Below are 461,373 nucleotides of genomic sequence, written 5' to 3'. Positions count from 1 at the left end.
TCGCAAACGTTTGCCTGCGCTGTTAGAATTGCCGCGCTCTATTTTCAATACCACCAACCGCAAACCGCGTGGGGACTTCGCAGTGACCGACAAAACCTCTCTCAGCTATAAAGACGCCGGCGTAGATATCGACGCGGGCAATGCTTTAGTCGATCGTATCAAAGGCGTTGTGAAAAAGACGCGTCGCCCGGAAGTCATGGGTGGGCTGGGCGGCTTTGGTGCCCTCTGTGCGCTGCCGCAAAAATACCGCGAACCGATTCTGGTTTCCGGCACTGACGGCGTGGGCACCAAGCTGCGCCTGGCGATGGACCTGAAGCGTCACGATACCATCGGTATCGACCTGGTGGCGATGTGCGTCAACGACCTGGTGGTACAGGGCGCCGAGCCACTGTTCTTCCTGGACTACTACGCCACCGGTAAGCTGGATGTGGATACCGCGGCCAGCGTGATAACCGGCATTGCCGAGGGCTGTTCACAATCCGGCTGTGCGCTGGTTGGCGGCGAAACGGCCGAAATGCCGGGGATGTATCACGGTGAAGATTATGACGTCGCCGGGTTCTGCGTCGGCGTGGTGGAAAAGTCAGAAATTATTGACGGCAGCAAGGTCAGCGATGGCGACGTGCTGATTGCACTCGGCTCCAGCGGCCCGCACTCCAACGGCTATTCGCTGGTGCGTAAAATCCTTGAAGTCAGCAATACCGATGCACAACAGACCCAGCTTGAGGGTAAATCGCTGGCCGATCACCTGCTGGCCCCTACCCGCATCTATGTCAAAAATATCCTCAGCCTGATCGAGCAGGTTGACGTTCATGCTATCGCCCACCTGACCGGCGGCGGCTTCTGGGAAAATATTCCCCGCGTGCTGCCGGACAACACCCAGGCGGTGCTCGCCGAGTCAAGCTGGGAATGGCCTGCGGTGTTCGGCTGGATGCAGAAAGCAGGCAACGTCAGCCGCTTTGAGATGTATCGCACCTTTAACTGCGGCGTCGGCATGCTGATCGCGCTGAGTGCTGAAGAGGCGGATAAAGCGGTACAGCTGATGACCGACGCGGGCGAGAAGGCGTGGAAAATTGGCGTGATTAAGGCGTCCGATTCCGACGAGCGTGTGGTCATCAACGCATGATGCGGCTGGTGGTGCTGGTTTCCGGTGAGGGAAGCAATCTGCAGGCCATTATTGATGCCTGCCAGCAGGGGCGAATCAGCGGCAGCGTGGCCGCCGTCTTCAGCAATAAGTCAGAGGCTTATGGCCTGTCGCGCGCCCGCGCGGCAGGTATTCCGGCCCATGCGCTTGCTGCGTCTCAGTTTGGCGATCGCGAGGCGTTTGATGCACAGCTTATGCAGGAAGTGGATGCGTATGCGCCCGACCTGGTAATTCTGGCCGGTTATATGCGCATCCTCACGTCGGCCTTTGTCGATCGCTATGCCGGTCGTATGCTAAATATCCACCCCTCCCTGTTGCCGAAATATCCCGGTTTGCATACTCATCGCCAGGCGCTCGAAAACGGCGATAGCGAACACGGCACCTCGGTGCATTTTGTGACCCGTGAGCTGGATGGCGGCCCGGTTATTCTTCAGGCGAAAGTGCCGGTATTCCCCGACGACAGCGAAGAGGATGTGTGCGCCCGCGTACAGCATCAGGAGCACGCCATCTATCCGCTAGTGGTGAGCTGGTTTGCTGCCGGACGACTGGCGATGAAGGATGAGGCCGCCTGGCTGGACGGCAAACCGCTGCCGCCAGAGGGATATGCCTGGGATAGCGTCTGAGCAAGTAGGGGTATTGTGCGAGCTGAAGACGAGCGAAAGCGGCTGAGGGGGTTCAGCGACTAAGGAGAATTAACACGGGAAATCGATGGGGATGGAACCTGAGGAAAGCCCGCTCAGCCGGAACACCACAGACGATATCCGTCCCAATCATATGGGGCCATGTCCTGGCGTCAAGGGCGTTGAGCGTATCCAGAACGCCATGTGATTTTTTCGTAAATCAGCTCCACCACTTCCAGGTGGTTCCGCTTTTCCCCGTACTGAGATTTGACGTCATACACAATCGGCCCCACGCTGACGACCGTCACGCCTGCCATCACGGCCCGCAACGTCGACAGAGCCGCGAATATCCGCGCCGCCGTCGTCTTTGAGCCATAAAGAAGCTGGAATAGCCATAGTTTTAAACGCCATTTTAAAGAGAGAGCCAGCGCGAAACAGGCTGGCTAACCTGCTGCTTTCGCAGTGGAATTAAACTACCCTTAGTCAACTTATCGTCAATTTTTGTACAGCCTGAAAATTTGGTAACAGGGGGATTGTTGATTTAAATAAAAAAGGCCGGAATAATCTGGCCCCTTTACGGTGAATATTGTTACTAGAATAAATTCTGCTGCTGTCATCCTGACTGGCCAGCTGACTGGCTGATAAGCCCCCCGCCCAGGCGGTCGCGAATGCCGAACTGAGGACAGAGAACGGCCATAGCCTGCCGGATGGAAAGTCCCATGTTTTGGCGTTCTGCGACCGCAGCAATAAAACGCACGTTGCGCAGCTGGCGCAGCGCTACGTAACAGCGGGGAAGCTGGTGACCTTTACCAACCCGCCCGGACGCGCGCTGGCAGCTAACGGTTTACGGTATGGACGGGAATAAAGCATGGAAATAATTCGTCTGGCCGGGCTGCTTTCGCTAATGACGTTGACGGCCTGTCAGGGGCCGGTCAGCCCAGTACCTTACTCAAAACCGGTATGCCCACCGAGTGGAAATTTAATTTTTCACGCCCAGGGCGCTGCCTGCACTGGTGACGTTTGCTGTTGTTCAGGATTCTGACGAAACGATTTACCGGTTTAATACGCTGAACAGTACACCCGATCTGCCTAAAGTTATCGGCAAGTGGAATGACAAGGATCGCGCTCCCGGAGGCTACTGGAATCACGTTGAGCGTCCTCCTAAACATATTCTTTTTTGCTGGGATTCCATTATTGATAAAAAGGTGAATAAAACGCATCTCACTTTATCAGCTGCCGCTGTGGAAAAGATGCGCAGTCCCAGCGGGAAAAGTGATCCGTACAATAATACCTATGACACTGTGTTAATTGGTCTGGCACCGGAAGGAAAGGTGGCGGTCTGGCTACAGGGCATAGGATTTGAGCCTAATTACCGTATAACGCCGTCAGTCCTGAATACAGTGTCCGGGGATAAATTAGATATTTGCAAAGGAATAACCAAGAGCGATTTTTCTTATGGATATGACAAAGATATAAAGGATTTCATCAAAGGGAAAAAATACCCTTACGGTGAGTGGTAATGGCAGCACACGAAAGGATCCTTTTTTAAAAAAAATCGCATTACTAAAATTCCTGAACGTGAATTTTCGTTCCACTGAGCGTCAGACCCCACTACCGCGCCCGTTCAGGTAACTAATCACTTGAGTCCAACCCTGAAAGACACGAAAAATCGCCAGTGGCGGTAGCCATTGGTAAGCGGAATGTACGAGAGAGATATTTGAGAGGTCTTAAAGTTTGGGCCTGACTGCGGCTAAACTGAAAGAACAGTTTTGGTTTCTGCGGTCTCGTACACCCAGTTACCTCGGAGTTAAGAGTTGATAGCTCTGAACTCCGGCAAAAAAGCCACCGTTGATAGCGGTGGTTTTTGTGTTTACAGGGCAGGAGATTACGCGCAGAAAAAAGGATCTCAAGCAGAGCCTTCCACGAGAGCCTGTAATTTAAATTGTGTATCTACCTGTTTTTGATATCTTCACTCCAACAACGGAGACAGGCAATTTATGGACGAAAAGAAACTCAGGGCCATTGCGGCTGAACTGGCTAAAGGCCTTATAACCGAAGCCGATCTCAATATGAACAAAGCCGTATTCCTGGCGCTGGGCATTAATACCGGGGGCCAGAAAGAGCTGCTAGGTATGTGGCTGGCAGAAAATGAAGGCGCGAAGTTCTGGCTCAGCGTGCTGACGGAGCTTAAAAACCGGGGCCTTCAGGATATCCTGATTGCCTGCGTGGACGGCCTGAAGGGCTTCCCGGATGCGATAAACAGCGTTTATCCTCAGACGCATATCCAGCTGTGCATCATCCATATGGTGCGCAACAGCCTGAAATACGTGTCGTGGAAAGACTACAAGGCAGTCACCGGCGGGCTGAAAACGGTGTATCAGGCTGCGACCGAAGAGGCGGCGCTGATGGCGCTGGATAAGTTTGCAGACGTCTGGGACGAGAAGTACCCGCAAATCAGCAAAAGCTGGCGCACGCACTGGGAAAATCTTAATACGTTCTTCGGCTATCCCCCCGATATCCGCAAAGCCATCTACACCACCAATGCGATCGAGTCGCTAAACAGCGTGATCCGTCAGGCGATAAAGAAACGCAAAGTGTTCCCGACAGACGACTCGGTACGAAAGGTTATTTATCTGGCTATCAGGGATGCGTCAAAAAAATGGAATATGCCGATCCGAAACTGGCGGCTGGCAATGAGTCGTTTTATTATCGAGTTCGGTGACCGCCTGAGCGGTCACCTTTAATATGGTGGCAGTTACACAGAATTATTTACAGGGTCTTCCACTTCACTGCCATCATCTCAAAATAAGGAGCCTTTGATAGTCAGGCTTTATCTTGCGAACATGTTCAATACTGCCATCAGGATAGGTTATCACCATCCCAACCCCCCGCTCCCTATCAGCCTCAAGTAACACTCCCTTGTCAGCATGAAATATTGGCTCTATCACTATCTTTTTAGTATCAAAAAGCCTGTAACGCCTGCTCCATTGTCCATAATCCGTATCCCCCCCAAACATTTCAATAATCGTCTCATTAAACATATGACTGATATATGTCATCGGGAAAAAATCCGTCTTTAAAACAAGATCTCCACTGCCCTCTTTCGCCCTTCCTGTTCCGTATCCGTCACTAAGCCCGTAATTATCAAAATCAAAGATATAGCTGGTTTCAATAACCTTTTTACCCTTCACGAGAGGATTGTTATCCGCGATCTTAAAGCTGACGCGGAGAGAATTAAGCTGCCACTGGCACGGGCCTCCCCCGTCAATGGCGATGCGCTGCTGCCAGATGTTACCGTTACCCTGTTGGCTGAACGCCTGCTTAAAACCGTTAAATCCGCGTATTTCATAGGCTTCATTACTCGAATTATAGTCTTTGCTCTTACACTGTTCCGAACGGTAAAGCATCTGTATCGGCAACAGCGTAATACCCTCAGGCACCCTGACGGCCACCGTCACCCGCCGCGCATTATCCGGCGGTAACAGCGTTTGATCCGTACGCCCGTCACACCCTGATAGCAACACAACAGCAGGCAAAAACACAGCGATATTAGATAGAATATTCAACTTCTTCCTCCGTTACCGCCGTAAAGCGGAGCAGAGCATTCTTCCCCGTTTCCTCTGCCTGCGTCCGTTGCAGCGTAACCGGCAGCATGTTCTGGAGGGCAATGAACTGCCGGTTACGCTCAACCTCATCCGGATTGCTGTAGGGCGCGCTTTTCTCAACTTCCTCCCGGAATTTTTCCCGCATCGTTTTCCTGCTCATCTTCCGAGCCGGATCGGCCAGCTCCAGCACCTGATTATGGATATAGGGCAGGTAGCGGTGCGCCATCGAATGACTGCGGGGATCTGTACCGAGACCGTCCAGCGTGGGGTTGGTGTTTTTCGGAAAGGTCTTTTTCAGACTGGTCGGGTTCAGGCACTGGATAAACGCCGCCTGATGCTCGCCGGTTGCTTTCAAACACTCATCGTTCAGGGAGGGCACCAGAAAGAGCTTAACGGCCACAAAATGCCGGGCATATACCTCACCATCAACCAGACTCTTCTGGTTCGGGCTGGTGAGCTTCATCGAACACTGCTGCGCCCGGAAGAAGACTACGGTGTTGCCGTGATGCCAGTACGGATCTTTTTTCAGCCGTATCCCCGTTTTTAACTCCATGTCTTTCTGCCAGAGAGAGACCGGCAGCCCGGCAACCGAAGTCGCCAGCCAGTTAAAGCCCAGCTTGTCGCCCAGCGGTCCCAGCGCCTGATAGAACAGATTGTCCATATCTGTTTCCAGCGGAACCTGTGGCACAGTGTCGTTATCATTAACGTGGCGATAGTGGGTGATACTGTCCAGAAACGGCATCGCCGCGCGGGTAAACGAGCGCGGCATCCCGTAGGTGTACAGCACAGGCCGATAATTTTTCATCTCGGCGGCATACAGCAGCGCCAGAGATCCGCCCAGACTGTGACCGCAGATAAACAATTTTTTCGCTCCACCACCTTCATCAAGAGACTTATTTATCGCCTGAAATATAGGCTCAAACTTCCGTTTAGCCAGCTCATAGGCTTCCAGAAAACCGCCGTGAACATTACCCGCTCCGGCAAGCTTCGGCAGGCACTTCTTCGGCCCGAATGAGGCATCCGTCAGGGCGTTCAGAAGGCTGTCTGTTCCGCACCACGCAACCAGCACATGAGTACCGCACTCGGCCGTAAAAAAGCGGCTATCACCTTCCGAAGGCTCAATGTCTTTTGTATTCAGATATACAGGTGCCAGATAACGATCGCGAAATGGCACGTCTACCGCCAGCGTGTGAAAGTAAGACGGAAACTCGGCAAACTGCGGGATGCAGGACAGGTCCAGACATTTCTGCCGGAAGAAGTAATCGACTGTTTTATTCTCTTTTTCGGCTGAATAAGCAAGGTCGGCCATGATGCCGAGGTTCAGCCCGTTGGCGAGGTCATACTCTTTCGTATCATGCAGATCCAGCTCCCACGCCCGGAACGGGCAGATCTCGATAACATGCCGCTTATCCAGTGATCCCCGCGCTATCTCTGTGCCTTTCAGTGACCGTCCCGGTGGAAAATGAAACTTCGGCGGCTCCGGCTCAGTCCAGCCCGGCATCTCCGGCAGCCGGTCGCAAAGCTCCCCGATGGTCACATAGTGATGGATGTACCCGGCAGCCTCGGCTTTTTCCTGCACGTCTGAGCGCCATTTGGGGTCGCGGGTTTCCGGCCGGAACATGTTGTTGCTCACCGGCTGGCTGTTAGGGTTGCGCCGCAGGCCCAGCGGGCGTTTTTCCATCTCGTCGGCCAGTGGCTGGGCGTCGGTCTTCACGTCAACCGCTATCCAGTACAGGTCGTCGAAGCGCACCACGCCCTGACCGTCGGTAACGCCCGCCGGAGGATTGGGCGGCGGAGCCGGATCGTAGTCGTAGCCGAATTTTCGCCACATATCCACACCCTTCGCTGACGCCAGCGGATGGTACTCCAGCCTCACGTTCAGCCCGGAAACCGGGGTATTGTTCTCATCCATGAACTGGAGTTCAAGCCAGTATTTATGCTGTTCACCGCGACACTGAACGACTTTATATTTAGGCCTGAGACTGGTGACACAGGTATTGTCGCCAATAATTTCCATGCTAATTCCTTGCACATTAGAAGGGTACGCCCCGCATCATACGCCGAATAGAAATTAACCTAAATCCCTTATATCAGGGGTCTGACGCTCAGTGGAACGAAAACTCACGTTAAGCAACGTTTTCTGCCTCTGACGCCTCTTTTAATGGCCTCAGATGTCCTTTGCTCACCAGTTCTGCCAGCGTGAAGGAATAATGGCCGAGCATATTGATATGTCCGTGGCAAAGCGGGGAGAGGCGTGCGATATCTTCATCATTCAGTGTTTCGCCCTGCACCCGGAGATGATCCAGGGCTGCCTGCATATAAATAGTGTTCCATAACACGACGGCGTTAGTGACCTGCCCCAGTACTCCCAACTGATCTTCCTGACCGTCGGTATATCGTTTTCTTATCTCACCTTTTTGACCGTGACAGATGGCTCTGGCAACGGCATGGCGGCTTTGCTGGCGGGCAGATCATTAACTCTGGCACTGAACAGCGTGAAACCGGCCTGGCCGGAGCTGGCCCTGCCGGGCGTACACTCTGATATTGGCGGCGGCTACAACCCCGACGAGCACGAAATCCATTTTCTGACCCACCCGCAGTTTGAAACCGTGCCGCTCGCTACACCTGACAGCAATACGCGGATTTACCAACAGGCCGATGGAAAGTCTATCCGTATGGTGTCTGGTAGATCTGTCCTGGTTAACCGTAGCGCCCGGTAATATAATCCTCGGTGCGCCTCTGCCGCGGTGTGGTAAACAACCTGTCCGTCTCATCAAACTCCACGACGCTGCCCTGATGCATAAACGCCGTATAGTCCGAGACGCGCGCGGCCTGTTGCATATTATGGGTGACCAGAATCAGCGTGAAATGCTGCCTGAGCGTGCACATCAGCTCCTCAATCACCAGCGTGGAGATCGGGTCCAGCGCCGATGTCGGTTCATCAAGCAGCAAAACCTCAGGCTCAATGGCAATGGCTCTGGCGATCACCAGCCGCTGCTGCTGGCCGCTCGACAGCGTTAGCGCATTCTGCCAGAGATTCTCTTTCACCTCGCCCCACAGCGCGGCGGCGCGCAGCGCGCTTTCTACCGCCTCATCCAGCACGCGCCGGTCGCGTACGCCCTTAAGCCGCAGGCCGTAGGCCACATTTTCATAAATCGTCTTTGGGAAAGGGTTAGGCCGCTGAAAGACCATGCCTACCCGTCGGCGCAGCGCCGACAGATCCGCCTGTTCGTGGAGAATCGACTGCTGATTCAGCAGAATATCGCCCTCTGTCCGGCAGCCCTCGATCAGATCGTTCATGCGGTTAAAACAGCGCAACAGCGTCGACTTCCCACAGCCGGAAGGACCGATCAGCGCCGTAATGCGATGTTTAGGCACCTGCATACTGATGCCGTTAAGCGCCTGTTTAGCGCCGTACCACAGCGACAGGTTATCCAGCGTCAGCGACGTTTCCGGCATATTTTGCATCACTTTCCTTAACCCTCGTTAGTTCATCAACGCGCGATAGCGCTCGCGGAGGCGGTGGCGCAGTATCATGGCCAGCAGGTTCAGGGCCAGAATAATTAACACCAGCAGCAGCGCGGTGGCAAAGACCAGCGGGCGGTCTGCCTGCGCGTCTGGACTCTGAAAAGCGAGATCGTAGATCTGGAAGCCAAGGTGCATAAATTTACGGTCCAGATGTAGAAAAGGAAAGACCGAGTCCAGCGGCAGCTCAGGCACCATTTTCGCCACGCCAACCAGCATCAGCGGTGCGGTTTCCCCCGCCGCCCGCGCCACCGACAGAATTAATCCGGTAAGCATGGCAGGTACTGCCATGGGCAGGGTGATATGCCACAGCGTTTCGGCCTGCGTGGCGCCTAAGGCTAACGACCCCTGCCGCAGGGAGGCGGGAATACGCGACAGCCCCTCCTCGGTGGCGACAATCACCACCGGCAGCGTCAGCAACGCCAGGGTCAGCGAAGCCCACAGCAGGCCCGGCGTACCAAAGGTTGGATTAGGCAGAGAGGTCGAAAAGAACAGTCTGTCGATGCTGCCGCCCATCATCCAGACAAAGAAGCCCAGACCAAACACACCGTAAACAATAGAGGGGACGCCGGCCAGATTGATCACTGCAATGCGTACCAGGCGGGTTAACAGCCTATTGCCCGCGTACTCATGCAGCCAGATGGCCGCGACCACGCCCAGCGGCATCACCACCACTGACATCAGCAGCACCATCAGGATGGTGCCAAAAATCGCCGGGAATACGCCGCCGTTACCCGGCCCTTCGCCCGGCGGGCTGCTGACAAAGTGCCAAATCTGCCAGCCAAAATGCTGCCATTTTGCCCCGATGCTCATTGCATTAGGATACCAGGCCGCGAGGATCTGACTCAGCGGGATGCGATGCTGCTGCCCGGAGACATCCCGCAGGATCAGCTCCGTGCTGTCGTTTTCGCGGTTAAGATCGTTCAGCAGCTGGGTACGCTGGGAGAACTGCCGCTTAAGCTCCGCGCTATCGGCCAGCAGAATGGAGTCCGTCTGTGCGCTGTAGCCCTCTGCTTTTTGCAGCCGCTGGCGCTGCACGGCAAGCTGTTCCAGCTCGTTGTTTAACCGGGCCATGCTGACGCGGCGAATTTTATCAACCTGAGCCTGACGCTCGCGGCTCTGGTTGATGCGCTGCTGGAGCGTATGTTGCATATTAACGGCGGTCAGCGGCTGCCCCTTTTCCAGCAGCCCGTCAAACCAGCCAAAGGCTACCCCACCCTGTCGTCGTTGCAGCACCAGCAGGTTAGCGGGCCGCTCCTGACGCAGGATATCGCTGCTTAACAGGCTGCGAAAACCGGTTCCGCCCACCTCACGGCTGCCGGTGTTAATCAGCAGGCGCGTCAGTTCGCCGGGCAGACTCGCCGGGAGGCGCGCGCCACTCTCCTGAAGCTGCTGGCGGGTGACCTTCTGCGACTGCGCTATCTCGCCCAGCAGCGCAAATTGGGACGTGTTCTGCAACGGCGCTGTCTCGCCGGAGAGCGGTGGGCGGGTATCGCCCTGCAACGGCGCTGTCGCGCTGGGCTGCTGCGGGCGCAAATGCCCGGATGCGCTCTCACCCGGTAGCTGAACGCTAAACAGCGTTACCGGCTGCGGCCAGAAATAGCTCAATCCCTGCCAGCCGAGCAGCGCTATCAGCGCCAGAAAGGCCAGCAGACAGAGCGCAACCGCTCCCCCGGTCAGCCAGCGCCAGCGGTGATTAACCCGTGCTGCTCTCATTCCTGCCCCTCCCGCCAGGCAATGCGTCCGAGATAGCTTATCTTTAACGCCCTCATTCCTGCCCCTCCTGCCTGACGAAGCGTCGACGCAGCCGCTGACGAATAAGCTCAGCCAGTGTGTTCACAATCAGCGTGAACACCAGCAGCACCAGCGCACTTAAGAACAGAATGCGGTAGTGGGCGCTGCTGCTGGCGGCCTCGGGCATTTCAATCGCGATATTCGCCGCCAGGCTTCTGACGCCCTGTAGCAGCCCGCCCCCGGTGACCGGCGTATTGCCCGTTGCCATCAGCACAATCATCGTCTCTCCCAATGCGCGGCCAAAACCTATCATCAGCGCAGCGAAAATTCCGGCGGAGGCAGAGGGTAACACCACGCGTGACAGGGTCTGCCACGGCGTTGCGCCAAGCGCCAGCGATCCCTGCGCCAGCGAGGCGGGAACGCTGAAAATGGCGTCTTCCGCGAGGGTAAAGATTAGCGGCACCAGCGCAAATCCCATCGCCACGCCCGCGATCAGCAGATTACGCTGCTGATAGCCTCCGCTCAGCCGGTCGGCCAGCCCCTGCCTGAACAGGGCGTGCTCCAGCAGTGGAATACACCACAGGCAAAATACCGTCGTCAGCAACAGTAAAGGCAGCAGCAGCCAGATTTCCCGGCCTTCATCGCACAGCCGCCTGCGCCAGCGCGGCGGCAGACGGGCGGAGGCCCAGCTACAGAGCAGCAGCACACCGGCCAGCATTAGCGGCAGCAGCAGGACACCGGCAAGCCTGTCGGCCAGCTGCGGCGCCAGCCACAGTCCGGCGATAAGCCCTGTCACCACGCTGGGCAGCGCGCCCATCATCTCAATAGCCGGTTTAACCCAGCGCCTCAGGCCGGGGCTCATAAACCAGGCGGTGTACATGGCAGCAGCCAGCGCCAGCGGCGTGGCAAACAGCATCGCCAGCCCGGCCGCCTTAAGCGTGCCTGACACCATCGGCACCAGGCTGTATTTCCCCTGATAATCATCATCAGCCGAAGTGGACTGCCAGACATAGTCCGGCGAGGGATAGTTTTCATACCATACCTTCTGCCACAGGCTGCGCCAGCTGATATCCGGCCAGGGGTTTGACAGGCGCAAATGCTGCCAGCGGCCCTGCCGCTCAATCAGTACGCCATCCCCCTGGGGTGCGAATGCGGCGCGGATGACGCCCGGTCCCAGCGGACAGGTAAAAATCGCCCCCGGCTGTTTACTGGCGTACAGGGAAAGGGTCCCCGCCGGGCTGACGGTAGCGAATACGCGGCGGTGCGCCTCACTGAACAGCAGCGGCTGGGCGCGGGCGTCGCTGAAATAGCGGATCTGACGCAGGTGAAGCCCGGTTTCACTGGCCAAATCGAACCACTGCGAGAGGCCCTTCTGGTCGGCAAGCAGCAGTGACTGGCCGCCGCTCAGCAGCAGCATCTGCTGCGGCTTCTGCGCCAGCGTAATGCTGTCGCGCAGGGTCAGACCCTGATCACCGATCTGCCAGACGCGCAGCAGCGCCCCCGAGAGGGTAAACAGGCGCTGACCGTCCGGCGCCAGCAGCATTTGGTTGATATCACTGACCGCCATGCTAAAGCTCAGAGGCGGCTGGGAGGGTTGAAACTGTTGCAGCGTCAGACGCTGCGGGCTGGCCTGCGCCACCAGCCAGCGATCCGCCTGCGGATGCGCCAGCGCCAGTACCTGAGCGTCAGGATCGGCGGCGATTGGCGCCTCACCCAGCGGGAATTGCCAGCGCGGCTCCGCCTGATTAAAATCAGGCTCCACCAGCAGCAGACCGGCGGCGCTTTTTAGCAGCACGCTGCTATTATCCGGGGTCGCCGTTGCGTTCACCCTGCCACTGCCCTGTAATGCTGCAGCCGCGTTCACGCTGCCAGTGCTCATTGCTGCCACCGCGTTCACATTCCCCGTCCCCATCAATGCCGGGGAGGAAGCCGTCTGACCCGCAAGGGGGATAAACTGGCCCTCCCCTGCGTCATCAATGCGCCAGCCCCACTGTTGCTGAGGACTCAGCCCCATTGCCACCACGGACCGGGCCTGTCCCAGCGGGATAGCCTGGCTGTCCCCGACGGTGGGGGAGCTGAACAGCGGCACTACCACGCCTGCCAGCCAGACAAATAGCAGCAGCATAACCAGCAAAATGGCCAGCCCACACGCCATCACCACGCGGCGCGTCAGCCGGTCTATAAGCTGGCGTCGCCGGTCGTTAAACTGAGCGGGAATGGGGGTTGGGATCATGCTAAGTGTCGCTTTCCTGTGCGCTGAGGGCCTTATGTTGCCCGTATGCGGTTAATAAGACAATGAACAATGTCCGTTGGACATTGCTGCCCTACTCTCGCCATAATAAAGACGGACAATGACCGGCCAAAGGCAAGTTGGGTCGTGAATCTGCAAATGGAGTACAAATGGGTCAGGAAAAGCTTTATACCGTTAAAGAGTTGAGCTGGCTCTCCTTTAACGAGCGCGTCTTACAGGAAGCAGCCGATAAAACCAACCCGCTGATTGAGCGCATGCGTTTTCTGGGTATTTATTCCAATAACCTTGAAGAGTTTTACAAGGTGCGCTTTGCCGATCTTAAGCGCAGGATCCTGATCGGTGAAGAACAGGGATCCCCCAGCACACCGCGCCATCTGCTAAAAAAAATCCAGGCGCGCGTGCTGAAGGCAGACCAGGAGTTTGACGGTCTGTATAACGACCTGCTGCTGGAAATGGCCCGTAACCAGATTTTCCTGATCAACGAACGCCAGCTCTCGCCCAATCAGCAGAGCTGGTTACGCCACTATTTTAAACATCATCTGCGCCAGCACATCACGCCTATCCTGGTCAATCACGATACGGACCTGATTGAATTTCTTAAGGATGATTACACCTACCTGGCGGTGGAGATCATCCGGGGCGAGGAGATAAATTACGCGCTGCTGGAGATCCCCTCCGATAAGGTGCCGCGTTTTGTTAACCTGCCGCCCGAAACGCCACGCCGCCGCAAACCGATGATCCTGTTGGACAATATTCTGCGCTACTGCCTGGGCGATATCTTTCGTGGCTTCTTTGATTATGACGCGCTGAACGCCTACTCGATGAAGATGACCCGCGACGCCGAGTACGATCTGGTCACGGAGATGGAGTCGAGCCTGCTGGAACTGATGTCCTCAAGCCTTAAGCAGCGTCTGACCGCCGAGCCGGTGCGCTTTGTTTATCAGCGCGATATGCCGGATGCCATGGTGGAGATGCTGCGTAAGAAGCTCAATATCTCCAACTATGACTCCATTGTGCCGGGTGGGCGTTACCATAATTTCAAAGACTTTATTACCTTCCCAAACGTCGGCAAGGCAAATCTGGTCAACAAGCCGCTACCGCAGCTGCGCCATATCTGGTTTGACCGCTTTCGTAACGGTTTTGACGCCATTCGCAACCGCGATGTGCTGCTGTACTATCCCTATCATACCTTTGAGCACGTGCTGGAACTGCTGCGCCAGGCTTCGTTTGACCCGGCGGTGCTGGCAATAAAAATTAATATTTACCGCGTGGCAAAAAACTCGCGCATCATTGATGCGATGATCCACGCCGCCTACAACGGCAAGAAAGTGACCGTGGTAGTTGAGCTACAGGCGCGTTTTGATGAAGAAGCCAATATCCACTGGGCTAAACGGCTGACCGAGGCGGGCGTTCACGTTATTTTCTCCGCGCCCGGCCTGAAAATCCACGCGAAACTTTTTCTGATTTCCCGACGCGAAAATGGCGAGATCGCCCGCTACGCGCATATCGGCACCGGCAACTTCAATGAAAAAACCGCGCGGCTCTATACCGACTACTCGCTGCTGACCGCCGATGCCCGCATCACTAACGAAGTCCGCCGGGTATTTAACTTTATTGAAAACCCCTATCGGCCCGTCTCGTTTGAACACCTGATGGTCTCACCGCAAAACTCGCGCCAGATGCTTTATCAGCTGATCGACCGTGAAATTGCCAATGCGCAGAACGGCATTCCCGCCGCCATCACCCTTAAGGTGAATAACCTTGTCGATAAGGGCCTGGTTGACCGCCTCTATACCGCTTCCAGCGTGGGCGTTAGCGTCAGCCTGCTGGTGCGTGGCATGTGTTCGCTTATTCCCAATCTTGAAGGAATTAGCGAAAATATCCGGGTGATCAGTATTGTTGACCGCTATCTCGAGCACGATCGCGTCTATATCTTCGAAAACGGCGGCGACAAAAAGGTCTTCCTCTCCTCCGCTGACTGGATGACCCGCAACATTGATTACCGTATCGAGGTGGCAGTGTCAGTCCTGGATCCTATTCTGAAACAGCGGGTGCAGGATATTATTGCCATCCTCTTCAGTGATACGCTTAAGGCGCGCTTCGTAGACAAAGAGCTAAGCAACAGGTATGTTCCGCGCGGCAATCGCCGCAAGGTACGCGCGCAGCTGGCCATTTACGATTACATTAAATCTCTGGAACAACCTGACTAACTTTATGCCTATATCCCAGAAAAATACGCCTAAACCGCAGGAATTCGCCGCAATTGATTTAGGCTCGAACAGTTTTCATATGGTGATTGCCCGCGTGGTCGATGGCGCGATGCAGGTGCTGGGCAGGTTAAAACAGCGCGTCCATCTGGCTGACGGGCTGGACCATAACAATGTGCTGAGCGAAGCCGCCATTGAGCGCGGGCTAAAAAGCCTGGCGCTGTTCGCCGAGCGTCTTCAGGGATTTAGCCCGACCAACGTCACCATTGTCGGCACGCATACGCTGCGCCAGGCGGTTAACGCCGAGGATTTCCTGCGCCGCGCCGCCGATGTTATTCCCTATCCGATTGAAGTGATCTCCGGCAATGAAGAGGCGCGTCTGATTTTTATGGGCGTCGAGCATACTCAGCCGGAAAAAGGTCGCAAGCTGGTGATTGATATTGGCGGCGGTTCTACCGAGCTGGTGATTGGCGAAGACTTTGAGCCAAGCCTGGTCGAGAGCCGACGCATGGGCTGCGTCAGTTTTGCTAATCTCTACTTTCCCGGCCGCGTGATCAGTAAAGAGAACTTCCGCCGGGCAAGGCTGGCCGCGGCGCAAAAGCTGGAGACGCTGGCCTGGCAGTATCGCCTGCACGGCTGGCAGTATGCGCTGGGTGCGTCCGGCACCATTAAAGCCGCCTGCGAAGTGCTGCTGGCAATGGGGGAAAAAGAGAAGCTGATTACCCCCGAACGTCTGGAGATGCTCTACGCCGGGGTGATGAAGTATAAATCTTTCGACGCGCTCAGCCTGCCGGGGCTGTCAGATGAGCGCAAGGTGGTGTTTGTTCCCGGTCTGGCCATTCTGTTCGGCGTTTTTGACGCCCTGGCGATCCGTGAGCTACGCCTGTCCGATGGTGCCCTGCGCGAAGGCGTACTGTATGAGATGGAGGGCCGCTTTCGCCATCAGGATATCCGCAGCCGCACCGCTCAAAGCCTGGCAAATCATTACGCCATTGACAGCGATCAGGCGCGACGGGTGCTGGAGACCACGGAAGGACTTTACCATCAGTGGCGCGATTGCAACCCGAAGCAGGCGAACCCACAGCTGGCCGCCCTGCTGAAGTGGGCGTCCATGCTGCATGAGGTCGGCCTGACCATCAACCACAGCGGATTACAGCGCCACTCTGCCTATATTTTGCAGAATACTAACCTGCCGGGTTTCAATCAGGATCAGCAGACCCTGCTGGCCACGCTGGTGCGCTTTCACCGTAAAGCGGTAAAAGTAGACGAGATGCCGCGCCTGACGCTGTATAAGAAAAAGCAGTTTCTGCCGCTGGTTTTCCTGCTGCGGCTGGGTGTGGTACTGAATAACCAGCGTCAGGCCACCTCCACGCCCGCGACGCTCCGGCTAACCACCGACGAAGGCCACTGGACGCTAACCTTCCCTCACGGCTATTTCAGCCAGAATACGCTGATCCAGCTCGATCTTGAGCGCGAGCAAAACTACTGGAAGGATGTGACCGGCTGGCAGCTTACCATTGAGGAAGAGCCTGGGGCATGAACATCTCTCATCCGGCGGACGATCGCTACTACACCGATAAATATCGGCTCACCGCCACGCACTCCGAAGTGGTTGACGCGATGACGCTGCTTAAGCCCGGCCGGGCGCTGGATTTGGGCTGTGGCAGCGGTCGCAATGCGCTCTATCTGAATGCTAAAGGGTTTGACGTCACGGCCTGGGATAACAACCCGGCCAGCCTCGCCCGGCTTAACCAGATAATCGCCAGCGAAGGATTAAGCAATATTCACACCGCCGAAAAGGACCTGAACGCCCTGCGCTTCAACGGCGCTTATGACTTTGTTTTTTCTACGGTGGTGATGATGTTTCTAAAGCCCGATGTCATTCCCCAGCTGATTGCGGATATGCAGGCCAGCACGGTCAGAGGCGGCTATAACCTGATTGTCGCGGCGATGGATACCGAAGATTACCCCTGTAACCAGGGGTTCTCATTCGCCTTTCGCTCAGGCGATCTGAGTGAATATTATCGCAAATGGCATATTGTGAAATATAACGAGCATGTGGGCCAGCTTCACCGCACCGACAGCGAAGGCAGGCGCATTTCTCTGCGCTTTGCCACGCTGCTGGCGCAAAAGGAGCTGGTAAAGGCGTAACGCCCGATACCGACAGCGGCTGCGCCATGCAAAACGCAGACAGGCTGTGAATCCGGCCATAGAGCCCCGGTTGGCGCATCCCGGCGCCCGGCGGTCTGCTTATCTGCCGACTCCACCCGTAGCACCATCTGGAACCGCTATCGCAGAGCTGGGCCCTCTTCCGGCTTAGGCGGGGTCGGCTCAACGCTTTCGCACAAATCCTGTAACGCGCAGGGCTGGCTGATAAAGTCGCCCTGCAGGTAGTCCACCCCCAGCAGGCGCAGCAGCCGCTCGGCCTCTTCCGACTCCACGCCCGAGGCGATAACCTGCATACGCTTTAGCCGGGCTATCATGCAGATGGACTCAATAATTTGATAATTCAGGCTGCTGATAAGCATATTGCTGACAAAGGTGGGGCTGATTTTCAGCATATCCATCTGCACCTCTTCCAGCTGGTTATAGCTGGCATAGCCGCTGCCAAAATTGTTAATCGCCAGCCGACAGCCGAGATGCCGAAGCTGAGTGATTGAGCGGTTTCCCCAGCTGTAGTCGGTCAGCATGGGCGACTCTTCCACTTCAATAATCAGCTGCCAGGGCTCAACGCCATACTCCTGCATAAAAACCTGCAATTCGCGGGCCAGCTGTGGCCGACACAGGCTGGAGGCGAAGAGCCGGATGGCAAAGCGTACGCCCGGCAGTTTTTCCCTGTGGCGCTGTATAAAAGCCAGCGCCATCAGGATCACCTGACGGTCTGCTTCCCACGTCAGACCAAATTCATTGATAAGGGGTATTAAACGCGAATATTCGACCCACTCGCCATAGCGGTCCGCCATCTGAGGCCGGATTTCGTAATAATCATCGCCACGAACGCCAGCGATCTTTTGCACCATCAGCTGAAAACCGCCATGTTTAAGCGCGGTCTGCGTATCATTCAGCAACGCGATCTTTTCAGCAACCTGCCGCTGTGCCGTCTGCCCCCGACGCTGCTGTAGGTTTTCCGCGACGCCACTGCGCAGTGAAACCTCTGCCATGGCGCTTAACTCACCCAGCAGCTCATGCAGATGGTTGACCGGTGGCCGGACGCTACAGTAACTCAGTCCCACGGCCGGATGGATCGGCAGGCCATCCCAGCTAAGCTGATAATCTTTCAGTCGTACCGCAACATTCTCGATGCGCTCAACATGGTGGTCATAATTCAGACGCATCACCAGATCGAAACCCGGCAGCTGATAGACGTCCTCCCCCGGCTGTAATTCAGGCATCAGATGGATAGCAAGGCTGCGTTTATACTGGATGCGCATCTGTAGCCCGTAAGTTCTGCTCAGGCGGTCCAGGTCAGGAATACTCAGGAAACAGAGCGTTGAACGCGGGCTTTCGGCAAGATCCTGCGCCAGCGCACGCAGGTTAGGCAGCCTGAACACCGGGTCGCTGAGCGAGGCGCGTTTAACTCTCGCCAGTGCGAAACGCTGCCGCGTACTGATACTCGCCATCAGCAGGATAGTCAGCGTAAACACCAGCATATTGACGGAGATGACCGCCAGATGGTGGGGGTCCGTCTCCGGAGAGAGAAAGCGATCGCGCAGCTGGTAAATGCAGAGTAAGAGCATCGCCCAGCTTAGGGAGGTAATAAGATAGCCGAAGCGCACGGCAGACCACAGCATCAGTGGCAGAAACAGGGGCAGACCATAATCGGTATTCAGCAGGTTTTCATCGGCCTGTTCGAACTGTAGCTGCACCCCCAGCAGAAAGATCAGCAGGCCGGCCCACAGTGTCAGCTCAGCCTTACTGACGCCCGTGGCCATTTGCCTTATGGCCCGACGGGCGAGCAGGCTAATAAACGCTGGCTTGCGAATGCTGCGTATTACAAAGTAGCACAGCTGGATCATCACCAGGCAGGAGAGCAGCACTGACTGATAATTAAGCAGTGTATGCAGCGACAGGGCTGAACGGGAAAATACGGAGTGATTAAACGGTGTCAGCCCCAGCAGCGTCATTACATGCATAGTGAACACAAACAGCGTGGGCGTCATAAATGCCAGCCAGAACAGGCGAACTGACATCATGCGGAATTCCCCGTAATCCACCCCCCAGCGCTGGCGACTATGTAAACGGTAGCCCGCCCAGCACAGCATCAGCACGGTAAGGAAAACAGCGACAATGACGCTGGCCGTAAGCAGGTTGTAGCGAAAAAAGTAGTAGCTGGCTAACCCCAGCGCAATGCCCGGAAAAGCCCCCCAGTCATAAACCAGCAGCATCGCCACCAGCATTGCCAGCGGAAGATAAATCAGATACACGTAGCCATCCGCCATCCACAGCCGGACGGAGAGCTGGGTACATAGCGGCATCAGGATCAGCGGAAGTAGCAGGGGTAATCCCAGTCTGCTGTGATAAAAATATTTGAACCAGTGGGTAATTCTCATTGGGCTCGATATGCTGTGAGAAAATAACAATGATTCCCCGGGCGGGCTGCCTGACGAGGGACACTCTTTTGCGCGTCATGGTAAAGTCTATCGACTACTATAACTTGATATAAGTCAAATTAGTGCAATTTTCATCCATATCAGTTTTACCTTTGCGTGAATCTGCGATTATTCAGCCACTTCCCGCAAACAGCGGCGATCTCACTATTTATTGCCTGCTTTTCATTGATCAAATTACGTGACTGTGTCTAAATTGCACTACTGCCCGCATGGGCTAACCTCAGGACAAACTGCGTGAACAGGGCTATGCCATTACCCCGACGTAAAAAAACCAGCCGGATGACCCTCATCGTACTGCTGGTGAGTTTTATTCTTCTTGCCGCCAGACTCATTTTTGTTATCCCGGGCGCTATTGAGCATCATCAACAGAAACAGCACGACGCTCCGGTACCTACCGTCATAGCGAAATAGCAGTATGAGTAACCGTTTACGCCTCTGAACAGCTGCATGAGTAACCGTTTGCACGTCTGGTGACGCAAAAAAAACGGGCTTAGTCGCGGCTAAGGCCATATTGCGCAATACTTATCCCCCCGACTTTTTTTTGCCAGACACAAGGGAATTTTTATGTCTGTAGCTTTATCTCACGCCCAGCAGCTCTCTGAAATACGCAGTCGTATTCTTAACCTGCTGCTGAACGATGGCGGTCTGGTCGATACGCTGCTTGGACGTCCACTGAAAGAGTCCCCTGCCGATGCCAAAGCGCATCAGGAGCAGGCTGAAGAGATCGCCCAGTATATTCCACTGCTGCACGCGGCTGACCTGGCCGACCTGCTGGAAGCGCTCCCCGAAGAGGAGCGCCTGGCGCTGTGGCAGCTGATCGGCACCGATCGCCGTGGACGCGTCCTGATCGAAGCCTCCGAAAGCGTCTGGGAAAGCCTGATTGAAGAGATGAGCGACCGCGATCTGCTGCGCGCCATTGAACCTCTGGATATCGACGAACAGGTCCACCTTGCTAAATATCTGCCGCGCGATCTAACCGGCCGCCTGCTCACCTCCCTGGAACCGTCACTCCGCTCCCGCGTGCTGGAAGTGATGGATTTCGACCGCGATCGCGTGGGTCGCATTATGGATTTCAATCTGATCACCGTTCGGGCAGATATTACCCTGGGGACCGTTCAGCGCTTTTTGCGCCGCAGAAAAGTGATCCCGGACGGGACGGATAAAATTTTTATCACCGATAAAAACAATATGCTGCTGGGTGAGGTTACGCTCACGGATATCCTGCTCAATACGCCGAAAATGAAGGTCTTCGACGTTATGAATGCCAGGCCGACCACCTTTCTGATTAATGACAAGGCAGAGGATGCCGCAGGGGCATTTGAGCGCTATAACCTGATCTCCGCAGCGGTGATTGATATTAAAGGAAAGCTGATGGGGCGCGTCACCGTCGAGGAAATTGTAGACCTGGTGAATGAAGAGAGCGACAGCAATATCCGTAAAATGGGTGGCGTGAACCCGGATGAAGATGTGTTTGCCCCGGTCAGAAAAGCCGTACGCACGCGCTGGACGTGGCTGGCCGTCAATCTCTGCACCGCGTTTGTTGCCTCGCGGGTGATTGGCCTGTTTGAAGATACCATCTCTCAGCTGGTGGCGCTGGCGACGCTGATGCCAATCGTGGCGGGCATTGGCGGGAACACCGGTAATCAGACCATCACCATGATTGTCCGTGCACTGGCGCTGCATCAGGTCGAACCGGGTAACTTCTCCTTCCTGATTGGCCGCGAGCTGGGCGTCGCACTGATTAACGGGCTGTGCTGGGGAGGCATTATGGGTGGCGTCACCTGGGCGATGTACGGCAACCCGGAGCTGGGCGGCGTCATGATGCTGGCAATGGTGCTAAATCTGCTGCTGGCGGCGCTGATGGGCGTCCTTATCCCACTGATTATGACCAAACTCAAGCGCGATCCCGCCGTTGGCTCCAGCGTATTGATTACCGCCCTGACCGATACCGGCGGATTTTTTATCTTCCTGGGTCTGGCAACGATCTTCCTGCTGCACTGATTTTCCGGCAGCCTTCAGGGCTGCCGGGGCGCTGTACCACATTTCCGGCAGCGGCTTGCCATCATCGCCTGCCGTTTCGCATTCAGGCTGGCTGGCTTCCAGCAGGCCGGTAATCAGTTCAAACAGCGGTGAGAATGCATTGCCCTGTTCCTGATGGTCATAATCGGGGATTGCAGAGTATCTGGGGAGTGATCTGGCAAAAATTACTACCAGAGTGCCTGAGAAACAGTAATGCACGTAGACTGGGGAAACACGTATTTCAATTGGCGATGCACGCTTATTGAGCAATGACGAAAATATTGTCGCAATCAGAATCGACAGTAAGAGTGAAGTCGGAATCGTCAGTCCTGACTTTGAGTGCACTGGCATCGTCACGATTTGGCCCTTGATTATCCCTATGAGGACGCCAGTAACCATCGGTACAAAGCAACAATATCTCTCCATCTCGCCAGTTAAAATTTACCTGGTCTGGCACGGTAAACCGACGAGCTTTTAAAACCCGGGTGAGGAAGCAAGCATAACTTTCATCTAACTCTGGGAAGGTGTTAACAATAATATGAGGATCGTTAATCCAGTTAATATTGTAGTGATTGCTGTTTAGCTTCCATGAATCATATCTCCATAAATATTTTTTCCAGCATATTTGCAGCTAAGGCCGCCTCACGCTGGTTTCCGAGCCTGATGGCATCCACCAGAGCAAGCATTGCATATAAATCACCATCCTGCCGAACAGCATGGGGAACGGTGTGGAACAAAGGTATCACTTTCAATCCTTTACTTTTTGCTCTTTCATCAGACCAGACCGCGATCAACTCACCCGAACTGAAAAGCCTTTCGTTTAACACAGGAGCAGAAAAAGAAGTGGCTATTCCACGAGTCAACTCTCCCATCCTGACGGGGAAGACATACCTTATTCCGTAGATGATAAATTCGAGCAGGGATTTCTTATTTGTTCTCGGCACCCCATATTTACGGTCTTTCTTAGCCAGACCAATATCCATGCATCTCTTAATAGAATCTGCTATTTGTGTTTTACTTATACCCGTAGTTTTTTCCAGGCCACGAACGGTATAAAGACTTCCACGGTAAACTTCAATCTCACTAAATTCAATGATTCCTTTTTGCTCCAATACCTCTTCTTCTGTGACGTCCCAGTCCTGCCATGACTCAGGCCATGGCCTTAATTTTTCAGCACCGCCCAGATGCTTTTCCTGACGTTGCAGCGATACCAGCTTCAGCAACAACAAAATGTCTTGACCTTTCATGCTCTCCTCACCCCCCATGTCCTATGTCCCGGGACCAGGGACAATACTGGTTTGGTTAAATTAATAACGCAAGTTAAATTTTAAATCGAACCGGGTCACAGAGAATAAATCGAGGTTTGTTACTCACATCGTTCACCGGCAGGCAGAGGGTATAGGTGATGCTCAGCACGCTCCGGATCAAGGTCGAGCACCCAGCCCTGACTCAATGTAGTCCTTGCGCTTCGCTAGTCCTTCACCACTATCAGGCTGGGCAGAGGAGACTCTCCCCCCAAGCTAACGCCAGACACAAAAACAAAAAAGCCCGCAGTTACGCGGGCTTCAGGACATTTTTTGCTAGATCGTGCAGGCTGTTGCCAGACGTTAAATCATTCCCACCCTATGATTGATTATCAATTAAATTAATTTAAAATCAATAATATATAGATTCCTATTACATAGATGCCATGAAAAATACCATTCCTCACGATTCGGCTGCCCAAGGCCGACGCACGAATCTAATGTAAACCCCCATTTCGTCAACAGGTGAAGCGTATTTCCTGATCCCTAAGTCGGAGCTCACCAGAAAGATTGGTGAACAAGGAGTTGCGGGGACCGACTGCACCAGCCATGGGGTGTGGCTTGGGACTGAATTCCGAAGCAGCGCAGTCTCTCGACGTAACCCCAACGCTTCTCGCACATTCTCTTTTGATGACATACGAACGTCCTTGCAACTGATTCCTGCATAGACCTGAAAATGTGCTGGGCGTTCACCTGATTTTGGCTCTAGAACACAAACGTCGAGTTCGTGCCGTGCTTCGCGAGGGGCCTTACCGGGTGCCCCACCGCAACGATCCCAACTCAATGATTCAAATTCGACCGAGGTCCATGCTTCGCCCAAGTTGGTGCCAGCGGCATCGAGCAGATCAAAGTGCGAGAACCGCTTGCGATCGGCCAGGGCGGGCTTGCTTGCCACGATCACCTCCGACGGTTTACCTCCCTTAGACGGCGGCTGGTGAATGATTGAACCTTTGGGATGCGCACGCCGAAAGGCTCGCAGAATTCGAGCCAGGACCAGCATTTCGTACAGCTTGTCTCGGGTCATTGCTTGCAATTGAAGGGGCGACGGCGCCTTTGCCGCAATGTCAAATAGCGCACCTACGGCTTTAACTAGGTCCGGCGGCGCTGGCTGCTTCTTCTTTTTCTTGGTGCCTGACGTTGCTGCAGTTGTAGTACTCATAGTTCCTCCAGGGTCTCTCGGGGGAGAAATTCGAGCAATGCATTTCGCAGTGCGACTTGCTGTTTCGTCGGGCGTCGTCCCAACTTACTTCGTAAGCTGAGTTTTCGGTTCCCGACGCGCATCTTTAGGGAGTCGATCTGCTGCTCGTGCCCCAAAGCCTGATTGAGTTCATCGCGTACGACTTGTTCGGTTCCGCTGTGCACCGGGAAAGCGAGGACCATCAACAACGACAGGGCTTCTTCAAATCGCTCTTTGATCTCCAGAAGCTTGGCATCCGCCGCGACACCATCATGTTGCGTTCCATCCAAGGGTGCCTCTCTAAGGGGCTCATCCGGCTCGACCGGAGCACTGATCCTAGCCAACTCTATAAATTGGTGCATTAAGGGCCCCTCATACTCGCAGGCTCGTCGATGAATTTCATGAAGCGCCTGCTCAAGATCATCCTCACCTTGAAATCGGATTTGCATACTCCCTCCATGAATATTCCAGTGCCGAGGCCTTGGTAGCGGTACAATAATTTTTGCCAAAACTGATGCGTGTCCTCACACTTCTCACGACCAGGGCATCAAGTCAAGCGCTTGCTTTTCGCGCTGCCAGTTTTGCTTCAAGTAGACGATAGGCCCTCTTCTCATCAAGCTTCGGAAGGTTCGGCTCGTTCCGCAACAGATCAGCCAGCACCGGCGTCACAACATCGAACAGCGCCGATAGCAGCGCCTCACCGACCGCGCGCGGCTCTGCCAGATCCTCCAGCAGTCCCGACATTTCGCCGTGGGCAAGCTTGTTGCGGCCTTCTCGATAAACCTTGTGAACAGCGGTATCCACCGTGAGCGCTCCCTCAGGCACAGGCTCATCCTCAGGCTTGAGCGCGGTCTCGGCGAAGGCAGTCATGTCCTTGGCGCTTCCCCCAGCACCGGAAAGTGCGTCGGCGGCGCAACCATAGTCCACAACGGCCATGAAGTCTGAAGCTTCGCGACGAGCTTCACCGACCCAATACAACGCGTTGGCCCAACGTTCGACGAGATGCAGCGCATGTCCGGTTCGTCGCCCATCGGCGTAGTGCTGCAAGATGCACCCGGCGGCATCCAGGAAAGATTGCTCACCCGCCATCTTGGCAGCTAGTGCACCGGGGCGTCCGCCAATGCCAGGCATCTGTACGCTCGATCCACGCAATATCCGGCCGTCCAGCGTAGTCGCGAACCGGTCCTCTGCAAAAAGATGCTGCCGGCCAGCTTTCGTAAATCGTCGCGCATCCTCAACCTGGAACCTCAGTCCGATTGAGTCAATCGCAAGCCCCACCACCACCGACGCCTTGAAATGAGACCGCGCATGCTCATGCCCGTCCATACGTATGGTCGCTACCCAGCTGTAATGGCGCAGCGTATGCAGTACGTCCAACGCATGCAACGCATAGCGGCCACCCTCGTCTGCAGCTGATCGGGCGGTCAATTCCTCCATATCCAGTTCACGGTCCTCCACTTGGCGGACGAGCTCGCGGACCTCCGAGTCTTTGACAAAGGAATCGAGCCATTCCGCTCTCGGCAGGAATCGCACCGGCCCCACGGCGAATGCCGGCACGGCTTGATCGGAGTGAAACAGATGGCAAGGGATATGCCGGTCGACGTCGGGACTCGCGCTGGCGGCCAACTGCTGCAAGCGCGCTTGGTAGTCGTCGGCGAGCACCATATAAAAATCGTCACCGAGCAGCACGTCATGCTCATTCTGGCCATCCGGTACTGTTGGAAGGCGCGATTGGCAGTCGAGAAGCGTGTCCCCGATGGCCAGGAACGAGAGCTTCGTGAAGGTCACCCGATCAATCGTCTGGCGCAGGGCTTCGCGTGATTTCCAGCTTTGCTGCGACAGCAAGTGAGCTGCGTCCACGCCGGCTTGCGTGACCCGATACTGACGGCCTTGCGACACCGGAATGGCAAGCGGAACGAAGGGGTTCTCACTGAGCGCATGCCATTGTGCAAAGGTCATCGTCTTCGCCGTGATCACGTCCTCGACGATCATCTCCATGAGCTTCCAAGGCGGCGTATCTTTTGCACCGCCCGAGCTTGCAAACTTGTTCTCTCTTGCCATATTTCCCTCCCGCTAGCCCAATATGGGGCTGGCGCTACACACAACCAACTTCATTGATCCGCGGGTCATGGCCAAATATAAATGCTGTGCGCTCATGCCCCAATCGATTATCAATGAGTAGGTAAAACCCAGTAAAATTGGCGTTCATGGGTAGGACGAAAAAAAGACCATGAAAAGTACCATTTAACATCTCAACGCATTATTCTTTAAATATCGCAGATTATGCCAAACTAGTCTGAAGTACGTACTCAAATTGACTAAGCAAACCTTCTGTTGCGCCTAAAGCGCCCTGCGAAACCTCAATTACCTTGATACTGCCCGCATCCTGAAATAAGTATCGAAGGATTCTCAATCCAATCGGGAATAGTCGATGAGCCACGCTTAGCCATTCCGCACTGGGGTGATACCTCCCAATCAAGAACACTCCCACGAGAGACAATAGTTATCCAACTAGCTGATGGGTAGTCGCTGGTGACCTGAAAAAAACTGCATCAGTCCAACCGGAGTAGAGCATGGCCCAAAACAGAGCACTTAAAAGAACCCTACATAATTTATTCAAAGTTAATGTCAGCCTGCGATAGGCCTTAAGTCGATTCTAACTTTCGGGATCTGCAGACACCTAGATCTTCGGCTTGTGCTTAGTCAACCAACAGTGGTCTAATAGTATTAGAGCCGTTTTTTACCTGTTACGCAGACTTCTTTCGACAAGGACTGCTCAATGACCTCCCGACCGACCCTGCAAGTGGATCCGCTGCTCACCGCCAATCTCGATGCCCTACTCAGTTCCGTGGTCGATGCTGACCAGCGCCAATTAAAGAGGCCCGTTGGCGCTCGCTCCGAACGCGAGACACTGAAGGACAAGCGCCTACAAGAGCTGCTTAACCGCTGCCGCGAAGAAGCACTGCAACAAGTGGTCGGCCCTTTCGGATTAACCCCAGCAATGTTCTCGGATATTAATGGTGGCAACGTCACCACCCAGCACAATGCTAACCAAGACATCTATGCCAAGGCATCCGAGCACTATGATCGTAAAGCCGACTACGATTACTCCGCCGCGAGAAAGCAGAAAATGAAGGATGCGGTGAAGGACGGCACGATGAACTCACAAACATTCATCGACACATACACCAATGAAAAGGCACCGACCAAGCGCACCGCCAAGTCAAATGGCAAGCTGGTGATGAATGCCGAGCTGGATCACACCATCCCCCTGAAGCAGGCACACAAAAAAGGTGCCTGGATGCTTACTCCGGAGCAACGCAAGGCGTTGGCCTCGGAAAAAGACAATCTGCATTTCACCACCTTTGAAAATAACCGAGAAAAGAGTGATACCGCCGCAGAGACCGCACTCTCTGCCGAAAACGGTTACGACGAATCCATTACCAAGCCGCTGATCGACAAGGCTCGCGCCGCCATCGATCAGCATCAGCCCGACACCAAAGACCGCTTGATATACCACGGCAAGGAGCTGGGCATTACAGGCGCGAAGGAATTCGGCAAGACCGGCCTGCGCAGGGCAATGGGAGTGCTGTTATTCGAGGTGGTCAACGGCAGCTTCGTCGAAGTGCACAAGGTGGTCAGCCAGCGTGACGATCAGCAGCCCCTACTCGACCGCGTGGTAGCAGCGGTTGAGCGTGTGTTGAAGCGCGTTCAGAGCAAGTTTAAGGCAGCTTTCGATGCTTTCTTCGAAGGCGGCCTTCAAGGTCTTGTGAGCAACCTGTTGACCTTCCTAATCAACAACCTCATCACCACATCGGCCAAGGTTGTAACCATCATCCGAGAAGGCATGCAGGAACTGTTCAAGGCCCTCAAGCTACTGCTCTGGCCCCCCAAGGAAATGTGCGGCACCGAGGTTATGCGGGCGGTCAGCAAGAGCTTGGCCGGCCTGTTCACCTTGGGTGCCGGCATGCTCTTGGAGCAATCGGTTAACACCTTCATCGTAGGTATCCCGGTGCTCGCACCGCTCGCCGGAACGATCACCCCGGTGCTAACCGGCCTGATGACCGGCCTCGCCAACGCTCTGCTGATGTACGCCATCGACTCGCTTATCGATTGGATGTTGGACAAGGGCACTGATTTCATCAACGTGCAGATCGATACCCTGCAAGCCACCGCCGAACTGGGCGAGCGCATGATTGAACAGGTAGAGCTGCAATTTCGACTTTCGGCGCGCTACCGGATGATGGTCCAGCTAAATCAGCGCATCTCCGTGCGCTTCGATCAGGCAACCGAGGCCGCGCAAGCCTCAGTGCAGCACGCGCAAGGCGCCATAGGAGAACAGGCGGAGACTATCGCCTCGTTATCCCAAGCCATCGATAGCAAGAAAAAGTTTAACGAACGCCTCGGTTTGTTGCTTCAGCAGGTCAGGAAGGAAACATAAGGGATGTCCAAGATCATTGCCCAACTTGCAAGCACCGTTCCCAGCGAAGACCTGCTCGCCCAGATAGACATCGCTGAGGTTTATAAGAAGTTCCACAGCACGTTCAAGCGCCTCGACGATTTCAAGCAGGTCCGCGACCAACACGAGCAGCGTAGCTTTCTCGGCCGCCTGTTCAATCACGGAGAACTGAAGAACGCCCAGCTCGACGCCCAGGAAGTGCAGGCGGAATTTGCCAAAACTCTCGCCCAATTGATGGTGATCAGCTCGTTGCAGGCCCAGCAACTGACTGAGCAGCAGGGACAACTTGCCGACCAGCAGAAGGCCTTGGATGCCAAAGCCGAGGAACTGGCCCAACAGAACATACTTCTCGAACAGCACCAAGCCGAGATCAAGCACCAAGCAGCACACTTGCGCCAATACGTCACCGACCTGTTGAAAGTCCAGGGGCTGACCGACGAACACGGCGAAATACTGATCAGCATCGCCAAAGAAGTAATGGAAACCCGGGATGGTCTGCTGGCAGACTTCGACAATCGCATGCATCAGGTGCAAGGCGTACTGGATGAACAGCAGCAGTTGCTCCGAGAAGTCCTCCATGAGCAGGCGAGTTCCCTAGAACAGCGCCTCACGCAGTTGCAGCAAGTAGTCGACTCAACCCAGGAAAAACGTCTCCAGACTGTTGAGCAATGTCTGCTCACTACATTCAACGAACAGAGCAGCGAAGCCACACGCCAGATAGAACGACTCGATGCCGACTTGGTCCTTCAAGCGCAGCAGCAGGAAGATAAGCTCCGCGACCTAGATCGGCAGCTCTCGGAATTGCGCGAAGTGCTGACCGAACAGGCCCAAACACTGCTTAACGAACGCAACGAACGACAGCTGGAGTGGGCCGAGCACCAAGCAGGGCTGCATGCCTTACGCAATGAACAGAGCAATGGCGAAATACGCCTTCGCCGTGAGCAGCGCCGCCTCCTGGTCGGACTGTATGGCTTGGCGTTAGTGTTCATCGGCACCATCGCCGGGCTCACTTTCTGGAGTCATCAAAGCCTTTTTTAACCCCGGGCGAAGTCCACAAACCTAAAATACCCGGCTTATGAGGAAATTTTCTGTCGGCGACTTAGGCCCGATCGCCATTCCACGATTTTCTCGATGGCAAAAATTCAAAAAAACTAGCCCAAAGGAACGGCATTACATGAACAAGATATTGTGGGTTAAATTTGGTTGGTCAGAATATTATCGAGGTGGCGACATTGCTGGTAACTTTGCTTGGCTAAATAAAAACAGAGGGACGGAAAATGAAGGGCGAGGTCATGAAGCCTACAACTTTATGCCAGATATCGACGGGACTTACTACTGCTATGTACCCCCACAAGGAGGTAACTACGCACCTTATCACGACGACGCAGAAGGGTGGACGGTTGTATGCTTGGCAAAAAATCCGACCACTCCAGGCATACACGTAGTTGGTTGGTACGAAAACGCAACGCTTCATGGTGAGTGGATAACCCGCCCTAATAGCACCGATCCGCGACAGCAAATTTTCCCTCATCCTGCTTATGATTGGTCATATTGCATAACCAGTAATTCCGCTTACTTCATCCCGCCCGAGGAGCGAATTCTGCCATTCTCGGATCTATCCGTAAAACAGGGGAAATACTCGTTTCTTGACGGCCCTGACGTAACGAAGACCGACAATAAAATAAGGGTTCAAGCTCGGCTTGAGAGTTTAATGAATCGCTTGGCCTCAGTCGCAATTCATAACCCTAATGAATGCAGTGTTGTTGACCCCGAACTGGATCAAGTCGATCCACTTCGGGGATTTGGTACCCCTGAACATCGTAAAGTCGTGGAGTTAGCCGCGGAAGATGCTGTTATCGAATATTATACAGAACAAGGCTACAGCTACCAGCGAACAACACACCTTCCCTGCGGATATGACTTTATCTTCACGCGCGGCGAATCAGTGCTGCATCTCGAAGTTAAGGGTACCGCCGGTACTACACCACGTTTTTTCCTTACGCGTAACGAACACAATGTAGGATTGATGCTTAATCCAGACTGGAGGTTAGCCATAGTAACATCGGCGCTATCTTCCTCCCCGCAAGTCACTGTGTACGAATCTCGTCAGCTAAAAGAGGCGTTTAACCTTGAACCTTACGTTTACATTGGGGCATTCGCACCAAAACCCGAATCCTAATGTTTAAATCCTGTACCGTTAGCGCGACAAAAACAAAAGCCCACTGTTACGCGGGCATTTGTTTATTGCGAACAGGATCACTCCACTCGATTATCAATTTAAAATAAAAGTAGTTGTAAACATATGCATAGAAAATTAACGAATCCAAAAACCATGAGAAATACCATGTCCAGTAAAAAATGTTCAAGAAGTCGAATTCACATCTCTTGTGGCAAAAGCTAACGATATGCGTCGTCTTTGTTTAGCAACACCTTGCGGTAAAATCGCGTTCCACTCCAATCAAGTCTCTACCGCTCCCGGAATCTGGGTCAAGCGCATTGCGTCGGTTCTTTGATACGCCACTGTCCTGCGTGCAATACGCAGCGTAGATGAAGCTGCCGAGCTGAGCGACCCTCTCCTTAGAACTCAATCGCGACGGGCAGACATCATTGAGTTGATTCAGATATTATAATATGATGAGAGTAGCTAACCATATAACACTAGGCGAACCATCATAAATTATACGTGATATAAAGGCTTGGAATGGCTTGCGTAAGTTTATTCCATCTCAACTCTGAAGTTGCTGAAATGCTCGTCAAACATAAAGGAATGGCTAGACGTGAATGATTTATCGACCAAACAAAAAAAACTCACCTATAAACTCAGCGCAATTTTAATTGGTTCAATTTTATTTTTTTCTGCCTTTTATTGGCTGGCAGGGAACTTTGAAGGACATGGCGTAACTAAGAACAATAAATCTGCTGATATTTATGAGTTGGTTTATTTTAGCGTGGTTTCTATTACGACGCTTGGTTATGGTGATTTTACACCGACCGGTATATCTAGGCTCTTTGCCTCTCTCGAAGCAATATTTGGCATTGTGTTCATAGGTTATTCAATTTCACAAGTTTTGTCCCTGCGCCAGTCCACGCTAGTAGAATACTCCGTTAATTATGGCATCCATGAGGCATATAATCAATGCATTGAATATCTTATCGACGCCAAAGAATCCATAGGAGACAAGAGGAGGGAAATTCAAAATGGCATTATCCCTCAAACTATCTCTTTCATATACAACAGATCCAACCCTTTTTATTCATCTACAAAAGCGTTGCGGATTACAAATGGATACTCCTCTCACCTTGTTAATATAGGAAAAATTGAAGAGCTCGTTAAGCATGTGGAACGCGCAGCACATCATGTTGAAGAGCTTGCGGGATTTACGAGAAAATATCTTAACTTGCTACAAAATAAAAGCATAGACTGGAAGCAGGATAGAACCATTTTAATTCTTCTGACACTGTGTGATCAGATCGATTATTTCGTAGATCAGTTTATCGAAAAAACCAGCTATGCGATTAAACCATATAAGGATGGCGGCATGTATAGGGATGTAGTTAAATCCATAACGAATGATATTCGGAAAAAGTGTTAAAATATTAAATAGGCTTGAAATTATGGCGCGGCTTAATAGAGCCTGTAATTTAAATTGTGTATCTGCCTGTTTTTGATATCTTCACTCCAACAACGGAGACAGGCAAATTATGGACGAAAAGAAACTCAGGGCCCTTGCGACTGAACTGGCTAAAGGCCTTAAAACCGAAGCCGATCTCAATCAGTTTTCCCGTATGCTGACAAAGCTTACCGTTGAAACAGCGCTCAATGCTGAGCTGACTGATCACATCGGCCACGAGAAGAACGCCCCCAAAACAGGCTCCAATACCCGTAATGGCTACTCGTCAAAAACCTTGCTTTGTGATGATGGTGAGATTGAAATCAGTACGCCACGCGATCGTGAAAGCACCTTCGAACCGCAACTGATAAAGAAAAACCAGACACGTATCACCCGGATGGACAGCCAGATTTTGTCCCTGTACGCCAAAGGCATGACCACGCGAGAAATCGTCGCCACCTTCAAAGAGATGTACGACGCGGATGTTTCACCCACGCTGATTTCTAAAGTCACCGATGCGGTTAAAGAGCAGGTCGCAGAGTGGCAGAATCGCCCCCTGGATGCACTTTATCCCATTGTTTATCTTGACTGTATTGTTGTAAAAGTTCGCCACGGTGGTAGCGTGATTAATAAAGCCGTCTTCCCCGCACTGGGCATTAATACCGGAGGCCAGAAAGAGCTCCTGGGCATGTGGCTGGCAGAAAACGAAGGCGCAAAGTTCTGGCTCAGCGTGCTGACGGAGCTTAAAAACCGGGGCCTTCAGGATATCCTGATTGCCTGCGTGGACGGTCTGAAGGGCTTCCCGGATGCGATAAACAGCGTTTATCCCCAAACGCATATCCAGCTATGCATTATCCACATGGCGCGTAACAGCCTGAAATACGTGTCGTGGAAGGACTACAAAGCCGTGACTGGCGGGCTGAAAGCGGTGTATCAGGCTCCAACAGAAGAGGCGGCGTTAATGGCTCTGGAGCAGTTCGCAGCGGTCTGGGACGATAAATACCCACAAATCAGTAAAAGCTGGTATGCACACTGGGAAAATCTCAATACGTTTTACAATTATCCACCGGATATCCGTAAAGCTATTTACACTACGAACGCCATCGAATCGCTGAACAGCGTGATCCGTCAGGCAATAAAGAAACGCAAGGTGTTCCCGACGGATGACTCGGTGCGGAAAGTCATTTATCTGGCGATCAGGGATGCTTCAAAAAAATGGAATATGCCGATCCGAAACTGGCGGCTGGCGATGAGTCGCTTTATTATCGAGTTCGGTGACCGCCTGAGCGATCACCTCTAATACGTTGGCAGTTACACAGAATTATTTACAGGCTCAAAAGCTCGACCATTGCTCGTCGTGACTACGGTCTTTCATCAATCACCCATAGTTCATGGATGCCCTCAGCCTTAAGAATAGCCTGCTCAGGCCACTAAAAATCCGTACGTTCCTGGCAGTACCGCTTGTCAGGACTGACAGAAACCGGCCAGAAGCAGTCATTGCTACTCGTCCGACTCATCAGTCTCGCCGAACAAGAATTTTCCTGTGTGCCAAATCGATCGCCCAACGTTGTGAATGAGTTGCTCTCCCTGCCGCAATGGCGAGTCTTCTTCATCGACGCCCGCGAGCTTGATCGCGTCTGTTATCTTTGAGCCTGTAGGGTGTGCATCTCCCACTCGCATATCATAAGCACCGGCAATCTCAGCAAATACTCTCTTGGCTTTGTCGTCTCCAATTTTCTCAGCCAAAATACTTTGGAGTAACTTGTTTGAGCCGAGCTTGGCTTTCTCTTGGTGTGTAGAAAGCTTGCGTAGCTCGGTTACGTTGAGCCTGTCCGAGAATACGCGAATGATGTCCTTGGCTAATCTGAGTAGGCTCGCTCTGTCTTTGCTTGCAAACCTGGATATTTGCTGCCCTACTTCGGGGTCATCAATATCATGGGTGAACAGCGATATTTCGTATTTATGCCTGAAGCCGTCTTCCAAAAGCCTCATGCTTCCAAAAAACATTTCTTCAACCGCATATGTGGATGCCGGTTTCGCCCTCACCTGCGCGTCCAGCAGCTCACTTGAAACCTTTCCTTCAGGAGCTACATTATGCCCCGCCCAAACATGCTGCTCCCATGGGGCGAGTCGTGCGATGTCATAAGCATATACGGTGATAAGATCCGCACTGTTTATCCCGAAATGCGTTTTATATCCTGATGTGGAATTAATAGCTCCAGTTTCAGCCGTGTACCACGCCAACTTAAATCCTCGACTATTGAGAAGCTCATTCACGACGCTGACCCGAAACCATAGCCAGCGGCCTATGTCCTCGTTATCAAGCTCTGCTGATCTCATTCGCGTTCCATCGGTTTCCACGATGAATTGCGGGAGGTTCGGATCTGCATCTCCACGAACGCGTAGGCTTTTTGATTGGTGGTCTATCCATTCCTCACGCCAAAACTCCCCCTCTACCCGTACACCTTTATAGCCTCCACGATGCCCCTTTGAACTTTCATAGTCAGTGTTCGAGTCATTCTCAGGGCCCATCACAGGGGCGTCTTCACCCTCATCTACGTCCGTTCGCCAGGCTCGAAACATCGCCCAGCTTCCCCCAAAGACGTCATCAAGCTTGCGAAGGATTAGGGTGAATTTACCGTTATCTCTTTCCTCATTGTGAGGCTGCAAATTTGAATACACGCTGTCCTCAAATACGGGGACGTTTTCTACCCTCTGTCGGTAGTATGAAAGGCGGAGCGACAGATTTCTGGCCGCTAGATAGTCGAGTAAAAATTCTCTTTTTATTTCTATCTGACGATGCTCGCCATCTTCACTCACTTTCTCGCGAGCTACCACAACGAAATTTTCTTCAGGTCTGACCCAGTTGCCCCCCTCTTTGACCAAGTGCAGCGCGACTACCAAATCAGGGCTCAGTATCCATTTTCTACCACCAACAACAAGTTGCGGGTGTTCATAAACTAGATTGACACCTATTGGCTCTTTATCGTTGTATTGATATTGGTCAATGGACGCATAATATCCATCTTCGTATGCATAAGGCGCGACTGTGTGCCCAATGCCTATGTCGCTCCATCCAAGACGTTCCTCAACTAGCTGGCGATGCTCTGACGGGAATGCAACAGAGCCACAGCCGAAATATTCACTGACATAGCCTACTTCTTTTAGATCCCCTTTCTTGCTCTCAACTGATGCTCTCAAAGGAACCCACGCCGCGTTAGAAAATACCCTGCGGGTTTCCTTGGTCTGGAGAATCCACTCTTCACTCATGGTCGAATTTCCTTTATTCATGACAGCATGCTGGGATTAAGCAATGGCCTTCGCTTGATAGTCTCCTGCCTGCCGTGGATCGAGTAGTTGTAGCGGAATGAAATCGACCCCGCAGGCGTGATGGCTACAAAGAGGCCGTCACGGTCGTTCACTTCGTAGAGCTTGTCTTTCGGCTTGATGTTACGCAGCTTGGTATCGGTCAGCATGGTCAGGTTTCCTCTAATAAAAACACCATGCTCCCCCCTCATTGTACCAAACCAATAAAAATATTATAAATCAATATATTAATTTAAGTAGATACCATGCCTATCTGGTTAGGAGCGACATGATATCTAGTGCCGAACATGGCATTAGGGTGAGATCGTACCATCTACCATGCCATAAAAACGGGGGGCTTGGCGATGCGAAAGCTTGCCAGATAGTGCGAGGTCGAAAACGCAAAAAGCCCGCAATTACGCGGGCTTCCGGGTGTTTCTTGCCAGTCGCTGCCGGTCTATACCAGACGTTAAATCATTCCCACTCAATCGTCGCCGGCGGCTTACCGGAGATATCGTAAACGACGCGGGAGATACCGTCGATTTCGTTGATAATGCGGTTAGAAACGCGACCCAGGAACTCGTAAGGCAGATGCGCCCAGTGGGCGGTCATAAAGTCGATGGTTTCCACCGCGCGCAGGGAAACGACCCAGTCGTATTTACGACCGTCGCCCATAACGCCGACGGAACGTACCGGCAGGAACACGGTAAAGGCCTGGCTAACCTTGTTGTACAGGTCGGCTTTATGCAGCTCTTCAATAAAGATGGCATCTGCACGACGCAGCAGATCGCAGTACTCTTTCTTCACTTCACCCAGTACGCGCACGCCCAGACCCGGCCCCGGGAACGGATGACGGTAGAGCATATTGTACGGCAGGCCCAGCTCCAGGCCGATTTTGCGCACTTCATCTTTGAACAGCTCTTTCAGCGGCTCAACCAGGCCCAGCTTCATCTCTTTCGGCAGGCCACCGACGTTGTGGTGCGACTTGATCACGTGGGCTTTACCCGTCGCGGAAGCGGCCGATTCAATCACATCCGGATAGATGGTGCCCTGCGCCAGCCATTTTACCTCGGTCAGGCGGGTTGCCTGCTCGTCGAACACGTCCACAAAGACGCGACCAATGGTCTTGCGTTTCGCTTCCGGTTCGTCAATGCCCGCCAGCGCGTCAAGAAAACGTGCCTCGGCTGGAACGTGAACAATGTTCAGGCCGAAATGGTCGCCAAACATATCCATAACCTGTTCGGCTTCGTTAAGGCGCAGCAGGCCATTATCGACAAACACGCAGGTCAGACGATCGCCGATGGCGCGATGCAGCAGCATGGCGGTAACCGATGAATCCACCCCGCCCGACAGGCCAAGGATCACTTTGTCATTGCCGACCTGCTCGCGCAGGCGATCGACGGCATCCTCAATGATTTTAGCCGGCGTCCACAGCATTTCGCACTGGCAGATATCGCGTACGAAACGCTCCAGCAGGCGCAGCCCCTGGCGCGTGTGGGTCACTTCCGGGTGGAACTGCACGCCGTACAGACGCTTCTCTTCGTTAGCAATAATGGCAAACGGGCAGGTCTCGGTGCTGGCAACGGTGACGAAGTCTGACGGGATGGCGGTAACCTTGTCGCCGTGGCTCATCCAGACGTCCAGCAGAGGTTTACCCGCCTCGCTGAGCGAGTCTTCGATATCGCGGGTGAGCGCGCTTTCCACTGCCAGTTCTACCTGCGCATAGCCGAATTCACGCTCGCTTGACCCTTCTACCTTGCCGCCCAGTTGGAGCGCCATGGTCTGCATGCCGTAACACACGCCCAGTACCGGAACGCCAGCGGTGAACACATATTCTGGCGCTCGCGGGCTGTCATGTTCGGTGGTGCTTTCAGGGCCACCGGAAAGAATGATGCCGTTCGGGTTGAACTGGCGGATCTGCTCTTCGGTAACGTCCCAGGCCCAGAGCTCACAATAAACGCCCAGCTCGCGCACGCGGCGCGCAACCAGCTGCGTATATTGAGAACCGAAATCGAGGATCAGTATGCGATGTTTATGAATATTTTCCGTCGTCATTTAAGGCGTTTTCCGGCAAAGAAATGAATATAAAAATCGATCGGGTCTGCACGGCAGGTGACAACCAGGGGTTTTACTCGTCGCGCCGTGGACAGATGATCAATAAGCAATGCGGACGGCGAACGGCAGCACGCTGAGCCGTTCGCCGCAGCCATATCAGGAGCCCATGCGGTAGTTCGGAGACTCTTTAGTGATGGTCACATCGTGCACGTGGCTTTCCGAGATCCCGGCGCCGCTGATGCGAACAAACTCCGCTTTGGTACGCAGTTCGTCGATAGTAGCACAGCCGGTCAGGCCCATACAGGAACGCAGGCCGCCCATCTGCTGGTGAACGATCTCTTTCAGCAGGCCCTTATAGGCCACTCGGCCTTCAATCCCTTCCGGCACCAGCTTATCGGCGGCGTTATCGGTCTGGAAATAGCGATCCGACGAGCCTTTGGACATCGCGCCCAGTGAACCCATGCCGCGATAGGATTTGAAAGAGCGTCCCTGATAAAGCTCGATCTCGCCCGGGGACTCATCGGTCCCGGCCAGCATCGAACCGACCATCACCGCCGAGGCGCCTGCGGCAATTGCTTTCGCAATATCGCCGGAGAAGCGGATACCGCCGTCAGCAATAACCGGGATCCCGGTTCCTTCCAGCGCCGCTACCGCGTCAGACACGGCGGTGATCTGTGGTACGCCCACGCCAGTCACAATACGCGTGGTACAGATTGAGCCAGGGCCGATGCCGACTTTCACCGCGCTCACGCCCGCTTCTACCAGCGCCAGCGCGCCAGCCCCGGTCGCCACGTTGCCGCCCACGATTTGCAGATCGGGGTATTTGGCGCGCGTTTCGCGAATGCGCTGGAGTACGCCTTCGGAGTGGCCGTGTGATGAGTCAATCAGCAGCACATCTACGCCTGCCGCGACCAGCGCATCCACGCGCTCTTCGTTACCGGCACCGGCGCCAACGGCGGCACCCACGCGCAGGCGGCCATGTTCGTCTTTACAGGCGTTAGGCTTACGCTCGGCTTTCTGGAAGTCCTTGACGGTGATCATCCCCAGCAGATGGAAGCTATCATCCACCACCAGCGCTTTTTCAACGCGTTTTTCATGCATTTTATGCAGAACCACTTCGCGGGATTCGCCTTCGCGCACGGTCACCAGACGCTCTTTCGGCGTCATCACCGCCGATACCGGCTTGCTTAAGTCGGTGACAAACCGCACGTCGCGACCAGTGATAATCCCCACCAGCTCGTTATCATCGTTTACCACCGGGTAGCCCGCAAAGCCGTTACGCTGGGTGAGGGCTTTCACCTCGCTCAGCGCGGTCGTCGGCAGCACGGTTTGCGGGTCGGTAACTACGCCGCTTTCGTGCTTCTTCACCTTACGGACTTCTTCTGCCTGGCGTTCGATAGGCATATTCTTGTGAATAAAGCCCAGTCCCCCCTCCTGCGCCAGCGCAATGGCCAGACCCGCTTCGGTAACGGTATCCATAGCAGCGGAGAGCATGGGGATGTTCAGGCGAATGGTTTTAGTGAGCTGGGTGCTGAGGTCGGCCGTGTTAGGTAATACAGTCGAATGAGCGGGAACGAGCAGGACGTCGTCAAATGTCAGGGCTTCTTTAGCGATTCTTAGCATGGCAATATCTCAACCTCAGGGTGCGTGAGAACAATTTAAAATATTGCCGCGGCATTATACAGGCCGTAATCGATTGCCTCCAGCATTATTTACGAAAAAACCTTGATCCCCTCAATGAGCCATGTAGTATCGGTTGATTAACCCTCTGATTTAAAGTTTGATCTTCATCACATGTCGCTACCGCCAACCGCCAATATATTTACCGTCAGCCGTCTTAATACCACGGTGCGTAAGCTGCTGGAGATGGAAATGGGCCAGGTCTGGCTGAGCGCCGAGATCTCCAATTTCTCCCAGCCCTCTTCGGGTCACTGGTATTTCACCCTGAAGGATGACGGTGCCCAGGTGCGCTGCGCTATGTTCCGCAACAGCAACCGACGCATGACTTTCCGACCGCAAAACGGTCAGCAGGTGCTGGTACGGGCAACCATTACGCTCTATGAACCTCGCGGTGACTATCAGCTGATTGCGGAGAGCATGCAGCCCGCGGGTGACGGTTTACTGCAGCAGCAGTTTGAGCAGCTCCGCCAGCGGCTGCTGGGTGAAGGACTTTTTGATCAGCAGGCTAAGCAGCCGCTGCCCGACCCGGCCCGCCAGGTGGGCGTGATTACTTCCGCGACCGGTGCCGCCCTGCATGACGTGCTGAGAGTGCTTCACCGACGCGATCCGTCACTGCCGGTGGTTATCTATCCCACGCCGGTTCAGGGCGCAGACGCGCCTGCCCGCATCGTGCGCGCCATCGAAGTGGCTAACGCGCGCGCGGAGTGTGACGTGCTGATTGTCGGCCGCGGCGGCGGGTCGCTTGAAGATCTCTGGAGCTTTAACGATGAGCGGGTGGCGCGCGCTATTTTTGCCAGCCGCATTCCCATTGTTAGCGCGGTCGGCCACGAGACCGACGTAACCATCGCCGATTTTGTTGCCGATCTGCGCGCGCCCACGCCGTCGGCGGCGGCCGAGCTGGTGAGCCGTAATCAGCTGGAACTGCTGCGCCAGCTGCAAAATCAGCAGCAGCGGCTTGAGATGGCGATGGATTACTACCTGGCCCAGCAGAACCGCACCTTTACCCGTCTGCATCATCGTCTGCAACAGCAGCACCCTCAGCTACGTCTGGCTCGCCAGCAGACCGGGCTGATGCGGCTTCAGCGCCGTCTGGATGATGCCATGCAGCTCAGCCTGCGTCAGGCGCGACGTAAGCAGGACGGCGCGCTACAGCGCCTGAGCGCTTTCCAGCCGCAAAAGCGAATTTATCGTGCGCAGCAGCAGGTTCAGCAGTGGCAGTATCGCCTGCAGCAGGCGATGCAGCAGCAGATGAACGTCAGTAAACAGCGGTTTTCGACGCTGGCCGCCCAGCTGGAAGGCGTCAGTCCGCTGGCGACGCTGGCGCGTGGCTTCAGCGTAACGACCTCCGCAGAAGGCCAGGTGGTGAGAAAAACCCGTCAGGTTCATCAGGGTGACAGGCTGAAGACCCGGCTGGACGACGGCTGGGTTGAAAGCGAAGTGACCGCCATTACCCCACTTAAAGCACGGCGTGAGCCTAAAGGCTGAACGGTACTGTCTGCACAGGGTTAGCAGACAGTGCCATTCACTTCTGGAAAGTTTAAGCATACTTATGATTCGTTAACTATACTTTTTTGACACCTACTGTCGATTAAGGAGTTCCGAATGCATTACGGCGTCATTCCTCCCTATATTTTGCGCAAAATCATTGATAACGGTTCCGATGCTCAGCAGCACTGTGCCAGGCAAACCCTGGTCCACGTTCAGGCCCTGATGTCCGAAGAGTGGATCAAACCTCAGGGTGCGAAAACCGCAGCGGCAGGCAAAGTTCAGCGAGAAATCTACGACGCGCAGCAGAAAGAGACGCTGCCCGGCAAGCTGGTGCGTAGCGAAGGGGCCGCGGCTACCGGCGATGTCGCCACGACCGAAGCCTATGATTATCTTGGCGTCACCTACGATTTTTTCTGGCAGGCCTACCAGCGAAACTCTCTCGATAACAACGGGCTGGTGCTGAAGGGAACCGTTCACTACGGCAAAAATTACCAAAACGCTTTCTGGAACGGACAGCAAATGGTCTTTGGCGATGGCGACGGCCAAATCTTTAATCGCTTCACCATCGCGATTGACGTCGTGGGGCATGAATTGTCTCACGGGGTGACGGAAACTGAAGCCGGACTGATCTATTTCCAGCAGGCTGGCGCGCTGAATGAGTCCCTTTCCGATGTGTTTGGCTCACTGGTGAAACAGTTCCACCTGAAACAGACTGCCGATCGCGCCGACTGGATCATCGGTGAAGGACTGCTGGCAAAAGGCATTAAAGGTAAGGGTCTGCGGTCGATGTCCGAACCAGGGACCGCCTATGACGATCCGCTGCTGGGTAAAGATCCGCAGCCTGCCAATATGAAAGATTACGTCCAGACCCGCGACGATAACGGCGGCGTCCATCTTAACTCCGGTATCCCTAACCGGGCCTTCTACCTGGCGGCGAAGGCGCTGGGCGGCCACGCCTGGGAACGCGCGGGCTGGGCCTGGTACGATACCGTGTGTGACAAAAGTCTGCCACAAAATGCCGATTTCAAAACCTTTGCGAAGCTGACCATCCAGCACGGTAAAAAACGTTTTGACCAGTCGGTAGGTCAGGCCATCGAGACCGCCTGGAAACAGGTCGGCGTACTGCCATGAGTTCCCTCCCCGAGCTGAGCGACGACGCCGTAATTGATGTTGCGCGCGAAGGCGGTTTTGCTTTTATTCCCCGGCTGGCAGAGCCGAGGCGCATTACGCTTGCTCAGCTTGATGGCGCGCAAAAAGAACACGTGTGCAGTGTGCTTCGTCAGGCACTGGCGTTGGGCACACCGCCCGGAGAGCAGAGCACTGCCGGGCGCGGTGACCAGCGTTATTATCGTATCGAGATTAGCTATGCCACCCCCCAGCGGATTGGCAATATCGTCCTGCAAATCCCGGAAGATCTGGCGCCGCCCGCGCTGGTTCAGCTCTGGCAGCACGGCCAGTAGTCTTTCTGAGGCATAAAAAAGCCCCCGCCAGCAATGGCGGGGGCTTTTTATTACGGGTTACGGGGAATCACTCCCCCACGCGTTATTTATCCAGTGCGTAGGCAATCACGTAGTCACCCCGATCCGGGGACTGACGCGCACCGCCCGCAGAAATCAGGATGTACTGTTTTCCGGTTTTAGGCGATTTGTAGCTGATTGGGCCGCCCTGGCTACCAACCGGCAGGCGTGCTTTCCACACTTCTTTACCGGTGGCAGTATCGAATGCGCGCAGATAGTAATCCTGTGTGCCAGCGATAAACACCAGCCCACCCTGCGTCGCCAGCGTACCGCCCAGCGTTGGCATACCTACCGGCATCTTCACGTGCATTTTGATGCCGAATGGACCGGTATCCTGTACCGTTCCAACCGGTACCTGCCATACCACTTTACGCGTCTTCAGGTCGACCGCAGAAAGCGTACCGAACGGTGGCTTCTGGCAGGGAATGCCCAGCGGAGACATAAAGCGGTTTTTATTTACCGCGTAAGGCGTGCCTTTCAGCGGTACCGCACCCATACCGGTGTTGATCGCTTCACCGCCGTTGCTACCACGTGAAATCGCCGCGGTATTGGCCGGGATCATCTGCACCCACAGACCCAGACGCATATCATTAACAAAAATGAGATGGTTATTAGGGTCGGTAGAGAGGCTACCCCAGTTCATGCCGCCCAGCGAGCCGGGGAAGCTAAGCGCTTTGTCGGTGCCAGGTACGGTATACAGGCCATCATAGCGCATTGATTTAAAGCCAATACGGCAGGCCAGCTGGTCGAATGGCGTGGCACCCCACATATCAGATTCAGTCAGCGTTTCGGCACCGATCTGCGGCATCCCGACGGACTTAGGCTGGGTGGCGGTGTACTGCTCGTCAGGAATATTCCCGCGTTTAACCGGGAACTCCTTCACTTCGGTCAGCGGCTTACCGGTCAGGCGATCCAGCACGTAGATCTGACCTGCTTTAGTCCCAATAACCACAGCGGGTTTAGTGGTGCCATCTTTTTCCGGGAAGTCGATAAGGCTTGGCTGCATCGGTAAGTCGAAGTCCCACAGATCGTTATGTACGGTCTGATAAACCCATTTCTCTTTACCGGTGGTTGCATCAACGGCCAGAACCGAGGCGCCATATTTGTGGTTAAGCGCGGTACGGGTTGCGCCCCACAGGTCAACGGACGAGCTGCCCATAGGCATAAATACGGTGTTCATACCGGGATCATAGGACATCGGGCCCCATGAGTTCGGCGTACTGCGCACGTAGGTTTCGCCGGGCTTCAGCTTAGCCGTTGGGTCATCTTTACCCGGATCGAACGCCCAGCGCATCGCGCCGGTGATCACATCGAACCCGCGAATCACGCCGCCAGGCATATCGGTCTGGACGTTATCCGCTACGCGACCGCCCACCACCACGGTGGTGCCTGCAAGCGTTGGCGCAGAGGTCAGCTGATATTTAGGATCTTCAGCCTGGCCCAGACCCTCTTTCAGATTGACCACGCCGTGGTCGCCAAAGTTCTGGCAGAACTCACCGTTGTCGGCGTTGATAGCAATCAGGCGCGCATCAATGGTGTTCATCAGCAGACGACGCTGACAGGTATCACCTGCCGCCAGTGCAGGCTGAGGAACCGGCGTAGAGCCGGGAACGGTAGGCTGAGTCAGCGGTTTCGTTGCATCAAAGTAAGCCAGACCACGGCAGCGGTTCCAGACTTCCGCCTGAGCGTTAACGACGCGCTTCCAGATCTCTTTACCGGTATCGGCATTAACGGCGATAACGTTGTTATGCGGGGTACAGAGATAGAGCACATCACCAATCTGTAGCGGCGTCTGCTGATCTTCTGCGCCGTTGCCCGTAGGGCTTTCAGGGATATCACCGGTGTGATAAGTCCAGGCCACCTTCAGATCTTTTACGTTATCGCGGGTAATCTGATCCAGCGCGACGAAGCGGCTGCCGCCCGGCGTGTTACCGTAGTTATCCCAGTTTTTTTGCTCAGCGGCTTTATTAACCGGCACCAGCGGCAGCTCTTTACCGTCAGCAACGGGAGAGTGTGGCTGAAACATCTGCACGAAGGTGGCGACCATACCGATAGCCACCAGCGCGGCGATGGCCCATGCAGGCTTCGTCGCTGGCATTTTCCCTTCGCGCTTACGCAGTGCCGGCAGCGTAACCAGCGCCAGCAGCAGGAAGCCCGCCAGCGTCATCAGGCGTGACACCAGCGGCCAGAAATCTATTCCCGCATCCTGCACGGCCCAGATGGCAGAGCCAATAAAGACCAGGACAAAAAGGGTAACGGCAGAGGATTTACGGCGGAAGAATTGAATAGCAGAGAGAACGGTGACGATACCAGCAATCACGAAATACCAGCTGCCACCCAGTGAAACCAGTTTCCCACCACCAATGACAAAGTAGAGGCCGGTTGCAAGGAACAGTAAGCCCAGCACAAAGCACCACAAGCCCAGCCATTTAGATGACGGGGCGTTCGTTTGAGACATGATAAAAATACTCCTGAACTAAATAGGGCCTTAGCACAATCTTCATTCTCTGTCTGTTACCCACATCCGATGACGCGGGAGCAGAAAGAAAAGAACATTATTCTTTAGTCGCTTATTTTAATTAACAATTTGATACGGGTCTGCCCCGTTTCTCGCTAACCAATACCGCAGTTTTCGTCCCCTGGTGGAGAACTGTGTCACTCAGCTAACCAAAAAATTGTACCACGCGGTTCATAAAGCTATAAACATAAAATTAACAAATAACACACTTGCAGACCAAAAATCCGCTCTGGTAACAGCAGTAATTTCAATAAAATAATAGTTCATATAATCAATAATTCATTTTATCTAAAGAATAATCTCGGTATTTTTCTGTTAATACAACAAGAGGAATGGCAGCTCAGAGGATGGCGGGCAGAAAAGCGATTAATTAACCTTATAATAATTACAGGATTAGCTGAGGCCAGGCTAATGTTTTTCAGGGCGGCTTATTACAAACTGCCTGTTGAGCTATTTATTACCATGATATCTGTCAGGCTATTCCAGCACTGACATCTTTATGCACTCTGAAGAGTTTGGAATAGTATAAGCCCAGGAAAATTCTGTATCTGGCAGATAAAAAAAGGGGCCATCAGGCCCCTTCAGGTTTAACGTTTGTTCTTTTTCAGGTGACTCATCAGACGCTTGCGTTTGCGCTGCTGGTTTGGCGTCAGCAGGTTGCGTTTACCGGCAAACGGATTATCGCCCTCTTTGAACTGAATACGGATAGGCGTACCCATCACCTCCAGCGAACGGCGGAAATAGTTCATCAGATAGCGTTTATACGAATCCGGCAGGTCTTTGACCTGGTTACCGTGGATAACCACAATCGGTGGATTGTAGCCACCGGCGTGGGCGTATTTCAGCTTAACGCGACGGCCCTGAACCAGCGGCGGCTGATGGTCGTCAGCGGCCATGTTCATAATGCGGGTCAGCATTGACGTATTAACACGCCGGGTTGAACAGTCATAGGCTTCGGTAACGGATTCAAACAGGTTACCTACCCCACTGCCGTGTAGCGCAGAGATAAAATGCACGCGGGCGAAGTCGATAAAGCCCAGACGCAGGTCCAGCGCATCTTTCACCTCATCGCGCGCTTCCTGCGTCATGCCATCCCACTTGTTAACCACAATCACCAGTGAGCGACCGCTGTTAAGGATAAAGCCCAGCAGCGACAGATCCTGATCGGAGATACCCTCGCGGGCATCAATGATCAACATCACTACGTTGGCATCTTCGATGGCTTTAAGCGTTTTGATGACCGAAAATTTCTCAACGGTATCGGTAATTTTTCCGCGCTTACGCACACCGGCAGTGTCGATCAGAATATATTCACGACCATCACGCTCCATGGGAATATAGATACTGTCGCGCGTGGTGCCCGGCATATCGTATACCACCACCCGCTCCTCACCGAGGATACGGTTCGTCAGCGTGGATTTGCCCACGTTAGGGCGTCCGACGATGGCCAGTTTGATCGGAAGATCGAGAGGGTTGAAGTCATCTTCGGCCTCTCCCTGCGCCTCATCGCTCTCTTCGGCTTCCAGCGCCGCCCAGTAGGCTGCGTTCTCTTCTTCCTCGGTGAGTGGTGCCTGGGGCACCACTTCTTCCATCCACGGCAGGAGGACCATTTCCAGCAGGCTGGTTACGCCGCGTCCGTGAGAGGCGGCGATGGGGTGAATTTCACCCAGACCCAGCGCATAGAAGTCAACCACGGCGGAATCAGGATCCATGCCGTCGGTTTTATTGGCCACCAGAAAGGTGGGTTTCTGCCGCGAGCGCAGATGTTGGGCAATGCCCTGATCGGCAGGCATCAGACCGGCGCGGGCATCGACCATAAACAGCACCACGTCAGCTTCTTCAATCGCCAACAGGGACTGCTCGGCCATGCGCGTTTCCACGCCCTCTTCGTTGCCATCAATACCGCCGGTATCAATGCAAATATACTCCCGCCCTTCGACCTCGGCACGACCGTATTTTCGGTCACGCGTAAGGCCAGGAAAATCCGCCACCAGCGCATCTCGCGTGTGCGTGAGACGGTTAAACAGGGTGGATTTTCCCACATTGGGACGCCCGACCAGCGCGACCACAGGTACCATATTGAAGCCTCATTACAAAAATTAAGCGCCTGACATACACCTTATTCTATACGACAAACAAAGGTTGCTGCCGCAAGGGCTCAGGCTGACGGCGTCAAGAATAACACGCCCAGAGAAAAACGAAACGGCCCCTGACGAATCAGGAGCCGTTACAGAGTGACGATCTAAGAAGGTATTAGCGGGTAAACGCGTAAACTTCGCCGCCCTTCGCCTGAATTAACAGCTTGTCGCTGGCGACTACTGGCTCGGTCTGGAAGCCGGAACTGTCGACTTTCTGCTGGGCAACGAAACGTCCATCGTCAGTGTTAATCCAGTGCAGATAGCCTTCGCTGTCGCCAACCACAATATAACCGTTGTAGAGCACCGGTGAGGTCAGGTTACGGTGCAGCAGATCGCTTTGACGCCAGACCGTTACGCCCCCTTCCGTGCTCAGAGCCACCACGCGGTCGTCCTGATCAACCAGGTAGATACGGCCCGCATCAACGATCATATCGTGTACAGAACCGATTTCACGCTTCCACAGGATCTGGCCGGAGCGGAGATCCAGCGCGCTGAGATTGCCATTATAGGCCAGCGCATAGACCACGCCATTCAGGACGATTGGGGTGGTATCCACGTCGGACAGACGGTCAATTTCCGTTGCGCCAGTCGGCTGGGAAATACGCTGCTGCCAGATAATCTGGCCCTGATTCATCATCACCGCGCTGACGCGTCCGTTGTCACCGCCCACAATAGCCGCACCAAAGGCGGTCGCGGGTGCTGACTCACCGCGCAGCGACAGGGCTGGCACGTCAAGGTTGACCGTCCATTTCACCGCGCCGTTGGTCTGGTCCAGACCCTGCAACATACCGTTGCTGGTGTGGATCAGCACCAGGCCATCACTGACTACCGGACGTGAGAGCACTTCACCGGCCGCTTTTGCCTGCCAGGCAATGGAGCCATCGCTGCTGTTTAAAGCATAAACCTGCGCACGTTCGCTGCCGACGTAGACGTGTCCGCCGTCGACGGTCACGCCACCGGAGAGCAGTGCAGGATGATTTTTAGAGAAAAAGCCGGTTTTTTCTGACAGATCGACTTTCCACTGCTCTTTGCCGTCACCCGCGTTTAGCGCTTTGACGATGCCGAAGCGATCGGCCGCATAAACGGTACTGTCTGCCCAGGTCGGATGCAGGTTGGAGTAGAAATCACCTACGCCGTCACCGACCGACGTGCTCCAGACTTTTTCCGGGGTAAACTGATTTTCTACTTTTGGCAGCGGCGACATTTTGACCACGTCTTCTTCGCCGCTAAACCATGAACATCCGCTAAGTAAGGTGACTGAGATCAGTCCCGGCAGAAGTATCTTACGCAATTCCATGAAATCCCTCTTGAGCCTGTTTGAGGCAATTTAAACCGCCGGACGTTAGCCCGGCAGATTATTCATCTTCATTTGCAGCATCTCTTTCAGCGCCGGTGACGCATCAGAGGCAATGCCTTTACTCCAGGCATCGCGCGCGCCGTGGGTATCACCTTTACTCAGCAGAGCTTCTCCGCGTACGTCGGCGACAATCGCTGTCCAGCCATCACCCTTCACGCTGTCGAGGGTTTTTAACACCTCATCCGGCTTCTTCTGCTGCAGCTGAATACGCGCCAGACGCATATTCATCACCGCCTGAAGGTTGGCATCGTTGGTATCTTTCAGACCGACCTGAAGCTGTTCGGCGGCTTTATCCAGCTGATTCGTATCCACATAGCGCTTAGCCAGGTCCAGCGAGGCCAGCGCACCATAGGTATTGCTATTTTCGCTGGCAAATTTCGCCGCCGCGTCCAGCGTCGCAGGCTTGCTGGCATCCAGCGCGGTCGAAACCTGCTGATAAGACGCCGAGGCCTGACGGCTGCCGCCATCTTCATGGCTGCTCCAGTAGCGCCAGCCTGCCAGCGCACCGATGCCAATAATTACCCCGATAACCAGCGCCTTGCCGTTCTGGGCAAAGAACTGTTTTACCGCGTCGATCTGTTCATTTTCGTTGCTATATACTTCCACGCAAACCTTCTCCTTTTAATCGCGATCCTGCTTATTTCAACATTACCGCGAGCGTTGCTGCAGCATCACGCTGCGCCAGCGTTTGCTGCTCGCCGTTGCGCAAATCTTTAATAACGACCTGACCGTTAGCGACTTCGTCTTCACCCAGCACCAGCGCGACGCGCGCGCCCCACTTATCGGCACGGGCAAACTGCTTCTTGAAGTTGCCGCCGCCGAAGTTGGTCATCAGCTTAAGTGACGGGTCAGCATCACGCAGCTGCTCGGCCAGCTGCATCGCGGCAGACTGCACGCCCTGGCCCGAAGCGATAACATAGACATCGACAATGCGCGTCGGTTCAAATTCAGGATTAACCGCCTGGACTAACAGTACCAGACGCTCCAGTCCCATCGCAAAGCCTACGGCTGGCGTTGCGCGTCCGCCGAGCTGATCCACCAGGCCATCATAGCGCCCACCCGCACATACGGTACCCTGCGCGCCAAGGCTACTGGTGACCCATTCAAAAACGGTGCGATTATAGTAATCAAGTCCGCGCACCAGCCGCTGATTAACGGTATAGGCGATACCCGCCGCATCCAGCAGCTTACGCATCCCTTCAAAGTGCTCACGGGATTCGGCATCCAGATAGTCACCCAGTTCTGGCGCGTCGTTAAGCAGCGTCTGCACGTCGGGATTTTTGCTGTCCAGCACGCGGAGCGGGTTACTGTACATGCGACGCTTGCAGTCTTCGTCGAGCACCTCTTTATGCTGCTCGAGGAAGGCCACCAGCGCCTCGCGATAGTTTGCGCGAGCCTCAAGGGAACCAATGGAGTTCAGCTCCAGACGAACGTGATCGGCAATGCCTAACGCTTTCCACCAGCGCGCCGTCATCATAATCAGTTCGGCATCAATATCCGGGCCCTGCAGGCCAAAGACTTCGGCACCGATTTGATAAAACTGACGGTAGCGCCCCTTCTGTGGTCGCTCGTAGCGGAACATCGGACCGATATACCACAGACGCTGTTCCTGATTGTACAGCAGACCGTGTTCGATGCCGGCGCGCACGCAGCCCGCCGTGCCTTCCGGACGCAGCGTCAGGCTTTCACCATTGCGGTCATCGAAGGTGTACATCTCTTTTTCAACCACGTCGGTCACTTCACCGATAGCGCGTTTGAATAACGGGGTCTGCTCTACAATCGGCAGGCGGATTTCGCTGTAGCCATAGCTGGACAGCCCCTGCTTGAGGATCTGTTCAATACGCTGCCATACAACGGTATCCGCAGGCAGGTAATCATTCATGCCGCGAATAGCCTGGATATTTTTTGCCACTACTTTTCTCTCACCCTTTAGCTGGAGTCCCTGGCGAAATTTATCGCCAGGTTCAGTTCCGGCCGGTAAGTCGTAACTCACCCGCCAGCCGTCAGATTATTTTTCAACCTGCTGGACGTCAATTCGACGGGACGCATCCATCATCGCTGCTTTTGCACGGATACGTGCTTCCAGCTGATCGATCATATCGTCATTGTCCAGGCGCTCACGAAGACGTACGCCATCCTCATAAAAGCCGCTTTTTTTATTGCTGCCGGTCACCCCAAGGGTCGAGACCAGCGCCTCACCGGGGCCGTTAACCACGCAGCCGATGATTGACACGTCCATCGGCGTAATGATGTCTTCCAGCCGCTGTTCCAGCGCGTTAACCGTGCCAATCACGTCAAACTCCTGACGCGAACAGGTCGGGCAGGCAATAAAGTTGATGCCCCTGGCGCGAATACGCAGGGATTTCAGGATATCGAACCCAACCTTTACCTCTTCCACCGGGTCGGCCGCCAGGGAAATACGCAGCGTGTCACCAATTCCCTCGGAGAGAAGCAGGCCAAGACCGATCGCTGATTTCACCGATCCTGCCCGCGCGCCGCCCGCTTCCGTGATACCCAGGTGCAGAGGCTGATCGATCTGCTTAGCCAGCAGACGATAGGATTCTACGGCGAGGAACACATCTGAAGCTTTAACACTGACTTTAAACTGATCGAAATTGAGGCGATCGAGATGATCGACATGGCGCATGGCCGACTCAAGCAGCGCCTGAGGCGTAGGTTCGCCATACTTTTCCTGCAGGTCCTTTTCCAGCGACCCGGCGTTGACGCCAATGCGAATCGGAATGTTGTAGTAGCGGGCGCAGTCAACCACCTGGCGGATACGCTCTTCGTTACCAATGTTGCCCGGATTGATGCGCAGGCAGTCAACGCCGTACTCGGCAACCTTGAGAGCAATACGGTAATCAAAATGGATATCGGCAACCAGCGGGACGTTAACCTGCTGCTTGATCAAACGGAAAGCCTCTGCGGCCTCCATGGTCGGCACGGAAACGCGTACGATATCGACGCCAACACGCTCAAGCGCTTTAATTTGGCCGACCGTAGCCGCCACGTCGGTGGTACGGGTATTCGTCATGGACTGAACGGCAATAGGTGCACCGTCGCCCACTGGCACCTTGCCGACGTAAATGCGCGTAGATTTGCGACGGATGATGGGTGCTTCGTTATGCATGTTTTTTCTCCACAATCACTCGCGACCGGAAGGATGCGTTATTGCGCACCCACCGACAGGCGAGCAACCTGGTTGGTACGGATGAAACGACTCAAATCGACCGGCTGGCCCTGGTAGTGAATCTGGACTGCGCTCGGTGCGCCAATTTTCAGGCGATAGGGAGCAGTGCCATTGAGGCTGAGTTTACCACCGCTGCGCTGCATGCCGCTGAACAGTTTTTTTCCCGAGGCATCGGTCACTTCCAGCCAGCAGTCCTTAAGAAAGTTCAGTACCAGCGCATTATGGTCAGCAGCGGAAGCGTCTACGCTGGCTGCGGCAACGGGCATCTGCCCGCTGGTGCTCACCGCTGCGTTATTATCGGCCTGCTGTGCGGGTGAAGCGGCAGCGGGCTGCTGCGTCGCAGGTGCGCTGTCTGCCGGGGCCGTGGCAGCAGGCGCGGCGGCGGGAGTCGCCTGAGACGCAGGTTCAGCGGTCTGGGCGGGTTCATTCTGTACCGGTGCACCGGCTGCCGGCTGCGAGCCGTCGGCGCTGTTATCGGTCAGAGGAATAGACTGACCGTTTTCGCTGCCAGAAGTCGCATTCTGATCGGCCATTGATACCAGATCGTCCTGCGCGGCCTTATGGTTTTGCCACCACCAGGCACCCGTTAAACCGACCACCACAAATAACACCAGCCAGGTGAAGGTCATCAGCCAGCCGTCGCGTTTTTTACGCCGCTTCCCTAAAGAGAAACTTTGCATCGGTTCCACTTTCGCCGCGCGGACGGGGGCCTGTTTGGCCATCATCGGCAGCAGTTCTTCCTCAGGTACATGCACCAGACGTGCGTAAGAACGGATGTAACCCCGCAGGAAGGTCGACGCCAGATTGGCCGGCGATTTGTCCTCTTCTATCTCCCGGACGGTGGAAAGTTTCAGGCAGAGGCGCTCAGCAACGTTCTGCTGAGTGAGTCCCATCTCTTCACGGGCCCCGCGGAGGCGCTCGCCTGTTGAATTTACTGCTGTTTTGTCTTGATTGGCTTCAGTATTCATTAGCTAAAAAATGCAGGTGCTGTATCGATTGTGGAAAATTTCGCGCCAGCTGCTCCCCGGCAAGCCTGACGCCCTCCGGATGCTGCGCCAGCGCGGCGAAGCGAATCTCTAACCACAGACTTTCCGCCGAAGCAGTAAAGTTGCGTTGATAAACATCTAACAGGAGCCGGGATGAAACCAGCTCCCTCTTTCCAAATCGCCTTTCGGCTTCTGCCAGCAACGCCAGGCCTTTATCCGGATGATGCATTGTCGCACGGGTGAGCGCGACGACAGCCTTATTCTGCTCTCCCGCAATGAGATAGCAGTAACCGGCATTCTCTAACGCATCCGCACGTCCGCCGTTTGACGTTAATTCTGCGGCCCTGCGGAACTGACGTTGAGCCGCATCATACTGCCCTAAACGACAGAGAAACGCACCGTAATTATTGATTACATCACGGTTTTCTGGAGCCAGAGCAAGTGCCGAACGATAAAAGTCCGTAGCGGCTTCCTCATCCCCCACCCGCTGCTGGTAGCGAGCCAGCGCCAGCTGGGTACGATAGTCCTGCGGGGCCAGCGCCGCCGCCTGGCGGAGGTTGCGCTGTGCAGCGATCAGGTCACCCTGAGTCAGATATTCAAGCCCTAACTGTAGTCGGGTTTGCACCCGTTCGCTGCGCGGCATGGCAGGGCTGCACCCCGCCATAAGTATGGCAATCAGCCATACCAGTAATCCTTTACCCATCCCGGCCTCCCTGAGGTTAAGCGCACTATCCTACGCCAATCCCCTCAGGTCCAACAGCAGCCCCGTCGCTGAAGCCTCAGGTTTCAGAGCGCTTTCACAGAAATGGCCTCTCCCGCCATTTTTTTACGCAGCGTTCGCTTCGTGCGGTCAATCACCTCGCCAGCAAGCTGACCACAGGCGGCGTCGATATCATCTCCGCGGGTTTTACGCACGATCGTGGTAAACCCATATTCCATCAGTACCTTAGAGAAGCGATCGATCCGGCTGTTGGAGCTGCGGCCATAGGGCGCCCCCGGGAAGGGGTTCCAGGGAATAAGGTTGATTTTGCACGGCGTATTCTTGAGCAGTGCGGCCAGCTCATGCGCGTTATCGGTACTGTCATTGACCTGATCGAGCATGACATATTCAATCGTCACGCGGCCCTGATTAGCATTTGATTTCGCGATATAGCGGCTAACCGCCCCTAAGAAAGTCTCGATATTGTACTTTTTGTTGATCGGCACAATTTCGTCACGAATTGTGTCATTCGGGGCGTGTAGCGAAATTGCCAGCGCCACGTCGATCATATCACCCAGCTTGTCCAGCGCAGGAACCACGCCGGAGGTTGAGAGCGTGACGCGACGTTTTGACAAACCGAAGCCGAAATCATCCAGCATAATTTCCATGGCCGGTACAACGTTATTCAGGTTCAGCAGCGGTTCGCCCATCCCCATCATTACCACATTGGTAATAGGACGCTGGCCGGTCACTTTCGAGGCGCCGATAATTTTGGCCGCGCGCCAGACCTGGCCGATAATTTCAGATACGCGGAGGTTGCGGTTAAAGCCCTGCTGAGCCGTCGAGCAGAATTTACACTCCAGCGCGCAGCCAACCTGTGAAGAGACGCAGAGCGTGGCGCGATCCTTTTCGGGGATGTAGACGGTTTCGACCTGCTGTCCCCCCACGGTAATCGCCCACTTGATGGTGCCATCCGATGAGCGCTGCTCTTCTGCCACTTCCGGGGCACGGATCTCAGCCACCTCTTTCAGCTTGCCGCGAAAAACCTTGTTGATGTCGGTCATCTCGTCGAAATCATCACAGCAGTAGTGATACATCCACTTCATCACCTGATCGGCGCGAAAGGGTTTCTCACCCAGGCTGGCGAAGAATTCGCGCATTTGCTGGCGATTAAGATCGAGCAGGTTAATTTTTTCTTTTTTGGCGGCGGCGATGACGGGGACGTCGGACGACGGACTCACAATATGTTCAGACATAATTCCAGGCCTCGTTATTACACGTTATGGCGTAGGGGATAAAGTATATACCCATTCGGGACGGGGCCGTGACATAGCAACGCGCCTGACGCTTAACGGCGTATGCGTCAGATGGCAAACCCGACAGAACGATGGATATAAATGAAACGCCCCTGATGAGCATAGTCTCACCAGGGGCGCATTATTGTACTCGCGAGCGACTTAAGGTCAAAGGACGCAGCCAAAATAAATTGTAAACGCCCTGCCCTCAGTCTGCGCTAATGATTAGCGGGTACGCGGGCACACTTCGTTTTCGCCGAAGAAATAAGCGATTTCGCGCGCGGCAGATTCAGCAGAGTCTGAACCGTGGGTGGCGTTCTCAGTGAAGCTGTCGGCGTAATCTGCACGCAGCGTACCTGCCAGCGCGTTAGCCGGGTTGGTCGCGCCCATCAGATCGCGGTGACGCTGAACGACATTTTCGCCTTCCAGCACGGAAACCACTACCGGGCCAGAGGTCATGAATTCAACCAGGCCGTCGAAGAAAGGTTTGCCCTGGTGCTCAGCGTAGAAGCCTTCAGCCTGCTCTTTGCTCAGGTGCAGCATTTTGCTGCCAACGATCTTGAAGCCAGCGCTTTCAAAACGGTTAAAAATGGCACCAATCACGTTTTTTGCCACCGCGTTCGGCTTTACGATGGAAAAAGTACGTTCAATAGTCATATGGACCCCTGTTTGATGTCGAGTGTAGCCGGCGAAAAGGTTCCCCGGTCTGGAAAATGGCGCCGATTATAGGGGGCATCGTTCGCATTGCCTATCGGAGATTCAACATATTATTAAAAAAATGCGATCCTGATTCCCACAATTTCTCAACGGCTTTCGTCCCGGGCACGATCTCTGCGGGCCAGCGCGAAGCCTGGAGGATTACATCTTGTGATGCCCGACAGGATCGTTGACACTCACTGTTCTCATCACCTTAAGCGAGGCCGCTATGAATCGCTCATTTTTTGTTACCGCCGCCTGGCTGGCAGAACACCTCTCCGATGACGCTGTGCAGGTCATTGATGCCCGTCTGCTGCCCCCGGGCCTGGAGAAGCTGCGCGATATTCAGGCTGAGTATCTGGCGAAACATCTGCCTGACGCGCCGTTCTTCAATATTGAAGCGCTGTCGGACCCGCTCAGCCCTTATCCCCATATGATGCCCCGCGCAGAAAGCTTTGCCGTCGCCATGCGCGAACTGGGCATCAGCAGTGATAAACATCTGGTGGTTTACGATGAGGGTAATTTGTTCTCTGCCCCGCGCGCCTGGTGGATGCTGCAACAGGCTGGCGTGAGCCGAGTGTCGATTCTCGCCGGGGGGTTGCAGAAATGGGAGCAAGCCGGTTTGCCACTGCAAAGCGGCGAAGTACATCTGCCTGAGGCCGAATTCGAGGCCGCCTTTGACGATGATGCCGTGGTGCGTTTAACGGACGTGCTACTGATGAGCCATGAGCAGAGCGCACAGATTATCGATGCGCGGGCGGGAAACCGGTTTCGGGGTGAAGTGGATGAACCGCGTCCCGGTTTGCTGCGAGGACGTATTCCTGGCAGCCTGAATGTGCCGTGGAACGATCTGGTGGAAAACGGCGAACTCAAGCCCGCGACGGCGCTTAAAGCGATTTTCCAGCAGCAGGGTGTCAGCCTGACCCAACCCGTGGTGGCCAGCTGTGGTTCCGGCGTGACCGCCGTGGTGGTGATCCTCGCGCTGAACAGCCTGGGTGTGGAAAATGTCCGACTGTACGATGGTTCCTGGGGGGAATGGGGAAGCCGAAATGATTTGCCGGTTACCCTCGGCTAAGCATCGGGCCATTCACGCCGGGCTATGGCATCGTTGCCCGGCCAGATAGCCGATGGCATTTATCAGAGGCAGCTTAACTGGTGTCATCAGCGAATATTGTCAGCGAGCCGCATACCATAATTAGCATGCGACTCGCCTGTAGAAAAGTTTGGCCGCTTCCGTGCCTGCCTGGACTTTACTGCATTATTTGGCAGGTAGCGCCAGGGGAATGGACATCTCGTGGCGGAAGAGATTATTAGGATCCACTGCCTGTTTGGTTTTCACCAGACTCTCGGCTTTGTCCCCGTAATAAAGTGTTAACCACTCTGGATCAACTTTCGCATGGTCGGCGGCGGTATATTTCATATCCGTGTCGGGGTAGTTGATGTAGCACCCCTGATAGCGGCCATCATTACCGTAAGGTTTGCCGCCCTGATCGGCAAAACAGGCGGAATAAAGCTTCTGCATCCAGTTAATGCAGTATTGATCGTTCGCTTTATCGGTCCAGTACACCTGGAACTGCGCCTTTAACAACGAGCTGCGCTGATATACCGAGGTCGGGTTGGTGGTTTCATCATTGGTATTAATACAGCCGCCGTAAGAGTCGATCTGCACCAGCGCCTGATTAAGGAGAGGATCGTCTGCGCCGTTCAGCCCTTCCCACAATGCGGTAATCTCGGTTGCGCCAAAATTACCAATCTGCTGGTCAGATTTATATTTGCCACGCTGGTTATCCCCTGAGCCATTGAGCGTCTGGGTGGCATACAGCCAGTCGATTAGCCGCGCATCCTTGACCGCGTCTTTGAACTTTCTTTTGCTTTCAGCCTGAGCGTTTACCACCCCATACGTCATACCCATCTCAATAACATCCGGCACGACGCCAGCCGCCTTGTTCATGGTGTCCACGAAGTCAGCGAAGGGCTTTTCCTGCCCGCTGCCATCCACCCGGCCATCATTGCCCGTGTACTGAATAAGCAGATGAATGTCGCCGGTGGAGCGGTGCTGGAGCTTCAGTAATGAGAAGAGTCCACCGTTAGCCTTCGTGATATCCTGGCTGTTCCATTCTGAATCATGGGTGTTAAACCACTGCCAGTAGCTATTCAGGAACTGACCAAAATGCGCTTTGTCTTTAAAAGTACTCCATGGCCAGGCCAGCGACAGCAGATAAACCTGCTCAGGCGCAGCAGGCAGCTCGGCAAAGTAGTAGTTAAGAATAATTCCGAAGTTGCCCCCGCCCGCACCGCGACAGGCGATAAAAAGATCGCGATCGCTTCCGGTACTTTTCAGGCTCACATGCTTTGCCAGGAGCGATTTGCCATCAGCCGCCGGTACCAGTATATCCACGCCCGACAGCCAGTCGACCGTCAGACCATGCAGGCGGGAGAGCAGCCCATATCCGCCACCGCTGATATGACCGCCAGCGCCGACAGAGTAGCAGGAGCCGCCGGGAATACAGCGGTTTGCCAGTTTGTATAAATTAACGGTGCCATCCCAGTTTTGATTACCACTTGCCGCACGGAACTTGTATTTTGCGCTGCTATCCCAGGGTGAGCTGATATCAGCATTTTCACTGAAATCCATCCCCACCAGCAGGCTGAGATCAATTATCGCCAGGGGGGTCGTCCCATCCGCCGCCAGTTTGTTGCTGACAAAGCCTTCATAGCAGTGACCGCCACTGCGCACCGTAATCCGCTGATTACGCGCCAGCGCGGCATTAGCCGCAGAGAGGACGTCTTCACTGTTGTTGCAGACATAAATATAATCTGCCTCACTGCCCTGATCGGGCCAGCGTAAATTAAATCCCTTTTTTAACGTTTCGAATCGGGTATCGGTTTTATCAATCAGGTTATAGCTACTCATTCTATTTCTCCGTTTCAGTTTATATTACGTTATAATATTCAGGAAAGTAGCCGATTCATAAGGATGAAGGAAATTAAAGAAGAAGGTAAATAGGGCTAATCGACTTACACCACCCAAATGGAAATTATTCACGTTAGAGAAATAATAGTGACTTATGCCTCCCATAGTAGTGATGGGTTAATTCATTCACTTTGTTTTTTTGATATTTTAACATGCAAAAAATGTCAAAATAACGCTCCCGGCTGACCTGGCAATGTGCAACGGTATGACGTGCAGTTAATTAGCGAAGCACATTACGACGGTGGATGGGGTAATGGCCCATCCTCGCAGCGGTGAATGGGGTTATAGCCCATCATCACGGCGGGTAACACTGTGGGTCAGCAGCCTGATGTGGGCGAGTTATTGAGTCAGGGTAACATTAGCGCCGTCAGATTAATGCGGTAATTTGAAGTCGCGGAGGAAGCTTCCCCACTTCCGCTGATAAAATGGGGTAATATGTGCAATAAAAAAATGGCTGATGCCTTTTTCATTTTCGACAACCTGACAAATATCTACCGGCTCATCATCCGTTAATGTATCCGTGGCGACGCTACCGGCCGCCTGAATGATATTTTCAATGTCGCTGTCTGCCTCAATGCCAATAAGCAGGTTAGCGGAGGCATCGGCTGATTCTTTAATTAAGGCTACCCAGGCGTGGCGCACCTGTTTATGCTTCGCAAACAGCTGAGTCAGAGAGGCGATCATCTGTGCGGGCGGCTCGGCATGTTCAGAGAGCAGCAGGGATGTGCCTCCCGCAATGACCGTTTGCTCGCTCAGCGCATTACCGCTCTCGCCCAGCAGGCTGGCGATTTCACGCGGTGAAAACGCCTTGCCGGTCGGCAGCTTCGGGTTAAGAAACAGCGTTTCGCCAAGCGTCATTTCGAATAATGCGCGCACCGGGATCACCAAAAAGGGCTGCTCCCCGCTGACTGCCTGCTGCATAGCGGTGAGTGAGGTGAAAAAAGGAATGATGCTGGTACCGTCGTCCTTTTCCCAGTGCTGTATCTCCACGGCCGGAGCCGCATCACCTTCTCCCTGTGCCGGGCTCTCGCCCGGAACCCAGACGCTGGCGTCCAGCAGTAGGGTAAAAAACTCGGGCCGGTGCGCCGGCTCGTTGGCCGCCAGTTTCAGCACCTCTTCAAGGCGCGGGTTGGTTTCATTCATGGCTCTGATTCACTAAACGTTAACGGGCAGGACGCCGCCTGCCCTGCGGGGTTATCTGCCGATCCCGGGGAGATGTGCTCTCCCCGGAACCTCAGGCATCACCAACGGATTATTTCAGCAGCAGGTTAGCCACCGTGCGAACGCCAAGGCCGGTGGCACCTGCGGACCACTGATCCACCGCTCCCTTACGGTAGGTGGCGGAGCAGTCGATATGAAGCCAGCCCTGCTGATAACGGCTCACAAAGTGAGAAAGAAACGCCGCCGCCGAACTGGCTCCAGCCGTATGGGACGGGGCCGCGATATTGTTCAGATCGGCAAAGTTAGAGGGCAGGTAGCCGCGGTGGAACTCCGCCAGCGGCAGACGCCAGAAAGGCTCATTTTCATGCGCGGCGCTGCTGAGCAGCGACTGAGCCAGCGAGTCGTCGAAGCTGAAAAGGGCGTGATAATCATTACCCAGCGCCGTTTTCGCCGCGCCGGTCAGGGTGGCAGCATCGATCAGCAATTCCGGATCCTGCTGGCTGGCATCAATCAGGCCATCGGCCAGCACCAGGCGACCTTCCGCATCGGTGTTCATCACCTCAACGGTTTTACCGTTGCGATAACGGATAATATCGCCCAACCGCAGCGCGTTGCCGCTGACCATATTATCCGCGCAGCAGAGATAGAGTTTGACGCGCTTTTTCAGTCCGCGAACGATAGCCAGCGCCAGTGCGCCGGTCAGGGTCGCGGCCCCGCCCATATCCGATTTCATCGAATCCATGGATCCGCTGGGCTTCAGGCTGTACCCACCGGTATCGAAGGTAATACCTTTACCGACCAGGCAGGCAAACACGGGCGCATTTTCATCCCCGCCCGGATTATAATCCAGCACCAACAGCGCAGGCGCGCGGGTCGATCCCCGGCCCACGGTATGCAGCCCGGAATAACCCTGCTGGCGCAGATCGTCACCTTTGGTTATGCGATAGCTCACGCTTTCGCCAGCCACGCCGGACAGCAGATCGACGGCGCGCTGGGTCAGCTGCTCGGGGCTGAGATCTTCAGCCGGCAGGTTAATGGTGTTGCGTACCCAGTCAATAATCTTAAGGCGGTTATCAAATTCAGCGCGATCGCTCTCATTCAGATCGGCCCATTCGACTTTACGCTCGCCTTTGGGACCGCGATAGCCCTGCCAGAACGCCCAGCTTTTTTCCAGATCCCAGTCGCCACTCAGGCTGACGTGCCGGATCCCCTGCGCATCAATTTTTCTCGCCGCGCGCTGGATAGTGGTCAGGGCATCGCCACCGTTAAGATGGATAGTCATGCCGCTGTCGTTGCTGGTCAATGTTGCCTTTTCTCCCCAGCGTGGATCTGCCGCTGTCGTTGACAGTGTTATTTTCATTGGTGTTGTTGTCATCGCATGGCTCCTTTTGAGCTGTTCATCGAATTTGGTCTTGAATGCGTCGGTCACTACAATAAACCTTTATTTGCTTTCGTCTAACCCAAAGCGCAATTAAACGCAAAACGGGCCAGTTTTACCCGGCCCGTCAATGACATAAAAGCATGGCCTCAGCGCACGGCGAGCTCACGCAGGCGGCGAATAGTTCGCTGGATCAGCTGAACGGCATAGTCAATTTCTTCTTCGGTGGTGTAGCGCCCCAGCGAAAAACGCAGCGAACTGTGCGCCAGCGCCTCAGACAGTCCCAGCGCGCGCAGCACGTAGGAAGGTTCCAGGCTGGCAGAGGTACAGGCAGAGCCGGAGGAGAGCGCGAGATCCTTCAACCCCATGATCAGCGACTCGCCGTCAACATTACTGAAACTGACGTTCAGAATATTGGGTGCGCCGCCTTCTGCAACGCCATTCACATACACCCCGTCAATTTCGCTGATGCCCCGCCACAGACGCGATCGCAGCTGATCTATACGTGCCATTTCAGCCGTCATTACTTCTTTAGCAATACCGTAGGCTTCGCCCATACCGACAATCTGATGCACCGGCAGCGTGCCGGAACGCATACCGCGCTCGTGGCCGCCACCGTGGATCTGCGCTTCCAGTCGAATACGGGGCTGGCGACGCACGTAAAGCCCGCCGATCCCCTTTGGACCATAGAGTTTATGCGCGGAAAATGACATCAGATCGACCGGGAGCTGGCTGAGGTCGATGGGGAGTTTCCCCACGCTCTGCGTGGCGTCAACGTGAAAGAGGATATCGCGCGCGCGGCAGAGTTCGCCAATTGCGGCGATGTTCTGAATGACGCCGGTTTCGTTATTAACGTGCATGATCGAGACCAGAATGGTGTCTTCACGCAGGGCGTTTTGAATGGAGGCGAGATCGATCTGACCGCTGCGCTGCGGGGCAAGCCAGGTTATCTCGAAGCCTTCGCGCTCAAGCTGCAAGCAGGCATCCAGCACGGCTTTGTGTTCGGTCTGGCAGGTAACGATGTGTCGCCCTTTTTCCTGATGAAAATGAGCAGCACCTTTGATGGCGAGGTTGTCAGATTCGGTCGCGCCGGAGGTAAAAACAATCTCACGCGGGTCGGCACCAATCAGATCGGCAACCTGATTACGGGCCACGTCAACGGCCTCTTCCGCCTGCCAGCCGTAGCGATGGGAACGGGAAGCCGCATTACCGAAGGTTCCGTCCAGGGTGAGAAACTGCATCATCTTCTCTGCCACGCGCGGATCGGCAGGCGTGGTGGCGGCATAGTCCAGGTAGATCGGTAATTTCATGACGTTCGGCTCCGTATCGCTCACAACCTGTCGGGCAATCTGACAGTATGGCGACAGGTCCCTGCTGATTTCACGAAGGGGAGTCGGGAATCAGCAGGAAGCTTTAGCAACCGTCAGGCACGCAGGTTGACGTTAATGGTTTCATGCGTGCGCCCGGCAGGCACACGATTTTTTTCAGTGGTGTTCTGGCGGTCGGCTACCTCAAGGATATCCTGATTATTGACCAGTTCAGCCAGCGTAATATTGTTCAGGAAGTCGCTAATGCGCTCACTCAGATCGCGCCACAGTACGTGGGTCAGACAGCGTTGACCACCCTGACAGCCCTCTTTGCCCTGGCACTTAGTGGCATCAACTGACTCATCCACGGCGGTGATCACCGCGCCAACGGCGATGGCATCCGAGGCTTTACCCAACAGATAACCGCCACCCGGTCCGCGAACGCTGGCGACCAGACCATTTTTGCGCAGGCGAGAAAACAGCTGTTCCAGATAGGAGAGGGAGATGCCCTGACGCTCTGAAATATCCGCGAGTGGCACCGGCCCCTCATGAGAGTGCAGCGCAACATCAAGCATAGCGGTAACGGCATAACGGCCTTTGGATGTCAGTCTCATGGCGTAAACGACCTCGGTTGTCCCCTGATGGGGTTTAACAAAATGATGTCCGCAAGTCTGCCATTCCCGAGTGATTTGGTCAACTATTTAACCAAGTAAAATACTCAACTATTTAACCTGGTAATTTAGTCAACTATTACCCCGCTTTCCGCCTTCCGCCGACCTCTACTTTTCGCCCTTAGGCTTCTCCACCGAAGAGAGCATGCCGCGCAGGATATTCAGCTCGTCACGCTCCGGACGCGCCCGGGTATAGAGGCGACGCAGCTTGCTCATCACCTGGCCGGGATTCCCTTCACGGATAAAGCCGCTTCTGACCATCATCTGCTCCATATGCTGATAGAAGCGTTCGAGATCGTCCACCAGCGGATAGGGGGATTCCTCATACTCAGGCTTCGGCGTTTCCTGCTGCTGGAGCCAGGCCATACGCACTTCATACGCGACGATCTGCACCGCCATCGCCAGATTCAGCGAGCTGTATTCAGGATTGGCAGCAATGGCAACGTGATAGTGGCACTTTTGCAGTTCATCGTTGGTCAGGCCCACGCGTTCGCGGCCAAATACCAGCGCAACCGGAGCCTGCTGCCCCTCTGCAACGCTTTTGATGCCGCATTCACGCGGATCGAGCATCGGCCACGGCAGCGAGCGGGAGCGGGCGCTGGTGCCAACCACCAGGCTACAGCCCGCCAGCGCGTCATCCAGCGTATCGACAATCTTCGCTTCGCCAATGACGTCACTGGCGCCGGCGGCCAGCGCAATGGCCTGCGAGTCGGGTTTTACCAGCGGATTAACCAGATAGAGGTTGGTCAGGCCCATGGTTTTCATCGCGCGCGCGACGGATCCCATGTTACCGGTGTGAGAGGTTTCCACCAGCACGATTCGGATATTTTGCAGCATAGGAATTCTGGTCTGTGAGATAATTTGGGGATACTAGCATATTTTCAGGACTTCTTACGATCTCCCTGCTATAATCCGCGCCGTTTTCCCGTTCTTTAACATCCAGTGAGAGAGACCGATGCATCCGATGCTCAACATCGCCGTGCGCGCTGCGCGCAAGGCCGGTAATTTAATTGCCAAGAACTACGAAACTCCAGACGCCGTTGAAACCAGCCAGAAAGGCAGCAACGACTTCGTTACCAATGTTGATCGCGACGCCGAGCGCCTGATTATCGAGGTGATCCGCAAGTCTTATCCGCAACACACCATCATTTCTGAAGAGTGTGGTGAATTAGCCGGTGAAGACAAGGATGTGCAATGGGTTATCGATCCACTGGATGGCACCACCAACTTCATTAAGCGTCTCCCTCACTTTTCCGTCTCTATCGCCGTGCGCATCAAAGGCCGTACCGAAGTCGCCGTGGTTTACGATCCGATGCGTAATGAGCTGTTCAGCGCGGTGCGCGGTCAGGGTACACAGCTGAACGGTTACCGTCTGCGCGGCAGCACCGCTCGCGATCTGGATGGCACCATTCTGGCGACCGGTTTCCCGTTTAAGCATAAGCAGCACGCCACCCCTTACATCAATATCGTTGGCAAGCTGTTTTCCCAGTGTGCTGATTTCCGCCGTACCGGTTCTGCCGCGCTGGATCTTGCCTACGTGGCCGCTGGCCGCGTGGACGGCTTCTTTGAAATCGGCCTGAAGCCATGGGACTTTGCAGCAGGCGAGCTGCTGGTACGTGAGGCGGGCGGTCTGGTGACTGACTTTGTTGGCGCACACGGTTATCTGACCTCCGGCAACATCGTTGCGGGTAATCCACGCGTGGTGAAAGCGATGCTGGCTAACATGCGTGACGAACTGAGCGAAGCGCTTAAGCGCTAAATCGGTCAGGCCATCCCGTAAACGGGGTAAAGGGGCCGGGCGCGGGGAAACACTTTCCCGCGCCCGGCCCCTGCTTTCCCGCCCGACAGGTCGCCTGTCGATGCCCGCATCAGTGCAGAAACATCGGCCGAATGCCGCCTGACATCACCGGCTGAGCACTCAGCCACAGCACACCGCCCATCAATACCAGCAGCATGCCGCCAACCAGCGACAACACCGGATGCCCCAGCCTTATCCAGCCCGTCGATGTGCCTTTGCGGCTGAGCTTTAGCGCCAGCGCACGCGAAACCTGCACCAGCAGCGCCATGGCAGACACCGTAAACGCCGTTCCTGCCGCCATCGTCAGCGCGGAGAATACCCCCCACAGATAGACGCCTGTTACCTTAGAAAACAGCAGCATCATAATGGCGCCCGAACAGGGGCGAAGCCCCATCGACAGCACCACCATCGTCTGAGTTTTCAGGCTGACCGCCTTTTCCAGCTGCGCGGCATCCGGTACGTGTTGATGCCCACAGCCGCAGCTGACCGGGTGGGAGTGGGAGATTGTCTGTTGGCCGGACCGGGTGGCAGCAGTCTGCTGCATAAGCCGGTGGCGACCCGATGACAGGAGGCTGGCCGGATGATCTCCGGCGGGCATCATCCGGCGGTATAAGGGCGAAGCCCGCCGCGCCTGGCAGAGGCTTACTGCTGCCCGCCAGCAGAGCCACAGGCCCAGCCCCACCACCAGCAGATAACTCCCCTTCTCCAGCCAGTAGCTGCTGATATGCAGCTGGCGCGAGGAGAGTTTCAATGCGCCCAGCAGCACGGTTACCAGCACAATTGCCACACATCCCTGCACCAGCGACGCCGCCAGCGTGAGCTTAAGGCTGGTTTTAACCCTGGTCGGATGGGTGGCGAGAAACGCGGCGATCACCACTTTGCCATGTCCCGGCCCCAGCGCGTGCAGCACGCCATAAGCCAGACTAAAGCCCATTAGCGACAGGCCCGTCTGTCGGGGATGGCTGGCAACCTGTTGCAGCAGCGTGGTCATCTGCTGATGAAGCACTTTCTGCCATAGGATGCTCTGCAATAAAATCTGCGGCCAGTACAGCCAGACGGCAAGCGCCATGCTGGCAAAGGCCCCAATCAGCAGAAGGAGCGGCCAGGCCGAAAATCCGCCGCGCAGGGATCGGGTCAGAGGTGATTTTAACGACATATCAGCGTCACCGTCTGGGCAAACTGTCGGCCCAGATCATCATCAGCGCGCGGCGCATCAGCTTTATCCAGCGACAGCGCCCAGGCCTGTAGCGCTGCGTTGGGTTTCGGCGTCTTTAGCGTCATTTTGCACTGTTTTTCCAGCTCAGCGGGCACGTGCAGGGAGTGTTCAGAATCGTAAGTCATATCCACAAAATAGGTCGGATCAAAGGTCGAGAACAGGTAGCGCTGACCCGTCAGCGGCTGCGGTTCAGCCAGCGGCAGTACAAACTCAAGTACCGCCTTAGACCCCTGACGGGAGAGGTGATACTCCGGGGGCAGGTTTTCAAACTTCACCGCTTTGCCCTCATGCCAGAACTCACTGAAATAGTGCTGTCCCAGCACGTTTGCCATGACGTCTGCCGCCAGTTTTTTCCACGCCACGCTGTCGGGTTTCGCGTCGCCCGCATCATAAAGCAGGTCCGCAGAGGTAATTTCATCCATCACCCAGTGCATTTTTAACCCGGTAAGCAGGTTATTTTTATGCACCAGCGTGACCTGCATGCTAATAAAACTGTGGGGATGCGCCAGCGCCTGCGTGGCTGTCGCCAGCAGCATGACGCACAACATCAGCCTCTTGCATATGTTATAACATAACAATTGAAAATTCCTCATCCTTCATCAACAAAATTTGTGACCCGGCTAATAAGCTTTAAATAAATCAGCGGCAGGATCCAGCAGCGGTTAGCGGAGAGTCTATTCTTACAAGGTTACATTTACCGGGACCGCAGACAATGAGTTCACCCCCCGTTGAGAATTCTGCCCTCTCCACGTCGCAGCGTCACTGCCACCTCCTTTTGACGTTATTTCTTTCTGCCTCTTCCACCAGCCTCGAGACCCTGAGCCAGCTCAATGGCGTGAATCCTTCCGTCACCCAACAGGATCTTATTGAAGTTGCCTCCGCAATCCAGCGTTATCACCGGCTGAAGCTTACCTGCTGCCCGGCGGGCCTCTATCGGGTAGAGGGGGAAGCGCTGGATCGTAAGCTCTGCCTGGTCTACTGGCTGCGCCGTGCGCTGCGGCTATCGCCTGCGTTTATCCAGCATCAGTTTGCGCCGGCGATCAGGCTCCAGCTACAGGCCTGCCCGATTGATGCCTCCCTGTATGATGAGATGCAGCTAAAGCAGCTGTTAACCCAGTGCGCACTTAAGCTTTCACGCGAGTTCTCCGAGCGCGACGGCCAGTTTCTCCAGCTTTTTATGCAGCATATTCTGTGCGATCGCTGCTGCACGCCGTTTACTCCTTCCCAGCGCGTATGGCTTACCGCACGCATTGAGCACCAGGTCGCCGATGAAATGATGGCGCAGTGGTGGCAGGACAGCGGGCTGATATCGGAACCCGGCGACGTCCTGCTGTTTGCGCTGCTGTTCAGTCAAATGCACGTTCCCTCTGTCGACGAGGCGCAGCATGAACACGAGCGGGCCCTACTGCATGCGGTAAAAGAGTTAATTGTGCGCTTTCAGTCGTTTTCCGGCATGCGATTTAGCAATAAGGAGGGGATTTGCAATCAGCTCTATACGCACCTTGCGCAGGCGATGGAGCGATGCCTGTTCGGCATTGGCATTGATAATACCCTGACGGAAGAGGTGGGACGCCTCTATCCCAAACTGCTTCGCACCACGCAAAAGGCGCTGGCCGGTTTTGAACAACGCTACTGTCTGACCTTTTCGCCCGAAGAGGTGGGTTTGATTACCGTCATCTTCGGCGCCTGGCTGATGCAGGAAAGCGTTTTACAGGAAAAACAGGTGCTGCTGCTGACCGGCGGCAACCCGGCGCTTGAACAGCAGATTGAGCAGCAGCTGAGGGAACTGACGCTGATGCCGCTGAACATTAAATATCTTGAGGTCGGTGAATATCAGCGCAGCAGTGCCCCGAAGGGCATTGCGCTGGTGGTGACACCCTATGCCACCCCGCTGCCGCTCTACTCGCCGCCGCTGATCCACGCCGAGCTGCCTTTACAGCCGCACCAGCAGCAGCGAATTCGCCAGCTGCTGGAGTCGTAAATTTCAGGCCCGGGCCAGGCCAGTAAGCAAAACGAAGGGTCATTTTCCCTCCAACGATGTCCGCGCTACTCTGTCAGAGGTGGGGTTTAAGATCAAACAACGGGACACTTTGTCCCGTTGTTATCACATTTCAGGTGCGCGGGAGCCTGTCAGGCATACACCGGGAAACGTGCACAAAGTGCCAGAACCTGTTTCTTGATGCGCTCGATAGTGCCTTCATCACCGATGTTATCAAGAATATCGCTGATCCAACCGGCCAGCTCACGCACCTCAGCCTCTTTGAAACCCCGGCGGGTAATCGCAGGGGAACCGATACGAATACCGGAAGTGACAAACGGGCTTTTCGGATCGTTAGGCACGCTGTTTTTGTTTACGGTGATATTTGCACGACCCAGCGCGGCATCCGCCTCTTTACCGGTCAGGTTTTTATCAACCAGATCCAGCAGGAACAGGTGGTTATGGGTGCCGCCTGAAACCACGTTATAGCCGCGCGCCAGGAACACCTCGACCATCGCTTTAGCATTTTTCGCGACCTGCTGCTGATAGACCTTAAACTCCGGCTCCATCGCTTCTTTCAGCGCGACCGCTTTACCGGCAATCACATGCATCAGCGGGCCGCCCTGGCCACCAGGGAAGACGGCGGAGTTCAGCTTTTTATACAGATCTTCGTCGCCGCCCTTCGCCAGGATCAGGCCACCGCGCGGCCCTGCCAGGGTTTTGTGGGTGGTAGTGGTAACGATATGGGCATGAGGTACCGGGTTCGGGTAAACGTCAGCCGCGATCAGGCCCGCCACGTGCGCCATGTCCACGAACAGCCAGGCACCGATGCTGTCAGCAATTTCGCGCATTTTTGCCCAGTCACAAATACCGGAATAGGCAGAGAAGCCACCGATAATCATTTTTGGCTTATGCTTCTGCGCCTGGGCGGCCAGATCTTCGTAGTCAATTTTACCGGTTTCGTCGATGCCATACGGCACCACGTTATACAGCTTACCGGAGAGGTTAACCGGCGAGCCATGCGTCAGGTGGCCGCCGTGCGCCAGATTCATACCCAGAATGGTATCGCCCGGCTGTAGCAGTGCGGTATAGACCGCAAAGTTGGCCTGTGAGCCAGAGTGAGGCTGCACGTTGGCATAGTCGGCGCCGAACAGCGCTTTAGCGCGATCGATAGCCAGCTGCTCAACGATATCAACGTATTCACAGCCGCCATAGTAGCGTTTGCCCGGGTAACCTTCGGCATATTTGTTGGTCAGCTGAGATCCCTGCGCCTGCATTACGCGCGGGCTGGTGTAGTTTTCGGAAGCAATCAGCTCAATATGCTCTTCCTGACGCACTTTTTCCTGCTCCATTGCCTGCCACAATTCGGCATCGTAATCAGCAATATTCATATCACGCTTTAACATCCGCATCTCCTGACTCAGCTAACTTCATATCGGTATTTAACGGCCCGTTAGGGCGAAGACACACAGTGTAAACTGTTTTACCAGGCGAGGGGTAGCCACAAAGCAGGCTTTTTACGCAAACGATTGGCCTGAGAGCCGGCAAGGGTTAGTTACCTTTTTTGCAAGCCTGATTGTCCGGCATTTTCGTCATCGCCCCCTTTGCCAGGATTCACCTGTTGCCTGGCGGGGCAGCCTGATGCCCCTGCTAACTGCGCGGAGAGTTTTACATCGCAAACCCTCGCGCGATAAGATGTACGGTAAGTTAACTCAATACATAACGCATGGAGAGCCTATGTTAGACGCTAAAACGATTGCCGCCGTGAAAGCCACAATACCCGCCCTGCTGGCTGTCGGTCCCGCCCTTACCCTACGCTTCTACGATCGAATGCTACGTGATAACCCTGAGCTACAGGATATTTTCAATATGAGCAATCAGCGCAATGGCAGCCAGCCTGAAGCGCTGTTCAATGCTCTCTGCGCTTACGCCTGCAATATTGAAAATCTCGCCGACCTGCTGCCTGCGGTGGAGAAAATCGCCCAGAAGCACACCAGCTTTGCCATTCAGCCCGATCAATATCAGATTGTCGGTACGCACCTGCTGGCAACGCTGGATGAAATGCTTAGCCCTGGCGAAGAGGTGCTGGAGGCCTGGGGCAAAGCCTACAACGTGCTGGCGAATGTTTTTATCCAGCGTGAGGCGCAGATTTATCAACAGGCAGAAGCTAAGCCAGGCGGCTGGCGCGCACCGCGGGCCTTTCGCATCAGCACCATTACCCAGGAGAGCGACGTCATCAAAAGCTTTATTCTGCAGCCGGTGGATGGTCAGCCCGTGATGGACTATCAGCCCGGACAGTATCTGGGCGTCTGGCTGCGCGCGAATACGTTAGAACATCAGGCGATCCGGCAATATTCACTGACCCGCGCACCCAATGGTCGGGATTACCGCATTGCCGTTCGTCATCAACCCGGCGGCGTCGTTTCTGGCTGGCTGCATCATCAGGCGCAGCCAGGTGATGAAATCCATCTGGCCGCGCCGGCAGGCGATTTTTTTCTGTCAGTCACGCCAGAGGTGCCGGTCACGCTGATCTCCGCCGGTGTGGGCCAGACGCCTGTGCTGGCGATGCTGGACGCGCTGGCGGCTCAGCGCCACCCCGCCCATGTTAACTGGTTCCATGCGGCGGATAACGGCTCAGCGCATGCATTTCGCCATGAGGTCGCCGCCACAGCACGGCGGCTGCCGGATTTCTCACAGCATGTCTGGTATCGCGCACCGCGTGAGCAGGACAGCGGTCAGTTTGATACGGAAGGTTTGATGAATTTACTGCCGCTGGAAAGTCAGCTGAGCGATCCGGCCTGTCGCTATTACCTCTGCGGTCCGGTGGGATTTATGCAGGCGGTGGTGGCGCAGCTGTTGAAGCTGGGGATTGATGCATCCCGTATTCACTATGAGGTGTTCGGGCCGCATAAGGTTCTCTAACCATCAGGCAGAGATCGCCGTCCATGATGGGCGGCGAACGCTCCGGCGGCAAGGCAGGGACTCAGATCGCCTCTTCGTCTTCTTCGCCGGTGCGAATACGCACCACGCGCGCCACGTCGAAAACAAAAATTTTACCATCACCAATTTTACCTGTATGCGCGGTACGCATAATGGTGTCCACGCAGGTGTCGACGATATCATCAGCAATCACGATTTCAATCTTCACCTTCGGCAGGAAATCGACCATATACTCGGCACCGCGATAGAGCTCGGTATGGCCCTTCTGGCGGCCAAACCCTTTCACTTCAGTCACGGTCATTCCGGTAATACCCACCTCGGCCAGCGCTTCACGCACGTCGTCGAGTTTGAACGGTTTGATAATGGCATCAATCTTTTTCATGGCAGACCCTTTTCAGTCCCCCCATCCGGGAGGGCAATTTCTATTCAGACGATGTGCAGCGGACAAATACTGCCGCGCGGTCCGTCTCTTTTCGGCATGCTACGCTACCATATCCCACCGGGATAGCGGCACGGAAAATACTATTCCTTAAAGTCTGAGGCATCCAGCTCGTGCCGCGACAGCAGCTTATAGAACTCAGTGCGGTTACGCCCCGCCAGTCGGGCGGCGTGAGTCACATTGCCTTTGGTCATCTGTAGAATCTTTCTTAAGTAGTTAAGCTCGAACTGGTTTCTGGCTTCCGCAAAGGTGGGCAGTGCGGTATTTTCCCCCACCAGGGCCTGTTCAACCAGTGCCTCACCGATGACCGGAGCCGTGCTTAGCGCCACGCATTGCTCGATCACGTTAACCAGCTGGCGGACATTGCCTGGCCAGCTGGCGGCCATCAGCCGCTTCATCGCCTCGGTGGAGAACCGGCGTACCGAGGGTTTATGGCGTTCAGCAGACTGCTTAAGCAGATAGTTTGCCAGCAGCGGAATATCCTCCGCCCGCTCCTGAAGCGTGGGGATCTTAAGGTTTACCACATTCAGCCGGTAAAAGAGATCCTCACGGAACTCCTTTTTCTCCATGGCCTTAGGCAAATCGCGATGCGTGGCGGAAATAATCCGCACGTTGATATCCAGATCGCGGTTACTGCCCAGCGGCCGCACTTTACGCTCCTGGATCACCCGCAGGAGTTTTACCTGTAACGCCGGTGGCATATCACCGATCTCATCCAGAAACAGCGTTCCTCCCTCCGCAGCCTGGAACAGCCCCTCGCGGCTGCTGACCGCACCGGTAAAGGCCCCTTTCGCATGACCAAAAAGTTCCGACTCCAGCAGCTGCTCCGGCAGTGCGCCGCAGTTAATGGCGATAAAAGCCTTGTTCGCGCGTGGGCTGGCAGCATGGATAGCCTGCGCCAGAATCTCTTTGCCGGTGCCGCTCTGCCCGTTGATCAGCACGCTAACGTCCGACTGGGCCACCATCCGCGCCTGTTCCAGTAGACGGAGCATCAGCGGGCTGCGGGTCACAATGCCCTCACGCCAGCTTTCGTCTCCGGCGGGCGCACGGTGTGCGAGTGCCTGATCGATGGCGCTATAGAGGGCGTCGCGATCCACCGGTTTGGTCAGAAAGCCAAACACTCCCTGCTGGGTAGCGGAAACGGCATCGGGTATAGACCCATGCGCCGTCAGGATGATCACCGGCATGCCCGGCTGCTGCTTCTGGATTTCACTGAACAGCGCAAGGCCGTCCATCTCATCCATGCGCAGATCGCTGATGACCAGATCGATTCGCTCTTTCAGCAGCATTTTCAGCGCTTCAGGCCCGCTGGCTGCGGTACAAATGCTAAAGCCCTCGCTGGTCAGCCGCATGCCTAACAGTTTAAGCAGGCTGGGATCATCATCCACCAGCAGCAGATTTGCCGATTTTTTTATCATGGCTGCGGAGCATCCTGGGTTGTGTTATCCGACACAGCGACGCTATCGCCCTGTGCAGCGCCATTTTTATCAATGTGACCGTTATCTGAGGTATCAGGCGAGCGGCGTGAGGATAGCTGTCGCTCAATATCGGTCAACGTTTGCAGCTTGCGGCGGACCAGCACCAGCTCTTTATTCTGGGCAATCTGCTGCTGGCGCAGGGTATCAAGCTGGGCATCGCTGCTTTGTTGCAGATGATGATACCGCGTGCGCGCTTCGGACAGCTGGAGCTGCGCCAGCTGGTTATCGCGCCAGAGCTGTATTAGCGGTCGCAGGGGAACAGGATAATCGCCGATAAACCCATCCAGCCGCTGCAAATACTGCCGCCTCTCCACCGGCGTTTCGTTGCCATTATCCATCAGCATCGCCTGCTTAAACGCGCTCTGCCAGTCATCTGCCGGCCAGAGTCTGGCCTGCGCGCGTGCCTCCGCAGGCGATAACCTTACCGCACAGTCGATGGCTCTCAGCCAGTAGAGACTGCTGTCCATGACTTTGTTATCCGGCACGTCCCAGATCTCTTCGCAGGCCACCAGCGAATAGTTAACCACTTTGATTTCTGGTTCGGGCAGTGAATGCATATTACTGACGCCCGGATCGGCTGCTTTATTAGCACAGGCCGCCAGCGCCGTTGCCAGCAATATCGTCAGTGCTACCCTGGCACAGGGAGCAGATCGCATGGCTGAAAAAAGGCGGGATGATTTCATTATTTTTCGTTCCCTGAGAGGGTGTTAAGTTCGATACGAAAGCAAACAGCAGCCGCATCGCTTTCCACCAGCTGGAGTTCTCCTCCCAGTCGATGGATGGAGTCTTTAGCGATGCTCAGGCCCAGGCCACTGCCTTTTACGGCGCCTTTACGCTGGAGGCTACCCTGATAGAAGGGTTCAAATATCATCGCCTGCTCGGCGGCGGGGATCGGCGTTCCGGTGTTCGCCACCTCCACCAGCACCCTGCCGCCCTGCCGACGGCTGCGGATCCAGATGGTACCGGATTCGCTGCCATAATGTATTGCATTCGAGTAAAGATTATCAATCGCACGCATCAGTAATGCAGGCTCGGCAAGGCAGCTTGCTTCGGCAAGGTTAATTTCGGTACGCATCGCCTTGGCGCGCGCCGTCAGGTTGTGGGTGGCGATGACCGCGTCCACAAGCGGAGCAAGGGCTACCGGGGCCCGTTCTATCGGTGCATCTGACAGTTTACGATTATAGTCCAGCAGCTGTTCAATCAGCCGCTGGAGATGACGGCTGCTTTCATCAAGAATGCCCACCACCTCATGCTGATCCGGCGTTAGCGGCCCGGCTATTTCATCAGCCAGCAGGGCCGTACCTTCACGCATGCTGGCCAGGGGCGTTTTCAGTTCATGGGAGATATGACGCAGAAACTCATGTCGCTGGGACTCCAGCCAGGCCAGCCGCTCACTCAGCCAGAGAATGCGCTGCCCCAGCGAACGTAGCTCTCGAGGCCCCTTTGCGGCGAGATTGTGGCCGGGCGGTTTGCCCTCGCCAAGACGGTTGATCATTAGCTCCACCGCCTTCACCGGTCCGATAATCATGCGGGTAAAGAGCAGAACCAGGCCGAGGCTGAGCAGAAAGAGGATCAGCGCCTGCCAGCCAAAATACTGCCCCCGCTCGGCAATTTCCCGCTGAAGCTGCAACCCGCGAGAGAACACCACTTCCCGCGTGGACTGAACCAACTGGGTATTGGCGGCGGAGAAGGCTTCCAGCCCGTCGGAGGCGGCTTTAACCGGGCTGCTGTTGTCGCAGGTGATGTCACTCAGCTGCACCAGTCCCTGCCGCAGCGCATCGTAGATGCGCACGTCCGGCAGCACGGATCCGTGTGCATCCAGCATCCGTGCATACTTAGCCCGCTGGGTCTGATAAAGCCTGGCCAGCATCGGATCGTCGAGCACGCAGTATTGCCGGTAGCTGCGCTCCAGTTCCAGCGCGGTCCGTGCCATTGCTTCACTGCGGCGAACGTCGGTGAGGGTGGTACGGTTGGTTTCTGCCGCGCGATCGCTCAAAGCAGACAGGCTTTCCCAGGCCTGCCAGGCCAATACCAGCAGAGGAAGCAGCACCAGCAGAAACGCCATCAGCACCAGCTGGCGAAGGGAGCGGGGAAACAGACGCCATTTTTTCACGGAACACCCTCACAAAATGCAACGTCTGGATGCTAGCTGACCGGGAGGCGGGAGGGAAGTGCTGTTATCAAAACGAAAAATGGCAGATTCAGAGAATCTGCCATCTGCCCGGAAGCGTGCGCTCCCTGAAATAGGTGGTGCCTAACTCAACGTTGCGTCCGAAATTTGATAAAGCCACAGAGTGAACTGTTATCGGTTTGGTGGACGGCAGGCACCGTATTGTGCGTCATTCGATGTGTTATGAAGCGCTTGTCCGCTTTCGCAGGGCTGTCGTAACGAGGTGAATGAGCCGCTATGAGTCTATTAGCAATTAGCGTGCCACTTTTGAGTATTTAATAAAAACCTATTGATTACAGGCATCTGGGTAACATCTTTTGTTTTTTAAACAATAAAAACGTCACCTTTAAGAATAAAGTGTCGCTATCGGGCAACAGTTTTAACGCTTATTAGCGTATTACTTATAAAACATAAAGTTAAATGTCTCCAGATGATGACAGGCATTTTGATTCCTGTCGTTTATCTGCAACACTTACGCCATGCATCTTAACGCCTATGAGTACCTGACAGGCAAGCAACCCCATCGCGCTGAGGCTAAGAGGGGTCAGTTTGGATAGCGGAAATTATTGTACGTTTAGATTGGATCCTGGCCATTCAGATAGCTTTGTTGAATAAATCAGACTCGGGGCGAGTGTCCCTGTGGCTTGTCGGTTTTTCAGTCCATAATTGGGTTCCAGGCCCCGAATTAGAGCGTTTTTTTATAAAAAAAAAATTTTAATTATGCTCTAATTTGCATTTGAAATTTTAAGGTGTATATATGATTTTTAGTTTTTCGAAAGCGTCATCTTTTTTGGTAAAAAACATATGCAGCACAAAAATCAGCAACCTGGAGGTTCGCTCTGAGAAAAAATACGGATTTATCGGGAATCTTTTAAAGATAAAAAATGAAGTTATTACTTTCTCTTTTAATGGAAAAAGGTAAGATTTGAAAGTAAAGATATATATTCAGTAATAGATAAAGCACTTAAAGGCAGTAGAAAAACAGAGTGGTTCAAGGAGGAAACGATAAATATTTTATCCTCCGAGGTTAATAAAACTATCGATGCCGCATGTGAACAACAGGGTAACATTATAAACAATAAACAGAGAGATGATATTTTTCGTAAAGTATCATCGAGGCTTGGTGCGCTGAAATTAGATCCGAAATGTACGCATAGTAGCATCTCACAGATACTGTATAACAATAAGTCTTTATCAGCACGGATTGAGAGATTATCTTCTTTTTCGCAATCTCGGGATGAAAAAAATAAATTAGCAAATATCGTAAATTCAAGACTAACCGATCAGGTTTTCATGAGAAAGTTTGGGGGTATTGATTTGAATCTGTTAAGAAAAGATACGGCGGAAGAAATGGCGTTTTTGATAAAATCAGCTCATAACTACTGAAAATCAACTTTCGTCTTTTTTTGAAAGACCCTAAAGCCAGAACATCAGAGCTATCGCGCCAGCGAACTGACGCTGTTGACGGTTGCGATCCTACTCTGGAATACCGTGTATATGAAATGCCGTAAAGGCGTGATAAGGGCCGGTAAGAGGCCGGAAGCAGCACGCAGCACGTGCAGGCTTCCGGCTACAGCGATTAACCCAGCTGCTTGCGCGCATTGCGGAAAATACGCATCCACGGGCTGTCTTCGCCCCACTCCGCCGGATGCCACGAGTGACTCACCGTACGGAATACGCGCTCAGGGTGCGGCATCATTATCGTCACCCGCCCACTTTCGTTGGTCAGCGCGGTAATGCCGTTCGGCGATCCATTTGGGTTCGCCGGATACTGCTGAGTGACGTTGCCCGCGTTATCGACAAAGCGCAGCGCCACCAGCCCCTGATGCTCAATCTTCGCCAGATGGGCCGCATCCCGCACCTCCACGAAACCTTCACCGTGAGAGACGGCAATTGGCATACGCGACCCCACCATGCCATCCAGCAGTAGCGACGGACTGGCAGCCACTTCTACCAGGCTGAAGCGCGCTTCAAACCGTTCAGACTGATTACGCACGAAGCGTGGCCAGGCGTCGCTACCCGGGATCAGCTCATGCAGATTGGACATCATCTGACAGCCGTTACAGACTCCCAGCGCCAGCGTTTGCGGGCGGTGGAAGAACGCTTCGAATGCGTCACGCACGCGGGTATTGAACAGGATGGATTTCGCCCATCCTTCACCCGCGCCCAGCACGTCGCCATAGGAGAAACCGCCGCAGGCGACCAGCGTCTGGAAACGTTGCAGATCGGTGCGCCCCGCCAGCAGGTCGCTCATATGCACGTCAACGGCATCGAAGCCTGCCCGATGGAAGGCTGCCGCCATTTCAACGTGAGAGTTAACCCCCTGCTCGCGCAGAACGGCCACTTTTGGCCGCGCGCCGGTGGCGATAAACGGCGCGGCAACGTCCTCTTCCGGCCTGAACGTCAGCGCGACGTTGAGACCCGGATCGCGACTGTTTTTCTTCGCTTCATGCTCCTGATCGGCACAGTCCGGGTTATCACGCAGTCGCTGCATCTGCCAGGTGGTTTCTGCCCACCAGGTGCGCAGCTGGGTACGGCTCTCGCTGTAAACCGCAGATTCGCCCGAGGTGATGACAAAACGATCCCCTTCCTGTGCCCTGCCAAGGACGTGAACGCAGTCGGCCAGGCCGTTATCCGCAAAGGCCTGCTCAACCTGAGCGCGATCGGCGGCGGCAATCTGAATAACCGCGCCCAGCTCTTCGTTGAACAGCGCCGCCAGCGCGTCATCGCCCAGCGTGGCAATATCGACCTGGAGTCCACAGTGGCCGGTAAACGCCATCTCTGCCAGCGTGACCAGCAGGCCACCGTCTGAACGGTCGTGGTAGGCCAGCAGTTTGCCCGCGGCCACCAGCGTCTGGATGGCGTTAAAGAAGCCCGCCAGCTGTTTGGCATCGCGCACATCCGCTGGCTTGTCGCCCAGCTGGCGATAAACCTGCGTCAGCGCGGTCGCTCCCAACGCGTTATTCCCCTTACCCAGATCGATAAGCAGCAGCGCATTATCCTGCCCGGGTTGCAGCTGCGGCGTCACGGTACGGCGGACATCCTCGACGCGCGCGAAGGCGGTGATCACCAGCGACAGAGGCGAGGTCATTTCGCGCTGTTCGTTGCCCTGCTTCCAGCGGGTTTTCATCGACATGGAGTCCTTGCCGACCGGGATAGTAATGCCCAGCGCCGGACAAAGCTCCTCGCCTACCGCCTTAACCGCTTCGTACAGACCGGCATCTTCACCCGGGTGGCCCGCCGCCGCCATCCAGTTGGCGGAAAGTTTAATACGCTTCAGCGAACCGATCTGCGTGGCGGCAATGTTGGTCAGGGCTTCACCCACCGCGAGGCGACCGGAAGCAGCAAAATCCAGCAGGGCAACCGGCGCACGCTCACCCAGCGCCATCGCCTCACCGTAGTAGCTGTCGAGGCTGGCGGTGGTCACGGCGCAGTTAGCCACCGGGATCTGCCAGGGACCAACCATCTGATCGCGAGCCACCATGCCGGTCACCGAGCGGTCACCGATGGTTATCAAAAAGGTTTTTTCCGCCACGGACGGCAGATGAAGCACCCGCCTGACCGCCTCGGCCAGGGTAATATCGTGGCGATCCAGCGGCTCACCCACCGCTTTCAGCGTACTGACGTCGCGGGTCATTTTTGGCGTTTTGCCCAGCAGCACGTCCAGCGGCATATCAATAGGCTGCGTGTTGAAGTGACTGTCGGAAAGTGCCAGATGCAGTTCTTCGGTCGCTTTACCAATTACCGCGTACGGTGCGCGTTCACGCTTACACAGGGCATCAAACTGCGCCAGCTTATCCGGCGAAACGGAGAGCACGTAGCGCTCCTGCGATTCGTTACACCATACCTCCAGCGGGCTCATTCCCGGCTCATCGCTGAGGATGTCGCGGAGGTTGAAGCGACCGCCACGACCGCCGTCGCTAACCAGTTCCGGCATGGCGTTTGACAGGCCGCCCGCGCCCACATCGTGGATAAACTGAATCGGGTTGTCCTCGCCCAGCTGCCAGCAGCGATCGATCACTTCCTGACAGCGACGCTCCATTTCCGGGTTGTCACGCTGTACCGAGGCGAAGTCCAGATCGGCATCAGACTGCCCTGACGCCATAGAGGAGGCTGCGCCGCCGCCCAGGCCGATATTCATCGCCGGACCACCGAGAACGATCAGCTTCGCGCCCACGGTAATTTCACCCTTCTGTACGTGGTCGGCGCGGATATTCCCCATGCCACCCGCCAGCATAATCGGCTTGTGGTAGCCACGCAGCTCAATGCCGTTGTGGCTGTTTACCTCTTCTTCATAGGTGCGGAAGTAGCCATTCAGCGCCGGACGTCCAAATTCATTATTGAATGCCGCGCCGCCCAGCGGGCCATCCGTCATGATATCCAGCGCCGTGACGATGCGTTCCGGCTTGCCGAAATCTTCTTCCCACGGCTGTTCAAAGCCTGGAATACGCAGGTTGGAGACGGAGAAGCCCACCAGCCCCGCCTTCGGTTTAGCACCGCGGCCTGTCGCACCCTCATCGCGAATTTCACCGCCGGAACCGGTCGCGGCGCCCGGCCAGGGGGAGATTGCCGTAGGGTGGTTGTGCGTCTCCACCTTCATCAAGATGTCGGTCTGTTCCTGATGAAAGTCGTACTGATGCCGCTCGGCGTCGGCGTAGAAGCGACCTACCGTCGAGCCTTCCATTACCGCCGCGTTATCTTTATAGGCAGACAGCACGTAGTCAGGCGTTTTCTCGAAGGTATTCTTGATCATTTTGAACAGCGATTTTGGCTGCTGCTCACCGTCAATGATCCAGTCGGCGTTGAAGATTTTATGGCGGCAGTGCTCGGAGTTCGCCTGAGCAAACATATAGAGTTCAATGTCGTTTGGATTGCGCCCGAGGGTCTGAAATGCGCTAAGCAGGTAATCGATTTCATCCTCTGCCAGCGCCAGGCCCAGCCTGCGGTTGGCCTGCTCCAGTGCGCTACGTCCTTCGCCCAGCGCATCGACGCTCTGGAGTGGCGCTGGTTCGTGCTGAACAAAAAGTTGTTCAGCCTGGCCCAGCTCAGTCAGCACCACTTCCACCATCCGGTCGTGCAGCATCATACCCAACTGCGACCAGTGTGCGGAGGTCAATGACGGGCCTTTAATGTAAAAAGCCAGCCCCCGCTCAAGACGCCTGACCTGCGGCAGACTGCAGTTATGGGCGATATCGGTCGCTTTTGACGACCAGGGTGAGAGCGTGCCGGGACGAGGCGTTACCAGCAGCAGCCGTCCTTCGGGGGTGTGTTCGGCGAGAGAGGGGCCATATTTCAGCAGGCGCTGCAGGCGAACCTTGTCTTCTGCATTTAGGGGCGCGCTGACATCGGCGAAATGGACGTACTCAGCGTATATATCACTCACCGGCAGGTGAGCGTCCTGAAAGCGGGCCAGCAGTTTGTTAATACGAAATGCCGACAGAGCGGGCGAACCACGCAGAATTTCCATCATCAAAGATCTCTCGTCTTCGAAGCGCCGGGCGACGCTTCTTTGGGCGCAACAGGGAAAACGGGGGCCATTATAGAGAATCCCCGCCCTTTACGAAACCGTTTGCGCAGAATATATCGACCTGCGGAATTGGCTGAAAATCACCCAATTCCATATTAATTCTGTTGCGCAAGGGACATGAGTTGCGCAAAATGCCCCACGCTCGGGAGCCAATACAAACAACATATACTGCCGCTAAAGGCAGAAACCTGAGCGAATTAGAGAGATAACTATTTGAAACACCTAAAATTTAATTATCTTTTCATCGGGCTGATCACCGTGCTGCTCGCGCTGGCACTGTGGCCTGCGATCCCCTGGCATGGGGGGTCGCAGGACCGTATTGAGCAGATAAAATCGCGGGGCGTTCTGCGTGTCAGCACGCTAAATTCCCCGCTGACTTACTACACCATCAATAAAGCACCGGCCGGTATGGATTACGAGCTGGCGAAACGTTTTGCCCGCTATCTGGGCGTTAAGCTACAGGTAACCGTTCGTCAGAATTTGAGTGAGCTGTTTGACGACCTGGACGACGATCGGGCTGACGTGCTGGCGGCGGGACTGATTTATAGCAGCGACCGGTTGAAACACTTTCGTACCGGACCCGCCTATTACTCCGTTTCACAGCAGCTGGTTTACCGTATGGGTCAACCGCGCCCTAAAAGTCTGGCAGACCTGAAGGGGCGCCTGACGGTGGCCTCCGATTCTGCTTATCTCTCTACGCTGCGAAACATGAAGCAGGCGCAGTATCCGCATCTCGACTGGGCCATCTCCACCGATCAGAGTCCCAGCACGCTGCTGGAAGCGGTCGCTGACGGCAAACTTGATTATACCGTGGGCGATTCCGTCTCCATTGCCCTGCTCCAGCGGATCCACCCGCAGCTGGCGGTGGCGTTTGATATCACGGAAGAGGAGCCTGTCACCTGGTATATTCAGCGTGACCGCGATGACAGTCTGGATGCGGCGATGCTTGACTACTTCAATGCGATGGCTGAAGAGGGGGCGATGGCACGGCTGGAGGAGAAGTATCTCGGACATGTCGGCACCTTCGACTATGTTGATACGCGCACCTTCCTGCGCGCCATTGATGGCACGCTGCCCGCCATTCGCCCGCTGTTTGAAAAGTACGCCAGCGCCATCGACTGGCGCCTGCTCGCCGCGATCTCCTGGCAGGAGTCACACTGGAACCCGCAGGCAACCTCCCCTACCGGCGTACGCGGCATGATGATGCTGACGCGCAATACGGCAGAGAGCCTGGCGGTCAGCGATCGTACCGACCCGGAGCAAAGTATTCGCGGCGGCAGTGAATACCTGAAAAAAATGATGGAAAAGATCCCGCAGACGATCCCGGAAGATGAGCGGATTTGGTTTGCGCTGGCGGCCTATAATATGGGCTATGCCCATATGCTGGACGCGCGAACGCTGACGCAGAAGCAGAATGGCAATCCGGATAGCTGGGCCGACGTGAAGCTGCGCCTGCCGATGCTCAGCCAGAAACGCTATTACAGCCAGACCAGCTATGGCTATGCGCGCGGGCAGGAGGCCTATAACTACGTGGAGAATATCCGTATTTACCAGCTCAGCCTGGCGGGATATTTACAAGAGCAGGAGCGCAGGCTGGCCCAGCAGGCCGCACTTGAGGCTCAGCTGGGCCACGCCTATCCGGCGGTGGAACCGCAGATCGCGCTGAACTGATGGGCTAATGGGCTGATATTGTGCGGTGGTGGAGCGGTATGACGCGCCGTTGTTTAGCCCGTTTTATCGCCGGAAGCCTGTTGCCGCGCTAACTCGCGCTGCGCTTTTTTCTCGACACGCCGCTGGCGGAAGAAGTCGCTAAGCAGGGAAGCACAGGCTTCCGCCCGGATCCCCTGCTCAACTTTCAGCTGATGATTCATGCCGGGATGGCCCAGTACATCCATCAGCGAACCGGCCGCGCCGGTTTTCTGATCTTTGGCTCCAAATACCAGTCGGTCGATACGGCCATGGACCATCGCGCCCGCACACATCACGCAGGGTTCCAGCGTGACGTAAAGGGTCGTATCACAGAGCCGATAGTTTTTCAGCGCAATACCGCCCTGCCTGATGGCCATAATTTCCGCATGCGCGGTAGGATCGTGATGACCAATGGGCCGATTCCAGCCCTCACCAATAATCTGACCATTCTGCACCAGAACGGCCCCGACGGGCACCTCGCCCTCTTCCCATGCCCGACGCGCCAGCATTAACGCATGGTCCATCCAGAATTCGTCGTCTGTGGTCGTATTCACCTGAGTCTCCAGCTTAAAACGCCGGGCATTATATACGCCTGCCCCTGAAATAACATATGTGCAGGCATCAGGCGTCGTGAGAAGAGGCGGGCGGGAAGAGAAGACTATTCCAGCTGCTGGAGCTGTCCCTGCGGCGTCACCCGCCAGCGGTGCTGGCAGAAAAACAGCAGCGGGTTATCCTGCTTGCTGTCGCTGTAGCCGCTATAGAGTTGCAGAGGCGTACCGATCTGCTCCTCAAGCTGCGCGACTTTTTCATGCCCCAGGCAGCGCATTGCCAGCAGGCGACCACCGTAACCGCGACGCATCTGGCTGGCAATCAGCTTCACTTTCGGCAGAAAGGCCGAGTCGAAATAGACCTGCTCTACCAGCGGCTGTGGGGAACCGGTGATCAGCCAGACGTCGGCGTCGGAACTGTTGAGATAGTCGGTCAGGCGCTGCTGCACGACGGGAAAAGCCGTGACGCGCTGGCGAAACCAGGTGGCAAAGGTTTTTTCCCGTGCACAGAGCCGGGCTTCACTGTGGCCAAAGGTGATCGACCATAGCAGCAGGCTCATTGGCCAGCGCGCCGCCCGCCCGCTGATCAGCAGGCCAGCACCGATGACCGGCAGCAGCGGCACTACCAGTAGCAGGTTGAGCGGTTGCCGCCACAGCAGGTAGCGCATAAAGGTGCCAAACATATCCTGCTGATGCAGCGTGCCATCAAGATCGAAAAAAACTACGCGTCGTTGCTGACCGGTTATCAAACATTACTCCCTGGATATCATTAAATTCTGTACTTTGTGCCGTGCACGATACTCATACCTTAGCAGCGATAATGATGAACGCCAACGCGACGCCCCGGCGTAGCGGCTGTCACACTGCATTGTGGACGCTAATGCTACATAGAGCTGTGCGTAATACTTTGCGCACACGGTTGTATCATGCAAAACGCAGACACGGCGTAAATCCCTCCCTGGCGCCTCGGCTCACGCATCTCTGCGCTCGCCGGCTTATCTGCCTGGCTCCACCTGGAGCGCTATAAGTACCGCTATTGAGTTAGCAGCGCGTTAGCTTATGCTTTATCTCCGAGGGCGGCACGGAGAAATCCATTATGCTTTGCCAGCCCTGCGCTTGCCTGCGCGGCTGAAAGGCCGGTAAGCACCATCAGCACGGCGGGTTTCACCTCATAGTGGGTCTGCTTTAGCGCATGCTCCGCTTCCTGTGCCGTACAGCCGGTGGCCTGACACACCATCCGGCAGGCTCGATCGACCAGCTTAACGTTGGTTGCCTGCATATCTACCATCAAATTCTGATAGACCTTGCCGACTTTAACCATCGCGCCGGTAGAGATCATATTCAGCACCAGCTTCTGCGCCGTACCCGATTTCAGCCGGGTTGAGCCGGTCAGCGCCTCCGGCCCCACCACCGGAGAAATGGCGATTTCAGCCTCTCGGGCAATGGGCGAATCCGGGTTACAGGAAACCGCCGCCGTACGGCAGCCCAGCTGGCGGGCAAAACGTAATCCCCCTATCACATACGGCGTTCTGCCAGAGGCGGCCAGCCCAACAACCATGTCGGCTGAGGTCAGGTTTAGCGCCTGCAAATCATCAATTCCCAGCTGCTCGCTGTCTTCAGCGCCTTCGACCGCCTTAAGCAGCGCACCGGGGCCGCCTGCAATCAACCCAATAACCTGGCCGTGAGGGACGCCAAAGGTTGGCGGGCACTCAGAGGCATCGAGCACGCCCAGACGCCCGCTGGTACCTGCGCCCATATAAATCAGCCGCCCGCCTGCACTAAACGCGGCAGCAGCCGCCTCAACGGCCTGCGCAACCTGGGGCAGCGTCAGACGGACGGCTTCCGCCACCTTTGCATCCTGCTGATTGAATGCCGTTACCATCTCAAGCGTTGAGAGGCTGTCGAGATCCATTGTTTCACTATTGCGTGTTTCCGAAATCAGGGTACCAAGATTCATAACGGGCTCATGTGTGAATTTTTAATTCAGTAATATAACCTGGTAAGGAATATTATATTCGCAGTCGGGCATCGGGGCTCACTTTTAGTGATGTTATGCGATAACCGTGCCGCAGCGCTACCGGCAGGCTATTATCAGTCTCTTTCGTTCAGGAAATTGTTACTCTCAGGAGAGATAAATCAATGAGTTCACTACTGCGCATTCGTCAGCTCTATCCCAGTCTGGCGCTCAATGAGCGTCGGGTGGCTGATTTTGTATTGTCCCAGCCGGATCGTGCACGACATCTCAGCTCACAGAAGCTGGCGGAGGAGACCGGCGTCAGCCAGTCAAGCGTGGTGAAATTCGCGCAAAAGCTGGGCTATAAAGGCTTTCCTGCCCTCAAGCTGGCGCTGAGCGAATCGCTGGCCGGTAAAGATGCCCTCACCGTCCACAACCTGATCCTGAGTGACGATCCGCTGAAGGCGGTGGGAGAAAAGCTGCTGATGGAGAAGCAGTCAGCGATTCGCGCAACGCTGGATATTAACAGCGAGGCCATGCTGCTTGAGACGCTGAGGCTGCTGCAGGAAGCCAATCGCATTGTGCTGGTGGGGATTGGCGCATCGGGTCTGGTGGCAAAGGATTTCTCCTGGAAGCTGATGAAAATCGGCATGAGCGCGGTCGCCGAACAGGATATGCATGCCCTGCTGGCCAGCGTACAGGCGCTGGGCCCGGGCGATCTGCTGTTAGCCATCTCCTACACCGGCGAGCGACGCGAGATCAACCTCGCGGCCCAGGAAGCCCAGCGCGCCGGGGCGAACGTGCTCGCCTTCACCGGCTTTACTCCCAACACGCTACAGCAGCGCGCTAACCACTGTCTTTATACGGTAGCCGAGGAGCAGACCACGCGCAGCGCGGCAATCTCTTCCACCACCGCCCAGCTAACGCTGACCGACCTGCTGTTTATGGCGCTGGTACAGCGCGATCCCGAGCGGGCCGGGGATCATATCCGGCATAGCGAGGCGCTGGTGAAAAAGCTGGTTTAACGCCAGTCCTGTCAGGACAAGTCATTGTAAGGCACGGCAAGGCAAGCTTAACGCTGCATATTTAAAAAGTATGCTTTGCCGCTTTCCTTCTTTCAACAACCTGCTTATCACAATCTTCAATAAGACGTACTTAGGCATCTGCCGCCATGCAGTTCATAGTGAAGCTGTGTAGAAGAAGTCCGGTTTTTTATTTAGGGGTAACTAAAGAAATGTCAATGAAGAAGATGAGTTGCAGTGGATATCATAATAACGGACAATCTTACTGAAATGTAGAATTCGAGAGGCCGTATGAAAATTTTTGTTATCAATTTAAAAAAGTCAGCTTCCCGTAGAGAAGCTATCACCAGCCGCCTTGACGAACTGGGATTAGAATTCGAACTTTTAGATGCAGTCGATGGCCGTGACATGTCAGAAGAAGAAAGAAGAGCCCATACTAAAGAATTAAATTATGCTTTTTTGCCAGGAGAAATTGGTTGCGCATTAAGCCATCAAAAAGCATACAAAAGGATGATTGATAATAATATCTCAGAGGCGTTGATTCTGGAAGATGATGCACTTCTTCCTGACTGTCTTCCATCACTATTAAGCAATGAGATGCTAACCTCTTCTAAACCGGGAATATTACTACTTAGCAGGGTTAACAAATATATAAAAAAACCGACACGATCACTGAACGGATTTTTTTCAGTCCATTCAGTTCATAATGCAACCACTTCACATAGTTACATTATAAACTTAAGTGGTGCCAAAAAACTCCTTAAGAGTTTGTATCCTATATGGATGACTTCTGACAAATGGAGTTTATTCGAAGATTACTCCCTTGTTAATATTGAGGCTATTATTCCAGAACCCGTCACCCTGGGTGAAAATGCAAAAACCTCAACAATAAATCATAGCAAATGCGATAATGATATTTTAAAGGTAAAAAAAGAAACCTGGGACAAGCTAATGAAAAAAAGACCTGTCAGGGTAAGAGTTAAACATCGTCTTCGTCGCGCTATTACGCCAATTTTCAATAAGATAATTGATCAGAAAAAGGGCCCACGCTAAATAGCTGTGCATGATACCGCTTTAGTTCGCTGCCTACCCGGTTGCACCTCGCAGATACCGAGCCGAGCCTTGGCTCGCGCATCCATGCGCCCGACGGTTTGTTTAGCTACTTAGAGCCACCTTTGCACTATTTCAAACAATCATTAAGCCACTGCATAAACGCTGCTATAAAGAAAAGGCCGCTAACGCCTGGCTGGTGGAGGCTGCTAACTATCAGCATCAACGTAATGCCTTCGCCGGATGATATTTATAAACCGTTTTCTCCGACACATCGTAGATGCGGGCAATTTCCGCGCGGCTGTGGCCCGCTTTGATTAACCGACCAATCTGTTCCCACTGCGCATGGGTTAATTTCGGCCGACGCCCGCCAATTCGCCCCTGCTCACGCGCTGCAGCCAGGCCCGCTCGGGTGCGCTCAACGATAAGCTCACGCTCCATTTCGGCCAACGCCCCCATGATATGGAAGAAAAAGCGCCCCATTGGCGTGGCGGTATCAATGCTGTCGGTCAGACTTTTAAAATTAACGTCCCGCTCGCGCAGCTGCTCCGTCAGCATAACCAGATGTCGCATACTGCGCCCAAGCCGATCGAGCTTCCAGACAATCAGCGTGTCCCCCGCCTGCAGCATGCGCAGAGCCTTTTTCAGCCCCGGCCTGTCAGTCGCCTTACCGCTGATTTTATCCTCAAAGATCTGCTCACAATTTGCACTCTGAAGAGCTATTCGCTGTAAGCTGGTGTTCTGCTCATTTGTTGACACCCTGATATAGCCAATTAGCACGATTTTCTCCCCCGACAAAAGTCATTAAGTGTGCCAGCAAGATGTTTATCAGGGCCAGGGTTTGTTTTCGTGGAAACCTTGGTTTAGGGGAGGGCTCGGCAATACCTGTAGGCGTTCCTATTCCATGGCCTACCGCTACCCCCCCTTCAGGCTGGTTAAAGTGTAATGGAGCACTATTTAACGCAACGTCTTATCCAGAACTCGCAAAAGTGTACCCTGCACTGAAACTTCTTGATCTACGTGGAGAATTTATTCGCGGCTGGGATGATGGACGGGACGTAGACTCTGGACGTGGCCTTGGTACTAATCAGGATGCAACAAGTATCCGTACCGCCGCACTGGACTACCCCGGAATAGATAGCACCATTGATGGAGCCACAATAGGAACTGCCTACAGTCAGGCAGATTCTGTATCACTTACACAACCTACTGATGCTAAAGCAGGCAATAACACCGCATTAGGTAGCATTTTATTTGATAATTGTATGACCGCAACACAATTACAGGCTGGGCAAAAAAATGGTGCTATTTGGGTTAAGTTTCGCCCTCGTAACATCGCACTAAACTATATCGTAAGGGCTGCATAATGAATGAGAAACTAGCAAATACTGTCGATTTTGACGAGAATGGTTTGGCAAAATTTTCTGGTATTGTTTCAGTTTATAATTTTTCTTCATTAACGGGGGAGTTTACTGGAACATGTGAGGAATATTTGATGGCTGGCATCAGCATTCCCGAAAATAGCACTATCCTGCCACCTCCTGAAACCAAAAAAAATACGCTTTCAATCTTTCAGGACGGTGCCTGGCATACCATTAATGATCATCGTGGTGAAACTATATATTCTACCATTGATGGGGGGGCGATTAATATTACCCAGCCAGGGGATTACCCTTCAGAAACAACATCATTAAAACCCTCAACTGATTTTGATAAGTGGAATGGTATGGCGTGGGTTACTGATGCCAATGCTCAGAAAGCGGCAAGCGTTAAAGAAGCGGAATCAAAGAAAGAGGTGTTGATAAAAGAGGCAAACGAAAAAACTCAAGCATGGCAGACACAGCTTCTCCTCGGGATTATCTCAGATGAGGATAAAGACTCACTCATAACCTGGATGAAATACGTCCAGGCGGTACAGGCTGTAGATCCTCAAACTGCTCCGTCAATAACCTGGCCGGTTAAGCCAGTTTAAGGTGATTGCCGCCGATTATAAGGCGGCTATATTTACTCCGAACGGGCTTATACTATTCCCGTCGCAGAATGCTATAATAATTTATTAAATTTTATGACCAGCCCCTAAATACATTAATAATCTGTACTCTATAAAATGCCCGCTCTCGCGGGCATTATTCATTCAGGCTTCACTGGCCATGTGATATCTGGAGCTTTATTGGTATCCACTCGACTAAGTAATACCCTGTATTTTTTCCACGCGGCAAGGCGCGTCGCCTCCTCATCAGTTGCCATACCCACATCGACGGCATCCTGCAAGGGCGCGATAACTTGTCCCGCTTCAGCCATAAGACCTGTAAGTTGCGAAGATGCAAAAAACACCGGGCCCTCAACTTCAATAACCTGAGCAGTAAAAACACCATCTTTGTAGTCATCATTCTGAGCGGGTTTATTTCCCAGCGCAGTAATGTCGACCCATTTTAATGAAGGGTGGTAAAGCTTCTCAGGTGCAATATCGAGAGAAACAACCTCGGCAACCTTATTATTTTCAATTCGTGCATACGTTTTCATTAACTGTATTCCTCAATATAAATTACACCATGACTTCCGAAGCTGCCGATATAAGGGTCGGTTCGTGTATTACCCCCGCCGCCTGCGCCGTATATTGTCTTACGCCAGCTGGTAGATCCTTCCCCGCTTCGACTGCCTCCCCCCCAGTAACTCGCTCCGCCATCACCAGAACCACCCGAGTAAGGGTTGGCGGCTCCTACTATTCCAGGCGCATCGCTACCATCGCCTCCCTGAATATTTAAATCCCCCCCCACGGCCAGGCCACCTCCACCCCCCGCATCGCCACCCTGATTATCTGCTCCATTCGCAGCCGTCAGTAAACCATTGAACGTACTGCTGGTCGCGCCCAGGGTATCGTCAGCCCCTCGTCCAACAATGCCTGCATAGGTTTTTGAGTCATCCACATCAAGCCATGCAATAGCAGTGGCACCTGCCCCGCCACCGGCTCCTCGTGAACGGTAGTTTTCGCCCCAACCAAGAAAGCCGTAGCCGTGCCCCCCGCCACCGGTAAGAATAATCTTTATCTTTCTGGTACCGGATGACGGCTGATAAGTAATATTACCCGGTGCGGTGAAAATCCGACGGCCCATAAAACGACCTGAAAATTTATCGCTTAAACCAAGGTTTGCAAGAGCCGCAGCCACCGCCGTTGGGCCTGCGTTTTTGATCTCCAAAAAGCTATTTGCGGTTTGGAGAAACCCTTCGGCGTTATTGGCTTTTAGCGCCGCCAGCAGATTGGTGACGAGGGTTGCGACGGTGCCATCATCCAGCACGTCCTTACCGCTTTTATCGGCAATAAACTGTGCCAGAACGGCGGCCATCGTGGTGCTCTGCCGCAGCGCTTTATTGATCTGCGCCGAAGAGGCTTTTCCGGACTGGAATCCGGTAGCCAGCGATTGCAGCTGCTCGTAGTCGCTCTGGCTGACGACGTTGGCGCCGGAAGCCGTTGCAAAAGGTTTAAAGTTATTTGTAGCCATTAAAGATTTACTCCCCATGCGCCTTCATCAAATCCGGCGATATAGTGGTTGTCGAGGTCAAAACCGAAAAACTGATTGCCTGCGGACGGTGTAAGGATCTCACCGGCGTAAACCCCTGCCGCCTTAACCGTCAGGTAGCCCTGGCGGATGGCAGCCAGTAGTTCAAGTGATACCTCAGAGATTGTCGTGTCAGGAAAAACCTCGATAGAAACGGTCATATCCTGATTGTCGACGATTTGCATTGATAAACCGGTACCCACCAAAGCCGCATCCAGAATGGACGGCAGCGAATCGTTGGTACCGTCCCAGCGGTTGATGGCGATCTTTGCTTTCAGAATGGAGCGGTACACGTCATCACTCAGGCGGGTAAAGCCGGCATCCGGATCGTACGGGCCCTGCCATACGCCCTGGTCATAGCCCACCACCTCGGTATCCCAGGAGAAATAGATACCCGCAATAGGTTTGGCCACGATTCGGGTTCGGCCAATCCATTCCCCCAGAATATCCAGCTGGCTGCCGGTCGCGTCATCAATGTCAAAAGCGGTAATCAAACGTTGTGTGGTGCCCAGCGCATCAATGAAGGGCTGGGTTGAGAGATCGATATGCCCGGTGAACAGGGGCTTATCACGATGATAATTAGCGATCAGATCGGTATATTGACTCATACCGTTACCTCAATCGTAATATTCTCCCTGCTGACCGAGGCGGATTCGTTATAGGCCACCGCAATGTTAGCGACCGCCACGCTGGCAGCCGATCTGCCAATCTGTAGCTGGGTGATGTCGTAATAGCCGTGCGCCCCACCGCTGGTGTCTGCCAGGTTTGCAGGTGAATAGAGGCGGCTCAGCAACACATCCTCACCGATCGCAAGGCCGTTGATGTAAGCGGCAATCGCGGTTTTCATATCCTCACCGATTTGCGTGGTATAGCCGGTGAAAGCTCTGATAACGATGGCCACGTGCACCGGGACGTCAGAGGGGCGGGAAAAACTGATGCTATGTGGGTTGCCATACTTATCGCTAACCACCAGCGTTGACGAGCCCCAGGTCGCCGTTCCCTGCCCTTTCTTCCCGCGTAGCACCTGCGCAATAGCGGTCACATCGCCGCCGTCAACAATCGCCGCAATGGCGTGCGCCGGAATACCGTGAGCGTCAGCCGTCCCGGTGTCGTTTTCATAGAGCCGGTGGTTGGTTACCCCCGGTACGCTGGCGATAGCGGCATCCAGTGCATCAAAAGGCGTGAGCGAGGCCAGCGCTACGCTCTGCGTCTGCCGAAGGCGCAGCTCGCTGTCCGTTTCCGCCGCCGTACCGGGCGTCGCCGCCGGAATATTGGTTACGGATGTCCAGCCCCGGGTCGGCGTATTGATGCCGTTGACCGTTCCCGGCAGCGCTACCACGGCGCCCGCACTGGCGCAGGTCGCCGTTACAGTCGCCGTTGACGCGGTGCCTATGGTGACGCTGTCGGGCAGGTTCCAGATAACGCCGTTGCTGTCCCTGACCGAGCCATTACTGATGGTGGTGCCGGGAATACCGGTCAGGGTGACATCCACCACGGAAGAGGTAGCCCCCTGGCGGGTGATGCCGTTGATTTTTACGTTTCGACTCAGTGCATCGCCCATCGCGGTAGAGGGCGAGAAAGCGTTGTAGCAGTGGATAACCGCATTATTGGTATCATGAATAGCCAGCGCGACTATCGCCAGCATCTGCCCATCCTTGCTGTCCGGCTCAAGGTACGCATCGCTGCCGTAAATCTGCTGAAAATAACCGGTCAGGGTGCTGAGGATCGCCTGATAGCCGGGCGCAGCGATCCCCTGGGCCGTTATCGTTGCCGATAACCCCAGCGTTGAAAGATTAAGTGCCATTATTCCTCGCTTGTGACTGTCGTGGTGCCGTACCGGGTGCTGACCGTCGCCGTAACGACCGCCCGCCGCGTTGTGGCGGTAAAGCTCATTTCAAATGAGAGGATTTCCAGCACCCCCTCGGTTTCCAGGATGCGCTGACGCAGCGCCAGCTCGACCGCAACGTCGTTTGGCCTGTTGGAGAGCAGATTCATCCACGGCGTTCCCTCGGTGGTATCAAGAAACCACTGCCCGTACCACAGCATCAGCCGGGTTTTGATCGCCTGGGCGACGGCCTCCGGGCTGTCCGTCAGAAAAGTGTTGTCCCCTTTGCCGAAGGTGTAGTCACCGTCATTGTCTTCACGCCGATATTTCATTGCGGCACCTTAGTGACGCTGTTGCCACCCTGAATACCGCCGTGAACGTGTGACGCCTGGCTAATGCCCTGCGCAATCTGATCGCCGGTGGAGGTGATCCCGCCGTCGACGCTGACGTTGCCTTTGGTGGTGACCTCACCATTAACGCTGACGTTGCCGTTAATCGTTAACAGCGTCGTGTTAATGGTTACCGCCCCGCTCTGCGCCAGGGCGATAAAGGCGCTGCCTTCGTCGGTACGAATTTGCAGGGAATCGGTACTGATATCAGCGATTTTTTGCGCCTGCGACTGCGGGCCGACCAGCGCGAACGCGTCGGAAAGATCGTGCTGGCGCGGGTCGACCGGCTCCTGAACGCCGCCGCTTTGCCACCAGAAGTCAATGCAGCGGTCGCTGAAGAGAAGCAGGCACTCATCACCCGCTTTGACCGGAAAGGTAATGGTACAGCCGCCGCCGCGTGGAAAAATGACCGGTACATCCACCAGCATGGGCAGCTCTACCGATTTGCTGCCGCCTTTGCCGTCGCGCACCGTCCCTTTAATCGCGGGCTGCACCTCGCAGGTCACCGCAACAGGGTCGAATGAGTGAATGATGCCGGGCAGAGAGACGCGCAGTGCGGAGGATACCGAGTTGGATAAGGCTTTATACGCCTGATATTCCCCGCCAATCACTGACTGAATTGGAACTGGCATAAAAACTCCATTAAAAAACCCGCACGCGGCGGGCTGATATAAAAACGGGCGCCGCAGAGGCTGGCGCGAGTGTTAGGTTGCTTTTTGCGGGGTGAGGTTAATCAGCGTCTGGTTTTCCCGGGCAATGCACAGCAGGGTCATATACCAGTTGGTACCACGGGTATCGCCGTCGTAAGTAATGGATTTGACGATATATACCCCCTCGGAGGAGAGATCGCCCGCATGGCTTTTACTGTCCGCCCCCTTCTGGGTGTCCTTTGCTCCGGCTGCCGCCGTGCCCTGTGACGAAGATGCGGCATCATCCTGAGTTAACATGCTTCGCTTAATCTCAACGGTGCCGTGAAGACGGATATTGGGGTTGATGAGACATTTCACCGTTATCCCGTTATCAATGTTTACCGAAGGCACGCCAATCAGGCCGGACTGATAGTTAAGTACCACCGAGGACGATAGGTAGCTCTCCTCCGGTACCATTTGCAGCTTTCCATCAACAAACTGCCAGCTTGAGCGGCACTGCGCAGCCACGTTATCCATCGTCTGCGCGGCCGTCTGATAAAACACCCGTCCGCGCGGGAAGCGCGTGTCAGGCAGGGTGCCGGTTGCGCCTGACGTTACGCCTGCCGGGTCGAAGTTGCGCAGGGTAAGCGAATAAACATCCCCAGGCCGATAACCTGCCGCCAGCGTACTTTTCAGGGTGGTGGTTAAGGCCGCCCGGTGTCCATCGACGGCATGCACGATCATCGCGTAATCGGGTGTCGATTCCTGCTGAGTGGTGGCATAGCGGATCTCGCCGCTAAAGATCTCACCATAGTTCAGTCCCCGACTCTGGCCCGTCTCCTCCTGCGAAACTGGCACAGCAACGCCTACCTCGCTGCTTTGAACCGCCGGCGCGATCCCCTGATAACCCGCCACCACTTTAATTCGGGTAAACTCTCCTTTCAGAATTTTATTGCGGGTGCCCTCCGCCAGATTATAAAGGGCGATGGTCGCCTCACTACCGGGTTTACTGACGTCGGTGGTGATGGTAAAGGTGATTTTCAAATCGCCTAAGACGTAATTTTGCTGGTCCTTATCCGTCAGGACCAGCTCGAGATAGCGGTTCCAGTTGACGCTCATAGTGACTCCGTCAGGACGCAAAGATGACTCTTAGTACCGAGATCAAACTGCCCGGGCGATCCCGCCGTGGGGTCGTCACAGAAAACCGCCAGCCCGAAACCCAGGTTGAGGTAGCCGTGCTGCTCCAGCAGGTTAACATCAGCCACCAGCGGCAGACCGGTGATAATATCGCTGCCGTTAATATCCTGAAGATCCAGAATCCAGCAGGGATCGCGCCACAGCAGGCCGATGCGATAACTGATATTGTTGATGGAGATATCGAATCGCTGATTATCCGCAGATAACGGAATTTCATTGATATTCACGCTGCCCCCCTTATAGCCGACGTGCCGCTCCATGGCCGGGTGACTTTCTTACCGCTGTTATGCACCTCGGCGGTGGCCACGCCCTGCTGCATATTGTCTTTCCCGGCGCTGTAGCTCAGCTGCGTTTCGCTGACCAGCACTTCAGTCAGCTTTAAAGTGGCAATCAATGCATTTTCATTGTCCCTGCTGCCCGACACGGTTATCGAGGTGATCAGCATATTGCGATATAAGCGCTTGCCGGTCACCACGTCCAGCAGCTCCCGATTTTGCTGCGCGTCGCGTAATTTTTGATACACCTCTTTCGGGCTCTGCCCCAGACTCAGGCCGGACGCGAGCGAACGGGTATCCCATAAGTCCAGCAGCGAGCCGCCGCCCGCGCACCCAATCGTCATATCCAGCTGGGCGGGATTTTGCCAGGCATGGTCGTAGATTTTTGCTCCCCGCTCAACCGGGTGGCTGGCGGTCGTTAACGTATCGGTATGGGTTTCAGCGGTCACCACATCCGGGATCAGCACGCCAATCTGCCGACGCTGTAGGGTAAAAAGTGTTGAGAAAAGATCCATTATGTTGGCCTCGCAGAAGCTTGCTCAACGAAATAAGCGTTAACATCGTGCTGATGCTGCTTAACCTGCCAGGCGGTGGCAACGGGATCGGCCGAACCGCTGACGTTGATATGCGTCTCCTGCTGGAGATTCACCACCTTATCCTGGTTAACGCTGTTCACCTCACTGACTGAGGGCTGTCGTCCGTCCGTGGCCTGAATACTCGCCGCATGCAGCATCAGCAGTTGAGCATTCAGGGCCTTCGTCGGCCCGGATAAGGCACTCTGCACTCCGCTCGCGGGGCTCTTTTCGTCAGTTCCATTCGGTGAAAAGAGCCCGGTAAAGGAATGCTTCATATCCTCAATGTCCTTATCAGAGAAAAAATGCACCTTATGCAGAAAAGATACAAATGGCCCTTCGGCCAGCTCTTTGCCCATCTCCGTAAAGAAGCGGTTAAGAAAGGCCTTTACCTTTTCCACGGCCGCGATCATATCGGGCGACCAATTCCCCGTCAGGAACTCCGACAGGGTTTTCAGCCCCTCTTTCCAGTCAAGCGTGCCCTGATTCAGCTTGTTGAACTTATCTACCAGCCAGCCAATCGCCGTTTTCGCGGCGGCAATACCGGGTGCCCACGTATCCCAGTCAATAAGGGACTTGCCCCCCTCCTGCCAGGTTTTGTAGTCGTCGTATAACGCGAGTATTGCCACGCCCAGCCCGGCGATGATGCCGATCGGTGAGAGCAGAAATGCACTGTTTAACAGCATCCAGGCAACCGTCACTTCACCCAAAATGGTTATCAGCTGCTTTGTGCCGTTATCCAGTCCGTCCCACCAGCCCGTCAGATCGTTTGCGCCCTGCACCAGCCGCACGACAACACGCTCCCCCACTTCCGCCACGCTGAGCAGGATATCCACCACCTTACCCAGCGTGCGCTCAATATCGGGCGCATTCTCCAGTAGCCTGCCGCTTAAGCGATCAAAGGAGTCTGCCAGGCCGTCCATCAGCCGACTGCCGCTTTTAGCCTGAACCAGGTCGCCGACCTGACTGATGCGCCGCTGGGCCGTCATCATATGATGACCACTGGCGGTCACCTGGCTCATATTGACGCCGAGAGTGTCGACGATGCGGGCATATTCCGCGCTAAATTCCCCCAGTCCCTGGCGCATGGCCGTAGCGATCTGCGGATTGATATTCAGCCTGCTGGCAAAGTCCGCCGCCTGCGCCTGTGGAAGGGCCGCCAGCTTACTGCTGGCGCCGTTAAAAATCTGGCCTGCCGAACTGAGCTGGCCCTTATCATCCCGCGTGGTAACGCCGAGCCGGTTAAGCAGCGCCTCTGACTCGGGCGAACTTTTCACCCGATCGGCAAGCGCCGTAACGGCCTTAAGCAGGGCATCGCCACCGACGCCGGTTTGCGCACCGGCGTAGTCAAGCCCCTGGGTATCGGCGGCGCTCATACCGGCCTGTTGTGCACGCCAGCCCAGCTGCTCAAAACGCCCGGAAACCTGAATGACATAGTTTACGGCCGTGGCGATATGCCCGGTGGTGCGGGCCACCACGTCGCTAATCGTCCCCAATGCCGCGCCGAACTGCGGTAATATTGCTGTCGCATGGTCCATAAAGGACACGACCTGATTTAACGCCTTGCTCTCCTCAAGCTTGTTAAGCCCGGCCAGTAGTTGATCAAATGCCTTCGTCGCGAAGGCCCCCGCCCCGCTGCTTTCTTTCCGCTGATATTCTTCCAGCACAGCCGGTAAGCCCGCTACGCCTTCATCACTCATTAGCCTGTTTCCATCGAATAATGCGGTTTTCGTTATCCGCCTTCAGATCCAGCCAGTCGTTCATGCGGGCAATGTCCGCCAGGTCGACCGTGCCATCCTTGAGGGCGGCGTAGCTGATATACCCGGCTTCCACCGGGCGCATCAGAAAATCTTCATCGTCTGGAAGGGTTTCCAGCGTTAAGCCACTTACGACGGCGCAGTCTCGCTGGCGGGGCGTTCTGGCAAAAAATTTCCCAGCGACTCCTCCACCACGCGCGCAACCAGCTTCAGCATCGTCATAAGATCCAGGTCGTCGAACATCAGCGTGCCCTGGGTAAACACCGGCACCCATCCCTTACCCTGCTGGCGGGAAACGACCGCCAGGCAGGGATGCAGAATGGCGTTAACGTCGTCGTCGCTCATATCAGAGAGCGCATTAGCGATCTTAGGCAGCGCCGTTTCCAGCGCCTGGCTAAGATTCCCCCTGGCCGCAACGCTTTTGATGCCTTCAATATCCGAGGCTATCCCGGCCAGAACCGGGAGTAATTTACGGGAGACTTTCAGCTGTTCAAATACGCCCAGCCGGGTTGTACGGTACGGAATATCTTTAATATCGAATTCCATAAATCAATACACTCCCATCACCTGATCAATCTTGATGCAGTCAAATACCCAGCTCAGCGTGCCGCCCTCTTTGGTGAATTTCATATCGGGAAGTTTGTTGAACGCCACGCCGCGCGCGGTAATCACGTCGCCTGAGGCGTTATTGCGAATGACAATAACGTTATTCCCCCAGGTGGCAGAGGACTCACTCTGCGCATTGTAGGCAAGAGACAGTTTTTTATTGACCGGTGACGTCTGGAGCAGGTTGATGGTGATGGTGCCGCTTTTACCGGGCAGCAGGGAGTTCATCCCTTCGCCATCAATACCCAGGGTCATGGTGTTTTTATTACCCGCCATGGCGACGGTAATACCCTCGTCTGAGTGAGCAGAACCGCTGCCCACGTCGAAGACGACGCCTGGACCGACAAAAGACGCCGTTACATCCATAAAAGAATATGCTGCCATTGTGATATCTCCTTAGCGAACTACATTAATTTGAACGTCGGCGTAGTGCACAGCACCCGCCAGTTTGCATGCCACCTGAATCAGCGGCGCTTTACGGGCTTCCCGATCGGCCTGCGCCTGGGTTGCCAGAGGCTGGGCATAGACGTAATACCCTTTGGTCAGCGTATCGCCCGAGCTGAGCTGGCCGATGTCGCCACCGCTCCAGACACCCGGGGCGACCAGACCGTTGGTTGCCGCCTGTGCCATGGAGGCTTCGACGTTAGTCATCAGTCGGGTGATCCCCGCTTCGGTCTGTGGGATCTTGCTGGTTGAGGTGTAAAGCAGGTTGAAAAGGTTGGTCTGCACCGAGTTCTGCAACCAGTCCAGCCCGTGGCGCTCATCAAAGAAGTCGCCGTTCGCCATGACGCCCTGCTGCAAAATGGCGGTATCATTGGCATAGAGAACGTAGACGTTGGCATGTTTCGCCGTCAGCGCCGCCGCCTGATTGCTGGTCAGTTTTTCGTAGCCCACGCCCGGCTCGGTTTTGAACTTAAGGGTCAGCGTAGTGTTGCTGCCGCTAAAGTTGACGGTGAACGCCCTGGCGAACGCCGAGATAGCGGCATACTGGCTGCTGGTGGAGTACTGAACGAAGGTGCGGCCATAGCCCGCTACTTTCAGCTTCGCCGCCAGATCGCTCTGGGAGGTCGCATCAAGCGTTTCTGCATTATCCGTGGTGACGGCAAAGACCCGGCTCTGGCTGGATGACTCAATGGCGGCGGCAACGGCCAGCAGGTCGCTATCGGTTACGGCATCATCGCCGGAGGCGGCAATCGCCAGACCATACCATTCGGTATACTGCAGCAGTGCGTTCACCGCCTGAGGGAGGGTTTCAGCCTCGCCCGCTTCGCCGGTCGCCAGCGTTTTCGCCCAGCGGCCAATATAGAGCTGCTGAGGTTTCGGCGACTGAGCAAAATAGACTGAGGCTGCCTGATACTCAGCAGAAGCAATACCAAAGTCCGTGCCGATATCTTCCGCAGAGGAATAGAGGCGCAGGCGTTCGGAAACGGGGATAACCGTTGAACTGCCCAGAATCAGCATTGAGCCAAAGTTGCGGCCCGTTGCCGCGGCAGGCGACATAATAACGTCAACGTTCACAATGCTGGATAAAGGTAATCCTTGTGACATACTTTATTCTCCAATCAGATTAAAAGGTGTTTCCACCAGTGATTTAATGCCGTATAAACGGACAGTTTTACGATCCAGACGCACCCGTAGCTGATTAATCCGCCGCGAGATATTGTCCGTAGTTTCAAAAGACGACGTTATATCGCCACAGTTCTCTGCACTGATATCAAAGCGCTTAAGCTCATCGATATTTTGCGATATTGTTAAGCCATCCCGTAATCGGGTGGCATAACGCTGTCCTTCAGGACCATAAAAGGTGATATCGCATTCAATAAGCTCATAGCGCCATAATTCAGCATTCCCCTCCTGTTGATTTTGTATTACCGGCGCACCCGTGGAAGAAAGAGTACTCACCGCGATGGCGCAGCCATTTTCTTCAGCCGTAAATGCAGAGGATGTCTTTACTGGCCCGGCAGCAATAACACTGGCCGCTGGCAAGCCGGTAATACCGCTTACCCATTGCTGTAGCTGTTCAACCAATGCATCATCGTAAACAGCCTCACTATTCAGGGGCGTCAGCCACCCTGATTCAGTCGTTGAGTTATTACTCAATTCACCTCCATCATCATTTATCAGTTCTTAATTTTCGCAGAAAGGCCCGCCATTTTAGTTAAAAAATGGTCGCTGTTTCGCATCAGTTAACGCAATCGCTCTGCCTAAAGGTGCTACAAGCGGAGCGGTATTAAGCGCAGCTATTTAATGTTCATTCAGGCACTGCGAGCGGATATAAGCCTGGAGCCCGCTTATTTGCGCTCTGGCGATTTCGATTCTTCGCCGGAGAGTGAAATAATCCCGTTCAGCGGTGTTATCAGGTCTGGCGCGGGTTGCATCATCCACGCCGGGGGTGGAATTACTGCGATTGCAGGTGGCGGCGAACTGCAACCTGCGACCAGCAGAGAGAGAATGCTCAAGCTGGCTGACATTTTCCAGAGCCTGTTGCAGCTTGTTTGAATACTCCTTATCAATCTGACTAACTTTCTTTTCACGCTGCTGCATATCCTTAATAAGCGTTTGTTTTTCATCCACGCGTTTAAGCGCATGATGATATTCGCTTCGATAAAATATTGCGGTTTTTGCCAGAATAAAAACAACCAGTAAACCCGCCATCATTATTCCTAACTTAACGCTCAGCCAGTTCATTTCCATCTTCCAGTAAACATACAGAGCGCTCGGTTTCACGACGATTTATCAACCCTCGCCATTTTTTCCCGCCAGCATAAACCCAGCGTCGCATTTGATCGCAGGCATTTTGATAGTGACCCGCATTCAGTTCACTTAGCAGAGTCGATTGCCGGAAGGCCGTAATACCTACATTAAAGGTAAAACTATACAGTGCTGCGCGCTGATATTCGTTAAGCGGCACCTTTACCAGACCGTCCACCGCCTGCTCAACAGGCTTAAGATCGTCCCTGAGGAGGCTATCGCACTGCTGGTCTGTATAAATTTTACCTGGAACAATGCCTCTGCCGGTGTGACCATCGCATACCGTCCAGATTCCGGCGACATCGCGGTAGGGGCGATATACCCGCCCTTCAAGACCCTCCTCGCCCTGCAAAAGATGCGTGGCGATAATAAAGGCCCCGCTGCCAGCCGCGGCGATAAGCCTTTTTTTCAATTTAGGTGATAACGCCATAAATTTACTCGTCGATCTCCGTTAAGACATGAGTGCATCTTTGCAGCGCTTTTATTTGAGCTATCGTCATTTTTCGCCGGTAATACCAGTTAATAACGAAGGTAAAAAGTGCTACTAATATTCCTGCAAGCACGCCGATTGCGCTCCATTCATCCGGGCTGAAGCAATTAAGGAATCCATTCGCCATTGTCCCTATCGCTGCACCATAGGCGGCGCCAGACGTTAAATTGTTCATCGTATTGTCGCTCATCCTCATCGGCGGAATTATCCGCCCTGATGAATTATTGAGGCAATCTAACCCGTATATTCCTTTCCATTGGAGGGATATTGACACCTGACTAAACGAGTCAGATTGCTGAGTAGTGTAATCAAACTAATTACCCTCCTGTTATTAAATAAATATTGATAAAAGGAGTCGTTAATCGAAGGTGAAGTAACACGCCTTACAGCAAGGCCTCTCGCACCGGGAAATCCGCCAGTCGCATCTGTTCTTATTCAATCTGTATGCTTTCACACTACAGTGTAGAATTCGTTACGAAAAGCGTTACTGGGATTTTTTTTGAATTTAATCAGATGCACATCATAAACATCATTTATATACAGCACATGCTATCCGCATGAAACTCACTTAACAACCCAACCAATCATCACCGGCTTAGTTATTTCATGATGCTATAGTAGAGGATGAATTTCGTTACGAAAAGCTTTTATTTTTTATTTCTCAACCAAAAAAAATACGCAGTTGATTACATAACGAATCAAATAACATTTTGTTTTACCCATAAAAAAACCTGCCATGAAGGCAGGTTTTTTTACAGCGACAGCATCTTTACTTGCATGCTAATACAGTACCTCGTTAATTTCGTTACGAAAAGCACTTAGTATGATTTTTTTCAAATATTAATAAATCATCGCCCGTAAAACACTCCCACAACCCGTGGGCTCAAAGAACAGGATTTCATTACTAACTAAACCCCTTAAGGGCTAAAGGAAATAACTGTGATTCATCCAGTAAAATCGCTCAGATTTAATCAGTTAATTTCAATTTTTATCAGATTATCAGGGATAATTCGTTACGAAAAGACTTATTATTGAAAATTTTAAACCCATGCGTCCATTTCGAGTTTCGCGTCCGTCATAATAATGCAGGCATCAATAAACGTCTCGGCTATCATCAGCTGGTTACGGATTTTCCCTTCAGAACATTTCAGCTTACGGGCAATACCCGATTTCGACACATTATACATATAGTGTAGAACAACCAGATCAACCTCTTCATCGCGCCCCACCCTTTTTAATGTGGCAATGGCGGAGTCAATAATCATCCCGTCATTATCACAGCAGGACAGACGGGACTTACTCTCTGTCGGTAACAGGCTTTTAAAACCTGCCGCTACAGGTGACCAGTCCAGCTGTGTGCCCTCTGCCGCAGCCCATCCGCCCCATCTTTCCAGTACCTTTTGTATATCCCGCATATAGCCCCCTCTTACGTAATCCTGTCCCGGGTGATATTTCCCCTGCCGTCTGCCCCTCCATCTTCCTGATATCTGTTCTGTTACGACGCGTTGCCCCTAAGGGTCCGAACGTACGCCCGAACTGACCGCAGGCTCACCAGACATGCTTTAATCCGGCTTATCGATGGTGACAATGTTGGCAATCTATACTAAAATGCATTAGGCATCAACCCACAAACGATTAGAAAAGCATTTTTAATGCAAAAATGCATTACCCAACAGGAAAATTTGACGAGAGATAACACGATGATTTTTGATCTCGATATTCTTAACCGAAATATCAAACACTTAATGGATCAAAGCGGAATTATAAGCGTAACTGAGCTGTCAAAAAGAGTAAATTTACAGCAGTCAACGCTGCATCGGTTGCTGACCGGTGAGGTGAAGGATCCCAAGTATACGACGCTGAAATACCTGGCTGATTACTTTCAGGTATCCCCCGTTGATCTTATCGAACGCGACCTGAGATCGGTACAAAGCAGTAACCTGATTCAGATTGATGGCGACCTTCACTCATTTGCGCTGCAAAAAGTGCCGGTACTGGGGAATACTCAGCTGGGACATGGCGGCTACTGGAGCGATATGCAGTATCCGGTCGGGAACGGAGACGGTTTTCTACGCTGGCCCTCCAGCGATCATGACGTCTACGCGCTTAAGTGCGTGGGTGATTCAATGATGCCGCGTATTAAGGAGGGTGAGTTTGTTATCGTCGAACCTAACCAGAATTTTCATCCTGGTGACGAGGTGCTGGTAGTGACGAATAATGGCGAAGTGATGGTCAAAACGTTTCTGTTCAAACGAGATGGTTTTTTCCACCTTTTACCGGTGAATGAAGATCATGCCCCCATTCGTATTGCCGTGCAGGATGTGACAAAAATGCAGTACGTGGCGGGGATTGCAAAATCATCGCTCTGGTATCCCTGATTACCTGACCTTAGTCAGGGTCGGGGCAGTCAGCACTCGCCTGCAGAGGCGGCAATATGGTAAATTATTGCCGTCAGTCAAACGATTGCCCGTGAAACGGGTTATGGAAATGAACGTTATATGGCTTTGCTAATTACCCGGCACTGTATTAACTGCGACATGTGCGAGCCTGAATGCCCTAATCAGGCCATCTCCATGGGCGATGCGATTTACCAGATTGATGCCGATCGCTGTACCGAGTGCGTAGGGCATTACGATACCCCAACCTGCCAGCAGGTCTGCCCGATCGACAATACCGTTGTGACCGACCCGGACCGTACTGAAAGCCGAGAACGGCTGTGGGAAAAATTTGTGGTGCTGCATCACGCCAGCTGATCGGGGGGATTATGCAGCCAGGTTCCTGCCTGCTTAACTCTCAATAATTACCGTGGCGCAGGCGTAATGACGCTCGTCAGCCAGCGTGACATGAACATGAACCACGCCCAGCCTCTTCGCCACGTCAGCCGCCTGCTGAAAAAAGCGCAGGCCCGGCTTTCCCAGCTCATCGTTATAAACTTCAAATTGATTAAACGCCAGACCGCCGCGAATGCCGGTGCCAAAGGCTTTAGCTGCCGCTTCTTTCACCGCGAAGCGTTTGGCAAGGAACCGCACCGGCTGCTGATGGGCCAGATACTGCTGCCATTCATTTTCACTCAGCACCCGCTTCGCCAGCCGATCGCCGGAACGGGAAATTACCCCTTCAATACGGGCAATTTCCACAATATCGCTGCCAAGGCCAAGAATCGCCATTAGCGACGCGCTTCCCGCAGCAGGTTTTTCATCTCTTTAACCGCTTCCGCCAGCCCGCTCATCACCGCCCGACCAATGATGGCGTGACCGATATTAAGCTCGTGCATCTGTGGCAGCGCGGCAATCGGCTGAACGTTGTGGTAAGTCAGTCCATGCCCGGCATTCACTTTCAGCCCCTTGCCATCAGCATAAACCGCCGCATCTTTAATGCGTTTGAATTCCGCATCACGCAGCCGTCCCTCACCGGCTTCAGCATAGGCACCGGTATGAATTTCGATAAAGGGTGCGCCGGTAGCCATGGCGGCATCAATTTGCTGATGATCGGGATCGATAAACAGCGATACCAGGATCCCCGCTTCTTTCAGGCGCGAGACGGCAACGGTGATCTTTTCCAGCTGACCGGCCACGTCCAGACCGCCCTCGGTGGTGACTTCCTCACGCTTTTCAGGCACCAGACAGCAGAAATGCGGCTTGATTTCGCAGGCAATATCGATCATCTCGTCGGTAACGGCCATTTCAAGATTCATGCGCGTCTGAATAGTTTGCCGCAGGATGCGCACGTCACGATCGGTGATATGACGACGGTCTTCCCGCAGATGTACGGTGATGCCATCCGCCCCCGCCTGTTCAGAAACAAAAGCCGCCTGCACCGGATCCGGGTAGTGAGTACCGCGCGCATTACGCACAGTTGCAACGTGATCGATATTAACGCCTAACAATAATTCAGCCATAGCGGACCTCAATTTTTCACAGTATTTGCAGAGTAAATTGTTCATTGCGCCTGCCGGTATAAGCGCGTGCTTATTCAGCATCAGTAAGCGGGTCGGCGCGCTTTTTGGGAATAAACTGACGGAAAAGCTCCTGGCTTTTCAGCGGCTTTCCCCCAAGATAAGGCTTTAGCGCAATGCGCGTAAAGCGCTTGGCGGCGCGCAGCGTATCCGCATCGGGAAAGGTTCGCTCGTAAAGCGCCCGCAGCTGACGTCCGGTAAAGGTATTATGGTTTATCACCAGGCTGGCAATAAAGCCTTTCTCTTCACGGTAGCTGTAGGTCATGCCCTCAGCCACCTCTTCGCCACTCCCCGCGCAGTGCAGAAAGTCGACGCCGTAGCCCAGGTGGCCCAGCATTGCCAGCTCGAACCGGCGCAGCGCAGGTTCAGGTGAACCACTGGCTGCTGCCAGCGCCTGCAGGCAGTAGAGATAGTCGAAAAAAAGCTCGGTGAAGGCGGTTTCCTGCTCCAGTACGCGTGAGAGCAGTTCATTAACGTAGAGGCCGCAGTAAAGGGTAATGCCAGAAAGGGGTAAAGCCAGAGAGATAGGTTCAGCCCCGCGCAGCGTTTTTACTTCTCCGCGTCCCCCCCACCGCACCAGCAGTGGGGTGAAGGGTTGCAGCGCGCCTTTCAGGCTGGAGCGCTTTCCGCGTGCGCCTTTGGCAACAACGCGGATGCGTCCGTAATTTTCAGAAAAGAGGTCGAGCATCAGGCTGGTTTCGCTCCATGGGCGTCCATGCAGTACAAACGCGCGCTGCCAGCCTTCCATCAGGATCAGAGATCGTCAGTGTAGCCCAGGCTGCGCAGAGCACGCTCGTCATCCGCCCAGCCCGACTTCACTTTAACCCACAGTTCAAGGTGGACCTTCACCTCGAACATCTCTTCCATATCCTTACGGGCTTCAATACCAATCGTTTTGATTTTGGCGCCTTTGTTGCCAATAACCATTTTCTTCTGGCCTTCACGCTCAACCAGAATCAGACCGTGGATATCGTAGCCGCCCCGCGCATTGGTCACGAACTGTTCGATTTCAACCGTCACCGAATAGGGCAGCTCCGCGCCCAGAAAGCGCATCAGCTTTTCACGGATCATTTCGGAAGCCATAAAGCGCTGCGAACGGTCAGTGATGTAGTCTTCCGGGAAGTGATGGATAGCTTCCGGCAGGCGCTTACGCACAATACTGGCAATGGTGTCGACATTTTTACCGCTTTCAGCGGAGATCGGCACCACGTCCATAAAGTTCATCTGCTGACTGAGAAACTGCATGTGCGGCAGCAGGATGCTTTTGTCAGTAATGTTGTCAACTTTGTTGATGGCAAGCAGAACCGGCACTTTGCCATCTTTCAGCTTGTTGACCACCATTTCATCGTCAGCCGTCCAGCGCGTCCCTTCCACAACAAAGATAACCAGTTCGACGTCACCGATTGAGCTGCTTGCCGCACGGTTCATCAGACGGTTGATCGCCCGCTTCTCTTCCATATGCAGGCCGGGTGTATCCACATAGATGGCCTGATAGCCGTCTTCGGTGTGGATCCCCATAATGCGGTGACGCGTGGTTTGCGGCTTACGCGAGGTAATAGAAATCTTCTGCCCCAGAAGCTGGTTCAGTAAAGTGGATTTCCCGACGTTTGGGCGGCCTACGATAGCAATAAAGCCGCAATGGGTGGTTTGTTCGCTCATTCAAGTCCTAGCTTAATCAGGGCCTGTTCGGCCGCTGCCTGCTCAGCTTTGCGACGGCTGGATCCGGTTCCTACAACCGGTTCCGCCATGCCGCTTACCTGGCAGTGAATAGTAAATTCCTGGTCATGCGCTTCGCCACGCACCTGCACCACCAGATAGGAGGGCAGCGGCAGATGGCGACCCTGCAGATACTCCTGCAGACGCGTTTTGGGATCTTTCTGTTTGTCACCCGGGCTTATCTCATCCAGACGGCTGGCATACCAGCTGAGGATCAGTTTCTCAACGGACTGGATATCGCTGTCCAGAAAAACACCGCCGATTAACGCCTCTACGGTATCGGCCAGAATTGATTCACGGCGGTAGCCACCGCTTTTCAATTCACCGGGACCGAGACGGAGGCATTCACCGAGATCAAACTCACGGGCCATTTCAGCCAGCGTGTTGCCGCGCACCAGCGTGGCGCGCATGCGGCTCATGTCCCCTTCATCAACGCGTGGAAAACGCTGATAGAGCGCATTAGCAATCACATAGCTAAGGATTGAGTCGCCCAGAAACTCCAGTCTTTCGTTATGTTTACTGCTGGCGCTACGGTGCGTGAGTGCCTGCTGTAACAGTTCCTGATGGGTAAAAGTGTAGCCCAACTTACGCTGGAGCCTGTTAATTACGATGGGATTCATGTGTTACCAGTATCTGAATGCGTCAATTATTCTGCACACGGAACAGGGCTGGACGCGCCAACACGGGACTGTTTCGTGTGCAGGGTGAATGCCAACAGGCACTCACCCGCCTAAGTAATGCTACCCAAAGGTAGGCATCAGTGAATACCGCCAATGCGGCTCAGGCGAACGCCAGTAGGCCATTCACCTTCCTGCTTCTTAAAGCTCATCCAGATGGTGGTCGCTTTACCAACCAGATTGCGCTCGGGAACAAAGCCCCAGTAGCGGCTGTCTGCGCTGTTATCGCGGTTGTCGCCCATCATGAAATACATACCCTGCGGTACCACCCACGTCGACTGTGGCTGACCCGGCTGCTGATAGTACGAGCTTGCCTGACCTGGTGCCTGGGTGACCAGCAAAATAGCGTGCGTGACGTCGCCCAGCGTTTCATTGCGGGTAGCCAGGCGCAGTCCGCCGCGCATGGATTCGCCCTGCGGCATCTGATAAAAACCATTGCCCACTTCATTGCCGTCAAAGCCGCTGAAGGTCTGAATAAAATCGCTCGGCTCAACGTTGGAGTAGGTCACCGGCAGCGCTTTTTCACAGGACTGGCCTGCGCAGGCCGGATTAATGCTCACCGTTTTGCTCTGCGGATCGTAACTGACCCGATCGCCAGGTAGCCCTACCACGCGTTTGATATAGTCCAGGCTCGGATCCTTGGGGTATTTAAACACCGCGATATCGCCGCGTTTCGGATGCCCGGTCGGGATCAGCGTAGTTTGCGTAATCGGGTCTTTGATACCGTAAGCGAATTTTTCAACCAGAATAAAGTCCCCGATCAAAAGCGTTGGCATCATCGAACCGGAGGGGATCTGGAAGGGTTCGTAAATGAATGAACGCACCACGAACACCAGCAGCAGCACCGGAAATACCGATGCAGTGGTTTCCACCCAGCCAGGCTGCTTCGCCGCTTTAATCTGCTCCGGCGTGCCCGTGGCAGCGCCTGACTGTGCCAGCTTTGCCCGGCGGGCCGGTGCCCACTTAAACTTATCAATACACCAGACAATGCCGGTGAGTAAGGTTGCAATCGCCAGAATCAGGGCGAACATATTTGCCATTCCACTTCCCTCAAAGCCCACAGGCTCTATTTGCTGTCTTTACCGACATGGAGAATGGCAAGGAACGCTTCCTGAGGCAGCTCAACGTTACCGACCTGCTTCATGCGTTTCTTACCGTCTTTCTGTTTCTGCAGCAGCTTTTTCTTACGGCTCACATCCCCGCCGTAGCATTTAGCCAGGACGTTTTTACGCAGCTGCTTCACGGTAGAGCGGGCAATAATGTGGTTACCAATCGCCGCCTGAATAGCAATATCAAACTGCTGACGCGGGATAAGCTCCTTCATTTTCTCCACCAGGTCACGTCCACGGTATGGAGCATTATCACGGTGGGTGATCAGCGCCAGCGCATCGACGCGCTCGCTGTTAATCAGCACGTCTACGCGTACCATGTCGGAGGCCTGGAAGCGCTTGAAGTTATAATCCAGTGAGGCGTAACCGCGCGACGTCGACTTGAGACGATCGAAGAAGTCGAGCACCACTTCCGCCATGGGAATGTCATAGGTCAGCGCGACCTGATTACCGTGGTAGACCATATTGGTCTGTACGCCGCGTTTCTCAATACAGAGAGTAATCACGTTGCCAAGGTATTCCTGTGGCATCAGCATATGACATTCCGCAATCGGCTCGCGCAGCTCTTCAATATTATTCAGCGGCGGCAGCTTGGATGGGCTGTCTACATGAACCGTCTCACCCGACGTGGTGATCACTTCGTACACGACGGTTGGTGCGGTAGTAATCAGATCGAGATCGTATTCACGCTCCAGACGCTCCTGAATGATCTCCATATGCAGCAGGCCAAGGAAACCACAGCGGAATCCGAAACCCAGTGCCGTCGAACTTTCTGGCTCGTAGAACAACGACGCGTCATTGAGGCTCAGCTTGCCCAGCGCATCACGGAAGGCTTCGTAGTCGTCTGAGCTGATGGGAAACAGCCCGGCGTAAACCTGCGGCTTCACTTTCTTAAAGCCCGGTAGCGACTTATCGGCGGGATTACGTGCCAGCGTCAGCGTATCGCCCACCGGAGCGCCCAGGATGTCCTTAATGGCGCAGACCAGCCAGCCAACTTCACCACACTTCAGCACGTCGCGATCGACGCGTTTTGGCGTAAAAATACCCAGGCGGTCAGCGTTGTAGCTCTGCCCGGTACTCATGACTTTTACTTTTTCACCCTTGCGCAGGGTGCCGTTTTTAACGCGGATCAGCGATACCACGCCCAGATAGTTATCGAACCATGAGTCGATAATCAGCGCCTGTAACGGCCCATCCGGGTCGCCTTCCGGTGGCGGAATGTCTCGCACCAGGCGTTCCAGCACGTCGGGCACGCCCACGCCGGTTTTCGCAGAGCAGCGAACGGCATCGGTGGCATCAATCCCCACGATGTCTTCGATTTCCTGCGAGACGCGATCGGGATCGGCCGCGGGCAGATCGATCTTGTTCAGTACCGGTACAACTTCCAGATCCATTTCCATCGCCGTGTAGCAGTTGGCCAGGGTCTGTGCTTCCACACCCTGCCCGGCGTCAACCACCAGCAGAGCGCCTTCACAGGCTGCCAGCGAGCGGGAAACTTCATAAGAGAAGTCCACGTGGCCCGGCGTGTCGATAAAATTGAGCTGGTAAGTTTCACCGTCCAGCGCGTGATAGTCGAGCGTTACGCTCTGCGCCTTGATGGTAATGCCGCGTTCGCGCTCTAAATCCATAGAATCCAGAACCTGCGCCGCCATTTCACGTTCGGTCAGGCCGCCACAAATCTGAATTAAACGATCGGATAGCGTGGATTTGCCATGGTCGATATGAGCGATGATAGAAAAGTTTCTTATATGCTTCATTTATATGAATATTTTCGCTTAAACGTTCGGTTTAGTTCTTGCGGTGAACATAACACTGGACACTTCACGCAATGTACCCGCCATCAATGAGCACGCATCTTACACTGTTAGCCCCCGCCACGAAAGAATTCACATACATAGCGGTTCATCAAATTATATACCCTGCCTGTTAATGCATTGCCTTCTGACTGGCGTACGCATGACAGCGCTGCATTTCATTCACCGTCTGACTGTGCGGGCGGTTAACGAAAGGAGCAGAGATCGGATAACGGGGGATAAGCCGATACCGGCTTCCCCTGAAGGGAGCCAGTGAACGATGAACCGGGGCAGGATTAGGTTTCAACACGTAGGGCATCGGGTGGTAATGCGATGCTCAAAATGACGGGCTGGAAGGAGGCCGATTTACCCAAATAAACCGAGATCCCTTTGGCGATAATAAATCCGCCTGTTCCGCCCAGCAGTGCGCCCGACGCTGCGGCCAAATCGCTGTGAAACAGCATTTGAAACAGGCCGGCCACCAGGAACAAGCCGACCAGCGGCGTCATATAGACCAGCAGGGCTGAGCTCAGCAGGCTTTTTTCAGCAATACCCAGCTCAATACGCTGACCAGCAATAAGCGGCTCGCTGCTTGCAACCGTCATCACATGCGCATTTTTTGGCCCCAGCTTATTCAGCACCTGGCTTCCGCAGCCCTTGCGGGCTGAACAGCTACTACAGGAGGTTTTCATTTCCGAATGAAGCGTGGCTATGCCGTCCTTCCACGAAACGACCGTGGCCCATTCTCTCATCATCGCGCTGCTCCTAAAACAATGCCGTCAGTAATACGCTTAGCCGTTGAGGGGGGAAGTTCACCCACAAGGGTAATTTCAGTATTATCGCGTATTTCAGTCTGCACCGTACGACGGCCTGTGCGCAATAGCTGCGGAACGCTATTTTTATCGGCCGCGCTCACGTTGATGGAGAAGGTGAACAGGCCGTCTGAATAGAGCCGCGAATCCACCAGCTTGTTCAGCGCCGGAATGCGTCGACGGCTTTCCGTCAGCTCTTTCATTCCGGCAGGGATCCAGCCGGGCTTCCAGTTAAACGTCACTTTCTCACCCACCGACATCGAGAATGAAGGGGGCATGTTGGCTTTTTCCAGCCCCTGCATCATTCTGCGCACCCCATCGTCCACCGCGAAGCTGACAACACGATATTGCTCAAGCGTTTCACCATCATGGTCGAGGAGATCGATACGCAGGGGCAGCTTTGTTTCGCTGTCCAGCCAGACGATATAGCTGTAGCGGGTTCCGTCTCGCGCCACGATGCGGACGACTTCGCACAGCTGATCGGCAATGCGTGCACGCCCTACTGGCACAAAATCGTAATTCTCAGCAACCTGCTGAAAATCGGCAAACACCAGTGAGGGAAGTGAATCAACAATATGGTCGCTGGTTAGCGTGAAGGGTTCAAGACCGGGCTCGAAGTAGCTGACTTCTTTGCCGCGCTGGATAACTTCGCGCCGGGGACCATCCATCTGTAATAGCTGGGCGTAGACTTTATCGTTGAGCACAGCATGACGGTAGCGCAGGGATTCAATCCCGAGCCTGGAAACGTTGATGTAGGCGAGTTCGTAATTAAGAGACTGGCTGGCCTGCTCCATTTGTTGCAGAAGCGCCCCGGAGGTGGTTTCCGCCGGGGCGACTGAGGAGTACATCAGGCTGCCAGCCATAAGGCTGACGGCACACCAAAGTTGCTTCATTACTGCTGCTGAATTCCTAACGACTGGTTACCAGGAACCTGAACGGCGGCCTGCTGCGCAGGGTTTTGTTCAAATTGAGCCTGGCCAGAATGCAGACGGCGCTGCAGTTCATAATCCTGGAGCATCGCGTTAACGCGGCGACGCTGTTCCTGTACGCGCTGTGGTGCACTGCTCATCGCAGCGCTTTCAGAGGGTACACCCAGGCTTACCGGCGAGGCCTGACCCATCATCGGCAGGGTGTTAAACACCGGTGCATCCGATCCCGTCTGACCATTCTGTGGCTGGTTGTAATGTTGCACACCCACAATCACCGCCAGTGAAACACAGGCAGCCACACCAACCTGAGTAATCTGTGCCGCCCAGGGACGCACTTTGTGCCAGAACGGCATATTCTCGTAGCGCTCCGGTTTGGGCTGCGCTTCAGGAATAAGCGGCGTCGTTTTGTTGCGCGGCTCAAGTTCGATGGCCGCTGCAACACGGTCGGCGATATCAAAATGCATCACCGGCGCAAGATCGCCACGCAGGGTATCGCGAATCAGGTGATAGCTTTCCCAGTTTTTCTGGAGCGTGGCGTCGTTAGACAAGGCTGACAAAACTTCGTTATCCAAAGTTTCCCCGTCCATTAAAGCGGAAAGTTGTTCTTTCTGCATGCCTTATACCTTCCTGTATCCGCTATTGCTAGCGTTGGATAAGCGGTTGAATTTTATTGTCGATAGCTTCGCGGGCACGGAAAATCCGGGACCGCACCGTACCTACCGGACACTCCATGATGCTGGCTATCTCTTCATAGCTCAGGCCATCCAGTTCCCTTAACGTAATTGCCATACGCAGGTCTTCGGGAAGTGTCTCAATGGTGCGAAAAACTACCTGCTTCAGTTCTTCCGACAACATTAAGTTCTCAGGGTTCGAAATTTCTTTCAGTGCGCCTGCACTTTCAAAGTTTTCCGCATCAATTGCATCCACATCACTTGCCGGTGGACGACGCCCCTGAGCAACCAGGTAATTTTTAGCCGTATTAACGGCAATCCTATAAAGCCAGGTATAAAATGCGCTATCGCCCCGGAATGAATCCAGCGCACGATACGCTTTTATAAACGATTCCTGAACAACGTCAGGCACATCTCCCGAGGGTACATAACGGGAAACCAGACTGGCCACTTTGTGCTGGTAGCGAACCACCAGGAGGTTAAATGACTTCTGATCGCCTTTCTGCACGCGCTCAACGAGAACGTGATCTGCTAACTGCTCGCTCATCTGAGGTAATGTCTCCCCCAATCTTTTCCAACGCATTGACGAACTACCCGCAACAACTCATATTTTTTGAGCAAGCATCCGCTTAGAGTGATGATCATGAGTTAAGTTCCATACGTTGTTATATGTGTGATGACGCTATGCGAAGAATAGAGCCGGTACGCATTTTTATGATTTCTATCCGGTTCAGACAGCTACTGTTTTCTCTTCTTCTACGCCTGGTGACGCAAAGTCCTGTTAACGCCGCAGAGTACCCCAACAGGCTCCCTTTTTCACCTTATAATCTCGGCAATCCGCCGCTGTTCGCAATATTAACGTCGTCCTACGGGCTGCATAGCCAAATGACATCGTTTTTCAGCGTCCTGGGCCCCTTATCCTCCCCCTTTGAACAGTTGTTGTGCCAAAAAGGCTTTTTTTTCAGCGAAACCCGATGATATGCTCAGCAAACGGCCTGTTTAGTATATTAAACATCATGACAACTTCCCCTGAATACAGCAGTGACGTATTAATCATCGGCAGCGGTGCCGCCGGGCTGGCACTGGCGCTGCGTCTGGCGCGAACGCATCAGGTTATCGTTTTGAGCAAGGAGAGCATTCACGAGGGGTCCACCCTCTATGCTCAGGGCGGGATAGCGGCGGTGTTCGACGAAACAGACAGTATTGCCTCCCATGTCGAGGATACGCTGATCGCCGGGGGCGGACTCTGCGACAGCGAAACGGTCACTTTTGTTGCCAGCAATGCGCGTCACTGCGTTCAGTGGCTGATCGATAACGGTGTACCTTTTGATAAAGAGAGTCCGCTCAGCCCCACTGCCCGGTATCACCTGACGCGTGAGGGTGGTCACAGCCACCGCCGTATTCTGCACAGCGCGGATGCCACAGGGCGATCGGTAGAAAACACCCTGGTGAGTCAGGCACTGCGCCACCCTAATATCCGGCTTATTGAGCGCTGTAATGCCGTGGATTTGATCGCGTCCGATCGGATTGGTCTGCCCGGTAAGCGCCGCATCGTGGGTGCCTGGATCTGGAACCGCAACCGGCAACACGTTGAAACCTGGCGCGCCCGCACCGTAGTGCTGGCGACGGGCGGGGCTGCAAGGGTCTATCAGTATACGACTAACCCGGATGTTGCCTCCGGCGACGGTATTGCCATGGCGTGGCGGGCGGGCTGTCGGATGGCTAATCTTGAATTCAATCAGTTTCATCCAACCTGCCTGTTCCATCCTCAGGCACGAAATTTTCTGTTAAGTGAAGCATTACGAGGCGAAGGCGCGGTGCTGAAGCGCCCGGATGGTACCCGCTTTATGCCCGATTTCGATCCGCGCGCCGAGCTGGCCCCGCGTGATATCGTGGCGCGCGCTATCGACCACGAAATGAAGCGGCTGGGTGCAGACTGTATGTTTCTGGATATCAGCCATAAACCGGCGGATTTTATTCGTGCCCATTTTCCGACTATTACTGAGAAGCTCAGCACGCTGGGCATCGATTTGACCCGTGATGCCGTGCCGATTGTGCCGGCCGCGCACTATACCTGTGGCGGTGTGATGGTTGATCGGCATGGACGCACGGACGTTGATGGCCTGTATGCCATTGGCGAGGTCAGCTATACGGGCCTGCACGGGGCAAACCGGCTGGCTTCCAACTCGCTGCTGGAGTGCCTCGTCTACGGCTGGTCGGCCGCGGAAGAAATAAACCAGCATTTACAAGCCGTGCCACCCGTCGGGGATCTGCCAGTCTGGGATGAAAGTCGCGTTGACGACGCGGACGAGCGCGTGGTTATTCAGCATAACTGGCATGAGCTGCGGCTGTTGATGTGGGATTATATGGGTATTGTTCGCACCACCCGGCGCCTGGAGCGTGCACTACGCCGCATCAGCATGCTTTTGCAGGAAATTGATGAGTATTACGCTCTCTTCCGCGTCTCCAGTGACCTGCTTGAACTGCGTAATCTGGTACAGGTTGCTGAACTGATGGTGCGCTGTGCGATGGCGCGGAAAGAGAGCCGCGGGCTACATTACCAGCTGGATTATCCTCACCCGCTGGCGGTGGCTGCTCCTACCATTCTGACGCCCGATCAGCGGTAAAGGTAAAAATCCCGGGTCAGGCTACAGTGCGCGTCAGAATAGCGCTGGTCCGGCCCGCGAATGGTCATACGATCGATCATCTGCTCGCCCGCGCGGGGCGATAGCGCCAGCATAACGCGATTGGGCGGTCGATTATCGTTATCGGAGATATCGGTACGAAAGCGCAAATGCCAGCCGCGCTGCTGCGCCAAATCGGCCAGCACCTGGCCTGCGGCCGCGGGCAGGATCACGCAAAAAAAGCCCTCTTCCGCCACTAAGGTTTCCGCACACGCCAGCAGTACATCATGGGTCAGACCGGTGGTATAGCGGGCGGCTGTCCGTTCAGGCGTGGCACAGTCAACGCCGGGCACAAAATAGGGTGGATTGCTGACAATCAGACTGTAGCGATGCTCGCACTCCTGCGCCCACCGCCGGATATCATCCTGCCAGATATGAATGCGATCGGCCCAGGGTGAGGCCTGCGCATTTTCCTGCGCCTGCCCGGCGGCCTGCTCGTCCAGTTCAACCGCATCGATAATCGTCTCCTGCCCGGTTCGCTGTGCCAGCATCAGCGCGATCAGGCCGCTGCCGGTACCGATATCCAGTACCCTCTGGGCGCCTGCAACCGGGGCCCAGGCGCCCAGAAGCACGCCATCCGTGCCCACTTTCATGGCGCAACGATAGTGAGCGACGAAAAATTGTTTAAAGGTAAATCCATTGGCGCGCAAAACCGCTTTATGCTGAGACATTTGACTGACCTGAAGTGGAAACGGCGCTAGCATAGGACAAAGCAGATGTAAGGAAAAGTCATAAAGGCCACACAAACAGATGAAGATCGCGGCCAATCTGTCTATAATCAGCGCCCCAAACTGAGGTAGAACATGACTGTAACCACTTTTTCCGAACTCGAACTTGATGAAAGCCTGCTGAGAGCCTTGCAGGACAAGGGCTTTACGCGCCCTACGGCTATCCAGGCCGCTGCGATCCCGCCTGCACTGGAGGGTCGCGACGTTCTGGGTTCGGCACCAACAGGTACAGGCAAAACAGCGGCATATTTGCTGCCTGCTCTACAGCATTTGCTCGATTTTCCCCGCAAGCAATCCGGTCCCCCGCGTATTCTGGTGGTGACGCCAACGCGCGAGCTGGCGATGCAGGTGGCCGATCAGGCCCGCGAGCTGGCTAAATATACCCACCTGGATATTGCCACCATCACCGGCGGCGTGGCCTATATGAACCATGCCGAAGTGTTCAGCGAAAACCAGGACGTGGTGGTTGCTACCACCGGTCGCCTGCTGCAATACATCAAAGAAGAAAACTTTGACTGCCGTGCGGTGGAAACGCTGATCCTCGACGAAGCCGACCGCATGCTGGATATGGGCTTTGCGCAGGATATCGAAACCATTTCTGCCGAAACCCGCTGGCGCAAGCACACCCTGCTTTTTTCTGCCACGCTGGAAGGCGATGCGATCAAGGACTTCTCCGACCGCCTGCTTAACGAGCCGGTAGAGATTGAAGCCGATCCCGCCCGTCGCGAACGTAAGAAAATTCTGCAGTGGTACTACCGTGCCGATGATATCAAGCACAAAACGGCGCTGCTGATCCACCTGCTTAAGCAGACCGACGTTACCCGCTCGGTGGTCTTTGTGCGCAAGCGCGAGCGCGTGCACGAGCTGTGTGGCTGGCTGCGCGAAGCCGGTATCAATACCAGCTACCTTGAGGGTGAGCTTGAGCAGTACAAACGTAACGAAGCGATCAAACGCGTCGTGGACGGGCGCGTTAACGTCATGGTGGCGACGGACATCGCTGCTCGCGGCATTGATATTGACGATGTCAGCCACGTATTTAACTTCGATATGCCGCGTACCGCTGACATCTATCTGCACCGTATTGGCCGCACGGGCCGCGCAGGTAAGAAAGGCACAGCGATCTCGCTGGTTGAGGCACATGACAATCTCCTGCTCGGGAAGGTCAGCCGTTACATTAACGAACCGCTGAAAGCGCGAACCATTGATGAACTCCGCCCAACGACCCGACCGCCGAGCGAGAAACTCAGCGGTAAGCCGTCGAAGAAGGTGATGGCGAAACGCAAAGAGAAAAAAGAGAGCGAAGAGACGAAGCCGCGGGTGAAAAAACGCCATCGCGATGCGAAAAATATTGGTAAGCGTCGTAAGCCAAGCGGTACGGTGAATGGCGACAGCGCTGAATAAAACGCAAAGAAAACCGCCTCACTGAAGACTGACTTCATAAGGTTGAACGGTTTATCATGCGGCCATCAGTGCCTGGGTTCGGTACTCTACCGGACTCAGGCTCTTTAGTTTGTATCAGAATTTTCATAATGGTGAGACGTGTTCAGGGATTACGATGTGCAACTCACTGATACTTTTGTACTCTTCAAGGTAAAGACGCTCTGTCATTAGAAACTTTTTATCACTGCATTATTTAAACAGTGCCTTTTTAGTGACATTATTTGCTTCAGACCTGCTTATTCCACTCGCGTCTGATACTGCATCAGAACATTTAAAGCATTTCCGAGAATGCCAGGCTCATCTATATCTCTCGCAATAATGAAAGAAGTTTAAAAGCGGGTTTGATTTATAAAAACCAACGAAGATAACTTTACCCGCCCTTCAGCGGGCTATAATTATTTTCGATTATAAAGCCTGTACAAAACATAGCTAAACAATACTGCTATTACAGCAACCACTATTGCTTTAGCAAATAAATGAGTTGGCCTGTTCGTATAAACGCCATGCATGCCTATCAGCCAAAATAAAACTGACCACAGGAAGGGTTTTAATAACCCCATTTTACCACCCGCATGTCACACCGTATGCAAACCCGGCTACAGAACCACCGGCAATAGCGCCGATTGCCCAACAACCATAAAACTTTGCAAGTTCATATCTGGCTATTTCCATCTGAATCATTTCATTCAGGTTCCCTCCTTTAGCACCCACCACAGAAAAAATTTCATTACAGGCTAACTCTCTCATTTAAAAATCCTTTTCAGATTTAAGTTAATAATTAATTAAACTTATAGCCTTTTTAAGGTGTTTTTTTTGTTAAGTAGCTCTCAGTTTTTTTTCGTAGAAAATCCAATTTCAATATGTGGGGACGTTTTTCTGATTTAATAAGCTGGAGAGACGAAGCTGCGGGTGAAAAAATGCCATCGCGATGCGAAAAAAATGGATAAGCGTCGTAAGCCAGGCAGTACGGTGAATGGCGACAGCGCAGAATAAAGCGCAAAAAAGAAAACCGCCTCACTGAGGCGGTTTTTTATTACCCGTTACAAAGAGGTTACAGACTTTCAGTAAAGGTACGGGTAATTACATCACGCTGCTGCTCAGGCGTCAGCGAGTTAAAGCGAACGGCGTATCCTGATACACGAATCGTAAGCTGCGGATACTTTTCAGGATGCTTCACCGCATCTTCCAGCGTTTCACGGCGAAGAACGTTAACGTTCAGATGCTGACCGCCCTCTACGCGGACTTCAGGCTTAACTTCAAGCGGGATTTCACGGTACTCAATTTTACCCAGGTCGGTGACCGGGACAATTTGGTCTTCGCTGTAGCCCGCTTTGGCGCAGACGCAGCGCGCTTCATCTTTGTCGCTGTCCAGCAGCCAGAATGAGTTAACCAGCGTGGCGTTGCTTGCTTTGGTGATCTGAATTCCAGTAATCATGATTTGCCTCCCAGGCAGTGCGGCGCTGACAGACACCAGCGCGTTGTTAAAGGAGTAATTTCAGCTTCCATCATTCTGTATATCAGTCTCCTGTCGGCGTAATGTTGACCAATATCAATAAAGCCGGTAGCTGAGATGCCTGCTTACGCTCAACCTAATGATTTATCGCAACTTTCCCTCCGGCGGTATTTAATATTTTTTTGTAAATTATCAAAAATATTTTAATTTTGCCGCGGTGCGGATACGCGCTAAGCTAGACGCCAGAGACACTAAAGGAGGCGAGAAATGGTCAATGAACTGACCTGGCACGACGTACTGTCGCAGGAAAAAGAGCAGCCCTATTTCATTGAGACGCTGCGTAAGGTCGCCAGTGAACGCGCAGCGGGGAAGGTGGTTTACCCTCCGCAAAAAGACGTATTTAACGCTTTTCGCCTGACGGAACTGGGCGATGTTAAGGTGGTGATCCTTGGGCAGGACCCTTATCACGGCCCTAATCAGGCTCATGGACTGGCCTTTTCCGTGCTGCCCGGCGTGGCGGTCCCGCCTTCGCTGGTGAATATGTATAAAGAGCTGGTCACGGATATCCCTGGCTTTGAGCGTCCCGGTCACGGTTTTCTCGAAAGCTGGGCGCGTCAGGGGGTTCTGCTGCTCAATACCGTGTTAACCGTGGAGGCAGGTCAGGCGCACTCTCACGCCCGCTTTGGCTGGGAAACCTTTACCGATAAGGTGATATCTCTGATTAATGCGCATCGCCAGGACGTGGTATTTTTGCTTTGGGGATCGCACGCGCAGAAGAAAGGCAGCATTATTGATCGGCAGCGTCACCACGTGCTGCAGGCGCCACACCCCTCCCCCCTCTCCGCGCACCGGGGATTCTTTGGCAGCGGGCATTTTTCTAAAGCCAACCAGTGGCTGGAACAGCACGGCGAAAGTCCCATCGACTGGACGCCGCATCTGCCGGAATAGGCAGATAAAAAAAGCCCCCTGAAGGAAGCGCGGACGGATCAGACCGACACGCTCCCTCGGAGGGCTTTTTCGCAGGGGTTACGCTTTGGCTTTTGCCACCGCAACCATTGCCGGTCGTAGCAGACGACCATTCAGCGTGTAGCCACGCTGCATCACCATCAGCACGTGGTTAGGCGCCACTTCTTCCGATTCAATCATCGACATCGCCTGATGGATTTCAGGATTGAACGGCACGTTAACTTCGCCTACCACTTCCACGCCGAACTTACGTACGGCACCCAGCAGAGACTTCAGCGTCAGATCGATCCCTTCAACCATCGCAGTCAGTTCAGGATTCTCTTTGTCGGAGACTTCCAGTGCACGTTCAAGGCTGTCGATAACCGGAAGTAGCTCGTTGGCAAATTTCTCAAGCGCAAATTTATGCGCTTTTTCGACGTCCAGCTCTACGCGGCGACGGATATTCTCAATCTCTGCCTGCGCGCGAACCTGAGCCTCGCGAACGCCGCCCTGGGCCTGCGCCAGCTGGGCTTCCAGTTCGGCAATGCGTTCATCACGGGGATCCACGCCTTCTGCCGCCCCGTCTTCCTGCTGTGGTGCCTGCTCCATCTCAATTTCGTCTGAGACTTGCTCGTTTGATGTGTTCTGTTCTTTACTACTCATGAATTTCTCCGCGTTTATGCACATTCTTCTCGCTGGTTCGCTTATTATGGGGATCAGAATTGCGGTTTCAAGGGAACCCGTCACATTGTCTGAGGTAGTTTACCTCATGAGGAACGCCAGCATCATGAACACCCCTTTCCACTGCATTGGTATTGTCGGCCATCCGCGCCATCCTACCGCGCTAACCACGCATGAAATGCTCTATCGCTGGCTGACGGCAAAAGGCTATGCGGTGATTATTGAGGAGCAAATTGCCCGCGAGCTGAATCTGGCGAATGTGCAAACGGGGACGATGGCGGAGATCGGTCAGAATGCCGACCTGGCGGTCGTGGTGGGCGGCGATGGAAATATGCTGGGTGCCGCGCGCGTCCTTGCCCGCTACGATATCAAAGTGATCGGCATTAACCGCGGTAATCTGGGTTTTTTGACCGACCTCGACCCGGACAACGCCCAGCAACAGCTGGCCGATGTGCTGGAGGGCAACTACATCACCGAAAGCCGCTTTCTGCTGGAAGCTCAGGTGTGTCGACAGGGGCGCGAACCGCGCATTGGTACGGCGATCAACGAAGTGGTGCTGCACCCCGGCAAGGTCGCCCATATGATTGAGTTTGAAGTGTACATCGACGAGACCTTCGCGTTTTCGCAACGTTCTGACGGCCTGATAATCTCCACGCCTACCGGGTCTACCGCTTATTCGCTTTCCGCCGGTGGGCCGATTCTAACGCCGTCGCTGGATGCCATCGCGATTGTACCGATGTTCCCGCACACGCTCTCTGCGCGCCCGCTGGTGATTAACAGCAGCAGCACCATCCGCCTGCGCTTTTCGGATCGTCGAAGCGATCTTGAAGTCAGCTGTGACAGCCAGATTGCGCTGCCAATTCAGGAGGGCGAGGATGTGCTGATCCGCAGAAATGAGGACCACCTCAATCTGATTCACCCTCAAAACTATAATTATTTCAATACGCTGAGTTCCAAGCTGGCCTGGTCAAAAAAATTGTTTTAAAAACCGACGTCAGCTCTTTACTGGTTAAAAAACCAGTATATACTGTATGAAAAACCATATCTGTGTTTTCATACAGGAACGCTAACTATGCTGGCACAACTGACCATCAGTAACTTTGCGATTGTTCGTGAACTGGAAATCGATTTTCAGCGCGGTATGACCGCTATCACCGGCGAGACCGGTGCAGGTAAATCCATCGCCATTGATGCGCTGGGTCTTTGCCTCGGCGGCCGGGCTGAAGCAGATATGGTGCGTCAGGGTGCCACGCGGGCCGACATCTGCGCCCGCTTTTCGCTGAAGGATACCCCCTCTGCCCTGCGCTGGCTGGCTGAAAACCAGCTGGACGAAGGGAGCGAGTGCCTGCTGCGCCGGGTTATCAGCAGCGATGGCCGCTCACGCGGCTTTATCAACGGCACCGCCGTTCCCCTCTCACAGCTACGCGATCTGGGCCAGCATCTGATTCAGATCCACGGACAGCATGCTCATCAGCTTTTGTTAAAACCCGATCATCAGAAGACCCTGCTGGACGCCTACAGCGGCGAAAACGGGCTGATGCAGGAGATGCGCAACAGCTATCGCCAGTGGCATCAAAGCTGCCGTACGCTGGCGCATCATCAGCAGCTTTCGCAGGAGCGGGAGTCGCGCCGTGAACTGTTACAGTACCAGCTAAAAGAGCTGAATGAATTTGCCCCCGTTGCCGGTGAATATGAAAATATTGACGAAGAGTACAAACGCCTGGCGAACAGCGGGCAACTGATCTCCACCGGTCAGCAGGCTCTGATGCTGCTGGCCGATGGCGAAAGTACCACGCTGCAAAACCAGCTTTATACCGCCCAGCAGCTGATCGGCGAACTGATCGGTATGGATGACAGGCTGAGCGGCGTAGCCAATCTGCTGGACGAGGCCGCCATCCAAATCAGCGAAGCCAGTGATGAACTCCGCCACTACTGCGAAAGGCTGGACCTGGATCCTAACCGCCTGCAAGAGCTTGAGCAGCGCCTGTCGCGTCAGATCGCGCTGGCGCGCAAACATCATATCGCGCCCGAAGAGCTGGCCGCGTTTCATCAGCAGCTGCTCGAAGAACAAACCCTGCTGGATCAGCAGGAGAGCGATCAGGCGGAGCTGGTGCAGGCGGTCACCGTCCATCATCAGGCCGCGATGGCCTGCGCAGAGCGCCTGCACCTTCGCCGGGCGCACTTCGCTCAGGAGCTTAGCGACCTTATCAGTGAGAGCATGCATGCTTTATCCATGCCCCACGGCCAGCTTAGCATCGAGGTTCTGTTTACGGCGGAGCATCTGACGGCAGAAGGCGCGGATCGCGTTGATTTCCGCGTTACCACGAACCCGGGTCAGCCGCTACAGCCGCTGTCCAAAGTGGCCTCTGGCGGTGAGCTTTCACGCATTGCGCTGGCGATTCAGGTGATCACTGCCCGTAAGATGGATACACCGGCGCTCATCTTCGATGAGGTGGACGTGGGTATCAGCGGCCCTACCGCGGCGGTAGTCGGTAAAATGCTGCGTCAGCTGGGTGAATCAACGCAGGTTATGTGCGTGACCCACCTGCCGCAGGTGGCGGGCTGTGGCAATCAGCATTTCTACGTCAGCAAAGAGACCGATGGTGCAATGACCGAAACGCATATGCAGCCGCTGGACAAGCGCGCGCGTCTGCAGGAGCTGGCGCGTTTGCTGGGCGGAAGCGAAGTGACCCGGAACACGCTGGCTAACGCAAAAGAGCTTTTAGCAGCCTGATTGTTGCACTTTTTTTCGCCGCTGTGGTCATACCCCTGGTTCGCAGAGGTTTTAAACTGCGAAAAGGTTTATTATCATCGGCTTCTTACGCTGTAATCGTAGTGATAAACCGATACGGCCAGATGCTGGTGATTGATGCACGGGACATCTGGCGTTATTGTTACAGCCAGGCTGCATCCGGTCAGCCGCGCTTCCTCTACATGAGTATGATGAACAGGTGCGGCAAAGACGGTCGGATGCGGACAGGCAAATAAAATAGCCAGATGCCCAAGGTGTTGGCCCGAAAAGGAATAAAGATACTTATGCGCTGTAAAACGCTGACTGCTGCGGCGGTGGTTCTTCTGATGATGACTGCTGGATGCTCCACTCTGGAACGAGTGGTTTACCGGCCAGATATCAACCAGGGTAACTACCTGGTTGCGAATGACGTTTCGAAAATTCACACTGGCATGACGCAACAGCAGGTAGCTTACACGCTGGGCACGCCGATGATGCACGATCCGTTTGGCAGCAACGTCTGGTACTACGTGTTCCGTCAGGAGCCGGGTCATCAGCCGGTCACTCAGCAGACGCTGACGCTGACCTTTGATGCCAACGGCACGCTGACGAACATTGATAACAAACCGACGCTGTCTGGCAAAAAAGCCTGATCGTGATTGCCGTTGAGATACCCTTCACGGCATGACATCCCGGCAGAAATAGTAAGGCGCTTATAGCGCCTTATTTTTTTGCTGCCCGCTCTGCCCGCTGACGGCGCAGCTCTTTCGGGTCCGCCAGCAGCGGACGATAAATTTCGACGCGATCGCCCGGGTGAACTTCGTCACCCGGTTTGACCGGGCGGCTGTAAATCCCCAGTTTGTTGCTGGCGGGATCGATATCGCTGCGCACCTCAAGAATGCCAGAGGCGCGAATGGCCTGCTCCACGGTGCTACCCTCCTCTACGCTTACCTGGTAGAGATATTGCTTATCGGGCAGCGCGTAAACCACTTCAACCAGGATATCAGCCACTGTAGACCTCTTTTGCGCGTTTGGTAAACGCCTGCACCATGCTGCTGGCCAGCTCTTTAAATATCCGACCAAATGCCATCTCTACCAGCATATTGGAGAATTCAAACTCCAGATTCAGCTCCACTTTACAGGCATCTTCGCTGAGCGAAGTAAACTGCCAGCCGCCGGTAAGCTTGCGAAACGGGCCGTCGACCAGCTGCATATGAATGCTCTGGTTCTCTGTTAGCGTGTTGCGCGTGACAAAGGTTTTACTGATCCCGGCCTTGGAAACGTCCACCGATGCCGTCATCTGCTGTTGACTGGTATCGAGTACGCGACTGCCGGTACAGCCTGGTAGAAATTCCGGATAGGCATCAACATCGTTTACCAGCCGGAACATTTGCTCAGCACTGAAGGGGACCAGCGCGGAACGACTAATCTGGGACATAACGTTTCCTGTTAATCTTCAACAATTGAATAATACCATCGCCGGGGATCAAACAAAAATTCTCAGCCGCCAGCGTTCTGCTAAAATAGCGCTTTTCTCCGCGCCTGTTGTTACAGGGGATGCCATCATTAACCGCTTCATGTACACTAAGTAGCACTATGACAAAGAAAAAAGCACATAAACCCGGTTCTGCTACCATTGCCATGAACAAGCGGGCCCGCCATGAATACTCCATTGAGGATGAGTTCGAAGCAGGGCTTTCGCTACAGGGATGGGAAGTTAAATCACTCCGTGCCGGTAAGGCCAATATCAGCGAAAGCTACATTATGCTGCGCGATGGAGAAGCCTACCTGTTCGGTGCCACCTTCCAGGCACTGATTGGTGCCTCTTCGCACGTGGTCTGCGATCCTACCCGCACCCGTAAGCTACTGTTGAAAGAGCGCGAGCTGGCGACCCTGTTCGAGAGAGCCAACCGCGATGGCTATACCATCGTGGCGCTGTCACTCTACTGGAAAAATGCCTGGGCCAAACTGAAAATCGGCGTAGCCAAAGGTAAGCGAGAGCACGACAAGCGCGACGATATTAAAGATCGCGAATGGAAAACCGACAAAGCACGTATCATGAAACACGCTAACCGCTAAGCCTTTGCCTGGCAGGCGTTTTCTGTTATACTGCTAAACAGTACTTGGGGCTGATTCTGGATTCGACAGGATTTGCGAAGCCCTAGGAGCATGCCGAGGGGCGGTTTGCCTCGTTAAAAGCCGCAAAAAAATAGTTGCAAACGACGAAAACTACGCACTAGCAGCTTAATAACCTGCTCAGAGCCCTCTCTCCCTAGCCTCCGCTCTTAGGACGGGGATCAAGAGAGGTCAAACCCAAAAGAGATCGTGTGGATGTCCTGCCTGGGGCTGAAGCATTAAATCCAATCAGGCTAGTTTGTTAGTAGCGTGTCCGTTCGCAGCTAACCGGCGAATGTAAAGACTGGACTAAGCATGTAGTGCCGACGGTGTAGTAATTCTGGACGCGGGTTCAACTCCCGCCAGCTCCACCAAATTCTTGGTCGATTGGTTACCAGACCCATTCGATGAAGTCCTGAAAGCCCGCAAGGCGTAAGCCCTGCGGGCTTTTTTGTGCCTGTCATCATCCCTCGCGATTCAGCTAAACCCGGCGGTAATTGGTATACGATAAAATGTATGCCAGTGACGGATAGCAATTCGCGCAGGATTGTACTGCATGGCACGGTAATCGCCCCGCCCAGGTTGCTAAATATGGTGCTGGCAAACCGCTATGACTGGCAGCTGTTCCTTGAGGTCACCGGCCACGGCGGTAGCGGGAAAAGCGTGATGGCGTCCATTGCCCGTCTGCTGGCCGGAGAAGACAACACCACGGCCGCGACCATCGACACGCTGGAGTCGTCACGGGAACGTGCAAGCGTGGTCGGCTACTCATTAATTATCCTGCCCGACCAGGAGAAGTGGAGCGGCGACGGCGCGGGCATCAAGGCGAACACCGGCGGCGACGCCGTGGCGATTGACCCGAAGTACCGTGACGCCTATTCAACCCACATCCCGGCGGTAATACTGGCGATGAACAACAACCCGATGCGCTTCAGCGACCGCAGCGGCGGCGTGTCGCGTCGCCGGGTCATCCTGCCGTTCCCGGACGTGATACCGGCCAACGAACGTGACCCGCATCTGCTGGAAAAGATTGCCGGTGAGCTGGCGGTTATCGTACGCCACCTGATGCAGCGCTTCACCCGACCTGACGACGCCCGCGAGCTGTTGCAGGCGCAGCAGTCGTCGGAGGAGGCGCTGGAAATCAAGCGCAGCGCCGACCCGCTGGTCGACTTCTGCGGCTACCTGACGCCGCTGAGCACGCCAACCGGCCTGTTTATCGGTAATGCCAATATTCGCCCGATGATCCCGCGCCGTTATCTCTATCACGCCTACCTGTCGTTTATGGAGGCCAGAGGGCATCAACACCCGATGAGCCTGACGGCGTTCGGCCAGGCGGTGCCGCAGACACTGAAGGAGTACGAGATAGAGCTGCTGAAGCGCAAAACGAAGAACGGAATTCAGACCAGCCTGGAACTGAGCGAAGACTGCGAGGCCGACTGGCTGCCGCGCTGTGATGCATAAGCCAGACGATAAACACCAAACCGGCCCCGGCCGGTTTTTTTATGCCTGAAGGTGAACAGTGTTCACCCCGGGTGAAGAGTAGCGGCTTAAGTGATCACCACTTAACCATATGAATATAAATAATAAAATTGAAAGGTGAACAGGGTGAACACTTTTCCACAAAATCTTTTTTTTAGCTGTCAGTGGAGCTAAAACCTGAAATACGGATACAATCTGGCCGCGTATCTACTATTTATATGAGGTTTCATTATGGATGATGGCATAAAAATCGTGATATCCCCGGTTCAGCTTGCTGCTGTGCTGTCTGACAAATCTGTGACTGAGGGGGAGACCCTCAGTAATCGTTTATATGGCGGCCTTGGCCTTGTCATGGGAACGCTTGAGCTGGCGGGAGCAACTGCGCTTTGCATTGCACCTGAGCCTACCGGGCTGACAAAAGCAGCCTGTGTAATTGTTGGCGCACACAGCATGGACAGCATTAATACCGCTGCCGATCAGGTTTTGTCCGGTAAAAATGTGCGCAGCGCTACCTATCGTGCATCTGTAGAGATGGCTAAACAGTTTGGTGCCGATGATGAAAATGCATGGAAAGTAGGTTTGACCGTTGATGTGGCCGTGCCTATTGCTCTTTCACTGGGGCTGGGAGCTGCAAGGGTTGCTGCCGTCCGTATCGGACGAATTAAATTAATTGAGCATGAATCTGTTACAGGATTAAAACCCGGCGGCCATACGATCCTAAAGCATGTTGGTAAGTCACAGCAGGAGCTCCACGAACGAATTATCAAATCAAATGGAGTGCTGGATCTGTCTGGTTCGTTCTCATCGCTGGATATTGCCGAAACAGCCATCTCAAAAGCATTACATAATAACCGTGAATGGATAAAGGTATGGGCTGCAAGTACCCCGAGACATAATTTAACCATTACCTATGATATGGGGAAACCGGTTGGCTATGTTGTTCAGAAAGGCACCGATATTGCTTATAAAGCAACTAAAATCAGGGTTGCGCTTAAGTATCAGACTTATAACAATAAACCCTATTACATAATTACTTCCTTCCCAGATAAGTGAGATGCATATGAGCCGTGCCCCTCTTGCCCCAAATTTGGATCTATGTCTTGTAGGTACACTCAACCAGGACTTCGACTACATAACTGGCGCGGATACGATGGACGGTGCCATTGATGTAGTCGTTGACGAAGCTTCGCCAGAAGAACGAAGAGATTTGCGCAAAGAGATTACTGACTTTCTACAGCTTTCAGATGAAGAGATAGAAGCAGAATTTGCTGAGCGCTGGAAAGATATCTCACCGGATTACGCTAAGAGTTTCCTGATGTATTTCCTTGAAAGCATCAATAGGTATGGTGACCATTGAGAGCTTCATAAACAGGCATTGGTATACGCTTAGGTATACCAATAAAATCTGAATTCAAGGAAATCATCTAAAAACATAAAATTGCCGAAAAAATTCAGATTCCGCCAGCCCATTCGATGAAGTCCTGAAAGCCCGCAAGGCGTAAGCCCTGCGGGCTTTTTTGTATCTGCAACCCTTACGAAATGATCCGTCTGAATCCAGAGATAATTGCCAGGCTTAAACGGCAACTGGCGGAAAACGCCGGGGAGTTGGCCATCCTCCTAAAGGCCGCGATATAATTCGCGAAGCGCCTGAAATGAAATATGTCTTCATTGACAATCACCAGGTTGAATTCAGTATCAAAGCCATGTGCCAAATATTACGGGTCTCGTGCCGTTATCGGCTGGTCAATGTCATCGCGCATGACGGCACAACTGGCCTGTGAGGGACTACAGATGGCGTTGTGGCAACGAAAACGTCCGGAAAATGCCATTGTTCATACAGACCGGGTTGGACATTACTGCCCAGAGGATTATCAGGCGCTACTGAAACGGCATAATCTGCGGGGTAGCATAAGCGCAAGAGGCAACTGTTACGACAATGCCTGTGTGCAAAGCTTCTTTCACTCGCTGAAAGTGGCATGCATTCACGGAGAATGATTTACCCGTTGATAAATGATGCGCACGGCGGTATTTAATTCAGAGTGCGATTACAATCGCTAGCCACGCCACAGTGTCAGTGGTGGACTCAGTACGGAACAGTTTGAAAACCAGAACCTCGCTTAGGAGCCTGTCCACATTACGCGGGTAGGCTCAAGCGGCTTGATTTGGCATGCGCCGGGCTTTTGCAGTAAGGCTTGATCGGGCGGTTTGGATAATACGCTGCGAAGAGAAATACTGGATATGCATTTGTTCCGATCATTGTAAGAATTCCGGATCTTAACCGATTAATGGCATAGTGAATTTAACGAAGATTGCCCGCACATTTCACTGGGTGGGATGCCCATTTCATTTACGCGAGGCCAAAGCTGGCCGTAGATCATAACTGGTAGTGGTATAAAAACTTCGGGAACTACACTGCTCTTTGCTGGGTACAGCACTTTTTTGCTTAACGCAGTTGAATTATTTACTATAGCCATGCGCTTACCTTTAGCAGTTGGGCATCATGTCCAGCTGACGCCATATTTAGACACATACGGAGAATGGATGCATGGCACGTCAAATTGCCCCCGGTTACTGTGTTGTAGAACGTCCCGGAAACCTTGCTTTTCAAGCTCGGGAGCTGTTCAGGGATACCCGCTCCCCTGCGGCCAGCCTGTTTATGAAACTCAATGCAGATACACAGTGGCTAAAGCCGGGTCAGATATTGATCGTTGCAGACCCGGATGCGGCTGCGCCGATCACTACGCAGATGCTGTACAAACTCAGGCAGGCAAAACAAAGTACCAATAATGCCTTTATCGGTGTCAGTACAGAGGATGCAGGCTTTCTTCACAAGCACTATGGCATGATTGCTGGACTTACCAGTGCTGGTGATAAAATATTCGGTATGGCAGGGGACGTGGGCGAAAAATACTTTTCTGCCATTGAACAGACACTCAAGAAAATCGAAGCCAGCTATCAGAACCAGTATCGCACCCAGGGCACGCTCATCAGTCAACAGTTTTTTGTAGAGCGCAACCTGCTATTGAATCAGTTAAAAGAACTCGTTAACAAGCCGCTGGTCAAATCCCTTGCCCGCTATTCTGTGAAATTCAGACCCTATGAAGATATGCGAAGGGCATTAAATCTCTCCAGTCGTTCTATTGTTCATGAATGGTCAACGGCGGGTGTTACTGGCATACCGGGTTATTCAACCTATGTCGGAAATGCCGCTAAGGCCGCCCGTTTCCTTAAGTACGGGGGATATATTGGCATTGGATTCGCTTTTGCCGGAACGACTAATGATGTAGTGGATGCCTGCACCAAAGGGCGCGAAGGTGAATGTGAAAAGATTGCTTTTCGTGAATACTCAAAGTTTGCCATTAGTACTGCTGGAGGTGTGACCGGTGGGGTTTATGGCGGTGCAGCTATGATGGGTGTATGTACAGGTATAGGTATAGCCACTGTCGGAGTAGGAGGTGTTGCATGCGCAGCCGTAGGTTCTGTGATTGGTGGGTATATGGGAAGCACGGGCGCAGAAACAATCATCAATAAAGTAATAGAATATTATGATAAATAATCAAATATTAGCACATGCAGCGTTATTTTTTGGACTGGCAGGCAGTGGTTTAATATTCCTTTCGTTTTTGATCTATGTAGTAAAAAGACAGGATTATTATAAGTTAGTCTCATCCTATACGAATAAATACGACTTCCCTGCCCCATATTCTTTCTACCATATGGTCGGTTTTTTTGGAGCGTTCCCGATAATTCGATTCTTTATAAAATTAAGCCAGAAAAAGAAAATGTATTTTTTAGATCACAGTAATCCTGCTTATTCTTTTTTTGATGATAATCGGTTAAAAATTCATTCATGGATGAGGCTCTTTACTTTTTTATGGCTTACGGCGACGGCGTGTCTTGTCTTTTTCGCTTTTTTTGGCCTGCTTTTACCGTGATTATAGCAGTGGACCTCATAAGCCCAACTGTTTCATAAGGTCCATTACATCTCTAATTCATAAGGTCCATTACATCTCTAAATAGCCGCGCCTGGCCAGGCAGCGCGGCCACCGCCTACACATTCAAAAGATAAATGCATTTCCGTAAATGGCTCGTTAAAAGGATAAGCAAAGGAGCGACTGAAAGTTCTTACATCAGATTCTTCAAAGAGGATATTTCGATTTTCATCAGCATGCTTGTTATATTGGGATCCCTGCTCGCCTTAAAAGGACTTGAAATGGATATAGCTTTGCTTAGTGCGCTGGACTCACACGGGAAAGCGAAATTTGAAAGTGCTATAAATGCCCAACAAGGCGATATATCTGCGGCAGCGGCGAGACTTTCATTCAATCCCCGGCTTCGCCTTGAGTACTCTAAACGCATTAAAGAAATGGCCGCGGATCTCAGAGCTAAAGCAAATATTGGCATTATTAGCTGGGAAGAAGCAGCAATGGAGGCTCAGGAAATCAGAAATCTGATAATGGATATGGTACGTACCCGGAGTACGCCACTTTGTAGAGCCATGGCAGAAAGAATTAAAAAATCAGGTTTATGCCGGGATTGTAGAGTCAGCGGGTAAATCAAACCCTCAGGTTAACCTGAGAATGATGGAATTATCTCGTGCTGCTAAGGGCTTTATAGTTCTCTCTATCGGGGTATCAGTGTATGAAATATACACGGCAGACAATAAAGCTTCTGAAACCGGTACCGGTAGGCAGGTTGCTATTAACGGAGCAGGTATTGCAGGCGGCTGGGCTGGCGATGCTATTGCTGGGCTGATGTGTGGGCCTGGTGCGCCTGTATGCGTGTTATTGGGCGGATTTGCTGGCGGTGCTTTAGCCGCATGGGAAATGGGCAACTGGTGGAAATGAAGATGGAAGAAGTCACTACACTATCGCTATCGGAAGTCAGTGAAGCAACAGATACCACTCAGGCTCGTTCTGAAGTTCTGACTGGCGGCAACCCGACAGGGATTATCATCCCAGGAAAAGTACTTGAAGCTGCGATAAAAATTGATTCACGTCGCTATCTGTTATTCGTAACGAATGACGTGATCTTTGAAGAGATGCTGACGCTCCTGCTGCTGGATCTTTCTCAGGGCGTATTAGAGGAATTGACTATCGGAGGCGCTTATACTTCAGGCTACTTTGAGAATTTAAAGGTTTCACCCCACTCCGCAAGCTTCAGCTTTATTGGTGATACCACTTGGACAGCAAAAGTATCGGCATCTCCCACGTTTAAACTGCCCTTTTCCGATCCTCGCGGTGTAAGCCGTCCAATGGGAATGAGAAAATACATTGATATTTCTGCTGACCCTGCGCCAGCCAGGGCTGACGGCAGCCGGTAAAACAATCTACAGCCTCTTTTCTTTATCGCCAGAACAGGCGGTCAATGCGGCAAGACAAAACGGCATTGGTATACGCTTAGGTATACCAATTAAAGTTGAATTCACGAAAACCATTTTAAAACATAGATTTGACGTGAAAATTCAGATTCTGCCAGCCCTCCGGGCTTTTTATGTCCTTTCGAGTCTCAGGTAAGGTCGTGAAGCCAGCCCCTCGCTAAAATTCATCCAACATTGAATAGGCCAAAAGGCCATGTCAGGATTTTAATTATGATGGGATGTTACACCTCCGCATCCCAGCTTTTGAAATGACGCCTCAATTTTTCAACCGTATGTCGCCATTTTGGCGTAGTGGGTTTGCAGAGGGTATTTTGATCCCCAAAGAATCCAACCTCATTCACCGCTTCATGTTCGCTGCGGGTTTCAAGCCATTCAACCGGGACAAAATACTCTGACTTATCGGGATCATCGGCATTCTGACGATACAGTTCACCATGCTTAAGCACGTTTATCGCGAGTTTTTCGCCGTCTTCAGTGTTGAGAGTAAAACTACTGGCAGGCTCAACACCGCTCTGCACAATGCCAACGCCTACATAACCCGTAGCGGGGATTTTTGCCCAGACACGATCGCCAGGCTGAAGCTGTTTTGAGGTCTGGCTGTACCAGCTTCCACCACCTGCACTAATGAAACCATAGCGGCGGGCCTCTTCCCAGTTACGGCTGTTTGGGTCACCAAACGAGACATAGAACTCACCGTTCCAGGGTTCCTTCGCTTTGGCACTTGCCCCAGCAGTGGCCTGGACGGCGTTGGTTTGCGTTTCGCCTGGGTCAATAAGCCAGGCACGGCTTAGGAACTGTTCTTCGCCGTGCTGGAACACCTTAAAGAACAGAAGGTTAATAGAGATACCATTCTTACTCAGATAGTCCACGATGCGCTCAGTCGACGGATCCAGCTCTGCTGCCACGATGATGATTTGACGCGACTGGTTAATAGAATCTTCTTCCAGTTCAGTATTGAAACGTTGCTTAAACGCTTCCCCAGGTTGCCGCCGCCCGAAAATTTTTCATAAATCTGTGACAGACGGTCAACGGTTAGGTCATCCACCCACGAAGCGTCATCCAGCGCCTGAGCGACCACTTCACGCGGCGTACGGTCACGTCTAAGCTCAATCAGGATCAGCGAGGCATTCGGCGCAATAGCCAGCAGATTACTCCGTCCTTTATCAAGCGTATTTTCCTGGTGGCCGATGATGAACCGGCATCGTCTGTTCCTTAGTTTAGGGCTGCATCGGTGAGTGCATCAGCCTGATAAAAGTGGGTTCGTTAAGCGGATTGCCTTTACCCTGAAGCAGGCTGAGCTGGATACATGTGTGCCGGATATCAGCTCTTGATGAGGCTCGCGCTGCCCTCAACGCATTTCCCTGGGAAATGATCTGATAATAGCTAAGCAGTCTCGGGGAGCGCATGTTGATATCGCGATGTTTGATTCCACGTTGTCATTCCTTGAGCACGGTTTGATGGCATATATTGCGACCGGAAAATCACCTTGAAACAGTTTAGCAGCGCAATGATGCTGATGGTTCCCCGTGTGTTGAACGTATCAGTTAACAACGAATAGTATAAATTCTAGTTTTATTAATTTAACCACAAGTATTTTCATCCATCTGATTTACAATGTCTTTTTGGGAGAGTATACGCAATTATTTTTTTGACAAAATAACCTCGGGAAAGTAATGTTTTTGATGAGCATTGATGCTCACCAAAAACATATGAAGGAGTATTGTAATGACTATCCACCTATTGGTATCGAATGAGTGCCTCATGATTTCAGGTGCTAATGCCAACTCTAATTATGAAGGTATCAGACCAAACAGGATTAACAGTCGTGGTGGAGCACCTGACAGTTGTGCAAATAATATTGTCTTGGTGCAATCCTCGGATCTTTTTCAGGTATCGCTGCAGGCCCTGCAGGAGTGATTGGGATGGCAACCTTAGGTGGAATTACAGCCGGACTGGGATCCTGTAATAATAGTCCATACAACGGTAATAATAGCAAAGGCGGGGGTAGAAACGGCGGACCTAATTATGGAGCGCAATGTACGTGGTAAATAAAGATGATACTGTATCAAAAAGGAGTGCCCGCATTCGATCTCCACGCCTAAGATACAATGTAACAACTGCCTTATGGATATTAACTTTGGGCCTGATTTCCAGTAAGACCAACCTTAGTGGAAACAGCCTGATTTCGCACCCCTGGGATTTACTATCCTGGATATTTATAATAATTGGCGCCAGATCTTTTTACGACTATGTTTTTAAATTTTTTGATTGGTATAATTCAAAATAGTTACCAGAGGGTCTAAAAAAGACCCTCCTTTACCGTCTCGATGAAATAACGCGCTGGTTTATGTAAATGTGTTAGTTCTGTGGTTTTAGCTAACTCTGTTCCGGCCAGGCCGATGCTAAAGCTGTTCCACTGAGTGCGACAGGTGGAGCCATGCAGATAGCCCCCCGGGCGCAGGGATGCGCGAGCTGAGGCGTCAGGGGGGGATTCATACCCTCATTTCATGCCAACCACAGTATGACGGCGATAATCATTTTTCTTCCTTAATGTGGGCAATATGGGTCTTTTCCAGCCACCCAATCGGCCGATTGGCCTCTGCAATTTGGCCACGGCGAATGCCGCCTTCACCCGGGATCAATTTTTTATACCCTAATCCCCTGTTTTAGCTGGAATTAGCTAAATTACCTCGCTGAAGAATAAAGGCAAAAGCCATTTTTTTTGTTAAAATTGCACTCATTGTTCAGACTCTGCCAGTTTTTCCCGTATCGCCGTCTGTGTTATTGATACGAAAAGCGGCTGAAATAAGGTATAAAGCCGCATGAAAATCCCAAACAGAATCCAACCTCTGGTCGATGATGGCCTGATAGACGATGTGCTCCAGCGGCTGAAAAGCGGTAAGGAAGCAGATGTCTATACCGTTTTATGCGGTGAAGAGGTGCGCTGCGCCAAAGTCTATAAAGAAGCCACGCAGCGAAGCTTTAAGCAGGCCGTGCAGTACCAGGAGGGACGTAAAGTCCGTAACACGCGTAATACCCGCGCCATGCAGAAGGGTTCGAAATTCGGCCGCAAGCAGCAGGAGGAGTCCTGGCAGACGGCGGAGGTCGATGCGTTATTCCGCCTTGCCAACGCAGGCGTACGCGTACCTCAGCCCTATATGTGTATTGACGGCGTGTTGTTGATGGAGCTGGTGACCGGTGTGGATGGCGGCGTTGCGCCACGCCTTAGCGATGTGATTTTGTCGCAGGAGAGTGCCGTTGCTGATTTTGATACGATGATCCGCAATATCGTGCGCATGCTGTGTGCAGGCATTGTTCATGGTGATTTATCGGAGTTCAACGTGCTGCTGGATGACCAGGGCCCGGTGATTATCGACCTGCCACAGGCTGTTGACGCTGCGGCAAACAACCATGCTGAATCAATGTTTATGCGTGATGTGGACAACATCACTACTTATTACGCTCAGTTCGCCCCGGAATTATTGCAAACACGTTATGCGAAAGAAATCTGGATGCTGTATGAAGATGGAAAATTAACGCCAGAGACACCGCTAACCGGTTTATTTGTTGAAGAGGCGCATAATGTGGATATGGACTCCCTGATGGATGAAATTATTTCAGCAGAAGATGAGTACTATGAGCGTCAGCGGGCAATGAAAGAACGAGACACTTAAATCAGTGACGAAAAAATATAAATTTACGGTTATGCGTACTCGTTCAGGGCTGTAAATCTTCAACAACACGTTTTTGTCGCCGCGTCACTGCCATCTGCTCCGTTTATGAGGTTGAAGTGAGTAATCACTTCGATCTGATAAGAGATGGGATTTTTAGTACTGCCAGCCGCATACACTTCGTTTATCACTGCCCTTTCCCTGCCAACACTGGTATTCATTTAGCTTTAAAGCTACAAATGTAATGACAAAGGCTTAGTGCACTTATATTCCATTGGTTATTGCATTTATCGCTTTTTCCCTAAACCCAGCCTCATATTGATTCATTTTTTGATATAGAATATCAGGGATGACTTTATAACTCTTTAGACGGTGAATCCCATGCCTTACATTACTTCCAAAACGTTAACTTCCAATTCCAATTTGATAAAAAGAATTAATGATACCAACTCAACCCCAGACCAGAGAAATTCATCTGGCACGATTACAAACATTAGAAATAGTAACATCAATATAGCAAGATCTGAATTTTTATCAGAAATGATTAACAATGAAAATAATCCTGCAGCAACAACTGCAGTAGCGTCATCAGTAATTGTGAAAAAAATGCTTACTAACAATGAAAATGTCAGGTTGCCAAAAGCAATAGACGCGATAGTTGATGAAGTGAAAAATATAAACATTGATAGTCTGGATAAAATTGGTGCGGGATCTTATGGTACATGTTTCCGATATGGTGATTTTGTTATTAAATATCCAGTCAATAGCCAGGGTCACTCAGTAGACTGGTCTTCAGACTTACATCAGAATGCCCACCCCAATCGTGTAAGCTTATATTTAATCCAGGCTAATGAAGATCCGGATTTTTCCCGGCCGGGAAAGGGATTATTTAGAGGTAAAGTTGTTGATGTCTTAGTATCAAAATTCATCAAGGGTGAAGAGCTGAATATTGAACAGGATGATAATTATTTCCGTGCCCGCGACCTACTCAAGTCTCGGGGATTATACATGTACGACATTGATGTAAAAGGTAATATTTTAATTGATGCTAAAGATAACCTCCATTTCATAGATGGCGATCAGATGGTATTTTCTGGAAATGAGCGCAAGGGAAAGAAGCTTTCTTACGCAACAATACAACTTGAAGATGTTATTAACACTTCACTGAAATTAAAAATATTTCAGGCTAAAAAAGCAGGGGATAAAGATGACACTGAATATTACGAATCCTTGCAACTAGAATATGATCGCATCCAAAATCCCCAGACTAATTTGTCAATTCATAACGGGTCTGTTAAAAGTCTTTCGGGCTGATTCCACATGGGAGGGGCCTGCGCCAGACCGGATTGTAGAACACTGCAATACATCGCGACGCGGACCAGACCGCGAGTTTTATCGAACCGTTTTCTGATGCGCGTTTTTTCATCGAAATGAAGAATGACTTTGCCCCGCCAGAAAGGCTACTGCATCAACGCCCAAAGTTGCCATGAGCCCTGTGACTCTGTGCTTACGCCTTAATACAGCTCCGGCTAATTATTGGCTCATTTTTAAATTTACAGTTTAATCCTAGGGCATCCGGTGGCGGGTCGTGCCATCCTTTCCTACACTGTTGAACTCGATAACGTTTGATGAGGAAGTTATGAAAAAAACAATTATTGCACTCTCTGCACTTCTGCTGGCATCCCCTGTTTTTGCCGCAACCACACACGCTACTGATGATACCGTTGCCGCTGCCGATCAGAACGCTGATACCGCGAAAGAAAAGCTGCATCAGGCACAGAACCAGGGTGAAGAGCTGAAGCTTAAGTCCAAACATGCCGCTGAAGGCAAGAGCGACAACCTGAGCAGCAAGGCGAGCGAAGGCACGCAGAAGACCTGGCATAAGACTAAGCAGGGCACTGAAAAAGGGTGGGATGCCACCAAAGAAGGTACGCAGAAAGGCTGGAACAAGACCAAAGAAGGCACCACCGAGCTGAAAAAGAAAGTCACTGACTAATTTTTCAGCTGACCATCAGGCCGCGAAAGCGGCCTTTTTTACGTACTGTCGCTGCCCCCCGGGCTTTTCCTTTTCGCGGCCATTATAACATCCCGTGGTTTGTTATAGCTTGCGATTTGAACAGGGATATCTCTGTTGACCACATCCTTTATTCCCGGAGCCCAAAGTAGTGCTCCGGGGTACAAAAAAATATTTAATCTGTCATGGGAATACTACCAGTAGTTGTAACCCTGATATGGATAGCCACGCCCGGGCTGCCTGTTATTCCAGGCGTCCATGCCAGCCTGATGCCATTGATTAGCCCAATTAGAATGCGCATTGTTATCCCATGAATTATTACCCCAGTAGCCATTATATTGGGCACCAGCTACTTCCTTCGTTTCTACTTTATTAAGTTCTCTCACTTCGTATTCCTCATATATTAAAATGTCCTGTGCGCATTGAGATAATGTACACAATATCGAATGACAACCCTTATCATTCATGGAAATATTAACCCTGATTAGCTTGTGATAAATGTGATCTACATCGTAGCGCGGGTCATTTAGAGATTCTTCTAATATTTCCGTGTGAAGTGCCACATGATGTCTAAAAAATATTATTGTCATACCATTAACTCATAAAAATTAGCGCTATTACTAAATAGCTGTGGATTTGACCCTATATATCCAGACGTTTTTGCTCTCTTACGATTGCGATAACTTCCTGCGTATATATTCCCGCGGTGAGCGATATCCCAGTGCACTATGCGGATGATGTTCGTTGTAATGACTGAACGCCACCGCCAGATTCATCACCGCTGCCTGACTGTCCGGTTTCGGCATGATGCTGATGTAGTCCCGTTTTATCGTCTTCACGAAGCTTTCTGCTATGCCGTTGCTTTCCGGGCTTCGCACTGCTGTCGTGCAAGGCTCCAGTCCCAGCAATCGGGCGAACGCCCGCGTTTCATGAGCCCTGTAGGCTGAACCGTTATCCGTCAGCCACTCCAGCGACTCTGTTGGCAACTGCCTTCCGAAGCGTTTTTCCACCGCACCCAGCATGACATCCTGCACCGTTTCTTTGTCATAGCCTCCGGTGCTCGCTGCCCAGTCAATGATCTCCCTGTCGCAGCAGTCCTGCGCGAAGGTCACCCGCAGCTTTTCGCCATTATCACAGCGGAACTCAAAGCCATCTGAGCACCAGCGCCGGTTACTTTCAGCTACTGCTACGCGCCCCTTATGGGCCCGCTTACGGCAAGGATCAGCGGGTTTACGTTCAAGAAGCAGATTATGTGTTCTCATAATGCGATACACCCGCTTCGCATTAACCACAGGCAGGCCGTCCCGCTCTGACTCCCGTCGCAGCAGTGCCCACACACGGCGATAACCATACGTCGGCAGGTCAGCCACCGCCATGTTTATCCGGGACAATACGGTGGTATCGTCAGAACGGGGCTGCCGTCTGTGATCCTGCCAGTCAGATGGCCGGTGAACCCGGATGCTCAGTTGCGCACGCGACACACCAATACTCCGGCAGACGTCGGTTAGTCGTCGTCCCCGGGCAACAAGGGCGCATGCGCAATCCATTTTTTTGCCCGACCGAACTCCACGGCCTCTTTAAGGATCTCGGCTTCCATCGTCTTTTTGCCCAGAAGGCGCTGGAGTTCGCGGATTTGCTTATTGGCGGCAGCGAGCTCGGAGGCCGGCACCACTTCCTCGCCCGATGCAACAGCCGTCAGCGAGCCGTCTTCATATTGCTTGCGCCATTTGAATATCTGGTTTGCATTGATGCCATGCAGGCGCGCGACATGAGACACGGTCATACCGGGTTCCATAGTCTGCTGAATAATGGCAATTTTTTCCTGCGGTGTACGACGCCGACGCCGCTCAGGTCCTGATAACACTTCAACCATCTTATTATTCTGACTGGTGTTAAACATAGTTCCAAGACTACCTCTTATTTTAAGAGAGGCGAAGTGTCTGGTGATCTATGGGGCTAATCTAAGCTGTGCCTGATACCGCTACACATGTCATTTATGGGCATCTGGCAAACTCGTCAGAACGAAGCATGACAAGCCTGATGTAGCGCCAATTCGTCTTCTGGAATTTTGTAAATTGTGTAGCGGGCAGCGCGATGAGATCATAAGGCACTATTGTGAAGGGCAGGAAATTCGACCGGGTCTGGTCGATAGCGCAGTTGTAGCTTCATAAACAGGAAGCACTGAGCTGGATGCACAGTAATGGAGAAGATACCGGGGATGAGGATATCACCCGATTAGCCCCTCAACTGTACGCGCATATCAATATGTTGGGACACCCTATGTTCACGCTGCCGGAGCATATTTTAAGTGGAGAGCTGAGAACATTAAATTTCAACGTAAACAATAAATTATTTCTTTCACGTACGTTTTCGCTCCATTGGCCCTTGCCTCCCTTTTTTCCCTTCCTGCTCTGATTTCGCAAAATAAATGTGAACTGCATCACAATTCAACTTAACTGAAATGAAACAGAGTTTGACAAGTGTGACCAATCTCTATTTCCTAAGTCCTGGATAGCGGCACACTGCTGCAACATTCGACGCGGGTGATTTTAGCTGTGAAAACAGTCGCCCTTTCCTTCTCTGCTGACGACTTAAGAAGACCATCGCAGTGGCTGCAGAAAATGGTCATTAAGCATGTGGTAATAAAATGAAATATAAAATACTGATAGCTGGCGCCTTAGCAGCGCTCTCTTATAGTGTCTCTTCAGTGGCGGAAACCACGGCGGCCGCGGCCACCACGGAAAGCCCACAGTACACTTCCGACTGGTGGCACCAGAGCGTTAACGTTGTCGGAAGCTACCACACCCGTTTCGGGCCGCAGTTTAATAATGATGTGTATCTGGAATACGAGGCCTTCGCCAAAAAAGACTGGTTTGATTTCTATGGCTATCTGGACCTGCCCAACTTCTTTGGTGTCGGCAACTCAAACGCTAACGGCATTTTTGACCACGGCACGCCGCTGTTTATGGAGATCGAACCCCGCTTCTCCATTGATAAGCTGACCAACACCGACCTCAGTTTCGGCCCGTTCAAAGAGTGGTACTTTGCTAACAACTATATCTACGATATGGGCCGCAACAGCGATAACCGCCAGAACACCTGGTACATGGGTCTGGGGACGGATATTGATACCCATTCCGATGTCGGGCTGTCGCTGAACGTGTATGCGAAATACCAGTGGGAAAACTACGGTGCCGCCAATGAAAACAGCTGGGATGGCTACCGCTTTAAGGTGAAGTACTTTGTGCCTATCACCACCCTGTGGGGCGGTAACCTGAGCTACGTTGGCTTTACTAACTTTGACTGGGGTTCAGACCTGCGCGACGAGGGCGGCTCTTCACGCACCAGCAACTCAATTGCATCGAGCCATATTCTCTCTCTGGGCTACGATCACTGGCACTACTCCGTGGTGGCGCGCTATTTCCACAACGGGGGACAGTGGGCTGACGGTCAGGAGCTGAATTTTGGCAACGGGCCATTTGAAGTGAAGTCTACCGGCTGGGGATACTATCTGGTTGCCGGTTATAATTTCTGATTTTATCAACGCTGACTCAACGCCAGCCGCTTAATCCGCGCTGGCGTTGTGGTTTCTGGCATTCACCGTGCCATTCTTTTCCATCGGACGTATACTTCCCCAGGCAAATACTGCGTAATCAAAAGGAATATTTATGTCTGCCATGCCTGCCGCAAACGGCGTGAAGCTCCGTCCCCTTGAGCGGGAAGATCTCCATTTTGTCCATCAGCTGGATAACAACGCCAGCGTGATGCGCTACTGGTTTGAAGAACCCTACGAAGCCTTTGTTGAGCTTTCAGACCTGTACGTTAAGCATATCCACGATCAGAGCGAACGTCGTTTTGTTGTCGAGCATCAGGGCGATAAGGTCGGCCTGGTCGAACTGGTTGAAATTAACCATATTCACCGCCGCGCCGAGTTTCAGATCATTATCGACCCTAATCATCAGGGGAAAGGCCTGGCCAGTAAGGCCGTTAAGCTGGCAATGGATTATGCTTTTTCGGTGTTAAACCTTTATAAGCTGTATCTGATCGTTGATAAAGAAAATGAAAAGGCGATCCACATTTATAACAAACTGGGGTTCGAGGTTGAGGGAGAGCTCATCCATGAATTCTTTATTAACGGTGAATACCGTAACACCATCCGTATGTGCATTTTCCAGCCGCAGTATCTGGCGCGTCACAAACCGCCCCACACCATGGTAAACCCCACCGCGCAGTAGCGGGTTGCCGCTGCCATCAAGGGGCCGCCATGGCCTGGCCCCTTCCTGCCGTTAACCGCGCGCGCCGACCGGATTCATAATGGTCTGCACCTTTTGCGGTTCGATGTTATACATGCCACCGTTAAACGGATCGACGATCAGCCAGCCCGGAATGCCGCCAAGTGGGATATTGCCCAGGATGTACCACAGATTTGCATGCTCCTGAAGGGGAATGGTCTGCGGGACGTAGCCCTCACGCTCCAGCTGGAGCGTATACTTTTTCTTACCCAGATAGGTGCCGTCCGATTTTAGCAGCGAGACGGTTTTCGGGGTTACCCCTTCGGCCACTGTCCTGCCCGTTTCGTCCTGCACCACGAATTTAACGCCCTGCGGCCAGGTCTGAACGGAGACGTCCTGACTTTGATCGCCCACGATGGTGGCACAGCCGCTGAGTAACCACGCTGAAGCCAGCGCTATCAGTAACCTTTTCATAAGTAATCCTGCATCCTCAAATATTCAGAATAGTCTAAGCGCAGTACGGCAGGTTTTCATCCATTACGCCCGATAGCTACGGGCGTAATAAGGCAAATTTACAGGGGGTTATCGGGCGGTATAGCGCTGCGCGATGGCGGCGATATCCGCAGGCGTGGTGCGGCAGCATCCCCCAATCAGTTTCGCCCCGGCGGCCTGCCAGGCCGTCAGATTGTCCGTGAGCGAGCAGGATGACGCATCGCTGTGCCAGCTTTTGCTGACGGCATCATACTGTTCACCCGAGTTGGGATAGACCACCAGCGGCTTTGAGGTCAGTGAAGAGAGCGTTTGCAGCGCAGCGGTAACCTTATCCAGCGCGATGCAGTTGATCCCCACCGCCAGCGCCTGGTCACAGCCGTTAAGATACGTCACGACCTCAGACAGCGGCGTGCCGTCGCTCAGATGCTCGCTGTCCCGTAGCGTAAAGGCAAACCACGCGGGCGTGCCGGGAAATTCGCCCAGCAGGGCGACCAGCGCCCTGATTTCACTGAAGGAGGGCAGCGTTTCACAGGCCAGAATATCCACGCCAGCGTCCACCAGCGCGCGAAAGCGGGGGCGATGAAATGCCATCATTTCCGCTTCGGGCAGCGAATAGTCACCGCGATATTCCGAACCATCGGCGAGGAAAGCGCCCCAGGGGCCGACCGAGCCGGCCACCAGCAGCGTACCGGCATCAGGTTGCGTCGCCAGATAGTCCGTTCTGGCGCGTCGGGCCAGATCAACGCTTTTTGCTATCAGGGCCAGCGAAGCCTGTTCATCAAGTCCTCTTTTCGCAAACCCCTGCGGCGTGGCCTGATAGCTGGCGGTAATCGCCACCTGTGCACCGGCGGCGAAATAATCGTGATGAACCTGATAAATCAGCTCGGGGTTTTCAATCAGCACCTTTGCAGACCACAGCGAATCGCTGAGATCGCAGCCGCGCGCCTCCAGTTCGGTTGCCATTGCGCCATCCAGTATCAGGCCAGCGACGACGCGCGCGGCAATAGAGTGATCAATCTGCGGCATGATGGGTTTCCCTGTTCTGTTCGCGCTTTTTCAGCAGCTGAGTGAAATAATATGCCCCGTAGCAGATCGCCACGAAAGGCAGGCCAAAGTATAACGCAACGCGTTGTTCAGGATCGAATGCCAGCCCGACGCAGGCCAGCAGGCAGAGTAAAAAACCGAGGATTGGGGTAATCGGAAAGAACGGCGCCCGGTATTTCAGCGCTGCGAGCGGTTTTCCTTCACGCAGGTGTGCACGGCGGAAAAAATAGTGTGAGGCGCAGATGCTTAGCCAGACGGCAACCACCGCAAAGCCTGAGATGGCAGAGAGCGCCACAAAGACCGTGTCCGGTGCCACGACGCTGGATAACAGCGCCAGCAGACCGCCCAGCATGCTGACTGAGATGGCAATCAGCGGTATGCCACGCCGGGTCAGGCGGGCGAAGCAGCGCGGAAGCGTTTGCTGATTAGAGAGTGACCAGAGCATCCGCCCTGAGGCGTACAGCCCGGAGTTAGCCGCCGAGAGGATCGCAGTCAGAATGACAAAGTTAAATATATCAGCGGCGTAGGGTATGCCTATCTTTTCAAAAACCAGCACAAACGGGCTTTTGACAATCCCTGCCTGATCCATTGGGATCAAGGCTGCCAGGATCAGTACGGTGCCGATAAAGAAGATAATCAGTCTGGCGACGGTTGTGCGGATCGCCAGCGGCAGCACCCGCTCGGGATCCTCGGTTTCCCCGGCGGCAATACCAATCAGCTCGGTGCCGGAGAAGGCAAAGTTAACCGCGACCATGGTCATCAGAATCGGTAATCCGCCATGGGGCAGCCAGCCTGAGGCGGTCAGGTTATGAAAGAACGGTGCACTGCTGCCATCTTTTAGCGGAATAAAGCCAAACATCGCACCCGCGCCGAGGATAATAAAGGCCAGTATCGTGACGACCTTAATCACCGAGAACCAGAATTCCCCTTCGGCGAAAAACCGCGATGAGATAACGTTAAGCATAAAAATCAGCACGCAGAATATCAGGCACCAGAGCCAGACCGGCGACTGGGGGAACCAGTACTGCATACAGAAGCCGGCGGCGGTCAGGCTGGAGCCCAGCGCAACGGTCCAGGTGAGCCAGTAGAGCCACGCTACGGTATAGCCGGTAGCCGGACTGAGATAGCGCGCGGCATAGACGTGAAACGCCCCCGTCTCCGGCATCGCGACCGACAGCTCTCCCAGGCTGAGCATGACCAGCCATACCACCAGCGCACCGATGATATACGCCAGCAGGGTGCCTGCTGCGCCGGTGGTAGAGATGATGTACCCCGTATTGAAAAACAGACCGGTACCAATGACACCGCCCAGTGACAGCATCACCAGATGGCGGGTTTTCATGCTGCGCTTAAATTTTTGCGCATTTTCCTCTTCAGCTTGCTGCATTTCGCGTTATCCGTATAGACGTCTAAACTTCCACAATCCAAGCGTTATACCGATTCCGGCAGGCGAAAGCAACGTTACAAAGTGTGAGGAGAGCGGGCGTGATACGGGGTCAGCGCTGCCCTTTCCGACAGACGCTGAGAGAGGAAACGGCAGTTTATTTAGCCAAACAGCTGTTCAAGGTAGCGCTCAAGGGCGGCGCGGGAGCTAAAGCCATGGGGAATGCCGTAGTGGTCCTGACTGTCGCCAGCCAGATACATGGGGAACTGCACGTACTGATCGCAGGTCTTCATATCGGATGCCGGTGGCGCAATGCCGTGGCTTTTTTCCTTTAAGGTTGGATGGATCACCAGCGCCGTCCGCCCCATCCTGGCTTCGCGGTTAACATAGACATAATTATCGCCTCGGCGATAACCGTAAGCTTTGGTCGTCACCGCATCCACTTCAAATCCGGCTTTTTCCAGCACGCGGGCAACTTCATCAGGGCGTAAATACATGCTTATTCCTCTAAACCAGCAAACGGTGCAACCTTACACAGCGTCGGCGCGCAGGGCATTCGGAATAATCCATAAAGCCGTAATTTCACGGTGAAGGTCACTAAAAACTCTAAGGATAGTCTATAGTTAATATTACATTTCATTTGCAGGGGAGAGAATAATGTTTAATCGGAAGACTAAAAACGAAGACATTGATATCAATCAGGACGTCACACAGCTGGCTGACACCCTTGACGATCTGCTGAAGTCCTACGGCAGCAAAGCGAAAGATGAAGTTGATGGTGCCCGCTCCCGCGCTGAGAAACTGTTAAAAGAAACGCGCGCCAAAGCCAACGGTGGGAATCGCGTTACCCAGGCGGCGAAAGACGCAGGCGATCAGGTTGACACTTACGTCCGTGATAAGCCCTGGCACGGCGTGGGCATTGGTGCTGCATTAGGTATTTTCGTCGGCGCGCTTATCGCGACGACCACCACCTCACGTAACTAACACCGCGTTATCATCCAAATTACGTCTCACCACGCTTAGTTATCATCCCGATCCTCGCAGCGCCTGCTGCGGGGATTTTTTTTATCCGCCATAAAACCCGTCTCAGCAAGGCTTCATAGCCGCTTCCGCCGCCTTTTTTGACTCACCATCCGGGAATTTACAATTTGTGTGGTTGCAATAGCCAGGCACTATATCTAGTATTCAAACATCAACTACAACACTACATATGGCGAAGCGGCGGCGCAGTCGCGCATTAAAACTGCATCTGGCGAGGCGTCAAAGTGACCATAAGGTAAATACGAATCATGCGCATTATTATTTACACAAAAAACAACTGTGTCCAGTGCAACGCAACGAAAAACGCGATGGATAAGCAGGGTATCCCTTATCAGCTGGTTAACCTTGATCATGAACCCGCTGCCGTTGAAACCCTGAAGGCGATGGGTTACCGCCAGGTGCCGGTAGTTATGGCTGAGCAGGATCACTGGAGCGGCTTTCGTCCTGACAAGATTTTAGCACTCAGGCAATCCGCCGCCGTCGGAGCCTGACGCGTATGTCCGCGCTGGTTTATTTTTCCAGCCAGTCAGAAAACACGCACCGCTTCGTGATGCGCACCGGTTTGCCCGCACAACGTATCCCGCTGGACGGATCAGAATCTCTGCGGGTCGATGAGCCCTATATTCTGGTGGTTCCCAGCTATGGCGGAGGGACCAGCCGGGGGGCCGTGCCGCGTCAGGTCGTTCAGTTTCTGAACCTTCTCCCCAACCGACAGCTTATCCGCGGCGTGATTGCTGCCGGTAACCGTAACTTCGGAGAGGCCTACTGCCTTGCCGGCAGCATTATTGCGCAAAAGTGCGACGTGCCCTGTCTTTATCGCTTCGAGCTTTTGGGCACCGCCGACGACGTCGCAAATGTTTATCAGGGAGTAACCGCATTTTGGCAACAACAGAAAGTACACGCATAGCCCCTCAGCCTGCCGGGCTGGATTATCACTCGCTTAACGCGATGCTGAATCTTTATGATGCCGACGGTCATATCCAGTTTGATAAAGACCGCGAAGCCATTCGGCACTATTTCATTCAGCACGTCCTGCCCAATAGCGTCCAGTTTGCGTCTGTCGAAGAGCGCCTGCGCTATCTGGTGGCGGAAGGCTATTATGAAGCGGACGTGCTTAATGCTTACCCGTTTGAATTTGTCCGTACGCTGTTTGAAAAAGCCACGGCCCGCCGCTTTCGTTTCCAGACCTTCCTCGGCGCCTGGAAATTTTACACCAGCTATACGCTGAAGACGTTTGACGGTAAACGCTATCTGGAAGGTTTTACCGAACGCGTCTGCATGGTCGCGCTGACGCTGGCAAAAGGCGATGAAAGCCTGGCGCTGGCGCTGATGGAAGAGATGCTCTCTGGCCGCTTCCAGCCCGCCACCCCAACCTTCCTGAATTGCGGCAAACAGCAGCGCGGCGAGCTGGTCTCCTGCTTCCTGCTGCGTATTGAAGATAATATGGAATCCATTGGCCGGGCGGTTAATTCGGCGCTGCAGCTTTCGAAACGCGGCGGCGGCGTGGCATTTCTGCTCTCTAACCTGCGCGAAGCGGGTGCACCCATTAAGCGTATCGAAAATCAGTCCTCCGGGGTGATCCCGGTGATGAAAATGCTGGAAGATGCCTTCTCTTACGCCAATCAGCTGGGTGCCCGACAGGGGGCAGGCGCGGTTTATCTGCATGCCCATCATCCCGATATTCTGCGCTTTCTCGATACCAAGCGGGAAAACGCCGATGAAAAGATACGCATCAAAACGCTGTCGCTGGGGGTGGTGATCCCGGACATTACGTTCCAGCTGGCGAAGACCAACCAGCCTATGGCGCTGTTCTCCCCCTACGACGTGGAGCGCCTCTACGGTGTGCCCTTTGCCGACATCAGCATCAGCGAAAAGTATGAGGAAATGCTGGCCGACGAGCGTATTCGCCGCACCTTTATCAGCCCGCGTGAGTTTTTCCAGACGCTGGCTGAGATCCAGTTTGAGTCCGGCTACCCGTATATCATGTTTGAAGATACGGTCAATCGCGCTAACCCGATTAAGGGCCGGATCAATATGAGTAATCTTTGCTCGGAGATCCTCCAGGTGAACACGCCAACCGGGTATAACGAGGACCTCAGCTATCGCCATATCGGCAAGGATATCTCCTGTAACCTGGGGTCGCTGAATATTGCCCACGCGATGGACTCGCCAGACTTTGCCCGCACGGTGGAAATTGCCGTGCGTGGATTGACGGCGGTTTCCGATCAGAGTCATATCCACTCCGTTCCCTCCATCGAAAAAGGGAATGCGCAGTCGCACGCAATCGGGCTGGGACAGATGAATCTGCACGGTTTTCTGGCGCGGGAAGGCATTCAGTATGGATCCGAGGCCGCGCTGGACTTCACCAATCTCTATTTTTACACCGTCACCTGGCACGCGCTGCGCACCTCTAATCTGATTGCCCGCGAAAGAGGCGAGCGCTTCGCCGGCTTTGAGGAATCGCGCTATGCCAGCGGCGAATACTTTGATCAGTACATCAATCAGCCCTGGCTACCGCGAACCGAACAGGCGGCCGCGCTGTTTGCCCGAGCGGGCATTACCCTTCCCGACCAGCAGGCGTGGCGGGAACTGCGCGATGCGGTGATGAAATTCGGCATCTATAACCAGAACCTGCAGGCTATTCCGCCTACCGGCTCGATCTCCTATATCAATCACGCCACCTCCAGTATTCACCCCATCGTGTCGCGAATTGAGATCCGCAAAGAGGGGAAAACGGGGCGGGTCTATTATCCGGCGCCGTTTATGAACAACGACAACCAGGCGTTTTATCGTGACGCCTACGACATCGGCCCCGAGGCGATTATTGATACCTATGCCGAAGCCACCCGTCATGTCGATCAGGGACTGTCGCTGACGCTGTTTTTCCGCGATACCGCGACGACCCGCGATATTAATAAAGCGCAGATCTATGCCTGGAAAAAAGGTATCAAGACGCTTTACTACATTCGCCTGCGTCAGATGGCCCTGCTGGGAACCGAAGTGGAAGGCTGCGTCTCCTGCTCGCTCTAATTTACCGTTGGGATGGGCAATGACGCCCTTCCGTATGGATATCATCATGAAATTAAAATCAGTACATGCCATTAACTGGAACCATATCGAGGATGACAAAGACCTGGAGGTCTGGAATCGTCTGACCTCTAACTTCTGGCTACCGGAGAAGGTCCCGCTGTCGAATGATATTCCTGCCTGGAATAGCCTGAATGCCGCCGAGCAGCAGCTGACCATTCGGGTATTCACCGGGCTGACGCTGCTTGATACCATTCAAAATACCGTCGGCGCTCCGGCGCTGATGGCCGATGCGCTGACGCCGCATGAAGAAGCCGTGATGTCTAACATCAGCTTTATGGAAGCGGTGCATGCCCGCTCTTACAGCTCCATTTTCTCCACGCTGTGCCACACCAGCGATGTCGATGCGGCCTATGCCTGGAGCGAAGAGAATCCGGCGCTGCAGCGCAAGGCAGAGATTATCCTGTCGCACTACCATCATGAAGACCCGCTAAAGAAGAAGATCGCCAGCGTGTTTCTTGAGTCCTTCCTGTTTTATTCGGGTTTCTATCTGCCGATGTACTGGTCCAGCCGGGGTAAGCTGACCAACACCGCCGATCTGATCCGCCTGATTATCAAAGATGAAGCCGTGCACGGTTATTACATCGGTTATAAATTTCAGAAGGGGCTGGAGAAAGCGAGCCAGGCGCGTAAGGACGAGCTGCAACAGTTTGCCGTGGAACTGCTGCTGGCGCTCTATGAGAACGAAATAGCCTACAGCGAAGCACTTTATGACGGCGTGGGCTGGACGGAAGAGGTTAAAACCTTCCTGCACTACAACGCCAACAAGGCACTGATGAATCTGGGCTATGAGGCGCTTTTCCCCGCCGAACTAACCGCCGTAGACCCCGCTATCCTCTCTGCCCTGTCGCCGAATGCCGATGAAAACCATGATTTTTTCTCCGGGTCTGGTTCTTCCTACGTCATGGGCAAAGCGGTGGATACCGAAGACGAAGACTGGGACTTTTAATTCCCTCTGCGATGGCTGAACTCATCAGTCATCGTTTAGTTTTGATCGTTAGTATTATTTTTTATTAATCGCCCGTTCAATAAAAAAACCAAAGCCAAATTCAAATCATTCCCCGGGTTATTATTTCCTGTCAGCCGATGTGCAGAGGGGGAATATCACTGCCGCCCAACAGCCAATTACGGCCGGAATATTGCTTTTTTTTCGCCACCATCAATTCTCCGCAATCCCTTACCCCTTCTGGCCTTTCGGGAGATTGTGGTCTCAGCGATAATTTCCTAACGCCCTTGCAAGGGTTGTCTCAGATTCTCAGTGTGCTAGGGTATAGGCCGCTAATATTCTATCAGGACACAGGAAAATAATAAGAAACTAACCGCTAACCAGGGAATCATTAATGCATGGCCATTAAACTCGAAGTTAAAAATCTCTATAAAGTTTTTGGGGAAAACCCAGACCGTGCTTTTAAGCATATTGATAAAGGAATAAGCAAAGAAGCCCTTCTGGATAAAACAGGGCTTTCTCTCGGGGTAAAAGACGCCAGTCTGGCCATTGAAGAAGGCGAGATATTCGTGATCATGGGGCTCTCCGGCTCCGGTAAGTCCACCATGGTTCGCCTTCTCAATCGTCTGATAGAACCCACTCGCGGTCAGGTAATTATCGACGGCGTCGATATCGCGAAAATATCCGAAAGTGAACTCCGCAAGGTACGACGAAATAAGATCAGCATGGTATTTCAGTCCTTCGCGCTAATGCCCCATATGACGGTATTAAATAATGCCGCATTTGGCATGGAATTAGCCGGTATTCCCCTGCAGGAACGTCAGGAAAAAGCGCTCGATGCCCTGCGCCAGGTGGGCCTGGATAATTATGCCCATGCGTACCCTGATGAATTATCCGGTGGGATGCGTCAGCGAGTGGGATTAGCCCGCGCACTGGCGATCAATCCCGATATATTGCTGATGGATGAAGCCTTCTCCGCGCTCGATCCCCTTATCCGCACCGAAATGCAGGATGAGCTGGTCAAGCTGCAATCGCGCCACCAGCGAACCATCGTCTTTATTTCCCACGACCTCGATGAGGCCATGCGTATTGGCGATCGCATTGCGATTATGCAGGGTGGTGAAGTGGTCCAGGTCGGTACGCCGGATGAGATCCTCAATAATCCGGCTAACGATTACGTTCGCACCTTCTTCCGCGGGGTGGATATCAGCCACGTCTTCAGCGCGAAGGATATTGCCCGCCGCAGCGCCAGCGCGCTGATGCGCAAAGCCCCCGGCTTCGGTCCGCGTTCAGCGATTAAACTGCTACAGGACGAGGATCGCGAATATGGCTACGTGCTGGAAAAACAGAAGTTTATCGGCGTGGTGTCGACCGACTCGCTTAAGGCGGCGCTGGCCGCAGGTGAAGGCCTGGATCACGCCATTCTGGCCGATCCTGCCGCGATGCCGGGTGATACCTCGCTGAGCGACCTGCTCTCTCACGTCGCCCAGGCCCCCTGCGCGGTGCCGATTGTCGGCGAAGACAACCAGTATATCGGGATAATCTCGAAAGGCATGTTACTACAGGCATTAGACCGCGAGGGAGCCAGCAATGAGTAAGCAATCAATCGATCCCTGGGCCACCGCCTCCAACACGTCCGCTGCCGACGCATCCGCGGCACCCGCAGCCGATGCTTCGCAGTCAGCGGCCAGCAGCGATCCCTGGGCCACCGCACCGGCAGATGGCGGAAGCGCTTCCACTGCCGCTCCCGGCGGCGGCGATACCAGTGGCGCCTGGGGCTCGCCCGCCGGCGGCCACGATGCAGCGGGCAACGGCGACTGGCTAAACAGCGCGCCCGCTCCCCAGGCGGAGCACTTCAGCATTTTGGATCCCTTCCATAAAACGCTGATCCCACTCGATAGCTGGGTGACCTCAGGCATTGACTGGGTGGTTACCCACTTCCGTCCGGTATTTCAGGGCATTCGCGTACCGGTGGATTATATCCTCAGCGCCTTTCAGCAGCTGCTGCTGGGAATGCCTGCGCCGGTGGCGATCATCATTTTTTCCCTGATCGCCTGGCAGCTCTCGAGCCTGGGAATGGGCATTGCGACCCTGATCTCACTGATCGCCATCGGGGCGATCGGTGCCTGGTCGCAGGCGATGGTGACCCTGGCGCTGGTGCTGACGGCCCTGCTGTTCTGCATCATCATCGGGCTACCGCTGGGGATCTGGCTGGCACGCAGTGAAAAAGCGGCGAAGATCATTCGTCCACTGCTGGATGCCATGCAAACCACACCCGCCTTCGTCTATCTGGTACCGATTGTGATGCTGTTTGGCATCGGCAACGTGCCCGGCGTGGTGGTGACCATTATCTTTGCGCTGCCGCCGATTGTCCGCCTGACCATCCTGGGCATCAAACAGGTGCCTGCGGATCTGATCGAGGCCGCCGAGTCCTTTGGGGCTAATCCGCGTCAGATGCTGTTCAAGGTCCAGCTTCCGCTGGCCATGCCAACCATTATGGCAGGCGTGAATCAGACTCTGATGCTGGCGCTGTCGATGGTCGTCATCGCCTCAATGATCGCCGTAGGCGGCCTGGGTCAGATGGTACTGCGCGGGATAGGCCGTCTGGATATGGGCCTCGCCACCGTGGGCGGCGTCGGGATTGTGATCCTCGCGATTATTCTGGATCGTCTGACCCAGTCGCTGGGACGTGACAGCCGCAGCCGTGGTACCCGCCGCTGGTATGCAACGGGTCCCCTGGGACTCTTTACCCGACCCTTTATCCGCTAGCATTTCACTTTTGGCGGCGCGCTCAGAAGCGCCGCCTGCTTTTTCAGACAGAGTAATAACAATAAGGATCCACCATGCGAAAGACAGTACTGTTAGCCGCCGCATTAACTACGCTGGCGACGGCTCAAATCTCAGCCGCTGAGCTACCGGGCAAAGGCATTACCGTTAAGCCAGTACAGAGCACCATTACGGAAGAGACCTTCCAGACCCTGCTGGTCAGCCGCGCGCTGGAGAAACTCGGCTATACCGTCGAGCAGCCCAGCGAAGTGGATTACAACGTGGGCTACACCTCCATCGCTTCCGGCGACGGCACCTTTACCGCCGTGAACTGGCAGCCGCTGCACGACGATATGTATAAGGCCGCCGGTGGCGACGCTAAGTTCTACCGCGCCGGGACCTTTGTACAGGGCGCAGCGCAGGGCTATTTAATTGATAAGAAAACGGCTGAAAAATACCATATTACCCGTATCGATCAGCTGAAGGATCCTAAGCTGGCGAAGCTGTTTGACAGTAACGGCAACGGCAAAGCCGACCTGACCGGCTGTACGCCAGGCTGGGGCTGTGAAACGGTTATCAACCACCAGATACAGGCTTACGGTCTGAGCAATACGGTTGAACATAACCAGGGTAACTATTCAGCGATGATCGCCGATACCATTACCCGCTTTAAAGAGGGCAAACCTGTTCTCTACTATACCTGGACGCCGTACTGGGTGAGTGACGTACTGGTTCCGGGCCGCGATGTCGTCTGGCTGCAGGTGCCTTTCTCCTCTATGCCGGGTGAGCAGAAGGACGTGGATACCAAACTGCCAAACGGCGCAAACTACGGTTTCCCGGTTAATACAATGCATATTGTGGCGAATAAAGCCTGGGCGATGAAGAATCCAGCGGCCGCGAAGCTTTTCTCTGAAATGAAGCTGCCGATTGCTGATATCAACGCTCAGAACTCCCGTATGCATCAGGGTCAGTCTTCTGAAGCCGATATTAATGCGCACGTTGACGGCTGGATTAAAGCGCATCAGGCGCAGTTTGACGGCTGGGTCAAAGACGCCCTGGCAGCCGCAAAATAGCCTGAACGGCGTTATACCGCACGCCAGAGAGTAAACAGAGGGCAGCCGTGAAGCTGCCCTCACTGCTTGTGCTGTCAGAAACCACGGAGAGACGCTTTGCTACCCGTTATCGGGAAGCTCACTTCCCGCCGCTGGCGACCGGCCTTGCCCTTCTGACCCGCTCTTTATTCCGCGTTGAGCCGGTCATTTATTCTGTGAGCGACATATTTTTTAGGCTACTATTCAGTTATACCTGTTTTTATTAGTCTGATAATCATAATGAAATCCTCTCAGCCCGTCCTGAATACGCCGCTGGTTGCGCTGATGTCGCTGGCAACCGGTCTCTCCGTTGCCTGCAACTATTACGTTCAGCCCCTGTTGGAAACCGTTGCCCGCACCTTTGCCCTTTCCGTAAACCAGGCCGGGTTTATCGTCACGACCGCACAGCTGGGCTATGCCGCCGGGCTGTTATTACTTGTGCCCCTGGGCGATATGCTGGAGCGGCGGGGACTCATCGTTATTATGAGCCTGCTGGCAGCCTGCGGCCTGGTGATCACTGCCCTTTCCCCGAGCCTGACGATTATGCTGCTGGGAACGGCACTGACCGGGCTGTTCTCGGTGGTGGCGCAGATCCTCGTACCGCTGGCGGCGACGCTGGCGGAACCGGCCAAACGCGGCAAAGTAGTGGGGACCGTTATGAGTGGGCTGCTGCTGGGGATCCTGCTGGCTCGGACCGTTGCGGGCGGCCTGGCACAGCTGGGAGGCTGGCGGACCGTATACTGGGTAGCCAGCGCGCTAATGGCGTTGATGGCGCTGGCGCTGTGGCGCTGTCTCCCGCGCTACAGACAGTCGGTTCCGCTCAACTATGGGCAACTGCTCGGATCGATATTCACTCTGTACCGCACCAATCCTGTCCTGAGAACCCGCGCCGTCACCGGCTGCCTGGCCTTTGCAAATTTCAGCATCCTCTGGACTTCAATGGCCTTTCTGTTGGCTTCCCCACCCTATGGCTATTCTGAAGGTAAAATTGGGCTACTGGGGCTGGTCGGCGCAGCCGGGGCGCTGGCGGCGCGGCAGGCGGGCTCACTGGCAGATAAGGGGAAAGCCCGCCTGACCACCACCGCAGGCCTGATCCTCATGCTTATCTCCTGGGCCTTTACCGCGCTGGGAAGTCATTCACTGGCGGCGCTGATCGTGGGGATTATTCTGCTCGATCTGACGGTTCAGGGCGTACATATCACCAATCAAAGCGTCATCTACAGCCGGATGCCCGAGGCGCGTAACCGCCTGACGGCAGGCTACATGACCAGCTACTTTATTGGCGGTGCGGCAGGCTCGCTGGTGTCAGCCAGTGCGTTTCAATATGCCGGATGGAAAGGCGTATGCCTGGCGGGCGCTTCATTAACTTTACTTAATATTTTGAGCTGGTGGCGCGGGTCTCACCACGAAGTGGATACTCCTTAGCCTGCAAATAGTAAATTGAGGAAATTTCAGGCCCACTGCTCTGTTAAGCGCTTACACACTCTGGTATTGTTAGCGCCTGCTTATTCAGATTAGTTATTTTTTCAAGTGAAACTATTAAGTAGCAGGCTCAATTCGCCGGCGATCGCTGAACAGGATAAGGCATTCGCTCAATCCAGTCCCATTGCTGTCCTGTGTGACAGTGGTCGGGAATAGTGGCCGTGGGTCGGAACACACCTGAATTTGCAAACCTTGTTACTGAGTGTGCCACCAGACTCAGGCGATCTCTATTTCTCTGAAGCGAGAATGGCACACGTATTAATAACCGCGCAATATGCTCGGTTATCGGCCCGTAGTCGGAGGCGACCTTTATCTTCACCCCAGTTAACCTGGTGAAGAAATGATAAGCAGTCGTTATCCAATGCTCTGAGCCATTCAGCCCGCCCCGAGGGGTTTGGGAGTAAGGCGTACAGCCTTAACTGACATCTGCGGCATCCCTGTTCGATGCTGCTCAGCACACTGGGTTATGGAGTGACCTGGAAATTATTGATGGTGTTCCCGATCTCACATCGCCGGAGAAAAGGTATTTATCACCATCGTTACGATACCAGTTGCAACTTATGAGGTTCCCCCAGATGGAAAGTTCGTTTGCCCCTATTGAACAGATGCTTAATTTCCGCGCTAACCGTCAGAAAGACTTTCCTTTACAGGAGATAATGCTGACAAGACTGTGCATGCATATGCAGAGTAAGTTACTGGAAAACCGCAATAAAATGCTGAAAGCTCAGGGGATTAACGAGACGCTGTTTATGGCATTAATCACCCTGGATGCACAGGAAAACCACAGCATTCAACCGTCTGAACTCAGCGCCGCGCTCGGTTCATCCCGCACAAATGCCACGCGCATTGCAGACGAACTGGAGAAACGTGGCTGGATTGAACGTCGCGAAAGTGACCACGATCGCCGTTGTCTGCATCTGCATCTGACCGATAAAGGGCATGAATTTCTGCGCCAGCTACTGCCACCGCAGCATCAGTGCCTGCAACTCCTGTGGTCTGCACTAAGCGGCCCGGAGAAAAGTCAGTTGGAAAGCATCACGCGTAAGCTGCTGACCCGATTGGATCAAATGGACGAAGAGGAAGTCATTACGGCACTTTCCCGCTAAGCTTGACCCAATAGCATATTGTGCGACGACGGTGTCGCCGCCAATGGCTATTTTAGCCCGCTAATTTTGATCGGTGCCAGCGCTTAGCCGCTGGCATTTTAGACTCCGGGCATGACTACCGACAGGTGGCATGCCCGGTTCGCATGGGAAACGTGGAGAACACCATGAGTGTAAATGTGGAGAATCAAACTCCCTCACAGCCAGCTAATAAGAAGAAAAAGCGCAAAGTTGCGTTAATTTCCCTGGCCGTGCTGTTTATTTTAATCGGTGTGGTCTGGCTTGTTTACTGGTTAACGGTACTGCGCCACTTTCAGGACACCGACGACGCGTACGTTGCAGGTAACCAGGCGCAGATTATGGCCCAGGTATCGGGCAGCGTGAATAAGGTCTGGTTCGACAATACCGATTACGTTAAAAAGGGCGATGTGCTGCTGACGCTGGACAGAACCGATGCCGAACAGGCTTTTGAAAAGGCACAGACTGCGCTGGCCACCAGCGTGCGGCAGACCCACCAGCTGATTATCAATGGCAGACAGTATCAGGCCACCATTGCGCTGCAAAAAACCGCGCTGGAACAGGCGCAGTCTGATCTTAGGCGCCGGGAGCCTCTCGGGGCAGCTAATCTCATTGGCCGCGAAGATTTACAACACTCGCGCGATGCCGTAGCCACGGCTAAAGCCCAGCTTGACGTTGCCACGCAGCAATATAATGCGAACCAGGCCATGGTGCTGAACACCTCGCTGGAAAATCAGCCCGCGGTCAAACAGAGCGCGGCTGAACTGCGCGATGCCTGGCTGAATCTGCAACGCACCAGCGTTATCAGCCCGATTGATGGCTTTGTTTCCCGCCGCAGCGTGCAGGTCGGCTCGCAGATCTCCCCGACTACGCCGCTAATGGCCGTCGTGCCTGCCAGCAACCTCTGGGTCGATGCCAATTTTAAAGAGACCCAGCTGGCTAATATGCGTATTGGGCAGCCAGCTACCGTAATCAGTGACATTTATGGCAGCGACGTAACCTATCACGGCAAGGTTGTTGGCCTGGATATGGGAACCGGCAGCGCCTTCTCGCTGCTGCCCGCACAGAATGCCACCGGCAACTGGATCAAAGTGGTTCAGCGCCTGCCGGTTCGTATAGAGCTGGATCCGCATGAGGTGGTGAAACATCCGCTCAGAATCGGCCTTTCCACCCAGGTCAATGTGGATACCAGCAATATCGACGGTGCCGTGCTGGCGACCCGGGTACGCTCAACGCCCGCCTATGAAAGTAATGCGCTGGCGCTGGATCTCGCCCCTGTTGATAAGCTGATCGCAGATATCGTCCGCGCCAATGCGGGTTAAGAGGGCGAGAGGCTAATGGCACAAAAACCGCTTGAAGGCGCTCAGCTGGTTCTGATGACGATTGCGCTGTCGCTGGCGACGTTTATGCAGGTGCTGGACTCCACGATTGCTAACGTCGCTATACCGACCATCGCCGGGAACCTGGGGGCATCGAACTCCCAGGGAACCTGGGTCATTACCTCATTTGGCGTGGCCAATGCGATATCCATTCCCATTACCGGCTGGCTGGCAAAACGCGTCGGCGAAGTGAAGCTGTTTCTGTGGGCGACGGTAGGCTTTGCTGTCGCTTCATGGCTATGCGGGATGTCCAACAGCCTGACCATGCTGATCTTTTTCCGCGTGATCCAGGGCGTGGTGGCAGGTCCGTTAATTCCGCTGTCGCAAAGTTTGCTGTTGAGTAACTATCCCCCCGCCAAACGCAGTATTGCCCTGTCCCTCTGGGCGATGACGGTGATTGTGGCCCCCATATGCGGCCCGATCCTTGGCGGCTGGATCAGTGACAACTACCACTGGGGATGGATTTTCTTTATCAACGTCCCCATCGGTGCGGTAGTGGTCATGCTGGCGCTGCAAACGCTGCGAAATCGCGAGACGCCAACGGTCATCCGGCCGATAGATACCGTCGGCCTGGTCCTGCTCGTGGTCGGTATCGGTTGCCTGCAGGTGATGCTTGACCGCGGCAAAGAGCTGGACTGGTTCAGCTCGCAGGAGATTATTGTCCTGACGGTAATTGCGGTCATCGCACTGGCGGTACTGCTGGTATGGGAGCTGACCGATGACCATCCCATTGTCGATCTGTCGCTGTTTAAGTCGCGAAACTTCACCATTGGCTGCCTGTCGATTAGCCTGGCCTATATGCTCTATTTTGGCTCCATCGTGCTGCTGCCCCAGCTGCTTCAGGAGGTCTACGGCTATACGGCGACATGGGCCGGGCTGGCATCAGCGCCGGTTGGGATCATTCCGGTTATTTTGTCACCCATTATTGGCAGGTTTGCGCACCGGCTGGATATGCGCAAGCTGGTGACCTTTAGCTTTATCATGTATGCCGTCTGCTTCTACTGGCGAGCCTATACGTTTGAACCGGGGATGAATTTTGGGGCTTCTGCCTGGCCTCAGTTTATTCAGGGATTTGCGGTAGCCTGTTTCTTTATGCCTCTGACCACCATTACCCTTTCCGGTCTGGCACCGGATCGGCTGGCGGCGGCATCCAGCCTGTCAAACTTTACCCGAACGCTGGCGGGCTCGATTGGCACCTCGATCACCACCACCATGTGGACCGACAGAGAATCAATGCATCACAGCTATCTCAGCGAGTCCGTCAATGCGTATAACGTCAATTCCCAGGCGATGTACAGCAAGCTGGAAAGTCTTGGCATGACGCATGAGCAGGCGTCGGCGTGGATTGCGCAGCAAATCACTAATCAGGGCCTGATTATCTCCGCTAATGAGATTTTCTGGGCCTCAGCGGCCGTTTTCCTCGGCCTGCTGGTGCTTATCTGGTTTGCCCGCCCGCCCTTTGGCGCGGGCAGCGGAGGAGGCGGAGGCGCGCACTAGAGGTTGCGCTTTCAGCCATAAAAAAACGGGCCCTTGCGAGGCCCGTTTTCTTTTTTGCACGGCGTCTTACGCGTTCTGACGCCACCACTCTGCCAGCAGAATACCGGTCGCGACAGACACGTTGAGGCTTTCAACATTTCCGGTGCCACTGATGGAGACGCTGAGATCCCCCTGCTGCATCGTGCTTTCAGAAAGCCCGTCGCGCTCCTGCCCCAGCACCAACACCATTTTGGCAGGGAACTCTGCCTGCGACAGCGGGGTGCCTTTATGGCTGGACGTGGTCACGATGGTGTAGCCCGCCTTGCGAAACGCACTCAATCCGGCGGCAAAACTTTCACCGCTAATGGCCTGAATATGTTCAGCCCCGCCTTCAGCCGTGCGCACGGCGGCGCCCGATTCCAGCAGCGAAGCATCATCTACCAGCAGCCCTTTCGCACCGAAGTGCGCGCAGCTGCGCATCATGCCGCCCAGGTTGTGCGGGTTGCCGATATCTTCCAGCGCCAGCACACAATCCTTTTCACCCGCGTTTGACAGCCACTCGCTGACGGGCATGCCCATACGCTTTTTAATCAGGAAGCAGACGCCACCGTGATGCTCAGTTCCGGAAGCCTTAACCAGCTCGTCTTCCTCGACCACGTGATAGGCCTTACGGTTGGCCGCCATCCACTTCAGCGCATCGCGGAAGCGAGGCGTGACGCTCTGCACAAACCATGCGCGGACAATACAGTCCGGACGGCTTTGAAACAGGGCCTGACAGGCGTTTTCGCCATATACGCGCGTCTCTTCCATACGCTGACGCCGGATCTGTTCCGGGTCGATATAGCTTTTACCGCTGATGCCGCCGTGATCCGGGCGCGCCTCTTCGGTTGCAGACGGTGCGCGAGAAACCGTGCGCCACGGCGAATCACTCGGAAGTGCGTCGCGATCGCGCCCGCCACGCGGTTTGCTGTCTGCGTTACGTGAAGGACGACGGCTGTCATCCTGACGAGGTCCACCTTTACCTGTGCGGGGATTTTTCCCGCCTTTGTTGCTCTCGTCATCACCACGGACATACATCACTTTGACTTTTCCGCTTTTACCTTTAAATTCGTCGTTCATTTTCCCTCCACCTGGCTGAGCGCGAAGCGCGCAGATTACCTGATGTGGCGGCGCTTAGCTATTAACTTCCGCCACAAAGGGCGAATGCGCCTTTTTCCGGCTTTGGCCGGTTCTGAAAGCATCAGGCAGATATTGCCTATTATACCCATTGAACAAATCTCTTTGTGGCTTAACCCTGGCCGAACCATAATTGTTGCTGGCTTCATAACGAATATAGTAAGTGAACGCTTACCCCTATTAGCACCGAGGTGAATACATGAATACGGTTTGTGCATCATGCCAGGCAACGAATCGCGTTCCACAAGAACGCACGGCCGACGGTGCGAAATGCGGACGCTGCGGGAATACCTTGTTCAACGGGGAGGTTATCGCGGCAACCACTGCCACCCTCGATAAATATTTGCAGGACGATCTTCCTGTGGTTGTCGACTTCTGGGCACCCTGGTGTGGTCCCTGTGTCAATTTCGCGCCAGTCTACAAAGACGTGGCGGAAGAGCGCAGCGGCGAAATTCGCTTTATTAAAGTGAATACCGAAGCAGACCCAGAACTCAGCGCGCGCTTTCGTATACGCAGCATCCCTACCATTATGATTTTCAAACAAGGCAAGATGGTCGATATGCTTAGCGGAGCCATGCCTAAAGCCCCCTTTAATGAGTGGCTGAACGAGAATCTGTAAAGGTCCCTTGTAAGCGCTTACCAACCTGTCGCGGATCAAACGTGGGCAAGATCCGGTCAGTAGTGGCCCTCACGGTATGGCCACTACTGCTTATCCGCCCTTTTCGGTAGAATGACTTCTTTGCCTGAAAGGGTTTCTTCACCTGATAAGCCGCTATGACTGAAAACGCAGTCCTTACTCTTCGCGCCGAACGTCTGGCCCGATCAACACGGCCCTTTTTAGCGCGCGGTAATCGAATACCTCGCTGTCAGCGCTGTCTCCTGCCCGTTAAAAACTGTCTGTGCGACCAGCTTCACCCCCAACAGGCCCGGAGCCGCTTCTGCCTGGTTATGTTTGATACGGAACCGATGAAACCCAGCAATACGGGCAGGCTGATCGCCGATATTCTGCCGGAAACCCTGGCGTTTGGCTGGTCACGCACCGAACCGGATCCCGCCCTGTTAGCTGCGGTGAAAAACCCTCAGGTGCAGCCCATGGTGGTGTTCCCCGCCTCCTATGCCGATCCAGGCAGGGCCGTTATCGACGTCCCGCCACAAAGCGGTAAGCCACCGCTGTTTATTATGCTTGATGGCACCTGGCCGGAGGCCCGAAAGATGTTCCGTAAAAGCCCCTGGCTGGATGGCTTTCCCGTGATGTCGCTGACGCTAACCACCCCCTCCAATTATCAGCTACGTGGCATCCACGCTCAGGGGCAGCACTGTACGGCAGAAGTCGCGGCCGAGCTGCTGATGCAGGCGGGGGATGGTACCGCCGGAACCGCACTATCCCGGCATTTTGGCCTTTTTCGCCAGCGCTATCTTGCCGGTAAGCCTCACGCGCCACGCTAAACCGCTCCCCGGATTTGGCCGGCCCCTCCAGCAGGATAGCGGCGCTGATAATCGGCAGCACAACATTACGCATCACGGTTGTGCTATGTGGAACAGCGATTAAGCGAGCCTGTCCGCCCTACCAACGCTATCTCTGATGTAAAGAGGAACGTCTCTCTTCCCGCAAGTGCCCGCGATCAATAATCTGCACCTCATCGAGGTTATCCCAGCCAGAACGCGTTAGAATCAGGCGAGTCCAGCCAAAGGGAGCAGGAAATGAGCCAACGTGGATTAGAAGCGCTATTGCGACCCCGTTCGATCGCCGTTATTGGGGCCTCTGTTCGCCCGGACCGTGCCGGATACCTGATGATGCGCAACCTGCTGGCGGGTGGCTTCAGCGGCCCCATTCTGCCCGTTACGCCAAAATATCAGGCGGTATGCGGCGTGCTGGCGTGCCGGGATGTCGCCAGCCTGCCACTTTCACCCGATCTCGCGGTTATCTGTACACATGCCAGTCGTAATCTTGAGCTTCTGGAAGCGCTGGGTAAGCGAGGCTGCAAAGCCTGTATCATTCTCTCTGCCCCCGCTAGCCAGCGCGATGCGCTAAAAAGCTGCGCCAGCCAGTGGCAAATTCGTCTGCTCGGCCCCAACAGTCTTGGTCTGCTGGCCCCCTGGCAGGGGCTAAATGCCAGCTTCTCGCCTGTTCCCATCGCCCAGGGCAAGCTGGCCTTTATCTCCCAGTCCGCTGCCGTTTCAAATACCATTCTCGACTGGGCACAGCAGCGTCAGCTGGGCTTTTCCTGGTTTATTTCACTGGGCGACAGCCTGGATATCGATGCTGACGATCTGCTCGATTTCCTGGCGCGTGACGGCAAGACCAGTGCGATCCTGCTCTATCTTGAGCACCTTAGCGATGCGCGCCGCTTCGTCTCTGCTGCCCGTAGCGCCTCACGTAACAAGCCTATTCTGGTGATTAAAAGCGGCCGCAGCCAGCAGGCACAGAGGCTGCTCAAAACCTATGGCGGGCTGGATGCCGCCTGGGATGCGGCGATCCAGCGCGCAGGTATGCTGCGGGTGCATGACACCCACGAGCTGTTCTCTGCGGTGGAGACTCTGAGCCATATGCGTCCCCTGCGCGGTGAACGGCTGATGATCGTCAGTAATGGTGCTGCCCCTGCTGCACTGGCCCTTGACGAACTGGATGCGCGTAACGGTAAGCTGGCCATTCTTAATGATGAATTGCTGGCTGACCTGAAAACGCTGTTATCGGATGACGTTATTCCGGGCAATCCACTGGATCTTAAGGATGATGCGACACCCGCGCGCTATGTACAGGCCGTGACCCGACTGCTGGGCTGTCAGGAAATTGATGCGCTGATGATTATCCATGCTCCCAGCGCGGTCGCTCCCGCTACGCTTACGGCCCAACTGCTGATCGATGCGATCGGAAAACACCCCCGAGCCCGGCAGGTTTCGCTCCTGACCAACTGGAGCGGGGAGTTTTCTTCCCTGGAAGCGCGCAGGTTATTTAACGATGCCGGTATCCCCACCTACCGTACGCCTGAAGGAACCATAACGGCCTTTATGCATATGGTGGAGTACCGCCGTAATCAGAAACAGCTGCGCGAAACGCCCTCCCTGCCGGTCGGTCTGACGGCGAATACGGCGGATGCACATCGTCTTATACGTCAGGCACTGGATGAAGGGGCTTCGACGCTGGACACGCATGAAGTGCAGCCTATCCTTCGGGCTTATGGTCTGAGTACGCTGCCGACCTGGATTGCCAGCGATAGCGCAGAGGCCGTGCATATTGCCGGGCAGATCGGTTATCCGGTGGCCCTTAAGCTGCGCTCCCCCGATATTCCACATAAATCCGACATCCAGGGCGTAATGCTCTATTTACGTACGGCCAGCGAGGTGCAACACGCAGCGGAAGCGATTTTCGATCGCGTCAGGCTGGCCTGGCCTCAGGCAAATATCCATGGGCTGCTGGTGCAGAGCATGGCAAATCGCGCTGGCGCTCAGGAATTGAGGATTGTTGTCGGGCAGGATGCCGTTTTTGGTCCGCTGATTATGCTGGGCGAAGGTGGAATTGAGTGGCAGGCAGACAGACAGGCCGTCGTGGCGCTGCCGCCGCTGAATATGACGCTGGCACGTTATCTGGTGGCTCAGGCAATCAAGAGCGGTAAGCTGCGTGGGCGTAGTGCGCTACAGCCCCTTGATATTAATGGCATCAGCCAGGTGCTGGTTCGGGTTTCTAACCTGATAGTTGACTGCCCTGAAATTGTCCGACTTGATATCCATCCGCTGCTGGCCGCGGGTAGCGAATTTTCCCTGCTTGATGTCACCATGCAGCTTGCCGAATTTTCCGGCGATCCCGAGGCCCGGCTGACAATCCGGCCTTATCCATCTGCGCTTGAAGAACGCGTGGAGATGAAAAATGGCCAGTCCTGTCTTTTCCGCCCGATCCTGCCAGAAGATGAGCCTCTGCTGCGCAGGTTTATTTCCCAGGTGACAAAGGAAGATCTCTACTACCGCTACTTTAGTGAGATCAATGAGTTCACTCATGACGATTTGGCGAACATGACGCAAATCGACTACGATCGGGAAATGGCGATCGTCGCCGTACGCCAGCACAATGGCGAAGAGGAAATCATTGGCGTTACGCGGGCTATTTCAGATGCGGATAATATTGATGCCGAGTTTTCCGTACTGGTGCGATCCGATCTCAAAGGACTCGGGCTGGGGCGACGCCTGCTGGAAAAAATGATCGCTTATACCCGCGAGCATGGGTTATCACAACTCAACGGCATTACCATGCCGGGCAACCGGGGCATGATCACACTGGCGCGCAAGCTGGGATTTTCCGTCAATATCCAGCTTGAGGATGGCATTGTCAGCCTGTCACTCGCCCTGATGTCGCCTTCCGGATAACGTCCGGAAACGTAAAAATGGCCTCTTCTATGCCAGGTAATGTATTATACGGGGTTAGAGTGATGATTTTATGGCAGGTGCCATTCCATGAACAGAGAAGATACGCACTGTGATGTTGTCTAAATTTAAACGTAATAAACACCAACAGCACCTTGCGCAACTACCCAAACTGTCTCAGTCGGTTGCTGATTTCACCACGCTGTATTCTCCTGCGGATTTTCATCGTACGCTTCTGGAAAGAATAGCCGGGGCCACACGCCGTATCTGTATTGTGGCGCTCTATCTGGAAAATGATGACGGCGGCCGCAGCATTCTTTCAGCGCTGTATGAGGCGAAGCGGCTGCGCCCGGAGCTTGAGATCCGTGTACTGGTTGACTGGCATCGCGCTCAGCGAGGCAGAATTGGCGCCGCCCGCAGTGCAACTAACGCGGACTGGTACTGCGAAATGGCCGAGCAGCATGCGGATGTCGCCATTGAGGTTTACGGTGTACCGGTCAATACGCGCGAAGCGCTGGGCGTGCTGCATCTTAAGGGGTCGGTGATTGATGATACGCTTCTCTACACGGGTGCCAGCCTTAACGACGTTTATCTTCATCAGCATGATAAATATCGCTACGACCGTTACCAGGCCATCAAAAATCCCGTACTGGCTGATACCCTAATTCACTGGATTGATAAAAACCTGATCCAGGCGGAAGCTGTTCATCGGCTTGATAATCATCAACGCCCTAAAAGCCCGGAAATCAAAAATGAAACCCGTCAGTTCCGTCAGGATCTGCGAGGATTCGACTATGAATTCACAGGTGATGCCAGCAATGAGCAACTGGCGGTCACGCCGCTGGTCGGTTTGGGCAAGCACAGCCTGCTGAATAAGACCATTTTCCATTTGATGCCCTGCGCTGAACATAAGCTCACCCTCTGTACGCCCTATTTTAATATGCCGGCGATCCTGGCCCGCAACATCATCTGGCTGTTACGTCGGGGAAAAGAGGTTGAAATCATCGTTGGCGACAAAACCGCTAATGACTTTTACATTCCAGAGGATCAGCCTTTCAAGATTATCGGGGCTCTTCCCTATTTGTATGAGATCAACCTTCGTCGCTTTCTGAGCCGTCTGCAGTACTACGTCACGAATGGACAGTTACAGGTCAGGCTGTGGAAAGATGGGGAGAACAGCTATCATTTGAAAGGCATGTGGGTTGATGATGAGTGGATGCTCATCACCGGTAATAACCTCAACCCAAGGGCCTGGCGCCTCGATCTTGAAAATGCCGTACTTATCCACGATCCCCTACAAGAGCTGACCGATCAAAGTGCGCGTGAGCTCAGTTTGATCCGCGAACATACTACCGTAGTGAAGCATTTCCGCGATCTCGAAAGCATTGCGGACTATCCTCTTAAGGTGCGTAAACTGATCCGCCGGCTCCGCCGCATTCGTATCGACAGGCTTATCAGCCGGATCCTCTAAAACGTCTGAATTTGCGTTTTCTTTTACAGGCCCTGTCTTCGCACGGGGCCTTTTTACAGGAAAAGCACATGCGTAAATTTCTGCTTATTGCTGTGCTAAGCTGCACTGGCTGTACCCACCTGGCACAGGACGACTGGACAGGAAAGGATAAGGCGCAGCACTTTCTCTCTTCTGCTTTTTTCTCGGCAGCTGGTAATGCATATGGTGAACATCAGAACTGGAGTGACAGACACAGCGGCAGCTTCGGGCTGATGTTTGCCCTGAGTCTGGGTGCAGCCAAGGAGCTTTATGATAGCCGCGAAGGAGGAACGGGCTGGAGCTGGAAAGATTTCAGCTGGGATGTTGCGGGTGCGGCGGCAGGGTATGCGCTGTGGAGCCTTGATCGTTAATCGGTATAAGAGCGGGTTTTCTACTGGCGCGGAACGCAAAAAACCCTGACCGTGAGGTCAGGGTTATTGCTTTATTTGATGCCTGGCAGTTCCCTACTCTCGCATGGGGAGACCCCACACTACCATCGGCGCTACGGCGTTTCACTTCTGAGTTCGGCATGGGGTCAGGTGGGACCACCGCGCTACAGCCGCCAGGCAAATCTTGGTGCACGGAACGAATATTTTGCGCTGCTGCTGCACTGGCCGCACCTGCAAACTCGGTCACATACTTCAGTATGCTCCTTCCTTCGCTGCGTTTGCCGCACTGCTTCAGCACAAACTCTTTCGTTCCCGCTAATCTTTTAAATCACACTCCGCGGAATAAGGTCCGCAGGGCAGATAAAATCTCCTGCTCTGTCCCGCATGCGTAATATGCAGAACAGCTTAATTCTTTCCGGATAAGCTGAAAATTGTCTTTCTGTCTCTCAACACTCACCAGAACGCTTCTGGTGTTGTAAGGTTAAGCCTCACGGGTCATTAGTACCGGTTAGCTCAACGCATCGCTGCGCTTACACACCCGGCCTATCAACGTCGTAGTCTTCAACGTCCCTTCAGGACCCTTAAAGGGTCAGGGAAGATTCATCTCGAGGCAAGTTTCGCGCTTAGATGCTTTCAGCGCTTATCTTTTCCGCACTTAGCTACCGGGCAATGCCATTGGCATGACAACCCGAACACCAGTGGTGCGTTCACTCCGGTCCTCTCGTACTAGGAGCAACCCCTCTCAATCTTCCAGCGCCCACGGCAGATAGGGACCGAACTGTCTCACGACGTTCTAAACCCAGCTCGCGTACCACTTTAAACGGCGAACAGCCGTACCCTTGGGACCTACTTCAGCCCCAGGATGTGATGAGCCGACATCGAGGTGCCAAACACCGCCGTCGATATGAACTCTTGGGCGGTATCAGCCTGTTATCCCCGGAGTACCTTTTATCCGTTGAGCGATGGCCCTTCCATTCAGAACCACCGGATCACTATGACCTGCTTTCGCACCTGCCCGAGCCGTCACTCTCGCAGTCAAGCCAGCTTATGCCATTGCACTAACCTCACGATGTCCGACCGTGATTAGCTGACCTTCGTGCTCCTCCGTTACTCTTTAGGAGGAGACCGCCCCAGTCAAACTACCCACCAGACACTGTCCCCACGCCAGATTATGGCGCCAGGTTAGAACATCAAACGTTAAAGGGTGGTATTTCAAGGTTGGCTCCACGCAGACTGGCGTCCACGCTTCAAAGCCTCCCACCTATCCTACACATCAAGGCTCAATGTTCAGTGTCAAGCTGTAGTAAAGGTTCACGGGGTCTTTCCGTCTTGCCGCGGGTACACTGCATCTTCACAGCGAGTTCAATTTCACTGAGTCTCGGGTGGAGACAGCCTGGCCATCATTACGCCATTCGTGCAGGTCGGAACTTACCCGACAAGGAATTTCGCTACCTTAGGACCGTTATAGTTACGGCCGCCGTTTACCGGGGCTTCGATCAGGAGCTTCTCTTGCGATAACCCCATCAATTAACCTTCCGGCACCGGGCAGGCGTCACACCGTATACGTCCACTTTCGTGTTTGCACAGTGCTGTGTTTTTAATAAACAGTTGCAGCCAGCTGGTATCTTCGACTGGCTTCAGCTCCGCGAGCAAGTCGCTTCACCTACACACCAGCGTGCCTTCTCCCGAAGTTACGGCACCATTTTGCCTAGTTCCTTCACCCGAGTTCTCTCAAGCGCCTTGGTATTCTCTACCTGACCACCTGTGTCGGTTTGGGGTACGATTCGTTGTTACCTGATGCTTAGAGGCTTTTCCTGGAAGCAGGGCATTTGTTACTTCAGCACCGTGGTGCCTCGTCATCACGCCTCAGCCTTAAGGCATTCCGGATTTACCTGGAACACCAGCCTACACGCTTAAACCGGGACAACCGTCGCCCGGCTAACATAGCCTTCTCCGTCCCCCCTTCGCAGTAACACCGAGTACAGGAATATTAACCTGTTTCCCATCGACTACGCCTTTCGGCCTCGCCTTAGGGGTCGACTCACCCTGCCCCGATTAACGTTGGACAGGAACCCTTGGTCTTCCGGCGAGCGGGCTTTTCACCCGCTTTATCGTTACTCATGTCAGCATTCGCACTTCTGATACCTCCAGCAGACCTCACAGTCCACCTTCAACGGCTTACAGAACGCTCCCCTACCCAACAACACGTAAGTGTCGCTGCCGCAGCTTCGGTGCATGGTTTAGCCCCGTTACATCTTCCGCGCAGGCCGACTCGACCAGTGAGCTATTACGCTTTCTTTAAATGATGGCTGCTTCTAAGCCAACATCCTGGCTGTCTGTGCCTTCCCACATCGTTTCCCACTTAACCATGACTTTGGGACCTTAGCTGGCGGTCTGGGTTGTTTCCCTCTTCACGACGGACGTTAGCACCCGCCGTGTGTCTCCCGTGATAACATTCTCCGGTATTCGCAGTTTGCATCGGGTTGGTAAGCCGGGATGGCCCCCTAGCCGAAACAGTGCTCTACCCCCGGAGATGAGTTCACGAGGCGCTACCTAAATAGCTTTCGGGGAGAACCAGCTATCTCCCGGTTTGATTGGCCTTTCACCCCCAGCCACAGGTCATCCGCTAATTTTTCAACATTAGTCGGTTCGGTCCTCCAGTTAGTGTTACCCAACCTTCAACCTGCCCATGGCTAGATCACCGGGTTTCGGGTCTATACCCTGCAACTTAACGCCCAGTTAAGACTCGGTTTCCCTGCGGCTCCCCTATACGGTTAACCTTGCTACAGAATATAAGTCGCTGACCCATTATACAAAAGGTACGCAGTCACACCACGAAGGTGCTCCCACTGCTTGTACGTACACGGTTTCAGGTTCTGTTTCACTCCCCTCGCCGGGGTTCTTTTCGCCTTTCCCTCACGGTACTGGTTCACTATCGGTCAGTCAGGAGTATTTAGCCTTGGAGGATGGTCCCCCCATATTCAGACAGGATATCACGTGTCCCGCCCTACTCTTCGAACTCACAGCAAATGCATCTTTGTGTACGGGAGTGTCACCCTGTACCCTGCGACTTTCCAGACGCTTCCACTGATGCACAAACTGATTCAGGTTCTGGGCTCCTCCCCGTTCGCTCGCCGCTACTGGGGGAATCTCGGTTGATTTCTTTTCCTCGGGGTACTTAGATGTTTCAGTTCCCCCGGTTCGCCTCGCAACACTATGTATTCATGTTGCGATAGTGTGTCGAAACACACTGGGTTTCCCCATTCGGGTATCGCCGGTTGTTGCGGTTCATATCACCTTACCGGCGCTTATCGCAGATTAGCACGCCCTTCATCGCCTCTGACTGCCAGGGCATCCACCGTGTACGCTTAGTCACTTAACCTCACAACCCAGAAGATTCTGGCTGCGTGACCCGTCTGAACTGCGGCGTTGCTCCGGTGCTCGCAACTGCTCATGGACATAAAGTCCACTCCGCGTTGCTGTGCGCCGGGCGCCTTGCATTTCAGCCGTTCACTCAGCCCTCAGCTTTCTGAGGAGTAAGCATTTGAGAGACCCGACCATATCGTGTTGTTTCATTCTTATTACGGAGAATGAAAACGATACGTCGTTTCAATTTTCAGCTTGTTCCGGATTATTAAAGAGCATAATACTTCGCAGCACACCGTTGCCGGTACGCTCTGAAGTATTGTCAGAAAACTGCATGGTGGAGCTAAGCGGGATCGAACCGCTGACCTCCTGCGTGCAAGGCAGGCGCTCTCCCAGCTGAGCTATAGCCCCATACAGTTACTGCAGAGACCTTCCACTACCACTCAACGTGAGTTCACCTGTCGCTGTGAGGCGGCAAATGTTAATTTTTGCTCAGGCAGGCCGTGCGAATGGGAAGTTTACCTGAGGTAAACCACCGCGCGCATAACGCAGCATGAGTGAAAATTTGGTAGGCCTGAGTGGACTTGAACCACCGACCTCACCCTTATCAGGGGTGCGCTCTAACCACCTGAGCTACAAGCCTGTAGAGGTTTTTCTGCTCATTACTTCTATCAGACAATCTGTTGTGGACACTACGCGGGAAAGTATCTTCAGGTAAGGAGGTGATCCAACCGCAGGTTCCCCTACGGTTACCTTGTTACGACTTCACCCCAGTCATGAATCACAAAGTGGTAAGCGCCCTCCCGAAGGTTAAGCTACCTACTTCTTTTGCAACCCACTCCCATGGTGTGACGGGCGGTGTGTACAAGGCCCGGGAACGTATTCACCGTGGCATTCTGATCCACGATTACTAGCGATTCCGACTTCACGGAGTCGAGTTGCAGACTCCGATCCGGACTACGACGCACTTTGTGAGGTCCGCTTGCTCTCGCGAGGTCGCTTCTCTTTGTATGCGCCATTGTAGCACGTGTGTAGCCCTGCTCGTAAGGGCCATGATGACTTGACGTCATCCCCACCTTCCTCCGGTTTATCACCGGCAGTCTCCTTTGAGTTCCCGACCGAATCGCTGGCAACAAAGGATAAGGGTTGCGCTCGTTGCGGGACTTAACCCAACATTTCACAACACGAGCTGACGACAGCCATGCAGCACCTGTCTCACGGTTCCCGAAGGCACTAAGGCATCTCTGCCAAATTCCGTGGATGTCAAGAGCAGGTAAGGTTCTTCGCGTTGCATCGAATTAAACCACATGCTCCACCGCTTGTGCGGGCCCCCGTCAATTCATTTGAGTTTTAACCTTGCGGCCGTACTCCCCAGGCGGTCGACTTAACGCGTTAGCTCCGGAAGCCACTCCTCAAGGGAACAACCTCCAAGTCGACATCGTTTACGGCGTGGACTACCAGGGTATCTAATCCTGTTTGCTCCCCACGCTTTCGCACCTGAGCGTCAGTCTTTGTCCAGGGGGCCGCCTTCGCCACCGGTATTCCTCCAGATCTCTACGCATTTCACCGCTACACCTGGAATTCTACCCCCCTCTACAAGACTCTAGCCTGCCAGTTTCGAATGCAGTTCCCGGGTTGAGCCCGGGGATTTCACATCCGACTTGACAGACCGCCTGCGTGCGCTTTACGCCCAGTAATTCCGATTAACGCTTGCACCCTCCGTATTACCGCGGCTGCTGGCACGGAGTTAGCCGGTGCTTCTTCTGCGGGTAACGTCAATGAGCGAGGTTATTAACCTCTCTCCCTTCCTCCCCGCTGAAAGTACTTTACAACCCGAAGGCCTTCTTCATACACGCGGCATGGCTGCATCAGGCTTGCGCCCATTGTGCAATATTCCCCACTGCTGCCTCCCGTAGGAGTCTGGACCGTGTCTCAGTTCCAGTGTGGCTGGTCATCCTCTCAGACCAGCTAGGGATCGTCGCCTTGGTGAGCCATTACCTCACCAACAAGCTAATCCCATCTGGGCACATCCGATGGTGTGAGGCCCGAAGGTCCCCCACTTTGGTCCGTAGACGTTATGCGGTATTAGCTACCGTTTCCAGTAGTTATCCCCCTCCATCGGGCAGTTTCCCAGACATTACTCACCCGTCCGCCACTCGTCACCCAAAGAGCAAGCTCTCCTGTGCTACCGTTCGACTTGCATGTGTTAGGCCTGCCGCCAGCGTTCAATCTGAGCCATGATCAAACTCTTCAATTTAAAAGTTCGATTTGCTTCAACAAGTGAAGCGATGCTCAAGTGTAAAACGTCATAATGAATTTCATTATGTGTTCACTCTTAAGACTTGATATTTTTTGCGCCTTGCGGCGCTGATATCAATCCTGCGAGTGCCCACACAGATTGTCTGATAAATTGTTAAAGAGCGTTGCGGCTGGCGCCTTGGCGGCCTGCTGCGAGGTGGTGTATATTACGCTTTCCTCCTTCAGAGTCAACTTCTTTTTGGGAAGTTTTTCTCCGGCGGTTCAGCTTCCTGACCCTCTCAACCCGGCGGCCTGTAAGCCGTTGTTCCGTGTCGATGGAGGCGCATTATAGGGAGTTCCTGACGGCTGACAACCCCTAATTGCAAAAAACTTTCTGCATGCTCATTTTTCAAACCAATAAGGCCTGAAAGGGCCATTTTTGCCTGGTTATCATCCAAAAAAAGGGGCCCGAAGGCCCCTTAATAGAGTGTAATACTGATTCAGACCGGCTGGATATTACTGGCTGGCGACAATTTCACCATCATTAACGTCCATTTCAATCACCTTACCGGGGATAAACGCACCAGAAAGGATTTTCTGCGCCAGCGGATTTTCGATTTGCTGCTGAATAGCGCGTTTCAGTGGCCTTGCACCATATACCGGGTCATAGCCATTTTCACCGAGCAGTTGCAGAGCCGCATCGGAGATATGAAGTTCATAACCCCGTTCGGCCAGGCGCGCATACAATCGCTGTAGCTGTATTTTGGCAATAGAGGCAATGTGCGTTTCGCCCAGAGGGTGGAACACCACCAGCTCATCAATACGGTTGATAAACTCCGGACGGAAGTGATGGCCAACGACCGTCATTACCACTTCTTTCATTTCCGCATAGCTCAGCGCGCCAAACCTTTCCTGAATCAGATCGGAACCCAGGTTAGAAGTCATGATCACTACGGTATTGCGGAAGTCTACGGTTCTGCCCTGGCCATCGGTGAGCCGTCCATCATCCAGCACCTGTAGCAGAATGTTGAATACGTCCGGATGCGCTTTTTCAACCTCATCCAGCAGGATCACGGAATAAGGACGGCGACGAACGGCCTCGGTCAGGTAGCCCCCCTCCTCATAGCCCACGTAGCCTGGAGGAGCACCCACCAGTCGGGATACCGAGTGTTTCTCCATGAACTCGGACATATCAAGGCGGACCATGGCATCGTCGCTGTCGAACATAAAGTTTGCCAGCGCTTTACACAGTTCGGTTTTACCCACCCCCGTTGGCCCCAGGAACAGGAAGGAACCAATGGGCCGGTTCGGATCGGCCAGGCCTGCGCGGCTGCGGCGAATAGCATTGGATACGGCTTCGACGGCCTCATCCTGACCGATAACGCGCTGATGAAGGTCCTGCTCCATACGCAGCAATTTGTCGCGCTCTCCTTCCATCATTCGCGCGACCGGGATCCCCGTCCAGCGCGCCAGCACGTCGGCAATTTCAACATCCGTTACGCGGTTACGCAGCAGACGCATAGTTTTACCTTCGGATTGGGTCGCGCTGGCCAGCTGTTTTTCCAGCTCAGGTATCTTGCCATACTGCAGCTCTGACATCTGCGCCAGATCGCCGGAACGGCGTGCCTGCTCCATGGAGAGTTTCGCCTGCTCCAGCTCGGCTTTAATCGTCTGCGTACCAGAAAGAGAGGCCTTCTCGGCTTTCCACTCTTCTTCTAATTCAGAATACTCGCGCTCTTTCTGATCCAGCTCCTCTTCAAGCATACTCAAACGCTTGATGCTGGCATCGTCCGCCTCTTTTTTCAGGGCCTGCTGCTCCAGCTTCAGTTGAATGATGCGGCGCTCAAGGCGATCGAGCGACTCAGGCTTGGAGTCAATCTGCATACGGATGCTGGAAGCGGCTTCATCAATCAGGTCGATAGCCTTATCAGGCAGCTTACGGTCTGCAATATAGCGGTGTGACAGCGTAGCCGCCGCCACGATGGCCGGGTCGGTGATCTGCACGTGATGGTGCAGTTCGTAGCGCTCTTTTAGTCCACGAAGGATAGCAATGGTATCCTCAACGCTGGGTTCAGCGACAAAGACTTTCTGGAAACGGCGCTCAAGCGCGGCATCTTTTTCAATATACTGGCGATACTCATCAAGGGTTGTCGCCCCCACGCAGTGAAGTTCACCGCGAGCCAGCGCCGGTTTGAGCATATTGCCCGCATCCATGGCACCGTCGGCTTTGCCCGCCCCCACCATCGTATGTAGCTCATCAATAAACAGGATGACGTTCCCCTCCTGCTTTGACAGATCGCTGAGCACGCCTTTCAGGCGTTCTTCAAACTCACCGCGGTATTTTGCGCCCGCCACCAGCGCCCCCATATCCAGAGCCAGTACCCTGCGCCCCTTCAGGCCTTCCGGGACTTCCCCGTTAATAATACGCTGAGCCAGCCCCTCAACGATGGCCGTCTTACCGACGCCGGGTTCACCAATCAGTACCGGGTTATTTTTAGTTCGACGTTGCAGCACCTGAATTGTCCGGCGGATCTCTTCATCACGCCCAATAACCGGATCGAGCTTACCCTGCTCGGCACGTTCAGTCAGATCGATAGTGTATTTTTTTAAAGCCTGACGCTGATCTTCAGCTCCCTGGTCGTTCACGGTTTCTCCCCCACGCATTTGATCGATGGCTTTGGTAAGCTTTTCACTCGTCGCTCCCGCAGATTTAAGGAGATCTGCCAGCGAGCCGCGCGAGTCCAGCGCAGCCAGAACGAAAAGTTCGGATGAGATAAAGTTGTCGGCGCGCTTCTGGGCCAGCTTATCGCAGAGGTTCAGAACGCGAATGAGATCCGCAGAAGGCTGCACGTCGCCGCCTGCGCCTTCCACCTGTGGCAGACGGCCGATTGCCTGCTCGACACCGCTACGCAGTGCAGCAACATCCACACCGGCGGTGGTGAGTAAAGGACGCACGGAGCCGCCCTCCTGATTAAGTAAGGCACTGATCAGGTGAAGAGGTTCGATAAATTGATTGTCGCGCCCAAGCGCTAAAGACTGCGCATCGGAGAGCGCAAGTTGAAATTTGTTAGTAAGACGATCCAGACGCATAATTCCCCCTATTCAGGTCAAATTGCTACTGGAGATTAAAATGAGGTCATCCCTCAAATTTTCAAGTTTAATGACCCAAATATTTTGGTGAAAAATACATCAATCTGGACCGTCTTATGGCGCTAGGTTATATCAGCCAGATCAAACTTGCCATACGGCCAGTGACGCCATCGCGTCGGAAAGAGAAAAATTGCTCGCCGGCAGAGTGGGTGCAAAGGCCGCCACCCGAGATGTGGCGCACTCCCATGCGCTTCAGACGCCCTCGCGCAAGCTGCCAGATATCAGCATAATATTTTTCACCCGCCGGGCGGAAAGCGCCTTCATCGCTCATATTCTGAGCAATAAAGGCCGTTCTGACCTCCGGACCCACTTCAAATGCGCCTGGACCTATCGCCGGCCCCAGCCAGGCAATCACCTCTTCCGGTGGACAGCGAAAAGCCGCAACGGTAGCCTCTAAAATACCGCCGCAAAGCCCTCGCCAGCCCGCATGGGCCGCCGCGACCTGCTTTCCCGATACGGAGGTGAACAGCACCGGCAGGCAATCTGCCGTCATCACCGCACATACCACGCCAGGTTTGCAGGTCCATGCCGCATCGGCACGACGACATGAAGGCTGCTCGCCCGTGAGCTCAATCACCCGCGAACCGTGAACCTGCTCCAGCCAGACCGGCATGGCGGGCATCGCCGCCTGCATGACCAGTCGCTCACGGTTAGCCTGAACGCTGTATGACGCATCCCCAACGTGATCCCCGAGATTAAAGGAGTCCCAGGGTGCAGCACTGACGCCGCCCATACGCGTGGTTGAACAGGCAGACACGCCAGCGGGCGCAGACCACTGCGGGTAAACCAGGCTCATTACCAGTCCATCTGCTCTTTGAACGCCTGCGTATCCGCTTTCAGCGCATCGATCAGGTCGACCATATCCTGAGGCAACGGCGCATGCCACTCCATTTCGATACCGGTAAGCGGATGATAAAGACGCAGCATAGTGGCATGCAGAGCCTGCCTGTCGAACTGACGCAGGGTGGAAATAAAGGCTTCCGATGCCCCTTTCGGTGGGCGAGGACGACCGCCATAAAGTGGATCGCCAACCAGCGGATGATTTATATGCGACATATGTACGCGGATCTGATGGGTACGTCCGGTTTCCAGCCGTAAACGCAGCCGGGTATGGGCACGGAAATGCTCCATGATGCGGTAGTGCGTGGTAGCAGGCTTACCCATTGGATGAACGGCCATATGCGTACGCTTGGTGGAGTGGCGGCTGATGGGTTCATTGACTGTTCCCCCCGCGGTCATTCTGCCAATCGCTACCGCTTCATATTCACGGGTAAATTCTCTGAGCTGCAGAGATTCCACCAGATGAGTCTGTGCCGGAACGGTCTTCGCGACCACCATCAAACCGGTGGTGTCTTTATCAAGACGGTGTACGATGCCTGCACGCGGCACATCGGCAATAGCCGGGAAGTGGTGCAGGAGTGCATTCAGCACGGTGCCATCGGGGTTACCCGCGCCCGGGTGGACCACCAGATCGCGCGGCTTGTTGATAACCAGGATATCATCATCTTCATAAACGATATTCAGCGGTATCGCCTGCGCTTCCCAGCGCGCTTCTTCTTCGATTTCGGCGTTGATAGTTATTTGTTCGCCACCGAGCACTTTTTCTTTCGGTTTGTCGATGATTACGCCATTGACACTAATACGACGGTCGAGAATCCACTCTTTTATGCGAGATCGAGAATAATCAGGGAACAATTCGGCCAAAGCCTGATCTAAGCGTTGTCCGAGTTGCGATTCGGAGACCGTTGCGTTGAGTTTTACTTGTTGTGCCATAACCAGCTTCTTCGTTAACGTTGGGTTTTCACGGCGATGCCGTTTAATATAATGTGCTATTGTACCTGGTCACTATCGGGGGCTAAATGGACAGCTTCCTGAATAACACTCTGAGGATAATCAAATCGTCATGACGCGTATGAAATATCTGGTGGCTGCAGCCACGTTGAGCCTGGCATTAGCTGGTTGTTCCGGCTCGAAGGACACGGTGCCTGACAACCCACCTTCTGAAATCTATGCCACAGCCCAGCAAAAACTGCAGGACGGTAACTTTAAAGGAGCAATAACGCAACTGGAAGCGCTTGATAACCGCTACCCGTTCGGTCCCTACTCCCAGCAAGTTCAGCTGGATCTTATCTACGCCTACTATAAAAATGCCGATTTACCGCTGGCACAGGCCGCGATTGACCGCTTTATGCGCCTTAATCCTACCCACCCGAATATTGATTACGTGATTTATATGCGTGGTCTGACGGATATGGCGCTTGATGACAGTGCGCTGCAGGGCTTTTTCGGCATCGATCGCTCAGACCGCGATCCGACGCATGCGCGTGATGCTTTCCATGACTTCTCTCAGCTGCTGCGCGGTTATCCGAACAGTCAGTACGCCACTGACGCAAGAAAGCGTCTGGTGTTTCTGAAGGATCGGCTGGCGAAGTATGAGTTATCCGTTGCCCAATTCTACACTAAGCGCGAGGCTTATGTCGCTGTCGTTAACCGGGTTGAGCAAATGATGAAGGACTATCCGGATACTCAGGCTACCCGTACCGCCCTGCCGCTGATGGAAAATGCTTACCGTCATCTGCAGCTGAACGCAGAAGCAGATAAAGTTGCGAAGCTGATCGCCGCTAATCAGGCCTGATCTTCAGAAAGCAAAATGGCAGCCGATGGCTGCCATTCTTCTGTTCATAAAACCGTCATTTCTGCAGGTTTATCTTTTAGTTAACTTATCGATATTGCCCCCTCATGCCCGTTCACGCAACCTCCTGATGACCAATTCTCAGGCCCACTCGCAAATTTTTAAGTCTTGACAAAAAGTGACAAAAAAACGTGATCCGAATCACACATGCATCAATTTTTCAGGGTATGCTGGATCTACATTCGACGGAAATGACAGAGAGGTAAGCACTATGGTACTTAACATTACCAGCAAGCACATGGAAATCACTCCAGCTATCCGCCAGCATGTCGAAGACCGTCTTGCCAAACTTGAAAAGTGGCAAACTCATCTGATAAACCCGCATATTGTGCTCTCGAAAGAGCCGAAAGAGTTCGTGGCGGATGCTACGATCAACACGCCGAATGGCCCGCTTGTCGCCAGCGCTAAGCATGACGATATGTATACGGCCATCAATGAGCTCATCGCTAAGCTTGAACGCCAGCTTAATAAGGTCCAGCACAAAGGCGAAGCGCGCCGCGCAAACGCCAGCGTTAAGGATCTTAGCGTTGTTGAGGTTGATGAGGAATAACGGTTTCTGACGCGCCCGCGGGCGCGTTTTTTATTGACAGAGAGAAATTACTGCGGTTACTTTAAAGGCATCCCGCAACCGGACACCATGATGATCAAACAGTCGTTCTTCTTCGCATTCTTTTTTAGCCTCCACTGACAGGGAGGCCATTCGTCGTTCAGGAAATAATGCGAAGACGAACAATCAAGCCTCCCAGGTGGGAGGCTTTTTTTTTATGGGCACCTGACAGGTAGAACTATGACCACTGAGAATCCACTGCTGGCCCTGCGCGACAAAATCAGCGCGCTGGACGAAGAATTATTAACCCTGCTCGCCCGTCGCCGGGCGCTGGCAACTGACGTGGCAAAAGCCAAAATGGCTACCCACCGTCCGATCCGGGATATTGATCGCGAACGCGATCTGCTTGAGCATCTGATAGCTCTGGGTAAAAACCATAAGCTGGATGCTCATTACATCACGCGTTTGTTTCAGCTTATTATTGAGGATTCCGTCCTGACGCAGCAGGCGCTGTTACAACAACATCTTAATAAGACTCATGCTCAATCTGCGCGCATCGCGTTCCTGGGCCCTAAAGGCTCTTATTCGCACCTCGCGGCACGCCATTACGCCACCCGTCATTTTGAAAACGTCATTGAAAGTGGATGCCTGAAATTTCAGGACATTTTCAGTCAGGTGGAAACGGGCCAGGCAGATTACGCCGTGCTGCCCATCGAGAACACCAGTTCAGGTTCGATTAATGACGTCTATGACCTGTTGCAGCAAACTAGTTTGTCGATCGTCGGTGAAATGACGTTACCCATTGACCACTGTGTACTGGTCACCGGCAGCACTGATTTACAGCAAATCGAGACGGTCTACAGTCATCCTCAGCCCTTTCAGCAGTGTAGCCAGTTCATTAACCGCTACCCTCACTGGAAAATTGAGTATACGGAAAGTACCGCCGCCGCAATGGAGAAAGTGGCCTCTCTCAACTCGCCTAAAGCTGCGGCTCTGGGCAGCGAGGCGGGTGGAGAACTCTATGGATTGCAGGTTCTGGAACGCAACCTGGCGAACCAGCAGCAGAACATCACCCGCTTTATTATCCTTGCCCGTAAGCCTGTCGAAGTCACGCTACAGGTACCGGCTAAAACCACCCTGATTATGGCTACCGGTCAGCAGGCTGGCGCGCTGGTAGAAGCCCTGCTGGTGCTGCGTCAGCATAATCTGGTCATGAGCAAGCTGGAATCGCGCCCCATTAATGGTAATCCGTGGGAAGAGATGTTTTACATCGATTTTCAGGGGAACCTGCGTGCGGAAGAGGTACAGCAGGCACTGCGTGAACTGGCTCCCATTACGCGTTCGCTGAAGGTGTTGGGCTGCTATCCCAGCGAAAATATTATCCCGGTGATGCCGGAATAATCCCCTTACGTCGGGGTCTTTACCAGCCGGTTAAGTCAGATAATGACTTAACCGGCTCAGGTCGCGAACCGCTGACCACATCACATAGAAAAGGCCAACGCTGGCCTTTAATCATTACTTACGGTCATTAGCCTGACGCAGCAGCGTACGACTTTCCTGCATAAAGTGGTCGGAATAGTCGCCAAACCAGTGCCTGACCTGATTAAAACTGTGAATGAAGGCCGGCTTATCGCCCTTCTCCAGCAGCGTAATGGCTTCACCGAAGCGATGATAGTAGCGCTTAATTAACGCCAGGTTGCTCTCTGACGACATGATGATATCCGCATAGAGCTGGGGATCCTGAGCAAACAGTCGGCCAACCATCGCCAGCTCCAGCCGGTAGATGGGTGAAGATAGCGCTAATAGCTGTTCAAGCTGTACATTCTCCTCCGCCAGATGCAGGCCATAGGCAAAGGTGGCAAAGTGGCGCAGCGCCTGGATAAACGCCATATTCTGGTCATGCTCAACCGCGCTAATGCGATGCAGCCGTGCGCCCCATACCTGAATTTGCTCCAGAAACCACTGGTAGGCTTCCGGCTGGCGGCCATCACACCATACGACAACCTGCTTCGCCAGGCTCCCACTGTCCGGGCCGAACATCGGATGCAGACCCAGCACCGGGCCAGGATGCGCAGCCAGCATCGCCTGAAGCGGGCGGTTCTTGATCGAAGCAAGATCGACAAGAATACAGTCTTCCGGTAGCGCGGGCAGTCGGGCAATCACCTCTTCCGTCAGGTGGATGGGAACGCTGATTATCACCATACCGGCGGTGGAGAGCAGAGTATCAGCCCGATCCCAGTCCTCTTTATCAAGGATTTCTACCTGATATCCGGACAGAGTAAGCATTTTCTCAAACATGCGGCCCATCTGGCCCTTACCACCGACAATCACTACCGGACGCAGCGTGGGACAGAGCGTTTTAAAGCCTTTATCGTTTTCACTTGAATAGGACTCGCGCATCAGCCTGCGCAAAACGTCTTCAATCAGATCCGGCGGCACTCCCAGCAGCGCGGCTTCATTACGCCGCGAGGCCAGCATCGCCGCTTCGCGTTCCGGGACGTAAATCGGCAGGCCATAACGGCTTTTGACCTCACCCACTTCGGCAACCAGGCTTAGCCGTTTTGCCATCAGATCCAGCAGCGCTTTATCCACTTCATCAATTTGATCGCGAAGCGCGGTCAGTTCAGCCACCATAATTAATCCTCTTGCGACAGACGCGCCGCCAGTACGCCACTCAAAGACTGATGGATTTCACTTAGCAGCTGTTCGGTCGTATCCCAGCTGATGCAGGCATCGGTGACGGAAACGCCGTAGCGCATCTCACTGCGCGGCTGCTCGGAAGACTGACTCCCTTCGTTAAGATGGCTTTCCAGCATCAGTCCCATAATTGAACGGTTGCCGTCTTTGATCTGCGCTACGGCAGATTCAGCGACGCCAGACTGGCGGCGAAAATCTTTATCAGAATTGCCATGGCTGCAATCTATCATCAAGGAGGGACGGAGTCCCGCCTGGCGCATCTCTTTTTCACACTGCGCCACATCCTCCGGGCCGTAGTTGGGGCTTTTCCCGCCACGCAGGATCACATGTCCATCCGGATTCCCCTGCGTTTGCAGCAGGCAGACCTGCCCTGCCTGATTGATACCGACAAAACGATGCGGCATTGAAGCTGCGCGCATGGCATTGATAGCCGTACCCAGACTGCCATCCGTACCATTTTTGAATCCCACCGGCATTGAGAGGCCCGAGGCCATTTCACGATGCGTCTGAGATTCTGTCGTGCGGGCACCGATAGCCGACCAGCTAAAAAGGTCACCAAGGTATTGTGGACTGTTGGGATCCAGCGCTTCCGTTGCCAGCGGCAGCCCCATTTCAACCAGGTCCAGCAGCAGGCGACGCGCAATATGCAGACCAGCCTGCATATCAAAAGAGTTATCCATAAAAGGATCGTTAATCAGCCCCTTCCAGCCAACGGTCGTACGGGGCTTTTCAAAGTAAACGCGCATAACGATAAACAGCTGATCCTGAAGCCTGTCGGAAAGCGCTTTAAGGTGGCGGGCATAGTCGAGCGCAGCTTCAGTATCGTGGATTGAGCAGGGCCCACACACCACCAGCAAACGGGGATCCTTACCGCTAATGATGTCGGAAATGACCTTGCGTGATGAAGCAATTTTCTCTGCCTGAGTCGCATTAAGCGGAAACTGTTTTTTCAGCTCTTCAGGCGTGATTAAAACCTGTTCATTGGCAATATGTACGTTATTCAGCGCGTCTTTTTGCATGCTCATATTCCTGTCGTAATCGTGTTTGCTCAGAGGAACCCCCGGCGTGATGACTATCAATGTATCAGATAGTGTACAAACCTCAATCACTGTCTGTACATTTTTCTTACCAGTCACATGAGATCGACGCCGACACTGAGTAAATATTAATAAAAACAGCATATTATATAAATTATAACGCTCAATCAGCACCACTGTAGTGTAATTTTTACTTTACAACTATTCTTATTACAGAAACTACCGCCGGACTTAATCAAATGACTCTGGACCGTGCCAGCGAAGGGGATTGGCGTGGCACTGAGGGAAATGTAAGGTTGCCAATGGACATTCTACTCAGACCCTGGTGCGATGAAGATGCGCCCGCCTTTGCCGAAGCCGTCAATGACTCGCTGAATACGCTGCTGCCCTGGCTGCTGTGGGCGCACCCGGAATTTAAATCAGAAGAGGCGCGCCGCTGGTTTGCGGTAACGCAGCTTATGCGCGAAAACGGCAGGGCTGATGAGCTGGGTATATTCAGCCGGGAGGGTCGGTTACTGGGCGGTGCCGGGCTGCGCTATTCCTCTGAGCAAACTCATCACTGCTCAATAGGCTACTGGGTACGCAGCAGCGACCAGGGCCAGGGCATTGCCAGCCAGGCCGTTCGCTATCTGGTTGAACTGGCCTGGCAGCGTCCGGAAAGGGAGATAGTTGAAATTCTTGCCGTGGAGGATAACGTCGCCAGCAGACGGGTCGCCACGCGCTGCGGGGCCAGGTTCATGGGGATCGCCTATGGGCTGATCGTATTAGACAGCGGACCGGTCAACACCGCCATCTACCAGTTTCGCCGCCCCTGAAAGAGTCTGCAAACGCTGGATCTGCTGCCCCTGAGCATCAAAGTTTTCCCTGTCCAGCCAGCGGGTTATGGCATGATTTATCGTCGGCCACTCGCTATCAAGGATGGAGAACCACTGCGTATCTCTTGAACGCCCTTTGCGGGTCATCATCTGCCGAAAGGTACCTTCATACTGAAACCCAAGCCGTTCAGCCGACGCCCGTGAGGGGGCATTCAATGCATCACACTTCCATTCGCAGCGGCGATAACCTAGCTCAAAGGTGTATTTCAGCATCAGATAAAGTGCTTCTGTGCCAATGATGGTCCGTTTCATCAGCGGTGACCAGGTCAGGCCGCCCAGCTCTATCGATCCGTTATCCCGATCAATGCGCATATACGAGGCCAGGCCCATCGCCCTGTTACGTTTGGCACAAAGAATAGTAAAGGTGATCACATTTTTTTCAGCTGCACGCTGCGCCAGCCAGTGACGAAATGCCTCCGGCGTTGAAGGGCGCTCATCGGTAAGGTAGGTCCAGTCGCGCCCGTCGGCGGCAAAAGCATAGGCGGCATAGAGATCGCCGCTGTGTTTGGCGACGTCCAGCGGCTCCAGGCGGCAATAGCTCCCCTTGAGCGTCTGACGCTCAGGCATTCTGGCAGGCAGCCAGTCAGGTAATGCCGGGCCAATCGGCTGATCGAATTCGTTGAATCTCTGGGACACGGTCATCTTCCTTCAATAATCGATAAGTCAGAATACGAAGCGCAGCGCGTTTTTCCCAGCGATAAACTGCAGGTTATGCCAGAGTTATGAATCAGATCGCTAAACGGTGAAATGCCTGCTGGCTCCTCCCGTAACAATGTTGTCGCTATGTTAAAAATCAGGTAATATCCTATCTTTCCGACAAAGGAAATGATCATGACGCTTTCTTTTCGTATCGCGCTTGTTGGAGATTTTCGCTCTACCGCCGTTGCTCATCAGGCCATCCCCCCCGCCATTCAGCTTGCCGCCGATCACCTTAACCTCAATATTTCTGCCGAATGGCTTCCCACTGCGTCAATAACAGATACGTCAGTGTTGGAGCCTTATGATGCGATTTGGGTGATACCCGGTAGCCCGTATCAAAACGATCAGGGCGCGATGATGGCTATCACCTGGGCGCGGGTAAACGACGTCCCGTTTCTTGGTTCATGCGGCGGATTCCAGTATGCCCTTATCGAGTATGCTCGCAACGTGATTGGCTGGCAGGATGCTGCCCATAACGAAACGGACACTGAAGGGCGAATGGTTATCGTTCCGCTGAGCTGCGCGCTAATAGAAGAGACAGATGACATCATTATTGAAGAGGGGTCGGTGATTGCTCAGGCGTATGGAAAGCTTAAAACACACGAAGGCTACCACTGTCGTTTCGGAGTGGATCCGGGTTTTATTACCGAGCTGGAGAGCTATCCGCTGCGTGTTACGGCCTGGGATCGTGAAGGTGGCGTGCGCGGTATAGAGCTGCCGACACACCGTTTTTTCGTCGCGACGCTTTTTCAGTCTGAACGGGCCGCCCTGCGAAATGCACTTTCTCCACTGGTTGTTTCGCTGCTAAGATCCGCAGCACGCTAAATAGCCGTGCGCTATTATAAAAATCCATAGCGTGCTTATTAATTAATAAATAATTAATATAAATTAACCTTAAAATAATAATGGCCTTACCCGACAGGCGTGTTTATTTTAATCTGACTAACTTTAATAATTCAGAATGTATAAATCCATAAAGTCCTCAGAAAAAAAGCCGATAAGGTTTATCTCAGGGCGTTTTCTGACCTGATGAACATTCTTATCGTTTTAACGAATTTCAGAGGTCACCATGTCGATCACACAGCGCTTATCCATCACGTTCTCTCTCCTTACCATTGCAATAGTTGCTCTGGTAATCGTAGCGTTATCAGCCATATCCGGGTTCCAGTCAAGATTTGAATTTGTTCAGTACAACACCATTCCCAGTATTAAAGATCTCGATAAGTCGATAAGCGCCTCCAGTAATTTTGGTGTTGCTCTGTATCGCTATAAAGTCATTACGGACGAAACTAAATTACCTGCGGCAGAAAAAGACATCTACCAGATACTGGATCAGCTGACTTCACTGACTGACTATTATAAGAAAAATGATGTATCAAGTGATGAGGATGGGCAGTTAACCAGCCTCGCTTATCAAAATATTGACGCGGTACGTCAGGCACTCCCCGCCTTCTTCGCCGCATCACGTGCCCATAATGATGCCCTGACGCTTTCGCTCATGCAGAGTGATATCGGCGTCGGCAGCGCGGCAAGAAAGCTTACCAGCGACCTCAAGAAGCAGATTGAATTAAATATCACTATCGGTAACGGCCTGAGAGAAGATAACCAGCGGATCTATTCCAGACTTATCTGGGTATTATCCATCGGTGCTGCGCTGACTATCCTGATACTGGGATTCTTTGCCATCAGGACGATACTCAGCATAAAGAGAAGCCTTTTTGGGATGGAATCCGTCATGAGCGAGGTCAGTATCAACCTTGACCTGACTCAACGAGCCGATGACCGCCGTAAGGATGAAATTGGTAAAACAGCAGCGGCCTTCAATAATCTGCTTGAGCGGGTTGGCACAACGCTCTCATCGGTTAATGACTCATCCTACTCGGTCAGCACAGCGTCTTCTCAAATCGCGGCGGGCAACGAAGATTTATCCTCACGTACCGAACAGCAGGCCGCCTCTCTTGAACAAACCTCAGCCAGTATGGCGGCATTAAGCGATACGGTGAAACAAAACGCCGAAAGTGCTAATCAGGCAAATATTCTTGCCGGTACGGCCAACAAAATGTCGGTGCAAAATGGTGACTCCGTTAAAACCATGCTCACAACGATGGATGACATTAAAAACAGCTCGGGGAGAATTTCAGAGATCACCGGCCTGATCGAAGGCATTGCCTTCCAGACCAATATTCTGGCGCTGAACGCCGCTGTCGAAGCCGCCAGAGCCGGGGAACATGGGCGAGGCTTCGCCGTGGTCGCGTCAGAGGTCCGCAATCTTGCGCAGCGCTCATCGTCTGCTGCCCGGGAAATTAAGGAGCTGATCACGGCTTCTTCCCAGCAGGTTGAAAGTGGTGCCAGCCAGGCGGCCAACGTGGGCGACAACTCGGAGAAAGTGCGTATCGCGATTCAGCAGGTAGCGGATATCGTCAATGAGATCGCCGCAGCCACTACCGGGCAAAGCCAGGGGATTGAACAGGTGCATCAGGCCATTGGGCAGATGGATGAAGTTACCCAGCAAAATGCCGCGTTGGTAGAGGAGGCATCTTCGGCTTCACGCTCGCTCCAGGAGCAGGCAGAAAACCTGAGCGCCCTGGTCTCGTCCTTCAAAGTTGCCTCAACGACTGAGAGAAGACGCACTCCGGACGTGGTTAAACGTCCAGCGCCCATCGTCAAAGGGAGTCCTGCGTTAAGCACGGCAGGCGAAGGAAGCTGGGAAAGCTTCTAAATAAGGCGCGCACTATCGCTCCAGATTGTTTGATTATCTAAAGCCAATAAAAAAGGGGTTAGCCGATGGCTAACCCCTTGTTTCATATTAACTTTCAGATGTCGCGTTAGCGAGCCCTTAGTTAAGACGCTTTTTCCTAGCACCATTGATACAGAAGCTTTTTATTAATAAAACAGTTAGTTATTCCTATATCTGGTGCAGTGAAATGCTGACACATACATGCTGGTTAGCCAATTTGTAGACACTAAATCAAGCTACCAACGCCTCGGTCACGCTGGCTGAATGAATACAACAGTGAGCGGCCTAATGAATACCTGAATAACCTGACGCCGGAAGAATATGGGCTGATGGCTGAGAAACTGGAAATCTCAAAAAGTGCGTGGAACTAAAGCTGGGATACTTACACCCGCATTGTAGCGGTGCCGGAGCCGGACGAGCCGGAGGAATTATGGACGGTGAAGCATGACTAAACTGCATGAAGTGGATGCCTGGCTGGATGCGCTTCTCTCACAGCTGGAACCGGCAGCCCGGAAAAGATGCTGCGCGAGGTGGCGCGCGATGTGCGCCGCATTCAGCAGGCGAACATCACCGCGCAGCGTTCCCCGGACGGCACCGCATGGGAGCCGCGTCAGCGCCCGCAGCAAAAAGGGGCGCATCCGTCGCGGCATTTTCACGAATCTGAAAACGGCAAAGTATCTGACGGCTAAAGCGAGCACGAATGAGGCTAAAACCGGATTTTCGGGGCGAGCGCAGCGGATTGCGCGCGTACATCACTATGGGCTTCGGGATCGGGTAAGCCGTAGAGGCCCTGAAGTGAATTATGCTGCACGCCCTCTGTTAGGCGTAAATAGTGAGGTAGAAAGCACCGTGCAGGCGGCTTTGTTGCGTTGGCTTGCAGAATGAGAACGGCCCGCGATTGCGGGCCGTTCTTTCAAGGAAAAACTAATTTTTTCATTGGAAAATTATGCTACTTGCTTTTCTTTTTGTGCCAGAAAATTTTCAACAGGTGTCACACGGCTGATTTCTTCCTGCGTGCGGGCATCGTTCATTACTTCCCAAATATCAACACTGTTTTGAAGGTTTAACCAGAACTCAACGCTGGTTTCAAAAGCAGCGGACAGCCTGAAAGCCATATCTGGAGTTAACTTACGGTTGTTGTTAACCAGAGCACTGACAGTATTACGGTGTACATTCAAAATTTCAGCTAAGTCCAAGATTTTCAGGCCAAGAGGTTCCAGGTATTCGTAAAGTAATACGTCTCCTACAGTAGTCGGCTTGCGGGTTGCTTGGGTCATATTTCTGCTCTCTAATCTCTAAGGTCCAAAATCTAATATTCTAATAGCTAACTTCATTTTCCTGTTTTATGAGGGTTTAGAACCTCTGCTCTAAACCCTCATCACTTACTTGTGTGCTTTATAGCTATGTGCATCTAAGTATAGGTCAACAGCCTTACCATCAATCCATTTAAATATCAGTCGGTATTGCTCATTAACCCGAATCGAAGAGTATTCCTCTAAAGGAGGGTTTAATTCTTCGTAGCGATTTCCGGGTGGCGATCGTAAATCCTTATAGTTCGTCGCCGCATTTATTATGTCGAGCTTTCGGGCCAGTGCTGATGCGATAGTGGCCGGGATTTTTTTATGTGTTTTTCCGTACAGAAAAAAATCTTTAAGCCAATCGTCCCGAAAACTCTCGATGTTTCTTAATGTCATTCCATCGGTGCCTCCGCGTTTCAACTTGCACACATTGTAATGCACCGCCGCACAGTGTGCAAGTGCAACATGTATTGTCATTTGTATCATCCCTTACACAACGGCAAGTTCTGCTATCTGTTTCTCCGCCGTGGCACGCTCTACACATGAATACACAACTCACTGAAATCATGCGCCTCATCACCAACCTGATCCGCACAGGTACCGTGTCCGAAGTGGATCCAGTGAACTGGCTGTGCCGGGTGAAAACGGGCGACCTCGAAACCAACTGGATTAACTGGCTCACCCTGCGCGCCGGTAACACCCGCACATGGTGGCAGCCCACCGCCGGGGAACAGGTTGTGCTGCTGAGCCTGGGCGGCAATCTTGAAACCGCCTTTGCGCTGGCCGCCATTTATTACGAAGCCTTCCCGCCGCCCGACTATTCAGAAGACGGCACCACCACCGTGTTTAAGGACGGCGGCTGGTTTCAGTACGAGCCGGAAAACGGCCAGCCGCTGAAAAAGAACATCAGAAGCGTGCGCATTGAAGCGGCAGACGGCGTTCAGCTGATCACCGACGCGCTGGGGATAGAGGCCAGCCAGACAAGAATTAACGGTGACACCACGATGAACGGCGATGTGACCCACGGCGGCGGTTCAATGAGTTCTAACGGCGTGATTGCTGATAAGCACTTACACGACAAAGTTAAGAATGGCAGCGATATGTCAGGAGGCCCGCAATGATGTACCTCGGCATGAACCGCGACACCGGCGAAGCTATTACCGACATCGATCACATCCGGCAGAGCGTTAGCGACATCCTGATTACCCCAGAAGGCAGCCGCCTCGCCCGGCGTGATTACGGCTCGCTGCTGTCGGTGCTGATTGACCAGCCGCAGAACGACGCCACCGAACTGCAGGTGATGGCCGCCACCTATACCGCACTGAGCCGCTGGGAGCCACGCATCCGGCTGGCCTCGGTAAACATTACGCGTAATTCGGACGGCTCTATGCAGGTTAATCTGAGCGGCCAGCGCGCCGACGGCTCACCACTTTCTCTGACGGTTTCAACGGGGGTGAACAGTGGCGGTAATTGATCTTTCCCAGCTGCCTGCGCCGCAGATTATTGAGGTGCCGGACTTTGAAACGCTGCTGGCAGAACGCAAAGAGGCGCTGATTGCGCTTTATCCGGCGGATGAACAGGCCACCATGCGCCGCGTTCTGGCGCTGGAGTCTGACCCGATTGTTAAAAGCCTGCAGGAAAACACCTACCGCGAAATCCTGTTGCGCCAGCGCATCAATGAGGCGGCGCAGGCGGTAATGGTGGCCTACGCAATCGGCAGCGATCTGGACCAGCAGGCCGCCCGCAATAACGTGAAGCGGCTGACCATTACGCCTGCGAATCCCGACGCGGTGCCGCCGGTGGATGCAGTGATGGAATCAGACGATGCACTGCGCGTGCGCGTGCCGGAGGCGTTTGAGGGGCTGAGCGTGGCCGGACCTACGGGCGCGTATGAGTTTCACGCTAAAAGCGCCGATGGCCGGGTGCAGGACGTGTCCGCCATCAGCCCGTCACCGGCGACAGTACTGATCACTGTCCTGAGTCGCGAAGGCGACGGCACGGCGGCAGCGGATTTGCTGACTACAGTGGACACTGCACTGAGCGCCGACAGCGTGCGCCCGGTTGTCGACCGTGTGACGGTTCAGGGGGCGACTATTCGCAGCTACAGCGTGAAGGCCAGGCTGCACCTGTTCGACGGCGTGGCCGCCGGTCCCTGCCTGGAGGCGGCAAACGCGAAGCTGGCCGCTTACCTGACCGAGCAGAAAAAGCTGGGCCGCAGCGTGCGGCGTGAGTCCTACGGGGCGGTGATGCGCGTGGCCGGTGTGGACTGGGTGGAAATCGCCGAACCGGCGCAGGACATCATCATGGATCGTACGCAGGCGGGCTACTGCACCGGCACGGACATTTCCGTGGCGGGCGATCAGGGGGTGACATGAGCAACAGCAGCTTGATGCCGCCCGGTTCGTCTGCGCTTGAGCGCCGCCTGGCGCAAGCGTGCAGGGGGATTTCCGGGCTGAACGTGCCGCTGCGCGACCTCTGGAACCCGGCCACCTGCCCGGTGAGCTTTCTGCCTTATCTGGCCTGGGCGTTTTCGGTGGACCGCTGGGACGAAAGCTGGGCTGAGAGCGTCAAAAGGCAGGTGGTGAGCGATGCGTTTTATATTCATCAGCACAAAGGCACCATCAGCGCTATCCGCCGCGTGGTGGAGCCGTTCGGCTTCCTGATCCGGGTTATTGAATGGTGGAAAAACGGTGAAGCACCCGGCACCTTCCGGCTGGACATCGGTGTGCAGGACCAGGGCATTACGGAAGAAACATATGCGGAGCTTGAGCGGCTGATCAGCGATGCGAAGCCGTGCAGCCGTCACCTGCTGGGAATGTCCATCAACCTGCAGAGCGGCGGGACGTTATTCACTGGTGCGGGCAGCTATGACGGCGACGATCTCATCGTCTACCCCTACACCCCGGACATTATCTCCGTCGGCGGCCAGAGCTACACGGGCGCGGCGGTTCACGTTATCGACCTGATGGAAGTGGGACCATGACAAAATTCTATGCCATCGTGACCAGCACCGGCGCGGCAAAAATTGCCAACGCCGTGTCGCTCGGCACAAAACTGAACATCACGCACATGGCCGTGGGCGACGGCGGCGGCACGTTGCCGACACCCAACGCCAGCCAGACGAAGCTGGTTAACGAGGTGCGCCGCGCCGCGCTTAATTCGCTGACCGTGGACGCGGCCAACAGCAGCCAGATTATTGCAGAGCAGGTTATCCCGGAAAACGAGGGCGGATTCTGGATCCGGGAAATGGGGCTGTTTGACGGTGACGGCACGCTGATTGCCGTGTGCAACACCGCCGAAACCTACAAGCCGCAGCTGCAGGAGGGCAGCGGGCGTACCCAGCGCCTGCACATGATCATCATCGTCAGCAGCACCGACGCCGTGACGCTGAAGGTGGACCCGTCCGTGGTGCTGGCTACGCGTCAGTACGTGGATGACAGCGTGCTGGAGGTGCGCCAGTATGCGGACAAGCTGCTGGCCGCACACCTTGCCGCCGCGAATCCGCATCCGCAGTACCTGCTGGCCGCTGACGGTTCGGCCCTGCCGGTCGGCATTCCGCAGCCGTGGCCGCTGGCAACGCCCCCGACCGGTTGGCTGAAGTGCAACGGCGCATCCTTCAGCGCCTCCGCCTATCCGGCGCTGGCGAAAGTCTATCCGTCACTTAAGCTGCCCGACCTGCGCGGTGAGTACATTCGCGGCTGGGACGACGGGCGCGGCGCGGACAGCGGGCGTGCGCTGCTGGCCGCGCAGGGCGATGCCATCCGAAACATTACCGGTACTCAGTCGCTGGCCGTGCCCTACAACGGAAAGTCAGAGGGGCCTTTTTACAATAACGGCAAGAATTCAAATGAGGGCGTTTATCCTGACGGCACGGCTATCACCGACGGACCGCCGCTGGGTACGCAGGCCAATGGCACAACCGTGGGGGAAAAAATCTATTTTGATGCCTCACGAGTGGTGCCGGTGGCAGCGGAGAACCGCCCGCGCAACGTGGCGTTTAACTACATCGTGAGGGCTGCATAATGGCTAAGGCGACGATTGATAAGAACGGGCTGGCAAAAGCCGACGGCACGCTGACGGTATACGGGTATGACGCGCTGACCGGGGAGTTTACCGGCGCGGTGCAGGAATTTCTGGCGCAGGGCGTCGGCCTGCCCGCCTGTGCCTGCCTGACCGCACCGCCAGCCGCGCAGGCGGGAACGGTGGCCGTCTATCAGGACGGCAGCTGGCTGAGCGTGCCGGACCATCGCGGCGAAACGGTTTACCCGGTGTCCGGCGGCGCGCCGGTGAAAATCACGGCGCTGGGTGACTATCCGGCGGACACCACAACGCAGGCCCCCGCAACCGCGTTTGATAAGTGGGACGGTGAAAAGTGGGTGACTGACAGCGATGCACAGCAGCAGTCGTGGCTTGACGCGGCGGCCAGCGAAAAGGCGGCGCGTGTGAGCGAGGCAAACGGCATCACCCATGCATGGCAGACGCAGCTGCTGTTAGGCATCATCACCGACGCGGACAAAGCCACGCTTACCGCCTGGATGAAGTACGTGCAGGCGGTACAGGCCACCGACGTGTCAGACGCGCCGGATATCAGCTGGCCCGAAAAGCCCGCCTGACGGTCAAACCTGTAACGGATTAACAACCTGCCGCGCAGATGGTAAAGTTAAAATCCGTTAACCATTTGACGAAAGGGATTTGCAGGCATGGATACAACAGAGCAATTGGATGGTACCTATTATTTCAACGATTTGCCGAATCTGACGCCGCAGGAACTGCTGTTCTGGGTGCTGGTTGATGAGACACAAAAACAGCTGGGCGTGCAGGATATTGTGGCCGTTGCGGGACTAATTCTGGGCAACAATAATATCGACGTACCGGGCAAGCCTAATACTGCAACCCCCGGCACTTCCGTTGCATCGCTCTTTTTCCGCAAACACCTGTCATACAAATTCCGGCGCCGCATTCTGCCAACCCTGACCGCCAAATCCTTCAGCCTTCGCGGGCTGAAGATTTTCTGGGTAAATAATCTGGGGGCGTTCGTGGGCAGGGCCGTGCCCGTTGTCGGATGGGTGATTCTGGCAAAAGATGTCGCACAAATCAGTTTCCGCACCGTCCATCGCTATAACCTGATTGTGCGCCCGGAGGATAAAATCTGGTGAATAATATGACAGTAACCCCTGATATGGTGCGTGACTTCATTCTGCGTGAGCTGCCGCTGGTGACCACGCTCCTGTTAAAGAAAATTAAAGTCGGCGACGATGATATTCTGCAGGAGCAGTACGAAGCGGATGATATTGCAGAGATGGCGGAGAAGTTTTTCCATGACTTCAACGTAGAGCCAGCAGACTTCAGTACTGCCGCTTATTTCCCTTGGAAAAAACCGTCGCTGTTCTCACGCGCGCCCGTGATACAGGATAAAAAGCCTCTGACCATAAGAATGTTCATAGAGTCAGCCCGTGCAGGACGCTGGCTTTTCTGATTGCTCACCACGGGTAATGCAAGTTGCCCGTTGTGTCAGCTGCCACACAATGACAACAGCATGATTTACCTTCCCTGAGACCTGACCATAGCGGAACCCCTTCACAGGAGAACCGCCACATGGCACAGGATTATCACCACGGCGTGCGCGTTGAGGAAATCAACGAGGGCACCCTAACCATCACCACCGTCAGCACCGCTGATTGTCGGGCTGGTCTGCACCGGCGACGACGCCGACGCGGCCACCTTTCCGCTAAACCGCCCGGTGCTGTTAACCGACGTACTCACCGCCAGCGGCAAGGCCGGAGAGTCCGGCACGCTGGCGCGCTCACTGGATGCCATCGCTGATCAGTCCAAACCTGTCACCGTCGTCGTGCGCGTTCCGCAGGGCGAAACCGAAGCTGAAACCACCGCCAACATCATCGGCGGCGTGACCGACGGCCAGCGCACCGGCATGAAGGCGCTGCTGGCCGCGCAGTCTGTCTGCGGCGTAAAGCCCCGCATTCTGGGCGTGCCGGGCCACGACACCAAAGCTGTTGCCACCGAACTGCTGAGCGTGGCGCAGAGCCTGCGCGGCTTTGCCTACCTGTCCGCGTATGGCTGCAAGAGCGTTGAAGAGGCGATTGCTTACCGCAGCAACTTCAGCCAGCGCGAAGGGATGCTGATCTGGCCTGACTTCATCAGTTTTGACACCGTGCTGAAGGCGGACGCGACGGCCTACGCCACCGCCCGCGCGCTGGGCCTGCGTGCCAAAATCGACGAGCAGACCGGCTGGCACAAGTCCCTGTCAAACGTTGGCGTGAACGGCGTCACCGGCATTTCAAAAGACGTTTTCTGGGACTTGCAGGATCCGGCCACTGATGCGGGCCTGCTGAACCAGAACGACGTCACCACGCTTATCCGTAAAGACGGCTTCCGCTTCTGGGGTTCCCGCTGCCTCAGCGACGATCCGCTGTTTCAGTTTGAGTGTTACACCCGCACCGCGCAGGTGCTGATGGACACCATGGCTGAAGGGCAGATGTGGTCCGTTGACGGTGCGCTGAACCCGTCGCTGGCCCGCGACATCATCGAGAGCATCCGCGCGAAGCTGCGCAGCCTGGTGACACAAGGCTATCTGATTGGCGCGGACTGCTGGCTGGACGAGAGCGTGAACGATAAATACACGCTCAAGGCGGGCAAGTTGCTGATCGATTACGACTACACGCCAGTGCCGCCGCTGGAAAACCTGCTGCTGCGCCAGCGCATCACAGACCAGTACCTGCTCGATTTCAGCAGCCGCGTCAGCGCATAAGGAGACGGAAAGATGGCATTACCCCGCAAACTCAAGCATCTGAACCTGTTCAACGCAGGCAACAACTGGCAGGGGCTGGTTGAGTCCGTGACGCTGCCGAAATTCACCCGCAAGTTTGAGAAGTATCGCGGCGGCGGCATGGCCGGTGCTGTGGACATTGACATGGGCCTGGACGATGGCGCGCTGGATACGGAATTCACCATTGGCGGCACTGAAGCGCTGCTGATTAAGCAGATGGGCACCACCACCGTGGATGGCATTCAGCTGCGCTTTACCGGCTCCATTCAGCGCGACGACACCGGCGAAGTGCAGGCGGTCGAGCTGGTCACGCGCGGACGCTATAAGGAGCTGGACTCCGGCGAATGGAAAACCGGCGAATCCAGCACCACCAAAGTGTCCGGCACCAACAGTTACGCAAAGCTGACCATCAACGGCGAAGTGCTCTATGAGTGCGATCTGGTGAACATGATCGAAATCGTGGGCGGCACCGACCTGATGGAAGCGCACCGCACGCGCTGGGCCTGTAATCATCCCGGCAGGTGTTGCGCCTGCCGCTTATCTCTCTTTTTAACGGAATCAAATCATGACTGACAAAACCACGCCAAATGAAAAAGCCGTTGAGCTGGACACCCCGATCCTGCGCGGCAAAACAGAAATCACCTCCATCACCGTGCGCAAGCCGCAGTCCGGCGCGCTGCGCGGCACCCGCCTGCAGGCGCTGCTGGACATGGACGTAAACGCACTGATCACCATGCTGCCGCGTATCACCACCCCGGCGCTGACCACGCAGGAAATTAACGAAATGGACCCCGCCGATCTGGTCAGCCTGTCGGTAGAGGTGGTCACTTTTTTGCTGAAGAAGTCGGTCCTGTCGGATTTAGCGACGGCCTGACGGTAGACGATCTGGTGGCGGACATCGCCACCGTCTTTCACTGGCCGCCCTCCGTTACGGAGTCCATGACGCTGACCGAAGTTCTGGAGTGGCGGCACAAAGCAATCCTGCGACACAGGGCCAGCGATGAGTGATAAAAATCTGCGTTTACAGGTCGTGCTGGGCGCGGTCGATAAGCTGACGCGCCCCTTCCGCAGCGCCCGCGACAGCACGCGCGAGCTGGCTGGCACACTGCGCGACACGCGCAACACCCTTAAGGCGCTGGACGCACAGGCCGGGCGCATTGACGGCTTCCGTAAAACCCGCTCACAGCTTGCCATCACTGCTAACAACCTTAAAGCCGCCCGCGAAGAAGCGGCGCGGCTGGCCGTGCAGTTTACGGAAACAAACAAGCCCACCGCTGCACAGGCCCGCGTGCTGGAGCAGGCAAAGAACCGCGCCAGCCAGCTGCAGCAGACTTACAACGGGCTGCGTCTGTCGGTGCAGCGTCAGCGTGAGGCGCTGGGCGCTGCCGGTATCGACACGAAGAAACTGAGCCAGGCACAGCGCGAGCTGAAAAGTCAGTCGGACGAGGCGCGCGTCGCCATTGACCGGCAGCAGCTGTCGCTTAAAAAGCTGGGAGAACGGCAGGCAAAAATGCGCGCGGTCCGTGAGCGATATTCCCGATCGCTTGAGGTGCGCGATCGCGTGGCCGGTGCCGGTGCGGCAACGTCTGCCGCCGGGCTGGCAATGGGCGCGCCGGTGCTGGCCGCCGTGAAGTCTTCAGCGGCAATGGAAGACGCCATGAAGGGCGTGGCAAAGCAGGTCAACGGGCTGCGCGACGACAGCGGCAACCGCACAAAGCAGTTCTATGACATGCAGGCCGCCATCAAGGCCGCCAGTGAGCAGCTGCCGATGGAAAACGGCGCGATTGACTACGCCGCGCTGGTTGAGGGCGGCGCGCGCATGGGCGTGACGAACCAGAATGATTCCTATGAGGACCAGAAGCGCGACCTGATGGCCTTTGCCACCACGGCGGCGAAGGCGTCCACCGCGTTTGAACTGCCCGCCGGTGAGCTGGCCGAAGGGCTGGGCAAGATTGCGCAGCTGTACAAAATCCCCACGCGCAACATCGAACAGCTGGGCGACGCGCTGAACTACCTGGACGATAACGCCATGTCCAAGGGTTCCGACATCATCGACGTGCTGCAGCGCATGGGCGGCGTGGCCGACAGGATGAACTTCCGTCAGGTGGCGGCACTGGGTTCAACATTCCTGACGCTGGGTGCCACCTCTGAGATTACGGCCAGTTCCGCTAATGCCATGGTGCGCGAGCTGTCTATAGCCACGATGCAGAGTAACCGGTTTATGGACGGCATGGACCTGCTGAAACTGGACCCGGCAAAGATTTAAAAGCAGATGACCACTGATGCGATGGGCACCATCATGTGCGTTCTGGAAAAGGTTAAAAAACTGCCGGACAGCAAGAGAGTACCCGTGCTGACGATGCTCTTTGGCAAAGAATTTGGGCCTGCAGCGGCAAAACTTGTCAATAACATGCCGGAGCTGCGCCGACAGCTGGCACTGACACAGGGGGATGCTGCAAAGGGTTCGATGCAGAAGGAATCTGACATCAACAAGGACTCGCTTTCGGCACAGTGGATGCTGACCAAAACCGGCGTTTCCAACACCATGAGCGGCCTGGGCGATTCGTTGCCCACGCCGCTGATGGACATCATGAACATGGTGAAAAAAGTTACCGGTGCAACCCGCCGCTGGGTGGGAAACAACAAGGAGCTGGCGGGCACGCTGGTAAAAGCAGCGGCGGTCATATCGGCGGTGGTGCTGATGCTGGGCACGTTCATGATCGGCCTGGCAGCAGTGCTGGGACCGCTTGCGCTGCTGCGGCTCAGCTTCAACGTGTTAGGTATCAAAGCATTCAGCGCCTTCGGACTGATTAAAAGCACCATCGGCATCGTGGGGAACGGCGTGCTGTGGCTGGGGCGGCTGATGTTCGCAAACCCGATTCTGGCCGTTATCGGGCTGATAGCAGCCGGGGCGCTGCTTATCTGGCAGAACTGGGACACGCTGGGACCGAAGCTTGCCGCCATCTGGGACGCTATCAGCACAAAGGTCAGCAGCATCTGGACCGCAATCCGCACCTACATCAGCACAAAGTGGGGTGAGATTGTTTCCGACACTAAGGCGCTGCCCGCACATTTTCAGGAAGCGGGTTCACAGGTGATTGACGGCCTGATGGCGGGTATCAGCCAGAAATGGGATGCGATTAAAAATAAGCTGTCGTCACTGACCGACTATCTGCCGGATTTCCTGAAGCCAGGCGGCGATAAGTCCGGCGAGCCGCAACTGCCGCGACCGACAACAGTAAAAACGGGGGGCGGTGTATCCCTGCCGCCGGGCGGGTTCCCCGGATTTGCGGGCATGTACGACAGCGGCGGCTTTATCCCGTCCGGGCAGTTCGGCGTGGCTGGTGAAAACGGACCGGAGCTGGTCAGCGGTCCGGCGAACGTGACCAGCCGCCGGAGTACTGCACGACTGGCAGCACTGGCGGCGCTGACGCTGGGTGGTGCCGGAGCGACAGCGGAGGCGAAGCCGCTGCACCCGCTCAGCCTGCCGGTTCAGGCTTACCGGCAGGAAGCACCGCGCATGAGTGGCAGTGCTACACAGGGAGCTACGCCGCAGATTCACGCCTCCTTCACCATCGTGCAGCAGCCGGGAGAGAGCCAGCAGGATCTGGTTGATGAGGTGATGCGCAGGCTGGAGGCAAAAGAGCGGCAGGCGCAGGCCCGCGCCCGCAGCAGTTACCGCGACAGGGGAGGATTTGAGGAATGATGATGACGCTGGGCTTATTTGTTTTCATGCTGAGGACGCTACCTTATCAGGAGCTGCAGTATCAGCGCAGCTGGCGTTTCCCCTCAAATAGTCGGGTAGGCGTGAGGCCGTCACTGCAGTTCTTAGGCCCGGACAAAGACACGCTGACGCTTTCCGGTGTGCTACTGCCGGAGATTACCGGCGGCAGGCTGTCGCTGTTCGCGCTGGAACAGATTGCGGAGCTGGGCCGCGCATGGCCGCTTATTGAGGGCAGCGGAACAATTTACGGCATGTTCGTGATTGAAAGCCTGAGTCAGACCAAAGCGGAATTCTTCAGCAGCGGCTTGTGCCGCCGCATTGAATTCACGCTGACGCTGAAGCGCACCGATGAATCACTGGGGGAAATGTTCGGCAGCCTCAGCGATCAGCTGTCTGCCATGCAGGGTGCAGCAGTTACCGCTGCCGGGAAGGTGAGCGCCGCAGCGGGAGGGTTATTCTCATGATGACAACCCCGTGGATTAACGGCCAGCAGAATTCCCCCGCGTTCCGTCTGACGATGGACGGGGCAGACATCACGCAGAAGCTGGAAAAGCGCCTGCTGAGCCTGACGTTCACTGACAACCGGGGCTTTGAGGCGGACCAGCTGGATATCGAGCTGGACGATGCGAACGGCCAGCTGCAGCTGCCGCGCCGTGGTGTCGTGCTTTCGCTGTCGCTGGGCTGGCAGGATGCGCCGCTTTTCCCGAAAGGCAGCTATACCGTTGACGAAATCGAGCACAGCGGCACGCCTGACCGCCTGACGCTGCGGGCACGCAGCGCGGACTTCCGGCAGACGCTAAACACGAAACGGGAGAAGTCCTGGCACAAAACCACCGCAGGCGAAATTGTCCGGGACATCGCCGGACGGCACAAACTGAAGGCGGCGATGGGTGAGGACATGGCGGCAACAGAAATTGACCACCTTGACCAGACCAATGAATCAGACGCCAGCTTTCTGATGCGCCTGGCTAAATAGTGTGGCGCGGTGGCCTGCGTCAAGGACGGTAATTTGCTTTTTATCCGCCAGGGCCAGGGTAAAACGGCAAGCGGCAAGGCGCTTCCGGTAATCACCCTTCAGCGCAGGGACGGAGACAGCCACCGCTTCACCCTTGTGGACCGTGACGCCTACACCGGCGTGATCGCCAGTTGGCTGCACACCCGCGAACCGGCAAAAAAGCCTGTAGCGAAGGTGAAGCGCAGGCGACGTAAAGCCACGGCGAAGAAGAAGAAAGAACCGGAGGCGAAGCAGGGAGATTACCTGATCGGCACTGACGAAAACGTGCTGGTACTGAGCCGCACTTACGCGAACAGAGGCAACGCCGAACGGGCGGCCAAAATGCAGTGGGAACGCCTGCAGCGTGGTGTAGCAAGGTTCTCAATCCAGCTGGCGAAGGGACGCGCAGAGCTATACACGGAAATGCCGGTGAAGGTAAGTGGCTTCAAGCAGCAGATTGATGCGGGGGAATGGATCATCACAACGTTGACGCACAGCCTGAGCTCTGACAGCGGATATACGACCAGCATCGAACTTGAAGTTAAAATCGAGGACTCAAGCTTGCAATAGTAATATTTATTATCCTTTTGGGTAATCAATAGGTGTGATCAAGTTAAATATTCAACAGGGCGAATCCTAAATGATGAATTGTCCAAAGTGCTCTCACGCTGCATATACACGCAGCAGTGTTGTGCTCTCTAAGAACACAAAAGAACGATACAACCAGTGCAAGAACATCAACTGCGGATGTACTTTCAAATCCTTAGAAACTGTAACTGATATAATCATGTGTCCAGGCAGAGTAAATCCCGTACCGCCCCACCCTGCCCGTGGAGGCTCCAAAACGTCCCAAGGCCAACTCTGGCTCTAACCCGCTTCGGCGGGTTTTTTAATGCCTACATTTGACTACAAAATAAATCTGCGTAGCCAATCCGTGGACAAGACAATAAAAAAAGGGGCTGGCATCACGCCAACCCCTTGTTTGCTATTAACTTTCAGATGTCGCGTTAGCGAGTCCTTAGTTAAGACGCTCTTTGATACGAGCTGACTTACCAGTACGCTCACGCAGGTAGTACAGTTTGGCCTTACGCACGGCGCCACGACGTTTAACAGCAATGCTGTCAATTACCGGTGAGTGAGTCTGGAATACACGCTCAACACCTTCGCCGTTAGAAATTTTACGAACAGTGAATGCAGAGTGCAGACCGCGGTTACGAATAGCGATAACCACGCCCTCGAATGCCTGCAGACGTTTTTTGGAGCCTTCAACGACCCATACTTTCACTTCCACGGAATCACCCGGACGGAATGAAGGTACGTCCTGCTTCATCTGCTCTTGCTCAATTTGCTTGATAATGTTGCTCATAGTTAAATCTCTTATCCTGGGTAAACTGATATTCAGGCATCGCGGCTACTGCCGGGACTGCCCATCATCGTTATGTTGCTGGTTGAACTCCCGCTGGAATTCGGTTAGCAACGTTGCTTGCTCTTCAGTCAGAGCCAGGTTTTCCAGAAGTTCAGGTCTTCTTAGCCAGGTACGGCCCAGCGACTGCTTCAGGCGCCAACGGCGAATTTCAGCATGGTTGCCCGACAGCAGAACTGGCGGAACCTCCATCCCTTCTAATACCTCAGGTCGGGTATAGTGGGGGCAATCCAGCAGACCATCAGAAAACGAATCTTCTTCGGCCGACGCCTGCTTGCCCAGTACGCCAGGTATAAACCGGGCGACAGAGTCAATCAGCGTCATTGCGGGTAGCTCACCACCGCTGAGAACGTAATCGCCAATCGACCATTCTTCGTCGATCTCGGTTTTGATTACGCGCTCATCAATCCCTTCATAGCGACCGCAAACCAGAATTAACTTCTCGCTTGTCGCCAGTTCGCAAACGCCGTTTTGATCGAGTTTGCGCCCCTGAGGTGAAAGATAAATCACCTTTGCACCTTCTCCTGCCGCTGCTTTTGCTGCGTGGATGGCATCCCGTAAGGGTTGAACCATCATTAGCATTCCCGGTCCGCCACCGTAAGGACGTTCGTCCACGGTACGGTGCCGGTCATGAGCAAAGTCACGAGGACTCCAGCTCTGAATGCTGAGCAGGCCATTTTTTACTGCCCGGCCGGTTACTCCGTAGTCGGTAACCGCGCTAAACATCTCCGGGAACAGGCTGATTATGCCTATCCACAGCGACGGCGCTGGCGTGTTACCACGTTGTCCGGAGCTCAAAAACCAGGATCCCAATCTACTTCGATACTGCCGGTAGAGAGATCGACATTCTTGATAACCTGTCCATCAAGGAACGGAATCAGCCGCTCCTTCGCACCAAATGCATCCTTCAGGTTTGCTTTCACGACGAGAACGTCGTTCGAACCGGTTTCCATCAACTCCGTGACTTTACCCAGTTCGTAGCCTTCAGTTGTGACCACCTGGCAACCAATAAGGTCTTTCCAGTAATAGTCACCGCTGTCCAGCACAGGCAGCTGTTCAGAATTTACGATAATCTCGCAATTCGTCAGCAGACCTGCTGCATCACGATCTTCAATGCCTTTGACCTTGATGATCATGTCCTGATTGTGGCGCTTCCAGCCTTCCAGCTCGATTAGCTGCCATTGACCCGCCCGCTGGATAAACCACGGCTGATAGTCAAAAATGCTTTCGGCATCTTCGGTGGAGGAAAACACTTTGAGCCAACCACGGATGCCATAGGCCGATCCCATTTTCCCTAATACTAACGGGTTAGCGGGAGGCTGCGCGGCGAGTTGCTTGCTCATGTTGACCACCGTGACAGATTAAGCTGCTTTCTTAGCTTGTTTGATCAGCGCACCAACGCGATCGGACAGCGTAGCGCCCTGGCCAACCCAGTGCTCAATGCGGTCCAGGTCCAGGCGCAGTGCTTCAGCCTGACCAGATGCGATTGGGTTGAAGAAACCAACGCGCTCAATGAAGCGACCGTTGCGAGCATTGCGGCTGTCAGTGACGACTACCTGATAAAACGGACGCTTTTTAGCGCCGTGACGTGCCAAACGAATTGTTACCATAACATCCTCTTGAGTTAATAAAACAACCGGGCCCCATTGAGGGAACGGGGCCCGGATGCAATATAAAAAGCCCGAAAATTTTACTCATTTTGGCGCAAAAAGCAATCTAATTCGCCTGAGCGCTTTTCCGGCTGACTTATCGGCCTGGGAATCCCGGCGGCATCATACCCTTCATGCCGCGCATCATCTTCGCCATACCGCCCTTCTTCATCTTCTTCATCATGCGCTGCATGTCGTCAAACTGCTTAAGCAAGCGGTTAACGTCCTGCACCTGCATGCCAGAACCTGTTGCAATACGGCGCTTGCGTGAGCCTTTGATAATTTCCGGCTTCTCACGCTCTTTACGCGTCATGGAGTTAATCATCGCCTCCATACGCACCAGCACCTTATCGTCCATCTGTGACTTCACGTTGTCCGGCAGTTGCCCCATACCCGGCAGCTTACCCATCAGGCTGGCCATGCCACCCATGTTACGCATCTGCTTAAGCTGATCAAGGAAGTCGTTCAGATCGAAGCCGTCGCCTTTTTTAAGCTTGCTGGCGAGTTTCTCCGCCTGGGCACGGTCAACTTTGCTTTCGATATCTTCGATCAGCGACAGCACGTCGCCCATGCCTAAGATACGCGAGGCAATACGATCCGGGTAGAAGGGTTCCAGCGCGTCGGTTTTCTCACCCACGCCCATAAATTTGATCGGTTTGCCAGTGATATGACGGATAGAGAGGGCCGCGCCACCCCGTGCGTCACCGTCGACCTTGGTCAGCACGACACCGGTCAGCGGCAGCGCTTCATTAAACGCTTTTGCCGTATTGGCGGCGTCCTGGCCGGTCATCGCATCGACCACAAACAGGGTTTCAACCGGATTAATCGCGGCATGAACCTGTTTGATTTCGTCCATCATGGCTTCGTCAACGTGCAGACGGCCGGCGGTATCCACCAGCAGCACGTCGTAGAATTTCAGCTTTGCCTGCTGAAGCGCGTTTTTAACAATGTCGACCGGCTTCTGGCTGAGATCGGAAGGGCAGAAATCCACGCCAACCTGTTCAGCAAGCGTCTCCAGCTGTTTGATCGCCGCCGGGCGATAAACGTCGGCCGAGACCACCAGCACTTTTTTCTTGTGCTTTTCGCGCAGGAATTTACCCAGCTTACCGACGCTGGTGGTTTTACCCGCACCCTGCAGGCCCGCCATCAGGACGACCGCCGGGGGCTGAGCCGCCAGGTTGAGGGTATTATTTTCCGCCCCCATCGCCACGACCAGCTCGTTCTGGACTATCTTGACGAACTCCTGACCGGGCGTGAGGCTCTTATTGACGTCCTGGCCTACTGCGCGCTCTTTTACGCGGCCAATAAAGTCCCGCACCACCGGCAGCGCAACGTCCGCCTCAAGCAGCGCCATACGCACTTCACGCAGGGTGTCCTTGATGTTGTCTTCTGTCAGCCTTCCGCGGCCACTGATATTGCGCAGGGTCTGCGACAATCTGTCGGTTAAATTATCAAACATCGTCTCTCGCTCAACGTAATGAGAGGTCGCCAGGCGACACAATGGGACGGATTATAACATGAAGCGACCAGGCTGTGTCCCGCAATTGTACGCATTACCAGCGTGGAAGATGGCCGCGAATCTCCGCCTTCATTGTGGAGATCGTTTGGAGCCAGCAGCGGCTGGCGCTATACTGCTTTTTTCTTTGTCTTACCGGTAGCTAACATTATTTATGGCCGTTTTTTCGATTGTCGCCCTGTGCGCCTACTCCTCCAGCCTTGCCCTGATTGTCCCCAGCCTGCTGCGCAAACAGAGCGGCTGGCGTCGACTGGCCGTCATCTCAGCGTTTATTGCGCTGTTTTGCCACGCCGTAGCGCTGGAGCAGCGGATTTTTGCCATGGGCAGCGGCCAGAATCTGAGCCTGCTGAATATTGCTTCGCTGGTTAGCCTGATTATCTGCGCGATTATGACCATCGTCGCCTCGCGCAATCGCGGCTGGATACTGCTGCCCATCGTTTACAGCTTCGCGCTGATTAACCTGGCGTTTGCGACCTTTGTGCCCAATGCCTTTATCACGCATCTGGAAACCACACCGGTCATGCTGGTGCATATCGGTTTTGCGCTATTCGCCTATTCCACGCTAATTATTGCTGCACTTTATGCCCTCCAGCTGGCCTGGATAGACTACCTTCTTAAGCATAAGAAGCTGGCATTCAGTAGCGATATCCCCCCGCTGATGACCATCGAACGCAAGATGTTTCATATCACGCAGGTGGGCGTGGTGCTGCTGACGCTGGTGCTGTGCACCGGCCTGTTCTATATGCATGATTTATTCAGCCGCGAGAATATCGACAAGGCCGTTCTGTCCATTCTCGCCTGGTTTGTTTATATCGTTTTACTCTGGGGTCACTACCATGAGGGCTGGCGCGGACGCCGCGTAGCCTGGTTCAACTGTGGCGGCGCATTGCTGCTGACGATGGCCTACTTTGGTAGCCGGATGCTGCAACACTTCCTGACCTCCTGATCGCTTAATACAAGGAATTCCCTCGTTGGAACACGTTTCAACCACCACACTGATCGTTACGCTGGTCATCATGATTCTGGTCTCGGCCTGGTTCGCCGGCTCCGAAACCGGCATGATGACGCTCAATCGCTACAAGCTGCGCCATCAGGCCAAAAACGGCAATCGCGCGGCACGTCGCGTAGAAAAACTCCTCCGCCGCCCTGACCGCTTACTCAGTCTGGTGCTGATCGGCAACAACCTCGTCAATATCCTGGCGTCGGCGCTGGCCACCATTGTCGGCATGCGTCTCCATGGCGATGAAGGCGTGGCCATTGCCACCGGTATTCTGACCTTCTGCGTGCTGGTGTTTGCCGAGGTTCTGCCAAAAACAATCGCCGCGCTTTATCCTGAAAAAGTGGCCCTTCCCAGCAGCCTTCTGCTCGGCCCGCTGCAGGTGATAATGATGCCGGTGGTCTGGTTGCTCAATACCATCACCCGCATCCTGATGCGCCTGGTTGGCATGAAGACCGACGGTGCCGTTAATTCAGCGCTCAGCAAGGAAGAGCTGCGAACCATCGTCTACGAGTCCCGCTCGCTGATGTCGCGCCGTAACCAGGATATGCTGCTGTCGGTGCTGGATCTGGAGAAAGTTAACGTTGATGACATCATGGTGCCGCGCAACGAGATTGTGGGCATCAATATCAATGACGACTGGAAATCCATTGTCCGCCAGCTTACCCACTCGCCGCACGGTCGCATCGTGCTCTACCGCGATTCGCTGGATGACACCATCAGCATGCTGCGGGTGCGCGAAGCCTACCGCCTGATGACCGAAAAGAAAGAGTTCACCAAAGAGGTGATGCTGCGCGCGGCCGATGAAATCTATTACATTCCTGAGGGCACCCCGCTAAACGTTCAGCTGGTGAAATTTCAGCGTAATAAGGAAAAAGTCGGCATGGTGGTGGACGAGTATGGCGACATCAAAGGCCTGATCACCATTGAAGACATTCTGGAAGAGATTGTGGGCGACTTTACCACCTCAATGTCTCCTACGCTGGCCGAAGAGGTGATGCCGCAAAATGATGGTTCGGTGTTGATTGAAGGCAGCGCCAACGTGCGTGAACTGAACAAGGCTTTCAACTGGACGCTACCGGAAGATGAAGCCCGCACCATTAACGGTATGGTACTGGAAGCGCTGGAGGACATCCCCCTGCCCAATACCACCATACGTATAGGTCACTACGCGATAGATATTCTCGACGTGCAGGAAAATATGATCAAGCAGGTGAAAATCACGCCCAAAAAATCACTGAAGGAATCGGTAGGATCGTAGATAGCATGCAGATGGTATCGGTGAGGTCGCAGACAATACACGGATGGAATCGTTAGGGCCACAGATATAACTCAGGGGAGCATCGTCTCCCCTGATGAACATAGCTCTCAGGGCCGGTACTGCCGGCCCCTTCAAACTAGATATGCAGTTCCTTCAGCTTCTCTTTCGGCAGCGCCAGCTCGTCGTTGTGGTTCACGCGAATGTCGTTGTCGATGATATGACGTGCAATATCCTGCGCTTCATCCAGCGAATGCATCTGGTAGGTGCCGCACTGATACTCATTCAGCTCTGGGATAGTGCGCTGGTCAGTGACCTTCAACACATCCTGCATCGCCGCTTTCCAGGCTTTCGCCACGCGCTGCTCGTCCGGCGTACCAATCAGGCTCATATAGAAGCCTGTGCGGCATCCCATAGGTGAAATGTCGATAATCTCAACCCCATCACCGTTCAGGTGGTTGCGCATAAAGCCAGCAAACAAATGCTCCAGCGTATGGATACCGCGCTCAGGCATCACTTCTTTGTTCGGCTTGCAGAAACGCAGATCGAAGACGGTAAGGGTATCGCCATGAGGAGTGTTCATGGTCTTAGCAACGCGAACCGCAGGGGCAGCCATGATAGTGTGATCAACGGTAAAGCTATCCAGCAATGGCATATTGTTACCTCAACAAATGAATTTATTTATACAACGATGAAACTTTCTCTGTCGCACCCGGTCTGAATATATGAAAGACGCGCAATTTTGTTATCATCATCCCTGACATCAGTGATGTTACTTTGGCCACAGTGATGTGGCCATTTTCTTTTTCAGCTGCGACTCTTCAAAAAATCTTCAAAGCTAAGCGTATCACTTTCTTCAATTTCCTGCTGCTTACGGCTGGAGCATTCCGCTTCCTGCGCAAACTGTGATGCATTCAGCACCTCCAGCGGCTCTTTAGCCAGCTGCTGCCGATACTCTTCCGCCAGCGCCAGTCCCGTTCCGCTGATGCCGTTCTCTTTCATTATGGCCAGTATACGCGCGGAGAAGGTCAGTTCCGGATCGTCGAATGCGGCAACCAGACGGTCACAGACCTCCTGGTACTGGCGATCGCCCTGCTGGCTGTCCAGCGTCTCTGCCACCCTTCTAAGGTCCCGGAACAGGGTCTTCCCGGCCTCGGCCAGCGAGATCTGTGCTTCACCGCAGCCTATGCCCAGCATCAGTCCTGGCTTACGTCCTTCCAGAATCACCCGATTCCAGTTCTCACGCGTACAGAGTAGCTCATCGCTGCTCATTTCCGGCGCTTCGGCCAGCGTACACCAGATCAGGAACAGATCGAGGAAGCGAACCTGATTCGCATCCACGCCGGTTGGGGAGAACGGATTGATATCCAGGGAGCGCACCTCGATATATTCAATCCCACCGCGCAGCAGCGCATCAGACGGGTTCTCACCCGGACGCGTCACGCGCTTAGGGCGTACAGGCGCATAAAGTTCGTTCTCTATCTGCAACACATTCGTGTTGAGCTGTAGCCAGTTGCCCGCAGCATCTTTGGTGCCCATACGGGCGTATTCTGCCGAAGGCGTTTTAATCGCCGCTTTTAACGCTTTCACATAGCCGGGCAGCTCATTAAAGGTTATACCCAGCCCGCTTTGCGACTTGTTGGTGTAGCCCAGATCGCTCAGACGCAGCGAGGTCGCATACGGCAGATAAAGTAACCCTTTTTCGGTACGCTCAAACGGCAGCTTAGTTTCTTTGCCCTGCAGGAAAGAGTCGCAGATCGCCGGTGAAGCACCAAACAGATAGGGGATTAGCCATCCAAAGCGGTAGTAGTTACGGATCAGGCGCAGATAGCCATCAGAAATGGCCTCATGGCCGCTTTTCTCATCTTTGACATCTGCCCAGGCCTGCCAGAAAGAGAGCGGCAGAGAGAAGTTATAGTGCACGCCGGAGATAACCTGCATCAGCGCGCCGTAGCGGTTCTTCAGACCCTGACGATAGAGGGTTTTCATCTGCCCGATATTTGACCTGCCGTACTGCGCCAGCTCGATCTGGTCGCTGTCCTCAATCATGCAGGGCATGCTCATCGGCCACATACGTTCTTCGCCCAACTCATGGGCGGCGTGGCGATGAATATCACGCAGAAACGCCAGCAGATGATCGATGTTGTCATCAACCGGCGTAATAAATTCCAGCAGCGTTTCAGCAAAGTCGGTGGTGATCCACTTGTGCGTTAAAGCCGAACCCAGCGATTTAGGGTGCCCGGTAGTGGCCAGATGGCCATCGGGTCGGACACGCAGCGTTTCACGCTCAATACCGCGACCAATGCCTTTCAGTGCGTCAGGGTGCGCTTCCAGCCAGGATAGCGCCTGTGATACGTCCGGGATCAAATTGACCTCCCGCTCGGAGAAAATTTATTATTGTTTAGCATAATGTTAACCGCAGCGCCGAAGATTCGCGAACCACTGCCACTATTTGCCCTGTATGTTGCGAACATCTACGACGTCCATGCCGGCCGCTTTTGCGGCCTGAATACCAAAATCAGCATCCTCAAAAACCACGCAGCGCGTGGGAACCACGTTCATCAGCTCGGCACAGCGAATAAAGGTATCCGGCTCAGGCTTGTGTCGCATCACGTCGTCAGCACCCACGATGATATCAAAGTAGTGCCGCAGTCCAACGTGCTGAAGCAGAGCCTCCGCCATTGCATGCTCGCTTCCCGTTCCCACCGCCATCGGGCGACGCCCTTTATAGGCTTTCACCACATCAATCAGTGGCAGCGGACGCACGGTATCAAACAGCATCTCTTTTAATGCCGTCGTTTTTTCACCTGCCAGCAAATGCGGATCGACATCGCTATGATGGCTGGCGATAATCGCTTCGGCAATACGCCAGGAGGGGGCGCCATTGAGTCCTACCAGAGCCTGCTCGTCGAACGGTAAGCCGTGTCGGGCAAGAACCGACTGCCAGGCTTTACGATGCGTCGCCTCGGTATCCAGAATGGTGCCATCCATATCGAATATCAGACCTTCATAACGATCATACATTGTCTGTCACACCCTTAATCTGCGAACGATTACTTTAGCGCAAAGCAGGGACTTTGTCGCTGATGGCATGGATCAGCAAATGCCTTGAAATACTTAGGGATTCTTATTATCAGATAATGGCGTCAGAATAAGCTCAGAGGCAAACAGCTGGTAAAACAGCGGCATAGCATTCGCTAAAGGGTAATTAAGTTAAATTTGAGGGGGCTAACAGGGCGAACAATAGGGTATAACCGGGGCAGGATACAGATGTCACCTCAACCGCAGGGAGAGACCTGACTAAAGCTATTTTTGATAATGAAAAGGTCATGCGACGCTCGCGAAGGCGGGCTATTTTGAACCGCTGTAGAACAGGGTTGATGACGTACAGACAAAGGTAAAATGGTGCATCCGGGAGGATTCGAACCTCCGACCGCTCGGTTCGTAGCCGAGTACTCTATCCAGCTGAGCTACGGATGCATCGGAAAAACAAGGGGGAGATAACGCGACAAACCTGAGGAGATACTGAAGAAGCTGATAATCCATTTCTAAACTGCCTTGCGACGCTTTAGATTGGTGCATCCGGGAGGATTCGAACCTCCGACCGCTCGGTTCGTAGCCGAGTACTCTATCCAGCTGAGCTACGGATGCATTGCAAATTCTGGTATAACGCAGGGTGCTAACGACTCACCTTTAAAACAGGGTGCTGACAGCTCACCTTCAAACCCGGTGTAATACTCTCACCGTTGATACAGGCTGCTAACACCGTATCGCCCAACACACTTTCTGCCATCACCTTAATCAGTAATGGTGCATCCGGGAGGATTCGAACCTCCGACCGCTCGGTTCGTAGCCGAGTACTCTATCCAGCTGAGCTACGGATGCAAATGGCGGTGAGGCGGGGATTCGAACCCCGGATGCAGCTTTTGACCGCATACTCCCTTAGCAGGGGAGCGCCTTCAGCCTCTCGGCCACCTCACCATACGCACTCTTGCGAGTTGTGCTTCAGAACGTTGTTTCTGCTCATCGGCACTGCGTGGCGCACATATTACTTTGGCGGACTTATAAGTCAAACAATTTTTCCCCTTACGTGTTTAATTGCACATTTCGCAGGCGATTGGGGTGTTTTGACGACAAAAAGAGTGATTTATCAACAATGAAACTGAGGCTGGATAACAACGAAAGTGATGCAGGCCAACAAACAAAAGCAGGCTGCGAAGGCGACTACAGAGGGGAAGAAGAGATCAAAGAGGGTGAACGGAAGGGAAAAACAGCAAACCGGTAGCGCCTCGCTATAGGCAGCGAGGCGCTGGATCCGTTAGTAACTCGTTTGCTGAGTTTTTTCGGCCTGAATACGCTGATAGATTTCTTCGCGATGAACCGATACTTCTTTAGGGGCGTTCACACCGATGCGAACCTGGTTCCCTTTGACACCCAGCACCGTTACAGTCACCTCATCACCGATCATGAGGGTTTCACCAACTCGACGAGTTAGAATAAGCATTCTTTGCTCCTTGAAAGATTAAAAGAGTCGGGTCAAGTGTCGCCCGGCATTATCCATCGTATAACGCTAAATGTAGACTATGACAAATACATTACAACTGCACCACCATACCCATACATTATGCTGATACTTAGTTTAGCCGAAATAGGCACCGTCAACCTGACTTTATGTGTTTTGGCCCGCACCCAATCAGAAAAACGCTGAGGGAATCCCCCTACAGCGCCTTCTGAGATGCATTTTTATTAGACTTACAGTTTTGTTGCAATCCATGACTCGACGCCAGCCAGCGCGGCTGGTAGCGCCTGAGCATCCGTCCCGCCCGCCTGGGCCATGTCCGGACGCCCGCCGCCCTTTCCGCCGACCTGTTGGGCCAGTTCACCCACCAGTTCGCCCGCTTTAACGCGGTCAGTAAGATCTTTGGTCACCCCAGCGATTAGAGACACCTTACCATCAGCGACCGTTGCCAGCACGATGACGGCAGACTTCAGCTGGTTTTTCAGGTCATCGACCATCGTACGCAGCATTTTCGGGTCAACGTTTTTCAACTCGCTGACCAGCAGCCGGGTGCCTTTTACTTCAATCGCCTGACTGCTCAGTGAAGCGCTTTCCTGTGCTGCCTGCTGATCCTTCAGCTGCTGAAGCTCTCTTTCCAGTCCACGCACGTTTTCGATCATGGCGCGAACTTTCTCATTCAGGTTACTGCTGTTCGCTTTAATCAGCTGTGCAATATCCTGTAGCTGCTCACTTTGCGCATACATCTGCGTCAGGGCGCGCTCACCCGTCACGGCTTCGATGCGGCGTACGCCCGCTGCCGTTCCGGACTCCGCAAGGATACGGAACAGACCAATGTCGCCCGTGCGGCTGGCATGCGTACCACCACAGAGCTCCGTAGAGAAATCACCCATCGTCAGCACGCGCACGTGGTCATCATATTTTTCGCCGAACAGCGCCATCGCACCGTGCGCCTTCGCCGCTTCCAGCTCCATGATGTTGGTGTCAACCGCCAGATTACGACGGATTTGCGCATTGACGATCTCTTCGACCTGACGGATCTCCTGCGGCTTCATGGCTTCGGTATGAGAGAAGTCGAAGCGCAGGTACTTATCGTTCACCAGCGAGCCTTTCTGCGCAACGTGGTGGCCTAATACCTGGCGCAGCGCGGCATGCAGCAGGTGCGTCGCAGAGTGGTTCAGACGGATGCGGTCGCGGCGCGCCGGGTTGACGTCTGCTTCCAGCCGCTCGCCGATGCGCAGATGGCCGGATTCAAGCCTGCCGATATGACCAATCGCCTGGCCGTACTTCTGCGTATCCGTCACGGTAAAGCGGGCCGCACTGCTCTTCAGTTCGCCCGTGTCGCCAACCTGCCCGCCCGATTCGCCATAAAAAGGCGTCTCGTCCAGGACAATCACCCCTTCCTGACCGGCTGAAATCTCGCTGGCGGGCTTGCCGTCCACGAAGATAGCGGTAATGGTCGCGTTCAGCTCAAGCTGGTCGTAGCCCTTGAAAGAAGAAGCTTCATCAATGCGGATCACATTGTTGTAATCGGTACCGAAACCGCTGGCATCACGGGCGCGCTGGCGCTGCTGCTCCATCGCCTGCTCGAAGCCGGCTTCATCAATTTTCAGGTTACGCTCACGGCACACATCCGCCGTGAGGTCCACCGGGAAGCCAAAAGTGTCATACAGGCGGAAAACGGTCTCACCATCAAGCGTATCGCCAGTAAGCTTATCCAGCTCCTCATCCAGCAGCGCCAGACCACGCTCAAGGGTTTTCGCAAACTGCTCTTCTTCAGTACGCAGAATCTGCTCAACATGCGCCTGCTGCCCGGCCAGATCGTGAGCCGCCGGGCCCATCACCTCAATTAGCGGTGCCACCAGCTTCCAGAAGAAACTGCCCTGTGCGCCCAGCATATTGCCGTGACGGATGGCACGACGGATGATGCGGCGAAGAACGTAGCCACGGTTCTCGTTTGACGGGACGACGCCATCGGTTACCAGGAAGGCGCAGGAGCGAATATGGTCGGCAATCACGCGCAGTGATTTATTGCTAAGATCGGTAGCCCCGGTTACGTCAGCGACAGCCTTGATCAGCTTCTGGAACAGGTCGATCTCGTAGTTAGAGTTGACGTGCTGCAGTACTGCGGTAATACGTTCCAGCCCCATGCCAGTATCAACAGAGGGTTTCGGCAGCGGCAGCATGGTTCCGTCCGACTGACGGTTAAACTGCATAAAGACGATGTTCCAGATCTCAATATAGCGATCGCCATCCTCTTCCGGGCTGCCCGGAGGGCCACCCCAAATATGGTCGCCGTGATCAAAGAAAATTTCGGTGCAGGGGCCGCATGGGCCAGTATCGCCCATCTGCCAGAAGTTGTCCGACGCGTAGGCGCTGCCTTTGTTGTCGCCAATGCGGATAATTCGCTCACGCGGTACGCCCACATCGTTGGCCCAGATATCAAAAGCCTCGTCATCGGTTTCGTAAATGGTCACCCAGAGCTTTTCTTTTGGCAGATTGAACCACTCCGCGCCGGTCAACAACTCCCAGGCATAGCTGATAGCATCATGCTTGAAGTAGTCGCCGAAGCTGAAGTTGCCCAACATTTCGAAGAAGGTGTGGTGGCGCGCGGTATAACCGACGTTTTCCAGATCGTTATGCTTGCCGCCGGCGCGAACGCAGCGCTGCGAGGTGGTGGCGCGCGAATAGCTGCGTTTGTCCCCACCGAGGAAAACATCTTTGAACTGGTTCATACCGGCATTGGTAAACAGTAATGTCGGGTCATTGTTCGGGACGAGGGAGCTACTGGCTACAACCTGGTGTCCCTTGCCATGAAAGAAATCGAGAAACGCCTGGCGAATCTCTGCAGTGCTCTTGCTCATAATTGTCCTGAAATCACGCTAACAAACGTTTCGTGGATTTTACTCTGCCGACAGGAAAGTCCTGATACCGACAATGCACGATCATAAAGTGGTGAATAAGATAAAATTTCTGCGCTGGGAAGTAAAATCCCATTGACGGTCATTGGTCATAATTTGAGAAAATCGCGCGAATATCGTCAGAAAGGAAGCCTTTTGTCATCAGATAGCGCTGGACCTTCGCTTTTTCCTTCCATTCCGTTGGCAGCGGCAGGCCAAACTTGCGCTCGGCTGCGGCACAGGCCTGGCCTGTCCAGTCAATCTCCGCCTCTGCCAGCGCCTTGTCCGTCAGTGATTTTTCAACGCCCTTCTGCCCCAGTTCCATGCGGATACGTTGCGGGCCGTAGCCTTTACGACTGCGGCTGGCAACAAAGCGTTCGGCGAAGTGGGCATCGTCCAGGTAACGGTTTTCAAAACACCAGGCGACCACCTTATCTGTCATCTCCGGCGAGAGGGTTTCCGGCTCCTGTGACTTTGTTTTAGCGAACAGGGCGGCACGCTCCGCTGAAAGCGTGAGCTTACGGCGAAACTCGGCCTCGCTGTGGTCACGCATTGCCAGAATGCGCATCGCCCGATCTAGCAGGCGTGAAAACTGGGTACGTTCGCTGGCGTCAGACATCATTCTCCATAAAAAGTCAGTTTTAGAGTGGGTTCAGGTAAAGGGTAGCGAGGAACGGGCAAAGAGACAAAGGCGTAAAAGAATATTTGCGAATGCGGAAAAACGAGGGGCAGGCTGGCGCGACGGATATAAAAAAAGAGCGGGTTTAACACCGCTCTTTTTTTTGCTTGCTGAGCCAACACCTGAGTGAAAACAGACACGCGTTTCACTCAGGCAGGCTATCAGGCCATTTAATTGGCTTCGCTGGCTTCGTCAGTTTCAGCTTCGGTCGGGATGAAATCCGGCTTGCTATCTGGATTATTCAGCAGCATTGCGCGCAGCTTAGCGTCGATCTCGTTAGCTGTCGCCGGGTTCTCTTTCAGGAAGTTGCCCGCATTGGCTTTACCCTGACCGATTTTATCACCGTTGTAGCTATACCAGGCGCCGGCTTTTTCGATCAGCTTATGCTTCACGCCCAGATCCACCAGTTCACCGAAGATATTAATACCTTCGCCATACATAATCTGGAATTCGGCCTGCTTAAAGGGGGCGGCGATTTTATTCTTCACCACTTTCACCCGCGTTTCACTGCCCACTACCTCATCGCCTTCCTTGATGGCGCCGATACGGCGGATATCCAGGCGAACAGAAGCGTAGAACTTCAGTGCGTTACCGCCGGTAGTCGTTTCCGGGTTACCGAACATAACACCGATTTTCATACGGATCTGGTTGATAAAGATCAGCAGCGTACTGGAGTTTTTCAGATTACCCGCCAGCTTACGCATTGCCTGGCTCATCATACGTGCCGCAAGGCCCATATGAGAGTCACCAATTTCACCTTCGATCTCCGCTTTCGGCGTCAGCGCCGCCACGGAGTCAACGATGATGACATCTACCGCACCTGAGCGCGCCAGGGCGTCACAGATTTCCAGCGCCTGCTCACCGGTATCGGGCTGAGAGCACAGCAGATTATCAATGTCTACGCCCAGCTTCTTCGCATAGACGGGATCCAGAGCATGCTCGGCGTCGATAAATGCGCAGGTTTTACCTTTACGCTGGGCCGAGGCAATCACCTGTAGGGTCAGCGTCGTTTTACCTGAGGATTCCGGACCATAGATTTCTACGATACGGCCCATCGGCAGACCACCCGCACCCAGGGCGATGTCCAGCGACAGGGAGCCGGTGGAGATGGTTTCCACATCCATAGTGCGGTCTTCACCCAGGCGCATGATCGAGCCTTTACCAAATTGCTTTTCAATCTGGCCCAGCGCTGCTGCCAGTGCTTTTTGCTTGTTTTCATCAATAGCCATTTCAACTCCTAATCACGCGGGGTAAAGCACACTTATGTGGCTTTGCATCATCTTCAATATGGAATCAATTATACTGTATAGTCATACAGTATCAAGTTTATTTTTCCAGAAACTGTTCACGTAGCCGGAGCAGCGCCCAGGCCGTGGCCTGGCGGCGAACGGCCTCGCGGTCACCGGTAAAAACCTGCCGTTTCGCCTCGGTCTTTTTGCCCGCCGCCGCGAAACCGAACCATACGGTACCGACGGGTTTTTCCTCGCTGCCACCATCCGGCCCCGCAATGCCGCTGACGGAAACCGCGTACTGAGCATGGGCTTTATCACGCGCTCCCTCGGCCATCTCCCGTACAACCTCTTCACTCACGGCACCAAAGCGCGACAGTGAAGCTGCCGTCACCCCCACCAGCTCCTGTTTGGCGTCATTACTGTAGGTGACGAAACCGCGCTCAAACCACTGTGAACTGCCGGCAATATCGGTGAGGACTTTTGCTATCCAGCCGCCCGTGCAGGACTCAGCCGTGGTGAGCGTCGCCCGCTGGCTAAGCAGCCGCTGACCAATGTCCGCGCTCAGCCGGTGTAATTCATTATCGTTCATTTTTACTCCCTGTGCGTTCACCCGTGAAGAGAGACACATTATCACTTTTTACCGCCCCGGCGCGCAGCCCATTCCCGGGTTGCGATACGCTTTCCATTGCTGGCGCCGTGGCACGCTCAACAATCAGTAAAGCATCCCCCTACCCTTTCTGCGCCACCATAAACAGGCGAGGGAAAGGCATCAGGATATTTCCCCCTTCGCGTATCCCGTAGGCCCCTTGCAGCTCACGGTGATACTGCGTGAGAAAGACGCGACGATCGTCTTCCGTCAAAGGCGCGAGAAAGGGCCGCAGGCCGGTGGCCTGTAGCCAGTCGATTATCGCCGCGTGCGAAGGCATGATGTGATAATAGGTCGTATGCCAGATATCCACATGACATCCGGCGGCGCTAAGCAGATCGTAACAGGCGTCGACAGGCAGTATTCGCTTGCGTCGGGCGGCTTCATCGCCAATTTTTCCCCGCCAGTCGGGCGACTCCGCCACTTTGCGCATCAGGCTGTGTGTCGGCTGGTCGAGATTATCCGGCATCTGTACCGCCAGCACGCCGCGCTCTGCCAGCTGTGAAATCAGATGTGGCAGCAGCCGTTGATGGTCGCTCAGCCACTGTAAGGATGCATTCGCATAGATCACATCCTGAAGCGGACTGGCCCGCCAGTGCTGAATATCGGCCTGAATAAACTGACACTCCGGCAGTCGCTGACGGGCCTGCTCGAGCATGGCCTGCGAACTGTCCAGCCCGGTGATATTGGCAGTGGGCCAGGCACGATAAAGCAGTTCGGTACTGTTGCCGGGACCACAGCCAAGATCGGTCACCTGCTGCACGTGATTGTGGACGATGCGGGCAAGCAACTCCTTCGCCGGGCGGGTACGTTCAGCTTCAAATTGACGATAGAGATCGGGATTCCAGTCGTTCATATCAACCTCATCAACGGTATTTCGGTCTGATAACTTTAGAATGCCTGCGGACAACGGCAAAGTATTCATCTGCCCTGGGCTGGCGTTTTGGGAGAAATCTCTGCCCAGCGTCCCGTCGACACACAAGTGGATCTGTTTTACCTGACGCCGCTTGTTTCCTGCCGATCATTTGGACATTATCGACTACTTGTAACAATTAGCCGTCGGTAAAAGAGCGGCTGTTTTCTGATCATTTCTGTCCGCAAGCGGCGGGCAATGGGTATTAAACACAGGAGTAGTCATGAACGCGTCCGCAGCAGAGGATATTGACCAGCAAATTGCCGCCGTGGTCAAAGAGTTAGAGCCACATCTGGTGACCCTCCGCCGGGACATCCACGCTCATCCTGAGCTGGGTTTTGATACCCATCGCACCGCCGGGGTGGTCATTAAGGAGCTGGAAAGGCTGGGCTATAAGCCCGTGCGCGGTATCGGTAAAACGGGCGTGGTGCTCGATATCAGGGGTGAAAAAGCCGGTCCCAACCTGCTGTTGCGCGCCGATATGGACGCGCTGCCGATAGAAGAGAAAACCGGCCTGCCCTTCGCCAGCGTCTGGCCTGGAAAAATGCATGCCTGCGGCCACGATTTGCATACCACCACCCTGCTGGGCGTCGCCGCAGCGGTAAAAGCGCTGCAACCTGAGCTGAAAGGTTCCCTGCGGCTGATCTTCCAGCCTGCCGAAGAGACGACCGAAAGCGGTGCAGCGGCGATGATTGCCGATGGCGCGGCGGAAGGTCAGGATCTGGCCATTACCTTTCATAACCGACCCGAACTGGCGGCGGGAAATATCCTGCTCACGCGCGGAGCCAGTACCGCCTCCTGCGACGAATTTGACGTGCGCGTTATCGGGGTATCGGGCCATGCGGCACGACCGCACGCCACCGTTGATCCGATTGTGGCGACGGCATGGCTGATCACCCAGCTACAGACCATAATTTCCCGCGAGATGGATCCCGCCCACTCCGCCGTGCTGACCGTTGGTCATATTGAGGGCGGCGCCATCCATAATATTATCCCGGATGCCTGCCTGTTCAGAGGAACCGTACGGGCGCGCTCTGCCGCCTCGCGCGATCGCATTGAAGCGTCGTTCCGTCGTATCTGCGAAGGTGCCGCGATCTCCTTCAACGTGCAGGTGGAGATTGATTATCAGCGCGGCGTCCCGCCGTTGATTAACGACGATCGCCTGGTCGATCGGGCGATAGAGAGTCTTACCCGTCAGTTCAGCAGAAAACCTGAGGTGCAGCAGGGCAGCAGCTTTGGTGCCGAGGATTTCTCTTATTTCTCTGAGCTTATCCCTGCCTGCCAGATCCATTTTGGATCGGCGCAACCCGGTCGCCATGACCATCTGCACAATTCCGATTACCAGCCGGACGAAAGCTGCATTAGCTTAGGGGCAATCGCTCTGACCCGCCTGGCGCTTGATATTCTTTCTTAATTATTATTTTTAACCGGGGTAGTCAATGAATCCGACACGTAAACGTTTCCTGAGCGGTGCTATCGCCGCACTTGGCCTGCTGATCCTGCCGCCGTTACAGGCGAAAGATCCTTCCTCAATAACCTTCGCCACCGAAGGCGGCTTCCCGCCCTATAACCAGACCACCCCCAGCGGTGAGATCGTCGGCTTTGAGCCGGATATGATCAAAGAGATCGCTAAGCGCGCGGGCTTCGACTACAAAATTGTGCCGCAGAACTGGAGTGGCATGATTGCCGGCCTGCTGGACAAGAAGTACGACGCGATTTTTGATGCCATCTCCATCACCCCGAAGCGTCAGGAAACCATCAACTTTACCCATCCCTACATCAACGGTGGTTCCGGGTTTGTCACCACCAAAGATGGCAGCGTCACCAGCCTGCCGGGCAGCGGCGTTAAAGTGTCCCTCAGTGATGCCGCCGCTACGCAGCCCGCTATCGACAGCCTCGCCAACGTGCTGAAAGGCAAGACCGTCGGCGTTCAGGTTGCCACTATCCAGGCCGACTTTCTGAAGAAATACTTTGGCGATATCGCCACCATCCGTACCTATCCTAACGGCAAGGATACCTTCTTCGATCTGGATGCGGGTCGCGTAGATATGGTGATGGCCGCGGTGCCAAACCTTACCGCCTATGTGAAACGCAGCGGTGGTAACGGGCTATTAACCGGCTATACCTTCCAGAACGGCATATTGGGTGAAGGATCCGCGATTGGCCTGCGCAAAGAGGATACCGCGCTCCAGGCGAAGATGAACGCAGCCATTGATTCAATGGTAAAAGACGGCACGATGAAGGCGCTGATTATCAAGTGGTTTGGTATCGACCTGGCGCCAAAAGCCTGATCGGATGAATTGGTATCGACCTGGCACCACAATCCTGACCGGAGTTTCTGATGGGTATTGACTGGCAGCTTCTGGGTTTTGGCCCTGAAGGTTGGGGACCTGTGCTGCTGAAAGCCGCAGGCGTGACGGTGTCCGTTTCGCTCTGCGCCTTTCTGCTCGGCTCGGTGATTGGCAGCCTGGTCGCCTGGGCCAAAATTGCCGGCAACCGCTGGCTCCAGCGTCTGGCCGGGGGCTATACCGTGGTGCTACGCGGTATACCCGATTTGATCGTTATCTATATCTTCTACTTTGGCGGCCGTCAGGCGCTGGCATTTTTCGGCCAGGCGCTGGGCATGCAGGGCCCTTTCGATATCAGCGGCTTTATCGCCGGCGCGCTGGCTATTGGGCTGATTTCCGGGGCCGGGCAGGCAGAGGTTTTCCGCGGCGCGTATTACACCATTCCGAAAGGGACGCTGGAAGCGGCGACGGTGGTCGGTATGGGTAAAGGATTAATGTTCCGCAGGATTATTGTCCCGCAGGCGTTAAGCAGCGCCATTCCGGGGTTAGGGAACCAGTGGCAGTCGGCTATCAAGGAATCAGCACTGGTTTCGGTCACCGGCCTGGTAGAAACCATGAATCAGGTGCAGGTTGCCTCAGGTTCAACCCAGATGCCCTTCTTCTTCTTAGCCGTTGGTGCCGTTATCTATCTGCTGATCACCACCGTTTCTGAGGCGGTCATTCGCCAGGCGGAAAAATGGTCACAGCGCGGTCAGAACTCTCACCCGCTTTAAGGCGCGCTATGGATTTTACTTTTCTACAAGAGACCTTTGTAAAGCTGTTAGCCGGCCTGCCGCTCACGCTCAACCTGGCGGTGCTGTCGCTTTTGGGCGGCGGCGTGCTGGCACTGCTTCTTAATCTGCTGCGAACCAGCCGTACAGGCAGCTACGTAGCCAAAAGCTACATCTTCCTGTTTCGCGGCACGCCGCTGCTGATCCAGATTTTTATGATCTATTACGGCCTGGGCAATATCAGCGCGATCCGCCACAGCGTCCTCTGGCCTTTTCTGCGCGATCCCTGGTGGTGTGGCCTGCTGGCGCTGATCCTCAACGATGCGGCCTACACCGCTGAGATCCTGCGCGGCGGCATTCGTGCCGTCCCGTCGGGCGCAATTGAGGCTGCTCGCGTTTGCGGCATGTCCTCCTTTACTATCCTCAGACGCATCACTTTGCCGATCGCCGTGCGTCAGGCCCTGCCCGCCTACAGCAACGAGGTCATCTCTATGGCGAAATCAACCTCGCTGGTCAGTACCATCAGCCTGATGGACGTGACCGGCATCGCCAATGCGGAAGTCTCTTCGACCTACCGCGCACTGGAGGTTTTTATCAGCGCGGCGGTGATTTACCTGGCAATATCGTTAATCGTCACCAAAGCGATGACGCTTTTTGAGAAATTTCTTTCACCCGATAAGTTCGGAGCACGAGCATGACGCGCCCCACCCTGACGCTGCGTAATATAAAGAAGAGTTTTGGGCAGCATGAGGTGCTGCATGATGTCAGCCTGACCGCCAATGATGGCGATGTCATTTCACTGATCGGTGCCAGCGGATCGGGCAAAAGCACCCTGTTGCGCTGCATTCCCTTTCTTGAGGTTCCCCAGGGCGGGGAGATCCAGCTGGCGGACGAAAAAATCACCCTGACGGGAACGGGGGGTACGCTGACGCGCGCCCAGCAGGCAGCGGTGAAGAGGATTCGCCAGCAGCTGGGCTTTGTCTTCCAGAGTTTCAATCTCTGGCCGCACCGTACCGTGTTGCAGAACATTATCGAAGCGCCGGTACATGTGCAAAAGCGCAATCGCCGGGAGTGTATTGAAGAGGCGGAAGCGCTGCTGGAAAAAGTTGGCCTGTATGCCAAAAAAGATGCCTGGCCCGCCCATCTTTCCGGCGGTCAGCAGCAGCGTATCGCCATTGCCCGTGCGCTGGCCCAGCACCCTAAGGCCATCCTGTTTGATGAGCCCACCTCGGCGCTGGACCCTGAACGGGTGGGAGACGTGCTGAAGGTGATTCGTAGCCTGGCCGATGAGGGACGCACCATGGTTATCGTCACCCACGAGATGGGCTTTGCCAGGGAGGTGTCAAATAAGGCGATCTTTCTTCATCAGGGCGTCATCGAAGAGGAAGGACCGCCGGAACAGGTTTTCAGCGATCCGCTGTCGGATCGCTGTCGCGCCTTTGTCAGTAGCCATTTTCAGCGCAATTATTAATCGTTAGCGGGCATCGCGCACCGCCAGCCCCAGCTGCCACACCGCCATGGCGTAGTGGTTGCTGTGGTTATAACGGGTAATGGCATAAAAGTTTGGCAGCCCATACCAGTACTGATAGCTGTTACCCATATCAAACCGCAGCAGGCTGACCTGCTGATTGCCGTCCAGTTTGATCTGCGGCTGGAAGCCGCCAGCGGCAAGCGATGCCACCGAGTAGCGGGTTTTAAAGCCGGTTTCCCAGGTGGTGGAGGGACCGGTTGCCGGTACGGCTACCGTGCCGTTTTTCTGCCAGCCGTGCTCGCTGAAATAGTGTGCCACGCTGCCAATCGCATCGACCGGATCCCACAGGTTAATATGCCCATCGCCATTAAAATCCACCGCGTAGCTTTTGAAGGATGAGGGCATAAACTGACCGTAGCCCATTGCACCCGCGTAGGAGCCGCGCAGATCCAGCGGATCGTCATTCTCTTCCCTCGCCATCAGCAGAAAGGTTTCCAGCTCGGCGCTGAAAAAGTCTGCACGGCGGGGATAGTTAAAGGCCAGCGTGGAGAGCGCATCAATAATCCGGGTTTTACCCATTACGCGGCCCCAGCGCGTTTCCACGCCGATAATGCCAACGATGATCTCCGGCGGCACGCCATACACCTTATACGCACGCTGTAGCGCATCCTGATACTGATTCCAGAAGGCCACGCCGTTTTGCACATTTGACGGTGTTATAAATTTGGCGCGATAGCGGATCCATGCGCCATTCGGACCGGTCGGTCCCTGAGAGATCGGGGCCTGACGATCCATCAGCCGTACCACCCAATCGAGGTTCTTTGCCTGCGCCAGCACGTCATGCAGCTGCTGACGCTGAAAGCCATGCTCACGCACCATTTTATCCACAAAGCGTTCGGCGGCGGGGTTATTGGCAAAATCGCCCCTCAGAGGATGATAGTCGTGGCTGGCGTCCAGCCGGAATCCCCCGCCGAAGGGATTGCCCTGCGGCTCGACGGCCTGTGGCTGTTTATGGCTGCTACAGGCGGAGAGTAAAACCAGTGCAGGCAGCAGTGAAAGCAGATAACGCATGAAATATCCCTGTCCAGAGTCGATGCGAAAAAGAGTTGTGAACAGGTTAGTTCATTGGTCCTAATGATGAAATGGGACGCGAAAATAATAGTGAGGTTATTTAGCCAATGCTGCTGCACGTTAACCCTGTTTCCAGGGCGAGCGCTGTTGCTACGTGATAATCCTCATTTCCCAGGCAGTAGAAAAGCAGGCTGCCCTGGGGCAGCCTGGGTGTGAAGATAATGCGGATGCCTGGTCTTAACGACGCCAGCCTCCGGCATTACACGACGTGGCCATGACGTTTAGCGACGATTACGTACCAGCTGGTAGCGACGGGTGAGATATTCCACCGGCGCGCTCCAGATGTGCACCAGACGGCAGAAGGGAAACAGCAGGAACAGCGTCATTCCCAGCACCATATGCAGCCGGAAAATCGGTGCCACGCCCTGTAAATGCTGCGACGCGCCGCCGTGAAAGCTCACCACCGCCTGCGCCCATGCCGCCAGCTTCATCATTTCGCTACCGTCCATATGCTGGGCGGAGAAGGGAATGGTCAGCAGCCCCAGAGCCGCCTGCACCACCAGCAGCGTCAGGATCAAAATATCGCCAACGCTGCTGGTGGCCCGTATGCGGGGATTAAACAGTCGGCGTTTAAGCAGCAGCGCGCCGCCTGCCAGCGTCAGCAAACCGCAGACGCCGCCAGCCACCATCGCCAGCTTTTGCTTAGCATCTACCGGCAAAAATGCCTGGTATACCCAGTGCGGCGTAAGCAGGCCAACAAAATGCCCCAGCAGGATGCCGATAATCCCAATATGGAACAGGTTTGAGGCCAGCCGCATGCCCTTTTTATCCAGCATCTGGCTGGAGCCTGCCCGCCAGCTGTACTGCCCGTAGTCGTAGCGCAGCCAGCTGCCCAGCAGAAATACCGTTCCTGCCAGCCAGGGATAAATATCAAAGAAGAAATGCGTTAAGAATTGCACGATGGGCCTCCCGTTGATCGCGCCGTGGCCTGCGCCACCTCCAGATACTTTGGTACAACCGCCCCAGCGAAGCGCTGCTGATGCCTGGCCTGCTGGGCCGATGCGCAGCCCTGTTCCCCGAGGAATTTCACCTGCTCCTCCTCCCAGACGGCGTCCAGCGCGGCGGGGGTATCGTCGCGGGCCTCTTTTATCACCTCCGGCAGCAGCGAACGGGCATCAAGATCGCTCTCGGATAGCATCAGCAGGGCCTCAAACAGCCGCGCATAGCCGCTTTCGCGCTGTTGCAGACGCGCCGCCAGCAGCGCCAGAATCGGTGCGATGTCCTGTAGCCCGCTTCGCGCCCGAAGCGCATCACCATTACTCAGATACTCCAGGTAAAGCGGCAGGAAGTCCGGCAGCTCTTTAGCATCAGGCTCCAGCCCGTCCTCACGGTACTGCGCCAGCAGATCGACCATCGCCTGCCCGCGGTCACGCGATTCCCCATGGACGTGCTCAAACAGCAGCAAAGATGTCGCGCGGCCGCGGTCAAACAGCGCGCAGTATTCAGCCTGCACATCCAGCAGCGGGCGCGCGCAGAGGTCGTGGATAAACGCCACCAGCCCGGCCGCATCGGGAAGCGTCAGGTCGCCAGCCGTATCCAGCGCCTCAGCCAGGCTATGCTGATGGTCAAACAGCGACTGGTCGGGATAATCCAGCAGGCGTGAGATGATGCGTAGCAGTATCACAGGCTACCCTCCCCGGGGGTGTGTCTGGCGGCGTGGGTGGCGTTCTCACTTACCGCGTTAACAGAAGTGGCGCGGGCGGCGTCCCCCTGCGGCACGCTCCTGCGGGTCACGTCAATGGCGTCAATGCGGCGGGTGTTAAACAGGTTGAATTTCCCTTCGCTGCCGTGGCAGCCGTCGCCAAAGCTGAAGCCGCAGCCTTTACTTTCTGCGAACGCATCGCGCGCCAGTTCCCGGTGGCTTGAGGGCACCACAAAGCGATCTTCATAATTTGCAATCGCCAGGTAGCGATACATCTCCTCCGCCTGCGCCCGGGTGAGTCCCACCTGCTCCAGCGCGCGGGTATCCAGCGTGCCCTCTACCGTTTCTGCACGTTTATAGTGCCGCATTGCCAGCAGCCGCTTCAGCGCCAGCAGCACTGGCGCGGTATCGCCCGCGGTGAGCAGATTAGCCAGATACTGCACGGGAATACGCAGGCTTTCGACGTCCGGCAGCACGCCCGTGTGCGCCAGCTCCCCGGCATCCGCTGCCGACTGAATTGGCGACAGCGGCGGTACGTACCACACCATCGGCAGCGTGCGGTATTCAGGATGCAGCGGCAGCGCCAGCTTCCACTCCATCGCCATTTTATACACCGGCGAACGCTGGGCGGCGTCAATCACGCTCTGCGGAATACCCTCTTCTAACGCGGCGGCGATCACCTCGGGATCGTTGGGATCGAGGAAGATATTCAGCTGGCGCTGATAGAGATCCTTGTCGTTCTCCACCGACGCCGCCTCCTCTATCCGATCGGCGTCATACAGCAGGACGCCGAGATAGCGAATACGCCCCACGCAGGTTTCGGAGCAGACCGTCGGCTGCCCCGCTTCAATACGGGGATAGCAGAAAATACACTTTTCCGACTTGCCGCTCTTCCAGTTGAAATAGATCTTTTTATAAGGGCAGCCGGTCAGGCACATACGCCAGCCGCGGCATTTGTCCTGATCGATAAGCACGATGCCATCCTCTGCGCGCTTGTAAATCGCCCCGCTCGGGCAGGTTGCCACGCAGGCGGGATTGAGGCAGTGCTCGCACAGGCGCGGCAGATACATCATAAAGGTGTGCTCAAACTGGCCGTAAATCGCTTTCTCCATGTTGTCGAAGTTTTTATCGGCCGAGCGTTTGGAAAACTCACCCCCGAGGATCTCCTCCCAGTTCGGCCCGTTTTCAATTTTTTTCATTCGCTGCCCGGTGATCAGCGAACGCGGGCGCGCAATCGGCTGGTGTTTGCCCGCCGGGGCGTTATGCAGCGTCTGGTAGTCGTAGTCAAAGGGTTCGTAATAATCATCCAGTCCGGGCAGATCGGGGTTAGCAAAGATTTTTGCCAGCACCCCAACACGGCTGCCCATACGCGGCTCGAGCCTGCCGCCAATCTTGCGGATCCAGCCCCCCTTCCACTTCTGCTGATCTTCCCAGGCGTGGGGATAACCCAGACCCGGCTTGCTCTCAACGTTGTTGAACCAGGCGTATTCCATCCCTTCCCGGCTGGTCCAGACGTTTTTGCAGGTGACCGAGCAGGTGTGACAGCCGATACATTTGTCCAGATTTAACACCATGCCGACCTGTGAGCGGATTTTCATGCTTTTTTCTCCTGCTGGCTGCCCTGACATTGATCGTTGCCCTCACCGTCCAGCCAGTTCACGTTGTTCATTTTTCTGATCACCACAAACTCATCGCGGTTGGATCCCACGGTGCCGTAATAGTTGAACCCGTAGGACTGCTGGGCGTAGCCGCCGATCATATGGGTCGGTTTCGGACAGGCGCGGGTCACCGAATTGTGGATGCCGCCGCGCTGGTGGGTTATCTCGGATCCGGGAATATTTACGATGCGTTCCTGCGCGTGGTACATCATGGTCATTCCGGCCGGTATACGCTGGCTGACCACGGCCCGGGCGGTCAGCGCGCCGTTCGCGTTAAAGGCTTCGATCCAGTCGTTGTCGACAATGCCCAGCGCCTGCGCATCCTCTTCGCTGATCCAGACAATCGGCCCGCCGCGCGACAGGGTCAGCATCAGCAGGTTATCGCTGTAGGTAGAGTGGATCCCCCACTTCTGATGCGGCGTCAGGAAGTTAAGCGCCCGCTCAGGATTGCCATTTGGCTTCTTATTCAGCAGCGGCGCGGCCGCTCGGGTATCAATGGGTGGGCGATAGACCAGCAGGCTTTCGCCGAAGGCGCGCATCCACTCGTGATCCTGATACAGCTGCTGGCGACCGCTCAGGGTGCGCCAGGGGATCAGCTCGTGCACGTTGGTATAACAGGCGCTGTAGGAGACGTGCTCATCCTCAAGCCCTGACCAGGTCGGACTGGAGATAATCTTGCGCGGCTGAGCCTGAAGATCGCGGAAGCGGATCTTCTCATCCTCTTTATTGAGCGCCAGATGCGTATGATCGCGCCCGGTGATGTTGCTGAGCGCCTGCCAGGCTTTCACCGCCACCTGGCCGTTGGTTTCCGGCGCCAGAGAGAGGATCACTTCAGCGGCATCAATCGCAGTGTCGATATTCGGCCTGCCCGCCGCCGGGCCATCGGCTTTGACGTAGTTAAGCTGTTTAAGGAAGTCGACCTCCGTCTGCGTATTCCAGCTGATGCCCTTTCCACCGTTACCCAGCTTGTCCAGCAGCGGGCCGAGCGCGGTAAAGCGTGCGTACGTCGCCGGATAATCGCGCTCGACCGCAATAATATGCGGGGCGGTCTTTCCGGGGATCAGATCACATTCGCCCTTTTTCCACTCTTTAACGCCCAGCGGCTGCGCCAGCTCCGCCGCTGAATCGTGCTGGACCGGCAGCGTAACAATATCGGTCTCCTGCCCCAGGTGACCAACGCAGATTTCCGAGAACGCCTTAGCGATACCTTTATAGATCTCCCAGTCGCTTTTCGATTCCCACGCCGGGTCAACGGCCGCCGAAAGTGGATGAATAAACGGATGCATATCCGAGGTGTTCATATCGTCTTTTTCATACCAGGTGGCGGTGGGCAATACGATATCGGAGTAGAGGCAGGTGCTGGACATGCGGAAATCCAGCGTCACCACCAGATCCAGCTTGCCTTCACCGCCGGTATCCTGCCACTCAACCTCTTCCGGCTTCACGCCACCCTGCTTACCCAGATCCTTACCCTGAATGCCATGTTCGGTGCCCAGCAGGTATTTCAGCATGTATTCATGCCCCTTGCCGGATGAGCCAAGCAGGTTGGAACGCCAGACAAACAGGTTGCGCGGGAAGTTTTGCGGATTATCCGGCTGCTCGGCGGCGAAGCGCAGGCTGCCCTGCTTCAGGCTCTCAACGGTGTAGTCGACCACCGTCTGTCCTGCCGCTTTTGCCCTGGCGGCAATATGCAGCGGGTTAACGTTAAGCTGCGGTGCGGATGGCAGCCAGCCCATGCGCTCTGAACGGACGTTGAAGTCAATCAGGCTGCCGCTGTAGCGGGATTTATCCGCCAGCGGCGACAGGAGTTCGTCGGGAGAAAGCGTCTCATAGCGCCACTGGCTGGCGTGGTTATAAAAGAACGAGGTGCTGTTCATATGGCGCGGTGGGCGCTGCCAGTCCAGCGCAAAGGCCAGCGGCGTCCAGCCGGTTTGCGGCCGCAGCTTTTCCTGGCCGACATAGTGCGCCCAGCCGCCGCCGCTCTGGCCCACGCAGCCGCAGAAAATCAGCATATTGATCAGCCCACGGTAATTCATGTCCATGTGATACCAGTGGTTCATTCCGGCACCGACGATGATCATTGAGCGGCCACGGGTTTTTTCGGCATTGTCGGCAAATTCGCGGGCGATGCGAATAATATTCTGCCGCGACACGCCGGTCACCTGCTCGGCCCAGGCCGGGGTGTAGGCCTTAAGGTCATCGTAGTCGCGGGCGCAGTTATCATCGTCCAGACCGCGATCCAGACCGTAGTTCGCCAGGGTCAAATCGTAAACGCTGGCCACCCGCGCGTCACTGCCGTCCGCCAGCCGTATACGCCTGACCGGCAGCCTGTGCAGCTGGATGGTTTCCAGCGCCACGCTGTTGAAGTTTTCGCTGACGATGCCGCCGAAATAGGGGAAACCGACCTCCACCACCTCATCATGGCTGCCCAGCAGGCTGAGCTGGAGTTCCACCTCCTGCTGGCAGGTCCCTTCTCGCGGCTCCAGGTTCCATTTACCCTTTTCACCCCAGCGGAAACCAATCGAACCCTGAGGCACCACCAGCTCACCATCCTGCTGATTGATAGCAATGGTTTTCCACTCGGGATTATTCTGCTGGCCCAGACCATCCACCAGGTCGCTGGCGCGCAGCTGGCGCCCCGCCGCATAGTGCCCGCCCTCGCGCGGCTCCAGCAGAACCAGCATCGGCATATCGGTATAGCGGCGTACGTAGTCGCGGAAATAGCTCACCTCACGGTCAAGGTGGAACTCTTTCAGCATGACATGGCCCATCGCCAGCGCCATCGCGCTGTCCGTCCCCTGCTTCGGATTGAGCCACTGATCGCACAGCTTGGCGACTTCGGCATAGTCCGGCGTCACCGCGACCGTTTTCGTGCCTTTGTAACGCACCTCCGTGAAGAAGTGCGCATCGGGCGTACGGGTTTGCGGCACATTAGAGCCCCAGGCAATGATATAGGATGCGTTGTACCAGTCGGCCGACTCCGGTACATCGGTCTGTTCGCCCCAGGTCATCGGCGACGCGGGCGGCAGATCGCAGTACCAGTCGTAGAAGCTTAAGCAGACGCCGCCAATCAGCGAGAGGTAGCGCGAACCGGCCGCATAGGAAACCATCGACATCGCCGGGATGGGTGAAAAGCCCATAATGCGATCCGGCCCGAAAGTTTTTGCCGTATAGACGTTTGACGCCGCTATCAGCTCATTCACCTCCTGCCAGCCTGAACGCACAAATCCGCCGCGCCCGCGCGCGGCTTTATAGCTTCGGGCTTTCTCCGGGTCGCTGACAATGCTGCCCCAGGCCAGTACCGGATCGCTGTGCCGGGCTTTTGCTTCACGCCATAGCGCAATCAGCGCTTTGCGCATCAGCGGATACTTCAGGCGATTGGCGCTGTAAAGATACCAGGAGTAGCTGGCGCCGCGCGGGCAGCCTCGCGGCTCATGATTAGGTAAGTCTGGCCGGGTGCGCGGGTAGTCAGTCTGCTGCGTTTCCCAGGTCACCAGACCATTTTTGACGAAAATTTTCCAGCTGCACGATCCGGTGCAGTTGACCCCGTGAGTGGAGCGAACCACCTTGTCATGCTGCCAGCGGCTGCGGTAACCCGCTTCCCAGTCGCGATTGGCATCGAGTGTCTGGCCATGGTTACCAGAAAACGGTTCCGCCCGTCTAAAGTAGCGGAATCTGTCCAGAAATTTGCTCATCCGGTATTCTCCTGAAGGCCTGGTGTTATCACAGGCTTCACAAAACGACATTGCGTAAACAGCGCATACGCGCGGTAAGGTGGCTCAGTCAGTCTGCTTTTTTACGGCCATACACCCACCAGGTGATCGCCACGCAGATCAGATAAAACGCCAGAAAAAGCTGCATGGCTCCGGCGGGCGTGCCGGTCATGCTTAGCGAGAGGCCAAAGGTCTGGGGAATAAAAAAGCCGCCCAGCGCACCAATCGCCGAAATAAAACCGAGCGCTGCGGAGGTCTCCGTCACCGCCTCCCGCTGGGCTTTTTCATCGCTGCCGCCGTCGCTTTTGATCCTCTCGTACGTCTGCCGACGAAAGATCGCCGCAATCATCTGGAACGTGGACCCGCTGCCCAGCCCGGCATTGATAAACAACACCATAAAGACGCCATAGAAAGCGATGAAGGAGCCTTGTCCTTCCCCCGGCAGCGTCAGGAACAGCAGTGCGGTAAACAGGGCCATAACGATAAAGTTAAGTAGCGTGACGCGCACGCCGCCAAAGCGGTCGGAGAGCATGCCGCCCACTGAACGCGCCAGCGCGCCGAGGAAGGGGCCGAAGAAGGCGTAGCGCAGGATCACCACCTCGGGAAACTGCGTTTTCGACAGCATCGCAAAGCCCGCGGAAAAGCCGATAAAAGAGCCGAAGGTGGCGAGATAAAGCACCGCCATAATCCACAGATGCGGCCGCCGCAGCACCGTTAACTGCTCGCGCAGCGAGGATTTTGCCGCGGCAAGATCGTTCATGCCAAACCAGGCGGCCAGCGTGGCGACGGCCAGCAACGGCACCCAAATCCACGCGGCGTTTTCCAGCCAAAGCGATTCACCGTCAACCTGTACGCCATCGCTCATCAGGCCAAAGATCGCGACGGATATCGCCAGCGGCGCAAAAAACTGCATCACGCTGACGCCAAGGTTGCCCAGACCACCGTTTATACCCAGCGCGCTCCCCTGTTTTTCCTTAGGGAAGAAAAAGCTAATATTCCCCATGCTGGAAGCAAAGTTCGCCCCGGCGAAACCGCACAGCAGCGCAATCACCACAAAAGTCGCAAACGAGGTACGGGGATCCTGTACGGCAAAGCCCAGCCACAGGCAGGGAACCAACAAAATCGCGGTGCTGAAAGCGGTCCATCGCCGTCCGCCGACCAGCGGGATAACAAATGAGTACGGCACGCGAAGCAGCGCGCCGGAGACGGCGGGCAGTGCGGTCAGTAAAAAAAGCTGTTCAGTAGAAAAGTGAAATCCGACCTTGTTCAGGTTGACCGCCACGGCGCTGAACAGCATCCAGACGCAGAATGAGAGCATCAGGCAGAAGACGGAGATCCACAGATTACGGCGGGCGATATGCCTGCCGTACTGCTGCCAGAAGGCAGGATCCTCCGGCTGCCACTGCTGCAGCACCGCACCACGCGGCTGCGGAATGAGGGAGTGTTCTTGTGACATCAGTTTCTCGCTGGCAGATAAAATTGACCCACATCCTGCTGATCCCCCCCTCTTATCAGGTTGATGTAAATCAACGGCCCGGCAGGTAAATTTTTCTCGTCAGGGTCTGCTAACCTCTTAAGGGGTATTGTTGATGTCGACATAACCACAGAATATTTATGGAAATAATGTCTTTATTTTTGTAATGCCTCCCAACACCTCCCCGCGATGGAAATTAATGCTTACCTCTTTGGTGGTATAGGGATAACAATAGCGATGGGTAAAATAGCGTCGACGACCGATTTTAGTGGCCGGAACGACCGGCCACGCGCTTATGGGATATATGCTGTGAAAGAAAAAGCCGCCACTCTGCTACTGATTGACGATCATCCCATGCTACGCAATGGCGTAAAGCAGCTGATTGGGCTGGACGATCGCCTGCTGGTGGTCGCTGAAGCCAGTAACGGGGAACAGGGCGTGGCACTGGCCGGGTTACATGACCCCGATCTGATCCTGCTCGATCTGAATATGCCCGGCATGAACGGGCTGAGTACGCTGGTGCAGCTGCGCACGCTGGAACTTACCGGCCGGATTGTGGTGTTTACCGTGTCCGATCACGAAGATGACGTGGTCAACGCTATCCGCGGCGGTGCCGATGGCTACCTGCTGAAGGATATGGAGCCAGAGGAGCTGCTAAAGTCGCTGCATCAGGCCGCTGCCGGGCAGATGGTATTAAGTGACGCGCTCACCAACGTGCTGGTGACCAGCCTGCGGGAAAACCGCCCGGAGGCGCGCGATATCAGCCAGCTTACCCGTCGCGAACGCGATATCCTGCGGCTGATTGCCCAGGGAATGACCAACAAGGCGATCGCCCGACGGCTCTGTATTACGGAAAGCACGGTGAAAGTTCACGTTAAACATCTGCTGAAAAAAATGCGCTTGAAATCGCGCGTGGAAGCCGCCGTCTGGGCTTTGCAAAGTGGGCATCAATAAGCATGAATGATTCACGAAAACCCTGGCCGCTGCGCAAGCGCCCGATGAAACTCAGCACGACCGTCTCGCTGATGCTCGGCACGGTGATTCTGGTGGTATTACTGAGCGTACACTGGCTTTACGTGGTGCAGATCAGCAATGTTACCCGCGAAGGGGTAAAAGATAAGGCGCTGGCCGTTGCCCGGACGCTGGCGGCGTCACCTGATATCCAGCGGGGGCTTACCCTGCCCCCCGACAGCAACATTATTCAGCCCATCGCGATGGCCGTGCAAAAAAACAACGGCCTGCTATTTGTGGTCGTGACCAATATGCAGGGGCGACGATATTCCCACCCTAATCCTCAGGCCATCAATCAGCACTTTATCGGTGACGATCTCAACGCGGCGCTCCAGGGGCATGAGAATATCGCCGTAAACAAGGGCATTCTGGATGAGGCGCTACGGGTCTTTACACCGGTGTATAATGCACAGCGCCAGCAAATCGGCGTGGTAGCGATTGGTATCTCCCTCAGCAGCGTGACGCAGCAGATTAACCATAGCCGCTGGGATATTCTCTGGACGGTACTGTTCGGCACGCTGGTCGGTGCAACGGGCGCGGTTTGTCTGGTCACGGTGTTAAAACGTCTGCTGTTTGGGCTGGAGCCTTACGAGATATCCGCGCTGTTTGAGCAGCGGCAGGCGATGCTGCAATCCATTCGGGAAGGGGTTATCGCGGTCGATGACCAGGCCCAGGTGACGCTGATAAACGAGGAGGCGCGCCAGCTCTGTATGGGCTCAACCGCCGCGGATGCGGGCAATATTATTGCTAATCTGCGCGACGTGTTACGCAACAATATTGCCCGGCAGGATGAAGAGATCCACGTTAATGGTCGTATCCTGCTCAGTAATACGGTGCCGGTACGCAGCAATGGTGCGGTACTGGGGGCGATTTGTACCTTCCGTGATAAAACTGAAGTCACCCAGCTGATGCAGCGGATGAGCGGCATGGTGAACTACGTCGACAACCTGCGGGCGCACTCTCATGAGTTTATGAACAAGCTGCATGTTATTCTGGGCCTGCTGCATATGAAGAGCTATACGCAGCTTGAGGATTACATTCTGAAAACGGCCAATAACTACCAGACGGAGATTGGTTCACTGCTGCTGCGGATCAAATCGCCGGTGGTCGCCGGTTTCCTGTTAAGCAAAATTAACCATGCATCGGACACCGGCCACCAGCTCACACTCAATGAAGACAGCTTTCTGCCCGAAAGCAGCAATGAAAAACAGGTTTCCACGCTGATTACCGTGTTGGGCAACCTGATAGAAAATGCCTTTGAGGCGATGAGCGGACAGCCCGAAGGCGAGGTGAACGTGCTGCTGCACTATCAAAATGGCTGGCTGGCCTGTGAGGTCAGCGATGACGGGCCGGGCATTCCGGCCGCGCACCTGGACGCGATTTTCGAGAAAGGTTTTTCAGCCAAAGGAGAGCGTCGCGGCATGGGGTTATTTCTTACCCGACAGCAGACGCTGAGCATTGGAGGCGAAATTATCGTAGAATCCGAACCCGGTGTTTACACCCAATTTTTAGTCCAACTGCCCTGGGATGGAGGAAACATACGCGCATGCTAAATGTGTTAGTCGTTGATGATGATGCGATGGTCGCAGAGCTAAACCGCTGCTACATCGGCCAGATCCCCGGTTTCACCTGCTGCGGCATTGCCTCCACGCTGAAACAGGCGAAGGAGATACTGCTGGACAGCACCCTGCCGGTGGACCTGATCCTGCTGGATATTTATATGCAGCAGGACAACGGTCTGGATCTGCTGCCGGAGCTGCGCCACGCAAAGCGCAGCATTGACGTCATTGTGATCTCTTCCGCCGCCGATGCCGACACCATCCAGCAGTCGCTGCACTATGGCGTCGTCGATTACCTGATTAAGCCGTTCCAGTTTTCACGTTTTGAAGAGTCGCTGACCGGATGGCGGCATAAAAAATCGCTCAAGGACAATCATCAATATTTCGAACAGGCCGACGTCGATGTGCTGCTGCACGGTAATCCTGCGGAGAATGGCGAAACGAACCGTCTTCCCAAAGGGTTAACGCCGCAAACCCTACGGACCCTGTGTCAGTGGATTGATGCGCACCCCGGCACCGAGTTTTCCACCGATGAGCTGGCCGCTGCGGTCAATATCTCCCGCGTATCCTGCCGGAAATACCTTATCTGGCTGGCTCAGCGGCATATTCTGTCAACCAACCTTCACTACGGTGCCACGGGCAGGCCGGTGTACCGCTACCGACTACAGGTCGAGCATCAGGCCCTGCTCAGGCAGTTCTGCCAGTAATATCACCCGCTTCTGACGTCAGGCCAGGCGATAGCTGTCGTCCAGCAGGGTAAAGGAGAACTGCCGCCGTGACGACAAGACAACCCGCCGATCGCGGGTCACAAACAGGGCTTCAATACCCGGTATGTCGGCAAGGTAAGCAAGGCTTTTCTCTACGCCCATGCCGTACAGCAGCGTGGTAAAAGTATCGCCATCGATCGAGTCATCAGCAATAACGGTGACGCTGAGCAGTTCGTTATCCAGCGGGTAGCCGGTATGAGGATCGAGGATATGGTGGTAGCGCTGCCCCTGAATTTCAAAGTAACGCTCATAAACGCCCGAGGTAACCACGGATTTACCGGTGACGTTAATCACGCCAATCAGCTCATCCGGCGCGCCGAAGGGTTTTTTCAGGCCAATTCCCCAGCTGCCGGGCGAACTGTGCGGAGTACCGCCCAGCGTCTGAACGTTGCCACCCAGATTGATTAACGCGTTTTCCACCCCTTCCTGCCGCAGCAAATCCCTTACCCGGTCAGCGATATACCCTTTGGCTATGGCGCCCAGGTCTATCTCCATTCCGCGTTTTTCCAGAAAGACCGAACGTAACTGCGGGTCCAGGATCACCTGCTGCGGCTGAGTCAGCGCCCGCAGAGCGTGGATCTCCTCCGCAGGCGGCACGCTGTCGCCGTTAAAGCCAATTCTCCAGCGCTTCACCAGCGGCCCAATAGCGAGATTAAAACAGCTGCCGGGCACCATGCTGACTTCTTTTGCCCGGGCAATGAGATCAAATACAGGCTGGCTAACCACCACAGGGTGGTCGCCCGCCGCATGGTTAATCGTCATCACCCCGGAATGCGCCCGATTTACCGTCAGCAGCGTTTCCAGCTGTTTAATCAGGCGAAAGACGCGCGCAGCCCGGCCTTCGTTATGTTCAAACAGCTTAAGCAGGATCGGTGAACCCATCAACACGGCGGAATAACCGTAAACCCGATCCTCTGCTGACATGATTTCTCTCCTCGCTGTTGGACGACGTCACTGCGCGTAATACCGTTCCACGCTGCTTACCACGTCTGCTTATTTACCTGGCTTCATCTGTAGCACTCCGCTGTTTAGCGGCGCGCCAGTGCTGCTGCATTACGCCCTGCCAGTATGCCAAAGATAATAATATCGGCTATCGCGTTGCCACCGATCCGGTTTGCACCGTGGATGCCGCCAACGACTTCACCGGCTGCCCAGGCCCCTTCAATCACCTCTTTCTGCGTATTCAGTACCGCCGTATCGCGATTGATGGTCACGCCGCCCATGGTGTGATGCACGCCGGGGGCAATGCGGATAGCGTAGAAAGGTCCCTGATTGAGCGGATGGCGCAGCGCGGTTTTACGACCAAAATCTTCGTCATTCTGCTGCTCAGCGAACAGGTTGTAGCGCTCCAGCGTGGCCAGCAGGGCATGGTGATCCATATTCAGCTTAACCGCCAGCGCATGAGGTGATGGAGCGCTAACCACAAATCCTTTGGCGATATACTCATCGGCGGCTTTATTGTTCATCCGCACCTGCTCGTCAAAGATAACCCAGGCACTTTTTTCCGGCAGGGCAATGATTTCCGCTGAGACTTTATCGCGGGTTTCCATCTCATTAAAGAAGCGCTTACCGGCCTGGCTGACCAGAATAGCACCGCCGCCGCGAATCGCTTCTGACACCAGATATGAGGTGGTTTGCTCGACGGTTGGGTGGATCTGAATTTCGCCCATATCGACGGTATCGGCACCGATCTGCTGCAACATGGCGATACCGCTGCCGGTCGCACCTTTATGGTTAGTGGTTACAAAGCCGTCCAGCTCGGGGCGATACTTCACCACCATCTCGCGATTGGCACTGAAGCCGCCGGTGGCCACAATCACGCTTTTCGCATTGAGGATGCGGCTGTCATTGTATTCGTCCACCACCTTAACGCCGGTTACGACGCCTTTTTCAACAAGGATTTCGGAGACGGACGTTTCCAGCAGCACCTCAATATTGCGCTTATTGATGTTTTTCACCAGGCCACTGATCAAAAAGCCCCCTACCGCAGAGCGATCCGCAGGGCGGTGGGTACGGTCAATGCTCATCCCGCCGGTGATGGTGATATCGTTTAATACGATATCCTTCGCGGCCAGCCACTCAATCGCCTCAGGTGCCAGCTCGACCAGTTCGCGCAGCAGCACCGGGTTGTTTTTGCATTTGCCGCCTTTTAGCGTCTCTTCAAAGAACAGCTCTTTACTGTCTTCGATACCTTTTAACTTCTGGAAGCGGGTTTCTGCCGCATTCATCCCGACCGAGGCTTTAATCGTGTTACCGCCAATCGTCGGCATTTTTTCGATGATCGCTACGCGGGCGCCTTCATCGCAGGCCTGAATAGCCGCCGCCAGGCCCGCGCCGCCGCTACCGATCACCACCACATCGTAATTCTGCGGTGCCTGAGGATTGCCGCCCTCTTCGATGACCTGTTCTTTACTTGAGGTGGCCAGCGCGCGGGAAACGGCTTTTTTCAGCGCTTCACTCTGCGTGGTCGCACCGGTAATGGCATCCACATGGGGACTGTTGGCGACCAGGATCCGTGAACGCAGGCTCTCAAAGGTGGTAGTGAAATCAACGTCCAGCGTGTCGTCCGGCACCAGCATAATATCGGTAATGCGGTCGGTATCCAGCATGACGTCAATTTTCAGCTTCAGGGCTTCGGCTTCCACTTTCTCCTGATAGACACCGGCTTTATATTTGCGCCCGGCGGTGCTCATATCGCGGATCATCGCGTCCACCAGCGAGAAGCGCCACAGCGGTTCAGGGATGTTCAGCGCTTCACGCCGGGTGCTGTCGATGAACAGCTCAAGATGGTCGTTGTTAATAATGCGGTCAGCCCAGTCGGGGTAAGCAATGCAGGCCTTACCAATCGCCACCAGGTCAAAACCCATCTCCAGGCCGCGCTCGGCGTCGGCCTTATTGACCACGCCACCGACGCCAATCACCGGAATTTTTGCCAGCGTCTCTGAGCGCATGGCGCGATACTTTTCAATCAGCGGCGTCGGATCCTCTCTGTCCACGATGGAGGAGCGCAGCAGCTGCCCGACGGAGAAATGCACGTAGTCCAGCCCGCGAGCAGCGAGTTTTTCCAGCAGGTACATCGTGTCATCAAAGCGAATGCCGGGCACCTCAAGCTCTTCGGGAGAGAAGCGATAACCGATAATAAAAGCGCTGTCAGCAAACCGCTCCGCCATTTTGTGCGTAATCTCAAGGACTTCAAGCGGGAAACGCGCGCGGTTATCCCGGCTTCCGCCCCATTTATCGTCGCGCTGGTTAGAGTTTGGTGAGTAAAACTGCTGAATCAGATAGGTATTGGCGCCGTGGATCTCCACGCCGTCGAAGCCGGCTTTAATGGCGCGGTTTACCGCATCACCGAATTTGGTGATCATCACCTCAACTTCTTCTCCGCTCAGCGCCTGCGGGGTGGTTGCGCCTTCGCGCGGAGCGGCAATGGCGCTGGGGGCGACCGGCGTTCTCCCGCCAATCAGTTCCGGCTCAACCATCCTGCCGCCGTGATAAATCTGCAAAATCGCCTTAGAGCCTTTGGACTTGATCGCATCCGCAATTTTCTTCAGGCCGGAGATTTTGTTGTCGCTGTCGATGGCAATCGCGCCCGGGAAAGCAGGACCTTTCGGGTCAATAAAGCAGCATTCAACAATGACGGTACCGATGCTGCCGGCACGATCGCGGTAGTACTCCACCAGCTCACTGGTGACCGTACCATCATAAAAACCGGTGCAGGTGGTCATTGGCGCCATCAGTAGACGGTTTTTAAGTACGGCACCGTTTGGCAGAGTCAGGGGATTCAGGATTGGGGTGAGTGTATTCATGGTGTTCAACTCCAAAATTTAAAAGTCTTTAATTCTGTCGCGGACGCATTACATTAGTTTTAATTAAGTGGTCCGATGTCATGCTTTTAATATACCGATTTCTTTACTTTAAAAAGATCTAATTTTAGTTATAAAACTTTTAAATAAACTCAGGCTTTTTATTTATTAATAATGATAATAGCCGTCAATCCAATTGTTAATTATCCGTTGATAAAAATCAACACTTCGTTTACAATAAAAATAAAGTTCATATCAATCAGGTAATTATGATGTATTTACATGAAATAAAAAGAGATTACCGTTGTCACAACCGTGCACAAACAGGTAATTACGACGGGTTTAAACCCCCTTTAACCTTAGGGTTTATTGAAAAATAAAGCGATGCTGAAATATTTATTGATCCAGATCAAAATTTATATTCCGAATAATCGCATTATATTCATATTCACTTAATTAAGACGGATAAAAGTGAAAAAAAAGGGAAAAACACCATTTAGATGTCACGGCTCAACCGTTAAAAAAAAGGTTTTTAAACTAAAAAAAGCAAATATCTGGGCCGGGGCGTAAAACGCATTCTTAATAACTTGCAGAAAACTACTATGAAACAAACATCCGCAATGAGTGAATCGGCGAAAGCCGTTCCTGCCTCTCCAGGGCAAAAAAAACGTCTGATCATGCTGTTCCTGCCGGTGCTGGTGGCCGTGCTGCTGCTACTTGTTCCGGTCCCGGATGGCCTCGAACCCTACGCGTGGCACTTCTTTGCCATCTTCGTAGGCGTGATTGTCGGCCTGATCTTTGAACCCCTGCCGGGTGCCGTGATTGGCCTCACCGGCGTGGTGGTCATCGCCCTCTTCAGTCAGTGGGTGTTGTTCAGCCCGGCGGAAATGGCCAGTCCCAAATTTAAAATGGCGAGTGAGTCGTTTAAATGGGCGGTCAGCGGGTTTGGCAACTCCACGGTGTGGCTCATCTTCGGGGCCTTTATGTTTGCCGCCGGGTATGACAAAACGCAGTTTGGCCGTCGTCTGGCGCTGATTCTGGTGAAATACCTCGGGCGTCGCAGCCTGACGCTGGGCTACGCCATTACCTTTGCCGACCTGCTGCTGGCTCCCTTTACCCCGTCTAACACCGCGCGCAGCGGCGGGACTATCTACCCCATTATTGCCAACCTGCCGCCACTGTATGATTCCAAACCTAACGATCCCAGCGCGCGTAAAATTGGCTCCTATCTGATGTGGGTCGCCATCACCGCGGCCTGTATTACCAGCTCAATGTTCCTGTCGGCGCTGGCCCCCAACCTGCTGGCGCTGGCGCTGGTGAAAAGCGTTATCGGCTTCGATATCTCCTGGGGGATGTGGTTCCTGGCCTTCCTGCCGCTGGGTCTGCTGCTGATCCTCACCATGCCGCTGCTGGCCTACTGGCTCTATCCGCCAGAAGTGAAGTTCAATGATGAAGTCCCACGCTGGGCCAGCCGTGAGCTGGAAAAACTGGGCAGGCTGACCCGTAATGAAATTCTGCTGCTGGGGTTCGTGGTCTGTGCCCTGCTGATGTGGATTTTCGCCACCGCCTGGATTGAGCCCGCTATGGCCGCCCTGCTGGTGATTGTGCTGATGCTGTGGACCGGCGTACTGAACTGGAACGATATCACCAGCAATAAGGCGGCATGGAATACCTTCGCCTGGTTTGCCACCCTGGTTGCGCTGGCGGATGGTCTGGCCCGCGTCGGCTTTATTGCCTGGCTGGGCAAAGAGGGCGCCACCCTGCTGCACGGCTACGATCCACAGGTCTCTGCGGTGGTGCTGCTGATTGCTTTCTTCCTGCTGCACTACCTGTTTGCCAGTACCACCGCGCATACCACCGCGCTGCTGCCAGCCATGCTGACCATTGCCGCCTCCATACCGGGCATTAATATGCCGGTATTCTGCCTGATGATGTGTACGTCTCTGGGTCTGATGGGGATAATCACACCGTACGGCACCGGCCCAAGCCCGATTTACTACGGCAGTGGTTATCTGCCAACCAAAGACTACTGGCGGTTAGGAACCATCTTCGGTGCCATTTTCCTCTGTGCCCTGATGCTGATTGCCTATCCGTGGATGGTGATGATGTTCTGATCCGGTAGCCTGCGCTAAAGCATGTACTCTGCCTCGCGCTGTCGAACCATCCCCCAGACCTGCCCGTCAGCCCTTACGGCTGACGGGCCAGGATAAAAATAAAATGTCGCCAGTGATGCTGTCCCTGCCAGCAGATTGCGCCAGGGGCAACACGTCATTAAGTGAGAAAAACAATGTCGAATAAAACGTTCACCTATCAGAACCCCTTCCCTCTTGCCCACGAGGATACCGACTACTATCTGCTAACCCGCGACCATGTTTCCGTCACCTCTTTCGAGGGACAGGAAGTATTGAAAGTTGATCCGCAGGCGCTAACGCTGCTGGCCCAGCAGACTTTCCACGATGCCTCCTTTATGCTCCGTCCCGCGCACCAGCGCCAGGTGGCGGCGATACTCGATGACCCTGAGGCCAGCGAAAATGATAAATACGTCGCGCTACAGTTTCTGAGAAACTCGGAAATTGCCGCCAGGGGTATCCTGCCCACCTGTCAGGATACCGGCACCGCGATCATTATGGGTAAAAAAGGCCAGCGCGTCTGGACCGGCGGCGGGGATGAAGCCGCCCTTTCGCGCGGCGTGTATAACACCTATATCGAAGACAACCTGCGCTATTCGCAAAACGCCGCGCTGGATATGTATAACGAGGTCAATACCGGTACTAACCTGCCGGCTCAGATCGATCTCTACAGCGTCGATGGCGATGAATACAAGTTCCTGTGCATCGCGAAAGGCGGTGGCTCGGCGAATAAAACCTATCTCTATCAGGAAACCAAAGCGCTGCTTAGTCCCGGAAAGCTGAAAAGCTACCTGACCGAGAAGATGCGCTCGCTGGGCACCGCAGCCTGCCCGCCATACCATATTGCCTTTGTCATTGGCGGCACCTCGGCGGAGAGTACGCTGAAAACGGTGAAGCTGGCCTCCACTCACTACTACGATGGCCTGCCGCTGGAAGGCAATGAGCACGGCCAGGCGTTCCGCGACGTGCAGCTTGAACAGGAACTGCTGCTGGAAGCACAAAAGCTGGGACTGGGCGCGCAGTTTGGCGGCAAATATTTTGCCCATGACATCCGCGTCATTCGCCTGCCGCGCCACGGTGCCTCCTGCCCGGTTGGCATGGGCGTTTCCTGCTCCGCCGACCGCAATATCAAGGCCAAAATCAACCGCGACGGCATCTGGATTGAAAAGCTGGAAGATAATCCGGGCCGCTACATTCCTGCCGCGCTGCGTCAGCAGGGTGAGGGCGATGTCGTACAGGTTGATCTCAACCGCCCGATGGCCGCGATCCTCGACCAGCTGTCGCAGTATCCCGTCTCTACCCGCCTTTCGCTGAGCGGCACCATCATTGTGGCGCGTGACATCGCGCATGCGAAGCTGAAAGAGCGCATTGATAACGGTGAGGGGCTGCCGCAGTACGTTAAGGATCATCCGATCTACTACGCGGGCCCGGCAAAAACACCTGAAGGTTATGCATCTGGCTCGCTCGGCCCAACCACGGCGGGGCGTATGGATTCCTACGTTGACCTGCTACAGGCCAACGGCGGCAGTAAGATTATGCTGGCGAAGGGCAACCGCAGCCAGCAGGTAACGGATGCCTGCCACAAGCACGGCGGCTTTTACCTGGGCAGCATCGGCGGACCGGCCGCCGTACTGGCGCAGCAGAGTATCAAAAGCCTGGAGTGCGTGGAGTATCCCGAACTGGGAATGGAGGCTATCTGGAAGATTGAAGTTGAGAACTTCCCGGCCTTTATTCTGGTGGACGATAAGGGCAATGACTTCTTCGCGCAAATCCAGCACAAGCAGTGTGCCCAGTGCGTGAAGTAATCCGGACGCCATCACTGCTCTGTGCTCAGCGCGTGAAGTGAGCTGGCTGCCAGCACTGCTCTGTGATCAGCGCGTGAAGTAAGCTGGCTGCCAGCACTGCTCTATGCTCAACGCGTGAAGTAAGCTGGCTGCCACTGCTCTGCGTCCCAGGCGGGCTATGCGACGCAGCGTAAGCAGTAAGCAGTAAGCCGAGGGCGCGCCAGTGTTGGTGCGCCCTCGGCTTATCTGCAGTACGCTACTGGCCTTGCTACTGGCCTAGATCGCGCAGCTTTTTACCTGCCATCAGATTCTTTTCAATATGCTCAAGCGTTTTGTTTTTCGTCTCCGGCACCAGGAACACGGTGATAACGATAAACGCCAGATTAAAGCCGGTATACAGCCAGAAGGTCCCCGCCGCGCCGATACTGCCCAGCAGCGTCAGGAAGGTCGCGCCGATCAGCATATTTGCCACCCAGTTGGTGGTGGTTGAACAGGTTATGCCAAAGTCACGACACTTCAGCGGCTGGATCTCCGAGCAAAGTATCCATACTACCGGCGCGGCACTCATGGCATAGCCACCAATACAGAGCATGGTCATCCCGACGGATACCCATGAAAGTCCGGTAGAGATCTCCCCTTCCCCCGCTTTAAGCAGACAATATCCCAGGATCAGCGTGGCAAATGCCATTACCGAAAACCCTATTTTCAGAATCGGCTTTCTGCCTGCCTTGTCTACGGTGAACACCGCGATAAAGGTCGCAAACATAAAGGTCAGCCCAACGACCACCGTGGCAATCATCTGTTCCTGGGTACTTTGGAAACCCGCCATTTTAAAAATCTGCGGCGCGTAATACATGATGATATTCATGCCCGTAAACTGCTGCATTCCCTGTAACAGCATGCCAAGGAAAACGGCACGTCTTACGTTGCGGTTCTGCCTGAACAGCGAGAATCCGCCCTGCTTCATGCGCAGGCTTTCCCTGATCTCATTCAGTTCCTGACGGGCCTTCTCGGAGGTATCCCTCAGCATGCGCAGCACTTCTTCCGCTTCAATGTGCATGCCTTTTGCCGCCAGCCAGCGCGGGCTGTTAGGCAGAAAAATCACCAGGATGAAAAGGATAACGGCGGGTATGGCCAGCACACCCAACATCGCCCGCCAGTTACCGCTGTAGCTCAGCGCGGTATCGGACAGGAAAGCCAGTACGATGCCCACCGTTATCATTAGCTGATACATGCTGATCATTTTGCCACGGATATTTTCGGTGGCCATTTCAGACAGGTATAGCGGCGCGGTGTAGGAGGCAATCCCGACCGCCACCCCCAGCAATACGCGAAAAACCAGCAGAATTTCTAAATTGACCGCAAAGGCAGACCCCAGCGACCCCGCGATAAATAGCACCGCAGCGGACATCAGACTGTATTTCCTGCCCAGGCGGTGTGAAACCCAACCGTTGCAAAGCGCGCCGACAGCCGCACCCAGCATCATACTGCTTACCACCCACTCCTGCTGGTGGCTATCCAGCGTGAAGTGTTGCGTAATAAAAGGCAGCGCCCCGGAAATCACGCCAATATCCAGACCAAATAGCAGACCGGCAAAAGCGGCCGATATGGAGATAAAAGCATTCATGCGCCGCACTTTACGTTTGCGATCGTCTACAGGAATCACATCATCGTTTACAAGAGACATCTTCAGGCTCCGCTTCTCAGGCATCTGTAGCCGCAAAGCATACAAAACTGCCGCCTCGCGGTATTAGGCCGAACGCTCCCAAAGCATGGACAATCTGGCTAAGGAGCTCACAATTGTGATGGGGATCCCGTCTGTGCGGGTTTAGACGGCCAGGACGCATTCATCCTCGCTTGAGGTCGGGCAGTTTAACGTTGATGACAACGTTGTCAGGTACCCGACAGTCTGCTTATCTGCCTGGCTCTGCCCGTATCGCTGTAGCGGCAATGAATACCCGGTCTTAAATAAGCATTCATTTTCAAAAAGACAGTTTAAAAAGACACAACGTCTACCCTGTTTAAATCCAGATTATTCTTAAAAATCATTTATGAAACAGATATAATGCGCGGAGATTTTTATGATCGGTTACCACTCTGGGAGAGTGAATTATGAGTACTATTGAAGATCGGGAAAAAATTATTCCTGAGCAGGGTTTAGAAAAAGCGTATGGCTATCTGAATTCTATGCTGGTGAGTGGTGAAAAATTACTGAAAGTGGCGATTCAACGACGTCTGTTTGCACTTGACCGCCGCAGAATAATGGTCAGCGCGACATCGGGCCGATTTATTGGCATGACACGCGGCCTGCTTGGAGGGTTTACCCCTATTGATGTCCGCTGGCAGGATCTAAAAGACGCTCAGATCAAAGCGGGCATTTTCGGCAGCACGCTTTACATTAGTGCGCTTTCGCAGCCCGATCTGGCCAGCGGCGGGAAAGTTTACCGTTACCAGTTTGGTGGATTACGCAAAGATGAAGCCCAGGAAATTTATAAAATCGCGCAGGCGCATGAGCAGGCCTGGCGTGAGAAAAGGCGTCAGCGTGAGCTGGAAGAGTTAAGGGCTAAATCGGGCGGGTTTGGTAATTTTGCCAATAATTCGGGATTTGCAGGCGGCAGTGCACCAGGCGAAGCCGGTAATGAAGCCAGCTCGGTAGAGCGCTTAAAGAAAGCCCGACAGATGCTTGAAGAAGGACTGATCTCCGATTCAGAGTATGAGACGACCAAGTCACGCATTATCAACGAACTCTGATCGTGAAAGCCGATTGAGGCTACGATCTTCATTTTGATACTACCTGCCTGCAGGCAAAATTATGTTTTTCCCTGTATTTGACTGATGTCGTTTCGTATCAAAAACAGTTTGATTTTGAACATAAAATGCTTGCAGGTATTAAGAGTTACCGGCCCATATCCCAGTGATGCATTGGTGTGTTTACACTGATAAATAATGATTATTTAGATAATTTTAGTAAAACCTACGCTTTAGCCTACACTTTCATAACCAGTTGATTTATCTGTTGTTACTACCCTGTTGTACTTTGACAGATTAGCAATTCAGTTTACAAAATACCGTACAGTGACACCCAAGGTGAATGTACAGATAAAATGCTAAACTACTTCATCCACTCGGCAAGAACCGCCTCAAGCTTCGCCAACGCCTGAATATGCTTATCTTTTGGTATGCGCCCGATATTTTGCAACTTCCACTTAACCGCTGGTAAATGCTGAATCTGCTCTTCAGGAGCCAGACTCCAGTCCGGTCGACCACTTTTGAAAGACATCAAAAAATCATAATCCCGCTGCGTGAATTGTGCTTTGAGAGCAGTACCCATTAAGTTGGGTATCGCATTGAGCTCTTCAAGAGAGACCGCATCGAATGTCATTCCGTTAAATTCATTCGCATACAGCTCAGAAATATCTTTCCAGCGGGGATTAAGCACCTCGGATAATGGGCGTGGGTGTCCTAGCAAATAGGTGATGAAACCATTAAATATCTGGCGATCAATACCCTGCGTTTCAAGCAGCATTTTGACGTCATAAAAATCACGGGGATGTTGCCTATCCAGCGCAGCACAAAGCTTGCCACCATAGAGATCGGCAAGCGATACAACCTGAATAGTAGCAAAGCCGAATTCGTCTTCTACCGCTTCAACAACATCACGTTCTTCTGGAAGATACAGCGTACCTCGCGCAACAGGCGAAACTTCTATCTTTATCTGTGCCTCCTGAGAAGACACAACAATGCGCATTTCATCAGGATTATTCGTTTGTAGTACCGCCGAAATGCCAGCCTGTTGTTGCAGTATTTCAGCGATACGCGTCAATGCAGCCCGAACGTTTGGCAATGCCACATCTCGGCTTTCCAGCGGAATGTAAGCCAAATCGATATCAACCGATAAACGTGGAAAATCACGAACAAACAAGTTTATCGCCGTCCCACCTTTTAGTGCAAAGCATCGCTCTGATGCCACAACAGGTAGTACACTGAGCAGCAACGCAACTTGCCGATAATAAGGTGATTGCTTATCCATGTGAGATCCCTCTGCTAACAAAACTCTCTGGAACAGTGATCTGATATTTTTGGTCCAGCTTGCCACCAGATACGATCTGCCGTTTCCCGGCCCCTAAATCAATGCTGGCTTTATCTATTCGCTTAACCCATGCATGAGCATAGTGATCGGCCAGAAACAGGTAAAGGCGGTTAGTTTTCACTGCGCGACTGGATTGCATCAACACTTCGACTTTGCGTGGACTCAGGTTTACCAGCCCCTGAAACAGCTCCGCAGCGTGCTCAAACGAAAGCGATCCAGGGACTGCGTTAGCAATCTCGTAAGCAGCTAATTCCGGTACACTCGCTTTCAAATGCTCTCCCTTTATTTCTACCTCTGTCAGATACTTTTCGTCATGCATATTAAGCTTTTGATTAGAAAGTAAAAGCCACTCCGCATTGGGAAATTCTTTGAACCACTTTGGCAACTGAGCTTTGTCATCTACGCAAAGCCAAATTGCCTGACGCGTTAAGTGAAGATAATGAGAGCGTCCCTGATAGGTTAGGCTAGTAAGCCCCGCCAGATGCACAGAAATCCCCAGCTGATTTTGCAAGCATAAGACGGCATCACTCCACTGAGGTTCACGCCCACTCCGCACGTATACACCGGCACGTAGTTTTTGTAACCAGTCACTATGCATATACTTATTGGCTAAAGAAGGGCTAATACCATTTTTTGTCAGCCAGGACTGTAGTACCAAGGAACCCGGCGCAGTGTTCTGCAAAAGCCAGTTTATTTTTGATGACATAGGTTCACCATTGGTTTAACAATACAGTTAATAGTAAACTACTGGGTTAATAACATGTCAATAGTGAGAGGCATCCGTCCAATTACACTAAGGGGTATGATTGAGCAGGTACTGGCCAGGGGATCAAAAAAGTGGCTAAACTGCCAGACGAAGATGTGCAAACTTCTCACGCAGAGTTTTAAGCGAGGCTCTGATTGTATCCGGTGATTGACCTGTTGCAATTGCTGTTGACGTCACAACGGAATGAACAATCAGTTCACGAGAGGGTCTGGTGAGCCTGTAAATAATTCTGTGTAACTGCCAACGTATTAGAGGTGATCGCTCAGGCGGTCACCGAACTCGATAATAAAGCGACTCATCGCCAGCCGCCAGTTTCGGATCGGCATATTCCATTTTTTTGAAGCATCCCTGATCGCCAGATAAATGACTTTCCGCACCGAGTCATCCGTCGGGAACACCCTGCGTTTCTTTATTGCCTGACGGATCACGCTGTTCAGCGATTCGATGGCGTTCGTAGTGTAAATAGCTTTACGGATATCCGGTGGATAATTGTAAAACGTATTGAGATTTTCCCAGTGTGCATACCAGCTTTTACTGATTTGTGGGTATTTATCGTCCCAGACCGCTGCGAACTGCTCCAGAGCCATTAACGCCGCCTCTTCTGTTGGAGCCTGATACACCGCTTTCAGCCCGCCAGTCACGGCTTTGTAGTCCTTCCACGACACGTATTTCAGGCTGTTACGCACCATGTGGATAATGCATAGCTGGATATGCGTTTGGGGATAAACGCTGTTTATCGCATCCGGGAAGCCCTTCAGACCGTCCACGCAGGCAATCAGGATATCCTGAAGGCCCCGGTTTTTAAGCTCCGTCAGCACGCTGAGCCAGAACTTTGCGCCTTCGTTTTCTGCCAGCCACATGCCCAGGAGCTCTTTCTGGCCTTCGGTATTAATGCCCAGTGCGAGGAAGACGGCTTTATTAATCACGCTACCACCGTGGCGAACTTTTACAACAATACAGTCAAGATAAACAATGGGATAAAGTGCATCCAGGGGGCGATTCTGCCACTCTGCGACCTGCTCTTTAACCGCATCGGTGACTTTAGAAATCAGCGTGGGTGAAACATCCGCGTCGTACATCTCTTTGAAGGTGGCGACGATTTCTCGCGTGGTCATGCCTTTGGCGTACAGGGACAAAATCTGGCTGTCCATCCGGGTGATACGTGTCTGGTTTTTCTTTATCAGTTGCGGTTCGAAGGTGCTTTCACGATCGCGTGGCGTACTGATTTCAATCTCACCATCATCACAAAGCAAGGTTTTTGACGAGTAGCCATTACGGGTATTGGAGCCTGTTTTGGGGGCGTTCTTCTCGTGGCCGATGTGATCAGTCAGCTCAGCATTGAGCGCTGTTTCAACGGTAAGCTTTGTCAGCATACGGGAAAACTGATTGAGATCGGCTTCGGTTTTAAGGCCTTTAGCCAGTTCAGTCGCAAGGGCCCTGAGTTTCTTTTCGTCCATAATTTGCCTGTCTCCGTTGTTGGAGTGAAGATATCAAAAACAGGCAGATACACAATTTAAATTACAGGCTCGGTCTGTATAAAGCACTGCCGCTTTTCTCACACAACGCATTCTAAGCTCCCAGCGATATAACATTTGACATAGCCACAATTTAAGCCAAGGCTGTTGCTAACAGTTCTATGTTCGGCTGGCGATATTCAAGGCTTATTGATCATCAAACTCAACGAATCACTTTTTACTCTATTGATAGCGACTAAGGTCAATCACATTACCCTGGGCACTATCAGGGTCAATAATACCAGCCTCATTACGCAGCGGATCAGTTGCTGACATCCCGGCTAAGCGCATATCCCATTGATCTTGTTCTACGTGCTTTATCCGTGCCATAGCATCATTAACACACTGCGGGGTAAAGCGCAGATACTCCGTCAGCCAGAGTTGAATCATCTTTTCATTTGCCCGTAAACCGTATTTCTCACCCTTCCGAGTACACCAGGTTTGATTAAGTCTGATTGAATCGCCACGGATAATCTAGACACTTCCGAACCGTTGATAATACTGGTTTTCATATTCTGTCGGTGACATCTGATCGCTAGAACCATGCCGACGCTTACTGTTATAAAACATTTCGATGTAATCAAAAATATCGCTGCGGGCTTCTTCCCGCGTTCCGTAGATCTTTTTCTTTATCCGTTCGCGTTTCAGCAACTGGAAAAAGCTTTCTGCAACCGCATTATCATGGCAGTTACCGCGACGGCTCATGCTGCCCTCCAGGCCGTGTGATTTCAGGAACGACTGCCACTCATGGCTTGTGTACTGACTGCCCTGATCCGAATGAACCAGCACCTGTTTTTGGGGATTACGCCGCCATACAGCCATCAGCAGTGCGTTCAGGACAATGTCCTTTGTCATCCGGGATTGCATGGACCAGCCGATAATTTTGCGTGAGAACAGATCAACAACCACGGCAAGATACAGCCAGCCTTCGTGGGTCCTGATGTAGGTTATGTCCGTTACCCAACGCTCATCCGGAGCATCCGGATTGAACTGTCGCTGGAGCCTGTTGGGCGACACGATACTGGCCTCGCCTTTACGTGCCCGCGGGCTCCGGTATCCGACCTGAGCCTTTATCCCGACACGTTTCATCAGTCGCCAGACTCTGTTCACTCCGCACTGTTGCCCGCTGTCCCGCAGATCCAAATGGATTTTGCGATAACCATAGACGCATCCCGATGTAGATTCAATTGGTCAACGCAACAGTCATGTGAAAACATGGGGTTGCGGAGGGTTTTTGAATGAGACGGACATTTACAGCAAAGGAAAAAGCATCTGTTTTTGAACTGTGGAAGAACGGAACAGGCTTCAGTGAAATAGCTAATATTCTGGGTTCGAAACCAGGAACAATCTTCACTATGTTAAGAGATACTGGCGGCATAAAACCTAATGAGCGCAAGCGGGCTGTAGCTCACCTGACACTGTCAGAGCGCGAGGAAATACGAGCCGGTTTGTCAGCCAAAATGAGCATTCGTGCGATAGCTACTGCGCTGAATCGTAGTCCTTCGACGATCTCACGTGAAGTTCAGCGTAATCGAGACAGGCGCTATTACAAAGCTGTTGATGCTAATAACCGGGCCAGCAGGATGGCGAAAAGACCAAAACCGTGCTTGCTGGATCAGAATTTACCGTTGCGAGAGCTTGTTCTGGAAAAGCTGGAGATGAAGTGGTCTCCAGAGCAAATATCAGGATGGTTAAGGCGAACGAAACCGCGTCAAAAAACACTGCGAATATCACCTGAGACAATTTATAAAACGCTCTATTTTCGTAGCCGCGAAGCGCTACACCACCTGAATGTACAGCATCTGCGCCGGTCGCATAGCCTTCGCCATGGCAGACGCCATACCCGCAAAGGTGAAAGAGGTACGATTAACATAGTGAACGGAACACCAATTCACGAACGCTCCCGACATATCGATAACAGACGCTCTCTGGGGCACTGGGAAGGCGATTTAGTATCAGGCACAAAAAACTCGCATATAGCCACACTTGTAGACCGAAAATCACGTTATACGATCATCCTTAGACTTAGGGGCAAAGATTCTTTCTCAGTGAATCAGGCTCTTACCGAAAAATTTCTGAGCTTGCCGTCTGAACTCCGGCAATCACTGACATGGGACAGAGGAATGGAGCTGGCCAGGCATCTGGAATTTACTGGCAGAACCGGAGTTAAAGTTTACTTCTGCGATCCTCAGAGTCCCTGGCAGCGGGGAACAAACGAGAACACTAATGGGCTAATTCGACAGTACCTTCCCAAAAAGACATGCCTTGCCCAATATACTCAACATGAGCTGGATCAGGTTGCAGCTCAGCTAAACAACAGACCGAGAAAGACACTGAAGTTCAAAACACCGAAAGAGATAATTGAAAGGGGTGTTGCGTTGACAGATTGAATCTACAGCGGCTTTTTTTAATATGTCCCGTTCGTCGGTAACCCGCTTCAGCTCTTTCTGGAGACGGCGGATCTCGGCCTGAGCATCTGACTGTTCTTTATTAGTGGAAGAATCCGGACCGTACTTCTTTATCCAGGCGTAAAGGCTGTGGGTGGTGATATCGAGACGTGTTGCAACGCTGGCAACAGAATAACCGCGATCAACAACCTGTTTGACTGCTTCAATTTTAAACTCTTCGGGATAACGCTTACCGCTCATGGGCACCTCTCTTTAAGCCATCTTAAATGACTCTGAGGTGTCTGTTAAACCCGTGGCGATTCATCCGGCTTGAACTTTGGCACCTCGTTCAATCACTCCATTAACCAGTTCAACGATATCTTTACGGGTGATTTCTGCTGCAACACGCGCACCTAGTTTGGCAACTGCATCATTTTCCAAAGTACGCCGCACCTCCTTTTGCCCTTTCTTTTTACGCGCTCCTGGAATGATTTTTCCATCTGTACTTTTACGGTCTTCTATCCGTTCAGTCAGATACAGCTCAACCAACCCTTCAACCGTCAGCACTGCCGCTTTCGGTTTTTGGCTCTCTTCTAATAACCGTTGCTTCTCATCTTTTAGCTCAGACGCCGGACAGCGCCCTTCACTTCTGATTAGTTTGAGTTCTTGCAACTTCATACGGGCCATTGCAAGCGAGGTTTGCGGGAAGCTTCCAATTTTTACCTGTGACAGCTTATTGGTCACTGGGCTAGTATAGCGGTAGAAAAAGGTCTTGATACCGGAAGCACCGCAGGTCACACGTAAGCCCCGGTTTCACCCGTATCGGCTTTGTTTTTGTCCGTGGGCTTCATCATTTCGATAGCTTTGGATGACAAAGGTTTGCCTGCTGGTTTATCCGTCATATAAGATCCATTTTATGGCTAACCAATTGACTTAACCAGGCTAAAACCCCGCTTTTCTTAACAAGTGTAGGTTGTGCGTTTACTGAGTACAATTATACCATAACCTACATAATAACATACACTTAGACCTACACTTACAAGCGGGACTTAGTGATTTTTTATGAGACAACGTGATACTTAATGATAATAACTAAAATCACAATCCACTTTAAATTCAATGGAATAAATAAATTATGTCTATGATTGACAACAAAAATTTAGGTTCGCACACCCCAATGATGCAGCAGTACCTGCGTCTCAAGGCTGAGCATCCGGAAATTCTGCTGTTTTATCGCATGGGGGATTTCTATGAACTGTTTTATGACGATGCCAAACGTGCATCACAGCTGCTTGAAATTTCCCTGACCAAACGCGGTGCCTCCGCCGGCGAACCCATTCCGATGGCAGGTGTACCCTATCATGCCGTGGAAAACTACCTGGCTAAGCTGGTGCATCTGGGTGAATCCGTTGCGATCTGTGAGCAGATTGGCGACCCGGCAACGAGCAAAGGTCCGGTTGAGCGCAAGGTCGTGCGTATTGTTACGCCGGGTACCATTAGCGATGAAGCGCTGCTTCAGGAGCGGCAGGATAATCTGCTGGCAGCCATCTGGCAGGGCCCGCGCGGCTTTGGCTTCGCAACGCTTGATATCAGCTCCGGGCGCTTTCGCCTGGCAGAGCCAACCGATAACGAAACCATGGCCGCCGAGCTGCAGCGCACGAATCCCGCTGAACTTCTCTATTCAGAAGATTTTGCGGCCATGTCACTCATTGATAACCGTCGCGGTTTGCGTCGCCGTCCGCTGTGGGAATTTGAGGTAGAAACGGCCCGTCAGCAGCTGAATATGCAGTTTGGCACCCGCGATTTGAGTGGCTTCGGCGTCGAGCAGGCCGAGCTGGCGCTGCGGGCAGCGGGCTGCCTGTTGCAGTATGCAAAGGATACGCAACGTACCTCGCTGCCGCATATCCGCTCGCTGACCATGGAGCGCCAGCAGGATGGCATCATCATGGATGCTGCCACCCGGCGTAATCTGGAGATTACCCAGAATCTGGCCGGAGGCAGTGAAAACACCCTGGCCTCAGTGCTGGATAAGACCGTTACGCCAATGGGCAGCCGCATGCTGAAGCGCTGGCTGCATATGCCGGTGCGTGACAGCCAGATTATTATTAACCGTCAGCAAAGCATTGGCGCGCTGCAGGACTTTTCTGCCGAACTGTCGCCGCTGCTGCGCCAGGTTGGCGATCTTGAGCGTATCCTGGCGAGGCTGGCGCTCCGTACCGCACGGCCTCGCGATCTTGCCCGTATGCGCCATGCCTTCCAGCAGCTTCCGCAGCTGGATGCCCTGCTGGCAGATTGTGAAACGCCGCATCTGCAAACGCTGCGTACGCAGATGGGTCAGTTTGAGGAGCTGCGGGCGCTGCTGGAAAACGCTATCGTCGAAACGCCGCCGGTACTGGTGCGTGATGGCGGCGTGATTGCCCCGGGGTACAATGCCGAGCTGGATGAGTGGCGGGCGCTGGCGGATGGCGCGACCGATTATCTGGATCGCCTGGAGATCCGCGAGCGCGAGAAGCTGGGGCTGGATACGCTCAAGGTCGGCTTCAACGGCGTCCACGGCTACTATATCCAGGTTAGTCGCGGTCAGAGTCACCTGGTACCCATTAACTATGTGCGCCGCCAGACGTTAAAGAATGCCGAACGCTATATCATTCCCGAGCTAAAAGAGTACGAAGATAAAGTCCTCACGTCGAAAGGCAAAGCGCTGGCGCTGGAAAAATCGCTGTATGAACAGCTGTTCGATCTTCTGCTGCCTCATCTTGAAGCGCTCCAGCTCAGTGCCGCCTCTCTTGCCGAGCTGGACGTGCTGGCGAACCTTGCCGAGCGCGCATGGACGCTGAACTACGCCTGTCCGACCCTGAGCGACAAGCCGGGGATTAAACTGACCGGTGCGAGACATCCGGTGGTTGAGCAGGTGCTGAAAGAGCCGTTTATTGCTAACCCTCTCTCGCTATCGCCGCAGCGCCGTATGCTGGTGATCACCGGTCCGAATATGGGTGGTAAAAGTACCTACATGCGTCAGGCCGCCCTGATTACGCTGATGGCGTACATTGGCAGCTATGTACCGGCTGAACAGGCACTTATTGGGCCAGTGGACCGTATTTTCACCCGCGTCGGCGCGGCGGACGATTTGGCGTCTGGTCGCTCGACCTTTATGGTGGAAATGACCGAAACGGCCAATATTCTGCACAATGCCACCGAGCACAGCCTGGTACTGATGGATGAGATCGGTCGCGGTACCTCGACCTATGATGGTCTGTCGCTGGCCTGGGCCTGCGCTGAAAGCCTCGCGAGCCGTATTAAAGCCATGACGTTGTTTGCTACCCACTACTTTGAGCTGACCACGCTTCCCGAAAAAATGGAAGGCGTAGCCAATGTTCATCTGGACGCTATAGAGCATGGCGATACCATCGCCTTTATGCACAGCGTGCAGGAGGGGGCTGCCAGTAAAAGCTATGGTCTTGCGGTAGCCGCGCTGGCAGGCGTGCCTAAGGAAGTGATCAAACGCGCCCGGCAAAAGCTGAAGGAGCTGGAAACGCTGTCTGGCAACGCCGCAGCGACTCCGGGAGATGGCCCTCAGCTTCCGCTGCTGGTTGAGGAGACCTCTCCCGCAGTTGAAGCGCTGGAAGCACTGGATCCCGATTCTCTTTCACCACGCCAGGCGCTGGAGTGGATTTACCGCCTGAAGTCTCTGGTTTAACCCGGTCCCAGGCCCGCGCTCATTTCGCGGGTCTGGCAGTAGCACGACGGCATCACCTTAGTCCGACGGACTGCGTGTTGTCCGACAGCCTGACCTCTGTCCGATATCCTGGCTGGGTACAGGCAATAAAAAAGCGGTGGCTTTCGCCACCGCTTTTCGCATTAACCTCATACGGACTTCTATTCGCGGAACAGAGCTTCGATATTCAGCCCCTGCGCCTGCAGAATTTCACGCAGACGACGCAAACCTTCAACCTGGATCTGACGAACACGTTCGCGGGTAAGACCGATTTCCCGGCCTACATCCTCCAACGTTGCCGCTTCATAGCCTAACAGGCCGAAACGACGAGCCAGTACTTCACGCTGCTTGGCGTTCAGTTCGAACAACCATTTGACGATGCTCTGCTTCATATCATCGTCCTGCGTGGTATCTTCCGGGCCGTTGTCTTTATCATCGGCCAGAATGTCCAGCAGCGCTTTCTCAGAATCCCCACCCAAAGGTGTGTCAACTGATGTAATGCGTTCGTTGAGGCGCAGCATACGGCTGACGTCATCAACAGGCTTATCAAGCTGTTCGGCTATCTCTTCGGCACTTGGCTCGTGATCCAGCTTGTGGGCCAGTTCGCGCGCGGTACGCAGATAGACGTTCAACTCTTTTACGATGTGAATCGGCAGGCGAATGGTACGGGTTTGGTTCATGATAGCCCGTTCAATCGTCTGACGAATCCACCAGGTAGCATAGGTAGAGAAGCGGAACCCTCTTTCCGGGTCAAACTTTTCTACTGCACGGATCAAACCGAGGTTACCTTCTTCAATCAGGTCCAGCAGGGCCAGACCGCGATTGCTGTAACGACGGGCAATCTTAACTACCAGACGTAGATTACTTTCAATCATGCGGCGGCGCGATGGAACATCACCCCGTAGCGCACGACGGGCAAAGAAAACCTCTTCCTCTGCCGTTAATAGAGGAGAATAACCAATTTCTCCCAGGTAGAGCTGCGTCGCATCCAGCACGCGTTGCGTTGCGCCTTGTGACAGCAGCTCTTCTTCAGCTAAGTCATTATCAGCAGGTTCATTTCCGACAAGAGCCTTCTCATCAAAAACCTCAGCTCCGTTTTCGTCGAATTCCGCGTCTTCATTTAACTCATTAACTTTCAGCGTATTCTGGCTCATAAGCGGCTCCTACCCGTGATCCCAGGGCGGAACACCAGGGTTCTGCCGGTTTATCGCTGCGGTAAATAACGCAACGGGTTTACGGATTTCCCCTTGTAACGAATTTCAAAATGCAATCTAACCGAGCTCGTGCCGGTACTACCCATAGTGGCAATCTTCTGACCCGCTTTAACTTCTTGTTGCTCGCGGACCAGCATCGTGTCGTTATGGGCATATGCACTCAGGTAATCATCATTATGTTTGATGATAATCAAATTACCGTAACCGCGCAGCGCATTCCCGGCGTAAACAACGCGCCCTGAGGCGGTTGAAACAACGGGCTGTCCGCGGGTCCCCGCGATATCAATACCTTTATTGCCTCCTTCGGACGCAGAAAAGTTATCAATGATCTTACCGTCGGTCGGCCATCTCCAGCTACCCACAGGGGTAGTGCTGGTGGTTGTGCTGCTGACGGTTGGGGTGGTAACCGGCGCTGTTGTCGTTGCAACAGTATTTGTGCCGGATGAGGGCAGCATTTTACCTTCACTTGGTTTACCTGAATCCTCAGAGTACGTAATTACTGGCTGCTGTGCAACCGTTCCGCCTTTAATTTGTGGAGTGGTCGGCTGAGTCGGTACCCCCCCCGCCGTTGCGTCGGCTGCGGTGATAGCGTTACCACCGGTGAGCGTGCCACCGGAGCCATTACTAACCTGTAACTGCTGGCCAACATTGAGACTGTAAGGCGCGGATATACTATTTCTTTGCGCGAGATCGCGGAAATCGTTTCCAGTAATCCATGCGATATAAAACAGGGTATCGCCATGTTTAACCGTATAGGTCTGCCCGCTGTAGCTACCTTTAGGAATATTCCCATACGCACGATTGTAAACAATGTGCCCATTTTGGGTGACAACGTTTTGATTATTGTCAGAACTGGCCATCACAGGCTGGCTGACCGGCTGTGACGCGTTAGTGGAGATGGAGGTGGGGCGAGCAATCAGGCCGCCCCCTGTGCCGCTGTCCGCACTGGCTGAGGACGTCATACCCGAATCGGCATTACTGCCCACCGAACTGATGGGTGCCTGAGTATTGCTGCTGGAGCAGCCTGCCAGCCAAAAACCTACCAGCGAAACGGCCGCAATACGGCGCAATTTGAAATCTGGGCTTCCCGTGCTCATTTAAATCCCCCGTTACGGCACAACTGCGGCGGCTGTCCGGCCTGCTATCGGCTGGACAGCGGTGTTGATAAAAATTCAATTATTCAGATAGTAACAATATCGTCGTTCGCTCGCTATTCACAGATGTATGCAATTGCGTACGATCTCAGTCAGGCCAGTTCGCCCTTCACCAGCGGAACAAAACGCACTGGCTCGATGGTGTCGACAATATACTCTCCGGCGCGACGGCGGATCCGCTTCAGCTGCTGATGCTCTTCACCTACCGGCAACACCATAATTCCCCCCTCATCCAGCTGGGACATCAGCTCAAGCGGAATTTCCGGGGGGGCAGCGGTGACAATAATAGCGTCAAATGGCCCGCGTGACGGCCAGCCCTGCCAGCCATCCCCGTGGCGCGTGGAGACATTATGCAGATCCAGCTGTTTCAACCGTCGTTTGGCCTGCCACTGCAGGCCCTTAATCCGCTCAACGGAAAAAACGTGTTCAACGAGATGCGCCAGGATCGCCGTCTGATACCCGGAGCCGGTGCCGATTTCCAGCACGCGCGACGCGGGCGTCAGCGCCAGCAGCGAGGTCATTTTCGCCACCATATAGGGCTGAGAGATGGTCTGCCCGGAACCAATCGGCAGCGCCATATTTTCCCAGGCCTTATGCTCAAAGGCCTCATCGACAAAGCGCTCACGTGGCACCTCCTCAATGGCTTTTAGCAGGCGTTCATCCTCAATGCCCTGCTGGCGCAGCTGCGCCAGCAGGGTATCAATACGTCTGCTCACCATTGGCGGTCCACTCCAGCCTGATCCAGCCAGTCTGCCAGCACTGCCTGAGCGGCATGGGCCGTTAAATCCACATGCAGGGCGGTGACGGAGACATAGCCCTCATCAACGGCGGCAAAGTCGGTATCCGGCCCGGCATCCAGTTTTTCGCCGGGCGGCCCGATCCAGTAGAGGGTATTGCCGCGCGGATCCTGCTGCGGGATCACCCCATCGCTGGGATGACGACTACCGCAGCGCGTGACGCGTATGCCTTTGATCTCAGAGATCGGAAGGTCCGGTACGTTGATATTGAGAATGCGCCCGGTGCGTAGCGGCTCACGCTGCAAAGCGCGCAGGATCGTGCAGGTGACTGCCGCCGCGGTCTCGTAGTGCTGGTGGCCGTTAAGGGAGACCGCCAGTGCGGGCAGCCCAAGGTGACGCCCTTCCATCGCTGCGGCTACGGTACCGGAGTAGATCACGTCGTCACCGAGGTTGGGCCCGGCATTGATGCCGGACACCACAATATCGGGTCCGGGCTGCATCAGCCGGTTCACGCCCAGGTATACGCAGTCGGTCGGCGTGCCCATCTGCACGGCGATATCGCCACCGGGGTAGCTAAAGGTACGAAGCGGCGTTTCGAGCGTCAGCGAGTTAGAGGCGCCACTGCGATTGCGATCGGGAGCAACAACCTGCACGTCAGCGAATTCCCGCAGTGCCGTAGCCAGCACCTGAATACCAGGCGCATGAATACCGTCATCGTTACTCAGTAATATTCGCATCGTTACCTTCCTGTTCGACAATTTCCCGCACCACGCTGGTGGCAAAGCTGCCTGCCGGAAGCCAGAAGTTCAGCTCAAGGGTCACATCATCCCACCAGCGCCAGAGCAGATCGCGCGGCACCACCAGTAGCGCACGACGCGCCGCTTCCACGCGCTCACGCTCAAGCAGTGTAATCAATTCTGCTTCCGCTGCCAGACTTTGTTGTTCAAATGCCAGCGCGCTGCCTTGGGTTCCCCACTCGCCGCTGCCGGGGAGCGGCGCGGTGATGCGCAGTTCATCGTGACTGACGCGGGCTTGTAGCGTCTCCAGCTCAGCCGCGTCGGCCACAAACCAGCTGCCTCGTCCGGTGAGCTGCAGCGCGTCACCGTCCATAACCTGCTTAAGCGATCCCTGCTGCGCCAGGCGATCGCTGGCAACCTGATTAAACAGCGCGCTGCGGGCAGCAGAGAGCAGAAAGCTGCGCTTGCTGCGTTCGCGAACGCGTATCTCATTCGACGCCCAGCGCTGTGCCATCACCAGGTTATTCCCCTGATGCCCAAAGCGCTGTTCGCCGAAGTAGTTCGGGACGCCAGCAACTTTAATCTGCTCCAGCCGCTGCTCAACCGCCTCGCGGTCAGTCACCTGCCGCAGGATCAGGGTGAATGCATTTCCCTGTAGCGCACCGGTACGCAGTTTGCGCCGATGCCGCGCGCTTTCCAGCACCTCGCAGCCTTCCAGCTGAAAGGCTGAGAAATCGGGCGTAATTTTTCCGGGAATGCGCAGGCAAAACCACTGTTCAGTCACGGCATGACGATCTTTCATGCCGGCAAAGCTGACGTCCCGTGGATGTACACCGGCAAATTTAGCCAGCGCCTCTGCGACAAAGCGGGTGTTACAGCCATTTTTACGCACGCGGACCAGCAGCTGTTCGCCGTCGCCGTCTGGCTGGTAGCCCAGATCTTCAATGACAATAAAGTCTTCCGGGTTGGCTTTGACCACGCCCGCAGACGTGGGTTTACCATGCAGCCAGCTCAGCTCGTTCAGGGTCATTATCTGGCCGCCTTTATCAGCAGCGCCACCGCTTCACAGGCGATGCCTTCCCCGCGACCGGTAAAGCCCAGCTTTTCCGTGGTGGTGGCCTTAACGTTGACGTCATCCATATGGATACCCAGGTCTTCGGCGATATTGATGCGCATCTGCGGAATATGGGGCAGCATTTTCGGTGCCTGAGCAATCAGGGTCACGTCTACGTTACCCAGGGTATAGCCCTTTTTAGCGATCTGTCGCCAGGCTTCGCGCAGCAGCTCGCGGCTGTCCGCGCCTTTGTAAGCGGCATCGGTATCAGGAAACAGCTTGCCAATATCGCCGAGTGCCGCCGCACCCAGCAGCGCATCGGTCAGCGCATGCAGCGCCACGTCGCCATCGGAATGCGCCAGCAGCCCTTTATCATAAGGAATACGTACGCCGCCGATAATCAGAGGGCCTTCGCCGCCAAATGCGTGTACATCAAAACCGTGCCCGATACGCATTATGCGCTCTCCTCATTATGTGATTGTGTCAGGTAAAAAGCCGCCAGCGCCAAATCCTCGGGCCGCGTCACCTTGATATTATCGCTACGACCGGGGATCAGTTCAGGATGATAGCCACAGTATTCCAGCGCAGAGGCCTCATCGGTGATGGTCGCCCCCTCGCCCAGCGCCCGCACCAGGCAGTCGCGCAGTAATGCCTGCGGGAAGAGCTGCGGCGTCAGCGCATGCCAGAGATCCTGACGTTCTACGGTATGCGCAATCGTCTCCCTGCCCGGCTCACCGCGCTTCATAGTGTCACGAACCGGTGCAGCGAGGATGCCGCCCACCCGGCTGGTTTCAGTCAGCATGAGCAACCGTGTCAGGTCGTCAGGGTGCAGACAGGGGCGTGCTGCGTCATGCACCAGCACCCAGGCGGCATCGGACGCCACCTGTAGCCCGGCCAGGACGGAATTGGCACGCTCCTGACCGCCCATCACCACCGTAATCCGCGGGTCGTCCGCAACAGGCAGCGTGGAGAAAAACCGGTCGCTGGGGCTGATGGCGACAATAATGCGCCTAATCGCCGGATGGGCCAGCAGGCTGTCCAGCGTATGTTCCAGTATGGTTTTACCGTTAATGGCGAGATATTGTTTCGGGCATTCTGACTGCATGCGGCTACCGATACCCGCTGCGGGTACGATAGCGATGACGTGTGGAAAAGAGACGGCGATGTTCATGGCTTATCGCTGCTGACCGTTGGGGAACCCCTGCTGCGCGTTTCGTTTATTTTGATCCGGCACAAGGCGATAGAAGGTCTCACCGGGTTTAATCATCCCCAGCTCGTTACGTGCGCGCTCCTCAATTGCTTCAGAACCGCCGTTAAGGTCGTCGATTTCTGCAAACAGCTGATCGTTTCGCACTTTTAGCTTCGCATTACTGCTTTGTTGTACCGCTACGTCTTCATTGACGCGCGTATAATCATGTATGCCGTTCTTGCCCAGCCAGAGCGAATACTGCAACCAGCCGAGAAGTACAAGTAACAGCAGCGTAAGTTTTCCCATCCCCGCCCCCTGAAAAACGGCCCAATCATCCCATAACTTTTGGCCGGACTCCACTCTGTCGGTGAAATAGCAGCATATTGGTGGTTCGGTGAGCATAGTTGCAAGAGAATCCGGGCTACCCGGCAAAATTTTGTAACCGCAGTGGGGATTCAGACATCATATCCGCCCCTAAAAGCAGGCGGTGAAAGGCGGGCAGTCGACTACCACCCGGAGAGCAGCGTGAAAAGCAGCCAGAACAGGCAAACCACCGCCGCTACGGTGACCACTATCGTCCAGAGCAGATGACCCCGCAGCAGCAGGCTGGTGGCAATGCCGGTCAGAACGGAAACGGGCAGCAGTGCGAGGAAGAATGGCCACGTGTAGAGAAAAAAGAACAGCGTATTCGAGCCGTAGAGCAGAAACGGGATCGCCAGCGCGAACCAGTAAGCGGCGAAGCCCACCACTCCGCCGGGGAAAGACCAGGAGGTCTCTTCCGGGTCTCGATCATCTTTGCGGGCCAGCATGGGCGTTACGTTTTGCATAAGTATCCTGTTGACGCGTAAGTCGGCCCGCTCTGAGGCGATTCGCCGTGGCTATCTCAGGCGTTGATAATATCGTGCTCACGCAGCAGATCTAACACTTGAACCAGCAATTTTGTTACCAATTGTTCCCCGTCCAGGTGGATTTCAGGCCGCTCGGGTGCCTCGTAAACCGCATCAATACCGGTGAAATTCCGCAGCTCTCCCGCCCGGGCTTTTTTGTAGAGTCCCTTTGGATCACGGGCCTCACAAATGGCCAGCGGCGTATCGACAAAGACTTCGATAAAGCGCCCTTCCCCCTGCATGTCCCGCACCATTTGACGTTCCGCACGGTGGGGCGAAATAAAGGCGCTGAGCACCACCAGCCCGGCATCCACCATTAGCGTGGCCACTTCACCCACGCGACGAATATTCTCTTTACGGTCATCGTCGCTAAAGCCAAGATCGCGGCAGAGCCCATGACGCACGTTGTCGCCATCCAGCAGGTAGGTGCTGACGCCAAGACGGTGCAGCGCCTGCTCAACCGCGCCCGCCACCGTAGACTTACCGGACCCCGAGAGTCCGGTGAACCACAGTACTACGCCCCGATGTCCGTGCTGCTGCTCACGCGCGTCGCGCGTGATCGGGTGATCGTGCCAGACAACATTTTCGTCATGAATGGCGGCCATCTTACTGTCCGCCCAGCAGATCGCGCGCGTTCCAGTGCGGGAAATGACGGCGTACCAGTGCGTTCAGCTCCAGCTCAAAGGCACTGAAGTCACCCTGGTGCTGGGGTGCATCCGCATGCGGCTCGCGGATCATCCCGGCGCCCACCGTGACGTTGCTCAGCCGATCGATAAAGATCATGCCGCCGGTTACGGGGTTCTGCTGATAGCTATCCAGCACCATCGGCTCTTCAAACGTCACATCCACCAGGCCGATACCGTTGAGCGGCAGGCTATCCACATGACGCTGGGTCAGGCTGTTGATTTCAACCTGATGCTGAACGTTATCCACGCGCGCGCGGGTTTTCTTACCGGCGATTTTGATATCGAAGCTCTGGCCAGGCATCAGCGGCTGTTCCGCCATCCATACCACGTCAACGCTGGCAGACTGGACGGGTGCTATCGTTGCGTCTGCATTTACCAGCAGATCGCCACGGCTGATATCAATTTCATCCTGTAACACCACGGTTATCGCTTCGCCCGCCTGCGCCTGCTCTAAATCGCCGTCAAAGGTCACCAGGCGGGTAACCGTCGACTCTACGCCGGACGGCAGCACCTTGATGCGCTGTCCGACCTGGAGCGAACCCGAAGCCAGGGTGCCCGCATAGCCGCGAAAGTCCAGGTTGGGGCGGTTTACATACTGCACCGGAAACCGCATCGGCTGCTGTTCAACCACCCGCCTGATTTCGACGGTTTCCAGTACGTCCAGCAGCGTCGGGCCGCTGTACCAGCCCATGGCCGCACTCGGCGAGGCGACATTTTCGCCCTCCAGCGCGGACATCGGTACAAAACGAATATCCAGATCGGCAGGCAGCTGAGTCGCGAAATCCAGGTAATCCTGGCGGATCTGTTCAAAGGTTTCTTCGCGGTAGTCCACCAGGTCCATTTTATTGATCGCCACCACCAGATGGCGAATGCCCAGCAGCGTGGAGATAAAGCTGTGGCGACGGGTCTGATCCAGGACGCCTTTACGCGCGTCAATCAGCAGGATAGCTAAATCGCAGGTGGAGGCGCCGGTTGCCATATTACGGGTGTACTGCTCGTGGCCGGGGGTGTCGGCAATAATAAACTTGCGCTTCTCGGTGGAGAAATAGCGATAGGCAACGTCAATGGTGATGCCCTGCTCGCGTTCTGCCTGCAGGCCGTCGACCAGCAGCGCCAGATCCAGTTTCTCCCCCTGCGTACCGTGGCGCTTGCTGTCCGTGTGAAGGGAGGAGAGCTGATCCTCATAAATCTGTCGGGTGTCGTGCAGCAGACGGCCTATCAGCGTACTTTTGCCATCGTCTACGCTGCCGCAGGTCAGAAAGCGCAGCAGGCTTTTATGCTGCTGCGCATGCAGCCAGGCTTCGACGCCGCCCTGTTCGGCGATTTGTTGTGCAATGACGGTATTCATATCGGCTCCTTAGAAATAACCCTGGCGTTTCTTCAGCTCCATTGAGCCGGACTGATCGCGATCGATAACGCGCCCCTGACGTTCACTGGTGGTGGACACCAGCATCTCCTCGATAATTTCCGGCAGCGTCTGCGCTTCAGACTCCACCGCGCCGGTCAGCGGCCAGCAGCCAAGAGTACGGAAGCGCACCATCCGCTGCTTAATCACTTCCCCAGGCTGGAGATCAATACGGTCGTCATCAATCATCATCAGCATTCCGTCGCGTTCCAGCACCGGACGCTCGGCTGCCAGGTAGAGCGGGACAATTTCGATATTTTCCAGGAAGATGTACTGCCAGATATCCAGCTCGGTCCAGTTGGAGAGGGGGAATACGCGAATGCTTTCGCCCTTGTTTATCTGGCCGTTGTAGTTGTGCCACAGCTCAGGACGCTGATTTTTCGGGTCCCAGCGGTGAAAGCGGTCGCGGAAAGAGTAGATGCGCTCTTTCGCGCGGGATTTTTCTTCATCGCGTCGCGCACCGCCAAAGGCAGCATCAAAGCCGTATTTGTTCAGCGCCTGCTTCAGCCCTTCCGTTTTCATGATGTCCGTATGTCTGGCGCTGCCGTGTACGAAGGGGTTGATGCCCATCGCCACGCCTTCCGGATTACGGTGTACCAGCAGCTCCGCGCCGATATCCTTCACCATGCGATCGCGAAACGCGTACATTTCACGAAACTTCCAGCCGGTATCGACGTGGAGCAGCGGAAAAGGCAGCGTACCCGGATAGAAAGCCTTCCGCGCCAGATGCAGCATCACCGAGGAGTCTTTACCGATTGAGTACATCATTACCGGGTTGCCGAATTCTGCCGCCACTTCACGGATGATATGGATACTTTCCGCTTCCAGTTGACGCAGGTGGGTGAGTCGTTTTTGATCCATAACTTTTCCTCAAGCCAAATTCACAACGGCGGACTCACGTCCGGCCTGCTGCGCTGAATGTTGAAACCACGCCAGCTGCTGATGCAGATTGACCACTTCGCCAATGACCAGCAGCGCTGGCGTTGGCGCGCGCTGCGCGAGTTCTTCGAGTTGTTGCAGCGTGCCGGTCAGCACCTGCTGATCCTGACGCGTGCCGCGTCCGATGACCGCAACCGGCGTCGCGGCGTCGCGACCGTGGGCAATCAGCTGTGCGGCGATTTCCGCCGCCTTGACCGTTCCCATATAGATAGCCAGGGTCTGACGGGCGCGGGCCAGTGAAGGCCAGTCCATGCCTTCACCGTCGGCGCGGCAGTGGCCGGTGATAAACAGCACGCTCTGGGCATGATCGCGGTGGGTAAGCGGAATGCCGGCATAGGCCGTCGCACCCGCTGCGGCAGTGACGCCGGGTACCACCTGGAAAGGGATCCCCGCCTCGACCGCCGCCTGTAGCTCTTCGCCGCCGCGTCCAAAAATAAAGGGGTCGCCGCCCTTAAGACGCACCACGCGCCTGCCCTTTCTGGCAAGTTCTACCAACAGGCGGTTGGTCTCTTCCTGCGGTACCGAATGCGCGCTGGCGCGTTTGCCCACACAGATGCGATCGGCATCGCGGCGCACCAGGTCCAGGATCTCGTCGCTGACCAGATGGTCATACAGCACCACATCGGCCTGCTGCATCACCTGTAGCCCGCGCAGCGTGAGCAGCCCCGGATCGCCCGGTCCCGCCCCCACCAGAATGATTTCGCCCTGATTCGCCTCAGGGTGTGCCAGCTGCTGGTCAAGCGTTTCTCTTGCCCCCTCAACGTTCCCGGAGGCGACCTGGCTGGCAAACAGGCCGTTAAAGGCCGTTTCCCAGTAGCGCCGCCGCTCAGACATTTTGGTAAAGCGCTGTTTGACCTTATCCCGCCACTGACCGGCGATTTCTGCCATCTGCCCGAGGTTAGCGGGCAGCAGCGCCTCAAGCTTTTCACGCAGCAGGCGCGCCAGAACCGGCGCGGTGCCGCTGGAGGAGATAGCCACCACCAGGGGAGAACGATCGACAATAGAGGGAAAGATGAAGGAGCATTTAGGCTGATCGTCAACCACGTTGGCCAGCAGGTGGCGGGCGCTGGCGTCTTCAAATACCTGCGCGTTTAGCCGCGCGTCGTCGGTCGCCGCGATAACCAGAAATACGCCTTCCAGCTGCGTACTGAGGTAGCGGTCTGCCAGCCATTCCACGTCGCCGCTGTCGGCCAGCTGAGCCAGTTCTTCGCACAGCGCCAGCGCCGCAATCAGCACCCGGGCACCCGCCCGGCGCAGCAGAACAATCTTGCGTGCGGCAACGTCACCGCCGCCCACTACCAGCACCGGTTTGTTTCGGATGTCAGCAAATATTGGGAGATAATCCACGTCGGCCTTGTTGTTAATCACAGAGAGTTAGTGCGACTATACGGCCCCGGCTTGAGGTGAATGAAATTACTTATTGGAATGAGTAGTTACTGAATGGAATAAGGTCGCGGCAAAGCTTCGCATAAAATGTGCTTAGCGGATGATATTCAGGGAGTTTCAGCGCACACAGGTTGCCCCCCGCTACGCTGCCTGGCGCATTTTTATTAGCAGATTTATCCATCCCGACAACAGCCTGCTGGCTGTTACCTGCTGCGTATCGCATGATGCCGGTGACCTCCTGCCTGCTGGACTGTGGATGTAGACATCAAGGATCGCAGCACTTCTGTGCTGACTGCCAGAGAACAGATTTTATTTTTAATAAACACAGCAAGGTTAAATTAAAAAGCTAAATACAGTGAAAATTTTCACTGTGGCTCTTTTATTTTTCTTACCATCAAAAAAAGCAATAAACCCCTCCTTCGCTACGGAACATCCCACCTTACAATTCAGTTATGCCTTTCCATTTAGCATTTACGGCGATTCGCATTCTATTTTCCGGCTAAAAAAAATCAAGGATAACCATGAAAAAAATCATCATTCTTCTCGCTTTATTTTCTTCCTTACCCCTGCAGACCAGCTATGCAGATGACGTTGTTACGCAGCCTTTAAGCGACGCTATCAGAAATGACAGGATGATTGGCCCATCGCCTTATGGCATACGTTCCTGGAATCGTCAGGTTGCAGAGGGCAAACCAACTTATACCTATGTCCGATGTGTTTATAAAGTCTCAACGGATAACATTGAACCTGGCAGTAACTATGAGTGGGCCATTAATCAGGATAACAGCTGGTATAAACTTAATGGTCACTGGCAAAACGATGGGTTAACTGCCTGGGTGAACATGTTTTACACTGACGTTGACCAGAATGAATTACAGAGCATTTGCAAATTCACCCTGGAGAAGAAGCATATCAACTCTCAGTACATCCTGCCCTATGCGGCTAATAATATTCTTTCATTCAATCATACCATCTGGAGTTCGACGCAACCTCGGGATGTGGATAAAAAAATTGAAAGAATGGTTATTTTTGGCGATAGCCTGTCTGATGTGAATAACATGTATACGGCAACCAATTTCATTGCCCCCAACAGGACCACATGGTTTAACGGACACTTTACCAACGGTTTGGTATGGCACGAATATCTGGCTGAAAGAATGGATATTACCTCTTACAGCTGGGCGGTAGGCGGTGCAACCTCCGATGCCGGATCGGCCGTTCCTTTCACGCCTGGATTCAGTGAGCAAATCGCTTCTTTCCTGAAGTACTATAAATCCGCAGGCAGCTATGATATTACGAAAACGCTGTTTACCGTGCTGTTTGGTGGTAATGATTTTATCAATGCCGATAAAGCCCCCACCTATGTGGTTAATGATATCTACCTGGGGGTACAGAACCTGATAATTAATGGCGCTAAGCAGATAGTCGTAATAAACCTTCCCGATATTTCTAAAGCGCCCGCTGCACATCAGATTGCGTGGGTCGTCGATCAGAAGACGAAAGAGTATAACCGGCAGCTGGCGCAAATGGTATCCGACCTGAATATCACCTATGCAGGCAAGGCAGAAATTATTCTGATTGATATCAACACGCCGTTTACTGACATTTTAACGAACCCGAAAAAATATAATATCAGTAATACCCAGGATACCTGTCTGGATCTTAAAAATAATGCCCAGGCTAACTTCGTTTTGTATTACAACATCTCGACCGCCTGTAAAGCTAACAGCCGCTTTGTCTTTTGGGACCATATCCATCCCAGCACCGTTATACATGAAGTTATTGCTGATGATATTTATAAGAATTTGACGAATAAGTTGAAATAATGAGCATAATATCCTCCGGGCAATCTGGCCCGGAGGATAAGCTGGCCGCTTATTCGTGCAGCCCGCACTCGCGTTTCAGGCCAAAGAAACGCGTCTCTTCTTCCGCCATTCCCGGCTCCCATTTACGCGTGGTATGCGTATCCCCTACCGAGAGATACCCCTCATCCCACAGCGGATGGTAACCGAGGTCGTGCGCTTTCAGATATTGATGAACCTGACGATTATCCCAGTCGATAATCGGTAACACCTTAAATACGCCGCGCTGAATAGCCAGTACTGGCAGATTCGCCCGGCTGCTGGACTGATCGCGGCGCAGGCCAGCAAACCAGGTCCGTCCGTTCAGCGTTTCCAGCGCGCGGCTCATCGGTTCGACCTTATTAATTTGATTGTAGCGCTCTATCCCTTCCACGCCCTGCTCCCAGAGCTTACCGTAGCGCGCCTCCTGCCAGGCGGCACTCTGCCCGGCGCGAAACACCTGAAGGTTGAGATCCAGCTTCTCCGTCAGCTCGTCAATAAAGCGATAAGTCTCCGGGAACAGGTAGCCGGTGTCGGTCAGTATCACCGGGATGCCCGGTTTGGCCTGATTCACCAGGTGCAGGCTGACCGCCGCCTGAATACCAAAGCTCGAGGAGAGCACCGCCTCACCCGGCAGATTTTCCAGCGCCCACAGCACGCGTTCCTGGGCGGAGAGCGCCTCAAGCTGGGTATTCACCTCGGCCAGCGCCATTACGCGCTCAACTTTCGGCAGGTCATTCAGTGCAGAGAGATCGAGTACAGACATGTCGCGCCTCCGTCATCATTCCCAAAAATCACGTGCCGGGTCGAGAACCGGCTTCACTACGCCCGCGCGCAGGGTAAAGTCACCGAATCCTTCATCCGCCTCACGCTCTTTAGACCAGCGGCCTATCAGCTGTTCAAGCGTATACAGGATTTCATCTTCATTGATGTTTTCCCGGTACATACGCGGAATACGCGTACCAATGCGGTTGCCGCCCAGATGAAGGTTGTAGCGACCCGGCGCCTTACCCACCAGCCCAACCTCGGCCAGCAGCGCACGACCACAGCCGTTCGGACAGCCGGTGACGCGCAGCACGATGTGCTCATCACCCACCCCGTGGCGGGTCATGATTTCCTCCACGCGGGTGACAAACTCGGGCAGAAAACGTTCCGCCTCCGCCATCGCCAGCGGGCAGGTCGGAAATGAGACGCAGGCCATCGAATTTTCACGCTGCGCCGTCACGCTTTCCATCAGCGCATGTTGACGCGCCAGCGCTTCGATAGCCGGTTTATCCGCTTCCGCTACGCCCGCCACAATCAGGTTTTGGTTGGCGGTCAGGCGGAAGTCGCCCTTATGGATTTTTGCAATCTCCGCCACGCCGGTTTTCAGCGCGCGGCCAGGGTAGTCCAGCAGGCGGCCATTCTCGATAAACAGCGTCAGATGCCATTTATTATCAATGCCTTTTACCCAGCCGAAGCGATCGCCACGGGTGGTAAACGTATAGGGGCGCACCGGCTCAAAGATGATGCCGGCCCGGCGTTCCACTTCCGCCTTGAAGACGTCCACGCCCACCCGCTCCAGGGTGTATTTGGTTTTGGCATTTTTACGATCGGTACGATTCCCCCAGTCGCGCTGGGTGGTCACCACCGCTTCCGCCACCGCCAGCGTTTTATCCAGCGGCAGGAAGCCGAATTCGCTCGCCGTACGCGCCCAGGTCGCTTTATTGCCGTGGTCGATGGACAGCCCGCCGCCCACCAGCAGGTTAAAACCAATCAGCCTGCCGTTTTCCGCGATGGCGATAAAGTTTAGATCGTTGGCATGCAGGTCGACATCGTTATGCGGCGGCACCACCACGGTCGTTTTAAACTTACGCGGCAGGTAGGTTTCACCGAGAATCGGTTCTTTATCCGTGGTAGCGACCTTCTCCCGATCCAGCCAGATCTCCGCATAGGCGCGGGTCTGCGGCAGCAGGTGCTCAGAGAGCTTTTTCGCCCACTCATAAGCTTCCTGATGCAGCTCAGACTCGACCGGATTGGAGCTGCACAGCACGTTGCGGTTGACATCGTTAGCCGTTGCCAGCGAATCCAGCCCCACCTCATGCAGCATCTGGTGCGCGGGCTTCACGTTGCCCTTCAGGATGCCGTGAAACTGGAAGGTCTGCCGGTTGGTCAGGCGGATGCTGCCATAGATGGTGTTGTCTCGGGCGAATTTGTCGATAGCCAGCCACTGAGCTGGCGTGATAATGCCACCCGGTAGCCGACAGCGCAGCATCATCGCATGACGCGGTTCCAGCTTTTGCCCGGCGCGCTCGGCGCGGATATCGCGGTCATCCTGCTGGTACATGCCGTGAAAGCGGATTAGCAGGAAGTTATCGCCGGTAAAACCGCCGGTCAGGCCGTTATGAAGATCGTCGGCGATGGTGCCACGCAGATAGTTGCTCTCTTTTTTCAGGCGCTCGGCGTCAGCCAGTTTGCCTTCAACCACCAGCGGCCCGGGATGTTTGTCGTTGCTCATTAGTAAACGTCTCGCTGATAGCGGCGCGCTATGCGCAGCTCACTTAAAAATTCGTCGGCGGTATCCACATCCATACCGCCATGCTCAGCCACCACGTCCAGCAGCGCCTGCTCCACATCCTTCGCCATTCGGTTGGCATCGCCGCACACATAAATATGCGCACCCTGCTCAATCCAGCGCCACACTTCGGCCCCTTTGGCGCGTATTTTGTCCTGGACATAGACCTTATGTTGCTGATCGCGTGACCAGGCCAGGTCGATATGAGTCAGCAGCCCGTCTTTAACGTAGCGCTGCCATTCAACCTGGTAGAGAAAATCTTCGGTAAAGTGCGGGTTGCCAAAGAACAGCCAGTTCTTACCCGTAGCGCCATCATTATCGCGCTGCTGCATAAAGGCGCGAAAAGGGGCAATCCCGGTGCCGGGGCCGATCATAATCACCGGTGCATCCGGATTGGCCGGCAGGCGGAAGTTATCGTTATGCTCGATAAACACCCGAACTTCGGCATCCTCTTCCAGGCGCTCTGCCAGAAAACCGGAGGCACCGCCGGTGCGGGTACGGCCCTCTATATCGTAGCGCACCACGCCAACGGTGATATGCACTTCGGTTTCACTCTCGGCCTGCGAAGAGGCAATAGAGTACAGGCGCGGCGTCAGCGGACGCAGCAGCGAGATAAGCTGCTCAGCGTTCAGCTCGACTGGCGCCTGGCGGACCATATCGACTATCGGGGTCGACTGGGCATAGTGCTGTAGCGCCTGTTTTTCATTAATCAGCGTCAGCAGGGCCTCATCACGCGAGAGCCTGCCGTATTCCGCCACGATCTGCGGCGTGTTGACCGTCAGTTCCAGATGCTTTTGCAGCGCGTCGGAGAGCGCCAGAGGCTGACCGTTTATCTCAACCTGCTCATCACCCTTCAGCCAGAGAAGCGCCAGCAGCTCGGCGACCAGCGCCGGGTCGTTTTCATACCATACGCCCAGTGCATCGCCCGGCTGATAGCGCAGACCGGCATCGCCCAGTTCGATTTCGATATGCCGCACGTCTTTATCCGAGTCGCGGCCGGTAATCTTCTGGTTCAGCGCAAAGCTGGCGGTCAGCGGCTCCTCTTTGCTGTAGGGGCTGCTGAAGACTTCATTAACCGCCCCCGTCGCCGTAGCAGCGGCCTGTGACGGCGACTCTGCCGGTACCCGCGCCTTCAGAATATCGACAATCTGCCCACGCCACTTCCCGGCATCAGCGGCATACTCTACATCGGCGTCAACGCGCTCGAGCAGGCGCTCGCCGCCCATTTCTGCCAGTCTGCTGTCGAAATCCTTACCGGCTTTGCTGAAGAATTCATAGGACGTATCGCCCAGGCCAAAGACGGCGAATGCCGTATGGTCGAGTTTGGGCGCTTTTTTGGACATCAGAAACTTGTGCAGCGCCACGGCTTCTTCCGGCGGATCACCCTCGCCCTGCGTGGAGGTCACCACGATCAGCAGCTTTTCCTGCGCGATTTGCTTGAATTTGTAGTCGCCGGCGTTAACCAGATTAACGTTCAGGCTGGCCGCCAGGAGATCGTCGCGCAGCTGCTCAGCCAGGCGACGGGCGTTCCCGGTCTGCGAGGCGGAAAGCAGCGTAATGGCGGGCGCTTCTGTCGGCGTCGGCGCACTCATCGTTGCGCCGGGCGTCTGATTAACCATTCCCCAGAAGTAGCCTGAGAGCCAGGCGAGCTGGGTGGTGGAGAAATCGCCGGTGGCCGCCTGTAAACGGGCGAGCTGTTCCGGATGAAGGGGAAGCAGTGAACCTGGGGGTGCCTGAGTCGTCATTGCGTTGAAGATTCCAGTATCGGCGCCGGGCCGTAAAAAGACAGCGTGTTCGGAACAGGGTAACGACTCGCATAATAACCCTTAAATAAGGGTTGGTAATATTAAATAACCAAAATGACTAAGCGGTTTTTTGTATAACATCTAGCTACAAAAGAGGTTGATTAATTTTTTACTATTCATGCATTTATTTAACACGCATGAAACAGACCCGGTTTAAAACGGGAATAGATGGGGAAAGAAGTGCGGAAAAAGGCTTTTTCCGTTAGACTTCGCCGGTTTTTTCAGTGATTAAAGAATGAGACTGTCTATGGCTACCACGCTGTTTAAAGATTTTATGTTCGAGGCTGCTCACCATCTGCCTAACGTTCCGGCCGGACACAAATGCGGCCGCCTGCACGGGCACTCCTTTTTGGTACGGCTCGAAATAACCGGCGAAGTGGATGCGCATACCGGATGGATCATGGACTTTTCCGAACTGAAAGCGGCCTTTAAGCCCCTCTATAACCAGCTGGATCACTATTACCTTAACGAGATCCCCGGCCTGGAGAATCCCACCAGCGAGGTGCTGGCTAAGTGGATTTGGGACAGAATGAAGCCGACGCTGCCGCTGCTCAGTGCGGTAACGATCAAGGAAACCTGTACCGCTGGCTGCGTGTATAAAGGCTAAATTACCGCGCAGGCCGCTCCCGGCCTGCCGATGGCTATCAGGCGATATTCAGGTATTTGTGCGTCTGCATTGATAAGCGCCAGTTCCTGGCGATACAGGTTTCGATACACAGGCGGGTCGCATCCTCTTTCTGGCTTATCGGCTGTAGCGCAATAATGCGTGGTTTTTCATCACTCAGCGTAGCCAGCAGTGCGTCGAGCGCGTCGATATCCCGCTGACGCGCCACCGGATGCTTAACCTCATCCGCGCGCACCAGTGCCTGGTTCAACACATCATAGCCGCCGCGCATATTCACCTTGGGCGAGACCGTTACCCAGGTTTCGCTACTGCATAGCACCTCGTGCGTCCCGCTGGTTTCAATCTGGCAGCTAAAACCCTGCGCCTGTAACGCCTGGGTCAGCGGCGTCAGGTCGTGGATGCAGGGCTCGCCGCCGGTGATCACCACATGCTTTGCGGTCCAGCCGCGCCTGCCGATCGCTGCCAGCATCATCGCTGCATCTGCGGCGCCCCAGGCATCGGTTTCGATGGTTTTCAGCAGGATGTCGCCCAGCGAGGTCTCCCGATCGGCCAGCTTATCCCAGGTGTGTTTCGTATCACACCAGCTGCAACCCACCGGGCATCCCTGTAGGCGGATAAAGATTGCCGGAACGCCGGTGTAAAAACCTTCGCCCTGCAACGTCTGGAACATTTCATTTATCGGGTACTGCATGACTTTCTCGACCAGCTGTGAATTTAAGGGCGCAGATTATGGCAGATCGGCGCATTTTAACCAAATCGCTTTGTGCTGGAACCCGGGGGCCTGTTTATCCACTCAGATCGACTCCCCCCTTATAAGGCATGCCGATGAATATTGCTGCTGAACGCTTATTAAATCGCACCTCTCCGGATTTCAGTGACAGTGCGTTGAATACTCAAAAAAATCCTCTGGCCGATCTGGTCCCGGCCAGGCAGGAGAGTAGTCTGTCAAAGAGCATTCTCTTTGGCTCGCCGGCCAGCAGTAACCTGCCGGACCTTTCACCACAAACGCAGGAGAGTGCAGCGGGTAGCGGCGGGCTCTCCTCCGCACTGAATCATTTTATTCAGCTTATTAGCAGCCAGATGCAGTCCGCAGGCTCATTATTAACTTCGCTGGTCCAGCAGGCTAATAAGGCGCGTGCAGCAGAGACTGAGACGAAAACAGAGGCATCGGCAGACAGCCACGCGCCTGCGGTTAACGCAGCGGAATCTTCCTCCGGCGCGGCGGCAGTCAGCAGTAATGCCGATATCGATCCCAGTCAGAACAGCATGACCTTTGAGAATAAGGGGGATAAGCCGATGACGCTGTCATTTACCCCTAACGCCGACGGCAGCGCGAAACCTGACAATCTGACCCTACAGCCAGGGGAGACGAAGACGCAGAAGTTCGATGCTAACTGGTCAGGCAATTTCCGCAGCACGGCGGGTGATGGGGCAAACGCCACGCTGGGTGAAGTGAAATTTGATGGCGGCAGCGGCCAGACCTACTATGACGTCAGCTACATAGAAGGAAATAATGCGGCGATGACGATTGGTCCGGCGAAGGGTGACGGACGGGTTTCGGGTACGCTCGACGATCTGGTATCCGGTGCGCCGGACGATATTAAGGCGAAAGATGCGGATGGTAACGTGTACGGGCTGAAAAAATCCACTACCGCCGAGCAGCAGGATCCGGCGGTAGTGAGTTATTACCGTGAGCACGTGGCCGCAGATAAGGGATATGTCACCCCTTCTGACAATGACAGCACGCTCGGCAGCAGTTCTAAAAACCTTAAGGTTGAGCTTAAAGGCTAAGGCATAAATTTGTCCTGCCGCATGACCTGGATGGCCTCTTTTGCCACGTCTTTAGCGCCGCTGAGCGTCAGGTGCCCGTAGTCGTTAGAAAGCGGATGTCCATCAGAGGCAAGCCCACGACAGACATCGTGCGGACAGATAATGGAGTAGATCGAAATATAGGGAACCTGCTCCGTGGCCACTGCCTGCTGCATAGCCACATCGGTAGTTTTAATACTGTGGTCGATGGAGGCCGCAACCAGATCTTTACGGCCATCGGTCTGGTAAGCCAGCAGGTCCGGCAGCGCCTCGGTATATTCGATAGTCGGCCCCAGAACGATAATGTTATCCGACACGCGTTTGAGCTGCGCCAGCGTCGCCTTCAGCGGGACAATGTCCTGGGGTAGCCAGCGAGCAGAAATGATCACTCCGTCAATATGATGAGAAGGGATCCAGTTACCGTAGAGATAGTCCACCAGCTCGGTGCAGGGATTGTGCAGGCTCTGCCTGTAAAGCGGTTTGCAGCCGGCCGACGTCGCCTGGATAACGTTGATCCCATCCCCCGCGGCCAGGCTGAGCGCCCGCCACAGGTGGGCCGCGTGACTGTCGCCGATAACGACGTAGTTTTTCGCCGTCGCCGAGGTTTTCAGGCAGTAGTCACGATCGAAAGGTTTATCCTCTTGACTCTTGCCATCGACAAAGCAGCGGCCTGGACGGTACTGATAGTCAAAGTCCGGCATCTCTTTATACTGCGAGTACTGCGCCAGCATCAGCGCCTCGCTGGAGAACTGCCCGGCATTATTGCTGAGATGCCCTTTATACAGCGAGCCGGAAGCCATCAGCACCAGTCCCACTACCGATGCGGTGACGATCCTGCTGGGTGAGAACCCCGTCAGCCGATAGCGGAAGGGGATTTCAATCAGGTAGCGTGACGCCACGGCCAGACCAAAGGTAAGCCCGACAATCGTCAGTTCGCGTATGCCCGGGGCAAGGTTAAAGAACATGCGGCTGTAAACAATGATCGGCCAGTGCCACAGGTAGAGGCAGTATGAAATCATCCCGATATACACCACCGGCTTAAGCGACAGCAGCCGGGAGACCATTGCCCGCTCCCCCGCCAGGATAATCAAAAAACTGCCGAGGCAGGGCCACAGCGCATTCCATGCCGGAAAAGGTTTCTCCGTCGTCAGCCAGAGAAAACCGATCAGGATTAGCGCCAGCCCGGTAAGACTCATCAGGTGTTTAATCCCCTGCGACAGCTTTGCCAGCTTCGCTTCCAGCCCTGCCACGACAATCAGCCCACCCAGCGCCAGTTCCCATGCCCGCGTCGGCAGCAGATAGAAGGTAAAGGTGGGTTTGCGCGTGACGGCATAGATGCTCAGCAGCAGCGAGGCGGCAATAATCATTAGCATCACCCGCGAGGTATGCTGGCGAAAGCGCCGCACCACAAACAGCAGCACGACCGGCATAACAATGTAGAACTGCTCCTCGACGGCCAGCGACCAGGTATGCAGCAGCGGCTTCAGCTCCGCCGGGCCCGCAAAGTAGCCGGTGGTTTTCCAGAAGAAAATATTCGATGAAAAGAGCAGCGTGGCGAGAGAGCTGTTGCTGAGATCGCTGAACTGCGCGGGCAGCAGATGGTAATAGCCAAAAATCAGGGTGGAGAGCAGCACCACAAACAGCGGCGGCAGAATACGTAAACAGCGGCGCTTATAGAATTCAAGATAAGAAAATGTATTGGTCATACCACCCTGGTAAATAATGCCGCAGATAAGGTAGCCTGATATCACAAAGAAAATATCCACCCCGGTAAAACCGCCGGGGATACCGCCTGTCCCCATGTGATATGCAATGACTGGCAGTACAGCCAGCGCGCGTAATCCATCCACATCCGCCCGGTATTTCATTTTAGCCTGGTCCTGATTACATTTAGTTACCGGGAAATTACATAAAATTACCTGATATTTCGCCTTTACTAACAATAAATAGGAGCATTCTGTAGGCAGAGCACGGTCAGCCAATGAACTGATATATAAAGGGAAAACGGAAAAACACTGGTGCAACCCGCTATTTTTTCAGATAAACCTTAGCCCTAAGCAGTCCATTTATTACTGGATTACGCACTTTTCAACGATATTCGGCGTGACGATGAACAAAGTGGGATGAAAAACGAACCTTTTAACTGATTACGCCACTTAACGTCCTGATGTTGTTTACATCAGATATAAGCCGCTTCGTTTTCACGCATTCAGAATCCAGAGGAAAGCCCGTGTTTACACTGAGCTTGTACCCCGACGGGTATAAACCCGCCGGGAAAAAAGGCTGATGGCGGTCAGGCAGACAACTATGCTGAAGCGTAAAACGGGCGCAGAAAGAAAAGAGCGACGATAACAATAAGCTCCTGATTACGTTGTGAATATCTGAAAAAATAAAACTATTAACGGGAGTTAAGCATGATTAAACCTTACGGTGTGGTGGGGCTGGTTCCCACCGTGCATGGCATCAGCTGCCGCCAGGACATCCGTCGTAACCTTGATCATATTGAAGAACTTGCCGCAGGCGCACTCTGGCTATCGTCACTTGATATTCCGGTGAAGTTGCTGGTTCTTCCGGAGGGAGCGCTTCAGGGCTTTGGCGACGAAGCATTTGATACAGATCCGCAAGAGTTTGCGCAAACCTGCGCAATCAGCATTCCCGGACCAGAAACTGAGCGCTTGTCAAAACTGGCCAAAGCACATGGCGTATACGTTATGGGACAAGCGAAAGCGCTGAATCCCGACTGGCCCGGGCTATTCTTTAACGTGGGCTTTGTTATCGATCCTGATGGCGAAATCGTGCTTCGTCATCATAAGGTTTCTGCCCTACTTCCGTGCGAGCGTTCGGTCTCTCCCCACGATATTTTTGATTCGTGGCTCGCTAAGTATGGGCGGAGTTTGCAGTCGATCTGGCCAGTAGCCGACACGGCCATCGGTCGCCTTGGAATTATGATGGCAATGGAGGGGAATTTCCCTGAGAACGGACGTGGCCTGGCATTTAACGGTGCAGAAGTTGTTTACCGGGCCTCATTGCCCTCGCCATTTACTGCTAACGATGTTTTTGAAATATCGAACCGGGCACGGGCGCTGGAAAACAATTTTTATGTACTGGCTCCCAACATCGGTAGCATCTACATGACTGAGAAAAGTGTCCATCCGGTCGATGCCGGCGGCGGGCGGTCCATGATCGTTGATTACAAAGGACGCATTGTGGGCAAACAGGGAGACGCCAGCGGATCGACCTATGTCACCGGGGTTGTTGATATTGAAGCGTTGCGCTATCACCGTACGCATGCGCAGGTGACCAACTGGCTTAAAGACGTACGCAGTGAGCTGGCCCAATTGATTTACGAGCAGCCGATCTACCCGAAGAATCTCTACCAGGATACGCAACCGGGACATCATGCGGAGTACCGACGCCGGGTGCTGGACAGACAGGTGAAAATGCTGATAGAGCGTGACATATGGCGCGAGAGTGCCTACGACTTGAAAAGGGAAATCCGGTAAGGGATCGGTAATAAGAAGTCTGTCATTAAAAGATACTGACCCGCCATCTTGCCAATAACGGGTCGGCACGCCCACCATTCAATATACGACTACGTTCCTTATCCATCCTCTCTGATTGAGTTGAATAGTCAGTGGCGGGTCAGTAGCGGCGGAATGGTGGGCACCTCCGGCGCAGTATCAATGTCTTTCTGCGTCATGCGAAAGGCTTCGGGATAATGCTCGCGCTGCGTGCGGCGGGCGGGTTCCGTATCGCGCCAGGTGTACAGGCAGAGCTGGCACTGGTAAAGGGTCCAGACGCCTTTAACCGGCGACGTAGCCATCGTTTCAATGCGCTTATCGGCACAGCGTGGACAGATCATTTGCGGCTCCTTATTGACGACGGGCTAACATGGCGGTCAGTTTCTCAACCCACTGCGCGGTTTCGGGGAGATCTTTCACCGGCTGGCTGTAGTGCCCACGGGCGTCAGGCGCAACCGGCGTGGTGGCATCAATGATCAGTTTGTCGGTGATACCCGCCGGGCTGGAGCCGGGATCCAGTTCCAGCACCGACATGTTGGGCAGCTGTACCAGATCGCCAGCCGGGTTCACCTTCGAGGAGAGCGCCCACATCACCTGGGGAAGATCGAAGGGATCGACATCCTCATCCACCATAATCACCATCTTCACATAACCCAGCCCGTGAGGCGTGGTCATCGCCCGCAGGCCAACCGCGCGCGCAAAGCCGCCGTAGCGTTTTTTGGTGGAGATAATTGCCAGCAGTCCATGGGTATACATGGCATTAACTGCCTGCACCTCAGGAAACTCTGCTTTGAGCTGCTGATAGAGCGGAACACAGGTAGCGGGGCCAATCAGATAATCTATTTCCGTCCAGGGCATACCGAGATATAGCGACTCAAAAATCGGCTTAGTGCGGTACGAAACCTTATCGATGCGCACCACCGTCATGTTGCGGCCGCCGGAATAGTGCCCGGTGAACTCACCAAAGGGCCCTTCAATTTCGCGTTTACGCCCTTCTATCACCCCTTCGAGGATCACTTCTGATCCCCAGGGTACGTCAAAACCGGTAAGGGGGGCGGTAGCGATGGGACAGGGGCTTTCACGCAGCGCACCGGCCATCTCATATTCCGACTGATCGTATTTGAGCGGCGTCGCGCCCATCAGCGTGATGATAGGATCATTTCCAAGCGTAATGGCAATCGGCAGATCCTCACCCCGCTCCTCCGCTTTATGCAGGTGCAGAGCAATGTCATGCATCGGCACCGGCTGCAGGCCAAGCTTGCGTTTGCCCTTTACCTCCATGCGGTAGATCCCGACGTTCTGCTTGCCAAAATGCTCAGGATCCAGTGGGTCGCGAGAGACCACGCAGGCTTTATCCAGATAGAAGCCGCCATCACCATCGTTAAGCCGGAACAGCGGCAGGATATCGAACAGGTTGATGTCGTCGCCATCCCGGGTATTTTCGGCCCAGCCGGGGTTTTCCCGCCGCTCAGGCGTCACCGGGAAGTTATCCCAGCGGCGAATAAACTCATCCACCTGCTGCTTCACCGGCGTATTGGGCGGCAGGCCGAGCGAAATGGCATGGTTTTGCCACGAACCGAGCGTATTCATGACCACGTGGGCATGATTAAAACCCTTAATCCGGGTGAAAGAGAGGGCGGGTGCCCCTTCGCCAATGCGGCCAGTCGCATTGGCCGCGGCGGCGATATCCGGCTCGGCGTTGACTTCTTCATCAATATGGAGCAGCTGCCCCTGCTCATCCAGCGCCCGAAGAAAACTGCGTAAATCATCAAATGCCATGGTTAACCTTATGAATACATTCCGTTTGCAGGAACCGTTTCTCGGATGCTGACATCCAGCTGGCGGCTACCGCAACCTTTCAGCCTTCACCCTGTTAAAAGTTAAGTTGACCCGTATCAGCCAGCAGAATGGCCTTAACCCGATACCAGCCTTCAGAATATGTTCGTACACGAACAATATAAGTTCAGCCTAATACTGATTTGCACTGCTGACAACATCAGGCGAGCATAAAGTTCGTATACGAATATTTCAGCGCACTCTGTTGCAGGCGAAATTTTCGTGATGGTTTACAGAATGGAGTATTCTTGCGCTCTCAGATGCGGGCCTCGGGACTCTATAATGATCAATAAACTCGGCAATATTCCCTTTCACCTGATGCGCCAGCTGCTCCAGGAGCACACCGCGCTGTGGCAAAAGTCCTTGCCCGATCTCACAAAGCAGCAGTATTCCGTGCTCTGTGCGGTGGCGGAGAAACCGGGCATTGAGCAGATGGATTTAATGGATGATGCACTGATGACCAAAGCCACCCTGGCCGAGCTGCTGGTGAGGATGGAAAAAAAAGGTTTGGTGATACGCACAGCGGGGGAAACGGATAAGCGTCGTCGCCTGATTACTCTGGCCCCGAAAGGGGCTGCCGTGCTTCATGAGGCACGTCCGGTTGCCGCAGCCGTGGATGCCGCTTTTCTTGCCCGCCTCAACACGCCACAGCAGCAGGATCTGGTCACACTGCTGCAAACCCTGCTCTGCGCTAAGGCCCGGGATGAAGCGAGTGATCCATGATTCAGTGAGGGGAAGAGACGCTTTTACAGAGAGCAGGATGCCCGTCACAGCGCGGCCATCAGGGGACGCGGATGCGGTAACCGTCATGCAAATAAAAAAGCCAGGCCCCATGGGCCTGGCTTTTTTGTCGCGAGCGGGAAGCGATTGACGCGCCCCGTCGCCGCTCACGCAGACGGGCTAAGGAGATTACTGGCCTTTAACTTCTTTCAGGCCGTTGAACGGCGCACGGCTGCCCAGCGCTTCTTCGATACGGATCAGCTGGTTGTACTTAGCCACGCGGTCAGAACGGCTCATAGAACCGGTTTTGATCTGGCCTGCTGCCGTACCCACTGCCAGGTCAGCGATGGTCGCATCTTCAGTTTCACCTGAACGGTGAGAGATCACCGCGGTGTAGCCTGCATCTTTCGCCATTTTGATCGCTGCCAGAGTTTCGGTTAGTGAACCGATCTGGTTGAATTTGATCAGAATGGAGTTAGCGATACCTTTATCGATACCTTCCTTCAGGATTTTGGTGTTGGTTACGAACAGATCGTCTCCCACCAGCTGGATTTTGTCGCCCAGCACTTTAGTCTGGTAAGCAAAGCCGTTCCAGTCAGACTCGTCCAGGCCATCTTCGATGGAGACGATAGGATACTGTTTGGTCAGGTCTTCCAGGAAATGCGTGAACTCTTCGGAGGTGAAGGCTTTGTTGCCTTCGCCAGCCAGCACGTATTTGCCATCTTTGTAGAACTCAGAGGCCGCGCAGTCCATCGCCAGGGTGATATCTTTACCCAGCTCGTAGCCCGCTGCTTTTACCGCTTCAGCGATAACCGCCAGCGCTTCGGCGTTAGAACCCAGGTTTGGCGCATAGCCACCTTCGTCACCTACCGCCGTGCTCATGCCCTTAGACTTCAGCACTTTTGCCAGGTTGTGGAAAACTTCAGAACCCATACGCACGGCTTCTTTCAGGTTTTTCGCGCCAACCGGCTGGATCATAAATTCCTGGATGTCGACGTTGTTGTCGGCATGTTCGCCGCCGTTGATGATGTTCATCATTGGCAGTGGCATTGAATATTTGCCCGGCGTACCGTTCAGTTCAGCAATGTGCTCGTACAGCGGCATGCCTTTAGCGGCAGCGGCAGCTTTCGCAGCGGCCAGAGAAACGGCCAGGATGGCGTTAGCGCCAAATTTGGATTTGTTCTCAGTACCGTCAAGATCGATCATGATCTTGTCGATGTTTGCCTGGTCTTTAGCATCTTTGCCGGTTACCGCGTCAGCGATAGGGCCATTGACTGCAGCAACGGCTTTGGTGACGCCTTTGCCGAGGAAGCGAGATTTGTCGCCATCACGCAGTTCCAGCGCTTCACGAGAGCCGGTAGAGGCGCCTGACGGTGCCGCAGCCATGCCAACGAATCCGCCTTCAAGGTGGACTTCTGCTTCAACGGTAGGGTTTCCGCGCGAGTCGATGATTTCACGACCGATGACTTTAACGATTTTGGACATTAGATTTTCCTTAGTACAAGTTATCTTAAACTCAGACAAACAGCGCACAACACCCGTTATTCCCGCAGCAACGTTGACTGCCTGTTTCCCTCAAACGCTCGCGAACGAAGGCTTCTGAGGTCTCATCCCCTGCGCCTGGCGCAGAGGGATGTCTGACGGGTGGCGATAGTACGCCGCTATGAAAACACTTATTTTGCCAAACGCTTTTGGTACTCGCTGGCGGCCTTAACAAAGCCAGCAAACAGCGGGTGCCCGTCACGAGGAGTTGAGGTAAATTCCGGGTGGAACTGACACGCAACGAACCACGGATGATCGGGGATTTCAATAATCTCCACCAGCTGATCATCGCCGGAGCGACCTGCAACGCGTAAACCGGCCGCCTCGATCTGCTTCAACAGCATATTGTTGACTTCATAGCGATGGCGATGACGTTCAACGATGGTGTCTGAACCGTACAGTTCATGGACCAGGCTGTTCGGATCCAACTGGCACTGCTGGCTACCCAGACGCATAGTGCCGCCGAGATCGCTCTGCTCAGTACGCAGCTCAACGTTGCCTTCTTCGTCGCGCCATTCGGTGATCAGTGCCACTACCGGATATTTACAGTCTGGCACAAATTCCGTTGAGTTTGCGTCTTCCATTCCCGCCACGTTACGGGCGAACTCCATCAGCGCAACCTGCATACCCAAACAAATGCCGAGGTAGGGAACGTTGTGCTCACGGGCATAGCGCGCGGTCATCAGCTTGCCTTCCACGCCGCGATAGCCGAAGCCACCCGGGATCAGAATCGCATCTAAATCCTTCAGCAATTCCACACCGCGCGTTTCCACATCCTGTGAGTCGATCAGTCGGATGTTAACCGTCACGCGGTTTTTCAGGCCGCCGTGCTTCAGCGCCTCGATCACCGACTTATAGGCATCCGGCAGTTCGACATATTTGCCGATCATGCCGATGGTCACTTCGCCACCCGGATTCGCTTCCTGGTAGATAACCTGTTCCCACTCGGACAGGTTGGCTTCCGGCGCGTTCAGGTTAAAGCGTTTACAGATATAATCGTCCAGTCCCTGGGATTTTAACATACCAGGAATCTTATAAATGGAATCAACGTCTTTCAGTGAGATGACCGCTTTTTCCGGCACGTTACAGAACAGCGCAATTTTTGCACGTTCGTTAGCCGGGACGGCGCGATCTGAACGGCAGATCAGCACGTCAGGCTGAATACCGATTGAGAGCAGCTCTTTAACCGAATGTTGAGTAGGTTTGGTTTTGACTTCACCTGCCGCCGCCATGTAGGGCACCAGCGTAAGGTGCATATACATGGTGTGCTCGCGGCCCACGTCAACGGCCATCTGGCGAATGGCTTCAAGAAACGGCAGTGATTCGATATCACCAACGGTTCCGCCGATTTCCACCAGCACCACGTCGTGACCTTCGCCGCCTTCCAGGATGCGTTCTTTAATGGCGTTGGTAATGTGTGGGATCACCTGAATGGTCGCCCCCAGATAGTCCCCACGGCGCTCTTTGCGCAGGACTTCTGAGTAGATACGGCCGGTGGTGAAGTTGTTCCGGCGGCTCATTTTAGTGCGAATAAAACGCTCATAATGGCCGAGATCCAGATCGGTTTCCGCACCATCATCGGTGACGTAGACTTCACCGTGCTGAGTGGGGCTCATGGTCCCTGGATCCACGTTGATATACGGGTCCAGCTTCATGATAGTGACGTTGAGGCCACGTGCTTCAAGAATAGCGGCCAGGGAGGCTGCGGCAATGCCTTTACCCAGAGAGGATACGACCCCGCCGGTCACAAAAATATAGTTCGTTGTCATGCTGAACCTGAGAAAGTAGGTTTAAAGACGATGGAATAACCAGGACGGGAAAACAGTATACGGGAATCCCCTCCGCCCCACAATTAATCGTTTTTGGTTATGCGCTTTCCATCGCACTGACCGCAGAATCGTACCCGATTACGCCCGCGCCGGATTTGACCTGAATCACATTTTGTTGAATCGAGTCAGCTGGGAATTTCGCCTGATTTTGCGTCAGGATCGGCAGAACCCTTCTCCTGCAGCTTCACCTGCTGCCAGGCCGACTCCATCTGCTCAAGCGTCGCCTCAGTCATCTGCATTCCCTGCCCGGCGATAATCTGCTCAACCTGACGAAAGCGGCGTTCAAACTTATCGTTTGCCTTTTGCAGTGTCGTTTCCGCTTTGCTGCCAAGGTGGCGGGAAAGATTCACCGTCGCAAACAGCAGATCGCCGATCTCCTCTTCCAGCTTTTGCGGGTCGATCACCGCCTGTTTCGCCTCAAACATCACTTCGTCAATCTCTTCATACACCTTGTCCACCACCGGGCCCAGCGTATGCCAGTCAAAGCCGACGTTGCTGCAGCGCTTCTGGATCTTGTGCGCGCGCATCAGGGCGGGCATGGCGCGGGGAATATCATCAAGCGCGGAGTGCCGGGCCTTCTCTGCCCGCTCGCCGGTTTTAATCTGCTCCCAGTTCGCCAGCACCTCTTTGCTGTCGCTGACTTTCACATCACCAAAGATGTGCGGATGACGACGCTCCAGCTTGTCGCTGATGGTGTTGCAGATATCATCGAAGTTAAAGCGCCCCTCTTCATTCGCCATCTGGGCGTAAAACACAATCTGGAACAGTAAATCGCCCAGTTCGCCCTGAAGATCGTCAAAATCCTCACGGCTGATAGCGTCCAGCACTTCCCAGGTCTCTTCAAGGGTGTAGGGGGCGATTGAGGCCCAGGTCTGTTCGCGATCCCACGGGCAGCCGTGCTGCGGATCGCGGAGGGTTTTCATGATGCCCAGCAGGCGATCGAGAGCGTTCATCAGTTTTCCAATTCTTTCAGGGCAACAGCAGCCTGGCCGATCGTTGCGGCCAGGCCAGGGAGGTTAATGCAGTCGTCTGGCGTCGATAATGTCCGGCACCTGGTTCAGCCGCGCCAGCACGCGGCCCAGCACCTGATGGTTGTAGATTTCAATGTCCATATCGATGGTAGCCAGCTGTTTTTTGGTGTCGCTGCGGCTTGAGACGCCCAGCACGTTGACCTTCTCATTCGCCAGAATGGTAGTGATATCGCGCAGCAGCCCGCTGCGATCGTTAGCCGTCACCCGCACCACCAGCGAATAGCCGCTCGAGTAGCTTTCACCCCAGACGGCATCCACGATGCGCTCGGGTGCGTGCGACATCAGCTCCGTCAGCTGGTCACAGTCGGCGCGGTGGATAGAAATGCCGCGCCCCTGGGTAATAAAGCCGACAATATCATCGCCGGGGATCGGCTGGCAGCAGCGAGCGATGTGATGCATCAGGTTGCCGACGCCCTCAACCACCACGCGTCCGCTCTCCTTGCTGCGTGGCGCAGCAGATTTTTGAGCAAGCTGGCGAAGCGCTTCGCGATCCTCCTCCTCCGCGCTCGGCTTATTCAGCTTCGATTGCAGGAAGTTGACCATCTGATTGAGGCGAATATCACCGCCGCCAATCGATGCCAGCAGTTCGTCCAGGGAGTTGACGTTATAGCGCGGCAGCAGCAGCTTTTCAGCCTCTTTAATGCTGATATCAAGCTGATCCAGTTCGCTGTCGAGGATCTGACGGCCGGCAATGATGTTCTTATCGCGGTCCTGCTTACGGAACCAGGCGTGGATTTTGGAGCGGCCGCGGCTGGTGGTGACGTAGCCAAGATTCGGGTTAAGCCAGTCACGGCTCGGGTTAGGCTGCTTCTGGGTGATAATGTCAATCTGATCGCCCATTTGCAGCTGGTAGGTGAACGGCACAATGCGCCCACCAATTTTCGCCCCGATGCAGCGGTGACCGATGTCGCTGTGGATGTGGTAGGCAAAATCGAGCGGTGTCGAACCCGCAGGCAGGTCGACCACATCGCCTTTTGGCGTAAACACATAGACCCGATCGTCAAAGACCTGGCTGCGCACCTCGTCGAGCATCTCTCCGGTGTCGGCCATCTCCTCCTGCCAGGCGATCAGCTTACGCAGCCACGCAATACGCTCTTCGTGGCCTGAGGCCCCGCGTGCGCTGCCGCCGCTGGTACCGCCCTCTTTATACTTCCAGTGAGCGGCTACGCCGAGTTCAGCGTCTTCATGCATCTGCCGGGTACGGATCTGTATTTCAACCGTTTTGCCCTGCGGCCCCAACACCACGGTATGAATCGACTGATAGCCGTTGGGCTTGGGGTTTGCTACGTAATCGTCGAACTCGCTGGGCAGGTGGCGATAGAGTGTATGAACAATGCCCAGCGCGCCGTAGCAGTCCTGTAAACGTTCGGCAACAATGCGCACTGCCCGCACGTCAAACAGCTCATCAAAGGTCAGCGCCTTTTTCTGCATTTTGCGCCAGATGCTGTAGATATGCTTCGGGCGGCCATAAACCTCGGCTTTCACCCCCTCCTTCACGATTTCCGTGCGCAGGGATCCGACGAAGGTGTCAATATAGTCTTCGCGATCGATGCGTCTTTCGTGCAGGAGTTTTGCGATGTGTTTGTATTCGTCCGGATGAAGATAGCGGAAGCAGAAATCTTCCAGCTCCCACTTCAGCTGACCAATCCCCAGACGGTTCGCCAGTGGCGCATAGATGTTTGTACACTCTTTCGCCGCCAGCACGCGCTCATCTTCCGGCGCGTCTTTGACTTCCCGCAGGTGGGCAATTCGCTCCGCCAGCTTGATCACCACACAGCGGAAATCTTCCACCATTGCCAGCAGCATGCGCCGGACGTTATCGACCTGTTCGGAGGCCATGGAGTCATTGTGCGTGGCCTTAAGCTGACGGATGGCGTCCATATCACGCACGCCGTGCACCAGCGAGACAATGGCCTTACCGAACTCTTCTTCCAGCACGGCTTCGGAAACAACGTTAGCATCGGCCAGAGGGAACAGCAGCGCCGCGCGAAGACTTTCGTTATCCATACTCAGCATGGAGAGAATTTCGACCATCTCGACGCCGCGCCACAGCAGCAGCGCGGCATGCGGATGATTGCGGGTCGCCTCGTCGCAGTAGCGCCAGGTATCGGCCAGTCGTTCACATGACTGCTGGTTAGAGATCCCCAAACTGGTGATCCATTGGTCGAGCGCAAACTCGCCAGCCGTATTCAAATGTGCACTTCTTACCGCAACCATAACCTCTCCTGGCGTCCCCCCTGCCGGGGATCTATTTTCGGCTAAACAGCACCATGGACTCTACATGCCCGGTATGTGGAAACATATCAAGCAGTGTAACCCGTTCCAATTGGTAGCCCGCTGTCAGAAGAATCTGACAATCCCGGGCAAGTGTAGTCGGATTACAGGAAACATAAACTACCCGTTCCGGCGCAAGTTTAATAATGTGATTCATTACGCCTGCCGCGCCAGCCCGTGCCGGATCCAGTAATACCTTGTTAAACCCTTGTGCAGCCCACGGCTGCTGCGCCACGTCCTCTTCCAGATTATGCTGATAAAAGGTGACATGGTTTAGATTATTCAGTGCGGCATTATACGCACCCTTCTCTACCAACGCAGTCACCCCCTCCACACCGATAACACTTTCTGCATAATTTCCCACGGGAAGCGAAAAATTCCCCATGCCGCAGAACAGGTCCAGTACACGATCCTGAGGGTGCAGATCCAGCCAGGCCAGCGCCTGGTGCACCATCTGCTGGTTCAACGCTGCGTTGACCTGAATGAAGCCGCGTGGGCTAAACGTCAGCGTCAGATCGTCGAGCCGGTAATAAGGCATCTCGCCGCTAACCTGCTCAAGCGTATCACTGTCCGGCGCCAGGTATAATGCAATCTGATGAATATGCGAAAAGCGTTCCAGTTTGCGAAGATCCTCCTCGCCGAGCGGGTCAAGATGACGTAAAACCAGCTGCGTGCCGTTATCCGCCTGAATCAGTTCAACGTGGCCCAGCCGGTCGCTCGCCTGCAGGCTGCTCAATACCTGGTGCAGGGGTTTGATTAATGCTTCAAGCTCGGGCTTCAAAACAGGGCACTGGGTAATATTGACCAGCTCGTCTGAAGAGGACCGCCGGAAACCCATCTGCAATGTCTGACTGCGCCGGTGCCACGAGAGCCCCAGTCGCGCGCGGCGGCGATAGCCATAAGACTCGCCGGCAATGATGTGCGTCACCTCTACGGGCTGCCCGGTCGCCTGTCCCAGCATTCTTGCCAGCGATTGTGCTTTGCTGCGCTGTTGCAGTGCCGGGGAGGCATGCTGCTGTGAACAGCCGCCACACTGGCTGAAATGCGGGCAGGCAGGGGTCACCCGCTCCGGGCTGGTAGAGAGAAGACGTTTTGCGTTCCCCCTGGCCCAGGCGCGTTTATCTTCAACAATTTCAACCTCGACCTGTTCACCCGGCAGCGCGCCATTGATGAAAAGCGCCTTGCCATTGTGCCTGGCTACGCCCTGTCCTGCCCCGTCCAGCTCATATACCATCGTCGTCACGATCTGGCGGGTCGTCACGCGGCGTTTTGCAGAGTAGAATTGCGCCATTATTCAGTTTCATTCCGAAAGTAGTGAGCGAAAAAACGTGCGTAGCCTACACCAGCGATCGGATTAATTCGACCCGCGTGACGCGTCAGCTGGTTTATTACGTGCTTCAGGAAGATTATGACCAAATATAGCCTGCGGGCACGCATGATGATCTTGATTCTGGCCCCCACCCTGATGATTGGGCTGATGCTAAGCACCTTCTTCGTGGTGCATCGCTATAACGAACTTCATCGCCAGCTGGTGGATGCCGGTGCCAATATTATTGAACCACTGGCGGTTGCCAGTGAGTATGGCATGACCTTCCACAGCCGCGAGTCGGTGCGCCAGCTGGTCAGCCTGCTGCACCGTCGCCATTCGGAAATTGTTCGCGCAATTACCGTCTTTGATGCACAGAACCAGCTGTTCGTCACCTCGAACTTTCATATCAGCCCGTCCAGGCTGCGCGTACCCGACGGAGAAAAGCTCCCGGCCACCCTGACCTATGAACGCGAAGGTAGCGTGGTGATCCTGCGTACGCCGATTGTGTCTGAAAGCTACTTTCCTGATGAGTCGCCCGGCGACGATGCCAAGCCTACCGGCAACCCGCTGGGCTATGTCGCCATCGAACTTGATCTTCAGTCCGTCCGGCTTCAGCAGTACAAGGAGGTGTTTATCTCCACGCTGATGCTGCTGTTTTGCCTCTGTCTTGCCATGCTGTTTGCCTACCGCCTGATGCGTAATGTCACCGGGCCCATCCGCGATATGGTCAGCACCGTTGACCGCATCCGTCGCGGCCAGCTGGACAGCCGCGTCTCCGGCTTTATGCTGGGTGAGCTCGATATGCTGAAGAACGGCATTAACTCCATGGCGATGTCCCTGACCGCCTACCACGAGGAGATGCAGCAGAATATCGATCAGGCGACCTCCGATCTGCGTGAAACGCTGGAGCAGATGGAGATCCAGAACGTCGAGCTGGATCTGGCGAAGAAGCGCGCCCAGGAAGCAGCCAGGATTAAATCCGAGTTCCTTGCCAATATGTCCCATGAACTGCGCACCCCGCTGAATGGAGTGATTGGCTTCACCCGACAAACGCTGAAAACGTCGCTTAACGTTACCCAGCGTGACTATCTTCATACCATCGAGCGTTCGGCCAATAACCTGCTGAGTATCATCAATGACGTACTCGATTTTTCCAAGCTGGAAGCCGGCAAACTGATACTGGAAACCATCCCCTTTCCGCTGCGCGCTACGCTGGATGAGGTGGTGGTGCTGCTGGCTCAGTCAGCGCATGAGAAGGGGCTGGAGCTCACCCTGAGCATTCAGCATGACGTGCCGGATAATGCCATTGGCGACCCGCTACGCCTGCAGCAAATACTGGTTAACCTGCTGGGTAATGCCATCAAATTCACCGAACGCGGCAACATTGATATTCGCGTGGAAAAACGCTCCCTCAGCAATAACCGGGTCGATCTTGAGGTGCAGATCCATGATACCGGCATCGGTATTTCTGAAAAGCAGCAGTCCCAGCTGTTTCAGGCTTTTCGTCAGGCAGATGCCAGTATTTCACGCCGCCACGGCGGTACCGGGCTGGGGTTAGTGATCACGCAGCGGCTGGTGAATGAAATGGGCGGTGAAATTTCGTTCCACAGTCGGCTAAACCAGGGGTCGACCTTCTGGTTCAATGTTGATCTGGCGCTTAATCCTAATGCTGCAAGCGATCCGCGCGCCATGGAGTGCCTGCAGGGCAAAAGGCTGGCCTATGTGGAAGCCAATGAGGCCGCCGCGCAGGCAACCCTGACGATGCTGGAGGCGACGCAGATGACCGTCAGCTACAGCGCCACGCTCAACGGCCTGGCAGAAAGCCATTATGACGCGCTCCTGTTAGGTCTTCCTGTTACCCACGAGGCTGAGATTGAGTCAGAGGACCTGCTTCCGGCGCTGCAGCGGGCTGACAACGTGATTATGGCGCTTCCCTGCCAGATGCAGGTTTATGCGGAAGAGCTCAAGGCCCGTGGCGTGAGCGCCTGCCTGATTAAGCCCGTTTCCCTGACTCGCCTGCTGCCCGTCCTGATCGACCATCATTCCCGCGTGGTTCCCTTCCCGGTGCCGCGCCAGCGATTGCCGCTTACGGTGATGGCGGTGGATGATAATCCTGCCAATCTGAAGCTGATTGGTGCCCTGCTGGAAGAACAGGTTGAGCATATTGTTCTGTGCGACAGCGGTAAGAATGCCATCCGCATGGCGAAGGATCGCGAACTGGATATTATTCTTATGGATATTCAGATGCCCGAAATTGATGGCATCCGTGCCAGTGAGATCATCCGTCAGCTTCCCCGGCATTATTCCACCCCGATTGTGGCCGTTACGGCGCACACGCTGGACGGTGAGAAAGAGCAGTTTATAAAGGCGGGCATGAATGACTACCTGGCTAAACCGATTGATGAGGAGCGTCTCAGCCAGCTGCTGGCACGCTACTCGTCGGTTAAGCCTCCGGTTTTAGTCAAAATCCCTGATGTCTCCGCTTCGCTTGACTGGCAGCTGGCGCTCCGTCAGGCCGCGAACAAGCCCGATCTGGCGCGTGAGCTGTTACAAATGCTGGTCGATTTTCTGCCGGAAGTGCGGGTGCTTGTGGAGCGCTATATGGCTGAGGATAACGTGCCGGGACTGCGCGATATCATTCATAAGCTGCACGGGAGCGCCAGCTACAGTGGCGTACCGCGTATGAAGCAGCTCTGTCAGCAGCTGGATCGTAGCCTGCGGAACAATCCTCACATAGAGGGAACCGAACCTGAGCTTTTTGAGCTGCTTGATGAAATCGAAAATGTGGCCCGACTTGCCAGAGAGCGGTTGGATCGGTAAGGGCCTGCCTTTACGGTCCCACCGCCATTTGCGCCCTCAGGGGCGCGGCATCTGCTGGCCGATGGCCAGTGAGGCGGCGATATTTCTCGCCGTCATACGCACGTTTTCCGCCGCGTTCTCCAGCGCTTCCTCAAGGGTACAGATGCTGTAGATCACGCTGAATACGGCATCTAACCCATGCTGATGCACCACCGCCACGTCATCGGTCAGGCTGCCTGCAATACCGATAACCGGTTTGTTGTAGCGTTTTGCGACCTGCGCGACGCCAATCGGCACTTTGCCGTGAATGGTCTGGCTGTCGATGCGCCCCTCACCGGTTATCACCAGCGTTGCATCCCTGACCAGTTCATCCAGACCCAGCGCTTCGGTAACGATTTCAATACCCCGCCGCAGCTCCGCATGGCAAAACGCATGCAGCGCCACGCCCATTCCCCCCGCTGCGCCGCCGCCCGGCAGTTGCAGCACATCGATATCCAGCTCGCGCTTGATCACGTCGGCATAGTGGCCCAGCGCGGCATCAAGCTGGCTGACCAGTTCTGGCGTGGCGCCCTTTTGCGGGCCAAAAACGGCGGAAGCCCCCTCCTTGCCCAGCAGGGGGTTCGTCACGTCGCATGCGACCTCAAAACGACGCTGTTTAATACGCGGATCGAATTTGCTCAAATCAATGTCAGCCAGCTGCGCCAGCTGGCCGCCGCCGAAGCCAATCTGTTTTCCCTGGCTGTCCAGCAGCTGGGCACCGAGTGCCTGTAACATCCCTGCGCCGCCATCATTGGTGGCGCTACCGCCGATGCCAATAATGAAATGCTCAACGCCCCGATCGAGCGCGTTACGGATCAGTTCTCCCGTTCCCCATGAGGTGGTGATCAGCGGGTCGCGGCGGCTGACCGGCACCTTTTCCAGTCCGCTCGCCGCCGCCATTTCAATAAAAGCCCGGCTGCCATCGCCAGATAGCCCGTAGAATGCCTCGACGGGCTCGCCCAGCGGCCCGGTCACGCTGAGCGTAACGAAGGTTCCGTTCGTTGCGGCGACCATCGCCTCAACCGTACCCTCGCCGCCATCTGCGACCGGCAACCTGACATACTCCGCAGCAGGAAAAATTTCACGAAATCCCAGCTCAATCTGCACGGCGACCTGCTGGGCAGATAAACTCTCTTTATATGAATCCGGTGCGATTACTATTTTCATACGTTATCCGGGCGCTGTGAACCGGCCTTAGCCAGCGAGTCAGATCCCGGCCTGTCAGCAGGCCGGGACAGGATGCTAATGAGTAATTCCAACGTTGGTTAACTTCTCATAATAGCAAGCCAGCGCGCTATGATCGGCATCCCCCAGCCCGTCGGCGCGCAGCATCTGCATCATCTCCATCACCGCCGCCGTCAGCGGCAGCTGTGCGCCCACTTCATGCGAGGTATCAAGCGCATTGGCTAAATCCTTGATATGCAGGTTAATGCGGAAGCCGGGTTTGAAGTCCCGCGCCAGCACCATGGGCGCTTTCGCATCCAGAACCGTACTGCCCGCCAGCCCGCCGCGAATCGCCTGAAAAACCTGCTGCGGATCCACCCCGGCTTTGGTTGCCAGCGTCAGCGCTTCTGACATGGCTGCAATGTTCAGCGCGACAATCACCTGATTGGCAAGCTTGGTGACGTTACCCGCGCCGATATCACCGGTGTGGACCACGGAACCTGCCATCGCTTTCATAATCTCATAGCACTTATCAAACAGCGCCCTGTCACCGCCCACCATGACCGACAGCGTACCTTCAATGGCTTTGGGCTCGCCACCGCTTACCGGTGCATCCAGCAGCGCTATCTCTTTCTTCGCCAGCGCCTGGTGAAATTCCCGGCTAGCCAGCGGGGCAATGGAGCTCATATCGATCACAATGGTGCCGGGCCTGGCGCCCTGAATAACGCTCTCTTCCCCCAGCAGCACCTCCCTGACGTGCGGAGAGTTAGGCAGCATGGTAATAATCACCTCGCACTGCTCCGCCACCGCCTTCGCACTTTTAGCCACTACGGCCCCTGCGCTAACCAGTTCGGCTTCGCTCTCTGTATTATGATCGCGAACCACCAGCGAATAGCCTGCCTTCAGCAGATTTTTACTCATGGGCTTACCCATGATACCCAGACCAATAAAGCCAATTTTCATCTTGCTTCTCCTTAGGGGAATTATTGCTTAAAGCGATCGCACAGGGCCTGCGTGGCGCTACGGAAGACACCCACATCACTGCCAACCGCGACAAAACCCGCTCCCCATGAAAGGTAACGGCGCGCGTCGGCCTCAACCGGGGCAAGTATGCCGCTCGGCTTACCCGCCGCTTTTGCCCGCTCGAAAATATGCCTGATCACCTCAAGCACCTCGGGGTGTGCAGGCTGGCCGAGATAACCCAGCGCGGCCGAGAGGTCGCCAGGCCCGACAAAAATGCCATCCACGCCCTCGACGGCTGCAATCGCATCAATGTTATCCACCGCCTGCTGCGTTTCGATCTGTACCAGCACGGTAATGTTGTCATTAACCGTGCTGTTGTACTCCGGCACGGTGCCGTACATATTGCTGCGATGCGAAACGGAAACGCCGCGGATCCCCAGGGGCGGATAGCGCGTTGAGGCCACCGCCCGCACGGCTTCCTCCTGCGTTTCAACAAAGGGGATCAGAAAGTTGGAAAAACCAATATCCAGCAGCCGCTTAATAATGACCGGCTCGTTGCATGGCGGGCGAACAACCGGCGCGCTAACGCTGCCTTTAAGCGCCATCAGCTGCGGTACAAAGGTGGTGATATCGTTTGGTGCATGCTCGCCGTCAAGTACCAGCCAGTCGAACCCGGCCAGCCCCAGCACTTCGGTAGAGATTGGGCTGGCCAGTGCACACCAGCTGCCAATTAGCGTTTCTCCCGCCAGCAGACGCTGGCGGAAACCATTTGGATTGCTTATATAGCTCATCAGTGACTCCTGAAAAAGTTAGCGCACAAGGCAGGGGCGTTTGCGATCGAAGGTCCATCCGGGGTGCAGATACTGCATCGCCCGGGCGTCGTTACGTGCGCCGCCGGGCAGGCTTTGATGCAGGGCATGGGCCTGCTCTACCCTCGCCCAGTCCAGCTCAATGCCCAGCCCTGGCGCGTCAGGTACGGTAATGCTGCCATTACGGATTTGCAGGGGTGCTTTGGTCAGACGCTGCTCGCCTTCCTGCCAAATCCAGTGGGTATCAATGGCCGTCGGCTTACCCGGCGCAGCCGCGCCGACGTGGGTGAACATCGCCAGTGAAATATCAAAGTGGTTGTTAGAATGGCAGCCCCAGGTCAGTCCCCAGTCATCGCAGAGCTGCGCGACGCGTACTGCGCCGCTTAGCGTCCAGAAATGCGGATCCGCCAGCGGGATATCGACGGCGTTGAGCATCACCGCATGGTTCATTTCCCGCCAGTTGGTGGCTATCATATTGGTGGCAACCGGCAGGCCAGTTGCGCGGCGGAATTCGGCCATCACTTCACGTCCGGAATAGCCCTGCTCCGCACCGCAGGGGTCTTCGGCATAGGTCAGAATACCGTTCATATCTTTGCACAGGGCGATCGCTTCATTAAGAGACCAGGCACCATTGGGGTCCACGGTTATTCGCGCATCAGGAAAGCGCTTCTTCATCGCCCTGACCGCCTCAATCTCCTGTTCGCCAGGCAGTACGCCCCCCTTGAGCTTAAAATCCTTAAAGCCATACCTGTCCTGAGCGGCTTCGGCAAGCCGCACGATCGCTGTGCTGTCCATCGCCTGCTGATGCCGCAGGTGATACCAGTCATGGCCGCGCGATTCGCCCTCAAGGTAAGGAAGGTCGGTTTTTTCGCGGTCGCCGACGTAAAAAAGGTAACCCAGTACCCTGACCTCATCGCGCTGCTTGCCCGGCCCAAGAAGTTCCGCCACCGGCACCCCCAGCCACTGTCCCAGCAGGTCGAGCAGCGCCGCCTCCAGCGCGGCAACGGCATTCACCCTGAGCTCAAAGGTCCAGGCTCCTTTGCCAAATGTGTCAAAATCGTCGGACTGGCTGCCCTTATGGACGTTCTGCACCAGCCGGTTCATCCTCGCGATCTCCTTTCCCTGCACCTGGGGAATGGCATCCATCAGCGTTTGATAAATAGTTTCACCGCCGGGTGCTTCACCCACGCCCGTATGCCCCGCGCTGTCGGTGAGCACCACGATATTGCGGGTGAAGAAGGGATCGTGTGCGCCGCCGATGTTCAGCAGCATGCTGTCATGGCCCGCCACCGGGATCACTTTCATATCAGTTATAACCGGACTGCTTTGCGTATTCATAACCTGTCCTTACAGAGAGTTCAGTTCAATACGTTTAATGTCAGTGACCAGCACCAGATAGCTCAGTACGGCCACAAAGGCGTGGATGCCCACATAGACCAGCGCGCCGTTATAGGAGCCGGTGGTCGCAATGATGTAGCCAATAGCAACAGGCGTGATGATGCCCGAGGCGTTGCCAAACATATTGAACAAGCCGCCGCTGAGTCCGCTGATCTCCTTTGGCGCCGTATCGGCCATAACTGCCCAGCCCAGCGCGCCTATCCCCTTCCCAAAGAACGCCAGCGACATAAAGAAGACCACTACCCATTCGGTATCAACGTAATTACAGACCACCATCGACACCGAGAGCAGCATACCGAGCACAATCGGCGTCTTACGGGCAATATTCAGCGACCCGGTTTTACGCATCAGCCAGTCTGAAATAATGCCGCCCAGCACGCCGCCTAAAAAACCACATATGGCGGGGATAGCCGCCACCATCCCGGCCTTGAGAATGGACATACCCCGCGCCTGCACCAGATAGACCGGGAACCAGGTAATAAAGAAGTAGGTCAGGGCGTTGATGCAGTATTGTCCAAGGTAAATACCCAACATCATCCGCGAGCTGACCAGCTGTTTAATCTGATGTATCCGCTCACCCCAGCCGGTGCTGCGCACTACGGCACTGCGTTGATCCATATTAATCAGCGCCCCGCCCTGCTCCATATATTCCAGCTCGGCTTTATTGACGCCGGGATGATCGTTGGGATCGTGAATAACCTTCTGCCAGATAAAGCTGATAACGATCCCGAGCCCACCCATAAACCAGAAGACGTGCGCCCAGCCAACGGCTGAGGTCAGCCAGCCCATGATTGGCGCGAAAATGACCGTGGCAAAATACTGCGCTGAATTGAACAGGGCGACGGCGGTGCCACGCTCCTGCGCGGGGAACCAGGCAGCAACGATGCGGCTGTTGCCAGGGAAAGAGGGTGCCTCCGCCAGCCCGACCATAAATCGCAGCGCAAACAGCACGGCGATAATGGTAAAACCACTAAACAGGTCGACAAATCCCTGTAGGAACGTGAAAAGCGACCAGAGAAATATGCTCCAGAAGTAAACTCGCTTTGAGCCATATCGGTCCAGTAGCCAGCCTCCTGGGATCTGGCCTATTACATAAGCCCATGAAAATGCTGAGAAGATATAGCCAAGCCCCACAGGATCAAGGCCAATATCCTTTGACATGGCGGAACCGGCAATGGCAATTGTCGAGCGGTCTCCGTAGTTGAAAGAGGTAACGATAAATAGCATCACCACTATCCAGTAGCGGGCATTTGTTCTTTTTTGTACGGCGCTCGCGGCACTGCTGACTGAATTCATTATCTACTCCCGAAATATAGCGACCTGGCAACATTCACTCTGTAAGGCATACACATCGCGTTGGGTATCAGAATGATATTGGGTTAAAGACAGCGATTATTTTGCAGAATAGTCATTACGCTACGCACAAATAACTCATCGTTCTGATGTATGAAAAATTATATGAAGGCGGGCTGGCTAATACATCGGCAAAAAGCCCTGGAAAGGGGCTTTATAATCACGGTTTTTATGGCAGTTGCACATGCCCCTGCGTGGTGGCTCACGCTTCCTTAAGGTTCTGCGGAGGCCGTCACACACTGGTGAAATGCCCGCTGCTTTGTGAGCCCTCTCGATTGCCTTTGTGAATTTGACTGGAAACTGATCTCGTATGGCCTATTTTTATAGTCATTTGCACAATGTTTTTGCCCGGCAGACCTTTTATACTGTTTATTAGCAGAATAGCTTCAGGATAAAAATAATAAACGCCTCCTCCGCGCTCCGCGCGAGAAGGGCGTTTTCCATTACCGTTCCAGTCAGGGTTTACCGAGCAATGAATATTATCAATAAAGAGGCACCTCTCTATATAAAGGTGCATGAAAAAGATAACGTTGCCATTGTGGTTAATAATAATGGTCTGACGGCAAACAGCGTGTTTCCTTGTGGGCTGGTTTTAAAAGAGCATATCCCCCAGGGGCATAAGGTCGCGCTGAATAATATTGCTAAAGGCGCTGATATCCTGCGCTACGGCGAAGTGATTGGCTATGCCCTTCGTGATATTGCTCAGGGCTGCTGGATTGATGAATCGCTGGTGGGGCTGCCGACTGCGCCCAATCTGGCCAGCCTGCCCCTTGCCACGGCGACACCGCCAGCCCTTCCCGCCCTTGAGGGGTATACCTTTGAAGGGTATCGCAACAGTGACGGCAGCGTGGGAACCCGTAACCTGCTGGCGATAACCACCAGCGTCCACTGCGTGGCGGGTGTAGTCGATTATGTGGTAAGCATTATTGAGCGTCAGCTGCTGCCGGACTTTCCAAACGTCGATGGCGTGGTGGCCCTGAATCATCTCTACGGCTGCGGCGTGGCGATCAACGCGCCCGCGGCAATTATTCCCATTCGCACGTTGCATAACCTTGCCCTTAACCCCAATTTCGGCGGTGAGGTCATGGTCGTCGGGCTGGGGTGTGAAAAACTCCAGCCCGAAAGGCTGCTACAGGGCACGCCCGATGTGCAGCCGATTTCACTGGATGAGGATGATATTGTCCGCCTCCAGGATGAGCAGCACGTAGGATTTGAGTCGATGGTGAAGGATATTTTACGCGTCGCGAAACGTCATCTTCAGCGACTGAATCAGCGTCGCCGGGAAACTGTACCTGCTTCGGAACTGGTGGTCGGCATGCAGTGCGGCGGCAGCGATGCTTTTTCCGGCGTGACGGCAAACCCTGCCGTGGGGTTTGCCTCTGATTTACTGGTACGCTGCGGTGCGACGGTGATGTTTTCCGAGGTCACTGAAGTCCGTGATGCGGTGCATTTACTGACCCCACGCGTCATTGATGAGCAGACGGGCCAGCGGCTGCTTGAGGAGATGGCCTGGTATGATGATTACCTGAACAGCGGGCAAACCGATCGCAGCGCCAATCCCTCACCCGGCAACAAAAAGGGCGGGCTGGCAAACGTGGTGGAGAAGGCATTGGGATCGATTGCCAAGTCCGGGAGCAGCGCCATTGTTGAAGTGCTTTCGCCCGGTCAGCGCCCAACCCGTCGCGGACTGATTTATGCTGCTACCCCGGCAAGTGATTTTATCTGCGGTACGCAGCAGATGGCGTCAGGCATTACTTTACAGGTCTTCACCACCGGTCGCGGCACGCCTTACGGCCTGGCAGCGATTCCGGTTATCAAAATGGCGACCCGAAGCGCGCTGGCAGAACGCTGGTACGATTTGATGGATATCAACGCGGGAACTATCGCGACCGGGGAGGAGAGTATTGAACAGGTTGGCTGGCGGCTGTTTGAACTGATTATTGAAATTGCCAGCGGACGCAAGCAGAGCTGGTCCGATCGCTGGGGGATCCATAACGCGCTGGCGGTGTTTAATCCAGCGCCGGTAACCTGATAACCTGCCGCCCCTGTCAGCAGTAAAACAGGGGCGCGTCGGGCTCGGGTAAGCCCATGGACCAACCCGGGCTAACTCATTAACCTATCCCGGGAGCGAATCCAGTCTAACTAATCTGCTTCGCCCACTGCTCAACCCACGGCGTTGTCACCTCTTCCGGCTCCGGGGTTTCGGCAGCATCAACCAACAGCACGTCGCCGATGCGGGTGGCTCCCTGCTCCTGCAACAGCGCATCAAAGTGCTTACCGCCGCCGCAAAAAACCTCGTAGCTGCTATCACCCAGCACGATCACGCCGTAGCGCAGGCCGGGCTGGTGGCCGAGTTTATCTTTAATATCACGAAAAAGAGGCGCAATGCTGTCCGGCAGCTCGCCCTGCCCCGTTGTTGAGGTAATAATCAGCGCCACGCCCGTTCCGGCAAAGCGCTGCCAGTCATTCAGGTCAGGATCTTCAAAAATCTTCACCTGATGCCCCTGATCCACCAGCACAGGTTCTGCTTCCTCTGCAACCAGCAGTGCGTTCCCGTACATCGTGCCTACAAATATGCCAACCTGAGCCATCTTATTTCTCCTTTACCGGCACCTGTTATCACTCACTATCCTGAGGGGTGTCGGCGTTAAACTCAACCCTGGGAATATCAGGGAGACAGGCCTGCCAGCCGAACTGCGCCATCATCCGCTGCCAGATAGCGTCTAATCCGGCGCGCAGCACCAGCGGCTCGCCGGTTACCGGGTGCGTCAGGCTGAGCTCACTGGCGTGCAGCATCAGCCGCTGCATACCGAAATGTGCCGCCGCGCTGCGGTTCTGTCGCAAATCACCGTGCGCGCTGTCGCCAATAATCGGATGCCGAAGATGGGTCATATGACGCCTGAGCTGATGCTTGCGGCCGGTTTTCGGCTTCAGCTCCATCAGCGTATAGCGGGAGGTGTCATAGCGGCTAACCGCAACCGGTAACTCAGCCGTTGCCACGGAACGCCAGAGCGTTGTGGCAGGCTGTGGGGCCTTTTCGGGCTGGCTGAATTTGTCGGCTATCTTATCCAGCTCCTCGGTCAGGGCATAATCCAGGGTCTCTTCCCCTTCCAGCCACCCTCTGACCACCGCATGGTAGGTTTTTTGCAGCTGATGCTGTTCAAACTGCTGTGAGAGCTGGCGTCCCACCTCGCTGGACAATCCCATCAGCAGAACGCCAGAGGTGGGACGGTCGAGGCGATGCACGGTAAAAACGTGCTGACCAATCTGATCGCGGACCGTCTGCATGACAAACACTTTTTCATGGCGGTCCAGCCAGCTACGGTGTACCAGCCAGCCCGCCGGTTTGTTTACCGCGACCAGCCATTCATCCTGATAAATGATGTCCAGCATCAGGCGTTATGCTCAAAGTGACTGTCCAGCTCGTTCAGCGCATGCAGCAGTTTCGCACGCGCCGGAACGGCCCCCTCCAGCGCAACCTCATAATAAGGTGCAATGGCCAGCTTCTCCGGCAGTGGGCTTTGTGAATCAAGAAGCGCCTGCATTCGGGGTAAAAATACCCACTGCAGCCACTGCTCCGGCGTCATGGTATCCACGCAGAAAGGTTCCTGGCTCTCAAAAGCGGTCGTCGTTGGGGCGCAGGATTGCCAGAGTCCTGCATCCTGTAAGACCTGTGTTATCGCTATCAGGCATTCCTGAACCTGCTGTTCCCGGCTCATTCGCGGTCTCCTTTATTCAGTCAATGTCAGAGCCGCAAGCATAACATTCACTTACGGGGTCAGTGAAAAGTATGCATAAAAAAAGGGAGCACTGTAAAAACAGTGCTCCCGGTTCGTTTGCAGCTATCCCGCTACGTAAATGCTCCCTGCTCGTCCCTGATAACTATGTCCTGCGTATTCCTTACAATTTCACCATCACTGGTGAAGTCCCTGGCATCCTGGCGCGCAACCCATACTGGCTGCTCTCATTCTCCATCCTGGAGGTGTCCATTAATCTCATCCTGAGATGTCCTTGCCTCATCCTGAGGCCTTTCCATGAATCATCTTCCCGATGTGTCCTGACTCAATCCGTAAGTCACAGCATCCTTTCCGATGCGACACATTTTGACCTAATTTAGTCAGTAAACAATAGACCTTACGGTTCCATATAACCCCTGTTAACCTCAGCCTGGCCAAAACTTAAAACAACTTGCTGAATATAAAAGAATTAGGATTTATGACTTAATATTAGTCTGAGGATTTTAAAGCGATCTCTTACAGACTGCGTAAGAGATCTCCTACAAACTCACTCGGCAATTTTCTTACACTTTACCCTGCGGGGTGAGGCGCTCAATGAAATCAGTAAGGTCGGACGCCAGCACCGTTCGTTGAGATGTACCCAGCTTTTCAAGGATAACCTCACCGCTTAAGTTACATACGGAGATAACCTCAAGCTCCGATTCCAGCGTCGCGATAAACAGCGTGGGAGAGTGTTTCAGCCGTCTCTTCATCACCAGGTGTCCGATTAAATTCTCCTGAACCCGGACGAAATCCTCCTCGCTCCAGGTTTGCAGTAGCGTAACAGATTGTCCTGCCAGCACGGCGTGCATGTCGCCCGCAAACTGTGAAGTATACCAGCCGACAACCGAGGGCTGAATGCGTAAATCCAGCGCACGCTCGACGGCTTCAAGATTGGCGGCCAGAGTGAAAGGCTGCGGTAACCAGTAGACCACATCCCCGGCGCTGCTCTGTATACAGGGGGAAGGAATACCGTACAGCTCACTGCTGGCGGGTAAATGGTCGTACTCCTGCTGCCAGAGTTCGCAATAGCGCTGGGTGAAGTGGGTCAGTGCCCGGGCCGTTTCTTCAATCATTCTTTTTTCACTCTCTGCTGCCTGAGTTACAATAAGGCTAACGCCAAACCGGGATTCGGCTGCCAGTCATCCCATGGTTTCCGGTCCTGGCCGCAACGAACATATTAATTTCACACTCCCTGCTCAGGCAGGTCATAAAGGAAATCTATGTCTTTACAGGATCCGCACCAGACGCTAAATAGCCTGACTCTGGGGAAGCCCACAGAATACCACGATAAATACGATCCTGGTTTGCTCCAGGGTGTGCCTCGCAGCCTGAACCGTGAGCCGCTGGCACTCTATCCGGATAATCTGCCCTTTCACGGTGCGGATATCTGGACGCTTTATGAACTGTCATGGCTTAACGCCCGTGGTTTACCGCAGGTCGCACTGGGTGAAGTGGTATTAAATGCCAATAGCACTCATCTTATTGAATCCAAGAGCTTTAAGCTTTACCTCAACAGTTTTAATCAGACCCGTTTTGCCGACTGGGGCGAGGTTCGCGCTACGCTTGAGCGCGATCTCAGTGCCTGTGCCGGAGGAGAGGTCAGCGCCGCGCTATTCCGCCTGCATGAGGTCGAAGGCCAGCCGATTGGTAGCTTTAGCGGGTATTGCATTGATGAGCAGGATATCGAGATCGATAATTATGCGTTTAGCACGGATTACCTGCTTAATTCCACACAGCCGGAAATTGTGGAAGAGCAGCTGGTCAGCCATCTGCTGAAGTCTAACTGTCTGATCACTAATCAGCCCGACTGGGGTTCGGTGCAGATTAGCTACCGTGGCCCACGTATTCAGCGCGAAGCGCTGCTGCGTTACCTGGTCTCTTTTCGTCAGCATAATGAATTTCACGAGCAGTGTGTTGAACGTATTTTCAATGATATCCACCGCTTCTGCCAGCCTGAAAGCCTGAGCGTTTATGCGCGCTATACTCGCCGCGGCGGCCTGGACATCAATCCATGGCGCAGCAATGGGGTTTATAAACCTGGCCGTTCGCGTCTGGTACGGCAGTAGCCGGTGATGTTTTTGCGCAGCACGCCGCAGTTGTCTATTTTACCCTATTGTTAATTCCCGACAGACAAGGCTAATCTGAACCTGGGCGTTCACATTGTCCCCGCCCAGGATATCTCAACTTTCCGATGTTTCACCCAGTGCGCAGGGGTGTAAGAATGTTGTCTGGAGAGTGACGCCACCCGGAGGGGTGCAAAGGAGTTAATTTGATCACACATATTAGTCCACTGGGTTCTATGGACCTACTGTCTCAGCTGGAAGTTGACATGCTGAAGCAGACGGCCAGCAGTGACCTTTACCAGCTGTTCCGCAACTGTTCGCTTGCCGTGCTTAACTCCGGTAGTCAGACCGATAGCAGCCATGAGCTGCTTGCCCGCTTCGAAAGCTTCGATATCAACGTGCTTCGCCGCGAACGCGGCGTGAAGCTTGAGCTGATCAATCCACCGGAAGAAGCCTTTGTCGACGGGCGGATCATTCGCTCACTGCAGGCCAACCTTTTTGCCGTGCTGCGCGATATCCTGTTTGTCAACGGGCAAATCGACAAGGCAGGACGCTTCCAGCACCAGCAAAACGAAGATCCCGTTCATATCACCAACATGGTGTTCTCTATTTTACGCAATGCCCGGGCGCTGCATATTGGTGAAGAACCCAATACCGTGGTCTGCTGGGGCGGACACTCGATTAATGCCGTAGAGTATCAGTACTGTCGCACCGTGGGTGCCCAGCTGGGGCTGCGCGAGCTGAATATCTGTACCGGCTGCGGGCCCGGCGTTATGGAAGCCCCAATGAAGGGAGCGGCCGTAGGTCACGCACAGCAGCGTTATAAAGAGGGTCGCTTTATTGGTCTGACTGAGCCTTCAATCATCGCCGCTGAGCCACCGAACCCGCTGGTCAATGAGCTGATTATCATGCCGGATATCGAGAAGCGTCTGGAAGCGTTTGTCCGTATTGCGCACGGCATTGTTATTTTCCCGGGCGGCGTGGGGACGGCGGAAGAGCTGCTGTATCTGCTGGGTATTCTGATGAATCCCCACAACCATGACCAGGTGCTGCCGCTGATCCTGACGGGTCCGAAGGAGAGCGCCGACTATTTCCGCGTAATGGATGAGTTTATCGTCAGCACGCTGGGTCATGCGGCGCGTAAGCACTACACCATCATCATTGATGATGCGCCAGAGGTAGCACGGCTGATGAAACAGGCGATGCCAAAAGTGAAGGAGCATCGTCGGGAAACCGGAGACGCGTATAGCTTCAACTGGGCTATTCGAATTGAGCCGGATCTGCAGGTGCCCTTTATGCCCACCCATGAAAATATGGCTAACCTTAATCTCTATCCTAATCAGCCAGCCGAACAGCTTGCCGCCGCACTGAGGCGGGCATTTTCCGGTATCGTTGCGGGCAACGTGAAGGATATGGGCATTAAGGCGATTAAACAGAACGGGCCTTACAAGCTACATGGCGATCCGGAATTGATGCGCCGCATGGACGATTTACTACAGGGATTTGTTGCTCAGCACCGTATGAAGCTGCCAGGCACCGCTTATATCCCCTGCTATGAAATCATCAAATAACCGCAACCGGAGCGGCGAACGTGCTGCTCCCCTACGTGCGAAATTATGACTATTCATTTGTTGATTGTTGATGCCCTGAACCTTATACGCCGCATCCATGCTGTTCAGGGCTCTCCCTGTCAGGAAGCCTGCGTTCATGCGTTACAGCAGCTTATCGTGCACAGCCGGCCTACTCATGCCGTCGCGGTTTTTGACGATGATGAGCGTCATGAAGGCTGGCGCTTCCAGCTGCTACCGGATTATAAGGCGGGTCGCCCTCCAATGCCTGATGCCTTGCAGCAGGAGATGCCTTTACTGCGCGAGGCTTTTCAGCAGGCCGGCGTTGCCTGTTGGCAGGCTGTAGGCGAAGAGGCTGACGATCTGGCTGCTACGCTGGCAGCGAGAGTGGCAGAAAGTGGTCATCAGGCAACTATTGTTTCGACTGATAAAGGTTACTGTCAGCTCCTTGCACCGCAGATTCTTATTCGTGACTATTTTCAGAAGCGCTGGCTGGATATGCCTTTTATTGAAGCCAGCTTCGGCGTGGCACCGGCCCAGCTCACTGATTATTGGGGCCTGGCAGGCATTGCCAGCAGCAAAATCCCCGGCGTGGCAGGGATTGGTGCAAAGAGTGCAACCCAGCTTTTACAGACGTTCGGCTCGCTGGATGCGATTTACCAGAATCTGGAGGCCGTCCCGGAGAAGTGGCGAAGGAAGCTTGAGCAGCATCAGGAGCTAGCCCATATCTGCCGCGAGGTCGCGACGTTGAAGACTGATTTGGTGCTTGAGGGAAACCTGAAGGAGCTGAGGTTACCGGCCTGAAGGTTATAACCCACTAAGGTCAACTTCACTCCGATGGATCGGCTGTGTTGCGGGATTTAAGGTCAAAACCTGCTCCAGTGACAAGGCTATGTTGGGGCCTTAAAGTCAAAACCTGCTCCGGTGACAGGGCTACGTTGTTAGCAGGAATGTCAACACCCGCTCCGGTGGCAGGACTACGTTGTTAGCAGGAATGTCAAAACCCGCTCCGGTGACAGGGCTATGTTGCGGGTCAGAACGCCGGGACGCCGTAAATCCTTCCCTGGAGGCTTCACTGCCGCATCCCTGCGGCAGAGACCCGGCTAATCTGCTCCGCAACACCGCCTTCTGGCTGCGGCGTGGTCTGTAAGTGGTCTGGCAGCGGCTAAGGTCAAAACCTGCTCCGGTGTCAGGGCTATGTTGCGGGTCAGAACGCCGGGGCGCCGTAAACCCCTCCCTGGGGGCTTCACTGCCGCATCCCTGCGGCAGAGACCCGGCTTATCTGCTCCGCAACACCGCCTTCTGGCTGAGGAGTGGCCTGCCAGTGTTCTGGCACTGAGCGATCTCAGAACCTGCTTCAGCCGCGTTGGTTTTATCACGGTCCTAAAGGTCAGACCCCGCATCAGGGTGTTTCGGACAATCAGACTGCCCTCCTTCCTATCGGAACTGAATTATCTGCCAATAATTACGATGTCTGGATTCCAGCACGGAAACGTTCTTTAACAGCGACAACTTAGCCTGAGGCCAGGCGGGGACCGTTGGCTGAGCGGACCGTCGAGCGCAGGGATGCGCGAGTCGAGCCCACACGGATGTGCTTGCGGCGGGTCCGCGTGACAACGGTCCCCGCAGGGCTTTGCACCCATTTACCGCAAGGACAGCAAACGTTACAGATGCCAGCTAGGTCAAAACCTGCTCCGGTGACAGGGCTATGTTGCGGGTTAGAACGCCGGGACGCCGTAAACCCCTCCCTGGGGGCTTCACTGCCGCATCCCTGCGGCAGAGACCCGGCTTATTTGCTCCGCAACACCGCCTTCTGGCTGCGGAATGGGCTGGAAGTATCCTGACACCGGATCATCTCAGAAGCTGCTTAAGTGGTATGCCTTTGTTACCACGGACCTGAAGGTCAGAACCACTTCCGACAGGGAAGATATTATCTGTCGAAGGTTTTGTAACCCGCGGCAGGGCCTGAAGAGGTTTTTAGCAACGACAAAGCGGCCTGAGGCCAGGCGGGGACCGTTGGCTGAGCGGACCGTCGAGCGCAGGGATGCGCGAGTCGAGCCCACACGGACGTGCTTGCGGCGGGTCCGCGTGACAACGGTCCCCGCAGGGCTTTGCACCAGGTACCCGCAACAACAGTAAACATCACAGGTGCCAGTTCCCCACATACTGTCATCCGTAAGGTCAAAACCTGCTCCGATGACGCGGCTATATTGTTAGCAGGAATGTCAAAACCTGCTCCGGTGACACGGCTATGTTGCGGGTCAGAACGCCGGGACGCCGTAAACCCCTCCCTGGGGGCTTCACTGCCGCATCCCTGCGGCAGAGACCCGGCTTATCTGCTCCGCAACACCGCCTTCTGACTGCGGAGTGGCCGGTGAGTAGTCTGACACTGAGCGATCTCAGAACCTGTTTTATCGCTGGCCTTACAACCAAAATCTGCATCTTGATACGGCGGACAACGGGCGCAAGAGCCGCATCTAATCTTAACGGAATGATATATCGGTAGTTCTGTAAACCGAGCCTGAGCGTAAGAACGCTTTTAACAGCGACAACGTAGCCTGAGGCCAGGCGGGGACCGTTGGCTAAGCGGACCGTCGAGCGCAGGGATGCGCGAGTCGAGCCCACACGGACGTGCTTGCGGCGGGTCCGCGTGACAACGGTCCCCGCAGGGCTTTGCACCATCTCCCTGCAGCAACAAAGCTGCACCGCAGGGCTTTGCACCCCCTCCCTGCAGCGACAAGGCTGCGCCGCAGGGCTTTGCACCCGCCTCCCGGCGACGGAAGTAGATGCCTGAACGGCGGCGGCGGGTCCTCAGGAACTATCTTTCGTCGCGGCGGCCCGGCGTAGCGCTCCAGATGCGGCGAATATGTACCGTCACCTCTTCGCGATCGTGATAAAGCTGACGTGCCTGTATTTGCGCATTAATACCGCCTGCCTTCAGCTTTTCATCAATCATCGCCAGATTCTGCGAAACCTCTTCATAACGCTTCTTCATCGGCAGCTTAAGATTAAAAATAGCCTCCCGACACCAACCGTTCACCAGCCAGTCGGCCATCAGGTTAGCCACGCGAACCGGTTTTTCCACCATATCGCATACCAGCCAGTAAATATTGGTACGCGTAGGACGGTATCTGAAACCATCTTCACGGTGGTGAAAAACCTGCCCGGTATCCATCAGCGAAGGCGCCATAGGACCATTATCCACCGCATGCACCATCATGCTGCGTTTCACCAGCTGGTAGGTCCATCCTCCTGGACAGGCACCCAAATCGACGGCGTAAAGACCGCTGCCCAGACGCTCCTCCCACTCATCGGCAGGGATGAAAACGTGAAAAGCCTCTTCCAGCTTCAGCGTAGAGCGGCTTGGCGCATCGGAGGGAAACTTCAGGCGCGGGATGCCCATAAAAAATGTGGAATTGTTCTCCGGCAGGGAGTAGCCCACATAACAGCAGCCCGGCGCGATGAAAAACACGTGTACCACGGGCCGTTTAGCACTCTCATAATTTAACAGCACGCCGGCAGCACGCAGGCTGGCACGCAGCGGAACGGTGAATTTACGACAGAACTTTAGCAGCTCTTTACTCTCATTGGTGTCCGGCACCTCGACCCGCAGCTCTCCCGCTTTTTCTACCACACCGGTTAACATTCCGGTTACCGGAGAGACACGATCTTCCGGCGGCAGATCGCGAAGCAATTCGCCTACCACCACCATCTGACGGCAAAAAATGAGCTGGCTGAAAGGCAGGGTTTTGATGAGCTTTTCGGCATCTTCAGCCTGGTAGCACTCATACAATACATAGCCTGAGTCTTCCTTCACTCGCGCAAAGCCGAACACCTCATGTTCAGCCGCTTTAGCACTGATTTCCGCTGCACACTCTTTCTCAAAGCCCTGACGGCAATAGAGTAAAATTTTATTCATGGCGTTCTGCCCTTACTTTAAGACGCAGTGCGCCAACTAACATTAATATCCATCCAGCCAGGAAGCAGGTGCCCCCGACTGGCGTAACATAGACCCACAGACGAAGATGCGAGAGCGCCAGGCAGTAAAGACTCCCGCTGAATAGCACCGTACCCAACGCAAGGAATGCGCTGCTCCAGTAAAACCAGATATTGGCACGGCGCTGCATCGCTGCCGCCATTCCCAGAATGGCAAGGGTGTGGAACCCCTGATATTCCAGCCCGGTTTTCAGCCAGGCCATTTCCGCTGCTCCCAGCGACTTGCTCAATACATGTGCGCCAAAAGCACCCAGCATCACGTAAATGAATCCGCTGATGGCTGTAAAAATCAGCATGGCACGACTCGACATTCGGTCAATCCTCGGTTGGTGATCGCGCCGCCTTAGCCACGCGATGCGAAATCAGCTATCAATTCTCGTAGCGGAAGCGGAAGTTTTCCTGCTCGCTGGCCGCTTTTGCCAGGATCCACTGACGAAAGGCGGCTATTTTACCCAGTTCTGCCTGGCTGTCATGGCAAACCAGATAAAAAGCATTTTTACTGACTAAAACGTCGTTAAATGGACAGACCAGTCGGCCCGCTTCCATTTCTGTCTGCGCCATCACGTTATTGGCCAGCGCAACCCCCTGCCCATGAATTGCCGCCTGGAGCACCATGGCGCTGTGGCTGAATATAGGGCCCTGCTGTACGTTGATATGCGCCACCCCCAGCTGGCGGGTATAGGCCTGCCAGTCCCGACGGGAGGCATCGTGCAGCAGCGTATGGTACGCAAGGTCCTCGGGCGTTTTTAGCGGATGTTCACCGGTGAGGAGCTGGGGGGCACAGACCGGCAGCAGATATTCCGCATACAGCTTTTCTACACGCAGCCCCGGCCAGTTGCCTCGACCGTAAAAAATCGCCACGTCAACATCGTCGGCCAGCTTCTCTTCCTCACGGTCAACCGCCTGGATACGCACATCAATTCCCGGATAAGCTGAGTTAAAGCTGGAGAGGCGCGGCACCAGCCACTGAATAGCAAAGCTCGGCAGCAGGCTAACGGTGAGCGCCCCTTTCGCGCTTCGGGCCTGGAGCTTGCGGGTGGCGTCATTAATGGCGCTGAATATCTCTTTGATATCGAGATAGTAGCTCTGCCCTTCTTCCGTCAGCAGCAGCGATCGATTGCGGCGACGGAACAGCTTAAGGCCAAGGAAATCCTCCAGCGACTTGATTTGGTGGCTGACGGCAGCCTGGGTGACGAACAGCTCTTCAGCCGCTTTGGTGAAGCTGAGATGACGAGCGGCGGCATCAAAAACACGCAGCGCATTTAATGGGGGAAGACGTTTCGACATGGTTACCGGATTGATGATTGCGTAAGGATTACGCAGCGCTCCTGACGGAGATTTACGTATTAGTTTTTTTTATCCGAGCCATTATAATTTGTCCGTTGAGGATGCACCAGCAAATACCTATAGTTGCCGCACTTCCTGAGCCGGAACGAAAAGCACATTGAAATTTAGGCGTTTACGCAGAGTTTTGAGGGGCTTTTGGCTTGTGGTCGTGATGTTGTGTTTGCATTTGATCTGACTCTTTTCAGATCTGGTAGCCTGGCTACCTTATTATTCCTGTAGATTTACCCTGTCTGTCCATAGTGATTAGTAGCACCGCAAATTGCGGTGCTTTTTTTTGACTGAAGCTTACTGCCCCATTTCAACCATCTCTTTCACATCTGAGCGGTTAATCTGCTGCTTGTTGCCATTGGCATCTTTGTAGCTGATCATACCGGTATCCGTGTCGACAACAGGTTTGCCAGAGGCGACGATAGTACGGCCATCGTTGGTGTGCATTACATAGTTACTGGAACAGGCAGCCAGTGCAAAAGTCATGGCGCAGGCGGCCATAATAGCAGCGAATTTTTTCATCTTTATATCTCCTTGCAGATAGAAATGCGATAAACCACCCGAAGAACACGTCCGGTGAGCAAAAAAAAGATAAATTGCCTGCCCGAAAGGCTCTTATTGCGGATAATAGTTTAAACCTTGCATGAATCAGCATAACGCGCTTTTCCGACATTGCCAGAAAAACGCATTAAATTCAGTCTGGTCCTGGTCATTCCGTCATCAACGCCGAGGAGAATATGACGTCATTTATCCCTGCCCGGTTTCGCCAGCAGTTTCCGGCACTCAGCGATGCAGGCACCTATCTGGACAGCGCGGCGACCGCACTTAAGCCTCAGGCGGTGATTGAGGCGACGCGGCAGTTTTACAGTCTGAGCGCTGGTACGGTGCATCGCAGCCAGTATGCTGCGGCGCGTGAACTGACCGGGCGCTACGAAAATGCCAGAAGTCAGGTTGCCCGCCTGCTTAACGCCCCGCAGGCGACGGATATTGTCTGGACAAAGGGCACGACCGAGTCCATTAATCTGGTGGCGCAGGGCTATTTTCGTCCCAGACTGCGGCCAGGCGATGAGATCCTTGTCAGTGAGGCGGAACACCACGCGAACCTCGTTCCCTGGCTGATGCTGGCCTCGCAGACCGGGGCAAAGGTGGTGAGATGGCCGCTGGGGGTGGATTACCTGCCAGATGTCGCCCGCCTTCCTGCACTGATAACGCCCAGGTGCAAAGTGCTGGCGCTGGGACAGATGTCCAACGTGACCGGAGGCTGTCCCGATTTGGCTCAGGCGATTGCGATTGCACATCGGGCGGGGGCAAGAGTGATGATTGACGGCGCGCAGGGGGTGGTACATGCGCCAGCGGACGTCGCCGCACTTAATATTGATTTCTATGCATTTTCCGCCCATAAGCTCTATGGCCCCATGGGCACGGGGGTTCTCTACGGTAAAACGTCGCTGCTGGAAGAGATGCAGCCCTGGCAGGGCGGCGGGAAGATGCTCAGTACGGTAGACTTTGACGGCTTTACGCCACAGCCCGTTCCGTGGCGCTTTGAGGCAGGTACGCCAAACGTGGCGGGCGTGATCGGGCTGAGCGCGGCGCTCACCTGGCTGGAGGAGGTTGATCTCGCCGCCGCAGAGCGCTGGAGCTGTGGACTGGCCGACAGGGCCGAAGAGCGACTTTCCGCCCTGCCCGGCTTTCGCAGCTTTCGCGCCAGCCGGTCAAGCCTGCTCGCGTTCGATATCAAGGGTATCCATCATAGCGACGTCGTCACGCTGCTGGCAGAGATGGGTATCGCCGTGCGCGCGGGCCAGCACTGTGCCCAACCGCTGCTGCGCGCATTGGGCGTGAGCGGTACGCTTCGGGCATCGTTCGCCCCCTATAATACGCCAGATGACGTCGACAGGCTGGTCACTGGCCTCACCACCGCTCTGGAACTTCTGGCAGATTAAACTATGACAATTTCTATACTCGCACCGCATCCCTTCGGCGAACAGATCACCGCCGCTGGCCTGGAGCAGACTTTTTCTGCACTGAATCAGTGGGAGGATCGTTACCGCCAGCTGATTCTGCTCGGCAAACAGCTGCCTGCGCTGCCAGAATCACTCAGGGTGGCGGAAATTGAGCTGAGCGGCTGTGAAAACCGCGTCTGGCTGGGGTGCCAGCCTTTGCCTGATGGCCGTCTGCATTTTTATGGCGACAGCGAAGGACGCATTGTTCGGGGGCTGCTCGCAGTGCTACTGACCGCCGTGGAGGGCCAGCAGCCTCAGTCGCTACTGGAAAAGGATCCGCTGACGCTGTTTGACGCACTGGGGCTGCGCAATCAGCTGAGTGCGTCGCGTAGTGCCGGGCTGGACGCGCTGGCCGGGGCGGTATTAAAAGCCGCCGAACAGCATTAGCAGCGCGGCACCCACGAGCCTTTGTCGCAAGGGTAACGCGGCGATACAGTAACTTATATAAGCAGGGAAAGGCTGACTTACCCGCCAGCGCGTTCATTAACATTAGCCTGACGGAACAGGCTAATGCGGCAGATCGTTCATCCTATAAGCTGTTCTGTCAGGCGCGTGCGGCTTTCGCCATCATCTTTTTAAGAACGTGTGAAACCGCCACGAAGCCAAAGGTGGCGGTGACCATCGTCGCCGCACCAAATCCTGATGCGCAGTCCATCCGCTTCGGCCCTTCCGCCGTGCTGCGTGACGGACAAACCGACCCGTCCGCCTGGGGATACATCAGCGCTTCGGTGGAAAAAACGCAGTCGATTCCCAGCTTGCCCTTGCTGTTTTTGACAATATTAAAGTCATGCTTCAGTCGCTCACGCAGCTTAGCCGCCAGCGGATCCTGAATCGTTTTCGCCAGGTCGGCAACCTGAATCTGCGTCGGATCGATCTGCCCGCCGGCCCCACCGGTGGTAACCAGGGGTATTTTATTGCGGCGGCACCATGCCAGCAGCGCCGCTTTTGGCCGCACGCTGTCAATAGCGTCAATAACCCAGGTAAAGCCTGCGCCCATCAGCTCGGCGGTGTTGTCCGGCGTAATAAAATCATCCACGCAGGTGACTCTGCATTCCGGATTAATCGCCAGCAGGCGGGCTGCCATCACCTCGGTTTTGGCCTGACCGACCGTCTCTTTCAGGGCATGGATCTGACGGTTAGTATTGGTGACGCAGACGTCGTCCATATCAATCAGCGTAATCGCGCCGATGCCGGTGCGCGCCAGCGCTTCGGCGGCCCAGGATCCGACGCCGCCAATGCCCACCACGCAAATATGGGCATCAGCGAACAGCTGTAGCGCTGACTCACCGTACAAACGGGCGGTTCCGCCAAAGCGTTGCCGCCAGGCGTCAGAAAGAGAAGACATGCTATACCTCAGAATTCACAGACGGGCTGGTGGTCCAGCCCGTGATAAGCGTTACTGGCTAAAGGGTGACGATCCGCTGCTATTTTGCGCCATTGAAAAGACCGGCGTACCCGCACCGGGTGCGGCTTTCAGCACCCAGACGCGGCCATAGTGGTTAAACCACCCGGCCATGTGTCCGGCTTCATCGCCAATGCCCTGATAAATGTCGAAATGCTGGCCTTTTATCGCGCCGCCCACGTCCAGCGACACCATCATGCGCATCTCATACTTACCGGTAAACTTACCTTTATTGTTCAGTAGCGGGACTTCCGCCAGCAGAGCAGTGCCCGGCGGAATGAGCGAGCGATCGGATGCGACCGAGGCCTTTGCCACCAGCGGTACCGCACTGGCCCCGCGAACAGGCGTAAAATTCTCCGGCTTAAAGAAAACGAATGAGGCATTCTGCTCCAGCAGTTCCCGCACCTCGGCCGGGCTGTGTTCCTCGCCCCACTTGCGGATAGCCTGCATCGACATATCCTCCCGCTTTACCTCTCCCCTGTCGATAAGCACTTTACCGATGCTGCGGTACGCGTGGCCATTTTTACCGCCGTAGCCGAAGAAGGTTAGCGGGCGTCCGTCGCCATAATTTACGTAGCCGCTTCCCTGCACGTCCATAATGAAGTTATCCATCAGGGAGTTGCTGTAACCGATAACGTAGCGATCGCTCAGCGCGCCGCTGTAGATTTCGGCACGGGAAGGCAGTTTTTTACCCCGGCTGCGCGGGGGCATGCGGTATAGCGGGTACTGGAAGTCACCCTGACGGGTGTAACGCGCCTGAATAACCGGCGTGTAGTAACCGGTAAACTGCACGTTGCCATAATTATCCATGCCTTCCATCTGGTAAGCATCAAGGCCAAACTGACGCAGCTGGCGCGTATCGCCACCCGCCATCAGCCAGCCCTGTATGGCATTAAAGGTACTGGTATTACGCGAAAACATGGCGGGCGAAGCGTATTTGATTTCCGTCACCTGATCGGCAAAGTCTCTCCCGTTCACCGGCCGGCCTTTTGCATTGGGCTGATTAACCAGTCCCAGAGGCGCGTCCAGTTTGCCATCCTTATACTGCTGCCCACGGTCGGTAGGTTTTGAAGAACATCCCGCCAGCAGGGCGATTAGCGCCCCGGTTACTGCATACTTCGCCCAACGTCCTTTCATTGTTCTCTTACCTTTATGCGGAATTCCTGGCCGAAGATAGCAAAGCCCTCCCCAGATTTAAACGTGCCGACGGAAAAGTTCCCTCACCATAGTGTAACAATAGAGCAGAGCGTTGATAAAGTGAGCAGAAGGCGCTATTTTCATGACTTTATTGCAAAATAGGGTTGCATCAAAAGCCACTCGGCGTATAGTGCGCTTCCACGGACGCGGGATGGAGCAGCCTGGTAGCTCGTCGGGCTCATAACCCGAAGGTCGTCGGTTCAAATCCGGCTCCCGCAACCAATTCTCCCAGTGAGAAGCAGTAAGCAAGAAAAGCTGTCGTGATGGAAGCGACAGGTGTATTATACGGACGCGGGATGGAGCAGCCTGGTAGCTCGTCGGGCTCATAACCCGAAGGTCGTCGGTTCAAATCCGGCTCCCGCAACCAATTCTCCCTGTGAGAAGCGGTAAAAAGAAAAGCTGTCGTGACGGAAGCGGCAGGTGTAGTATACGGACGCGGGATGGAGCAGCCTGGTAGCTCGTCGGGCTCATAACCCGAAGGTCGTCGGTTCAAATCCGGCTCCCGCAACCAATTTAACACCTTAACGGGTGTTTTTTTGTTTCTGACGTTTGCCAAACCTCTTTTATCCCCTCCTGCCAGGCTAATTCCACTCTTATCCGCTCCCGCAAGCCTTACGCTGCCGCTTATGCACACTCGCGCCCCACGGGAAAGGACGCTGTCTTACTGATTCTGTTATTTTACCCGGTGATGCGCAGCACTGCTGGCGATCCACGTTTTAATCCCCGCCAGAATGGCTTCGGCGACCTGCTGCTGAAAATGGGCGGTGCGTAGTTTTCTCTCCTCCTCGGGATGACTGATAAACGCCGTCTCGACCAGAATGGAGGGAATGTCCGGGGCTTTCAGCACCGCAAAACCCGCCTGGTCGATGGTTTTCTTGTGCAGGTGGTTGATTTTCCCCATATGCCTTAGCACATCCTTACCCAGCTTCAGGCCGTCATTGATGGTCAGACGCTGCACCATATCGAGCAGGGTGTGGTCGAGATAGCGGTCACCGCTCATACTGACGCCGCCTATCAGATCGGATTCGTTTTGCGTGCGGGCCAAAAAACGCGCCGCAGCGCTGGTCGCCCCCTTTGTCGAAAGCGCAAAAACGGAGGAGCCGCGCGCCGCGCGATTGGTAAAGGCATCGGCATGAATGGAGATAAACAGATCCGCACGCTGCCTGCGCGCTTTGGCCACCCTGACCTGTAGCGGAATAAAAACGTCCTCATTACGCGTCATCAGGGCGCGCATATTGGGCTGTTTATCTATCAGGCTTTTCAGACGGCGGGCAATTTTCAGCACCACGTCTTTTTCGCGCGTCCTGTGTTTGCCCACCGCGCCGGAGTCTTCGCCTCCGTGGCCCGGATCGAGCATGATAATCATTGGCCGGTCTTTACCTGCCCTGCCCGGTAACGGCGTTGTGGCAGGCGTGTGCTGCGCTAAATCACCCTTATTATATTCGTCCAGCAGGGCCAGCAGCGGGTCGTCCTCGTGGTGGTGACTGATATTACTGGCCGGATAGAGATCCAGAACCAGCCGGTTTTTAAACCCGGCGACCGGGTCCAGCGTAAAGACTTTAGGCGTAACGTTTTGCTTGAGCTCCAGTACCAGCCTGACGGTATTGGCGCTGAACTGCCCCACCCGCGCACTCTTTATATAGGGATCGTCGCCGCGAACCAGATTTCCCACGCCCTTCAACAGGGCATTGAGATGCATATTTTCAATATCCACCACCACCCGCTCGGGTTTACTGAGTGCGAACTGCCGGTACTTAAGCGGTGAGGTGGATTCCAGCGTCAAACGGGAATAGGTGGAAGAAGGCCAGATGCGGATCGCCACCAGCGGGGTTGCCGCCAGGCCAATCTTGCTGACGCTGAGCAGCCAGACGGCTCCCGCGCACTTAAGCCAGCGGCGTCGGCCAGGTGAAGGTAAATCGGTCATGCTATTCCAGTGTGCTGTTCCATCGGGTTAAAAAATCCAGTCTGGTCTACTATGAGGTAAAAACAGCCAGATAGCGTGCAGGGTGAAAACTGTAGCGAAACAGGCTGCCAGTGTCATCTCTAAATTGCGCGGCCCGGCTGCACTTTTGGTTAACTGTGTAATCACGTTGATTGAAAGTCGGTAACAATTGCCGCTTGCTTCCGCAGGCTAAAAAGAATAAAAATACAGTTTTACCGAATAATAATTCATTGAGGGTCTGTCGTGAAGGAACGGAGTACCGAGCTGGTTCAGGGTTTTCGCCATACTGTCCCCTATATCAATGCCCACCGTGGTAAAACCTTCGTCATCATGCTTGGCGGCGAAGCCATAGAGCATGAAAATTTTTCCGGCATCGTTAATGATATTGGGCTGCTCCATAGCCTGGGCATTCGCCTGGTGGTGGTTTACGGTGCGCGCCCACAGATTGATGCGAACCTGGCCGAACACCAGCTTGAACCCCTTTACCACAAGTATACCCGCGTTACCGATGCGCAGTCGCTGGAGCTGGTCAAGCAGGCAGCCGGACGCCTGCAGCTTGATATCACCGCCCGCCTGTCGATGAGTCTCAATAACACCCCTCTCCAGGGTGCTCATATCAACGTGGTGAGCGGCAACTTTATCATTGCGCAGCCTTTGGGAGTGGATGAGGGCGTGGATTATTGTCATAGCGGGCGCATACGCCGTATTGATGAAGAGGCGATTCACCGGCAGCTGGACAGCGGCGCAATTGTGCTGATGGGGCCGGTGGCCGTTTCCGTCACCGGGGAGAGCTTCAATCTCACCTCAGAGGAGGTGGCGACGCAGCTCGCGATTAAGCTTAAGGCAGAGAAGATGATTGGCTTCTGTTCCGGTCAGGGCGTCACGGACAGCGAAGGCAACGTTATCTCCGAGCTTTTCCCTAATGACGCACAGCAGCGCATTGAGGCGCTGGAAAAGGAAGATGACTACCTGTCAGGGACGGTGCGTTTTCTGCGCGGTGCGGTCAAAGCCTGCCGCAGCGGCGTGCGCCGCAGCCATCTGATTAGCTATCAGGAAGATGGCGCCCTGCTTCAGGAGCTGTTCTCACGCGATGGGATTGGCACCCAGATCGTCATGGAAAGCGCCGAGCAGATCCGCCGCGCCACCATCAATGATATCGGCGGAATTCTGGAACTTATCCGCCCGCTTGAGCAGCAGGGAATTCTGGTACGCCGTTCCCGCGAACAGCTTGAGATGGAGATTGATAAATTTACCATCATCGAGCGCGATAACCTGACCATTGGCTGTGCAGCCCTCTACTCCTTCCCGGAAGAGGAAATTGGCGAGATGGCCTGCGTTGCGGTGCATCCTGACTACCGCAGCTCGTCACGAGGCGAGGCACTGCTGGAGCGCGTAGCCCTTCAGGCACGGCAGATGGGGCTGAAAAAGCTGTTTGTGCTGACCACCCGCAGCATTCACTGGTTCCAGGAGCGCGGCTTTATGCCGGTAGATATCGATAAGCTGCCCGAGAGTAAAAAGCAGATGTATAACTACCAGCGCCGCTCAAAGGTCCTGATGGCCGATCTGCGCCATGCCCGCCAGGCGTAATGATTATGTCCGGCGCTCAGCCATGCCCGCCAGGCGTAATGATTATGTCCAGCGCTCAGCCAGGCCGCCAGGCGAAGTTTTTCTGTCAGGCCGTCAGCCAGCCGCCAGCCCCCCTATTCCGTCAGGCGGTCGACCAGCCCGCTGCGACGCTGCGTCTGCATTCGCACTGCGCTGTTGAGTACCCCACTGTCCGCATAAAGCGACAGCCTCTGCTTCGCCCGGGTGATGGCAGTGTAAATCAGTTCACGCGTCAGCACCGGCGTGAACTGGCTGGGGAGTATCAGCAGCGTATGATTGAATTCCGAGCCCTGTGACTTATGCACCGTCATGGCAAAAGCCGTCTCATGCGGGGGCAGGCGGCTGGGCTGCACGGCTTTAATGCTGCCATCAGGCAGCGGGAAAAATACCTTAAGCGCACCCTCTTCGTCATTCATCGCAATGCCAATATCGCCGTTAAATAAGCCCAGGGCGCTATCATTGCGGGCAATCATGACCGGCCGCCCGACGTACCACTTACTGCCTGAGCCAGGCGCGCGGCGGATCAGGCCCTTAAGCTGGAGCGACGCTTCAATACGCTCATTCAGCCCCGTTACGCCAAATGGCCCCTCACGCAGCGCACAGAGCAGCTGAAAATGACCAAACTCGTTAATCACATCCAGAGGGCTGTGGCCCTGAGACAGGCTTCGCAGGTAAGGTCGATAGCCCTCCACGCAGGCGCTGAGCAGATGCTGGTACTCCTCACTGCTGCTCAGCGGGAAGCGTTCAATGTCACTGTATCCAGCGGCAAAGACTTTTTCCATCCGACGGGTGTCACCGCCATTAACGGCCAGCGCCAGCTGCCCAATACCCGAAGAGGCATCAAAGCGGTAGCTTTTGCGCAGCAGGCAAATGCTGTCACGCACGGCGGGCGCATGTAGACTCTCCTCGCCCGCGAGGGTACAGCCCGTCAGCCGGGTAAGTTCCGCCGCGCGCTCACGGCTGTAGCCCGCTTCCGCGCAGCGACAGATATCCCCGAGCACAGCCCCCGCTTCTACCGAGGCCAGCTGATCGCGATCGCCCAGAAAAATCACTTTTGCCTGCTGGGGCAGCGCCGCAATCAGATTTGCCATCATTGGCAGATCGACCATTGACGCTTCATCCACCACCAGTAAATCCAGGTGCAGTGGGTTACCGGCATGATAGCGCATCCGCTGACTGCCCGGCACCGCGCCCAACAGTCGGTGCAGGGTCGTCGCTTCAGTGGGGAACCGCTGCTTCTCCGCTTCATCAATATCCAGACCCTGTAGCGCCGCCCCGAGGGATGCGGTCAGACGGGCCGCCGCCTTGCCGGTCGGCGCCGCCAGCCGGATGCGTAGCGAATCCGTTAGCGAGATAAGCGTGGCCAGTAATTTGGCGACGGTGGTGGTTTTACCGGTACCCGGGCCACCCGAAATAATCGAAATCTGACGGGTCAGCGCCACGGCGGCGGCGATTTTCTGCCAGTCATCGGCCTGCTGGCCGAAATGCCTGTCCAGCGCAGCGCGCAGCGCGCGTTCATCCAGTCGGTGAGCCGCAGCCTGACCGAGAATAAACCGGGCCACCTGCCCTTCAGAAAGCCACATCCGATGCAGGTAGAGACGCTGCTGATGAAGCACCAGCGGCGTGGCGGTTGAACCGTCGCCCACCGCCGCCTCGTCGGGCAGAAGAGTAAGCCAGTCCGGGTCACCCGCGGCCTGCCACATCAGGCGGGCCAGCTCCGGGTGCCGTCCGCCAAACAGCGACTGCTCGGTAAAAGTGGTAAGCGGCAGACACACGTGCCCCTCTCCTGCCTCTGCGCTTACCCAGGCTGCCGCCAGCATCAGCGCGGGTTGCGCCTCGCTGGCAATCATTCTGGCAAACTGCACGTCCAGCGCTCGCAGCAGTTTCTGCTGACTGGCAGCCAGCAGCAGTTCCGCTATTTCAGCCATGCGCCCTCCAGCTCTTTCCCTGCAAATAACGCGTCCAGCGCGTTAACAAATTCAGCCGATGGCCGCGTGCGATAAAGGCCATTGTCACTGGCCGTTCCGTCCACGCCCCGCAGGAACAAATAGATAACGCCGCCAAAATGCTGTTCAAAATCATAGTCGGCCAGTCGGTGGCGCAGATAGCGGTGCAGCGCCAGCGTATAGAGCTGATACTGTAAATCGTAGCGGTGGGACTGCATCGCCAGCGCCATTGCCTGGGGCGTGTAGTCGTCGCCGGATGCCCCCAGCCAGTTAGATTTATAGTCCAGCAGATAGTATTTACCCTGCCAGACGAAGACCAGGTCGATAAAGCCCTTCAGCATGCCCTGCACCTGCTGGAAGTTAAGCAGCGGACACTCCGCTGAGAGCGGATCGTAGTGGCGAATAAGCCGGTCAAGACTCTCCGCGCTCATTAACCGCTGGATAGGCAGATAAAATTGCAGCTCCACCTGACGCTTGTCGGGGGCCAGCTGACTGAGCGTCACCCCGGTCTCGTTGAGCGGCGTTTGCAGAATACGCATCAGCCACTGCTTCACTACCGGCAGCCAGGCCGCGTCGTGCCCCTGCGAGGTGAGCTGTTCAGCCAGCCATGCCTCCTCAACCGGCTGGGTGAAATCAATATTTTCAAACAGGCCGTGAAGAAATGTTCCCGGTGCCGCGCCGCGCGGGAAGGTATGCGGCGTCAGCTGAACAGCCAGCTGCGGCTGTGCCTCGCCCGCGGCATCGACATCCAGCCTGGGCAGCAGGTCGAAGGTGACGGAATGCCCATGCTGCTGCAAACCGGAATAGCTGGTGATGCGCCACTCATCGCGAAGCTGGCGGGTAACAGACTGGCTGCTGAGCGCGTCCGGCACCGCCTGCTGTGGTCGCCAGGGCTCATCATCAGGATGACTGGGAATAACCAGCTCAACGGCTTCATTTTCCATTTCCACCAGGGACTGACGCAGGCTGGCCGCATCTGCCGCCTCACCTTTTTGCAGCAGGTAACCCACCGCACTGAGATGCAGGTCGCTGTTCCCTTCTTTTTTCCGGTTACCCTTTACCAGCGGCGCAATGCCCACGCTACAGTGCCAGACTGAACGCGTCAGCGCGACGTAGAGCAGGCGGAGATCTTCGGCCAGCCGCTCCTGTTCGGCCAGCTCAATACTTTCGACATCGTCACGCAGATCCAGCAGCGCCTGAAAGGTTTGCCGGTCATGGTAAATGCCCTGTCCCGCTTCGCGGTAGTTAGCGACAAACGGCAGCCACACCAGCGGATACTGCAACCCTTTTGACTTATGGATAGTTACAATCTTCACCAGATGGCGATCGCTCTCCAGGCGTAGCTGCTGGCTGGCGGACTGACCATTAGGCTGGGCCACCTCCTGCGCCAGCCAGCGAACCAGCGCATGTTCGCTGTCCAGACTCGCGGAGGCTTCCTGTAGCAGCTCGCCCAGATGCAGCAGGTCGGTCAGCCTGCGCTCCCCGCTTTCGGAGGCCAGCAAATTTTCAGCAATCTGGCGTTTAACCATCAGTTCACGCAGCATCGGCAGCACGCCGCGCTTTAGCCAGCGCTGACGATAGCCGTCAAATTCATCCACCAGCGCGTCCCAGGCACGCTCATCCTTACTCAGCGCATCAAGCGTTAATGCATCCAGACCAAAAATGCTGGTGGCGAGTGCGCTGCGCAGCGTCCGCTCCTGTTCGGGAGCCAGCACCGCCTGCAGCAGCCAGATCATTTCACGCGCTTCCGGCGTGGTGAACACGCTGTCGCGATTGGAGAGATAAACAGAAGGAATATTCAGGCCATTCAGCGCTTCGCGCATGATGGACGCTTCGCCGCGGCTGCGCACCAGAACGGTAATATCCGATGCCGCCACCGGACGCCGATCGTCGTCTCTGCCGATCAGCGCCGTTCCCTGCTGACCTGCCGTCAGCCAGTGGCGGATATCTGCCGCGCACTGCCGGGCCATAAACTGCTGGTAATCGCTTACGCCTGTTCCTTCGCCCGGCTGTAGCCAGAATCTCAGGGCGGGCTGGCGTTTACCCTCGACGCTAAACGTCAGCCCGGCATTAGGTCCGGCAGGAGTCACGTCCTTAAAGGGGATTTCATGGAACAAAAAGGGATTTTCCAGCCGGGAAAAGAGCTGGTTGACGCTGTTCACCATATCCGGCGAGGAGCGCCAGTTGGTATCAAGCGTATAGTGGGCGCTAACTTCACTACGGGCTTTCATATAGGTGAAAATATCGGCTCCCCGAAAGGCGTAGATAGCCTGTTTGGGGTCGCCTATCAGCAGTAGCGCAGACTCGGGCTGATGCCGGTAAAGCGTGCGGAAGATGCGGTACTGCTGCGGGTCGGTATCCTGGAATTCATCAATCAGCGCGACCGGATACCGGCTGCGAACGGCCTGCGCCAGCGCCTCTCCGCCCTGCTGCTGAAGGGCGTCATCGAACCGTCCCAGCAGGTCGTCAAACCCCAGCAGGGCGTTAAGCCTTTTCTCTTTTTGCGTGGTGAAGCGGATCTCACTCAGCGCGCGGGCGATAACCAGGTCACGCAGCGACAGCGGTTCCGCGAGGAAGCGATCCACCTCGTCAAACAGCGGATGCTGTGGCGCTTCGCCTTTTTTGGTTTTTTCCAGCAGTACCCGCTGGCCAAAGCGCGCCAGCTCCTTAGGAACCGCGTAATCCTCAGTGGCTTCTGCGGCCCACTGGGCCATTTTCTCCAGCCAGTTAGGTAAGTGCTTACTGCTGTAGCTTCGCTTATCCACACCCGATTGGGCAATAACGTCGTGCAGATTTCCTGCCGCCAGCCACGCCGTTTTCAGGGCATCGATCCGCCCAATGATTTTTTCATGGCGTTCGGTGAACGACTCCTCTAAATCGGCGGGATATTTCAGCGCGGGGGCTTCACCATTCAGCCAGGGCGAGAGCGTGGCAAGAAGCTGCTCCGGCCCCTGCCACATCTGCGTCATCACCCTGGCTACCGGCAGCGAGAGCGGGTAGCAGTAGCGACGCCAGAAATCCGCCGCTGCCTGTCGGCGCAGCGGAAACTCATCCTCGATCAGCTGTTGCTCAAACAGCATGCCGGATTCAAACGCGTTCAGATTTAACATGCGCTGGCAGAAGCCGTGGATGGTAAATATCCCGGCGTCATCCATCTGCCGCTCGGCCGCCAGCAGTCGCAAAGCCGCCTGATTGCGATCCTCAATCTGCGCTAACAGCGCCGCCAGCATTGTGTCAGCGGCGTAGCCGCGCACGCAGGCAATGCGTAGCTGGTGGATATTGGCCCGAATACGGCCACGCAGCTCGGCCGTTGCCGCCTCGGTGAAGGTCACCACCAGGATCTCTTCCACCGACAGCGGCCTGCTGGCGGCGGCTTCCCCTCCCAGCCCCAACAGCAGACGGAGGTAAAGCAGCCCGATGGTAAAGGTTTTGCCGGTTCCCGCCGAGGCTTCAATCAGCCTTTCCCCTTTAAGCGGGAGCTTGAGGGGATCAAGACTCAGGGCTTCTGACTTCATATCTTAACTTTTCACCGGAAACGACTGCTGTAGCTTCGACACTTCCTGCCAGGTGGTAAAACCTTCAGGTTTAGCGTAGTCCGCTTGCTTATGCTGGCTGCCTGAAATCTGTGACAGCAGCGTCAGCCCCTGTGGTTCAATCACCGCCTTATGGAAAAAGTCTGCCAGACCTCCCGGCGTGAGCGCCTGAATGCGGGCAATCACTTTTTCTCGGGTATCGAAACGGGTGTTTTCGCGATCGAAATCTTTGCTAAAGCGTCCTGCTTCTTCATCCAGCGTTTGCGGTCGCTGTTTAAGTTCGTTAATCATGGCCTGCTGATACTGAATGAAATCCGCGTGGCTCATCTCACGCAGCCGTTTTTCCGCCACCGGATAGAACGCCCGGAAGCGCGTTAACAGCCAGGCGGGCTGCTTAACGTTACTTTGCAGCAGGAAGCCAATGCCCCACTGGCGACCTACCGGCATCTGGAAGGTAAATACCGCATAGCCCAGCTGCTCCTCGGTACGCAGCTGGTTATAAAACCACGGCTGAACGATCTGGCTGAGCATGGCACTGCTGGCGATACTTTCATACTCTTCATAGCCCAGCGGAACATACAGGGCGGCCAGCGCCGAATCGGTACTGCTCCCCTGCTGCTGGAGATTGGCCGAGGTCTTTTTATCAATGGCGATATACTGACTGTGCCACCAGCTGTCGCCTTCGCAGTCCAGATGGGTTTTGAGATCCCGGCCCAGCGCCGTCGCCTCTGCCGCCGTCATGTTGCCCACCACCATCAGTTCCGGGGTGGACTGCTGTAGCAGCATTTTTCGGTAGGCCTGGAGATCCTCAAGCGTGATACCGGCCACCAGGCTGCGGCGTTCACTCCGCTGGGTATAAGGCAGCTGCGACAGCATCTGCGCGGGCTGAATAGCCAGCTCGAACGCCTTACCTTTTTCAGCGGAGGAGAGACGCTCCAGATACCAGGATTTAGCCTGCTCCAGCTGCTGCCGATCGGGCTGATAGCTGGCATACCCTTTAAGTAGCGCCTTCATCAGCTCGGGAAGATGCTGGGTGAAGCCGCTGGCGTTAAAGGTGACGCCATCATTTTCACTGGTAGAAAAACTGATGCCGGCCACTGACGCCTGTGAATTCAGCTCATCGAGCGCCAGACCCGCCAGGTAGTCGTTGATAGCGAACAGCACCTGGTTTTTCGCCGTGCTCATCGCCGCTTTATTCCTCAGTGCCAGCGTGATGTTGGCTTTAGGATCGTCGGCGTAAAACTGCGACGGCATATAGAATATCCGCAGCCCGGGCTGATTAACCAGCTCTTCCGGATGCGTCTGTTTTTTCCCGGGCTTTATCAGGCTGAAGTCGTCCGGAATGTAGGGGTTAAGCACCGGCAGGGACAGATCGATTTTATCGCTGGCGGCCTGCCACGCGGCAAATCGTTGCGGTGTAATCGTATCCACCTGATAGGGCGCATCGACAAAGTAGGCCAGTTTGTTATGCGGCTCATCGGGACTGATAAACCAGATGCGGGCATTCTGAGGCGTCATGCCGTCCAGCCGCGCCTTAATCGCCGCAGGATCGTAGCGATCGGCGATATAAGAGGCATCAAGCGTGTCTTCAATGGGTACGCGCAGCATGGTATCGACCAGCCACTGGATGTAATCCATATCGCGGGTCATTGAGGGGTAGCGGAAATCCAGATTCAGAACGTGCGCGACCTCATCAAAGTAACGCTTATCAATGCCGTCGGCGCGCAGTTTATTCAGGTAGCTGAATACGGCAGCAATCACCCGGTCACGGTTAGCCAGGCCGGTATCCGTTAGCGATACGGAGACAGAGAAAACGCCGCCATTCCGATCAATAACCGGATCCGCTCCCGCATCAATTGAATCGGCAAGGCCGTGATTTTGTAGCCAGTCAGAGAGCGTATTTTTACTACGATTACCAATAAGATAGGCAATCAGCGTATCCGTTTTGCTGCGGAATTTATCGCTATTATTGTCGATACGAAATTCAATTTTCAGCAGCTTACGCGGCTGGGCCGGAACGTAGTGAATAATGATGCCCTTTTGCTTATCGGTCACCACCGGCACGGTGATATCCGGCACCGTCGCATTTCGGTTTTCTACGCGTCCAAAGGTACTGACGGCTATTTTTTTCAGCTCATCCATAGGTTTATTGCTGTAAATGACCGCTTTCATCAGATTCGCCGAGTAATAGCGCTGATAAAACGCTTTCAGCGCATCATGCAGTTTACTGCCCGGTTTATCCTTCAGGGTTTCCAGATTACCGCCGGAGAATAGCGATCCGGGATGCGCAGGATTAAGCGTTTCCGCACCAACCTGGGCCATCCGCAGACCGTCGCGTGAGCGGGCCATCGTCAGTTCAGCATTAACCGCATGGCGTTCACGATCGGCATTAACCGGATCCAGCAGCGGTTCAGCAATGGCATCAGCAAGACGATCGACGGCAGGCTGTAGCGCATCGTTTTCGACTTCCAGATAGTAGGCCGTGCGGTAAGAAGCGGTACTGGCATTGTGACTGCCGCCGTGCCTCTTCAAAAACTCAGCCAGGTTATCAGGCTGCGGATAACGCTTCGACCCCATCAGCAGCATATGCTCAAGGTAATGCGCCAGTCCCTGTTGATTACGCGGATTCTCCAGCGATCCTACCGGCAGCGTTAGCGCGGCGAGGGATTTCGTCGCCTGAGGATCGGAGACCAGCAGCACCGTCATGCCGTTATCGAGCCTGACCGCCTGATACTGTCGCGGGTCTTTTTCACTTTTTCGGATGGTTTCCGGGATCGGTTGCCATCCCGACTGTGCCTGGCTTAGCGGGCTCCACAAATTAACCAGTACAACCAGCGTACCGATCCAGACTGCATAACGACCCATTCAAACTCCTTGACGATCTCATTTTCTGCTGACAGGAAAAACCGTTCAGCAGATCCTTCCCCTGAGTATTTCGCCTTCATCCCCGGTGGTGAAGACGAGTAAAAAAACGGTTCAATGGTTATAAAATAACACTACAGGATGTCCTGCACTCTGTCCTTAAACTTCCGCCCCCACTGCCGGTTAGCGCCGTATTTCAGACCTCACTGGCGGTAACATTCATCTGCAACAGCGGCAGCAGCCACGCCTCAGCGTTACGCGTAATCTCCTGCAGGGTCTCTTCATCCAGGGTACGGAATAAACGTGCCAGATAGGGATCGCTGCTCTCACCCTCAATCTGATAGTTACCCTGCCAGGCCTGAAGCAGTTTGACTCTGGCCTTCGCCTGGCTGGCTTCATCATGGCGCACCGCCGAGGCTTTTTCATCATAGCTCGCCTCAAGCCAGGCGCCGCCCGTTTTAGGCAGCAGCAGCAGGGGCGCACTCATCCCCTGCTGATAGCCGATAATATAGCGTTCAAGCCAGCGAGCCGCTGTGGTGACCTCCAGCGGCGGGAAGCACCACTGGCTCTCCTTGCGGCCATACATGCGGCTGTTTCCTTTACCGCCCAGCACGGTGTAAATAAGATGCTCCAGCCAGAGCGCCAGACCATCGGTGAAATTGAGGTGGCCGGGACGCCAGCGCAGCAGTCCATCCTCCTGCACCTGCGGTAACCAGCCGTTCAGCTGAATGCCGCCCACGGTCAGGTTTATTTCCCAGCTCACGGCATCCCTGCGCTGTTCACGCACCCGGTTCGCCAGCTCGGTCATATCTGCCAGCTGATCCTGCCAGAACAGTTCACCATAGGCACCATAGGGCAGATGCCCGGCCGCGCGTTGCCTGGCATAGAGAGGCTCATCTGACCGATCCTCAATCAGGGTATTTAGCAGCAGTGCATTTACCTGATAGCGGCTGAGATTATCCAGGGTAAAAGGTTCGGTATCGGGCAGCTCGGTTTCCTCCAGCTGGAAGCTGACGCCCAGGCGCTGGCTGAAGAAAGCGCGTACCGGATGTCGCCAGAACCGTACCAGCTGTTCGACATTCAGCTCCGTCAATTCCAGTCCTGACAGGGGCTGCATAAAGGGTGGATGGGCGACACCGCTGGCATTTGCGGCCGGAAGCCACTCTGATGCATAGCTGCGAAACTCCGCCTGGGGCGAGAAGTTTTCGGCGGCGAACGGCATCCGGCTGTGCAAATGTTGCAGATGGGCTTCAACCGCCTTTGCACTGGTGTCCACATCGCTGTCCTGGTGCTCTGGCAGACAGAAGCTCTGGCTGATGTACTCCACCAGCTCGCTCACCAACACCGAAGGGAAACGCTCCGAGTTATCCTGGATTGTCCGTCCGATATAGCTGATATAAAGCTGCTGCTGGGCAGAGCTCAGCGCTTCCAGGAACAGGTAGCGATCGTCGTCACGACGGCTGCGATCGCCCTTTTTCGGTTGCTGACTCATCAGGTCAAAACCGAGCGGCGGCAGCGTACGGGGATAAACGCCGTCGTTCATCCCCAACAGGCAGACCACCTTAAAGGGGATGGATCGCATCGGCATCAGGGTGCAGAAGTTCACCGGCCCGGCAAGAAAGCGCTGGCTGATGCGCTCCTGATCCAGCCGGGATGCCAGCTCGTCTCGCAGCAGCGAGAGCGGGATCGCCTGCTGATAAGCCGACTGTATACCGTAACCGATCGCCTGCTGCCACTGTTCCTCAATCAGCGCCAGCGCCGCTTCGGTATCTGCATCGCCAGCGAAGAAATCGTTCAGCAGCTCGCGGCACAGCGGCAGCCAGCTCTCCAGCGCGCGCGGTGCCGTAAGCAGATCGCGCCAGTCGCGCAGCCGCATTAACAGCTCAGCCAGATTACCCGCCAGCTCCGCGATCAGGCCACTGGACTCGTCATAGGGCAGGATCCCCTGCCAGTCCCCGGCCTCGCTGTGCATCGCGTAGCCGAGCAGCATGCGCGTCAGGCCAAACTGCCAGGTATGCTGCCCACCGGCAGGAAGGTCCAGCTCACGGATCGTTTCGTCGTCCAGCCCCCAGCGAATGCCCGACTCTGCGACCCAGTGGCGCAGCCGCTTCAGCCCTTCTTCATCAATGGAAAAGCGGCTGGCGACCGCCGGCACTTCAAGCAGTGCCAGCACCTCCTCCGAGGCGAAGCGGCTGTCCGGCAGGCTTAGCAGTGAAATAAAAGCCTGTAGCGCCGGATGCGCCTGGCTGGCCCGGCGGTCAGAAATGGCAAAGGGAAGGTAGCGATCGCCGGGCGCATTGCCAAATACCGCCTGAATAAAGGGCGTATAAGCATCAATGTCGGCGACCATCACAATAATATCGCGTGGGGAGAGGGTAGGATCGCTGGCCATGATTTCTAATAAGCGATCCTGGAGCACTTCTACCTCACGCTGTGGGCTATGACACAGGTGCAGGCTGACAGAGCGATCGGCGGGATCCAGCACGCGTTTGTGCTGACTGGTTTGCCACTCCTGCTGATTCAGACCCATCACTGCGTTATCTTCCAGCTCCAGCAGATCGCGCTGAAGGCTTTGCAACAGTGTGGCGGGTTCTATATCGACAAAGGCGTCAATTTCCTGGCACTCCATCTGCGCCAGTAGATAGAGGTTATCCCGCCCCAGTTTGCCCCAGGAGGCCAGCAGCGGGTTGCTGAGCTGCTGCTCCCCCTGCTCGTTAAACAGGCCGGAGGCATCCTCGTCGCGAAACAGGGCGCTTTCACGCTGCTGCCCGAAATGCTGTCGCCGTCGGTTTTGCAGCTTTGCCAGAAACGCGTAGTCCTGAATATCGCCCCAGTAGTGCCGACAGGGATTTGTGAACAGCAGATGGATATCAATATGCCTGCCCAGCGCCTGGAGCGCCTGCAAATAGATCGGCGGGAGCGCAGAGATGCCGCAGATAAAAACGCGATCGGGGAGATTTGCCGGGCGCTCACGGCTATTTTCCAGAGCCGAAATAAAGCGCGTGTAAAGATTTGCCCGGTGCCATTCGGGCTGTCCAAGCTCGCGGGTGTACTGCACCAGAGCGGTCCAGAGCGGCGCCTGCCACTGCTGCGCCTCGTCCAGCCCCTCAATCAGCTGGCCTTTCTCCCAGCTGTTAAGCCACTCGGCCCGATAAACCAGATACTGGTCAAAGAGGTCAGCCACGCGGGAGGCCAGTTGAAAAAGCTTACGCTTGTTTTCATCGTCGGTCAGATAGTGCCTTAACATCGCGAATTCAGGGCGCGTCAGCATCTCTGGAAGGATAGCCATCAGCTTCCAGCTCATACTGGATTTGTTAAAGGCGCTCTCTTTTGGGATCCCCGGCAGGACGCGCACAAACATATCCCAGATAAAGGTGGCGGGCAGAGGAAAGGCGATATTAGCGGCAATGCCGAACTGCGCAGCCAGCGACATTTGCAGCCACTGCGCCATGCCGGGACTTTGTACCAGGATCACTTCAGACTGGAAGGGATCGCGCAGCGGCTGATTTTCAATTTGCCATGCCGCCAGCGTTTTCAGCAAATCCAGCTGATTTGAGTGGTAGACCGTAAACATCTCTGCTCCTTAAGCATAATTTTGCTCTGCGCGGACACTGTAACCCTTCCTGCATCCGTTGCAAATGCACGGGAAACGAATGAAATCCCGGCTCAGGGCATTGCAAAAGCATTAGCTGCGCTCGTCGGCCGGTTGGGCCAGTCGCCGTTGAAACCCTAACCCGACAATCACCGGGACCCGCCTGCTCTGTCAGCTCGGTTTGCCAGCCGGGTGCCTGATAGCCTTCAAACCCTGCCGCAGCCTGCCGCCAGGCTTCCCGCTGCTCCGTCTGGCGTACAAATCCCTGAGCCAGCACCAGCTGATAGCGCATCAACGTGCTGATGCTCAGGGTAAGCAGCAGCAAAGCGACCAGGGTTTCAGGGAGGCTAAACCCAGGCTGGCGACTCATTCTGGCTGGCACGCTGCGGTTACAGCCAACGGGCAGTAGTCGATCCAGCCGTGCGGCACCGATCTAATCCTTCCCGCACTGCCCGTCGGGGCAACCCAGCGGTAGTGCGCAAGGGTTCCGCTGCCCGCATCTCCGCGCAGGAGCAGGCTATTTTCGCCCTGCATACTCAGGCAGGCGCGGCCATAAACGGGATCGGCTTTGCAGACCCATCCCGCGGCGTTGATTGTCCAGTGCTGCTCGCCTCCCCAGGCCAGCGCAGAAGCCGCGCGGCTGTACTGGAGATAAAACTGGCGCTCATCTGCCAGCAGGCCGAGTGCGTCATCAAGCTGTATGCGGGTAGCATGCAGCAGGGTAGCCGACATCATAAGCAGGATAATGACCGCTAACAGCGAACCGCTTCCTCGCTGTGCGTTCACAGATTGACCGCCGTAACCCAGCGCTCAATCACCAGCGGATGCCGCGGCCAGATAAGCGCATAGCCCGCCAGCAGCAGCCTTACCTGCCCCGCCCGCTGAGTCACCTGAAACCTATCAATCGCTATTACCGCCGGATCGTTAAGCTTCTCCCAGCCGCCGCCCTCGCAGTCGGCTACCCCGCGCTGCATTTCGAGATTACCGCTGCGCAGGCGATAGCCGTGATAATCGCTGTCATCCCGTCCTGCCGCCTCCCATTGGCCATTGCTGTTTTCATCCCAGCGAATAAGCAGGCAGCTTCCTGATGCTCCGCGAACACTCAGCCCTTCACCCTTGCATTCGCCCCGGCAATAGCCCGCGCGACGCACCGTTTTTTCCAGCGAGGCCATCATCTGCTGCAGCTCTTCCTGTAGCTGAAAGGCCATCAGGCTGCGCAGGTTATTCATTTGCAGCACAGGCAACAGACGGGCGGCCCCCAGCATCAATATGCTGCTGATGGCCAGCGCGATCAGCATTTCAGGCAGGCTGAAACCCGCATTTCTCATCCACATAGTCCCTCCGCTGGCTGACAAATCCTGATGCGGCCCCGGGATGAGACAATAATGTGCCGCTCCCCTGCGTCGCAGGAAATCACAATGCGCCCGGGTTTAGCCATGCTGCGACGACCATAGAAACCCACGCCCTCAGTAAGCGACAGCAGCCTGACCTCCTGCCAGGGCGCAAGCAGCGTATGGCGGCTTCGACCGTTACAGCGCAGCTGAACGGCCCCGCTCCCCAGGCACCATTTCTGACCGGGCAGATGCCACAGCAGCCGGGTATCGTTGTGCCAGTTCGCCTCGCTGCGCAGACGCAGCAGAAAATGCTGGATCTGCGCTGCCGTGTCATTCAAATGCCGCTGCTGCTGCCAGCGATGCCAGCCGCTGACGGCGCCAAAGCCAAGCACGCTGGCGATAACCATCACCACCAGCAGTTCAAGCAGGGTAAATCCGGATGCGTTTTTCATTCCGGCAGAATGGCGCGATGAACGCGCATTGACCAGCATCAATCCTGGCTGTTGCGAGGCGTATTCCGGGAAATATCCCCTCAGCGGGTGCAGATACCGGTGTTCTTCGCGCCGGGTTTGAGTTTAATAATTAGCTGCACGTTGGGTTCATCCCCTACCGTACGGGATATGTGACCCACCCTGTTATCGCCAGGACGCGGATGTGAACTGCTGTCCGCATTGAACTGGACCTCGCCCGGCCCCTGGACCAGCGTGGTGCCGTCCGTGGTTTCAACGGACCATTTCCCGGAAAGGGTGATCACCCACTGTGGACCCGGTGCATGATGCCAGCTGCCGACGTATCCGGGGGGCAGGACGGCATAAGCAATACTTTCCACCTCGTCGGGTGACACGCCAATCCACTGCGGCGCAGAAGGGGGCGCATAGCTTTTGTATTCCAGTCCTTCAAAGCGGCAGTGACCGATATGGGTCGCGCCCTCGCTATCGGCCCATACGCTGGCGAATTTCACCGGAGGCTGCGTTTTTCCATTGCTGATGGTCTGCTCAGGCGCATCTGAGCGCACGGGGTGAACGCCGGGCCCGGTACTGGCACTGGCACTGGCACTGGCACTGGCACTGGCACTGGCACTGGCAGAGGAGAGAGCGGAACATCCGCATAAGAGTGCAAGCGTGAGGAGTGAGCTGTTTTTCATCGGTATTCCCTGTGGTTTAGTCCCAGCTATAAGCGTAGCGCCGAACTGACCTGAGTGCTGTGAGAATAGAGAAACGGCTGAATCGGAGGAGGATTTTCCAGAACATCAAGGATGTGCTACGTGCCAGACGCAGGGCGTTTTTGGTACGGGATGCCGGAGGTAAAATCAGGAGCGGAAAGCTTCCGCTCCTGGCAGGGATCAGATAGCGACAGGCGCCTTGATACCCGGATGAGGGTCGTAGCCTTCAATCTCAAAATCTTCAAAGCGATAGTCGAACAGCGAAGCGGGTTTACGCCTGATGGTCAGCTTCGGCAGCGAGCGTGGCTCGCGGGTAAGCTGCAGCCGGGTCTGTTCCAGATGGTTGCTGTACAGATGCGTATCGCCGCCGGTCCAGACAAAGTCGCCGACCTCAAGGTCGCACTGCTGCGCCATCATATGCACCAGCAGCGCATAGCTGGCGATATTAAATGGCAGACCGAGGAAGATATCGCAGGATCGCTGGTAAAGCTGACAGGAGAGTTTGCCGTCAGCCACGTAGAACTGGAAAAAGGCGTGGCAGGGAGCCAGCGCCATCTCGTCAAGCTCACCCACGTTCCAGGCAGACACAATAATACGACGCGAATCCGGATCGGTTTTCAACTGTTGCAGCACCTTTTCGAGCTGATCGATCTGGCGGCCATCTGCCGCCCCCCAGCTGCGCCACTGCTTACCGTAAACCGGGCCGAGATCGCCGTTTTCATCTGCCCACTCATCCCAGATGGTGACCTTATTTTCCCGCAGATAGGCGGTATTGGTGTCGCCGTTAAGGAACCACAGTAGCTCATGAACAATTGAGCGCAGATGACACTTCTTGGTGGTCACCAGTGGAAAGCCTTCCTGTAGATTGAAACGCATCTGATGACCAAATATCGACAGCGTACCGGTGCCGGTGCGATCGTTTTTCGGCGTGCCCTCATCGAGCACTTTTTGCATTAACGCCAGATACTGTTTCATTTTCCCTCACTCACATGCTGCTGTGTACGGCGACGGTAAGCCCATACCATCATAATCACACCCGCCAGAATCATCGGCAGAGAGAGTATCTGGCCCATGCTGATGGCGTTATCAAACAGGCCGAGCTGCGCATCCGGCTGACGAAAGAACTCGACGATAATCCGGAACGCGCCATAGCCAATCAGGAAAAGCCCGGACACGGCCCCCATAGGGCGGCTTTTACGGATAAACAGGTTGAGAATAATGAACAGAACCACGCCTTCCAGCGCCAGCTCATAAAGCTGCGAAGGGTGACGCGGCAGCACGCCGTAGGTGGCCAGCAGTGGCTGCCATTCGGGGTGAGTCGCGGCCAGCGCCACGTCTTCACTTCTTGAACCCGGGAAGAGCATCGCCCAGGAGAGATCCGGTGCCACCCGTCCCCACAGTTCGCCGTTGATAAAATTACCCAGGCGACCGGCGCCCAGGCCGAAGGGGATCAGCGGAGCAATAAAGTCAGATACCTGAAAGAAGTTGCGTTTGGTGCGATGGGCGAACCACAGCATCACGCAGATAACCCCAATCAGGCCACCGTGGAACGACATGCCGCCGTCCCAGACTTTGAACAGATAGAGCGGATTATCAAGGAACAGCGGCAGGTTGTAGAACAGAACGTAGCCGATGCGGCCGCCAAGGAATACGCCGAGAAAACCCGCATAGAGCAGGTTTTCAACTTCCTCTTTTTTCCAGCCGCTGCCGGGCTTGTTCGCGCGGCGAACCGCCAGCCACATCGCAAAAATAAAGCCCACCAGGTACATCAAACCATACCAGTGCAGCGAAATCGGGCCGATAGAGAAAATTACCGGATCAAATTGGGGGAAAGCCAGATAGCCGTTAGTCATCTTTCACCATTGTTAATGTCTGTCCTGACCAGCAGGCGACGGAATTAATCAACCAGTGCGCGCAGCGCTTTAAGGCGCGCATCATAGCACAGCCGTGATTATTGCGGTTTGTGGGAACTGTAAACTTTGTAAGCCGCTGGCCTCAAAGTACGTCGCCGGGACTTTTATGCAGACTTCTGCGAGCCAGCTCGTACCCGCCTTACCACGACGGGTTTACGCTGCTTTACTGCTTCCGGTGGACAGCGCCCTAACGACCGCCACGGATCAGGCCGCCAAGGCCGCCTCGCTCCATAAAAGCGGAGACAAGGTGACGGACATCAGCCGCCGTCGTGGCCTCCAGGCTTTGCCCGGCCAGCCTGCGGGCCTGCTCCAGGTCGATATGATTCAGCAGATATTTCACCCGCGCCACGTTGCGGCCGTTCATGCTGAGGTGATGAAAGCCCAGCCCCACCAGCAGCGTGACGCTCATCGGATCGCCCGCCATTTCACCGCACAGGCAGAGCTCAAGCCCCGCCCGTTCGCACTCCGCCGCGATAGTCTGTAAGGCCCGTAATACCGCTGGGTGCAGGCTGTCATACAGGCTGGCTACCCGCGTGTTGTTACGGTCGACCGCCAGCAGATACTGCGTGAGATCGTTGGTCCCCACCGAGACGAAATCAACGCGCTGCGCCAGATGCCCGATCATAAAGATCATTGAGGGAACCTCAATCATCACGCCAATACGCGGTACCGGGATAGCGTATCCCAGCATCTCTTCCACCTCACGCGCGGCGCGGTCGATCAGCCGCCTGGCCTCGTCGATTTCATCAATGCTGGTGATCATCGGCAGCAGAATACTGAGGTTATCGCTGGCAACGTTGGCCCGCAGCATTGCCCGGACCTGCACGAGGAAAATTTCCGGCTGATCCAGCGTCAGGCGGATCCCCCGCCAGCCCAGGCAGGGGTTCTCTTCGCTGATCGGCATATACGGGAGCTGCTTATCGGCTCCGATATCCAGGGTGCGCAGCGTTACCGGCTTACTCAGAAACAGCTGTAGCATGCCCTGGTACTGTGCCACCTGCTCCTCCTCCGAGGGGAAGCCGTTTTGCAGCATAAAGGGAATTTCAGTGCGGTACAGCCCGACGCCATCCACCCAGCTGCCAAGCGACTTTTCATGCTCGGCACTCAGGCCCGCATTAAGCATCACCTTCACCCGTTCGCCACTTTTTAGCAGGGCCGGCCGCTCAACCACGTCTTCTGCCAGCTTGCTCAGCTCGTTCTCTTCACTGATAAGCCGCTGGTATTCCTGCACCAGTACCGGTTCCGGATCCACCAGCAGCTCGCCGCGATAGCCATCGACGATCAGCAGCCTGCCATTTAGCAGTTCAGGCTGGATATCAGCGCCCATCACCGTTGGGATCCCCATGGCGCGGACCATAATGGCCGCGTGGGAATTGGATGCGCCATCCCTGACCACTACGCCAGCCAGCCTGTCGTGCGGCAGCTCGGCCAGCGTGGTCGCGGTCAGCTCATCAGCCACCAGCACAAAGCGCTCAGGCCAGGTATTGGTGCCCTGAATGGTATCATCAAGGTGAAAGACCAGCCGCTGCCCCAGCACGCGCAGATCGCCCGCGCGTTCGCGCAGATAGCTATCCTGCAGGCTGGCAAACTGGGCAGCGAATTTTTCGATGACCTTTTTGACCGCCCATTCAGCAACCGATCCAGCATCGATCTCAGCAAAGAGATCCTTTTTCAGGCGGGCATCGCTCAGCAGGTGCGAGTAAAGATCAAAGATCGCCGCGCTCTCTTTGTGCACCCCCGCCGTGAAGCGTTTACTGTAGCGACGGAATTCAGCTGAAGCCTCATCCATCGCCAGCGACAGCCGCTCACGTTCGCGTTGCGCATCCAGCGTAGAGGCGGCAAAGATGTTATCCAGCGAGGGCTGCGTACTGTCCACCCACCCTTCGGCCACGGCGACGCCGGGTGATGCGGCCAGCGCTTTTATGCGGGTTTGTCGGTATTGCCCAAACAGCGCGTTAAGCTGCGACTGCGAAAGAATCGCCGCCATCTGCGTGGCGAGCGTGACCAGAAACGACTCTTCGCTCTCGTCAAACTGTCGGTGCTCACGCTGCTGGACCACCAGCACGCCGAGCAGCTGGCGACGGCTGATGATGGGGACGCCAAGAAACGAGCGAAAGCGCTCTTCTTTTACGGAAGGAACATATTTAAAGCTGGGGTGGCTCTGCGCATCTGCCAGGTTAATCGGCTCGGCCAGCCGTCCTACCAGCCCGACGATCCCTTCGTCAAAGGCCAGCGCAACCGTACGACCACGCGGTTTTTTCAGCCCGCGGGTAGCCATCAGGTAATAGCAGCGGCGGTCATGATCGGCCAGATAAACCGAACAGACCTCGATATCCATCGCCAGAGAGATTTCGTTGACCAGAATATCGAGCGCCTCGGTAAGCCGTGGGGCGCCCGCAACTTTTTCAACTATTTCGCGTAGCTGTGTGAGCATAATCCGGGTGGCCTAACCTCTCTTCCGTCGATAGAGCGCATTTCGCTGTACGGGGATCTCCTGTAACGGCATGACCACGCCGGAAAACTCCTTCATGACCCGGCGGTAGACGTCGCGTTTAAAAGAGACAACCTGGCGAACCGGATACCAGAAGCTGACCCACCGCCAGCCGTCGAACTCCGGCGTGCTGCTGGTCTGCATGTTGATGTCCGCGTCATTGCACATAAGCTGCAGTAGAAACCATTTCTGTTTCTGGCCGATACACACCGGCTTTGTGTCCCAACGCACCAAACGTTTTGGCAATTTGTATCGTAACCAGTTTCGGGTTGAGGCAAGAATACGAACATCCTTACGATGAAGGCCAACTTCCTCGAAGAGTTCGCGGTACATGGCCTGTTCCGCCGTCTCGCCAGGGTTGATCCCCCCCTGCGGGAACTGCCAGGAGTGCTGACCATAACGCCTGGCCCACAGCACCTGTCCCTGTCTGTTACAAATTACGATACCAACATTCGGGCGGTAGCCATCATCATCGATCACTGGACTACCTCAAACTAAAACTCGGATGTTCTGATTGTTTCATACTCCTTAGAGGCGGTAAACCACTGCTTTACACCCTGAATGGGGGCCTGATAAGGGATAACTCACACCGCTCAACAAAGTTATAAACAGAAATCGTCGATTTTGACCGATCTTATTCACCTTTTCTGTGGATAGCTTTGTGCAGAACTCATTTACCGTTTGGGGAAAACTTTCTGAAGCCCTTTACAGCCGTCTCGCTGAGATGACATTAACCCCTTATCGTGCATAGGATTTATCTGCATTTCACGCTGATTAAGGGGGGGATCAAACTGCCCACAGCTTAGAAAGATCGTTAGCTGGTGAAAGATCGAGCACTGGAGTTTTTATCCACAGGTTATGCTGGTATCCCAGGCATAAATTGGCTGAAATATGGTAAAAGTGCCGCCGTCAAGGCTGTAAATCGAAACAGTGTTAAGGTAAATCATGAGTTATCCCATTTTTCTGTGGATAACAGGGGGTGAGATCCTGTTCATTGTGGCTGACAACCGGGGCATAAGATCCTGCCGTGCTGACGTTCCCCCCTTTTGCAAAGATAAAAAAGCGCTGTTTATCATGCTATTATTATTGTTTTCCGCAGCCCGGGAACAAACTTTTACTGCGGCAGAAAAGAGTGCTGTTTTTTTGAACAACAACCGGGAGTTATTCATGTCCCCTGATTTCATCCCCCTGCCCCCGCCGGAAAATGAAGATCTGCTGCTCGAACGCGCCAGCAGTCTGGCGGGCTATACGCTGGGTGAACTGGCGCAAAGGGCCGGCCTTCCCATTCCGCAGAATTTGAAAAAAGATAAAGGCTGGGTGGGGATGCTGCTGGAAATGTATCTGGGCGCCAGCGCGGGCAGTAAGCCCCAGCAGGATTTTCCGGAGATTGGCGTAGAGCTAAAAACGATCCCCATTGATGCGCGGGGCCGTCCGCTGGAGACCACGTTTGTCTGTGTCGCTCCCCTTACCGGCAATAGCGGCGTGGTGTGGCAGACCAGCCATGTGCGTCATAAGCTGGTGAGAGTCCTGTGGGTGCCGGTCGAGGGCGAGCGCGCCATACCGCTGGCGCAGCGCCGGGTTGGTGCACCGCTGCTGTGGAGCCCGGATCGGGAAGAAGAAGCTCAGCTCCGGCGAGACTGGGAAGAGCTGATGGATATGATTGTACTGGGTCAGGTTGAACGGATTACCGCCCGGCACGGCGAGGTATTGCAGATCCGCCCTAAAGCCGCCAACAGTAAGGCGCTTACCGAAGGCATTGGTGAAAATGGTCAACCGATTGCGACTCTGCCTCGTGGTTTTTATCTGAAGAAAAACTTCACGGCTTCGCTGCTGGCCCGCCATTTTTTGCTTTAGCTTAGCGTACTGATGCGTATACTCCTCGTTTAACTTTCGTTTAGGATAAGACGCCTGTATGTTTGAATGGATTGCAGATCCGAACGCCTGGCTGGCACTGGGCACGCTGACGATTCTGGAGATCGTCCTCGGTATTGATAATATTATTTTCCTCACCCTGGTTGTGGCTAAGCTTCCGAAAAACCAACAAAATGCCGCGCGCCGCACCGGTTTAGCGGGCGCAATGCTAATGCGCCTTGCCCTGCTCGCCTCCATCGCCTGGATTACGCGCCTGACGACGCCGCTATTTACCCTGATGGAACACCCTTTTTCCGCACGCGATCTGATCCTCTTCTCGGGTGGACTCTTTTTGCTGTGGAAATCCGGTAAAGAGATCTACGACACCATTCAAGGCAGTGACGAAACGCATGAAACCCAGGTTAACTCTTTTATGGGTGCCATCGTACAGATCGTGCTGCTGGATATTATTTTCAGCCTGGACTCGGTCATTACGGCGGTAGGGTTGTCGGATCACCTGATTATAATGATGGCGGCGGTGGTAATTGCGGTGGGCGTGATGATGTTTGCAGCGAAATCCATTGGTGAATTTGTTGAGCGGTATCCCTCGATTAAAATCCTGGCGCTGGCCTTCCTTATTTTAGTGGGCTTCACCCTGATCCTCGAAAGCGTTGAGCTGCATGTGCCAAAAGGCTATATCTATTTCGCGATGTTTTTCTCGATGGTCGTGGAGTGCCTCAACCTGCTGCGCGCTAACCGACGCACGGCCTGAATTCAACGGGTTAGGCCGGGCTGCCACGGAGATGTTAGCCAAAAAGTCAATGGCGGCCCGTGCTCATTACGCATTTTCAGAGTGATACGGTTACCTTTTACCGTTTTATGCGCTATTACTACTGCTCCAGTCACAGGCTTACGGGAGCGGAGAATGAAATATATGTTTGGCGCGGTGGCGCTGATGCTGGCCTTACTGGTTAGCGGGTGCAGCAGCGATTACGTGATGGCAACCAGGGATGGCAAGATGATTATGACCCAGGGTAAGCCTGAGATTGATAAAGAGACCGGACTGGTGAAATATACCGATCGATCCGGCCACGAATTACAAATCAACGGTGACGACGTTTCCTCCATCGTTGAGCGATAAGTTCATTACCGCCACCTGTATTCCTTCGCCGGTGGCGCGAGAAACATTTCCCGACTAATCCCCCCTTCCCCCTGCTGCGCCCGACGGTTATAGTCAGGTGCCGGATCGTAACGCGCAGCGTTGTGTCAGCATCCGCAGCGCGATGTTCAGGTTCAGCTTTTAATAATGAAAAAGGAAGCCGGCAAATGCACTATCACCGTATCCCCCACAGCAGCCTGGAAGTCAGTTCTCTGGGGCTGGGCACCATGACGTTTGGTGAGCAAAATAGCGAAGCCGATGCGCACGCGCAGCTCGATTTAGCCGTGCAGTCCGGTATTAACCTGATTGATACCGCCGAGATGTATCCGGTGCCGCCGCGCCCTGAAACACAGGGATTAACCGAAAAATATATTGGCAGCTGGCTGAAGGCGCGCGGTAACCGCGACAGGATCGTACTGGCTTCCAAGGTGGCCGGCCCGGTTCGCGGCGCCGATGCCTCTATCCGACCACAGCAGGCGCTGGATCGTAAGAATATCCGCGAAGCGCTGGATGCCAGCCTCAAACGTCTCAACACCGATTATCTCGATCTTTATCAGCTGCACTGGCCCCAGCGTCAGACCAATTTCTTTGGCAAGCTGAACTATGAATACAGTGATAATACGGCGCCCGTGACGCTGTTGGAGACCCTCGAAGCCCTCAATGAGCAGGTCCGCGCAGGCAAAATTCGCTATATCGGCGTCTCGAATGAAACGCCATGGGGCGTGATGCGCTATTTGCAGCTGGCTGAAAAGCACGAGCTGCCGCGCATTGTCAGCATCCAGAACCCCTACAGCCTGCTAAACCGCAGCTTTGAACTGGGCCTGGCGGAAATCAGCCAGCACGAAGGGGTAGAGCTGCTGGCTTACTCGAGCCTGGCCTTTGGTACGCTGAGTGGAAAATACCTCAACGGTGCGAAACCCGCGGGCGCGCGTAATACCCTGTTCAGCCGTTTTACGCGCTACAGTGGCGAGCAGGCAGAGCTGGCGATTGCAGAATATGTCGCGCTGGCTAATAAACATGGCCTGGATCCCGCTAAAATGGCGCTGGCTTTTGTCCGCCAGCAGCCGTTCGTGGCCAGTACCCTGCTGGGCGCGACCACGCTGGAGCAGCTACAGATTAATATTGACAGCTATGCGCTGACGCTGGATGAAGAAGTATTAGAGGGGCTGGAAGCGATTCACCGTCGTTACACCTATCCGGCGCCGTAAGGCGGCCCGGGTGGCAGAGCGAGACGGGTGACGCAGACGCGTCACCCGATAAGATTACAGGTCAGTTGTGCTGGCCTTTTTTTGCGCCAGATGCCAGCCCCACAGCACCGCCATCGACAGAGCAAACAGCGCACCGAAACCTACGCCGGTGGCAACCGGCGGCGCACCCAGCTTTATCGCCAGCGTATAGAGCGCCAGCATAAGCAGCATGGCGCTGTTTTCACCGAGATTCTGCACCGCAATCGCATTGCCTGCGCCCACGCTGGCCTTGCCGCGCATTTGCAGCAGCGCGTTAAGCGGCACAACAAAGAACCCACCCAGCACACCTATCAGGATAAGCAGCAGGTAGGCTCCCACCTCTGCATGCTGCAGTGAGAAAAACACCACCGCCACGCCGATCAGTACGCCCGCCGGCATGCAGCGCCCTACCGTCTTCAGCGTGACCAGCTTTGCCGCCGCCGCCGCACCGAACACAATCCCGATTGCCACCATGGCGTTCAGCAGCGTAGGCGTTTTATTGTCGGTGATGCCCAGTGCCACCGGTACCCACAGCACTAACAGAAAGCGCAGCGTAACGCCCGCGCCCCAGAACAGGCTGGTGCCCACCAGCGAGAAGCGGGTTTCGCCGTCGCGCCACAGCGTCCGGCAGGCGCTGAAAAAGGAGGCAGACATTTTACCCGGATGCCACGGCTGGCCCGGACGCGCCACCGCCAGTTTAGGGATCATGACGTTGGCCGCCACGGCCAGTCCATAAGCCACCACGCAGGCCAGCAGCGCCGCAATCAGGTGCCAGTCCGCCAGTACGCCTCCGGCAATGGAACCCAGCAGAATAGCGGCAATGGTCGATGACTCCATCAGGCCATTGGCTTTTACCAGCGTCTCGCCGTTGGTCAGCTCGCCCAGGATGCCGTACTTGGCTGGGGAGTAAGCCGCCGCGCCCACGCCAACCAGGCTGTAGCCGATAAAGGGGTTAAAGCCAAAGCAGATAACCAGTGCGCCCAGCAGCTTGAGGGCGTTGGCAAACATCATTACCCGCCCTTTGGCAAAGCTGTCTGCCACCTGCCCGACAAAAGGCGCGAGGAGGATGTAGGTCGCCACAAATACCATCTGTAATACCGGCTGGCTCCAGTCGGGATAGACCTGCTGCTTAAGCACCGCCAGGGTGGCAAACAGCAGGGCGTTATCGCCGAATGCCGACAGAAACTGCGCGGCAATTACCGCCAGCATTCCCCGGGAAAACAGCCCCTCGCTGCGGGTGCCGTCACTCATCGCGACTCTCCACCTGTTCAGCCATGCCGCGTAGCGTGACAAAATCCGGCTTGCCGCTGCCGAGCACAGGCAGCTGCTTCAGGTAGCGGATATCGCGGGGAACCGCCAGTTCAGGACTGCCCAGTTCGCGGGCCGCACGTTGCAGTTGCTCCCGGCTCAGTTCCGCATCGGTGGTAAACAGCACCAGTGCCTCACCGCGGCTGCCATCCGGTCGCAGCGAAGCGGCATGCTGTTTTTCTGCCGAGGCTTTCAGCGCTATCTGTTCAACCATTTCCAGCGAAACCATCTCCCCGGCGATTTTAGCAAAGCGTTTAACCCTGCCCTGGATCTGACAAAAGCCATGATCGTCAAAGCTGACGATATCGCCGGTGTCATACCAGCCTGGCTCCATCTTCCCTTCTCCATTATCGGCCTGCGGTGCTTCCAGTACCCCGGGCGCCTCCACCCGCAGATAGCCCTTCATAATGTTCGGGCCGCGCAGCTGAAGCAGACCGCCCTGCTCAATGCCCGGCACGGCGATCAGTCGCGAGTCCATCCCTGGCAGAATACGGCCAACGGTGTGATTTTTGGCGGCCATCGGCACGTTGATAGCAACCACTGGCGCACACTCCGTTACGCCATAACCCTCCAGAATGCGGATGCCAAACTTGTCCATCCACGTCTGGCGCGTCGCCTCCTGCAATTTTTCAGCACCGGCCACCACGTAGCGCAGGCGGGCAAAATCGTAGGGATTGGCGAAGCGGGCATAGTTGCCAAGGAAGGTTGAGGTGCCGAACAGGACGGTACAGTTCCGGTCATAAACCAGCTCCGGCACGATACGGTAGTGTAGCGGACTGGGGTAAAGAAAGACCTGCGCACCGGTCATCAGCGGCGTGAATAACCCTACCGTCAGGCCAAAAGCATGAAACAGCGGCAGGGCCGACATAAACTTGTCGCGCGGGGTGAAATCCGCCACGGTGCGGATCTGTTCGACGTTCGCCAGCAGGCTTTTATGCGAATGCACCACGCCTTTCGGATTGCCTTCGGAGCCGGAGGTAAACAGCACCATCGCCGCGTCCTCTGGCTGCTGTTTAACCGCGGCGAGGCGTGGCATCAGCAGGTGTCCAAGGATCCACAGCTTATCCTGGGTGGTGACCGTATCCTTCAGATCTTCCAGGAAGATCCAGCGTGCCTGGGTGACCTGTTCAGGCAGATGCCACAGCTTGCCCTTATCAAGGAACTGCCGTGAAGTGAATACGGTTTTCACCCCTGATGCTTTCAGGGCGCTGCTGAGCCCGTTTACACCGGCGGTATAGTTCAGCATCGCCGGTATGCGGCCGCGCATTGACGCGCCTAAAATTGCCGCCGCCGCCACCGTCGCGTTGGGGAGCAGCAGGCCGATATATTCTCCCGGTGCGCTGTAGCGCTCCAGTATGCGCCCCACGCCGAGTGACTTTTTCAGCAGCCCGGTGTAGCTGTCTGGCGTGAAGTTAACGTCTTCAATGCAGGGTTTAAACAGACCGTATCGCGTACGGGCGGCAAGGAAGGCTTCATACAGCGTCTCGCGCGGACGGACCGCCATGCGGGCTTCCATCATGATGTGCTGGAGATGCTCGCCCGCCAGCTTGCGGCGATCCCGCGCCCTGGGTGCCTCCGGCATCGGAATATGGGTGGGCGGTAGCAGCGTCAGGCTGATGCGCGGGAACAGACGGCGCTTAAAGACTCCCGCGAGGCGGCCAAAGGGGGTGAACTCGGCCCCTTCAATGCGCAGGGGGACCAGGGTCGCCTGGGTTTTTGCGGCCACAAAACCCGCACCTTCGTAAATTTTCATCAGCGAGCCGGTCACCGTGATGCGCCCTTCGGGGAAGATCACCACGGGCCGCCCCTGATTGATGGTTTTCACCAGCTGTTTGACCGACATCGGCTTAGTGGGGTCCATCGGGACGAAATCGATAAATTTACGCAGCGCACGCATATACCACTGTTCGCTGACCGAGGAGTAGACGGCAAAAACGGGTTTTACCGGCAGAAAAACAGCCAGCAGAATGCCATCCAGAAAAGACATATGGTTAGGAACGATCAGAACTTTTTCTTTATATAGACCCGACGTATCGCCGCTTAAGTGCGTGCGGAAGCAGAGTCTGAACAGCAGGCGGAAAAAAGTGAACAACATGCCAACTCCTTAGCATAAAAAAGTTGGCTACAACCATGCAGGATATAGCGGCACAACTCAATGCAGGTTAAGGAGAAATCTGCAATTTTGCGAGTAATGCTGTGAACAGAAAGGCCACCTTCCCCTGGTAAGGCAGTGTAAACCCGACAGGCTGCGCTAAATCAGCCCTTTCTGGGTAAAGGTAACCCGTGTGGCCTCATTGAGATCCATCTCTTTTATCTTCGCAGGCGATGCCCAGGCGATCTCCTGAAACTCCTCATTGAAGATAATATCCCGGTTGGCGCTGATACAGTCGAAGATCAGGTAAATCATGTAGAGCTCTTCGCGGGTGCCGTCTGCGTAGGTTTTGCAGCGGGTGTCATCGCGAAACGTCCAGGGCCTCACATCTGTTATCTCCAGCGCTTCACCCAGCTCTTCCCGGATCTCTCGTCTGAGGGCAGCATCAATGGTTTCACCCGGCTCCATTCCCCCGCCACAGAGGGCCCACTGCCCCGGGAAGACTCCCCGATCGGCGGCCATCCTGCACAGCAGGTACTCCCCTTCATTCTCAATAATCGGGCAGACAATGATTCTCTGACGCATATTCGCTCCTCAGCCTGTTTAGTTTGTGGGACACAATATTAGAAAAATCTTCAATAACAGCAGGATTATTACAAACCATCACCCTGTCCCTAAGACCTGTGGGAAGTTTATCCAGGAAACACTTGTACTCGTCGTGCCAACCTTTTATCCATTTGACTTTTGTCGCTTTATCAGGAAACTCTTCTGGCCTCACCCCATTAACTTCATCATTATGTAAGTGGTGCAAAGAATACTCTGAGGAATAATCAATGAAAACGATAATATCAGGGACAGGCATTATGCTATTTATTTCCTCCCATAAAGCCATATAAGCCCTATATTGTGATTCACTGATATATTTCTCCTTACGCATGAAGTTAATGAAAATGTAATCTTCAAGATGAGAACGTTCCATGACCAGATTAAACCCCTTACTTATCCAGGATTTAATCAGCAGTGCTCGCTGAATCATAAAGTTTAGCTGAATAAGATAACCGTAGTTATTTGTATCATCAAAAAGATAGTGCAATAAAGAGTGGTGAATGCTTTTTTCATCAATGGCTATTGTGTGTGGATCATGCAGAAACAGAGATGTGGAGAGTCGCTTCAACAGGGTACTCTTCCCTACACCTGAGTTACCGCAGAGGCAAAGGTAAAGAGGTCTTCTGTTCAGGCATTCTGCTTTCTTGTCTGCAGACCATGGGTCCATATAAAGATAATTGTACCTCATAATATGAACTCTCTGCTTTCCAACCAGAACCGATTATTTTGATACTTAAGCATGATTTCATCATTTTCGAAGATAGCCTTTAAAATTTTATCCGGTGAGTCTGACAACATATTACCCAGCAAGGTATAAGTTTCTCCATCCGGGATGATGACATCAAAATTTGGCTCCATAACGACATTCGCTTTGTCACGCTCATCGAAGGTCGCCCAGCTTATCGGCATGGCTGGGTATGTTTTTTTCACCTTCTCCATTTTGCTAATAAATAAATTTTTGTCTATCTCAAGTTTAACTCTTTTCTCTTTCCCTACCCCTAATGGGCAAAACTGATAAAATCGCCATGCCTGAATTTTATAAGGAAGTTTTTCAACCCAACTTACAATACTTTCCAAATCAGATAAATTAGATTGAGATACAACCGTAGTAAGTTTAATATTAATACTATTCTGAGCCAGCGAAAGCCACGTCAGTATATTTTTAACCACCCTATGTTGATTACTCATTTTGTCACTGCGTATATCGGTATTTGTTTTTTCATCAATACCATCAATAGGTATCCCCACCCAATCCAGCACCGAGTTCAAACGATTATGATCCATGATAAAACGATGGCCAACAGTTGACAGGTAGGTCATGAACCCTAATTTTTTTTGCATATTCAATAATATCAATGAAGTCTTTTCTCAACGTAGGTTCTCCTCCTGTAAAACCAATACGTCGGAAACCCATTTTATACATACGATTAATGACTTTAATGGTAGTTGCAAGCGTTGAATCATCTATTCCCGGGTTTCGAAAACATAAGTCACAACCCAGGTTACACTTCGAGGTTATTCTAAAGTCTATAAGTAGATTGCTAACATTCATAAAGCTCCTTTTTAGCGATATCTAACAGTCCGTTTAACCACATTAAAATAAAGGCTTTTAATTAAGATACCCTTAAAGGAGAAGAAACCAAGCACAGATAGAAATTTTTTTCAAAAATGGGCTATAAAGCAAGAATTGTGCGATGACTATGGATTTACAGAATGCTTCGTCAGATCGTCCGGCAAAGCATTCATCATAAAGACTACGCGGTTTTATTCGTTTGTATTACTGCTCTTTCCCTGCCAGCCGCCGCCCAGCGCGGCAATCAGCTGTACGCTGGCTACCCACTGCGTGCTTTGCAGCGACAGCAGGCTCTGCTGCTGGCTGAGGCTGGTGTTTTCGGTGGTGGCAACGTCCAGATAATCGATCATGCCCGCCTGATACTGATTGCGCGTAACCCGGGCAGACTCCTTCGCCGCGTCGCTGGCGCGCTGCTGCGCCTGCACCTCGTCCTGGAGCGTATTCAGCTCAACCAGATAGTTTTCAACCTCCTGGAAGCCCTGTAAAACCGCCTGGCGATAGCTGGCGACATCCGCATCCCAGGCGGCTTTCGCCTGTTCAACCCGGGAGGAGGTGGCGCCGAAGTCCAGCAGCGTACCGCTCAGCTCCGGCCCCAGCGACCAGACGCGATTCGGCAGCGACAGCAGATGCTGAAAGGTGCTGCTGGAAAAGCCGCCGCTGGCGCTCAGGGTCAGGTCGGGATAGTAGCCCGCGATTGCCACGCCAACCGCGGCGTTCGCGGCGGCGACGTTGCGTTCGGCATAGGCGATATCGGGACGTCGCTGCAGCAGCGCCGAGGGGATGGCGGAGGGAATAGCGGGCAGCGTCGCCGTAAGCGGTGCCGCCGGCAGGCTGAACGCCGCCGGGGTGGTGCCGATAAGCATGGCGATGGCATGTTCGGTTTGGGCGCGTTGCCAGCTCAGGTCCAGCGCCGATGCCCGGGCGCTTTCAAGCTGGGTTTGCGCCTGAGCCAGCGTCGCCCGTGATTCAGTGCCCGCCTGGTATTTATTGTTGATGACCGTCAGGTAGCGCTGGTAAGCGTCAATACTCTGCTGATAAAGCGCAATCTGGCTGTCCATAATCCGCAGCTGAAAATAGTCCTGCGCCAGCTCTGACTGGGCGCTGAGGGTGATATTCGCCAGCTCCGCCGCGCTGGCCTGCGCGCTGGCCTTGTTCTCTTCCAGCGTGCGCCTCAGCTTGCCCCAGATATCCAGCTCCCAGCGGGCGCTAGCTTCCAGAGAGTGACTGTTACTGACGCTGCGCTGCCCACTGCTGGCGCTGGCGCTGCGCGTGGAGCTGCCGGTGCCGGTCACCGAAGGAAAGAGATCGGAACGGGATTCAGACACCAGCGCTTTCGCCTGGCGATACTGCGCTTCGTACTGCGCCACGTTCTGGTTCGAGATGGATACCTGGCGCAGCAGGCCGGAGAGGATCGGGTCATGGTAGACCGACCACCATTCACCCTTGCTTTGCGCATCCTGCGGCGTAGCCTCTTTCCAGCCCTTCGCCTCTTTATACTGGCTGGGTACATTCACCGCGGGCCGGTGATAATCAGGCCCCACGGCGCAGCCGCTCAGCAGCAGCGCCACTATTACCGGAGTGAGTTTCATAAATACATTTATTCCGCAGGGCGCAGTCGTGCCCACTGTCGCTTAGTGGCACGGCTGGCGCGATCGAGGTAAAGGTACACCACCGGGGTGGTGAACAGGGTTAACAGCTGGCTCAGGGCCAGGCCACCGGCAATAGCCAGCCCCAGCGGGCTGCGCAGATCGGCATCACCGCCGCTGCCGAGCGCCAGCGGGAGTGCGCCAAAAAAGGCCGCCAGGGTGGTCATCATAATCGGGCGGAAACGCATCAGGCAGGCCTGAGTGATCGCCTGCTGCGGCGACATCCCCTGATTGCGCTCGGCGGCCAGCGCAAAGTCGATCATCATAATGGCGTTCTTTTTCACAATGCCGATCAGCAGCAAAATGCCAATTAGCGCGATGACCGTCAGCTGCGTGTTGGTCAACAGCAGCAACAGCAGGGCACCCACGCCCGCAGAGGGCAGCGTTGAGAGTATGGTCAGCGGGTGGATATAGCTTTCATACAGCATCCCCAGCACGATATAGACCGCTGCCAGCGCCGCGAGTATCAGCCAGGGCATGGATGCCGAGAGGTCGGCAAAGGCTTTCGCCGTCCCCTGGAAACCGGCCTGGATGTTATCCGGCAGGGCGATATTAATCATCGCCGCTTTGATCAGCACCTGGGCCTGCTCCAGCGAGACGCCGTCGGCAAGGTTAAAGGCAAGGGTGCTGGTGGCCGACTGCCCCTGATGTGCCACCGACAGCGGCGCATTGGCCCCGCTAAAGCTGGCGAAGGCGGAGAGCGGGATCTGCTGGCCCTTATCATTCACCACGTACAGTTTGTTGAGCATATCCGGATCGCGCGTGTAGGCATCCTGCAACGACATAATCACATGGTACTGATTCAGCGTCTTATACAGGGTAGCGACCTGCCGCTGCGAGAACGCGTTGTTTAACAGCGTATCCAGCATGCTGACATTGACCCCCAGCCGCGTGGCGCGATCGCGGTCGATAGCGATCATCACTTCCTGACCGCCGGTCTGCGAGTCAGAATCCACGCTGGTGAGCTGGGGGATCGCCTCCAGCGCGGCTTTAACCTTTGGCGTCCAGATACGCAGGGTGTCCAGATCGTCTGCCTGCAGGCTGTACTGGTAAGAGGCATTGGCGCTACGACCGCCAATATGGATATCCTGCGCGGCCATCAGAAACAGCTCCACGCCGGGAATGTTGCGGGTTTTGCCGCTCAGTCGGTTCGCCACCTCGGTAGCCGTAACAGTGCGCTTATCGAGATCCTTCAGGTGGACGAAGAAGTTGGCAGTATTGCGCGAACCAAACGCCCCGCTGCCCATGGAAGACATCACCCCGTCCACCGCCGGATCCTGCTGGATCAGTTTGGCGAAGGCCTGGAGCTTTGGCTTCATCGCCTGGAAAGAGACGTTCTGATCGGCCCGCAGCATGCCCATCAGCAGTCCGGTATCCTGATTGGGGAAAAAGCCTTTCTGCACCACGGAGTAGAGAAACAGGTTGAGAATAACGGTCAGGATCAGGCTAAACAGGGTGAGCCGCTGATGGCGCATCACCCAGTTCAGCGCGGTGGCATAGGCGGTCAGCAGCCGGTTAAGCCCACGCTCGATCCACTGAAACAGCGGATGTGGGCGCACGGTAACCTTTGGCTTTTTCTTCAGCAGCCGCGAGCAGAGCATCGGCGTCAGGCTGAGCGAGACCAGCATCGAGATAATCAGCGAAACGGTCAGCGTGACGGCAAACTCACGGAACAGACGTCCCACGATGCTGCCCATCAGCAGGATCGGAATAAACACCGCCACCAGCGACAGCGTCATCGCCAGTACGGTAAAACTCACTTCATGCGCCCCCTTGATTGCGGCGCGAACCGGGCTCAGCCCCTCTTCGATATAGCGGGTAATGTTCTCCAGTACCACGATAGCATCATCAACCACAAAGCCGGTGGCGATTATCAGCGCCATCAGCGACAGGTTATCCAGGCTGTAGCCCAGCAGATACATCACCGCGCAGGTGCCAATCAGCGACACCGGCAGCGCCAGCGCCGGGATCAGCACCGCCTGTACGTTACGCAGGAAGACAAACACCACGCCGATCACCAGCAGCACCGCCACCAGCAGCGTTTCCTCGGTGTCATAGAGCGAGGCGCGAACGTTTGGCCCGCGATCCAGCACAATTTTAAGCGTCACATCGGCAGGCAGATCCTTTTGTAGCGCCGGGAGCTGGGCTTTGATCGCATCAATGGTTTCCAGCATATTCGCCCCGGCCTGGCGCGTCACCCCAATCATCACCGACGGCGACTGGTTGAAGTAGCCGACGTTGTACTTATCCTCGACGGCGTCGTACACCGTCGCCACGTCACGCAGTCGCACCGCCCTGCCGTCCTGATAGCTGATGACCAGGTTGGCGTACTGCCGGGCCTTGTCGAGCTGACCATTGCTGTCGACCACCCACGACTGCCGGTCGCCCTGCAGGATCCCCTTAGGGAGATTGGTGGTGCTGTTGGCAATGGCTTTGCGTACCCTATCCAGCGACAGGCCAAAATGGGTCAGCTGCTGCGGCTGAAGATCGATGCGCACCGCGGGCAGCGCGCTGCCCATCAGGGAAACGTCACCGACGCCCTGCACCTGGGCGATCTTCTGATCGATTTTGCTGTCGGCAATATCGTACAGCTCCCCGTTTGATCGGGTAGACGAGGTTAATGCCAGCATCACAATGGGCGCATCGGAGGGATTCGCCTTTCGATAGGTCGGCAGCGAAGCCATACTGCTGGGTAGCAGACTGCGGGAGGCGTTGATCGCCGCCTGGACATCCCGCGCCGCGCCGTTAATGTCACGCGACAGCTCGAACTGCAAAATAATGTTGCTTGAGCCCTGGGAACTGCTGGAGGTCATCTCGGTGATCCCGGCGATTTGCCCCAGCGAGCGCTCCAGCGGCGTGGCTACGGTGGCCGCCATCGTCTCCGGGCTGGCCCCCGCCAGTTTGGCACTGACCATAATGGTGGGAAAATCCACCTGCGGCAGCGGCGCGACGGGCAGTAGGCGATAGCCCAGCGCGCCCAGTAGCAACAACGCCAGGGTCAGCAGCAGCGTCGCCACCGGCCGGAAGATAAACAGGCGGGTGATGTTCATCCGCGATCGACCGCTTTGCGCATCCGCCGACGTCCCCGCTCGGCCAGGCGATCAAACCACAGATAGATAACCGGCGTGGAGAACAGCGTCAGCACCTGGCTGAAAATCAGGCCGCCAACGATCACCAGCCCCAGCGGCTGACGGAGTTCAGCGCCGGAACCCGACGACAGCATCAGCGGCAGCGCACCGAGCAGCGCGGCCATGGTGGTCATCAGAATGGGCCGGAAACGCAGCAGACAGGCCTGATGGATCGCTTCGCGCGGGCTGAGGTGCTGGTGCTTCTCGGCATCCAGCGCAAAGTCGATCATCATGATCGCATTCTTTTTCACAATGCCGATCAGCAGAATCACCCCGATAAGGGCAATCAGGCTGAATTCGGTTCCCGCCAGCAGCAGCGTCAGCAGCGCCCCCACCGCAGCGGATGGCAGCGTGGACAGAATCGTGACCGGATGAATAAAGCTTTCATAAAGGATACCGAGCACCACGTACATGGTCATCAGCGCCGCAAGGATCAGCCACAGCGTGTTACTGGTGGCGCTCTGAAACGCCGCCGTTTCGCCCTGATAGCGCAGCGTTATGCTGGACGGCAGCGCCAGGCTGTGGGTGGTATTAGCGATCGCTTTCTGCGCATCCTCCAGCGAGTAGCCCTTATTGAGGTTGAAGGAGATCGTTACCGCCGGAAACTGATCGATCCGCATATGCACCAGCGACCCGGTGCGCTGATGAATGGTGGCGACGGAGGTCAGCCTGACCATACCATCGGTGCTGCCGGATGACGTCGTACTGTCCGATGAGGAGGAGGTCGAACTGCTGCCCGACGCGCTGCTGCTGGAAGAGGATGTGCTGCTGTTCGATGTCGCCAGCCAGATATCGTTAAGGGAGGCCGGGGACTGCTGAAACTTAGGCGCAACTTCCAGCACCACACGGTACTGATTCGACTGGGTAAAGATGGTGGAAACCAGCCGCTGACCGAAAGCGTTATACAGCGCGGTATCCACGTCGGCGGCGGTAATGCCAAAGCGTGCAGCGGCATCGCGATTCAGTTCAACGTACGCGACCTGCCCCTGATCCTGTAGATTGCTGACCACCGAGCTAAACGCGGGCTGCTGCTGTAGCGCGACCACCAGCTTCGGTGACCACTTCACCAGATTTTCACTGTCGGCATCATCCAGCGAGAACTGATACTGATCCGGCGTGACCTGATCGTTAACGGTCAGATCCTGCGAGGCCTGCATATGCAGCTGGATACCCGGCACGCTGCGGGTCGCCTGCGCCAGCTCGGCTATCACCTTATCGGCGCGTTCATCACGGTTATCAAACGACTTCAGGTTGATCTGTAGCCGTCCGCTGTTAAGGCTGGTGTTGGTGCCGTCAATGCCAATAGTAGAGGTCAGACTGTCTACCGCCGGATTCTTCAGCACAATTTCCGCCAGCTGCTGCTGACGTTTCGCCATTTCACCAAATGAGACATCCTGCGAGGCGATAGTCACGCCCTGAATGAGGCCGGTGTCCTGCGAGGGAAAAAAGCCTTTCGGGATGACAAGGTAAAGCAGCGCGGTAAACACCAGCGTGGCCAGTGCGACCAGCAGAGTGAGCCGCTGGTGATTAAGCACGATGGTTAACAGACGATCGTAGCCGGCAATCAGTCGGTCAAAGAGTTGTCCGCCCTTGCGATAAAAGCGGCTCTGACGCTCCTCCGGAATGTGGCGCAGCAGAAAGGCGCAAAGCATCGGCGTAAGCGTAAGCGAAACGACCATAGATACCAGGATTGAGACCGCGAGGGTAATGGCAAATTCCCGGAACAGCCGCCCCACCACATCGCCCATAAACAGCAGCGGGATCAGCACAGCAATCAGTGAAAAGGTTAGCGAGATGATGGTGAAACCGATTTGTGCCGAACCTTTCAGCGCCGCTTCCATCGGCGTTTCACCCTGCTCCAGCCGCCGGGAAATGTTCTCAACCACCACGATAGCATCATCAATAACAAAGCCGGTGGCGATGGTCAGCGCCATCAGCGAAAGGTTATTCAGGCTGAAGTCGGCCAGATACATTACGCCAAAGGTGCCGACCAGCGACAGCGGTACCGCCACGCTTGGGATAAGGGTGGCCGCCACGTTGCGCAGAAACAGGAAAGTTACCATCACCACCAGCGCAATCGACAGCATCAGCTCAAACTGCACGTCGCTGATCGAGGCGCGAATGGTCTGCGTGCGGTCAGAAAGTACCTGGACTTTGACGCCGTCCGGCAGGGCGGCCTGGAGCGCGGGCAGCTGCGCTTTGATGGCATCAACCACCGAGATAACGTTGGCTCCCGGCTGGCGCTGGACGCTGATTACAATGGCCGGGCGGTCATTTGCCCAGGCAGACTGCCAGGTGTTCTCCGGTGCCTCTTCAATGTGTGCAATATCATGCAGCCTCAGCGCCGCGCCGTTCTGCCAGGTGAGGATCAGATTGCCATACTCTTTTGCCGTACGGAGCTGATCGTTAGCGTCAATGGTGACCGAATGATACTGCCCGTCAAAGCCGCCTTTTGAACCGTTTACGTTGCTGTTGCCGATCAGCGTGTTAACGTCTTCCAGCGTCAGGCCGTGCGCCGCCAGCGCGTTGGGATCGACCCTGACCCGAATAGCGGGCTGATGCCCGCCCGCCAGCGTAACCATCCCCACACCTGAAATTTGCGACAGCTTGAGGGCAATGCGCGTATTAACCAGATCCTGCACTTTGATCAGCGGCAGCGTGTCAGAGGTGGCCGCCAGGGTAATGACGGCGGTATCCGCCGGGTTAACCTTTTTATAGGTCGGCGGATTGGGCAGATCGCTGGGCAGCAGGTTATTCGCCGCGTTTATCGCCGCCTGTACTTCCTGCTCGGCGACGTCCAGCGAGAGATCGAGAGAGAATTTTAGCGTAATCACCGATGAACCGCTGGCGCTGCTGGAGGCCATCTGGCTCAGGCCAGCCATCTCACCTAACTGACGTTCGAGTGGCGCAGTGACCGATGACGCCATCACGTCCGGGCTGGCACCGGGGTAGAGTGTCGTCACCTGAATGGTGGGATAATCCACCTGCGGCAGCGCAGAGGTAGAGAGATAACGGTAGGCAAAAAGGCCAGAGACCAGCACGCCCACCATCAGCAGAATAGTGGCAACCGGACGTTCTATGAAGATGCGTGAAGGATTCATTTCTCCTTCTCACTCCCGCTGGCGACCTGGGTATTTTTGCCCGGCGCTGCCTGAGCCGCGCTGCCACCGGCAGCGTTCATATTATCAGCGGGCGCATCGCCAGCGGCGGTGATAATCGAAACTTTGCTGCCGCTGCTGAGGCGGTCAATGCCTTCGGTGACGACGCGGTCACCGGCCGCCAGTCCGCTAAGGATCGCCTGCTGCGTGTCCCCCAGCGCCGGTCCGGTTTTGATCGCCTTCCTCGTTACGGTGTTGTCTTTATTGATTAGCCAGACAAAGCTGCCGTCGCTGCTCAGCTGTAGCGCCTGCGCCGGGATCACCACCGCCTGCTTAAGCGTTCCGATCTGTAATCGCAGATTAACAAACTGGTTGGGGTAGAGCGCCTCGTCCTGATTCGCGAACAGCGCTTTCATTTCAATGCTGCCGGTGCTGGTGTCAATCTGATTGCTGATAAAGCGCACGCTTCCCTGCGCCAGCTCGGTGCTGCCATCCTGATCAAACGCGGTGGCCGCAAGGCTCTTATCGTTATGCAGCGCCTTTAACAGCGTCGGAATATTATTCTGCGGCACGCTAAAGGTGACGGCGGCTGGCTGCGTCTGGGTAACGGTGACAATACCGGTGGTGTCCGAGCTGTGAACCATATTGCCCGCATCCACCAGTCGCAGACCCACGCGCCCTGAGATGGGCGAAGTGATGCGTGCAAAATCAATATTCAGCTTTGCCGCCGCAATCTGTGCCTGGTCAGCCTTAATGGCACCGCTGTACTGGCCAACGGTGGCTATCTGGCTGTCCAGATCCTGTCGCGAGAGTGAGTCCTGCGCAAACAGCTTACGGTAACGTGCCAGCGTCAGCTCTGCACTTTTGAGCAGCGCCTGATTTTGATTCAGATCGCCCTGGTACTGGGCCATCGTCGCCTGATAGCTGCGCGGGTCAATCTGCGCCAGCAGCTGCCCTGCCTCCACTTTCTGCCCTTCGGTAAAGAATATGTGCATCAGTTGGCCGTCAACCCGACTGGTTACGGTCACTGTCGCATTGGGGGTAACCGTGCCCAGCGCAGTCAGATAGACGGGCACATCCGCAGTAGTTACGTCACCTGCATGCACGGGTGTGGTCAACCCGCGCCGCATACCTGGCCCACCAGGACCGCCCGGTCCCTGCATCTGTGCCTCTCCGCCCTTCGAACCGGCACCGGGCCAGAAACGCCAGGCCAGCAGCGCGATAAGAACAACCAGGATCAGAAAAATAATTTTTCTACGTCGGGATGATGAGGCTTTAATAGTCGTCTGGGTCATGAGGCTCAGTGGAGTCAACCAAAGTGAGGTATTTAACGGAAGCTACGTGCCGCTACCAGTATCAGGCAGGCCAGGCCGGCCCACTGCCATTATGGGTTATTCATTAGAATAAATTCTATCTTCATCGGGTAAGAATTTCGTAAGGAAGTCTGGCAATTGACGGTTTATACCCTTTGCCGCATCGCGATTAAGCGTAGTGGGTAAACGACAATGCCGCATGCTGACTGGCAGCAGTCCGGTGGATATCATTTCAGCTGTATTTTGCAAAACCTTTCATTATACAACATTTCTGACAAATGTAATGCATCTTAGCCCTTCACCCCATGAGAGGAAATAACGCACTTACAGGTAATGAACGATAAGAACAAACACTTTCCAGTCTCAGAGTATCACCCTGTAGAATGGCAGTATCAAAAACAGACACCCCTCTTAAATCGTACATGTCAGCAGTGTCGTAATAATAGCAGCGAATTTTAATTAATTTCTTTCAACCAGGATGACGAGAAATGATAACCAGGAAAGCATTATTTGTACTTCTTACGTCTGTTTTAGTCACATCATGTAGCAGCGTAGAAACAAAACCCAATACGGTTAAAGCTGAGCTTTCACCTACCAATAAAGTGATTAAAGCAGAAAAAATTGAGGGCAGGCAGTGCGTGGATAATTTCGATCTTCTTAAGAGCCTGAACTATGAGGCCTTTACGATGTATCGGAAACAGTTCGATGCCATCAATGCTTCACACTCCTATTACAAAAAGAATGAAAATCTATTAGAGCAGGATCCACGCGAGCTAATGACGCTGACGCTGAATGACAAACTTAACCTTATTTGCGATCGCGTTAAAAGCCAGACGTTTGTTGAAATAAGAAAAAAGATGCTGGCGGTAAGTAAGATCTGACCGCCAGTTTTGAGACAATTTACGACAGGATAACACTTTATCTAACAGGTGTTATCCCGTTGTCATTTGGTCCAGTGAGAAGTCACGCCTTATTCATGGAATGAGTAACCGTCATATGGAAATGAACAGATTTTTCAGACCGATAGTTTATTTTGTCATATTTAATCATCTCATGCTGACTGCTGGCATGCCTGCTTATGCTGCCATCACTGCATTTGACTCTCTGGACCAACAGGTTCTTGAACTCAGAAAAGGCGATATCGGGAGCGCTTCCGTTACGCTGGAGGGGGCACCTTCCCTGCCTGACGCAAAGGCAGATGCCTCTGCCCAGCCCGCCGGAAAAACGGTTAAAATTTATTCAGAAACCGAGGCAGAACCTGCAAAAAAAGGTGATGACTGGTTTTTATCCCCACAGTTCGCCCTGCCAGCAAAAACCGAAAAAAACCCGGCTGAGACGACTCATTCAGGCAAGATTCCGGTCGATAACGCCCTGTCAGGCATAGTGAGTTCGCTGCCTTCATTAGGGGAAACGCAGGCCGATCCCACGGCTGAGCCTGCCCCCACGCCTGATGCCAGTACCGCAGAGGAGGACCCGAGAATGCCTCCCTCACTGACCGGTATCAGGAGCCTGTGGCAGGTTTTAGGCGCTGACAGTCGCGCGCAGGCGGGTATTAATATGATATCCGGCATCGGCAGCGGCCTGGCGGATAATGCACTGCGTGACTGGCTGGGCCAGAGCAGCAACAGCAAATTTCAGTTCAGCAGTGACGGGACAGGCAGTGCAGATATCCTGCTTCCACTGTGGGAGGGTACAAATAATCTGTTATTCAGCCAAATAGGTATCAGACGTAACAGTGAGAGAACAACCTATAATGTCGGCAGCGGCCTGCGTCATTTTATAGACGACGGCTGGATGCTGGGTATTAATGGATTTTGGGATTACGATCTGACGGGCGATAATGCCCGCTTCGGCCTTGGCGTCGAAGGATGGACCGATTATCTTAAGCTTTCAGCTAACGGTTATTTTCGCCTGACACAATGGCATCAGTCCCCCCTGGGTGTGATGGAGGATTATGATGAGCGTCCGGCAAATGGATTCGACGTTAATGCTCAGGCATGGCTGCCCGCTTACCCTCAGCTGGGTGGTGCGCTGAAATATGAAAAATACTTTGGTAAAGGCGTTATTCTCAATGACTCGGCCAGCGTATCAGCTTTAAAAGATTCTCCCTCCGCCGTGACCACGGAAATTAATTATACCCCCTTCCCTCTGCTGACGCTAAGTGCGGGTCACAAGGCAGGCACTATCTCAGAAAATTACGCCAATATTGCGGTCAGTTACAGAACCGGCGTGTCATGGCGGGATCAGATCGATCCCAGAACGGTCGGGATCATGCGTAGCCTTGCCGGCAGCCGTTATGATTTTGTAGATCGTAATTACAATATTGTTATGCAATATCGTAAACAGGATCTTATTGCCCTCTCCCTTCCCGCGTCGGTGACCGGTGAAGCGATGACGACGTTATCCATTGATGCCAGCGTCAGAGCTAAATACGGTTTAAAAGATATTCACTGGGAAGCGCAGGAATTAATCAGCGCAGGTGGGAAAATTCAGAAAACCTCGCCAACGTCACTTTCCGTTACCCTTCCTGCCTATTCAGGTGAAGGGAATAACGGCTGGCGGGTCACGGCTGTCGCGACCGATACGCATGGCAATGCCGCCCCACAGCAGGAAACGCTGATAAATGTTATTCGTTCCAGCAATACTATCCATTTAACCCAAATGCCTGCCGGAAGTATTGTTGCCAACGGTATTGATGAAGGAAAGGCAACCGCATTATTAACCGATAAAGCGGGCGCCCCACTCAGTAATATGACGGTGAAATTTACCCTGTCCGGTCCTTCTAAACAGTGCATCATTAATGACGCCGCGACCTGCGAAGCCACGCTTAGCTCCAATAGCGCAGGGGAAGTCTCCGTTCGTTTTCGCAGCACGACAGCAGGTAATTATCAGCTTCTGGCCGCAATGGAAAACGGTAACAGCGATAGTAAGACGGTCAGTTTTATTGGCGACGTCACTACCGCGAAGATCGACTCGCTGACGGTGGTCAAAGATAATGCCGTCGCCGATGGGGTTGCTGCGGGTATCCTGCGCGTCACCGTCGTGGATGCCTATAACAACCTTCTGGCTGACCAACCTGTCGCTCTCAGAGCCGATATGAGGCTGGTCCTGCCTGCCAAAAGCGTTACCACCGGCAGCGAGGGTACTGCTGACATCGCCGTCACCAGTACTACCGCCACCTCCGCAGACGTTACTGCCACTCTTGGTACCTCGACCGCGAATGCGACCCTTACCTTTATCGCTGACCGCAGTACGGCACAAATCAATACGCTACAGGTCGTTAATAATAATGCCCTCGCCAACGGCTTCGCCACAGGCTCCCTGCGGGTGATCGTACATGATGCCCACGGCAACTCGGTTGCCGGTCAGGAGGTTGCGCTTCAGGCGGCAAAAGGCCTGAAACTTACCGCAGCCAGCGTCACTACTGGCATTGACGGCAGCGCTATCATCACCGCCACCAGCCGCGTCGCGGCCACAATGAGTGTTACCGCCTCCGTCGGAGCATCGGCGGCCAGCGCAGATCTAACCTTTATGGCTGACAGTAGCACCGCCCAGGTTAGCGCACTGACCGTTCTCAACGACAATGCTATCGCTGATGGTCTCGACACTGTGGATCTCCAGGTTAGCGTGACGGATGCCTGGGGCAACGCCCTTGCCGATCAGGTCGTTACGCCTGACGCCGTCAACGATCTTACCCTGAGCGCCACCCGCGTTATCACAGGCAGTGACGGGCTGGCTACCTTTTCCGTTACCAGTAAGGTGGCAGCCGCTTCGCACGTCAGTGCCAGCCTCGGCGGGACATCGGCCCAGGCTACCGTTCACTTTATTGCTGATGCCCGCACTGCCCGAATAGACTCACTGGAAGTGCTGACCAATAATTCAGTCGCTGACGGTAACATCCGCAACGTGCTGCGCGTCATCGTCAACGACGCGAACGGTAACAGACTTGCCGGACAGAAGGTCGACCTGCGCAGTGATAAGCGTCTGACCCTGGGGGCTGACAGCGTCATTACTGGCAGCGAGGGCAGTGCCATCATCACCGCTACCAGTTTGACTGCAGCAACCTATGAAATCACCGCCTCACTTGCTGATTCCACCGCTAATGCGTCGATCACGTTTATCGCCGACACGCGAACTGCAAGGATCAGTAAGCTGTCGGTCAGCACCGATAATGCTGTCGCCAACGGCACGGCGACCAATACTTTACAGGTGTGGGTTAACGACGCGAAGGGTAACGCGCTCGCTAATATGAAAGTGCAGCTAACCGCGGAGAACGGCGTGAGCCTGAGTAACCGTGTGGTTACCACCGACGTTGACGGCAGAGCCACCTTTACCGCTACCAGCCGTATCGCGTCGGCTTTCACTATTACCGCCAGCCTTGGTGAATCCTCAGAAAATGCCAGGACTACTGTTCACTTTGTCGCCGACAGGAGTACCGCCCGGGTTACAGCCCTGACGGTGACCGCCGATAATGTGGTGGCTGACGGCGTGGCCAAAGCGGCACTGCGCGTTACCGTGCAGGATAAAAATGGCAACCCGGTACCCAACCAGTCTGTCGCACTCAGCGCAGAAACCGGGCTGATACTGCAGGCAACGGGCATCACAACAGGTAGTGACGGTACAGCCACTTTTACCGCCACCAGCATCGTCGCCGCTGGCTTAAACGTGACCGCCAGCATCGGTGAATCAAACCTCAGCGCCAGGGTGAACTTTATCGCCGATGCCACCTCCGCCGAGATCACCGCCCTGGCGGTGACCACCGATAACGTGGTCGCTAACGGTGCGGCTAAGGCTGCCCTAAAAGTCACCGTCAAGGATAAAAATGGTAACCCGCTGGCCGGTCAGAAGGTCAGCCTGAACGCCGATAATACCCTGACACTCAGCGCCGCTACCGTTATAACTGGCAGTGACGGCACGACTACTTTTACCGCCACCAGCACTACCGCGACCACCTCTAACATCAGGGCCACGCTGGGTGAGTCCGTGCGCAACGCTTCCGTGACCTTCATCGGGGACGTCACGACCGCCCAGATTACAGCCCTGATGGTCACCACCGATAACGTGGTCGCTGACGGTGCGGCGAAAGTCGCCCTGCGCGTTACCGTACAGGATAAAAATGGCAACCTGCTGGCCGGTCAGAAGATCAGCCTGAGCGCCGATAAGGCGCTGACGCTCAGCGCTACCACCGTCACCACCGCGAAGGATGGCAACGCTACCTTTACCGCCACCAGTACTACCGCAGCCACCTACCCTGTCAGGGCCGCGCTCGGTGATTCCGTACGTAACGCGAACGTGTCCTTTATCGGCGATGTCACAACCGCCCAGGTGAGCGCGTTGAAGGTCACCACCGATAACGTAGTCGCCAACGGCGCGGCCAAAGCCGCCCTGCGCGTCACCGTGCAGGACAAACATGGCAACCTGCTGGCCGATCAGAAAGTGGCCCTGACCGCCGCTGATAAAGGCGTCACGCTCAGCGCCGCCAGTGTCACCACCGCGAAGGACGGTACCGCCACCTTTACGGCTACCAGCACCACTGCAGCCGTTTACAGCGTTAGCGCCGGGCTGGGGGATTCGTCACAAAGCGCCAGAGTGACCTTTATCGGCGATGTCACGACCGCTCAGGTCAGCGACCTGACGGTCACCACCGATAACGTGGTCGCCAACGGCACGGCCAAAGCCGCCCTGCGCGTCACCGTACAGGACCAGCACGGTAACCTGCTGGCCGGTCAGAAGGTCACCCTGACCGCCGCTGATAAAGGCGTCACGCTCAGCGCCGCCAGCGTCACCACCGCGAAGGATGGCACTGCCACCTTTACCGCCACCAGCACCACGGCGGCCGCTTACGCCGTCAGCGCGACCCTCGGTAACTCGTCCAAAACCACGACAGTGACCTTTATCGGCGATATCACGACCGCTCAGGTCAGCGACCTGACGGTCACCACCGATAACGTGGTCGCCAACGGCACGGCCAAAGCCGCCCTGCGCGTCACCGTTCGGGATCAGCACGGCAATCCACTGGCCGGTCAGAAGGTCGCCCTGACCGCCGCTGATAAAGGCGTCACGCTCAGCACGGCAAGCGTCACCACTGCGAAGGACGGTACCGTCGCCTTTACCGCCACCAGCACCACGGCGGCCGCTTACGCCGTCAGCGCGACCCTCGGTAACTCGTCCAAAACCACGACGGTGACCTTTATCGCCGATGCCACGACCGCTCAGGTCAGTGCCCTGACGGTAACCACCGATAACGTGGTCGCTAACGGCACGGCCCAGGCCGCCCTGCGCGTCACCGTGCAGGACCAACACGGTAACCCGCTGGCCGGTCAGAAGGTCACCCTGACTGCCGCTGATAAAGGCGTCACGCTCAGCGCCGCCAGCGTCACCACCGCGAAGGACGGCACTGCCACCTTTACCGCCACCAGCACCACGGCGGCCGCTTACAGCGTCAGCGCCGGGCTGAATAAATCGTCCAAAAACGCCACGGTGACCTTTATTGCCGATGCCAGTACCGCTCAGGTCAGTGCCCTGACGGTCACCACCGATAACGTGATCGCCAACGGCACGGCCCAGGCCGCCCTGCGCGTCACCGTACAGGACCAGCACGGCAACCCGCTGGCCGGTCAGAAGGTCACCCTGACCGCCGCTGATAAAGGCGTCACGCTCAGCGCGGCCAGCGTCACCACCGCGAAGGACGGCACTGCCACCTTTACCGCCACCAGCACCACGGCGGCCGCTTACAGCATCAGCGCCGGGCTGGATAAATCGTCCAAAAACGCCACGGTGACCTTTATCGGCGATGTCACGACCGCTCAGGTCAGCGACCTGACGGTGACCACCGATAACGTGGTCGCCAACGGCACGGCCCAGGCCGCCCTGCGCGTCACCGTGCAGGACCAGCACGGTAACCCGCTGGCCGGTCAGAAGGTCACCCTCAGCGCCAAAGATAACGGCATCACGCTCAGCGCTGGCAGCATCACCACCGCGAAGGACGGCACTGCCACCTTTACGGCTACCAGCACCCTTGCAGCGGCCCAGGAGGTCAGCGCGACCCTCGGTAAATCGTCCCGCAGCACGATGGTGACCTTTATCGCCGACGTCAGCACCTCTCAGATCAGCGACCTGACGGTCACCACCGATAACGTGGTCGCCAACGGCACGGCCAAAGCCGCCCTGCGCGTCACCGTACAGGACCAGCACGGCAACCCGCTGGCCGGCCAGAAGGTCACTCTCAGCGCCAAAGATAACGGCGTCACGCTCAGCGCCGCCAGCGTCACCACCGCGAAGGATGGCACTGCCACCTTTACCGCCACCAGCACCACGGCGGCCGCTTACGCCGTCAGCGCGACCCTCGGTAACTCGTCCAAAACCACCACTGTGACCTTTATCGCCGATGCCACGACCGCCCAGGTCAGCGCCCTGACCGTCACCACCGATAACGTGGCCGCCAACGGCACGGCCCAGGCCGCCCTGCGCGTCACCGTACAGGACCAGCACGGCAACCCGCTGGCGGATCAGAAAGTCACCCTCAGCACCGGAGATAAAGGCATCACGCTCAGCGCCGCCAGCGTCACCACCGCGAAGGATGGCACCGTCGCCTTTACCGCCACCAGCACCACGGCGGCCGCTTACGCCGTCAGCGCGACCCTCGGTAACTCGTCCAAAACCACGACGGTGACCTTTATCGCCGATGCCACGACCGCCCAGGTCAGCGCCCTGACCGTCACCACCGATAACGTGGCCGCCAACGGCACGGCCCAGGCCGCCCTGCGCGTCACCGTGCAGGACCAGCACGGCAACCCGCTGGCCGGTCAGAAGGTCACCCTCAGCGCCAAAGATAACGGCATCACGCTCAGCGCTGCCAGCGTCACCACCGCGAAGGACGGCACTGCCACCTTTACCGCCACCAGCACCACGGCGGCCGCTTACAGCATCAGCGCCGGGCTGGGGGAATCGTCCAAAAATGCAACCGTGACCTTTATCGGCGATGTCACGACCGCTCAGGTCAGCGCCCTGACGGTGACCACCGATAACGTGGTCGCCAACGGCACGGCCCAGGCCGCCCTGCGCGTCACCGTGCAGGACCAGCACGGTAACCCGCTGGCCGGTCAGAAGGTCACCCTCAGCGCCAAAGATAACGGCATCACGCTCAGCGCTGCCAGCGTCACCACCGCGAAGGACGGTACCGCCACCTTTACCGCCACCAGCACCCTTGCCGCGGCCCAGGAGGTCAGCGCGACCCTCGGTAAATCGTCCCGCAGCGCGATGGTGACCTTTATCGCCGACGCCACGACAGCCCAGGTCAGTGCCCTGACGGTCACCACCGATAACGTGGTCGCCAACGGCACGGCCCAGGCCGCCCTGCGCGTCACCGTGCAGGACCAGCACGGTAACCCGCTGGCCGGTCAGAAGGTCACCCTCAGCGCCAAAGATAACGGCATCACGCTCAGCGCTGCCAGCGTCACCACCGCGAAGGACGGCACTGCCACCTTTACCGCCACCAGCACCACGGCGGCCGCCTACAGCGTCAGCGCCGGGCTGGATAAATCGTCCAAAACCACGACGGTGACCTTTATCGCCGATGTCAGCACCGCCCAGGTCAGCGACCTGACGGTCACCACCGATAACGTGGTCGCCACCGGCACGGCCCAGGCCGCCCTGCGCGTCACCGTTCGGGATCAGCACGGTAACCTGCTGGCCGGTCAGAAGGTCACCCTGACCGCCGCTGATAAAGGCGTCACGCTCAGCACGGCCAGCGTCACCACTGCTAAGGACGGTACCGCCACCTTTACCGCCACCAGCACCACGGCGGCCGCTTACGCCGTCAGCGCGACCCTCGGTAACTCGTCCAAAACCGCCACGGTGACCTTTATCGGGGATGTCACGACCGCTCAGGTCAGCGACCTGACGGTCACCACCGATAACGTGGTCGCCAACGGCACGGCCAGGGCTGCCCTGCGCGTCACCGTGCAGGATCAGCACGGCAACCCGCTGGCCGGTCAGAAGGTCACCCTGACTGCCGCTGATAAAGGCGTCACGCTCAGCGCCGCCAGCGTCACCACCGCGAAGGACGGCACTGCCACCTTTACCGCCACCAGCACCACGGCAGCCGCTTACAGCGTCAGCGCCGGGTTGAATAAATCGTCCAAAAACGCCACGGTGACCTTTATCGGCGATGTCACGACCGCTCAGGTCAGTGCCCTGACGGTCACCACCGATAACGTGGTCGCCAACGGCACGGCCCAGGCCGCCCTGCGCGTCACCGTACAGGACCAGCACGGCAACCCGCTGGCCGGTCAGAAGGTCACCCTGACCGCCGCTGATAAAGGCGTCACGCTCAGCGCCGCCAGCGTCACCACCGCGAAGGACGGCACTGCCACCTTTACCGCCACCAGCACCACGGCGGCCGCCTACAGCATCAGCGCCGGGCTGGGGGAATCGTCCAAAAATGCTACCGTGACCTTTATCGGCGATGTCACGACCGCTCAGGTCAGCGCCCTGACGGTGACCACCGATAACGTGGTCGCCAACGGCACGGCCCAGGCCGCCCTGCGCGTCACCGTGCAGGACCAGCACGGTAACCCGCTGGCCGGTCAGAAGGTCACCCTCAGCGCCAAAGATAACGGCATCACGCTCAGCGCTGCCAGCGTCACCACCGCGAAGGACGGTACCGCCACCTTTACCGCCACCAGCACCCTTGCCGCGGCCCAGGAGGTCAGCGCGACCCTCGGTAAATCGTCCCGCAGCGCAATGGTGACCTTTATCGCCGACGCCACGACAGCCCAGGTCAGTGCCCTGACGGTCACCACCGATAACGTGGTCGCCAACGGCACGGCCCAGGCCGCCCTGCGCGTCACCGTACAGGACCAGCACGGTAACCCGCTGGCCGCTCAGAAAGTGACCCTTACCGCCAAAGATAAAGGCATCACGCTCAGCACGGCCAGCGTCACCACCGCGAAGGACGGCACTGCCACCTTTACCGCTACCAGCACGCTTGCAGCGGCCCAGGAGGTCAGCGCGACCCTCGGTAACACGTCCAAAAGTGCGACCGTGACCTTTATCGCCGACGTCAGCACCGCTCAGGTCAGTGCCCTGACGGTCACCACCGATAACGTGCTGGCCAACGGTAAGGCCAAAGCCGCCCTGCGCGTCACCGTGCAGGACGAACACGGCAACCCGCTGGCCGCTCAGAAGGTGGCTCTCCGCACCAAAGATGAAGGCGTCACGCTCAGCACGGCCAGCGTCACCACCGCGAAAGATGGCACTGCCACCTTTACCGCTACCAGCACGCTTGCAGCGACCCAGGAGGTCAGCGCGACCCTCGGCAAATCGTCCCGCAGCACGATGGTGACTTTTATCGCCGATGCCAGTACCGCGCGAGTTAGCGCCCTGACGGTGACCACCGATAACGTGGTCGCTAATGGCGAGGCGGCAGCTGACCTGCGTGTCACCGTGCAGGACCAGCACGGTAACCCGCTGGCCGGTCAGAAGGTGACCCTCACTCACGATCAGGGTCTGTCGCTTAGTGCGGATACCGTCACCACCACGAAGGAGGGTACCGCCACCTTTACCGCCACCAGCACCATCGCGACCATTTACAGCGTCGGCGCCGGGCTGGGTGGCAAACCGTCCAAAAATGCGACGGTAACCTTTATCGCCGACGTCAGCACCGCTCGGGTCAGCGCCCTGACGGTCATTACCGATAATGCGCTGGCCAACGGCACCGCCAAAGCTAAACTCAGCGTCACCGTGCAGGACAAATACAGCAACCCGCTGGCGGATCAGACGGTGAACCTTACCGCCGGTATAGGCGCGACGCTTCGTGTTGGTGACGTGGTGCTCAGTACCGACAGCGTCACTACCGCTAAGGATGGCACCGCCACCTTTACCGCCACCAGCTCCACCGCCGCGGCATATGAGGTCAGAGCCACTCTCGGTGAATCGTTCCGCAACGCCAGGGTAACCTTTATTGCCGATGCTACGACCGCCCAGGTGAGCGGCCTGACGGTCACAACCGATAACGTGCTGGCCGACGGCACCGCGAAGGCCGCGCTTACCGTCACCATTAAGGATAAAACCGGTAACCTGGTGCCGAATCAAAAAGTAACACTTACTACCAAAGACAAAAGCATCACGCTCAGCACTGACGCCGTTATCACCGGTAAGGACGGCACCGCCACCTTTACCGCTACCAGCACCCTTGCTGCCGCGTATAAAGTCAGAGCCGCCCTCGGTGAATCGTTCGGCGAAGCCACGGTAACCTTTATCGCTGATGCCAGCACTGCCCAGGTCAGCGCCCTGACGGTCACCACCGATAACGCGCTGGCCGACGGCAAAGCGTTGGGCGCACTGCTGGTCACCGTAGAAGATAAAAACGGTAACCGACTGGCCGATCAGGAGGTGACCCTCAGCACCGACGATAAAGGCGTCACCCTCAGCGCTGCCACAGTCACCACCGGGAAGGACGGTACCGTCGCCTTTACCGCCACCAGCACCACCGCGGCGATTTACTCTGTCAAAGCGACACTCGGTAAATCGTCCCGCAGCACGACGGTGACCTTTATTGCCGACGCCAGTACTGCCCGGGTTAGTGCCCTGACGGTCACCACCGATAGCGTGCTGGCTGACGGCAAAGCAATGGCCGCGCTGATGGTCACCGTAGCGGATAAAAACGGCAACCTGCTGGCAGATCAGACGGTGACCCTTACCGCCGATAAAGGCGTGGCGCTCAGCGCGCCCGCCGTCACCACGGGTAAGGATGGCACCGTTACGTTTACTGCTACCAGCACCCTTGCAGCAGCGCAGAAGATCAGCGCCAAACTGGGCGAATCCTCCGTTGATGCAGTGGCAACCTTTATCGCAGACAGCAGTACCGCACAGATCGGCTCACTTGTGATCACCGGCGATAATGCCGTGGCAAACGACAAAGCCACCGACACCCTGGTGGTGACCGTGCGCGATGCCCATGGCAACCCGGTGGGGGGCCAGGCTGTCACTCTCTCCTCTGACAGCAAAGTGACACTTCAGCGCGCCCGTGAGACGGACACCAGTCTGAAGGTTGGCCTTATCGTCTATACCGACGAAGAGGGTACGGCTCCCTTTAACGCCACCAGTACTACCGCAGGAACCTGGGACGTGACCGCCACACTGGGTAAATCAGTTGCCCAGGCTAAAGTGACGTTTATTGCCGGCGAGATAAGTAACAAGTCTTCCTTCTATAGCGAAGTTCCTGTGACGGTCGGGAATGGTAATGGCACTATCAGCCTGGTTTTAAAAGCCTTTGATATCTACAACAACGCAGTTACCGGGAAAAAAATCGTATTCAAGTCGAAGGATATGAACAGCATTACGTTTAGCGACGTCTCTGAAAAGGAGGGTGTCTACACCGTTCAGATTGCGTCAGCTAAAGCCGGCCGCGATGTCATTTCAGTCTGGCTGGATGGCGCCGCAATTGGAGAGATCAGTCCCGTGAACATTGGTTTTTACCGCGCTGATTTTGTTATGAATATCAATTAATGATTTTTTGAACGCATAACAACCACGGGTAACGGTAAATTAATTAATGTCGATCCCCGAGAGGGGGTCGACAAAGGGGAGTAGAATTGTGCGTATGAAAATAGTAAACCCGGTCACGATAGCAGTAATTTTTTTAGCCACTTTCAGCATTCAACATGCACAGGCTCTAAGCTGTAAACTCACTAGCAACTCGCTAATCACTGAGCCCGTCGAACTTAATAATTTAATCTTCCTTTCGGGAACGAAGAATGGGGAAAAAGTCTGGGAATCACCGGTATTTACCCGAGATATAAGCTGCACCAGTAAAATAAAAGAAAATGTATATGTTTACCCTTACCCTAAAAGAGGACAGGAAACCTTACCAAAGGGTGTAAAAATGGGTTTAATTTTTAACGGTAAAGATCTGGGGACATTTGACCCAAGCAGTACACCGGCAAAGGGAAAGATAGATACCCAATGGACAATTAACAAAAATACCGCTCATCAAACGATGTCTTTCCAGGCCTATCTCAAAAAAGAGGGGGATATTGACACCTCTCAGTCCTCTATGGGCGTTACCCTGTTCCAGCTTGATGGGGTGAAAGGATTGAATGGCACACCAGACTCCAATTACAACCTTAGTATTAGAGGATGGGAAAAAGCCGGCACGCTAACCTGTAAAAAAGAGCTCAAAAGTACCAGTTTCACGCTCGGTAAAATTGACACCCTGAAAGCCATGAATCATGCAACACAGCTGGATAATGGAACGGCACGCATCGAAGCTGTCTGTTCCAGTACGTCGAGCAGTATTGTGAATGCGGCTAAAACATTACAGGGTACAATCAAATTAACGGGAAGCAGTGCCAAAAATGACGAGCGGGCGTTTGCCTCCCAGCTGGATACGGCAAACTTGTTGATATCACTAAATGGAACTGCCGTTACACCGGGAAAAGAACTGCCTTTCACTGTTCCTCTCAATGCGGGAAAAGGTAGCGTCGTGCTTCCTTTAACTTTTACTCCGGAAATTGCTAAAACCCCACAAGCACCGGGTGAACCTGCATGGCTTTTCAAAGAGAGTGATGAGGCAGCTAAGATTACAGTAGATTTCTCGTTTAACCCCACTATTGTAACCACTCATTAACACTATTCGATCCTCGCGTTAAAATGGCTGGTGCCATATTTAATTTAGCTAAGCGTAACGTGCTTAGCTAACGTATTATTTCGATAACGCCCTAAATAAGAGTATTGGAGCGTTACTGATGAGGCAAGGTAATTAATTACACCACTCTTTATATGCATAGCCATTTTTGTCTATACGTAACCAACGCATTCTGATATAACAGCCTGGTTGTTATCATCATCCATTTGGTTACACCTCATCACAGAATGAATAGATCTTAATTAATCGGTTCATCAGGGAACATGATGAAAAAAATACCATTAGGGAAGAGCGTTTTTAACGCCACAGAGGAAAGAATACACTGGGTATTTAATACCTTCCCCTCAGTATGTCTTTCTTTTTCAGGAGGTAAAGGTTCATCAGTATTATTACACCTTACAGCCGATATTGCCCGGCGCCTGAAGCGAAAGTTCACGGTTCTTTTCATTGATTGGGAAGTCCAGTATTCGGACACCATCACACATGTTTCCAGCATGAAAACATGCTATTCCGACGTTATAGAAAAGTTTTATTGGGTAGCGCTGCCAATGACAGCCCTGAATAGCACTTCTCAACATCAGCCGCTATGGCTACCCTGGGATAAAACTGTCGAATGGGTCAGGTGCCCTCCCCAGGATGCCATTACTGATGAGAAATTCTTTCCCTTTTATTATTATGGAATGGATTGCGAAGAGTTCGTGGCAAAGTTCGGAAAATGGTTTGCAAATAATGCCTCCGCGGCCCTACTGGACGGCAACCGTACCGAAGACTCGCTTAACTGCTACAGAACTATCACCTCGGGCAGGAAAATGCGGTTCATGGATGATAAACCGTGGACAACGGCTTCAAAATTCGGTTTCTGCTATTACGCCTATCCCATATATGACTGGAAAATAAAGGATATTTGGCTCTATTACATCAGGGAGAACAAACCTTTCAATACTGTTTATGAGCATATGTATAAGGCAGGTATTTCACCGAAAAACATGCACATTTCCGAGCCTTATGCAGGCGCTCAGCGGCAAAACCTGTGGCTATTCGCGGTTGTGGATGCCACCACCTGGGGTAAAGCCAGCAAACGAGTAAAAGGTGCCAGCACTGGGGCATTATATGGCAGAAAACGCTCGCCATTTTATGCGCAAAAAGATTTTGCAAAGCCCGTCAATCTGAGCTGGAAGGAGTTTGCATTACTGCTGATCAAAACGCTTCCTCCTACTACCGCTGAGCACTATCGCAACAAAATATTCCTTTACCTGAGCGGGTACCAAAAAAGAGGCTTTCCCGATAGCATCCCTGAAGAACAGGAATACGATCTTGGGCTGAAGGATATCCCCTCATGGAAAAGAATCTGTAGCTGTATTTTAAAAAACGACTACTGGTGTCGCACTCTGTCATTCAGCCCGACCAAAATGTCAACTTACACCACATACAGCAAACGGATTAAAGCGAAAAGAGACAACTGGAGGTTGTTATGAATATTGAAAAAATCACTTTTCTTATCAATAAATATTTTGCCAACATCTCATTTGAAGACCGGATCCATAGCTTAAATGAGATCAGGAAAACGCTATCAAAACACAGTCCTTTTCAGCACCATCCGATCGACTCTGTAGAATGGGTTAAGATGAGCGATATTGAATTAAATAACTACAACCCGAATAAGATTTCTCCTTATGAATTCACCCTCCTTCGCGTTAGCCTGCTACGTAATGGCTATACTCAGCCGGTGATCGTACATGAGGAAAATAATAAATATATCGTTATTGATGGTGAACATCGTTTCAGGCTGGGGATGGAAACGCCTGAACTCCAGCAATCGCTTCACGGCTATATCCCCGTTGCTAAAATCAGTGACGTTCATTTGCAGGACAGAATGGCAGCCACTATCCGACACAATCGTGCTCGCGGGTTGAACTCGGTCCAGGGAATGACAGAAATCGTCGTTAGCCTGAGCAATAAAGGGTGGGATGATGAAAAGATTTCCAGTGAACTGGGCATGGAACAGGATGAAATACTACGACTGAAACAGCTCTCAGGACTGGAAGAATTATTCAGGAATGAGGAATATACCGAAGCATGGACCATCACTTAACGGCCAGGGTTAGATCCGTAAGGTGAATCTGCTTATTGTACTGGATAGGCGTATTCGTTTGACGAACAAGAGCCTTATACGTGTCTTCCATCAGGCGCCGAATTGATGGCGATTCCTACCCTCAGAATTCATCAGACGTCCTTAAAGCGATTTTTTAGTGTGTAAGAGGAACTCTTACTTTCTATCAATTGCATCTCCGAAACGCGCCGAGGGCGTCTGACGCGGTGTAGCAAATGAACGGATGTTATGTTTAATCGCCCGTTATTCATCCGCCCGTCTGATTAAGGTATCATCCCTAAAATAACCCTTAAGGAAAAGGTGGTTTTATGTGGCGGGAAGAACTGGATGATATTGGCCTCGGGCATCACGGAGACAGAACGACAACGGGCGCGATTTGCTATGCCAGTATGCAGGACACCTACTGGTTCGGGATGCCCGCCTTATTGCGCCAGGGCGACCGGGTAGGCCCCTGCCCGGCCTGCGGCAAGCCCGGAAAAATTGCTGAAGGGAATCCCCGAATGCGTTATGGCGGGCTTCCTGTCGCGTTTCATAAGGCACTGATTATTTGTGGTTGCCCGCGCGGTTCGAACCGGCTGATCGCCCGCGCCGGGGACTGGCTCGGCCCTGGAAAGCCGCCGCACCCTTATGAACCGGCGCATATTGTGCTGGCGCAAATGAACGGTGAGACAAATGCCGAACCTGAGCAGCACGCGCAGGTGGCAAAGAAAAAGAAAAGTGAAATAACGCTGACCATCGGGGTATTTTTCGATGGCACCGGCAACAATGCCAATAATAGCGGCGACCGTCAGGCCGTCTGTACCGCTGAGCATTTTGGGATGAACGACGCGGAGTCAGAGTCTGCGTTAGGGCAGTGCATCCGGCTGAGCCGGGGATTTAGCGGCACCGCCGCCGGGAGTTATCTCGGCTATTACACCAACGTGCACTGGCTCAATACGCTGTATAACCCGGAAATAAGACCCGATACCGGAGCCGGTCAGTACGCCATTTATATTGAGGGGATCGGTACGGAAGACGGAGCGGGCGACAGCAGTTACGGGATGGCAACCGGCCGGGGAGACACCGGCGTGGTCAGGAAAACCGATAAGGCCGTTGCGGTACTCTCTGCCGGTATTCAGGGATATTTTAGCAGACACGCCGATGCCCGTTCCTGCGTCATCAAAGAACTGCAGTTTGATATTTTCGGGTTCAGTCGGGGTGCGGCGGCGGCGCGGCACTTTGCCAACCGCGTATTCAGTCAGGACAGCGCTATCATTGCGGCTATTAAAGCCGGGCTGGAGGGCGTTGAGTTCTCAGGTACCCCCGGCGGTAAAACCCGTTTTCTGGGGATATTTGATACTGTAGCGGCCATCGGCAGCCCGGTGAACGGCCTTAATCCGCACAGCGCCGATACCGGTGAGGTGGATCTCGTGCTGCGTCCGGGCGTGGCGGAGAAGGTTTTTCATATCACCGCACAGCACGAATGCCGGTTTAACTTCGCGCTGAACAGCGTAAAACCTGCCTGGCCGGAGCTGGCCCTGCCCGGTGCGCACTCCGACATTGGCGGAGGCTACAATCCCGACGAGCACGAAGCCTATTTTCTGACCCGCCCTCAGTTTGAAACCGTCCCCCTTTCCACGTCAGATACGAAAACGCGGATTTATCAGCAGGCGGGTGAGCAGATCCGGATGATGGATAGCTGGCCGGCGATAGCCCCGCTGTTGCAGGTGGTGGAGATCAATATCGACACCTGGCACGATGCACGGATGCCCGCCGACCGTTACGGTACGCTACAAAAACGCAGCGGCGCGGCCGCGGTTATTGACCGTCCGACGCGTAACGACTGGTCAAAGGTGGTGCTGCGGGTCATGCTCGATGCGGCTCAGGATGCGGGCGTGGTATTTGATCCTATTCGGGAGACAAATGCAGAATTAAGACTTCGTTCAGAACTCAATAGTCTGTGTGAAAAAGCAATCTTTATGGGCCGTGCCGCCCGTGGCGGTCAGCCAGTGACCGGCTTTACTACCCCGGAAATCGAGATGCTGGCGGGGCAGTACCTTCATTGCTCAGCCAACTGGAACGGTGTGGTCAGAGACGGTCTGGGAATGGTCACTGGGGCGGTCAAACCGGCGAAGCTGGTGACCTTTACCAACCGGCCTGACGAGCGCTGGCAGCGAACAGTTTACGATATGGACGGACATAAAATATGGAAATAATTCGCAAGGTGGGACTTTTTTCGGTGCTGATTCTGACAGCCTGTCACAGTGTGGGCGGGGACCGTTCCACAGCCGCTAAAAACGATACCCCAAAAGAGTGGACCTTTGATTTTTTCACGCCTAAAGCGCTGCCCGCGCTGGTAACGTTCGCCGTTGTTCAGGACGCTGACGGTACGATTTATCGCTTTAACACGCTGAACCGAACGTCTGATCTAACCGGTGTTATCGGCGAGTGGAATGACAGGGATCGTGCTGCCGGAGGGCACTGGAATCACGTTAAACGTCCTCCCCGGCATATTATTTTTTGCTGGGACTCGGTGATCGATAAAAAGGTGTATGAGACCCACCTGACGATCCCTAAACCCGTTCTGGAAAAAATGCTCCGGCCAGGCGCGACCAGGAATTATCAGGGAAATATAGCGTATTACGACAGAGTGCAAATCGGGCTGGCTCCGGAAGGAAAGATAGCCGTCTGGCTACAGGGTATAAATTTTGAGCCTAATTATCGCGTCACGCCGTCAGTTCTGTATACGTTATCCGGCGATAAATTAGATATCTGCAAAGGTATAACCAGGAGCGATTTTTCTTATGGATATGACAAAGACATAAAGGAGTTTATTAAAGGGAAAAAATACCCTTACGGTCGCTGGTAACGAGAACAATTTCTGAAAATGAAAAAAGGATCTTTCTGAGATCCTTTTTTCTGGGCTTAGTCGCCAGGCGCAGAACTTTAACCACTATGTGTAGAGTAAAGGGCATCCGGTGCCACGTTCATATGCTTGAGTACCGGCCCGATAATATTGCCGAATACCGGGGCAGCAACCGACCCACCAAAGTGATCGCCCGCTGTCGGGTGGTTGATCATAATCACCAGCGCCACCTGGGGGTTGCTGGCCGGTGCCACGCCCGCCGTGTAGTTAATGTAGCCGCCGTCATATTTGCCGCTGGCCCCCATTTTCTCTGCCGTACCGGTTTTGATTGCCAGACGATAGCCCGGCACGGCGGCACGTACCCCGCTTCCGCCCGGCAGCGCATCACTCTCCATCATATGCACTACCGAACGCACCGTATCCTCGTCGGCCACGCGCGTACCCATTACCGGCGGCGTCACTTTAGTGATGGAAAGAGGCCGGTAGATACCAAAGGATCCGAGCGTGGCGTACTCACGGGCGATCTGTAACGGCGTGACGCGCAGGCCGTAGCCGAATGAAAAGGTTGCCCGTTCAATATCCGCCCAGCGTTCGCGGTGCCGTGGGAAATAGCCCACGCTCTCCCCGGTCAGCCCCAGATCGGTTGGTTTCCCCAGCCCAAAGGAGCTGAAGGTGTTAACCAGCACTTCAGCAGGCATTGCCAGAGCAATATGGGATACGCCGATATCACTCGATTTCTGCAGGATGCCGGTCATGGTAAGACGCGGCCAGTGCCCCACGTCGCGTATCAGGTGACCGTTAACGCGATAAGGCGTGGTATCCAGCACCGAATCGGGCCTGACCAGCTTACGTATCAGCCCTTCCATCACCACCAGCGGCTTAACGGTCGAGCCGGGTTCATAACTGTCATTGATGGCGGTATTGCGCATCTGATTAGGTGACACATCAACAAAATTATTGGGGTTGAATGACGGATAGGAGGCCATCCCGAGGATTTCACCGGTGTCCACTTTGATCAGCACCGCCGCCCCGGAATCCGCCTTATTAAGCAGCACGCCGTCGCGAAGACGCGTATAGAGCGTGTATTGATCGAATTTATCGATGCTGAGCTGAACCGTTGGCGGCTGGCGGGGTGGCTCATAGTTGATCATCGCCACGATATTGCCGTGGGCGTCCTGACGATATTTCTCGCTGCCCGCCGTCCCCTGGAGCACTTTATTAAAGCCTTTTTCCAGTCCGGTCAGCCCGCTGTTGTCCGCGCCAACAATGCCAAGCAGCGGTGCCGTGGCATCGCTCATAGGATAAAAACGGCTGTCGTTATAGACGGTAGAGATGCCGGTCAGATGCAGTTTCGCGATGTCCCGGGCAATACCCAGCTCAATTTTATGCCCCAGATAAAGAAAGCGCCGGTTGGGATTGGCATTAATCTGCTGGGCTATCTGTTCTGGCCGCTGACCGAGCGCGTTGGAGAGATATTCCCATTTGGCGCTGGTGAAATCGGGATGCGCTTCCAGCACGCGCTGCGGGTCGGCAATAATATCGCGCGAAGGCACGCTCAGCGCCAGCGCCTCGCCGTTACGATCCAGCAGCGTTCCCCGGTTGGTGGGAATAGCAACGGTACGCAGCGAGCGTTCATCCGCCTGCTTTTCCAGCATCGGATGATTAATGAGCTGCAAATCACCGACCCACGCCAGCAGCAGCACCAGGCAGCCAAGCACGCCAAGGCAAATTATACGAAAGCGAAGAGGATGAAACGGCGTTTTAGCCAGGTCTTTAGCCAGTGTTTTTTTTAAGCGGGACATGAATTTTCTGCTGATTTCTGCTGGGCAACTGGCTGGGAGTTATACAAAAAATGCCGGGGAGATAACAGGGAAACTGTGTTTCAGATCGTGATTGGCGCGAAAAAAAACCTGCGCATCTGCGCAGGTTGGTGAAAGGAAAGCATGAAAACTTTGATGTTCACCCATCAATACCTCTGGGATATAAACTGTACCAAGCTGGCCGCGCCCGCCGCCAGCCAGCATTCGCAACAGTTACCCGCAAAATGTAACCAGCCATGAGTTTCTTAGGCTGTTTTGCAATCTTTCGCCAGACGGATCTCCACCAGACAGCTCATCGCATTAGGCCCCTGGGTCAGGGATGAGGTTCCGATGTCCAGCGTCAAAACATTTGGATTTCCCGCACGGTCGTACGGCTGCCAGGCTTTGCCAAAACCCGGATCAAACCAGGCGCCGGTCGCGATCAGCACCACGCTGCGGCTGACGCCCTCAGTCAGCCTGACTCCAGCCAGCATTCTGCCGCGATCGTTACTCACGTCAATGACGTCGCCATCGACGATGCCGCGCGCGGCAGCATCTTCAGGGTGCATCCACAGCGTTTCATGCCCGGCCGTTTTGTTCGCCTGCACCGACGGCGTGGCATCCATTTGGCTATGGAGACGATCGGCGGGCTGAACAGAGATCATATGCAGGGGGAAACGCTGACCGATCTCTGCACCCAGCCACTCTTCCGGCGGCCGCCATTCAGGATGCGGAGCAAAGTCGTCCAGCTGATAACCGGCAATCGTCTCGCTGAACAACTCAATTTTGCCGCTGGCGGTTTTAATCGGACTGGCCTGCGGGTCATCACGAAACGCTTCCATAAAGACGAAGGGCTTCTCCCCTGCGGGTACTTCGACGTAGCCCTGCTCCCAGAAGGTCTGGAATTCCGGCCAGTGAACGCCTTTGCGCTGGTGGGCGACGGCACACTGCTGGTAAAGATGGGCTATCCACTGCGCTTCATTGCGGTTTTCGGTAAAGGCCGCGCGATAGCCCAGCCGCTCGGCGAGATCGGCAAAAATATCAAAATCGTTACGGGCCTGATGCTGCGGTTTAATGGCCTGGTGCATCGCCAGCACAAAGCGATCGCGGGAGGAACCGCCGATATCGTTACGCTCGAGAGAGGTGGTAACCGGCAGCACAATATCTGCCATCCGGGCCGCCGGCGTCCAGACAATGTCCTGTACGATGACCGTATCGGGCCGCTGCCAGCCAGCCACCAGCCGGTTTAGCTGCTGGTGGTGATGAAAAGGGTTGCCGCCCGCCCAGTGAACCAGATGAATATCCGGATAGGTGTGCGTTTCGCCCTGAAACCGATAGGGTTCACCGGGATGCAGCAGCATATCGCTGATACGCGCAACGGGGATTGACCGGTCGGCGACCGGGTTAATCCCGGTAGACATCAGCGGTGCGGGTCCTTCTATACGTGGGTTACCGACGCTGTTCATTGAGCCATGACCAAATGAGAAACCGGCTCCCGGCAGGCCAGGCTGGCCGAGCATGGAGGAGAGCGCGATCATCATCCAGTAGGGCTGTTCGCCGCGGTGCGCACGCTGAACCGAATAGGAACAGGTGATAAAGCTGCGTTTGCCTGTGAGCTGTTTAGCCAGCTGCTGAATGCGCTCTGCGGGGATCCCGGTTATCTCACTGGCCCACTGCGGCGTTTTCGGCGTACCGTCGCTCTCCCCCAGCAGATAACGGCGTAGCTGCGGATACCCCACGCAGTGGGAGTGCAGGAACGCCGTATCCACGGCGTTGAGCCGTTCGATTTCAAAACCAAGGGCCAGCATCAGCGCCACATCGGTATTGGGGCGGATAGGGATCCATTCGGCGTTGACGAACGCCGGGCAGTCATCGCGCATCGGGCTGATATTGATAACCGTCGTGCCTTTGGCCGCCAGCGCCAGCAGCGCGGGTTTGAGGCTGTGCTGCCCTGCCCCGCCGGACGCGACCTGGCCGTTTTTCAGCGCCAGACCACCAAAGGCGATAAATATTTCACAATGTTCAACAACGCTCGGCCAGTCGGTAACCCGCCCGGTCAGCGGCATATAGGTGCCGATCACATAGGGCAGAAAGAACTGCGCCGCACCCCAGCTGTAGTTGCCCAGTTGGTCAATACCGCCGCCGCCGGTAAAGTAGAAGCGACGGATCAGCGTGCGGGCATGGTTGACCCGCCCTGCCGATGACCAGCCGTAAGATCCGGTAAAAATGCCCTCTGCGCCGTAGCGATCGCGTACCCGACGGTTCTCTTCCGCCACCAGGTCAAGCGCGGTGTCCCAGTCAACTTCAACGAAGTCTTCACGCCCGCGCAGCGTCCGGTCACTGTTTTCACGCGAGCGGAGCCACGAACGGCGCACCATTGGCCGACGAATACGCTTATCGGAATAGACCAGCTCCGGAATGCTGTTAAGCATGGGCGACGGGTCCTGGTCAGCAAAAAAGGGTTCGCAGCGCAGCAGTTTCCCCGCTTCCACGACGGCGTTAAAGGCGCCCCAGTGGGCGAGGTGCGGCACTTTTTTTAGGGTCATATCAGGTCCGGCAGGCGTTTTTTATGGAAAGTCAGGGTAGCATTTTTTCACGCTATTGCGCTTTTGAGATGGACAATTTATCACAAGGGTAAATTCTGCCCGATGGCATCTCGCTGTCTGACCAGCGGATCTCTCCACCCGCAGAATTTACTCTGCTTTGCGACGGCGCTGGCATTCTGTGTGCTTGAAGTTACTGGGGATTTCCGCAACACTTAGGGCAATGTAACCGCTTACCCAGGAAGGCCCAGAACCTATGGCTACCATAAAGGATGTTGCCAGACTTGCGGGCGTTTCCGTCGCTACGGTTTCCCGCGTGATCAACCATTCACCTAAAGCCAGTGAGCACTCCCGCCAGGCGGTAAACAGCGCCATGGCTCAGCTCCAGTACCATCCCAACGCCAACGCACGCGCGCTGGCCCAGCAGTCGACGGAAACCATGGGGCTGGTTGTCGGGGATGTATCGGACCCATTTTTCGGCGCGATGGTAAAAGCGGTAGAGGAAGTCGCCTACGATACCGGCAACTTTTTGCTGATTGGTAACGGTTACCATAATGAGCAGAAAGAGCGACAGGCGATTGAACAGCTAATCCGCCACCGCTGCGGGGCATTAGTTGTCCATGCCAAGAAGATTGCGGACGATGAACTGATCCCGCTGATGCAGCAAATTCCCGGTATGGTGCTGATTAACCGCGCCCTGCCCGGCTTTGAACAGCGCTGTATTGCCCTCGACGACCGCTATGGCTCCTGGCTGGCGACCCGTCATCTGATCCATCAGGGCCACCAGAACATCGCCTATCTCTGTTCAACGCACCCAATCTCGGATTCGGAGGACCGCTTACAGGGCTATTACGATGCGCTGAAAGAGCATCATCTTCCGTGCAACGATCGGCTGGTCGCGCTGGGGGAACCCGATGAGATTGGCGGCGAACAGGCGATGACCGAACTGCTTGGGCGCGGTAAGCCCTTTACCGCCGTGGCCTGCTATAACGATTCGATGGCGGCGGGCGCGCTGGCGGTGCTAAGTGATAATAGCGTGCGGGTGCCGGAAGAGATGTCCCTGATTGGCTTTGATGACGTGCTGGTTTCCCGCTATGTCCGGCCCCGCCTGACCACGGTACGCTATCCGATTGTTACCATGGCCCAGCAGGCGGCCGCGCTGGCGTTAGCGCTGGCTAACAAGCAGCCGCTGCCGGAGGTCACCAATTTGTTCAGCCCGACGCTGGTCCGTCGGCATTCGGTGGGCTCGCCCGTCTGAAGCGAGTGATATTACCGCCGCCCGGGAGCTACACCAGCTTTCCCTGGAAAATCGGCACGGATTCAAACAGATAGCCGTCGAAGTCTGGCGCATCCGCGTCTGAGAGTTCGAGCAGGGAATGTTTGACGTTTTCCAGGTGCTGCCACATGGCCTGCCAGGCCCCCATTACGTCGCGCCGCCGCAGCGCGGCCAGAATGGTCTGGTGGTCACCCAGCCACTTCAGCCGGTAGCTGCGCGTTTCAATATGGCTGCGCAGCTGCGACCACAGCGGGCTGTTTTCATGATGGCGCCAGATACTGGTCACGGTATCCAGCAGCATCTGATTCTGCGTCGCCCCCGCCAGCAGCAGGTGAAACACCTTGTCGTTGTCCTGACTGGTATCGTTCACCGCAATCGCCTTCTGCTCCTGCTCCAGAATGCGTTTAAGATTTTCGATGTCCGCTTTAGTCGCCATCTTAGCGGCAAAGGCGGCAATATTGCTTTCAAGCAGCTGGCGCGCCTGGAGCATTTCAAACGGCCCGACGTCACTGCGGAAAAATGCCTCCTCTTCATCGCTGCTTTGCGAAGGAATACGCATCACATACACGCCCGAGCTTTGCCGAATATCCACCGTGCCTTCCAGTTCCAGCATCAGTAGCGCTTCGCGCACGATGGTGCGGCTGACGCCCCAGGTTTCTGCGATATGACGTTCAGGCGGCAGCCGCGAACCGACGGCATACTCACCCTCTATAATTTGCTGACGCAGATGCTGCCCAATTTCCTGATACTGTTTCTTTTCTTGCCCCGGCACGCCCTTTTCCACTCATTCACCCTTAACGCATTAACGATCATGGTAATCCCGCCGTCCAGTTCCGCAGCGCGGGTCTTCTGTGCTCCACCGGAGGACAGAAGACCCGCCATCGACGAGTTAATCGGACTAGTTTACCAAAGCCAGCGCCTGATCGAGTACTTTTGCGCCGTTAAGCGTGCCGTAGGCGACGGAATCAATCACCGCAATCGGGATTTGATAGCTGTCGGTGAGCTTGCGGTTCTCTTCCAGCTTAAAGCGCACCTGGGGGCCAAGCAGTACTACCGCTACCTCGCTGCCGCAGCTTTCCAGTTCGTCACGCAAGTTCTGTTCAGGAATGGCATAGATGCAGTATTCCAGCCCCCGCGTCGTCGCCTCTTTTTCCATCCGGGTCACCACCATTGAGGTGGACATACCTGCCGCGCAGGCCAGTAGGATACGTTTCATTTAGCTCCCCTATTTCATTTCATCATCAAGGTTGACTACCAGCTGGCGTGAATCGCGCAGGCGTCGATACCAGTGGGCCGATTTTTTCATCCGGCGAGCGCGATTATCCTCAAGATCAATCTCAATCAGGCCGTAGCGATTTTTAAAGGCATTCATCGGTGAAACATTGTCGGTAAACGCCCACAGCATATAGCCCTGGCAGTTTGCCCCCTCTGCCCGCGCTTTTAGCGTTTGGTAAAGATGCCCGGTGATAAATTCAATTCGGTAATCATCCTGGATTTCGCCGTCCGCATTTTTGAACTGCACTTCATTTTCTATGCCCATTCCGCTTTCGGCCACGAACCAGGGAATGTTGCCGTACTCATTTTTTATCCTCATCGCCATGTCATAAATGATGCGCGGCTGAATCTCCCAGCCGCGGGATTTATTCATGCGGCGGCCCGGCAGCTCGAAGTGCTCGTAGTAAAAGGCCGGGTGAAACGGCGTTTCAGGATGCCAGGCGCGCGAAGGGGCTTTCACGCGGTGCGGATAGTAGAGATTGATCCCCACCTCATCGACGCGGTTTTCTGCGATCAGCTGTAGCTCAGCCGGGGTGTAATCCCAGCGGACCTGATGCTTCGCCAGCAGCGCGATCAATTCGGCGGGATATGCCCCCAGGATGGCCGGATCGAGGAATACCCGGTTATAAAACAGATCGTAGCGTTCAGCCGCCAGGACGTCATGTGGCGCGCTGGAGCGCGGGTAGGTCACCTCCGGATTGAGGATAGTGCCTACCGTGCCCCGATAGCCCTTTTCCCTGAAGAGCTTTACCACTTTGGCGGTCGCCAGGTTTTTATGGTGATTCCACTGCATCCATTTCGCGGTGTTTTGCTCGTAGGGCCAGCGAATGGCATCAAGGTAGACGCGGGTTTGCACCACAATCGGCTCATTAAAGGTGAACCAGCGCGTAACCTTTTCGGCATAGCGCTCAAAGACCTTTCCGGCATAGCGCAGGTAAAGCTCCACCACCTGCTTCGCTCCCCAGCCGCCATATTTTTCCATCAGTACGGCGGGCAGTTCGTAATGCTCAAGGCAGAGCATGACCTCGATCCCCTGCGCCTGCATTTCATTGATCAGGCTGTCGTAGTATGCCGCATACTCTTCATCGACGACGGCATTCTCATAATCGGTGAGAAAGCGGGACCAGTTGATCGAGGTACGATAGTGGGTCAGTCCGGCGGCCTTCATCAGTGCGACATCTTCTTTATAGCGGTTGATGAAATCCGTCGCGACCGCTGGCCCGTAGCCGTTGTGCCAGACGTGGCGGTCATTTTTATACCAGGCGTCCAGGTATGAATCCTGCCCGGCTTTTTTGCCGCTCCAGCCCTCGGTCTGCCATGCAGAGGCGGCGGCCCCCAGAATAAAGTCGTCCGGCAGCGTGACGATAACGTTGCTCATTTTTTCTCCTCAGGTTAGCGCTGTTCAGCCGTCATCAGCGCTGATTCCGCCGCTTCGGCGCGGCGCGCAGCGATTCTTACAAAGGGCAGATAGACCAGTACCGATACGGCGATGCAGAGTATCTGGGTCACCACCGCGCCCATGGATCCGGCGGTAGAGAGCCAGGCGTTGATAATTGGCGGCGTGGTCCAGGGCACCATCACCACCGCCTTCCCGGCAAAGCCCAAAGCCGTCGCAAAGTAGCCAATCGAGCCGGTGATAAGCGGCGTGATAATAAAAGGGATAGCGAGGATCGGATTCAGCATGATGGGCATACCGAAGATGACCGGCTCATTGATGTTAAACAGCCCTGGCCCAAATGAGAGCTTGGCGATTTCGCGCATCTCTTTTCGCCGGGTGGCAAGCATCACCGCGCTAAGCAGGCCGATGGTCAGGCCGGATCCGCCGATGCTCATATAGACATCCCAGAACGGCATGGTGATGATATTTGGCACCTCTTTGCCCTGCTCAAAGGCATTCATATTGACCAGAATAGCCCCCAGCAGCAGCGGTTCACGGATAGGCTTAACCATCTGATTACCGTGAATGCCGATCACCCAGAACAGCTGAGCCACAAACATCAGCAGCAGAATGCCCCACAGGCTTTGCACCACCGATTCCAGCGGCTCCTGCACGACCTTATAAACGGCGTCGTAGAGATACATGCCGGTCACCGAGTGGAAGATAAAGCCAAAGGTCGCCACGGCGGAGACGGTGATAATGGCCGGTATCAGGGCGGAAAACGAAGCCGCCACGTTGGGGGGAACGGTATCCGGCATTTTTATCTTTAGCCGGTCGATATTTTCCAGTCGACAATAGATTTCAACGGAAAGGATGGCGATAAACATGCCGAGGAACAGGCTTTTAGTGTCCGAAAATTGTTTGGCGAGCACGTCGGTCACCACGTGCATTTGCCCCTCAACCAACATGGATAGCGTGGTGGGCGTGACGGCAATAAAGCAGATAATCGCCAGCAGGCCGGGGAAAAGGGTTTTGATGCCGTTGATTTTGCCTAACTCAATACCGATCAGAAATACCGCGCCAATATTCAGGAAGCTGAGCGTGGCGTAATTGATGCTGGTCGTTATCGGTTTCAGATCGGCCAGGAAAGCCAGCGCCTGAAAGCTGGCCAGCCCATTTTTGCCATCCAGAACCATATTGGAGATCAGCACTGAAAATGCGCCAACGATAATGACGGGCATCAGGGTGATAAACGAGGCCTTGATCGCCATGATGTAGCGATAGCTGTTAAAACGGGTGGCGAAACTCCCCAGTGAGTCGATAAGCCGATCCTGTAAAGACATGCGTCGTACCTCAGAAGTAAGTGGTCAGGCATCCCAATTTTTTTTCACTGACGAAATTCCGTTCTCGTGGCATACCAAAACTAGCAAAATGCCCTTAAGTTTCTGTGACTGGCTTCTCAGAAGCGCTTATTGGCATTCCGATAGTATGTAATCACGCTTTTTGGCATACCAATAAACGGAGGCAGTGATGGATTTCGAACAGACGATGATGGAGCTGTTGATCAATGCGGGCGAGGCGCGATCCCATGCGATGAGTGCAATACAGTTCGCCCGCAAGCGCGACTGGCATCAGGCCGATGACGCGCTGGCAGCTTCGCTGGCGGCGTCGAAGCAGGCACACCATATCCAGACCCAGCTGATTGGCGCCGATGAGGGCTGCGGTAAGGTGCCGGTCACGCTGATCCTCGTTCACGCGCAGGATCATCTGATGAATGCCATGCTGTGCCGCGATTTGGCGGAGGAGCTGGTACTGTTGAGAAAGGAGCTGGCAGGCGTGGCAGTATAAGAAATTCGGGCGTGCTGGCTAAAGATGCATCGGGCAAAGGGAGGGGGAAACAGCCCCCTCTGAGTTACTGCTCCAGCGCGATCAGCTCCTGGATGGTCTGCGCGCGGCGGATCTGCCGCGGCTGGCCGTTCTCAAACAGGAATTCTGGCAGCAGCGGGCGGCTGTTATAGTTAGAGGACATTGAGGCGCCATACGCACCGGTATCGTGGAATACCAGATAGTCCCCCACCTTAACCTCAGGCAGCGCACGGGTTTCCACCATGCCGCCTTCCTGCTGGGTGAACACATCGCCAGACTCACACAGCGGCCCGGCCACCACGCTCTCGAGGGTCTTCTCTTCGTGCAGGTCACGGCCATCGGCCGCAATGACGGAAATATGATGATAGCTGCCGTACATGGCGGGACGCATCAGGTCATTAAAACCGGCATCGACCAGCACAAAATGGCGGCTCCCCATCTGCTTGACGGCGCGGACCTGCGAGACCAGTACGCCCGACTCGGCGACCAGAAACCGGCCCGGCTCAATCTCCAGTTCAACCGCATGCCCCAGGTGCTCAGCAACGCGCTGACGAGCGGCATCCCACAGGCCGAAATAGTGGTCAGTATTAATCGCCTCTTCACCATAGTGATAAGGTACGGACAGGCCGCCTCCGGCTGAGATTGCCTGCAAATCCTGACCGAATTCGATAACCTGGCTGACCATGGCATCGCATACCTGTTCCAGATGACCATAGTCGACGCCCGATCCAATATGCATATGGATCCCCACCAGCTTCAGCTGATAGCGCTGAATCGCCTCAAGCGCCAGTGCCAGATCGCTATGCCAGATGCCGTGCTTGCTGTTTTCACCGCCGGTATTGGTTTTTTGACTGTGTCCGTGACCGAAGCCCGGATTGATGCGCAGCCAGACGGAATGACCCGGTGAAACCTGCCCGAGCTGGTGCAGCATATCCACCGAGCCTGCGTTGACCGGGATTTTCAGCGCGGCAAGGCGCGCCAGCGTGGGCCGATCAATCACGTCAGCGGTAAAGACGATATCATCGCCGCCGGGCTGGAACCCCGCCGCCAGCGCACGTTCGATCTCGCCCAGCGAGACGGAATCCACCTTTACGCCTGCCGCGCGCATCAGCCGCAGGATATGAATATTTGAGCAGGCCTTTTGCGCAAAACGCACCACGTCAAACTGCTGCAGCTGGCTGATACGCTGGTGGATGACGCTGGCGTCATACACCCAGACGGGGCCGCCAGTCTGACGAACCAGCGGGAGTAAATGAGTACGGTTAAGGGCTGTTTCGGTGTTATCAAGCTGTAGCGGCATTCTGTTTCTCCTTAGCGGGTTAAAGCTATTACGCCACAGCACAGGCAGGGTGAAAAATATCTGTTTTATCCTGATCTATTCATCCATGATATGGCTTTGTCCGACAGAGCATAAGTACCCATGGCAGCGATAACCCTGCGTCATATCGAAATATTTCATGCGGTCAGGGGCGAACCCATTCAGGGTCAAAACCAATAGCTGAATAAATCGAAAAAATAACGCTGTTTTAATAACCATATTGACCTTAAGTTTTTCATACGCTAATAATAAAGCGTAATCACAGGGTTGATTTTTAAAATGAAAAGAAAAGTAGCTTTATCGTTCACCTTCTATTTTATTTTTTTCTCATTATTACAAGTTTTATTCGGTTTTCTCCATTATGGATACGTCGAGAATATAGCCCGAAAACTTATTCTTTCTGCCATAGGCTCGGTAATTTTTATCGCTTTAAATTACTTTTTTTTTAAAAAGGAGATCAAATAGATGAGACAAATACACAACGAAGAACTTAAATCAATTTCCGGTGCTGATTCTGGAAGAGACTTAGCCCAGATGGCAGGAAGTATCATCGGAGGACTCGCAGGTAATGCATCAAGGATACCCAACGGTGGCCTGTACGGCTCCTCTGCTGGTGGATACTTTGGGGGGGTGCTATATGATGGCTCGAAACAAACGATCACCATACCCACTAATGTTATAATTGATTATATAAATAATGGCAGCCCCTGGGGGCCTGTAAACAACCCTCACTATCCTGTCTGGCGCTAAGTCACTCTCTATTACATGGCGTTTTTTAATATTTAATTTAAACGCCATCGTTTCCGTTTTAACAAAAGACTACGGGTGGGATTCGCCATCGAAACTGCATTAACCGTTATTCTCAGCGCCTCAGTGGGGGCTTATCAATCATGTCAGTGGTAGATGAAGGGTAAAAATATCTGTTTTATCCTGATCTATTCATCCATGATATGGCTTTGTCCGACAGAGCATAAGTACCCATGGCAGCGATAACCCTGCGTCATATCGAAATATTTCATGCGGTGGTAACCACCAGCAACCTCACCGAGGCGGCTGCGATGCTGCATACCTCGCAGCCGACGGTCAGCCGCGAGCTGGCGAGGCTGGAAAAGCTCAGTGGCCTGAAACTGTTTGACCGGGTGCGCGGTCGATTACAGCCGACCGTGCAGGGGTTGAAATTGTTTGAGGAGGTGCAGCGATCCTGGTACGGGCTGGACCGGATTATCAGCGCCGCCGAGGGGCTGCGTCAGTTTCGCCAGGGTGAACTCTCTGTCGCCTGCCTGCCGGTGTTTGCACAGTCGCTGCTGCCGCTGCTCTGCCAGCCCTTTTTACAGCGGTTTCCCGATGTCAGCCTGAACATTATTTCGCAGGAGTCACCGCTGCTGGAAGAGTGGCTTTCGGCCCAGCGTTACGATCTGGGCCTGACGGAAACCAGCCAGGTTCCGGCGGGCACTGAGCGTACCGAGCTGTTTACCGGTAATGAAGTGTGCGTACTGCCGGAGGGACATATGCTGGCCCAAAAAACCTGCCTGACGCCGCAGGATTTCGAGGGACACAGCTACATCAGCCTGTCACGGACGGACAGTTACCGACAGCTGCTGGACGATCTCTTTAGCGGGCACAACGTGAAACGCAGGATGGTAATGGAGACGCATAGCGCCGCGTCGGTGTGTGCCATGGTGCGGGCTGGGGTGGGGATTTCGGTGGTGAATCCACTGACGGCGCTGGATTACGCCGACAGCGGTGTGGTTATTCGACGTTTCAGTATTAACGTCCCTTTCACGGTCAGCCTGGTGCGGCCACGGCATCGCCCCTCATCGGCGCTGGTCGAAGCCTTTAGCGACCATCTCCGGCAGCAGATCGGCCCGTTTCACCAGCGCCTGAGCGCGATGCTGGATTAACCAGACGCGGTTTGTTCCGGCGGAGAACAATGCCAGGCGCAGGTAAACGCGCCCGATTGCAACGCGCTGTCAGTGCCCCGGCCTGCGTCTGCTTATCCCACGTCAGGCCCGTGCAGCCTGAGTCTGGCCGCGTGAGCGACGGAAGGTGAGCAGGCAGACGACCAGGCCCCCGGCGGCCAGTACCGCTGCGGCGACCGGTACGCGGGTCAGACCATAGCCGCCCGCAATAACCGCCCCACCGGCCCAGGCACCAAACGCGTTGCCGATATTAAATGCCGAAATGTTCAGGGTAGAGACCAGGTTGGGTGCTTCCTTCCCGTGGCGGACCACGTTGATTTGCAGTCCCGGCACGGTCGCAAAGGTCGCCATCGCCCAGAGGAACAGGGTGATTTCAGCCAGCCACAGCGCATGGCTGGTCCAGCTAAAGGCGAGTGAAAACAGGGCGATTAGCGCAAAGCTCAGGATCAGACTGAACGACACCTTCCAGTCTGCCAGCCTGCCGCCGAGGATATTACCGACGGTCAGGCCGGCACCGATGAGAAACAGCGTCCAGCTGATGCCTTTATCACTGAGACCAGTAACCTGTAGCAGCAGCGGCGCGATATAGCTGAACAGCGCAAACATCGCGGCGGCGAAAAAGACCGTCATCAGCAGTGACAGCCACAGTTTACCGTTCGCCAGCGCGCCGATTTCACTGGCAAGATCGACCGGCTTCTCATTGCGGTTGTTGGGCAGGCTGATAATCAGCGCGATAAACGCCAGGATCCCAATCACCCCTACGCCCCAGAAGGTGGCGCGCCAGCCAAACAGCTGGCCAAACCAGGTTCCCACCGGCACGCCCAGCACGTTAGCCAGCGTCAGGCCGGTGAACATCAGCGCCACCGCCGAGGCCTGACGGGCGGGTGCAACCAGACTGGCCGCCACGACGGCACCGATGCCAAAGAAAGCGCCGTGGCACAGCGCCGTTACAATTCGCGCCATCATCAGCAGGTTATAGTTCCAGGCCAGCGCACACAGCACGTTGCCGACGATAAAAATCGACATCAGCAGAATAAGCGTAAGCTTACGCGGAAGCTTAGCGGTGAGCAGCGCCATAATCGGTGCGCCAATCGCCACGCCCAGCGCATAGCCGCTGATCAGCCAGCCCGCAGAAGGGAGAGAGACATGCAGGTCGCCTGCAACATCGGGTAGCAGCCCCATGATAACAAACTCGGTGGTGCCGATGGCGAACGCACTTAGCGCCAGCGCCAGTAATGAAACAGGCATGAATAGGACTCCCGGGAAGTAAATGAACCCGCCATAAACGGCAGGAAAAGGACGCGCGAAGAGGCAGATAACCGCAAACAGGGGTTAAAAGTTTGATCTGCGTCATAGAAGTAATTACAGCATAGCTCAGGAGCAACTTATAGCCCATATGAGGCAATAATCTGTTGCTCAAAAAGCAAAAGTGGCGATGCGACAGGCGGTAGCGCGAATGTGAACTATATATCCCATTGGCATATACGTCCGCTATGGCAGGCTGTATACACATCATGTATATCCCTGAGTGAGGTCAAAATGAAAACCACCGTATTTTTAACTAACCGCAGTCAGGCCGTTCGATTACCTAAAACTGTCGCATTGCCTGATGACATTAAGCATGTCGATGTTATCGCCATCGGCAGAACCCGGATTATTACTCCCGTAGGTGAATCCTGGGACACATGGTTTGAGGGCGAATCCGTTACCGCTGATTTTATGTCTTCACGCGAACAGTCAGGTTCACAGGAACGGGAAAGCTTCTGATGCTCAAGTATATGCTGGACACCAACATCTGTATTTTTACCATCAAAAATAAACCGGAGGGCGTTCGGGAAAAGTTTAACCGCCATCATCAGCAGCTATGTATCAGTACCATAACGCTGATGGAGCTTATCTACGGCGCAGAGAAAAGCAGCCAGCCCGAGCGTAATCTGGCGGTTATTGAGGGTTTTATCGCCCGGCTGTACGTGCTGAATTATGACAGTCATGCCGCTATGCATACCGGGCAAATACGGGCCGAGCAGGCCAACCGATTGGTCCATACGACCAGATGATTGCGGGGCACGCCCGCAGCCAGGGCCTGGTCATCGTGACCAACACTATGCGTGAATTCTCTCGCGTATCAGGACTTCGCGCGGAAGACTGGCTCTAATTCATCACGCGCAGCATCACCCGCCAGGGATAACCCGCCCGTCAGCCGGGTCTCTCCAGGATTGATCTTAGTTTTCCCCTCCAGGTGCAACTTAAATTTGCCTTAAGTCAGATAAACAGTAGTCTGGGCAATAAGTGAAATAGTTAAAGCTTTGCGTGTAAAAGCCGATACCTCGATAACGGTTCCAACGGGCATCCCAGTGCTGTGCTTGATCGATTCATTGCCGAGGAAATAAGATGCAACGTGCTATTTGCCTGCTCACCCTGCTGCTGTGCGGATGTTCCGTCGGAAAGTATGAGTACAGTAGCGAGGCTGAAAAACGGGTGGATATGACCGTTACCGGGATCCCGACCGTCTTAGGGGTGGGTACGCTCGGCACCACAATACCGCTCACGTCTGAATACAGCCTGACCGCCGCGCACGTGGCGAAATACTCCCTGTACCGGGTGAAGGCTTACCATCCTGAATGTGACCTGGCGGTGGTGTACCATAAGAACGCCGATTTTCATCCGCCCCACTTCCGTAATGGCCACATTGGCGACAAAATTAACCTCTACGGCTACAGCTTTATCTCCGCCATGCCGGTGGCATCGACCGGCACCAACCTGGTCAATACCGGCCTGAAAAATGAGTGGAACAAAGTCAGCTGCGTGGTGGTCGCGTCTGATGCAGGCGTGGTGAAGGGTATGTCAGGCGGGGCAGTCTATAATGCCGCCGATGACTCGGTGGCGGGCGTTATCGTCGGCTATTCAGACCGCATCAATGACCTGAAAACCGGTAAGGCGCTGTACAAAGACGTTTCGCTCTATATTCCCTATGCCCGCTTTAAGGACTGGTTAAATCAGGCCGTTAAATCCTGATCGTCGATAGCGTTTGGCGCGGGCCAATGAAAAAGGGACGAATCGCTTCGTCCCTTTACTCTGGCTGACCGTCCGTCCCGGTGGCCTTACATCCCGGGACGGTGGTTCGTTAAGCGCTTACTTGCCGCTGGGGCGCAGCGCAGGGAACAGAATGACGTCGCGGATGGTGTGGCTGTTAGTAAACAGCATCACCATACGGTCAATACCAATCCCCAGCCCGGCCGTTGGCGGCAGGCCGTGCTCCAGCGCGGTGACGTAATCTTCGTCATAGAACATGGCTTCATCGTCACCCGCATCCTTGGCGTTAACCTGCTGCAGGAAACGCTCTGCCTGATCCTGTGCATCATTCAGCTCGGAGAAGCCGTTGCCGATTTCACGCCCGCCGATAAAGAACTCAAAGCGATCGGTGATTTCCGGGTTCTGGTCGTTACGACGCGCCAGCGGCGAAACTTCAGCCGGATACTCGGTGATAAAGGTCGGCTGGATCAGATGGCTTTCCGCCGTCTCTTCAAAGATTTCCGTTACCAGACGGCCGAGGCCCCAGCTCTTCTCAATTTTGATCCCCAGCGACCGCGCAATGGCTGAAGCCTTATCAAAATCATCAAGATCGGCAAGGTCGGTTTCCGGACGGTATTTCTGGATCGCTTCCTTCATGGTCAGCTTGTCGAAGGGCTTACCGAAGTCGAAGCTCTGCTCGCCATAAGGCACTACGGTGGTGCCAAGCACGTCCTGCGCCAGAGTACGGAACAGGCTCTCGGTCAGCTCGATCAGATCCTTATAGTCCGCATAGGCCATATAGAGTTCCATCATGGTGAACTCTGGGTTATGGCGCGGTGAGATCCCTTCGTTGCGGAAGTTACGGTTGATCTCGAAGACGCGATCGAAGCCGCCGACCACCAGACGCTTAAGATACAGCTCCGGGGCGATGCGCAGATACATATCAATATCCAGCGCGTTATGATGGGTGATAAACGGACGGGCAGAGGCGCCGCCTGGGATCACCTGCATCATTGGCGTTTCCACTTCCATAAACTGGCGACCCACCATAAAGCTGCGGATGCCGGCCATAATCTGCGAGCGGATTTTAAAGGTGTTGCGCGATTCGTCGTTGGCGATCAGATCCAGATAGCGCTGACGGTAGCGGGTTTCCTGATCGGCCAGACCGTGAAACTTGTCCGGCAGCGGGCGCAGGGCTTTAGTCAGCAGGCGCAGTTCGCTACAGTGAATGGAAAGCTCGCCGGTTTTGGTTTTGAACAGCTTGCCGCGCGCACCGACGATATCGCCGAGATCCCACTTCTTGAACTGCTCGTTATAGATGCCTTCCGCCAGGTCGTCACGCGAAACGTAAAGCTGAATGCGGCCGCCCACGTCCTGAAGGGTGACGAAGGAGGCTTTGCCCATAATACGGCGGGTCATCATGCGCCCGGCAACGCTAACCTCAATGCCCAGCGCTTCCAGCTCTTCGTTCTCTTTCGCATCAAACTCAGCATGCAGCTGGTCTGACGTGCGATCGCGGCGAAAATCATTCGGGAATGCCACGCCCTTTTCACGCAGCGCGCTGAGTTTTTCGCGACGCGCTTTCAGTTCATTGTTTAACTCAAGTGCGACGTCAGTGCCCTGCGGTTGTTGTTCAGACATGTCAGTTCCTTATAGCCCTGCTTTCAAGCTTGCTTCAATAAATCGGTCCAGATCGCCATCCAGCACCGCCTGGGTATTGCGGGTTTCCACGCCGGTGCGCAGGTCCTTGATACGTGCGTCATCAAGAACGTAGGAGCGGATTTGGCTCCCCCAGCCGATATCAGATTTGTTATCTTCCAGCGCCTGCTTCTCAGCATTTTTCTTCTGCATTTCCAGCTCATACAGCTTTGCCTTCATCTGCTTCATGGCCTGGTCTTTGTTTTTATGCTGAGAGCGATCGTTCTGGCACTGGGTAACGGTATTGGTCGGAATATGGGTGATACGTACCGCCGATTCGGTCCGGTTAACGTGCTGACCGCCCGCACCCGACGCGCGATAAACGTCAATACGCAGATCCGCCGGATTGATGTCGATATCAATATCGTCTTCCACTTCCGGATAGATAAAGGCGGAGCTGAACGAGGTATGGCGACGGCCACCCGAGTCAAACGGGCTTTTTCGCACCAGGCGATGGACGCCCGTTTCCGTGCGCAGCCAGCCGAAAGCGTAGTCGCCGATAATGCGCAGCGTGGCGGATTTGATCCCCGCAACGTCACCGTCGGACTCTTCAATCACCTCGGTTTTGAAGCCTTTCGCTTCAGCCCAGCGCAGGTACATACGAACCAGCATGCTGGCCCAGTCCTGCGCTTCGGTGCCGCCGGAACCGGCCTGAATGTCGATGTAGCAGTCGGCGCTGTCGTACTCGCCTGAGAACATGCGGCGGAACTCAAGTTCGCCAAGCTTCTTCTCCAGCACGTCGAGTTCGGCAACGGCCTCGTTGAAGGTCTCTTCGTCTTCGGCTTCAACGGCCAGCTCCAGCAGGCCCGAGACGTCGTCCAGCCCCTGGGTCAGCTGATCCAGGGTTTCGACGATCGCTTCCAGCGACGAGCGCTCTTTGCCCAGCGCCTGGGCGCGTTCAGGCTCATTCCAGACGTCCGGCTGTTCCAGCTCGGCGTTAACTTCTTCTAAGCGTTCTTTCTTGGCATCGTAGTCAAAGATACCCCCTGAGAACGCCACTGCGCTCTGAGATATCCTGAATTCGGTTCTTTACCGGGTTAATTTCAAACATGATTTTAAAATCTTTTAGGTGATCGAATCGGGCGTAAATGTAACTCAGCAGTTTAACTGAAATTCGGGGCAGTTTGTAGCCTTGCTTCAGTTCAGGCTATAGCGGCCAGAAGTGGCTGATTATAAGCTGCACGCTGCGGTTACCGCGAAATTCGTTAATATCCAGCTTGTAGGCCAGCTCGACCTGACGGACGCTGGGGTCCGGCCACAGGGTGGTGTCAACGTTGAAAGCAATACCGTCCAGCAGCGGGCCTCCGCCCAGCGGCTCCACCATCACCTTCAGATGCCGTTCACCCACCAGCCGCTGCTGGATGAGGGTGAATTTGCCGTCGAACTGGGGTTCCGGAAACGCCTGGCCCCAGGGGCCCGCTTCACGCAGCAGTTCTGCCGTGGGGAGCGTCAGTTCCTGCGCCATCAGTTCGCCGTCGCTCCAGACGACGCCCTGTAGCGCCTCCTCGTCCAGCCAGTCGCCCACCAGGTCGCCGAAGCGCTGGCGGAACTCCTCAAACTTCGCCTCCTCCAGCGACAGGCCTGCCGCCATCGCGTGACCGCCAAACTTGAGGATCAGCCCCGGATTGAGCGTATCAAGCCGCTCCAGCGCGTCACGCATATGCAGACCGACAATAGACCGCCCCGACCCCTTAAGCAGACCGTCCCCCGAGGGAGCAAAGGCGATGACGGGCCGGTTGAAACGCTCCTTCAGGCGGGATGCCAGAATTCCCACCACGCCCTGGTGCCACTCGGGATGGTACATCGCAATGCCGAGCGGCAGCGCCTCGCTGCTGCGCTCAAGCGCATCGCACAGCGCCAGCGCCTCGGTCTGCATGCCCTGCTCAATCTCTTTCCGCGTCTGGTTTAGCGCATCCAGCTCGCTGGCCAGCATGCGGGCCTGAGCGATGTCCTCGCTGAGCAGGAGCGCCACCCCGACGGACATATCGTCCAGGCGGCCAGCAGCATTAAGACGCGGCCCCAGCGCAAAGCCGAGATCGTTCGCCGCCAGCTGCCTTGCATCGCGGTTAGCCACCTCGAGCAGCGCCTTGATCCCCGGGCGGCACTTACCCGCGCGGATGCGGCTCAGCCCCTGCCAGACCAGAATGCGGTTATTGCCGTCCAGCGGCACCACGTCGGCAACCGTCCCCAGCGCCACCAGATCCAGCAGTTCAGCCAGGTTCGGCAGCGTTTCCGCCCCGCTCCCGCGCAGGCGCGCACGCAGCGCCAGCATCAGGTAGAAGGCGACCCCTACCCCGGCCAGCGCGCCTGAAGGAAAGTCGCACTCATGCAGGTTCGGGTTCACTATCGCATCGGCATCCGGCAGGGTATCGCCCGGCAGGTGGTGATCGGTAATGACCACCGCAATGCCCTTTTCATGGGCAAGGCTGACGCCCGTATGTGACGAAATGCCGTTATCGACGGTGACGATCAGCTGCGCGCCGCGCGCCGCCGCCTGCTCCACCACTTCCGGGCTGAGGCCGTAGCCGTCATCAAACCGGTTAGGCACCAGATACTTAACGTTAGCCGCGCCCATGCTGCGCAGCGCCAGTACCGTCAGTGCGGTGCTGGTCGCGCCGTCGGCGTCAAAATCGCCCACAATCATAATGCATAAATTATCAGCAATGGCCTGATGCAGGATCGCCGCCGCGCGCTCAATACCCGCCAGCGACTGGAAGGGATGAAGATTTTTAGCACTTCGCACCAGCTCATCAGGCTGGAGTACGCCCCGCTGCATATAGAGACGGCGCAGCAGCGGGTGGAGATCGGCCGGGAGCTGGCTACCCTCCACCGCCCGACGGCGGCGGAGCTCGGTTTTACTGTTCAATGCAATCAGCCGCCTGCTTTCTGGCTATCAAGTAGCTGTTTCATCTCTTTAGGTCCCTGGTAACCGGGGATCATCATACCGTTTTGCAGCAGGATGGCGGGCGTACCCTGGATACCGTAGAGGATGCCCAGTTTGTAATGCTGGGAAAGGTCGATTTTGCAGTCAATCGGCGAAACCGCTTCGCCCTTCATCGCCGCATCAAACGCCTTGCGACGATCGCCAGCGCACCAGATTGATTTCATATCCTTCGCCACCTGACCATTCATCCCCTCACGCGGGAAGGCCAGGTAGCGCACGGTGATGCCAAGCGCGTTGTAATCTGCCATTTCCGCATGCAGCTTATGGCAGTAGCCACAGGTGATATCGGTAAATACGGTGATGACATGCTGCTCCTTCGGCGCTTTATAAACGATCATCTCGCTACTCAGCGCATCGACCTTTTTCTCCAGCAGTTTATTGGTCACGTTTACCGGCTGGCCTGCGCTGACGTCGTACAGCGGTCCCTGAATAAACTGTTTACCATCGTCGGTGATATACAGTACGCCGCTCTCCGTCAGTACCGTTTTCATTCCCGGCAGAGGAGAAGGTTGGATCTCCGTTTGCTGAAGGCCGAGCTTTTGCAGCGACTGTTTAATGGCCGCATCATCGGCATGAGACAAGCCACTGACGGCGATAAGCAGAGAAAGTATCAGGTAACGCTTCTTCATTTAATGTCCTTATAGACTTGTACGCTGAGCCTGAACCCGCCCTCAGAGCGGGGTCGCAGGCCGGTAATAGTATTCACCGCGCCGTAGGTCAGGCGCGAGGATGGTGCTGCTGATGTAACTGCCGCAGTCGCTCAGTGGCAACGTGCGTGTAGATCTGGGTCGTCGACAGGTCGCTATGGCCCAACAGCATCTGTACGACACGCAGATCGGCCCCATGGTTCAGAAGGTGGGTAGCAAATGCATGGCGAAGCACGTGGGGCGAGAGTTTATTACTGTCGATGCCTGCCAGTGTGGCGTAATGTTTGATTCGATGCCAGAAAGTTTGCCGCGTCATTTGCTGCGCGCGGTTGCTGGGAAACAGCACGTCCAGCGTCTGACCGTTAAGCAGCCACGGGCGACCATACTCAATATACTGCTCCAGCCAGTGCACCGCCTCTTCCCCCAACGGCACCAGACGCTCTTTATCTCCCTTACCAATCACCCGCACCACGCCCTGCCGCAGGCTGACGTTATTGAGCGTCAGGCTGACCAGCTCGGTGACGCGCAGGCCGGTGGCGTAGAGCAGCTCCAGCATCGCTTTGTCGCGCAGCTCAATTGGCTGCTCAACGCTGGGTGCCTGTAGCAGCCGGTCTATCTGCGCCTCGCTGAGATCTTTCGGCAAGCGCTGCGGCAGCTTAGGTGAAGAGAGCAGTGCGCTGGGATCGTCTTCGCGCAGCTTTTCCCGACAGAGATACTGAAACAGGCGGCGCATTGCGCTTAACAGCCGCGCGGAGCTGCTCGCCTTGTAGCCCCCCTCCAGCCTTTCAGCCAGAAACTGCTGCAGGTCCGCGGCGTCAACGCGCAGCAGCTGGGTGTTATGATGCGCAGCCCAGCCGACCAGCGACATCAGGTCCAGCCGGTAGGAAGCCACCGTGTTTTCCGCCAGGTTACGCTCGATCCACAAGGCATCTAAAAACTGTTCAATCAGATCGCTGTCCTGCACCACACTGCCCCTTTATCTGTTTACCGACGGCCTGTTATGACTGACCCCTGGTCAATTCTGATATAATCCGCGCCAGTGCATCAAGAGGAATGAGATTACCAGAGATGAATATCGGTCTGTTTTATGGCTCAAGCACCTGCTACACCGAGATGGCGGCAGAGAAGATCCGCGACTTTATCGGCGACGATCTCGTTACGCTGCATAATCTGAAGGACGATCCCCCGCAGCTCATGGAACAGTATGACATGCTGATCCTCGGCATTCCAACCTGGGACTTCGGCGAGCTGCAGGAGGACTGGGAAGCCATCTGGAGCGATCTGCCCGCGCTAAACCTGCGTGATAAAGTGGTGGCCCTGTACGGCATGGGCGATCAGGGAGAATACAGCGAGTGGTTTCTCGACGCGCTCGGCATGCTGCATGACCTGCTGGCCCCAATGGGCGTGAAGTTTGTCGGCCTGTGGCCAAATGAGGGGTATGAATTTACCAGCACCAAACCGCTTACCCCCGACGGCAGGCACTTTTTTGGGCTGGCGCTGGATGATATTAATCAGTTTGAGCGCACCGACGAGCGCATTGCCAAGTGGGGCGAGCAGATCCTCACCGAGATGGCGGCGCTGCTGTAACGGCAGCAATCCCGTCCGCACAGGCTGCGGGCCGCATTAAGCAGCCTGCCGCATCGTCATGTGGCGCGGTAGCGGCTGCTCTGCTACAGAACGTCACGCCGCGCGGTGAGTGAAGCGCAGTTCCGCCTCGTCATGCGGCGCGGGCAGGGATAAGCAGCAGCTGGCGGAGCTGACGCCATGCCTCTTCATCCATGCTGTCTCTGAGTAGCCAGAGTTTCTCCCGATCCCCTGACGGGGTACGCAGCGTCAGTAGCATCGCCTGCCGGGTCATCCACGGACGGCCGGTGATGTGCCAGCGTTTCTGGCGCCACTGAACCTGCCCCCCCTCCAGCAGCGCGATATCCCCTTCGCGACTGCGAATACGCCGCTGGCTGCGCACACATTCAAAGACAACCAGCGTCAGTAGCAACATCCAGACCAGGGTATAGCTGGCAGGCCAGGGTGCCAGCAGCAGCGCGAGTATCGCTACGCCGTGCAGAAGCAGGGATATCCACTGCGCACGCCAGGATACCCTGAGCTCAGCGTGCCACTGGGCCACGTTGCTGATTTCGCTGCTGTATCAGATTGATCATGCGCTTAAGTTCAGGATCGGCGGGTTCACCGTGATTCATCAGCCAGTTGAAGAGGTCGGGATCGTCATTCTCTAGCAGGCGAATAAATATCTGCTTGTCGTCCTCAGAAAGGGAATCATACTCATACTCAAAAAACGGCATAATGGAGATATCCAGTTCACGCATCCCCCGGCGGCAGGCCCAGTGAACCCGGGCTTTATTGCTACTATCCATATTATCCATCGTCATTCAGTCAAAGATGGCCGCTAGTGTAGCGCTTTTTATCGGGGATGTTGATGCAATAGCGGCCGGATTTCGCGCCGTCCCGCAAAGCAGCGAGCTGCCGTGCAGAGTTATCACGCGTTTTGTGCGCCGTTTCAAGGAAACAGGTTGCAAAGCCATTCGGCTCTTTTAACATAAGGAGCAGAGCTGTTTTTTTCACCCCACTACAGGACTGAATCATGCCGACTTTCTCTTTTCCGCCTCGTCAACCCGCGGCCTCTGCGCGTCTGCCGCTTACGCTGATCTCGCTGGAAGAGTGGGCGCTCGTGACTGTGACCGGCGCCGATAGCGTCAGCTATTTACAGGGTCAGGTGACGCTGGACGTCGCCGCGCTGGCCGACAATGACCACCGCCCGACCGCGCACTGCGATGCCAAAGGAAAGATGTGGAGCAACCTGCGTCTGTTTCATCGTGCCGGGGGGCTGGCTTATATTGCGCGCCGCAGCCTGTGCGAAGAGCAGGTTACCCAGCTGAAGAAGTACGCCGTGTTTTCAAAAGTGACCATTGCTGCCGATAATGACGCCGTGCTGCTCGGGGTCGCGGGCTTCCAGTGCCGTGGCGCGCTGGCTGGCGTTTTTACCAGCCTGCCGGATGCTGAAAACCCTGTGGTGCAGCAGGACAATACCACCCTGCTCTGGCTACCCACGCCGGAGGAAAGATTTCTGCTGGTAACCGATGCGCAGACGGCTCAGACGCTGCGCCAGGCGCTTGAGGGACAGGCACAGCTGAACGACAGCACGCAGTGGCTGGCGCTTGATATCGAAGCGGGTTTGCCGGTAATTGATACCGCCACCAGCGCCCAGTTTATTCCTCAGGCGACTAACCTCCAGGCGCTGGACGCCATCAGCTTTAAAAAGGGCTGCTATACCGGGCAGGAGATGGTTGCACGCGCTAAATTTCGCGGCGCCAACAAGCGGGCGCTTTACTGGCTGGCGGGACAGGCCGGGCAGGTTCCTGCTGCCGGTGGTTCACTGGAGATGAAACTGGGGGAAAACTGGCGGCGGACCGGGACGATCCTGACGGCCTGCCAGCTGGATAACGGCGAAGTATGGGTTCAGGCCGTGCTGAATAACGATCTGGAGCCGGACAGCGAGCTGCGTGTGCAGGGGGACGAAGGCGGCAGCTTAACGATCCAACCTCTGCCCTATTCCCTGACCTGATCCGGACTTAACAGGGGCCGCTCGGCCCCTGTATCACATCACGTACAGGTAGATCGCCAGAAAGTGGCAAACGCTGCCGCCGAGTACGAAGCCGTGCCAGATGGCATGGTTATAGGGGATGCGCTTCGAGCTATAAAAAATGACGCCCAGTGAATAGATTATCCCCCCCGCCGCCAGTAGCCATATGCCGCCCGCCGGCAGCTTCAGCGCCAGCTGATAAACCACAATCAGCGACAGCCAGCCCATCAGCAGATAGGTAATGACCGACAGCGCCTCAAAGCGGTTAATAAACACCAGCTTAAACAGCACCCCGAGCAGCGCCAGGCTCCAGATAATGACCATCAGCCCGTGTGCCAGCGGCGATTTCAGTCCGACCATCAGAAAAGGCGTGTAGGTTCCGGCGATCAACAAATAGATGGCGCAGTGGTCCAGCTTTTGCAGCCAGAGTTTGGCGGTCGGATGGGGAATGGCGTGATAGAGGGTTGAGGCCAGAAACAGCAGGATCATACTGCCGCCATAAAGGCTGTAGCTGATTATTGCTACGGTGTCTGCCTGGCTGGCGTTCGCCTCCGTGAGCATCAGCACCAGCCCAATAATGCCAAAAATAAAACCAATGCCGTGACTGATACTGTTGGCCACTTCTTCCGCCAGGGAATAGCCCTGCGCTAATAATGTTTTACCTGTCATACAATCCTGTTCTCCACATGCTGAGTCGGGCCCTTATTCAGCTCTGCACTGCCGTCAGATTGCAGCTAATGCTTCCTGTCACGCTGATACGCGTAGATGTGCCCGAAAATTGAGCATTTTTAGCTTAGCTGAGAATGATTTCAGAGTACAACTGTAAGCTTTATTAAACTGTGAATGCCTGTAACACATATTCTGGAAAGCAAAACGCAAACGTTTACCTTACAATAGTCGCCAACTTTTTTCCCCTTCAGGGAACGACGAGGTGAGTGATGTCTGAACAGGTAAACAGTGTCGATTTCGGGCCAATGACGCAGGTCATGGATTTTCTGATGGAGCTGGATAAGCTCAAACGTGTCGAACGCCGCACCCGGCTTATTGGCAACTCCCGCCATGAAAACTCAGCGGAGCACAGCTGGCATCTGGCCGTGGCCGCCATGAGTCTGGCCCCCTTTTTTGAGGGGGGAACTGACGTGCAGCGTGTCGTACAGATGGCGCTACTGCACGACGTGGTGGAGATCGATGCAGGAGACGTCATGGTCTATGACCTTGCGGCCCGCGAGGCCATTTCACACCAGGAGGTCGCCGCTGCCGATCGTCTGTTCGGCCTGCTGCCCGCCGCATTACAGCAGCGTTTCCGGGCGCTTTGGGACGAATATGAAGCCGGCGAAAGCGTTGATGCCCGCTTTGCCAATATGCTGGATCGCGCCCTGCCGATTATTCAGAATCTGCATAATCAGGGCCAGAGCTGGAAAGAGAATGGTATTCGGCTCGAACAGGTGCTGGCCCGCAACGTTGCGCTGGCAGAGCAGTGGCCGGCACTGTGGAACCATCTGGAAGGGCATCTTATTGAGGCCCAACGTAAGGGCTGGCTGCAATAATAGCTGGCCCTCTGGCTATATTTACCAAAAAGGATGAGAGTGATGACCAGCAAACAGCAATTGCCTGAAGGCTTCCTCTGGGGCGGCGCGGTGGCCGCACATCAGGTTGAGGGCGGCTGGGACCAGGGCGGAAAAGGCGTGAGCATTGCAGATGTCCTTTCCGGCGGCGCGCATGGCGTTGACCGCGTCATAACCGACGGCGTACAGGCGGGCAACAGCTATCCCAATCATCAGGCGGTTGATTTCTATTCCCGCTATAAAGAGGACGTGGCCCTCTTCGCTGAGATGGGGTTTAAATGCTTTCGCACCTCCATTGCCTGGACGCGGATCTTCCCTAACGGGGATGAGCATGAGCCTAACGAGGCCGGGCTACAGTTCTACGACGATCTGTTCGATGAGCTGCTGAAATACAACATTGAGCCGGTTATTACCCTGTCGCATTTTGAGATGCCAAATCACCTGGTGAAGGCGTATGGCGGCTGGCTGAATCGCAACGTCGTGGATTTCTTTGTTCGCTTCAGTCAGGTCGTGATGGAGCGCTACAAGAATAAAGTTAAATACTGGATGACCTTTAACGAGATCAATAACCAGCGTAACTGGCAGTATCCGCTGTTCGGCTATTGCTGCTCAGGCGTGGTATTTACCGACCATGATAATCCCGAACAGGCGATGTTTCAGGTGCTGCACCATCAGTTTGTCGCCAGCGCGCAGGTGGTCAGGCTGGGACATAACATCAATCCTGCGATGCAGATCGGCTGCATGATCGCCATGGTGCCGCTCTACCCCTGGTCCTGCCACCCCGAGGATGTGATGTTCGCGCAGGAAGCGATGCGTGAGCGCTTCCTGTTTAGCGACGTCCATATGCGCGGGTATTACCCTCCATACATACTTAACGAATGGGCGCGCAAGGGCTATGACATTGCCATGCTGCCGGAGGATGCCCGAACGCTTCGCGAGGGCTGTGCGGACTATATCGGCCTGAGCTACTACATGAGCAATGCGGTGCAGGCTCACGCGCAGGGCAGCGGCAGCGCGGTGTCGGGCTTTGCGGGCAGCGTACCCAATCCGCATGTAAAAGCCTCCGACTGGGGCTGGCAAATCGACCCGGTCGGGCTGAGATACAGCCTGGCTACCCTGTATGAACGCTATCAAAAGCCGCTATTTATTGTCGAAAACGGTTTCGGGGCGATTGATAACGTCGGGGCGGATGGATCGATTAACGACGACTACCGCATCGCCTATTTGCAGGCGCATATTGAGCAGATGAAGCAGGCGGTCTGCTATGACGGTGTCGAACTGATGGGCTACACCCCCTGGGGCTGTATTGACTGCGTCTCTTTCACCACCGGCCAGTACAGCAAGCGCTACGGGTTTATCTACGTGGATAAAAATGACGATGGCAGCGGTACGCTCAACCGCGCCAGGAAGAAAAGTTTTACCTGGTATCAGCAGGTGATCGCCAGCAACGGTGAAAAGCTGTAACGCCGGGTTTTATCGACCGCCGGCAGCGTCAATGATGCTGCCGGTAATGTAGGAAGCCTCATCGCTGAGCAGCCAGAGTATCGCCTGCGCGATCTCTTCTGGTTGTCCACCCCGCTGCATAGGGCACGCTAAAGGCCTGACCGCCCTGCTGCTGAATCATTGCCACAACGTCTTCGGCCGCCGCTGCACGTTGATGGTAGTTCACTGCAACCTGATAGCCCCGCTGCGCCAGTAGCAGCGACGTCGCTCGGCCAATACCCCGGCTGCCGCCGGTCACTAATGCCGTTTTCATCCTGCTTCTCCTGTTAAAAAGGGCACCGGGGTGCCCTTATAAACGCTGACCCACGCGGAAGGCTACTCGTATTCGCTTAGCGGAACGCAGGAGCAGAACAGATTGCGATCGCCGTAAACGTCGTCCAGCCGCTTAACCGTGGGCCAGTATTTGTTGTGACTGCCGGCCGGGAATACCGCCAGCTCACGGGTATAGGGATGCGTCCATTCGCCCACTATTTCTATCTGCGTATGCGGGGCATTAACCAGTGGATTATCGTCAGCCGGCCATTCGCCTCCGGCAACGCGATCTATCTCCATCCGAATAGCCAGCATCGCATCAATAAAGCGATCCAGTTCCCCCTTGCTCTCCGATTCCGTCGGCTCCACCATCAGCGTACCGCTGACCGGAAAGGACATGGTCGGTGCGTGAAAACCATAGTCAATCAGACGTTTAGCGATATCCAGTTCGCTGATGCCGGTCTGCTCCTTCAGGGGACGAATATCCAGGATGCATTCGTGCGCCACGCGGCCATCGCGTCCGGCATAGAGGATCGGAAAGGCAGACTGCAGCCGGGTGGCGATATAGTTAGCGTTGAGGATGGCGACCGAGCTTGCCTGCTTTAATCCTTCTGCCCCCATCATGCGAATATACATCCAGCTGATGGGCAGAATAGATGCGCTGCCAAAAGGCGCGGCGGAAACGGCCCCCTGCTGCGTGAGCATATCGTCAATCTGTACCACGCTATGTCCCGGCACGAAGGGCGCAAGGTGCGCTTTGACGCCAATCGGCCCCATTCCCGGCCCGCCTCCGCCATGAGGGATGCAGAAGGTTTTGTGCAGGTTAAGGTGTGACACATCCGCGCCAATATAGCCCGGCGTGGTGATCCCCACCTGGGCATTCATATTCGCCCCGTCAAGATAGACCTGCCCGCCATGCTGGTGAACAATCTGACAGACTTCACGGATAGTCTCTTCATACACGCCGTGAGTGGAGGGATAGGTGACCATAATACAGGAGAGCGCATCACCGGCCTGCTCTGCCTTTGCCCGCAGATCGTGCAGGTCAATATTGCCCTGCCTGTCGCAGGCCACCACCACCACCGACATACCGGCCATCTGCGCAGAAGCGGGATTGGTGCCGTGCGCCGATGCGGGGATCAGGCAGAGGGTGCGGCCCGGTTCATTGCGGCTTTCATGATAGCGGCGGATCGCCAGCAGACCCGCATATTCCCCCTGCGCCCCGGAGTTCGGCTGCATACAGAGCGCATCATAGCCGGTTAGCTGCACCAGCCACTGCGACAGCTGGCCGATCATTTGCAGGTAGCCGCCCGCCTGATCCGCCGGACAAAACGGGTGCAGTTCGGAAAATTCAGGCCAGGTAATCGGGATCATTTCTGCGGCGGCATTGAGCTTCATGGTGCAGGAGCCGAGCGGGATCATGGCCTGATTGAGCGCCAGATCCTTACGCGCCAGGCTATGCATATAGCGCATCATCTCGGTTTCGCTATGATGACGATTGAAAACCGGATGCGTCAGAACCGGCGTCTGGCGCAGCAGCGCGGGTGGCAGGGAGTGGCTCTGATCGCTGACGGCACTATCCAGCGCATCAATATTCTGCGCGTGATTTTCGCCGAGCAGAATAGAGAACAGGATGCTCACGTCATCGCGGGAGGTCGCTTCGCTCAGGGTGATGCCGACCGCATTATGGATATCCGTCCGCAGGTTAACGCCAAAGCTGAGCGCACGATCCAGTACCGCGGCTTTGTCGGTAACCTCGACGGTCAGGGTGTCAAACCAGGTGCGATGCCGCAGGGTCAGCCCGCCACGCTGCAGCCCGGCGGCAAGGATATCCGTCAGGCGATGGATGCGTGAGGCGATGCGCTTCAGGCCCTCTGGCCCATGGAAAACCGCATAGAGGCTGGCGATATTCGCCAACAGCACCTGCGACGTACAGATATTGGAGTTGGCCTTCTCGCGGCGAATGTGCTGCTCACGGGTCTGCATCGCCATGCGCAGCGCGGTATTCCCCGCTGCGTCGCGTGAGACGCCGATAATGCGGCCCGGCATCGAGCGTTTATGCTCCTCCCGCGTGGCGAAAAAGGCCGCATGGGGGCCGCCGTAGCCCATCGGTACGCCGAAGCGCTGCGCTGAACCAAAGACAATATCCGCGCCCTGGCTCCCCGGTGCCTGTAGCAGAAGCAGCGCCATAAAGTCGGCAGCCACGCTGACGATAATGCCGCGCTGTTTCAGCTGGTCAGTCAGGCTGGCATAGTCATGTACTTCCCCGGTCGTCCCCACCTGCTGAAGCAGTACGCCAAAAATAGCCTCGTGATCCAGTACCCTCTCGGCCTTATCCACCAGCACCTCAAAGCCAAAGGTGTCGGCACGGGTGCGCACCACGTCCAGCGTCTGGGGATGAATATCCTCAGCGACAAAAAAGCGGTTAGCCGATTTAAGCTTGCTGATGCGCTTTGACATCGCCATCGCCTCAGCGGCGGCGGTCGCCTCATCCAGCAGCGAAGCGGACGCGACATCCAGGCCGGTCAGATCCAGCGTGACCTGCTGAAAGTTAAGCAGCGCCTCCAGGCGACCCTGGGAGACCTCCGGCTGGTAGGGCGTATAGGCCGTGTACCACCCCGGATTTTCCAGCATATTGCGCAGAATAACCGGCGGGGTCAGCACCGGTGTATAGCCCATGCCGATATAGGAGGTATAACGCAGATTCTGGCTGGCAATCGCTTTTAGCTCCGCCAGCGCCTGATGCTCGGTAAGGGCATCCCCTACGGCGGGCGGGCCGGGCAGCTGGATATCGGCAGGTACGATGGAGCCGATCAGTTCAGAGAGAGAGCGGGAACCGATAGCATTCAGCATCGCCGCCTGCTGCGCCTGCGAAGGGCCAATATGGCGTTCGATAAACGCGCCGGTGTGTTCAAGCTGGCTGAGGGTCTGCGTCATGAGCGGAGGATCCTGAGTCGGGAAGTGAGAGGCGGGGAGACCCTTACTCGTCCCCCGCCGCCTGGTCAGAGGTGCGGGCAGGGCGAAATAGCCTTCGCCCACGCGGATCGCGATTTATTCGTCGATGCTGGTTTTGTAGTCATCGGCGTCAAGCAGTGCATCAAATTGTGATGCATCGCTGGCACGGATTTTAAACAGCCAGCCCCCGGCGTAGGGATCACTGTTGACCCGTTCCGGTTCGCCGTCGAGGGTGCTGTTAACCTCAATAATCTCGCCATCAATCGGCGCATAAATGTCGGAAGCTGCCTTAACTGACTCCGCCACGGCGCACTCGTCACCCTGGCTGAAGGTGGCACCAGGCTCCGGCAGGTCGACAAACACCATATCGCCCAGCAGTTCCTGAGCATGTTCGGTAATGCCCACGGTAAAGGTGCCGTCGGCTTCTTTACGCACCCATTCGTGGCTGTCGCGGTATTTCAGTTCATTTGGCACATTGCTCATCGCGCTGCTCTCCTGCAATCTGGAAGTGATCGGATATTATGCAACCGGCTTACCGGCGCGAACAAAAACGGGTTTGGTCACCTTAACCGGCATTTCACGGCTGCGGATCTGAACGATCGCTCGCTCGCCGATCCCGGTCGGAACGCGCGCGAGGGCAATGCTGCACCCCAGCGTTGGCGAGAACGACCCGCTGGTGATGGTGCCCTCCTGGAGGTTACCGGCCTCGTCGGTAAAGTGAACCGGCTGGCCATTACGCAGCACGCCTTTCTCTGTCATCACCAGCCCGACAAGCTGTTCTGTGCCTCTTTCACGCTGTGCCTCAAGCGCCTCGCGGCCAATAAATTCCCGTTCGCCTGGCTGCCAGGCCAGGGTCCAGCCCATATTAGCGGCCAGCGGTGAGACGCCTTCATCCATCTCCTGTCCATAGAGGTTCATGCCCGCCTCCAGACGCAGCGTGTCACGCGCGCCCAGCCCGGCGGGCTTCACGCCAGCCTCCAGCAGCCCCTGCCAGAATGCAGCCGCCTGCGCGTCAGGCAGGGCAATTTCGTAGCCCGCCTCACCGGTATAGCCGGTGGTGGCAATAAAGAGATCGTCCGCCTGCACGGCAAAAAAGGGTTTCATCCCCGCCACGGCCTGACGTTGGGCATCAGTGAAAAGCGTCTGTGCTTTGCGCTGTGCTTCCGGTCCCTGTACGGCAATCAGAGAGAGATCGTCACGCACCGTTAGCGCTATGCCGTAAGGCTTCGCGTGTTCGGTTATCCAGGCGAGATCTTTTTCACGCGTGGCAGAGTTCACCACCAGCCGAAAGGCATCCTCCGTTATAAAGTAAACAATCAGATCGTCTATCACGCCACCGGAGGCGTTCAGCATGGCGCTGTAGAGTGCCTTCCCGGGCTGAGTCAGCTTAGCGACATCATTGGCCAGCAGATAGCGGAGGAATTCCCGACAGCGCGCACCGCACAGATCGACGATGGTCATGTGCGAGACATCAAACATCCCCGCATCGGTTCGCACCGCGTGGTGCTCTTCAAGTTGAGAGCCGTAATGCAGCGGCATCATCCAGCCGTGGAAGTCGACCATTCGCGCACCACAGGCCTGATGCTGTTCAAACAAGGAAGTGTGCTGGGTCATAGTTTTCCTGTGCAGATGCAAGTTTTCAGGCGTCTGATCCGGGCGGATTAAGGCCGGACGCAAACGATAACCTGGCTTTGACGTTACCACCGAACCGCGCCATTAACCATAAGTAAAATGAGGTCGAATGGGTTTAACGCTCTCTCAGCGCCGGGAGGATTTTCCAGAACTTCTGACCAGAAAACTGCGCGAATGCGCACATAAAACGCAATTCATCGGTTTACAGGCAGGTTGAAAACAGGTTTTTTACCCGGTTGGGATGAATTCATGCTCCCCCGCAAACTGCATGACATTAAATAAAGTAATGCGAACTGAGCGGTTAAATTAGTTTATTTCAAATGAAGCGGCGGCACGGGAACATTCGAACCCAGGATGACACTTAACCGGATGTATACTTCTCAGGGCCGCCAGACATGGACATTAAATCACTCCCTTCTACGGTTAATACGCTCGCGCTGCATGGGTCTCCGTGGGGTTTTGAGATCCTCGCCTCCGGCGAGCTGAAGGCCAGCATCAATGATGCCAAAGGCGGGACACAATCACTCGAAGGCCGCATCTTCTTCTCAGATCGTACGCCTGAGCAGCCTTCAGACAGCGTGACCCGGAAAGACTTCCGCAGTAAGGCCCGTGTCTATGCCCGGGGCGAGGGAATGCAGAGCAGTAATGCTGCTTCACGTGCCTTTCAGCATCGAATGACACAGGCCATCGATCGGCATCTGGCCAGTGGGGCAGCACTCACCAGCAGCGGTAATTCCATCAGGCTACCGGTAAATGACGGAGAAACGGCGGACGAGGCCGTTGCCCGGTGGTTGCAAAGTCTTCTGAACGTCTCGCGTAACAGTAAGCTGGCCGCCTTCCGTACCACGCCATTTGAAAACCGCGCCAGCCTGCTGAAATTTCCTGAATCCATTACGCTTCATTCACCGAACAGCAGCCCACAGTCATTTAGCGGCGAAGCACTGAGGTCCCTGCTGATGGAGGCAGGCAACAGGCTGAGAAGCCAGCTGGAGCAGGGTAAAACGCCGCTATTAGCGCTGATCAATAAGGGGAGCGTTGTACCGATGGTGTTCGGCTTCAGCAAAATTGAGGGGCTTGAGACGCACGCCATCAGCGGCACGCTGAGTAAAAACATCAAAAACTACAGCTACCAGAATGAAAATCATCCGCTCAGCGGATCCGCTAAAGGGGGGAAATTAAAAGAGATCGAGCTGGGCAGTCTGGAAGATTTGGCCACGCTGAGTCTGGCTTCTCTGGCAAAAGGTGTCCCCCTACCCGGCCAGACGTTAATCAGGATTAATCCCGCCGCCCGGGATAAAGCTGCGCAAAACACCCGGGCGCGCTATCTCGATGCACAGCAGCTGAGCAGATTTCAACACAGGCTTGCGGCGCTGCTGAAGGATGAGGGTATCAGGATAGAAAACGCGACGCTGCCCGAGCTACAGCAGATCAATGAAGCAGTACGCGGCAACGATCTTGCCGCGTGGATTTAGCGCAGCCACTCCGGCAGATCGTTAAGCCCCATTGCCTGCTTCAGCAAACGGGGTTTTACGCCGGGCAGGTTATCCGCCAGGCTTAGCCCGATGTCACGCAGCAGCTTTTTCGCCGGATTATTGCCGTCAAAAAGTTCGCGAAACCCCTGCATACCGGCCAGCATCATCGCCGCGCTGTGTTTGCGACTGCGCTCGTAGCGGCGCAGGTAGAGGTGCTGTCCGATATCTTTCCCCTGCTGATGCAGACGCTTAATTTCCCCGATAAGCTCCGCCGCATCCATAAAGCCGAGATTGACGCCCTGCCCGGCCAGCGGATGAATGGTATGGGCCGCATCGCCGACCAGCGCCAGGCGGTGCGCCGCGAAATTACGCGCGTAGCGCCCCATCAGGGGATAGGTTTTGCGTTCACTCTCTACCGTGCACAGGCCCAGCCGCAGATCGAAGGCAACCGAAAGCTGCTGATTAAATACGGCTTCCGGCATGGATTGCAGACGGGTGGCCTCCTGCGGACTGACCGACCACACAATCGAACAGAGGGTGGGGTCGCTGAGCGGCAGAAAGGCCAGAATACCTTCGCCGTGAAACACCTGCCGGGCAACGCTGCCATGCGGCTGTTCGGTACGGATATGGGCCACCAGCGCATGATGCTCGTAGTCCCAGAACGCCAGCGGAATATCCGCTTTATTACGCAGCCAGGAGTTCGCTCCGTCTGCCGCCACCAGCAGTCTCGCGCTCATCATCGTACCGTCGGCCAGGGTGACAAAGGCCTCATTGTCACCAAACGCCACCTGCTGAAGTTCCGCCGGGGAGACGATTGTGACGTCGTTCAGCTCGCTGGCTTTTTGCCACAGGGCCTGATGAATAACCGGGTTTTCGATAATGTGCCCAAGATGGGGCAGCCCCTGGTGGGCATCATCAAATTCAATACGGCCAAAGCTGTCGCGGTCCCAGACTTCCATGCCGTGATAGGGGCTGGCCCCTGCCGCCAGGATGGCAGACCAGACGTCCAGATGCTGAAGCAGGCGCTCGCTGGCGGCGTTAATCGCCGACACCCTGAGTGCGGGCTGTGCATCTGCCGCCTGAGCGACGGGTGCCTCACGCTCCAGCACGGCAATGCTTAATCCGCTGCCGTGCAGGCCACAGGCGACGGCAAGACCGACCATTCCGCCACCGGCGACGATAACATCATACGTTTGCATAACAGCTTTCTCCTTAACGCTTAACCCAGCCCAACGTGCGCTCGGCCAGCAAATTTCGCATCAGCGGGACAGAATCCATCGCCAGTAAACCCAGATTACGCCCTGCCACCAGTGGCGTATAGCGGTTAGCAAACAGCCTGACCAGCGCATCGGTAATACCGATGGTCGCTTTGGCATCCGGCTGACGGCGCTGCTGATACTGTTGCAGCGTGGCATAGCTTCCGACATCCTGGCCGGTGCGCCAGGCGGCAGCAACCGTCTCCGCCAGCGACATGACGTCGCGCAGGCCTAAATTAAATCCCTGTCCGGCAATAGGGTGCAGGGTCTGCGCCGCATTACCTACCAGGGCCAGCCGGTGTGAGGTGTGCTGAGAGGCGGCCTGAAGCCGCAGCGGGTAGCTGTGACGCTGGCCAACCTGGGTAAAACGGCCCAGCCGCCAGCCAAAGGCGCGCTGCAATTCGGACAGGAAGCGCGTATCGCTCCAGGCGTCAACCTGCGGCTTATCCATCAGCGGATGACACCAGACCAGCGAGCTGCGTCCTGCCGACATCGGCAGCAGCGCCAGCGGGCCATGCTCGGTGAAGCGCTCCCAGGCCCTTCCCCGATGAGGCTGCTCCGTAGAGACGTTGGCGATAACGGCGACCTGCTGATAATCCTGCTGCTGCCACTGTATGCCGCAGGCCGCGGCAACGGAGGAGTGCGACCCGTCTGCCGCGACCAGCAGCTGGGCCTCCAGGCTTTCGCCGTCATCCAGCGTCACGCTGATGCTTTCCTGCGAACGTGAAACGGTAGCCACTTTAGCCGGGCAGCAGAGACGCACGCCGGGGGCCTTTTGCAGCAGGGTAAACAACCGCCGTCCCACCTCATGCAGTTCAACCACCTGACCCAGCGCCCCGATGTCATAATCGGCCGCATCCAGCGACACAAAGGCCGCATGGCCGCGATCGCTGACGTGAACGTGCGTGATCGCCGTGGCGCAGGGTTTTAGCACGGGCCATAAATTAATGGCTGCCAGCTGCTGGCAGGTGCCATCCGCGACGGCGATGGCGCGACCATCATAGCCTGGGTGCGCACGCGACCCCGGCTCGCTGGCCTCAACCAGCGTTACCGCCACGCTTCCCTGAGTGAGAGACGAAATGGCCAGTGCCAGCGTCGCGCCAGCCATGCCGCCGCCCGCAATAATAATGCTCATTGTGCTTTCGCTGCCGCCATCAGGGCCTCAATCTCGTCTGCTTCTTTCACCACGCCTGCGGTGAGGTTCTCATTCCCCTCTGCGGTAATAATGACGTCATCCTCGATGCGAATGCCGATACCGCGATATTCCGCTGGCACGTCGGCGTCTGGCGCGATATAGAGCCCTGGCTCAATGGTAATCACCATGCCGGGCTCAAGTACGCGGTCACGATCGGTCCCGTAGAAACCGACGTCATGGACGTCCAGCCCCAGCCAGTGGCTCAGGCCATGCATAAAGAATTGTCGGTGTGCCTGCTCTTCAATCAGGGTGTCGACCTCCCCTTCCATCACCCCAAGCCGGACCAGCCCGCTCACCATAATACGGACAACCTGTGCATTGACTTCGCGGATGCTGGTGCCGGGGCGAAACAGCCTCAGCGCCGTATTCAGCGACTCCAGCACAATGTCGTAAATGGCACGCTGCGGCGCTGAGAACTTACCATTCACCGGGAAGGTGCGGGTGATATCTCCGGCATACCCCTGATATTCACATCCGGCATCAATCAGCACCAGATCGCCATCGCGCATGCGGCTCTCGTTTTCGGTGTAGTGCAGAATACAGCCGTTCTCACCCGCACCCACGATGGTGTTGTAGGAGGGGTAGCGCGCACCATGACGATTAAATTCGTGGTGGATTTCACCTTCCAGCTGATACTCAAACATGCCTGGCCGACAGGCTTGCATCGCGCGGGTATGCGCCAGGGCGCTGATACGTCCGGCTTCACGCAGCAGCGCCTGCTCTTCGGGTGACTTAATCAGGCGCATTTCATGGACCCAGGGGCGCCAGTCAGTGAGCGTCGACGGGGCAAAACGGTTTTGCCGCGCGCCGTTACGCAACGTTTCCAGTGCAGCAAACAGCAGGCCGTCGGCGACAGGGTAAAGCCCCTGCGCATGGTAGACCACATCCAGCCCGTTCAGCAGCTGGGGCAGCTGCTCGCTGATAGCGTCCCAGGGGAGCGCACGGTCAACGGACAAGGCGGCCGGTGCGGCATCCTGGCCCAGACGGCGACCGAACCAGATTTCCGCCGTAAGATCGCGCACGCGATTGAACAGCACGCTGTGACTATGGTTTTCGGCGCTTTTGATCAGCACCAGTACGGCTTCAGGCTCGTTAAAACCGGTGAAATACCAAAAATCACTGTTCTGACGGTAAGGGTACTCGCTGTCATTACTGCGGGTCGCCTCCGGTGCGGCGAAAATCACCGCCGCGCTGGCGGGTGCCATTTTAGCCAGCAGTGCCTGCCGGCGACGAACGAACTCTTGCTGTATCATCAGCTCTCCTGGGGCAATCCTTGTGGGTCACCGTCCGCTAAATAATTGCGCGTCATACCGCTGCACGTTGTTGCGTAACCCGCCTGCACTCTGCATTCACTGGAACAATCCTTTAGTGCAGAGTCGGTTTTTTCACTTCCACTGCGGTCGGGACCACATGAGTAAAGGTATCATGGCAGAGCAGCGCGGCAACGCGAACGTATTCGATCACCTCCTCCAGCGACTGCTCCAGCTCTTCCTGATCTTCGTCTTCATCGTAGCCCAGTTGCGCGATAGTGCGCAGGTCGTCAATCGCCTCACCCGTTTCTCCGGTGACTTTATCCAGCTTTGGCTGAGAAACGCCCAGCCCCAGCAGGAAATGATTGACCCAACCGGCCAGCGCATCGGCGCGGTCAAAGACGGTGATGTCATCGTCCTGGGGCAGATACAGCTGAAACAGGAAGCCCTCCTCCTCCAGCGCGTCAACAATGCCCTGGTGCAGCTGCTGAAGCGGCAGAGCAAGCGACTGAGAGAAAGCCATTCCTTCATTGGTCAGGTCATGAACCAGCGCTTTCCAGCTGGTGTCATTGTTACCGCCGCAGATCATTCCGCTGATCAGACCGTGCATTTCAGCAGGCGTCATTCCCACGCCCTGCTGCGTCAGTACTGAGGCCAGCTGGTCATAGCCCGGCATTGTGTTTGTTAGTGGCATACGTTTTGATCGTCGTTGGCTGGATGAGTTCGTGGTATGCTACCACCAGGTGCCTCAACGATTCCAGAAAGGGGTTGTTTCTTCTGTTAGGGGTAGTTATAGTGGCGCCCCTCTCAACCCATTGAGTGGTATAGAGATTGGCGGCGCAGTAATCATTCAGGATGGTGGCATGTCTGCACAACCCGTAGATTTACAAATTTTTGGCCGTTCTTTACGAGTAAATTGTCCGCCTGAACAGCAAGATGCGCTGAATCTGGCTGCCGAAGACCTCAATCAGCGGTTGCAAGATTTAAAAGTTCGCACTAGAGTCACAAATACCGAGCAGCTGGTTTTTATTGCCGCGTTGAATGTTTGTCATGAGCTGGCGCAGGAAAAAGGAAAAACCCGCGACTATGCCAGTAACATGGAGCAGCGTATTCGTATGTTGCAGCAGACTATTGAACAGGCACTGCTTGAGCAGGGTCGCATTACAGAACGTAGCGGTCCAAAGTTCGAATAACACCTCATCGTTTACTGTGATACAGTGACGGTGAAGTAAAAAATTCTCTGAGATGTTTGCAAGCGGGCCCGTCCCCTGAGCCGATATTTAATACCAACAGAGTGTGACGCTCTGTAACCTGTGTGCAAGCTCGGTCCGTCCGAGAAGCCTGATGGTTGCGACGGCATACTCACCTTGAACCAAGGGTTCAAGGGTTACAGCCCGCGGCGGCATCTCGGAGATACCCCATTTTTACCCCGCTTCGCATCTGAACGGGTTCTGTTTTCATCCCCTGGCTACTGAACGCCTTTTCCTCTAAGGCATCTGCTTACTCTAAGGCATCTGCCGCGAAAAAGCTAAACCCCCACCCCCCATCCGACTTAGCCGTGCCTGTTCCACACATAAGCTACTCATAAGCCGCACCGCCAATAAGCTGCATCCCGTTACCGTAAGCAAAAGCCGCTTTGCCGCTTTCATCAAGATTGCATTGATTCAGAAACTGCCTCGCATCATTACCGGGTCGAAATAGATAAGGGTAGTCGGTAGAGAAGAGAATTCGCCCGACGCCCACAATGGCTACCGCCCTGTTCAGGAATCACCCGAAGGGCGGGCAGACGATCGAATAAGGCTGTGCTGAGATGACGGTTTGCCCGGTCGGGGTCGAAGTTTCGTTGTTCCTGTGGCAGAATTCTGATGGATTAGGTTGTATACCGCGCTAATGATTCTGAGTCATTGCTGCGATCGGCCCGTAGATAATCCGCTTTCGGACCCGCCACTCAGCCAGGGTGATGTTTATGAATATAAGCCTTCCCACTCGCCAGGAGATCCGCACGCGCGCTCGACACCTTCGGCGTAACCTGACGACAGAGCAGCAGCTCAATGCAGCTAATCAGGCAGCTATCCTCGCAATGAATTTTGCGCCGGTACAGCAGGCCCATAAGGTCGCACTTTTCCTCTCTTTTGACGGTGAACTCAACACAAAACCGCTGATAGCCGAACTGAGGCAGCGCGGTAAACAGGTGTATCTCCCGGTTCTGCATCCGTTTTCCACAGGCCAGCTGCTGTTTATTCGCTACGATGCCAGCACCCCGCTCACACCTAATCGCCTGGGTATTCCCGAGCCGCCGCTGGATATTCGTAATCTGGCAACGCTCAGCGATCTGGATGTGCTGATGGTACCTCTGGTGGCGTTTGATGCGCAGGGGCAACGGCTGGGTATGGGTGGCGGTTTTTATGACCGGACGCTGCAGTACTGGCCGCAGCATGGGCTGTTACCGGTAGGGTTGGCTCACGATTGTCAGCAGGTGGAGGCGCTACCTGGAGCAGACTGGGACGTGCCGCTGCCGGTAATCATTACGCCCTCTAAGGTTTGGCAGTGGTGAATACGGCGTTTTGAGTGCATCAGGTAAATACACGAACCTGAAGTCAGCAAATTTAAAAGCGAGTCGACATATTCAAATTCGATAATCGTTTAAATTCAAAAAAATAAGAACTTCGTAAATACGAAAATGGTTTTACTAAAAGCAGCTGAAATAAGGATACTGCGCTCAGGGAGCGGCGGGCAAGGATGCCCGCTCGCGACCGGGAAGTCCGGCCTGGAAACCCGGTTAAACTACACCGCACAGCCGTATTAAGGCGGGCGGACAAGTCAATTATCAGTAAAGCAGACGGGCACGGATAGTGCCTGGAATCGCCTTCATTAGCTGAAGTGCCGTATTCGCAACCTCATGTGATGCGTCGATATCAATCACCACATAGCCCATCTGCGGTGTGGTTTGCAGATACTGTGCGGCAATGTTGATGCCCTGCCCGGCAAAAATGTTGTTAAGTGCCGTTAGGATACCCGGGCGATTCTCGTGAATATGCAGTAAACGACTCTGCTCACCGTGCATCGGCAACGAGACTTCCGGGAAGTTAACCGCTGAGAGCGTTGAGCCGTTGTCGGAGTATTTCGCCAGCTTGCCCGCGACTTCGACGCCGATATTTTCCTGCGCTTCCTGCGTTGAACCACCAATATGCGGCGTCAGGATCACATTATCAAATTCGCAAAGCGGTGAATTGAACGGATCGCTGTTGGTCGCAGGTTCTTCCGGGAATACGTCAATTGCCGCCCCGGCGAGATGTTTGTCGGCCAGCACCTTACACAGCGCAGGAATATCTACCACCGTCCCGCGAGAGGCATTAATCAGCAGCGAGCCCGGTTTCATCATCGCCAGCTCCTCTGGCCCCATCATATTCTGCGTCGATGCCGTTTCCGGTACGTGCAGGCTAACCACGTCGCTCATATTCAGCAGCTCGGACAGGTAGCGCACCTGCGTGGCATTACCCAATGGCAGCTTGTTCTCAATGTCGTAGAAATAGACGTGCATCCCCAGGCTTTCCGCCAGCACACCCAGCTGCATGCCAATATGACCGTAGCCAATGATACCCAGCTTCTTGCCGCGCGCCTCATAGGAACCCGCCGCCAGCTTATTCCAGACGCCCCGGTGGGCTTTGGCATTGGCCATCGGTACGCCACGAAGCATCAACAGCAGTTCACCGATTACCAGTTCAGCAACGGATCGGGTATTGGAGAAAGGCGCATTAAAAACCGGGATCCCGCGCTTCGCTGCTGCATTAAGGTCAACCTGATTGGTTCCAATGCAGAAACAGCCCACCGCTACCAGCTTTTCAGCCGCTGCGAAGATCTCTTCGCTAAGATGCGTGCGTGAGCGGATACCGATAAAGTGCGCATCACGAACGGAGGCTTTCAGCGACTCACTGTCCAGCGCGCCTTTATGAAATTCGATGTTGGTATAGCCTGACGCGCGCAAATTATCGATCGCGCTCTGGTGTACGCCTTCCACCAGCAGGAACTTAATCTTATCTTTCTCCAGTGATACTTTTGACATTTCCCGACCCTATTTATCAGACTTCAGAAGGAGCTGACCTCACAATATTTTTCAGATATAAGGCAGCCTTCTGTCAAAGTATCAAAATCTACGCCTGCGGCAATACAAACGATTGCCCGGCAGGCAGCATGGCAGCGACGCATCAGGGGGCAAACTGGCAGATAATCACGGTGTAAAGCCTCGCGCCAGTGCGATCGGCCGACCTGCGGAGTTTATGTGATATAAGTCACTATATTTCCAGGTCTGAAAGAAAAGATGTTTTTTAACTAAAATTATCCCGCGCCCTGAGGCGCAGGTCAGATCCTCACTGAAGGACTTTAACGCCCTCTGGCGTACCGATTAAGGCAATATCGGCACCGCGCGCCGCAAACAGCCCGACAGTGACCACGCCAGGCAGTGCATTTATCGCCTTTTCCAGCGCGACGGCATCCATAATTTGAAGATTATGCACGTCGAGAATATCGTTACCGTTATCAGTCAGGACATGCTGACGGTATTCCGGCAGCCCACCCAGCTTGACCAGTTCACGCGCCACATAGCTACGCGCCATCGGGATAACCTCAACTGGCAGTGGAAAATGACCCAATACGTCCACCTGTTTGGAACTGTCAGCGATGCAGATAAATTTTTCGGCCACGGCGGCAATAATTTTTTCACGCGTAAGCGCAGCACCGCCGCCTTTGATCATCTGAAGGGAGGCATTAATTTCATCAGCGCCGTCGACATAAACCGACAGGGAGTCAACCTCGTTCAGATCGAAAACCGGTATTCCCAGCGCTTTTAATAACGCGGTAGAGGCATCGGAGCTGGATACGGCTCCTTCAATCTGGTGCCTGACAGACCCCAGCGCATCGATAAAATGAGCGGCGGTAGACCCCGTACCTACGCCAACAATCGTTCCCGGCTGTACGTATTTCAGTGCGGCCCAGCCGACCGCCTTTTTCAGTTCATCCTGCGTCATAATATGTTTAGAATCCGTACTGATACTGTGTGCGCGTAGTATAAAACAACCCTTGCAGAAAACAGTGCATTTGTTGTCAGTCTGGAAGACAGCCCACAAACAAGCGGAGGGTTAAGCACGTTATTGCGCAGGGAAAGCGAGAAAAAATGTGGCATAGTGCTGATTCCTCACCTGAAAGAGATCAAACGAACAATGAAACGCCCGGATTATCGTACGCTTCAGGCGCTGGATGCAGTCATTCGCGAGCGCGGTTTTGAGCGTGCAGCACAGAAACTTTGTATTACCCAGTCCGCCGTTTCCCAGCGTATCAAGCAGCTGGAAAACATGTTTGGTCAGCCGCTGCTGGTACGTACCGTGCCGCCGCGACCCACCGAACAGGGGCAAAAGCTGCTGGCGCTGCTTCATCAGGTTGAGCTGCTGGAAGAGGAGTGGCTGGGTGATGAAAACGGCGGTACCACCCCGCTTCTGCTGTCGCTGGCGGTCAACGCCGACAGTCTTGCAACCTGGCTTTTACCTGCGTTAAAAACGGTATTAACCGACTCTCCGGTTCGCCTGAATCTCCAGGTGGAAGATGAGAGCCGCACTCAGGAAAGGCTGCGTCGTGGTGAGGTGGTCGGCGCGGTCAGTATTCAGCCGCAGCCGCTGCCCAGCTGCCTGATTGACCAGCTTGGCGCGCTCGATTATCTGTTCGTGGGTTCTAAAGACTTCGCTGCCCGTTATTTCCCTAACGGCGTGACGCGATCGGCCCTGCTGAAAGCCCCGGCCGTGGCGTTTGATCATCTGGACGATATGCATCAGGCTTTTTTACAACAAAATTTTGATCTGTCACCCGGTAGCGTCCCCTGCCACATCGTGAACTCTTCAGAGGCCTTTGTTCAGCTTGCCCGTCAGGGAACCACCTGCTGCATGATCCCTCATCTGCAAATAGAGCGTGAGCTGGCCGAGGGGGAGCTGATTGACCTGACGCCCGGACTGTTTCAGCGTCGGATGCTCTACTGGCACCGTTTCGCCCCGGAAAGCCGCCTGATGCGCAAGGTAACGGACGCGCTGATATCCCATGGTCATCGGGTATTGCGTCAGAGCGAATAACGAAAAGCCGCGCCAATGCGACCCCACAGGGGACGCGTCGGCGCGGCTGAAACGACCGGTGGAGTAGAGCTCTCCCCTGGGTTCAGGGGGTCCGCTGCAGCTCAAATACCACGTCAACCTGATCGTCAAAGTGAATCGTCTGCTGTTCGTAGGTCTGCTCAGCCGAGGTCATGGGTGCCGCACTGGCTGCTTTAAACATGCGGGCCATCGGCATGGGCTGATAGTTGGCAACGTGATAACGAATGCTGTAAACCGGCCCCAGCTTAGCGTTAAAGCCCTGCGCCAGCGCACCAGCCTGCTGCGTGGCATTTTCAATGGCCGCCTGACGCGCCTTATCACGGTAGGTCTCCGGATTCGCCACGCCCAGATCTACGGAACGAATCTCCGTCAGGCCCGCTTTAAGGGCACCGTCAAGCAGTGCATTAAGCTTATCCAGCTGACGCAGCGTGACCTGCACCTGACGTACGGCGCGATACCCTTTCAGTACCGATTTACCGTCTTTCAGATAATCATACTCTGGCTGGGTACGCAGGTTAGCCGCGTTGATGTCCTTCTTATCAATGCCCTTTTTCTGCAGGAAATCAAAATATTGCGCAACACGTTCGTCAGCCTGTTTTTTAGCGTCTGCTGCGTCTTTTGACGAAACATTCACTTCGATGGCCAGCGTGGCAATATCGGGGGTGGCGTCAATGCTGGACTGGCCAGAGGTCACGACGTGCGGGCCGTTTGGCAATTCATCTGCCAGCGCAGTAAGGGGAATAGTACCTAATCCAATAATGGCGGCCAGCGCCAGTTTAGTAAGCTTCACCAGGTTCCTCCGTGGGGGCTATTCAGTCAGCCTGCCGATAACCGGCAGGCTAAGGTAATTATGCGGTTAACATGCAACAGCCTTATTTTAGCGGCTTTTGTCGAACCAGACTTTGACGTCAATTCCAGCCGTTAGTTCAAGGTCGGGGATAAGGGTGGAAACTGAAGGCTCAGGCGATAAGGCCTTGTTATCCGCTCCCTAATGCCTGCTGTGCCAGCTTGAGGGCATAGCCTGCAGAGTCCATCGTCTACTCAGGGCGCTGCGTAGTGCGCCCCAGTTTGTTGTAATACAAAGGCATTTTGTGGCCCCAGCGGCAGGATCAACGCCGCGCCGAGCGCCATACCCTGGAAGAAGACAGCGATTATCCGTAACACCTCAGAGGTAAAAGTGAGGCGAGTGTATCTATCTGGAGTGAGTCGTTGAAATTTAAAATTCTAATTGTTTATTAGTCAGGCTAATGCCAGGCGGGAAAGTAAAGGCGGAAGGTGCTGAACAACGGCTGGGCCGTCATTCAGATTTCCGCCTTCGTATTCACCGCTTATTACGCCCCGGAAGGGCTGCGGGCTGGCGCAGAGGGTTCAGCCTCAGGCACGTTAGCCTGATGCAGGTGAACATCCATCTGCGGATAAGGAATACCAATGCCGTTCGCATCCAGCGTACGCTTAAAGTTCTTCATCAGATCCCAGTAGACGTTCTGCAGGTCTCCTGCACTGCTCCAGCAGCGCACCACGAAGTTAAGCGAGGAAGCGGCCAGTTCGTTGAGACCAATCTGCACGCCCATATCCTGCAACACGCGGCTGTCGGCTTCAACCACCTCACGCAGCAGCGCAATGACTTTATCCACATCCGCGTCGTAGGCGACCCCGATGATAAATTCGTTGCGGCGGTTGGGTTCACGGGAGTAGTTAACGATATTACCGGCAATAATTTTACCGTTTGGCACCACGACAACTTTACCATCACTCGTTTTCAGCGTGGTGGAGAAAATCTGTACGCTCTGTACCGTACCCATCACGCCGATATCAATAAATTCGCCGGTGCGGAACGGACGGAAGGTTACCAGCAGCACGCCAGCCGCCAGGTTTGACAGCGATCCCTGAAGCGCCAGACCGACGGCCAGACCTGCGGCACCCAGCACGGCAATGACCGAAGCGGTTTGTACGCCGACCCTTCCCAGCGCCGCAATCAGCGTAAAGGCAATAATGGCGTAACGTATCAGCGCGGAGAGAAAGTCTGCTACGGTGGCATCAATATGTCGGGCGCGCAGAACTTTGTTCAGGGTTCTGGAGATGACGCGGGCAACCATCATCCCGATAAAGATAATCGCAAGAGCGGCGACAATATTGACCGCATAGCTTAGCAGCAGCGCCTGGTTTCGTACCAGCCATCCTCCGGCATGATTGATACCATCGACTACATTCAGATCTTCCATTCGACTATCCTGTTGTTGTTCGCAGCGGCTTTGGCCGCCATCCACAGCCAGTTGTCACTGACATTCCAGAGATTAAGGGTAATCAAAAAAGTCGTCAGATGCCAAATAAGTCGTGATGGAGAAGCTTGATTCCCCCGGCGCGGCAGTTCCCGGATTAAAAATCCGCCAAAAAAAACGGAGGACCTCGTGAGAGATCCTCCGCTACGTTTGAGCGACCAGTTACAGTCAGCTTATTACTTACAGTACGTCTACCGCGTTCAGTTCTTTAAAGGCCTGCTCCAGACGCACAATCATTGAAGACTGTGCGGCACGCAGCCATACGCGTGGATCGTAGTACTTTTTGTTCGGCTTATCTGCGCCTTCAGGATTACCCAGCTGCGCCTGCAGGTAACCTTCGTTCTTTTTGTAATACTGCAGGATACCGTCCCAGTTTGCCCACTGCGTATCGGTATCAATATTCATTTTGATCACGCCGTAGCCGATAGATTCCTGAATCTCTGCGGCAGAAGAACCGGATCCCCCGTGGAAAACAAAATCCAGAGAGTTGTGCGGCAGGTTATGTTTCTTGCTCACATAGTCCTGAGAATCGCGCAGGATGGGTGGGGTCAGCTTCACATTACCCGGCTTATAGACGCCGTGAACGTTACCAAATGAAGCCGCGATGGTGAAACGCGGGCTGATAGCGTTAAGTTTTTCGTAAGCGTAATCAACGTCTTCTGGCTGAGTGTAAAGGGCTGATGCGTCCATATGGCTGTTATCTACGCCATCTTCTTCACCGCCGGTACAGCCCAGTTCGATTTCCAGCGTCATGTTCAGTTTGGACATACGCTTCAGGTAACCGCTACAGATTTCGATGTTTTCTTCCAGAGACTCTTCTGACAGATCAATCATGTGGGAAGAGAACAGTGGCTTGCCGGTTTTTTCAAAGTGCGCTTCGCCCGCGTCCAGCAGACCATCGATCCACGGCAGCAGTTTCTTGGCGCAGTGGTCAGTATGCAGAATAACCGGCACACCGTAGTGTTCAGCCATCTGGTGAACGTGATGCGCACCGGAGATAGCGCCCAGGATAGCCGCCGCCTGTGGCTTATCGGACTTGAGTCCTTTACCCGCAATAAATGCGGCGCCGCCGTTAGAGAACTGAATAATGACCGGCGCTTTTACTTTTGCAGCGGTTTCCAGCACGGCGTTGATGGAGTCAGTGCCTACGCAGTTTACTGCCGGGAGAGCGAATTTGTTTTCTTTCGCCACTTTGAAAATTTTCTGTACGTCGTCACCGGTGACAACGCCTGGTTTTACGAAATCAAAAATTTTAGACATGTTCTTGTGTCCTGTTTCGTCGGTCGTATGAAAAGATAATGAACCTGCCAGGCAGGCAAATCATTCTGGCGGGAGGCAAGCCCCCGCCCCAGAGGTTACTGTTTCGCACGCTCTTCAAGCATGGCAACCGCCGGCAGTTTTTTACCTTCCACGAACTCAAGGAAAGCACCGCCACCGGTAGAGATATAGGAGATTTTATCTTCGATGCCAAAGAGATCGATGGCTGCCAGCGTATCACCGCCACCGGCGATAGAGAATGCATCGCTCTCTGCAATTGCCCGGGCAACGATTTCCGTACCCTTACGGAAGTTAGGGAACTCAAAGACGCCAACCGGGCCGTTCCACAGAATAGTTTTGGCCTCTTTCAATAGTTTAGCCATGGCTTCGGCAGTTTCGTCACCGAAGTCCATGATCTCTTCATCGTCCTGCACTTCGCTTACTTTCTTCACGGTCGAAGGCGCAGTTTCAGAGAATTCCGTGCCGACGCGGGAGTCAGTTGGGACCGGGATTTTAAACTCGTCACGCAGTTTTTTGGCCGCGTCCACAAAGTCTGGCTCGTAAAGCGACTTACCCACGTTGTTATCAATCGCGACGAAGGTGTTGGCAATACCGCCACCCACAATGACCGTGTCGGCAATTTTCACCAGGGAGTTCAGCACATCAAATTTAGTGGAGACTTTAGAACCACCGACCACGGCAACCATAGGGCGGGCCGGATGCAGCAGAGCTTTGCCCAGCGCGTCCAGTTCGTTAGCCAGTAGCGGGCCTGCACAGGCCACGGGGGCGAACTTGCCAACGCCGTGGGTAGAGGCCTGCGCACGGTGCGCCGTACCAAAGGCGTCCATAACATACACGTCGCAAAGGGCTGCGTATTTCTTAGCCAGCGCTTCGTCGTCTTTCTTTTCGCCCTTGTTGAAGCGCACGTTTTCCAGCACGACCAGCTCACCTTCAGCAATGTCGACGCCGTCGAGGTAATCTTTCGCCAGACGAACAGGAGAAGAAATCTTATCTTTCAGGTAATTAACCACCGGCAGCAGGGAGAACTCTTCGTTATATTCACCTTCGACAGGGCGGCCAAGGTGGGAGGTGACCATTACTTTAGCGCCCTGCTTAAGTGCTGCTTCGATAGTTGGCAGTGAGGCACGAATACGCGCATCAGACGTTACTTTGCCCTCTTTTACCGGCACGTTTAAGTCAGAACGAATTAATACACGCTTACCAGCAAGATCCAGATCGCTCATCTTGATTACAGACATGGTGAATCCTCTCGTTGATTCTCTAAGTTTTTACAGGCGCAGAGCGCCCTGGCTGAAACCGCTTGCGACCATCGCTAACGTCGTGTCGAGCATTCGGTTAGCGAAGCCCCATTCGTTATCGCACCAGACCAGCGTTTTGATCAGGCGCTGACCGCTCACCCGGGTCTGGGTGCCGTCTACAATGGCACTGTGCGGATCGTGGTTAAAATCTATGGAAACTAACGGTAATTCCGTATAGTCAACTATACCACTAAACGCCCCCTCTGACGCATTTCGCAGCAGCGTGTTCACCTCCAGCGCACTGACGGCATCACGCACGGTGACGCTTAAATCAATCGCCGTGACGTTGATGGTAGGCACCCGTACGGCGATGGCTTCAAAGCGGTCATTAAATTTCGGAAAAATTCGGGTAATGCCCGCTGCCAGCCGCGTATCAACCGGGATGATGGACTGGCTGGCCGCGCGGGTGCGCCGCAAATCCGTATGGTAGGCGTCGATAACCTGCTGATCGTGCATCGCTGAGTGAATGGTGGTGACGGTCCCCCACTCAATGCCGAATGCATCATCCAGCAGCTTGATTATTGGGATAATACAGTTGGTGGTACAGGAGGCATTTGAGACGATTCTGTGTTCGGGCCGCAGGGCTTTTTCGTTGACGCCGTACACGACGGTGGCATCCAGATCCTGGTCACCCGGATGGGAAAACAGCACTTTTTTCGCCCCCGCTTTCAGATGCGCTTCGCCATCTGCCCGGCTGCCGTATACGCCGGTACAGTCCAGCACCACGTCAACATTCAGCTCCTGCCAGGGTAAATTTTCGATTTCCTCGCAGTGCAAAATACGGAGGGTATCGTCACCCACCCACAGCAGATCGCGCTCCTGGCGCACATCCCATGCAAAGCGGCCATGGCTGGTATCATACTTCAGCAAATGGGCCATTCCTGCGGAGTCGGCCAGCTCGTTGATCGCCACCACGGTCATTTCAGCACGACGACCGGTTTCATAGAGCGCACGAAGTACGTTGCGCCCAATGCGACCAAAACCGTTTATGGCAATACGAATTGTCATCTCACTCCCGCATCAGAAATCAGTGCAAAACCGGACCGTTAGCCTGAGCCAGTCAGTTAGGTTTGTACAGAAATTATTACCACCTGACCCCGCCCTGAACGTGGGTAAACAGCCACGTTAACGTCAACTGAAACGGTTCAGCCAGAATAAAGAGTGCGGAGAATAATTGGAATGCGTTAGATCAATCACGACGCAGAAATTCTGACAGAGATCACATTCGCTAAATGAAGTGCATGAATAAATACGCGATTGCAACGACCTCAAGTAGACTGTCATCCCCCAGCACGTATTTTGGCTTAGCCAAACGGGCTGGTGGATAAACATCAGGGAAGAGGCTGTACCGCTTTCGCATCCAGGAAGGACGCGTCAAATATCGCCACCGCAACCGGCGATAGTCTGGTCATACCCCTCCTTAATCTCCACACTTTTCTGCTGGTACAGACAAGCTGCATGATGAATTACAACCTACTTTGGTATATCTGGTTAATCTGGGCGTCCGAACTGCTGATTTACAGGGGCGACCATGTTATCCCGTTGCCACGCTGGCAATACTATAGCGGGGCATTAGTTATCCTCTATGCAGCCCTTAACTTCCTGTCTGAAAAAGCCGTTTTCACCAAAGGAATGACAATGTTTAAACGTAAAGCCACGCCAGAACACACCGCGAAAGCGCATGAAAACCCCCACGAGACGCCTGAGGCCGTTACGGCTCCCAATGCAGATGCTACCTACATTCATGAGGGATGTATGCTTTCAGGGGAGATCCACGCCGCCAGTGACGTCAGGATAAACGGCACCTTTGAAGGCAAGATTTACGCTGAAAAGACGGTATTCATTTTGTCAAAAGCGAAGGTTAACGGCGAGATCGCGGCAAACCGTATTGAGATTAGCGGGTGGCTAACCGGACGCTGTATTAGCCGTGAGCTGGTCATTAATGCCAGCGGCTTTATGGAAGGCACCGTTGAGTGCGCGTCACTCTCCGTCAGCCAGCAGGGCTGCTTCCACGGCACGTCGAAACCTCTGGCGCAGGAGAAAGAGAACATCAAGACCGGGAAAGTAAAATCTGGGGGCGAGGCCCCAGTGCAGGCGGCAACGGAGGGTAAACTGAACGATAAAGCGCCTGCGGTGTAACTACCGACAGGCGCTATACGGAGCGGTTGCCGCACAATTGGACGGCTCAGTCTCTGCGAGGTCGCCCGGTTACCGGGCGACCTCAGTTGACTACAGCAGCGCTTTTGCTTTCGCGACAACGTTGTCAACGGTGAAACCAAACATCTCGAAAAGCTTATCGGCTGGCGCTGACTCACCGAAGGTCGTCATGCCCACGATTGCGCCATTCAAACCGGTATATTTAAACCAGTAGTCAGCGATACCGGCTTCAATTGCCACGCGCGCGCTAACCGCTTTAGGCAGCACGGACTCACGATAGGCCTCATCCTGCTTGTCAAACGCATCGGTAGACGGCATGGAGACAACGCGAACCCTACGCCCTTCGGCGGTCAGCCGATCGTATGCGCCCACCGCCAGCTCCACTTCGGAACCGGTAGCGATCAGAATCAGCTCGGGCTGGCCTTCACACTCTTTCAGCACGTAAGCACCGCGCGCCACGTTAGCCAGCTGCTCGGCATTGCGATCCTGCTGCGCCAGATTCTGGCGGGAGAATATCAGTGCCGTAGGGCCATCCTGACGCTCAATGGCATATTTCCAGGCGACCGCGGATTCCACCTGGTCGCAGGGACGCCACAGGCTCATATTCGGCGTCACGCGCAGGCTGGCCATCTGCTCAACCGGCTGATGCGTCGGGCCATCTTCTCCCAGACCGATAGAGTCATGGGTATAAACCAGCACCTGACGGATCTTCATCAGCGCCGCCATACGCGCCGCATTACGCGCATATTCCACAAACATCAGGAAGGTGGCGGTGTAAGGCAGGAAACCACCGTGCAGCGTAATGCCGTTCGCAATGGCGGTCATGCCGAACTCGCGTACGCCGTAGTGGATGTAGTTGCCGGCTGCATCTTCATTGAGGGGCTTAGAACCCGACCACATCGTCAGATTGCTGGGAGCCAGATCGGCAGATCCTCCCAGGTATTCCGGCAGCAGTTTACCGAATGCTTCCAGCGTATTCTGTGAGGCTTTACGGCTGGCGATTTTTGCCGGGTTAGCCTGAAGCTTCTCAATAAAGGCCTGCGATTCACGCTGCCAGTTGTCCGGCAGTTCGTTACTCATGCGGCGTTTAAATTCGGCAGCCAGCTCAGGATGCGCCTTCGCATAGGCGGCAAACTTCTCGTTCCAGGAGGCCTCTTTAGCCTGACCGGCTTCGCGGGCATCCCAGTGCGCATAGATTTCAGTTGGGATAACAAAAGGCGCATGTTCCCAACCCAGCTGTTTACGGGTCAGTGCAACTTCAGCATCACCCAGCGCTGCGCCGTGTGAGTCATGCGTGCCGGCTTTATTCGGTGAGCCAAAGCCAATTACCGTTTTGCACATCAGCAGTGAAGGCTTATCGCTGACCGCTATCGCTTCTTCGATGGCTTTTTTGATCGCATCCGCATCGTGACCATCCACGCCGCGCACGACGTGCCAGCCATAGGCTTCAAAGCGCTTCGCGGTATCGTCGGTGAACCAGCCATCAATATGACCGTCAATGGAGATGCCGTTATCATCATAAAACGCGACCAGCTTGCCAAGCTTCAGCGTACCCGCCAGTGAGCAGACCTCGTGTGAGATGCCTTCCATCATGCAGCCATCGCCCATAAACACCCAGGTGTTATGGTCCACTACCTCATGGCCCGGACGGTTAAACTGCGCCGCGAGGGTGCGTTCAGCGATCGCCATGCCTACCGCATTCGCCACGCCCTGCCCCAGTGGGCCGGTGGTGGTTTCGACGCCCGCCGTGTAGCCAAACTCAGGATGTCCCGGCGTTTTAGAATGCAGCTGACGGAAGTTTGCCAGTTCATCAATCGGAAGATCGTAGCCGGTGAGGTGCAGCAGGCTATAAATCAGCATGGATCCGTGACCGTTTGACAGCACGAAGCGGTCGCGATCGGCCCACTGCGGGTTGGTCGGGTTGTGGTTCATAAAGTCGCGCCACAGGACTTCGGCGATATCTGCCATGCCCATAGGTGCACCGGGATGGCCGGAATTGGCTTTCTGAACTGCATCCATACTCAATGCGCGAATGGCGTTGGCAAGCTCTTTACGAGAAGACATGTTCTACTCCAGGTCGGATTAAACGCTTCGCCGTCCTTAACCTATTTTATTCAATGAGTTATCAGGCAAAGTTGTAAAAGTCGACCCACAATGTACATGAAGATCGCATCGTCTGTACATGGCGTAACGTGCAATATAACCGGTATTGACTTGCATTTTTCATCCTGTGAACTATGCATTAGCGCGGAACACGTTTATAACGCCCTGTGACAGATTCGCTTTCCTTTCCTGTCCTTATGGCAGGTTTTTACCCTTAATCTCTTGTTACTTAATGGATATACCCAATGAAATTACGTTCTGCTCTGGTGGCATTTGCCGTCGCCAATGCACTCGCCGGCTGTGCCAATATCGACAGCAACGCCCTGATGCAGTCCGGCGCACAGGCATTTCAGGCTGCAACCCTGACTAACGACCAGGTGAAAGCCCTCAGCGTTAAGTCCTGTGAACAAATGGATAAAGAGGCGCAGATTGCGCCAGCGGATAGCCCGTATACGCAGCGGCTGAACAAAATTGCGGCGGCGCTGGGCGATAATATCAACGGCACGCCAGCAGACTATAAGGTCTATATCACGAAGGACGTTAACGCCTGGGCCATGGCGAATGGCTGCATTCGCGTTTATAGCGGACTGATGGATTTGATGACCGATAACGAAGTTGAAGGCGTGCTGGGGCATGAGATGGGCCACGTTGCTTTAGGACACACCCGTAAAGCTATGCAGGTTGCCTGGAGCACCACCGCAGCACGGACGGCGGCGGGTGCCGCGGGCGGCATTGCTGGCTCGCTGTCGCAATCTCAGCTAGGCGATCTGGGGGAAAAACTGGTCAATGCACAGTTTTCACAAACGCAGGAGTCACAGGCGGATGACTACTCTTATGACCTGCTGAAGAAGCGCGGTATCGACCCGCAGGGGCTGGTCACCAGCTTCGACAAGCTGGCGACGCTGGAGGGCAGTCATCAGAGCACAATGTTTGACTCCCACCCGGCCTCAGCAGCCCGCGCGCAGCATATTAAGGAACGCATCGCGTCCGGTAAATAAACGCTGAACGAAAAAAAGGGCCTGACGCAGTCATGCGCCAGGCCCTTTTTTAGCACACTGACGGTCAGATGCCTTTGTTGACGGCCTGAACGTGCAGCATATCCAGCGCCAGCGTGGCGGCCGCCAGCGAGGTCAGATCGGACTGATCGTAGCCCGGCGCTACCTCGACCAGATCCATCCCGACAATGTTCAGCCCCTGCAGGCCGCGCACCAGCTTAGTGGCCTTATCGGTCGTCAGCCCACCGATCACCGGCGTGCCGGTACCGGGTGCATGGGCAGGATCCAGACAGTCGATATCGAAGGTCAGATAGACCGGCATGTCGCCCACAATCTGCTTCACCTGGGCGATGATATCGTCCACGCTGCGCTCATTAACCTGCGCGGCATCCAGCACGTTGAAGCCGAGAGCGTCATCAAATTCGGTGCGAATACCAATCTGTACCGAACGCGCAGGGTCGATAAGCCCCTCTTTCGGCGCGTGATGGAACATCGTGCCGTGATCGAACGTCGGGCCGTTAGAGTAGGTATCGGTGTGCGCATCGAAATGCACCAGCGCCATCTTACCAAAATGCTTAGCATGGGCGCGCAGCAGCGGCAGCGTCACATAGTGATCGCCACCAAAGGTCAGCATGCGCTTGCCGCTTTCCAGCAATCTTTCCGCGTGCGCCTGGAGTTTGTCACTCAGATCCTGAGAATCACCAAACGCGTAGACCAGATCGCCACAGTCGATCACCTTCAGATGCTGGCGCAGATCAAACTTCCACGGCCAGCGGCACCCTTCCCACGCCAGGTTGGTGGAGATCTGGCGGATGGCACCCGGGCCTAAACGGCTCCCGGGACGGCCAGAGGTCGCCGCATCGAAAGGAATACCGGTAATTACCCATTCAGCATCGCTATCCCAGGGCTGGAAATTAACCGGAAAACGCATAAACCCGAAGGCGTTAGACACCAGCGAGTTGTCGTACTGGTGGCCCAGCGTGTTATTCATACTCTGTCCTTTTACTATCAAACCGCGCGAGGGGAAAACTATTCGTCTTCCAGATAGGTGTAGCCATACAGACCTGCTTCAAACTCGGCGATAAACTGCGCGCGCAGCTCCTCATCCAGGTCACTCTCTTTAATCTGTTTACGGAAATGCGTCAGCAGCTCCTGCGGATCAAGCTGAACGTACTCCAGCATGTCCGCCACGGTGTCCCCTTCGTCGGAGAGCTGAACTTCCACGCTGCCGTCCGCAAAGGCGAAAACGTCTACCGCTTCGGTGTCACCAAACAGGTTATGCATATTCCCGAGGATTTCCTGGTAAGCACCCACCATAAAGAAGCCCAGCATCGGGGGATTATTTACGTCGTACTCCGGCATCGGCATGGTAGTGGCTATCCCGTCGCCGTCGACATAGTGATCGATAGTGCCGTCCGAATCACAGGTGATATCCAGCAGCACCGCACGGCGCTCCGGCGACTTGTTCAGCCCTTCCAGCGGCAGGACCGGGAACAGCTGGTCAATACCCCACGCGTCCGGCATTGACTGGAACAGCGAGAAGTTGACGTAAATTTTATCCGCCATGCGCTCCTGGAGTTCGTCGATAATCGGACGGTGCGCACGGTTGCTGGGATCAAGATGCTGCTGAATATAGTTGCAGATACTCAGGTAGAGCTGTTCCGCCCAGGCGCGCTGGTTCAGACTGTAGGTCCCCTGCGAATAGCCGGTATGGATATCGAACAGATCCATCTGGCTGTCGTGCAGCCATTCACGCAGCGAGCGGCGGTTGCTCGGCTCGTGCATCTCCTGCCAGGTATCCCACATGCTGACGATAGGACGCGGCGAATCGTCTGAAGGTGCCTGCGGCGTACTGAACTCATTACGTTCCACGCCGATGATGTTAGACACCAGCACGGTATGATGCGCGGTCACCGCACGGCCTGACTCGGTGATCACCGTCGGATGCGGCAGATTATGCTCTTCACAGGCATCGCCGATCGCCCAGATCACATTGTTAGCGTATTCGTTCAGGCCATAGTTTACCGAGCAGTCGGACTGCGAACGGGTACCTTCATAATCGACGCCCAGACCGCCGCCAACGTCGAAACATGAGATGTTAACGCCCAGCTTCGCCAGCTCAACGTAGAAGCGCGCAGATTCGCGTACGCCGGTCGCGATATCACGAATGTTTGCCATCTGCGAACCCAGGTGGAAGTGCAGCAGCTGCAGGCTCTCAAGACGCCCCGCCTCGCGCATGATATCAACCAGCTTCAGAACCTGAGTCGCGGAAAGGCCGAATTTAGACTTTTCGCCACCGCTTGACTGCCATTTGCCGGAGCCCTGAGAGGCCAGTCGGGCGCGAATGCCAAGACGCGGCGTGACGCTAAGCCGTTCTGCCTCTTCCAGCACCAGCTTCACTTCGGTCATTTTCTCAAGGACCAGATAGACCTTATGGCCCATCTTTTCCCCAATCAGGGCCAGGCGGATATACTCGCGATCCTTATAGCCATTACAGACGATGACCGAACGGGTCATCCCGGCGTGGGCCAGAACCGCCATCAGCTCGGCCTTTGAACCCGCTTCCAGCCCCAGCGGCTCGCCGGAGTTGATCAGGGATTCAATCACGCGTTTGTGCTGGTTAACTTTGATCGGGTAAACGAGGAAGTAGTCGCCGCGGTAGCCGTAGGATTCACGGGCACGCTTAAACGCCGCATTAATAGAACGCAGGCGGTGTTGCAGAATTTGGGGGAAACAGAACAGGGCAGGAAGACGCTGACCATCGGCCTCGCGCTCTTTAACCAGTTTCGCCAGATCAACGCGCGCTTCCGGCACGTCCGGATCCGGGCAAACGCTGATATGACCCAGTTCGTTCACGTCGTAGTAGTTATTGCCCCACCAGGCAATATTATAGGTGCGCAGCATCTTGCTGGCATCCTGATCGCTCATGGCCACCTCCTGCATTGAGCGGAGTACACCCTGTTCGCCTGCTGACGAACCCTTGATTGTCTTGATGTCGTCAGACATTGCGAGCCTCAAATTGGTAAAATGCGGAACAGTTAACCACTATCGCAGGGAAAGCCCGCGACAACAACCCATCGACCAGCGGGAAATTCAGCATAAAATGCTGCGGCATCGCACCTGTCGGTTTCTGAAGTATAACATCAAACACGTAACGGCCTCCGTCAGGAGTCAGACAGTCAAAAGCGAAAATCTCTCAGGGGGAACTGAGAGTACCAGGTTACCACCCGTGAACATATCAGCCTGCACGCGCGGGAAAGACGATGGCCTGCGTGCGGACAATGGATAATGCATGCCTGAAAAGGCCGTAAAGGAGGGATAAGTCCGCCAATCCTTTCTATAAGGCTTAAAGCAGCGGCGTTTTATACAGTCGGGCCCGGTGAAATGCAAAATCTAAAAGTGCGAAATGCCCGTTCGGTTAGCAATTTCTGCTATTTTCACCCTCGATGAAATTTGATTTCATGAAAAAACGCTGGCAATCCGCTTAACGAGTAACCTAAAATAGCCGTCCAGATGTTAATCCATCCATACCGGTTAACTTCTAAGCGTCTTAGAACCTATGTACTGCTCACGGCTTTGCCTGAGGGGGCGCTGAGCACAAGGCCCGTTTGATATTGCAGACTGGTACCCACTCTTTCGCGCTATGCAGTCGATTCCAACCCGTATTAGTAAGGTAAAGAATAAAATGGCTAAACACCTTTTTACATCCGAGTCCGTATCAGAAGGACATCCCGACAAAATTGCCGACCAGATTTCTGATGCCGTGCTCGATGCTATTCTCACACAGGATCCTAAGGCGCGCGTAGCCTGTGAAACCTATGTAAAAACTGGCATGGTGCTGGTCGGTGGTGAAATCACTACCTCGGCATGGGTCGATATCGAAGAGATCACCCGTAATACCGTGCGTGAAATCGGCTATGTCCATTCCGATATGGGCTTTGATGCCAACTCCTGTGCCGTATTGAACGCCATTGGCAAGCAGTCTCCTGATATCAATCAGGGTGTGGATCGTGCCGATCCGCTGGAACAGGGTGCGGGTGACCAGGGCCTGATGTTTGGCTACGCCACTAACGAAACCGACGTCCTGATGCCTGCGCCAGTGACCTATGCGCACCGTCTGGTTCAGCGCCAGTCAGAAGTCCGTAAAAACGGCACCCTGCCCTGGCTGCGCCCTGATGCTAAAAGCCAGATCACCTTCCAGTATGACGATGGAAAAATCGTTGGTATTGATGCGGTAGTGCTTTCTACCCAGCACAGCGAAGATATCTCCCTGAAGGATCTGCAGGAAGCGGTGATGGAAGAGATCATCAAGCCGGTTCTGCCAGCTGAGTGGATCAACCCCAGCACCAAATACCACATTAACCCAACGGGCCGTTTCGTTATCGGTGGGCCTATGGGCGACTGTGGCCTGACCGGACGTAAAATTATCGTGGATACCTACGGCGGCATGGCGCGTCACGGCGGCGGTGCTTTCTCCGGTAAAGATCCTTCCAAAGTCGACCGTTCAGCAGCCTATGCCGCGCGTTATGTGGCAAAAAACATCGTTGCTGCGGGTCTGGCTGACCGTTGTGAAATCCAGGTTTCCTATGCCATCGGCGTGGCCGAGCCAACCTCAATCATGGTTGAAACCTTCGGGACTGAAAAGGTGCCTACCGAGCAGCTTACGCTGCTGGTGCGTGAGTTCTTCGATCTGCGCCCTTACGGTCTGATTCAGATGCTGGATCTGCTGCACCCGATGTACCGTGAAACGGCAGCTTACGGCCACTTTGGCCGCGAACATTTCCCATGGGAAAAAACCGACAAGGCAGCTCAGCTGCGCGAGGCCGCGGGTCTTAAATAAGCCCAGTCTCTGCCGGTTAAGGGGCACCCCAGGGTGCCCTTTTTGCTGCCCGCTATCTGGCAGTTTATCGTCGCCTGTCTACACTTCGTTGACGCAGAACGCGACGGGGTGATAACGATTACATCATGAAACTTGCTGTTTTTTCTAATATTAAGAATTTACTGGCCTGACAAATGCTACTGTAATGCGTTATTTTCAGCGCTGTCTGATAGAGGACCATCAGGGAATTAAGTGAAAATATTTAGTGCTATGACTAACTGGTTATAAAGCGTAAGCGCGCATGAACAGGCTACTTTTAACAGAGATCCAGTGTGTAACCGATTACACCATTGTGATCTGTAGCACAGTCTTGCGCACAAAGGTTTTCTAACATTTATAACAACAATATGCGGTACCACTTACATGGAGGCTTTATGCCTGATAATAAAAAACACAGCAGGACCTCAAATAAGGTCATGACCTTATTTGTGTGTTTCCTGGCGGCGCTTGCCGGCCTGCTTTTTGGTCTGGATATCGGCGTTATTGCCGGTGCCTTACCCTTTATTGCGAAAGACTTTAACGTCACTGCCCACCAGCAGGAATGGATTGTCAGTTCAATGATGTTCGGTGCCGCCGTCGGTGCTGTCGGTAGCGGCTGGATGTCTTCACGCCTTGGTCGTAAGAAAAGCCTGATGATTGGCGCAGTGCTTTTCGTTATCGGCTCGCTCTGGTCGGCAATGTCCCCTAACCCGGAGATGCTGATTGTGGCTCGCGTTCTGCTGGGCCTTGCCGTCGGTGTAGCCTCTTACACCGCGCCGCTTTATCTCTCTGAAATTGCGCCAGAGAAGATTCGCGGCAGTATGATCTCTCTCTACCAGCTGATGATTACCATCGGTATTCTGGGTGCCTACCTTTCCGACACCGCCTTTAGCTTCACCGGCGAATGGCGCTGGATGCTGGGTGTGATTACCATCCCCGCTGCGCTGTTACTGGTTGGCGTTTGCTTCCTGCCGAACAGCCCGCGCTGGCTGGCGGCGCGTGGCAACTTCCGTGATGCTCAGCGCGTACTTGATCGCCTGCGCGATACCAGCGAGCAGGCTAAGCGTGAGCTGGACGAAATTCGCGAAAGCCTGAAAATCAAACAGTCCGGCTGGAGCCTGTTCAAAGATAACGGTAATTTCCGCCGGGCGGTCTATCTCGGTGTTCTGCTGCAGGTTATGCAGCAGTTCACCGGTATGAACGTTATCATGTACTACGCACCGAAAATTTTTGAAATTGCAGGCTTTACCAATACCACTCAGCAGATGTGGGGCACGGTAATTGTCGGCCTGGTTAACGTGCTGGCAACCTTTATTGCCATCGGTCTGGTTGACCGCTGGGGCCGTAAGCCAACGCTGAAGCTGGGCTTCACGGTGATGGCAGCGGGCATGGGTGTTCTGGGTACGATGCTGCATCTTGGCATTCATTCCTCAGGCGCACAGTACTTTGCCATTGCCATGCTGATGATGTTTATCGTTGGTTTTGCCATGAGCGCAGGTCCGCTGATTTGGGTACTCTGTTCAGAAATCCAGCCGCTGAAAGGCCGCGATTTCGGTATCACCGTGTCTACCGCCACCAACTGGATTGCGAACATGATCGTGGGTGCAACCTTCCTGACTATGCTGAACTCCCTGGGTAACGCGAATACCTTCTGGGTTTACGCCGGTCTGAATGTGGTATTCATCATCCTGACGATTATCCTTATCCCGGAAACGAAAAACGTTTCTCTTGAGCACATTGAACGCAACCTGTTGAGCGGCAAAAAGCTGCGCGATATCGGTCAGCGTGACTAAGTCTTTCTGGCCGGGGAAACCCGGCCATTCATTGATCTCCCCGCTTTCCCATCGTATTCTCTGCCCTATGAAAACCCTCAGACTTCCCGTCGCCCTTCAGCAGGCGGTAATGCGCTCGCTGCGCGAAAAATTACTGCAGGCTAACCAGCACCTCGAACGCAGCTATCCGGAACCGAAAGTGGTTTATCAACAGCGCGGCACAGCTGCCGGGACGGCCTGGCTACAAAGCTGGGAAATCCGGCTCAATCCCGTGCTGCTGATGGAAAACCAGCAGGCGTTCGTCGACGAGGTGGTACCCCATGAGCTTGCCCATCTGCTGGTCTGGAAGTATTTCGGCCGCGTGGCACCGCATGGTAAGGAGTGGAAGTGGATGATGGAAACCGTGCTGGGTATTCCCGCCCGACGTACGCATCAGTTTGAGGTGGAAACCGTACGCAGCCGCTCTTTTCCCTATCGCTGCGGCTGCCAGCAGCACCAGCTTACCGTCCGACGTCATAATCGCGTGCTGCGGGGCCAGAGTGAGTACCGCTGCGTGCGCTGCGGCGATCGCCTGCTTCCCGGCGATTTCCAGCAATCTGAAAATTCCAGTAAATGATGAATAAACAGGCAAAAATCCACTAAATTATCGCCGTCAGTTTCCGAATATTCGGGGCATCTGTTACTCTCGCCGCCTTGATTTATTACTGACGTTCTGGAATATGCTTCGCAAAATTATCAGTGTTCTTTCCTGCTGTTTACTCCTGCCGGTTTTCTTCGCTCACGGGCGTGGGCCGGAGAACTATCACCAGAATAGCTTTAGCCAGGCCAAAACCTGGGCTGCCAGGATTAATGCCGATGCGCCCGGCAGCTTCTACTGTGGCTGTAAAATTCAGTGGCAGGGTAAAAAAGGCGTACCCGATCTGGCATCCTGCGGCTATCAGGTGCGTAAAAATGCAAATCGCGCCCATCGTATAGAGTGGGAGCATGTGGTGCCCGCCTGGACCTTCGGCCATCAGCGGCAGTGCTGGCAGCAGGGCGGGAGAAAACAGTGCGCAAAAGATGCGGGCTACCGACAGATAGAGACGGACCTGCATAATCTGCAGCCAGCGATTGGTGAAGTGAACGGCGATCGCGGTAATTTTATGTACAGTCAGTGGAACGGCAGCGAGCGCCAGTATGGCCAGTGTGAAATGAAAATCGACTTCAAAAATAAGCAGGCCGAGCCGCCTGCCCGCGCACGTGGCACAATCGCCCGCACCTGGTTTTATATGCGCGATCGCTATAAATTAGCCATGTCCTCGCAGCAGACCCAGCTGATGACGGTGTGGGACAAGCAGTATCCGGTTACGGCCTGGGAGTGTGAGCGCGACAACCGCATCGCCCGCGTGCAGGGAAACCACAATCCTTATGTACAGCAGGCTTGCCAGCGGTAAAATCACTGACCTAAACTAGAGCTCTTTAATGGCCGCCCCCCATGCGGCCAGTCACTATTAAGCAGGACTTCCATGCGCATACCCCGCATCTTTCATCCCGAAGCGATAACGCCGGGCAGCGAAGTGGCTCTCAGCGACGAGGCCGCTAACCATGTTGGCCGGGTGTTAAGAATGACGGTCGGCCAGACCCTTGAACTCTTTGATGGCAATAATCTGACTTTTCAGGCAGAAATTGTGCACGCCGATAAAAAAAGCGTACGGGTTCGCGCTGGCGAAAGTCGTGAAGATAGCCGTGAATCCCCGCTCTACCTGCATCTTGGGCAGGTTATGTCACGCGGCGAGAAGATGGAGTTTACCATTCAGAAAGCCGTCGAGCTGGGGGTAAATACCATTACCCCCTTGTTTTCTGAACGCTGTGGCGTAAAGCTGGATGCGGAAAGGCTGGCGAAGAAAATTCAGCAGTGGCAAAAAATTGTCATTGCGGCCTGCGAGCAATGCGGCAGAAATAGTGTGCCAGAGGTCCGGGAAGCGATGACGCTCGCGGCATGGTGCGCCGAGCAGGACGACGGCCTGAAGCTTAACCTTCATCCACGCGCCAGCCAGAGTATTAATACGCTGCCGCTACCCGTTGAGCGCGTCCGCCTGCTGATTGGCCCCGAAGGCGGCCTTTCCTCCGACGAAATCAGTATGACCTCAGGCTATGGATTTACCGATATTCTTTTAGGTCCGCGCGTATTACGTACGGAAACGACAGCCTTAACCGCAATTACCGCCTTACAGGTTCGCTTTGGCGATTTGGGGTAGGTACTCACCTGCGTTCCACATGCAAATATGGCCGCTCACTGGAGAAGCAAAAATGATTAAGCTTGGCATTGTGATGGACCCGATTACCTCCATCAATATTAAGAAAGACACCAGCTTCGCCATGTTGCTGGAAGCACAGCGCCGTGGTTATGAGATTCATTACATGGAGATGAGCGATCTTTACCTGCGCGGCGGAGAAGCCCGGGCGCATACGCGCCTGCTGAGCGTGGAGCAGAATGCTGAAAGCTGGTTTGAGTTCGGCAGCGAACAGGATATCCCGCTGGCCGATCTGAATGTGGTGCTGATGCGTAAGGATCCGCCATTTGATACCGAATTCATCTACGCCACTTACATCCTTGAGCGCGCAGAGGAAAAAGGGACGCTGATTGTTAATAAGCCACAGAGCCTGCGTGATTGTAATGAAAAGCTGTTTACCGCCTGGTTTGCGGAACTGACGCCGGATACGTTGGTCACACGTAATGCACAGCAGATCCGTGAGTTCTGGCAGACGCATGGCGATATCATCCTTAAGCCGCTGGACGGAATGGGAGGTGCCTCGATTTTTCGTATCAAGCAGGAAGACCCCAACCTGTCGGTGATTATCGAAACGCTGACCGGGCACGGCAGCTTTTACTGCATGGCGCAAAATTACCTGCCCGCGATCAAAGAAGGCGACAAGCGCGTGCTGGTAGTGGATGGCGAACCGGTGCCTTACTGTCTTGCGCGCATTCCTAAATCCGGCGAGACGCGCGGTAACCTGGCCGCCGGTGGGCGCGGTGAAGCCCGACCGCTAAGCGACAGTGACTGGGAAATCGCCCGCCGTGTTGCGCCAACGCTCAAAGCTAAAGGGCTGATTTTTGTTGGTCTGGATATCATCGGCGATAAGCTGACCGAGATTAACGTAACCAGCCCAACCTGCGTGCGTGAGATCGAAGCAGCATTCCCTGTTTCAATTACGGGTATGCTGATGGATGCCATTGAGAAGCGCCTGGCATAACTCTTTATACGGGGTCAGCGGGCCCCGTAATTAACCCGTTAACGTCATCTGCAGCCCCGGCTGCGGGTGGTTAACCCGAATACAGAACCCTGATAATGAATTTACAGCATCATTTTTTGATTGCGATGCCGACCCTGCAGGATCCGCTGTTTAAACGCTCGGTGGTATATATCTGCGAGCATAATGACGAAGGGGCAATGGGCCTTATCGTTAACAAACCGATGGAAAACCTGACGGTAGAGGGTATGCTTAAAAAGCTCAAGATCGTGCCAAACCCGCGCGATCCCGAGGCGAAACTCGATAAGCCGGTATTTGCGGGTGGTCCTCTGGCAGAAGATCGCGGATTTATTCTGCACTCTGCTGAGCACACCTATGCCTCCAGTATTCGCGTGTCAGATAACACCATTATTACCACCTCCCGCGATGTGCTTGAGACGCTGGGCACGCCGGAACGTCCAAAAAACGTGCTGGTCGCTCTGGGCTACTGTGCCTGGGAAAAGGATCAGCTGGAGAGTGAACTGCTGGAAAATGCCTGGCTCACCACCCCGGCAAACAGCAATATCCTGTTCACTACGCCGATCGCCGACCGCTGGCGCGAAGCGGCCAGAAGTATTGGCGTGGACATACATAATATGACCAGCGATGCAGGGCACGCCTGATGACTCACATGACACTGCTGGCGTTCGATTTTGGCACTAAAAGTATTGGCGTCGCCATTGGACAGCAGCTGACCGGCACCGCCCGCCCCCTCAACGCGCTGAAGGCTCAGGATGGTATTCCCGACTGGAACAAAATCGAAGCGCTGCTAAAAGAGTGGCAGCCCGATCGCGTCGTCGTCGGCCTGCCGTTGAATATGGATGGCACCGAGCAGCCACTGACCGTCCGGGCCAGGAAATTTGCTAATCGCCTGCATGGTCGCTTTGGTGTCCAGGTTGATCTGCACGACGAACGTCTTAGCACCGTCGAAGCCAGAGCGGATTTATTTGCTCAGGGCGGCTTCCGCGCATTGAATAAAGGAAGCGTTGACTCACTGTCAGCGGTCATTATCCTGGAGAGCTGGTTTGAACAGGCCTGGTCATAAGTATAATGCTGCTGCACTGACCCTACGTTATTTAGCAATGCTTAGTACGTTGGGCGTATAAATAGTGCATTGGGGTAAATAATGATGCAACAGCACTGCACGCCATGCTGAATAACGGGCGCGGCAGGGATTTTGAAAACCTGAATGCTTAGCAAATTAATTATTATTCTTGCCTATTATTGTTAACTAACCGCATTGCATTAATCCACTGGGTCACGCGATATTTGCAATTAGTCAGACAATTAAGAAAATTGAAGCCTGTTACCGTGATGTTGGTAATGAACCGGGGGATAATATGCAGCATAAGGTGCCTGAACGACGAGGCAACCCTGCGTAAAAGCCGCCCTACAGGGGCGGCTTTAAAGCGATAAACTGATGCAGGCTTATTTATCTGTTGGACCACACCCGCCAATGATTTTGGAAATTGAAATGGCTGGATGGAGCAGATAATCATAGTCGCAGTTTTTTTCTTTATTATAAACACTACCGCTACAGCCTGATAATGTTGCGATGACAGCAGTAAGAAGAGTGATCTTGATTAATTTATTCATATAATTCCCTTTAACTAAATTAGTTTATTAACACCGCGCAATATCCTGGCGGAAACACAATATAACCCTAAAATAAGTAATGTTACAATTAAAAAATCATTTGTTCGTCAGGCCCATCCTGCGTCTTTCATGCAGGCTTTGTTCAAAAGTTTGCATGCCGGATTGCATACCCGTCTGCAGCAGCCCCGGCAGCTGGTGCGTTTTCCCCTCGCGGATCATATTCGCTACCGCCGGGGTATTCACCAGCACTTCAAATAGCGCCACCCTGCCCTCGCGACACCCCTCCACCAGCTTCTGGGCGATTACCGCCTTCAGGCTGCCAGCCAGCTGGCTGCGGATCAGGTTTTTTTCCGTACCGGGAAACGCGTCCACCAGCCGCTCAACCGCCTGTGCCGCGCCACGGGTATGGAGCGTCGCCAGCACCAGGTGCCCGGTTTCCGCCGCCGTCAGGGCCAGCTGGATAGTTTCGAGGTCCCGCAGTTCGCCAAGCAGGATAACGTCCGGATCTTCACGCAGTGCCCCCCGTAATCCCTCGCTAAAAGAGGCACAGTGCAGGCCTATTTCCCGCTGCTGGATCAGCGATATCTGGCTGTAATGAAGGAATTCGATCGGATCTTCCAGCGTAATGATATGGCGATCCTGATTTTTGTTGAGCGCATCGACAAACGCGGCCAGCGTGGTCGACTTCCCGCTTCCTGTTGCACCCGTTACCAGCACCAGCCCCTCCTTCTGCTGAAGCAACCCATTGACAACGGGCGGTAGCCGCAGCGCGCCCAGCGCCGGGCAGTCACTCGCAATCACCCTGACAGCCAGTGACAACCCACTTCTCTGCTGGAAAAAATGCGCGCGCAAACGCGTCCCACCCGCGGTGGTTAGTGCAATATCAGCCTGTCCCACGCTTTCCAGCTGCGCCTGCCGGGCGCAGTCCAGCCAGGCGCTCGCCAGCGATTCCAGCGCTGCCGCACCGATCGTTGCGCAACCGCTTATTTTTTCCAGACGGCCATTTAGACGCCAGAAGGGTTGAAGGCCACTGCAAAGGTGCAGATCCCCCGCGTTATGCTTTACACTAAGGGCCACAATGTCTTCGATATCCATAATTTTTCCCTGACTATGACCTCGATTCAGCACAACTTACACCTTGTCCTTGAGCATATCTCAGCGACTGCTTCGCGCTGCGGGCGCGATCCGAAAGAAATTACGCTGCTTGCAGTCAGTAAAACTAAACCTGCGAGCGCGGTTGAGGAAGCCGCCGCCGCGGGACAGCTCTGTTTTGGTGAAAACTACGTGCAGGAAGGCGTTGATAAGATCCAGGCAATAGAGAATCCGGGGCTGGAGTGGCACTTTATCGGCCCTCTGCAATCCAACAAGAGTCGCCTGGTGGCTGAGCATTTTCACTGGTGCCATACGCTGGATCGTTTGAAAATTGCCGTGCGCCTGAACGAGCAGCGTCCTGACGCTTTACCGCCGCTCAACGTGCTTATCCAAATAAACATCAGCGATGAGAACAGTAAATCTGGCATCATGCTGGAGGCGCTGGAGGCGCTGGCTGATGAGGTGTCCCGGCTGCCGCGCCTGAAACTGCGGGGGCTGATGGCCATTCCGGCCCCGGAAGCGGATTATGCGCGTCAGCTGGCGGTATGTCGGCAGATGGCAGAAGCGCTTGCTGAGCTGAAAAAGAACCATCCCGGCGTCGACACGCTTTCTATGGGAATGAGTGACGATATGGACGCTGCGATTGCAGCAGGCAGTACCATGGTGCGCATTGGCACCGCTATTTTTGGCGCGCGTGATTACAGCGCCACTCACAACAATAACTGAGGAAACCCATGCTGACGTTGACTTTTCTGGTAACAACGGTAATTAACCTGTACGTCAAAGTGTTGTTGCTACGCATCTGGATGCAGTGGGCGAGATGCGATTTCTATAACCCCTTTTCGCAGTTTGTTGTAAAAATCACCCAGCCGGTGATCAAACCGCTGAGGCGCGTTATTCCGTCCATCGGTCCGCTGGATACCGCCTCACTGCTGCTGGCATGGGTGCTGAGCGTGCTGATGTTTACGCTGCTTTTTGCCCTACAGAGCCGGGTCTTTATCTTCGATCCGGTCTTCCTCTACTTTGGCCTGGTGTCCGTCGCTAAAGCCGCGGGAATGCTGGTATTTTGGGTGATTATTATCCGTTCGCTGCTGAGCTGGGTCAGCCAGGGCCGCAATCCGGTTGATTTGGTACTTTTACAGCTCACCGAACCATTAATGGCTCCTATTCGCCGTATTATTCCGGCCATGGGCGGGATCGATTTCTCCGCAATGGCGGTGATCCTGATCCTCTATATGCTGAACTTCCTGGGCATGGATTTCATCCCTGGCTGGTCACAGCTGTAAGTTTTCATCGCAGTAAATGCAGGATTTGTTATGCAAAAAGTTGTACTCGCTACCGGTAATGCCGGAAAGGTTCGTGAACTGGCCGATCTGCTGGCTGAATTTGGGCTGGATATTGTCGCGCAAACCGACCTGGGCGTCACCTCAGCCGAAGAGACCGGCCTGACGTTCATTGAAAACGCGATTCTTAAAGCGCGTCACGCCTCTGCGGTGACCGGTTTACCCGCCATTGCCGATGACTCAGGTCTGGCAGTGGACGCGCTGGGCGGCGCACCGGGGATATACTCGGCTCGCTATGCCGGAGAGGATGCCTCGGATGCGCAAAACCTGCAAAAGCTGCTGACCGCGCTGGAAAACGTTGCCGACGGCGATCGCCAGGCACAGTTTCACTGCGTGCTGGTTTATCTTCGCCATGCTGAAGATCCGACGCCGCTGGTCTTCCACGGCAGCTGGCAGGGCGAAATTACCCGCCAGCCGGCAGGTGAAGGCGGCTTCGGTTACGATCCGATTTTCTACGTGCCCGCTGCAGGTAAAACCGCTGCGGAGCTGAGCCGGGACGAAAAGCGCGCTGTTTCACACCGTGGGAAAGCCCTGACGCTGCTGCTGGATGCCCTGCGCAATGCGTAAGCTTCCTCCGCTCAGCCTCTATATTCACATCCCCTGGTGCGTGCAGAAGTGCCCCTACTGCGACTTCAATTCGCATGCGCTTAAGGGCGAGGTGCCCCATGAAGAGTACGTGCGACATCTTCTGGCCGATCTCGATGCCGATCTGCCGCTTACCGCCGGGCGCGAGGTGAGCACCCTCTTTATTGGTGGAGGCACCCCAAGCCTGTTGAGCAGCGAAGCAATGCAGATGTTGCTGGATGGCGTTCGCCAGCGCCTGCCGCTGGCGGCTGACGCAGAGATTACCATGGAGGCCAATCCTGGTACGGTCGAAGCTGAGCGCTTCAGCGGCTACCAGCGCGCCGGTGTTAACCGCATCTCGATTGGGGTACAGAGCTTCAGCCCACAAAAGCTAACGCGTCTGGGCCGCATCCACGACGCAGATGAGGCAAAGCGGGCAGCCAGGCTGGCCGCCGGACTGGGACTACGCAGCTTTAATCTCGATCTGATGCACGGGCTGCCCGATCAGTCGCTGGAGGAGGCCCTGGACGATTTGCGCCAGGCCATTGAGCTTAATCCGCCGCATTTATCGTGGTATCAGTTAACCATTGAGCCTAATACCCTCTTCGCCTCACGCCCGCCGGTACTCCCCGACGATGATGCCCTGTGGGATATTTTCGAGCAGGGCGACAGGCTGCTGACCGCGGCGGGCTATCAGCAATATGAAACCTCCGCCTACGCCAAACCCGGTTACCGCTGTGAGCACAACCTTAACTACTGGCGCTTCGGTGACTATCTGGGTATCGGCTGTGGCGCGCACGGCAAGCTGACCCAGCCCGATGGACGGATTATCCGCACCTGCAAAACGCGTCATCCGCGTGGTTTTATGGCCGGTAACTATATGGACCGCCAGCATGAGGTGGCGGATAGCGAGAAGCCCTTTGAATTCTTTATGAACCGCTTCCGCCTGCTTGAAGCTGCTCCGCGTGAAGAGTTCACCCGCTATACCGGTTTACAGCAGGCTATTATCCGCCCTCAGATTGATGAAGCGCTGGAAAAGGGTTATCTGATTGAAACGGCGCAGGCGTGGCAAATTACCCATAAAGGCAAGCTGTTCCTGAACTCGCTGCTGGAGCTGTTTCTGACGGAAGAGTAATTACAGAGCCTGGCTGGCCAGCAGCATCGCCGCATTCGCGATATCCATCGACAGGTGGACGAAGTCGGCTGCCGTGCCATAGGTGGATGAGAACAGGATCTGTGCCACCGGTAGCACAGCCTGGCCTGTCTTGAGTGGGCTACTGCCGGACTATTTCAGTCCGGCGATCAGCGCCTTGCGCTGCCCTTCAAGCGTGGTCACGCGGTTACAGACTTCGTGGCCGAAGTTCTGAAAATCCTGCTGCTGATTGCTCCATTCGGCCTGAATGGACTGCTGAAGGCCGCCAAGGTTGCCCATAATCGCCTGCAGGGGATTATCACTTTTACCCGCCTGCCGGGTGCCCATCTCATTCAGGCTGTCCTGCACTACCCCACCCATCGCGCTCTGTACCAGCTTTTCACCGTCCTCACGGACCTGGGCGATAGCCTTGTGGTGGAAGGTCAGCCCGTCGCTGCGGTGTTCGATAATCCGCGCCATCTGCTGCTTAAGCTGTTTATCCAGCGTGGTCAGACGATTACGCACGTTGCTGTCCTGACCCAGCTTCTCGACGATGACCTTATCCAGCGCGACGCGGCCTTTCTCCAGACGCTCGCGGGCGCCCTGATCGACCCAGGGTAAATCGCGACGCAGCGCAGCCTGATAATCAATAGCCTTCTGGCGCGTGTCGGTATCCACCGTAGCGGCCTGGCCGTTGCGCTGCACATCGCCCGTTGGGGAAATAAGCAGATTGCCGCTGGCGCCCACGACCTGAACATTCTGAGGGGAAATAACGATATCGTCCTGAGGGTTTACGCTGCACTGGTAATCCGCCTGGGCCTGCCCCGCCGCCAGCAGCATCGCACCCATTATTATCGCTTTACGCATCTTGCTCTCTCCTGATACTGATATGGCCACGCCCGCGTGGCCCCAACGAACATCCGTCAACAGATGGCCGCCTGTGGTTCAGCTTGCAGAGGTTAGTCCCACCAGACGTCGAAAAGTTCGGTGACCTTAACGTTTTCCAGCTTGCGCTCTTCCAGCCATTTGCGTACCAGCTCGCGGTGCGCGTCGGTACATTTGCCGGTTTGCTGCAGGCAAATCAAGCCCTCCCACTGCAGATAACCACTGCCGTCAAACGCCAGGCCATTGGGATCGATAGCCTCTTCAATCAGCGCATCCACCGTGGCATCTATGGTTTGCTCGGTCGCGCCCTGGGGGAAGGTGAAACCGACAGAGAAACCCAGTTCCTGAAACTCATCAATATGCATCTTTTTACGCAAGCGACGACTGCGATGGGTAGCCATTATTTAATCCTCTCAAACATCAGATCCCAAACACCATGGCCGAGACGCTGACCACGCTGCTCAAATTTAGTTAACGGACGCGACTCAGGTCGCGGTACAAAGTTATCCGTTGCGGACTGGTTTTTACTTCCCGCAATGCTGTTCATCACCTCCAGCATGTGTTCCGCATAGGCTTCCCAGTCGGTAGCCATATGGAACACGCCGCCCAGCTTCAGCTTACGCATAACCAGCTCTGCGAAAGGTGCCTGGACGATGCGGCGCTTGTTATGCCGGGCTTTATGCCAGGGATCCGGGAAAAACAGCTGCACCATACGCAGCGCATTATCCGGGATCATCTTTTCCAGCACCTCTACCGCATCGTGGCACATCACGCGAAGATTCTCCACGCCCGCTTCATGTGCGCTGCTCAGGCAGGCGCCCACGCCGGGAGAGTGAACCTCAATTCCGAGAAAATTCTGCTGCGGATTAGCTTTAGCCATCTCCACCAGCGAGGAACCCATGCCGAAGCCAATTTCCAGTACCACCGGTGCATCGCGACCAAACAGGCTCACCAGATCGATAGGTTCTGGCTGATATTCCACACCCATAATGGGCCAGAAGTGTTCCAGCGCGTGCTCCTGCCCTTTAGTCAGCCGCCCCTGACGGCGGACGAAGCTGCGGATACGGCGCATTGGCCGACCGTTTTCATCAAACTCCGGTGAAATCACATCATTATTCATCTTTTTGCCTGCTGGTCTGCAATATCTGGAAAACGGGCATTATGCAAAGTTACAGCCTTTAAGCAAGCCCCGGTAACTTCCGGTTTACAGCATAGTTGGTCTGTGCTGGAATCCCAGCCTGAATTCACTTATCCGGGAAAACTGTTAAACATGATGCAAGCGCCGCAGTTCGAGCGAAGGGTACTGGACTGGTATCAGCGCTTTGGACGTAAAACGTTGCCGTGGCAGCTGGAAAAAACGCCCTATAAAGTGTGGCTTTCAGAAGTGATGCTACAGCAGACCCAGGTCGCGACGGTCATCCCGTACTTTCAGCGATTTATGGCGCGTTTCCCGACAATTACCGACCTGGCCCATGCGCCGCTTGATGAAGTCCTGCATCTGTGGACCGGCCTCGGTTATTATGCGCGAGCCAGAAACCTGCATAAAGCCGCCAATGTGGTGGCAGAAAAGCACGCGGGCGTGTTTCCCGAAACCTTTGAGGAGGTCGCGGCGCTGCCCGGCATTGGGCGCTCCACTGCCGGAGCTATCCTTTCGCTGGCGCTGGGTTTGCATTTCCCGATTCTGGACGGCAACGTCAAGCGCGTGCTGGCACGCTGCTATGCCGTTCCGGGCTGGCCGGGTAAAAAAGAGGTGGAGAAGCGCCTGTGGCAGATCAGTGAAGAGGTCACGCCAGCGGAAGGAGTGAGCCAGTTTAATCAGGCGATGATGGACCTGGGAGCAACGGTCTGCACCCGCTCACGACCTAAATGCGAGATCTGCCCGCTGAACCTCAGCTGCGTGGCGTATGCCAACGGCAGCTGGGCAAGCTACCCCGGAAAAAAACCCAGGCAGACGCTGCCGGAAAGAACCGGCTGGATGCTGATGATGCAGCGCGGCAGCGGCGTCTGGCTGGAGCAGCGCCCGCCGGTGGGGCTGTGGGGAGGGCTTTTTTGCTTTCCACAATTTACCACGCTACCCGAGCTGGAGCGCTGGCTGAGCGAACGCCGCATTGATGCCAGCGGGCTGCAACAGGGCATCGCCTTCCGCCACACCTTCAGCCATTTTCATCTGGATATCGTACCGGTATGGCTGGAGGTGATATCCACAGGCGCAGCAATGGATGAAGGCGCAGGTCTCTGGTATAACTTAGCGCAGCCGCCGTCCGTCGGGCTGGCCGCCCCGGTGGAACGCCTGCTACAGCAGCTGCGTCAGCCACAACACACAGCGCTGAGCATTCGCGCGACAGAAGAGGAAGAGTAATGAGCAGAACCATTTTTTGTACGTTCCTGCAACGAGACGCCGAGGGACAGGATTTCCAGCTCTATCCGGGCGATCTGGGTAAGCGCATTTATACTGAGATTTCCAAAGAAGCCTGGGCACAGTGGATGAGCAAACAAACGATGCTGATCAACGAGAAAAAACTCAGCATGATGAACCCGGAAGACCGTAAGCAGCTTGAGCAGGAGATGGTGAAATTCCTGTTTGAGGGGCACGATGTGCATATCGAAGGTTATACCCCGCCAGAAGAATAATCGTTGGGCCTCAAAGATGAGGCCCTCTCAATTTGGGCGTAGCACGACAAAATGAATAAGAAACTGATCGGCCTGCTGGTGATTGCACCGTTGTTGATTTCCTGCTCCAGCAACAAAAAGCCCATTTTTCATGAAGAATGGGTCAAGGACACGAATGGATTCGATATTTTAATGGGCCAGTTTGCCCATAATATTGAGAATATTTGGGGCATTAACGAGGTACTGATCGCCGGTCCAAAGGACTACGTAAAATACAGCGATCAATATTACACGCGCAGCCATATTAACTTTGACGCGGGTTCCATCACCATCGAGACCATCGCCGGAACCGATCCGATGGCCAGCCTGCGTCAGGCAATTATCACCACGCTTTTGATCGGGGAAGATCCGGGTAACGTCGATCTCTACTCGGATGCGAATGACATCCAGCTCGGTAAAGAGCCGCTGCTCTACGGGCAGGTGCTGGACAACGCCGGGCAGGCCATACGCTGGCAGGGACGCGCAGCCAGCTTCGCCGACTACCTGATCCAGAATAAGCTTCAGCGCCGCACTTCCGGCCTGCACGTGATCTGGTCGGTCACCATCCCGATGGTGCCTAACCATCTGGATAAGCGCGCGCATAAATATCTCCCGCTGGTGCGTGAAGCCGCAGCGAAATATGGCGTCGATCAGTCGCTAATCCTGGCGATCATGCAGATTGAATCGAGCTTCAACCCCTACGCCGTGAGCCACGCTGATGCGCTTGGCCTGATGCAGGTCGTACAGCATACCGCCGGGGTGGACGTGTTCCGCATGAAGGGGAAATGGGGCAAGCCAAGCCGCAGCTACCTGCTGGATCCGGAGAACAATATTGATGCCGGTACGGCCTATCTGTCGCTGCTACAGGGAAGCTATCTGGCAGGCATTAACGATCCTGTCTCGCGGCGCTATGCGGTGATTACCGCTTACAATGGCGGCGCAGGAAGCGTGCTGCGGGTTTTTTCAAGCGACAAAAATCGGGCGTTTAGCACGATTAACAGCATGTCCCCTTCCCAGGTTTATCAGACGCTGGCGACGAATCACCCCTCCGCCGAGTCCCGCCGCTACCTGTATAAGGTCAGCAACGCGCAGAAGGGTTATCACCGCTACTAACATGCGCGGCGGGGTGGTTTGCTCCCGCCGCGTTGTTTCCGGTGCCCGCAGCTTACCGAACCAGCTCTTTGAATTTCCGGGTGGTTTCAGTCAGCGCCACCTCGGTTGGCAGACGTTCCATTGAGCTGGCGCCGTAAAAACCGTCGCACTGCGGGCAGTTTTGCAGAATGTACTGCGCATCCTCCGGCGTGGCGATAGGGCCGCCGTGACACAGCAGGATAACGTCCTGCCTGACCACTTTTGCGGCCTCTGCCCACTGATTAATCAGCGGTACGCAGTCCGCTAAGGTAAAGGCCGTTTCCGCGCCAATATTCCCCCCGGTTGTCAGCCCCATATGGGCAACCACAATGTCGGCTCCTGCCCCGGTCATTGCCCTGGCATCGTCCGCGCTGAAAATATAGGGCGTGGTCAGCATCCCCTTCTGATGCGCAAGACGGATCATCTCCACCTCCAGCCCGTAGCCCATGCCCGTCTCTTCAAGATTAGCGCGGAAGTTACCGTCAATCAGGCCGACGGTGGGGAAGTTCTGTACGCCTGAAAAGCCCAGCGCCTTCAGCTCGTCCAGAAAGCGATCGAACTGACAGAAGGGATCGGTACCGTTCACGCCGGCCAGCACCGGGGTTTTCTTCACCACCGGCAGGACTTCTTTCGCCATGTCGACCACGATCTCATTGGCGTTTCCGTATGCAAGCAGACCCGCCAGCGAACCCCGTCCGGCCATGCGATAACGGCCAGAGTTGTAAATAACGATCAGATCGATGCCACCCGCCTCTTCGCACTTGGCTGATAATCCCGTTCCCGCGCCACCGCCCACTATTGGCTCGCGGCGCGCAATCATATCGTTAAATTTTGTGAGTATTTCCTGTCGTGTAAAAGCCATCCTCAGAACGCCTTTTCAGCGAGGGCGCGAAAATGTTTAACCGCGGCCCGGGCAAATTGTGGATCGTTAATATTCCATGGAAGATGAATTATCCTGCGGCGTTCGGTTTGCAGCAGCTCAGCTTCCAGGGTGGTGGTAAAGGCCAGATCGGCCTCCGGAGACCAGAATGGCTCTCCTTCCCGATCCAGCGCAGAAAACCCGCCTGCCGGGATCAGGAACGTCAGATCGCCCTGACAGCGGTTCAATTTCGCCGCGATCCATTTTGCCATCGCCACGTTTTCCGCAGGCGTGGTACGCATCAGCGTTACCTGGGCGTTATGGTGATAAAAAAGCCGGTCGGCGTATTTCTCTGGCACCGTCGAGGCCGGGCCAAAGTTAACCATATCCAGCGCCCCACAGGACATAACGCAGGGGACACCGGTTTTGATCAGCGCATCAAAACGCGTCGGGGCACACGCCAGTACCCCACCGAATAGCAGATCGCACACTTCAGTCGTGGTCAGATCGAGCAGGCCTGAAAGCATACGGCTGTCGGTCAGTTTTTCCATCGCATTGCCGCCGCTGCCGGTTGCATGGAAAACCAGACAATCATAGTCCGACTCCAGCTCATCACTCACCTGCTGTATACACCCGGTGGTTACGCCGAACATCGTCAGCCCAAGCGCGGGTTTGCCTGCATACTTCTCCTCTTCATCAAACAGCACCGCTCCGGCTATCTGATGGGCGGCATTGCTTAACACCCGACGAGAAATGCGGTTCAGCCCCGCCACATCGGTGACCGAATAGAGCATGCTGATGTCGCTGGATCCGATATAGCCAGAGATATCGCCGGACGCCATGGTGGAGACCATCACTTTAGGCACCCCCACAGGCAAAGATTGCATCGCCGGCGTGATTAATGCCGTTCCTCCCGATCCTCCCAGGCCAATAACGCCCAGCAGATCGCTGCGCTTGCTGAGAAAACGCGTAAATGCCAGTGCCATTGCGTCAATTGCTTTTCCCCGATCGCCGCAGAAAACGGCATCCCGGCCATCGGGATGAAAATCAGCAATCAGCTCCGGTGGGAAATCAGCGGTCGACGGGGCCTGGCCGGTTTGCGTCGACAAATCTACCGTAACCACTTTAACACCGGTTTTAGCCACGGCCCTGCTGACGTAAAACAGTTCCCTTCCTTTAGTATCTGCCGTCGCGACGGCATAGACAAAACCTGATATTTTATTCATAGTCGTAACAACACCCTGTTATCACTTCAATTAAAGACTTGATTAGACGACAATTTAACGCAAAAAACCACTAAGATATGCTCATTTTCGACGCCATGAGATAACAGTATCACTTAAATCAATGGTAAATCAATTGAATGGAATGTGCGTCTCACCAAGATGTTAGCTAAACTACTAACGGGCCTGCGCTTTGGGTCAGGTGGGAGATGACGTCGTTACCCGGCACGTCTCTTGTCAATTGCTTGAATAACAAGCAGAATTAACCGTAAATATGAGGTTTTTTGTGGAGCAAAGGGATCCCGCTGGTGTTAAGTCATTGACCGCCACACGTGCCAGAACGCGTCGCTTATTGATCGAAACAGCCATGAGAATGTTCGACAACGGCGCATTTCCATCCATTACGGAAGTGGCGCAGGAGGCCCAGCTCTCTCGCGCGACCGCCTATCGTTATTTTCCGACGCAGAGTGCGCTGGTTTCCGCCATCGTCACTGAAACCCTGAGTCCGATGAAAAGCTGGCGTCCCACGCGTACGGAAGCCAGCGAGCGTATTGATGAATTGCTGACCTTCGCCTTTCCTCGGATGTTACAGCATGAAGGAACGCTGCGCGCGGCCCTGCATCTTTCACTGACGCAGTGGGCACAGTCACAGTCATTCAGCAAGCCTGGCAAGGAGAAGCTGGTCAGGGGGAATCGCAAGGCGCTATTGGCACACGTGGTCGAACCCCTTAACGACGAACTGCCACCCGAGATGGTGGAGCGCGTGATTCAGGCGCTGTCGCTGGTTTACGGATCGGAGATCTTTCTGGTGATGAAGGATATCTGGGGCTGCGATGATAAGCAGCTGGAGGACATTGGCAAATGGATTGCCAAAGCTATTGTCCGCCAGGCACGCGAAGAATCCGGCACGCTGGCGGCCTCTTAACGCGTAACAGGAGCCGGTAAAGCCGGCTCCTGTTAACACGTCAGGCGTTTATCATATAGCCATAAAGATGTTTAATGCCCTGCTCGTCCGCTTCGGCATACACCCCCTGTAGCTCGGGCGAAAAGCCCGGCAGCAGATTCAGCCCCTCCTGTAGCGCCAGGAAGTAACGCTGTACCGCCCCGCCCCACACTTCGCCCGGAACGACACACAGCACCCCCGGGGGATAAGGGAGTGCGCCTTCTGCGGCGATTCGTCCTGCGGCCTGAGCAATCGGCACCAGCTCAACGTTGCCGCGAATAAACTCTCTGTTGGCATCCTGCGGATTCATTACCACCTTCGGCAGGCTCTCCTGGCGGAACATCGCTTTCTGCAGGTCCTTCACCTCATAGCTGACGTACAGTTCGTGCATCTCCTGACACAGACGACGCAGCGTATACCCTTCATAGCGGGCGGCATTTTTACGGTAGATGGTCGGCAGTACATCCCGCAGCAGCGCATCCTCTCTGATATGCTGTTCAAACTGCACCAGTTTTGAAACCAGCCGCGCCATTTTCTCGCGGCTCTCCGCCGGGGTGAGCAGAAACAGAATCGAATTGAGATCGCATTTTTCCGGCACCACGCCGTTCTCACGCAGATAGTTTGCCAAAATGGTGGCGGGAATACCGAAGGCGGCGTAGCGCCCGCTGGCGGCGTCAATCCCCGGCGTGGTGAGCAGCAGCTTACAGGGATCCACCAGATACTGATCTTTCTCATACCCCATAAACCCATGCCAGGCGGCGCGCGGGGCAAAGCTAAAATAGCGCACGTCTTTAGCGATGGTTTCCGTCGGTGCATCCTGCCAGGGCCGCCCATCCACTTCGTCAGGAATAAAGGGCTTTATCATCTCGCAGCTGGCGAGTATCGCCTTTCGCGCCTCAATCCCCAGCGTCACGCATTCGTGCCATAACCGACGCCCGGCTTCACCCTGATGCATTTTAGCGTTGATATCCAGCGCCGCAAACAGTGGGTAAAACGGGCTGGTGGAGGCATGAAGCATAAAGGCATTATTCAGGCGTTTATGGCTGCAAAAGCGCTGCTGCCCGCGAATATGATTATCTTTTTTATGGATCTGTGAGGTCTGAGAAAAGCCCGCCTGCTGTTTATGCACGGACTGAGTGACAAAGATGCCGGGGTCGTTTTCGTTCAGTTCAAGCAGCAGCGGTGAACAGGCCGCCATGACCGGAATAAACTGCTCATAACCTACCCAGGCTGAGTCGAAAAGGATGTAGTCACACAGGTGGCCAATGCTGTCGATCACCTTCCGGGCGTTGTAGACGGTGCCGTCATAGGTGCCCAGCTGGATCACCGCAAGGCGGAACGGACGCGCATCATTTTCCCGCTCCGGCGCAGCCTCTTTGATCTGTCTGCGCAGGTAGTCTTCACTGAAGCAGTGCGCATCGATACCGCCAATAAAGCCAAATGGATTGCGGGCCGTTTCCAGATACACCGGTGTCGCCCCGGCCTGAATCAGCGCACCATGATGGTTCGATTTGTGATTATTACGATCGAACAGCACTAAATCGCCCCGGGTCAGCAGCGCATTGGTCACCACTTTATTGGCGCTGGAGGTACCGTTTAATACGAAGTAGGTTTTGTCCGCGTTAAAAACGCGGGCGGCAAATTTCTGCGCATGCTTGGCCGACCCTTCGTGGATCAGCAGGTCGCCGAGCTTCACATCGGCGTTGCACATATCGGCGCGGAAGAGATTTTCGCCGAAGAAATCATAGAACTGGCGTCCTGCCGGGTGTTTTTTGAAGAATGCGCCGCCCTGATGGCCAGGGCAGGCAAAGGTGGTGTTATCCATCGCGACATACTTGGTCAGCGTCTGGAAAAAAGGCGGCAGCAGTCGTGCCTGATAATCCGCGGCGGCCGCCTCCAGCAGCGACGCATCGGTGTCCGCCCCGGTAAGCAGGCCGGTTACTTCGGGCAGATCCTGCGCCTGTCCGGCATCATCCAGCGCAATAAATACCGGCAGGTTAAAGCCGGTAAGCTTAAGCAGCTTCAGCACGCCGCTGCGCGAATCGGAAACGGAGACGACCACCGCAGCCACATCGGTAAAGTCAGTATTATCCAGGGTGACGACTTCGCGTCCGGTCTGGAGGTGGATAGCCACAGTCGTGCTGGCTGCAATTTTCAGTGGTGTCATAACACAAATCCCCGGCGGTCAAGGATGAGTGGGTGCCAGAGGCACAGCAATAGGAAAAGGCAAAGACCTTCACCCGGCGGAAATGTCAGGTCGGTTATCAGCAGAACGGATCCCGCTTCGACCAACAGACATCAGTAAAATCAGGTCACGCCTGTTTTTACTGATGGCCGTAGTCAAGCGTACGAAAGCTTCACCGCATGGTGAGCGATGTGTTCAATGAGTTGTGGCTAACGGAGCGGCACGCACATGATGCTGAAAGAGGTGGTGTGATGCCGGTATTCAGCATAAAACCTTTCATGGCAGGGCCTCAGGAGAAGATGGTGATGGCTAACAGAGTATAGGGTAATGATGGCACTTTTCGTTTACGGGTTCAAGCAATGGGGTGAATTTCCCGCCTGATGAGGATCCATGCAACCTGTTGAATTATTTATATTTTAATGAATGTTAAGAATAAATATCTTTCTATTAGCCTTATTTATGCAATTTAACTGCAACTGTATGCAGTCTGCGTCGTTTACACCCCGGATCCAGACGGAACCGGGGAAAGTATCAACAGGAATCATTCAGAGGTCGCGCATTGTTGGGCAGCGTCGCCAGGCGGCGGCCAGTCAGGGCTGAGGGTGCGTGGTTATCCAGTGTTCGGCAATCTGCTGCCGGGTACAAATCCACACCCTTTCATGCTGCTGGATATAGTCCAGGAAACGCTGTAGCGCTTTGAAGCGCCCGGGCCGCCCCAGCAGGCGACAGTGCATACCGATGGAGAGCATCTTCGGTGATGTTTCACCCTCTTCATAAAGAACGTCAAAGCTGTCCTTAAGATAGGTATAGAACTGTTCCGCCGTATTGAATCCCTGCGGCGTGGCAAAACGCATATCATTGGTTTCCAGGGTATAGGGAATGACCAGATGGGGTTTTACAGTACCATCCTGACAGGTGACCTGAGTCCAGAATGGCAGATCGTCCCCGTAATAATCACTATCGTAGGTAAAACAGCCCTGCTCGACCACCAGCCTGCGCGTATTGGGGCTGTCACGACCGGTGTACCAGCCGGTGGGCGCTTTGCCAAACAGATCGGTCAGCGTATCGACCGCCTGTTGCATATGCTGGCGTTCGGTTTTGGCATCCATCGCCTGATAATGGATCCAGCGCCAGCCATGACTTACCACGTCGTAATCCGCCTCCCTGATGGCTTCTACAATTTCAGGGTGTCGCGCCAGCGCCATCGCCACGCCGAATACCGTCAGCGGAAGGCCGCGCTTTTGGAACTCATGATGGATGCGCCAGAAACCCACGCGTGAGCCATATTCGTAAAGTGAGTCCATCGACATATGGCGCTCAGGATAGCTCGCTGCACCGATAATATCCGAGAGAAACTGCTCGGAACCGGTGTCGCCGTGCAGTACGTTGTTTTCCGCGCCTTCTTCGTAGTTCAGCACAAACTGTACGGCGATCTTTGCCTGATCCGGCCAGGCCGCATGCGGAGGATGGCCCGCATAGCCGCGCAGGTCGCGAGGATAGTTTTTATTAAAACCGTACTCTTTTTTATCGCTGACATCACTCATAGTCGGAGTCCTGTTATCGGGCTGACGTAAAACTAGTTTAGATGCTGAAACTGACCCGACAGGTTTTTCTGAACCGGATAGTCTAAATCACCGTGTTTGCTGGTGGAGAGTCCCAGTGCCACCAGCGATTCCACCATTTTTACGGCTGCGCTGACGCCGTCGATAACCGGTATCCCCAGTTCACGCGTTAGCGCCTGCGCGAGGTTGCTCATGCCGCCGCAGCCCAGCACAATGGCACCGCTACCGTCCTGCTGCATCGCCTGTATACAACGTTCACGCACCTTTTCCTGCGCGAGCCCGCTGCCATCCTCAAGCGTGAGCACCGGCAGATCGATGGCGTGCACCGCGCTACAGTGATGCTCAAAACCGTACTGACGCAGCAAATGTCGCGCGATGATGACGGTTCTCGGCAACGTCGTCACAATTGAAAAACGCGTGGCGATAAGCGTTGCCATATGCATCGACGCTTCGGCAATACCCACCACGGGTCCGCTTGCCAGCTCTCGGGCGGCCAGCAGTCCCGGATCGCCAAAACAGGCAATCACGTGCCCCGAAACCCCCTGTTCGCGACCTGCCTTGATCTGCTCAAGCACCCCAATAGCCGCAACGGCTTCGTCAAAATGCCCCTCAATAGAAGGCACGCCCTGCGAGGGGCAGACCGCGACAATCGTAGTCTCAGGAGCCGCGACGGCCCTTGCAGCCTGAGCGATGGTGTGGGTCATGGCTGCGCTGGTATTAGGGTTAATCACCTGGATAATCTGCTGTGCCGCCATTATTTCTCCCCTTTCGCTGAGAATATTTTGGCGAAATCCAGTGTCGCTTCGCCTGCGGGTGCAAAGCGCAGACTGGCCAGAATATGTGCAAAGTGCTGCTGTAATGCGTCAGTAAGGGGAGCCAGCGCTTTTTTTCTCATCAGCTCAATCAGCCGATCGTGATCGTCGCAGCGGCACCCCTGCTGCCAGGGCGCACCCCAGGCAGCGATAACCAGCGAAGATCGCTGAGTAAGGCGGGTGACCATGTCGGTCAGTACCTGATTTCCGGAAATAGCCTGTAGCTTAATATGAAAGTCAGCGGAAAGACGAATAGCGGCCGGGCCGTCGCGATCCTTATGTGCCTGCTGTTCAGCATGGTTGATCTTCTCCAGCGCCACCAGATGCGTTGACTGACAGCGCTCCACTACCTCCGGCAGATTGGCACACTCAATAAGGGATCGCGTATGCAGAATCTCCTTCGCTTCCTCCGCCGAGGGTAAGGCGACCTGTGCACCACGCCGGGGCGTCAGTACAATCATTTGCACTGCCGCAAGGCGCTGGAGCACCTGACGGATGCCGGTACGGCTGACGCCAAAAACCTCTGAAAGTGCCTCTTCCGGCAGTTTGCTTCCCGGCGGCAGCTGATGCTCAACCATCGCTGACATCAGCGCCTGATAGATAAATTCATCCTTATCCTGCTGCTCCGGGGCTGTTTCAAGGCCGCTGTCACTCTTCATTAACCACTCCACCCGATATCAAATAGTGCGAATTATCGTACACACTCATTTAAATTATTGTATACAAAAATCACCTTTGGCCCGAAAGCTGCAACGTCCTCTTCATTCCGAATACATGCAGAGCGAAATAAGAGGAGCAGCTTTCATGCCAATAACCCATCAGAGCGCGACTAACACATCCGGCGCGGCAGATCAGGCGCATTACAGTCCACGCCTGTGTAACGAAGACCTGGCACCTACCCGCGATCAAAACTGGAGCTGGTACAATATCTTTTCTTTCTGGATGTCGGATGTGCACAGCATGGGAGGCTACGTCGTGGCCGCCAGCTTCTTTACGCTCGGTCTGGCAAGCTGGCAGGTGCTGCTATGCCTGCTGGTGGGGATTTGTATTGTGCAGATTTTTGCTAACCTGGTGGCCCGCCCCAGCCAGATGGCAGGCGTGCCCTATGCGGTCATTTGTCGACAGGCATTCGGCGTCTTCGGCGCAAATATTCCGGCAGTGATCCGCGGGCTGATCGCCTTCGCCTGGTATGGGATCCAGACCTGGCTGGCGGCTAATGCCCTGATGCTGATTACGCTTAAGTTCTGGCCCGCGCTGGCACCGCTAACCCATACCGCCTGGCTGGGCCTTTCCACGCTGGGCTGGTGCTGCTTCGGCATTATGTGGGTCGCTCAGGCCCTGGTCTTCTGGCACGGTATGAGCGCCATTAAGCGCTTTATTGATATCGCGGGGCCTGCGGTCTATGTCGTTATGCTGTCGTTAGCAGGATGGATTGTATACAAGACCGGCTTTAGCGGCATTACGCTGACGCTCGCGAGTAAGCAGCTTTCGGCGGGTGAGCAGGTATGGCAGATGATTACCGCCAGCGCGCTGGTCGTTTCCTATTTCTCCGGCCCGCTGCTGAATTTTGGTGATTTCTCTCGTTACGGCAAAAGTATGGGTGAGATCCGTCGGGGTAACCGCTGGGGCCTGCCGTTTAATTTCCTGCTGTTCTCCGTGGTCACCGTGGTTATCGTCTCCGGCACCCAGTCGCTGTTTGGCCGCATGATCACCGATCCCATCGAAACCGTCAGCCGGGTGGGGAGCGATTTAGCCGTCGCGATAGGGCTGCTAACGATGATTACCGCCACCATTGGTATTAACATTGTCGCTAACTTTGTCTCGCCCGCTTTCGATTTCTCCAATTGCTCCCCGCAAAAAATCAGCTTCCGCACCGGTGGGATGATCGCGGCGGTAGGCTCTGTGCTACTCACGCCGTGGAACCTTTTCCAGTCACCGGAGCTTATCCACTATACGCTGGACGTGCTGGGCGCTTTCATCGGCCCGCTGTTTGGTATTCTGCTCTGTGATTTCTATATCATTAAGCGCGGAGAGATTTCTGTAGATGATCTGTTTGATGACTCACCCGGAGGAAAGTACTGGTATCGCGGCGGGTTTAATCCGAAAGCCATTGCGGCACTGATACCCTCCGTGCTGATTGGTCTGGCAATTGGCTTTACGCCGGGGCTGCACGAAGTGGCAAACTTTAGCTGGTTTATTGGCGCACTGCTGTCAGGCGGGTGCTATCGCTGGCTGGCGCGCGAAGATCGTGTAGCACAGGCTGAGGGGTTTTCCGGCCGGGTTGCCGTCGGTAAGAAGTAACAGAATAACGGGCGGTTATAAACGACGAAAGCCTGATTCATTACTGAATCAGGCTTTCTGGATACTTGGCGGAACGGACGGGGCTCGAACCCGCGACCCCCTGCGTGACAGGCAGGTATTCTAACCAACTGAACTACCGCTCCGCGCTTTGTTCCCCGTCGGGAACGGAGCGAATATTACGGTGAGGCGCTGCGGTCGTCAACGCTTTTTCTACCGGCCTGCCACCAACTGCGCGTTTTTCACACATAATCTCTTCTGCACGCGTCAGGCCCGCCAGAGACAGCTTCCGCCTTTCTTCATAACCAAATCAAGACGCGATTCATGGGCGGCGATCTCTTCGTCCGTCGCCGCCACGACCCGCAGCCCGGAAGCAGGACGCGCGATACGGTGGATGGTGTCGCCACTGGCCTGCTGCTGACGCTCTCCTTCCATTGAGAAAGTCAGCGACGTCTGGCCGCCTGTCATGGTCAGAAAGACTTCGGCGAGGATTTCGGCGTCCAGCAGCGCGCCGTGAAGCGTTCGTCGGGTGTTGTCTATTTCATAGCGTGAACAGAGGGCATCAAGGCTGTTTCGCTTCCCGGGAAACAGCTTGCGCGCCATTGCCAGGCTGTCCGTGACCTTACAGAAGGTGCTGGTCTTCGGGATATCCCGGCCAAGCTTTGAAAACTCATAGTCCATAAAGCCGATATCAAACGAGGCGTTATGGATGACCAGCTCCGCGCCGTCGATATAGGCGAGAAACTCATCCGCAATATCCGCAAACGCAGGTTTATCAGCGAGAAATTCATCCGCAATCCCGTGGACGCCAAATGCCTCAGGATCGACCAGCCGGTCCGGCTTGAGGTAAACATGATAGTTATTGCCGGTCAGACGGCGGTTTACTACCTCAACGGCACCGATTTCAATGATGCGATGCCCTTCGTAGTGCACCCCAATCATGTTCATACCGGTGGTTTCAGTATCGAGAACGATCTGACGCGTTGTATTTACTGTGCTCATAGGACCCGTTTATGTCAGACTTAGCATTTTTCAGTAGGGAGTCTACCAGAGATGCCTAAGCAGGTAGAAATTTTCACCGATGGGTCGTGCCTGGGCAACCCCGGCCCGGGTGGTTATGGCGCTATTTTACGCTACGGTAAGCACGAAAAAACCTTCAGCTCAGGATATTTTTTAACCACCAATAACCGCATGGAGTTGATGGCCGCAATCGTCGCGCTTGAAGCCCTCAGCGAGCAGTGTGAAGTGGTGCTGAGCACCGACAGTCAGTATGTTCGCCAGGGGATCACCAGTTGGATCCATAACTGGAAAAAGCGTGGCTGGAAAACCACGGATAAAAAGCCGGTCAAAAACGTCGATCTGTGGAAAAGGCTCGACGCCGCGTTAAGCCATCACCAGATTAAATGGGAATGGGTTAAGGGCCACGCCGGTCATGTTGAAAATGAGCGCTGTGACGAACTGGCGCGTGCGGCAGCCGGTAGTCCGGCCTTCGAAGATATTGGCTATCAGTCTGGATCCTGATCGCGATGCCGCGAGTGGAACTGGCGGGTTGCGCCGACAGCGGCACTGATGCGCCTTGCTGCTGCGGCCTTTTTCGCCGGGTTCAGGATCAGGGGAAAGGTACGCTTGCGCGCCACAATAATGCTCAAACAGCCCAGCGCAGGAAAATGCGTACTGATGGTCTTTCCTCCCTGGCGGTTCCATGGCAGTACCTGGAACCGCGTCCGCTGGACCACTTCATAATTAAGCAGGCTTAGCCAGTCCATCAGCCGCATCTGGGTAAACATGCGACTGTTCCAGGGAATGCGGCGGCCCAGGCCGGGAACAAGTTTCCCAATGCCCAGCACGCTGAATGGGTTAAAGCCGCTGATAATTATCCAGCCATCGTCAATCAGTACCCTGTCCACCTCCCGCAGAACGCGGTGCGGATCGCTACTCCATGCCAGGCAGTGGGCCAGCA

The 461,373-nt window shown here is 54.9% G+C and carries 387 protein-coding genes, 10 tRNA genes, 3 rRNA genes, 2 other RNA genes, 26 pseudogenes and 1 other annotated feature (1 of these 429 cut by a window edge); of the genes and pseudogenes, 174 read left to right on the top strand and 254 right to left on the bottom strand.

The genetic code is table 11. The annotated features are described in order from the left end of the window. Positions 1-82: 82 nt before the first annotated feature. A complete protein-coding gene (gene purM / locus AC4PCC_RS05345; protein ID WP_345828539.1) occupies positions 83-1,123 on the top strand; it encodes a phosphoribosylformylglycinamidine cyclo-ligase in 1,041 nt (346 codons plus the stop codon). Beyond that, positions 1,120-1,764 carry a phosphoribosylglycinamide formyltransferase gene (gene purN / locus AC4PCC_RS05340; RefSeq protein ID WP_492126650.1) on the top strand — a complete coding sequence of 215 codons (645 nt, stop codon included), beginning with the start codon at positions 1,120-1,122 and terminating at the stop codon, positions 1,762-1,764. Before purM ends, purN begins: the two co-directional genes overlap by 4 nt. 170 nt (positions 1,765-1,934) lie before the next feature. Here the strand turns inward: purN and AC4PCC_RS05335 are convergent. Further along, a pseudogene (locus AC4PCC_RS05335) lies at positions 1,935-2,157 on the bottom strand (hypothetical protein). 328 nt (positions 2,158-2,485) lie between these two features. Between AC4PCC_RS05335 and AC4PCC_RS05330 the strand changes: the two are divergent. The 3 genes and pseudogenes from AC4PCC_RS05330 to AC4PCC_RS05320 form a co-directional block, all read left to right on the top strand. Continuing rightward, positions 2,486-2,626: a hypothetical protein gene (locus tag AC4PCC_RS05330; RefSeq protein ID WP_492126649.1), complete on the top strand. Its 141-nt coding sequence runs from the start codon at positions 2,486-2,488 to the stop codon at positions 2,624-2,626. A 3-nt stretch (positions 2,627-2,629) separates the two neighbouring features. Beyond that, a pseudogene (locus tag AC4PCC_RS05325) lies at positions 2,630-3,281 on the top strand (DUF2931 family protein). Positions 3,282-3,830: 549 nt separating this feature from the next. Continuing rightward, positions 3,831-4,505 (top strand): annotated as a pseudogene (locus tag AC4PCC_RS05320) (IS256 family transposase); the annotation flags it as partial. A 51-nt stretch (positions 4,506-4,556) separates the two neighbouring features. Here the strand turns inward: AC4PCC_RS05320 and AC4PCC_RS05315 are convergent. The 3 genes and pseudogenes from AC4PCC_RS05315 to AC4PCC_RS05305 form a co-directional block, all read right to left on the bottom strand. Beyond that, on the bottom strand, positions 4,557-5,327 hold the full coding sequence (locus AC4PCC_RS05315) for a hypothetical protein (protein ID WP_492126648.1): 771 nt from the start codon (positions 5,325-5,327) through the stop codon (positions 4,557-4,559). Continuing rightward, a complete protein-coding gene (locus AC4PCC_RS05310; RefSeq protein WP_492126647.1) occupies positions 5,311-7,383 on the bottom strand; it encodes a lipase family protein in 2,073 nt (690 codons plus the stop codon). Before AC4PCC_RS05310 ends, AC4PCC_RS05315 begins: the two co-directional genes overlap by 17 nt. Before the next feature lie 142 nt (positions 7,384-7,525). Beyond that, positions 7,526-7,831, bottom strand: a pseudogene (locus AC4PCC_RS05305) (Tn3 family transposase); the annotation flags it as partial. 18 nt (positions 7,832-7,849) lie between these two features. Here AC4PCC_RS05305 and AC4PCC_RS05300 point away from each other — a divergent pair. Then, positions 7,850-8,047, top strand: a pseudogene (locus tag AC4PCC_RS05300) (type VI secretion system tube protein Hcp); the annotation flags it as partial. Between the two features lie 19 nt (positions 8,048-8,066). Here AC4PCC_RS05300 and pstB read toward each other — a convergent pair. The 3 genes from pstB to AC4PCC_RS05285 are packed head-to-tail and all read right to left on the bottom strand — an operon-like array spanning position 8,067 to position 12,858. Further along, positions 8,067-8,834, bottom strand: a complete 768-nt coding sequence (gene pstB / locus AC4PCC_RS05295) for a phosphate ABC transporter ATP-binding protein PstB (protein ID WP_067708057.1) — start codon at positions 8,832-8,834, stop codon at positions 8,067-8,069. Positions 8,835-8,852: 18 nt separating this feature from the next. Next, positions 8,853-10,607, bottom strand: a complete 1,755-nt coding sequence (gene pstA, locus AC4PCC_RS05290) for a phosphate ABC transporter permease PstA (RefSeq protein WP_492126646.1) — start codon at positions 10,605-10,607, stop codon at positions 8,853-8,855. 52 nt (positions 10,608-10,659) lie between these two features. Continuing rightward, a complete protein-coding gene (locus tag AC4PCC_RS05285) occupies positions 10,660-12,858 on the bottom strand; it encodes an ABC transporter permease subunit (protein WP_492126645.1) in 2,199 nt (732 codons plus the stop codon). A 167-nt stretch (positions 12,859-13,025) separates the two neighbouring features. Between AC4PCC_RS05285 and ppk1 the strand changes: the two genes are divergently transcribed. The 3 genes from ppk1 to tehB are packed head-to-tail and all read left to right on the top strand — an operon-like array spanning position 13,026 to position 17,234. Then, the gene (gene ppk1 / locus AC4PCC_RS05280; RefSeq protein WP_492126644.1) at positions 13,026-15,086 is read left to right on the top strand and encodes a polyphosphate kinase 1; all 2,061 of its coding nucleotides are present in this window, start codon (positions 13,026-13,028) and stop codon (positions 15,084-15,086) included. A 4-nt stretch (positions 15,087-15,090) separates the two neighbouring features. Further along, a complete protein-coding gene (gene ppx, locus AC4PCC_RS05275; RefSeq protein ID WP_492126643.1) occupies positions 15,091-16,623 on the top strand; it encodes an exopolyphosphatase in 1,533 nt (510 codons plus the stop codon). After that, entirely contained in the window at positions 16,620-17,234 is a 615-nt protein-coding gene (tehB, locus tag AC4PCC_RS05270; protein ID WP_492126642.1) for a tellurite resistance methyltransferase TehB, read from the top strand. The genes ppx and tehB overlap by 4 nt, the downstream gene beginning before the upstream one ends. Before the next feature lie 137 nt (positions 17,235-17,371). On the opposite strand, the gene AC4PCC_RS05265 is transcribed toward tehB, so the two are convergent. Beyond that, positions 17,372-19,633 (bottom strand): sensor domain-containing phosphodiesterase, encoded by a 2,262-nt coding sequence (locus AC4PCC_RS05265; protein WP_492126641.1) that lies wholly within the window; start codon positions 19,631-19,633, stop codon positions 17,372-17,374. 306 nt (positions 19,634-19,939) lie between these two features. Here AC4PCC_RS05265 and AC4PCC_RS05260 point away from each other — a divergent pair, with 306 nt between their 5' ends. Both AC4PCC_RS05260 and mgtE read left to right on the top strand, forming a co-directional pair. Next, positions 19,940-20,104, top strand: a complete 165-nt coding sequence (locus AC4PCC_RS05260) for a YfgG family protein (RefSeq protein WP_492126640.1) — start codon at positions 19,940-19,942, stop codon at positions 20,102-20,104. A gap of 153 nt (positions 20,105-20,257) precedes the next feature. Beyond that, a complete protein-coding gene (gene mgtE / locus AC4PCC_RS05255) occupies positions 20,258-21,694 on the top strand; it encodes a magnesium transporter (RefSeq protein ID WP_492126639.1) in 1,437 nt (478 codons plus the stop codon). A gap of 611 nt (positions 21,695-22,305) precedes the next feature. Here mgtE and AC4PCC_RS05250 read toward each other — a convergent pair. The 4 genes from AC4PCC_RS05250 to AC4PCC_RS05235 form a co-directional block, all read right to left on the bottom strand. Continuing rightward, complete coding sequence (locus AC4PCC_RS05250) at positions 22,306-22,959, bottom strand: hypothetical protein (RefSeq protein ID WP_492126638.1); 654 nt, start codon at positions 22,957-22,959, stop codon at positions 22,306-22,308. A 460-nt stretch (positions 22,960-23,419) separates the two neighbouring features. Further along, the gene (locus tag AC4PCC_RS05245) at positions 23,420-24,175 is read right to left on the bottom strand and encodes a hypothetical protein (protein ID WP_492126637.1); all 756 of its coding nucleotides are present in this window, start codon (positions 24,173-24,175) and stop codon (positions 23,420-23,422) included. Next, positions 24,172-24,642 carry a hypothetical protein gene (locus AC4PCC_RS05240; protein WP_492126636.1) on the bottom strand — a complete coding sequence of 157 codons (471 nt, stop codon included), beginning with the start codon at positions 24,640-24,642 and terminating at the stop codon, positions 24,172-24,174. The genes AC4PCC_RS05245 and AC4PCC_RS05240 overlap by 4 nt, the downstream gene beginning before the upstream one ends. A 103-nt stretch (positions 24,643-24,745) precedes the next feature. Beyond that, positions 24,746-26,254 carry a hypothetical protein gene (locus AC4PCC_RS05235; protein ID WP_492126635.1) on the bottom strand — a complete coding sequence of 503 codons (1,509 nt, stop codon included), beginning with the start codon at positions 26,252-26,254 and terminating at the stop codon, positions 24,746-24,748. Between the two features lie 718 nt (positions 26,255-26,972). Here AC4PCC_RS05235 and AC4PCC_RS05230 point away from each other — a divergent pair. The 5 genes from AC4PCC_RS05230 to AC4PCC_RS05210 all read left to right on the top strand — a co-directional run bounded on the left by AC4PCC_RS05230 (position 26,973) and on the right by AC4PCC_RS05210 (position 33,563). Continuing rightward, positions 26,973-28,634: a hypothetical protein gene (locus tag AC4PCC_RS05230; protein ID WP_492126634.1), complete on the top strand. Its 1,662-nt coding sequence runs from the start codon at positions 26,973-26,975 to the stop codon at positions 28,632-28,634. A 3-nt stretch (positions 28,635-28,637) separates the two neighbouring features. Further along, complete coding sequence (locus AC4PCC_RS05225; RefSeq protein WP_492126633.1) at positions 28,638-29,690, top strand: hypothetical protein; 1,053 nt, start codon at positions 28,638-28,640, stop codon at positions 29,688-29,690. Positions 29,691-29,826: 136 nt separating this feature from the next. Then, positions 29,827-30,831, top strand: a complete 1,005-nt coding sequence (locus AC4PCC_RS05220) for a protein NO VEIN domain-containing protein (RefSeq protein WP_492126632.1) — start codon at positions 29,827-29,829, stop codon at positions 30,829-30,831. A gap of 598 nt (positions 30,832-31,429) precedes the next feature. After that, the gene (locus AC4PCC_RS05215) at positions 31,430-32,245 is read left to right on the top strand and encodes a potassium channel family protein (RefSeq protein ID WP_492126631.1); all 816 of its coding nucleotides are present in this window, start codon (positions 31,430-31,432) and stop codon (positions 32,243-32,245) included. A gap of 109 nt (positions 32,246-32,354) precedes the next feature. Beyond that, positions 32,355-33,563: an IS256 family transposase gene (locus AC4PCC_RS05210; RefSeq protein ID WP_492126630.1), complete on the top strand. Its 1,209-nt coding sequence runs from the start codon at positions 32,355-32,357 to the stop codon at positions 33,561-33,563. A gap of 200 nt (positions 33,564-33,763) precedes the next feature. Here AC4PCC_RS05210 and AC4PCC_RS05205 read toward each other — a convergent pair whose 3' ends face one another. From AC4PCC_RS05205 to guaB, 4 genes and pseudogenes are all read right to left on the bottom strand, one after another. Continuing rightward, on the bottom strand, positions 33,764-35,533 hold the full coding sequence (locus AC4PCC_RS05205; protein ID WP_492126629.1) for a hypothetical protein: 1,770 nt from the start codon (positions 35,531-35,533) through the stop codon (positions 33,764-33,766). Positions 35,534-35,589: 56 nt separating this feature from the next. Next, positions 35,590-35,739, bottom strand: a pseudogene (locus AC4PCC_RS05200) (Arm DNA-binding domain-containing protein); the annotation flags it as partial. 304 nt (positions 35,740-36,043) lie between these two features. Next, positions 36,044-37,624 carry a glutamine-hydrolyzing GMP synthase gene (gene guaA, locus AC4PCC_RS05195; RefSeq protein WP_492126628.1) on the bottom strand — a complete coding sequence of 527 codons (1,581 nt, stop codon included), beginning with the start codon at positions 37,622-37,624 and terminating at the stop codon, positions 36,044-36,046. Between the two features lie 156 nt (positions 37,625-37,780). After that, positions 37,781-39,247, bottom strand: coding sequence for an IMP dehydrogenase (gene guaB / locus AC4PCC_RS05190; protein WP_067708029.1), 1,467 nt, complete (start codon positions 39,245-39,247; stop codon positions 37,781-37,783). A gap of 171 nt (positions 39,248-39,418) precedes the next feature. Between guaB and xseA the strand changes: the two genes are divergently transcribed. The 3 genes from xseA (at position 39,419) to AC4PCC_RS05175 (ending at position 42,252) form a co-directional block, all read left to right on the top strand. Then, positions 39,419-40,789 carry an exodeoxyribonuclease VII large subunit gene (gene xseA / locus AC4PCC_RS05185; RefSeq protein WP_492126627.1) on the top strand — a complete coding sequence of 457 codons (1,371 nt, stop codon included), beginning with the start codon at positions 39,419-39,421 and terminating at the stop codon, positions 40,787-40,789. Positions 40,790-40,906: 117 nt separating this feature from the next. After that, positions 40,907-41,923, top strand: coding sequence for a M4 family metallopeptidase (locus tag AC4PCC_RS05180; protein WP_492126626.1), 1,017 nt, complete (start codon positions 40,907-40,909; stop codon positions 41,921-41,923). Further along, entirely contained in the window at positions 41,920-42,252 is a 333-nt protein-coding gene (locus tag AC4PCC_RS05175; protein WP_416248355.1) for a protealysin inhibitor emfourin, read from the top strand. Before AC4PCC_RS05180 ends, AC4PCC_RS05175 begins: the two co-directional genes overlap by 4 nt. Before the next feature lie 82 nt (positions 42,253-42,334). Here the strand turns inward: AC4PCC_RS05175 and AC4PCC_RS05170 are convergent, their stop codons facing one another. The 10 genes from AC4PCC_RS05170 to ndk all read right to left on the bottom strand — a co-directional run bounded on the left by AC4PCC_RS05170 (position 42,335) and on the right by ndk (position 55,150). Beyond that, complete coding sequence (locus AC4PCC_RS05170; protein ID WP_492126625.1) at positions 42,335-44,767, bottom strand: glucose/quinate/shikimate family membrane-bound PQQ-dependent dehydrogenase; 2,433 nt, start codon at positions 44,765-44,767, stop codon at positions 42,335-42,337. 647 nt (positions 44,768-45,414) lie between these two features. After that, positions 45,415-46,905 carry a ribosome biogenesis GTPase Der gene (gene der, locus AC4PCC_RS05165; RefSeq protein WP_492126624.1) on the bottom strand — a complete coding sequence of 497 codons (1,491 nt, stop codon included), beginning with the start codon at positions 46,903-46,905 and terminating at the stop codon, positions 45,415-45,417. A gap of 175 nt (positions 46,906-47,080) precedes the next feature. Continuing rightward, a complete protein-coding gene (gene bamB / locus AC4PCC_RS05160) occupies positions 47,081-48,262 on the bottom strand; it encodes an outer membrane protein assembly factor BamB (RefSeq protein WP_492126623.1) in 1,182 nt (393 codons plus the stop codon). Positions 48,263-48,307: 45 nt separating this feature from the next. Next, positions 48,308-48,928, bottom strand: coding sequence for a YfgM family protein (locus AC4PCC_RS05155; protein WP_492126622.1), 621 nt, complete (start codon positions 48,926-48,928; stop codon positions 48,308-48,310). A gap of 31 nt (positions 48,929-48,959) precedes the next feature. Next, positions 48,960-50,234, bottom strand: a complete 1,275-nt coding sequence (gene hisS, locus AC4PCC_RS05150; protein ID WP_067708005.1) for a histidine--tRNA ligase — start codon at positions 50,232-50,234, stop codon at positions 48,960-48,962. Positions 50,235-50,330: 96 nt separating this feature from the next. After that, positions 50,331-51,452 (bottom strand): flavodoxin-dependent (E)-4-hydroxy-3-methylbut-2-enyl-diphosphate synthase, encoded by a 1,122-nt coding sequence (gene ispG, locus AC4PCC_RS05145; RefSeq protein WP_067708000.1) that lies wholly within the window; start codon positions 51,450-51,452, stop codon positions 50,331-50,333. Between the two features lie 38 nt (positions 51,453-51,490). Continuing rightward, complete coding sequence (gene rodZ, locus AC4PCC_RS05140) at positions 51,491-52,480, bottom strand: cytoskeleton protein RodZ (RefSeq protein WP_492126621.1); 990 nt, start codon at positions 52,478-52,480, stop codon at positions 51,491-51,493. After that, a complete protein-coding gene (pilW, locus tag AC4PCC_RS05135; protein ID WP_492126620.1) occupies positions 52,470-53,201 on the bottom strand; it encodes a type IV pilus biogenesis/stability protein PilW in 732 nt (243 codons plus the stop codon). Before pilW ends, rodZ begins: the two co-directional genes overlap by 11 nt. A gap of 83 nt (positions 53,202-53,284) precedes the next feature. Beyond that, complete coding sequence (gene rlmN / locus AC4PCC_RS05130) at positions 53,285-54,454, bottom strand: dual-specificity RNA methyltransferase RlmN (RefSeq protein WP_067707989.1); 1,170 nt, start codon at positions 54,452-54,454, stop codon at positions 53,285-53,287. Between the two features lie 264 nt (positions 54,455-54,718). Next, positions 54,719-55,150, bottom strand: a complete 432-nt coding sequence (gene ndk, locus AC4PCC_RS05125) for a nucleoside-diphosphate kinase (RefSeq protein ID WP_492126619.1) — start codon at positions 55,148-55,150, stop codon at positions 54,719-54,721. A 268-nt stretch (positions 55,151-55,418) separates the two neighbouring features. Here ndk and sseA point away from each other — a divergent pair, with 268 nt between their 5' ends. Next, the gene (sseA, locus tag AC4PCC_RS05120; protein WP_492126618.1) at positions 55,419-56,264 is read left to right on the top strand and encodes a 3-mercaptopyruvate sulfurtransferase; all 846 of its coding nucleotides are present in this window, start codon (positions 55,419-55,421) and stop codon (positions 56,262-56,264) included. Positions 56,265-56,447: 183 nt separating this feature from the next. On the opposite strand, the gene AC4PCC_RS05115 is transcribed toward sseA, so the two are convergent. The 6 genes from AC4PCC_RS05115 to trmJ all read right to left on the bottom strand — a co-directional run bounded on the left by AC4PCC_RS05115 (position 56,448) and on the right by trmJ (position 63,517). Next, complete coding sequence (locus tag AC4PCC_RS05115) at positions 56,448-58,103, bottom strand: BBE domain-containing protein (RefSeq protein ID WP_492126617.1); 1,656 nt, start codon at positions 58,101-58,103, stop codon at positions 56,448-56,450. A 432-nt stretch (positions 58,104-58,535) separates the two neighbouring features. Further along, positions 58,536-59,306: an enhanced serine sensitivity protein SseB gene (sseB, locus tag AC4PCC_RS05110; protein ID WP_492126616.1), complete on the bottom strand. Its 771-nt coding sequence runs from the start codon at positions 59,304-59,306 to the stop codon at positions 58,536-58,538. Between the two features lie 109 nt (positions 59,307-59,415). Beyond that, positions 59,416-60,699 carry an aminopeptidase PepB gene (gene pepB, locus AC4PCC_RS05105; RefSeq protein ID WP_067707976.1) on the bottom strand — a complete coding sequence of 428 codons (1,284 nt, stop codon included), beginning with the start codon at positions 60,697-60,699 and terminating at the stop codon, positions 59,416-59,418. Between the two features lie 152 nt (positions 60,700-60,851). Further along, on the bottom strand, positions 60,852-62,012 hold the full coding sequence (locus AC4PCC_RS05100) for an IscS subfamily cysteine desulfurase (protein WP_067708247.1): 1,161 nt from the start codon (positions 62,010-62,012) through the stop codon (positions 60,852-60,854). A 113-nt stretch (positions 62,013-62,125) separates the two neighbouring features. Beyond that, positions 62,126-62,623: a Fe-S cluster assembly transcriptional regulator IscR gene (gene iscR, locus AC4PCC_RS05095; protein ID WP_067707973.1), complete on the bottom strand. Its 498-nt coding sequence runs from the start codon at positions 62,621-62,623 to the stop codon at positions 62,126-62,128. A gap of 165 nt (positions 62,624-62,788) precedes the next feature. After that, positions 62,789-63,517 (bottom strand): tRNA (cytosine(32)/uridine(32)-2'-O)-methyltransferase TrmJ, encoded by a 729-nt coding sequence (gene trmJ / locus AC4PCC_RS05090; protein WP_067707970.1) that lies wholly within the window; start codon positions 63,515-63,517, stop codon positions 62,789-62,791. 118 nt (positions 63,518-63,635) lie between these two features. On the opposite strand from trmJ, the gene suhB reads away from it, so the two are divergent. Continuing rightward, positions 63,636-64,439, top strand: a complete 804-nt coding sequence (gene suhB, locus AC4PCC_RS05085) for an inositol-1-monophosphatase (RefSeq protein ID WP_067707966.1) — start codon at positions 63,636-63,638, stop codon at positions 64,437-64,439. 109 nt (positions 64,440-64,548) lie between these two features. Here suhB and AC4PCC_RS05080 read toward each other — a convergent pair whose 3' ends face one another. Both AC4PCC_RS05080 and AC4PCC_RS05075 read right to left on the bottom strand, forming a co-directional pair. Next, positions 64,549-65,634 (bottom strand): nickel/cobalt transporter, encoded by a 1,086-nt coding sequence (locus AC4PCC_RS05080; protein WP_492126615.1) that lies wholly within the window; start codon positions 65,632-65,634, stop codon positions 64,549-64,551. Beyond that, complete coding sequence (locus AC4PCC_RS05075; RefSeq protein ID WP_492126614.1) at positions 65,625-66,242, bottom strand: DUF1007 family protein; 618 nt, start codon at positions 66,240-66,242, stop codon at positions 65,625-65,627. The genes AC4PCC_RS05080 and AC4PCC_RS05075 overlap by 10 nt, the downstream gene beginning before the upstream one ends. Before the next feature lie 164 nt (positions 66,243-66,406). On the opposite strand from AC4PCC_RS05075, the gene csiE reads away from it, so the two are divergent. Continuing rightward, entirely contained in the window at positions 66,407-67,675 is a 1,269-nt protein-coding gene (csiE, locus tag AC4PCC_RS05070; protein WP_492126613.1) for a stationary phase inducible protein CsiE, read from the top strand. Positions 67,676-67,824: 149 nt separating this feature from the next. Here the strand turns inward: csiE and glyA are convergent, their stop codons facing one another. Next, positions 67,825-69,078, bottom strand: a complete 1,254-nt coding sequence (gene glyA / locus AC4PCC_RS05065) for a serine hydroxymethyltransferase (RefSeq protein ID WP_067707950.1) — start codon at positions 69,076-69,078, stop codon at positions 67,825-67,827. A 331-nt stretch (positions 69,079-69,409) separates the two neighbouring features. Between glyA and hmpA the strand changes: the two genes are divergently transcribed. Beyond that, positions 69,410-70,594 (top strand): NO-inducible flavohemoprotein, encoded by a 1,185-nt coding sequence (gene hmpA, locus AC4PCC_RS05060; protein ID WP_492126612.1) that lies wholly within the window; start codon positions 69,410-69,412, stop codon positions 70,592-70,594. A gap of 61 nt (positions 70,595-70,655) precedes the next feature. Here the strand turns inward: hmpA and glnB are convergent, their stop codons facing one another. The 4 genes from glnB to AC4PCC_RS05040 all read right to left on the bottom strand — a co-directional run bounded on the left by glnB (position 70,656) and on the right by AC4PCC_RS05040 (position 74,642). Then, positions 70,656-70,994, bottom strand: a complete 339-nt coding sequence (gene glnB / locus AC4PCC_RS05055) for a nitrogen regulatory protein P-II (RefSeq protein WP_067707944.1) — start codon at positions 70,992-70,994, stop codon at positions 70,656-70,658. A 140-nt stretch (positions 70,995-71,134) separates the two neighbouring features. Continuing rightward, entirely contained in the window at positions 71,135-72,469 is a 1,335-nt protein-coding gene (gene glrR / locus AC4PCC_RS05050) for a two-component system response regulator GlrR (protein WP_492126611.1), read from the bottom strand. After that, a complete protein-coding gene (gene qseG / locus AC4PCC_RS05045) occupies positions 72,466-73,212 on the bottom strand; it encodes a two-component system QseEF-associated lipoprotein QseG (RefSeq protein WP_492126610.1) in 747 nt (248 codons plus the stop codon). Before qseG ends, glrR begins: the two co-directional genes overlap by 4 nt. After that, entirely contained in the window at positions 73,212-74,642 is a 1,431-nt protein-coding gene (locus AC4PCC_RS05040; protein WP_492126609.1) for a sensor histidine kinase, read from the bottom strand. Before AC4PCC_RS05040 ends, qseG begins: the two co-directional genes overlap by 1 nt. A 996-nt stretch (positions 74,643-75,638) precedes the next feature. On the opposite strand from AC4PCC_RS05040, the gene AC4PCC_RS05035 reads away from it, so the two are divergent. Continuing rightward, a complete protein-coding gene (locus AC4PCC_RS05035) occupies positions 75,639-76,085 on the top strand; it encodes a type III secrection system effector, WxxxE family (RefSeq protein ID WP_492127456.1) in 447 nt (148 codons plus the stop codon). 193 nt (positions 76,086-76,278) lie between these two features. On the opposite strand, the gene purL is transcribed toward AC4PCC_RS05035, so the two are convergent. Further along, positions 76,279-80,169: a phosphoribosylformylglycinamidine synthase gene (gene purL / locus AC4PCC_RS05030; protein ID WP_492126608.1), complete on the bottom strand. Its 3,891-nt coding sequence runs from the start codon at positions 80,167-80,169 to the stop codon at positions 76,279-76,281. A 270-nt stretch (positions 80,170-80,439) separates the two neighbouring features. On the opposite strand from purL, the gene mltF reads away from it, so the two are divergent. Continuing rightward, entirely contained in the window at positions 80,440-81,897 is a 1,458-nt protein-coding gene (gene mltF, locus AC4PCC_RS05025; protein WP_492126607.1) for a membrane-bound lytic murein transglycosylase MltF, read from the top strand. A gap of 53 nt (positions 81,898-81,950) precedes the next feature. Here the strand turns inward: mltF and tadA are convergent, their stop codons facing one another. The 3 genes from tadA to murQ form a co-directional block, all read right to left on the bottom strand. Then, positions 81,951-82,469 carry a tRNA adenosine(34) deaminase TadA gene (gene tadA / locus AC4PCC_RS05020; RefSeq protein WP_492126606.1) on the bottom strand — a complete coding sequence of 173 codons (519 nt, stop codon included), beginning with the start codon at positions 82,467-82,469 and terminating at the stop codon, positions 81,951-81,953. 104 nt (positions 82,470-82,573) lie between these two features. Then, the gene (gene yfhb / locus AC4PCC_RS05015) at positions 82,574-83,212 is read right to left on the bottom strand and encodes a phosphatidylglycerophosphatase C (RefSeq protein WP_492126605.1); all 639 of its coding nucleotides are present in this window, start codon (positions 83,210-83,212) and stop codon (positions 82,574-82,576) included. A 308-nt stretch (positions 83,213-83,520) separates the two neighbouring features. Beyond that, positions 83,521-84,420 (bottom strand): N-acetylmuramic acid 6-phosphate etherase, encoded by a 900-nt coding sequence (murQ, locus tag AC4PCC_RS05010; RefSeq protein WP_492126604.1) that lies wholly within the window; start codon positions 84,418-84,420, stop codon positions 83,521-83,523. A gap of 182 nt (positions 84,421-84,602) precedes the next feature. Here murQ and AC4PCC_RS05005 point away from each other — a divergent pair, with 182 nt between their 5' ends. Next, entirely contained in the window at positions 84,603-85,442 is an 840-nt protein-coding gene (locus tag AC4PCC_RS05005; protein WP_345828582.1) for a MurR/RpiR family transcriptional regulator, read from the top strand. A gap of 288 nt (positions 85,443-85,730) precedes the next feature. After that, positions 85,731-86,492, top strand: coding sequence for a glycosyltransferase family 25 protein (locus tag AC4PCC_RS05000; protein WP_492126603.1), 762 nt, complete (start codon positions 85,731-85,733; stop codon positions 86,490-86,492). Between the two features lie 219 nt (positions 86,493-86,711). Here the strand turns inward: AC4PCC_RS05000 and AC4PCC_RS04995 are convergent, their stop codons facing one another. Continuing rightward, the gene (locus AC4PCC_RS04995; protein WP_492126602.1) at positions 86,712-87,269 is read right to left on the bottom strand and encodes a recombinase family protein; all 558 of its coding nucleotides are present in this window, start codon (positions 87,267-87,269) and stop codon (positions 86,712-86,714) included. Between the two features lie 41 nt (positions 87,270-87,310). Between AC4PCC_RS04995 and AC4PCC_RS04990 the strand changes: the two are divergent. The 3 genes and pseudogenes from AC4PCC_RS04990 to AC4PCC_RS04980 form a co-directional block, all read left to right on the top strand. Further along, positions 87,311-87,463 (top strand): annotated as a pseudogene (locus AC4PCC_RS04990) (phage tail protein); the annotation flags it as partial. A gap of 15 nt (positions 87,464-87,478) precedes the next feature. Beyond that, positions 87,479-87,856, top strand: a complete 378-nt coding sequence (locus AC4PCC_RS04985; protein WP_492127614.1) for a phage tail protein — start codon at positions 87,479-87,481, stop codon at positions 87,854-87,856. Further along, positions 87,856-88,461 (top strand): tail fiber assembly protein, encoded by a 606-nt coding sequence (locus AC4PCC_RS04980; protein WP_492126601.1) that lies wholly within the window; start codon positions 87,856-87,858, stop codon positions 88,459-88,461. Before AC4PCC_RS04985 ends, AC4PCC_RS04980 begins: the two co-directional genes overlap by 1 nt. Positions 88,462-88,619: 158 nt before the next feature. Here the strand turns inward: AC4PCC_RS04980 and AC4PCC_RS04975 are convergent, their stop codons facing one another. The 19 genes from AC4PCC_RS04975 to AC4PCC_RS04885 form a co-directional block, all read right to left on the bottom strand. Further along, on the bottom strand, positions 88,620-89,012 hold the full coding sequence (locus tag AC4PCC_RS04975; protein ID WP_067710499.1) for a tail fiber assembly protein: 393 nt from the start codon (positions 89,010-89,012) through the stop codon (positions 88,620-88,622). After that, positions 89,012-89,989: a hypothetical protein gene (locus AC4PCC_RS04970; protein ID WP_492126600.1), complete on the bottom strand. Its 978-nt coding sequence runs from the start codon at positions 89,987-89,989 to the stop codon at positions 89,012-89,014. Before AC4PCC_RS04970 ends, AC4PCC_RS04975 begins: the two co-directional genes overlap by 1 nt. After that, on the bottom strand, positions 89,989-90,654 hold the full coding sequence (locus tag AC4PCC_RS04965; protein WP_492126599.1) for a baseplate wedge 1 family protein: 666 nt from the start codon (positions 90,652-90,654) through the stop codon (positions 89,989-89,991). The genes AC4PCC_RS04970 and AC4PCC_RS04965 overlap by 1 nt, the downstream gene beginning before the upstream one ends. Then, positions 90,651-91,850 carry a baseplate J/gp47 family protein gene (locus AC4PCC_RS04960; protein ID WP_492126598.1) on the bottom strand — a complete coding sequence of 400 codons (1,200 nt, stop codon included), beginning with the start codon at positions 91,848-91,850 and terminating at the stop codon, positions 90,651-90,653. The genes AC4PCC_RS04965 and AC4PCC_RS04960 overlap by 4 nt, the downstream gene beginning before the upstream one ends. Continuing rightward, entirely contained in the window at positions 91,850-92,203 is a 354-nt protein-coding gene (locus tag AC4PCC_RS04955) for a contractile injection system sheath initiator (protein ID WP_492126597.1), read from the bottom strand. The genes AC4PCC_RS04960 and AC4PCC_RS04955 overlap by 1 nt, the downstream gene beginning before the upstream one ends. Beyond that, positions 92,200-92,892, bottom strand: coding sequence for a Gp138 family membrane-puncturing spike protein (locus AC4PCC_RS04950; RefSeq protein WP_492126596.1), 693 nt, complete (start codon positions 92,890-92,892; stop codon positions 92,200-92,202). Before AC4PCC_RS04950 ends, AC4PCC_RS04955 begins: the two co-directional genes overlap by 4 nt. 72 nt (positions 92,893-92,964) lie before the next feature. Next, positions 92,965-94,008: a hypothetical protein gene (locus tag AC4PCC_RS04945; protein ID WP_492126595.1), complete on the bottom strand. Its 1,044-nt coding sequence runs from the start codon at positions 94,006-94,008 to the stop codon at positions 92,965-92,967. Beyond that, the gene (locus AC4PCC_RS04940) at positions 94,005-94,313 is read right to left on the bottom strand and encodes a phage baseplate plug family protein (RefSeq protein ID WP_492126594.1); all 309 of its coding nucleotides are present in this window, start codon (positions 94,311-94,313) and stop codon (positions 94,005-94,007) included. The genes AC4PCC_RS04945 and AC4PCC_RS04940 overlap by 4 nt, the downstream gene beginning before the upstream one ends. Continuing rightward, positions 94,310-94,876, bottom strand: coding sequence for a phage baseplate protein (locus AC4PCC_RS04935; RefSeq protein ID WP_067709490.1), 567 nt, complete (start codon positions 94,874-94,876; stop codon positions 94,310-94,312). Before AC4PCC_RS04935 ends, AC4PCC_RS04940 begins: the two co-directional genes overlap by 4 nt. Then, the gene (locus AC4PCC_RS04930) at positions 94,876-96,633 is read right to left on the bottom strand and encodes a hypothetical protein (RefSeq protein ID WP_492126593.1); all 1,758 of its coding nucleotides are present in this window, start codon (positions 96,631-96,633) and stop codon (positions 94,876-94,878) included. Before AC4PCC_RS04930 ends, AC4PCC_RS04935 begins: the two co-directional genes overlap by 1 nt. Continuing rightward, positions 96,626-96,775, bottom strand: coding sequence for a DUF6889 family protein (locus AC4PCC_RS04925; protein WP_067709495.1), 150 nt, complete (start codon positions 96,773-96,775; stop codon positions 96,626-96,628). Before AC4PCC_RS04925 ends, AC4PCC_RS04930 begins: the two co-directional genes overlap by 8 nt. Positions 96,776-96,819: 44 nt before the next feature. Beyond that, positions 96,820-97,236, bottom strand: a complete 417-nt coding sequence (locus AC4PCC_RS04920) for a phage tail assembly chaperone (protein WP_492126592.1) — start codon at positions 97,234-97,236, stop codon at positions 96,820-96,822. 3 nt (positions 97,237-97,239) lie between these two features. Continuing rightward, positions 97,240-97,680, bottom strand: coding sequence for a phage structural protein (locus AC4PCC_RS04915; RefSeq protein WP_067709499.1), 441 nt, complete (start codon positions 97,678-97,680; stop codon positions 97,240-97,242). Between the two features lie 12 nt (positions 97,681-97,692). Further along, positions 97,693-98,844, bottom strand: coding sequence for a DUF3383 family protein (locus AC4PCC_RS04910; protein WP_492126591.1), 1,152 nt, complete (start codon positions 98,842-98,844; stop codon positions 97,693-97,695). A gap of 3 nt (positions 98,845-98,847) precedes the next feature. Further along, the gene (locus AC4PCC_RS04905) at positions 98,848-99,396 is read right to left on the bottom strand and encodes a phage neck terminator protein (protein WP_492126590.1); all 549 of its coding nucleotides are present in this window, start codon (positions 99,394-99,396) and stop codon (positions 98,848-98,850) included. 144 nt (positions 99,397-99,540) lie between these two features. Beyond that, the gene (locus tag AC4PCC_RS04900) at positions 99,541-99,984 is read right to left on the bottom strand and encodes a lysis protein (protein WP_369815726.1); all 444 of its coding nucleotides are present in this window, start codon (positions 99,982-99,984) and stop codon (positions 99,541-99,543) included. Beyond that, positions 99,965-100,477, bottom strand: a complete 513-nt coding sequence (locus AC4PCC_RS04895) for a lysozyme (RefSeq protein WP_492126589.1) — start codon at positions 100,475-100,477, stop codon at positions 99,965-99,967. Before AC4PCC_RS04895 ends, AC4PCC_RS04900 begins: the two co-directional genes overlap by 20 nt. A 4-nt stretch (positions 100,478-100,481) precedes the next feature. Then, positions 100,482-100,712, bottom strand: coding sequence for a class II holin family protein (locus tag AC4PCC_RS04890; protein WP_067709664.1), 231 nt, complete (start codon positions 100,710-100,712; stop codon positions 100,482-100,484). A gap of 865 nt (positions 100,713-101,577) precedes the next feature. Beyond that, complete coding sequence (locus tag AC4PCC_RS04885) at positions 101,578-101,952, bottom strand: antiterminator Q family protein (RefSeq protein WP_067709507.1); 375 nt, start codon at positions 101,950-101,952, stop codon at positions 101,578-101,580. A 267-nt stretch (positions 101,953-102,219) separates the two neighbouring features. Here AC4PCC_RS04885 and AC4PCC_RS04880 point away from each other — a divergent pair, with 267 nt between their 5' ends. Further along, positions 102,220-102,915, top strand: a complete 696-nt coding sequence (locus tag AC4PCC_RS04880; RefSeq protein WP_492126588.1) for a S24 family peptidase — start codon at positions 102,220-102,222, stop codon at positions 102,913-102,915. A gap of 120 nt (positions 102,916-103,035) precedes the next feature. Then, the gene (locus AC4PCC_RS04875; RefSeq protein ID WP_492126587.1) at positions 103,036-103,290 is read left to right on the top strand and encodes a YfhL family 4Fe-4S dicluster ferredoxin; all 255 of its coding nucleotides are present in this window, start codon (positions 103,036-103,038) and stop codon (positions 103,288-103,290) included. 33 nt (positions 103,291-103,323) lie between these two features. Here AC4PCC_RS04875 and acpS read toward each other — a convergent pair whose 3' ends face one another. The 11 genes from acpS to rpoE form a co-directional block, all read right to left on the bottom strand. Then, entirely contained in the window at positions 103,324-103,704 is a 381-nt protein-coding gene (gene acpS / locus AC4PCC_RS04870) for a holo-ACP synthase (protein ID WP_492126586.1), read from the bottom strand. After that, positions 103,704-104,435, bottom strand: coding sequence for a pyridoxine 5'-phosphate synthase (pdxJ, locus tag AC4PCC_RS04865; protein WP_492126585.1), 732 nt, complete (start codon positions 104,433-104,435; stop codon positions 103,704-103,706). Before pdxJ ends, acpS begins: the two co-directional genes overlap by 1 nt. A 70-nt stretch (positions 104,436-104,505) precedes the next feature. Next, the gene (recO, locus tag AC4PCC_RS04860; RefSeq protein WP_067709518.1) at positions 104,506-105,240 is read right to left on the bottom strand and encodes a DNA repair protein RecO; all 735 of its coding nucleotides are present in this window, start codon (positions 105,238-105,240) and stop codon (positions 104,506-104,508) included. 5 nt (positions 105,241-105,245) lie between these two features. Next, positions 105,246-106,151, bottom strand: a complete 906-nt coding sequence (gene era / locus AC4PCC_RS04855; RefSeq protein WP_067709521.1) for a GTPase Era — start codon at positions 106,149-106,151, stop codon at positions 105,246-105,248. Further along, a complete protein-coding gene (gene rnc / locus AC4PCC_RS04850) occupies positions 106,148-106,828 on the bottom strand; it encodes a ribonuclease III (protein ID WP_067709524.1) in 681 nt (226 codons plus the stop codon). The genes era and rnc overlap by 4 nt, the downstream gene beginning before the upstream one ends. Positions 106,829-106,965: 137 nt before the next feature. Continuing rightward, positions 106,966-107,925, bottom strand: coding sequence for a signal peptidase I (gene lepB / locus AC4PCC_RS04845; protein WP_067709526.1), 960 nt, complete (start codon positions 107,923-107,925; stop codon positions 106,966-106,968). Positions 107,926-107,951: 26 nt separating this feature from the next. Next, the gene (gene lepA / locus AC4PCC_RS04840) at positions 107,952-109,751 is read right to left on the bottom strand and encodes a translation elongation factor 4 (protein WP_067709528.1); all 1,800 of its coding nucleotides are present in this window, start codon (positions 109,749-109,751) and stop codon (positions 107,952-107,954) included. Between the two features lie 332 nt (positions 109,752-110,083). Further along, entirely contained in the window at positions 110,084-110,542 is a 459-nt protein-coding gene (gene rseC / locus AC4PCC_RS04835) for a SoxR-reducing system protein RseC (protein ID WP_067709530.1), read from the bottom strand. After that, positions 110,539-111,492 carry a sigma-E factor regulatory protein RseB gene (gene rseB, locus AC4PCC_RS04830; RefSeq protein ID WP_492126584.1) on the bottom strand — a complete coding sequence of 318 codons (954 nt, stop codon included), beginning with the start codon at positions 111,490-111,492 and terminating at the stop codon, positions 110,539-110,541. The genes rseC and rseB overlap by 4 nt, the downstream gene beginning before the upstream one ends. Further along, entirely contained in the window at positions 111,492-112,142 is a 651-nt protein-coding gene (rseA, locus tag AC4PCC_RS04825) for an anti-sigma-E factor RseA (RefSeq protein ID WP_492126583.1), read from the bottom strand. Before rseA ends, rseB begins: the two co-directional genes overlap by 1 nt. Before the next feature lie 28 nt (positions 112,143-112,170). Beyond that, positions 112,171-112,746 carry an RNA polymerase sigma factor RpoE gene (gene rpoE / locus AC4PCC_RS04820; protein ID WP_067709536.1) on the bottom strand — a complete coding sequence of 192 codons (576 nt, stop codon included), beginning with the start codon at positions 112,744-112,746 and terminating at the stop codon, positions 112,171-112,173. A gap of 469 nt (positions 112,747-113,215) precedes the next feature. On the opposite strand from rpoE, the gene nadB reads away from it, so the two are divergent. After that, positions 113,216-114,826 (top strand): L-aspartate oxidase, encoded by a 1,611-nt coding sequence (gene nadB, locus AC4PCC_RS04815; RefSeq protein WP_492126582.1) that lies wholly within the window; start codon positions 113,216-113,218, stop codon positions 114,824-114,826. Here nadB and trmN read toward each other — a convergent pair. After that, entirely contained in the window at positions 114,817-115,554 is a 738-nt protein-coding gene (gene trmN, locus AC4PCC_RS04810) for a tRNA(1)(Val) (adenine(37)-N(6))-methyltransferase TrmN (RefSeq protein WP_492126581.1), read from the bottom strand. The two genes, nadB and trmN, sit on opposite strands and share 10 nt — an antisense overlap. A 132-nt stretch (positions 115,555-115,686) precedes the next feature. On the opposite strand from trmN, the gene srmB reads away from it, so the two are divergent. Next, positions 115,687-117,012: an ATP-dependent RNA helicase SrmB gene (gene srmB, locus AC4PCC_RS04805; RefSeq protein WP_345828607.1), complete on the top strand. Its 1,326-nt coding sequence runs from the start codon at positions 115,687-115,689 to the stop codon at positions 117,010-117,012. 600 nt (positions 117,013-117,612) lie between these two features. On the opposite strand, the gene AC4PCC_RS04800 is transcribed toward srmB, so the two are convergent. Continuing rightward, positions 117,613-117,798 (bottom strand): hypothetical protein, encoded by a 186-nt coding sequence (locus AC4PCC_RS04800; protein ID WP_492126580.1) that lies wholly within the window; start codon positions 117,796-117,798, stop codon positions 117,613-117,615. A gap of 304 nt (positions 117,799-118,102) precedes the next feature. Next, complete coding sequence (grcA, locus tag AC4PCC_RS04795) at positions 118,103-118,486, bottom strand: autonomous glycyl radical cofactor GrcA (RefSeq protein WP_067709546.1); 384 nt, start codon at positions 118,484-118,486, stop codon at positions 118,103-118,105. Between the two features lie 285 nt (positions 118,487-118,771). Between grcA and ung the strand changes: the two genes are divergently transcribed. Then, a complete protein-coding gene (gene ung, locus AC4PCC_RS04790) occupies positions 118,772-119,452 on the top strand; it encodes a uracil-DNA glycosylase (RefSeq protein ID WP_067709548.1) in 681 nt (226 codons plus the stop codon). Positions 119,453-119,530: 78 nt separating this feature from the next. Here ung and grpE read toward each other — a convergent pair whose 3' ends face one another. Then, a complete protein-coding gene (gene grpE, locus AC4PCC_RS04785) occupies positions 119,531-120,112 on the bottom strand; it encodes a nucleotide exchange factor GrpE (protein WP_492126579.1) in 582 nt (193 codons plus the stop codon). Between the two features lie 124 nt (positions 120,113-120,236). On the opposite strand from grpE, the gene nadK reads away from it, so the two are divergent. The 3 genes from nadK to bamE all read left to right on the top strand — a co-directional run bounded on the left by nadK (position 120,237) and on the right by bamE (position 123,514). Beyond that, positions 120,237-121,115 (top strand): NAD(+) kinase, encoded by an 879-nt coding sequence (nadK, locus tag AC4PCC_RS04780; protein WP_492126578.1) that lies wholly within the window; start codon positions 120,237-120,239, stop codon positions 121,113-121,115. Between the two features lie 87 nt (positions 121,116-121,202). Beyond that, the gene (gene recN, locus AC4PCC_RS04775; protein WP_492126577.1) at positions 121,203-122,864 is read left to right on the top strand and encodes a DNA repair protein RecN; all 1,662 of its coding nucleotides are present in this window, start codon (positions 121,203-121,205) and stop codon (positions 122,862-122,864) included. A 302-nt stretch (positions 122,865-123,166) separates the two neighbouring features. Beyond that, positions 123,167-123,514: an outer membrane protein assembly factor BamE gene (bamE, locus tag AC4PCC_RS04770; RefSeq protein ID WP_067709555.1), complete on the top strand. Its 348-nt coding sequence runs from the start codon at positions 123,167-123,169 to the stop codon at positions 123,512-123,514. Between the two features lie 70 nt (positions 123,515-123,584). Here the strand turns inward: bamE and AC4PCC_RS04765 are convergent, their stop codons facing one another. Further along, positions 123,585-123,872, bottom strand: a complete 288-nt coding sequence (locus AC4PCC_RS04765) for an RnfH family protein (protein WP_492126576.1) — start codon at positions 123,870-123,872, stop codon at positions 123,585-123,587. Then, positions 123,865-124,299, bottom strand: coding sequence for a type II toxin-antitoxin system RatA family toxin (locus tag AC4PCC_RS04760; RefSeq protein WP_492126575.1), 435 nt, complete (start codon positions 124,297-124,299; stop codon positions 123,865-123,867). Before AC4PCC_RS04760 ends, AC4PCC_RS04765 begins: the two co-directional genes overlap by 8 nt. 158 nt (positions 124,300-124,457) lie before the next feature. On the opposite strand from AC4PCC_RS04760, the gene smpB reads away from it, so the two are divergent. From smpB to AC4PCC_RS04710, 10 genes and pseudogenes are all read left to right on the top strand, one after another. Continuing rightward, positions 124,458-124,940 carry an SsrA-binding protein SmpB gene (gene smpB, locus AC4PCC_RS04755; RefSeq protein ID WP_067709562.1) on the top strand — a complete coding sequence of 161 codons (483 nt, stop codon included), beginning with the start codon at positions 124,458-124,460 and terminating at the stop codon, positions 124,938-124,940. A gap of 46 nt (positions 124,941-124,986) precedes the next feature. Further along, positions 124,987-125,350: a transfer-messenger RNA gene (gene ssrA, locus AC4PCC_RS04750) on the top strand. 211 nt (positions 125,351-125,561) lie between these two features. Next, positions 125,562-126,437: pseudogene (locus tag AC4PCC_RS04745) on the top strand (DNA primase family protein); the annotation flags it as partial. Between the two features lie 249 nt (positions 126,438-126,686). Then, positions 126,687-127,508, top strand: coding sequence for an RNase A-like domain-containing protein (locus tag AC4PCC_RS04740; RefSeq protein ID WP_492126574.1), 822 nt, complete (start codon positions 126,687-126,689; stop codon positions 127,506-127,508). 1 nt (position 127,509) lies between these two features. Continuing rightward, entirely contained in the window at positions 127,510-127,812 is a 303-nt protein-coding gene (locus tag AC4PCC_RS04735; protein ID WP_345828619.1) for a contact-dependent growth inhibition system immunity protein, read from the top strand. Between the two features lie 206 nt (positions 127,813-128,018). Continuing rightward, positions 128,019-128,576, top strand: a pseudogene (locus AC4PCC_RS04730) (DDE-type integrase/transposase/recombinase); the annotation flags it as partial. Positions 128,577-129,000: 424 nt separating this feature from the next. After that, a complete protein-coding gene (locus tag AC4PCC_RS04725; RefSeq protein WP_492126573.1) occupies positions 129,001-130,011 on the top strand; it encodes a hypothetical protein in 1,011 nt (336 codons plus the stop codon). A 513-nt stretch (positions 130,012-130,524) separates the two neighbouring features. Next, positions 130,525-131,010 carry a hypothetical protein gene (locus AC4PCC_RS04720; RefSeq protein ID WP_492126572.1) on the top strand — a complete coding sequence of 162 codons (486 nt, stop codon included), beginning with the start codon at positions 130,525-130,527 and terminating at the stop codon, positions 131,008-131,010. A 25-nt stretch (positions 131,011-131,035) separates the two neighbouring features. Further along, complete coding sequence (locus tag AC4PCC_RS04715) at positions 131,036-131,302, top strand: hypothetical protein (protein WP_492126571.1); 267 nt, start codon at positions 131,036-131,038, stop codon at positions 131,300-131,302. 2 nt (positions 131,303-131,304) lie between these two features. After that, positions 131,305-131,778, top strand: a complete 474-nt coding sequence (locus AC4PCC_RS04710) for a hypothetical protein (protein ID WP_492126570.1) — start codon at positions 131,305-131,307, stop codon at positions 131,776-131,778. A 278-nt stretch (positions 131,779-132,056) separates the two neighbouring features. Here AC4PCC_RS04710 and AC4PCC_RS04705 read toward each other — a convergent pair. Continuing rightward, positions 132,057-133,027: pseudogene (locus AC4PCC_RS04705) on the bottom strand (DUF8606 domain-containing protein). Positions 133,028-133,220: 193 nt separating this feature from the next. Here AC4PCC_RS04705 and AC4PCC_RS04700 point away from each other — a divergent pair. From AC4PCC_RS04700 to AC4PCC_RS04685, 4 genes and pseudogenes are all read left to right on the top strand, one after another. Then, positions 133,221-133,322 (top strand): annotated as a pseudogene (locus AC4PCC_RS04700) (hypothetical protein); the annotation flags it as partial. Positions 133,323-134,657: 1,335 nt separating this feature from the next. Beyond that, a complete protein-coding gene (locus tag AC4PCC_RS04695) occupies positions 134,658-135,509 on the top strand; it encodes a PA4780 family RIO1-like protein kinase (protein WP_492126569.1) in 852 nt (283 codons plus the stop codon). A 378-nt stretch (positions 135,510-135,887) separates the two neighbouring features. Continuing rightward, complete coding sequence (locus AC4PCC_RS04690; protein WP_492126568.1) at positions 135,888-136,820, top strand: hypothetical protein; 933 nt, start codon at positions 135,888-135,890, stop codon at positions 136,818-136,820. Positions 136,821-137,145: 325 nt separating this feature from the next. After that, on the top strand, positions 137,146-137,502 hold the full coding sequence (locus AC4PCC_RS04685) for a hypothetical protein (RefSeq protein ID WP_492126567.1): 357 nt from the start codon (positions 137,146-137,148) through the stop codon (positions 137,500-137,502). 212 nt (positions 137,503-137,714) lie between these two features. On the opposite strand, the gene AC4PCC_RS04680 is transcribed toward AC4PCC_RS04685, so the two are convergent. Next, positions 137,715-137,906: a hypothetical protein gene (locus AC4PCC_RS04680; protein WP_492126566.1), complete on the bottom strand. Its 192-nt coding sequence runs from the start codon at positions 137,904-137,906 to the stop codon at positions 137,715-137,717. A gap of 282 nt (positions 137,907-138,188) precedes the next feature. Beyond that, a protein-coding gene (locus AC4PCC_RS04675; protein WP_492125818.1) for an IS3 family transposase occupies positions 138,189-139,393 on the bottom strand; the annotation gives its coding sequence in 2 pieces (ribosomal slippage) (positions 138,189-139,066 and positions 139,066-139,393; 1,206 coding nt in all). A gap of 202 nt (positions 139,394-139,595) precedes the next feature. Between AC4PCC_RS04675 and AC4PCC_RS04670 the strand changes: the two are divergent. The 3 genes and pseudogenes from AC4PCC_RS04670 to speG form a co-directional block, all read left to right on the top strand. Beyond that, positions 139,596-139,935, top strand: a pseudogene (locus tag AC4PCC_RS04670) (hypothetical protein); the annotation flags it as partial. 232 nt (positions 139,936-140,167) lie between these two features. After that, entirely contained in the window at positions 140,168-141,055 is an 888-nt protein-coding gene (locus AC4PCC_RS04665) for a nucleoside-specific channel-forming protein Tsx (protein ID WP_492126565.1), read from the top strand. Between the two features lie 142 nt (positions 141,056-141,197). Beyond that, positions 141,198-141,755, top strand: a complete 558-nt coding sequence (gene speG, locus AC4PCC_RS04660; RefSeq protein WP_067709612.1) for a spermidine N1-acetyltransferase — start codon at positions 141,198-141,200, stop codon at positions 141,753-141,755. Positions 141,756-141,806: 51 nt separating this feature from the next. On the opposite strand, the gene AC4PCC_RS04655 is transcribed toward speG, so the two are convergent. The 4 genes from AC4PCC_RS04655 to AC4PCC_RS04640 form a co-directional block, all read right to left on the bottom strand. Next, the gene (locus tag AC4PCC_RS04655; protein WP_492126564.1) at positions 141,807-142,226 is read right to left on the bottom strand and encodes a hypothetical protein; all 420 of its coding nucleotides are present in this window, start codon (positions 142,224-142,226) and stop codon (positions 141,807-141,809) included. A 108-nt stretch (positions 142,227-142,334) separates the two neighbouring features. Further along, complete coding sequence (mmuM, locus tag AC4PCC_RS04650) at positions 142,335-143,270, bottom strand: homocysteine S-methyltransferase (RefSeq protein WP_492126563.1); 936 nt, start codon at positions 143,268-143,270, stop codon at positions 142,335-142,337. Further along, positions 143,257-144,675: an S-methylmethionine permease gene (mmuP, locus tag AC4PCC_RS04645; RefSeq protein ID WP_492126562.1), complete on the bottom strand. Its 1,419-nt coding sequence runs from the start codon at positions 144,673-144,675 to the stop codon at positions 143,257-143,259. The genes mmuM and mmuP overlap by 14 nt, the downstream gene beginning before the upstream one ends. Before the next feature lie 158 nt (positions 144,676-144,833). After that, on the bottom strand, positions 144,834-145,169 hold the full coding sequence (locus AC4PCC_RS04640) for a DUF2002 family protein (RefSeq protein ID WP_067709622.1): 336 nt from the start codon (positions 145,167-145,169) through the stop codon (positions 144,834-144,836). Positions 145,170-145,329: 160 nt separating this feature from the next. On the opposite strand from AC4PCC_RS04640, the gene AC4PCC_RS04635 reads away from it, so the two are divergent. The 12 genes from AC4PCC_RS04635 (at position 145,330) to emrB (ending at position 159,082) form a co-directional block, all read left to right on the top strand. Further along, positions 145,330-145,656: a DUF883 family protein gene (locus tag AC4PCC_RS04635; protein WP_492126561.1), complete on the top strand. Its 327-nt coding sequence runs from the start codon at positions 145,330-145,332 to the stop codon at positions 145,654-145,656. Between the two features lie 305 nt (positions 145,657-145,961). After that, positions 145,962-146,204 (top strand): glutaredoxin-like protein NrdH, encoded by a 243-nt coding sequence (gene nrdH, locus AC4PCC_RS04630; RefSeq protein WP_492126560.1) that lies wholly within the window; start codon positions 145,962-145,964, stop codon positions 146,202-146,204. Between the two features lie 5 nt (positions 146,205-146,209). Then, on the top strand, positions 146,210-146,620 hold the full coding sequence (nrdI, locus tag AC4PCC_RS04625; protein ID WP_492126559.1) for a class Ib ribonucleoside-diphosphate reductase assembly flavoprotein NrdI: 411 nt from the start codon (positions 146,210-146,212) through the stop codon (positions 146,618-146,620). After that, positions 146,593-148,743 (top strand): class 1b ribonucleoside-diphosphate reductase subunit alpha, encoded by a 2,151-nt coding sequence (gene nrdE / locus AC4PCC_RS04620; protein WP_492126558.1) that lies wholly within the window; start codon positions 146,593-146,595, stop codon positions 148,741-148,743. The genes nrdI and nrdE overlap by 28 nt, the downstream gene beginning before the upstream one ends. Positions 148,744-148,789: 46 nt before the next feature. Then, entirely contained in the window at positions 148,790-149,749 is a 960-nt protein-coding gene (gene nrdF / locus AC4PCC_RS04615) for a class 1b ribonucleoside-diphosphate reductase subunit beta (protein WP_492126557.1), read from the top strand. Between the two features lie 395 nt (positions 149,750-150,144). Continuing rightward, positions 150,145-151,344, top strand: a complete 1,200-nt coding sequence (gene proV / locus AC4PCC_RS04610) for a glycine betaine/L-proline ABC transporter ATP-binding protein ProV (protein ID WP_492126556.1) — start codon at positions 150,145-150,147, stop codon at positions 151,342-151,344. Continuing rightward, positions 151,337-152,515 carry a glycine betaine/L-proline ABC transporter permease ProW gene (gene proW / locus AC4PCC_RS04605; RefSeq protein WP_492126555.1) on the top strand — a complete coding sequence of 393 codons (1,179 nt, stop codon included), beginning with the start codon at positions 151,337-151,339 and terminating at the stop codon, positions 152,513-152,515. Before proV ends, proW begins: the two co-directional genes overlap by 8 nt. Before the next feature lie 74 nt (positions 152,516-152,589). Next, positions 152,590-153,585 (top strand): glycine betaine/L-proline ABC transporter substrate-binding protein ProX, encoded by a 996-nt coding sequence (gene proX / locus AC4PCC_RS04600; protein ID WP_492126554.1) that lies wholly within the window; start codon positions 152,590-152,592, stop codon positions 153,583-153,585. Between the two features lie 258 nt (positions 153,586-153,843). Then, positions 153,844-155,028 (top strand): MFS transporter, encoded by a 1,185-nt coding sequence (locus tag AC4PCC_RS04595; protein WP_492126553.1) that lies wholly within the window; start codon positions 153,844-153,846, stop codon positions 155,026-155,028. A 632-nt stretch (positions 155,029-155,660) separates the two neighbouring features. After that, positions 155,661-156,191, top strand: a complete 531-nt coding sequence (mprA, locus tag AC4PCC_RS04590; RefSeq protein WP_345828644.1) for a transcriptional repressor MprA — start codon at positions 155,661-155,663, stop codon at positions 156,189-156,191. 164 nt (positions 156,192-156,355) lie between these two features. Next, complete coding sequence (emrA, locus tag AC4PCC_RS04585; protein WP_492126552.1) at positions 156,356-157,528, top strand: multidrug efflux MFS transporter periplasmic adaptor subunit EmrA; 1,173 nt, start codon at positions 156,356-156,358, stop codon at positions 157,526-157,528. A gap of 15 nt (positions 157,529-157,543) precedes the next feature. Beyond that, positions 157,544-159,082 carry a multidrug efflux MFS transporter permease subunit EmrB gene (emrB, locus tag AC4PCC_RS04580; RefSeq protein ID WP_067709648.1) on the top strand — a complete coding sequence of 513 codons (1,539 nt, stop codon included), beginning with the start codon at positions 157,544-157,546 and terminating at the stop codon, positions 159,080-159,082. Between the two features lie 66 nt (positions 159,083-159,148). On the opposite strand, the gene AC4PCC_RS04575 is transcribed toward emrB, so the two are convergent. Further along, complete coding sequence (locus AC4PCC_RS04575; protein WP_067709650.1) at positions 159,149-160,180, bottom strand: tRNA/rRNA methyltransferase; 1,032 nt, start codon at positions 160,178-160,180, stop codon at positions 159,149-159,151. Positions 160,181-160,436: 256 nt separating this feature from the next. Here AC4PCC_RS04575 and trxC point away from each other — a divergent pair, with 256 nt between their 5' ends. The 5 genes from trxC to AC4PCC_RS04550 all read left to right on the top strand — a co-directional run bounded on the left by trxC (position 160,437) and on the right by AC4PCC_RS04550 (position 166,453). Beyond that, entirely contained in the window at positions 160,437-160,856 is a 420-nt protein-coding gene (gene trxC / locus AC4PCC_RS04570) for a thioredoxin TrxC (protein ID WP_492126551.1), read from the top strand. A gap of 155 nt (positions 160,857-161,011) precedes the next feature. After that, complete coding sequence (locus AC4PCC_RS04565; RefSeq protein ID WP_492126550.1) at positions 161,012-161,683, top strand: tRNA-uridine aminocarboxypropyltransferase; 672 nt, start codon at positions 161,012-161,014, stop codon at positions 161,681-161,683. A gap of 255 nt (positions 161,684-161,938) precedes the next feature. Beyond that, complete coding sequence (locus AC4PCC_RS04560; RefSeq protein ID WP_492126549.1) at positions 161,939-164,596, top strand: bifunctional acetate--CoA ligase family protein/GNAT family N-acetyltransferase; 2,658 nt, start codon at positions 161,939-161,941, stop codon at positions 164,594-164,596. Between the two features lie 109 nt (positions 164,597-164,705). Then, positions 164,706-166,064, top strand: coding sequence for a CDP-diacylglycerol--serine O-phosphatidyltransferase (pssA, locus tag AC4PCC_RS04555; protein WP_492126548.1), 1,359 nt, complete (start codon positions 164,706-164,708; stop codon positions 166,062-166,064). 68 nt (positions 166,065-166,132) lie between these two features. Further along, a complete protein-coding gene (locus AC4PCC_RS04550) occupies positions 166,133-166,453 on the top strand; it encodes a YfiM family lipoprotein (RefSeq protein WP_492126547.1) in 321 nt (106 codons plus the stop codon). 80 nt (positions 166,454-166,533) lie between these two features. Here the strand turns inward: AC4PCC_RS04550 and rrf are convergent. The 8 genes from rrf to rluD all read right to left on the bottom strand — a co-directional run bounded on the left by rrf (position 166,534) and on the right by rluD (position 176,998). Continuing rightward, a 5S ribosomal RNA gene (rrf, locus tag AC4PCC_RS04545) occupies positions 166,534-166,649 on the bottom strand. 299 nt (positions 166,650-166,948) lie between these two features. After that, positions 166,949-169,853: ribosomal RNA gene (locus AC4PCC_RS04540) — 23S ribosomal RNA — on the bottom strand. A 319-nt stretch (positions 169,854-170,172) separates the two neighbouring features. Beyond that, positions 170,173-170,248: transfer RNA gene (locus tag AC4PCC_RS04535), tRNA-Ala, on the bottom strand. A 155-nt stretch (positions 170,249-170,403) separates the two neighbouring features. Continuing rightward, positions 170,404-170,480 (bottom strand) — tRNA-Ile (locus tag AC4PCC_RS04530). A gap of 72 nt (positions 170,481-170,552) precedes the next feature. After that, positions 170,553-172,094, bottom strand: a 16S ribosomal RNA gene (locus AC4PCC_RS04525). The 16S, 23S and 5S rRNA genes sit together here with 2 tRNA genes alongside, the layout of an rRNA operon. A gap of 497 nt (positions 172,095-172,591) precedes the next feature. Then, entirely contained in the window at positions 172,592-175,165 is a 2,574-nt protein-coding gene (gene clpB / locus AC4PCC_RS04520; protein WP_492126546.1) for an ATP-dependent chaperone ClpB, read from the bottom strand. Between the two features lie 127 nt (positions 175,166-175,292). Beyond that, positions 175,293-176,021, bottom strand: coding sequence for a purine nucleoside phosphorylase YfiH (yfiH, locus tag AC4PCC_RS04515; protein WP_492126545.1), 729 nt, complete (start codon positions 176,019-176,021; stop codon positions 175,293-175,295). After that, positions 176,021-176,998 (bottom strand): 23S rRNA pseudouridine(1911/1915/1917) synthase RluD, encoded by a 978-nt coding sequence (rluD, locus tag AC4PCC_RS04510; RefSeq protein ID WP_067707892.1) that lies wholly within the window; start codon positions 176,996-176,998, stop codon positions 176,021-176,023. The genes yfiH and rluD overlap by 1 nt, the downstream gene beginning before the upstream one ends. Positions 176,999-177,128: 130 nt before the next feature. Between rluD and bamD the strand changes: the two genes are divergently transcribed. From bamD to pheA, 3 genes are all read left to right on the top strand, one after another. Next, positions 177,129-177,860 (top strand): outer membrane protein assembly factor BamD, encoded by a 732-nt coding sequence (bamD, locus tag AC4PCC_RS04505; RefSeq protein WP_067707887.1) that lies wholly within the window; start codon positions 177,129-177,131, stop codon positions 177,858-177,860. Between the two features lie 268 nt (positions 177,861-178,128). Further along, positions 178,129-178,467: a ribosome-associated translation inhibitor RaiA gene (gene raiA / locus AC4PCC_RS04500; RefSeq protein ID WP_067707884.1), complete on the top strand. Its 339-nt coding sequence runs from the start codon at positions 178,129-178,131 to the stop codon at positions 178,465-178,467. An 89-nt stretch (positions 178,468-178,556) separates the two neighbouring features. Beyond that, positions 178,557-178,681, top strand: a sequence feature (Phe leader region). Positions 178,682-178,704: 23 nt separating this feature from the next. Next, the gene (pheA, locus tag AC4PCC_RS04495; protein ID WP_492126544.1) at positions 178,705-179,865 is read left to right on the top strand and encodes a bifunctional chorismate mutase/prephenate dehydratase; all 1,161 of its coding nucleotides are present in this window, start codon (positions 178,705-178,707) and stop codon (positions 179,863-179,865) included. A gap of 114 nt (positions 179,866-179,979) precedes the next feature. Here pheA and tyrA read toward each other — a convergent pair whose 3' ends face one another. Together tyrA and AC4PCC_RS04485 are read right to left on the bottom strand one after the other, a co-directional pair. Further along, positions 179,980-181,098 (bottom strand): bifunctional chorismate mutase/prephenate dehydrogenase, encoded by a 1,119-nt coding sequence (gene tyrA / locus AC4PCC_RS04490; RefSeq protein ID WP_492126543.1) that lies wholly within the window; start codon positions 181,096-181,098, stop codon positions 179,980-179,982. 2 nt (positions 181,099-181,100) lie between these two features. Next, the gene (locus AC4PCC_RS04485; protein ID WP_492126542.1) at positions 181,101-182,180 is read right to left on the bottom strand and encodes a 3-deoxy-7-phosphoheptulonate synthase; all 1,080 of its coding nucleotides are present in this window, start codon (positions 182,178-182,180) and stop codon (positions 181,101-181,103) included. 320 nt (positions 182,181-182,500) lie between these two features. Between AC4PCC_RS04485 and AC4PCC_RS04480 the strand changes: the two genes are divergently transcribed. After that, a complete protein-coding gene (locus AC4PCC_RS04480) occupies positions 182,501-183,013 on the top strand; it encodes a GNAT family N-acetyltransferase (RefSeq protein WP_492126541.1) in 513 nt (170 codons plus the stop codon). On the opposite strand, the gene AC4PCC_RS04475 is transcribed toward AC4PCC_RS04480, so the two are convergent. Beyond that, a complete protein-coding gene (locus AC4PCC_RS04475; RefSeq protein WP_492126540.1) occupies positions 182,963-183,709 on the bottom strand; it encodes a GNAT family N-acetyltransferase in 747 nt (248 codons plus the stop codon). The genes AC4PCC_RS04480 and AC4PCC_RS04475 overlap by 51 nt on opposite strands. 195 nt (positions 183,710-183,904) lie before the next feature. Here AC4PCC_RS04475 and AC4PCC_RS04470 point away from each other — a divergent pair, with 195 nt between their 5' ends. From AC4PCC_RS04470 to AC4PCC_RS04455, 4 genes and pseudogenes are all read left to right on the top strand, one after another. Then, positions 183,905-184,597, top strand: a complete 693-nt coding sequence (locus AC4PCC_RS04470) for a CTP synthase C-terminal region-related (seleno)protein (protein ID WP_492126539.1) — start codon at positions 183,905-183,907, stop codon at positions 184,595-184,597. 244 nt (positions 184,598-184,841) lie between these two features. After that, on the top strand, positions 184,842-186,491 hold the full coding sequence (locus tag AC4PCC_RS04465; RefSeq protein WP_492126538.1) for a methyl-accepting chemotaxis protein: 1,650 nt from the start codon (positions 184,842-184,844) through the stop codon (positions 186,489-186,491). 272 nt (positions 186,492-186,763) lie between these two features. Then, positions 186,764-186,880, top strand: a pseudogene (locus AC4PCC_RS04460) (IS3 family transposase); the annotation flags it as partial. Positions 186,881-186,953: 73 nt separating this feature from the next. After that, positions 186,954-187,325 (top strand): annotated as a pseudogene (locus tag AC4PCC_RS04455) (phage virion morphogenesis protein); the annotation flags it as partial. Between the two features lie 128 nt (positions 187,326-187,453). On the opposite strand, the gene AC4PCC_RS04450 reads toward AC4PCC_RS04455, so the two are convergent. Continuing rightward, positions 187,454-187,786: a HigA family addiction module antitoxin gene (locus AC4PCC_RS04450; RefSeq protein ID WP_492126537.1), complete on the bottom strand. Its 333-nt coding sequence runs from the start codon at positions 187,784-187,786 to the stop codon at positions 187,454-187,456. A 105-nt stretch (positions 187,787-187,891) separates the two neighbouring features. Then, complete coding sequence (locus AC4PCC_RS04445; protein WP_492127455.1) at positions 187,892-188,203, bottom strand: type II toxin-antitoxin system RelE/ParE family toxin; 312 nt, start codon at positions 188,201-188,203, stop codon at positions 187,892-187,894. A 146-nt stretch (positions 188,204-188,349) separates the two neighbouring features. Between AC4PCC_RS04445 and AC4PCC_RS04440 the strand changes: the two genes are divergently transcribed. The 16 genes and pseudogenes from AC4PCC_RS04440 to AC4PCC_RS04365 all read left to right on the top strand — a co-directional run bounded on the left by AC4PCC_RS04440 (position 188,350) and on the right by AC4PCC_RS04365 (position 200,180). Then, positions 188,350-188,928: a phage baseplate assembly protein V gene (locus AC4PCC_RS04440; RefSeq protein ID WP_492126536.1), complete on the top strand. Its 579-nt coding sequence runs from the start codon at positions 188,350-188,352 to the stop codon at positions 188,926-188,928. Continuing rightward, positions 188,925-189,281, top strand: a complete 357-nt coding sequence (locus AC4PCC_RS04435; protein WP_492126535.1) for a GPW/gp25 family protein — start codon at positions 188,925-188,927, stop codon at positions 189,279-189,281. The genes AC4PCC_RS04440 and AC4PCC_RS04435 overlap by 4 nt, the downstream gene beginning before the upstream one ends. Beyond that, a complete protein-coding gene (locus tag AC4PCC_RS04430; protein WP_492126534.1) occupies positions 189,268-190,182 on the top strand; it encodes a baseplate J/gp47 family protein in 915 nt (304 codons plus the stop codon). The genes AC4PCC_RS04435 and AC4PCC_RS04430 overlap by 14 nt, the downstream gene beginning before the upstream one ends. Further along, on the top strand, positions 190,179-190,790 hold the full coding sequence (locus AC4PCC_RS04425; protein WP_492126533.1) for a phage tail protein I: 612 nt from the start codon (positions 190,179-190,181) through the stop codon (positions 190,788-190,790). The genes AC4PCC_RS04430 and AC4PCC_RS04425 overlap by 4 nt, the downstream gene beginning before the upstream one ends. Beyond that, on the top strand, positions 190,787-191,830 hold the full coding sequence (locus tag AC4PCC_RS04420; protein ID WP_492126532.1) for a phage tail-collar fiber domain-containing protein: 1,044 nt from the start codon (positions 190,787-190,789) through the stop codon (positions 191,828-191,830). The genes AC4PCC_RS04425 and AC4PCC_RS04420 overlap by 4 nt, the downstream gene beginning before the upstream one ends. Further along, positions 191,830-192,420, top strand: coding sequence for a tail fiber assembly protein (locus AC4PCC_RS04415; protein WP_492126531.1), 591 nt, complete (start codon positions 191,830-191,832; stop codon positions 192,418-192,420). The genes AC4PCC_RS04420 and AC4PCC_RS04415 overlap by 1 nt, the downstream gene beginning before the upstream one ends. Before the next feature lie 87 nt (positions 192,421-192,507). Next, positions 192,508-192,963: an STM2901 family protein gene (locus tag AC4PCC_RS04410; RefSeq protein WP_492126530.1), complete on the top strand. Its 456-nt coding sequence runs from the start codon at positions 192,508-192,510 to the stop codon at positions 192,961-192,963. Then, a complete protein-coding gene (locus AC4PCC_RS04405) occupies positions 192,960-193,283 on the top strand; it encodes a DUF1493 family protein (protein ID WP_492126529.1) in 324 nt (107 codons plus the stop codon). The genes AC4PCC_RS04410 and AC4PCC_RS04405 overlap by 4 nt, the downstream gene beginning before the upstream one ends. A gap of 119 nt (positions 193,284-193,402) precedes the next feature. Next, positions 193,403-194,573: pseudogene (locus AC4PCC_RS04400) on the top strand (phage tail sheath protein). A gap of 12 nt (positions 194,574-194,585) precedes the next feature. Continuing rightward, positions 194,586-195,083: pseudogene (locus AC4PCC_RS04395) on the top strand (phage major tail tube protein); the annotation flags it as partial. A 73-nt stretch (positions 195,084-195,156) separates the two neighbouring features. Next, positions 195,157-195,465 (top strand): phage tail assembly protein, encoded by a 309-nt coding sequence (locus AC4PCC_RS04390; RefSeq protein ID WP_492126528.1) that lies wholly within the window; start codon positions 195,157-195,159, stop codon positions 195,463-195,465. Between the two features lie 14 nt (positions 195,466-195,479). Next, a complete protein-coding gene (locus AC4PCC_RS04385; protein ID WP_033786692.1) occupies positions 195,480-195,599 on the top strand; it encodes a GpE family phage tail protein in 120 nt (39 codons plus the stop codon). Beyond that, a pseudogene (locus AC4PCC_RS04380) lies at positions 195,592-198,297 on the top strand (phage tail tape measure protein). Before AC4PCC_RS04385 ends, AC4PCC_RS04380 begins: the two are co-directional and overlap by 8 nt. Beyond that, positions 198,294-198,779: a phage tail protein gene (locus AC4PCC_RS04375; RefSeq protein ID WP_492126527.1), complete on the top strand. Its 486-nt coding sequence runs from the start codon at positions 198,294-198,296 to the stop codon at positions 198,777-198,779. Before AC4PCC_RS04380 ends, AC4PCC_RS04375 begins: the two are co-directional and overlap by 4 nt. Next, positions 198,779-199,879, top strand: a pseudogene (locus AC4PCC_RS04370) (phage late control D family protein). Before AC4PCC_RS04375 ends, AC4PCC_RS04370 begins: the two are co-directional and overlap by 1 nt. Positions 199,880-199,949: 70 nt before the next feature. Continuing rightward, entirely contained in the window at positions 199,950-200,180 is a 231-nt protein-coding gene (locus tag AC4PCC_RS04365; RefSeq protein ID WP_492126526.1) for an ogr/Delta-like zinc finger family protein, read from the top strand. Between the two features lie 147 nt (positions 200,181-200,327). Here the strand turns inward: AC4PCC_RS04365 and rplS are convergent, their stop codons facing one another. The 5 genes from rplS to ffh all read right to left on the bottom strand — a co-directional run bounded on the left by rplS (position 200,328) and on the right by ffh (position 203,840). Then, a complete protein-coding gene (gene rplS / locus AC4PCC_RS04360) occupies positions 200,328-200,675 on the bottom strand; it encodes a 50S ribosomal protein L19 (protein ID WP_003849035.1) in 348 nt (115 codons plus the stop codon). A gap of 45 nt (positions 200,676-200,720) precedes the next feature. Then, the gene (gene trmD / locus AC4PCC_RS04355) at positions 200,721-201,530 is read right to left on the bottom strand and encodes a tRNA (guanosine(37)-N1)-methyltransferase TrmD (protein ID WP_067707859.1); all 810 of its coding nucleotides are present in this window, start codon (positions 201,528-201,530) and stop codon (positions 200,721-200,723) included. After that, positions 201,527-202,075 carry a ribosome maturation factor RimM gene (rimM, locus tag AC4PCC_RS04350; protein ID WP_067707856.1) on the bottom strand — a complete coding sequence of 183 codons (549 nt, stop codon included), beginning with the start codon at positions 202,073-202,075 and terminating at the stop codon, positions 201,527-201,529. The genes trmD and rimM overlap by 4 nt, the downstream gene beginning before the upstream one ends. Before the next feature lie 18 nt (positions 202,076-202,093). Beyond that, on the bottom strand, positions 202,094-202,342 hold the full coding sequence (rpsP, locus tag AC4PCC_RS04345) for a 30S ribosomal protein S16 (protein ID WP_067707853.1): 249 nt from the start codon (positions 202,340-202,342) through the stop codon (positions 202,094-202,096). A 136-nt stretch (positions 202,343-202,478) separates the two neighbouring features. After that, positions 202,479-203,840, bottom strand: coding sequence for a signal recognition particle protein (ffh, locus tag AC4PCC_RS04340; protein ID WP_067707849.1), 1,362 nt, complete (start codon positions 203,838-203,840; stop codon positions 202,479-202,481). A gap of 211 nt (positions 203,841-204,051) precedes the next feature. Here ffh and AC4PCC_RS04335 point away from each other — a divergent pair, with 211 nt between their 5' ends. Together AC4PCC_RS04335 and AC4PCC_RS04330 are read left to right on the top strand one after the other, a co-directional pair. Continuing rightward, on the top strand, positions 204,052-204,843 hold the full coding sequence (locus AC4PCC_RS04335; RefSeq protein WP_345828716.1) for a cytochrome C assembly family protein: 792 nt from the start codon (positions 204,052-204,054) through the stop codon (positions 204,841-204,843). A gap of 25 nt (positions 204,844-204,868) precedes the next feature. Beyond that, positions 204,869-206,155, top strand: a complete 1,287-nt coding sequence (locus tag AC4PCC_RS04330; protein ID WP_067707843.1) for an HlyC/CorC family transporter — start codon at positions 204,869-204,871, stop codon at positions 206,153-206,155. Positions 206,156-206,291: 136 nt separating this feature from the next. On the opposite strand, the gene luxS is transcribed toward AC4PCC_RS04330, so the two are convergent. The 14 genes from luxS to tam form a co-directional block, all read right to left on the bottom strand. Continuing rightward, on the bottom strand, positions 206,292-206,807 hold the full coding sequence (gene luxS, locus AC4PCC_RS04325; RefSeq protein WP_492126525.1) for an S-ribosylhomocysteine lyase: 516 nt from the start codon (positions 206,805-206,807) through the stop codon (positions 206,292-206,294). 152 nt (positions 206,808-206,959) lie between these two features. Continuing rightward, positions 206,960-208,519: a glutamate--cysteine ligase gene (gene gshA / locus AC4PCC_RS04320; RefSeq protein WP_492126524.1), complete on the bottom strand. Its 1,560-nt coding sequence runs from the start codon at positions 208,517-208,519 to the stop codon at positions 206,960-206,962. 81 nt (positions 208,520-208,600) lie between these two features. Beyond that, a complete protein-coding gene (gene yqaB, locus AC4PCC_RS04315) occupies positions 208,601-209,176 on the bottom strand; it encodes a fructose-1-phosphate/6-phosphogluconate phosphatase (protein ID WP_492126523.1) in 576 nt (191 codons plus the stop codon). A 379-nt stretch (positions 209,177-209,555) separates the two neighbouring features. Beyond that, positions 209,556-209,632 (bottom strand) — tRNA-Arg (locus AC4PCC_RS04310). Positions 209,633-209,726: 94 nt separating this feature from the next. After that, a tRNA-Arg gene (locus AC4PCC_RS04305) sits at positions 209,727-209,803 on the bottom strand. 157 nt (positions 209,804-209,960) lie between these two features. Beyond that, positions 209,961-210,037, bottom strand: a tRNA-Arg gene (locus AC4PCC_RS04300). A 3-nt stretch (positions 210,038-210,040) separates the two neighbouring features. After that, positions 210,041-210,133, bottom strand: a tRNA-Ser gene (locus tag AC4PCC_RS04295). A gap of 337 nt (positions 210,134-210,470) precedes the next feature. Next, the gene (gene csrA, locus AC4PCC_RS04290) at positions 210,471-210,656 is read right to left on the bottom strand and encodes a carbon storage regulator CsrA (RefSeq protein ID WP_004155916.1); all 186 of its coding nucleotides are present in this window, start codon (positions 210,654-210,656) and stop codon (positions 210,471-210,473) included. Between the two features lie 248 nt (positions 210,657-210,904). Continuing rightward, positions 210,905-213,532, bottom strand: a complete 2,628-nt coding sequence (alaS, locus tag AC4PCC_RS04285; RefSeq protein ID WP_492126522.1) for an alanine--tRNA ligase — start codon at positions 213,530-213,532, stop codon at positions 210,905-210,907. A gap of 139 nt (positions 213,533-213,671) precedes the next feature. Then, positions 213,672-214,187 carry a regulatory protein RecX gene (locus tag AC4PCC_RS04280; RefSeq protein ID WP_492126521.1) on the bottom strand — a complete coding sequence of 172 codons (516 nt, stop codon included), beginning with the start codon at positions 214,185-214,187 and terminating at the stop codon, positions 213,672-213,674. Further along, positions 214,187-214,387 (bottom strand): hypothetical protein, encoded by a 201-nt coding sequence (locus AC4PCC_RS04275; protein WP_492126520.1) that lies wholly within the window; start codon positions 214,385-214,387, stop codon positions 214,187-214,189. Before AC4PCC_RS04275 ends, AC4PCC_RS04280 begins: the two co-directional genes overlap by 1 nt. 30 nt (positions 214,388-214,417) lie before the next feature. Then, positions 214,418-215,476 (bottom strand): recombinase RecA, encoded by a 1,059-nt coding sequence (gene recA / locus AC4PCC_RS04270; RefSeq protein WP_492126519.1) that lies wholly within the window; start codon positions 215,474-215,476, stop codon positions 214,418-214,420. A 97-nt stretch (positions 215,477-215,573) separates the two neighbouring features. Further along, positions 215,574-216,068 carry a nicotinamide-nucleotide amidase gene (gene pncC, locus AC4PCC_RS04265; RefSeq protein WP_492126518.1) on the bottom strand — a complete coding sequence of 165 codons (495 nt, stop codon included), beginning with the start codon at positions 216,066-216,068 and terminating at the stop codon, positions 215,574-215,576. Between the two features lie 139 nt (positions 216,069-216,207). Next, a complete protein-coding gene (gene tam, locus AC4PCC_RS04260; protein ID WP_492126517.1) occupies positions 216,208-216,981 on the bottom strand; it encodes a trans-aconitate 2-methyltransferase in 774 nt (257 codons plus the stop codon). A 280-nt stretch (positions 216,982-217,261) separates the two neighbouring features. Here tam and AC4PCC_RS04255 point away from each other — a divergent pair, with 280 nt between their 5' ends. Genes AC4PCC_RS04255 through AC4PCC_RS04235 form a run of 5 tightly spaced genes read left to right on the top strand, consistent with a single transcriptional unit; the run spans position 217,262 to position 221,567 of the window. After that, on the top strand, positions 217,262-218,452 hold the full coding sequence (locus AC4PCC_RS04255) for a M20 metallopeptidase family protein (RefSeq protein ID WP_345828721.1): 1,191 nt from the start codon (positions 217,262-217,264) through the stop codon (positions 218,450-218,452). A gap of 25 nt (positions 218,453-218,477) precedes the next feature. Further along, entirely contained in the window at positions 218,478-219,329 is an 852-nt protein-coding gene (locus AC4PCC_RS04250) for a transporter substrate-binding domain-containing protein (RefSeq protein ID WP_492126516.1), read from the top strand. A gap of 50 nt (positions 219,330-219,379) precedes the next feature. Further along, the gene (locus AC4PCC_RS04245; RefSeq protein ID WP_067707809.1) at positions 219,380-220,099 is read left to right on the top strand and encodes an ABC transporter permease; all 720 of its coding nucleotides are present in this window, start codon (positions 219,380-219,382) and stop codon (positions 220,097-220,099) included. 8 nt (positions 220,100-220,107) lie between these two features. Next, a complete protein-coding gene (locus AC4PCC_RS04240; RefSeq protein WP_492126515.1) occupies positions 220,108-220,794 on the top strand; it encodes an ABC transporter permease in 687 nt (228 codons plus the stop codon). Beyond that, the gene (locus AC4PCC_RS04235; RefSeq protein ID WP_492126514.1) at positions 220,791-221,567 is read left to right on the top strand and encodes an ABC transporter ATP-binding protein; all 777 of its coding nucleotides are present in this window, start codon (positions 220,791-220,793) and stop codon (positions 221,565-221,567) included. Before AC4PCC_RS04240 ends, AC4PCC_RS04235 begins: the two co-directional genes overlap by 4 nt. A gap of 3 nt (positions 221,568-221,570) precedes the next feature. On the opposite strand, the gene mltB is transcribed toward AC4PCC_RS04235, so the two are convergent. The 6 genes from mltB to AC4PCC_RS04205 form a co-directional block, all read right to left on the bottom strand. Then, a complete protein-coding gene (gene mltB / locus AC4PCC_RS04230) occupies positions 221,571-222,638 on the bottom strand; it encodes a lytic murein transglycosylase B (RefSeq protein WP_492126513.1) in 1,068 nt (355 codons plus the stop codon). A gap of 281 nt (positions 222,639-222,919) precedes the next feature. After that, a complete protein-coding gene (gene narI, locus AC4PCC_RS04225) occupies positions 222,920-223,597 on the bottom strand; it encodes a respiratory nitrate reductase subunit gamma (protein ID WP_067707797.1) in 678 nt (225 codons plus the stop codon). Then, a complete protein-coding gene (gene narJ / locus AC4PCC_RS04220; RefSeq protein ID WP_492126512.1) occupies positions 223,585-224,322 on the bottom strand; it encodes a nitrate reductase molybdenum cofactor assembly chaperone in 738 nt (245 codons plus the stop codon). The genes narI and narJ overlap by 13 nt, the downstream gene beginning before the upstream one ends. Then, complete coding sequence (narH, locus tag AC4PCC_RS04215) at positions 224,319-225,938, bottom strand: nitrate reductase subunit beta (RefSeq protein WP_492126511.1); 1,620 nt, start codon at positions 225,936-225,938, stop codon at positions 224,319-224,321. Before narH ends, narJ begins: the two co-directional genes overlap by 4 nt. Then, positions 225,935-229,693 (bottom strand): nitrate reductase subunit alpha, encoded by a 3,759-nt coding sequence (locus AC4PCC_RS04210; protein ID WP_492126510.1) that lies wholly within the window; start codon positions 229,691-229,693, stop codon positions 225,935-225,937. Before AC4PCC_RS04210 ends, narH begins: the two co-directional genes overlap by 4 nt. 88 nt (positions 229,694-229,781) lie before the next feature. Next, complete coding sequence (locus AC4PCC_RS04205) at positions 229,782-231,167, bottom strand: NarK family nitrate/nitrite MFS transporter (protein ID WP_492126509.1); 1,386 nt, start codon at positions 231,165-231,167, stop codon at positions 229,782-229,784. 372 nt (positions 231,168-231,539) lie between these two features. Between AC4PCC_RS04205 and narL the strand changes: the two genes are divergently transcribed. Genes narL through dcuR form a run of 3 tightly spaced genes read left to right on the top strand, consistent with a single transcriptional unit; the run spans position 231,540 to position 234,462 of the window. Further along, positions 231,540-232,139, top strand: a complete 600-nt coding sequence (gene narL, locus AC4PCC_RS04200) for a two-component system response regulator NarL (protein ID WP_067707909.1) — start codon at positions 231,540-231,542, stop codon at positions 232,137-232,139. A gap of 2 nt (positions 232,140-232,141) precedes the next feature. After that, complete coding sequence (locus AC4PCC_RS04195; RefSeq protein WP_492126508.1) at positions 232,142-233,749, top strand: sensor histidine kinase; 1,608 nt, start codon at positions 232,142-232,144, stop codon at positions 233,747-233,749. Beyond that, on the top strand, positions 233,743-234,462 hold the full coding sequence (gene dcuR / locus AC4PCC_RS04190) for a two-component system response regulator DcuR (RefSeq protein ID WP_067707782.1): 720 nt from the start codon (positions 233,743-233,745) through the stop codon (positions 234,460-234,462). The genes AC4PCC_RS04195 and dcuR overlap by 7 nt, the downstream gene beginning before the upstream one ends. 18 nt (positions 234,463-234,480) lie before the next feature. On the opposite strand, the gene AC4PCC_RS04185 is transcribed toward dcuR, so the two are convergent. Then, positions 234,481-235,446, bottom strand: a complete 966-nt coding sequence (locus AC4PCC_RS04185; RefSeq protein ID WP_492126507.1) for an FAD:protein FMN transferase — start codon at positions 235,444-235,446, stop codon at positions 234,481-234,483. Between the two features lie 104 nt (positions 235,447-235,550). Beyond that, positions 235,551-238,328: a flavocytochrome c gene (locus AC4PCC_RS04180; protein WP_492126506.1), complete on the bottom strand. Its 2,778-nt coding sequence runs from the start codon at positions 238,326-238,328 to the stop codon at positions 235,551-235,553. Between the two features lie 599 nt (positions 238,329-238,927). Between AC4PCC_RS04180 and AC4PCC_RS04175 the strand changes: the two genes are divergently transcribed. Together AC4PCC_RS04175 and fumA are read left to right on the top strand one after the other, a co-directional pair. After that, positions 238,928-240,439 (top strand): DASS family sodium-coupled anion symporter, encoded by a 1,512-nt coding sequence (locus AC4PCC_RS04175; RefSeq protein WP_067707772.1) that lies wholly within the window; start codon positions 238,928-238,930, stop codon positions 240,437-240,439. Between the two features lie 173 nt (positions 240,440-240,612). Further along, complete coding sequence (gene fumA, locus AC4PCC_RS04170; protein ID WP_492126505.1) at positions 240,613-242,259, top strand: class I fumarate hydratase FumA; 1,647 nt, start codon at positions 240,613-240,615, stop codon at positions 242,257-242,259. 247 nt (positions 242,260-242,506) lie between these two features. Here the strand turns inward: fumA and AC4PCC_RS04165 are convergent, their stop codons facing one another. After that, positions 242,507-243,925, bottom strand: coding sequence for a sugar porter family MFS transporter (locus AC4PCC_RS04165; RefSeq protein WP_492126504.1), 1,419 nt, complete (start codon positions 243,923-243,925; stop codon positions 242,507-242,509). A 425-nt stretch (positions 243,926-244,350) separates the two neighbouring features. Between AC4PCC_RS04165 and AC4PCC_RS04160 the strand changes: the two genes are divergently transcribed. Continuing rightward, on the top strand, positions 244,351-244,989 hold the full coding sequence (locus AC4PCC_RS04160; RefSeq protein WP_067707755.1) for a hypothetical protein: 639 nt from the start codon (positions 244,351-244,353) through the stop codon (positions 244,987-244,989). A gap of 361 nt (positions 244,990-245,350) precedes the next feature. Here AC4PCC_RS04160 and AC4PCC_RS04155 read toward each other — a convergent pair whose 3' ends face one another. From AC4PCC_RS04155 to AC4PCC_RS04135, 5 genes and pseudogenes are all read right to left on the bottom strand, one after another. Further along, positions 245,351-246,268 (bottom strand): nucleotidyl transferase AbiEii/AbiGii toxin family protein, encoded by a 918-nt coding sequence (locus AC4PCC_RS04155; RefSeq protein ID WP_492126503.1) that lies wholly within the window; start codon positions 246,266-246,268, stop codon positions 245,351-245,353. Beyond that, positions 246,261-247,034: a type IV toxin-antitoxin system AbiEi family antitoxin domain-containing protein gene (locus tag AC4PCC_RS04150; protein WP_492126502.1), complete on the bottom strand. Its 774-nt coding sequence runs from the start codon at positions 247,032-247,034 to the stop codon at positions 246,261-246,263. The genes AC4PCC_RS04155 and AC4PCC_RS04150 overlap by 8 nt, the downstream gene beginning before the upstream one ends. A gap of 308 nt (positions 247,035-247,342) precedes the next feature. After that, positions 247,343-248,551, bottom strand: a complete 1,209-nt coding sequence (locus AC4PCC_RS04145) for an IS256 family transposase (RefSeq protein WP_492126501.1) — start codon at positions 248,549-248,551, stop codon at positions 247,343-247,345. A gap of 240 nt (positions 248,552-248,791) precedes the next feature. Further along, positions 248,792-248,998 carry a hypothetical protein gene (locus AC4PCC_RS04140; RefSeq protein WP_492126500.1) on the bottom strand — a complete coding sequence of 69 codons (207 nt, stop codon included), beginning with the start codon at positions 248,996-248,998 and terminating at the stop codon, positions 248,792-248,794. A gap of 84 nt (positions 248,999-249,082) precedes the next feature. Then, a pseudogene (locus AC4PCC_RS04135) lies at positions 249,083-249,784 on the bottom strand (IS3 family transposase); the annotation flags it as partial. Positions 249,785-249,846: 62 nt separating this feature from the next. Here AC4PCC_RS04135 and AC4PCC_RS04130 point away from each other — a divergent pair. Beyond that, entirely contained in the window at positions 249,847-250,998 is a 1,152-nt protein-coding gene (locus tag AC4PCC_RS04130; RefSeq protein ID WP_492126499.1) for an IS30 family transposase, read from the top strand. Positions 250,999-251,007: 9 nt separating this feature from the next. Here AC4PCC_RS04130 and AC4PCC_RS04125 read toward each other — a convergent pair. Together AC4PCC_RS04125 and AC4PCC_RS04120 are read right to left on the bottom strand one after the other, a co-directional pair. Beyond that, a pseudogene (locus AC4PCC_RS04125) lies at positions 251,008-251,256 on the bottom strand (transposase); the annotation flags it as partial. A 63-nt stretch (positions 251,257-251,319) separates the two neighbouring features. Continuing rightward, positions 251,320-251,897 (bottom strand): annotated as a pseudogene (locus tag AC4PCC_RS04120) (integrase arm-type DNA-binding domain-containing protein); the annotation flags it as partial. Between the two features lie 233 nt (positions 251,898-252,130). Here AC4PCC_RS04120 and mutS point away from each other — a divergent pair. Beyond that, the gene (gene mutS, locus AC4PCC_RS04115; RefSeq protein WP_492126498.1) at positions 252,131-254,692 is read left to right on the top strand and encodes a DNA mismatch repair protein MutS; all 2,562 of its coding nucleotides are present in this window, start codon (positions 252,131-252,133) and stop codon (positions 254,690-254,692) included. A 179-nt stretch (positions 254,693-254,871) separates the two neighbouring features. Here mutS and rpoS read toward each other — a convergent pair whose 3' ends face one another. From rpoS to AC4PCC_RS04045, 14 genes are all read right to left on the bottom strand, one after another. Next, positions 254,872-255,864: an RNA polymerase sigma factor RpoS gene (gene rpoS, locus AC4PCC_RS04110; protein ID WP_067707659.1), complete on the bottom strand. Its 993-nt coding sequence runs from the start codon at positions 255,862-255,864 to the stop codon at positions 254,872-254,874. 50 nt (positions 255,865-255,914) lie between these two features. Then, positions 255,915-257,021, bottom strand: coding sequence for a murein hydrolase activator NlpD (nlpD, locus tag AC4PCC_RS04105; protein WP_492126497.1), 1,107 nt, complete (start codon positions 257,019-257,021; stop codon positions 255,915-255,917). 149 nt (positions 257,022-257,170) lie between these two features. Beyond that, complete coding sequence (locus tag AC4PCC_RS04100) at positions 257,171-257,797, bottom strand: protein-L-isoaspartate(D-aspartate) O-methyltransferase (protein WP_492126496.1); 627 nt, start codon at positions 257,795-257,797, stop codon at positions 257,171-257,173. Further along, positions 257,791-258,552, bottom strand: coding sequence for a 5'/3'-nucleotidase SurE (surE, locus tag AC4PCC_RS04095; protein WP_492126495.1), 762 nt, complete (start codon positions 258,550-258,552; stop codon positions 257,791-257,793). The genes AC4PCC_RS04100 and surE overlap by 7 nt, the downstream gene beginning before the upstream one ends. Continuing rightward, entirely contained in the window at positions 258,533-259,582 is a 1,050-nt protein-coding gene (gene truD / locus AC4PCC_RS04090; RefSeq protein WP_492126494.1) for a tRNA pseudouridine(13) synthase TruD, read from the bottom strand. The genes surE and truD overlap by 20 nt, the downstream gene beginning before the upstream one ends. Next, on the bottom strand, positions 259,582-260,061 hold the full coding sequence (gene ispF, locus AC4PCC_RS04085) for a 2-C-methyl-D-erythritol 2,4-cyclodiphosphate synthase (RefSeq protein ID WP_067707641.1): 480 nt from the start codon (positions 260,059-260,061) through the stop codon (positions 259,582-259,584). Before ispF ends, truD begins: the two co-directional genes overlap by 1 nt. Continuing rightward, the gene (gene ispD / locus AC4PCC_RS04080) at positions 260,061-260,771 is read right to left on the bottom strand and encodes a 2-C-methyl-D-erythritol 4-phosphate cytidylyltransferase (RefSeq protein ID WP_492127454.1); all 711 of its coding nucleotides are present in this window, start codon (positions 260,769-260,771) and stop codon (positions 260,061-260,063) included. Before ispD ends, ispF begins: the two co-directional genes overlap by 1 nt. 9 nt (positions 260,772-260,780) lie before the next feature. Then, the gene (ftsB, locus tag AC4PCC_RS04075; RefSeq protein ID WP_492126493.1) at positions 260,781-261,101 is read right to left on the bottom strand and encodes a cell division protein FtsB; all 321 of its coding nucleotides are present in this window, start codon (positions 261,099-261,101) and stop codon (positions 260,781-260,783) included. Positions 261,102-261,301: 200 nt separating this feature from the next. After that, positions 261,302-261,622 carry a DUF3561 family protein gene (locus tag AC4PCC_RS04070; protein ID WP_067707628.1) on the bottom strand — a complete coding sequence of 107 codons (321 nt, stop codon included), beginning with the start codon at positions 261,620-261,622 and terminating at the stop codon, positions 261,302-261,304. A gap of 56 nt (positions 261,623-261,678) precedes the next feature. Next, positions 261,679-262,287: an adenylyl-sulfate kinase gene (cysC, locus tag AC4PCC_RS04065; RefSeq protein ID WP_067707622.1), complete on the bottom strand. Its 609-nt coding sequence runs from the start codon at positions 262,285-262,287 to the stop codon at positions 261,679-261,681. A 1-nt stretch (position 262,288) separates the two neighbouring features. Continuing rightward, complete coding sequence (gene cysN, locus AC4PCC_RS04060; RefSeq protein ID WP_492126492.1) at positions 262,289-263,716, bottom strand: sulfate adenylyltransferase subunit CysN; 1,428 nt, start codon at positions 263,714-263,716, stop codon at positions 262,289-262,291. Between the two features lie 9 nt (positions 263,717-263,725). Continuing rightward, on the bottom strand, positions 263,726-264,634 hold the full coding sequence (cysD, locus tag AC4PCC_RS04055; RefSeq protein ID WP_067707619.1) for a sulfate adenylyltransferase subunit CysD: 909 nt from the start codon (positions 264,632-264,634) through the stop codon (positions 263,726-263,728). A 9-nt stretch (positions 264,635-264,643) separates the two neighbouring features. Beyond that, positions 264,644-266,059: a siroheme synthase CysG gene (gene cysG, locus AC4PCC_RS04050; RefSeq protein WP_492127453.1), complete on the bottom strand. Its 1,416-nt coding sequence runs from the start codon at positions 266,057-266,059 to the stop codon at positions 264,644-264,646. Positions 266,060-266,129: 70 nt separating this feature from the next. Next, positions 266,130-266,321, bottom strand: a complete 192-nt coding sequence (locus tag AC4PCC_RS04045; RefSeq protein ID WP_492126491.1) for a hypothetical protein — start codon at positions 266,319-266,321, stop codon at positions 266,130-266,132. A 298-nt stretch (positions 266,322-266,619) separates the two neighbouring features. Between AC4PCC_RS04045 and AC4PCC_RS04040 the strand changes: the two genes are divergently transcribed. Then, positions 266,620-267,924, top strand: a complete 1,305-nt coding sequence (locus tag AC4PCC_RS04040; RefSeq protein WP_492126490.1) for an SGNH/GDSL hydrolase family protein — start codon at positions 266,620-266,622, stop codon at positions 267,922-267,924. Between the two features lie 49 nt (positions 267,925-267,973). On the opposite strand, the gene cysH is transcribed toward AC4PCC_RS04040, so the two are convergent. The 3 genes from cysH to cysJ are packed head-to-tail and all read right to left on the bottom strand — an operon-like array spanning position 267,974 to position 272,238. Beyond that, positions 267,974-268,705, bottom strand: a complete 732-nt coding sequence (cysH, locus tag AC4PCC_RS04035; RefSeq protein ID WP_492126489.1) for a phosphoadenosine phosphosulfate reductase — start codon at positions 268,703-268,705, stop codon at positions 267,974-267,976. Positions 268,706-268,720: 15 nt separating this feature from the next. Beyond that, on the bottom strand, positions 268,721-270,436 hold the full coding sequence (gene cysI / locus AC4PCC_RS04030) for an assimilatory sulfite reductase (NADPH) hemoprotein subunit (protein ID WP_492126488.1): 1,716 nt from the start codon (positions 270,434-270,436) through the stop codon (positions 268,721-268,723). Continuing rightward, the gene (cysJ, locus tag AC4PCC_RS04025; protein ID WP_492126487.1) at positions 270,436-272,238 is read right to left on the bottom strand and encodes an NADPH-dependent assimilatory sulfite reductase flavoprotein subunit; all 1,803 of its coding nucleotides are present in this window, start codon (positions 272,236-272,238) and stop codon (positions 270,436-270,438) included. The genes cysI and cysJ overlap by 1 nt, the downstream gene beginning before the upstream one ends. Positions 272,239-272,545: 307 nt before the next feature. Between cysJ and queD the strand changes: the two genes are divergently transcribed. Beyond that, positions 272,546-272,905 carry a 6-carboxytetrahydropterin synthase QueD gene (gene queD / locus AC4PCC_RS04020; protein WP_416251241.1) on the top strand — a complete coding sequence of 120 codons (360 nt, stop codon included), beginning with the start codon at positions 272,546-272,548 and terminating at the stop codon, positions 272,903-272,905. 37 nt (positions 272,906-272,942) lie between these two features. On the opposite strand, the gene queE is transcribed toward queD, so the two are convergent. Next, the gene (gene queE, locus AC4PCC_RS04015) at positions 272,943-273,614 is read right to left on the bottom strand and encodes a 7-carboxy-7-deazaguanine synthase QueE (RefSeq protein ID WP_492126486.1); all 672 of its coding nucleotides are present in this window, start codon (positions 273,612-273,614) and stop codon (positions 272,943-272,945) included. 134 nt (positions 273,615-273,748) lie between these two features. On the opposite strand from queE, the gene AC4PCC_RS04010 reads away from it, so the two are divergent. Continuing rightward, complete coding sequence (locus AC4PCC_RS04010) at positions 273,749-274,714, top strand: hypothetical protein (protein WP_492126485.1); 966 nt, start codon at positions 273,749-273,751, stop codon at positions 274,712-274,714. Here the strand turns inward: AC4PCC_RS04010 and AC4PCC_RS04005 are convergent. Beyond that, the gene (locus AC4PCC_RS04005; protein WP_492126484.1) at positions 274,711-276,600 is read right to left on the bottom strand and encodes an acyltransferase family protein; all 1,890 of its coding nucleotides are present in this window, start codon (positions 276,598-276,600) and stop codon (positions 274,711-274,713) included. The two genes, AC4PCC_RS04010 and AC4PCC_RS04005, sit on opposite strands and share 4 nt — an antisense overlap. Positions 276,601-277,146: 546 nt before the next feature. Here AC4PCC_RS04005 and AC4PCC_RS04000 point away from each other — a divergent pair. Further along, positions 277,147-278,235 (top strand): nitrilase-related carbon-nitrogen hydrolase, encoded by a 1,089-nt coding sequence (locus AC4PCC_RS04000; RefSeq protein ID WP_492126483.1) that lies wholly within the window; start codon positions 277,147-277,149, stop codon positions 278,233-278,235. A 128-nt stretch (positions 278,236-278,363) separates the two neighbouring features. On the opposite strand, the gene AC4PCC_RS03995 is transcribed toward AC4PCC_RS04000, so the two are convergent. After that, on the bottom strand, positions 278,364-278,594 hold the full coding sequence (locus tag AC4PCC_RS03995; RefSeq protein WP_492126482.1) for a non-oxidative hydroxyarylic acid decarboxylases subunit D: 231 nt from the start codon (positions 278,592-278,594) through the stop codon (positions 278,364-278,366). A 10-nt stretch (positions 278,595-278,604) separates the two neighbouring features. After that, entirely contained in the window at positions 278,605-280,032 is a 1,428-nt protein-coding gene (locus AC4PCC_RS03990; RefSeq protein ID WP_492126481.1) for a non-oxidative hydroxyarylic acid decarboxylases subunit C, read from the bottom strand. Between the two features lie 339 nt (positions 280,033-280,371). Here AC4PCC_RS03990 and AC4PCC_RS03985 point away from each other — a divergent pair, with 339 nt between their 5' ends. Further along, the gene (locus AC4PCC_RS03985) at positions 280,372-280,812 is read left to right on the top strand and encodes a MarR family winged helix-turn-helix transcriptional regulator (RefSeq protein ID WP_492126480.1); all 441 of its coding nucleotides are present in this window, start codon (positions 280,372-280,374) and stop codon (positions 280,810-280,812) included. Positions 280,813-280,998: 186 nt separating this feature from the next. On the opposite strand, the gene eno is transcribed toward AC4PCC_RS03985, so the two are convergent. The 5 genes from eno to rlmD all read right to left on the bottom strand — a co-directional run bounded on the left by eno (position 280,999) and on the right by rlmD (position 288,776). Continuing rightward, positions 280,999-282,294, bottom strand: a complete 1,296-nt coding sequence (gene eno, locus AC4PCC_RS03980; RefSeq protein WP_067707573.1) for a phosphopyruvate hydratase — start codon at positions 282,292-282,294, stop codon at positions 280,999-281,001. A 188-nt stretch (positions 282,295-282,482) separates the two neighbouring features. After that, positions 282,483-284,120, bottom strand: coding sequence for a glutamine hydrolyzing CTP synthase (gene pyrG, locus AC4PCC_RS03975; protein WP_067707569.1), 1,638 nt, complete (start codon positions 284,118-284,120; stop codon positions 282,483-282,485). Positions 284,121-284,305: 185 nt separating this feature from the next. Beyond that, positions 284,306-285,133, bottom strand: a complete 828-nt coding sequence (mazG, locus tag AC4PCC_RS03970) for a nucleoside triphosphate pyrophosphohydrolase (RefSeq protein WP_492126479.1) — start codon at positions 285,131-285,133, stop codon at positions 284,306-284,308. Positions 285,134-285,196: 63 nt separating this feature from the next. Further along, a complete protein-coding gene (relA, locus tag AC4PCC_RS03965; RefSeq protein WP_492126478.1) occupies positions 285,197-287,428 on the bottom strand; it encodes a GTP diphosphokinase in 2,232 nt (743 codons plus the stop codon). Between the two features lie 31 nt (positions 287,429-287,459). Next, on the bottom strand, positions 287,460-288,776 hold the full coding sequence (gene rlmD, locus AC4PCC_RS03960; protein ID WP_492126477.1) for a 23S rRNA (uracil(1939)-C(5))-methyltransferase RlmD: 1,317 nt from the start codon (positions 288,774-288,776) through the stop codon (positions 287,460-287,462). A 117-nt stretch (positions 288,777-288,893) separates the two neighbouring features. Here rlmD and barA point away from each other — a divergent pair, with 117 nt between their 5' ends. Continuing rightward, a complete protein-coding gene (gene barA / locus AC4PCC_RS03955) occupies positions 288,894-291,614 on the top strand; it encodes a two-component sensor histidine kinase BarA (protein ID WP_492126476.1) in 2,721 nt (906 codons plus the stop codon). A gap of 36 nt (positions 291,615-291,650) precedes the next feature. Here barA and AC4PCC_RS03950 read toward each other — a convergent pair whose 3' ends face one another. The 5 genes from AC4PCC_RS03950 to AC4PCC_RS03930 all read right to left on the bottom strand — a co-directional run bounded on the left by AC4PCC_RS03950 (position 291,651) and on the right by AC4PCC_RS03930 (position 297,262). After that, on the bottom strand, positions 291,651-292,799 hold the full coding sequence (locus AC4PCC_RS03950) for a glycerate kinase (protein ID WP_492126475.1): 1,149 nt from the start codon (positions 292,797-292,799) through the stop codon (positions 291,651-291,653). Positions 292,800-292,874: 75 nt separating this feature from the next. After that, positions 292,875-293,759, bottom strand: a complete 885-nt coding sequence (gene garR, locus AC4PCC_RS03945; protein ID WP_492126474.1) for a 2-hydroxy-3-oxopropionate reductase — start codon at positions 293,757-293,759, stop codon at positions 292,875-292,877. Between the two features lie 20 nt (positions 293,760-293,779). Next, complete coding sequence (gene garL, locus AC4PCC_RS03940) at positions 293,780-294,550, bottom strand: 2-dehydro-3-deoxyglucarate aldolase (protein WP_492126473.1); 771 nt, start codon at positions 294,548-294,550, stop codon at positions 293,780-293,782. Between the two features lie 18 nt (positions 294,551-294,568). Next, positions 294,569-295,906, bottom strand: a complete 1,338-nt coding sequence (locus AC4PCC_RS03935) for an enolase C-terminal domain-like protein (RefSeq protein ID WP_492126472.1) — start codon at positions 295,904-295,906, stop codon at positions 294,569-294,571. Between the two features lie 9 nt (positions 295,907-295,915). Beyond that, on the bottom strand, positions 295,916-297,262 hold the full coding sequence (locus AC4PCC_RS03930) for an MFS transporter (protein ID WP_492126471.1): 1,347 nt from the start codon (positions 297,260-297,262) through the stop codon (positions 295,916-295,918). Positions 297,263-297,791: 529 nt separating this feature from the next. Here AC4PCC_RS03930 and garD point away from each other — a divergent pair. Continuing rightward, positions 297,792-299,351, top strand: a complete 1,560-nt coding sequence (gene garD, locus AC4PCC_RS03925) for a galactarate dehydratase (protein ID WP_492126470.1) — start codon at positions 297,792-297,794, stop codon at positions 299,349-299,351. A gap of 106 nt (positions 299,352-299,457) precedes the next feature. Here garD and AC4PCC_RS03920 read toward each other — a convergent pair whose 3' ends face one another. The 4 genes from AC4PCC_RS03920 to syd all read right to left on the bottom strand — a co-directional run bounded on the left by AC4PCC_RS03920 (position 299,458) and on the right by syd (position 302,171). Further along, on the bottom strand, positions 299,458-299,910 hold the full coding sequence (locus tag AC4PCC_RS03920; RefSeq protein ID WP_067707542.1) for a flavodoxin: 453 nt from the start codon (positions 299,908-299,910) through the stop codon (positions 299,458-299,460). A gap of 28 nt (positions 299,911-299,938) precedes the next feature. Continuing rightward, complete coding sequence (gene truC / locus AC4PCC_RS03915) at positions 299,939-300,712, bottom strand: tRNA pseudouridine(65) synthase TruC (protein WP_492126469.1); 774 nt, start codon at positions 300,710-300,712, stop codon at positions 299,939-299,941. Beyond that, on the bottom strand, positions 300,712-301,038 hold the full coding sequence (locus AC4PCC_RS03910; protein ID WP_492126468.1) for a YqcC family protein: 327 nt from the start codon (positions 301,036-301,038) through the stop codon (positions 300,712-300,714). Before AC4PCC_RS03910 ends, truC begins: the two co-directional genes overlap by 1 nt. A gap of 581 nt (positions 301,039-301,619) precedes the next feature. Then, positions 301,620-302,171 carry a SecY-interacting protein gene (gene syd, locus AC4PCC_RS03905; RefSeq protein WP_492126467.1) on the bottom strand — a complete coding sequence of 184 codons (552 nt, stop codon included), beginning with the start codon at positions 302,169-302,171 and terminating at the stop codon, positions 301,620-301,622. Between the two features lie 147 nt (positions 302,172-302,318). On the opposite strand from syd, the gene queF reads away from it, so the two are divergent. The 3 genes from queF to xni all read left to right on the top strand — a co-directional run bounded on the left by queF (position 302,319) and on the right by xni (position 305,533). After that, positions 302,319-303,164, top strand: a complete 846-nt coding sequence (gene queF, locus AC4PCC_RS03900) for an NADPH-dependent 7-cyano-7-deazaguanine reductase QueF (RefSeq protein ID WP_492126466.1) — start codon at positions 302,319-302,321, stop codon at positions 303,162-303,164. 203 nt (positions 303,165-303,367) lie between these two features. Then, a complete protein-coding gene (gene ppnN / locus AC4PCC_RS03895; protein ID WP_492126465.1) occupies positions 303,368-304,732 on the top strand; it encodes a nucleotide 5'-monophosphate nucleosidase PpnN in 1,365 nt (454 codons plus the stop codon). Positions 304,733-304,777: 45 nt separating this feature from the next. Further along, positions 304,778-305,533: a flap endonuclease Xni gene (xni, locus tag AC4PCC_RS03890; RefSeq protein WP_492126464.1), complete on the top strand. Its 756-nt coding sequence runs from the start codon at positions 304,778-304,780 to the stop codon at positions 305,531-305,533. Positions 305,534-307,547: 2,014 nt separating this feature from the next. Here xni and rlmM read toward each other — a convergent pair. The 4 genes from rlmM to AC4PCC_RS03870 form a co-directional block, all read right to left on the bottom strand. Beyond that, positions 307,548-308,648, bottom strand: a complete 1,101-nt coding sequence (gene rlmM, locus AC4PCC_RS03885; protein ID WP_067707515.1) for a 23S rRNA (cytidine(2498)-2'-O)-methyltransferase RlmM — start codon at positions 308,646-308,648, stop codon at positions 307,548-307,550. After that, entirely contained in the window at positions 308,641-309,036 is a 396-nt protein-coding gene (locus tag AC4PCC_RS03880) for a DUF423 domain-containing protein (protein ID WP_492126463.1), read from the bottom strand. The genes rlmM and AC4PCC_RS03880 overlap by 8 nt, the downstream gene beginning before the upstream one ends. A gap of 58 nt (positions 309,037-309,094) precedes the next feature. After that, positions 309,095-310,012, bottom strand: a complete 918-nt coding sequence (locus AC4PCC_RS03875; protein WP_492126462.1) for a transcriptional regulator GcvA — start codon at positions 310,010-310,012, stop codon at positions 309,095-309,097. Positions 310,013-310,357: 345 nt separating this feature from the next. Continuing rightward, positions 310,358-310,582: a YgdI/YgdR family lipoprotein gene (locus AC4PCC_RS03870; protein ID WP_067707502.1), complete on the bottom strand. Its 225-nt coding sequence runs from the start codon at positions 310,580-310,582 to the stop codon at positions 310,358-310,360. A 215-nt stretch (positions 310,583-310,797) separates the two neighbouring features. Between AC4PCC_RS03870 and csdA the strand changes: the two genes are divergently transcribed. Next, entirely contained in the window at positions 310,798-312,003 is a 1,206-nt protein-coding gene (gene csdA, locus AC4PCC_RS03865) for a cysteine desulfurase CsdA (protein WP_492126461.1), read from the top strand. 3 nt (positions 312,004-312,006) lie between these two features. Beyond that, positions 312,007-312,450, top strand: a complete 444-nt coding sequence (gene csdE / locus AC4PCC_RS03860) for a cysteine desulfurase sulfur acceptor subunit CsdE (protein ID WP_492126460.1) — start codon at positions 312,007-312,009, stop codon at positions 312,448-312,450. A 157-nt stretch (positions 312,451-312,607) separates the two neighbouring features. Here the strand turns inward: csdE and tcdA are convergent, their stop codons facing one another. After that, positions 312,608-313,408 carry a tRNA cyclic N6-threonylcarbamoyladenosine(37) synthase TcdA gene (gene tcdA, locus AC4PCC_RS03855; RefSeq protein ID WP_492126459.1) on the bottom strand — a complete coding sequence of 267 codons (801 nt, stop codon included), beginning with the start codon at positions 313,406-313,408 and terminating at the stop codon, positions 312,608-312,610. A 51-nt stretch (positions 313,409-313,459) separates the two neighbouring features. Further along, positions 313,460-314,602: a murein transglycosylase A gene (gene mltA, locus AC4PCC_RS03850; RefSeq protein WP_492126458.1), complete on the bottom strand. Its 1,143-nt coding sequence runs from the start codon at positions 314,600-314,602 to the stop codon at positions 313,460-313,462. A gap of 205 nt (positions 314,603-314,807) precedes the next feature. Here mltA and AC4PCC_RS03845 point away from each other — a divergent pair. The 3 genes from AC4PCC_RS03845 to AC4PCC_RS03835 all read left to right on the top strand — a co-directional run bounded on the left by AC4PCC_RS03845 (position 314,808) and on the right by AC4PCC_RS03835 (position 315,173). Further along, positions 314,808-314,884, top strand: a tRNA-Met gene (locus tag AC4PCC_RS03845). Positions 314,885-314,952: 68 nt separating this feature from the next. Next, positions 314,953-315,029 (top strand) — tRNA-Met (locus AC4PCC_RS03840). A gap of 67 nt (positions 315,030-315,096) precedes the next feature. Then, a tRNA-Met gene (locus AC4PCC_RS03835) sits at positions 315,097-315,173 on the top strand. A 162-nt stretch (positions 315,174-315,335) separates the two neighbouring features. Here AC4PCC_RS03835 and amiC read toward each other — a convergent pair. Continuing rightward, a complete protein-coding gene (gene amiC, locus AC4PCC_RS03830; RefSeq protein WP_492126457.1) occupies positions 315,336-316,586 on the bottom strand; it encodes an N-acetylmuramoyl-L-alanine amidase AmiC in 1,251 nt (416 codons plus the stop codon). A gap of 261 nt (positions 316,587-316,847) precedes the next feature. Between amiC and argA the strand changes: the two genes are divergently transcribed. Further along, complete coding sequence (gene argA, locus AC4PCC_RS03825; protein WP_067709021.1) at positions 316,848-318,191, top strand: amino-acid N-acetyltransferase; 1,344 nt, start codon at positions 316,848-316,850, stop codon at positions 318,189-318,191. Positions 318,192-318,304: 113 nt separating this feature from the next. Here the strand turns inward: argA and recD are convergent, their stop codons facing one another. The 13 genes from recD to rppH all read right to left on the bottom strand — a co-directional run bounded on the left by recD (position 318,305) and on the right by rppH (position 337,522). Then, the gene (gene recD, locus AC4PCC_RS03820) at positions 318,305-320,137 is read right to left on the bottom strand and encodes an exodeoxyribonuclease V subunit alpha (protein ID WP_067709040.1); all 1,833 of its coding nucleotides are present in this window, start codon (positions 320,135-320,137) and stop codon (positions 318,305-318,307) included. Further along, positions 320,125-323,670 (bottom strand): exodeoxyribonuclease V subunit beta, encoded by a 3,546-nt coding sequence (gene recB, locus AC4PCC_RS03815; protein WP_492126456.1) that lies wholly within the window; start codon positions 323,668-323,670, stop codon positions 320,125-320,127. The genes recD and recB overlap by 13 nt, the downstream gene beginning before the upstream one ends. A 3-nt stretch (positions 323,671-323,673) precedes the next feature. Then, positions 323,674-326,553 carry a pitrilysin gene (gene ptrA, locus AC4PCC_RS03810; protein ID WP_492126455.1) on the bottom strand — a complete coding sequence of 960 codons (2,880 nt, stop codon included), beginning with the start codon at positions 326,551-326,553 and terminating at the stop codon, positions 323,674-323,676. 193 nt (positions 326,554-326,746) lie between these two features. Then, a complete protein-coding gene (gene recC, locus AC4PCC_RS03805) occupies positions 326,747-330,124 on the bottom strand; it encodes an exodeoxyribonuclease V subunit gamma (RefSeq protein ID WP_492126454.1) in 3,378 nt (1,125 codons plus the stop codon). Further along, a complete protein-coding gene (locus AC4PCC_RS03800; RefSeq protein ID WP_492126453.1) occupies positions 330,060-330,434 on the bottom strand; it encodes a prepilin-type N-terminal cleavage/methylation domain-containing protein in 375 nt (124 codons plus the stop codon). The genes recC and AC4PCC_RS03800 overlap by 65 nt, the downstream gene beginning before the upstream one ends. Before the next feature lie 74 nt (positions 330,435-330,508). After that, positions 330,509-330,928 (bottom strand): DUF2509 family protein, encoded by a 420-nt coding sequence (locus AC4PCC_RS03795; RefSeq protein WP_492126452.1) that lies wholly within the window; start codon positions 330,926-330,928, stop codon positions 330,509-330,511. Then, positions 330,925-331,476 (bottom strand): prepilin peptidase-dependent protein, encoded by a 552-nt coding sequence (locus tag AC4PCC_RS03790; protein ID WP_492126451.1) that lies wholly within the window; start codon positions 331,474-331,476, stop codon positions 330,925-330,927. Before AC4PCC_RS03790 ends, AC4PCC_RS03795 begins: the two co-directional genes overlap by 4 nt. After that, positions 331,467-331,967, bottom strand: coding sequence for a prepilin peptidase-dependent protein (locus AC4PCC_RS03785; RefSeq protein WP_492126450.1), 501 nt, complete (start codon positions 331,965-331,967; stop codon positions 331,467-331,469). Before AC4PCC_RS03785 ends, AC4PCC_RS03790 begins: the two co-directional genes overlap by 10 nt. Positions 331,968-332,008: 41 nt before the next feature. Further along, complete coding sequence (locus AC4PCC_RS03780; protein ID WP_492126449.1) at positions 332,009-332,620, bottom strand: hypothetical protein; 612 nt, start codon at positions 332,618-332,620, stop codon at positions 332,009-332,011. A 198-nt stretch (positions 332,621-332,818) separates the two neighbouring features. After that, positions 332,819-333,613, bottom strand: coding sequence for a thymidylate synthase (thyA, locus tag AC4PCC_RS03775; protein WP_492126448.1), 795 nt, complete (start codon positions 333,611-333,613; stop codon positions 332,819-332,821). After that, a complete protein-coding gene (lgt, locus tag AC4PCC_RS03770; protein ID WP_067709004.1) occupies positions 333,610-334,491 on the bottom strand; it encodes a prolipoprotein diacylglyceryl transferase in 882 nt (293 codons plus the stop codon). Before lgt ends, thyA begins: the two co-directional genes overlap by 4 nt. Before the next feature lie 247 nt (positions 334,492-334,738). Beyond that, on the bottom strand, positions 334,739-336,985 hold the full coding sequence (gene ptsP, locus AC4PCC_RS03765) for a phosphoenolpyruvate--protein phosphotransferase (protein WP_492126447.1): 2,247 nt from the start codon (positions 336,983-336,985) through the stop codon (positions 334,739-334,741). 12 nt (positions 336,986-336,997) lie between these two features. Beyond that, positions 336,998-337,522 (bottom strand): RNA pyrophosphohydrolase, encoded by a 525-nt coding sequence (gene rppH / locus AC4PCC_RS03760; protein WP_067709000.1) that lies wholly within the window; start codon positions 337,520-337,522, stop codon positions 336,998-337,000. A gap of 687 nt (positions 337,523-338,209) precedes the next feature. Between rppH and mutH the strand changes: the two genes are divergently transcribed. The 4 genes from mutH to AC4PCC_RS03740 all read left to right on the top strand — a co-directional run bounded on the left by mutH (position 338,210) and on the right by AC4PCC_RS03740 (position 341,260). Beyond that, positions 338,210-338,896: a DNA mismatch repair endonuclease MutH gene (gene mutH / locus AC4PCC_RS03755; RefSeq protein ID WP_492126446.1), complete on the top strand. Its 687-nt coding sequence runs from the start codon at positions 338,210-338,212 to the stop codon at positions 338,894-338,896. 58 nt (positions 338,897-338,954) lie between these two features. After that, positions 338,955-339,665: a TerC family protein gene (locus tag AC4PCC_RS03750; RefSeq protein ID WP_492126445.1), complete on the top strand. Its 711-nt coding sequence runs from the start codon at positions 338,955-338,957 to the stop codon at positions 339,663-339,665. 153 nt (positions 339,666-339,818) lie between these two features. Beyond that, on the top strand, positions 339,819-340,034 hold the full coding sequence (locus AC4PCC_RS03745) for a YgdI/YgdR family lipoprotein (RefSeq protein WP_492126444.1): 216 nt from the start codon (positions 339,819-339,821) through the stop codon (positions 340,032-340,034). 185 nt (positions 340,035-340,219) lie between these two features. Beyond that, a complete protein-coding gene (locus AC4PCC_RS03740; protein ID WP_067708989.1) occupies positions 340,220-341,260 on the top strand; it encodes an NADP(H)-dependent aldo-keto reductase in 1,041 nt (346 codons plus the stop codon). Between the two features lie 54 nt (positions 341,261-341,314). Here AC4PCC_RS03740 and lplT read toward each other — a convergent pair whose 3' ends face one another. From lplT to AC4PCC_RS03690, 10 genes are all read right to left on the bottom strand, one after another. After that, positions 341,315-342,529: a lysophospholipid transporter LplT gene (gene lplT, locus AC4PCC_RS03735; RefSeq protein WP_492126443.1), complete on the bottom strand. Its 1,215-nt coding sequence runs from the start codon at positions 342,527-342,529 to the stop codon at positions 341,315-341,317. Continuing rightward, entirely contained in the window at positions 342,522-344,681 is a 2,160-nt protein-coding gene (aas, locus tag AC4PCC_RS03730; RefSeq protein ID WP_492126442.1) for a bifunctional acyl-ACP--phospholipid O-acyltransferase/long-chain-fatty-acid--ACP ligase, read from the bottom strand. The genes lplT and aas overlap by 8 nt, the downstream gene beginning before the upstream one ends. A 156-nt stretch (positions 344,682-344,837) precedes the next feature. Continuing rightward, positions 344,838-345,263 carry a nucleoside triphosphatase NudI gene (nudI, locus tag AC4PCC_RS03725; protein WP_492126441.1) on the bottom strand — a complete coding sequence of 142 codons (426 nt, stop codon included), beginning with the start codon at positions 345,261-345,263 and terminating at the stop codon, positions 344,838-344,840. Beyond that, positions 345,229-345,951, bottom strand: a complete 723-nt coding sequence (locus tag AC4PCC_RS03720; RefSeq protein ID WP_492126440.1) for a deoxynucleoside kinase — start codon at positions 345,949-345,951, stop codon at positions 345,229-345,231. The genes nudI and AC4PCC_RS03720 overlap by 35 nt, the downstream gene beginning before the upstream one ends. Positions 345,952-345,968: 17 nt before the next feature. Then, positions 345,969-346,625: a radical SAM protein gene (locus AC4PCC_RS03715; RefSeq protein ID WP_492127613.1), complete on the bottom strand. Its 657-nt coding sequence runs from the start codon at positions 346,623-346,625 to the stop codon at positions 345,969-345,971. Beyond that, positions 346,558-346,836: a radical SAM protein gene (locus tag AC4PCC_RS03710; RefSeq protein ID WP_492126439.1), complete on the bottom strand. Its 279-nt coding sequence runs from the start codon at positions 346,834-346,836 to the stop codon at positions 346,558-346,560. The genes AC4PCC_RS03715 and AC4PCC_RS03710 overlap by 68 nt, the downstream gene beginning before the upstream one ends. Positions 346,837-347,048: 212 nt before the next feature. After that, the gene (locus AC4PCC_RS03705; RefSeq protein WP_492126438.1) at positions 347,049-348,446 is read right to left on the bottom strand and encodes an efflux transporter outer membrane subunit; all 1,398 of its coding nucleotides are present in this window, start codon (positions 348,444-348,446) and stop codon (positions 347,049-347,051) included. Between the two features lie 8 nt (positions 348,447-348,454). Continuing rightward, complete coding sequence (locus AC4PCC_RS03700) at positions 348,455-351,553, bottom strand: multidrug efflux RND transporter permease subunit (protein WP_492126437.1); 3,099 nt, start codon at positions 351,551-351,553, stop codon at positions 348,455-348,457. Next, entirely contained in the window at positions 351,550-354,732 is a 3,183-nt protein-coding gene (locus tag AC4PCC_RS03695) for an efflux RND transporter permease subunit (RefSeq protein WP_492126436.1), read from the bottom strand. The genes AC4PCC_RS03700 and AC4PCC_RS03695 overlap by 4 nt, the downstream gene beginning before the upstream one ends. After that, a complete protein-coding gene (locus tag AC4PCC_RS03690; RefSeq protein WP_492126435.1) occupies positions 354,729-356,024 on the bottom strand; it encodes an MdtA/MuxA family multidrug efflux RND transporter periplasmic adaptor subunit in 1,296 nt (431 codons plus the stop codon). Before AC4PCC_RS03690 ends, AC4PCC_RS03695 begins: the two co-directional genes overlap by 4 nt. Before the next feature lie 506 nt (positions 356,025-356,530). On the opposite strand from AC4PCC_RS03690, the gene AC4PCC_RS03685 reads away from it, so the two are divergent. The 7 genes from AC4PCC_RS03685 to AC4PCC_RS03655 all read left to right on the top strand — a co-directional run bounded on the left by AC4PCC_RS03685 (position 356,531) and on the right by AC4PCC_RS03655 (position 374,648). Beyond that, positions 356,531-356,923, top strand: coding sequence for a YuaE family lipoprotein (locus AC4PCC_RS03685; RefSeq protein ID WP_067708971.1), 393 nt, complete (start codon positions 356,531-356,533; stop codon positions 356,921-356,923). Positions 356,924-357,110: 187 nt separating this feature from the next. Beyond that, a complete protein-coding gene (locus tag AC4PCC_RS03680) occupies positions 357,111-368,552 on the top strand; it encodes an Ig-like domain-containing protein (RefSeq protein ID WP_492126434.1) in 11,442 nt (3,813 codons plus the stop codon). A gap of 88 nt (positions 368,553-368,640) precedes the next feature. Continuing rightward, positions 368,641-369,672, top strand: coding sequence for a hypothetical protein (locus tag AC4PCC_RS03675; protein ID WP_492126433.1), 1,032 nt, complete (start codon positions 368,641-368,643; stop codon positions 369,670-369,672). A gap of 281 nt (positions 369,673-369,953) precedes the next feature. Further along, positions 369,954-371,165 carry a DUF3440 domain-containing protein gene (locus tag AC4PCC_RS03670; RefSeq protein WP_492126432.1) on the top strand — a complete coding sequence of 404 codons (1,212 nt, stop codon included), beginning with the start codon at positions 369,954-369,956 and terminating at the stop codon, positions 371,163-371,165. Continuing rightward, positions 371,162-371,782: a ParB N-terminal domain-containing protein gene (locus AC4PCC_RS03665; RefSeq protein ID WP_492126431.1), complete on the top strand. Its 621-nt coding sequence runs from the start codon at positions 371,162-371,164 to the stop codon at positions 371,780-371,782. The genes AC4PCC_RS03670 and AC4PCC_RS03665 overlap by 4 nt, the downstream gene beginning before the upstream one ends. 407 nt (positions 371,783-372,189) lie before the next feature. Further along, positions 372,190-373,995, top strand: a complete 1,806-nt coding sequence (locus AC4PCC_RS03660; RefSeq protein ID WP_492127452.1) for a type VI secretion system family protein — start codon at positions 372,190-372,192, stop codon at positions 373,993-373,995. Beyond that, positions 373,986-374,648, top strand: a complete 663-nt coding sequence (locus AC4PCC_RS03655) for a DUF2931 family protein (RefSeq protein WP_492126430.1) — start codon at positions 373,986-373,988, stop codon at positions 374,646-374,648. The genes AC4PCC_RS03660 and AC4PCC_RS03655 overlap by 10 nt, the downstream gene beginning before the upstream one ends. Positions 374,649-374,725: 77 nt before the next feature. On the opposite strand, the gene AC4PCC_RS03650 is transcribed toward AC4PCC_RS03655, so the two are convergent. From AC4PCC_RS03650 to AC4PCC_RS03640, 3 genes are read right to left on the bottom strand one after another with little or no spacing between them, the layout of a single operon-like run. Further along, positions 374,726-376,447 carry a penicillin-binding transpeptidase domain-containing protein gene (locus tag AC4PCC_RS03650; RefSeq protein ID WP_492126429.1) on the bottom strand — a complete coding sequence of 574 codons (1,722 nt, stop codon included), beginning with the start codon at positions 376,445-376,447 and terminating at the stop codon, positions 374,726-374,728. A gap of 39 nt (positions 376,448-376,486) precedes the next feature. Continuing rightward, the gene (locus AC4PCC_RS03645; protein WP_492126428.1) at positions 376,487-376,669 is read right to left on the bottom strand and encodes a hypothetical protein; all 183 of its coding nucleotides are present in this window, start codon (positions 376,667-376,669) and stop codon (positions 376,487-376,489) included. A 41-nt stretch (positions 376,670-376,710) separates the two neighbouring features. Continuing rightward, positions 376,711-378,990, bottom strand: a complete 2,280-nt coding sequence (locus tag AC4PCC_RS03640; RefSeq protein ID WP_492126427.1) for a molybdopterin guanine dinucleotide-containing S/N-oxide reductase — start codon at positions 378,988-378,990, stop codon at positions 376,711-376,713. Between the two features lie 253 nt (positions 378,991-379,243). On the opposite strand from AC4PCC_RS03640, the gene galR reads away from it, so the two are divergent. After that, positions 379,244-380,245, top strand: a complete 1,002-nt coding sequence (gene galR / locus AC4PCC_RS03635; protein ID WP_492126426.1) for an HTH-type transcriptional regulator GalR — start codon at positions 379,244-379,246, stop codon at positions 380,243-380,245. 28 nt (positions 380,246-380,273) lie between these two features. On the opposite strand, the gene AC4PCC_RS03630 is transcribed toward galR, so the two are convergent. The 4 genes from AC4PCC_RS03630 to AC4PCC_RS03615 form a co-directional block, all read right to left on the bottom strand. Further along, positions 380,274-381,047 (bottom strand): FCD domain-containing protein, encoded by a 774-nt coding sequence (locus AC4PCC_RS03630; protein ID WP_067708947.1) that lies wholly within the window; start codon positions 381,045-381,047, stop codon positions 380,274-380,276. A gap of 114 nt (positions 381,048-381,161) precedes the next feature. Next, positions 381,162-381,479 (bottom strand): PTS sugar transporter subunit IIB, encoded by a 318-nt coding sequence (locus AC4PCC_RS03625; protein ID WP_492126425.1) that lies wholly within the window; start codon positions 381,477-381,479, stop codon positions 381,162-381,164. A 9-nt stretch (positions 381,480-381,488) separates the two neighbouring features. Further along, a complete protein-coding gene (locus AC4PCC_RS03620; RefSeq protein ID WP_492126424.1) occupies positions 381,489-382,916 on the bottom strand; it encodes a glycoside hydrolase family 1 protein in 1,428 nt (475 codons plus the stop codon). 14 nt (positions 382,917-382,930) lie between these two features. After that, positions 382,931-384,259, bottom strand: coding sequence for a PTS sugar transporter subunit IIC (locus tag AC4PCC_RS03615; protein WP_492126423.1), 1,329 nt, complete (start codon positions 384,257-384,259; stop codon positions 382,931-382,933). A 187-nt stretch (positions 384,260-384,446) separates the two neighbouring features. On the opposite strand from AC4PCC_RS03615, the gene AC4PCC_RS03610 reads away from it, so the two are divergent. After that, the gene (locus tag AC4PCC_RS03610) at positions 384,447-384,764 is read left to right on the top strand and encodes a PTS lactose/cellobiose transporter subunit IIA (protein ID WP_492126422.1); all 318 of its coding nucleotides are present in this window, start codon (positions 384,447-384,449) and stop codon (positions 384,762-384,764) included. A 64-nt stretch (positions 384,765-384,828) separates the two neighbouring features. On the opposite strand, the gene lysA is transcribed toward AC4PCC_RS03610, so the two are convergent. Continuing rightward, positions 384,829-386,082: a diaminopimelate decarboxylase gene (gene lysA / locus AC4PCC_RS03605; protein WP_492126421.1), complete on the bottom strand. Its 1,254-nt coding sequence runs from the start codon at positions 386,080-386,082 to the stop codon at positions 384,829-384,831. A gap of 483 nt (positions 386,083-386,565) precedes the next feature. On the opposite strand from lysA, the gene AC4PCC_RS03600 reads away from it, so the two are divergent. Both AC4PCC_RS03600 and AC4PCC_RS03595 read left to right on the top strand, forming a co-directional pair. Continuing rightward, a complete protein-coding gene (locus tag AC4PCC_RS03600) occupies positions 386,566-386,850 on the top strand; it encodes a hypothetical protein (protein WP_492126420.1) in 285 nt (94 codons plus the stop codon). A 230-nt stretch (positions 386,851-387,080) separates the two neighbouring features. Next, positions 387,081-388,001, top strand: a complete 921-nt coding sequence (locus AC4PCC_RS03595; RefSeq protein ID WP_492126419.1) for a LysR family transcriptional regulator — start codon at positions 387,081-387,083, stop codon at positions 387,999-388,001. Between the two features lie 102 nt (positions 388,002-388,103). Here AC4PCC_RS03595 and AC4PCC_RS03590 read toward each other — a convergent pair whose 3' ends face one another. Next, entirely contained in the window at positions 388,104-389,267 is a 1,164-nt protein-coding gene (locus AC4PCC_RS03590; RefSeq protein WP_492126418.1) for an MFS transporter, read from the bottom strand. Positions 389,268-389,558: 291 nt separating this feature from the next. Here AC4PCC_RS03590 and vapB point away from each other — a divergent pair, with 291 nt between their 5' ends. The 3 genes and pseudogenes from vapB to AC4PCC_RS03575 all read left to right on the top strand — a co-directional run bounded on the left by vapB (position 389,559) and on the right by AC4PCC_RS03575 (position 391,034). Next, positions 389,559-389,786, top strand: coding sequence for a type II toxin-antitoxin system VapB family antitoxin (gene vapB, locus AC4PCC_RS03585; protein WP_492126417.1), 228 nt, complete (start codon positions 389,559-389,561; stop codon positions 389,784-389,786). Next, positions 389,786-390,174: pseudogene (gene vapC / locus AC4PCC_RS03580) on the top strand (type II toxin-antitoxin system tRNA(fMet)-specific endonuclease VapC). Before vapB ends, vapC begins: the two are co-directional and overlap by 1 nt. Positions 390,175-390,410: 236 nt before the next feature. Continuing rightward, complete coding sequence (locus tag AC4PCC_RS03575; protein WP_492126416.1) at positions 390,411-391,034, top strand: serine protease; 624 nt, start codon at positions 390,411-390,413, stop codon at positions 391,032-391,034. 117 nt (positions 391,035-391,151) lie between these two features. On the opposite strand, the gene lysS is transcribed toward AC4PCC_RS03575, so the two are convergent. From lysS to xerD, 5 genes are all read right to left on the bottom strand, one after another. Further along, positions 391,152-392,672 (bottom strand): lysine--tRNA ligase, encoded by a 1,521-nt coding sequence (gene lysS / locus AC4PCC_RS03570; protein ID WP_492126415.1) that lies wholly within the window; start codon positions 392,670-392,672, stop codon positions 391,152-391,154. 9 nt (positions 392,673-392,681) lie between these two features. Beyond that, a protein-coding gene (prfB, locus tag AC4PCC_RS03565; protein WP_156485027.1) for a peptide chain release factor 2 occupies positions 392,682-393,780 on the bottom strand; the annotation gives its coding sequence in 2 pieces (ribosomal slippage) (positions 392,682-393,704 and positions 393,706-393,780; 1,098 coding nt in all). Between the two features lie 96 nt (positions 393,781-393,876). Beyond that, positions 393,877-395,595 (bottom strand): single-stranded-DNA-specific exonuclease RecJ, encoded by a 1,719-nt coding sequence (recJ, locus tag AC4PCC_RS03560; RefSeq protein ID WP_492126414.1) that lies wholly within the window; start codon positions 395,593-395,595, stop codon positions 393,877-393,879. Between the two features lie 5 nt (positions 395,596-395,600). Further along, positions 395,601-396,302 (bottom strand): bifunctional protein-disulfide isomerase/oxidoreductase DsbC, encoded by a 702-nt coding sequence (dsbC, locus tag AC4PCC_RS03555; protein ID WP_067708916.1) that lies wholly within the window; start codon positions 396,300-396,302, stop codon positions 395,601-395,603. Between the two features lie 88 nt (positions 396,303-396,390). After that, positions 396,391-397,284: a site-specific tyrosine recombinase XerD gene (gene xerD, locus AC4PCC_RS03550; protein ID WP_492126413.1), complete on the bottom strand. Its 894-nt coding sequence runs from the start codon at positions 397,282-397,284 to the stop codon at positions 396,391-396,393. A gap of 104 nt (positions 397,285-397,388) precedes the next feature. Between xerD and fldB the strand changes: the two genes are divergently transcribed. Next, positions 397,389-397,907, top strand: coding sequence for a flavodoxin FldB (gene fldB / locus AC4PCC_RS03545; protein ID WP_492127451.1), 519 nt, complete (start codon positions 397,389-397,391; stop codon positions 397,905-397,907). A gap of 130 nt (positions 397,908-398,037) precedes the next feature. Here the strand turns inward: fldB and AC4PCC_RS03540 are convergent, their stop codons facing one another. From AC4PCC_RS03540 to AC4PCC_RS03530, 3 genes are read right to left on the bottom strand one after another with little or no spacing between them, the layout of a single operon-like run. After that, a complete protein-coding gene (locus tag AC4PCC_RS03540) occupies positions 398,038-398,445 on the bottom strand; it encodes a protein YgfX (protein ID WP_345828862.1) in 408 nt (135 codons plus the stop codon). Then, positions 398,426-398,692: an FAD assembly factor SdhE gene (gene sdhE, locus AC4PCC_RS03535; protein ID WP_345831621.1), complete on the bottom strand. Its 267-nt coding sequence runs from the start codon at positions 398,690-398,692 to the stop codon at positions 398,426-398,428. The genes AC4PCC_RS03540 and sdhE overlap by 20 nt, the downstream gene beginning before the upstream one ends. 19 nt (positions 398,693-398,711) lie before the next feature. Then, positions 398,712-398,921: a hypothetical protein gene (locus AC4PCC_RS03530; RefSeq protein WP_067708903.1), complete on the bottom strand. Its 210-nt coding sequence runs from the start codon at positions 398,919-398,921 to the stop codon at positions 398,712-398,714. Between AC4PCC_RS03530 and ygfZ the strand changes: the two genes are divergently transcribed. Beyond that, positions 398,920-399,900 (top strand): tRNA-modifying protein YgfZ, encoded by a 981-nt coding sequence (gene ygfZ / locus AC4PCC_RS03525; protein WP_492126412.1) that lies wholly within the window; start codon positions 398,920-398,922, stop codon positions 399,898-399,900. The two genes, AC4PCC_RS03530 and ygfZ, sit on opposite strands and share 2 nt — an antisense overlap. Before the next feature lie 33 nt (positions 399,901-399,933). Here ygfZ and trhA read toward each other — a convergent pair whose 3' ends face one another. Then, on the bottom strand, positions 399,934-400,587 hold the full coding sequence (gene trhA, locus AC4PCC_RS03520) for a PAQR family membrane homeostasis protein TrhA (protein WP_492126411.1): 654 nt from the start codon (positions 400,585-400,587) through the stop codon (positions 399,934-399,936). Positions 400,588-400,856: 269 nt separating this feature from the next. Between trhA and AC4PCC_RS03515 the strand changes: the two genes are divergently transcribed. Next, positions 400,857-401,465, top strand: a complete 609-nt coding sequence (locus tag AC4PCC_RS03515) for an HD domain-containing protein (RefSeq protein ID WP_345828867.1) — start codon at positions 400,857-400,859, stop codon at positions 401,463-401,465. Positions 401,466-401,507: 42 nt separating this feature from the next. Further along, complete coding sequence (locus AC4PCC_RS03510) at positions 401,508-402,947, top strand: 6-phospho-beta-glucosidase (protein WP_492126410.1); 1,440 nt, start codon at positions 401,508-401,510, stop codon at positions 402,945-402,947. A gap of 9 nt (positions 402,948-402,956) precedes the next feature. Here the strand turns inward: AC4PCC_RS03510 and AC4PCC_RS03505 are convergent. The 5 genes and pseudogenes from AC4PCC_RS03505 to gcvT form a co-directional block, all read right to left on the bottom strand. After that, positions 402,957-403,076, bottom strand: a pseudogene (locus AC4PCC_RS03505) (SDR family oxidoreductase); the annotation flags it as partial. Beyond that, positions 403,072-403,239 (bottom strand): annotated as a pseudogene (locus AC4PCC_RS03500) (SDR family NAD(P)-dependent oxidoreductase); the annotation flags it as partial. The pseudogenes AC4PCC_RS03500 and AC4PCC_RS03505, both read right to left, overlap by 5 nt. Before the next feature lie 62 nt (positions 403,240-403,301). Continuing rightward, positions 403,302-406,175: an aminomethyl-transferring glycine dehydrogenase gene (gcvP, locus tag AC4PCC_RS03495; protein WP_492126409.1), complete on the bottom strand. Its 2,874-nt coding sequence runs from the start codon at positions 406,173-406,175 to the stop codon at positions 403,302-403,304. 114 nt (positions 406,176-406,289) lie between these two features. Then, positions 406,290-406,676 (bottom strand): glycine cleavage system protein GcvH, encoded by a 387-nt coding sequence (gene gcvH / locus AC4PCC_RS03490; protein ID WP_492126408.1) that lies wholly within the window; start codon positions 406,674-406,676, stop codon positions 406,290-406,292. Between the two features lie 36 nt (positions 406,677-406,712). Next, positions 406,713-407,807 carry a glycine cleavage system aminomethyltransferase GcvT gene (gcvT, locus tag AC4PCC_RS03485; protein WP_492126407.1) on the bottom strand — a complete coding sequence of 365 codons (1,095 nt, stop codon included), beginning with the start codon at positions 407,805-407,807 and terminating at the stop codon, positions 406,713-406,715. A 413-nt stretch (positions 407,808-408,220) separates the two neighbouring features. Between gcvT and AC4PCC_RS03480 the strand changes: the two genes are divergently transcribed. Continuing rightward, positions 408,221-409,297: a hypothetical protein gene (locus AC4PCC_RS03480; RefSeq protein ID WP_492126406.1), complete on the top strand. Its 1,077-nt coding sequence runs from the start codon at positions 408,221-408,223 to the stop codon at positions 409,295-409,297. Here AC4PCC_RS03480 and ubiI read toward each other — a convergent pair. The 4 genes from ubiI to AC4PCC_RS03460 all read right to left on the bottom strand — a co-directional run bounded on the left by ubiI (position 409,294) and on the right by AC4PCC_RS03460 (position 413,692). Next, positions 409,294-410,496, bottom strand: a complete 1,203-nt coding sequence (gene ubiI, locus AC4PCC_RS03475; protein ID WP_067708882.1) for an FAD-dependent 2-octaprenylphenol hydroxylase — start codon at positions 410,494-410,496, stop codon at positions 409,294-409,296. The two genes, AC4PCC_RS03480 and ubiI, sit on opposite strands and share 4 nt — an antisense overlap. Positions 410,497-410,509: 13 nt before the next feature. Further along, positions 410,510-411,688 (bottom strand): 2-octaprenyl-6-methoxyphenyl hydroxylase, encoded by a 1,179-nt coding sequence (ubiH, locus tag AC4PCC_RS03470; protein ID WP_492126405.1) that lies wholly within the window; start codon positions 411,686-411,688, stop codon positions 410,510-410,512. Further along, positions 411,685-413,001 carry a Xaa-Pro aminopeptidase gene (gene pepP / locus AC4PCC_RS03465; protein WP_492126404.1) on the bottom strand — a complete coding sequence of 439 codons (1,317 nt, stop codon included), beginning with the start codon at positions 412,999-413,001 and terminating at the stop codon, positions 411,685-411,687. The genes ubiH and pepP overlap by 4 nt, the downstream gene beginning before the upstream one ends. A gap of 112 nt (positions 413,002-413,113) precedes the next feature. Continuing rightward, on the bottom strand, positions 413,114-413,692 hold the full coding sequence (locus AC4PCC_RS03460) for a YecA/YgfB family protein (protein WP_492126403.1): 579 nt from the start codon (positions 413,690-413,692) through the stop codon (positions 413,114-413,116). 169 nt (positions 413,693-413,861) lie between these two features. Between AC4PCC_RS03460 and zapA the strand changes: the two genes are divergently transcribed. The 3 genes from zapA to AC4PCC_RS03445 all read left to right on the top strand — a co-directional run bounded on the left by zapA (position 413,862) and on the right by AC4PCC_RS03445 (position 415,552). Beyond that, on the top strand, positions 413,862-414,191 hold the full coding sequence (gene zapA, locus AC4PCC_RS03455) for a cell division protein ZapA (RefSeq protein WP_416248106.1): 330 nt from the start codon (positions 413,862-413,864) through the stop codon (positions 414,189-414,191). Positions 414,192-414,232: 41 nt separating this feature from the next. After that, positions 414,233-414,416: non-coding RNA, 6S RNA (gene ssrS / locus AC4PCC_RS03450), on the top strand. A 548-nt stretch (positions 414,417-414,964) separates the two neighbouring features. After that, a complete protein-coding gene (locus AC4PCC_RS03445; RefSeq protein WP_492126402.1) occupies positions 414,965-415,552 on the top strand; it encodes a 5-formyltetrahydrofolate cyclo-ligase in 588 nt (195 codons plus the stop codon). 273 nt (positions 415,553-415,825) lie between these two features. Here AC4PCC_RS03445 and serA read toward each other — a convergent pair whose 3' ends face one another. Both serA and rpiA read right to left on the bottom strand, forming a co-directional pair. Beyond that, the gene (gene serA / locus AC4PCC_RS03440; protein WP_492126401.1) at positions 415,826-417,061 is read right to left on the bottom strand and encodes a phosphoglycerate dehydrogenase; all 1,236 of its coding nucleotides are present in this window, start codon (positions 417,059-417,061) and stop codon (positions 415,826-415,828) included. A gap of 304 nt (positions 417,062-417,365) precedes the next feature. After that, positions 417,366-418,022 (bottom strand): ribose-5-phosphate isomerase RpiA, encoded by a 657-nt coding sequence (rpiA, locus tag AC4PCC_RS03435; protein ID WP_067708868.1) that lies wholly within the window; start codon positions 418,020-418,022, stop codon positions 417,366-417,368. A 192-nt stretch (positions 418,023-418,214) separates the two neighbouring features. On the opposite strand from rpiA, the gene AC4PCC_RS03430 reads away from it, so the two are divergent. After that, positions 418,215-419,111 carry a LysR family transcriptional regulator ArgP gene (locus AC4PCC_RS03430; protein WP_067708867.1) on the top strand — a complete coding sequence of 299 codons (897 nt, stop codon included), beginning with the start codon at positions 418,215-418,217 and terminating at the stop codon, positions 419,109-419,111. 82 nt (positions 419,112-419,193) lie between these two features. Here AC4PCC_RS03430 and AC4PCC_RS03425 read toward each other — a convergent pair whose 3' ends face one another. The 6 genes and pseudogenes from AC4PCC_RS03425 to epd form a co-directional block, all read right to left on the bottom strand. After that, entirely contained in the window at positions 419,194-419,919 is a 726-nt protein-coding gene (locus AC4PCC_RS03425) for an oxidative stress defense protein (RefSeq protein WP_067708865.1), read from the bottom strand. A gap of 278 nt (positions 419,920-420,197) precedes the next feature. Further along, positions 420,198-420,260, bottom strand: a pseudogene (locus tag AC4PCC_RS03420) (arginine transporter); the annotation flags it as partial. A gap of 200 nt (positions 420,261-420,460) precedes the next feature. After that, positions 420,461-421,351 (bottom strand): small-conductance mechanosensitive channel MscS, encoded by an 891-nt coding sequence (mscS, locus tag AC4PCC_RS03415; protein WP_492126400.1) that lies wholly within the window; start codon positions 421,349-421,351, stop codon positions 420,461-420,463. Positions 421,352-421,588: 237 nt separating this feature from the next. Further along, complete coding sequence (fbaA, locus tag AC4PCC_RS03410; RefSeq protein WP_067708858.1) at positions 421,589-422,668, bottom strand: class II fructose-bisphosphate aldolase; 1,080 nt, start codon at positions 422,666-422,668, stop codon at positions 421,589-421,591. A 95-nt stretch (positions 422,669-422,763) separates the two neighbouring features. After that, on the bottom strand, positions 422,764-423,924 hold the full coding sequence (gene pgk / locus AC4PCC_RS03405) for a phosphoglycerate kinase (RefSeq protein WP_067708856.1): 1,161 nt from the start codon (positions 423,922-423,924) through the stop codon (positions 422,764-422,766). A 30-nt stretch (positions 423,925-423,954) separates the two neighbouring features. Further along, complete coding sequence (gene epd, locus AC4PCC_RS03400) at positions 423,955-424,992, bottom strand: erythrose-4-phosphate dehydrogenase (RefSeq protein WP_492126399.1); 1,038 nt, start codon at positions 424,990-424,992, stop codon at positions 423,955-423,957. 630 nt (positions 424,993-425,622) lie between these two features. Here epd and AC4PCC_RS03395 point away from each other — a divergent pair. Beyond that, positions 425,623-426,123: a bactofilin family protein gene (locus AC4PCC_RS03395; protein WP_492126398.1), complete on the top strand. Its 501-nt coding sequence runs from the start codon at positions 425,623-425,625 to the stop codon at positions 426,121-426,123. A gap of 90 nt (positions 426,124-426,213) precedes the next feature. On the opposite strand, the gene tkt is transcribed toward AC4PCC_RS03395, so the two are convergent. Next, on the bottom strand, positions 426,214-428,205 hold the full coding sequence (gene tkt, locus AC4PCC_RS03390; protein WP_492126397.1) for a transketolase: 1,992 nt from the start codon (positions 428,203-428,205) through the stop codon (positions 426,214-426,216). Positions 428,206-428,489: 284 nt separating this feature from the next. Between tkt and loiP the strand changes: the two genes are divergently transcribed. After that, the gene (gene loiP, locus AC4PCC_RS03385; protein WP_492126396.1) at positions 428,490-429,242 is read left to right on the top strand and encodes a metalloprotease LoiP; all 753 of its coding nucleotides are present in this window, start codon (positions 428,490-428,492) and stop codon (positions 429,240-429,242) included. A gap of 64 nt (positions 429,243-429,306) precedes the next feature. Here the strand turns inward: loiP and speB are convergent, their stop codons facing one another. Genes speB through AC4PCC_RS03370 form a run of 3 tightly spaced genes read right to left on the bottom strand, consistent with a single transcriptional unit; the run spans position 429,307 to position 432,339 of the window. After that, on the bottom strand, positions 429,307-430,230 hold the full coding sequence (speB, locus tag AC4PCC_RS03380) for an agmatinase (RefSeq protein ID WP_492126395.1): 924 nt from the start codon (positions 430,228-430,230) through the stop codon (positions 429,307-429,309). Between the two features lie 38 nt (positions 430,231-430,268). Continuing rightward, the gene (gene speA / locus AC4PCC_RS03375; protein ID WP_067708847.1) at positions 430,269-432,245 is read right to left on the bottom strand and encodes a biosynthetic arginine decarboxylase; all 1,977 of its coding nucleotides are present in this window, start codon (positions 432,243-432,245) and stop codon (positions 430,269-430,271) included. After that, positions 432,238-432,339 (bottom strand): virulence promoting factor, encoded by a 102-nt coding sequence (locus AC4PCC_RS03370; protein ID WP_369815719.1) that lies wholly within the window; start codon positions 432,337-432,339, stop codon positions 432,238-432,240. Before AC4PCC_RS03370 ends, speA begins: the two co-directional genes overlap by 8 nt. A gap of 585 nt (positions 432,340-432,924) precedes the next feature. Between AC4PCC_RS03370 and metK the strand changes: the two genes are divergently transcribed. From metK to ruvX, 8 genes are all read left to right on the top strand, one after another. Then, a complete protein-coding gene (gene metK, locus AC4PCC_RS03365; RefSeq protein WP_067708845.1) occupies positions 432,925-434,079 on the top strand; it encodes a methionine adenosyltransferase in 1,155 nt (384 codons plus the stop codon). A 413-nt stretch (positions 434,080-434,492) separates the two neighbouring features. Then, positions 434,493-435,890, top strand: a complete 1,398-nt coding sequence (locus AC4PCC_RS03360; protein ID WP_067708843.1) for a sugar porter family MFS transporter — start codon at positions 434,493-434,495, stop codon at positions 435,888-435,890. A 67-nt stretch (positions 435,891-435,957) separates the two neighbouring features. Next, the gene (locus AC4PCC_RS03355; RefSeq protein WP_067708840.1) at positions 435,958-436,485 is read left to right on the top strand and encodes a SprT family zinc-dependent metalloprotease; all 528 of its coding nucleotides are present in this window, start codon (positions 435,958-435,960) and stop codon (positions 436,483-436,485) included. 103 nt (positions 436,486-436,588) lie between these two features. After that, positions 436,589-437,302: a deoxyribonuclease I gene (gene endA / locus AC4PCC_RS03350; protein WP_492126394.1), complete on the top strand. Its 714-nt coding sequence runs from the start codon at positions 436,589-436,591 to the stop codon at positions 437,300-437,302. Between the two features lie 72 nt (positions 437,303-437,374). Beyond that, a complete protein-coding gene (rsmE, locus tag AC4PCC_RS03345) occupies positions 437,375-438,106 on the top strand; it encodes a 16S rRNA (uracil(1498)-N(3))-methyltransferase (RefSeq protein ID WP_492126393.1) in 732 nt (243 codons plus the stop codon). A 52-nt stretch (positions 438,107-438,158) separates the two neighbouring features. After that, complete coding sequence (gene gshB, locus AC4PCC_RS03340) at positions 438,159-439,103, top strand: glutathione synthase (RefSeq protein WP_492126392.1); 945 nt, start codon at positions 438,159-438,161, stop codon at positions 439,101-439,103. A gap of 95 nt (positions 439,104-439,198) precedes the next feature. Beyond that, on the top strand, positions 439,199-439,762 hold the full coding sequence (locus AC4PCC_RS03335) for a YqgE/AlgH family protein (protein WP_067708815.1): 564 nt from the start codon (positions 439,199-439,201) through the stop codon (positions 439,760-439,762). Further along, on the top strand, positions 439,762-440,184 hold the full coding sequence (ruvX, locus tag AC4PCC_RS03330) for a Holliday junction resolvase RuvX (RefSeq protein WP_197473351.1): 423 nt from the start codon (positions 439,762-439,764) through the stop codon (positions 440,182-440,184). The genes AC4PCC_RS03335 and ruvX overlap by 1 nt, the downstream gene beginning before the upstream one ends. A 383-nt stretch (positions 440,185-440,567) precedes the next feature. Here ruvX and AC4PCC_RS03325 read toward each other — a convergent pair whose 3' ends face one another. Continuing rightward, positions 440,568-440,735, bottom strand: a complete 168-nt coding sequence (locus tag AC4PCC_RS03325; protein WP_345828898.1) for a YhfL family protein — start codon at positions 440,733-440,735, stop codon at positions 440,568-440,570. A 96-nt stretch (positions 440,736-440,831) separates the two neighbouring features. Beyond that, entirely contained in the window at positions 440,832-441,830 is a 999-nt protein-coding gene (locus AC4PCC_RS03320; RefSeq protein ID WP_492126391.1) for a type IV pilus twitching motility protein PilT, read from the bottom strand. 15 nt (positions 441,831-441,845) lie between these two features. On the opposite strand from AC4PCC_RS03320, the gene AC4PCC_RS03315 reads away from it, so the two are divergent. From AC4PCC_RS03315 to hemW, 4 genes are read left to right on the top strand one after another with little or no spacing between them, the layout of a single operon-like run. After that, positions 441,846-442,553, top strand: coding sequence for a YggS family pyridoxal phosphate-dependent enzyme (locus AC4PCC_RS03315; protein WP_492127450.1), 708 nt, complete (start codon positions 441,846-441,848; stop codon positions 442,551-442,553). A gap of 8 nt (positions 442,554-442,561) precedes the next feature. Then, positions 442,562-443,113: a YggT family protein gene (locus AC4PCC_RS03310; RefSeq protein ID WP_067708803.1), complete on the top strand. Its 552-nt coding sequence runs from the start codon at positions 442,562-442,564 to the stop codon at positions 443,111-443,113. Positions 443,114-443,143: 30 nt separating this feature from the next. Next, positions 443,144-443,737 (top strand): XTP/dITP diphosphatase, encoded by a 594-nt coding sequence (locus tag AC4PCC_RS03305; RefSeq protein WP_492126390.1) that lies wholly within the window; start codon positions 443,144-443,146, stop codon positions 443,735-443,737. Then, complete coding sequence (gene hemW / locus AC4PCC_RS03300; RefSeq protein ID WP_067708799.1) at positions 443,730-444,869, top strand: radical SAM family heme chaperone HemW; 1,140 nt, start codon at positions 443,730-443,732, stop codon at positions 444,867-444,869. The genes AC4PCC_RS03305 and hemW overlap by 8 nt, the downstream gene beginning before the upstream one ends. Before the next feature lie 150 nt (positions 444,870-445,019). On the opposite strand, the gene AC4PCC_RS03295 is transcribed toward hemW, so the two are convergent. The 3 genes from AC4PCC_RS03295 to trmB form a co-directional block, all read right to left on the bottom strand. Beyond that, the gene (locus tag AC4PCC_RS03295; protein ID WP_345828906.1) at positions 445,020-445,733 is read right to left on the bottom strand and encodes a YggN family protein; all 714 of its coding nucleotides are present in this window, start codon (positions 445,731-445,733) and stop codon (positions 445,020-445,022) included. A 92-nt stretch (positions 445,734-445,825) separates the two neighbouring features. After that, on the bottom strand, positions 445,826-446,152 hold the full coding sequence (locus AC4PCC_RS03290; RefSeq protein WP_492126389.1) for a YggL family protein: 327 nt from the start codon (positions 446,150-446,152) through the stop codon (positions 445,826-445,828). After that, positions 446,152-446,871 (bottom strand): tRNA (guanosine(46)-N7)-methyltransferase TrmB, encoded by a 720-nt coding sequence (trmB, locus tag AC4PCC_RS03285; protein ID WP_492126388.1) that lies wholly within the window; start codon positions 446,869-446,871, stop codon positions 446,152-446,154. Before trmB ends, AC4PCC_RS03290 begins: the two co-directional genes overlap by 1 nt. Positions 446,872-447,021: 150 nt before the next feature. Here trmB and mutY point away from each other — a divergent pair, with 150 nt between their 5' ends. Genes mutY through mltC form a run of 3 tightly spaced genes read left to right on the top strand, consistent with a single transcriptional unit; the run spans position 447,022 to position 449,513 of the window. Beyond that, a complete protein-coding gene (gene mutY, locus AC4PCC_RS03280; protein ID WP_492126387.1) occupies positions 447,022-448,110 on the top strand; it encodes an A/G-specific adenine glycosylase in 1,089 nt (362 codons plus the stop codon). Then, entirely contained in the window at positions 448,110-448,382 is a 273-nt protein-coding gene (locus AC4PCC_RS03275; protein WP_492126386.1) for an oxidative damage protection protein, read from the top strand. The genes mutY and AC4PCC_RS03275 overlap by 1 nt, the downstream gene beginning before the upstream one ends. A 51-nt stretch (positions 448,383-448,433) precedes the next feature. Next, on the top strand, positions 448,434-449,513 hold the full coding sequence (mltC, locus tag AC4PCC_RS03270) for a membrane-bound lytic murein transglycosylase MltC (protein ID WP_067708785.1): 1,080 nt from the start codon (positions 448,434-448,436) through the stop codon (positions 449,511-449,513). A gap of 52 nt (positions 449,514-449,565) precedes the next feature. Here mltC and AC4PCC_RS03265 read toward each other — a convergent pair whose 3' ends face one another. Beyond that, a complete protein-coding gene (locus AC4PCC_RS03265) occupies positions 449,566-450,393 on the bottom strand; it encodes a phosphoenolpyruvate hydrolase family protein (protein ID WP_492126385.1) in 828 nt (275 codons plus the stop codon). A gap of 2 nt (positions 450,394-450,395) precedes the next feature. Next, positions 450,396-451,607 (bottom strand): Tm-1-like ATP-binding domain-containing protein, encoded by a 1,212-nt coding sequence (locus AC4PCC_RS03260; protein WP_492127449.1) that lies wholly within the window; start codon positions 451,605-451,607, stop codon positions 450,396-450,398. A 280-nt stretch (positions 451,608-451,887) separates the two neighbouring features. Here AC4PCC_RS03260 and AC4PCC_RS03255 point away from each other — a divergent pair, with 280 nt between their 5' ends. After that, positions 451,888-452,538: a TetR/AcrR family transcriptional regulator gene (locus tag AC4PCC_RS03255; RefSeq protein WP_492126384.1), complete on the top strand. Its 651-nt coding sequence runs from the start codon at positions 451,888-451,890 to the stop codon at positions 452,536-452,538. Positions 452,539-452,578: 40 nt separating this feature from the next. On the opposite strand, the gene AC4PCC_RS03250 is transcribed toward AC4PCC_RS03255, so the two are convergent. From AC4PCC_RS03250 to AC4PCC_RS03235, 4 genes are all read right to left on the bottom strand, one after another. Beyond that, positions 452,579-454,723 (bottom strand): ornithine decarboxylase, encoded by a 2,145-nt coding sequence (locus tag AC4PCC_RS03250; RefSeq protein WP_067708773.1) that lies wholly within the window; start codon positions 454,721-454,723, stop codon positions 452,579-452,581. A 608-nt stretch (positions 454,724-455,331) separates the two neighbouring features. Further along, on the bottom strand, positions 455,332-456,285 hold the full coding sequence (gene puuE / locus AC4PCC_RS03245; RefSeq protein WP_492126383.1) for an allantoinase PuuE: 954 nt from the start codon (positions 456,283-456,285) through the stop codon (positions 455,332-455,334). A gap of 32 nt (positions 456,286-456,317) precedes the next feature. Beyond that, entirely contained in the window at positions 456,318-457,058 is a 741-nt protein-coding gene (gene hpxA, locus AC4PCC_RS03240) for an allantoin racemase (protein ID WP_492126382.1), read from the bottom strand. Further along, positions 457,058-457,774, bottom strand: coding sequence for a GntR family transcriptional regulator (locus AC4PCC_RS03235; RefSeq protein WP_492126381.1), 717 nt, complete (start codon positions 457,772-457,774; stop codon positions 457,058-457,060). The genes hpxA and AC4PCC_RS03235 overlap by 1 nt, the downstream gene beginning before the upstream one ends. 145 nt (positions 457,775-457,919) lie before the next feature. Between AC4PCC_RS03235 and AC4PCC_RS03230 the strand changes: the two genes are divergently transcribed. After that, positions 457,920-459,416, top strand: a complete 1,497-nt coding sequence (locus AC4PCC_RS03230; protein ID WP_492126380.1) for an NCS1 family nucleobase:cation symporter-1 — start codon at positions 457,920-457,922, stop codon at positions 459,414-459,416. A 66-nt stretch (positions 459,417-459,482) separates the two neighbouring features. Here the strand turns inward: AC4PCC_RS03230 and AC4PCC_RS03225 are convergent. Beyond that, a tRNA-Asp gene (locus tag AC4PCC_RS03225) sits at positions 459,483-459,559 on the bottom strand. A 121-nt stretch (positions 459,560-459,680) separates the two neighbouring features. Beyond that, positions 459,681-460,415, bottom strand: a complete 735-nt coding sequence (gene dnaQ / locus AC4PCC_RS03220; RefSeq protein ID WP_067708752.1) for a DNA polymerase III subunit epsilon — start codon at positions 460,413-460,415, stop codon at positions 459,681-459,683. On the opposite strand from dnaQ, the pseudogene rnhA reads away from it, so the two are divergent. After that, positions 460,408-460,934: pseudogene (gene rnhA, locus AC4PCC_RS03215) on the top strand (ribonuclease HI). The gene dnaQ and the pseudogene rnhA overlap by 8 nt on opposite strands. On the opposite strand, the gene AC4PCC_RS03210 reads toward rnhA, so the two are convergent. After that, a protein-coding gene (locus AC4PCC_RS03210; protein ID WP_492126379.1) for a class I SAM-dependent methyltransferase crosses the window boundary here: on the bottom strand, positions 460,919-461,373 show its 3' portion. It continues 283 nt past the right edge of the window; the window shows 455 of its 738 coding nt (coding positions 284-738); the start codon falls outside the window, past its right edge — the gene reads right to left on this strand; its stop codon occupies positions 460,919-460,921. The pseudogene rnhA and the gene AC4PCC_RS03210 overlap by 16 nt on opposite strands.

It is taken from the genome of Erwinia sp. L03-1, assembly GCF_058686115.1.
Note: the sequence above shows the minus strand (reverse complement) of the source record. Positions and strands in the feature narration are given on the sequence as shown.

Bases quoted from the DNA above. Each gene is read 5' to 3' on its own strand.
- purN (WP_492126650.1), top strand. From the start codon at position 1,120: ATGATGCGGCTGGTGGTGCTGGTTTCCGGTGAGGGAAGCAATCTGCAG.
- AC4PCC_RS05310 (WP_492126647.1), bottom strand. From the start codon at position 7,383: ATGGAAATTATTGGCGACAATACCTGTGTCACCAGTCTCAGGCCTAAA.
- pstB (WP_067708057.1), bottom strand. From the start codon at position 8,834: ATGCAAAATATGCCGGAAACGTCGCTGACGCTGGATAACCTGTCGCTG.
- pstA (WP_492126646.1), bottom strand. From the start codon at position 10,607: ATGAGAGCAGCACGGGTTAATCACCGCTGGCGCTGGCTGACCGGGGGA.
- AC4PCC_RS05285 (WP_492126645.1), bottom strand. From the start codon at position 12,858: ATGATCCCAACCCCCATTCCCGCTCAGTTTAACGACCGGCGACGCCAG.
- ppk1 (WP_492126644.1), top strand. From the start codon at position 13,026: ATGGGTCAGGAAAAGCTTTATACCGTTAAAGAGTTGAGCTGGCTCTCC.
- ppx (WP_492126643.1), top strand. From the start codon at position 15,091: ATGCCTATATCCCAGAAAAATACGCCTAAACCGCAGGAATTCGCCGCA.
- tehB (WP_492126642.1), top strand. From the start codon at position 16,620: ATGAACATCTCTCATCCGGCGGACGATCGCTACTACACCGATAAATAT.
- AC4PCC_RS05265 (WP_492126641.1), bottom strand. From the start codon at position 19,633: ATGAGAATTACCCACTGGTTCAAATATTTTTATCACAGCAGACTGGGA.
- AC4PCC_RS05260 (WP_492126640.1), top strand. From the start codon at position 19,940: ATGCCATTACCCCGACGTAAAAAAACCAGCCGGATGACCCTCATCGTA.
- mgtE (WP_492126639.1), top strand. From the start codon at position 20,258: ATGTCTGTAGCTTTATCTCACGCCCAGCAGCTCTCTGAAATACGCAGT.
- AC4PCC_RS05250 (WP_492126638.1), bottom strand. From the start codon at position 22,959: ATGAAAGGTCAAGACATTTTGTTGTTGCTGAAGCTGGTATCGCTGCAA.
- AC4PCC_RS05245 (WP_492126637.1), bottom strand. From the start codon at position 24,175: ATGAGTACTACAACTGCAGCAACGTCAGGCACCAAGAAAAAGAAGAAG.
- AC4PCC_RS05240 (WP_492126636.1), bottom strand. From the start codon at position 24,642: ATGCAAATCCGATTTCAAGGTGAGGATGATCTTGAGCAGGCGCTTCAT.
- AC4PCC_RS05235 (WP_492126635.1), bottom strand. From the start codon at position 26,254: ATGGCAAGAGAGAACAAGTTTGCAAGCTCGGGCGGTGCAAAAGATACG.
- AC4PCC_RS05230 (WP_492126634.1), top strand. From the start codon at position 26,973: ATGACCTCCCGACCGACCCTGCAAGTGGATCCGCTGCTCACCGCCAAT.
- AC4PCC_RS05225 (WP_492126633.1), top strand. From the start codon at position 28,638: ATGTCCAAGATCATTGCCCAACTTGCAAGCACCGTTCCCAGCGAAGAC.
- AC4PCC_RS05220 (WP_492126632.1), top strand. From the start codon at position 29,827: ATGAACAAGATATTGTGGGTTAAATTTGGTTGGTCAGAATATTATCGA.
- AC4PCC_RS05210 (WP_492126630.1), top strand. From the start codon at position 32,355: ATGGACGAAAAGAAACTCAGGGCCCTTGCGACTGAACTGGCTAAAGGC.
- AC4PCC_RS05205 (WP_492126629.1), bottom strand. From the start codon at position 35,533: ATGAGTGAAGAGTGGATTCTCCAGACCAAGGAAACCCGCAGGGTATTT.
- guaA (WP_492126628.1), bottom strand. From the start codon at position 37,624: ATGACGACGGAAAATATTCATAAACATCGCATACTGATCCTCGATTTC.
- guaB (WP_067708029.1), bottom strand. From the start codon at position 39,247: ATGCTAAGAATCGCTAAAGAAGCCCTGACATTTGACGACGTCCTGCTC.
- xseA (WP_492126627.1), top strand. From the start codon at position 39,419: ATGTCGCTACCGCCAACCGCCAATATATTTACCGTCAGCCGTCTTAAT.
- AC4PCC_RS05180 (WP_492126626.1), top strand. From the start codon at position 40,907: ATGCATTACGGCGTCATTCCTCCCTATATTTTGCGCAAAATCATTGAT.
- AC4PCC_RS05175 (WP_416248355.1), top strand. From the start codon at position 41,920: ATGAGTTCCCTCCCCGAGCTGAGCGACGACGCCGTAATTGATGTTGCG.
- AC4PCC_RS05170 (WP_492126625.1), bottom strand. From the start codon at position 44,767: ATGTCTCAAACGAACGCCCCGTCATCTAAATGGCTGGGCTTGTGGTGC.
- der (WP_492126624.1), bottom strand. From the start codon at position 46,905: ATGGTACCTGTGGTCGCGCTGGTCGGGCGTCCCAATGTGGGAAAATCC.
- bamB (WP_492126623.1), bottom strand. From the start codon at position 48,262: ATGGAATTGCGTAAGATACTTCTGCCGGGACTGATCTCAGTCACCTTA.
- ispG (WP_067708000.1), bottom strand. From the start codon at position 51,452: ATGCATAACGAAGCACCCATCATCCGTCGCAAATCTACGCGCATTTAC.
- rodZ (WP_492126621.1), bottom strand. From the start codon at position 52,480: ATGAATACTGAAGCCAATCAAGACAAAACAGCAGTAAATTCAACAGGC.
- pilW (WP_492126620.1), bottom strand. From the start codon at position 53,201: ATGGGTAAAGGATTACTGGTATGGCTGATTGCCATACTTATGGCGGGG.
- rlmN (WP_067707989.1), bottom strand. From the start codon at position 54,454: ATGTCTGAACATATTGTGAGTCCGTCGTCCGACGTCCCCGTCATCGCC.
- ndk (WP_492126619.1), bottom strand. From the start codon at position 55,150: ATGACTATTGAACGTACTTTTTCCATCGTAAAGCCGAACGCGGTGGCA.
- sseA (WP_492126618.1), top strand. From the start codon at position 55,419: ATGAATCGCTCATTTTTTGTTACCGCCGCCTGGCTGGCAGAACACCTC.
- AC4PCC_RS05115 (WP_492126617.1), bottom strand. From the start codon at position 58,103: ATGAGTAGCTATAACCTGATTGATAAAACCGATACCCGATTCGAAACG.
- sseB (WP_492126616.1), bottom strand. From the start codon at position 59,306: ATGAATGAAACCAACCCGCGCCTTGAAGAGGTGCTGAAACTGGCGGCC.
- pepB (WP_067707976.1), bottom strand. From the start codon at position 60,699: ATGACAACAACACCAATGAAAATAACACTGTCAACGACAGCGGCAGAT.
- AC4PCC_RS05100 (WP_067708247.1), bottom strand. From the start codon at position 62,012: ATGAAATTACCGATCTACCTGGACTATGCCGCCACCACGCCTGCCGAT.
- iscR (WP_067707973.1), bottom strand. From the start codon at position 62,623: ATGAGACTGACATCCAAAGGCCGTTATGCCGTTACCGCTATGCTTGAT.
- trmJ (WP_067707970.1), bottom strand. From the start codon at position 63,517: ATGCTGCAAAATATCCGAATCGTGCTGGTGGAAACCTCTCACACCGGT.
- suhB (WP_067707966.1), top strand. From the start codon at position 63,636: ATGCATCCGATGCTCAACATCGCCGTGCGCGCTGCGCGCAAGGCCGGT.
- AC4PCC_RS05080 (WP_492126615.1), bottom strand. From the start codon at position 65,634: ATGTCGTTAAAATCACCTCTGACCCGATCCCTGCGCGGCGGATTTTCG.
- AC4PCC_RS05075 (WP_492126614.1), bottom strand. From the start codon at position 66,242: ATGTTGTGCGTCATGCTGCTGGCGACAGCCACGCAGGCGCTGGCGCAT.
- csiE (WP_492126613.1), top strand. From the start codon at position 66,407: ATGAGTTCACCCCCCGTTGAGAATTCTGCCCTCTCCACGTCGCAGCGT.
- glyA (WP_067707950.1), bottom strand. From the start codon at position 69,078: ATGTTAAAGCGTGATATGAATATTGCTGATTACGATGCCGAATTGTGG.
- hmpA (WP_492126612.1), top strand. From the start codon at position 69,410: ATGTTAGACGCTAAAACGATTGCCGCCGTGAAAGCCACAATACCCGCC.
- glnB (WP_067707944.1), bottom strand. From the start codon at position 70,994: ATGAAAAAGATTGATGCCATTATCAAACCGTTCAAACTCGACGACGTG.
- glrR (WP_492126611.1), bottom strand. From the start codon at position 72,469: ATGATAAAAAAATCGGCAAATCTGCTGCTGGTGGATGATGATCCCAGC.
- qseG (WP_492126610.1), bottom strand. From the start codon at position 73,212: ATGAAATCATCCCGCCTTTTTTCAGCCATGCGATCTGCTCCCTGTGCC.
- purL (WP_492126608.1), bottom strand. From the start codon at position 80,169: ATGATGGAAATTCTGCGTGGTTCGCCCGCTCTGTCGGCATTTCGTATT.
- murQ (WP_492126604.1), bottom strand. From the start codon at position 84,420: ATGAATCTTGGTACCCTGATTTCGGAAACACGCAATAGTGAAACAATG.
- AC4PCC_RS05005 (WP_345828582.1), top strand. From the start codon at position 84,603: ATGAGTTCACTACTGCGCATTCGTCAGCTCTATCCCAGTCTGGCGCTC.
- AC4PCC_RS05000 (WP_492126603.1), top strand. From the start codon at position 85,731: ATGAAAATTTTTGTTATCAATTTAAAAAAGTCAGCTTCCCGTAGAGAA.
- AC4PCC_RS04980 (WP_492126601.1), top strand. From the start codon at position 87,856: ATGAATGAGAAACTAGCAAATACTGTCGATTTTGACGAGAATGGTTTG.
- AC4PCC_RS04975 (WP_067710499.1), bottom strand. From the start codon at position 89,012: ATGAAAACGTATGCACGAATTGAAAATAATAAGGTTGCCGAGGTTGTT.
- AC4PCC_RS04970 (WP_492126600.1), bottom strand. From the start codon at position 89,989: ATGGCTACAAATAACTTTAAACCTTTTGCAACGGCTTCCGGCGCCAAC.
- AC4PCC_RS04965 (WP_492126599.1), bottom strand. From the start codon at position 90,654: ATGAGTCAATATACCGATCTGATCGCTAATTATCATCGTGATAAGCCC.
- AC4PCC_RS04960 (WP_492126598.1), bottom strand. From the start codon at position 91,850: ATGGCACTTAATCTTTCAACGCTGGGGTTATCGGCAACGATAACGGCC.
- AC4PCC_RS04955 (WP_492126597.1), bottom strand. From the start codon at position 92,203: ATGAAATATCGGCGTGAAGACAATGACGGTGACTACACCTTCGGCAAA.
- AC4PCC_RS04950 (WP_492126596.1), bottom strand. From the start codon at position 92,892: ATGCCAGTTCCAATTCAGTCAGTGATTGGCGGGGAATATCAGGCGTAT.
- AC4PCC_RS04945 (WP_492126595.1), bottom strand. From the start codon at position 94,008: ATGAGCGTCAACTGGAACCGCTATCTCGAGCTGGTCCTGACGGATAAG.
- AC4PCC_RS04935 (WP_067709490.1), bottom strand. From the start codon at position 94,876: ATGGATCTTTTCTCAACACTTTTTACCCTACAGCGTCGGCAGATTGGC.
- AC4PCC_RS04930 (WP_492126593.1), bottom strand. From the start codon at position 96,633: ATGAGTGATGAAGGCGTAGCGGGCTTACCGGCTGTGCTGGAAGAATAT.
- AC4PCC_RS04925 (WP_067709495.1), bottom strand. From the start codon at position 96,775: ATGCGCCCGGTGGAAGCCGGGTATATCAGCTACGCCGCCCTCAAGGAT.
- AC4PCC_RS04920 (WP_492126592.1), bottom strand. From the start codon at position 97,236: ATGGAATTCGATATTAAAGATATTCCGTACCGTACAACCCGGCTGGGC.
- AC4PCC_RS04915 (WP_067709499.1), bottom strand. From the start codon at position 97,680: ATGGCAGCATATTCTTTTATGGATGTAACGGCGTCTTTTGTCGGTCCA.
- AC4PCC_RS04910 (WP_492126591.1), bottom strand. From the start codon at position 98,844: ATGTCACAAGGATTACCTTTATCCAGCATTGTGAACGTTGACGTTATT.
- AC4PCC_RS04900 (WP_369815726.1), bottom strand. From the start codon at position 99,984: ATGAACTGGCTGAGCGTTAAGTTAGGAATAATGATGGCGGGTTTACTG.
- AC4PCC_RS04895 (WP_492126589.1), bottom strand. From the start codon at position 100,477: ATGGCGTTATCACCTAAATTGAAAAAAAGGCTTATCGCCGCGGCTGGC.
- AC4PCC_RS04890 (WP_067709664.1), bottom strand. From the start codon at position 100,712: ATGAACAATTTAACGTCTGGCGCCGCCTATGGTGCAGCGATAGGGACA.
- AC4PCC_RS04885 (WP_067709507.1), bottom strand. From the start codon at position 101,952: ATGCGGGATATACAAAAGGTACTGGAAAGATGGGGCGGATGGGCTGCG.
- AC4PCC_RS04875 (WP_492126587.1), top strand. From the start codon at position 103,036: ATGGCTTTGCTAATTACCCGGCACTGTATTAACTGCGACATGTGCGAG.
- acpS (WP_492126586.1), bottom strand. From the start codon at position 103,704: ATGGCGATTCTTGGCCTTGGCAGCGATATTGTGGAAATTGCCCGTATT.
- pdxJ (WP_492126585.1), bottom strand. From the start codon at position 104,435: ATGGCTGAATTATTGTTAGGCGTTAATATCGATCACGTTGCAACTGTG.
- recO (WP_067709518.1), bottom strand. From the start codon at position 105,240: ATGGAAGGCTGGCAGCGCGCGTTTGTACTGCATGGACGCCCATGGAGC.
- era (WP_067709521.1), bottom strand. From the start codon at position 106,151: ATGAGCGAACAAACCACCCATTGCGGCTTTATTGCTATCGTAGGCCGC.
- rnc (WP_067709524.1), bottom strand. From the start codon at position 106,828: ATGAATCCCATCGTAATTAACAGGCTCCAGCGTAAGTTGGGCTACACT.
- lepB (WP_067709526.1), bottom strand. From the start codon at position 107,925: ATGGCAAATATGTTCGCCCTGATTCTGGCGATTGCAACCTTACTCACC.
- lepA (WP_067709528.1), bottom strand. From the start codon at position 109,751: ATGAAGCATATAAGAAACTTTTCTATCATCGCTCATATCGACCATGGC.
- rseC (WP_067709530.1), bottom strand. From the start codon at position 110,542: ATGATGAGAGAATGGGCCACGGTCGTTTCGTGGAAGGACGGCATAGCC.
- rseB (WP_492126584.1), bottom strand. From the start codon at position 111,492: ATGAAGCAACTTTGGTGTGCCGTCAGCCTTATGGCTGGCAGCCTGATG.
- rseA (WP_492126583.1), bottom strand. From the start codon at position 112,142: ATGCAGAAAGAACAACTTTCCGCTTTAATGGACGGGGAAACTTTGGAT.
- rpoE (WP_067709536.1), bottom strand. From the start codon at position 112,746: ATGAGCGAGCAGTTAGCAGATCACGTTCTCGTTGAGCGCGTGCAGAAA.
- nadB (WP_492126582.1), top strand. From the start codon at position 113,216: ATGACAACTTCCCCTGAATACAGCAGTGACGTATTAATCATCGGCAGC.
- trmN (WP_492126581.1), bottom strand. From the start codon at position 115,554: ATGTCTCAGCATAAAGCGGTTTTGCGCGCCAATGGATTTACCTTTAAA.
- srmB (WP_345828607.1), top strand. From the start codon at position 115,687: ATGACTGTAACCACTTTTTCCGAACTCGAACTTGATGAAAGCCTGCTG.
- AC4PCC_RS04800 (WP_492126580.1), bottom strand. From the start codon at position 117,798: ATGAGAGAGTTAGCCTGTAATGAAATTTTTTCTGTGGTGGGTGCTAAA.
- grcA (WP_067709546.1), bottom strand. From the start codon at position 118,486: ATGATTACTGGAATTCAGATCACCAAAGCAAGCAACGCCACGCTGGTT.
- ung (WP_067709548.1), top strand. From the start codon at position 118,772: ATGGTCAATGAACTGACCTGGCACGACGTACTGTCGCAGGAAAAAGAG.
- grpE (WP_492126579.1), bottom strand. From the start codon at position 120,112: ATGAGTAGTAAAGAACAGAACACATCAAACGAGCAAGTCTCAGACGAA.
- nadK (WP_492126578.1), top strand. From the start codon at position 120,237: ATGAACACCCCTTTCCACTGCATTGGTATTGTCGGCCATCCGCGCCAT.
- recN (WP_492126577.1), top strand. From the start codon at position 121,203: ATGCTGGCACAACTGACCATCAGTAACTTTGCGATTGTTCGTGAACTG.
- bamE (WP_067709555.1), top strand. From the start codon at position 123,167: ATGCGCTGTAAAACGCTGACTGCTGCGGCGGTGGTTCTTCTGATGATG.
- AC4PCC_RS04760 (WP_492126575.1), bottom strand. From the start codon at position 124,299: ATGTCCCAGATTAGTCGTTCCGCGCTGGTCCCCTTCAGTGCTGAGCAA.
- smpB (WP_067709562.1), top strand. From the start codon at position 124,458: ATGACAAAGAAAAAAGCACATAAACCCGGTTCTGCTACCATTGCCATG.
- AC4PCC_RS04740 (WP_492126574.1), top strand. From the start codon at position 126,687: ATGGATGATGGCATAAAAATCGTGATATCCCCGGTTCAGCTTGCTGCT.
- AC4PCC_RS04735 (WP_345828619.1), top strand. From the start codon at position 127,510: ATGCATATGAGCCGTGCCCCTCTTGCCCCAAATTTGGATCTATGTCTT.
- AC4PCC_RS04725 (WP_492126573.1), top strand. From the start codon at position 129,001: ATGGCACGTCAAATTGCCCCCGGTTACTGTGTTGTAGAACGTCCCGGA.
- AC4PCC_RS04720 (WP_492126572.1), top strand. From the start codon at position 130,525: ATGCATTTCCGTAAATGGCTCGTTAAAAGGATAAGCAAAGGAGCGACT.
- AC4PCC_RS04715 (WP_492126571.1), top strand. From the start codon at position 131,036: ATGATGGAATTATCTCGTGCTGCTAAGGGCTTTATAGTTCTCTCTATC.
- AC4PCC_RS04710 (WP_492126570.1), top strand. From the start codon at position 131,305: ATGGAAGAAGTCACTACACTATCGCTATCGGAAGTCAGTGAAGCAACA.
- AC4PCC_RS04695 (WP_492126569.1), top strand. From the start codon at position 134,658: ATGAAAATCCCAAACAGAATCCAACCTCTGGTCGATGATGGCCTGATA.
- AC4PCC_RS04690 (WP_492126568.1), top strand. From the start codon at position 135,888: ATGCCTTACATTACTTCCAAAACGTTAACTTCCAATTCCAATTTGATA.
- AC4PCC_RS04685 (WP_492126567.1), top strand. From the start codon at position 137,146: ATGAAAAAAACAATTATTGCACTCTCTGCACTTCTGCTGGCATCCCCT.
- AC4PCC_RS04665 (WP_492126565.1), top strand. From the start codon at position 140,168: ATGAAATATAAAATACTGATAGCTGGCGCCTTAGCAGCGCTCTCTTAT.
- speG (WP_067709612.1), top strand. From the start codon at position 141,198: ATGCCTGCCGCAAACGGCGTGAAGCTCCGTCCCCTTGAGCGGGAAGAT.
- AC4PCC_RS04655 (WP_492126564.1), bottom strand. From the start codon at position 142,226: ATGAAAAGGTTACTGATAGCGCTGGCTTCAGCGTGGTTACTCAGCGGC.
- mmuM (WP_492126563.1), bottom strand. From the start codon at position 143,270: ATGCCGCAGATTGATCACTCTATTGCCGCGCGCGTCGTCGCTGGCCTG.
- mmuP (WP_492126562.1), bottom strand. From the start codon at position 144,675: ATGCAGCAAGCTGAAGAGGAAAATGCGCAAAAATTTAAGCGCAGCATG.
- AC4PCC_RS04640 (WP_067709622.1), bottom strand. From the start codon at position 145,169: ATGTATTTACGCCCTGATGAAGTTGCCCGCGTGCTGGAAAAAGCCGGA.
- AC4PCC_RS04635 (WP_492126561.1), top strand. From the start codon at position 145,330: ATGTTTAATCGGAAGACTAAAAACGAAGACATTGATATCAATCAGGAC.
- nrdH (WP_492126560.1), top strand. From the start codon at position 145,962: ATGCGCATTATTATTTACACAAAAAACAACTGTGTCCAGTGCAACGCA.
- nrdI (WP_492126559.1), top strand. From the start codon at position 146,210: ATGTCCGCGCTGGTTTATTTTTCCAGCCAGTCAGAAAACACGCACCGC.
- nrdF (WP_492126557.1), top strand. From the start codon at position 148,790: ATGAAATTAAAATCAGTACATGCCATTAACTGGAACCATATCGAGGAT.
- proV (WP_492126556.1), top strand. From the start codon at position 150,145: ATGGCCATTAAACTCGAAGTTAAAAATCTCTATAAAGTTTTTGGGGAA.
- proW (WP_492126555.1), top strand. From the start codon at position 151,337: ATGAGTAAGCAATCAATCGATCCCTGGGCCACCGCCTCCAACACGTCC.
- proX (WP_492126554.1), top strand. From the start codon at position 152,590: ATGCGAAAGACAGTACTGTTAGCCGCCGCATTAACTACGCTGGCGACG.
- AC4PCC_RS04595 (WP_492126553.1), top strand. From the start codon at position 153,844: ATGAAATCCTCTCAGCCCGTCCTGAATACGCCGCTGGTTGCGCTGATG.
- mprA (WP_345828644.1), top strand. From the start codon at position 155,661: ATGGAAAGTTCGTTTGCCCCTATTGAACAGATGCTTAATTTCCGCGCT.
- emrA (WP_492126552.1), top strand. From the start codon at position 156,356: ATGAGTGTAAATGTGGAGAATCAAACTCCCTCACAGCCAGCTAATAAG.
- emrB (WP_067709648.1), top strand. From the start codon at position 157,544: ATGGCACAAAAACCGCTTGAAGGCGCTCAGCTGGTTCTGATGACGATT.
- AC4PCC_RS04575 (WP_067709650.1), bottom strand. From the start codon at position 160,180: ATGAACGACGAATTTAAAGGTAAAAGCGGAAAAGTCAAAGTGATGTAT.
- trxC (WP_492126551.1), top strand. From the start codon at position 160,437: ATGAATACGGTTTGTGCATCATGCCAGGCAACGAATCGCGTTCCACAA.
- AC4PCC_RS04565 (WP_492126550.1), top strand. From the start codon at position 161,012: ATGACTGAAAACGCAGTCCTTACTCTTCGCGCCGAACGTCTGGCCCGA.
- AC4PCC_RS04560 (WP_492126549.1), top strand. From the start codon at position 161,939: ATGAGCCAACGTGGATTAGAAGCGCTATTGCGACCCCGTTCGATCGCC.
- AC4PCC_RS04550 (WP_492126547.1), top strand. From the start codon at position 166,133: ATGCGTAAATTTCTGCTTATTGCTGTGCTAAGCTGCACTGGCTGTACC.
- clpB (WP_492126546.1), bottom strand. From the start codon at position 175,165: ATGCGTCTGGATCGTCTTACTAACAAATTTCAACTTGCGCTCTCCGAT.
- yfiH (WP_492126545.1), bottom strand. From the start codon at position 176,021: ATGAGCCTGGTTTACCCGCAGTGGTCTGCGCCCGCTGGCGTGTCTGCC.
- rluD (WP_067707892.1), bottom strand. From the start codon at position 176,998: ATGGCACAACAAGTAAAACTCAACGCAACGGTCTCCGAATCGCAACTC.
- bamD (WP_067707887.1), top strand. From the start codon at position 177,129: ATGACGCGTATGAAATATCTGGTGGCTGCAGCCACGTTGAGCCTGGCA.
- raiA (WP_067707884.1), top strand. From the start codon at position 178,129: ATGGTACTTAACATTACCAGCAAGCACATGGAAATCACTCCAGCTATC.
- pheA (WP_492126544.1), top strand. From the start codon at position 178,705: ATGACCACTGAGAATCCACTGCTGGCCCTGCGCGACAAAATCAGCGCG.
- tyrA (WP_492126543.1), bottom strand. From the start codon at position 181,098: ATGGTGGCTGAACTGACCGCGCTTCGCGATCAAATTGATGAAGTGGAT.
- AC4PCC_RS04485 (WP_492126542.1), bottom strand. From the start codon at position 182,180: ATGCAAAAAGACGCGCTGAATAACGTACATATTGCCAATGAACAGGTT.
- AC4PCC_RS04480 (WP_492126541.1), top strand. From the start codon at position 182,501: ATGGACATTCTACTCAGACCCTGGTGCGATGAAGATGCGCCCGCCTTT.
- AC4PCC_RS04470 (WP_492126539.1), top strand. From the start codon at position 183,905: ATGACGCTTTCTTTTCGTATCGCGCTTGTTGGAGATTTTCGCTCTACC.
- AC4PCC_RS04465 (WP_492126538.1), top strand. From the start codon at position 184,842: ATGTCGATCACACAGCGCTTATCCATCACGTTCTCTCTCCTTACCATT.
- AC4PCC_RS04450 (WP_492126537.1), bottom strand. From the start codon at position 187,786: ATGACCCAAGCAACCCGCAAGCCGACTACTGTAGGAGACGTATTACTT.
- AC4PCC_RS04445 (WP_492127455.1), bottom strand. From the start codon at position 188,203: ATGACATTAAGAAACATCGAGAGTTTTCGGGACGATTGGCTTAAAGAT.
- AC4PCC_RS04440 (WP_492126536.1), top strand. From the start codon at position 188,350: ATGAATACACAACTCACTGAAATCATGCGCCTCATCACCAACCTGATC.
- AC4PCC_RS04435 (WP_492126535.1), top strand. From the start codon at position 188,925: ATGATGTACCTCGGCATGAACCGCGACACCGGCGAAGCTATTACCGAC.
- AC4PCC_RS04425 (WP_492126533.1), top strand. From the start codon at position 190,179: ATGAGCAACAGCAGCTTGATGCCGCCCGGTTCGTCTGCGCTTGAGCGC.
- AC4PCC_RS04420 (WP_492126532.1), top strand. From the start codon at position 190,787: ATGACAAAATTCTATGCCATCGTGACCAGCACCGGCGCGGCAAAAATT.
- AC4PCC_RS04415 (WP_492126531.1), top strand. From the start codon at position 191,830: ATGGCTAAGGCGACGATTGATAAGAACGGGCTGGCAAAAGCCGACGGC.
- AC4PCC_RS04410 (WP_492126530.1), top strand. From the start codon at position 192,508: ATGGATACAACAGAGCAATTGGATGGTACCTATTATTTCAACGATTTG.
- AC4PCC_RS04390 (WP_492126528.1), top strand. From the start codon at position 195,157: ATGACTGACAAAACCACGCCAAATGAAAAAGCCGTTGAGCTGGACACC.
- AC4PCC_RS04375 (WP_492126527.1), top strand. From the start codon at position 198,294: ATGATGATGACGCTGGGCTTATTTGTTTTCATGCTGAGGACGCTACCT.
- AC4PCC_RS04365 (WP_492126526.1), top strand. From the start codon at position 199,950: ATGATGAATTGTCCAAAGTGCTCTCACGCTGCATATACACGCAGCAGT.
- rplS (WP_003849035.1), bottom strand. From the start codon at position 200,675: ATGAGCAACATTATCAAGCAAATTGAGCAAGAGCAGATGAAGCAGGAC.
- rimM (WP_067707856.1), bottom strand. From the start codon at position 202,075: ATGAGCAAGCAACTCGCCGCGCAGCCTCCCGCTAACCCGTTAGTATTA.
- rpsP (WP_067707853.1), bottom strand. From the start codon at position 202,342: ATGGTAACAATTCGTTTGGCACGTCACGGCGCTAAAAAGCGTCCGTTT.
- ffh (WP_067707849.1), bottom strand. From the start codon at position 203,840: ATGTTTGATAATTTAACCGACAGATTGTCGCAGACCCTGCGCAATATC.
- AC4PCC_RS04335 (WP_345828716.1), top strand. From the start codon at position 204,052: ATGGCCGTTTTTTCGATTGTCGCCCTGTGCGCCTACTCCTCCAGCCTT.
- luxS (WP_492126525.1), bottom strand. From the start codon at position 206,807: ATGCCATTGCTGGATAGCTTTACCGTTGATCACACTATCATGGCTGCC.
- yqaB (WP_492126523.1), bottom strand. From the start codon at position 209,176: ATGTATGATCGTTATGAAGGTCTGATATTCGATATGGATGGCACCATT.
- csrA (WP_004155916.1), bottom strand. From the start codon at position 210,656: ATGCTTATTCTAACTCGTCGAGTTGGTGAAACCCTCATGATCGGTGAT.
- alaS (WP_492126522.1), bottom strand. From the start codon at position 213,532: ATGAGCAAGAGCACTGCAGAGATTCGCCAGGCGTTTCTCGATTTCTTT.
- AC4PCC_RS04280 (WP_492126521.1), bottom strand. From the start codon at position 214,187: ATGTCTGACGCCAGCGAACGTACCCAGTTTTCACGCCTGCTAGATCGG.
- recA (WP_492126519.1), bottom strand. From the start codon at position 215,476: ATGGCTATTGATGAAAACAAGCAAAAAGCACTGGCAGCAGCGCTGGGC.
- pncC (WP_492126518.1), bottom strand. From the start codon at position 216,068: ATGAACGATAATGAATTACACCGGCTGAGCGCGGACATTGGTCAGCGG.
- tam (WP_492126517.1), bottom strand. From the start codon at position 216,981: ATGAACGACTGGAATCCCGATCTCTATCGTCAATTTGAAGCTGAACGT.
- AC4PCC_RS04255 (WP_345828721.1), top strand. From the start codon at position 217,262: ATGAACGCGTCCGCAGCAGAGGATATTGACCAGCAAATTGCCGCCGTG.
- AC4PCC_RS04250 (WP_492126516.1), top strand. From the start codon at position 218,478: ATGAATCCGACACGTAAACGTTTCCTGAGCGGTGCTATCGCCGCACTT.
- AC4PCC_RS04245 (WP_067707809.1), top strand. From the start codon at position 219,380: ATGGGTATTGACTGGCAGCTTCTGGGTTTTGGCCCTGAAGGTTGGGGA.
- AC4PCC_RS04240 (WP_492126515.1), top strand. From the start codon at position 220,108: ATGGATTTTACTTTTCTACAAGAGACCTTTGTAAAGCTGTTAGCCGGC.
- AC4PCC_RS04235 (WP_492126514.1), top strand. From the start codon at position 220,791: ATGACGCGCCCCACCCTGACGCTGCGTAATATAAAGAAGAGTTTTGGG.
- mltB (WP_492126513.1), bottom strand. From the start codon at position 222,638: ATGCGTTATCTGCTTTCACTGCTGCCTGCACTGGTTTTACTCTCCGCC.
- narH (WP_492126511.1), bottom strand. From the start codon at position 225,938: ATGAAAATCCGCTCACAGGTCGGCATGGTGTTAAATCTGGACAAATGT.
- AC4PCC_RS04210 (WP_492126510.1), bottom strand. From the start codon at position 229,693: ATGAGCAAATTTCTGGACAGATTCCGCTACTTTAGACGGGCGGAACCG.
- AC4PCC_RS04205 (WP_492126509.1), bottom strand. From the start codon at position 231,167: ATGTCACAAGAACACTCCCTCATTCCGCAGCCGCGTGGTGCGGTGCTG.
- narL (WP_067707909.1), top strand. From the start codon at position 231,540: ATGCTACGCAATGGCGTAAAGCAGCTGATTGGGCTGGACGATCGCCTG.
- AC4PCC_RS04195 (WP_492126508.1), top strand. From the start codon at position 232,142: ATGAATGATTCACGAAAACCCTGGCCGCTGCGCAAGCGCCCGATGAAA.
- dcuR (WP_067707782.1), top strand. From the start codon at position 233,743: ATGCTAAATGTGTTAGTCGTTGATGATGATGCGATGGTCGCAGAGCTA.
- AC4PCC_RS04185 (WP_492126507.1), bottom strand. From the start codon at position 235,446: ATGTCAGCAGAGGATCGGGTTTACGGTTATTCCGCCGTGTTGATGGGT.
- AC4PCC_RS04180 (WP_492126506.1), bottom strand. From the start codon at position 238,328: ATGAATACACTCACCCCAATCCTGAATCCCCTGACTCTGCCAAACGGT.
- AC4PCC_RS04175 (WP_067707772.1), top strand. From the start codon at position 238,928: ATGAAACAAACATCCGCAATGAGTGAATCGGCGAAAGCCGTTCCTGCC.
- fumA (WP_492126505.1), top strand. From the start codon at position 240,613: ATGTCGAATAAAACGTTCACCTATCAGAACCCCTTCCCTCTTGCCCAC.
- AC4PCC_RS04165 (WP_492126504.1), bottom strand. From the start codon at position 243,925: ATGTCTCTTGTAAACGATGATGTGATTCCTGTAGACGATCGCAAACGT.
- AC4PCC_RS04160 (WP_067707755.1), top strand. From the start codon at position 244,351: ATGAGTACTATTGAAGATCGGGAAAAAATTATTCCTGAGCAGGGTTTA.
- AC4PCC_RS04155 (WP_492126503.1), bottom strand. From the start codon at position 246,268: ATGGATAAGCAATCACCTTATTATCGGCAAGTTGCGTTGCTGCTCAGT.
- AC4PCC_RS04150 (WP_492126502.1), bottom strand. From the start codon at position 247,034: ATGTCATCAAAAATAAACTGGCTTTTGCAGAACACTGCGCCGGGTTCC.
- AC4PCC_RS04145 (WP_492126501.1), bottom strand. From the start codon at position 248,551: ATGGACGAAAAGAAACTCAGGGCCCTTGCGACTGAACTGGCTAAAGGC.
- AC4PCC_RS04140 (WP_492126500.1), bottom strand. From the start codon at position 248,998: ATGATTCAACTCTGGCTGACGGAGTATCTGCGCTTTACCCCGCAGTGT.
- AC4PCC_RS04130 (WP_492126499.1), top strand. From the start codon at position 249,847: ATGAGACGGACATTTACAGCAAAGGAAAAAGCATCTGTTTTTGAACTG.
- mutS (WP_492126498.1), top strand. From the start codon at position 252,131: ATGTCTATGATTGACAACAAAAATTTAGGTTCGCACACCCCAATGATG.
- rpoS (WP_067707659.1), bottom strand. From the start codon at position 255,864: ATGAGCCAGAATACGCTGAAAGTTAATGAGTTAAATGAAGACGCGGAA.
- nlpD (WP_492126497.1), bottom strand. From the start codon at position 257,021: ATGAGCACGGGAAGCCCAGATTTCAAATTGCGCCGTATTGCGGCCGTT.
- AC4PCC_RS04100 (WP_492126496.1), bottom strand. From the start codon at position 257,797: ATGGTGAGCAGACGTATTGATACCCTGCTGGCGCAGCTGCGCCAGCAG.
- surE (WP_492126495.1), bottom strand. From the start codon at position 258,552: ATGCGAATATTACTGAGTAACGATGACGGTATTCATGCGCCTGGTATT.
- truD (WP_492126494.1), bottom strand. From the start codon at position 259,582: ATGACCCTGAACGAGCTGAGCTGGCTGCATGGTAAACCCACGTCTGCG.
- ispF (WP_067707641.1), bottom strand. From the start codon at position 260,061: ATGCGTATCGGGCACGGTTTTGATGTACACGCATTTGGCGGCGAAGGC.
- ftsB (WP_492126493.1), bottom strand. From the start codon at position 261,101: ATGGGAAAACTTACGCTGCTGTTACTTGTACTTCTCGGCTGGTTGCAG.
- AC4PCC_RS04070 (WP_067707628.1), bottom strand. From the start codon at position 261,622: ATGCAAAACGTAACGCCCATGCTGGCCCGCAAAGATGATCGAGACCCG.
- cysC (WP_067707622.1), bottom strand. From the start codon at position 262,287: ATGGCCGCCATTCATGACGAAAATGTTGTCTGGCACGATCACCCGATC.
- cysN (WP_492126492.1), bottom strand. From the start codon at position 263,716: ATGAATACCGTCATTGCACAACAAATCGCCGAACAGGGCGGCGTCGAA.
- cysD (WP_067707619.1), bottom strand. From the start codon at position 264,634: ATGGATCAAAAACGACTCACCCACCTGCGTCAACTGGAAGCGGAAAGT.
- AC4PCC_RS04045 (WP_492126491.1), bottom strand. From the start codon at position 266,321: ATGCGATACGCAGCAGGTAACAGCCAGCAGGCTGTTGTCGGGATGGAT.
- AC4PCC_RS04040 (WP_492126490.1), top strand. From the start codon at position 266,620: ATGAAAAAAATCATCATTCTTCTCGCTTTATTTTCTTCCTTACCCCTG.
- cysH (WP_492126489.1), bottom strand. From the start codon at position 268,705: ATGTCTGTACTCGATCTCTCTGCACTGAATGACCTGCCGAAAGTTGAG.
- cysI (WP_492126488.1), bottom strand. From the start codon at position 270,436: ATGAGCAACGACAAACATCCCGGGCCGCTGGTGGTTGAAGGCAAACTG.
- cysJ (WP_492126487.1), bottom strand. From the start codon at position 272,238: ATGACGACTCAGGCACCCCCAGGTTCACTGCTTCCCCTTCATCCGGAA.
- queD (WP_416251241.1), top strand. From the start codon at position 272,546: ATGGCTACCACGCTGTTTAAAGATTTTATGTTCGAGGCTGCTCACCAT.
- queE (WP_492126486.1), bottom strand. From the start codon at position 273,614: ATGCAGTACCCGATAAATGAAATGTTCCAGACGTTGCAGGGCGAAGGT.
- AC4PCC_RS04010 (WP_492126485.1), top strand. From the start codon at position 273,749: ATGAATATTGCTGCTGAACGCTTATTAAATCGCACCTCTCCGGATTTC.
- AC4PCC_RS04005 (WP_492126484.1), bottom strand. From the start codon at position 276,600: ATGAAATACCGGGCGGATGTGGATGGATTACGCGCGCTGGCTGTACTG.
- AC4PCC_RS04000 (WP_492126483.1), top strand. From the start codon at position 277,147: ATGATTAAACCTTACGGTGTGGTGGGGCTGGTTCCCACCGTGCATGGC.
- AC4PCC_RS03995 (WP_492126482.1), bottom strand. From the start codon at position 278,594: ATGATCTGTCCACGCTGTGCCGATAAGCGCATTGAAACGATGGCTACG.
- AC4PCC_RS03990 (WP_492126481.1), bottom strand. From the start codon at position 280,032: ATGGCATTTGATGATTTACGCAGTTTTCTTCGGGCGCTGGATGAGCAG.
- AC4PCC_RS03985 (WP_492126480.1), top strand. From the start codon at position 280,372: ATGATCAATAAACTCGGCAATATTCCCTTTCACCTGATGCGCCAGCTG.
- eno (WP_067707573.1), bottom strand. From the start codon at position 282,294: ATGTCCAAAATCGTTAAAGTCATCGGTCGTGAAATCATCGACTCGCGC.
- pyrG (WP_067707569.1), bottom strand. From the start codon at position 284,120: ATGACAACGAACTATATTTTTGTGACCGGCGGGGTCGTATCCTCTCTG.
- mazG (WP_492126479.1), bottom strand. From the start codon at position 285,133: ATGAACGCTCTCGATCGCCTGCTGGGCATCATGAAAACCCTCCGCGAT.
- relA (WP_492126478.1), bottom strand. From the start codon at position 287,428: ATGGTTGCGGTAAGAAGTGCACATTTGAATACGGCTGGCGAGTTTGCG.
- rlmD (WP_492126477.1), bottom strand. From the start codon at position 288,776: ATGGCGCAATTCTACTCTGCAAAACGCCGCGTGACGACCCGCCAGATC.
- barA (WP_492126476.1), top strand. From the start codon at position 288,894: ATGACCAAATATAGCCTGCGGGCACGCATGATGATCTTGATTCTGGCC.
- AC4PCC_RS03950 (WP_492126475.1), bottom strand. From the start codon at position 292,799: ATGAAAATAGTAATCGCACCGGATTCATATAAAGAGAGTTTATCTGCC.
- garR (WP_492126474.1), bottom strand. From the start codon at position 293,759: ATGAAAATTGGCTTTATTGGTCTGGGTATCATGGGTAAGCCCATGAGT.
- garL (WP_492126473.1), bottom strand. From the start codon at position 294,550: ATGAGCTATATAAGCAATCCAAATGGTTTCCGCCAGCGTCTGCTGGCG.
- AC4PCC_RS03935 (WP_492126472.1), bottom strand. From the start codon at position 295,906: ATGAATACGCAAAGCAGTCCGGTTATAACTGATATGAAAGTGATCCCG.
- AC4PCC_RS03930 (WP_492126471.1), bottom strand. From the start codon at position 297,262: ATGAATTCAGTCAGCAGTGCCGCGAGCGCCGTACAAAAAAGAACAAAT.
- garD (WP_492126470.1), top strand. From the start codon at position 297,792: ATGAATATTATCAATAAAGAGGCACCTCTCTATATAAAGGTGCATGAA.
- AC4PCC_RS03920 (WP_067707542.1), bottom strand. From the start codon at position 299,910: ATGGCTCAGGTTGGCATATTTGTAGGCACGATGTACGGGAACGCACTG.
- truC (WP_492126469.1), bottom strand. From the start codon at position 300,712: ATGCTGGACATCATTTATCAGGATGAATGGCTGGTCGCGGTAAACAAA.
- AC4PCC_RS03910 (WP_492126468.1), bottom strand. From the start codon at position 301,038: ATGAGCCGGGAACAGCAGGTTCAGGAATGCCTGATAGCGATAACACAG.
- syd (WP_492126467.1), bottom strand. From the start codon at position 302,171: ATGATTGAAGAAACGGCCCGGGCACTGACCCACTTCACCCAGCGCTAT.
- queF (WP_492126466.1), top strand. From the start codon at position 302,319: ATGTCTTTACAGGATCCGCACCAGACGCTAAATAGCCTGACTCTGGGG.
- xni (WP_492126464.1), top strand. From the start codon at position 304,778: ATGACTATTCATTTGTTGATTGTTGATGCCCTGAACCTTATACGCCGC.
- rlmM (WP_067707515.1), bottom strand. From the start codon at position 308,648: ATGAATAAAATTTTACTCTATTGCCGTCAGGGCTTTGAGAAAGAGTGT.
- AC4PCC_RS03880 (WP_492126463.1), bottom strand. From the start codon at position 309,036: ATGTCGAGTCGTGCCATGCTGATTTTTACAGCCATCAGCGGATTCATT.
- AC4PCC_RS03875 (WP_492126462.1), bottom strand. From the start codon at position 310,012: ATGTCGAAACGTCTTCCCCCATTAAATGCGCTGCGTGTTTTTGATGCC.
- AC4PCC_RS03870 (WP_067707502.1), bottom strand. From the start codon at position 310,582: ATGAAAAAATTCGCTGCTATTATGGCCGCCTGCGCCATGACTTTTGCA.
- csdA (WP_492126461.1), top strand. From the start codon at position 310,798: ATGACGTCATTTATCCCTGCCCGGTTTCGCCAGCAGTTTCCGGCACTC.
- csdE (WP_492126460.1), top strand. From the start codon at position 312,007: ATGACAATTTCTATACTCGCACCGCATCCCTTCGGCGAACAGATCACC.
- tcdA (WP_492126459.1), bottom strand. From the start codon at position 313,408: ATGTCTTCTCTTTCTGACGCCTGGCGGCAACGCTTTGGCGGAACCGCC.
- mltA (WP_492126458.1), bottom strand. From the start codon at position 314,602: ATGAAAGGACGTTGGGCGAAGTATGCAGTAACCGGGGCGCTAATCGCC.
- amiC (WP_492126457.1), bottom strand. From the start codon at position 316,586: ATGACCGATTTACCTTCACCTGGCCGACGCCGCTGGCTTAAGTGCGCG.
- recD (WP_067709040.1), bottom strand. From the start codon at position 320,137: ATGGCTGAAATAGCGGAACTGCTGCTGGCTGCCAGTCAGCAGAAACTG.
- recB (WP_492126456.1), bottom strand. From the start codon at position 323,670: ATGAAGTCAGAAGCCCTGAGTCTTGATCCCCTCAAGCTCCCGCTTAAA.
- ptrA (WP_492126455.1), bottom strand. From the start codon at position 326,553: ATGGGTCGTTATGCAGTCTGGATCGGTACGCTGGTTGTACTGGTTAAT.
- recC (WP_492126454.1), bottom strand. From the start codon at position 330,124: ATGTTTACGGTCTACCACTCAAATCAGCTGGATTTGCTGAAAACGCTG.
- AC4PCC_RS03800 (WP_492126453.1), bottom strand. From the start codon at position 330,434: ATGCGCTATCAGCTGGTGCTGGCTCAGGGATTTGTACGCCAGACGGAG.
- AC4PCC_RS03790 (WP_492126451.1), bottom strand. From the start codon at position 331,476: ATGTGGATGAGAAATGCGGGTTTCAGCCTGCCTGAAATGCTGATCGCG.
- AC4PCC_RS03785 (WP_492126450.1), bottom strand. From the start codon at position 331,967: ATGCTGGTCAATGCGCGTTCATCGCGCCATTCTGCCGGAATGAAAAAC.
- AC4PCC_RS03780 (WP_492126449.1), bottom strand. From the start codon at position 332,620: ATGAAAAACAGCTCACTCCTCACGCTTGCACTCTTATGCGGATGTTCC.
- thyA (WP_492126448.1), bottom strand. From the start codon at position 333,613: ATGAAACAGTATCTGGCGTTAATGCAAAAAGTGCTCGATGAGGGCACG.
- lgt (WP_067709004.1), bottom strand. From the start codon at position 334,491: ATGACTAACGGCTATCTGGCTTTCCCCCAATTTGATCCGGTAATTTTC.
- ptsP (WP_492126447.1), bottom strand. From the start codon at position 336,985: ATGCTCACACAGCTACGCGAAATAGTTGAAAAAGTTGCGGGCGCCCCA.
- mutH (WP_492126446.1), top strand. From the start codon at position 338,210: ATGTCCCCTGATTTCATCCCCCTGCCCCCGCCGGAAAATGAAGATCTG.
- AC4PCC_RS03750 (WP_492126445.1), top strand. From the start codon at position 338,955: ATGTTTGAATGGATTGCAGATCCGAACGCCTGGCTGGCACTGGGCACG.
- AC4PCC_RS03745 (WP_492126444.1), top strand. From the start codon at position 339,819: ATGAAATATATGTTTGGCGCGGTGGCGCTGATGCTGGCCTTACTGGTT.
- AC4PCC_RS03740 (WP_067708989.1), top strand. From the start codon at position 340,220: ATGCACTATCACCGTATCCCCCACAGCAGCCTGGAAGTCAGTTCTCTG.
- lplT (WP_492126443.1), bottom strand. From the start codon at position 342,529: ATGAGTGACGGCACCCGCAGCGAGGGGCTGTTTTCCCGGGGAATGCTG.
- aas (WP_492126442.1), bottom strand. From the start codon at position 344,681: ATGTTGTTCACTTTTTTCCGCCTGCTGTTCAGACTCTGCTTCCGCACG.
- nudI (WP_492126441.1), bottom strand. From the start codon at position 345,263: ATGCGTCAGAGAATCATTGTCTGCCCGATTATTGAGAATGAAGGGGAG.
- AC4PCC_RS03720 (WP_492126440.1), bottom strand. From the start codon at position 345,951: ATGGACCCATGGTCTGCAGACAAGAAAGCAGAATGCCTGAACAGAAGA.
- AC4PCC_RS03715 (WP_492127613.1), bottom strand. From the start codon at position 346,625: ATGCAAAAAAAATTAGGGTTCATGACCTACCTGTCAACTGTTGGCCAT.
- AC4PCC_RS03710 (WP_492126439.1), bottom strand. From the start codon at position 346,836: ATGAATGTTAGCAATCTACTTATAGACTTTAGAATAACCTCGAAGTGT.
- AC4PCC_RS03705 (WP_492126438.1), bottom strand. From the start codon at position 348,446: ATGAAACTCACTCCGGTAATAGTGGCGCTGCTGCTGAGCGGCTGCGCC.
- AC4PCC_RS03700 (WP_492126437.1), bottom strand. From the start codon at position 351,553: ATGAACATCACCCGCCTGTTTATCTTCCGGCCGGTGGCGACGCTGCTG.
- AC4PCC_RS03695 (WP_492126436.1), bottom strand. From the start codon at position 354,732: ATGAATCCTTCACGCATCTTCATAGAACGTCCGGTTGCCACTATTCTG.
- AC4PCC_RS03690 (WP_492126435.1), bottom strand. From the start codon at position 356,024: ATGACCCAGACGACTATTAAAGCCTCATCATCCCGACGTAGAAAAATT.
- AC4PCC_RS03685 (WP_067708971.1), top strand. From the start codon at position 356,531: ATGATAACCAGGAAAGCATTATTTGTACTTCTTACGTCTGTTTTAGTC.
- AC4PCC_RS03680 (WP_492126434.1), top strand. From the start codon at position 357,111: ATGCCTGCTTATGCTGCCATCACTGCATTTGACTCTCTGGACCAACAG.
- AC4PCC_RS03670 (WP_492126432.1), top strand. From the start codon at position 369,954: ATGATGAAAAAAATACCATTAGGGAAGAGCGTTTTTAACGCCACAGAG.
- AC4PCC_RS03665 (WP_492126431.1), top strand. From the start codon at position 371,162: ATGAATATTGAAAAAATCACTTTTCTTATCAATAAATATTTTGCCAAC.
- AC4PCC_RS03660 (WP_492127452.1), top strand. From the start codon at position 372,190: ATGCAGGACACCTACTGGTTCGGGATGCCCGCCTTATTGCGCCAGGGC.
- AC4PCC_RS03655 (WP_492126430.1), top strand. From the start codon at position 373,986: ATGGAAATAATTCGCAAGGTGGGACTTTTTTCGGTGCTGATTCTGACA.
- AC4PCC_RS03650 (WP_492126429.1), bottom strand. From the start codon at position 376,447: ATGTCCCGCTTAAAAAAAACACTGGCTAAAGACCTGGCTAAAACGCCG.
- AC4PCC_RS03645 (WP_492126428.1), bottom strand. From the start codon at position 376,669: ATGCTGGCTGGCGGCGGGCGCGGCCAGCTTGGTACAGTTTATATCCCA.
- AC4PCC_RS03640 (WP_492126427.1), bottom strand. From the start codon at position 378,990: ATGACCCTAAAAAAAGTGCCGCACCTCGCCCACTGGGGCGCCTTTAAC.
- galR (WP_492126426.1), top strand. From the start codon at position 379,244: ATGGCTACCATAAAGGATGTTGCCAGACTTGCGGGCGTTTCCGTCGCT.
- AC4PCC_RS03625 (WP_492126425.1), bottom strand. From the start codon at position 381,479: ATGAAACGTATCCTACTGGCCTGCGCGGCAGGTATGTCCACCTCAATG.
- AC4PCC_RS03620 (WP_492126424.1), bottom strand. From the start codon at position 382,916: ATGAGCAACGTTATCGTCACGCTGCCGGACGACTTTATTCTGGGGGCC.
- AC4PCC_RS03615 (WP_492126423.1), bottom strand. From the start codon at position 384,259: ATGTCTTTACAGGATCGGCTTATCGACTCACTGGGGAGTTTCGCCACC.
- AC4PCC_RS03610 (WP_492126422.1), top strand. From the start codon at position 384,447: ATGGATTTCGAACAGACGATGATGGAGCTGTTGATCAATGCGGGCGAG.
- lysA (WP_492126421.1), bottom strand. From the start codon at position 386,082: ATGCCGCTACAGCTTGATAACACCGAAACAGCCCTTAACCGTACTCAT.
- AC4PCC_RS03600 (WP_492126420.1), top strand. From the start codon at position 386,566: ATGAGACAAATACACAACGAAGAACTTAAATCAATTTCCGGTGCTGAT.
- AC4PCC_RS03595 (WP_492126419.1), top strand. From the start codon at position 387,081: ATGGCAGCGATAACCCTGCGTCATATCGAAATATTTCATGCGGTGGTA.
- AC4PCC_RS03590 (WP_492126418.1), bottom strand. From the start codon at position 389,267: ATGCCTGTTTCATTACTGGCGCTGGCGCTAAGTGCGTTCGCCATCGGC.
- vapB (WP_492126417.1), top strand. From the start codon at position 389,559: ATGAAAACCACCGTATTTTTAACTAACCGCAGTCAGGCCGTTCGATTA.
- AC4PCC_RS03575 (WP_492126416.1), top strand. From the start codon at position 390,411: ATGCAACGTGCTATTTGCCTGCTCACCCTGCTGCTGTGCGGATGTTCC.
- lysS (WP_492126415.1), bottom strand. From the start codon at position 392,672: ATGTCTGAACAACAACCGCAGGGCACTGACGTCGCACTTGAGTTAAAC.
- dsbC (WP_067708916.1), bottom strand. From the start codon at position 396,302: ATGAAGAAGCGTTACCTGATACTTTCTCTGCTTATCGCCGTCAGTGGC.
- fldB (WP_492127451.1), top strand. From the start codon at position 397,389: ATGAATATCGGTCTGTTTTATGGCTCAAGCACCTGCTACACCGAGATG.
- sdhE (WP_345831621.1), bottom strand. From the start codon at position 398,692: ATGGATAGTAGCAATAAAGCCCGGGTTCACTGGGCCTGCCGCCGGGGG.
- ygfZ (WP_492126412.1), top strand. From the start codon at position 398,920: ATGCCGACTTTCTCTTTTCCGCCTCGTCAACCCGCGGCCTCTGCGCGT.
- AC4PCC_RS03530 (WP_067708903.1), bottom strand. From the start codon at position 398,921: ATGATTCAGTCCTGTAGTGGGGTGAAAAAAACAGCTCTGCTCCTTATG.
- trhA (WP_492126411.1), bottom strand. From the start codon at position 400,587: ATGACAGGTAAAACATTATTAGCGCAGGGCTATTCCCTGGCGGAAGAA.
- AC4PCC_RS03515 (WP_345828867.1), top strand. From the start codon at position 400,857: ATGTCTGAACAGGTAAACAGTGTCGATTTCGGGCCAATGACGCAGGTC.
- AC4PCC_RS03510 (WP_492126410.1), top strand. From the start codon at position 401,508: ATGACCAGCAAACAGCAATTGCCTGAAGGCTTCCTCTGGGGCGGCGCG.
- gcvP (WP_492126409.1), bottom strand. From the start codon at position 406,175: ATGACGCAGACCCTCAGCCAGCTTGAACACACCGGCGCGTTTATCGAA.
- gcvH (WP_492126408.1), bottom strand. From the start codon at position 406,676: ATGAGCAATGTGCCAAATGAACTGAAATACCGCGACAGCCACGAATGG.
- gcvT (WP_492126407.1), bottom strand. From the start codon at position 407,807: ATGACCCAGCACACTTCCTTGTTTGAACAGCATCAGGCCTGTGGTGCG.
- AC4PCC_RS03480 (WP_492126406.1), top strand. From the start codon at position 408,221: ATGGACATTAAATCACTCCCTTCTACGGTTAATACGCTCGCGCTGCAT.
- ubiI (WP_067708882.1), bottom strand. From the start codon at position 410,496: ATGCAAACGTATGATGTTATCGTCGCCGGTGGCGGAATGGTCGGTCTT.
- ubiH (WP_492126405.1), bottom strand. From the start codon at position 411,688: ATGAGCATTATTATTGCGGGCGGCGGCATGGCTGGCGCGACGCTGGCA.
- pepP (WP_492126404.1), bottom strand. From the start codon at position 413,001: ATGATACAGCAAGAGTTCGTTCGTCGCCGGCAGGCACTGCTGGCTAAA.
- AC4PCC_RS03460 (WP_492126403.1), bottom strand. From the start codon at position 413,692: ATGCCACTAACAAACACAATGCCGGGCTATGACCAGCTGGCCTCAGTA.
- zapA (WP_416248106.1), top strand. From the start codon at position 413,862: ATGTCTGCACAACCCGTAGATTTACAAATTTTTGGCCGTTCTTTACGA.
- AC4PCC_RS03445 (WP_492126402.1), top strand. From the start codon at position 414,965: ATGAATATAAGCCTTCCCACTCGCCAGGAGATCCGCACGCGCGCTCGA.
- serA (WP_492126401.1), bottom strand. From the start codon at position 417,061: ATGTCAAAAGTATCACTGGAGAAAGATAAGATTAAGTTCCTGCTGGTG.
- rpiA (WP_067708868.1), bottom strand. From the start codon at position 418,022: ATGACGCAGGATGAACTGAAAAAGGCGGTCGGCTGGGCCGCACTGAAA.
- AC4PCC_RS03430 (WP_067708867.1), top strand. From the start codon at position 418,215: ATGAAACGCCCGGATTATCGTACGCTTCAGGCGCTGGATGCAGTCATT.
- mscS (WP_492126400.1), bottom strand. From the start codon at position 421,351: ATGGAAGATCTGAATGTAGTCGATGGTATCAATCATGCCGGAGGATGG.
- fbaA (WP_067708858.1), bottom strand. From the start codon at position 422,668: ATGTCTAAAATTTTTGATTTCGTAAAACCAGGCGTTGTCACCGGTGAC.
- pgk (WP_067708856.1), bottom strand. From the start codon at position 423,924: ATGTCTGTAATCAAGATGAGCGATCTGGATCTTGCTGGTAAGCGTGTA.
- epd (WP_492126399.1), bottom strand. From the start codon at position 424,992: ATGACAATTCGTATTGCCATAAACGGTTTTGGTCGCATTGGGCGCAAC.
- AC4PCC_RS03395 (WP_492126398.1), top strand. From the start codon at position 425,623: ATGTTTAAACGTAAAGCCACGCCAGAACACACCGCGAAAGCGCATGAA.
- tkt (WP_492126397.1), bottom strand. From the start codon at position 428,205: ATGTCTTCTCGTAAAGAGCTTGCCAACGCCATTCGCGCATTGAGTATG.
- loiP (WP_492126396.1), top strand. From the start codon at position 428,490: ATGAAATTACGTTCTGCTCTGGTGGCATTTGCCGTCGCCAATGCACTC.
- speB (WP_492126395.1), bottom strand. From the start codon at position 430,230: ATGAATAACACGCTGGGCCACCAGTACGACAACTCGCTGGTGTCTAAC.
- speA (WP_067708847.1), bottom strand. From the start codon at position 432,245: ATGTCTGACGACATCAAGACAATCAAGGGTTCGTCAGCAGGCGAACAG.
- AC4PCC_RS03370 (WP_369815719.1), bottom strand. From the start codon at position 432,339: ATGCTGAATTTCCCGCTGGTCGATGGGTTGTTGTCGCGGGCTTTCCCT.
- metK (WP_067708845.1), top strand. From the start codon at position 432,925: ATGGCTAAACACCTTTTTACATCCGAGTCCGTATCAGAAGGACATCCC.
- AC4PCC_RS03360 (WP_067708843.1), top strand. From the start codon at position 434,493: ATGCCTGATAATAAAAAACACAGCAGGACCTCAAATAAGGTCATGACC.
- AC4PCC_RS03355 (WP_067708840.1), top strand. From the start codon at position 435,958: ATGAAAACCCTCAGACTTCCCGTCGCCCTTCAGCAGGCGGTAATGCGC.
- endA (WP_492126394.1), top strand. From the start codon at position 436,589: ATGCTTCGCAAAATTATCAGTGTTCTTTCCTGCTGTTTACTCCTGCCG.
- rsmE (WP_492126393.1), top strand. From the start codon at position 437,375: ATGCGCATACCCCGCATCTTTCATCCCGAAGCGATAACGCCGGGCAGC.
- gshB (WP_492126392.1), top strand. From the start codon at position 438,159: ATGATTAAGCTTGGCATTGTGATGGACCCGATTACCTCCATCAATATT.
- AC4PCC_RS03335 (WP_067708815.1), top strand. From the start codon at position 439,199: ATGAATTTACAGCATCATTTTTTGATTGCGATGCCGACCCTGCAGGAT.
- ruvX (WP_197473351.1), top strand. From the start codon at position 439,762: ATGACTCACATGACACTGCTGGCGTTCGATTTTGGCACTAAAAGTATT.
- AC4PCC_RS03325 (WP_345828898.1), bottom strand. From the start codon at position 440,735: ATGAATAAATTAATCAAGATCACTCTTCTTACTGCTGTCATCGCAACA.
- AC4PCC_RS03320 (WP_492126391.1), bottom strand. From the start codon at position 441,830: ATGGATATCGAAGACATTGTGGCCCTTAGTGTAAAGCATAACGCGGGG.
- AC4PCC_RS03315 (WP_492127450.1), top strand. From the start codon at position 441,846: ATGACCTCGATTCAGCACAACTTACACCTTGTCCTTGAGCATATCTCA.
- AC4PCC_RS03310 (WP_067708803.1), top strand. From the start codon at position 442,562: ATGCTGACGTTGACTTTTCTGGTAACAACGGTAATTAACCTGTACGTC.
- AC4PCC_RS03305 (WP_492126390.1), top strand. From the start codon at position 443,144: ATGCAAAAAGTTGTACTCGCTACCGGTAATGCCGGAAAGGTTCGTGAA.
- hemW (WP_067708799.1), top strand. From the start codon at position 443,730: ATGCGTAAGCTTCCTCCGCTCAGCCTCTATATTCACATCCCCTGGTGC.
- AC4PCC_RS03295 (WP_345828906.1), bottom strand. From the start codon at position 445,733: ATGCGTAAAGCGATAATAATGGGTGCGATGCTGCTGGCGGCGGGGCAG.
- AC4PCC_RS03290 (WP_492126389.1), bottom strand. From the start codon at position 446,152: ATGGCTACCCATCGCAGTCGTCGCTTGCGTAAAAAGATGCATATTGAT.
- trmB (WP_492126388.1), bottom strand. From the start codon at position 446,871: ATGAATAATGATGTGATTTCACCGGAGTTTGATGAAAACGGTCGGCCA.
- mutY (WP_492126387.1), top strand. From the start codon at position 447,022: ATGATGCAAGCGCCGCAGTTCGAGCGAAGGGTACTGGACTGGTATCAG.
- AC4PCC_RS03275 (WP_492126386.1), top strand. From the start codon at position 448,110: ATGAGCAGAACCATTTTTTGTACGTTCCTGCAACGAGACGCCGAGGGA.
- mltC (WP_067708785.1), top strand. From the start codon at position 448,434: ATGAATAAGAAACTGATCGGCCTGCTGGTGATTGCACCGTTGTTGATT.
- AC4PCC_RS03265 (WP_492126385.1), bottom strand. From the start codon at position 450,393: ATGGCTTTTACACGACAGGAAATACTCACAAAATTTAACGATATGATT.
- AC4PCC_RS03255 (WP_492126384.1), top strand. From the start codon at position 451,888: ATGAGGTTTTTTGTGGAGCAAAGGGATCCCGCTGGTGTTAAGTCATTG.
- AC4PCC_RS03250 (WP_067708773.1), bottom strand. From the start codon at position 454,723: ATGACACCACTGAAAATTGCAGCCAGCACGACTGTGGCTATCCACCTC.
- puuE (WP_492126383.1), bottom strand. From the start codon at position 456,285: ATGAGTGATGTCAGCGATAAAAAAGAGTACGGTTTTAATAAAAACTAT.
- hpxA (WP_492126382.1), bottom strand. From the start codon at position 457,058: ATGGCGGCACAGCAGATTATCCAGGTGATTAACCCTAATACCAGCGCA.
- AC4PCC_RS03235 (WP_492126381.1), bottom strand. From the start codon at position 457,774: ATGAAGAGTGACAGCGGCCTTGAAACAGCCCCGGAGCAGCAGGATAAG.
- AC4PCC_RS03230 (WP_492126380.1), top strand. From the start codon at position 457,920: ATGCCAATAACCCATCAGAGCGCGACTAACACATCCGGCGCGGCAGAT.
- dnaQ (WP_067708752.1), bottom strand. From the start codon at position 460,415: ATGAGCACAGTAAATACAACGCGTCAGATCGTTCTCGATACTGAAACC.